We start from the raw sequence: 446824 nt of genomic DNA, 5'->3' as shown, positions 1-446824 counted from the left end.
CAGAGTCACGGGGCGAGTTTACCGGGCGAGTCGCCCGCGGCCGGGCGGCGGGATCAGCGCGAGGACGCGGTCGGGAGCACGAGCGCGGTCGCCGTCGCCGCCACTCCCTCGCCCCGCCCCGTGAAGCCGAGGGCGTCGGAGGTCGTCGCGGCGACGCTCACGGGCGCGCCGAGGATCGCCGACAGCCGCTCCTGCGCCTCGTCGCGGCGCGGCGAGAACTTCGGCCGGTTGCCGATCAGCTGCACCGAGACGTTGCCGATCGTGAAGCCCGCCGACTCGACGAGCTCGCGCGTGGCTCGGAGGAACACCTCGCCGTGCGCGTCGGCGAAGCGCGGGTCCGCGGTGCCGAAGCGCGAGCCGATGTCGCCCAGCCCGGCCGCGGCGAGGAGGGCGTCGCAGATCGCGTGGGCGACGGGATCGCCGTCGCTGTGCCCCGAGAGCCCCCGCTCCCCGGGCCAGTGGAGTCCGGCGAGCCAGAGGGGCGACGCGTCGTCGAAGGCGTGCACATCGGTGCCGATGCCGACCCGCGGAGCGGCGACGGGCACGGGCGGCGCGAGCAGCTGCTCCGCCCGCGACAGATCCCACGGCGTGGTGATCTTGAAGGCGAGGGGGTCGCCGGCGACGACGACGGAGCAGCGGCCGTGCGCCGCGAGGAGCGCCGCGTCGTCGGTGTGCTCGGCGCCCGCGGCGGAGTACGCGGCGTCGAGCAGGGCGCGGGGGAAGCCCTGCGGCGTCTGCACGGCCGCGAGCTGCGCGCGGTCGACCGTCTCGAGGATCGCACCCTCGGATCCGATCCGCTTGATCGTGTCCGTGACCGGCAGGCCCGGCACCACTCCCCCGCCGGTCGACCGGACCGCCGCGATGACGCGCTCGAACTGGTCGACGGGAGTGAGGGCGCGCGCGGCGTCGTGGACGAGCACCGTCTCGACGGAGGGGGCGAGGAGCGCCAGACCGCGGCCGACCGACTCCTGCCGGGTCGCTCCTCCGGCCGTGACCGCCACGTCGTCGGAACCGGAGGCGGCGCGGCAGAGGGAGACCGTCTCGTCGACGAGCGCGGCGGGGGCGACCACGACCACCTGCACGGGCTCGGCGATCGTGAGGATCGTGCGGAGGCTGCGCTCCAGGATCGTCCGGCCGGCGCAGTCCACATAGGCCTTGGGCCTCTCGCGGCCGAGCCGGGTGCCGCTGCCGGCGGCGACGACGACGACGGCGACGGTGGGGGGCTCCGAGGAGAGGGGGGTCATCGGGCACGTCCTTCCACCGGCGGTCGCCGGCGGTCAGAGTACCAAAGGGGTCGGGAGGTGAGGACCCCCTCGGTCTGACCGGCGGCGGGGGGTCGCTACGCTAATCTGGTGTCCGGCTCGTGCACCGTGAAGTCGCCCTGTCCGGGGCGAGCAGGGCCGACGATCTGGAGGAACCTGTGAAGGCGCGTATCGCTGCATCCGTCGTTCTCGCGGTCGGCGTCGCCCTCGCTACCGCCGGCTGCAACCTCGTCGCTCCCCAGGCGACGCGGGCCATCTACGACCCGAGTGACGGAGTCGGTGCGACGGTCGGCGATCTCTCCATCCGCAATGCGTTCATCGTGTCGACCGACGGCGAGGAGGGGACCCTCGTCGTCACCGTGATCAACGACTCGGCCGAGACCGAGACGCTCGAGGTGCAGTACGAGTCGGCCGAGGGCCGCACGGACGGCCAGGTGACGATCGTCCCCGGGTCGAACCGGATCGGCCCGACCGAGGACCAGTCCGTGACGATGCCCGGCATCGACACCGTCCCCGGCAGCCTCTTCCCGGTGTACTTCCAGTACGGCGACGAGGAGGGCAAGGAGCTCCTCGTCCCGGTCCTGACGAACGCCCTCGAGTCCTACTCGACCCTCACCCCGGCCCCGTCGGTCACCCCGACGTCGACCCCCACGCCGGATCCCGCCTTCACGGCGATCCCCACCCCCACCACCGAGCCCGGCAACTCGATCGAGCCCCCCGCCGGCGAGTAGCCCCGCACCCCTCTTCGACGGGCCGTCCACTCCGGTGGGCGGCCCGTCGTCGTTTCGATCCGGCTCCGCCTACCCGCGCCGGCGGATGCGCCTCCCTCGGCGACGTGGGTCTCGATACGCCGCTCCGCGGCTACTCGACCAGCAAGGGGCGCGCCCCCTCCGGAGCAGCTCGTCGCGCAGCGACGGCCCTCACAGCGGCTCGTCGCACAGCGACGGCCCCTCCGAAGCAGCTCGTCGCGCAGCGACGGCCCTGACTCTGGCTCGTCGCACAGCGACGGCCCTACTTCTGGAGTTCACCGCGGGGCCTGGTGGGGTTAGCTGCAAGGCGGAGGAGGGAGCGATACCGGCGGTATCGCGACCGACGACAACGCCGCAGATGGCCCCGCCAGGCCCCGCGTCACGAGTCGAAGCGGTAGCCGAGGCCGCGGACGGTGACGAGCAGCGTCGGCTCCTTCGGCGTCTTCTCGATCTTGGAGCGGATGCGCTTCACGTGGACGTCGAGGGTCTTGGTGTCGCCGAAGTAGTCGCTGCCCCAGACGCGGTCGATGAGCTGGCCGCGGGTGAGGACGCGGCCGGCGTTGCGGAGGAGCATCTCGAGGAGTTCGAACTCCTTGAGGGGCATGGGGGTCTCGACTCCGTCGACTTCGACGGTGTGCCGTTCGATGTCCATGCGGACGGGGCCGGCGGTGACGATGCGCTCCTCTCCCGGGTCCTCGGTGCGGCGGCGGAGGACCGCGCGGATCCGGGCGAGCAGTTCGCGGGTGGAGTAGGGCTTGGTGACGTAGTCGTCGGCGCCGAGTTCGAGTCCGACGACGATGTCGACCTCGGAGTCCTTCGCGGTCACCATGATGATGGGGATCTGCGATCGGGTGCGGATCTCGCGGCAGACCTCGGTCCCGGGCATGCCGGGGAGCATCAGGTCGAGGAGGATCAGGTCGTAGTCGCCCTCGTCGAAGGCGGTGACGGCGCGCAGCCCGTCCTCGGCGACGGTGACGTCGTAGCCCTCGCGTTCGAGCAGGTAGCTGAGGGGTTCGCTGAGGGCGCTCTCGTCCTCGACGAGCAGGATGCTGGTCACGCGGTGTCTCCTATCGGGGCGCTGGACGCGAAGGGCGTCCTCGCCGGGTCTGCTTCGGGGAGTCGGATGGTGAAGGTGGAGCCGCGTCCGGGCTTGGACCAGACGCGGACGTCGCCGCCGTGGTTCTGCACGGCGTGCTTGACGATGCTCAAGCCGAGGCCGGTGCCGCCGGTGTGGCGCGAGCGGGCCTGGTCGACGCGGTAGAAGCGCTCGAAGACCCGGTCGAGGTCCTCTTCCGGGATCCCGATGCCCTGGTCGGTGACGGCGATCTCGACGACGCCGCCGGTGGAGCGCACGCCGATGCCGACGCGCGAGCCGGGCGGGGAGTACTGGATGGCGTTGGCGAGCAGGTTGTGCAGCGCCGAGACGAGCATCTTCTCCTGCCCGGCGACGTAGGCCTTCTTCATGCCGCCCTTCACCAGGGTGACGTCGTGCGACTCGGCCAGCACGTGGGTCGTCTCGAGCGCGGAGGTGACGATGTCGTCGACGCGGACCAGCTCGGCGGAGGCGCCGACGTCGGCGGACTGCAGGCGCGAGAGCTCGATGATCTCGCGGGTGATCTTCGCGAGCCGGTGCGACTCCTGCGTCAGGCGCCGGGCGAAGCGCCGCACCTGCGCCGGGTCGTCGGCGGCGGAGTCGAGCGCCTCCGCGAGCAGGCCCACCGCTCCGATCGGGGTCTTCAGCTCGTGCGAGATGTTGGCGACGAAGTCGCGGCGAACGGCCTCGAGCCGGCGCGCCTCCGTGTGGTCCTCAGCGAGCACGAGCACGTAGCGGGAGCCCAGGCGGGTCGCGTGCACGACGAGGGTGACGGCCTGGTCCGAGAGCGGGCTCGTGGCCAGCTCGAGGTCCTGCTCGATGTCGTCGCCGAAGCGGCGCACCCGGTCGACGATCGCGACCAGATCGGGGTGGAGGAGCGTGTCCTGCGACACGAGACCGAGGGCGATCGCGCGGGTCGACGCCTTGAGGACGTTGTGCGACGGATCCGTCACGAACGCGGGCGCGCCGACGGCGTCGATGATCGCGTCTATCCCCTCCGGGAGGGTGACGGAGACGACCTCGGCCGCGATGCGCCCCTGCCGTGCCGCGAGGGTGAAGACGGTCGTCAGAAGGACGCCGATCGCCACGCCGAGGACGAGCGCCAGAATCACGAACACACCCGAATCCACGGACCCAGGCTAACCATCCACCGGCCGTCTCCCTACCGGATGCCGGACGACGGACAGCAGGTCGAGTACTGTTCAAACCCGCGGCACCGTTCGTTAACCTGCCGTCGTCATCATTGCTGCGCCTGCGCCGTCGAGGAACAGGTGCTGCGTCGCGCGTGGTGCGCGACGCATACCCGGCACCGTTCGCCGTGAGTGCCGCAGAGAGGGTCGATCACAAGATGCGCGAAGTATTCCAGCAGGAGCTGGCCGAGGTCCAGGATCGCCTCGTCGAGATCTCCGGACTCGTCGAGATCGCGATCGAGAAGGCGACTCAGGCGTTCAACCACTCCGATGTCACGCTCGCCGAGGAGGTGATCGCGAGCGATGCCCGCATCGACGAGCTGGCCATCAGCCTCGACGAGCTCGCGATCGACATCCTCGCCCGCCAGAACCCGGTCGCCCGCGACCTGCGGATCGTGGTGTCCGCCCTGCGGATCAGCGCCTCGCTCGAGCGGATGGGCGACATCGCCGAGCACATCGCGCAGCTGTCGCGGTACCGCTTCCCCGACAAGGTCGTGCCCAAGAGCCTGCGCCCGACCTTCGTCGAGATGGGCCGGCTGGACGTCGTCGTCGCCCACAAGCTGACGGAGCTGCTCCGCTCGCAGGACCCCCGCATCGCCGAGGAGATCCGCGACGAGGACGACAAGATCGACGAACTGCACGTCAGCGTCTTCGACAAGGTGCTCAGCGAGGCGTGGAAGGGGCAGGCCGCCGACACCGTCGACGCCACCCTCGCCAGCCGCTACCACGAGCGCTTCGCCGACCACGCGGTCTCGATCGCCAAGAAGGTGCAGTATTTGATCTCAGGCGATTACGCCTGAGTGCTCGGATCGCGCACGGCGCGATCCTCGCCGCGGTCGGCTCTTCGGAATGGTTGCGTTCCGAGGAGCGTCCCGCGTTCGGCTAGGCCGAATCGCTCGCACGCGATTCGGCCGTTCGCCTTTAAGGGGGTCGGCCGGTCTGCACGGTTGAACCAGGGATTCCGTCCGAGCCGATTCGGGGGACGGATACTCGCTCGTCTTCCGCTCAGCGAGTCGCGCGGACTCCCGTCTCCTCTGCTGATCGAGTAGCGCGCGGAGCGCGCGTATCGAGATCCGCGTGATCCGAGCGCGGGCGCTGAGCGCAGGTCCCGGACGAACTCCGGCTCGCGAGAACCGGCTCGGCTCGCGAGACGTCGCCGTTCCTGGGAGCCGAGCGCGATTCAGCGAGCCGGAGGTGCGTCCGGAGACGCGGAAGGCCCGCGCGGATCGGGGATCCGGCGGGCCCTCCGCGGTGGCGGGACCTACTTCTTGGCGCCCTGGGCGGCGACGGCCGCGGCACCGGCGGCGGCGGCCTTTGGGTCGAGGTACTCGGCGGGGCCGATCGGCTCGAAGTTCTCATCGAGCTTGTAGACGAGCGGGATGCCGGTCGGGATGTTGAGCTCCGCGATGTCCGAGTCCGAGATGCCGTCGAGCGTCTTGACGAGGGCGCGGAGCGAGTTGCCGTGCGCGGTGATCATGACGGTCTTGCCCGAGGCGAGATCCGGCTTGATGTCCGACTCCCAGTACGGGAGCATCCGCTCGATCACGAGCTTCAGCGACTCGGTGCGCGGCAGGGCGTCGCCGAGGTCGGCGTAGCGCTCGTCGTGCGCCTGCGAGTACTGGTCGTCGTCGTCGAGCGGGGGCGGCGGCACGTCGAAGGAGCGGCGCCAGGTCTGGAACTGCTCGGGGCCGTACTCGGCGAGGGTCTGCGCCTTGTCCTTGCCCTGCAGTGCCCCGTAGTGGCGCTCGTTCAGGCGCCAGGAGCGCTTGACGTCGATCCAGAGGCGGTCGGCCACCTCGAGCGCGATGTTCGCGGTCTGGATGGCTCGGGTCTGACGCGACGTGTAGACGACGTCGGGGTGCAGCCCCGCCTCGGTCAGGAGCTCGCCGGCGCGGGTCGCCTCCGCGACGCCCTGCTCGGTGAGCCGCACGTCGACCCAGCCGGTGAACAGGTTCTTCTGGTTCCACTCGCTGTTGCCGTGGCGCACGAGGATGAGAGTGTAGGTCTCGGACATGCGTCCAGCTTAGAGGCGGCCCCCTCGCCCGCGGATACGCTGATCCCCATGCCGATCGGAGCCGTCACCCGCGGGACGACGGGCACGAACCGCCTCCGCCGCGTCGACCGGTACCTGTCCGAGCTGCCGGTCCTGCGCTCCTCCGACCGGCCCCTCGTTGTCGACCTCGGGTTCGGAGCGAGCGCGGTCACCACACTCGAGCTGCACCGGCGGCTGGTGCGGACCGTTCCCGACGTCGAGGTCGTCGGATTCGAGATCGAGCCGGCCCGCGTGGCCACGGCGCGGCAGCAGCTCGAGGTGGTCCGGGGAGGCGGGACCGCCTTCCCCGCGGATGCGCGCGTGACGTTCGAGCGCGGCGGCTTCGAGATCCCCCTCCCCCGCGGTCGGCGCGCGAGCGTGATCCGGGCGTTCAACGTGCTGCGCCAGTACGACGAGGACGCGGTCGCCGGAGCCTGGCGCATCATGACCGATCGACTGGAGCCGGACGGGGTCCTCATCGAGGGGACCTGCGACGAGATCGGCAGGATCTGCACCTGGATCGAGATCGGGGCGGACGGGCCGCGCTCGCTGACCCTCTCCCTCCGGCTCGGCGCGATCCCGTCGCCGATGATCGCTGCGGAGCGACTGCCCAAAGCGCTGATCCACCGCAACGTCCCCGGCGAGCGCGTCCACGCGTTCCTGCTCGCACTCGAGCGCGCGTGGACGGTGAACGCGCCGCTGGCCGTCCACGGTCCCGGTCAGCGCTGGATCGCCTCGGTCCGGGCGCTGCAGGAGGACTGGCCGATCCTCGGCGGGCCGCGGCGCTGGCGGCTCGGGGAGGTGACCGTCGCGTGGGAGGCGGTGGCGCCCGCGGACGCGACCCCGTCACTCCGCTGATCGGGAGCGCGGGTCGAGGCGCGCACGGCCCACCCGGGTCCTGTGAGCATTCTCAGATGTGCGGACGGTACCGTTCCTCCTCATGGACGACCCTCCCTCAGACGCGCCCGCTCACGAACCGGTGCGCGCCACCGCCCCCGCCCCTCTGATCGGCGGTGACGCGCGTGCCTGAGTGGCTCGGCATCGTCATCGGCCTCCTCCTGACCGTCGGCACCGGACTCTTCGTCGCCTCGGAGTTCGCGCTGGTCAATCTCGACCGCAACGAGCTCGAGGAGCGCCGCGCCCGCGGCGAGAAGCGCCTCGACCCCACGATCTCCGCCCTGCGGATCACCTCCACCCACCTCTCCGGCGCGCAGCTGGGCATCACGCTCACCACGCTGCTCACCGGCTACACGTTCGAGCCCGCCATCTCGTCGCTGCTCGCCGAGCCGCTGCGCTCGGTCGGCGTCCCCGACGGGATCGTCCCCGGCATCGGCGCTGTCATCGGCGTCCTGCTCGCCACCGTCTTCTCGATGGTGATCGGCGAGCTCGTGCCCAAGAACTTCGCCCTGGCCCTCCCGCTGGCCACCGCGCGCGTGGTCGTGCCGTTCCAGGTGGCGTTCACGACGGTCTTCAAGCCGGTCATCCTCCTCTTCAACAACACGGCGAACGCGCTGATCCGCGCGATGGGGATCGAGCCCAAGGAGGAGCTGTCGGGCGCCCGGAGCGCCGACGAGCTCGGCTCGCTCGTGCGCCGCTCCGCTCTCGAGGGCACCCTCGACCGCGACCACGCCGACCTGCTGCACCGCACCCTGCTCTTCTCGAGCCGGAGCGTCGCCGACGTGATGACCCCGCGCGTGCGGATGGCCTCGGTCACCCTGCAGAGCAGCGCGGAGGACGTCGTGCAGCTGGCCAACCGGACCGGCTTCTCCCGCTTCCCGGTGCTCGGCCGCGACTCCGACGACATCCGCGGAGTGCTGCACGTGAAGCACGCCTTCGCCCTCGAGCCGGAGCGCCGGCGGAGGGTGAGCGCCGAGGAGCTCATGGTCGCGCCGATGCGCGTCCCCGAGACCGCGCGGGCCGACGCACTGCTGGCTCCGCTGCGCGGCAGCGGACTCGCGATCGCGGTGGTCGTCGACGAGTACGGCGGAACCGCCGGCGTCGTGACGCTCGAGGACCTCGTCGAGGAGATCGTCGGCGAGCTGGAGGACGAGCACGACCGCACCCGTGCCGGAGTGATCCGCACCGGCCGCTCCGCCACCTTCGGCGGCGAGCTGCGCCCCGACGAGGTCGCGGCGCGGCTCGGAGTGCTGGTGCCGGAGGGCGAGGACTACGACACCGTCGCCGGCTTCCTCTCGTCGCAGCTGGGCCGCCTGCCCGAGCTGGGCGACGAGGTCGCGCTGGAGTCCGGCGTGCTGCGCGTCGACCGCGTCGCCGCCAACCGGGTGGACCGCGTCCGCTTCACCCCCGAGACCGAGGGCGGCACCGCCACCGGAGTCGCGGCCCTGCGCGCCGAAGGAGCCGTCCATGAGTGAGTACCTGCCCGGGATCGCCTGGCTGGTCGTCCTCCTCGTCGTCAACGCGTTCTTCGTCGGCGCCGAGTTCGCGGTCATCTCGGCCCGCCGCTCGCAGATCGAGCCGAAGGCCGACGCCGGGAGCCGCGCCGCGAAGACGACGCTCTACGCGATGGAGCACGCGACGCTGATGCTGGCGACGAGCCAGCTCGGCATCACCGTCTGCTCCCTCGTGATCCTCAACGTCTCGGAGCCGGCGATCCACCACCTGCTCGAGATCCCGCTCGGGCTGACCTCGCTCTCGGCCGAGGCGATCGGCGTGATCGCGTTCATCGCCGCGCTGCTGCTGGTGACGTTCCTGCACGTGGTGTTCGGCGAGATGGTGCCGAAGAACCTCGCGTTCTCGGTCCCGACGCGCGCGGCGCTGCTGCTGGCACCTCCGCTCGTGCTCGTGTCGCGCCTGGTGAAGCCGGTGATCTGGTCGCTGAACTCGGTCGCCAACGGCATCCTCCGCCTCGTCCGCGTCGAGCCGAAGGACGAGGCGACCAGCGCGTTCACCCTCGACGAGGTCGCCGCGATCGTGCGGCAGTCCACGCGCGAGGGGATGCTGGTCGACGCCTCCGGGACCGTCACGGCCGCGTTCGAGTTCACGACCAAGACGGTGTCGGACGTCGCCGTGCCGCTCGCCGAGATGGTGCTCCTGTCCTGGGAGTCGACGCCCGCGGACGTCCGCCGCGCCGTCGCCGTGCACGGCTACTCCCGCTACCTGCTCGCCGGCGCGGACGGTCTGCCGGCGGGGTACCTCCACCTCAAGGACGTCTCGGACCTCGCCGACCCCGACGTCCCGGTGCCGCCCAAGCGGATCCGCCGTCTCGCGGCGGTCTCGGGCGGGGACGAGCTCGAGGACGCCCTCGCGGCACTGCGGCGCACGGGTGCCCACATCGCCCGCGTGGTCGACCGCGACGGGCGCACCACCGGCGTGCTGTTCCTCGAGGACATCATCGAGGAGCTCGTCGGAGAGGTGCAGGACGCGACCAACGCCTGATCCGGAGCCGCGCTGTCAGACGAGTTCCGGCAGCGCGGCTCTCGCGTCCGCGGCGTCCATCCCGGTCGCCGTCAGCAGGTCGACCGCCAGGGGGCGCAGGATCACGAGCAGCGTCTTCTCGGCGAGCCGCGCCTCCGGGATCATCCGCTGCGGATCGAGGGTCGTCGCCAGCAGGACGAGGTCCTGACGCGCCAGGGCGAGCATCGACGGATCGGCCACCGACCGGCCCAGAAGCGCGATCCCCGGGCCGAAGCCGGCCACCGCGTCGGCGAGGGCCGGACGCGGCACAGCGTCGCCGACCAGGAAGTCGGTGCGCCGGGCGACGATCCGGAGGTTCCGGGTGGCGAGGTCGAGAGCGCCGAGCATCGTGCGCTGGCGGTCCAGCTCCCCTCGATGCCGCCGGAGGAAGGGCGAGATCCGCGCGACGCCGATCGCCGAGTCGAGTGCCGCCGACCAGCCGTCGATGACGGGCTGCGTTCCGCGGATCCGCTCGAGCGCCGCCGCGGAGGCCGTGCCGTCACCCCGGCGGAGCGCGTCCGCCAGCGTCTCGATCGTGCCGGCGAGCGCCTCCACGAGCCGGTGCGCCTCCGCCCGCGCCGCCCGGAGCGGCGTGCGGGGGACGATCGCGGTGCACAGCAGAGCGGCCAGTCCGCCCACGAGCCCGTCGAGGCTGCGGGTGAGCACTCCACCGTCGGGCGCAGGCAGCACCATCACGAGCATCGCCTGGGTGCCCGCCGCGACCGCGAACCCGGGTGACGGCGAGAGCGCGCGACCGACCGTGAAGACGACGGCCAGCACCACCGCGAGCTGCCAGACCCCGGTGCCCCAGAGCATCAGCAGCACCTCGCTCAGGGCGATGCCGAGGATCATCCCGGCCGCGGTCTCGGCGACCTGCTTGGGACGGGTGTCGCGGGCGATGCCGAGGCTCGAGATGGTGACGGTGAGCGAGAGCACCGGCGCCGGGTGCCCGAACGCGAACCGCGACACGGAGTAGGCGAGGATCGCCGCGAGCACGATCTGCAGCACGGCGGGAGCCGACGCCGCCGCGCGCGCCAGTCCCCGGGACGGGCGGAGGCGATCGCCGCGGACGAGACCCCGGATCCGCTCGGCCGCCCGATCCCGACGTGCGGGTCCTGCGGCCACCACGGCGTGGCCTACCTGGTCTTCGCCCCGAGCCGGGGCAGGCGGGGCACTCCCGCCTCCGCACCGGCTCCGGGTGGGACGACGACCTCCTGGGACGCCGCGACGCGGACCTCGCCCGCGAGGACCGTGAGTTCGAGGTCGACCGGGACGGCGCGCTTGATCACGGCCAGGGCGATCGGACCGTCCTCGTAGTGCCAGGCGCTGGAGGTGACGAGACCGACCTCGACGTCCTCGCCGCCCTTGGGAGCAGTGACGACGTCGCCGTGGGACGGGAGCGCGGAGTCGGAGCCGTCGAGCTGCAGAAGAACGAGGCGGCGGGGCGGGTGGCCGAGGTTGTGAACCTTCGCGACCGTCTCCTGCCCGCGGTAGCAGCCCTTGGCGAGGTGCACGGAGGAGCGGAGCAGATCGAGCTCGTGCGGGATCGACCGCTCGTCGACGTCGGTCGCGTGCCGGGGGCGCCAGGCCGCGATGCGGAGCGCCTCGAGCGCATCGGCGCCCGCGAACGAGACTCCGGCCCGGGTGGCCTCCGACGGGAGCACCTCGAGGACGGAGCGGGGCACGAGCGTCTCGCGGGCGTGCCAGTCGGCCGCCGGGTGCTCGGCGAGGGCGTACTGCCAGCCGCCGGGCTGGACGGAGGTCCACGGATCGACCCAGCTGACGGCGTCCTCGCCCGCCAGCTCGAGCGCGAGGACGCCTGCCGGGCCCTCCCCGAGGGTCGCCAGCGTGGCGTACTCGCTCGTGCGGTCGGCGATCTCGACGCGGAGCATGAAGCGCATCCGGTCGAGCCAGGCGGCGAGGCCGGAGGTCTCGTCGCGGTCGAGCAGGAGCCAAGCGGTCTCGCCGTCGTCGACCACGCGGATGACGTGCTCGATGCGGCCGGTCGGGTCCAGGAGGAGCGTCTCGGCCGAGTCGCCGGGCGCGAGGCCCCTGAGCGCCTGGCTGGTCAGCGAGTCGAGCCAGGTGAGGCGGTCGGGTCCGGTGACGGTGACGACGCCACGACCGGAGAGGTCGACGAGCGCGGTGCCCGCGGCGAGCGCCCTCTGCTCCCGGAACGGCTCGCCGTAGTGCGCGGCCACTCCGGGCTCGGCGGTGCTCGCCGTGGCCACCGCACCGGGGAGGTCCAGCAGCGGCGAGACGGGATCAGTCGACACGCGCGAGCCGTCCGGAGGCGTGCGTGCGCAGACCCTGGCCGAGCGCGGCGATGTCCCACGCCCACAGCAGGTGCTCGTCGACGAGGCCGTAGAGGCGCGTCGCGGCGGCGTAGTCCTTCGCGGCGGCGGTGCGCATGACCGCGTCGGTCGCGAGATCGACGCGCGGACCCTTGACCTGGCCGAGGTACAGCTCGCTCACGCCGTCGGGGTGCACGAGCGAGACCTCGATGTCGAAGCCGCCCGCGGCGTTGCGGAGCGTCTCGACCGACTCCGCATCGGGGTACGCGGGGGCGCCGCGCCCGGGGAGCATCGCGGGGCCCGCGTCCGCGTCGGTCAACGGACGGCTGAGCCGCCAGTACCCCATCTCGCTCACCAGCGGGCTGTGCCCGATCTCGCGGTCGTCGTCGACCAGCCAGGTGTAGGAGCTGTAGTTGAGGTAGGGCAGCCCGTCGTAGCTGAAGCTGACGCGGTGGCCGAACTCGGCCTGCACGGAGTCGTCGCCGACGGCGTAGTCGACGACACCGGACCCCTCCCAGACGCCGAGCAGCCAGGAGAGGGGGACGAGCTCGGGCGGCAGGCCCGACGGAAGGGAGATCACTCCGGCTCTGTCGCGGCGGCTAGCGCTGGCCGCGGTAGAGCTTGTAGACGACCACGCCGGAGACCCACGCGATCGCGAGGGAGGCGAGCCCGAGCAGTCCGAGATAGAAGAGTTCGAGGGCGAGAAGCATGGCTCCATCCTACCCGGCGGCACGGCGTCGGAGCGGGTGGGGCGGCACTCGCCGGAGCGGAGGCACTCAGCGGCCGGCGAGGGCCGCGATCGCGCTCGCGACGCCGACGACGACCATCGCTCCGACCACGCTCGTCATGGCCCGCAGCAGGTAGCCGGAGGCGCGCGCCACGGCCAGCTGGACCGCGAAGGTCGCGAGGACGCAGCCGCCGAAGGTGAGGGCGAGCCAGGTCTGCGCCGATCCGGACGGCGCCACGACGAGTGAGAAGACGGAGCCCACGAGAGCGAGCGCCCACACGACGCCGATGCCCACCCGATCCCCGCTCATCCGTCAATCATGCCCGAGGCGGTCGGCCCTTCCGGCCCGCCGCTAGTATTGCCGCAGACCATTTCTGGAGGATCCGTGGCGCAGTTGTTGATACTGACCTCTGCGGGGGGCACCGAGGTGCTGCCCGCTCTGGGGCTCCTCAGCCACAGGACCCGGCAGATCCCGGCCGAACCGGCCCAGCTCGTGAACGCTCCGAGCTGCGATCTGATCTTCGTCGACGCGCGTCAGGACCTGGCCAGCGCCAAGTCCCTCTGCAAGATCCTGACGACGACGGGGATCAACGTCCCGCTCATCCTGATCCTCACCGAGGGCGGGCTCACCGCCGTCTCGGCCGACTGGGGCGTGAACGACGTCATCCTCGACTCGGCCGGGCCTGCCGAGGTCGACGCCCGCATCCGACTCGTCATCGGGCGCCTCGCCCAGGAGCAGTCGGCGTCGCGGATCCAGGCCTCCGGCGTCGTGATCGACGAGGCCAGCTACTCGGCGAAGGTGCACGGCCGCCCGCTCGACCTCACTTTCAAGGAGTTCGAGCTCCTGCGCTTCTTCGCCACGCACCCGTCGCGGGTCTTCACCCGCGAGCAGCTGCTCAGCGAGGTCTGGGGCTACGACTACTTCGGCGGCACCCGCACGGTCGACGTGCACGTGCGGCGCCTTCGCGCCAAGCTCGGCGATCTCGAGTCGCTGATCGGAACCGTCCGCAACGTCGGATACCGCTTCAACGTCTACGAAGAGGACAATGAGCGAGTCGCTCAACCTCTCGGTTGAGGATCTGGCCGACCCCGCGGTGTCGGCCGGCCTCGAGCACCTGATCGGTCGTGCCACCTGGTTCGACCACCAGCCCCCGTTCAGCGACCAGACCCTCGTCGACGCCCGGAACGGCTCGCGGACGCTCCTGATCGGCCTGCGGGCCGACGTGGTCGTGGCCGCAGCCGTCCTGGGGCAGGGCGAGCTCGAGTTCGTCGTCGATCCGGAGTGGCGCGGCGTCGGCTTCGGCCGCGCGACCCTCGAGCAGGTGCTCGCGAGCGGCCGCACCGGTCTCCTCGCCTGGGCGCACGGCGACCACCCGGCCGCCCGCGCCCTCGCCCAGTCGCACGGGTTCGCTCCGGTGCGCACCCTCCTCCACCTCGAGCTCGAGCCGCTCGCCGCTCCCGAGGTGTCGGTCCCCGAGGGCTACCAGCTCTCCGATGCACGCGACCTCGATCCCGCGGAATGGGTCGCGCTGAACGCGCGGGTCTTCGCCGCGCACCCCGAGCAGGGCCGCCTCACGGAGGAGGACCTCGCCGCCCGCCGCGCCGAGCCGTGGTTCGACGAGGGCGACTTCCTCCTGCTGCGCGACTCCTCCGGTGCCCTCGCCGGCTACGACTGGCTGAAGATTGAGCCGGGATCGACGACGGGCGAGATCTACGTCCTCGGCATCGCTCCGGAGCAGGCGGGCCGCGGCCTCGGTCGCGCTCTGCTCGGCGCCGGGCTCGCCCGCATGGCCGATCGAGGCTGCACCGCCGCCGACCTCTACGTGGAGGCCGAGAACCGCTCGGCGGTCGCTCTCTACCGCTCCCTCGGCTTCACCGACGCGTCGGTCGACGTGCAGTACCTGCAGCGGCGTCCGGCCGTCCGCTGACGCGGACGCTCCTCCCCAGGCCGCGTTCACCCGGCATTCACCACCCGCGGCGCGGAGCACGCGGGGGCGGTGCCAGGATGGTCGCATGGACGGCGACAACCTCATTCTCGAAGACGGCCTGAGCGACGACCTCGACGACGACTTCGACGACGAGGAGGAGCTCCCGGACCCGCTCCTCCCGGACAACCGCTACCTCGACCGCGAGCTGAGCTGGCTGGCGTTCAACCAGCGCGTGCTCGAGCTGGCCGAGGATCCGCTGGTGCCGGTGCTCGAGCGGGCGAACTTCCTCGCGATCTTCTCGTCGAACCTCGACGAGTTCTTCATGGTGCGGGTCGCCGGACTCAAGCGCCGGATCCTCACGGGGCTCGCGCTCACGACGAACATAGGCCGCGTGCCGGTCGACGTGCTCACCGACATCTCCGAGAAGGCGCACCAGCTGCAGCAGCGCCACGCCCGCGCGTACCAGGACCTCGTCAAGCCGGCGCTCGGCGCCTCCGGCATCGAGGTCGTGCGCTGGAGCGACCTCAACGACGCCGAGCGCTCGGTGCTCGACGACTACTTCTCGGCGCAGATCTTCCCGGTGCTCATGCCGCTCGCAGTCGACCCGGCGCACCCGTTCCCGTACATCTCCGGGCTCTCGCTCAACCTGTCGGTCCGGGTCCGCAACCCCAAGACGCAGAAGACCGAGTTCGCGCGCCTCAAGGTGCCGCAGATGCTGCCGCGCTTCGTGCGGATCGCCGGCGTCGCCGCTCCGGGCGAGCCGATGCGCTTCATCTCGCTCGAGGACCTCATCGCGAACCAGCTCGACGACCTCTTCCCCGGGATGGAGATCCTCGACCACCACGTCTTCCGCGTGACCCGCAACGAGGACGTCGAGGTCGACGAGGACGAGACCGAGAACCTCATCAAGGCACTCGAGAAGGAACTGCTGCGCCGTCGCTTCGGCCCGCCCATCCGCCTCGAGGTCACCGACGACATGGACGACGAGACGCTCGGGCTGCTCGTGCGCGAGCTCGACATCACCACGCAGGAGGTCTACAAGCTCCCGGCGCCGCTGGATCTCAGCGGGCTCTTCAGCCTGCAGAAGATCGACCGCCCGGACCTGAAGTACCCGAACCACGTGCCGACCACGGCCGCGCAGCTCATGCCCTCCGAGCCGAACCAGCGCCAGGACGTGTTCAAGGCGGTCTCGCGCGGCGACGTGCTGCTGCACCACCCGTACGAGTCCTTCGCGACCAGCGTCCAGTCGTTCCTCGAGCAGGCGGCCGCGGATCCGGACGTGCTCGCGATCAAGCAGACGCTGTACCGCACCTCCGGCGACTCCCCCATCGTCGAGGCGCTCATCGACGCGGCGGAGTCGGGCAAGCAGGTCCTCGCCCTGGTCGAGATCAAGGCGCGCTTCGACGAGCAGGCGAACATCTCGTGGGCGCGCAAGCTCGAGAAGGCGGGCGTGCACGTCGTCTACGGCCTCGTCGGCCTCAAGACCCACTGCAAGCTCGCGCTCGTGATCCGCCAGGAGAAGGGCGGAGTGCTGCGGCACTACTCCCACATCGGCACGGGCAACTACAACCCGAAGACCTCGCGCATCTACGAGGACCTCGGCCTGCTCACCGCCGACGACGAGGTGGGCAAGGACCTCACCCGTCTGTTCAACGAGCTCTCGGGCTACGCGATCGAGAAGAAGTTCAAGCGCCTGCTCGTCGCGCCGCGCCACCTCAGGAAGGGCCTGCTGAAGCGCATCGAGGCCGAGACCGAGAACGCCAGGGCGGGCAAGCCCTCCGGCATCCGGATCAAGATGAACTCGATCGTCGACGAAGCCGTCATCGACGCGCTCTACCGGGCGAGCCAGGCCGGCGTGCCGGTCGACGTGTGGGTGCGCGGCATCTGCGGACTCAAGCCAGGGCAGGAGGGCCTCTCGGAGACGATCCGCGTGCGCTCGATCCTGGGGCGCTACCTCGAGCACTCGCGCATCTTCAGCTTCGTCAACGACGGCGAGCCGATCGTCTACATCGGCAGCGCCGACATGATGCACCGCAACCTCGACCGCCGCGTCGAGGCGCTCGTGCGGATCGTCGAGCCCGCGCACCTGAGCGAGATCGACGACATGTTCGACCGGGCGATGGACGAGAAGACCGCCTCCTGGTGGCTCGGTCCCGACGGGGTCTGGACCCGGCACCACCTCGATGAGGACGGCGCGCCGCTCTCGGACCTGCAGAACCGGCTCATGGCGCACATCACCCACCGCAAGCGCATCGCGTCGCGGTCCGCCTCCCGGGCCTCCGCCCGCTGATGCCGTGACGGGGACCGTCTACGCGGCCGGAGCGGTGTGCTGGCGGATCATCGAGGGCCGCCCGCACATCCTCGTGATCCACCGACCGCACCGGAGGGACGTCAGCCTGCCCAAGGGCAAGGTCGATCCGGGCGAATCGCTGCCCGAGACGGCCGTGCGCGAGATCCGCGAGGAGACGGGGCTCGCGGTCGGACTCGGGGTCCCGCTGGGCTCGACCGAGTACACCCTGCCGAACGGACGATCCAAGGCGGTCCACTACTGGGCGGCGCGGGTCAGCGAGAAGGCCGTGCTGCACTCCGACTTCCTGCCCAACCGCGAGGTCGAGGCCCTGGAGTGGGTCACGCCGAAGCGGGCGCGGGGCTACCTCACCTACCCGCACGACGTCGCGATCGTGGACGAGTTCTCGCGGATCGCGGCCCGCGGCGGGCTCGAGACGTTCGCGCTCGTCGTGCTGCGGCACGCGAAGGCCGTGCCCGCCGACTCCTGGGACGGACGCGACTCCACCCGCCGCCTCAACAAGCGCGGGACCGACGAGGCCGCCGCAGCCGCCCGCGCCGTCGCCGCCTGGCGCCCGCGCCGGCTCGTCTCGAGCACGGCGAAGCGATGCCGCTCGACGATCGCCCCGCTCGCCTCCCTCGTGAAGAAGCCCGTCCGCCTGTCGGAGGACATCAGCCAGGACGCGTTCGAGCACGGCACCACCGACATCCGCGGGCTGGTCGGCAAACGCGTGCGCGCCCGCAGGACCGCGGTGCTCTGCAGCCACCGGCCGGTCATCCCCGAGATCCTGCGCGAGATCGCCCTCGCGACCGCGACTCCGATCGGCGCCTACCTCGACGAGGCCTCGCACCTGCCCACGGGCGGATTCACCGTGGTGCACCTCTCGAGCGAGCACCCCGGGTCGGGGATCGTGGCGATCGAGACGCACGCGCCGCTCGCCTGACACGGCACGGCCGCCCGACCGGAGCGATCCGGATCCTCGGCGCGCCCGGCAAGCCCCGACGGGCCTCGTTCACCGCCCGTTCACCCAGCGGACCGTGGGCGGACACGACCCCCTCGTACATTCGCTCGCGGGCTGCACCAGGCCCTGTTCTGTTTCCATGCTTTCCTACCCGAAAGGGATACTTGTGAGAATCTCGCGTCTCGGCCAGGCGGCCGTCGTCGCCGCCGTCGCAGCGATCACTCTGACCTCGTGCGCAGCCAACGAAGGAACGACGGCCCCGGCCGGCGACTCCTCCTCCGGCGCTGCCAGCAGCCTCGAGGGCACGCTCAACGGCATCGGCGCCTCGTCGCAGGGGTCGGCCCAGGAGGCCTGGGTCGCCGCCTTCCAGACGGAGAACCCCGGCGTCACCATCAACTACTCGCCCGACGGCTCCGGCGCGGGCCGCGAGGCGTTCATCGCCGGCGGCGCCGACTTCGCCGGCTCGGACCGCGCGCTCAAGCTCGAGGAGCTCGACGGCTCCTTCGGCAAGTGCGCCGAGGGCACCTCCGCCATCGACGTCCCCGCCTACATCTCCCCGATCGCCCTGGTCTTCAAGATCGACGGCGTCGACGAGCTCAACCTCGACGCGGCCACCGCCGCGGGCATCTTCAAGGGCACCATCACCAAGTGGAACGCCCCCGAGATCGCCGCGCTCAACCCCGACGCGACGCTCCCCGACGCCAACATCACCGCGGTGCACCGCTCGGACGACTCGGGCACCACCGAGAACTTCGCCGCGTACCTCAACGCGACCGCCCCGGACGTTTGGGACGCGGAGCCGGACGGAGTCTGGCCCTACGAGGGCGGCGAGGCCGCTCAGGGCACCTCGGGCGTCATCGACACCGTGACCAACGGCACCAACACCATCGGCTACGCCGACGCGTCGCGCGCCGGTGAGCTCGGCACCGCGAAGATCAAGGTCGGCGAGGAGTTCGTCGAGTACTCCCCCGAGGCCGCTGCCGCGATCGTCGACGCCTCGCCCGAGGCGACCGACCGTCCCGACAACGACATCGTGTACGAGATCGACTACTCCACCGAGGAGTCGGGCGTGTACCCGGTCGTCCTGGTCAGCTACCTCATCGCCTGCCAGGAGTACCAGGACCCCGCGACGGCCGAGCTCGTCAAGGCGTACCTTGGCTACGTGACCAGCGAGGCCGGTCAGGAGGAGGCAGCGACCTCCGCCGGCGCCGCCCCGCTCTCGTCCGAGCTGTCGGCTCAGGTCGCCACCGCGATCGAGTCCATCAAGTAATCCCCCCTCGCGAGTCGGCCCCGGACCCCCACCGGTCCGGGGCCGTCCCCCACTCCGAACGCAGGGAACCCATCCATGAGCACCGCAGAGCGGCCCGTCGGCGCCATCAAGGCGAAGCAGCGCCCGGCCGACCGGATCTTCGCCGGGACGGCGATGGCCTCCGGCACGCTGATCCTCGTCATCCTCGCCGCCGTCGCCCTCTTCCTGGTCGTGCAGTCGATCCCCGCGCTCACCGCGCCGAGCGACGAGATCTCAGGTGGCGCCGGCTTCTGGGCCTACGTCGGCCCCCTCGTCTTCGGCACCGTGTACGCCGCGGCGCTCGCCCTCGTCATCGCCGTGCCGATCTCGATCGGCATCGCGCTCTTCATCTCGCACTACGCCCCGCGCCGTCTCGCGCAGGGCCTGGGCTACGTGATCGACCTGCTGGCCGCCGTGCCGTCGGTCGTCTTCGGCCTCTGGGGCATCACGGTCCTCGCCCCCTTCGTCCAGCCCTTCTACACGTTCCTCACCGACGCGTTCGGCTGGTTCCCGCTCTTCTCCGGCCCCGTCTCGGGCACCGGACGCACGATCCTCACCGTGGCCCTCGTGCTGGCGGTCATGATCCTGCCCATCGTCACGGCGATCTCCCGCGAGGTCTTCCTCCAGACGCCGACCCTGCACGAGGAGGCGGCGCTCGCCCTCGGCGCGACCCGCTGGGAGATGGTCCGCACGGCGGTCCTGCCCTTCGGCCGCCCCGGCATCATCTCGGCCTCCATGCTCGGCCTCGGCCGCGCACTGGGCGAGACCATGGCCGTCGCGATCGTCCTCTCGCCGTCGTTCGTCGTGAACTTCGCGCTGCTGCAGTCGACGAACTCCAACACGGTCGCCGCCAACATCGCCCTGAGCTTCCCCGAGGCCTACGGCCTCAAGGTCAACGAGCTGATCGCCTCCGGCCTGATGCTCTTCGCCATCACGCTCGTCGTGAACATGCTCGCCCGCTACATCATCAACCGCCGCAAGGCCTTCTCGGGAGCGAACTGATGGTCACCATGACGACTCCTCCTCGCCAGCGCCGCCGCGTCGAGGACGCCGCTCCCGCGGTGACGAACACGCTCACGAGCGGGCAGCTGCCCAAGTGGGCCCCCCTCGCCCTCCTCGGCGGCAGCCTCGCGCTGATGGCCGTCGTCTACGCGCTCCTCGCCGTCAGCGGGGTGACCGCCGGCTTCGACATCGTCGGCACCGTCTTCTTCGGCGCCGTGCTCTACACGGTCTCGGTGTTCGTGCTGGCACGACTGGTCGAGGGCGCCCGACGGGCCACCGACCGGGTCGTGACGACCCTGGTCACCGCGGCGTTCGTCGTCGCGCTGATCCCGCTGATCTCGCTGATGTACACCGCGATCACCGCGGGAGCCGCGCGCTTCGACATCACCTTCTTCACCTCCTCGATGCGCAACGTCGTCGGCGAGGGAGGCGGAGCGCTGCACGCGATCATGGGCACGCTGATCATCACCGCGCTCGCGGCGGTCATCTCGATCCCGATCGGCCTGATGACGGCGATCTACCTCGTCGAGTACGGCCGCGGCCCCCTGGCCCGCGGCATCACGTTCTTCGTGGACGTCATGACCGGCATCCCCTCCATCGTCGCCGGCCTCTTCGCCTACGCCCTCCTCGTCCTGTTCTTCGGACCGGGCGTCCGGATGGGCATCGGCGGCGCGGTCGCGCTCTCGGTGCTGATGATCCCCGTGGTCGTCCGCTCGACGGAGGAGATGCTGCGGCTGGTCCCGAACGAGCTCCGCGAGGCGTCCTTCGCACTCGGCGTGCCCAAGTGGCTGACCGTCGTCAAGATCGTCCTCCCCACCTCGATCGCCGGCATCGTCACGGGCGTCATGCTCTCGATCGCCCGCGTCATCGGCGAGACGGCTCCGCTGCTCATCGTCGCCGGCTTCACGCAGTCGATGAACTACAACCCGTTCGACGACCGGATGATGACCCTCCCGGTCTTCGTCTTCCGCCAGTACGCGGACCAGGGCTCCGACGCCGCCGCGTACATCGACCGGGCCTGGACCGGCGCGCTGGTCCTCATCCTGATCGTCATGCTCCTCAACCTGCTCGCACGCATGGTCGCGCGCATCTTCGCCCCCAAGCTCGGCCGCTAACCCGAAGGATCTCCGTTGTCCAAGCGCATCGAAGTCAACGACCTCAACGTCTACTACAGCAAGTTCCTCGCGGTCGAGGGAGTCGGGCTCACCATCGAGCCCCGCACCGTCACCGCCTTCATCGGCCCGTCCGGCTGCGGCAAGTCGACCTTCCTCCGCACGCTCAACCGCATGCACGAGGTCATCCCCGGCGCCTACGTCGACGGCGAGGTGCTGATCGACGGGAACAACCTCTACGGCCCCGGCGTCGACCCGGTGCTCGTCCGCCGCCAGGTGGGCATGGTCTTCCAGCGTCCGAACCCGTTCCCGACGATGTCGATCCGCGACAACGTGCTGGCCGGCGTGAAGCTCAACAACCGCCGCATCAGCAAGTCCGACGCGGACGACCTGGTCGAGAAGTCGCTCCAGGGCGCGAACCTCTGGAACGAGGTGAAGGACCGCCTCGACAAGCCGGGCTCCGGTCTCTCCGGCGGTCAGCAGCAGCGTCTGTGCATCGCCCGCGCGATCGCGGTCTCTCCCGACGTCCTGCTGATGGACGAGCCCTGCTCGGCGCTCGACCCGATCTCGACGCTCGCGATCGAGGACCTGATCGAGGAGCTCAAGAACGAGTACACGATCGTGATCGTGACCCACAACATGCAGCAGGCATCGCGCGTCTCGGACCGCACCGCGTTCTTCAACATCGCGGGCACCGGCAAGCCGGGCAAGCTCATCGAGTACGACGACACCGCGACGATGTTCTCGCGCCCGTCCGTCCAGGCGACCGAGGACTACGTCTCGGGCCGCTTCGGCTGATCCCGCGCCCTCGAACCAGAAGAGCCGCACTCCCCTCGGGGGTGCGGCTCTTCTCGTTCGCGTGGTCCGTACGGTCAGGCGGTCTCGATGGCGAGGATGGGATCGGTCGTCGGAGTGTCCGACCCGCCCTCGTCCTCGATCGTCACCGCGACGACGGCGCCCTCGGCCATGGTGCCCTCGAGAGGAGCAACGGTGCGCCCGTCGCCTCCCTCGAAGAGGCCTGCGGCCACGGGCCCGGTGGAGTCGATGTACCAGAGCTCGTACGTCTTGCCGTCGGGCAGCGGAGCGAGGTCGTCGACGACGAGCGCCGAGCGGCCGAGCGACCCCGACCAGACCAGCGTCGCGGTCTCGCCCGAGGCGACGGTGGCGACGGCCTCCTGCGCGTCAGGGGCGTTGCGGATCTCCTCCAGCGCCGTGAGCTCCTGGGTCTGACCGGAGCCGGGCGCGAGCACCTGGGGCAGCGTCACTCCGCCGACCACGATCACGGCGGCCGCGGCGGCGGCCGAGAGGTAGACGGCGGGTCGGGTGAACCAGCGGCCGCGAGCCTTCGCCTCGGCGCTGTGCCGCGCGGTGGACGGCGCGACCGTCTCGTCCGCGCCGGGGCGAGCGACGGGAGGCACCTCCGCCTCGACGGCGTGCAGTCGCGGGGTCTCGACCGGCTGGGCCGGCTCGTCCCGCGGCAGTTGCGGCGTCGTCGCGATGAGGGCCATGAGATCGGCCTTCAGGCGCGGGGACGGAGCCACCGGTGCCGCGTCCTCGGCGAGGGCGTCGGCCACTGCGGCGAACCCGTCGGCCTCGGCACGCGCCTCCGGGTGCTCGGCGAGGAACCGCTCGTACCTCGCCTGCTCCTCGGGAGTCAGGATGCCGAGGGCGTGGCCCGCGGCGAGCTCGCGAGGGTCGTCGGGTCGATTCACGTCGGTCACCGGGTCACCCCCATCTCTTCTCGAAGTCTGATCATTCCATCGCGCAGGCGCGTCTTGACGGTACCGACGGGGCACTGCAGGATCCCCGCGATCTCGCTGTGCGAGTACCCGCCGTAGTACGCCAGCTGCAGCGCCTGCCGCTGCAGCTCGGTCAGCCTGCCCATGGCGGCTGCGACCTTCTCGTGCTCAAGAGACACCTCCGCCTGTTCGGCGACCTGGTCGTAGTCACGACCCAGATCCCGGATTCCGATGCGCACGTCCCGGTCGCGGCCCGCTTGAGCCGCGCGTACCCGATCGATGGCCCTGCGGTGTGCCATCGTGAGGATCCAGGTCGTCGCGCTTCCTTTATTCGGAGCGAAGCGTCCAGCGGTTTGCCAGATCTCGAGGAACACCTCCTGGGTCACCTCCTCGGACTGAGCGCGGTCGACCAGCACGCGGGTGACGAGTCCGAGGACGCGGGACGCGGTGAGGTCGTACAGCTCCGAGAACGCCGCCTGATCGGCGGCGGCGATGCGCTCGAGGAGCGAACCGAGGTCGGTCGTGGTGTCGTCGCTCATCGTCGCTGCCCCGTCCGGGCCCGCTTCTGGAAGCCGGCGCTCACCGCGGAGACGACGACGGCGACCGCCGCGACGATCACGACCACCTCGAGGGGGTGGACCACGAAGCGGATGTCGAGTGCGAATCCGCCGATGTCGACGAGCGCCGGATCCTTGAGCCGGGGCGAGAGCCAGAGGGCGATCAGGCCTGCGGCCGCCGCGGTCAGGGCGGGGTAGGTCCGGGGTCGGATGAGGACCCAGAGACCGGCGATCACGTCCAGCACCGCCAGGGAGCGCATCACCACGCCCTGCGACACGGTGACGCCTCCGCCGAGGAGTGCGCCGTCGGCGTCGTCGACCTGCGGAGCGCCGAGGAGGTAGAGGGCTGCGGCGACCAGCAGGCCGATGCCGGCCCACCACCGCGCGCCCCGTCGGAACGCGATGCGGTTCTTCATCGGGGTGGCGCCTGTCTGTCGAGGACTCGGACGTGCGGTGCGGGGCGGCCCGCCTCCGACCACCCGCCACTGGGCCCTCGCTCCCGTGCGGTTCTGCGGGGAAGAAAGGGGCCGGACCGCAGAACGCCTCTCGGCGCGAGGCCGCTCGAAGCGGCTACAAGTGGAGCCCGGGGTTACTGCGATCCGGCCTCGCCCAGTCTAACCACTGCCCCGGGGGTGGTCGCGAGGCGCGTTCGCGGTGGGTGAACGGCCTTGCGCTGCAGCGCCTACTCCAGGGAGTCGCTCCGCCACAGCCGCGCGCAGCCGGCGAGCTCGGAGGCGGTGGTCGAGAGGCGGAGGGCCCGCGTGGTCAGCTCGCTGGCGCGCGGTCCGTCGATCAGCTCGACGTCGTCGGCGACCGAGGCCGCTCCGGAGGCGCTCACGCGGCAGAACGCGGCGGCGCGGTCCAGCGCCACGGCGAAGTCGCCGTCGAAGACGCCGCGCAGGATCCGGTCGGCGAGCTCGGTGATCTCGGCGGGTCCGGTGGGGGTGCTAGCGCCCGCCACCACCGGGTCGATGGTCGAGGAGAGCTCCACGCCGCGCTGATAGAGGAAGCTCGTGCTCTGCGGATCCTGCCGGATGACGAGCCGGAGCAGGTAGATGCGCCAGAGGGCGCCGGGCAGGCTCGAGGCGCTCGAGCGCGCCCACAGCTCGGCGAGCGCGTCGATGCCGTTGTGGTCGGTGTACTCGACCAGGCGGTCGATGATCACCGGATCGGGGTCGTCCCGGACCCGGCTGAGCAGGGCGATCGCCGTCTCGTGCGCCACCCGGGTGATCTGCGCCGGGTCCTCGCCTCCCTGGAACGCCTCGAAGACGTGGGAGGGGAACTTGGTCGGCTTGTGGAAGCCGTCTGTCATGGGGCCGCCTTCCGCGGTCGGGAGAGCGGGCGCAGGCGTCCGCTCGGGAGTGAAGGGGTTCGAGGAGGGTAACGCCTGCGGGCCGCCGGATATGCCCCGGTCCGGGTGCCGTCGGGTCGGTCCGCCGGGCGCGCTACCCTGGATTCGCGGGCCTCTAGCTCAGTTGGCAGAGCAGCGGACTTTTAATCCGCGGGTCGTCGGTTCGAGCCCGACGGGGCCCACTCCCTCTCCCGCCGCACGGCACTACGGCTTCGGCGGCTCCGCCAGCGGGAGCGACTCGGGCTCGCGGGTCACCACGAGGCCGCGGTCGCCGTGGGACGTCGCGAGCATCTCGCGCAGCCAACTGTCGTTGAGCCGGGGCGGACGACCGCCGACGAAGTGGAACTGCAGCGGGATGTGCGGGGAGATCCAGACGGTGACGCGGCCGGATCCGCTCTCGACGGGCTTCACCCAGCTCAGGTAGAAGGTCTCGTGCCGGCGGAGCTTGCGGCCGACGACGACCTGCACGTGGGCCAGGACGCGGTCGTCGAACTCTTAGACGTCGGAGGAACCGTAGATGAGCTGACCCATGGAAAAGATTTTCCCAGGGGCACGGATATTCGCCCTCGGGGTAGACAGACGATGCCCTTTCAGGGAAGCCCCCCGCTCGCGGGGCGCCCTCCGGACCGTTAGCGACGCCGCCCCTCGAACGGAATCCCCCTGTGCGGACTCGGGAGCGCGGTGACGATGGAGAGCATGAAGCGCCTTCATTACGCCGGTGGTTCGCTGCTCGTCGGGGACGCCGTGGCACACGCGATCCTCGGCTACGCCCGCGAGCTGGGACTGCGCGGCATCGCCGACACGATCGTCGTGGCAGGGACGACGCCCGACGGCGAGCGCGAGCAGGCCGAGCTGCTGATCGGGCCCGCGAGCCAGCTCCTCCTCGTCGAGGACGACTCGCCGGAGGATCCCGCAGCGGATGCGGCGACCCTCGAAGAGCTCGACCGTCGCCGCGGCGCGCTGGAACCGCGCGTCGAGCACGTCACGGCCGAGGACCAGCCCGAGCCCGTGGCGGACTACGACGAGTGGTCGATGCTCGCGCGCGACGAGGAGTGACCGGCGCCGAGGAGTGACCGGCGCGCCTACTCGTGGCAGAGCGACCAGATCGAATCCGGGTAGTCGTGCACCTCGTCGCCGTCGAGCAGGCGCCAGACTCCGGCCTGGTGCTCGAGGAGGCGGCCGTGCACGACCTCCGATCTCCATCCGTCGTCGGTGCGGTACCACCGCACGAGTCGGATGCTGACAGAACTGCGGGTTGCGACCCGTTGAGACATCGTCGTCCTCACCGGCGCCCGCTCCGACGTCGCGACGGTGCGACGAGAGGCCGGGACGCCTGAGGCGAGCCTACGCCGCTCCCGGCCCCCCGGGGAGGGGTCGAGGGAGCGCTTCCATCACGATCCGGACGCCCCGTCGAGGCGGACCGGTCGCGGTCAGTAGAGAGCGGATCCCCGGCGCAGCAGCCTCGAGCGTCGACGCAGTACCCTGTCGCTGGGGCCGAACGTCCCCGCCTCCAGCAGCTGACGGAGGGAGTCGGCCACCTGCCGGGCGAGACGGGGATCGATCGCCCCCGGAACGCGGAGCGAGTCGATGAGGTCGAGGGCCGTCCGCGTGGTGCGAGAGATCGCCATGCCACGAACCTAGGGAGCCCGAGCGGCGAGCGGCGCACCCCGCACGGGGGCGCGCGACGGCATCAATGCTCACCGTCGCGCCGCACCCGCGGGGTCGTGCCGGGGTCAGTCGTGCCCGTTGCTCGTCTCGCCGCGACCGGTCGAGGACTGGAGGCGATCGATGTGCTCGGACGCCTGCGCCTTGGTGAGGTCGGCCGGGAGGGTCTCGCCGGCCTCGCGGGCGAGGGTGTCGAGGTAGCTGCGCTGCGGGCCGGTCATCGGCTCGTCGCCGGTGACCCAGTCGGACGGGTCCTTGCTGGCGCTGGTGTCGCTGCCGTCGTCGGCGCGGGCTCCGAGGACGTCGCCCTCGGTCTTGATGTCGGGGCCTGTGGTGTCGTTGTCGCTCATGCTGCGACGGTACGCGCGACCACCGACAGCGGCGAGGGCTTGCGGATCGGCGGCGACGACTCCGCTCGGCCCGGACCGCTTCTCAGGAACCGAGGAGGGCGTGCGCGACCGTGAAGATCACGAGGCCCGCGAGCGCGCCCACCACCGTGCCGTTGATCCGGATGAACTGCAGGTCCTTGCCCACCTGGAGCTCGAGCTTGTCGGAGGTCTCGCGAGGGTCCCAGCGCTGGATGGTGTCGCCGATGATGCTCGCGATGTCGGCGCGGTAGCGGTCGACCAGGTTCGCGGCGACCGTGCCGATCCAGGCGTCCACCGTGCTCGCGAGCCGCTCGTCGGTCGAGAGGCGGCGGCCGAGGTCCACGACGATCGATTCCAGGCTCGCGCGCAGCGGGCTCTCCGGGTCGTCCATCGCGCCGAGGAGGGACGACTTCGTCGACTCCCAGACGTCGCCCGCCAGCTCGCGGACGCGCGGGCTGTCGAACGCCTGGTTCTTGATCTCCTCGACCCGGGCGACGAGATCGGGGTCGGTGCCGAGGTCCTCGGCGAGGGTCGCGAGGTAGCCGTCGATGGCGAGCCGGAGCGGGTGCCCCTGCTCCTCCCTGACCGCGTGCACGAACACGAGCGCCTCGTGGTACAGCCGCTCGTCGATGGCCCGGCTGACCGCCGAGGGCAGCCAGGTGGGCAGCCTGCCGCTGACCATGCGGGTGAAGCTCTGCGGATTCGCGGCGAGCCACGCCTCCGCCTGCTCGACCAGCGTGTCGACGAGCCGGCGGTGGTGCCCGGCCTCGACGATCCCGCCGACGAGCTTCCCCAGCGGAGGCCCCCACTGTGGATCGAGCAGGTGGCGGCGGGCGAGCGCCTCGATCACGCCCTGCACGTGGGAGTCGTCGAGCAGGGCGATCGCCGCGCGGACCGCGGCGGCGCTCTCGTCGCCCACGCGGTGCGCGTTGGCCGGCTCGGCGAGCCACACGCCCGCACGCCGGGCGATGCCGAACGAGTCGAGCTTCTCGCGCACGATCGCACCGCGGAGGAAGTTCTCCTCGACGAACTGCGCGAGGCTCGTGCCGATCTCGTCCTTCTTGGTCGCGATGATCGCCGTGTGCGGGATGGGCAGCCCGAGTGGCCGGCGGAACAGCGCGGTCACCGCGAACCAGTCGGCGAGGGCGCCGACCATGCCGCCCTCGCTCGCCGCCCTGACCCACTGGAGCCACGGGTAGCGGTCCTGCAGCGCGAACGAGACCGCGAAGACGATCGCCATCACGACCAGGAGGCCGGTGGCGATGCGCTTCATCCGGACGAGCGCGGCGCGCTTCGCGGCGTCGTCGCGCCCGGTCGAGGTGGTCACCGTCATGAGGCGGAGGGGAACCCCTCGTGCCGGATGCCCCAGGCCACGGTCCACTCCTCGCCCGGCTCCAGCCAGCGCAGGCCCTGACCCGAGTTGAGCGCCTCGGCGGGAGCGGTCATCGGCTCGACGGCGATCGCGGTCTTGACGTCGTCGCCCTCGGGGAAGATGCGGGTGATGAAGACCTGGATGTAGTTGTGCGAGGCGTCGGCCCAGAGCAGCACGCGGCGCCCGTCGGAGGCGCTCAGGCCGTGGACGCTCTCGCCGTCGACGACGGTGACGTCGGCCCAGGCGTCGTCGAGCTCGAGATCGCCGATCCGGCGGCCCCGGCGCAGGTCCCACTCGGTGCCCTCGACCGGGCTCTGACCGGTGGGGTTCAGCCGCTCGTCGACCTCGATGTGCACGGCCGCGTCGACGGTGATCTCGAGCTCGTCGGTCGGCACGTCGCCGATGGCGAGGAAGGGGTGCGTGCCGATCGCGACCGGCGCCTCCTCGGCTCCGACGTTGACCACGCGGTGCACGACCTTCAGCCCGTCGGCCTGCAGCTCGTACCGCACGGTCGTCTCGAGGTGGAACGGCCAGCCGCGCTGGGGGACGACCGGAGCGGCGAGCTCGACGAACGAGGGCCCCTGGTCGACGAGGCGGTAGGAGGTGCTGGTCAGCAGCCCGTGGAGCGCGTTGTGGTACTTCGGCTCGGTGATGTCGAGCTGGAGGGTGCGCCCCGCGTGGTGCCACTTGCCGTCCCGCACGCGGTTCGGCCAGGGGACCAGCACGATGCCCGACCCGAAGGGCGGCACGGTGGTCTCGGGGTATCCGGCGGTGATCTCGACGCCGTCGACGGAGAGGTGGCGCAGCCCTGCTGCCACCTCCGTCACGACGGCGTGGAGCGTGCGGCCCTCGGCGGTGAGGTCGAGGGCGTACTGGCGCCCGGTCGCGGGGGCGGGAGTGAAGTCGGCCATGCGTGAATCCTACGGACCGATGCCGGTGACGGGTGCCGCCGCGAGATCAGCAGCGCGTGACGGCCAGGCCCGACTCCTCCAGCTCGGCGACGACGACCGCCTCGGCCGCGCCGCCGGTGAGCAGGAGGTCGAACTCGTCGGCGCCGGCCACGCGGCCGAGGTCGACGACCCCGAGCTTGCGGGAGTCGGCGACGACGACGCGACGGGCGGCGGCCTGCAGCATGCGGCGCTTGAGGGTCGCCTCCGGGAGGTTGACGTTGGTCACCCCGGCCCGCGGATGCACGCCCGTGCAGCCCACGAAGACGACGTCGGCGCGGATCCGCTCGAGCATCTCGGAGGCCAGCGGCTCGACGAGCGAGTGCTGGAGCGGGCGCAGCGTGCCTCCGGTGACGACGACGGTGAACCGCGGGATCGCCGGCTCGAGGGCGAGGGCGGTGGAGAGCCCGTTCGTGATGACGGTGATGTCGCGGAGCTCCTCGCGGGCGACGAGGGCGTGCGCGATCGCGAGCGGAGTCGTGCCGACATCGAGGATCACGCTCTCGCCGGAGGAGACGGACGCGGCGGCCTCGCGCCCGATCGCCGCCTTCTCCTCGGCGGCGGCGGCCAGGCCCTCTTCGAGCGAGCGCTCGCCCGGTCTGGCGGCCGACGGGATCGCTCCGCCGCGCACGCGCTGCACCGAGCCCTCCCCCGCCAGCTGATCGAGGTCGGAGCGGACGGTGACCACCGAGACTCCGAGGCGCTCGGCCAGGTCGGCGACCGAGACGAAGCCCGAGCGCTCGGCCAGCAGTCGCATCCGGAGTCGGCGCTCGACAGCGGAGCGCCCGTCGTGCTCGCCGTCTGCTCTCATGCGCCCATGCTGGTCCGGCGGGGGTGGCTTGTCAAAGCGAAACCGCGCTTTCCTTTTCGAAGAGCGGCCCCTAGTCTGAGTCCCGCCATGAACGAAGCGATCCCCCTCTCCGCCGGCGTCGTCAAGCGCCCGCACACCCTCGCCGACGGGCGAGAGCTCCTCTACTTCGACGACGCCGACACGACTCTGCCGCCCGAGCGCAGCGCCGACGCCCGCGACCTCGATCCGCGACCCGCGACGGCGCGCATGCGCCAGGACGTCCTCACCGGGGAGTGGGTGTCGATCGCCGCCTCGCGGCAGAACCGCGTCTTCCTCCCGCCGGCCGAGCTCGACCCGCTCGCACCGGCCTCGCCGACCAACCCGTCGGAGGTACCGAGCCGCTACGACGTCGCGGTGTTCGAGAACCGCTCGCCGTCGTTCGGCCCGCTGCTCGAGGACGAGGACGCGCCCGCGTCCCTCGAGGATCTGCGCACCCTCGGCCTCGGCCGCACGCTGACCAGCGTCGGCCGCTGCGAGGTCGTCTGCTTCAGCCCGGAGCACGAGGGCTCGTTCTCGACGCTCTCGGCGTCGCGCGCCCGCACGGTCGTCGAGGCCTGGGCCGACCGCGTCGCCGCCCTCTCGGGCCTGCCCGGCGTGCAGCAGGTCTTCCCGTTCGAGAACCGCGGCGAGGCGATCGGAGTGACGCTCCACCACCCGCACGGCCAGATCTACTCCTACCCCTACGTCACGCCCCGCACGACCCGCCTCCTCGCGTCGCTCGACTCCTACGGACCGACGCTGTTCGCCGACGTCCTCGCGTTCGAGCAGGCCGGCGACCGCGTGCTGATCCGCGGCGAGCACTTCACCGCCTTCGTGCCGTTCGCCGCGCGCTGGCCCGTCGAGGTGCACCTCCTTCCGCACCGCCACGTCGCCGACATCAGCGAGACGACCCCGGAGGAGCGCGACGAGCTCGCGAAGGTCTACCAGCGCCTGCTCCGCGGCATCGACGCGCTCTACGACACCCCGACGCCGTACATCGCCGCCTGGCACCAGGCGCCCGTGCACGAGCGCCGCGACGAGGTGCGCCTGATGCTGCAGATCACCTCGCCGCGCCGCGCCGAGACGAAGCTGAAGTACCTCGCCGGCAGCGAGGCCGCGATGGGCGCCTGGATCGGCGACATCGCTCCCGAGACCAGCGCCGCCGCCCTGCGCGCCGCGATCGAGCGCGCCGACGCGGCGACGCTCGAGGCCGAGGTCGCGCAGCGCCCCGACGCCTCCCTCCCCGACACCCCCTCCGACACCGAGGAGACCCGATGACCTCCGCCTCCCCCTCGCTCGACGCCGTCGCCGAGCGCGCCGCTCGCGACTTCGAGCGCGAGTACGACCACGCCCCCGCGGGCGTGTGGGCAGGGCCCGGCCGCGTGAACCTGATCGGCGAGCACACCGACTACAACGACGGGTTCGTGTTCCCGTTCGCGATCGACCGCGCGACCGCGATGGCCGTCGCGCCGCGCGAGGACCGCGTCATCCGCATCGCCAGCGCCTTCTCTCCCGAGCACGTCGAGATCTCGCTCGACGATCTCGCTCCCGGCGCGATCGCGGGCTGGTCGGCCTACCCGCTCGGCGTCGTCTGGGCTCTCACCGAGTACGGCGTCGACCTCGGTGCCCGCACCGGGTTCGACGCGTTCGTCGACTCCGACGTCCCGGTCGGTGCGGGGCTGTCGAGCTCCGCCGCGCTGATGTGCGCCATGGCCGTCGCGCTGAACGAGCTCTGGGAGCTCGACCTCGACAAGGCGACGCTCGCGCGGGTCGGACGCCGGGCCGAGAACGTCGCCGTCGGCGCCCCGACCGGGATCATGGACGAGTCCGCCTCCCTCTTCGGGCAGCGCGACGCGGCCGTGTTCCTGGACTGCCGGAGCCTGGACACCGAGGTGATCCCGCTCGGTTTCGAGGAGGCCGGCCTCGTCCTCCTCGTCATCGACACGAAGGTCGAGCACGCGCACGCCACGGGCGGCTACGCCGAGCGGCGCGCCTCCTGCGAGCTGGGCGCCTCGACGCTCGGCGTGGAGTCGCTGCGCGAGCTGTCCGTCGACGATCTCCCGCGCGCCGAGGAGCTCCTCGACGACGTCACCTACCGCCGCGTGAAGCACGTGGTGACCGAGGACGCGCGTGTCCTCGCGACCGTGCGGACCCTTCGCGAGCAGGGTCCCCGCGCCATCGGCGAGCTCCTCGACGCGGGCCACGTCTCCCTCCGCGACGACTTCGAGATCTCGGTTCCCGAACTCGACACGGCCGTCGAGGCCTCGCGGGGTGCGGGAGCCATCGGCGCCCGCATGACGGGGGGCGGCTTCGGCGGCTCCGCGATCGCCCTCACGCCGGTCGAGAAGGAGGAGGAGGTCCGCGCCGCGGTCCTCGCCGCCTTCGCCGCGAAGGGCTTCCGGGCGCCGGAGCTGTTCCTGGTCACCGCCGCCGACGGCGCGGGCCGGGTGCGCTGAGCGCTGCACGACGAGGGAGCCGGCACCGGCCTCCGGACCACTGCGGTGGATCGGACGGCGCGGGTGCCGGCTCCCTCTGCGTCCGGTGGCCCTCAGGCGGGCGGGACGACCGCGCGCAGCACTCCCCCGGTGACCCTCACGAGCTCCGAGGCGCTGGTCGGGTACACCGTGTGCGCGTGTCCCGCCGCCGCCCACACCGTGCCGTACTCCGCGAGCGCCTCGTCGACCACGGTGCGCAGCGCGCGGGGATGACCGACCGGCGCGACGCCTCCGATGGTCTGGCCCGTGGCCGCTTTGACGACCGACGCGCTCGCCCGGCCGATCGTGCCGCCCAGCTCGCCGCCGAGCCACTGCGTGTCGACGCGGTGGCCGCCGCTCGTCAGCACGAGCAGCGGCTCCCCATCGAGGAGGAACACCAGTGAGTTCGCGATCTGCCCCGGCTCGATGCCGAGCGCCGCTACCGCGAGTGCCGCGGTCGACGCGGCCTCGTCGAGCCAGCGCACGGGCGGATGAACGCCGTGCACGGCGAGATCGGCGCAGGACGCGGTCGACCGCGGGGTGACTCCGTTCGCTCATGCCGCGAGGCTAGCGACTACTCCGTCATCGTCGCGATGTCGATGACGAAGCGGTACCGCACGTCGGACGAGAGCACGCGCTCGTAGGCGGCGTTGATCTCGGAGGCCGGGATGACCTCGACCTCGCTCGCGATGCCCTTCTCGGCGCAGAAGTCCAGCATCTCCTGGGTCTCGCGGATGCCTCCGATGCCCGAGCCCGCGAAGGAGCGGCGGGCGCCGAAGAGCGTGAAGACGTGCAGCGGCAGGGCCTCGGCCGGCGCGCCGACGTTCACCATGGTGCCGTTCAGGCGCAGCATGCCGAGGTAGGCGTCGAGGTCGAGCGGGGCGCTGACGGTGTTCAGGATGATGTCGAAGGTGTTCGCGAGGGTGGAGAACGTCTCCTCGTCCTTCGTCGCGTAGTAGTGGTCGGCGCCCAGGCGCAGGCCGTCGTCCTTCTTGCCGAGCGTCTGCGAGAGCACGGTGACCTCGGCGCCCATGGCGTGCGCGAACTGCACGGCCATGTGGCCCAGGCCGCCGAGTCCGACCACGGCGACCTTCTTGCCGGGGCCGGCGTTCCAGTGCGACAGGGGCGAGTAGGTGGTGATGCCGGCGCACAGCAGCGGCGCGGCGGCCTCGTAGGGGATCGACTCCGGCACGCGGAGCACGAAGTCCTCGACGACCACGACGTGGGTGGAATAGCCGCCCTGGGTGATGGTGCCGTCGCGGTCGACGGCGGCGTAGGTGCCGACGTTGCCCTTCAGGCAGTACTGCTCCTCGCCCGCGAGGCAGTTCTCGCACTCGCGGCAGGAGTTGACCATGCAGCCCACGCCGACGCGGTCTCCGACGGAGTGCTTCGAGACTTCGGAGCCGACCTCGGCGACGACGCCGACGATCTCGTGGCCGACGGTCAGCGGGTAGGCGACCGGTCCCCACTCCCCGCGCACGGTGTGGATGTCGGAGTGGCAGATGCCGGAATAGGCGATCTCGATGAGCACGTCGTGCGGGCCGACGTCGCGGCGCTCGACGGTGGTCGGGATCAGCGGCTCGGTGGCGGACGGGGCGGCGTAGGCGGATACGGTGCGCATGGGTTCTCCTCGTGGGGCGGGCGCACTCGAAGACGGGTCCGACGGGGGTGGGGGACGCGAGTGCGCCCGGCAACGCTACCGGCGTCGTCTGGACGGGAACCGTAGGCTCGGGGCATGCGCGCTGCGATCGACCTCAACGCCGACCTCGGCGAGGGCTTCGGCGTGTGGGAGCTCGGAGACGACGACGCGATCCTGCGGGTGGTGTCGAGCGCGAGCATCGCGTGCGGATTCCACGCCGGCGATCCCTCGATCATGCTCGATCGCTGCCGGCTCGCGGCGGAGCGGGGAGTCGCGGTCGGTGCGCACGTCTCGTACCGCGATCTGGCGGGCTTCGGGCGGCGCGACCTGCCCGTCGGCCCGGACGAGCTCCACGCCGACGTCGTCTACCAGATCGGAGCACTGCAGGCCGTCGCGCGGGCGACCAGCACGCACGTCCGCTACGTCAAGCCGCACGGCGCCCTCTACAACCGCATCGTGCACGACGAGGTGCGGGCCGGAGCCGTCGCGGCCGCTGTGCACGACGCGGCACCGGGCCTGCCCGTCCTCGGGCTCGCCTCCTCCGCGATCGAGCGCGCCGCCGGGGACGCGGGCCTGCCCTTCGTCCGCGAGGCGTTCGTCGACCGCGGCTACCGCTCCGACGGCACCCTCGTGCCGCGCGGCGAGGAGGGGGCCGTCCTCATCGACGTGCCGCTCGTCGCCGCTCGTGCGGTGCGGATGGCGACGGAGGGGGCGGTCGTGGACCGCGACGGCGGGATCCTCCGCGTCGACGTCGACTCGCTGTGCGTGCACGGCGACTCCCCCGGCGCCCTCGCGATGGCGGTGGCCGTGCGGGACGCTCTCGCCCGGGCCGGGGTCGCCCTCGCGGCCGCGGTGCCGTGATCCCCGCGCGCCTGCTGCCCTCCGGGGATCGAGCGGTGCTCGTGGAGACGGGCGGTCTCGACGAGGCACTCGCGCTGGCGCTCGCCCTCGAGGCGGAGCGGCCGCAGGGCGTCGTCGATCTCGTTCCCGCGGCCCGGACCGTGCTGGTCGTCGTCGATCCCGGCGTCATCCCGGTGCCTGAGGCGGCCCTGTGGATCCGGGCCGTCTGCGCCTCGGCGGACACGGACGCCGCGGGCACGACGGGACGGCTGATCGTCGTGGACGTCGAGTACGACGGCGCGGACCTCGCAGACACCGCGACCGCACTCGGCTGGACGGTCGGCGAACTGGTGCGCCGCCACACGGCGACAGGGTGGCGGGCCGCCTTCGGCGGATTCGCCCCCGGTTTCGCGTACCTCGTCGCGCGCGGCGACTGGCCGGAGGTGCCGCGCCGGGCGGAGCCGCGGACGCGCGTGCCCGCGGGTTCCGTGGCGCTGGCGGGCCCCTACTCCGGCATCTACCCCCGTTCCTCCCCCGGCGGCTGGCAGCTGATCGGGACGACCGCAGCGGTGCTCTGGGACGTCGAGCGGACGCCGCCGGCGCTCCTCGCGCCGGGCGACGAGGTGCGGTTCCGGGAGGTGCGGTGAGCCTCCGCGTCCTCGACCCCGGCACCCTCGCGCTCGTGCAGGACGCGGGCCGCCCGGGATTCGCCGCGCTCGGCGTGGGCCGCTCGGGCGCGATGGACGCCGGAGCCCTCCGCCTCGGGAACCGGCTGCTGGGCGGGGGCGCCGACGACGCGGGCCTGGAGCTGCTCGGCGCGGGCTTCGCCGTGAGCGCCGACGCGGACGTCTGGATCAGCCTGACCGGAGCCGACGGGGACGCGCGGATCGACGGGCGGAGCGTCGACCGGGTCCTCCCCGTGCTGCTGCCGGCCGGAGCCGTGCTGAGGCTGGGCCCGCTGCGCGCGGGGATCCGCCGCACGCTCGCCGTCCGGGGCGGGATCGACGTGCCGCCCGTGCTCGGGTCGCGCTCCCGCGACACCCTCGCGGCCCTCGGGCCCGAGCCGCTGCAGGCGGGGGACGTGCTGGCGATCGGACGCGCCTCCGGCGGCGTCGCCGCCCTCGACTGGTGGCCCTTCCCGGCGCCGGGCCACGGAGCGACGCTCGCCGTGCACCCGGGACCGCGCCTCGAGCTGCTCCCGCCGGGCACCTGGAGGGCGCTCCTCGACACTCCCTGGCACCTCGGCGACGCCGACCGCGTCGGACTCCGGCTGACCGGAGCACCGCTGCCGACGGGGCGCGGCGGCGAACTGCCGAGCGAGGGGATGCTGCACGGCTCGGTGCAGCTGCCGCCCTCCGGACTGCCCGTCGTCTTCGGACCGGACCACCCGGTGACCGGCGGCTACCCCGTGGTCGCCGTCGTCGACTCCGCGTCGCTCGACGCCCTCGCCCAGCTCGCCCCAGGGGATCCGGTGCGCTTCCGCGCGGTCAGCGGGCGGCGCGCTCCGCAGCCGTGACCACGTTGTGGATGAGCATGGCGCGGGTCATCGGGCCGACGCCGCCGGGAACCGGCGAGAGCCAGCCCGCGACCTCCGCCACTCCGGGAGCGACGTCACCGGTGAGCTTCGCGCGGCCGGTCTCCGGGTTCTCGACGCGGGTGATGCCCACGTCCAGCACGGCGGCGCCGGGCTTCACCCAGTCGGCGGCGATGAGCCCGGGGACGCCGACGGCGGCGACCACGATGTCGGCGCGGCGCACCTCCGCGGCGAGGTCGGTCGTGCGCGAGTGGGTCAGGGTGACGGTTGCGTCGAGGCCCTTGCGCGTCAGGAGCAGCCCGAGCGGCCGACCGACGGTGAGACCGCGCCCGACCACCACGACGTGCTTGCCCGAGAGCGGGATGTCGTGCCGTCGCAGCATCTCGACGACGCCGTTGGGCGTACAGGGCAGCGGGCTGTCGAGCTCGCCCTCGACACCGAGCACCAGGCGGCCGAGATTCGTCGGGTGCAGCCCGTCGGCGTCCTTGTCGGGGTCCATCAGCTCGAGCATCGCGTTCTCGTCGATGCCCTTCGGCAGCGGCAGCTGGATGATGTAGCCGGTCACCGCCGCGGACTCGTTCAGCTGGCGGATCGCGCTGCGGATGTCCTCGGCCGAGGCCGTCGCGGGCAGGTCGACCCGGATCGACTCGATGCCGACCTCGGCGCAGTCGCGGTGCTTGCCGGCGACGTAGGAGCGGGAGGCCGGGTCGTCGCCGACCAGCAGCGTGCCGAGCCCCGGCACGATCCCCTTCTCGCGCAGCGCGGCGACCCGCACCGCGATCTCGGCCTTGACCGCCGTCGCCGTGGCGACTCCGTCGAGTACCTGTGCCGTCATCGGATGACTCCTCGTGTTCGAGCGGCGCGAACCGGGTCGCCGGGGACGTGTCGTCCGGCGACCGCGGCACGCGGAGGGCCAGGGGGCCCGGGTGGGATCCGCGGAGCCGGGCGGCTCCGCGGATCGGGGCTCAGAGCCCGGGGTAGAGCGGGAAGTCGTCCGTGAGGCGACCCACGCGGGCGCGCAGGGCCTGCAGGTCGGCGGACGGCTTGAGCGCCTCGGCGATCACGTCGGCGACCTCGATGAACTCGTTCTCGCCGAAGCCGCGCGTGGCGAGCGCCGGCGTGCCGATGCGGAGCCCCGAGGTGACCATCGGAGGACGCGGGTCGAAGGGCACGGCGTTGCGGTTGACGGTGATGCCGACCTCGTGCAGCCGGTCCTCCGCCTGCTGGCCGTCGAGCGGGGAGTTGCGGAGGTCGGCGAGCACCAGGTGCACGTCGGTGCCTCCGGTGAGCACGTCGATGCCCTCGGCCTTCGCGTCGGGCGCGGTGAGGCGCTCGGCGAGGATCTGCGCGCCGCGGATCGTGCGGGCCTGGCGTTCGGCGAACTCCGCCTCGCCGGCGAGCTTGAAGGCCGTCGCCTTCGCCGCGATGACGTGCATCAGCGGGCCGCCCTGCTGGCCCGGGAACACGGCCGAGTTGAGCTTCTTGGCGTACTCCTGCCTGGCCAGGATGAGGCCGGAGCGGGGGCCCGCCAGCGTCTTGTGCACGGTCGTGGTGACCACATCGGCGTGCGGGACGGGCGAGGGGTGCAGGCCCGCTGCGACGAGGCCGGCGAAGTGCGCCATGTCGACCCAGAGCTTCGCGCCGACCTCGTCGGCGATGGCGCGGAACGCCTCGAAGTCGAGGTGGCGCGGGTAGGCCGACCAGCCGGCGATCAGCACCTGCGGGCGGACCTCGAGGGCCTTCTCGCGCACGACGTCCATGTCGATGCGGAACGACTGCGGGTCGACGCCGTACGCGGTCGCGTTGTAGAGCTTGCCCGAGAAGTTGAGCTTCATGCCGTGCGTCAGATGACCGCCGTGGGCGAGCTCGAGCCCGAGGATCGTGTCGCCGGGCTGGATCAGCGCGGAGAGCGCTGCGGCGTTCGCGGTGGCACCGGAGTGGGGCTGCACGTTCGCGAACTCGGCGCCGAAGAGGGCCTTGGCGCGGTCGATCGCGAGCTGCTCGGCCACGTCGACGAACTCGCAGCCGCCGTAGTAGCGGCGGCCCGGGTAGCCCTCGGCGTACTTGTTGGTCAGGACCGAGCCCTGCGACTCCAGGATCGCGCGCGGCACGAAGTTCTCGCTCGCGATCATCTCGAGGTAGCCGCGCTGGCGGTCGAGCTCCTGCTGCAGGACGGCGGCGATCTCGGGATCGACGACCGAGACGGGCTGGTCGAACGATCCGGACGCACCGGTGGTCGCGGGACTCTGGGCGGTGGAAGAGGACACGGACGCTCCTTGACTGGGAAACGGAGGGTGCCCGCGCCGGTGCATCGAGGCGACTCGGCGCGTACGGGCGACCCGGACTACGGTATCCGTTCCAGCCCAGGCGTGCGGCGGGAAAAGTGTCCGGAGCGCGCCCCGGAGGAGGTGCCGCTCCCTGATGGTCACCCATCCGAACGCCAGTCGCGGCGCGGCCAGCTTAGCAACGCGCAGGCCGCGCTCCACTGCGCGACAGAACCCGACGATCACTCGGCTCGCTGGCAGGATCGTCGGGTCGACGAGCGGAGGAGGGTGCTGTGGCGAACGCGCACAGGGCGACTCCGGGCCCGCGGCTCGGGCGGTCCGACCGCTCCCACGCCGGCTCGGCGGGCGACGCCGAGCTGATCGACCGGGTGCGGGAGGGCGACGCGGCGGCCTCGGCCGAGCTGTGGCGACGGCACGCGCCCGCGGCTCGGTCCGTCGCACGGGCGTGGTCCACCCTCGACGCCGACGACCTCGTGTCGGAGGCGTTCCTCCGCACCCTCGACGCGCTCGCCCGCGGCGGCGGACCCGACGGCGCCTTCCGCCCCTACCTCTTCACCTCCGTCCGCAACGTCGCGTCCAGCTGGGGGCGGCGCGGAGCGCGGGAGCGGCCGCTCGAGGACGACGTGGCGACCCCCGAGGACGGACCGGAGGAGCGCGCCCTCGCAGCGCTGGACCGCGATCTCGGCGTGCGCGCCTTCCGCGCACTACCCGCCCGCTGGCGCGAGGTGCTCTGGTACACGGCGGTCGAGGGGATGAGCCCGGCCGAGGCCGCACCGCTGCTGGGCCTGCGACCGAACGGAGTGGCCGCGCTCGGGCACCGCGCCCGGGAGGGCCTGCGCGGGGCGTGGATCCAGGAGCACGTGGCCGCGAGCGCGGCCGACGGCGAGTGCCGGTGGGTCCTCGAGCGAGCGGGCGCGCACACTCGCGGGCGGCTGCCGATCCGGGACCGGCGGCGGGCGGACGCTCATCTCGCGACGTGCGAGTCCTGCCGCGCGGCCCTCGCCGAGGCGGCGGGAGCGGGCGCACGGCTGGCGATGCTGCTGCTGCCTCTCGCGGCGGGAGTCGGCGGGGCGGCGGCGTACGGCGCGGCGGGCGGTGCTGCAGGGGCGTCGGCGGGTGCGGCGGCCGGGGCGTCCGCGAGCGGAGCGGGTGCGTCCGCGAGCGGAGCGGGTGCGTCGGTGGTCGGAGTGTCGGCCGGCGCGGGAGCGAGCGCGTCTCTCATCGCCGCAGTGGCCGTGACGGGGGTCGTCACCGCGGGTCTCGCTCTCGCCGCGCTCCTGCCGCCGGCGGGACCGCCCGCTGAGCAGCAGGTCGCGGTGGCACCCGTCGCCCCCGTCACCATCGAGGCGTCGGCGCCGACCGACCTCGCGGCGACGCCGGACACCGTCGCCTCGCCGACCCCGACCGCCACGGCCGGCGCGTCGCCGTCCACCGCCGTCGCGCTCGGTCCGCAGCCGGTCGCGGCACCCGCGCCCGCACCCGCCCCACGCCCCGCGCCGGAGCCGAGCGCCGTGGTGCCGGAGCCCGGTCCGACCGCACCCGTGACGGCCGTCCCGTCCCCCGTCCCGACGACGACGGACTCGCCGCGGCCGACACCGACGGCCTCGCTCCCGGCGACCCCCGCACCGACCCCGTCGAGAACGCCGACACCGACCCCGACACCGTCGACGCCGACCCCCGCTCCGACGAGTCCGACGCCGACCGCCGTCCCGACGGCTGCACCTCCGACCCTCGCCCTGACAGCGGACCCCTCCGGGAGGCTCCTCCCCGACGCGCACGGCACGGCCGCTCCGGGCGCGGTGGTGACCGTCGAGGACGCGGCCGGCGGCGCGGTCCGCGCCTCGACCCGCGCCGACGCCGACGGCACCTGGTCGATCGAGCCGCTGCCCCTCCCTCCGGGCGCCACGACGATCGTCGCCGTCTCCGACGGGCGCAGCGCCCCGGTGACCGTCCGGCTGCAGGCTCCGCGACCGCTCGCTCCGGCCACGGCGAGCGCCGGCGACGGGGTCCCGCTCGTCGTGCTGTCGGCGACCGGACAGGTGGACGTGCTCGTCGACGGCGTGCTCCGGCGCAGTGTCTCTGCACGAGCCCCGGGATTCACGGTCTCACTCGACCTCGCCGCCGGCGAGCACCGCGTCGGCGTGAGGTACGCCTCCTCGGACGGCCGCTACGGGGCCGAGGCGACCACGCGGGTGCGGGTCCTCCAGGACGCGGCCGCCAGCAGTGCCACGGCCAGCACGAGTCCCGCCGCGTAGACCACGGCGGTGCTCTCGAGGCCGAACGCCCCGTAGACGACCGAGCCGACCAGCGCTCCCGCTCCGATCCCGGCGTTGAACGACGCCGTGTAGACCGCCGTCGCAATGTCGCGGATCAGCGGATCCGCCACCTGCAGCAGTCGCGTCTGCAGCAGCGAGGGCAGCACCCCGAACGCGACTCCCCATATCGCGAAGGCGGGCAGCGCGAAGAGGGGCTGCGCCGGCGCCAGGTTCAGCACGACGGACGAGACGAGGACGACGCTCAGCGCGAGCAGGAGGGCGGCGACCGGTCGGCGGGTGACCGCACGCGTGCCGGCGATGACGAGTCCGACCGCTCCGGCGGCTCCGTAGACGAAGAGCAGCGGCGACACCGCCCCGGCGGGCGCCTCCATCCGCTCGGTCGCGAAGGGGACGAGGTAGGTGGTGAAGGCGTAGTGGCCGGTCATCGCGACGGCGACCGCGACGCAGAGCACGGCGACCGCGCCGACGCCGCGGCCGGGCCGCAGCGCCTGGATCGAGCCCGTGGTGGTGGTCGGGACGGGGGTCTCGACGCTCGGGAGCACGCGGAGGACCAGCAGGACCCCCACCGCCATCAGCCCGGCCACGATCAGGAACGACACCCGCCAGCCGACGAGCTGCCCGAGCGCCGTGCCCAGCGGCACGCCGAGGACGAAGGCGAGCGTGCCGCCCGCGAAGGTGACCGCCACCGCCCGCCCGAGATCGCGCGGGCGGACGAGGCGGGCGGAGTAGGCGCCGACGACCGCCCAAAAGAGCCCGTGCCCCGCGCCGCCGACGATCCGGGCCGCGATGAGGAGGGGGTAGCTGGGCGCGAGCGCCGTCGCGACCGTGCCCAGCGTGAGCACGACGAGGACCGCGAGCAGGAGGGTGCGCCGGGGCACGCGGCGGGTGAGCAGCGCCAGCGGAGTGCTCGAGAGCACCACGGTGAACGCGAAGACGGTGACGAGCAGACCCGCCTGCGCCGGGGAGACGCCGAACGACGCACCGAGCTCCGGCAGCAGCCCGGTGGGCATCATCTCGGCGGTCACGGACAGGAAGATCACGCTCGAGAGGACGAGGAGCGGCGGCCAGGGGAAGCGGTCGCGGGCGGTCGGCGGCGCGGTGCGGACGGGGAGGACGGGTGAGGACATCGGAGTGCTCCGAGAGGCGAGTCCTGCCGCGGCGGCGGCTCCGCTCGAGGCGGTGGCGGCCCGAGGGCGGAGGATCGGCTGCGCGCCGTCGTGCGCGCCCGGGGCCGCGGGGAGTGCCGACGACCGCTGCCAGCCTACCCGCGGGCGTGGGGAGGGGTCCAGGACGGACGGCTCCCGGCCGTTATCCTGGGCGGATGCAGTCCGACCCCGCAGCGCCCGCCTCCGACCGGCCCGTGCCCACCGGCACCGAGTTCACCGGGGTCGGCGACGGAGGTCCCGGCAACCACTGGACCCTCACGTTCGCGTGCCCGGACCTGCCCGGCATCGTCCACGCCGTCTCGGGCGCGGTCGTGCACGCGCGCGGCAACATCACCGAGAGCCAGCAGTTCTCGAGCGCTGACACCGGCCGCTTCTTCATGCGCCTGCAGGTCGAGTCGCCGGTGACCCGCGAGGAGTTCGAACGGGCGCTCCAGCCCATCACCGAGCACTACGGGATGACCTGGCGGCTGGACGTCGTCGGGCGTCCCCTGCGGACCCTGGTGCTGGCCTCGACCGCGGCGCACTGCGTCAACGACCTGCTGTTCCGCCAGCGCGCCGGTCAGCTGGCCGTGGACGTGCCGCTGATCCTGTCGAACCACGGAGTGCTGCGCGATCTCGCGGAGTTCTACGGAGTGCCGTTCGAGTCGCGCCCGGTCGTGTCGCCGGAGTCGAAGCGGGAGTTCGAGGAGCGGGTCGTCGAGGTCGTCGAGCAGCACGACATCGAGCTCGTCGTGCTCGCGCGCTACATGCAGATCCTCTCCCCCGAGCTCTGCGCGCGCCTGGCCGGCCGCGCCATCAACATCCATCACTCGTTCCTGCCCGGCTTCAAGGGCGCGAACCCCTACAAGCAGGCGCACGCGCGCGGCGTGAAGCTGATCGGCGCGACCGCCCACTTCGTCACGAGCGACCTCGACGAGGGTCCGATCATCGAGCAGAACGTCGTGCGCGTCGACCACTCGCACTCCCCCGCGCAGCTCGTCGCGATCGGTCAGGACGAGGAGAGCCGCACCCTCACCCAGGCGGTCAAGTGGTTCGCGGAGGACCGCGTGCTGCTCGACGGGGCGCGCACGATCATCTTCAAGTAGCGGCGCCCGCGGCCGCTGCCGATACGGCGGGCGCGGCCCGGCGCAGCGGCAGCCTCGCGGCGAGCGCCAGGGGGATCGCGAGGACGGCCAGGACCGCGAGCTCGACGGCACGCTGGTCCGGGGCGACGAAGGACAGCACGAGCTCCGGGGCCACCATCGCGACGATCACGACCGAGTAGCTCGCTGCGGCCCCTGCAAGGACCAGAGCTGCGGCGAGGACGAGGGCCGCGACCGTGTCCCGTGCCACGCCGGCGACGCCGCGGGACGGGAACGCGCCGCACAGTGCGGGCGGAGCGAGGACAGCGAGGACCGGCGCACCGGGTCCCCTCCACCCGTTCGTCGTCGCCGCCGCGACGAGGACCACGAGGCCGACGACGCAGGCGAGTGCCAGGAGGCGAGCCGCTGCCGTCCGCCCCGTCACGGCCAGACCGGCGGCGACCGAGAGACCCGCCGCGACGAGGACCGTCGGATTCGAGAAGGGGCCGAGGAAGCCCCCGGCGACGCGGCCGTCGCTCCACGTGACCGTGACCGCGTAGAGGAGGGCGAGCACCGCCGCAACGACGAGTGCTGCGGCCGTCGTCCTCCGACGGTCGCTCCGACGCCAGGAGTGATGCGCGATGCCGTCGATCACGAGGTGCAGAGCCTCACCGCGAGCGGGGTGCTCGCGGCCGTGGGCCTCCGCGTCGTCGAGGAGCATCCCGAGCACCACATCGCCGTGCTCGCGTCGCCAGTCTTCCGGGTACCAGCGGAGGAGACGGCGGTAGCTCCGCTCGGCGCTCATGCCGTCACTCCCTCGGGCCGCGCGGACAGACCCGCCCGCGCCTGCTCGACCATCGTCTCGAGCCGGCCGAGTTCCGCGGCGAGGGCCGCGGCCCCGGCGCCGGTCAGCCGGAAGAACCGCCGCAGCCGTCCGTCCGACACCTCCTCGCCGTCGACCGCCACGAGGCCGTCTGCCGCGAGGCGCTCGAGGGCGGAGTAGAGCGTCGGCACCTTCAGCACCGCGTCTCCCGACGAGAGCTCGCGGGCCTCAGCCAGGATCGCGTAGCCGTGCCTCCTCCCCCGCGACAGCACGGTGAGGATCCAGAACGCCGTCGGCGGGAGCGGAGGTGTCATGATCACGAGAATACTCTCCGGTCGAGAGTATGGGAAGCCCGGGCGACGGCGGAGGCGTCACTCCCCCAGGGTGATGGCTCGGAGGGCCCGGACGTGCGAGTCGAACGCGGCGGCTCCGGGTCGGGTCAGCGACACCCACGTCACGCGCCGCGAGTCGCTCCGGGCGGAGGACGAACTCTTGAGACTGCTCGTGAAGCCGGCGTCGGCGAGGACCTTCAGATGCTTCGAGAGCGTCGCGTCGCTCACTCCGAGGGTGTCGCGCAGGACGCCGAAGTCGACTCCGTCGCCGGCCCGCAGCAGGCCGCAGATGCGCAGCCGGAGCGGCGCGTGGATGACCTCGTCGAACCGCGCGTCAGCGGACACGGCGCATCCGCTCGCGGGCCGAGGCGGTGAAGGCGGAGGTGGCGCCGACTCCGACCGCGAACGCCACCGCCGTCGGCAGGGCCACCCAGCCGTGCAGATCGAACGAGGCGAACCCGAGGGCGACGCTGTAGAGCGCGAGCACCAGGACGAGTGCCGCGCCGGTGAGCAGCCACGGCATCGCGCCGAGGCGTCCGAGCGCGACGCCGGTCGCGCGACGGTAGGCCCAGAGCAGCACGGCGCCGAGGGCGAGCGCGGGCAGGATCCCGCCGGGCAGGTCCTCGCCGGCGGCGGGGCGCACCACGAAGAGTGCGGCGACCAGGCCGAAGCCGACTGCGAGCCACCAGGGGGTGCGGACGCGGTCGGCCAGACGGGCACGGTCGGCGGACAGCTCGCGGAGGATGTCGTCGTTTTCCATAGTGGAAAGTCTTGCAGAGACTTTCCGAGCGGGCAAGAGACTCTCGGGCTCCGCCGGGGCGGGCCGGTTAGCATGGTCGGCGTGAATCCAGCGAGAGCGACCGCAGCGGACCGCGACCCCCGGATCGGCCCGAACGCCGTCGTGCGCTTCGTGCTCGAGCTGTTCGCGCTGATCACGTTCGGCCTCTGGGGCTTCAGCAGCTTCGACGTGCCACTGAACATCGTCGTCGGCATCGGCGCTCCCGTTCTCGCCGCTCTCGTCTGGGCGCTCTTCCTCTCGCCGCGCGCCGTCCTCGCGATCGACGTCTACGGCCGCTCCCTGATCGAGCTCCTCGTCTTCGGAGCCGCGGCGCTCGCCTGGCTCGATCTCGGGCAGCCGGTCGTCGCGATCGCGTTCGGCGTCGTCGCGATCGTCTCGGGCGTCATCGCCGGGCGCCGCTCGATCTCGTAGCAGCGCCAGCGACGGCGCTCGATCTCCCGGAAGCGCCACCGACGACGGACGGCCGCCCCGCCGCTCCCGGAGGAGCGAGCAGGACGGCCGTCGTGTCGAGCGGGCGACTACTCCGCCGCGGTCTCCTCACGCAGCGCCACGGCGCGGCGTCGGACTCCGGTGATGACCGCTCCGGCGCCGATCAGCGCCAGCGCGGCGGCTCCGAGGAGCCCTCCCTGGAAGCCCGTCGAGGGCAGGTGACCCGGTCCGCCGGTGCCGGGCAGGCCCGGTCCGGAGGTCGGCGACGACGTCGGCGCGGGGCCGGCGGTCGGTCCGGCGGTCGGAGTCGCGGTCGGCTCCGGTGCACCGGTCGGCGCGGGCGTCGCGGTCGGCTCCGCGGTCGGGGTCGCGGTCGGCTCGGCCGTGGGCGTCGCGGTCGGCTGCGGTCCGGGCGAGACGTCCTCGGTCACGTCGACGCTCACGAGCGTCGCGAGTCCCGAGTCCGCGTAGGCGATGCGCCCGAGGTACTGCGCGGGGCCCGCCAGGTCCGACCATGAGACCGAGTACGACGTGGGCTCGCCGAGCACGGCGTCCACGGTCTCGGGCTCGGTCGTGAGCGAGCCGAGGCCGCCCTCCTCGGTGACGACGAAGCTGCGCAGGTCGAAGGCGACGGTGTCGTCGGATCCGACCGCGTAGATGTCGGCGGTCACCCGGTAGGTGCCCGCGTCCGGCGAGTCGAGGTCGACCCGCTCGTCGGCGGAGGCGGTGGCCGAGACGGCCTCGCCTGCGGGCTCACCGTCGGCGTCCAGCAGCTCGACGTACAGGTCCAGGTCGGACGTGTCGTCGATCGCATCGAGGTCGAAGCGCGCGAAGGTCGCACCCTCGGGCACCTCGACGCTCGTCACGAACGTCTCCCCCGCGGGCAGGACGCCCGAGTGGCCGTCCTCGGCCGACTCGTCCTCGGCCAGCACTCCCCGGGCGAGTCCGCTCGGCGAGAGCGGCAGCGCGCCGTCGATGCCGGGCGTGATCGTGGCGGTCGTGGATCCGGTCGAACCGGACCCCGAGACCTCGAACGGCGCGTCGAGCAGCACCGGGCGCACGGCCACGGGGCTGCGCACCTCGTGCTCGGCGCTCGTCCAGGTGAGGTAGCCCGTCGCGAACTCGGCGAGCCCGGCGTCCTCGGTCGTGAAGGTGACCGTGTACTCGGCGCTCTCGCCCGCCGCCCCGAAGGTCAGGGTCTGGGGCGAGACGACGGCATCGATCCCGGGCACGTCGATCGAGGCGGTGTACACGCCGGGACCGGTCGCGGTGACCGTGCGCGTGACCGTCTGCGTGCCCGCGAGCGAGCCGATGGCGATCGAGGGCTGGTTCAGGTCGGACGGGTCGATGGCGTCGACCGCGAAGTCGGGGTCGAACACGTAGCCCGCGCCCTTGAGGAACGCGATCCAGTCGGTCGGGCCGCTCTCGTAGAGCAGTCCCGGGTCCAGGAACGCGGTCGGGTCGACGTGTCCGGCGCCCTGCGCGAAGACGTCGGTGGAGGGGTTCCCCGCCTGGTCGACGCTGTCGTACGCGGTCGTCATCATGGCCGACTTCACGGCCGACGGGGAGGCGGTCGGAGAGACGCCGAGGATCAGCGCCGCGAGGCCCGCCACGTGCGGCGAGGACATCGAGGTCCCCGACTCGAACGCGAAGGCCGGGTCGTCGCCCTCCTCGTTGAAGGAGTCGGCGAGGATCGCGACTCCGGGAGCCGTGAGGTCGGGCTTGAGCACGTCGGTGCCGTCGGCCTCGGCAGGGCCGCGCGACGAGAAGCCGGCGACCTGCGGGACGGGGATCTCGGCGCCCGTGAGGTTGCCCTCGCTGAGCTCGACGGTCGCGCCGTCGGTGGAGGCGTACTCGGTGATCGCCTCGTAGGCCTGGGAGTCGATCTGGATGGACGGGACCGAGTGGTCGTCGACGTGCAGCGCGTTGGGGGTCGGGTTCAGCAGCAGCATGCCGACGCCGCCGGCCCGCTCGACCTCGGCCGACTTGGAGACGCGCGCGGTGGTGCCCGCGGTGCAGGCCACGACGGCGCCCTTCACCTTGTCGGGGTCCAGCGTGCCGGGCGCGCAGATCTCGGGCGTCTCGGTGCCGGAGCGAACGACGTCGGCGCTGTTCACCAGCGGAGCCTCCAGGTCCTCGTGGACCGAGATGGAGCCGCCGACGAACGCCTGACCGTCACCCAGGGTGGCGGTCGCCGTGTACGACGGGATCGAGGACGCGGCGACCGTGGTGTACCACGGCGAGGCGTGGTCGAGGGTCGAGGCGTCGGGGCCCGAGTTGCCCGCGGAGGCCGCCACGAAGACGCCCGCCGCCGCGGCGTTCAGGAACGCCTCGTCGTAGAGGGTGAGCGTGGAGGTCGCGGAGCCGCCGCCGATCGAGAAGTTGATCACGTCGACGCCGTCCGTCACGGCCGCCTCGATCGCGCCGAGGATGCCGGGGCCGGAGCAGAAGTCGTCGTCGTCCGTGCCCTCGACGTCGCCGTTCCAGCAGACCTTGTAGGCCGCGACCTTCGCCGCCGGGGCGACACCCGAGATGGTGCCGTAGTCGTAACCGTCGACGCTCGCCTCGACGTCGACGTTGCCGGCGGCGGTGCTCGCGGTGTGCGAGCCGTGCCCGTCGGCGTCGCGGGGAGACAGGAACTCGGGGTTGTCGTCCGAGCCGACCTTCTCGGAGTCGCCGAGGAACCAGCGCGCGCCGATCAGCTTCTGGCTGCACTCGTCGCCGTCCCACTGCTGGGAGGAGTCGGAGCCGGTCTCGCACGCGCCGACGAACTCGCCGCCGTCGGACTTGCGGTAGGTGATGGTCTCGCCGTCCGTGTACGGCGCGGCTCCCGGCGACGTGGCCAGGGGCGGTCCGTCGAACGAGGCGTTCTCGGGCGCGATGCCGGAGTCGATGACACCGACGACGATGCCCGCTCCCGCGGCGTCGACGCCGCCGACCGCGTTCCAGACGCCGTCCTCGCCCTCGAGGCCGAGGAAGTCGGTCGAGCGCTGCTGCCCGGTGTCGGGCACGGGAGTGCCGGCGCCCGGCTCCGCCGTGACCAGCGGAGCGGTCTGAGCGGCTCCGCGAGCCCGGTCGAGGGTGAGGTCCTCGATCTCGCGCACCTGCGCGACGTCCTTGCGGTTCGCGAGGACGCTCGCCTGCGCGCCGGTGAGGGTGGCCGAGAAGCCGTTGAGGGCCACCGTGTAGTGGTAGCCGATCCGCGCGTCGACCGCGGCGGCGACGGCGTCCTGGCGCTTCTCCAGGTGCTCGGCGTAGTCCTCCACCGGAGCGGAGCGGGCCTGCAGCTGCGCCCCGGCGTCGGGTGCGGTGCGGGCGAAGCGGGCATCGGTGCCCTCGTAGGTCGCGGCGGACGGCTCGACGAGGGTGACGACGTAGTCGCCGTCGTCGAAGTTCTGCAGCGACGAGAGGCCGCCGACGAGGGAGGCGCTCCCGATCACGGGGGCGGCGCTGGCGCCCGTGGCGGCGAAGGCGGCGGAGGCGGCGACGCCGAGGGCGGCCAGACCCGCGAGGATCCGCCTCTCCGCGCGTCGGACTCTCGGTGGGTGGAAGGGCTGGATCGGCAAACGATGTCCTCTACTCGCAGTCGCTGAGAACCGGATCGGTTCCCGCATAGAAACGACCCTACGAACTCGATTGCCGGGCTCTGTTACGAACAGGTAACGAAGTACCTGAAAGGGTGACGCCTCCCGTTGGCACTCTCCGGGGTCGAGTGCTAAATTCGAGGCAGTTGAGTCGAGTCGGCTCAACTCGAGACTCATCCGTTGCCAGACCGAATGGAGTGATTCCCATGGCCGTCACCTACGACCCCGTCCGCGAGCTCGACCGCTTCGCCTCCGCCCTCTTCGGCTCGGGCCAGGGCCCCCGCCGCATGCCGATCGACCTGTACCGCGACGGTGACCACTACGTGCTCACCGCCGACCTGCCGGGCATCGACCCCGGATCCGTCGATGTGGACGTCGACGGGCAGCTGCTCACGATCCGCGCGCAGCGCACCGTCTCGAGCGGGGACGGAGTCACCTGGATCACTCGGGAGCGCCAGTCGGCCACCTTCGTGCGCCAGCTGAGCCTGGGCCAGGGCGTCGACACCGAGCGCATCTCGGCGTCGTACGACAACGGCGTGCTGTCGGTCACGATCCCCGTGTCCGAGAAGGCGCGCTCCCGCAAGATCGAGGTCGTCTCGACCTCGCACCCCGAGCAGGTGCAGCTGAGCGAGGCGCACTCGGAGTAGCTCGGACCCTCCGGCGGGGCGGCGCGCGCGAGCGGCCGCCCCGCCGTCGCGTGCGGCGGCACCGCCGTACGCTGGCACCATGCGCGCCACGACTCCCGACGCCGCCGTCGGACTCCTGCTCCCCCGTGATCTCACCGCCTCGCAGGTCCTCCCCTACGCCCGCCGCGCCGAGGCCGCGGGCTTCGACGAGCTCTGGGTCGTCGAGGACCTCGGCTTCCGCGGCGGCATCGCCCAGGCCGCGGCCGTCCTCGCCGCGACCGAGCGGATCGTCGTGGGCATCGGCATCCTGCCCGCCGCCGCCCGCGCCGCCGCGTTCACCGCCATGGAGCTGGGCACGCTCGCCGAGCTGTTCCCCGGCCGCGTGCACGCCGGCATCGGGCACGGCATGCCGCACTGGATGCGCGGCTTGCGCATCTGGCCGGCCAGCCCCCTCACGCTCCTCGAGGAGCAGTTCGACGCCGTCCGCTCCCTGCTCTCGGGCGAGGAGACGACGCGCGACGGCCGCTACGTCGCGGTCGACTCGCTCCGTCTCGAGACCCCGCCGACGGTGCTCCCGCCGCTGCTCGCCGGCGTCCGCGGACCCCGCTCGCTCGAGCTGGCCGGCCGCATCGCCGACGGCGTCGTGCTCGCCGAGCCGGTCACTCCGGAGTACCTCGCCACCGCCCGCGGGCACCTCGGCACGGGGGGCCGCGTGGTCGCCTACAACGTGGCCGCCGTCGACGACGACGCCTCGGCGGCGCGCGACCGCGTCCGCCCCGGCCTCGAGTGGATCGGCGAGCCGGACTGGGCGCCGCACATCGACCCGCTGCCCTTCGCGGCCGAGTTCCGCGCCCTGCGCGAGCGGAGCGCCGATCGCGCCGCCTTCGTCCGCGACCTGCCCGACGAGTGGGTCGACCAGCTGGCGGTCGTCGGCACCCCCTCGGCTGCCCGCGCGCGGATCGCGCAGCTCCACGACGCCGGCGCCGCGAGCGTCGTGCTCATGCCCTCGGGGCCGGACGCGATGGCGGCTCTGGATCGGCTCGCCCGCGTGCTCTGAGCACCTCCGGACCCCGGGAACGCGGTCGGCCCGCGGGATCCGAGGATCCTGCGGGCCGAAGCGTGCTCTGCGAGCCGGAGGCGGGCTACGCCGACATGCGCGCCTTGAGGTTCTCGTCGAGCGTCGCGAGGAACTCCTCCGTCGTCTGCCAGCCCTGGTCGGGGCCGACGAGCAACGCGAGGTCCTTCGTCATCTTGCCGGACTCGACCGTCTTGATGACGACGTCCTCGAGCGCGAGCGAGAAGTCGATGAGCTCCTGGTTGCCGTCGAGCTTGCCGCGGTGCGCGAGGCCGCGCGTCCAGGCGTAGATCGAGGCGATCGGGTTCGTCGAGGTGGGCTTGCCCGCCTGGTGCTGGCGGTAGTGGCGCGTGACCGTGCCGTGCGCCGCCTCGGCCTCGACGACGGAGCCGTCGGGCGTCGAGAGGACCGAGGTCATGAGGCCCAGCGAGCCGAAGCCCTGCGCCACGGTGTCGGACTGCACATCGCCGTCGTAGTTCTTGCAGGCCCAGACGTAGCCGCCCTCCCACTTCATGGCCGAGGCGACCATGTCGTCGATGAGGCGGTGCTCGTAGGTCAGGCCGGCAGCGTCGAAGCGCTCCTTGAACTCGGTCTGGAAGATCTCCTCGAAGATGTCCTTGAAGCGGCCGTCGTAGGCCTTCAGGATCGTGTTCTTCGTCGAGAGGTAGACCGGGTAGTTGCGGGTCAGCCCGTAGTTCAGCGACGAGCGCGCGAAGTCGCGGATCGACGCGTCCTGGTTGTACTGGACCTGCGCGATGCCGTCGTCGGGCGCCTTGTAGACCTCGAACTTCATCGGCTCGGAGCCGTCCTCGGGGGTGAACTCGACGGTGAGCGTGCCCTTCCCCTTGAAGACGAAGTCCGTGGCGCGGTACTGGTCGCCGAAGGCGTGGCGGCCGATGATGATCGGCTTGTTCCAGCCCGGCACGAGGCGCGGGATGTTCGAGATGATGATCGGCTCGCGGAAGATCACGCCGCCGAGGATGTTGCGGATCGTGCCGTTGGGCGACTTCCACATCTTCTTCAGGCCGAACTCCTCGACCCGCGCCTCGTCGGGCGTGATGGTCGCGCACTTGACGCCCACGCCGTGCTTCTGGATGGCGTGCGCCGCGTCGATCGTGACCTGGTCGTCGGTCGCGTCGCGGTGCTCCATGCCGAGGTCGTAGTACTCGAGATTCACGTCGAGGTACGGGTGGATGAGGGTGTCCTTGATCTTCTGCCAGATGATCCGCGTCATCTCGTCGCCGTCGAGCTCGACGACGGTTCCCTCAACCTTGATCTTGGACATTGCTCTCCCATGGTCTCGTGAAGCGCCCCGCCTCTGCGCGGGACGGGCGGCTCTCGGCCGCGTCACACGGCCTCAACCAGCTTACCCGAGGGGCCAACTGTCTCGACGTCGAGAGAGTTCCGGGGAGCGGCCGGGTCGCCGGGCGATGCGTCGTCCGCCGGGAGGATGCCGCCCGCCGACCGGCCCGCTAGATTGACCGCATGAGTGCACTGCGTCTGGAAGAGCTGTCGGCCTCGAACATCTCCGCCGTCAACGGCCTGAGCCTCAAACCCGGCCAGGAGCAGTTCGTCGCGCCCGTCTCCTACTCCGCCGCCGCGGCCGTGATCGATCCCGGAGCCGCCTGGCAGCGCGCGATCCTCGACGGCGACGAGCTCGTCGGATTCCTCCACGCGCACTTCGACGAGAACGCCGCGGAGGAGTTCCGCAGCTGCATCTGGCGCATCAACATCGACGCGGCGAAGCAGGGCCGCGGAGTCGGCACCTTCGCCGTCCGCGCCGCCGCCGACGAGGCGCGCAGCCGGGGCTTCGACACCCTCACCGTGATCTGGGAGTCCGGCGAGGACGGTCCCGACCAGTTCTTCCGCTGGGTCGGCTTCGAGGTCGTCGGCGAGACCCCGTACGGCGAGAACATCGGGGCTCTGAAGCTCTGACCCCTCGGGACCTCCGGGACGGATCGTCCGACCGGATCGACCCAGGAGCCGGAGGCGCACCCGACTTCGTCACGGCCGTGCTGGCCGTCGTCGAGTCGATCCCTCGCGGGCACGTGATGGCCTACGGAGACGTCGCCGCGGTCCTCGGGACCCGTGCCGCCCGGGCGGTCGGCACCGTGATGGCCCGATACGGCTCCGGCACCGCGTGGTGGCGCGTCGTCCGCTCCGGCGGCGCTCCTCCGATCGGCCACGAGGACCGCGCCCGGGCGGAGTACGAGCGGGAGGGCACCCCGCTGGTCGAGACGCCGAGCGGCTACCGCGTCGACGTGCGGACCGCTCGCTGGAGCGGTCCGTCCGCCGGCGCCTAGACCAGCGAGTCCCGCCAGGCGGCGTGCAGCACGGCGAAGCGGCCCTCCCCGGCGATCAGGTCGGCCGGAGTCCCGTCCTCGACGATGCGCCCGTGCTCCATCACCAGCACCCGGTCGGCGATCGCGACCGTCGACAGCCGGTGCGCGATGATCACCGCGGTCCGATCGGCGAGCAGCGTCTGCAGGCCCTGCTGCACGAGCCGCTCGCTCGGGATGTCGAGCGAGGACGTCGCCTCGTCGAGGATGAGCACCGCCGGGTCCGCGAGGAACGCGCGCGCGAACGAGATCAGCTGGCGCTGCCCGGCCGAGACGCGGCCGCCGCGCTTGTTCACGTCGGTGTCGTAGCCGTCCGGCAGCGACACGATGAACTCGTGCGCCCCGACCGCCTTCGCAGCGCCCACGATCTCGTCGTAGGTGGCCGAGGGCCGGCCGATCGCGATGTTGTCGGCGACGGAGCCCGAGAAGAGGTACGCCTCCTGCGTCACCATCACGATTGCGCGGCGGAGGTCCTTCGGGTGCAGCTGCCGCAGGTCGACGCCGTCGAGGGTCACCACTCCGTCGGTCGGGTCGTAGAAGCGCGAGAGCAGCTTCGCCAGGGTCGACTTGCCCGCACCGGTCGATCCGACGAGGGCGATCGTCTGCCCGGCGGGAATGTCGAGGTCGAAGCGCGGCAGGATCTCCCGATCGGCCGTGTACGCGAAGCGCACGCCCTCGAACCCGATGCGCCCCCGTGCCTCGTAGAGGTCGACCGGTCGCGCGGGATCCGGCACGCTCGGCTCCTCCGCCAGCACGCCCGAGATCTTCTCGAGGGCCGCGGCGGCCGACTGGTAGGAGTTGTAGAACATCGCCATCTCCTCCATCGGGTCGAAGAAGCGGCGCGTGTAGAGCAGGACCGCGAGCAGGGCCCCGATCTCGAGCCCGCCGTCGAGCACGCGGATGCCGCCCAGCAGCAGGACGACCGCGACGGTCACGTTGCCGATCAGCACGAGGCCGGGATCGAAGGTCCCGAAGAGCGCGAACACGCGCTTGTAGGTGACGCGGTAGCGCTCGACGAGCTCGCCGAACACCGACTCGTTGCGCGTCTCGGTGCGGAAGGCCTGCACGGCGCGGATGCCGGTCATCGTCTCGACGAACTGCACGATCAGCCGCGACGACGCGACGCGGGTGCCGCGGAACAGCGCCTGCGACCGCTTCTGGAACCAGCGGGTCAGGATCGCTAGCGGGACGAGTGCGCCGGCGAGCACGAGACCGCTCGGCGGGTCGAGCGAGACGAGCGCGATCGCCACGAAGCCCATGTAGAGCGCGCCCTGGACGAGCTGGTTGATGCCCGAGTCGAGCAGCTCGCGGATCGAGTCGAGGTCGCTCGTCTGCCGCGAGATGATGCGGCCCGAGGTGTAGTTCTCGTGGAACTCGAGGCTGAGCCGCTGCGTGTGCAGGAACACGCGCTTGCGGAGGTCCAGGAGGATCGCCTGGCTCACCCGCGCCGACAGCACCGTGTACCAGGCGACCAGGAGGGCGCCGGTGAGCCCGGTGAGGATGTACGCCCCGACGGCGAGCAGCAGCGGAGTCGCATCGCCGTCGAGCACCGCGGGCAGGCCGTTGTCGATCCCGGCCGCGATGAGCGCAGGTCCGGCGACCTGCGCCGCGGTGGAGACCACGACCACCACCGCGGTCAGGATCAGTCGCACCCGCAGCGGCCGCAGCAGCGACCCGAGGAGTCGCAGCGAGCGGCGGCGCATCGCCGCGGACTCGGCGCGCGTGAGGTCGTCGCGCTCCTCGAGGGAGCCGAGCGTGCTCATGAGGTGCTCTCCTGATCGATCGGGGCGGGCCGGGAGCCGACGCGCTCGGCGCCGGGCGCCCTGGACTGCTCGTCCTCCTCGAGGCTCGAGACGACGAAGCGGTAGTGGGGGCTCGTCGCCAGCAGCTCGCTGTGGGTGCCGACGGCGGTGACGCGCCCCTCCTCGAGGAGCGCGACGCGGTCGGCGAGCGCGACCGTGGACGGACGGTGGGCGACGATCAGGGCGGTCGTGTCGCCGAGGACGCGGCGCAGGCCCGCCTCGACCCGGGCCTCGGTGTCGACGTCGAGCGCCGACAGCGGGTCGTCGAGCACCAGCACCGACGGCCGCGCGGCGATCGCCCGGGCGAGGGCCAGCCTCTGCCGCTGCCCGCCGGAGAGGCTCATCCCCTCCTCGCCGACCGTGGTGTCGAGGCCGTCGGGGAGGGAGTGCACGAAATCGGCCTGGGCGATCTCGAGCGCCTCGAGCAGCTCCTCCTCGCTCGCCTCGGGACGCCCGAGGAGCACGTTCTCGCGGACGGACGTCGAGAAGAGCGTGGCGTCCTCGAAAGCCATGCCCACGTGCGAGCGGAGCTCCTCGCGGCGCAAGCGGCGCACGTCCACTCCGTCGATCTCGATCGAGCCGGCGGTCACGTCGTAGAGGCGCGGAAGGAGCGCGGTCAGCGTCGTCTTGCCCGACCCCGTCACTCCGACCAGGGCCATCGTCTCGCCCGGCTCGACCTCGAGGTCGACGCCGTCGAGCAGGTCGGCGGTGCTGTCGGGTGCGTCCTGGTAGCGGAAGTGGACGTCGCGGAACACGACCCGGCCGCGCGGCCGGGCGATCGTCTGGGGCGCCTCCGGATCGGTGATCGTGTTGCGACTGTCCATCACCTCGAAGTAGCGGTCGACGGCGGTGCGCGTGTCGAAGGTCATCGACAGGAGGAACCCGATCGACTCCACCGGCCAGCGCAGCACCGTGGCTGTGGCGAAGAAGGCGAACAGCTCGCCGACGCTCAGCTGACCGTCGGCGGCGAGGAACACTCCGCCGAGCAGGCACAGCGCGAACGCCACATCGGGCACGAGCAGGAGGATCAGCCAGATCCCCGCGATGGCCTTGGCCTTGGCGATCTCGGTGCCGCGCAGCAGCTCCGCCTGATCGGCGAAGCCCTCGAGGGCGTGCTTGCCGCGGCCGAACGCCTTCAGCACGCGGATGCCGTGCACCGACTGCTCGACAGTGGTCGCGAGATCGCCGGCCTGGTCCTGGCTGCGACGGGCGATGCTCGAGTAGCGCTTCTCGAAGAGGAAGCCGTAGATCCAGACGGGGATCGAGCAGACGATGAAGAGGACGCCGAGGATCGGGTTCCAGTACACCAGCACGCCGAAGCCGACGAGGATCGTCAGGGCGTTCACGACCAGCAGCACGAAGCCGAAGGCGATCCAGCGGCGGATGAGGCTCAGGTCGCTCACGGCGCGGGACAGCAGCTGGCCGCTCTGCCAGCGGTCGTGGAACGAGACGGGCAGGTCCTGCAGGCGCTGGTAGAGCGCGGTGCGCATCCGGGCCTCGACCCGCGTGCTCGGGGTCAGCACCATCCGGCGGCGGAGGGCGATCGCGACCGCTTCGAGCACGCCGAGGCCGAGGACCAGCAGCACGGGTCCGATCAGCGGACCGAGATCACCGGAGCTCGCTCCGTCGGTCAGCGGCCCGTCGACGAGTCGCTGGAGGACGATCGGGATGGCCAGCGAGACGAGGCTCGCCACGAGGGCGACCACGATGCCGAGGCTGAGGCGCGGCAGGGTGTCGCCGACGAACGGCAACAGGCGCAGCAGCACCGTCAGCGTGCTGGGGCGTTGGGCTGTCGGGGACGACGGTGCGGACGGGGAGGAGGGTGCGGACACAGGAGTGCTTTCGCGGCGAGGAGCGGAGGGCGCTGTCGGGCGCCGGAGAGGACGAGTGCCGCGGAGTCCGGCTCCGGGCAGCCTTGCAGGCTATACCCGGTCTCGCGGAGGTGTCCACCCGGGCCGGGGGACGCTGTCGCGGGATGGCGTCCTCGGCAGGTCGGCCCGCTTCCCGCACCGGGCCACCGCTCCCCGCCGTGTCAGCGCACGCGCACCGACAGGCAGGTCACGCAGCCCTCCAGCTTCTCGAACTCCGAGATGTCGACCGCGACGACGGTGTAGCCGAGCCCGCGGAGGAGCTCGGCGCTGCGGGGCGCCGAGGCCGCCATCAGCAGGGTGTCGTCGTCGAGCACGACGACGTGCGCGCCGGGCTCCTCCGGCATCGGCAGGAAGGAGGGGAAGAGCCGCGGCTCGTCGACGACGGGCTCCCAGCCGATGACCGTGCCGTCCGGCAGAGCCGTGACCGCGCTCTTGAGGTGCAGCGCTTTCGTGAGCGGCACCGCGACCACCGTCCATCCCAGCGGGCGGAGGATCGAGCGCAGCGCCGCGACTCCCTCGGCGTTCGTCCGCCCGCCGCGGCCCACGTACACGGTCCGGCCGATCTTCAGCACGTCCCCGCCGTCGAGGGTGGCGGGGGCCTCCAGGCGGTGCACGGTGAGGTCGAGGGCCCGCGCCGCCTCCTCGGCACCGGCGCTCTCGCCCCGGCGCGACTCGGCACCCGAGCGGGCGAGGACGGCGTGCGAGCCGAACACGACCACCGCGTCCTCGACGAAGACGGAGTCGGGGTGCTCCGGCGCGAACGCGGCCTGGACGATCTCCCACCCCGCGTCCTCGAGGGCGTCGACGTACTCTTCGTACTGCGCCTCGGCGGCCACCTGGTCGACCGGCACGCGCTCGAGGTGGGTGAGCTCCCCGTCGCCGAGATTCGGGGTCGGCAGGCGGATGATCGCGATGCGGCGCGCGGGCGCCTCCCGCTCCTCGCGGGCGGGCGCCAGCGACAGGGCGATCCGGCGGCCGAGCGTGGCGGCCGCGACGGTGAACGCCACCAGGAAGAGGAGGTTCAGACCGCCCAGCGTCGCCAGGATCGACATCCAGACGGTCCCGTCGATCGGAGCGCCGCTCGCGGACGCCTGCACGAGCGTGCCGGAGAGCGCGCCGACCACTCCCGCGAGCAGTCCCGCGATCGCCGCGGTCCACCGCCGCGCGAGCAGTCCGGCGACCGCCAGGACCGCCAGCACCACGAAGGCCAGGACGGTCGAGAGCAGGAAGTAGGCGTTCACCTGCGCCAGCGACGAGGGTTGCAGCTGGTTGCCGACGAAGAACGCGAGCAGATTCGCCGTGTGCGCCGCGACCGCCGTCGCCGCCGCCGCGGCGATCGCCGGCAGCACCCTCCGTCCGAGCGTGGGGGCGGTCACGATGTCGGGCGTCGAGTCGGTAGGCACCCGCCGACCCTACGCGCTCTCCTCCGCCCCTCCCCGACCGCCCCCTCGACACCTCTCAGGCGCGCCGCCGCGACTGCCGCACGAAGCACCGTCCTGCCCGTGCCTCACGACTGGGCGCGCGCCGGGCCCCCGCCCCCGCCCGAGCACCGCTTCACGACCAGTCACCCCCGCGTCCGCCTCCGACTGGACGCGAAACGCTCTCCACCCACCGGCCTGCGTCCGGATCGCGACCACTCACTGCTCGACAGCGCCGTCCGCCGCCGCAGCACTCGACACCCTCGAAGCCGGGCGTTGAGGAACCCGGCGCCCTCGGAGCGAGGCACACGTCAGCTCGACGCCCACAGGGCGAGGACACCACAACTCGACGCCCACAGGGCGAGGACACCACAACTCGACGCCCGCAGGGCGAGGACACGAGAACTCGACGCCCACAGGGCGAGGCACACCCCGACTCCCGGCAGGCTCCGAGTCCTGGATAGGTTGATGCCCGAAGGGCGAGCCCGCTCAGCGGGAATCGCGTGCCAAGCGATTCCCGCGGCGGGCGACGCACCCCGCTCTCTGCAACGCACCCCGTCGCGAACCCGACCGCGCCACGCCGCGCGAGGAGCGGCGTGGAAGAACGCACTCACTGAGCGCGAAGCGCTCAGTGAAAGAAGTGCCGCTCCCCCGTCGTGTACATCGTGATCCCCGCGCGCTTCGCCGCGTCGATGACCTCGGCGTCGCGGACGGAGCCGCCGGGCTGGACGACGGCCTTCACGCCGGCGGCGAGGAGGACCTCGAGGCCGTCGGCGAAGGGGAAGAAGGCGTCGGAGGCGGCGACGGAGCCGGGGGCGCGGTCGCCGGCGCGGGTGACGGCGAGGTGGCAGGAGTCGACGCGGTTGACCTGGCCCATGCCGACGCCGACGGAGGCGCCGCCCTTGGCGAGGAGGATCGCGTTGGACTTCACGGCGCGGCAGGCCTTCCAGGCGAACTCGAGGTCGAGGAGCGTGTCGGCGTCGGCGGGCTCGCCGGCGACGAGCTCCCAGCCGGAGCTGACCTCGCCCGGGCCTCCCGTGAAGCGGTCGGGCTCCTGGATGAGGACGCCGCCCGAGATCTGCTTGAACTCGGTCTCGACCGGCGCGTAGAAGGAGGGGAGCTGCAGCAGCCGCAGGTTCTTCTTGGTCTTGAGCACCTCGAGCGCTTCGGGCTCGAAGGCGGGGGCGACCAGCACCTCGGTGAAGATCTCCTTGACCGTCTCGGCCATGGCGAGGGTGACGGGGCGGTTCGCGGCGATGACGCCTCCGAAGGCCGACACCGGGTCGCACTCGTGGGCCCGGCGGTGCGCGGAGGCGATGGGGTCGAGGGCCTTCGTGCTCGCGATCGCGATGCCGCAGGGGTTCGCGTGCTTGATGATCGCGACGGCGGGGAGCACGAAGTCGTAGGCCGCGCGGACGGCCGCGTCGGCGTCGACGAAGTTGTTGTACGACATCTCCTTGCCGTGCAGCTGCTCGGCCTGGGCGATGCCGGTGCCGTCGGGCGACACGTAGAGCGCGGCCTTCTGGTGCGAGTTCTCGCCGTAGCGGAGGACCTGCTTCAGTGTGCCGCGGATCTCGACGGCGCCGCCGAACTCCGATCCGTCGCCCTCCTGCCCGGCGAACCAAGCGGCGACGGCGGAGTCGTACGAGGCGGTGTGCGCGAAGGCGCGGGCCGCGAGGGTGCGGCGGGCGGCGAGGGTGGTGCCGCCGTCGGCCAGGGCGGCGACGACTCCGGAGTAGTCGGCCGGGTCGACGACGATCGCCACGTTCGCGTGGTTCTTCGCCGACGCGCGGACGAGCGCGGGTCCGCCGATGTCGATGTTCTCGACGACGGTCGCGGGGTCCGCTCCGCCGGCGACCGTCTCGCGGAACGGGTACAGGTTGACGACGACGAGCTCGAACGCGGCGATGTCGAGCTGCTCGAGCTGCTCACGGTGCGAGGCGAGGCGGAGGTCGGCGAGGATGCCGGCGTGCACGGCGGGGTGCAGCGTCTTCACGCGGCCGTCGAGCGACTCCGGGAAGCCGGTGACGGAGGAGACGTCGGTCACCTCGTGGCCCGCGTCGCGGATCGTCGCGGCCGTCGATCCGGTCGAGACGAGCTCGACACCGGAGGCGGCGAGCGCCGCCGCGAGCTCGAGGAGCCCGGTCTTGTCGCTGACCGAGATCAGCGCTCGGCGGACGGGGACGACGTCGCGGTCGTCGTAGCTGCTGGGGTCGTGGGCGGTGATGCTCATGCTCGGGCGAGCTCCTCGAGATCGACGGTTCCGTGGGCGATGTCGAGCACCGTCTGCACCAGCAGGCGACGCTCGATGGTCTTGATGCGCTCGTGCAGAGCGTGCTCGCTCTCGCCGGGGAGCACGGCGAGGCTCTCCTGGGCGATCACCGGGCCGGTGTCGACTCCGGTGTCGATCACGTGCACGGTGACGCCGGTCTCGGTCGCGCCGGCCGCGAGCGCGTCGCGCACGGCGTGGGCACCGGGGAACAGCGGGAGCAGGGCGGGGTGGGTGTTGATCATCCGCGGGCTGAGGGCGTCGACGACGACGGGAGGCAGGATCCGCATGAATCCCGCGCAGACCACGAGGTCGGGCTCCCACTCGCGGATGCTCGCGAGCAGCTCCTCGCCCCACGCATCGCGGGAGGCGAAGGCGTGCGGGGTGACGGTGAAGGAGGGGACGTCGAACGCCTCCGCGTGCCGCAGCCCCTCGGCGTCGGTGTCGCTGCCGACGGCGACCACGCGCGCCGGGAAGCGGTCGTCCCGGGTCGCCTCCAGGAGGGCGCGGAGGTTGGAACCGCCGCCGGAGATCAGTACGACGAGCTTCAGCACTGCGCAAGTCTAGGGGGAGGCCTCCGCCCCGGACCACCGCGCTCAGTCGCGCGGGGGCCTGCCCGCGGCGAGACCGAGCCCGGCGGCGAGGGCCAGTTCCAGCGCGGCGATCGCGCCGACGACGAGCGGATCCGGCCCCACGACCGCGAGCCGCCCCGGCCCGGCGGAGCCCGCCGCCGCCCAGGCGAGCAGCCCGAGGACGACGCCCCCGACCACTCCGGTGCCGGCCGCCGCGACCGCGCCCCAGCGCAGGAGCGAGCGGCCGTCGAGCGCCTCGATCAGCGGGCGGCGGACCCGCCAGCCCGCGAGGAACCCGGCGAGGATCGGGACGAGGAGTCCGAGGAACCCGAACGGCAGGTCCCCCTGCGGCAGGGCTCCGAGGAACGGGATCGACGGCACGGGCCCGAGCAGGGTCCCGGCCGGTCCGACCGACGAGCCCGCGCCGAGGGCGAAGCCCGGCCCGATCAGCCAGCTCGCCGCCCAGATCACGAGGTCGGGCACGAAGGCCAGCTGCCCCAGCGTCAGCACGAGCCCGCCGAGCGCCTCCGAGCCCAGACCCTCGTAGAGCGCGACGACCGAGGTGTACCCGACGACGAGGAGCACGGCGACGAGCACCGCGGCAGCGCCGACGACGCCGGCTGCCGCCAGCGCTCCGGCTCGCAGCGACGTGAGCACGAGCGGGAGCGCGGGCTCCGGCAGCCGGGCCGCCGCGTCCGAGACCAGCTCGCCGAGCCGGTCCCTCTCTCCGCTGCGGGCGGAGTGGAGGACCGCCCCGATCGCGACACCGAGACCGAACACGAGCGGCGGCAGGACGGCACCCTGCACGGGGGCGATCGTCGCCGACTCCGTGGCGGACCCGAGCGTCACCAGGAACGCGATGGCGAAGTAGGTGGCGATCGCCGCGGTGAACCCGATGAAGCGGAACGGCGACTCCTGCGCCCGTCGACCGGTGCGGGCGCCGAGGAGGATCGCGAGCAGCGCGAAGGCGAGGGGCGCGATCGTGACGGTGAAGGCGTCCGTGCCGCCGGGCAGCCCCAGAGCGAGCGCCGAGTCGGGGGCGAGGCTCGCCCGCAGGTCGGCACCGTGGCCCATCAGCCAGGCGTCGGCCGCGAGGCGCCAGAACACGGCCCAGTCGACGGCCGTGTCGTACTGCACCGCCCAGAGGACGGTGAGCGGGACGAGCGTGATCGCGATGCCCAGGAGAGCCGAGAGCGCGGCGTCGAAGGCGGCGAGGAGGGCGACGGTGATCCGGTTCATAGGCGCGACGAGCCTACCGGCGGGTCCGCGTCCGGTCGCGGCGCGGCGCGCGGCCTCCCGCCCTCCTGCCGCGCGCGCCGCCACGCCCTACTGTCGACTCGTGACGAGGACACCGGCGGAGCGGACCGAGCGCGGCCTGGACAGGCTCGTGAACTTCAGCGACGCCGTCACGGCGATCGCGATCACGTTCCTGGTGCTGCCGCTCGTCGACGTCGTCGAGGAGGGCGGGTACGGCGACCTCGGCCCGCTGCTCGCGGACCACTCCGGCACGCTGGCGGCGTTCGTCGTGACCTTCGCGGTCATCGGACGCCTGTGGCTGGTGCAGCACGCGGTCTTCGAGGAGGTGCGCGGCTACTCCCCCGCGCTCGTCGCGGTGAACTTCGTCTGGCTCGCGGCGATCGTCCTCCTGCCGTTCGCGGCGAACCTGCTCTCGACCGTGTTCACCGACGATCCGTCCGTCTTCGCCCTCTACATCGGAGTGGTCATCGCGGCGAGCGCCGCCACCCTCGGCATGCGGCTGCTGCTGCGCCGGGACCCCGCGCTCGGCGCCGGAGCCCCGCAGCCGCTGTCCCGCCCGCTGATCGTCCTCGGGCTGCTCGGCGTCGCGCTCGTCCTCGCGGTGGCAGTGCCCGCGGTGAACATGCTCTGGCTGCTGCTGCTCCTGCTCCTGGAGCCGCTGGACCGATGGGCGAGGCGCAGGCGTCCTCGGGCCTCTGCCCGTCCCGTCCGCACCCCTCGGGGACTGGACCGCCTCGTCAACTTCTCGGACGCGACCGTCGCGATCGCCATCACCCTCCTGGTGCTGCCGCTCGTGCAGCTCGCTCCGGAGATCGCCGAGGGCGGAGGAGGCGTGGCGGCGCTCCTCGACGACCACCTCGACCAGGTGCTCGCCTTCGCTCTGTCGTTCGTCCTGATCGCCGTGTTCTGGATCCCCCACCACCGCGTCTTCGAGCGTGCCGACGACTACGACGGCCCGCTGGCCTGGCTCGATCTGCTCTGGCTCGCCGCCGTGGCGTTCTTCCCCTTCGCCACGGGCGTGATCGCGCTGCTCCCCGACTCCCGCGGGACGATCGGCCTCTACGTCGGGACCATGGTCGTGATGAGCGGCGCGCTCGTGCTGATCGAGAGGCACCTGGAGCGACGCCCGGAGCTGCTGCGGGAGGGCGTCGCCGGAGCGCCCCTGCGCCGGGCGCTCGTGCCGTTCGGTCTGCTGGTGCTCGCGTTCGCGCTCGCGATGGCGGCGCCCTCGCTCTGGTGGCTGCTGGTCCTGCTGCTGCAGCGGCCGGTGCAGGTCCTGCTCGAGCGGAGGCGTCCCGCCGGCTAGCGCTCGGGTGCCCAGCCCAGCTCGGGTGCGATCCGCTCGGCCACCGTCCGCAGGATCCGGCGGTGCGACTCCACCCCTCCCACCGCGGGGAGCGTCAGCGTCAGCGAGTCCGCCTCCGCGAGGGCCGGATCGGCGGCGAGCGACGCGACGATCTCCTCCGGCGAGCCGAGGTGCAGCGGGCTGAAGCGCATGGGAGCCGCGATGATCGAGCGGTCGGCCGTGCGCGGTGTGCCGTCGTCGTTCATCCGCGCGAGGTAGCCGTCGATGAAGGCGCGATGGGCCCGCTCGTCGGCGTCGTCCAGGAGCGGCAGCACGATGCGGCCCGCGGTGACGCGCGAGGTCCGCTCGGGATGCGCGGCGCGGAACGCCTCGCGGTAGGCGCGGATCTGCACCGCCTGCTGCTCGGCGAACGGCAGACCGGTCTCCTCCGTGTTGAGGGTGGAGACCTGCAGGTGCATGCCCTGCTCGCCGGCGCGCACCGCGGAGGAGACGGTGCCGGCGCCGTACCAGATCCGGTCCGCGAGTCCCGGGGCGTGCGGATGCTGGATGAGCGGATCGCCGACCGGCACCGACATCAGCGCCGACTCCGCGATCCCGAGCACCTCGCCCGAGAGGGCCTCGCGCAGCCGGCGGATCCGCTCCTGAGCCTCGGCGCGGAACTCGCCCTCGCCCTGCCCGAAGACCCCGTCGAAGACCGACGCGAGGTGCGCGAATCCGCTGCTCACCCCCAGATCGAGGCGGCCGCCCGACAGCAGGTCGACGGTCGCCGCGTCCTCGGCGAGGCGGATCGGCGCCTCGTAGCGCGCGCCGATGACGGCGGTGCCCAGGTGGAGGCGCCGCGTGCGCTGCGAGGCGGCCGCGAAGAAGGTCATCGGCGAGGCCAGGAAGCGCTCGAAGTGGCGCACCCGCACCCAGCCGGTGCCGTAGCCCAGCTCCTCGGCGAGCTCGAAGAGGGCGAGCCCGTCCTCCAGGCTGCGCGCGGCGTCGCCGGGCTGCTCGGGGCCCTCCGGATACGGGACGAAGGTGAGGAAGTCGAGGCCGAGTCTGCGGGTCACACCGCGACGGTACCCCGGAACGCGCGAACGGGCGGGATCGCTGCCGGAGCAGCGGATCCCGCCCGTTCGGATGCGCCAGTGGCTACAGCGACGCGTAGACCTCGCGCAGCAGCGCGGCGGTCTCGGACGGCGTCTTGCCGACCTTCACGCCCGCGGCCTCGAGGGCCTCCTTCTTGGCCTGCGCGGTGCCCGCGGAGCCCGAGACGATGGCGCCGGCGTGGCCCATCGTCTTGCCCTCGGGAGCCGTGAAGCCCGCCACGTAGCCGACGACCGGCTTGGTGACGTTCGCCTTGATGAAGTCGGCCGCGCGCTCCTCGGCGTCGCCGCCGATCTCGCCGATCATGACGATCGCCTTGGTCTCGGGGTCGGCCTCGAACGCGGCGAGCGCATCGATGTGCGTCGTGCCGATGATCGGGTCGCCGCCGATGCCGATGGCGGTCGAGAAGCCGAGGTCGCGCAGCTCGTACATCATCTGGTAGGTCAGGGTGCCCGACTTCGAGACGAGGCCGATGGGGCCCTTGCCCGTGATCGTCGCGGGGGTGATGCCCACGAGCGACTCGCCCGGCGTGATGATGCCGGGGCAGTTCGGGCCGATGATGCGGGTCTTGTTCCCCTTCTCCTGCGCGTACGCCCAGAACTCGGCCGAGTCCTGCACCGGGATGCCCTCGGTGATGACGACGAGGAGGCCGATCTCGGCGTCGATCGCCTCGATGACGGCGTCCTTCGAGAAGGCGGGCGGGACGAACGCGATGGAGACGTCGGCACCGGTGGCCTCGATGGCCTCCTTGACGGTGCCGAAGACGGGCAGCTCGACGTCGCCGTGGGTGACGGTCGTGCCGGCCTTGCGCGCGTTCACGCCGCCGACGATGTTGGTCCCGGCCTTGAGCATCAGCGCGGTGTGCTTGGTGCCCTCGCCGCCGGTGATGCCCTGGACGATGACCTTGGAGTCCTTGGTGAGGAAGATCGACATGCTTGTTCTCTGATTCCTTGAGTCGTCGGGTCCGTTACGCGGCGGCGAGTTCGGCGGCCTTGTCGGCGCCCTCGTCCATGGTCGCGGCGAGCGTGATGAGCGGGTTGGCGGCGGCCTGCAGGATCGCGCGGCCCTCCTCCACCTTGTTGCCGTCCAGGCGGACGACGAGCGGCTTGGTCGCGGTGTCGCCGAGGATCTCGAGCGCCTGCAGGATGCCGTTGGCGACGGCGTCGCACGCGGTGATGCCGCCGAAGACGTTGACGAAGACGCTCTTGACCTGCTCGTCGCCGAGGATCACGTCGAGGCCGTTCGCCATGACCTGGGCGGACGCTCCGCCTCCGATGTCGAGGAAGTTGGCGGGCTTCACGCCGCCGTGGCGCTCGCCCGCGTAGGCGACCACGTCGAGGGTCGACATGACCAGGCCCGCGCCGTTGCCGATGATGCCGACCTCGCCGTCGAGCTTCACGTAGTTGAGGTCGTTCTCCTTGGCCTTCGCCTCGAGCGGGTCGGCGGCGTCCTTGTCCTCGAGCGCAGCGTGCTCGGGGTGGCGGAAGCCGGCGTTCTCGTCGAGCGAGACCTTGCCGTCGAGCGCGACGATGTCGCCCTCCTCGGTGAGGACGAGCGGGTTCACCTCGACGAGGGTCGCGTCCTCGCCGGTGTAGACGTCGTAGAGCTTCACGAGGACCGGGGCGACCTTGCCGATCAGCTCCTCGGGGAACTTCGCCGCGCGGGCGATCTCCTCGGCCTTGGCGAGGTCGATGCCCTGGCCGGCGACGACCTCGACGCGCGCGAGCGCCTCGGGACGCTCGACGGCGAGCTGCTCGATCTCCATGCCGCCCTCGTAGGACGTGAGCGAGAGGTAGGAGCGGTTGGCGCGGTCCAGCAGCACCGAGAAGTAGAACTCCTGGGCGATGCGGGCGCCACCGGCGACCATGACGCGCTTGACGACGTGGCCCTTGATGTCGAGGCCGAGGATCGACTTCGCGGCCTCCTCGGCGTCGTCGGCGGTCTTGGCGACCTTGACTCCGCCGGCCTTGCCGCGTCCGCCGATCTTCACCTGCGCCTTGACGACGGTCACGCCGCCGAGCTTCTCGGCCGCGGCGCGCACCTCCTCGGGCGTATCGGCGACGATGCCGGGGAGCACGGGGACGCCGTACTTCTCGAACAGATCACGGGCCTGGTATTCGAAGAGATCCACGCTGCATTCCCATTCCGCGCCGAGCGCGCTTGCGTTTCGAGTCCGATGCGGCCCGTCTGCGCCGGAGTCTCGGCACAGTCCTGGGCCGCGACAACTCTACTCCGCACGCACTGAGCGCTTCCCGCGCCGCGTAGCGTGGTCGCATGCCCTCGAGAAGCCGCTCCCGCCCGGAGCGCGACGTGTTCCGCGAGGGCGTCTTCCTGATCGCCGGCGCCCGCGCGATCCTGCTGCAGATCGCGCACCCCGCTGTCGGCGCGGGCGTCGCCGAGCACTCCGACTTCGTGCACCGGGCGCTGGGGCGCCTGCACGGCACCCTCTCCTACCTCTACGCGCTGCACTACGGCTCCCCGGACGACGTCCGTGCGGTGCGCCGCCGGGTGAACCGCGCGCACGGCCCGGTCCGCGGCCCCGGGTACAGCGCCTTCGATCCGGAGCTGCAGCGCTGGGTCGCGGCGACCCTCACGCAGTCGATGCTGCAGCTGTACGAGGGCGCGTTCGGGCCGATGACCCGGGAGCAGGCGGACGATCTCGTCGACCGCTCACGCGTGGTCGGCACCTCGCTGCAGATGGCGGACGCGGCGTGGCCGGCCGACCGGGCGGCGTTCGACGCCTACTGGGACGAGCAGGTGACGCGCCTGCGCGTCACGCCCGACGCGCGCCGCGTCGCGCACGACCTCCTCGGTGGAGCGATCGCCGCGTGGTACCTGCGCCCACTCGGCCCGTACCTCCGTCTGATCACCGCGGGGCTCCTCCCGCCGGCGCTGCGGGAGCCGTTCGGCTTCCGCTGGAGCGAGCGGCAGCAGCGGCGCTTCGACCGGGCGCTCGGGGTCACCTTCGCCGTCTACCGTCGGCTCCCGGCGGTCGTGCGGACGTCGCCGAGTCGCTTGTACCTGGCGCAGGTGCGCCGCGAGTCCTCTCTCTAGAACCCTGCCGTGATGCTCCAGCCCGCATAGGCGGCGAGCTCGAGACCCAGTGCCTGCGCGGCGGCCCGCGCCTCCTCGACGCCCCGCTCGTCGCGCACGTCGACGGCGATCGGCACGCTGTCGCCGAAGCCCGCGACCGAGACCCGGGCGCTCGTCGGCCCGCTGTAGAGGGGGACGTGCGCGTCCGCGGTGCGCGCTCCGATCACCCGCGACCCGGTCGCCTCCGCGATGACCGCGAGGGCGAACGGAGCCGTCGCGATCGCATCCGTGTACAGGGTCGCCTCGCCTCGCATGCCACGACCCTACGGCGCCCCTCGGATCCGGCTCCAGCACTCCCGCCGAGGCCTGCGGTGGAGGAGAATGCGGCTCGGAGCAGCACTCGATGAGGAGGCGCAGCATGGACGCGGTCGTGGTCGGAGTCAGCGGATCGGATCGGAGCACGGACGCCCTGCGCTGGGCGCTCGATTACGCGCGGGGCCATCGGCTGCCCGCGGAACTCGTGAGCGTCGTCGAGCCGGCGCGCGGCCGGATCGCCGAGGCGGCCGCCGAGCAGCGCCGCGCGGCGGGCGCGGTGCTCGAGGAGGCGCGGGCCCTCGCCGAGCGGGAGTACGCCGGGGTCCCCGTACGGGTGAGGCTGCTCGACGGCGATCCCGTGCACGTGCTCGCCGATGCCGCGCCCGCCGGCGCCCTGCTGGTGCTGGGCGCGCATCCGCTCTCCCGGCGCGGTCTCTCGGTGGCCGCGCCGGTCGCCGTCCGGGTCGCCGCCGCATCGCGGTCGGCGGTGGCGCTCATCCCCGGGCCCGCCTCGACGGGGCGCAGCGGAGTCGCGGTCGGCGTCGACGGATCCGAGGTCTCGCTCGAGGCGATCAGGCTCGCGGCGAAGGAGGCCGACCGGCTCGGCGAGCCCCTGCTCGCCCTCCACGCCTGGCAGCTGCCCGGAGCGTGGGCCGACTCGGTGCCGGTCGAGCGCCGCGTCATCGACGCGATCGAGGAGGACGAGGACCTCGTGCTCGCGGAGTCCCTCGTCGGCCTCGGCGAGAGCTGCCCCGACCTCGAGATCCGGCACCTGCTCGTGCGCGGCAACCCCGTCGAGAAGCTGAGCGAGGTCGCCGCGGAAGCGCGGCTGCTGGTCGTCGGCAGCCACGGACGCGGCGCGTTCCTGCGGCTGCTGCTCGGCTCCGTCAGCCACAGCCTCGCACTGACCGTGCCGGGTCCCCTCGTGATCCTCCGCCATCGCGCACTGACGCGCTGAGCATCCGATGGGATCCCTTGAACGGGGCACGCGCCGGTCCTACGGTGAACCACCCGGCATCCGCCGCGGCTGTCGACGACGACGGGAGCACCCATGAGCATCGCCGAACCACGACCTGCGGAGGCTCCCGCGGCTCCGCCCGCCCCGACCGGCTTCGGCACCCTCTCGGTCGCCGCGATCCTCGCGGAGGCGGCGCGGAGGACGCCGACCACTATCGCGATCCGGGTGGGTCCGCTCGCCGTCGACTACGCCACGCTCTGGGACCAGACCCGGGCCTACGCCGGAGCCCTGCGCGCCCACGGGATCGGGCCCGGCGATCGCGTCGCGCTGCTCGTGCCCAACGTGCCCGATTTTCCGCGAGGCTACTTCGCCGTCCTCGCGCTCGGGGCGGTGGTCGTGCCGGTGCACGCCCTCCTCAAGCACGACGAGATCGCGTACGTGCTCCGCGACTCCGGCGCCTCGGCGCTGATCTGCGCCGCGCCGCTCCTGCCCGAGGGGGCGGCCGGGGCCGCTCTCGTCGACGTCCCCGTGCTCAGCGTGATGGTGCCCGACGGCACCGGGTCGCCGTTCCCTCGTCTCGAGGACCTCGCAGCCGAGGCCGCTCCGATCGACGGATACGTCCCGCGCGAGCCCTCCGACACCGCGACGATCCTCTACACGAGCGGCACGACGGGCCGTCCGAAGGGAGCGGAGGGGACTCACTTCGCGATCGTGTCGCAGTCGGACGTGCTGCTGATGAACACCTTCGACCTGCACCGCGGGGACGTCGTGCTCGGCGCGCTGCCCCTGTTCCACACCTTCGGGCAGGTCTGCGCGATGAACACGGCCTTCCGCACGGCGGCGACGGTGGTGCTGGTGCCCAAGTTCGACGGCGACGCCGCTCTCGAGGCGATGATCGCGCACGAGTGCACGGTGTTCGAGGGTGTGCCGACCATGTACGTGGCGCTGCTCGACGCCGCGACCAGGCGACCCGACCGTCCGCCGCTGCGCTACGCGGTCTCCGGAGGAGCGTCGCTGCCGCTCGCGGTCATCGAGCGGTTCCGCGAGGTGTTCGGGGTCGAGATCTACGAGGGCTACGGGCTCACCGAGACCTCCCCCGTCGCCACCTTCAACCACGTGGGGGTCCCGCCGCGCGCCGGCACCGTCGGCACTCCGATCTGGGGTGTCGAGGTCGAGGTCGCCCGGCCCGAGGTGACCGATCGGATCGAGCTGCTCCCCCGCGGCGAGCTCGGCGAGATCGTCGTGCGCGGCCACAACCTGATGAAGGGCTACCTCGGCAACGCGGCGGCGAGCGCCGAGGCCGTCGTCGACGGCTGGTTCCGCACCGGCGATCTCGGCACGAAGGACGACGAGGACTACGTGCGGATCCTGGACCGCACGAAGGACATGATCATCCGCAACGGCTACAACGTGTACCCGCGCGAGGTGGAGGAGGTGCTGATCGGCCACCCCTCCGTCGCCAATGCGGCGGTCTTCGGAGTCGCGGACGAGAAGCACGGCCAGGAGATCGTCGCCGCTGTGGTTCTCACCCCGTCGGCCGAGGTCGGCGCCGACGAGCTGATCGCCTTCGCGAACGAGCACCTCGCCGCCTTCAAGTTCCCCCGCCGCATCGAGTTCGTCGACGCCCTGCCGCTGGGCCCGAGCGGGAAGGTGCTCAAGCGCGAACTGGTCGCCCGCTACTCCTGACCGTCGCGCGAGATGCCACTCCGGTACGCCCCTCGCGGCGTGTCGCGCACCGTAGTGGCATCTCGCAGCGGGGGGGGGGGCTGGGCTCAGCCGAGCAGCGACCAGACGACGGAGGCGAGCACCGCGCCGGTCGCCGCGCCCGCCACGACCTGCGCCGGGGTGTGCGCGCCGAGCCGCACGCGCGACCAGCCGGTCCAGAGCAGGACGGGCGCCGACACGAGCAGCGACCACGGTCCGTAGGCGATCAGCACCACGACGGCGCAGGTCGCGACGACCGCGGCGTGGCCGGACAGCTTCCACGCGAGGTTGACCACTCCGACCGCCACGACGACCGCGACGGTGACGAGGCCGAAGGTCGTCACTGCGGCGGGAGCCCCGAGTGCCGCGAGCAGCACGAGGCCGACCACGATCGACACGAGCGCCAGGGCGATCGGCAGAGCGCGCTCGCGTCGCTCCGGGACGTGGTGGTCGCCCGTGATCCGCCCGGCGCGCAGCAGCAGCCGGATCGCGAGGTACGGCAGGACGCCGACGAACAGCGCCGCGAGCGCGCCCCATGCCACTCCCAGGAGGGGCGGATCCGCGACCCGCGCCCCGACCGCGATCGGCACGACGACCGCGAGCACCGCCGGCGAGAACGCCTCGGTCGCGAACCGCGCCGCGGCGTCGCTCCTGGCCCGGCGGCCGACCGGCGGCCTCACGAGTCGGCGCGCCTCACAGCTTCTCGATCGGAGCGACCTTGATCAGCAGCTTCTTCGCGCCGACCTGGTCGAACAGCACGTGCGCGACGCGCTTGGTGCCCTCGCCGGTGACCGCGTTCACGCGGCCCTCGCCGAAATCGGTGTGCCGGATGCGGTCGCCCGCGATCAGCTCGAGGTCGCCGTTGTCGCGGACCATGCCCGTGATGCGGTTGGGGAACTCGGCCTTGGCCTTCGGCGCCGCGGCGAGCGCCTCGCGGAACTCGGAGTTCGAGCGGGAGCGGCCGAAGCCGGGGCGCTGCGCGTTCAGAGCCCGCGGCTGGGTACCTCCGCGCGAGGTCGCCGCGCCGGGCGACTGCCGCCACTCGATCAGCTCCCCGGGGATCTCCTGGAGGAAGCGGCTCGGCATCGCGACCGACGTCTCGCCGTACTGCGCGCGCGTCATCGCCAGCGAGAGGTAGAGCCGCTTGCGCGCGCGGGTGATGCCGACGTAGAACAGCCGCCGCTCCTCGGCCGGACCGCCGGGCTCGTTCGCCGAGATGCGGTGCGGGAGGAGGTCCTCCTCGATCCCGGTGAGGAACACGGCGTCGTACTCGAGGCCCTTCGCGGTGTGCAGCGTCATCAGCGAGACGGTGCCCGAGTCGTCCTCGAGGTCGTCCGCCGCGGCGACGAGCGACACCTCGGTGAGGAAGTCGACCAGGCCGCCGTCGGGGTTGTTGCGCGCGAACTCCTTGGTCACGGCGATGAGCTCGTCGACGTTCTCGGCGCGCGCCTCGTCCTGCGGATCGCGGCTCGCCCGCAGCATGTCGAGGTAGCCGCTGCGCGTCAGGAGCGCCGTGAGCACCTCGTGCACCTTCGCCTCGCCCTCGGGGCGGCCGGGGTCGAGCATCATGGCGCACTCGTCGAGCAGCGTCGCCAGATCGACGATCGCCTTCGTGACCTTCGGACCCATGCCGAGCGACCCGGCGTTGCGCATCGATTCGCGGAGGGTCACTCCGTTGGTGTCGGCGAACGACTGCAGCTGCGCCTCCGTCGCCGGGCCGATGCCGCGCTTGGGGGTGTTCATGATCCGCCGCAGCGCCAGCACGTCGGCGGGGTTGGCGACGGTGATGAGGTAGGCGAGCGCGTCCTTGATCTCGGCGCGCTCGTAGAACTTGGTGCCGCCGAGGATCCGGTAGGGCAGGGCCGAGCGGATGAAGATCTCCTCCAGCGCGCGGGTCTGCGCGTTGGTGCGGTAGAACACGGCGATCTCGTCGTACCCCGTGCCGGCCGCGTGCAGCCGGGCGATCTCGTCGACGACGAACTGCGCCTCGTCGTGCCCGGAGTAGCCCGTGTAGCCGATGATCTTCTCGCCGTCGCCGCTGGAGGACCAGAGGTTCTTCGCGCGGCGGTCGAAGTTGTTCGAGATGACCGCGTTGGCGGCCGAGAGGATGTTCTGGGTCGAGCGGTAGTTCTGCTCGAGCAGGATCACCCGGCAGCCGGGGAAGTCGCGCTCGAACTCGACGATGTTGCGGATGTCGGCGCCGCGGAACGCGTAGATCGACTGGTCGGAGTCGCCGACCACCGTGAGGGAGGCGCCGGGGATCGACCCGTCGGCCGTGACGGGGCCGCGGTACGGACGGTCGAACTGCGCGGCGTCGATCGTCGCCCGCGGCACCGGGCGGGTCAGCTCGTGGATCAGCGAGTACTGCGCGTGGTTGGTGTCCTGGTACTCGTCGACCAGCACGTGGCGGAAGCGCCGCTGGTACTTCGCGGCGACGTGCGGGAACGCGCGGAAGAGGTAGACCGTCTGCGCGATGAGGTCGTCGAAGTCGAACGCGTTCGCGCTCTCGAGCGCCCGCGAGTACGCCCGGAAGACCTGGAGGAACATCTCCTCGTTGGGGTCGCTCATGTTCGCGGTGCGCGCGTAGGAGTCGACGTCGGCGAGCTCGTTCTTGAGCTTCGAGATCTTCGAGGAGGCGCTCGCGACCGTGATGCCGAGCGAGTCGGCCTCGAGGTCCTTCACGATCCGCTTGAGCAGCGCGCGCTGATCGCCCGAGTCGTAGATGGTGAACGACTTCGTCATGCCGAAGTTCTCGGCCTCGCGCCGCAGGATCCGCACGCACGCGGAGTGGAAGGTCGAGATCCACATCCCCTCGGCGCTCTGCCCGACGAGCTTCTCGACGCGCTCGCGCATCTCGGCCGCGGCCTTGTTGGTGAACGTGATCGCGAGGATCTGGCTCGGCCAGGCCTCGCCGTTGCCGAGGAGGCTCGCGATGCGACGGGTCAGCACGCTGGTCTTGCCGGAGCCCGCGCCCGCGACGATCAGCAGCGCGTCGCCGCGGTACTCGACCGCCTCGCGCTGCTGCGGGTTGAGCCCCGCGACGAGCTGCTCGTGCGCCGGATCGCTGAAGGAGGCGCCGTCGCGGCCGGGTGCGGCGAGGACGACCGGGGTGGCTCGGGAATCGCTCGGATCGAAGAGGAAGCTCATGTCCCTCCGAGTGTAGATCGACCCTCCGACACCCGGGGCCGGGTCAGACCGCCCGGGGGCGGGCCGTCGACGCCGTCAGCGAACCGCCCACGTCCAGCCCGCGCCAGGCGAGCGAGAAGCCCACGAGGGCGATCGTCGAGGTCGACACCGCGAGCAGCTGCTGCAGCGCGAACGCGGTGAGGTCCTTCGTGTCGTCGGGGTAGTACTGGATGCCCTGCACCGCGAGTCCGGCGAGGACCACCACCACGACCGCCGAGCAGACGAGCAGCAGCCGGTTCACCCCCCGGCGCGTGCTGCGGCGCGGCGCCCGGCCGAGCTGCGCCCGCGTCGAGAGCCAGGCGCAGGCGACCGAGGCGGAGGCGAGCGCCACGAGGTCGGCGCCCAGCACGTCGCTCGCGCGGTGCCAGGACGCCGCCATGGTGAGGTTGCCGACCAGGATCACGACCGCGCCTCCCAGCAGCAGCACGACCGTGCGCCCGCGCGCCGGCAGCACCATCGCCAACGCGAAGACGACCGAGACCGCGGCGGCCGTGTGCCCGCTCGGGAAGCTCCCGCCGGTGTACCAGGCGTCCGTCTCGACGAGGAGCGGCCGCTCGAGGACGATGTTCTTCAGCAGCTGAGTGAGCCCGGCGGTCAGCACGATCGAGCCGACGGAGGCGATCGCCAGGGCGGGGCGCCGGCGGATCAGCGCGATCGACGCGGCCAGGAGCGCTCCGGCGATCATCGACACCGGAGTGACGTCGGCCAGCGCGCCGGCGGCCGCGCCGGTCGCCCGCCCGAAGACGAGGTCCGCCCCGCGGAGCCCGGAGTTCTCGGCCGCCTGGCCCTGCGGCGTGAGCACGGCGATCCAGTAGACGAGCGCGACCCCGAGGGCGGCGAGCACGGCGGAGGTGAGCCAGCGGCGGGTGATGCGGGCGCGGGTGGACACGGGGCTCCTCCTCTCGACACGGGGCGATCGGCGGGGGTCGACCGCCGGGCTCCGATGATGGCAGTCGACGCTCCCCGTTCCCTCCATCCTCGCCGCGAGGCTCCGGATCAGGCTCCGGCGGCCACGATCTCGAGCGCCAGGTCGGGGTGGTCGGCGAAGACGCCGTCCAGGCCCGTCGCCAGGATCATCCGGAACTCGTCCTGCCACGCGCCGAACGCGGCCGGGTCCTTGCCGCGCCGGTGCGCCTTCTCGAGGAACCGGTTCTCCGGCCGGAGGGTCCAGCAGTAGACCTCGAGGCCGACGGCGTGCGCGTGGGCGACCAGGTCGTTCGGCCCGACCGCGCGCCCGGCCGAGTCGCGCGCGAAGAGCATCCGCTTGTCGACGCTCACCCCGTCGACGGTGCCGGAGAGACCCCGCAGGCCCGCCGGGGTGACGAAGTCGGCGTAGGGGGTCGCGTGCGCACCGTGCGCGGCCACGAGGTCGGGAGCGGTGCCGGCGGCCTCGATCAGGTACACCCGCTTCGCGCCGACGCCCCGGACGGCGAGACGCTCGAGCACCGTCTTCTCGAAGCTCTCGATCGTCAGGCGCGGATCCCGCGGCCCCCAGCCGGCGGCGGCGAGCTCCTGCTCGAGCAGCACGTCCAGCGGCAGGCCGATCGAGTCGAAGTAGTCGGCGTGCTTGATCTCGGCGACGAGGCCGGGAGGCGCGCCGGCCGCGTCCTCGCCCGCCCGGTCGAGCAGCGCGAGCAGGTCCGAGAAGCGCAGGAGCGGGAACTGGCCGTCGAAGGTGGCGCTGGACGGGCGGACGGCGGGCACCCGCTCCCGCGCCCGCAGCTCGGAGAGCTCGGCCCAGGTGAAGTCCTCGGTGAACCAGCCGGTGACGTCCTTCCCCTCGAGGCGCTTCGTGGTGCGCCGGTCGGCGAACTCCGGACGGCGCTCGATGTCGGTGGTGCCCGAGATCTCGTTCTCGTGGCGCAGGACGAGCACTCCGTCCCGGGTGGCGACCAGGTCCGGCTCCACGGCGTCGGCTCCCAGGGCGATGGCGAGGTCGTAGGCGGAGCGGGTGTGCTCGGGGCGGTACCCGCTCGCCCCTCGATGGCCGATGACGAGCGGTCGGAGTCGGTCGGACATGCCGCGATCCTACGGGCGAGGACTCGGTCTCCTCGTGGGGAATAGCCAGACTCTGAGAGCTGTTCTCAGATACTGTGGACCACATCGTCGGAGTCCTCTCGGAGGACCCGGCGGCACCACAGCATCCCGACCACACCGCGACTCAGCTCCGTTGATCCACCGGACACCAGCGCACCTGAGAGAAGAGGAACCATGGCAAGCAGCAATCCGGCCTTCGGGCGTCCGGAGTTCAGCAACCGCGGCTACGCCGGCCGCGTGCAGGACCTCCCCGACGTCTCGTCCGACACGCTCGACCAGATGTACAACCGTCCGGCCGCGAGCTCGCTCGAGACCGACCGGATGACCGTCGAGGACACCCTCGCGAAGACGGCGCTCGCGTTCGTCGTGCTCCTGGCGGGCGCGGCCGTGGGCTGGTTCGTCCCCGGGCTCATGCTCCCGGCCGTCCTCATCGCGCTGGTCCTGGGCATCGTCAACGCCTTCAAGAAGGTGCCGAGCCCCGCTCTGATCCTCGGTTACGCCGCGACCCAGGGCGTCGCAGTCGGCGCCATCTCGGGCATCTTCGAGAACGTCTACGAGGGAGCGGTCGTGCAGGCCCTCCTCGCGACCGTCATCGTGATCGGCGTCACCCTGGCGCTGTTCATGAACGGCAAGATCCGCACCTCGCCGAAGCTGAACAAGATCTTCTTCATCGGCATGATCAGCTACGCGGTCTTCTCGCTCGTGAACCTGGGCCTCGGCCTCTTCGGCGTCGGCGGCGGCTTCGGTCTGCGCACCGGCTTCATCGGCATCGTGATCGGCCTCATCGCCATCGCCCTGGCGACCTACTCGCTCGTGATGGACTTCGAGTTCATCCAGCAGGGCGTGCGCAACCGCGCCCCGCGCATCTACGGCTGGACGGGCGCCTACGGCGTCCTCGTCACCGTCGTCTGGATGTACCTCGAGATCCTGCGACTCGTCGCGATCTTCCGCGAGTAGTCACCGCACCACGTCCGCACGGGCGCTCGACCTCCGGGTCGGGCGCCCGTCGTCGTTCCGGCGCCGTGCCAGGCGCGCCTGGCACCATGGAGTCGTGACCGCCTCCTCCCCCGCCCGGATCGTCGGCCTCGACGTCGCCCGGGGGCTCGCCGTCCTCGGCATGTTCGCGGCGCATCTGGCCCCCACCGGCCGTGAGATGCCGTGGGACGGGCGCAGCTCCGTCCTGTTCGCCGTCCTCGCGGGCGTCTCGATCGGACTCGTGACGGGCGGCGCGGGGAGGTCGACGCGACCCTGGCTCGACACGGCGTCGATCCTGCTGCGCGGTCTCTACCTCCTCGCGATCGGCGTCGCTCTCACCGTCCTCGGGACGCCGATCGCGGTGATCCTGTCGCACTACGGGCTGATGTTCTTCGTCGCCGCGCTGCTGCTGTTCCTCCCGAGAGCAGTCCTGGCCGTGCTCGTCGCGGTCTTCGCGGTCGCCGGGCCGATCGTCGTCGACGAGCTCGTGCTCCGGAGCACACCGTGGCTGGCGCTCCTCCCGCCCGATGAGGCGCTCATCGCGCGGCAGCCCCTCACCTGGCTCACGCAGTACTACCCGGTGCCGTCCTGGCTCGCCTACGTGGTCCTCGGCCTCCTCGTCGCCCGCTGCGACGTCCGCTCGGCGACCACCCAGCGCTGGCTCGTGATCGGCGGTGCCGCCTCGGCCCTGATCGGCTACGGCGGAGGGCTGCTGTTCGGCGGACCCGAGACGGTGGAGGCCCACGCGAGCACCACGGCCGAGCTTCTCGGCGCCGGCGGAGTCGCCGCGATCGCGATCGGCTTCCTGACCGCGCTGGGGCAGCGCTCGGGCGCCTTCCGCCGCCTCGCTGCTCCGCTCGAGGCCGTCGGAGCGATGCCCCTGACGATCTACTCGCTGCAGATCGTCCTCCTCGCCCTCTACCTCATCCCCTTCGAGCCGTTCGACTTCGACGCGTGGCGCGGCTGGGACATCCTGCTGTACTTCGCCCTCGGCTCGATCGCCTTCGCGATGCTCTGGCGCCAGTACATCGGCCAGGGTCCGCTCGAGTGGCTCCTGGCACGGGCCTCGCTGCGCCCGACCAGCCGGTCCCGTGTCCGGACGCTGGGCTAGGGTGGCCCGATGATCACGCGACGCGAGGCCGCTCAGCGCCTCGACATCCCCGTCGAGATGGCGGCCCGCCACGGCCTCGCCGCCCGCCTCTCGGAGGAGGAGTTCGCGGCCCTGGAGCAGGAGCCGCCGCCGTGGCTGGTCCAGTCCCGCGAGAACCGCACCGGCAAGCGCCCGGTCTGGGTGACCCTCGACTGCACCGTCTGCGGCCGCTCGGAGGCCGCGCGCCCCAAGAAGTGGTGGCCCGACTTCACCTTCCTCGTCTGCGAGGACCACTCCCTCGAGGAGTGGCCGCACCACCCCGACGGTCACCGCCGCGACGAGTACGACGGCATCGGCACCCGCTTCGTCGGCGTCGTCGACAGCCCCGCCTGACCCCGTCCGGAAACGCCGAACGGGCCCCCTCGGGAGCCCGTCCATCGCTGTCTCACCGCGGGCCTCCGCGCGGTCAGCTGCAAGGCGGAGGAGGAAGCGGTACCGGCGGTACCGCGCCCGACGACAACGCCGCAGATGGCCGTGCGGAGGCCCGCGGCGTCACTCCCATTCGATGGTGCCCGGCGGCTTCGACGTGACGTCGAGCACGACGCGGTTGACTCCGGCGACCTCGTTGGTGATGCGGTTCGAGATGCGCGCCAGCAGGTCGTACGGCAGGCGCGTCCAGTCGGCGGTCATCGCGTCCTCGGAGGAGACGGGGCGCAGGACGATCGGGTGGCCGTAGGTGCGGCCGTCGCCCTGGACGCCGACCGAGCGGACGTCGGCGAGCAGCACGACCGGGCACTGCCAGATCTCGGAGTCGAGGCCGGCGGCGGTCAGCTCGGCGCGGACGATGGCGTCGGCCTCCTGGAGCAGGTCGAGCCGCTCCTGGGTGACCTCGCCGACGATGCGGATGCCGAGGCCGGGGCCGGGGAACGGCTGACGGCCGACGATGACCTCGGGCAGGCCGAGCTCGCGGCCGATGGCGCGGACCTCGTCCTTGAAGAGGGTGCGCAACGGCTCGACCAGCGTGAACTGGAGGTCCTCCGGCAGTCCGCCGACGTTGTGGTGCGACTTGATGTTCGCGGTGCCCGTGCCGCCGCCGGACTCGACCACGTCGGGGTAGAGGGTCCCCTGCACGAGGAAGTCGATCGACGCACCCTCGCCCTGCGCCTCGAGGACGAGCGCCTCGGCGGCCGCCTCGAAGGTGCGGATGAACTCGCGCCCGATGATCTTGCGCTTCTGCTCCGGGTCGCTGACGCCGGCGAGCGCGTCGAGGAACTGCTCGCGCACGTCGACCGTCACCAGGCGGACACCCGTCGCGGCGACGTAGTCCTCCTCGACCTGGCGGCGCTCGTCCTTGCGGAGGAGTCCGTGGTCGACGAAGACGCAGGTCAGCTGATCGCCCACCGCGCGGTGCACGATCGCCGCGGCGACGGCCGAGTCCACTCCTCCGGAGAGGCCGCAGATGACGCGGCCCGAGCCGACCTGCTCGCGGATGAGGGCGACCTGGTCCTCGATGACGTTCGAGGAGTTCCAGTCGTTCGGGATCCCTGCGGCGCGGTGCAGGAAGTTCTCGATGACGGCCTGGCCGTGGGTCGAGTGCTTCACCTCGGGGTGCCACTGCACGCCGTAGAGGCGGCGCGCGTCGCTCCCGAAGGCGGCGACGGGGGTGGAGGTGGTCGAGGCGAGGACGTCGAAGCCCTCGGGCGCCTTCGCGACCGAATCGCCGTGGCTCATCCAGACCGTCTGGTCGGCCGGCTGCTCGCCGAGGAGCACGCCGCCGTCGGTCGAGATCGCGGCGTCGGTCGCTCCGTACTCGCGGAGGCCGGTGTTCGCGACCTCTCCGCCGAGCGCCTTGGCCATCACCTGGAAGCCGTAGCAGATGCCCAGCACCGGCACTCCGAGATCGAAGATCGCGGGGTCGAGCTGCGGGGCGCCCTCCTCGTACACGCTGGACGGGCCGCCCGAGAGGATGATGCCGACCGGTGACTTCGCGGCGATCTCGGCCGCGGTGACGTTCGACGGCACGATCTCGGAGTAGACGTTCGCCTCGCGGACGCGACGCGCGATCAGCTGCGCGTACTGCGCGCCGAAGTCGACGACGAGCACCGGCTGGGAGGCCAGCTGCGGGGTCGAAGGGGCGCTGGGCTGCTCGCTAATGGGGGGCCTCCACGGAGTCGGTCGGGGCTTTCGGATCGACGCCGGCGGTGCGGCGCGCGAGGTACTGCTCGACCTCGCGCGCGATGCGCCCCTCGACGAAGAAGGAGAGGGTGGGGATCACGCCGCCGAGCGCGATGAGCACGAAGCGGCTGAAGGGCCAGCGCATCAGGCTCCACAGGCGGAAGTCGGCGAAGAGGTAGACGACGTAGAACCAGCCGTGCGCGATCAGGATGCCGGTCGAGAGGTTCGCTCCCGTGCCGCTGGACTCGTACTCACCGCCCGGGACCTCGTACATCGGCGCGAGGTTCAGCACGCCCTGCTGCCCGAAGGCGAAGAGCTCGAGGTGGAACACGTACTTCAGCAGCATCTCGGCGCACAGCAGCAGGAGCATGACGCCCGTGATGATCGAGGTCACCCGGTAGAAGCGCAGAGCGCTCCGGATCGCAGGGAACTGCGCGGGCTTGGGCTCGAGGGGCATGAGGTCCAGTTTACGGTGCGGCGGAGGGGGTGGGGGCGCGGGCCGACTGCTCCGCGTCGAGCGCCTCCTCGACCTCGCGCTCCCACGCGTCGCGGACGAGGCGGTACCAGAGGTAGAGCGCGAAGCCGGCGAAGACGACCCACTCGATCGCGTAGAACACGTTGAGCCAGTTCAGCGAGAGGTCCTGCTGGCGGGCGGGCGAGTCGATGGCCTCGAGGCCCTCGAGCGGCTCGTCCACGACGATGTAGCCCTGGTAGACGTCGGCCGGAGGGTCGGGCCAGCGGTTGATCAGCGCGGGGATCGAGAGCGCGGTGAGGGTCTGCGGATCCACGCCCTCCTCCGGCGCTTCGGCCGCCTCGTTGGCGACCAGCCGGCCCGTGTAGGACGCCGGAGGCACCTCCTCGCCGGAGTTCAGGCGCTCGGCGACGGCGCGCGCCTCGCCCTCGTCGGCCGTCCAGCCGTAGGCGACGACGAGGTCGGCGGTGCTCGTGCGGGTCCGGGCGAAGACCCACCAGCCGGGCTCGCCGGCGTTGAGGCGCCCGCCGATCACCTCGGCGCCGCCGGGGACGAGCGCCGACGCGGCCTCGACCCGCTGGCCGTCGGCCGTCGCCGTGACGGGGGCGGAGGGAGCGGCTGCGGCGTCGAGCGGGACGATCGTCTCCGACGCGCCTCCGTCGGGCTCGGCCGCGTCGATCGCGCGACCGACCTGCCACTGGCCGAGGGCGGCGAAGAGACCGGCGATCACGAGGGCGAGCACCAGCGCACCGATCCAGCGCGGGCGCCGGGCGACCTGCCAGACGGTGCTCTGCGTCATGCGCTCCTCGTTCGTGCGGGGTCCCGGCAGCCCAGCGGGGCCGCCGGTGGACCCGTCGAGCCTAACCGGTGACCGTGGGAGCTCCCCGGGATCAGTAGTCGGGCTCGACGGGCCGGCGCGGGCGCCGGTCCTCCGCGCCGTCCGACTGCTGCATCGCCTGATCGATCAGCGCCTGGCGCATCGGGTCGGGGAACTCGTCGTCGAGCTCGTCGTGCTCGGGCTCCCGCCGGGGCGGGGCGTCGACGGACTCGGGGTCGGTCCGCGCGGGTTCTGTCCGCGTCGGCCCGGTCCGGGTCGCCTCCGGAGTATCGGCCATCGCCGCCTCGACCAGCGCGAACTCCTCCTCCTCGAGCGCACCGCGCTTCGCCGGCGCTCGGGACGGCCGGCGGCGCCGCTCCGACAGGAACTGCCCGATGCTCTCGGACCGCGACGCCAGGATCGGACCGACGATCGCCATGATCAGCACGTACAGACCCGCGAACGGCTGGATCCGGTCGTCGAGCCCGGCCGACAGCGAGAGGGTCGCGAGGATCAGCGCGAACTCGCCGCGGTTGTGCAGGATGAACGCCGCGTTGAGTCCCGCCCGCGGCCCGAGCTTGTTGAGCCAGGCCACGAACTGGCCCGCTCCGAGGTTGAGGACGATGGTCATGACGGCCGCCGCGAGGACGGGGAGGACCACCTCCGGGAACGCGCTCGGATCCAGGCCCAGACCGAAGTTCACGAAGAAGAAGGCCCCGAAGACGTCGCGGAGCGGGATCGCGATGTGCTCGACCCGGGCGCGGTAGCGGGTGGCGCCGATCACGAGGCCGATGAGGAACGCGCCGATCGCGTCCGTCACTCCGAGGACCTCGCCGATGCCGCCGAACAGCAGCGCCAGACCGAAGAACAGGATCGTGAAGAGCTCGTCGTCGCGGGTGCGGAACAGGCGGGACACCACGCGGCCGCCCCAGCGAGCGATCGAGAACATGACGACCAGGAACGCGAACGCGATGAGCAGCTTCAGGATCACGGGCCACGGCTCGGTCTCGCCCGAGAGCACCACCGAGACGATGGCCAGGTAGATCGCGATGAAGATGTCCTCGACCACGGTGACCCCGAGGATCATCGGAGTCTCGGGGTTGGCCAGGCGCTTGAGCTCGATCAGGAGCTTGGTCACGATCGCGCTCGAGCTCGTCGCCGTGATGCCGGCGACGATGAGCGCCTCCTGGCTCCCCCAGCCCAGCAGGAAGCCGAAGCCCAGGCCCACGGCCATGTTCACGCCGATGTAGGTGCCGCCCGACAGGATCAGGCGCCCGGCGTTGCCGAAGAACTCGTCCTGATCGAACTCCAGGCCCAGGTTGAACAGCAGCAGGATCAGGCCGAAGACGGCCGTCAGCTCGATGTAGGTGGACTCGAAATCGAGGGGGAACCAGTGGAAGTTCGGGCTCGCGAGGAGCCCCACGACCATGTAGATGGGGATCGCCGGGAGGCCGATCGTCCGGCCGAGACGGCCGAGCACGTAGGCGACGACGAACAGGATCCCGAGGACGATGAGGTCTTCACCGTGGTGCATCCTCAGGCTCCGGGCGCGTCGGCCGTCTTGTGGAACGCTCCCGTGCGGAAGAAGGCGAACGCCTTGGCGACCTTCTCGGGACTGCCGGCGACCACCAGTGTGTCGCCCGGGAAGACGCGGAAGTCGGGTGCGGGCGCCGGGTTCGCGGCGTCCCCGCGCACGACGGCGACGACCGTCAGTCCGACGATGCCGCGGTCGGCGGGCTTGCCGAGCTGCTGCCCGGCGATGTGGTCGTCGTAGTCGACGGTGAACCAGTCGATCGAGAGGCCGGGGATCTGATCCAGCGCGGTGAGCGACTCGGTGATCTGCGTGCCGCCGAGCAGCTCGGCGAGGGTGTGCGCCTCGTCGTCGCTCAGGCGGAGGGAGACCTTGGCGCCGTCCTGGTCGCCCTCGGCGAACGTGATGAGGTCGCTGTGGCCGGAGCGGTGCGCGATGACGCCGACCTTGCCGCCGTCGGCGGTGAGGAACGTGTGCAGCACTCCGACACCGGGCAGCTTGACCCTGCGGACCTCGACCATGCGTGCTCCATCCGCGCCCTGCGGCGCTCCTGACTCGGGATGCGTCCAGTTTAGGCGCGCCCGCTCCCCTCCCTCCCTCCGTTCGCCCCCGGGGGAACGTCGGACGCCGCCCGGCCGCCGAGGGAACCCCGGACCGTCGAGGGAACCAGCCCTTCCGGGCTCCCTCGACGGTCCGGGGTTCCCTCACTGTCCACAGGGGCCGGCCGGGTCTCCACAGGGAGGTGCAGGAGAGGACCACGGGGCGATGCAGTGAGCCAGGGTGGGCGGATGAGTGCGGTGGAGTTGCTCCGGGACAGGACGTGCGGACGGTCGGACGAGTTCGTCCGGCTGCGCAGGGGCGTGTACGCGCGAGCGGATGTGTGGGCGCAGGCCTCGGTCGACGAGAGGCATCGGGCGCGCATCGACGCGATCGCGGCGACGTGGTCGTCGCCCTTCTTCCTCCGCGAGTCGGCCGCTGCGATCTGGGGGCTCCCCCTGGTCGAGCCGCTCAGCACGACCGTCCACGTCGAGGGAGCCACGGACGTCGGCAGTCGCACGCGCAACGGGGTGGCCGAGCACCGCAGCGCTCGCTTCCCGACGCTCGCAGTGGTCGACGGCCTCGCCGTCTCGGATCTCGCCCAGACGGTGTTCGACCTCACTCGGTTCTCGTCCTTCCGTCGCGCCGTCGTCGCCGCCGGCCACGCCCTGCGTCTGGTCGACGACGACGGCCGTTTCCTTCTCCGGCGCGAGGAGCTGCTCGAGCGGCACGCCGACCTGCCGCCCGGCTCGCGCGGCCGGACCGCGAGCGCCGCCGTCATCGCGTTCGCGGACCCCGCCTCGGAGACACCGCTCGAGTCGATCAGCCGCGTGGCGATGCACGTGGGCGGGCTGCCGGCGCCGGTGCTGCAGCATCCGATCCACGACCTCGGAGGGCGGGCCGGAGTGGTGGACTTCTTCTTCGAGGACGCGGCTGTGGTCGGTGAAGCGGACGGCGATCACAAGTACGCCGACCCGGCGTTCCTCCTCGGCCGCACGCCCGAGGAGGTGCTCCTCGCCGAGAAGCGTCGGGAGGATCGCCTCCGGTCGTGCGTGCGCGGCTTCGCCCGCTGGTCCTGGCGCGACGCCTACGACACCCGGCCCCTGCTCGTCCGCCTGGCCCGTGCCGGTGTCAGGCGTATCGAGGGAACCCCGGACCGTCGAGGGAACCAGCCGGTGCGGGCTCCCTCGACCGTCCGGGGTTCCCTCGCGCGACGGGCCGAGGGTCAGCTGGGCTGGTAGGGGGCGACGACGACCTCGACGCGCTGGAACTCCTTGAGGTCCGAGTAGCCGGTGGTCGCCATGGAGCGGCGGAGCGCGCCGATGAGGTTCGCGGTGCCGTCGGCGCCGGTCGCGGGGCCGTAGAGGACCTGCTCGAGGGTGCCGACCGTGCCGACCTGCACGCGGCGGCCGCGCGGCAGCTGCGGGTGGTGCGCCTCCTGGCCCCAGTGCCAGCCGCCGCCCGGGGCGTCGGTCGCGCGGGCGAGCGCGGAGCCGAGCATGACGGCGTCGGCGCCGACCGCCACGGCCTTCACGATGTCGCCGGAGGTGCCGAGGCCGCCGTCGGCGATCACGTGCACGTAGCGTCCGCCCGATTCGTCGAGGTAGTCGCGGCGAGCGCCGGCGACATCGGCCACGGCGGTCGCCATCGGCGCCTGGATGCCGAGGGTCGCGCGCGTCGTCGACGCCGCTCCCCCGCCGAAGCCGACGAGCACCCCCGCGGCCCCGGTGCGCATGAGGTGCAGCGCCGCGGTGTAGGTGGAGGCGCCTCCCACGATGACGGGGACGTCGAGCTCGTAGATGAACTTCTTGAGGTTCAGCGGCTCGGTGTCACGCGAGACGTGCTCGGCCGAGACGGTGGTGCCGCGGATGACGAACAGGTCGACGCCCGCATCGACGACGGTCTGGTACAGCTCGGCCGTGCGCTGCGGCGAGAGCGCTCCGGCGACGGTGACGCCCGCGGCGCGGATCTCGGCCAGGCGCGCGGTCACCAGCTCGGGCTTGATCGGCTCGGAGTAGATCTCCTGCATGCGCTCGGTCGCCCGCTCGGCGGGCAGCTCGCGGATCTCGGCGAGGAGCGGCTCCGGGTCCTCGTAACGGGTCCACAGACCCTCGAGGTCGAGCACTCCGAGCGCGCCGAGACGTCCGAGCGTGATCGCCGTCGCCGGCGACACCACCGAGTCCATCGGAGCCGCGAGGATCGGCGTCCTGAACCGGTACGCGTCGATCGTCCAGTCGACCGAGACCACCTCGGGATCGCGGGTGCGGCGGCTGGGCACGACCGCGATGTCGTCGAAGGCGTACGCGCGGCGAGCGCGCTTGGCGCGGCCGATCTCGATCTCAGTCACCGTGCCACTTTAGCCGGGCGCCTCGCCCCGCTCATCTCCCGCCCCCGGTCCCCTCACACGAGCGGCCCCTCCCCGGAGCCCCCCCGCAAGCCCCTCCCGGCGCAGCCGCGGCGGCGCCCCGCGCCGCTCGCGCTGCCCCACCCTCCCGGCGCAGCCGCGGCGGCGCCCCGCGCCGCTCGCGCTGCGTCCGGCGTTCCGCCTCACGCAGAACCGCCGCCGACTCCCGGGACGGGGTCGGCGGCGGATCGGGATGGCGGCCCCTCCGGTGTGGTGGGCGTATGGGCCGCAGGCCCATCGGGCAGAGGGGCCGCCATCGCGATCCGACGCCGACCCACGCCACCAGCAGCACTCAGCGCCGGTAGTTCGGCGCCTCCACCACCATCTGAACATCGTGCGGATGCGATTCCTTCAGCCCCGCCGCCGTGATCCGCACGAACTTCCCGCGCTCCTTGAGCTCGGTGATGGTGCGCGCGCCGACGTAGAACATCGACTGCCGGAGTCCGCCGGCGAGTTGGTAGGCCACGTTCGCGAGGGGTCCGCGGTAGGGCACCTGGCCCTCGATGCCCTCGGCGATGAGCTTGTCGTCGGTGGGCACGTCGGACTGGAAGTAGCGGTCCTTCGAGTAGGAGGTGCGCTCCCCGCGGGTCTGCAGCGCTCCGAGCGAGCCCATGCCGCGGTACGTCTTGAACTGCTTGCCGTTCTGGAAGACGAGGTCGCCGGGGCTCTCCTCGCAGCCGGCGAGCAGCGAGCCGAGCATGACGGTGTCGGCGCCGGCGACGAGGGCCTTGGCGATGTCGCCCGAGTACTGCAGGCCGCCGTCGGCGATCACGGGCACGCCGGATTCGCGGGCGGCGAGGGAGGCCTCGTAGACGGCGGTGACCTGGGGCACGCCGACGCCGGCGACGACGCGGGTGGTGCAGATGGAGCCGGGGCCGACTCCGACCTTGATGGCGTCGGCGCCCGCGTCGACGAGCGCCTGGGCGCCGGAGCGGGTGGCGACGTTGCCGCCGATGACGTCGACTCCGGCGAAGGCCGAGTCGGACTTGAGGCGGCGGATGATGTCGAGGACGCCGGCGGAGTCGCCGTTGGCGGTGTCGACGACGATGACGTCGACTCCGGCCTCGAGGAGCGCGGTCGCGCGCTGCCAGGCGTCGCCGAAGAAGCCGATCGCGGCGCCGACGCGCAGGCGCCCCTCGCCGTCCTTGGTGGCGTTGGGGTACTGCTCGGACTTGTCGAAGTCCTTGACGGTGATGAGCCCGGCGAGCTTGCCCTGCTCGTCGACCAGCGGCAGCTTCTCGATCTTGTGCTGGGCGAAGAGCGCGATGACCTCGCTGTCGGGGATGCCGACGCGGCCGGTGATGAGGCCGGAGCTGGTCATGACGTCGCGGACGAGGGTCGAGGCCTTCTCGAACGGCGAGACGAAGCGCATGTCGCGGTTCGTGATGATGCCGACGAGGACCCCGGTGGAGTCGACGACGGGGAGGCCGCTGATCCGGTACTGCCCGCACAGCTCGTCGACCTGCGCGACGGTGGCGTCGGGGGTCGTGGTGACGGGGTTGGAGACCATGCCCGACTCGCTGCGCTTGACGCGGTCGACCTGGTCGGCCTGGTCGGCGATGGAGAGGTTGCGGTGCAGGACGCCCAGGCCGCCCTGGCGGGCCATGGCGATCGCCATCCGCGCCTCGGTCACCGTGTCCATGGCGGCCGAGAGGAGCGGCGTCGCGACGGTGATGCGCTTGGTGAGCCGGGAGGTCGTGTCGGCCTCGCTCGGGATGACGTCGGTGTGCCCCGGCAGGAGCATGACGTCGTCGTAGGTGAGTCCGAGGAATCCGAAGGGATCCGGCTGGTCCATCAATGCCCCTAACAGGTCGACAGCGGGTGCCCGGCGTGAGGTGGGGCATCCGGTCCGGGAGCCCCCGGATACTCGATCTTAAGCGTCGGAGGCGCTCCTCTATTCCTGCCTCTCGGGGCCCTGTCGCCCGTCCGGGAGGCGCCGCCGCCGACTCTGTCACCCGTTCGAGTCCGCTGGAGCGCTCTCCGCCCCGCATAATGTGGTCACGCGGATGTGCCGCCGGTGAAACACCGCCGACACATGCGGAACGTATGGTCAACCAACGTTGTTTGACGACGGCTGTTCGGGCGTGCCCGGAGTCAGTTTCCGTCTGTGCACCCTGACGAGAGGTAAACGTCTTGCTCACAGCTCCCCGGTCGACGCGCCACAAGCGCTCGACGACCCCGCACCCGACGGACAGGGAGGCGCCCCGTGGCGACAGCTAGCCCCTCCCGCGCACGGCCGTCGCGCACAGGCCCCCGGTTCGGCGCACTCCGCCGCCGACTCCTGGCCGTCGGCCTGCTCGCCGCGACCCTGACCGGTCTCGCGGCAGCGGCTCCCGCCGCGACGGCCGCGACGACCGCCGACCAGTCGATCATCGCCTGGGTCCGCGTCCAGGGCACCAACGAGAACCTCGCCGGCGTCTCGATCGCGATCGAGGGCGACTCCTCCGCGACGCTCACCACCGGCGCGGACGGCCGCGCGGTCTTCCCGCTCGACGAGCCCGGCACCTTCACCATCACCGTCGACGAGGCCACCCTCCCCGCCGACAAGGGCTACCCCGCCGCGGGTCAGAACCCGAAGGAGGTGACCATCGTCGGCTCGCAGAACCAGATCGTGAACTTCATCGTCTCGACGGCGAACCCGATCGGCACCGGAGCGACGGCCCCCGTCCCCACGGATTCCGCAGGTCCGACCTCCCCGGCGACCGAGGGCACGACCGGCAACACGGCGACGAACCCCGACGGCACCTCGAGCACGACGACCCCGCCGGTCTCGGCCGACACCTTCTGGATCACCTTCTGGCCCAAGGTCGTCACCGGTCTGATCTTCGGCCTCCTGATCGCCCTGGCGGCGATCGGAGCCTCACTGATCTACGGCGTCACCGGACTGAACAACTTCGCGCACGGCGAGCTCGTCACCTTCGGCGCGCTGATGGCGTACCTCTTCTCCGGAGTCTTCGGCCTCCCGGCGCTGGTGGCGATCCCGATCGCGGTGATCCTGGGCGGGGCGTTCGGCTACGTGCAGGACGGCCTGCTCTGGAAGCCGCTGCGGAAGAAGGGGATCCAGCTCATCCCGCTGATGATCGTCACGATCGGCCTCTCGCTGGCCCTGCGCTACGTCTACGTCTTCTTCTTCGGAGCCGACCGCCTCTCCCTCCCCAACAGCACCGCGCCGTTCTTCACGGTCGAGGCGCTCGGGATCAGCCTGAAGTTCACCGACATCGTCGGCGCCGTCGTCGGCATCATCTGCATCGTCGGAGTCGCCCTCGTGCTGACGAAGACCAAGATCGGCAAGGCGATGCGCGCGGTGTCCGACAACCGGGCCCTCGCCTCCGCCTCCGGCATCAACGTCGAGCGCGTCATCCGCGTGGTCTGGGTGCTCTCGGGCGCGCTGGCCGCTCTCGCCGGCGTCTACATCGGCTACTACCAGTCGCTGCGCTGGGACACCGGAGCGTCGATCCTGCTGCTGATCTTCGCGGCGATCACGCTGGGAGGCCTCGGCTCCGCCTACGGCGCGCTGGTCGGCTCGCTCATCATCGGACTCATGATGAACATCTCGACCGTGTGGATCCCGGAGAACCTCAAGTACGTGGCTCCGCTCATCCTCATGATCATCATCCTCCTGGTCAGGCCGCAGGGAATCCTGGGCCGCAAGGAACGGATCGGCTAGGACACCATGAACCTCAACTTCATCTGGCTGGCGATCGGGCAGATCGTCGATCCCACCGTCGCGGCGTACGCCCTCGCGACGGTCGGCCTGGTCATCCACTTCGGATTCACCGGCCTCCTCAACTTCGGACAGGCCGGCTTCATGGCGGTGGGCGGGTACGCCTTCGCCATCACGTCGGTCAAGTTCGAGTGGCCCGTCTGGGGCTCGTTCCTCGCGACCATCGTCGCGGCGACCGTCTTCGCCCTGATCCTGGGCATCCCGACACTGCGACTGCGCGCCGACTACCTGTCGATCGTGACGATCGCGGCGGCAGAGATCATCCGGCTCTCGGTCAAGACGCCCGAGTTCTCGGCGATCACCGGAGGCTCGGAGGGCATCAACGGCGCCGCCCGCGCCTTCAACGACCTCAACCCGCTCCCGGAGGGGCGCTGGGGCATCGGGATCCTGACCTACAACCAGGACCAGTGGTGGGTGCGCATCGTGGGCTGGGGCCTCGTGGGCCTGGCCTGCCTCCTCGTGTTCCTCCTGATGCGCAGCCCCTGGGGCCGCGTCATCAAGGGCATCCGCGAGGACGAGGACGCCGTGCGCTCGCTCGGCAAGAACGTCTTCTCGTACAAGATCCAGGCGCTGGTCCTCGGCGGCGTGCTGGGCGGCCTGGCCGGAGCGCTGTTCATCCTGCCCCGCTCGCTGCAGCCCGACAACTACGGCACCCAGCTGACGTTCTTCCTCTACACGATCATGCTGCTGGGCGGCGCCGCCACGGTGTTCGGGCCCGTGGCCGGGTCGATCATCTTCTGGGTCGTCCTCGGTCTCACCGACGGACTGCTCACCCTGGGGATCGACACCGGTGTCCTCAGCAACGACATCATCCGCCTCACGACGGTGCAGACCGGACCCATCCGGTTCATCGTGGTGGGGGTCGCGCTCATGCTCCTGGTGATCTTCCGACCACAGGGGATCTTCGGCAAGAAGAAGGATCTGCACTTTGCCTAAAACGCCGGTCTCGGACATCACCGAGGACACCATCGTCCCCGGGGTCAAGAAGAAGGACCCCATCCTGGTCGCCGACAGCGTCAGCCGGCGCTTCGGCGGCCTGACCGCGGTCGACGTCGCGCACGTCGAGATCCCCCGCGGCTCCATCACCGCCCTGATCGGCCCCAACGGAGCCGGCAAGACCACGTTCTTCAACCTGCTGACGGGCTTCGACAAGCCCAACACCGGGCGCTGGAACTTCAAGGGCAAGAACCTCGCGAACGTCCCCGCGTACCGGGTGTCCCGGATGGGCATGGTGCGCACCTTCCAGCTCACCAAGGCCCTCGGCGGCATGACGGTGCTCGAGAACATGCTCCTCGGGGCCAAGGGGCAGAAGGGCGAGAACATCTTCACGTCGCTCATCCGGCCGCTGTGGTCGAAGGAGGAGGACACGATCGAGGCGCGCGCGATCAGCCTGCTCGAGAAGTTCAAGCTGGACACCAAGAAGGACGACTACGCGTCGAGCCTCTCGGGCGGTCAGAAGAAGCTCCTCGAGATGGCGCGGGCGCTCATGTCCGAGCCCGAGCTGGTCATGCTCGACGAGCCGATGGCGGGCGTGAACCCGGCGCTGACCCAGTCGCTCCTGGGGCACATCGTGAACCTGAAGGACGAGGGCATGACCGTCCTCTTCGTCGAGCACGACATGCACATGGTCAACACGATCGCCGACTGGGTGATCGTGATGGCCGAGGGCAAGGTCGTAGCGGAGGGCCCGCCCTCCACCGTGATGAACGATCCGGCCGTCATCGACGCGTACCTCGGCGCCCACCACGACACCGACCTCGGCACCGTCGAGGGCCAGCTCGTGATCGCGGAGGAGATGGAGTCGGACCTCGTCCGCGAGGACGTCGAGAAGCAGGCGGAGGAGGCCGGTCTCGTGCCGCCCACCCCTCCCGCCGCAGCCCCGGCCACCGGCTCCGCCACCATCGCGCACGCCGCGGACGTCGCGGACGTCGCGCACGCCGCGGACGTCGCTCCGACGAGCGTCGCGCCCACCACGGACGCGCCCGCCGTCGACTTCGGAAAGGACGACAAGTGACCGGCAACACCCTCGAGACGCACGACCTCCACGCGGGGTACGTGCCGGGAGTCAACATCCTCAACGGCTCGAACGTCTACGTGAAGAAGGGCGAGCTGGTCGGCATCATCGGCCCGAACGGCGCGGGCAAGTCGACGCTCCTGAAGGCGATGTTCGGGCTGGTGAACATCCGCCAGGGCACGGTGCTGCTCAACGGCGAGGACATCACCGGCATGAAGGCCGACAAGCTGGTCTCGAAGGGCGTCGGCTTCGTGCCGCAGAACAACAACGTCTTCCCGTCGCTCACCATCGAGGAGAACCTCGAGATGGGCATGTACCAGAAGCCGAAGATGTACCGCCAGCGCCTCGAGTTCGTCACGGAGCTGTTCCCGGAGCTGTCCAAGCGTCTCAAGCAGCGCTCGGGATCGCTCTCGGGCGGTGAGCGCCAGATGGTGGCGATGTCGCGGGCCCTGATGATGGACCCGTCGATGCTGCTCCTGGACGAGCCGAGCGCAGGGCTGTCGCCGATGCGCCAGGACGAGACGTTCGTGAACGTCCAGCGGATCAACCGCGCGGGCGTCTCGATCATGATCGTCGAGCAGAACGCGCGCCGGGCGCTGCAGATCTGCGACCGCGGCTACGTGCTCGATCAGGGCCGCGACGCCTACGAGGGCGCGGGACGCGAGCTCATGAACGACCCCAAGGTGATCGAGCTCTACCTGGGCACGCTCGCGACGACCAACGAGGTCACCACGAGCACGCCGACCGTCGGAGGCTGACGCCCTCCGCCCAGCCGAGGGCCCGTCGTCCGCCGCGAGGCGGCGGCGGGCCCTCGTCGTCCCCCTGCGAGGAGGCACCGGATGAGACGCACCGCCGCGGCCGTGACGACCGCGCTGCTCGCGACGCTGCTCACGGGATGCGGGCCCGCTCCCACCCCCGCACTGCCCGACGGCGTCTCGGTGAGCATCCGCCAGAACCGGGACGACTACGGCCCGAGACGGCTCGAGGTGCTCGTGGCCAACGACGGCGACGAGGCACTGGAGGTCTGGGAGGCACGTCTGGACTCCCCCGCCTTCGTCGATCCCGCCTGGACGCCGCGGCCCACCCGCGTGCGGGCGGGCACGACAACGGCTCTGCGCCTCCAACTGCCCGAGCCGGACTGCACCGGCGACGACTCCGAGGGCCGCATCCGCCTCGCCTGGACGACCGCGGACGCCTCGGGGACCGCCGTCGTCGAGCCCGAGGACCCGTTCGGCACCCTCGCCCGGGTGCACGACGAGGACTGCCTCGCCCAGCGGCTCGCCGAGGTGGTGACGATCGAGGCCGCCGACGAGGTGACCGTCTCACAGGAACCCGGCGGACCCGTCGCGCACCTCGCCCTGACGATGACGCCGACCGGCGCTCCGGGGGCGGTGCGGATCCCGGAGGTGCGCGGCACGATCCTGCTCCGTCCCGCTTCCGGTGACGTGTGGCCGGTGGACGCGCGACTCGACGCCGACTCGGACCCGCTCGTGCTGGATCTCGCGATCGTGCCCGTGAACTGCAGCACCCACACCGTCGCCGAGGACAAGCGCGGCACCTTCTTCCCGGTCGTCGTCGCTCTGGAGGGCAGCGCCGAGGGCGTCGTGCCGATCGGCGTGAGCGACGACGTGCGCGGCGAGCTGTACGAGTTCATCGCCTCGGACTTCTGCGACTGGAGCTGATCCTCGCCGCACCGTCGATCCGCGACAGACGAGGATCTCTCCGCCGCGGCACCCCTCATCGGAGGGCCGGATCGGCAGGGCCCGTGCCGTAATTTTGGGGACACGAGACGTCACCCCGGCGGGGTGCACCGAGCACGTTCCTCCTGATGGGAGGCAGCTTCCGGTCGCAGCCCGACGGACGACACCGCCCGGGCGGTGGCCCCCGCCGCTCGACCCCGTTCGAAGGAGCCGCGCATGAAGAGCTACACCCCCGCCCCCGTCGCCCTCGGCGCCGTCTTCGGCACCGGAGCGATCGGCGACTACGAGCGCTGGTCGGTCGTCGGCGTGTACGCCCAGGTCGTCATCGCCGAGACCCGCGGCGGCAAGCGGAGCAGCTACAGCCGCTCGTTCGTGACGTACCGCCTCGCCCAGGAGGCTGAGCTGCTGCGCGCCTCCTAGCGCCTGCCGTACACCCCTCGAGCGCGCGTCCCCGTCAGGCGGACGCGCGCTCGATCAGTTCGGTGGGCAGGATGATCGCGGCGGGCTTCTCCCCCGCGATGCTCTGCAGGAGCAGCCGGACCATCTCGGCGCTGATGCGGCCGAACGGCTGGCGCATCGTGGTCAGCGCGGGCTCGGTCGACACCGCGACGCTCGAGTCGTCGAAGCCGCCCACGGCGACGTCCTCCGGTACCCGCCGTCCGGAGCGCAGCAGCGCGTCGATCGCTCCCGCCGCCATCCGGTCGTTCGCCGCGAAGACGGCGTCGACGTCGGGGCGGTCGCGGAGGAGCTCCGTCATCGCGCGGTCGCCGCTCGCCCGGCTGTAGTCGCCGTAGCGCACGAGGCCCTCGTCGTACTCCTCGCCCAGCTCGCGGCGGTAGCCGGCCAGGCGCACGAGGCCGCCCGGCATGTCGGGCGGGCCGGCGATCGTCGCGACGCGCGAGCGGCCGCGGGAGCGGAGGTACGCGACCATCTCGCGCGCGCCCTCCTCGTCGTCCGCGGCGACGTAGCCCATCCGCTTCTCGTAGCCCAGCGGGATGCCGCACGCGATCGCCGGGACCGCGAGGTCCTGGATCTCGCGCAGCAGCCCCTGGCCGCCGTGCGCCGAGACGAGCAGCACGCCGTCGACGTGCCCCGCGCCGAGGTAGGCGAGAGCCCGCTTCTGCTCGGACACGTTGCCCGCCATGATCAGCACGAGCGAGACGTCGCGGTCGGCGAGCGCCGCGGCGGTGCCGGTCAGCAGCGTCGAGAAGTTCGGGTCCTCGAACAGCAGCTGGTGCTCCTCGGTCAGGAGGAACGCCACCGAGTTCGTGCGGTTCGTCGCGAGGCTGCGGGCGTGGGGGTTCACCCGGTAGCCGGTCTTCTTGATCGCCGTCTCGACGGCGGTCTTCGCATCCGGACTGACCCACTTGCCGCCGTTGAGGACGCGCGAGACGGTGCCGCGGGAGACTCCCGCCTCCAGCGCGACGTGCTCGATCGTCGGTCTCTGGCGGCCGGAGGCGGTGGTCACCCGGCCAGCTTAGGGCTCGGGCCGTCCGCCGCCCGCGGCTCGCCGGAGATCACGCCTTCACCGCGCCGGCGGCGAGATCGACCTTCCAGAACCGCTGCAGGACCAGGAAGATCGCGATCAGCGGGATGACCGAGAGCAGGGCTCCGGTGATCACCAGCGTGTAGAGCGAGGGCGCCGACGCACCCTGGTTCAGCAGGCCGTTCAGACCCACGGTGAGCGGGAACAGCTCGTCGTTGCCGAGCATGATGTACGGCAGCATGAAGTTGTTCCAGATCGCGACGAACTGGAACAGGAAGATCGTCACGAGTCCCGGGAGCAGCATCGGCGTCGCGATGCGGGTGAAGATGTACATCTCCCCCGCGCCCTCGGTCCGGGCCGCCTCGATCACGTCGGTCGGCACGGCCGCCGCGGCGTAGATCCGGGCCAGGTAGATGCCGTAGGGGCTGATGATCTGCGGGAGCAGCACGCCCCAGAAGGTGTTGGTCAGGCCCACGTTGGCGAGCAGGAAGTACTGCGGGATGGCGAGGATCACGCCCGGGACGAGCACGCCCATCAGCAGGACGTTGAAGACGACCTTCTTGCCCGGGAACTCGAACTTCGCGAGCACGTAGCCCGAGAGCGCCGAGATCCAGGTCGAGGCGATCGCGCCGAGCCCCGCGTAGAGCGCGGTGTTCAGCATCCAGCGCCAGAAGAGCCCGTCACGGTACGAGGTCAGCGCGACGATGTTGTCGACGAGGTGCGTGCTGGGGGCGAGGGTGAACGTCGAGAACAGCTCGCCGCCGTCCTTCGTGGACGCCATCAGCACCCAGAAGACGGGGAAGAGGCAGTAGACCGCGCCGACCAGGAGGATCCCGGTCGAGAGGATGCTCGGCCGCTCGCGACGGGCGAGGGGCGAGCGGGACGGGCGCCGCGAGGGAGCGGCGGTGCCGAGGCGGGGGGCGAGAGCGGTCATGGATCAGTCCTCCTGTCCGAAGGCTCGCTTCTGCACGACCCGGAGGAAGAGGAAGGAGACGATGAAGGTGGCCAGGGCGATCACGACGGAGGTCGCCGCGGCGGAGTAGATGTCGTCGCGGGTGAACGCGTCGCGGTAGACGAGCATGAGCGGTGACCAGCTCGTCGAGAGGCTGTTGGTCAGCGGGCGCAGGGTGGTCGGCTCGGCGAACACCTGGAGCGTCGCGACCATCGAGAACAGCGCGGTCATCACCAGGGCCGGCGCGAGGATCGGGATCTTGATGCGCAGGGCGATCTGCACCTCGCTGGCGCCGTCGATCCGGGCCGCCTCGTAGATGTCCGACGGCACCGCCTTGAGGGAGGTGTAGATGACGATCATGTTGAAGCCGACGCCGCCCCAGAGAGCGATGTTCGCGATGCCGAAGAGGACGGCGCCGGAGGAGAGCAGGCTCGGGGCGTCCCAGCCCAGCCGCTCGAACACGTAGTAGAAGGGGCTGACCGCGGGCAGGTAGAGGAAGCCCCAGAGCAGCGAGCTGATCACGGCGGGCACCGCGTAGGGCAGGAAGATCGAGATCCGCGAGAAGCCGACCGCGCGGGTGCGCTGCGAGTCGAGCAGCAGCGCGAACAGCAGCGCGAGGCCGAGCATGCACGGGATGAGGATGAGGCCGTAGAGCAGGACCCGGCCGACGCTCGCCCCGAACTCGGGGTCGGACAGGGCCGACACGTAGTTCTCGACGCCGGCGAAGACCTGCGTCTGGGCTCCGGACCCGAGGCCCAGGCCGGTGACCTGGCGCTTCTGGAAGCTGAGGAAGAGCGTGTAGACGATGGGCGCCGCCATGAACGCGACGAAGAGCACGATGCCGGGGGCGAGCATCGCGTAGGGGATGCCGACCCGCGAGCGCCAGCCGGAGCGGCCGGAGCGGCGGGCGGCGGGGCGGCTCGAGCGGTTCGACGAGACGGAGCCGTCCGGTGCTCGGGTGATCGTGGGAGCGGTCATCGCTGGTCCTCGTCCTGCTTGCTGGGGTGGTCTGCGCGTGCAGGAGGGATGCCGCTGCACGGGAGGGGACGGTGCGGAGGCGGGGCCGGGGGACCCCGCCTCCATCACCGTCAGTTCACGGAGAAGCCGCTGGAGACCAGGTCGTCCGTGGTGATCGACTGCATCTCGGCGACCGCGTCGACGAAGGCCTGGCGGGTCCTCGCGTCGGCGGCCTTGGCGAACTCGTCGTTGTAGGCGCTGAACGCGACGTTCACGTTCGGTCCGTAGGTGAAGCTCGACACGGAGCCCGCCGCCTCCGACGCGATGTCGTAGAAGTCGGCCTGCTGGCTGAAGAACTCGGGAGAGGTCGTCAGCGCGTCGGCGGCGGCCTCGGTCGCGGCCGGGTAGACGCCCGAGATGTCGGCCAGAGCGGCGACGGCCTCGGGGTCGCTGTTCAGCCAGGTGGCGAACTCGACGGCCGCCTCGACGTGGTCGGACTGGGTGGTGACGGCCGTGCTCGAGCCGCCCCAGTTGCCGTTCGAGGGTGCGGAGGCGTCCCACTGCGGGAGCGTCGCCGCGGTCCAGAGACCGGCGGTGTCGGGGGCGTTGCCGCCGAGGACGCCGGGCGCCCAGACCGAGCTGATCCAGCCGACCTGCGAGCCGTCGTTGAGTCCGGCGTTCCACTCGGGCGTGTACATCGGCTTGTTGTCGATGGCACCCTCCTCGACGAGTCCGCCCCAGTACTCGGCGACCTGCTCGGTCGGACCGGCGTCGATGTCGACGCCCCAGCTCTGGTCGTCGATGGACCACCAGGAGGCTCCGGCCTGCTGCGCGAGACCGGTGAACCAGCCCGCGTCGTTGGCCGAGAAGGTGCCGAGGTACTTCGTCGGGTCGGCCGCGTGGACGGCGCGCGCCACCTCGGCGTACTCGTCCCAGGTGGTCGGGACGGCGAGGCCGAGGCTGTCGAGGATGTCGGTGCGGTAGTAGGCCATCATCGGGCCCGAGTCCTGCGGGATCGCGTAGACCGCGTCACCGCCGAGGGTGACCGAGTTCCAGACGCCCTCGGAGTACTCGCCGGCCAGGTCGTCCGAGACGGAGCCGGAGATGTCGGCGAGCGCGTCGGAGGAGACCAGGGTCGGGATCTTCTGGTACTCGGCCTGGATGAGGTCGGGAGCGCCGCTACCGGCCTTGATCGCCGTGAGCAGCTTGGTGATGGCGGGGTCGCCGCCGTCCTGCTTGTTCACGGTGACCTGGATGTCCGGGTTCTGCTCGTTCCAGATGTCGACGACCTGCTCGAGGTTCGGCGCCCAGGCCCAGTAGTTGAGGTTCACGGTGCCGGACTCGCCGGCGTCTCCGGATGCGGTGCAGCCGGTGAGGGTCAGGGCGGCGGCGGCCGCGGTCGCGATGGCGGCCCTGCGGAGTGATGTGCGCATTCGTCCTCCTTGTCGAAGTGCTGTGTGGTGGTGGTGCACGGGCGCTCCGACGAGGGATGGACGACGGTGTACCTGTGAGCGGTTACAGTTACACACACGGGACCGAGGGCTGTCAACTCGACGGAATGCGCGGATCCAGGCGGCTCTCAGGCCGTCACTGCTTCCGGCTGCGCGGATATCCCGTGCTAGAACTGGGAGCGCACACAGTTCGAAGGAGATCTCCGCATGACCACCGACCTCAGCTCCCCCGTCGCCGACGCGGTCGCGGAGACCCCGCGCACCGCCGTCGTCGGCCGCCCCGGCCGGGCGCTGCTCGGCGGCCGCTCCGAGATCCGCTACGGCGGCGACTACAACCCCGAGCAGTGGCCGCGCGAGGTGTGGGACGAGGACATCGCCCTCATGCGCAGCGCCGGGGTGAACCTTGTCAGCATCGGCATCTTCTCGTGGGCGCTGCTCGAGCCGCGCGAGGGCGAGTACGACTTCTCGTTCCTCGACGAGCTGATCGCCCTGCTGCACGGCGCGGGCATCGACGTCGACCTCGCCACTCCGACCGCGGCTCCCCCCGCCTGGTTCTGGAGGAAGTACCCGGATTCGCGCCCCGTCACCCGCGAGGGCGTCACCCTCGGCTGGGGATCGCGCGGCATGGTGAGCCCGAGCTCACCCGAGTACCGCGCCGCCTGCGTCGCCCTGACGGAACGGCTCGCCGAGCGCTACGGCTCCCACCCCGCGGTCGTCCTCTGGCACGTCCACAACGAGTACGGCGCTCCGATCAGCGACGACTACTCCGACCACAGCGTCCGCGCGTTCCGCGCCTGGCTGCAGCGCCGCTACTCTTCCCTCGACGCGCTCAACAGCGCCTGGGGCACGCTCTTCTGGGGCCAGGTCTACGGCGAGTGGGACGAGATCGACGCACCGCGCGTGTCGGCGAGCGTGGTGAACCAGACGCAGCGCCTCGACTTCGCGCGCTTCACCTCGGACGCCCTGCTCGAGTGCTTCCGCGCCGAGCGCGACGCGATCAAGCGCTTCGCCCCCGATACGCCGGTGACCACCAACTTCATGGCGACCAACTGCCCGTCGGTCGACCTGTGGAAGTGGCGGGACGAGGTCGACCTCGTCGCCAACGACCACTACCTCGTGGCCGAGCGCTCCGACAACCACGTCCTCCTCGCCCTCGACGCCGACCTCACCCGATCCCTGGCCGGCGGTGCCCCGTGGATCCTGATGGAGCACTCCACCTCGGCCGTCAACTGGCAGCCGCGCAACATCGCCAAGCGGCCCGGTGAGCTGGCCCGCAACAGCATGAGCCACCTCGCCCGCGGCGCCGACGCGATCCTCTACTTCCAGTTCCGCGCCTCGCGCTACGGAGCCGAGAAGTTCCACTCGGCGATGCTGCCGCACGCCGGCGTCGGCAGCAGGATCTGGAAGGAGGTCGTGGCCCTGGGCGACGAGCTCGCCGGGCTCGCCGAGGTGCTCGGCTCCCGGGTGCACGCCCGCGCCGCGATCCTCTGGGACTGGGAGTCGTTCTGGGCCCAGGACCTCGAGTGGCGCCCGTCCGTCGAGCTCGAGCACCGCGAGCGCGTCATCGCGTACTACACCGAGCTCTGGCGCCGCGGGGTGAGCGTCGACTTCGCGCATCCGCACGCCGACCTCTCCTCCTACGACATCGTGCTCGCCCCCGCGCTCTACCTGGTCGACGCGACGTCGAAGGCGAACGTCGAGGACTACGTGCGACGGGGCGGCACCTTCCTGGCCTCCTACTTCTCGGGCGTGGTCGACGAGAACGACGCGGTGCACGCCGGTGGCGCCCCCGGCGCCTTCCGCGAGGTGCTCGGAGTGGCGGTGCCCGAGTTCCTGCCGCTGCACGCCGACGAGACCGTCGCGCTGAGCACCGGCGCCTCGGCGTCCGGCTGGGCCGAGGAGCTCGTGCTCGAGGGCGCGGACGCGGTGGCGGAGTACGTCGGCGGGCCGGCCGCGGGCGGACCGGCGGTCACACGCCACGGCTACGGAGAGGGCCGCTCCTGGTACGTCTCCACCCGCCTCTCGGGCGACGACCTCGGCTCGGTCGTCGAGGACGCCCTGCGCGATGCAGGCATCGAGGCCGACCTCTCCCCCGAGGGCCTCGAGACGGTGACCCGCGAGGGCGACGAGGCCGACTTCGCGTTCTTCCTGAACCACTCCGCCGACGACGTGCTCGTCGACGCGACGGGTGTGGAGCTGCTGACGGGAGCGGAGACGTCGGGGACCCTGACGGTGCCGGCGGGTGCGGTGCGGGTCGTGCGCCGGCCCCGCTGACGCGCGACGCTCACGGGGGCGCCCCTCGGACCTCGGTCCGGAGGGCGCCCTCGTGTCGTCCGGGGTGCGATCCGCCGTCCCCGGACCGACCCGAGGCGCACGCACCATCCGCAGGCATCCGCACCGTCCGCACCGTCTGCAGGTATCCGCACGATCTGCAGGCATCCGCACCGTCCGCAGGCCTGCAAACCATCTGCAGGCATCCGCACCGTCTGCAGGTATCCGCACCATCTGCAGGCACTGCGGGCCGGAAACTGCTTTCCGCCGCATCGACGAGGCACGCACGACGAGGATCCCCTGCAGATCGCACAAGCATCCCTCCGACCGTCGGATCGGAGGCGGACCCGCCGCCCCTCCCCAGGCACGCAGAAGGGGCCCGGTCCGAAGACCGAGCCCCTTCCGGTGTCACGACCGAGGTCGCGTCACGGTGTGGTCGTTACTCGAGCGAGCCGTCGACGGTCTCCTCGAACGAGGTGACGTTGCCTTCCGAGTACTTGTAGATCGACACGGAGGCCTCGCTCGGGTCGCCGTTCTCGTCGAACGAGATCGGGCCGGAGAGACCGTTGTAGTCGATGTCCTCGTCGTCGGCGAGCAGAGCCGCGCAGTCGGCGAAGGTGGTGCACTCCGTGCCGTCCTTCGAGACGCTCTCGAGGTTGTCGCGGAGGGTCGCGCCGTCCGTCGCTCCACCCTGCAGCGCCGCGAGGGCGAGCAGGACGGTGGCGTCGTAGGACTCGGGAGCGTAGCTGAACACCGTCAGCGGGTCGTTGCCCTGCTCCTCGACGAGGGCCTGGAGGTTCGACTGGAAGTCCTCCGACGCCTGCACGCCCGGGTTGGTGAACTGGGCGCCGGCGATGTCGACGTTGGTGTCGGCCTCGGTGATGACGCCGTAGTTGCCGTCCGTGCCGTAGAGCTTCGAGAAGTCGAAGCCCTTGGCCGCGAGCTGCTCCGCGATCGTCTTGATCTCGTCGAACGAGATCACGACGAGCGCGTCGGGGTTCGGGGCCAGCACCGTGGTCAGCGCCGAGTTGAAGTCCGTCGAGGCGGGCTCGAAGATCTCCTCCGCGGCGACGGTGGCTCCGCCGGCCTCGAGGGTCTCCTTGATGTTCTTCTCGAGACCGGTGCCGTACGCGTCGTTCATGTACAGGATCGAGACGTTGGTCTTGCCGTCGCCCAGGATCTTGTTGCCGAGGATGCGGCCCTGCAGCACGTCCGAGGGAGCGGTGCGCCAGTAGTAGCCGTCGTCCTCGTAGGTGGTGAAGTCGGGCGAGGTGTTGGCCGGCGAGATCTGCACGACGCCCGCCTGGGTCACCTGGTCGATGAAGGTCTTCGAGACACCGGACGACGCGGCGCCGATGATGGCGGACACGCCGTCGGCGATCAGCGCCGTGGCGGACTGCGTCGCGATGTCGGTCGACGTGTCGCCCGAGTCCTTCGGCTCCGCCTCGATCGTGATGCCCGCGGCGGCCTCGTTGATGTCGGCGACCGCGAGGTCGACACCGGCGAACTCGGGCGGGCCGAGGACGGCCAGCGTTCCCGTCTGCGGCAGGATCGCGCCGATCTTGAGGGAGAGGTCACCGGATGCGCCGCTGTCCGTGCCCGCGTCGGTCTCGCCGCCACCGGCGCAGCCGGCGAGGACGAGTGCGCTGGCGCCCAGGATGGCGACACCGCCGAGGGTTGCCCGGAGGGACCGTGCGCGAGCCGAACCGGCCTTCGCGTAAACGCCCATGTTGCTCCTTGAGAGTGATTGTCGTCAGAGCGGTGCCGGAGGCAACCGCTCGGCAAACGTAACCTTCGAGGGGGCCGTGAACAATACGGGGGTGTTACGAACGGATTTCGCGGCGCATCGGTTCGGTAACGCCGCCGTCGTCCGGTCCCCCGTCGTTCTCTGACGCATCGCCCGTCAGGAGCCACTGGACGGGCACCCCGGTCTTCACCGCCCACTCCTTGACCTGCAGCTTCGACGGCTTCGTTCGGTCGGACGTGTAGTTGCCGATGGTGTTCGGGGAGACGTCGAGCGCGGTCGCCATCTGCTCGCGGGTGGTCCCGGCGATGCGCATGGCCTTGGCGAGACGGTCACCGAGGGTGAAGGCAAGACGATCGTTGTGCGTCGAGGTAGCGATGCTCATGGGTTGAGTATGACACAACCTTTTTCATCTTCAAATTCTTTTTGCCCCGCCATTCCGGGCCAGAACACCCCATGTGTGGGACAACACCAACGTTGTGGTGTTGCTAAACGTTGTGACATCACCAATGCTTACCTCCCATGACAGCAAACGCGAAGCTCATCAGCTCCGCAGAAGCCGCCTCTGAACTGAACATCAGCCTCCCGACCCTCTCCCGCTGGGTGAAGGCGGGCAAGGTCCGAGCAGCAGTTGAGGGGAAAGGCATCCGCGGTCCCCGCTGGTTCTACCGATCCGAAATCGCCCGAGTGAAACAGACGCTGGAGCGGCGCTCAGCCGCCTAGCCGTCCGTCTCCACCACTCCCCCGCTGGACCTCGAGCCTGAGCGCTCGAAGCGTCCGCACTCCTCTCCCGTACTCAATGCGCCCTCCGGGGGGCGCTGATCGGCGCGCTCTGAAGCCGCCGGAAGGAACTGATCATGAGCACCACTGACAGCGACCGCAGGGCCGCCTCCGACTCCACGTTCACGCCGATGCCGTGGCAGGAGTGGTACGCCGCCGCCGAGGACACCGCCGGGCATCACCTGGACGGCGACGAGGTCACGGACGGCTACTCCGTCGAGGCGGCGTACGACGCCTGGCTGACCGGCTCGACGCCGACGGGCTACGTCCGCTCGCTCGAGGCGGAGGGTCGCGCTCCGATGAAGAACCGCGGGCCGATCGTCGTGCTCCTCGCGGCGGTGCTGATCCTGATCGTCATCAAGCTCGCCGTGCACACGGCGCTCGCGCTCGCCGGGCTCCCGCAGATCCCGCTCGTCGACGGGACGGTGGCGCTCGTTCTGTTCCTCCTCGCCGGCGCGGTGTTCGCGTGGATCGACGCGACCGCATGAGCGACGTGCAGGAGCGGGTCGTCGTCGAGACGATCGAGCACCTGGACTTCGATCTGCCGTGCTCCGTGGAGGACTGCGACGAGGCCGCCGACTTCTCAGTGCTCTGCCGGTTCTGCGACGACGTGTCGCTCGGCTGCGAAGCGCACGTGCGCCGGCTGATCGAGCTCAACACGATCACGGCCGGTGCGTTCCAGTGCCGCACATGCCTGCACGTCGAGAACGACCTGTGGGCGCTCGCGTGCATCCACCCCCTGAAGCGATGACCGCCCCGCTCGTCATCCGCGTCGACGGGAAGCCGATCCCCCAGGGCTCGAAACGCGTCTACAAGAACCGCGCCGTCGACGACAACGCGAAGACGCTGAAGCCCTGGCGCCGGACCGTGAAAGCCGCCGGCGTCGCGGCCATGGACGGCGCACCTCCCCTCGACGGCCCCCTGCAGGTGTCGATCAAGTTCCGCTTCGAGCGGCCGAAGACGGTCCGCCGAGCACACCCCACCGTCATCCCCGACCTCGACAAGCTCGTCCGCTCCGTCTTCGACGCGCTCACGGACGCCGAGGTCTGGGCCGATGACTCCCGAGTGGTCGACGTCCACGCGACGAAGGCCTACGCCCCTACTCCCGGCGCGCTCATCCGCGTCGGGATCTACGAAGGAGACCCCTCGTGAACAGCGAGAACGTCAGAACCCAGGACGGCGAGTTCGTGCAGCTCGCCGCCGACAAGGCCCGTTCCGTCCGGGCAGAGAACGCGGCCGACACCTACCTCGACCTCCCGCCGAAGTACAACGCGACTTCGGAGGTCACCGAGCGCGACGCGTTCACGACCGGCTGGGACGCAGCCGCGCAGAGCGTCCTCGCGGAAGTCGGCGCGCTGCTCGCCCCCGAGGCGTTCCTCACGTCGGCCGGTGTCTCGTCCGTCGTGCGCCATCAGCTCGAGGGCATCGCCCGCCGCTTCGAGGTCGAGCTGTGACCGGGCGGCTGGTCGAGGACCTCGACGAGCGCGCCTACCACGCGGACCCCGCGCTGTCCTCGACCGGTGCGAAGCAGCTACTGAAGGCCGCGCGCGTCTTCGACTGGGTGCGTGAGCACCCCCGCGCGGATACGAAGGCGTTCGACATCGGCTCCGCGGCTCACGCCCGGATCCTCGGCGCCGGCGCGCACTACGCGGTCATCCCGCCAGAGCTCCTCGGCGCGAACGGGGCGGCGTCCACGAAGGACGCGAAGGAGTGGATGGCGCAGACGCGCGCTGCTGGGCTGACGCCGGTGAAGGCCGCGGAGGCCGCGCAGGTCGAGGCGATGACCGAGGCGGTCCTCGCTCACGATGAGGCGCGCAGCATCCTCGAGTCGCCCGGGAAGTCGGAGCTGTCGGCGTTCGCGGTGGAGCCCGTCACGGGCGTCGATCTGCGTGCCCGGTTCGACCGGCTCCCCGACGACCGGACGGCGATCGTGGATGTGAAGACCACCGACGACGCCTCCCGCGACGGCTTCCAGCGCACGGCCGCGAAGTACGGCTACTTCCTGTCCGAGGCGTTCTACGGCCTCGTGCTCTCCCTCATCGAGGGGAACGCGCCGCGGATGTCCTTCGTCGTCGTCGAGAAGGAGCCGCCGTACCTCGTCGCGGTGCACTCCCTCGCGGACGAGTTCGTGGAGATCGGGGAGGCGTACGTGCGCCGGGCGATCGCACGGTTCGCGGCGTGCACGGAGGCCGGCGAGTGGCCGGGCCTCCCCAAGGCAGATCCGATCATGCCGCCGATGTGGCTGATCAACGAGTACATGGAATCGAGAGTCGCATGAACCGCACACTCCGCCGCCCGACTGGCAAGCCCTCCTGGCCGATCGCGCTGATTGCGGGCCGGGAGAAGTCGGGCAAGTCCTACCAGTCCGCGCTCGCGTCGGCGTCCGACCTGATCAACGACACCTACTGGGTGTCGATCGGAGAGAAGGACCCGGACGAGTACGGCGCGATCCCCGGCGCCCGGTTCGCGATCGCACCGCACGACGGGACCGTGGCCGACATCGAGGCGACGATCCAGTGGCTGCGCACGTCGGCGCCGAAGTCGAAGGACAAGCCGAACCTCCTCGTCATCGACTCCGCGACCCTCCTGTGGGACCAGCTGTCCCGCGAGGCCAGCAACGCGGCCGAGAAGCGCGGATCCCGCGACCGGAACGGCGAGCTCATCGTCGGCACCGACCTGTGGAACAAGGCGAACTTCCAGTGGAAGCGGCTCCTGTCCGAGGTGAAGGCGTGGGACGGCCCGGTCATCATCACGGCCCGTCTCGAGACGACGACGGTCATGTCGGACGCTGGCCGCCCGACGACGGCGAAGACCGAGAAGGTCAAGTCGCAGAAGGCGCTCCCGTACGACGTCGACCTGATCGTGGAGATGCCTGCCCGCGGGCAGGCCGAGCTCGTCGGGGCCCGGTCCGTCATCTACCAGCTGCCCGAGCGCACCGCGCTCCCCGGCGACTGGACCATGGACTGGCTGTGGCGCTCCCTGGGGCTCGCGAAGGTGAAGACCGCCCCAGCGACTCACTCGGAGACTGCGGACGCGGCAGACGAAAGCACACCGGCTCCGGTGGCGTCATGAGTAAGGGCGTCAGTCCGACGGTGCGGGCGAGGGTCCGCAGCCGGGACGCGGACTGCTGCCAGTGGTGCGGCCGTCAGGTCGACGTCGAGTACGAGCACTACTCGCTCCAGCACCGTCGCGCTCGCCAGTCGGGCGGCACGCGCCGGCCGGAGGCGAACGCCGAGGGGAACCTCGTGTTCGTCTGCGGCAGCGCGACCACCGGCTGCCACCAGCACATCGAGTCGCACAGCGAAGAAGCGCAGGCGCGCGGCTTCGACCTGTTCTTCGCCTGCCCGACCCCGTCGGATGTCCCGATCCAGGTCGAGGACCCGACCGTGGGGCGTGTGTGGGTACGGCTGATCGACGGGTCCGAGGGGAAGGCGTTCGTGCCGGAGCGGGAAGCGGTCGCCGTGATGGTGGCCGCCGGATACATCAGAGAGGAGATGGCGTCATGAAGATCTACTACGAAGACGACGCGGTCACGCTCTACCACGGAGACGCGTTCGAGTATCTGGCAGGTCTCGAGCCGCGCTCGTTCGACGCGGTGATCACGGATCCCCCGTTCGACGACCGCACGCACGCGATGGCGCGATCGAACAACTCGAAGGTGCCCGCCGGAGGGCGAGCGCTGTCGGGCTCGAAGGGGGCCTTCGTGTCGTTCACGCACGAGGTCCACGAGCAGCTGTTCGTGGACCTCGGACAGATCACTCGTGGGTGGGTGGTGAGCAGCCTGGCGACGTCGACGGCGTTCCAGTTCGAGCTCGAGCCGCCGCAGGGACTGCGGTGCCTCCGAGTGGGCGTCTGGGTGAAGACGAACCCGATGCCGATCATGTCAGCGGACCGTCCTGCTCTCGGCTGGGAGCCGATCGTCTGCCTGCACCGCGACGACCAGAAGCCCGCCTGGAATGGCGGGGGCAAGACGATCAACTACGTCGGGCCCACGTCTCAGGGCAGTGGCCACCCCACTCAGAAGCCGATCGCCATGATCCGTCAGTGGGTCCGGTCGTTCACCAAGCCTGGCGACGTGATCCTCGACCCGTTCGCAGGGTCAGGCACGACGCTCCGTGCCGCCGCCGACGAGGGAAGACGCGCTGTTGGGGTGGAGTCGGACGAGCGCTACTGCGAGCTCGCCGCACTTCGCCTCGGCCAGCAGGCCTTCGACCTCGGAGGTGATGCCGCGTGAGCGTCAAGGTCAGCAGCTGGGTGTGGCACGACCACGGCGGCGTGCAGCTGAATGCGACCGAGCTGCTCGTGCTCATCGCGCTCGCGGACGTCGCGGACGACAACGGCCGCTGCGTCTACTACTCGTCGGAGGCGGAGAACTCGCAGGCCGCGTGGTCGGAGAAGTGCTGCGTCTCGGTGCGGACGTTCATCCGCACGGTCCGGTCGCTCATCGATTCCGAGCTCGTCAGCGTGACCCGTCAGGAGAGGACGGGGACGAACGACTACCGGGTCCTCGTGCCGTGGGCGGAGGAGACGCGAAGTGCCAATCTGTCACCTCGCGAAGTGACATCCGCGACCGAAAAGACGTCGGATCTGTCACCTCGCTCCTCTCTTACACGTAGAGACGTATCTAAGGCTCCCTCGAAGGGCTCGAGGATGACCTCTGACTGGTCGCCGTCGACTGAGGACCTCGACTTCCTCCTCACCGACGGGCCGTCTTTGGACGTCACTGTCGAGGTCGCGTCCTTCAGGGACTACTGGCTCGCGGTCCCCGGCCAGAAGGGCATCAAGCTCGACTGGTCCGCGACGTGGAGGAACCACGTCCGACGTCAGCACCGGTGGAACGTCGAGCGCGGCTGGCAGCCCGCCACGACCGCGCCCGCGAAGAACTGGGCGCTGCTGTGAGCGCCGCAGAGCGTGAGCTGCTCGGCGCCGTGCTGACCGATTCCCGCCTCTACCCGCTGTCGCGGGACGAGGTCGACGGTGACGATTTCGAGGACCCGCGCCTCGGCCTCATCTGGGATGGCGTCGGCCGGATCCTCGACTCGGGCGGCGAGGTGTCGAAGGTGTCGGTCATCGACCACCTGCGCGAGTGGGAGGTGCGTGGGCTCGGCTTTGAGGACATCTTCGAGCTCCCGTCGGGCACGGTCTTCGCGGGGAACGCCGGCAGGCACGCGCGAGTCGTGAGGACGAACGCGATCCGTCGCCGCTCCATCGACGCCGTCACCCGTGCCCGGGCCGACCTGAACGACCCGGGCGCGGATCCGGAGACGACGATCACGAAGCTTCGCAGCGAGCTCGAGGTGTCCGCGACGACCCGCGACCGGTTCCTTCCGTTGTCGCTGCGGGAGGTCATGGCGACGAAGGTCGAGCACGAGTGGGTCGTGCCGGGGCTGCTCGAGAAGCACGAGCGGCTGATGGTGACGGCCGCGGAGGGCGTCGGGAAGACGACCCTCATGCGGCAGATGCTGATCCTTCCGGCGGCGGGGCTGCACCCGTTCACGCTCGACAAGATCCCGCCGGTGCGGGCGCTGGCGATCGATGCGGAGAACACGCAGACGCAGTGGGCTCGGACGGCGAAGCGGATCGTGCGATTCGCGGCCGAGCAGGGGCAGCGGGATCCGCAGGACGCGCTGACGGTGATCACGCCGGGCCGGTTCGACGTGTCGGAGCCGCGGACGATCGGCGCCATCCACCGGCTGCTCGACCGGCTGAAGCCGGACCTGCTGTTCATCGGCCCGCTCTACCGGATCGCGAAGGGCGTGACGAAGGAGGAGGACGCGGCAGGTGTCCTCGCGGCACTGGACGAGTTCCGCGACCGGGGCGTGGCGATGCTCATCGAAGCTCACGCGGGGCACGGCCTGAACGACGAGAAGCAGCGGGACATGCGGCCTCGCGGGTCGTCGGCGGTCATGGGCTGGCCGGAGTTCGGGCTCGGCGTCATCGCGGACAAGGCCCTGCCGAAGTACTACGTCAAGCCGTGGAGAGGCGGTCGCGAGCGTCGCGACTGGCCGACAGAGATGTGGAGGGGCAACGCCGACAAGGCGGAGTTCCCGTTCGTGGTCAGAGGAGGACCCCAGTGATCGAACGACAGAAGACCGAGACCGTCGCGCAGACGTGGGCGGTCGCCCCGGAGTTGGTGCGGCTCGAGCTGAACGTGCGGGTCGTGGACCTCGCGCCGGCGGAGGCCCGCCAGTTGGCGCAGGAGCTGCTCGACGCGGCCGACCAGTCGGAGGAGCCGCCTCCCGCCGCACCTGTGCAGCTGCACCCGGTCGCGTACGACGACCTCCCCCTGACCGCCATCGCCTACGACGAAGGAGCTTGACCATGACCGGGGGCAACATCACGGACCCGGACGACGAGTTCTGGACGGGTTGCACGGATCAGTGCCCCGACGACTGCTGCGCCGACCACAAGGGCGAGCAGTGATGCCGCCTCGCGCGCCCCGCTTCCTCGACGCGGAGCTCTGCGGCCACTGGACCAACGACATGGCCGAGACCGACATCCCCGGCGAGGACTGGCCGAGAGAGGCCCGCCTGCACCAGGGACAGGCCGAGTACGACGACACCCACCCGTGGGCGGAAGACGGCCTGACCGCCTACTGCCTCGACACACCCACCACCGAAGGAGCCTGACGTGCCCATCACCCCGAGCGAGGCGGAAGCCCTCGAAGTTCTGATCCAGCGCTTCGGCGCCGCCCGAGAGAGCCGAGCCACTTTCCCTTCCGAAGGTGCCAGTCGGGATCAGGCGGAGCGAGGCGTCATCCGGGCGGCCGCCGCAGTCGCCATCTACATCCGTCAGCTCACCGCTGACCCCACCACGAAGGAGGCCTGACCATGGCCGGAGAAACGATTCTGACCGTCATCGGCAACCTGACCTCCGACCCCGAGCTGCGCTACACGCAGAACGGGCTCGCGGTCGCGAACTTCACCATCGCCTCCACTCCGCGCACCTTCGACCGTCAGGCGAACGACGCTCGCGAAGGGCATGCGCGTCATCGCGACGGGCCGCCTGAAGCAGCGCTCGTACGAGACGAAGGAGGGCGAGAAGCGCACGTCCATCGAGCTGGAGATCGACGAGATCGGTCCGTCGCTCCGATACGCCACCGCGCAGGTCACCCGGGCAGCCGGTGATGGAGCGCGTGGCGGCCGTTCGGGTGGTCCTGGCACTCCCGGAGGGGGTGGGCAGTCTCAGGGCTTCTCAGGGGCGCAGAGCGGCGGCAACGTCTGGGCGCGCAACGACGACACCGAGACCCCGTTTTAGCCGATGGGCCAGCATCCCGGCTTCCCCTGCCGCCACTGCGCGGTGGGCGACCACGACAAGTGCCACGGCTTCGTCGGTTCGATGACCGACCACCCCGACTCGTTGCCGCTGTGCATCTGTCGGGACTGCCAGCCCGACCGATACCGACGACTCACCCACCCGGAGGAGACCCGATGACCACCGCCCAGCAGCTCGCCCTCCTCACCCGGGAGGAGCAGGCCGTCCCGTGCATCCGTGGGCACGCCCTTTGGGGCCGCCACCTCGACGACTGCGACTCGACCGTCGCGGACGTGAATCAGCTCGAGGTGTGCACCGGATGCGCCCCCGCGCCCGCCCGTGTCGGTCGTCTCTGCGACCGCTGCTACCACGTCGCCCTCGAAGGTCTCCCCCGCATCGGCGAGCACGTCGCCCACGGATGGACGCTCATCCGCCCGTCGATCACGAGAGCCGCCGGCGAACGGGTCGACGCGTCGCAGGAGTGGCGGCTCCCATGGAACGAGAACGCCCGGGAGACGGTGGACCTCGCGTACGGGCAGCTGTGCGACATGGTCAAGAACCACGCGACCGAACTGGCCGTCACCCCTCCGGGGATCCTCGTCCGGGCGTGGGTGCGGGACCTGGACGTGTACCGGTTCCCGACCGGCACCGGCAGCGTCCGGGAGGTGGAGGCGTACCTCGGGGAGGTCATCGCATGGGAGAAGGGCCACGCCGTCGCGATCGCCGCACTCCCCACCGCGGGCGTGTGGGTTGACGAGCTCGACGACCTCCTCCGCCGCGTCCGCGGACAGTTCCCCATGGACCCGCCCCGCCCCCGCCGCATGCCGGGCCTCGTCTGCCCCACCTGCGGCGCTGCCCGCGTCTACCTGCACGACGCGGGCACCGACCACCCGTACCTGATGTGCGGGGTCCGCTCGTCCACCCACGAGACCGGGTCGGGCTGCAACCAGACCTGGGAGGGCGAGGACATCGTGCACGTCATCACCGAAGGAGCAGCAGCATGACCACCATCACCGACCGCATCGGCGAGATCCACGAGGACCGCGACTCCCGCATGGCCGGACGCCGCATCCGCATCGTCGCCGCGTTCGAGAAGAAGGACCCGTGGGGGCGCTACTACCCCGCGTTCCGTGTCGAGGTCGTCAACCACCCGGCCGTCCCTACGGCGATCGGGAACAAGTCGTCGATCGGTGAGGACCAGCTGGCGAAGCGGTACCGGCAGGTGGCGTCGTGACCGGCTTCCCCCGCCCCGTGAACGGCGACTGCCTCGCCGGGCTGCACCGTCTCTGCTTTGGAGAGGCGTGGAGCTACGAGAACGACCACCTGGCGCCGTGCGAGTGCGACTGCCACACCGAGAGGAACGCGGCATGACCGAGGACGAGCAGGTGACCGATGACGAGCAGAGCGGGTGCGGCTGGGAATGGGACCACGACCCCGAGTGCGTCTTCGAGGACGAGACGACTGTCCAGCACGTGTGCCGCGAGTGCGGCGCCGAATGGTGGGAAGACGCATGAGGCCCGTCCTGCTCGTCCTCGCCGCGGTCCTGACCGCTGGGGCCGCGATCGTCGGCTTCCACATCGCGGCCGGCGACCCCGGCATCACCCACACCACGAAGGAGAACCAGCCGTGACCGACCTGGACCACCTGCGCGCACTGATCGCGCAACTCGAGCAGGACGCGAATCGGTGCACCCAGCCGAGCATCGAAGCGAACATCAGGGAAGCCGCTGCCACCCTCGCCGTGTTCAAGGAGCGGGAGGCTGCCCTGTTCCACGGCCGCCTCCCCGAGCCGCGAGAGGACACCGACCTCGACGCGCTAGCCGAGGCTCTCGCCAACACCGATGACGGCAACGGCGGCGATGGATGCTTCGACCGCATCCGCGAGTGGGAGTCGCAGGAGGAATGGGAGCGTGAAGCCCATCGCGACAACGACCCCGGGAGCGACTACGAGGACCGCGAGTACTGGCGGCGGCTCGCGCGCACCGCTCTCGCGCATCCCCGGCGCACCGTAGAGACGGCGGAGGAGTGGAAAGACCGTGTCTGGACCGCCTGGAAGGCGTACAGAGACAATCACGACGAGATGATGAGCACCCACTTGCAGGCGTTCCGAGCCGGATTTGCAGTGGCATCACCCGAGCCCGTCCCGCCCACCCCCGAGGAGGCCGGACAGTGACAACCCCGGCTGACTTCCTCGTGAAGCGCGACGGCCGGGTCTACTCCCGCTCGACCGGCAAGAGCATCGGGCTCGTCTACCGCATCCGCCAGCTGTGGTCGGGCGAGCCGATGGCGGGCGACGTGCTGCTGCAGGGCCGCACCCGGAGCGACGTCCTCCGGATGCTGGCCGAGCACCTCGCCCCACCGTTCCCACCGATCGGCTCTCGTGTTACCCGCACCACGACCCGCGGCGGGAAGCACACCGTCACCGTCCACTGGGTGGGTCAGGTCACCCACCACCTGAAGACGAAGGTCCGCGTCCGATGGGACACCCAGAACGGGCGCCGGACTGTCGCCGTCCTCGACCACTACCCCCACGAGATCCAGGAGCAGCCATGATCGTCCTCTACCTCTTCGCCGCGCTGCTGTCGCTCTTTCTCGGCATCCTCGGGGCGATCGTCCTCACCCGCGTAGGGTTCACCGTCGCTGACTATCTCCAGAACGTCATCGGATACGCCCTCTACGGGACGCTGTTCGTCGTAGGGGTTGCTGCGCTCGGAGCGGGCGTCATCGGCGCGGTGGTCCTGGTCGCGGTCGGAATCGAAACGATCGCGTGACCGAGGGGGTGTACTCGGTTCGCGGTGCAGCACGACGAGTGCACCGCACCCGACGCGCCATCCAGTACTGGCTCAGAGACGGAATGCCCCACCGACGCCTCGGAACCCACCGCGTCGAGATCGACGAAGACGTGCTCCTCCTCTGGTTCCGAACCAAGCTCCAAGCCAATCCGACACGAATCCGGCCGAAAAGCTTGACGGACCATCGTTTTCGCCATCTACCTTGATGATCGACACGAAACCCACCACCGCACAGCGGCCCGGTGGGTTTCGTCGTTCGAGCGGCGCCCACTCGCGCCACCGTCCCACGCCCCGACGTGGAAGCCCAGGGATGCGACTGGGTCACCAACGCTGCAACGTCCCGGCCCGCTGACCACCGAGCCCACTGTGTCCAGAGCGCAGCCGAGGCCGGGACCACCCACCACCGAGGAGCTGGCTGTGCGCGAGTCCGGGTACTACTGGCGCTGCCCCTGCGGGCGCGAGTGGCACAGCCGAGACCACGCCGCCATCCGATCGGTCGCCGAAGCGCACGCTGCCGAGCATCGCGCTCAGGTCGCCCGCATCGTGACTCCTCGCTGACCCGCACGGCACCCCACCGAACCGGCTGCAACGTCGCGCCGACGGTGGCGGACGTGCGCCCACCCTGAAAGACTCCGGACATGACGAACGCCGCGCCCGGCTGGTACCCGGACCCGACACAGCCCGCCACCCAGCGATACTGGGACGGCACCGCCTGGACCGAGCAACGAGCACCCCTCGCCCCGCCACGGCCCACCAACGGCATGGCGATCGCAGCACTCATCCTCGGATGCATCGGTCTGTTCCTCATCCCGATCCCGTTCTTCATCGGGCTGCTCCTCGGCGGACCCCCAGCAGTCCTCGCGATCATCCTCGGCATCATCAGCCTCAACCGAGCACACGCCGCCGGACGAGGCGCAGCACCAGCGACCATCGGCCTCATCCTCGGCTGCCTCACCGTGCTCCTGATCTTCACCGGCGCCGGCACCATCTGGTAGCCGCACCAGCGCCACCACGGACGCCCTCGACCACACCAGGCCGGGGGCGTTCCGCATGAACGGAGGACCCGATGGACCTCACCCCGATCGGCTACGACGCCATGGGCGCCCCGCTCTACCGACACCAGCTGACCGACGAACCGGCCGACAACGGACACATCGACGGGCGCATGGTTCGAAGCACAGACGGGCGCCTCTGGACACGTCGCGGCGGCTACTGGGCCTCTGGCCGAGAAGTGCTGACCTGGGCGCAGCTCACCGGCGCGCACGGGTCAATTCACGACCCCGAGGAGGACGCCGATGGCCACGATCAAGCCTGACGCCGTCGCCGACCCGAGACCCGGCAGCCGCGGCTACCTGAAGTGGTACTGGACCAAGGGCCCTGGCCTCGCGAAGTGGGCCAGCTCGCCGCACCCGTACACCGCGCTGAAGCGTCACCTGCGGAAGTACATCCCCGCCTCCTACCTCGACAACGTGGTCGCTCAGTGGTTTCACGATGTGACCGGGATCTGGCCGGGCGAGCGCAAGGGCAAGAACCCGCTCGGGCGCGGCTGATGCCGACACCCCAGGACGTCGAGCACATGGTCGGCATCTACGAGCCCTCCCGCGGCTACGGCTTCCAGCTACAGGACCGCGTCGACCCGGCAACCGCGGCAGCACTCCGCACTCTCGCGCGCCAAGTGCTCAACGCCGCCGACTAGAAGCCCGAGGAGGCACAGTGACCTTCCAACGCTTCCGCGTCGCCACCACGGCCACGGCTACCCGTCGGCAGGTCTGGGTGCATGTCTACGAGGACCGCCAGGAGATGGCGCGTGCGCACACCACTGCACGCGACATGCCCTACGACCCCGACAACGACATCCACGGGGGCGTCGTCTGCCAGCAGGGCTTCCACTGGCCTAGCCCGCAGCCCGGGCCCGTCATCGTCATGCGCCTCTGGACGGGCCAGCTCACCACCAGGACGATCGCGCACGAGGCCACACACGCCGCGACCATCCTCTTCTTCATGGACTACATCCGCGGCTGGGACTCGAGGGCCCGCCCGTACCTCATGGGCGACAACGAGCCTCTCGCCTACGCGATCGGCGACATCAGCGCAGACGTCATCGCCCACCTGTACCGCCTAGGCCTCATCACCCGCTGATGCCCACCGGATGGCGCGGCTCCACCCGCAAGCAGACACTCCCACCCGGCTGGCCCACCATCCGCCGCCACGTCCTCGAACGCGACGGCCACCGCTGCCAGCACATCCGCTACGACACCGGCCGCATCTGCGGCGCGCACGCCACCGACTGCGACCACCTCGGCGACCGCAACGACCACCGCCCCGAGAACCTCGCAGCGAAGTGCAGCCACCACCACGACGAGAAGACCAACCGGGAAGCCGGCTACGCCTCCGGCGCTGCACGCCGCGCCAAGCGAGACGCAGCCCAACCTCAACACCCCGGGCTCCTCACCGAGACGGAGCAGCGCTGGCATCGCCCCGCAGGACCCGGGCCGCACCCGTTCTGATCAGCCCACAGCTGATAACGGGCGGATAGAAGCCCTGAGCTTCTACCTCGGCAGCGCATCCCGACAGTCGGACGCGCCTCGAACAACCGGATCGCTCACGGGCTAACCGCCCGTGATGACGAGATCCACACCCACCCGCTACACGAAGGGCACCCGCTCATGTCCCAGCCCGCGAAGTACCGCAAGAAGCCCGTCGTCATCGACGCCATGCAGCACGACGGCACCGAGGAGTCAGCGCGCGCCGTGCTCGCCTGGGCTGACCCGCTCACCCTCGGCTCCACGCTCGCCGCGCGCAAGAAGGGCACCGACGACTGGACCGTAGTCATCGAGACGCTCGAAGGCGCGATGGCGGCGGACTCGGGCGACTGGATCATCCGCGGCGTGCAGGGCGAGTTCTACCCCTGCAAGCCCGACATCTTCGCCGCCACCTACGAGGCGGCCTGACCATGGCGACCACCATCCGCACCGTCACCGGCGCCACCGAGGTCGAGATCAAGGTCGAGTCCGACGACGTCACCACCTGGGCAGGCGACACCATCCCCAACCGCGGCGACCTGCACACCCTCGTCGACGCCACCATGGCCACCACCCGCGCCCTCGGCTACACCACCACCGACCTGCACCAAGCCATCACCAAGCAGATCGCCGTCGACGAAGAACGCCGACTCCACGGCTGACCCACCACCCCCAAAGCACCCCCCGGCCTCCACCCCTCCCCGGGGGGTCAATGGGCGCCCGCTTCGCGTTCTGCTGGACGCGGTGCGCAGGAGTCTGAGGGGTTTTGCGCCCGCGGGTACCTGGGGGCGGTTTGCGCCCGTCAGGACGCCGATCACTGGCTCTCAGAGGGTGCTCTGTGGGGGTGCGCCGTTTGACCGTCTGAGGCGTGCCGTCATGGCTGCGTCTCGCCACCGACATGGAGGCCCTGATGCCCGGACGTGGTCCCGCTCCCGCCGAGTCGCACACTCGCTCGAGGAACGACAAGCAGACGACGCAGCTCGTCTCGGACGGGAAGAAGCGGGGCCCGAACCTGCCGCAGCTGCGGATGAACGGGAAGCTGGTGCCGTGGCATCCGCAGACGCGGAAGTGGTGGGCGTCGTGGAGGACGTCGCCTCAGGCGCTGCGGATGATGACGGCTCCGGACTGGGAGTACCTGCTGGTGACGGCTCGGGTGCATCACGAGTTCTGGACGTCGGGTCGGTGGGAGCTCGCGGCTGAGCTGCGGCTTCGCGAGGCGAAGTTCGGTGCGACGCCGGAGGACCGGTCGCGTCTGCGTGTCGAGATCGGGACGGGCCTTCCTGGCGCGACTCCTGGGTCGACGGTCGCGGCCACGGCGGGGAACGTGACGTCGATCGATGCTGACCGGCGCAAGCGGGTCTCGTCGGCTGCTGGCTGATGCCGCGCCGGCTGATCACGGCCCCGGGGCACAGCCGGGAGCGGTCGCTCGGTCATCTGGGCACGTGGTGGCTCGAGACGTTCACCCTGCACGGGGCGGGCGCGATGACGGGCCAGCGGGTGCAGCTGAACGATGAGCAGTACGGGTTCGTTCTGGACGTGTACGCGCTCGACGGTGACGGGCGGCGGCTGTACGACTCGGCGTTCTTCTCGCGGCCGAAGGGCTGCGACAAGTCCGGGCTCGCGGCGAAGCTGTCGCTGCTCGAGGCGTTCGGTCCGTGCCGCTTCGACGGCTGGGCTGAGGGCGGGGAGACGTACGAGTACCTCGGCCGCGTCTACACCTACTCCCGGGGTGAGCCGATGGGACGAACGATCACGGCGCCGATGGTGCGGATCCTCGCGACCGAGGAGGAGCAGACCGGGAACACCTTCGGGACGATCTACTTCAACCTGACCGACTCGCGCGCGCCACTGTTCGACCTGCTCGCGTGGGGTGTGCAGCCGGGCCTGTCGAAGATCGTGATCCCCGGCGGCGGGCAGATCGTCCGGTCGACGTCGGGCGCCGCGTCGAAGGATGGTGGCCTCGAGACGTTCGTCGTGTTCGACGAGACGCACCTGTACGTGACGCCGCAGCTGCGGGCGATGTACCAGACGGTGACCGACAACCTCGGCAAGCGTGCCGGGGATGCGGAGCCGTGGTACCTCGAGACGACGACGATGTTCGGTCCCGGCGAGGAGTCGGTGGCTGAGGGCACGTACGAGCTCGCGGACGCGATCGCGGAGGGCAAGGCCCGCCGGTCGCGGCTGCTGTTCGATCACCGCTACGGCGAGATCTCGCACGAGGACTGGCGCGACGAGGACAAGCTCGCTGACGCGTTCCGGGAGGCGTACGGGGACTCGCTCGCGTGGAACCCCGTCGAGATGCTTCTGAACCGGGCGTACGACCCGCGCCGGCCGGTCGCTCGCACTCGGCGGATGCGGCTGAACTCCGTGACGGAGGGTGAGAACGCGTGGATCGAGATCGAGGCGTGGAAGTCGCGCGGTCACGGTCGGCTCGCCGTCGATCGGATGCCGCCCGAGCCGCTCAAGCGCGGCGACGTGGTCACGCTCGGGTTCGACGGTTCCGGGACGAATGACGCGACCGCGCTCATCGCGTGTCGCGTGTCCGACCGGTACCTGTTCCCGCTGCTGATCGAGGAGAAGCCGGACATGCCGGGGCACGACGACTGGGAGGTCGACCGGCCGTCGGTCGATGCTGCTGTCGCTCGAGCGTTCGCGAAGTACACGGTGGTCGGGTTCTACGCGGACCCGCCGCTGTGGCAGGACTACGTGGACGCGTGGGCCAAGGAGTACGGCTCCCAGCTGAAGGTGCACGCGTCAGGGAAGCACTCGGTCGGCTGGTGGACGAAGCGCGACGTGCAGATGGCGCTCGCACTCGAGCGTCTGCATACTGCGGTCGCGCTGGGGACGATGGCGCACGAGGACCTGACCGACCTCGGCCGCGCGCTCACCCGGCACGTCCTGAACGCGCGGCGCTGGTCGCGGCGCGGCGGGACGGTCATCGGCAAGGAGAAGAAGAACTCGCCGAAGAAGATCGACGCCGCGGTGGCTGCCGCGCTCGCGTTCGAGGCGGCCGCGGACTACGCGGCGAAGAGCCAACCCGCGAAGCAGGCGTCTGTGCCGTTCGCGATCCGATGATGTGAAAGGACGGTCGCCATGCTCCCCGAGTCGAGCGTCCCCGGTTCTGACGACTGGGTCGTCCAGCGTCTAGCGACGAAGTGGGGCCGTGGCCTCCCCCGCCTGGGGAAGCTCCGGTCCTACCGCGACGGCACCGTGATGGTCCCCGTCTTCGCTTCTGGCCCCGTCCGTGAGGCGTACCTCGCGTTCGTGAACCGGTGCCGCCTCAACCTGGCGGAGCTCATCGCGAGCAGCCGGACGAACCGGCTCCGTCCGCTCGGGTTTCGCACGGCGGTCGCCGGCGACAAGAACGGAGACGCCCTCGCCATGGTGCCGTGGGACCGATCGAACATGACGGTCGGGTTCCGCGATCTGGCGTCGGCAGTCGCCGACTACGGCGAGGCGTTCGTCACCGTCGCCGGCCCCGACGTCCCCACCGTCGACGGCGAGGTGTTCTTCCTCGGCTCCGATGGCTGGTCGACCGTCACCGAGCAGTACCGCGCCCGACCGTGGATCACCGAGTCGGCCGCAACCTTCGGGCACGATCCGGTGATGGGTGTCGACATCATCACCCTGTACCGCCGGGGCTACATGCGGCTCCTCACCCGGCGCGCGAAGGTGTCGTCGTTCCCGACAGACGGCACCCCGTGGTCGCCCGGGAGTGGCTGGTCCTGGGCTGGAGATCCGATCCCCCTCGCCTACACGCAGGACACGCCCATCGTGCGGGTCGCCGCGCGGGACGGAAAGGGCGCCTTCGAGCCGCACCTCGACACGCTCGACCGCATCAACGGCACAATCCTCGACCGCACCACGATCATCGCGATGCAGGCCTTCCGGCAGCGTGCTATCGAGGGCGACCTCCCTGAGTTCTACCCGGACGACTATGAGGACGAGGCGCTTCGCGGGACGCGCATCGACTACAACAGCATCTTCAAGGCCGGGCCGGCTGCGCTCTGGCGAATCCCCGCAGGCGCGAAGGTGTGGGAGTCCGCGACGACCGACATCACTCCGGTGCTGACCGCTGAGGATCGAGACATTCGGCACCTCGCTGCAGTCTCTGCGACTCCGCTTTACGTCCTCGCGCCAGACGCGTCTGCGGGTAGCGCGGAGGGCGCCTCACTCGCGCGGGAGACGAACATCTTCGCCGTCGAGGAACTCGCAGACCGGTTCGCGGGAGCATTCGCGCTCGTCCATGCGCTCGCGTTCCGCGCGATCGGCGACGACGTTCGAAGCGACGCCGCGCGCATCAAGACCATCTGGGCCGGATTCGAGCGGGCGTCCTGGACCGAGCGCTCCTCTGCAGCTTCGCAGGCGAAGGACACAATGCCGAAGCGGATGATCCGGGAGAAGATCTACCAGCTGACCCCGGACGAGATCGAGCAGGCGCAGCAGGACGACTCGGATGAGGCCTTCCTCGAGCCGGCAGTGGCGTAGGTCGTGGCCGACGCGAAGCTCGCCCGCCTGACGGAGCAGCACGCGGCGAAGCGGCAGTCGCTGATCGTCGAGCTCCTGAAGCTCCTCCTCGGCGCGTGGGGGCCGTTCGACCAGTGGCGGAGCGAGCCGCTCCTCAACGGGCAGGCGGCACTCACCGCGACTCGGATGATGTCCGCGCTCACCCGCACCAGGCGGCTCGAGCGGTCGTACCTGCAGTCGGCGCTCCGCGAGGTCGACGCTCTGCCCGAGGCGCTCCCGCCGCTGCTCGACTTCTACCCTCGGTCGGGAGTGTCGCCTCTCGAGGTGTACCGCCGGCCGGTCGAGCAGTACGGGTACGCGCTCTCGCAGGGCGCGACGGTCGAGGAAGCCCAGCAGGTCGCTGAGCAGCGCCTCGCGGATCTGGTCGAGACCGATGTGCGCCTCGCGGAACGCGACGAGGCGATGCGCGTGTACGAGGCGGCCGCGCGGGTCTCCGCGTACCGACGGGTGATCCACCCGGAACTGTCGCGGTCGGGCACGTGCGGCCTGTGCGTGGTCGCCGCGGCGAACCTCTACTCGACGGACGAGTTGCTGCCACTCCACCAGGGCTGCAACTGCGACACGCTCCCCGTGACGGCCTCGGACGACCCCGGGTTCCGGCTCAACGCGGAGGACCTCAAGACGGTCTACGCGGCGGCTGGCGGCAACTCCGCCGGGGAACTGCTGAACACGCGCGCCACCGTCACGGAGCACGGCGAACTCGGGCCCGTTCTCGTGAAGCAGGGCGACAAGTTCCGAGACCCGAGCGACGTCGGTAGGAAGCCGTACAAGGCCCCGACCGAGGACGCACTCGCAGACGAACGGCGACGCGCTCGAGAGGTCGCGAGCGACGCTCTCACCGGCGCTGAGGCGGCTCTGGTCGCCTACGACGCAGACAACCCCGACGCATCCGCGACCGGAACCCCGGAACGGACCCGACTCTTCGTAGCCACCAAGCGGCTGCGCGACTACCTCGCGGCTCTCGATCGTCAGATCGCGTCCGCGTGACCCTGCCAGCCGCTGCCACGGCGGCCGGCGCACCCATCCGACACGGAGGATCACCCGCTCATGTTCGTACTCGATGCCTTCGGGCGCCGCATCTACCGCAACCCCGGACTCCGGTTCATCGACCCGCCTGAGGGCGGCAACGAGGACCAGGGCCCGGACCTCGGCTTCCCGAAGGACACCGCGCTCGAACAGATGACTGTCGAGCAGCGGGAGGCGTACTGGAGGCACTACGCCCGCCGGCACGAGGCCACGGTCAAGTCCCGCGGCGACTACGACCAGCTGAAGGCCGACTCCGAGGAGCTCGCACGCATCCGCGCCGAGGGCCAGACGGACCAGGAGAAGGCGCTCGAGGAAGCTCGCCGCGACGGCGAGAACCTCGGCGCCCAGCGCTACCTCCGCGACGCGGTGATCGCCCGATTCATTGGCCTCACCGGGAAGACCGACGAGGAGGCCGCCACGGCCTTCGCGCACGTCGACGTCGCGACCTTCACGGGCCAGGACGGCTCGATCAACACGGACGCCCTCGCGGCGTTCGCGGGCACCTTCGGCACGAAGCAGACCACCCCCATCCCCCCGAGCAACCCCGTCATGGAAGCGCTCGAACGGCAGCGTCAGCAGCAGGCCGGTGGCGGCAGCGGATCCATCAGGGAGATGCAGCGTCAGCGGCGCGAAGCGCTCACCGCGAAGAAGTAACCACCTACACATCGAGAGAAGGAATCCCTCATGGATCTCAGCATCACCTCGACGTCGACGGGCGGCTCGGACAAGACCTGGCTCGCGTCCGACCACGGGCTCAGCAACGCTCTGCCCCGCACCCTCGACGTCACCAAGTTCGTCTCCGGAGTCCACTACGACGCCGCCACCAAGGTGCTCAAGTCGGGCATCGCGATCGCGAAGATCACCGCCGGCGGGCTGTACGGCCCGTACGACACGACCGCGACCGACGGACGGCAGACCGCCTACGACAGCTTCACCGCCGTCGAGGTGCCGCTGCTGCTCGCCAACGGTGCGACGTCCGCGAAGGTCGCCGTCGCCGTGGTCCGCCACGCCATCATCAACACCCCCGCGCTCCCCGTCGCCGCGCAGCGCGCCGGCGGAGCGTCCGACGTGACGACGGGCGCCACCTCCGGCGACTTCGTCTTCGAGAGCTAGGAGCACCGATGCCTTACAACTCCACCTTCCGCACCGCCGCTCAGCTCACCGCTGAGGCGCGTGCGGCCGCTGAGATCCTCCTCGGCGGCTTCCAGCTCGCGGCGTGGCTGCCGTCGCGCGAGAACTACGGTCTCTCGTTCGACTTCGACGTGAACGCGCTGAGCCTGACCGACGCGGCCACCTACCGCGCGTTCGACACCGAGGCGCCCTTCGGGTCGGTCCCCGGGACGCAGTCGAAGAGCGGCAAGCTCCCCCCGATCAGCCGCAAGCTGCGGGTCACCGAGTTCGACACGCTCAGCCTCATGGGACAGAGCGACGCGATCGGCAACATGTTCGACACCTACGCCCGTCGCCTCGGCGGACAGATCGCGGCTCGCGTCGCGCTCGCGCAGGGCCAGGGCGCCGAGACCGGCACGATCACGATCGTCGAGAACAAGCTCAACTTCACGATCGACTTCGGCCGCGCCGGCGGGCACAGCATCACCGTGTCGACCCCGCACTCGACGATCACCGCCGACGCGCTCGCGGACCTGAACACCGCGCGAGCCGTGTTCGTCGCGACGAACGGCTACCCGCCCGCGGTCGCCATGCTGTCGACGGCGATCCTGTCGGCGTACCAGAAGAACACGTCGATCATCAAGGCGGCCCTCGGGCGCGGCAGCGACCTGCCGTCGATCATCTCGATCGACGCAGTGCGCAGCGTCTTCGACACCTACGGCTTCGGCCGGATCGTCATCAACGACGACCAGGTGCGCGTGGGCGGCGCCGCGACCCGCGTCGTGTCCGCCGACAAGCTTCTCTTCCTCCCGGAGCCGAACAGCACCGCCGCCGACCTCGACGGCCAGGGCTCGCTCGGAACCACCGAGTGGGGCATCCCCGCCGAGGCAATCAACCAGAAGTACGGGATCGCCGACTCCGAGCGCCCCGGCATCTTCGCGGCCGACATCGACTCCGACGACCCCGAGGGCCACAACGTCCTCGTGTCCGCGATCGTCCTCCCGACGTTCACGAACGCGAACGCCACGCTCGCGGTGGACGTGCTCTGATGGCCGGCCGGATCCTGGCCACCGACGTTCACGTTCCGGGCGTCATCGGCGCAACTCTGTACCCGGCCGGCACGGTCGAGACGGAGGAGCTCACCGAGCTCATCCCGAACCCGAAGGCGTGGGTCACGCTGCCGGGCACTGTGGAGCCGATCCCCGCCGCCGAGGCGTCGCCCTCGGTCGGCGGGGAGTACGTCCCCCTCGTCGCGCCGTACACCGGCAAGGTCGATGACCTGAAGGCCGAGCTCGTGCACCGCGGGCTCGACATCGAGGGCAAGAAGGACGACCTGATCGCCCGTCTCGAGGCCGACGACCGCGACAAGGCGGCCGGCGGCTCCGACAACACCAAGGAGTAGTCGCATGGCGTCCGTGACTGTGTCGTACGACGACGTCGAGACCCGGGCCCTCGGGTTCGACCTCGGCTCCCGATTCACCAAGGCGCAGGTGGAGACGCAGATCACGGACGCCGTCGACGACGCCGACGGGCTGTGGGGCTCGAAGATCGAGGAGCGCCTCACGTCGGGTCGCCTCACCGCGAACCGGTACAAGCGCGTGATCGCCGACGCCGTGCTCCGCGTCCTCCGGAACCCTGAGGGGTACACGTCGGAGAACGACGGGTCGTACGGCTACGGGAAGCGCGCCGATGTCGCGTCCGGGTCGCTGTTCTTCACGGACAGCGACCGGGAGCGGCTCACCGGGTCCGCGTCGGGCATGATCCCCGGCACGGTCCGCATGTCGCTAGACCAGAGGATCCACTGATGGGGCTACTCGACACTCCACGTCATGCGGTGACTGTGCAGCTGCAGAAGCGGGTCAAGAAGTCCGCCGGCTACGAGTACGAGCCCGACGGAGATCCGGTCATCGTGCGGGGCAACCTGCACCCGATGTCTGCTGACGGGTCGCGCGCGTACGGCTTGCAGGAGGTCGTCTCGCAGCAGCTCAACACGAAGGAGCTGTGGCCGGGCGACGCCCACTCGATCGTCACCACGAGTGACGGCCGCCGGTGGGACTTCGTCGGAGTCCAGGAGTTCGACATGTCTCCTGGCACCGCGCACCGCGAGGTCGTCCTGAAGCTGCGGGTCGGCTGATGGCGCAGGTGTACAAGAGCGCCGGCATCACGGTCGCGCGCATGGCTGGACGGGCTCCCGCAATGGACTTCGCCGCGGCGGTACTAGCAGGCAAGGCCAAAATGAACGCCGCCCGCGCTCGGGACACTGGCGCGACTCTCGCTGGCATCCAGGTCGAGGACGCGAGGGGGCGCAACGGCGTCACCGACCGCCTCGTCGTCATGGAAGGCGAGGGCGCTCTGTCGATCGAGTTCGGGCATTCCATCCTCAAGATCAGTCGGTCTAGGGGTGGGCGCCGCGCGTCGGCGAGCGTGACCCACGTTCCCGGGAAGCACATCATGCGCAACGCCCTGAGGGACATGCCGGAGGTGACCGAGTGATTGACGTCGACGCGCTCATGTTCCAGTTGCTCGACGGGGCAATCGAGGGCCTCACGATCCTCGACGAGGTCGACGCGGCATCGGCAGATCCGTTTGCGCTGCCGTACGGCGTCTACTCGGTGGACGGCGACGGGCAGCAGTCGAACGGGCCGGCGTACTCACTGGTCCTCGACGTGCAGATCTTCGCCTCGACGAAAACCGAGGCGCGCGGGTTCGCCCACCGCCTCTACGACCACGTGCACACGTGGGAGATCCCCGGGCTTGGAGTGATCGAGGACCTCGCCGCCGGCGTGGACATCGTCACAGACATCCGCCTCCCATCGCGGGTCGCGGCGCCGCTGATCCCGGACAACGACCTCGCGCAGTACAGCAGCTCGTTCGGGCTGCTCGTCAGCTCTCTGTAGCTGCCCCCGCTTCGCCGCCCGGGACCCGGTGCCGGCTCACTTCACCATGCCTGAGGAGGCACACCATGGTCGACCGCAAGAAGCTGGTCATCCCCGGCTACGGCACGATGTTCACCGCTGACCGATCCGCCACGTTCCCCACCAACCCGCTCTCCGCGTTCGGCCTGTCCGGCACCATCCCGGTCGGGTGGGAGCGCCTCGGCCACACGTCGAAGGCGAACACCGCCGCGTTCACCCGCGAGGGCGGTGAGGCCGAGTCCCTCGGCACCTGGCTCGAGGACAACGTCGACACGATCTACTCGTCGGTCGCGTGGGCGCTCGGCATCAACGCGCTGCAGATTGACAAGCCGACCCTGGACCTGTCCTTCGGCGGGTTCCTCGACGCCGACGGCGGCTACGTCATCCCGAGCATGAACAACGGCCTCGAGAAGCAGTTCTTCCTGCTGATGCAGGACAACACGGGGAAGCTCGGCTTCTGGTCGGAGAACGCGTCGATCACGGGCGGTGACGCGCCCTCGATCGACACCGCGAACTTCTTCGAGATGCCGCTGACCGCGTCGATCCGGTCCGCGGACTCCGCGAAGATCCCGGCGACCGACGACGGCCGCGCCGGCATCATGAAGCTCTACAAGACCGGCCTCGGTCTGCCGCTCATCACCGCCCCGACTCCGGCCAGCGCGGCCGCCGCCGCCACGGTGCAGATCACCGGCCGGAACTTCACGTTCGCGACCGAGGTGAAGTTCGGCAACGACGTCGCCGACCACGTCGTGAAGTCGGACACCCGCATCGACGCCGTCGTGCCCGCCGGCGCATCGGGCACGGCGAACATCCGGATCACCAACGACTCGGGCCAGAGCGACGCATTCACCTTCGCGCGCTCGTAACCCCTCGACGTCCTGCCTGGCTGCCGAGCGGGTCGGCCAGGCAGGACCCCACCCGCTCCACCCGCCACAGGAAGGCAAGATCATGGCTCAGACGCGAGTTCCCGACGACCACAAGTCCAAGGCCCCCACGGCCGCCGAGCGGCGCGAGAGCGACGCTGAGCAGGACGAGCTCCTCGCCGACATGCCGGCGCTCCGTCCGCCGCACCAGCTGCGCCTCCGACACCGCAACGCGATCCTTCGCATCGCGGTTTCGCTGCAGCCCTTCGTGGGTGACGGCGGCAAGGGCCTCGACCTCAAGCCGGACGACCCCCGCGTCGGTGTGCTCCTCGATGTCCTGGCAGACGTCGACGACTTCGCCGAGTCCATCGCGCTCGACAAGGAGGCCTACATCGCCTGGGCAGTCGACGCGCAGAACGACCACTTCATGGCGATCCTCAACCGCTACGCGAGCGCAGTGGGGGAATAGACGAGCTGCTCGATCTCCTCGGGAAGTACGAGGTCGAGCTGACCGCGGACCTCCGCGAGCTGTACTCCTGCAGCGTCGACGACGTGTGGACGGGCATCGTCCCGGCGAGGACTGTTCTCCTGTACGTGCAGGGGCTGCTGCAGCACCCGTGGTCGCGGTTCCGCGCCGCGGTGCTGAAGGACCCCTCGGAGTACGGGCGGACACCCACGCGAGTCGCGCTTGAGCTGCTCTTCGACCGCCTGACGGCACTCAAGGTGCCCGAGTGGGACCCGGACTACGCGTTCCCCCGCTCTCGAGTCGCGGAAGAGGAACCGATCGTCCCCTCGATTGGCGACTTCGACGTCGACGGATTCATGCGCCTGCTCGCGGGCTAACCCTGAGGAGACGCCATGGCCGGACCTGCAGGACGCGGAGGGAAGTCCGTCGGACGAGTCACCATCCGCGTGGTCCCCGACGCAACCCGGTTCCGCGAGGACCTGAAGAAGACACTCGAACGCATCGAGAAGAACAACATCCTGAAGATCGACGTCGACGCGAACATGCGGCCGGCGGAGCGCACGATCAAGCGGTTCATCGATCGTTGGTCCGGTGAGGAGATCCACCTCAGCGTCGACGTCAACGGCGCCTCGCTCAGCAACGCCAGGATCGCGCAAGCCGCCCGTCCTCGCGTCGTCCCGCTGAACCTCGAGGTCACGAAGGCGTCAATCGCGAAAGTGGGAGCGGCGATCGCGGCCCTGTCCGGTGGACGGATGTTCACCGACTTGGGGAAGCGTCTCGGCGAGGGGATCCTGAACCTCGACCGCAGCCTCCCCCGCATGGCCGCCATGGTCAGCGGCATCGCGTCGCTCGCGGCCGCGGCGATCGCTGCAGCTGGTGGCCTCGCCACCCTCGCCGCATCGCTGTCGTCCATTCTCGCGATCTCCGCGCTCGCTCCCGCTCTCATCGCTGGCGCTGGCGTCTCCATCGCCGTACTCATGGTCGCGCTGTCGCAGGTCGGCGATCGGCTCGACGACCTGATTCCGCTCTGGGACCGGCTGAAGACCCGCATCGGCGACAACTTCTGGGGCGAGGCTGAGGCGCCCATCAGGCGGCTCGTCAAGGACCTCTTCCCGTCCATGCTCGAGGGCCTGGGTCGCACGTCGACCGCTCTCGGGCAGTGGACCGCTTCACTGGCTGACGGGTTCCGCACCGCCCTGACGGGCGAGCGAGTCGGCCGCATGTTCGACCGGCTCGTCGAGTCCATCGACATCGCGGCAGGTGGCACCGACTCCTTCGCGTCCGCGCTCGTCAACCTCGGCCTCGTCGGCTCCGACTACCTCCCCCGCCTCGCACAGTGGATCGCAAACCTCACCGAGCGCTTCGACAACTTCGTCGGCGCGGCCGCCGCAGACGGACGCCTCAAGGGCTGGATCGACGCCGGGATCGAGTCGGCGAAGCTCCTCGGGTCCGTGCTCGCGGACACGGTGCGCATCATCGCCGCCATCTCCCGAGCGGCGACCGCCGCCGGCGGGGACGGCCTCGCCACGATGGCGAGCGGCCTGTCCCGCGCGGCAGACGCTCTCTCGGCGCCCGCCTTCCAGACGGGCCTCACCGGCCTGTTCCGGGGAGCGAACGCCGCCCTCGACGGAGTCAACGGCGGCCTCGCCCGCTTCGGGCAGATGCTCGCCGACCGCTCCGCCGACCTCTCGACGTTCCTCGCGGTCGGCGGCCAAGCCTTCGGCGAGCTCCTCGGCGGAGTGTCCGACCTCCTCAACCAGCCCGCCGTCGGCCAGGGCCTCCTGCTGTTCATCGCGGGCCTCCGTGACGGCATCATTTCGCTGTTCGAGAACCTCGACCCCGCCGCCTTCGGTGAGTTCGTGCGCAGCCTCGGCGCTCTCGCAGGCACTCTCGCCGTCGAGCTCGGTGAAACGCTCGGCAAGGGACTCACCGAGCTCCTGCCGCTCATCACGCAGCTGCTCGACGACATCTCCGCGCGACTGCCCGATCTCGCGGCCGCGCTGCAGGAGATCCTCGAGAAGCTGCCCGCCGCGCTCGACTCGCTCATCGAGAAGGGCCCTGCGGCGCTCGACCTCATCGTGGGACTCGTCGACGCGGTCGCGCTGCTGTCGTCCCTGATCGGGCCGCTCGCGGACTTCCTCGCACCGGTGGTGCAGAAGTTCGGGGAGGCCGGGGCTGCGGCGTCCGCCCTGACCGACTTCTTCAACGGGAATTCGGCCAGCGTCGAGCAGCTCGGCGGCAAGATGACCGGCTTCAACGGCACGATGATCACCCTGATCAGCACCATCGCCACGGTCGCCGCTCCTGCCTTGCGGGTACTCGCGAACCTGGTGGACATCGCCCGCGACGCGTTCACAAGCGCAGCGACAGCGATCGCGGCCTTTGCGCGGGACGGCATCGCTGCGATCGCTCGCTTCGTCGCGCAGGTCGGCGCCGCATGGACGGCGTTCTGGTCGACCTTCTCGCAGAAGCCCGTAGCTGCTGGGGCTCGTCTCGTCGGTGACCTCATCGGCGCGATGGGCAATCTCAGCGGGGCACTGGTCGGCGTCGGTGCTGCTCTGATCGGCGGGCTCATCGCCGGCATTCAGTCTGCGGCGGGCCGGGCCGTGGCGGCAGCGGTCGCTGTCGTCCGGAACGCGCTGGCTGCTGCGCAGTCCGTCGTAGGCGGCGGCGGGGGTCCCGCGAAGGGCGTCGGCTCTCCGCCCGACATGGCGACGGGCGGCACGATCCTCCCGACACCGGGCGGAACCATCGTGCGCGTCGCGGAGGCGGGCAAGCCGGAGTCGATCGTCGACACCGGCGCCGTCAACCGCATGATCACCGAGACGAACTCGCGGCTGTCGCAGCAGAGCGCGGGCCCGATGACCGTCCTCGTACAGAGCCCCTGGGGCGACGGGGAGTACTTCGAGGCGAGGGTCGAGAGCATCTCTCGCTCAACGACTGCGCAGTCCACCCGCCGGGCGAAGGCCCTGGTCACGTCGAGGAGGGGGTGACGGCATGCACCTGAAGCTCATCGGCGCAGATGGCGTGATCCGTGACCTCCTCACCGGGGACGTGCGGGTCGCACCCGAGGGGGTGCAGGGGCTCTTCGGGGCTCCTGCGCCCGTGGTCCGTGCACGGCAGGGCGTGACGCGCGCTGGCCAGCAGCGCACCTCGACAGTCCTGCGGAAGCGCCCGGGCTCGATCACGGTGTACGTCAACATCGCCGGGAAGCAGAGCGAGCTCATCTCCGTCGAGCGAGGCTGGGCGTCGGCGTGGTCCTACGACCAGCCGGCGACGCTCGAGGTCACGACGAAGGGCGAGCAGCCCCGCTACCTCGACCTATTCTTCGACGGCGGCGACCTCGACTTCGTCCAGAACCCGGACCGCCGACACGTCTACGAAGCGACCGTCGACGTCATCGCCGACGACCCGCTCTGGCGGGGGCCGCTTCAGACATACGACTTCGCGTCGAACGAGCCCGACGCGGACTTCTTCGGCCGCGACGAGGTTCACGGCCAGGAGGGTGCGCCCGACTGGTGGCTGTCGCCGGCGTATCTGCCGATCGTGAAGCTGCTGCGGAACCCGGGGAACGTGCCGGCTCCGGTGCGGTGGATCCTGACGGGCCCGATCAACGGGTTCGACACGATCATCGACGGCCGGTCCGTGGGCGGGAAGTTCATCATCCCGGAGGGGCAGACGCTCCGCATCGACTCCGACTCGAACACGGCACTGCTGGACACCGGCGCGGAGGTGATCGACATGTGGCGTGAGCTGACCTCCTGGGGCTTCGCCCGTCTCGCTCCGGGCCGCACTTCGACCGTGTCGATCGAGCGTGAGGGCACCGGGTCGGCGCGTCTCGAATGGACGCCGCAGTACCGGCAGGCCCGCGGGTGATCGTCGACGCGGCCGACTACGGCCTCGACATCACCGTCTGGGACCGGAACCGCCGCCGGGTTGCACCGGTCCCCCACTTCCAGGCCCTGGACGGCACGGTTCGTCATCTGGCGGCCGGAACGCTCGAGCTGGTCCTGGACGACGACGCGCCCGCTTCGGGCCTCCTGCAGGCGCCTGGCGCTCGGGTGGTGTGCCGCCTCGATGGGAAGCACTTCCACTCCGGGCCCGTGACCTCGGTCGGTGGGCAGCTGCTCGCCGGCGGAGCTGTCCGCTACACGGTCGGCGACGACTGGGCGATGCTGAGCAACGCGCTCGCGTGGATCGTCCCGGACGGGCCGCTCGTCCCGACGTCCCTCGACGATCCCGCGCAGTCCGTCGTGACCGGCGCGCTACGCCGCGGCACGGTCGAGGGGCAGTCGGGCGTGATGGTGTGGCCGGCGTCTCAGATGCCTGTCGAGTCCGCCGTGAAGTGGCTGCTCGGCGCAAACCTGGTGCAGCGCCTCGGCCTGCCGGTCGCGATCCGCGAGGACCTCGGCCGCGGTGGCACCATCGCCCTCCCCGCCGTCGGCCGGTTCGCGACGCTCGAGGAGACGGTCGTCCCGATCCTCGACGCGGCAGGCCTCGGCCTGTCCATCTGGCTCGAGCCCGGCAGCCCCCTCATCAACATCGACGTCTACGAGTGCGGCGAGTACGCACCCGTCATCGACGCGCAGTCCGGGATCCTCGTCTCCGGCAGCTGGACCCGCGACGCCCCCACCGCGACACGCGTGATCGTCGGCGGGCCCGGAGAGGACGCCGCGCGCGTCTTCGCCGAGTACCGCGACGAGACCGGCCTCGAGCGCGACTGGGGATTCATCGGCGAGACGTTCACGTCTGCGACCGGTTCGACTCCGGAGTGGCCGAAGGATCTCGACGAGTCGGAGAAGGTCGCGAAGTACGCGCCCCTCCGCGCCGATGTCACCGCGGAGTCGAACGCCGAGCTCTCCACGTCTCTCGGGACCGCCGGACAGAAGAAGCTCGCCGAGGGCCGCCCGACCGCGGGTGTGTCCGCGGAGCTCGCGGAGGCGGGCAGCTTCTACTACGGCTACCGCGACGGCGTCCGCGGGTTCCTCCGCGGAGAGCGCATAGCGATCGTCGCCGGCGCGGGCGAGCCAATCCGTGACCACATCACCGAGGTGCGCCTTGAGATCACCGAACGCGACGGGCGCGTGATCACCCCGACCGTCGGCGGCTACGTCGACGACCCCGCACGCGAGACGAGCGACGCGATCGACGCCCTCGCGGCAGCGAACGCGCGCAGAGAGAAGAGCAGGTAGATGGTCACCTACACCGGATTCACGCAGGGCGACAGGGTCACCCGGATCAACGAGCGCGAGATGGCGCGCATGTTCTTCGCCGCCGGCGACACGGGTCATGTCCTCACCCGGCAGTCGTTCGTCCTCACAGCGCTCGGCGGCAACCGTCGCCTGCAGCTCTCCGCGGGCGGGCTGTCCGCGTGCGGCGTCATCGTGCAGCGCGAGGGAGTGGCCGACTCCGTGACGATCGACGTCCCCACCCCTGCATCGGGGAGGGGGCAGTGGTTCCTCGGTGTCGCGCGGTTCAACTGGAGCGCGCGCACCGTCACGTACCCGCTGATCGCGAGCGAGACGACCGGGCAGTTCACGGCCGACAAGATGCCCGAGCGGCCGCCGCTGCGGTTCCCGACCCTGAACCGGGAAGCGGGCCTGCTGTTCGATGTGCCGCTCGGGTGGGTGTGGGCCTCGTACGCGTTCACGGCGATGCGGACGATCTCGCTGACGGTCATGGCTGACGGCTTCCCCACCGACCTGTTCGCGTGGGACGGCAACCTCGACGCGACGCGCACGAACCCCGACAACGTGGCCCCCGGCGGGACGGGCGAGTACGTCGGCTTCAAGCGCGACTTCCAGGCACGCGGGCTGTACGCGATCAGCGCGAACGGCGTCGCGGGGACCGCGGAGGTGAACACCGCGTCCACAGGCGAGACAGTACTCGTCGTCAACGGCACGGACGTCGAGAAGGTGCGCTCGGACCACATCTACTCCGCACGCCCCACCCACCTGACCGCGTACGTCGACCACCCCGGCGGCGTACTCAGCGTCTCGCTGCAGTTCCGCGGCGGGTCCGGGACCGTCAGCCTCCTCGCGTCGTCGCAGGTTAGGGCGCGCTGGATCCGCGGGGTCTCGGCGCCGGGCGCGCTCGCCTGACCTCCCATTTCTTCCCACGACCACCGAGGAGTCGCGCATGCGCATCATCAAGGCGGCTCGAGGCCGCATGACCAGCCCGTTCGGAGCGAAGAACGTCCCGGGCGCGAACGTGAAGTCGCACGGCGGCGTCGACTGGGGGCACGGCAACGCGACGGAGGACGACCTGCGGATCGTCGCACCCGCCGCCGGGAAGGTTACCGTCGCCGGCTGGTACGGGACCTACGGGAACCGAATCGTCATCGACCACGGCCGCGACGAGAACGGCGACCACTGGGAGACCCTCATCGCTCACCTCTCCGAGTACATCGCGGAGTACGGCGATCAGGTCGAGCAGGCCGAAGAGATCGGCGTCATGGGCAACACCGGCACCAAGTACGTGCACTGCCACCAGGAGCTGCGGAAGAACGGCCGCCAGGTCGACCCCGCTCTCTACCTCACCGCCACCTCGGGCGGAGGAGCGAACAGCACCCCCGCCACCAACAACGAAAGCGAGATCCCCGTGCAGATCCCCTGGAACGGCGGCTCCCAGCCCGCCGAGACCGTCCTCGCCAACACGCTCCGTGGCGTGCAGGAGACCCTCGACATCGTCCGCGACTTCGACGGCGCGCCCGTGACGCTCGAGGACGGCGGCGAGGTCACCCTCGCAACGGTCCTCGTCGCCGCGCTGCGGTCCTCGCAGATGGCGCTGAACAACACGCGCGTGCTCGCGAAGCAGCTCGGCGTCACCGACGGTATCGAGTAGCCCCTCCTCACCTCTGAGAGGAGGACCCATGACGGAGACCCCCGTCCAGCCCCGTGAACCACTCCGCTGGGACCTCGTCGTCGTCGACTTCGCGTTCATGCTCGTCGGCATCGGCGGCGCCATCGGGTCAGTCCCCGCGCTCGAAGAGATCCTCCCTCCGTGGATGGTCGACCTGCTCTGCTACGCGCTCATCACGCTCGGCGCGGTCGCCCTCGTCGGCGTCGTAATCCCGAAGCTGTGGCCGCTCGAGATGATCGCGAAGCTGTTCATCGGCGGTGGCCTCATCGCCTACGAGCTCACGCTCCTGATCCTCGTCTTCGCCGAATTCGGTGACGACGTCGGCGGCGGCCGGCTCTACGTCGTCGGCGGGGTCATCATCCCGATCGCCGTCGTCATCAAGCGGTTCCCCGACCTCATCAACAAGTGGGCGAAAGAGACCGCGCTCAAGAAGCAGAAGCGCCAGGCAGCGCGCGACGCTGCGGCGATGGTGAGCGACCGGTGACCCTCGACGAAATCCTCCGCGTGGCGGGCACCGCGGTCTCCGCGATCGGCGCCCTCGTCACCGTGTCCGGCGGCATCGTCGTCTGGCGCACCTGGAAGCGGAAAGTGAAGCTCGAGGACGCCGCGCTCGTCCGAGCCGCCGAGGAAGAGCGCGCCGCGGCCGCTCGCAAGATCGACGAGATGGGCCTCTCCCGCGAGGAGATTGTCGAGCGCATCGGCAACCAGCTCCTCGTCGATCTCCGTGAGGAGCTCCGCCGGTCGAACGACATCCGTGACCGTCAGGAGAAGCAACTCCGCGATCAGGCCGAGCGCATGGACTACCTCGGCGACGTCATCGACGAGCAGAACCGCCACATCCAGCTGCTCGAGCCGCTGATCCCCAACCCACCCGGACCGCCTGAGCGCCCTCACTGGCGCGTTCGCCCACCCACTCGGCTCTCCACCACCTCGGAAGGAACTACCTCGTGATCACGTTCGACCCCACCTGGCCGCAGCTGCTCAGCCTCCTCGTGTCCATCGTCCTGCCGCTGCTCGTCGGCCTCGTCACGACCCGCGCCACCTCGGCGTCGGCGAAGGCGCTCCTCCTCGCGGTCCTCGCGTTCGCTTCCGGCCTCGGCACCGAGCTCCTCGCGGCGCTGAACGCGGGTGTCAGCTACGACCTCGCCGCCGGTGTGTTCTCGGGCGTCGCGACGTTCCTCGTCGCTGTGGGCCTCCACTACGGGCTCTGGAAGCCGACCGGCACGTCGTCCGCGCTGCAGTCCATCGGCCGCCACCGCGCCGAGTAGCGCACCCCTCCACTACCCCTCCGGCCCCCGCCCAAACAGGCGGGGGCTTTTGCGTACCCGCTTCTCCGAAGGAGCCCTCATGGCCGTCAGCACCACCACACTCGCGGACCTCAAGGGTCCCTCCGCCTACGACATCGCCGTCCGCCTCGGGCTCTTCACGGGCACGGAAGCCGAGTTCATCGCCTCGCTCAAGGGCGAGGACGGCGAATCCGGCGACGACGGGGCCACCCCCACCATCCAGATCGGCACGGTCGCCACCCTCGCTGCCGGCACCCAGGCCACTGCCTCCGCGACGAGCGTCGACAACGTCTACACGATCAGCTTCGGCATCCCGAAGGGGGCCGACGGCACGGGCGGCACCGGCACCGGGCTGACCGACGGGTCCGTGCAGACCAGCCACCTGCAGGCGAAGGCAGTGACTGGGGCGAAGATCGCCGACAACACGATCACCAGCGCGCAGATCTCCGAGGTCGACTCGTCCAAGGTCACCGGTCTCGCTGCCCTCGCCGGCGGCAAGGCAGACAAGGTGAACGGCCTCGTGCCGCCGAGTCAGCTTGGCACCGGCGCCACCGCCGGCAGCACGACGAAGGTTCTCTTCGAGGACGGCGTCTGGCGCAACGTCGGCGGCGCGACCGGAAACGTCCCCTCCGGCGGCACGAGCAAGCAGTTCCTCATGAAGGGGTCGGCCGCGACCGCCGACTACGACTGGGCGGGCCTCGCTTCTGCGTACGGCTTCGTCACGCCGCAGCAGTTCGGCGCCACCGGTTCGCTCGCGGACCTCAGCAAGGATGCGTCCGCCGCCATCCAGGCCGCGCAGGACTACGCGTCCGAGCGCGGACTGCCCGTCGTGCTGAACGGGCACTTCAACTGCGCGTCCGGCGTCTCCGCTCGGGGGCAGGACATCCGCTGGTACGGCAACGCGACGCTCTACGACTCGGTCGGTGCGACCCCGGTGCTCTCCGCCGTCGAGCTCCCCGACCGGTACGCGCTGTCCTCGGTGACGTCCGCGTTCGTGCAGGGTCTCGAGCGCAACCCTTCCGGGAAGCAGCTGCTCACCGTCCTCGTTCCCACCGCGCAGACGACGCTCGCGAAGATCAAGGTCGGCGCCTACGGCCGCGTCTACTCCTCATCGCAGCGGTACACGTGGAAGACCGTGTCCTCCGACTCTCAGGGCCCCCTGAAGGGCTCGGGCACGCAGTTCCTCGGCGTCTACTACCCGGTCACGAAGGGCGGGAACGGGCCGCGCGAGGGCGACATGATCTACGGCGTCACCTCCGGCGCCATCGGCCACGTCGCCGCGTACGCGCCCGACACGCTCACCGCCGGGAAGATGGTCCTGAAGAGCCTCACGGGCGCTTTCACGAAGGGCGAGGAGATCCGCGTCGGGTCGAAGTCCTCGACCGCCCCGACGGCCGGCACGATCGCGGACTCGGGCGCGATCCTCCTGAAGGACCTGTTCGAGGACACGTTCACCACGGCGAACCTGTTCCTCGACATCTACAAGGAGCGCGTCACCGAGATCGAGGGCATCACCCTCGACACCCTTCCTGCGTCGACCAACCCCGACGCGATGATCGATCAGGCGCAGCGCCGACCGTCGATCATCCTCGGAGGCCGACCGAACGCTCGCCTGCGGTACACCGTCCGCGGCTCCTACCAGGCGGGCGTCATCGGTGTCGCGATGGCGAACGCGGATGTCGAGTCGAACACGATCCTGCAGCCGAACGACGCCACTCAGGGCGACAACGGCTACGACCAGCAGGGCGCGTACGGCTACAACTACGAGTACGGCGCCGGCTCCTACAAGGGGAAGTTCCGCATCGGCGGGACGAACGCCCGACACCTGTTCACCACCAACTCGTACATCTACGGGTCGATGGGGAACTACGCGGTCGCGGACGCCTACTCGTACCTCGCCTCGGCGGGCAAGGGCCGCTTCCCGAAGATCCACGGCGACGCCTCCGGAACGTGGGCTCACCCCTACGACACGCACCCCGGCGTGCACGGCGCCCACTTCTCCGACATCACCGTCGACTTCTCCGGCGCGGCCGGCCGGAAGGACTCGCCGTCGAAGGGCATCTCGTCCCGCGGGACCAGCACGATCATCGAGCGCTTCACGATCATCGGTGCCGCGGTGGGGGTGCAGATCTCCGAGAAGGGCTACACCTACGACGGACTGCACTCTCGGTCGATCGTGCGTCAGGGCACGATGATCGGGATCCAGAAGGTGGGTGTCGACCTCGGCGAGACCTACCCGTCGGACTCGACCCGGTTCTCGTCCGTCGTCGAGGACCTCCGCATCGAGTTCGCCACGCTCGAGCAGAACACCATCGACGAGGCGGCCGAGACGTTCCGACCGAACGGATTCGACCAAGTCGGCGTGAGCACGGCCGGGCACAACGCGGACCTCCGACGCCTCACCCTGAAGGGCATGAACTTCGCGGCGATCGGAATCAACTCGCTGCCGCGCGGGTCCGGCTCGTCGGCCGAGTACCTGATCGACGACGTCGTGTTCGACTACCGCGGATCCGGCGCGCCCTCGTCGGGCCTGCTCGCTCGCGGCATCTGGGTGCAGGGCGCATCCTCCGGCACGAACGCCTCGTTCGGGCAGAACTACTTGCACATCGGGAAGGTGACCGTCTACGAGCAGGACAACTCGCCCGCCGGACTGATCCACCTCAAGTCGGGTTCCCCGTCGATCCGACGCGGACCGAAGCCGATCGTGCACGGGTCCACCGCCGAGCTTCCCTACCACGGCAACGGCGGAACGCTCACCATGCTGCGCCTCATCGGCTCGCCCCCGTGGCACTCCGTCGGCTCCACCGAGCCGAAGCCGCCGCTGACCGGCGACCGCTGGGACGACACCAGCAACGGCTTCTCGTCCAAGAAGTACAACGGCTCCTCGTGGGTCGCCGCCTAGTGAGGAGCTGACCGTGACCGACATCCCCGTCGTCGTCGCCGACACCGTCGACGAGATACCCGCCACCCTGGCGCCCGGAGACCTCGTCCTGACGATGTCGACGGGGGCGTTCGGTCACATCTCCGGAGGCGAGCCTCCCCTGCGGAAGCTCGCCTCCGTGGACGCCATCCCCGAAGACGCCGCAGTCGGAGACCTGTTCCTCGTCGGGACGCAGGTCTACGAAGTCTCGGGCACCCCGCCCGTCACCGTGACGCCTCCGAACATGGCAGCGCCGACCGTCACCTACACGACGATCACGTTCTCCTGGTTCGGTGCGACCGGCAGCATCGACGGCTACCTCCTGGTCATCGACAACCAGCCGGCGATCGAGGTGGACGGCAGCTCGTACGAGCTCGCGACCGCGCCGGGCAGCACGCACACCGGCTACGTCATCGCGAAGGGCAGTGACGGGACCTTCTCGCAGCCGTCCGCGCCCGTCACCGCATCGACTCTCCGCGATGGCGCTGCGCCGACCATCGTCCCCGGAACGCCTCAGGCGGGCGAGCTGGTCGGGCCGATGGTCGCGTTCCGGTTCGACGTGTCCGACTCCGAGTCCGGAGTCGCGGCCGCATCGATCTACTGGGGCGAGACCCCCATCGAGGCGGCCAGCCCCCTCGGCGGTGACCTGTGGGGCGTCGACATCGACCTCGAGCGGCTCCGCGCGATCGGGCTGCTGTCGTACCGGATCCGCGCCGTCGACTGGACCGGCAACGTGTCCTGGTCGGAACCCATCGAGGTGTCGATCGCGCCCGTCGTCGGCGATGACATCACGCCGCCCGTGGTCGTCATCGTGGAGCCGAACGAGGGCACGGTGGTGCCGGATTTCCTCCGAGTCACTGCCAGCGCCTACGACGCCTCCTCGCCCGTCTCCTCGGTCGAGGTTCGGGACGCTGACAGCAAGCGCCTCATCGTCGCGATGGAGCCGCTCAACCCGGGCGGCGGCTGGTTCGTCGACATCCCGCGCGACACGCTCCTCGCGGCGATCACCGGCGACGACTACACCCTGCAGTTCGTCGTTCGCGCGACCGACTCTCGCGGCAACTGGGCGGACTCGGCGCCGCGCGCGATCTTCATCACCGCGCCGGCAGAGACGTACACGGGCACCATCACGTTGCTCCTGCCGCCGGGTGGGTACGTGGACGCGACGAAGCAGAAGGTCAGCAACGGCCGCTACTCGATCTCCCAGCGCGTCACCTTCCCGAACCAGGACCGCATCGTCACCCGAGCGCCAACCGTGCTGCGGATCGAACGCGGAAGGTGGCTGCTCGGGAACGAAGAGGTCAGCGAAGTGACCCTCGAGATCCCGCCAGGATCCGCAGGGTTCCACACCGAGCTCGACATCCCCGGGGCAACGTCGGAGGAGGGGCTGTACCGGCTGCCGCCCGTCATCCCCGACGACCGGCGAGTCGCGGTCACTGACCTGGTCCGGTCCGGCGAGGTCGGCGCGAAGGACCTCACGTTCCTCCCGTCCGCGCAGGACGCGATCGACGCGCGGGATGCCGCTCGCGCCTACCGCGATCAGGCACGGGATGCGGCCGAGCAGGCGGCGTCCGGCGGGTTCACCGTGAGGCGAGACCTCGACGGCTTCCTCACCATCACGATCGGAGCGACGTCATGACCGAGACCTTCCGAGCGATCCCGCCCGACATGATCGGCGAGCCCAACGGTGTCGCCGGTCTCGACGCCGACGCGCGCATTCCGGCTGCCCAGCTGCCCGCGCCTGCGAGCTCGCCGCTCAGCATGAGCATGCTCGGCCTGGCGGCCGTCCTGCCGAAGAAGTGGAGCGCACTGTGAGCATCTACCGCATCGACCCACTCGCCGGTTCGGACACGAACGTCGGAACGTCGATCTACTTCCCGTTCAAGACCGTCGCACCGGTGAACGCGCTGATCGCCGCAGGGAAGATCGGCCGCGGCGACCTGGTGGTCGCAGCCGGCCGCGGCGACGTCCACATCCCGGGAGGGATCAAGGCTGCGACGCCGGTGGCCCTGCGCGGCACGACCCGGCTGGTCTTCGACCAGTGGGGCGACAGCATGCCTGTCTTCGACCTCTACAAGATCGCGAACGACCCCGCCTCGTGGACACCGCATGCCGCCGGAGTGTGGAAGGCGAACATCACCGCAGGCGCGCCCGGCATCACCGGCAACTCCTCCGAGCCCTCGACCAACGTCGCACACCTCTACGTCGACGGACAGCTCAAGGGCCACCGCAGCGTGTACACGATCGGCGAGCTCGGCAACCAGCGCCTCTGGTCGTACGCCTGCGACGCCACGTACGCCTACGTGCGCGCGGACGGGAACCCGGCCAGCATCACCGACGACCTGCGCATCTCCGTCAACTGCAACGGCATCGAACCCGGCGTGAACACCACCTTCACCAACCTCGAGATCGTCGGCGCCGGCGGCATGGGCGTCTCCGCCATCGAACGCAACGACTGGTCGACCGTCGGGCTCGTCCTCCGACGCATCGGCGGCGCCGAGCACGGACCAGGCACCCGCGCCGGCAACGCGTGGCAGGCCTACATCTCCGGATCGCGCATCGCCGTGCTCAACAACTACGCCGAAGACGTGTTCGACGTCGGCTGGACCGCTCAGGGCAAGTCGTACCCCGGCGGATCGAACGGCTGGCAGGACGTCGAGGTCGCCGGAAACACGATCGTCCGCGCGGCCCAGGGGTTCGAGCACTGGTTCAACACCGAGCAGGGCGGCACCCTCGTCGGCTACCAGCGGGTCAACATCCACGACAACACGGTCTACTTCGCCGGCTACTCGTGGGGCGCCGACTACAAGTCCGCGGACATCCTGTCCTACGACTTCGACCCGGTCCCCGGCGGGCACGACCTCAACATCTTCGACAACACCTTCGTCGGAGCTACCCGCCACGTCTTCGCCCGACGGTTCGGGAACACGAACTACTCGGTGCCCGAGGGCCTCAACCTGTACCGCAACGTGATCGCTCTCGCACCCGGCGGGGAGATCGCCTACGAGCAGCCGCAGAAGCTCGAGCAGGCGGCCGAGTGGGTGCAGGCGCAGGGTGCGGAGGACAGCAGCGTCTGGCTGCCGCTCGCCGCGGACGTGCTCGCCGTTCCGCAGAAGGATCGGCTGGCCGCGATGCAGGCGTTCGTCGCAGCCCGGACCGCGACGGTCGACTCACGGCTGTCGGCGCTCGAGCGGCAGCACGGCTCTACGGCGGGCAAGGTGGCGTCGGTCACGGGTCAAATCGAATCTCTGCGCGCGGACGGGAACCAGTCGGGAAGTCTGCTGGCCGGCCGGCTCTACATGCCGGGCGCGTCGACCCGCACCACGCTGGTGGCAGCGTCCGCTGTGGATCGGTTCCGTGGCCTCGAATGGGTCGCACCTGCGTCCGGGCTCATCGACCAGGTCTCGATCTCGGTGACGACGGCGGGCTCCTCGTCGGCCACGTTCTACGTCATGGTGCTGCGGTACGAGGGCGACAAGCTCGTCCCGCACTTCGCGTCGGCGGCAGTCGACTGCTCGACCACGGGCACGAAGAGCCTAGCGGCGAACTTCCGCGTCCGTGAGGGGCAGCGCTTCTACGTCGGCGGCGTCGTCCCGTCCGGCCCGGCCACGCTGCCGGTCATTCGAGCCGGGACGGCGCTGGGGAGAACGCCGTTCCTCGGCTTCCGCTCCACGGACATCGACACGATGCTCTCCTCGGCGACGTACACGACCGGGATCGAGGTGAACGGCTTCACGCTGCCGTTCAACTCGACCTTCGCGCCCGGCGGCCTCACGGACGTCGCTCCGCTGGTCGTCATGCGAGCTGCCTGACAACACGGCAAAGCCCCCACCCTCCGCTTCGGCGGCCGGGTGGGGGCTTTTCGTCGTTGGTGGCGGGGGACGTACCCGACAGCTATCGTTCAGCACTATGAGCGGGAACCAGACAGCAAGCAAGCGGATCCCGTGGATCGACGCAGCCCGCGGCGGATGCGTCCTCGCCGTCGTCATGTTCCACTTCATCATCGTGATCTTCGAACCGGCCGCCCCTGCCGGACCGGTCACGACCGGGTGGTCTCTCTTCGGCGCGGCACTCGCGGCATTCCGCATGCCGCTCCTCTTCGCCGTGTCGGGCTTCGTCGTCGCCCGCCGGGTCCGAGCGGGGCGGGGCGACCGATCGAATGCCGCACGCGTCGCGAGCTCCTACTACCTCTACGTGGTCTGGCTGGTCGCCTACGGCCTCATCTCGCTCATCCCGCTCGCCGTCAACACCGACAGGATCACGAGCCCGGGTGACTTCCTCGGTCAGCTCCTCATCCCCGATACGCCGCTCTGGTTCATCCTCGCGCTGGCCGTCTACACCGCCGTCCTTTGCTCACTCCCCCGCGCTCGGCCCGCCTACGTTCTCGCCATGCTGGCTGTCCTCTCGATTACCGCGCAGGCAGTCCTCGGCTTCGAGCTGTGGGCCCGCGTGCCCTACTACTTCCTCTTCTTCGCGGCCGGCGTCTACCTCCGGCCACTGATCGAGCAGCAAGCGGGCCGAGCGACGCCGCTCCGGACAGTCGTGTCGGGCGGGGTCTTCACGGTCTTCTTCGTGCTCGAGCAGGTAGTCGAGGTTCCGCTCGCGAACGCCGTGCTCTTCGTCGCGCGGGACGCCGCCGCCCTGAGCGCTGGGCTCTTGGCTGTCGTGCTCCTCTGCCGTGTGGCGCCGGTCCGACGGGTGCTCTCTCGGGTGGGCCGGAGCACGCTGCCGATCTACGTCCTCCACTTCCCGCTCGTGATGGTCGCCGCGTCGTTCATCGACTGGACGACTGTGCTCGAGTCTCCCGCAACCGCGGCGGCCGCGCCGATCGTCGGCCCCGCCGTGATCGCCGTCCTGTGCCTCGTGATCTACCGCCTCGCCCTCCGCACCCCGTTGCGTTTCGCGTTCCGGATGCCGGGCCGGTGGCAGCGCGCCATCTCTCCTACGCCCGCGAAGGCCTGAGCTGGTGTCGGTGGGGCCGTCTAGCCTCACCGACATGTCGCACCACTGGACCCCGATGAGCATGGTCTCCCGCTCAGTCACGCCTCGTGAGTGGCGGATGGCCGACAAGCACGAGCACCTCGGATGGATCCGCCTCGTCCGGGTCGATGGCGTCGACACCTACGTCTCCGTCACCCGCGACGAGTGGGTCATCGGTGGCGGCGACACCCTCCCGGACGCCGCCCGCGTCCTCTTCGACTACTGCGCACAGAAACGCCCCCGGCCCTCCCTCGTGGAGTAGGCCGGGGGCGTTTCGTGGTTCCCTACGCCGCCGAGGGCAGTGCGGTCGGTCCGCCGAGCGCAGCGGCCGTCGACGCGCGCCGCATGTCCTCCGACTCGATATGCACGTAGATGGCCGTCGTGTTCGGATTCGCGTGGCCGAGGAACTCCTGCGTCACCCGCAGGTCTCCCGTGTTCCGGTAGACGGTCGTCCCCGCGCGGTGGCGCATCGCGTGCGGGTTCACGTCCAGCAGCCGCTTCGTGATCAGCCAGACGGTCGACGGGTGCATGTGCCCGCCGACACGACCCGGGAAGTAGTAGCCCCCGTCCTCGGGCGTGATCGCGTCGAGCGCCGAGAGGATCGACGGCGTCGCGTGCATGCGCCGGGTGCGGCCGCCCTTCCCGGTGATGTACAGCCACTCGCCGTCTCGAGCTCGCGTGTGCAGCGAGACGATCTCCGAGCGACGCAGGCCGGCCTCCATGCCGAGGAGGATGATCGCCCGCTCCTCCGGCGAGGCGTGCACTATCGCCATCTCCGCGTCGACGTCGAGCGCGATCGGCCGGCGTGCACGGTCGACGTGCAGCGTCTGCAGGAACACCGTGGGGTTGTCGGTGATGTGTCCGCTGACGTGCGCCCAGCCGTAGTAGCTGCGGAGGCTGACGACGGCGACGTTGTACGTCGACGGCTTCCAGTGCGGGTGGGCGGCGAGGAACCGCTGCAGGTCCTGAGGGGTGCAGGACAGAGGGTTCGGGAAGTGCCGGTGGAGCTCGCGGGCGTACGTCATCCGGACGCGGATGGTGCCTTCGCTGCGCCGGGTCTGGATGAGGTGATTGCGGTACGGGTTGAGCATTTCGGGTCTCCTGTGCAGTTCGTCAGGGGCTGGGGCTTGCCGTTGGGAGAACCGAAGCTACCCCCGCACAGGGGGCAACGACTCACCCCCAGCTCTGGGCATTACGGCGACATGTGTTGAATAGACAGAAAGCCCGGCTCTGCCTACCTCGCAGACGTCTCCACGCCGCACGCGTCGAGCGCCGGCCAGATGTCCGCCTCGCCGATCCGCTCATCCTCGAAGGCGTCCCACCCGTACTCGTCCGCGAGGCGCTGGACCGCCGCCGTCAGCGGGCTGTGGACGTAGAAGCCGCAGTAATCGAGCACACCGGCGACGTAGGCCTCGGCCGCACGCAGACGCTCGGTCTCGAGGCGCGCGATCGTCGCGGTGAGCGATTGAGTCGCGTTCACGCTGCGACCGCCTGACGCTCGGCACCGAACTCGACCCGCGTCAACACGCCGCTATCGCGCAATGAACGGATTTCGCGACCGGATCGTTACTTCCGGCAGCAGCAACCGCTCTCAGCGACGCGATCCGCACTTCACGCCAGGATACGGCGCCTTCTGCGCTCGGCCGCGACGAGGTCGACTGAGAAGATCACCAGCGCGGTCCACACCAGCGCGAAGCCGAGCCAGCGCTCGGGCGGCATCGCCTCGTGGAGCACGAACGCGCCCACCAGGAACTGCAGGAACGGCGTCAGGTACTGGATGAAGCCGACGATCGAGAGCGGCAGCCGACGGGCGGCTCCCGCGAACAGCAGCAGCGGGACGGCGGTGACGATACCGGCCGACGCCAGGATCAGGGCGTGCCCCGTGCCCTCCGTCCCGAAGGTCAGACCGACCAGCGAGCCCACCACGGCGAGCTGCACGATCGCGAGCGGAGTGAGCCAGAGCGTCTCCAGCGTCAGTCCCGACACCGCGTCGATCCGGCCGCCCACCCGGCTCTTCACGAGTCCGTAGAACCCGAAGGAGAAGGCCAGCGCGAGCGAGACCCACGGGAACGAGCCGTAGCCGACGGCGATGACGAGCACTGCGACCGCGCTGATCGCCATCGCGATCCACTGGGCCGGTCGGAGCCGCTCCCGCAGCACGAGCACGCCCAGCAGCACCGTGACGAGCGGGTTCATGAAGTAGCCCAGCGCAGCCTCGATGACGTGCCCGGTGGTCGTCGCGATGACGTAGACCTGCCAGTTCACGTAGATCAGGGCGCCGGCGAGAGCCATCGCCCCCAGCAGCCGCGGCTCGCGGAAGAGGCCGAGGAAGCCCGCCCAGCTGCGCGTCACGGTGAGCAGGATCAGGCAGAAGACGAGCGAGAACATCACCCGGAACGCGACGATCTCGAACGGCGAGGCCGGTGCCATCGCGATGAAGTAGAGCGGCATCGCGCCCCACAGGAGGTAGGCGCCGAAGCCGAACCACAATCCGGTCGAGGACATCGCACCGCCGCGCGCCCGCGACTCGGCGAGGGCCTCGACGCCCTCGCCCTCGGCGGCCGCGGTACCGGTCAGGTCGGGCTCGGAAGGGGTGCGGGAGGCGGACACCCGTCCGATGCTACGCACGCGGGCACCCGCTGATCGGCTCGGAACGGTCATCGGAGGGCCGGATCAGGCCACCCGTCGCCAGGAGGACCGGCCCGGGACGACGAAGGGCCCGGCGACCTGGGTCGCCGGGCCCTTCTCGGGACGCGTCCTAGCGGACGACGACCGCGAGGACGTCGCGAGCGGAGAGGACCAGCAGGTCCTCGCCCGAGAACTTGACCTCGGTTCCGCCGTACTTGGAGTAGATGACCTTGTCACCCACGGCCACGTCGAGGGGGACGCGGTTGCCGTTGTCGTCGATGCGGCCGGGGCCCACGGCGACGACTTCACCCTCCTGCGGCTTCTCCTTGGCGGTGTCGGGGATGACGAGACCGGAAGCGGTCACCTGCTCCGCCTCGACCTGCTTGATGACGATGCGATCTTCGAGCGGCTTGATGGACACCGACACGGTTGACCTCTTTCTTGACGACGATGTGGCGGAGCGCGGTTCTGGCACACACGCTCCGAGAGTGCTAGATCCACTGTAGAGGCTGTGCTGGCACTCGTGCAATCAGAGTGCCAAGCGGAGCGTCGCGGAACGACGTCGGAGCGGCGCGGACGCCGTGGCCTACCATGGCCGGATGCATCGCGACGAGCTGGTCGAGCTCCTCTCCCCGGAGGGGCTCCGGCTCCTCGACTCCCTCGACGGATACCGCTCGGACGACCTCGTGCGGGCCGTCGCCCGGCTCCGGTCCGCAGGTCACTCCCCCGCGCTGGTCGCCGCCGTGCTCACCCAGTCGCGACTGCGCGAGAAGGCGCAGGGCAAGTTCGGCGAGTTCGCCCGCTCGATGCTCTTCACCGACGCCGGCCTCGAGCAGGCCACGCGGCTCCGTGTCGCCGCACTGCACGCGGGCCGCTTCGCGGCAGCGGGCACCAGGAGGGTCGCGGACCTGGGCAGCGGGATCGGCGGCGACGCACTCGCTCTCGCCGCGATCGACCTCGAGGTGACCGCCGTCGACGCCGACGAGATCACCGCGACGCTCGCGAGCTTCAACCTCGCCCCGTTCCCCTCCGCTCGCGCCGTGCACGGCGATGCGGAGTCGTTCGACCTCGACGGCTACGACGCCGTCTACCTGGATCCGGCTCGGCGCACCGCCGGTCACCGCGAGACGCGGCGCCTGGACGATCCCGACGACTACTCCCCGTCGCTCGACTTCGCCTTCGGCCTGGCCGCGCGCCTGCCCGTGGGCGTCAAGGTCGGGCCGGGCTTCGACCGCGAGCGGATCCCGGCCGACGCCGAGGCGCAGTGGGTGTCCGTCGAGGGCGACCTGGTCGAGACCGGACTCTGGTTCGGGTCGCTCGCCCGGCCCGGTGTCCGCCGCTCCGCTCTGCTGCTCGGTGCGCACGGCGCCGCCGAGCTGACCGCCGACTCGGACGCCGACGACGAGGAGGTCGGCGAGCTCGGCGCCTACGTGCACGAGCCGGACGGGTCCGCCATCCGGGCGCGATTGCTCGGCGAGCTGGCGCGCTCGAGCGGTTCGCGGATGCTCTCGCCCGGCATCGCCTACCTCACGGGAGACGAGCCGTCCGCCTCGCCGTTCCTGCGCAGCTTCCGCGTCCTCGCCGAACTCCCCCTCGACGAGCGGACGCTCGCGAAGGAGCTGCGCGGACGCGGCATCGGCGTGCTCGAGATCAAGAAGCGCGGGGTAGACGTCGACCCCGCGCGGTTCCGCAAGAAGCTGGGACTGTCCGGCCGGGGCAGCGCCGTGCTGATCCTGACGCGGGTGCAGGGGCGCCACCGCGCCCTGCTGGCCGAGCGGGTGGCGCAGGCGGGCGTTTAGTAGTTGGCCGACTGGATCGCCACCACGAAGATGACAACGGTGATCGCCAGGTAGATCAGCGAGATCACGATCCCCGCGAAGCCCGTGATGATCGCGGTCAGGGCGAACCCGCGCGCTCCGGGCTCGCGACGACGCCCGAGGAACCCGAGGACGACGGCCGGAGCGGACAGCAGGAATCCGAAGCCCCACGCGAAGATCGTGATCACGAGGCCGGCGATGCCGAGGATCATGCCCGTCAGGCTGAGGGTCCTGGGCGGGGCCGGGGCCGGCGGTGCGGAGGCGTACGCCGGCGCGGTGCCCGGAGGCGTCGGCGTCCCGTAGGACGGGGCGTCCGTGCGCGGAGCCCCGTATCCGGGCGCGGGCGCCGAGGCCGGAGCTTGGTACCCGGACGCGGGCGTCGCGGGCGGAGCAGGCGGAGCCGGCGGCACGGGCGGAGCCGGAGGCGCGGGCGGGACGGGGGCGGGACCCGGACGCTCCTCGGAGCCGGGCGCGGTGCTGTCGCTCATGCGGCAGAGTCTAGCCAGCGGCCGGTCTCAGCTCGGGAGGTACCCGTCGGTCCGCAGGTCCCCCACGAAGGCGGTGTACGCCAGGAAGCCCAGGACCGCCAGGACGACGACGAGGTAGCCGAGCACGAAGCCGGCGATCGCGAAGCCTCCGCCGCGGCGGCCGGACCGGCGGGCCCGGAACAGCCCCACGTGACCGAGGACGATCGCGGCCGGCGCGAGCCCGAGGATCCCGCAGAGGAGGGCGGCGACCGCGAGACCCTCGAGAGGCGGGCGGAGCGCCGGAGCGTTGGGCGAGTACTCGTCCGGGTGCGCGGGACCCGTCGGCGGCGGGTAGGCCGCCGACGGGTCGACCGCGTCGGGAGCGGGAGGCGGGGGCACCGGCGTCCCGGCGGACCGATCGATCGCCGATTCGTCGTTCACGCGCTCTCCCCTCGCACAGCTGGCTCCAGCCTACGGTCCCCGGCGGGACCGGTCGGCTCAGTACCCCGTGGAGGGGACGGTGGCCAGGGCGGCGAAGAACAGGACGCCGACGATCGTGTAGACGATGATCGCGACGAACCCGATGACGATCGCGGCGATCGCGAGGCCGCGGCCCTTCTCCCCCGTACGCTTGATCTGCGACAGGGCGATGAAGCCCAGCACGATGCCCACGACGGAGACGAAGAACGAGGCGATGAAGCCGATGATCGCCAGGATGTTGTAGCGGTCGGTGGTGGGCGTGTACGGAGTCGTCATGGGATCCCCCTTGATCGGAACAGGAGACGCCAGCGTGGCAGTCGGCGCTGCACACTGTCAAAAGGCTGAGCGACGCTTGTGTCGCCCCGAGACGTCGGCTAGCGGACCTGGATCTCGGTCACCGGGAGCGTGGAGTCCGCGCTGAAGTCGAGGCTCGACGGCGGGTGCCCCGCCTCGATGAGCTGAGCGGCGAGCGCCGCGATCATCGCGCCGTTGTCGGTGCAGAGCGAGAGCGCCGGGATCCGCAGCGCGATCCCCGCGGCCGCGCACCGCTCCTCCGCGAGCGCCCGCACCCGTGCATTGGCGACCACTCCGCCGCCCAGCAGCAGTCTCGGCACCCCGCGGTCGCGGCACGCCGCCACCGCCTTCGTGAGCAGCACGTCGGCCACGGCCTCGCGGAAGCTCGCGGCCACGTCCGCGACCGGTACCTCCTCGCCGGCGTCCTGGCGCTTCTCCACCCACCGCGCCACGGCGGTCTTCAGCCCCGAGAACGAGAAGTCGTAGCGGTGACGCTCGAGGTCCTTCGGCAGGCTCAATCCGCGCGGGAACCGGATCGCGCGGGGATCGCCGTCGGCCGCCACCCTGTCGATCTGCGGACCGCCGGGATAGGGCAGCCCGAGGACGCGCGCGACCTTGTCGAAGGCCTCCCCGGCCGCGTCGTCGATGGTCTCGCCGAGCAGCTCGACGTCCGAGACCAGGTCGCGCACGTGCAGGAGCGACGTGTGCCCGCCCGAGACGAGCAGCGCGATCGTGGGCACCTCGACCGGGCTCCCCTCGCTCCCGTCGGCCCGGAGCACGTCGGCGCCGACGTGGCCGACGAGGTGGTTCACCGCGTAGAGGGGCTTCCCGAGCGAGACGGCGAGGGCCTTGGCCGCGCCGACGCCGACCATCAGGGCGCCCGAGAGGCCGGGACCGCTCGTGACGGCGATCGCGTCGAGCTCCTCGAGCGCGACTCCGGCGTCGGCGAGCGCTGCGCGCAGCGCCGGCTCGAGCGCCTCGAGGTGCGCGCGGGCCGCGACCTCCGGCACCACGCCTCCGTAGCGCGCGTGCTCGTCCATCGACGAGGCGATGGTGTTGGCGAGGAGCGTCGTGCCGCGGACGACGCCGATGCCGGTCTCGTCGCAGCTGGTCTCGATCCCGAGGACGAGCGGTCCGTCGCTCATGCGGTCTCCTCCGACGCCTGCGGAAGTGGCGCGCGCATGACGATCGCGTCCACCCCGTCGGGCTGGTAGTAGGCGGGACGGACTCCGATCTCCTCGAAGCCCTCCGAACGGTAGAGGGTCTGCGCGCCGGGGTTGTCGGCGCGCACTTCGAGGAACACCTCGCGGGCCCCGCGCCGGGCGGCCTCCTCGAGCAGTTCCCGCAGGAGGCGCCGGCCGGTGCCGCGACGGCGCGCGGAGGCGAGCACGGCGATCGTCTGCACGTCGGCCTCGTGCGCGCCGCGAGGGCAGAGCAGCCCCGCGTAGCCGAGCACGACGCCGTCCTCCTCCGCCACGAGGTAGCGGGTGTGCACGCTCCGGATCTCCTCCGCCATCATCCGGCTCGACCAGGCGTCGCTCGTGAACTCCGACTCCTCGATCGCCATGATCGCGTCGAGATCGGCGGGGGTCGCCTCTCGGAGGACGCTCACGCGGTCACCCGCTTGGGGCCGGCCGAGAGCGTCACGTCGGGCGAACGGAGGTAGAGCGGCTCGTCGGCGGGCAGGGAGCGGCCGGCGGCGCGGGCGAGTGCGGCGACGACTCCCAGCGCTGCTGCCGAGACGGTGGACGCCTCCAGCCGCGGAAGCTCGGGGAAAGGCAGGGCGTCGGGCTTGTCGAGGCCGGGGCCGCTCCGACGGACGGGCAGACCCTGTCCGTCGAGACCGTCGTAGGCGCTCCAGTAGAGCTCGCGACGACGCGCGTCGGTGACCACCAGGAACCCGGCGTCGCGGCCGTCGAGCAGCGCGGCCAGTGCGACGGCGTCGTGGGACACGACGGGGAGCGTCGGGATCCCGCGGCCGAAGGCGAAGGCGCGGGCCGCGGCGATGCCGACGCGGAGCCCGGTGAAGGGCCCCGGACCCATCCCCACGGCGACGGCGTCGATCCCGGCGGGAGCGACCCCCGCCTCCTCCAGCGCTTCGGCGATCAGGCGGCCGACGACCTCGGCGTGCCGCATGGTGTCGGTCTCGACGCGGTCCGAGCGGACTCCGCCCGCGTCGTCGACGACGGCGACGGAGGTTCCGGAGGAGGTGTCGATCGCGAGCAGCACCCTGACAGGCTACCCGCGCGCGGCGGGCCGGCTCAGGCCCAACGGGTGCCGCGGAAGCGGACCGTCCGCGGCTCGATCGGCTCCTCGCCCTCCGCCGCGTCGGATCCGGCGGTCGGCCGCTCGATCACGATGTCGAGCCAGGAGTCGGCGACTCCGTCCAGGAGCCCCGCGCCCCACTCCACCACCACGACCGAGTGCTCGAGGTCGAGATCGAGGTCGTCCAGCTCGACCGCCGAGCCGACCCGGTAGGCGTCGACGTGCACGAGCGGGGGGCCGTCGTGCAGCGGAGGATGGGTGCGCGCGATCACGAAGGTCGGGCTGGTCACGGGGCCGCGCACGTCGAGCCCCTCTCCCAGCCCCCGGGTGAACGTCGTCTTGCCCGCTCCGAGAGGGCCGGTGAGGACGAGCAGGTCCCCGGCCCGCAGAGTGCGGCCGAGCTCGCGACCGAGCTCCTCCATCGCCTCGGTGTCCGGGACCTCCACCGTCAGATCGGCGAAGCGGGCGCGCTCAGCCACGATCGCCGCCCAACACCCGGCGCTGCACTCGCGGTCCGATCCGCGTCACGAGCTCGTAGTTGATCGTGCCGCACCAGCGCGCCCACTCGTCGACCGAGGGGACGCCCGTCGTCGGGTCGCCCCAGAGGGTCACGGCGTCGCCGACCTCGATCGGGGCGTCGCCCACCTCGACGACGAACTGGTCCATCGCGACCCGGCCCGCAATGCGATGCCGCCTCCCCCGGATCGTCACCTCGGCGACTCCGGAGGCGCTGCGCGGGATGCCATCGGCGTAGCCGAACGGGACGAGCGCGAGGCCGGTCTCCCCCTCGGCCCGGTAGGTGTAGTCGTAGCTGACACCCGTGCCCCGATCGACGCGGCGCACCCCCGCGACGCGTCCGTGCAGCGTCATCGCGGGGACGAGGCCGAGCTCGAGCGACGTCTCGTCGTCGAACGGCGAGAGTCCGTAGACGCCGATGCCGGCGCGCACCATGTCGCGGCGCGCCTCCGGGATCCTCAGCGCACCGGCGGTGGCCGCCAGATGCACGATCGGGGCGGGGACGCCGCTCGCCCGCAGGAGCTCCTCCCCCCGGGACAGGAGCGCGACCTGCGCGAGGTCCTCGGTGCGCGAGGTGTTCGAGAGGTGCGAGAGCACGCCCGTCAGGTGCACGGTGCCGCGCTCCACGTGGCGCACGAGCGCCTCGACGAGCAGCGGCCACTCCTGCTCGGGAGCGCCGTTGCGGCTGAGCCCCGTGTCGAGCTTGAGCTGCACGGCCGCCCGGCCGCCGCGGTCCTCGGCGGCCTGGGCCACGGCCTCCAGCTGGGTGAGCGACGAGACCGCCACGTCGATCCCATGCTCGATGGCCGCGTCGAAGTCCTCGCCGGGGTCGTGCAGCCAGCAGAGCAGCGGAGCGAGGACGCCGGCCTCGCGCAGCGCCACGGCCTCCTGGAGGTCGGCGGTGCCGAGAGCGTCGGCTCCGCCCGCGAGCGCGGCCTGGGCCGCTGTCACGGCGCCGTGGCCGTAGCCGTTCGCCTTGACGACGGCCATGAGGCGCCGGGCGCCGGTCAGCTCGCGGAGCCGGGAGACGTTCCTCCGGATCGCGTCGGCATCGATCAGCGCTTCGCGGAAGAACAGCGGAGCGGTCACGACTCGGCCACCACGAACGCCGTCGCGATGCCCGCGTCGTGGCTCATCGACAGGTGCACCCGCGTGATGCCGCGGGCATCGGCGGCGGTCCGGGCCGCTCCGTGCAGGGCGAAGGAGGGGTTCCCGTGCTCGTCGCGCTCCACGACCATGTCGTGCCAGCGCGCACCCGCCGAGTCGCCGAGGGCCTTGATGAACGCCTCCTTCGCCGCGAACCGCCCGGCGAGGGAGGCGATCGGCAGGTCGCGTTCGCTGGGGGCGAACAGACGGTCGCGCAACCGCGGGGTGCGGTCGATCGCCCGGCCGAACCGGGCGAGGTCCACGACGTCCACGCCGATCCCCACGATCACGGCAGGGTCACTCGACCGTGACCGACTTGGCGAGATTGCGCGGCTGGTCGACGTCCAGGCCCTTCGCGGTCGCGAGCTCCATCGCGAACATCTGCAGCGGAGTGACGGCGAGCAGCGGCTCGAACAGCGGGTCGGCGAGCGGGATCGGCACTACCTCGTCGGCGATCTGGATCGCCGCGGTGTCGCCCTGCTCGGCGATCGCGATGACGCGGGCGCCGCGCGCCTTGATCTCCTGGATGTTCGAGATCACCTTGCGCTGCAGCTCGTACGACTCGCTCGGGCTCGGCACGATCACGAAGACGACTTGGCCCGGCTCGATGAGCGCGATCGGCCCGTGCTTGAGCTCCCCGGCCGCGAAGCCCTCGGCGTGGATGTAGGCCAGCTCCTTGAGCTTGAGCGCACCCTCGAGCGCGACCGGGTAGCCGACGTGGCGGCCCAGGAACAGCACCGCGCGGGTGTCGGCCATCCAGCCGGCGAGCTGGACGATGGCGTCCGAGGCGTCGAGCACCTTCGAGAGCTTCTCGGGGATCGCCGCCAGCTCGGCGGCCTGCGACGCGACGACCTCGGCGGAGGAGGCTCCGCGCAGCGTCGCGAGGTGCAGACCGAAGAGGTAGAGGGCCGCGATCTGCGCGACGAAGGCCTTGGTCGACGCGACCGCCACCTCCGGGCCGGCGTGCGTGTAGAGGACCGCGTCGGACTCGCGTGGGATCGTCGCGCCCTGGGTGTTGCAGACCGAGAGCGTCTTCGCGCCCTTCTCGCGCGCGTACTTGACCGCCATGAGCGTGTCCATGGTCTCGCCCGACTGGCTGATCGAGACGACGAGCGTGCGGGGCGTGAGCACCGGGTCGCGGTAGCGGAACTCGTGGCTGAGCTCGACCTCGACGGGGACGCGGGCCCACTTCTCGATCGCGTACTTGGCGACCATGCCGGAGTAGGCGGCGGTGCCGCAGCCGATGATCGTGATCCGGTCGATCTCCGTCAGGACGGGGTCCAGGCCCTCGAGCTCGGGGAGGGTGATCGTGCCGTCGGCGATCCGGCCGCGCAGGGTGTTCGCGACGGCCTCGGGACCCTCGGTGATCTCCTTCGCCATGAAGCTCGACCAGCCGCCCTTCTCGGAGGCGGAGGCGTCCCAGGCGATCTCGAACGGCTCGGTCTCGACCGGCTGCCCGAAGAAGTCGGTGACCGTGACGAGGTCCGGGGTGATCGTGACGATCTGGTCCTGCCCGATCGCGACGGCGCGGCGGGTGAACTCGACGAACGCCGCGACGTCGGAGCCGAGGAAGTTCTCGCCGTCGCCCAGGCCGATCACCAGCGGGGAGTTGCGCCGCGCGCCGACGACGACGCCCGGCTGGTCCTGGTGCAGGGCGAGCAGCGTGAAGGCGCCCTCGAGCCGCGCGACGATCGCCTGGAACGCGAGCACGAGGTCCCCGGTCCGGCGGTACTCGCGGGCGATGAGGTGAGCGGCGACCTCGGTGTCGGTCTCGCTCTCGAAGACGACGCCCTCGGCGGCGAGCTCCTCCTTCAGCGGCTGGAAGTTCTCGATGATGCCGTTGTGGATGACGGCCAGCTTGCCGTCGTCGGCGAGGTGCGGGTGGGCGTTGCGGTCGGTCGGCCCACCGTGGGTCGCCCACCGGGTGTGACCGATGCCGGTCGTGCCCTGCGCCAGCGGGTGCGCTTCGAGGTCGTCGACCAGGACGCTGAGCTTGCCCGAGCGCTTGCGGCTGTCGATCACGCCATCGGCGTCGATCACGGCCACGCCCGCGGAGTCGTACCCGCGGTACTCCAGTCGCTTCAGGCCCCCGAGCAGCACGGCCAGGCTGTCACGCGCGCCGACGTATCCCACGATTCCACACATGCGCTCGATCCTAACGGCGCAGGAGGGGCGGATCGCGGCGGCCGGGCCGCAGGGTCGCCGGCCGCTAGGATCGGTGATTGTGCCGTCGTCAGCTCGCGAACCCGGGCGAGAGGCGCAGCCCTCCCCGTTCGTCGAGATCGTCCGCTCCGACTGGGCCGAGCTCGCCCGGTCGACGGAGCTCCCGCTGACCGAGACCGAGGTCGTGCAGCTGCGCGGACTCGGCGACCGGCTGAGCCTCACCGAGGTCGCCGAGGTGTACCTCCCCCTCTCGCGGCTCCTCGCCCTCTACGCGGCCGGTGCCCGCCACCTGCACCGGGCGACCAGCACCTTCCTCGGCGAGCGCGCCCAGCCCACGCCCTTCGTCATCGGAGTCGCCGGCTCCGTCGCCGTCGGCAAGTCCACGATCGCGAGACTGCTGCGCGAGCTCCTCGCCCGCTGGGAGGACACTCCCCGGGTCGAGCTGGTGACCACCGACGGGTTCCTCCTGCCCAACAGCGAGCTCGAGCGGCGCGGGCTGATGAGCCGCAAGGGGTTCCCGGAGTCGTACGACCGCCGCGCGCTGCTCCGCTTCGTCTCGGAGGTGAAGGGCGGGGCGGCAGAGGTGCGCGCGCCCTTCTACTCGCACCTCTCGTACGACATCGTCCCCGACGCCGAGATCGTGGTGCGCCGACCCGACGTGCTGATCGTCGAGGGCCTGAACGTGCTGCAGCCTCCGGTCCCGGGCCACGGCCTCGCGGTCAGCGACCTGTTCGACTTCACCGTCTACGTCGACGCGCGCACCGGCGACATCGCCCGCTGGTACGAGGAGCGCTTCCTCGCTCTGCAGCAGGGCGCGTTCGCGAACCCGAACTCGTACTTCCACCGCTACGCGTCGCTCACGCCCGACGAGGCCCGCGAGCGGGCACGGAGCATCTGGACCGCGATCAACGAGCCGAACCTCGTGCAGAACGTGCGTCCGACCCGCAGCCGCGCGAGCCTGGTGCTGCGCAAGCAGTCCGACCACGCCGTGTCGTCGGTGCTGCTCCGCAAGATCTGACGCAGGGTGGACACGGTCTTCCTGGAGTCCGTAGGTCTCGATACACCCCTCCGGGGCTACTCGACCAGCAGACGATGGCGGATCTCCTCCGAGGAGGTCTTCCGCTGCTTGCTGATCGAGTAGCACGCGCAGCGGGCGTCTCGAGATCCACCAGCGCCGGAGCGCCGACCGCTACGTGCGCAGCTGCTCCAGCACGACGTCGGCCAGGGACTGCGCGAGACGATCCGCCGTCTCCTGCGTCTTCGCCTCGACCATCACGCGCACCATCGGCTCGGTGCCCGAGGGGCGGAGCAGGACGCGGCCGTCGGTGCCGAGCTCGGCCGACGCGTCGGCGACGGCCGCCGCGATGACCTCGTCGGCGTGCACGCCCTCGCGGTCGACACCGCGGACGTTGACGAGGGTCTGCGGGAACACGCTCATGACCGCGGCCAGATCGGCGATGCTCCTGCCGGTCCGGGCCATCTCGGCGGCGAGCTGGAGCGCGGTGAGCACGCCGTCGCCGGTGGTGGCGAAGCGGCTCATGATGACGTGGCCGGACTGCTCGCCGCCGAGCGAGTAGCCGCCGTCGTTCATCGCCTCGAGGACGTAGCGGTCGCCGACGGCGGTCTCGATGACGCGGATGCCCGCGTCGGCCATCGCGAGCTTCAGACCGAGGTTGCTCATCACGGTCGCGACGAGCACGTTGTCGCGCAGCACGCCGCGGCGGGCCATCGATGTAGCGAGGATCGCCATGATCTGATCGCCGTCGATCGTCCGGCCGGTGGCGTCCACCGCGAGGCAGCGGTCCGCGTCGCCGTCGTGGGCGATGCCGAGATCCGCTCCGGCCGCGACGACCGCCTCGGCGACGTGCTCGAGGTGGGTCGAGCCGACGCCGTCGTTGATGTTGAGGCCGTCGGGGTCGTTGCCGATGACGGTGACCGTGGCGCCCGCGTCCGTGAAGACCTCGGGCGAGATGCCGGCGGCCGCGCCGTGGGCGCAGTCGATGACCACGTGGAGCCCGTCGAGGCGGGTGCTGCCGAGCGAGCCGAGGAGGTGGACCACGTAGCGGTCCTCCGCGTCGGAGAAGCGGCGGATGCGGCCGACGTCGGCACCGGTCGGGGTCAGCGGGGGAACGCCGAGAGCCGCCTCGATGCGGTTCTCGAGCTCGTCGGGGAGCTTGCGCCCGCCCGCGGCGAAGAACTTGATGCCGTTGTCGGCGGCGGGGTTGTGCGAGGCCGAGATCATCACGCCGAAGTCCGCCTGCTCGTCCGCGATCAGGTACGCGGTGGCAGGGGTCGGGATGACGCCGGCGTCGAGGACGTCGACTCCCGCACTGGCGAGTCCGGCGGCGACAGCGGCGCCGATGAACTGACCGGAGATTCTGGGGTCGCGGGCGAGTACCGCGAGGGGGCGTCGACCCTCCGCACGGGCGGCCGCACCGAGTACACGGGCGGCCGCCTGGGCGAGGCCGAGAGCCAGGTCGGCCGTGACCTCGCGATTAGCGAGGCCACGGACGCCGTCGGTTCCGAACAGGCGCGTCATAGTGCGCAGTCCACTTCTCGAGCTACTGATCGAGCGGCCCGTCGGGCCGCACCGACTAGCGCTTCGAGAACTGCGACGCCTTGCGGGCCTTCTTGAGACCGGCCTTCTTGCGCTCGATGACGCGAGCGTCGCGGGTCAGGAAGCCCGCCTTCTTGAGGATCGCGCGGTTGTTCTCGCGGTCGATCTCGTTGAGCGCACGCGCGATGGCGAGGCGCAGCGCGCCGGCCTGGCCGGAGGGGCCGCCGCCGGTGATCTTCGCGACCACGTCGTACGAGCCGACGAGGTCGAGCACCTTGAAGGGGTCGGTGATCAGCTGCTGGTGCAGCTTGTTGGGGAAGTACTCCGCGAACTCGCGGGCGTTCACGGTCAGGCTGCCGGAGCCCGGGACCAGGCGCACGCGGGCGATGGCCTGCTTGCGTCGGCCCACGGCTGCGCCGGAGACGTTGAGGACGGCGCGGGGCGTCGAGGACGCCTCGGTGGCCGCGCTTTCGGTGGAGTAGCTCTCGGGAGCCACGTCGATCTGGTCTGCGATCTTCGCCACGGTGTAGGTGATCCTTTGTCTTCGAAGTCTGAGGTGTCGGGGAGGGCCGGAGCCTACTGGGCGACCTGGGTGAAGGCGTACGCCTTGGGCTGCTGCGCCGCGTGGGGGTGCTCGGTGCCCGTGTAGACCTTCAGCTTGCGCAGCTGCGCACGACCGAGGGAGTTCTTGGGGAGCATTCCGCGGATGGCCTTCTCGACGGCGCGGATCGGGTTCTTCTCGAGGAGCTCGGCGTACGTGGTGGCCGAGAGGCCGCCCGGGTAGCCGGAGTGGCGGTACGCCTTCTTCTGGAGGAGCTTCTGACCGGTGAGGGCGACCTTCTCGGCGTTGACGATGATGACGAAGTCGCCCATGTCCATGTGCGGCGCGAAGGTGGCCTTGTGCTTGCCGCGCAGGAGCGCCGCGGCGTGGGTGGCGAGACGGCCGAGCACGACGTCGGACGCGTCGATGACGATCCAGTCGTGCTGGACGTCAGCCGGCTTCGGAGAAAAAGTGCGAGTCACGTGAGTGCTGCTTTCTGGTCGGAGTGAGGTGTTCGTGAATCCCGCTCCGTGGCCGTTCGCCCCGCGAGGGGGCGAACCGATCCGGTGGAGGGCTCAACTTCGGGCGCTCGGCACACGGCCGAAAACACCAAGGGTCGACATTACAGCAAGGACGCCGTCAGCGGTAGCGCGGAGGTCGCAGCCACTCATCGCAGCCACGCGTCGGAGTCACTCCTCGGCGTCGAGCGCCGCGATCACGTCCTCCGCCAGTGACTCGAGCGCCGCCTGATCCCCCACCGAGGATCGGAGCGACAGCAGCCGGTCCCCGGACAGCACCGTGAGCGTCGACGCCGGATCGAGCGCGGCGTCCGCCGGCCGGAAGAACGCGGCCTCTCCGAGATCGCTGGCGAGCGCACCGGGCGTCGCGGCCTGCCGCGTCGACACCTCGGCGAGCGTCGCCCCCGTCGCGGTCTGCAGCAGCAGGGCCGAGGGGTTCCCCGCCATGGTCCAGGCGCAGCCGACGGGCTGCTCTCCGGGTGTCGCGAATCCGCTCGGCAGCTCGAGCACGGACTCGATCGTCTCGACGGGCAGGACCGCCTCGCAGTCGAGGGTCTCGATCGTCGGGGACGGCACGACGGGTTCGTCGGTCTGCTGCGGCGCGACGGGCGCGACGGAGGCGCCAGGCTCCTGCGTCGCGATCGTCGGCTGCGACGACTCCGGGATGTCGACCGCACCTCCGGAGCAGCCCGCGAGAGCGAGCACCAGTGCGGCAGCGGGCAGCGCGAGACGCGGGGAGCGGATCATGACGGGTCCTCCGGCACGGGCTCGACGACCGGCAGGGTCCGGCGCATGCGCGTCAGGACGGCGCGCTCGGCGAGCGAGGAGTCCTCAGGATAGTCGACCTCGCGCAGGACGAGCCCCCGCGCCGGCATCACGGCGAAGGCGTTCGTGCGGGCGACGGCGTCGCGCAGCGGCTCGACGTCGCGCTCGGCGAGGCGTCCGTTCCCCACCGCGACGCACGCGCCCACGAGCGCGCGCACCATGCTGTGGCAGAACGCGTCGGCCCTCAGGTGCGCGTGCAGCACCCCGTCGCGATCGCGCTCCCAGTCGAAGTCGAGCAGCGTGCGGATCGTCGTGGCGCCGACCCGCGCTCGGCAGAACGACGCGTAGTCGTGCAGCCCCAGGAGGGACTGCGCCGCACGGTTCATCGCGGCCTCGTCCACCGACTCCGTGATCCAGGTCGTGTACGCGCGCTCGAGCGGGTGGCGGAGGGAGGAGGCGTCGGCCAGGCGGTACTCGTAGCGCCGCCAGCGCGCCGAGAAGCGCGCGTCGAAGCCGTCGGGCGCTCGCGAGACGCGGTGCACGCTGAGGTCGGAGTACTGACCCAGGATCCCCCGGAGCCGCCGTTCCAGCACCGCCTCCTGCGGCAGGACGCCCTCCCCCGCGCGCCGCCCGCCGCTCAAGCGGGTCCACTGCTCCTCGGTGAGGTCCGCGTGCGCGACCTGGGCGCTCGCGTGCACCCCGACGTCCGTCCGACCCGCGACGGTGACGGTGGTGCGCTCGGGAGTCCGGAGCACCTTCGACAGCGCGTCCTCGAGCACCCCCTGCACCGTGCGGAGTCCGGGCTGGAGGGCCCAGCCCGAGAAGTGGGAGCCGTCGTAGGCCAGGTCGAGGCGGACGCGGTGAAGCACCCGACGAGTCTAGGTGCCGTGCCCCGATGGGGTCGGACGACCCTCAGACCACCAGGCGGACGTCCACCGAGGCGAACACGGTCTGGGCCCACTGCACCGAGACGGCGGAGTCGCCGACGTAGGAGACGATGCGCAGCTCGTACCCGCCGGCGAGGACAGCGAGCTCGGACGGCTCGGTCCCGCCCTCCGGCGCAGTGCGTTGGTACGCCGCCTCCCCCAGAGGTACGGACACGGCTCCGACCGCCTCCCCCGCTCCGCGGAACGTCTCGAGGAGCCGGGCCGGCGTGAGCGTGACGACGACCGCCTCGGGGTTGCCCGCGATGGCGTAGGAGCAGCTCGAGCCGTCGTCCGCGAGGGCCGCTGCGCCGCTCGGCAGGCCGAGGTCCTGCTCGATCCTCGACCCGGGCAGCACGACCGCGCAGTCCAGAGCAGGGCCGGCGGACGACGGCGTCGAGTCCCGGGTGGCGATCGGAGTCGGAGTGAGCGTCGCTCCCGCTCCCGCCGTCGCGGGGACGTCGACGACCGGCTGCGAGGAGCATCCGGCGAGTCCGAGGACGCAGGCCAGGGCGACCGGTGGCCAGAGGCGCGAGCGCACGGATCTCCTTCCGGACCTCCACCGGAGCGGCGGCGGCCGCGCCCTGTGGCGCGGTAGCGCCGAACCGGCGCGATCACGCCATCGTATGCGACGTTCCGCGCCACCAGCGGAGACGACGAGAGCCCCCCGTCCCGGAGGACGGAGGGCTCTCGCGGATCGCGCGGGACTACTTGGTCTCGCTGGTCTCCTCGACCGGGGCGTCCTCGACGGGAGCGTCCTGGGCGGGCGCGGCCTCCTCGGCCGGAGCGTCCTGGACGTCGGTCTCCTCGACGGGCGCGTCCTCGACGGGAGCCGCCACGGGCGCCGTCGCGGTGCGGGACTTCTTCGCCTTCGGGGTCACGGGCTCGAGGACGAGCTCGATGACCGCCATGGGGGCGTTGTCGCCCTTGCGCGGGCCGATCTTCGTGATGCGGGTGTAGCCGCCCTCGCGCTCGGCGACGAGCGGAGCGATCTCGGTGAAGAGCTCGTGGACGACGGACTTGTCGCCGATCGTCGCGAGGACGCGACGACGGGCGTGCAGGTCGCCGCGCTTGGCGAACGTCACGAGACGCTCGGCGAGCGGACGCAGGCGCTTGGCCTTGGTCTCCGTCGTCTTGATGCTCTTGTGCGTGAACAGGGCCGCGGCCAGGTTCGCGAGGAGCAGACGCTCGTGTGCGGGACCGCCTCCGAGGCGGGGGCCCTTGGTGGGCTTGGGCATGGGTTTACTCCAGTACTAAAGGGGTGTCAGCAGGTCGGTCGCGAAGAGCCGCAGGCTCCGGAAGCGGAGACCTAGATGCTCTCGTCGTCGTAGCTGTAGAAGTGGGCGCCGTCGAACCCGGGGACCGAGTCCTTGAGCGACAGGCCGAGCTCCGTCAGCTTCTCCTTGACCTCATCCACCGACTTCTGACCGAAGTTGCGGATGTTCATGAGCTGCGTCTCCGAGAGGGCGACGAGCTCATTGACGTTGTTGATGCCCTCGCGCTTCAGGCAGTTGTAGCTGCGCACCGAGAGGTCGAGGTCCTCGATGGGCATCGACAGCTCGGTCGAGAGGACGGCGTCGACCGGCGCGGGGCCGATCTCGATGCCCTCGGCCGCGTTGTTCAGCTCGCGGGCGAGTCCGAACAGCTCGGTAAGCGTGCGACCGGCGGAGGCGATCGCGTCGCGCGGCGTGATGGCCGGCTTGCTCTCGACGTCCACGACCAGGCGGTCGAAGTCGGTGCGCTCGCCGGCACGGGTGGCCTCGACGCGGTAGGTGACCTTGAGCACGGGCGAGTAGATCGAGTCGACCGGGATCTGGCCGGCCTCGGAGAACTCGCTGCGGTTCTGGGTCGCCGAGACGTAGCCGCGGCCGCGCTCGATCGTGAGCTCCAGCTCGAACTTCGCCTTGTCGTTCAGTGTGGCGATGACGAGCTCCGGGTTGTGGATCTCGACACCGGCCGGAGCCGAGATGTCGGCGGCGGTGACCTGGCCGGCGCCCTGCTTGCGCAGGTAGGCGGTGATCGGCTCGTCGTGCTCCGAGGAGACGACCAGGCCCTTGATGTTCAGGATGATCTCGGTGACGTCCTCGCGGACGCCCGGGACCGTCGTGAACTCGTGCAGGACTCCGTCGATCCGGATGCTGGTGACAGCGGCGCCCGGGATGGAGGACAGCAGGGTGCGACGCAGCGAGTTGCCGAGCGTGTAGCCGAAGCCGGGCTCGAGGGGCTCGATGACGAAGCGGGAACGGAACTCCGAGATGTTCTCCTCGGTGAGCGTCGGACGCTGTGCGATAAGCACTGTTGATTCCTTTCGATCACGTGTCCGCTATATGACACGTGCGTTTGCGAGGTATGAAGTTGTGAAAGAAATGCGCGATCCGCCGGTCGACCGGCCCCCGCCGCGGAGGACGGGGCCGGCCGACCGGCGGCTGCGAGTGCTGGTGCTAGACGCGACGGCGCTTGGGCGGGCGGCACCCGTTGTGCGCCTGGGGCGTGACGTCGTTGATCGAGCCGACCTCGAGGCCTGCGGCCTGGAGGGAGCGGATCGCCGTCTCGCGACCCGAGCCCGGGCCCTTCACGAAGACGTCGACCTTCTTCATGCCGTGCTCCTGAGCCTGGCGCGCGGCCGACTCGGCGGCGAGCTGAGCGGCGAACGGCGTCGACTTGCGCGAGCCCTTGAAGCCGACTCCACCGGACGAGGCCCAGCTGATGACGGCCCCGGAGGGGTCGGTGATCGAGACGATCGTGTTGTTGAACGTCGACTTGATGTGGGCCTGGCCCACGGCGATGTTCTTCTTCTCCTTGCGGCGCGGCTTACGAGCGGCCGACTTGGGGGTAGCCAATGTGTATCTCCTCTAGGTCCGTGTCGCCCGCGTTACTTGCGGCCGGCCTTCTTCTTGCCGGCGACGGTGCGCTTCGGGCCCTTACGGGTGCGCGCGTTCGTCTTGGTGCGCTGTCCACGGACCGGGAGGCCGCGACGGTGGCGGAGGCCCTCGTACGAGCCGATCTCGACCTTGCGGCGGATGTCGGCGGCGACCTCGCGGCGGAGGTCTCCCTCCACCTTGTAGTTGCCCTCGATGTGGTCGCGGAGGGCGACGAGCTGGTCGTCGCTGAGGTCCTTGACGCGGATGTTGCCGTCGATCCCGGTGTCGCTGAGGGTCGCGAGCGCCCGAGTGCGGCCGACACCGTAGATGTAGGTCAGTGCGACCTCCACGCGCTTCTCGCGCGGGATGTCTACTCCTGCCAGACGTGCCATTGTGGCTTCTCCTGTTGAGTGAGTGGAGGTGTGATGCAACGTCGGTGCCCCGGCCTCCACCGGGGGTGTCCTCGCCGTTCATCCGCCGCCGGAGCGGGGATGCAGCGCGATTGGTGACGTTGCGGTTCTGTGGTTCTGTCGTGGGGCGGCGGACCGCCCCGGCGCTCCCTGCGGGGAGCAGCGGTCGGGACTAGCCCTGGCGCTGCTTGTGGCGGGGGTTGCTGCTGCAGATGACCATCACGTTGCCGTGGCGGCGGATGATCTTGCAGTGGTCGCAGATGCGCTTGACGCTGGGGTTGACCTTCATGGTTCTGTTCCTTGATTTCGCTGGCGTCGTGCTCCCGGCGGATGCCGGGGCCGTTCCTTACAGGACACGCACGTCGCGAACGGAGCGGGGCGAACGCCTACTTGTAGCGGTAGACGATCCGGCCGCGGGTCAGGTCGTAAGGGCTCAGCTCCACGATCACGCGGTCCTCGGGGAGGATCCGGATGTAGTGCTGACGCATCTTGCCCGAGATGTGGGCGAGAACTTTGTGTCCGTTGGTCAGCTCCACGCGGAACATCGCGTTGGGGAGCGCCTCGACAACCGCACCTTCGATTTCGATGACACCGTCTTTTTTGGCCATAGCCTCACTGTCGTTCGGAAGTAGTGTGTGTACTGGTCGTGCGAATGTTTCCGCGACGAACCTCCCCCGGGCGAGTGCCCGGGATGCGGTGTGCGGGCGTGCCGGAGCACGCGCAAAACACCAAGGGTCGATGCTACGCGATTCCGGCCTCCTCCGCCACCTCGGGCGTGTCGCGGCCTCCCTCCTCCGGACGCCCACCGGTACGCGCCTCAGCCGGACTCCGCCGGCCCGCCGCCTAGGCTGACTGCAGTCGAGCGGAGGGAGCGCGGATGGCGCGCAATCGGGAGTCGTCGGAGCACGAGCGGCGACGCTGGTACTCGCATCCCCTGGTGACGGTGCTGGGCGCGATCGTCGTCATCGCGCTGGTCCAGACCTTCTTCGTGAAGGTGTACACCGTGCCGACCGGCTCGATGGAGCGCACCCTGCAGGGCGGGGGCTTCTGGGGCGACCGGATCCTGGTGGACCGTACGGCGGCGCTGCAGGGCGATCCGACGACCGGCCGCATCGTCGTCTTCTCGCGCGACGAGGAGTGGGGTGCCACCGACACCGTCGGGAGCCCGCTCCCCGAGGCGGTGAAGTACTTCGGCGACGTGACCAGCATCGGCCCGTCGCACGAGGAGTTCCTCGTGAAGCGCGTGATCGCCACCGGTGGGCAGACCGTGTCCTGCTGCGACGCCGAGGGGCGCGTGCTGGTCGACGGGGAGCCGCTCGACGAGGACTACGTGTTCGAGGACTTCCCGTTCGGGGACGGCGCGACCTGCACGACCGAGGTCCGGTCGACGCGGTGCTTCGACGAGTACACGGTGCCCGAGGGGACGCTCTTCGTCCTGGGCGACCACCGGTCGAACTCGAACGACTCCCTAGGGCTGTGCCGCGGCGCACTCGGGCCGATCGACTCGTGCGTGAAGACGGTGCCCGTCGAGCGGGTCGTCGGGCGCGTGTTCGCGGTCGCGTGGCCGCTCACCCGCTGGCGCCTCTTCTGACCCTCGGGCCCGAACGGACGAGATCCCCCGCCGTGGCAGGGGATCTCGTCGCGGGTGCGGGACTCGCGGAGTCCCGGCGGAAGCACGCTAGGCGCGCACGACCTCGACCAGCTGCGGGAACAGCGGGTGCTCGGGAGCGAGCCCGGTCACGTCGGCGACGAACTCCTCCGGCGACAGTGACGCGAGCTTCTCGCGCAGCTCGACGCTCTGCGGATCCTCCGGCACGTCGAAGCGCAGTGCGGCTCCGACGGCGGTGAGCAGTCCCGACGGGACGAGCCCGCGCTCGGCGAGCTCGGCGGCCGGGCCGATGAAGCGCTCGTGCCTCGAGAGCTTGCGCAGCGGCTGGCGGCCGACCCGGTCGACGGTGTCGGTCAGGTACGGGTTGCCGAAGCGCTTGAGCGTCTTCTCGAGGTAGGCCTGCTGCTCCTCGTCGCTGAAGCCGTGCTTCGCGACGATGAGCGCCTTCGTGTCCTCCAGCGCCGCCTTCACCGCGTCGTGCACCGCCGGGATCGCGAGAGCGTCCGAGAGCTTGTGCGCTCCGGCGGCGAAGCCGACGTAGGCCGCCGTCGCGTGCCCGGTGTTGACCGTGAAGAGCTTGCGCTCGATGAAGGGCTCGAGGTCGTCGACGTAGGTCGCTCCCGGGAGCTCCGGCTCGCCGCCCTCGAAGGGCGTGCGGTCGATGACCCACTCGAAGAAGCTCTCGACCGTGACGTCCAGGCCCTGCCCCGGCTCCTGGTTCGGCACGATGCGGTCGACGGCCGTGTCGGCGAAGACCGCGCGGGACCGCAGCGTCTCCCACTCGTCCGCGCCGAGGTTCGCGGCGACCTCGGTCTGCAGCAGGCGGGTCGCGTTGATCGCGTTCTCGCAGGCCATCACGCTCAGCCGCGGCGCCGACTCCGCTCGGGCGGCCAGGCCCTTGGCGATCACCGGAGCGACGAAGCGCAGGATGTTCGGGCCGACCGCCGTGGTGACGACATCGGCCGTCGCGATCTCGCGCACGAGCGCCTCCTCGTCGGAGGCCGAGTTGATCGCGCGGAAGCGGTCGACCACGTGCGTGACCGACTCCTCCCCCACCTCGTGCACCTCGTAGCTGTCGGCGGCGGCGAGCTGGTCGATCAGGGCGGCGTTGACGTCGGCGAAGACGATCTCGTAGCCGGCCCCGTGCAGGATCAGCCCGACGAAGCCGCGGCCGATGTTGCCGGCGCCGAAGTGGACGGCCTTGGGCATCAGGAGTTGACCTCCCCGAGGAGCCCGTAGAGCGCCTGCGCGTCGGGGGCGTCGAGGAGCTTCTGCACCTCGTCCTCCTCCGAGAAGATGATGGCGATCTTGGAGAGGATCTCGAGGTGCTCGTTGTTCACGCCGGCGATGCCGACGACGAAGCGGACCTCGTTGCCGTCCCAGTCGATCGGCTGTCCGTAGCGGACGAACGACAGCGCGGAGGAGCGGATCTCGTCCTTCGCATCGTTGGTGCCGTGCGGGATCGCGAGCAGGTTGCCCATGTAGGTGGAGACGGTCGCCTCGCGGGCGAGCATGGCCTCGTGGTAGGCGGGCGTCACCGCGCCGACTCCCACGAGCATGTCGGCGGCCTCCTTGATGGCGGCCTCCTTCGTGGTGGCGGTGCCGGAGGCGTTGATCTGTCCGATGGTGAGCACTTCGCTCATGGCTTCAGTCCTTCCGATGGTGGGAACAGGCGAGGGAGCCCGCGGGGGCGAGCGGAGCGTGTCCGCCTCGTCGCACCCTACGGGCTCCCTCGTCGTGCTTACTGGATGGCCGCTCGGGCTACTGGCCGTGCTGCTCGCGGACCAGGGAAACGACCTCGTCGTACTTCGGGCTGTTCATGAAGTTGTCGACGGAGACGTGGATCGCGCCGGGCGTGCGCTGGCGGGCGCGCTCGGTCAGCTCGGCCTGGGTGATGACCAGGTCGACGTCGTCCTCGAGGGCCGCGATCGCCTTGTTGGTGACCGTGACGTCCTCGAAGCCCGCCTTCTTCATCTTGTTGCGCAGGACGGAGGCGCCCATGGCGGACGATCCCATCCCGGCATCGCAGGCGAACACGATGTTGCGGACCTGGGTGGCGGTGGCCGTGGCTCCCGCGACCGAGGCACCGCTGGAGTCCTGCGGGGTGTTGGCTCCGCCGGCGTTGATGAGCGAGCCGACGGCGCTGTCCTTGCCCTTGTTGGCCTGGTTCGCGGCGACGGCGGCGGCGAGCTTGTCGTCGCCCTCCTGCGCTGCGGCGAGGTCGCTCTTGCGGCCGGCCCGGATGATCACCGAGGCGACGGCGAACGAGACGGCGGCCGCGAGGATGACCGACAGGATCACGCCGATGAAGCTGTCGTTCGCGGTCTGCAGGAGCACCGCGATGATCGAGCCGGGCGACGCCGGGGCGCGAAGGCCCGAGTTGAAGGCGACGTTCGTGGCGACACCGGTCGCGCCGCCGAGGATGACGGCGGCGAGGAGGGCCGGCTTCATCAGCACGTACGGGAAGTAGATCTCGTGGATGCCGCCGATGAAGTGGATGACCGCGGCGCCGGGAGCGGAGGCGCGGGCGGCGCCGACTCCGAAGATCGCGAAGGCGAGGAGCACGCCCAGGCCGGGGCCGGGGTTCGCCTCGAGGAGGAAGAGGAAGGACTTGCCGGTCTCCTCCGCCTGCTGCACGCCGAGCGGGGTGAGCACGCCGTGGTTGATCGCGTTGTTGAGGAACAGGATCTTGGCGGGCTCGATGAAGAGGCTCGTCAGCGGGAGCAGGCCCGCGCCGACCAGCCACTCGACTCCGGCGCCGAGAATCGCCGAGAGGCCCTCGACGAGCGGAGCGACACCGGCGAACGCGACGAGCGCCAGCAGGAGGCCGAGGATCCCGGCCGAGAAGTTGTTGACGAGCATCTCGAAGCCGGGCTTGATCTTGCCGTCCCAGATCGCGTCGACCTTCTTCATGAGCCAGGCCGAGAGCGGGCCCATGATCATGGCGCCGATGAACATCGGGATGCCGGCGCCGACGATGACGCCCATGGTCGCGATGGTGCCGACGACTCCGCCTCGGGCGCCGTAGACCATGCGGCCACCGGTGTTCGCGATGAGCAGCGGGAGGAGGTACGTGATCATCGGGCCGACGAGGCCGGTGTTCACGACGTCGGGGTCGCTGCTCCAGCCGCCGAACTGCTGGACCCAGGTGGCGTCGACACCGAGCAGCGGGAGCCATCCGGTCTCGATGAAGAGGGCCGTGATGAAGCCCCAGGCGATGAAGGCCGCGATGTTCGGCATGACCATCCCCGAGAGGAAGGTGCCGAAACGCTGGACGTGGACGCGCGCTCCACCGCGCGTCGACGTCGCTGACGTCGTTGTCATGTGGTGTTCTCCGATTCTTGGTGCGGGGTCCCGGTCGTTCCTGAGGCGGCCGGGTCCCTGCGGGCGGGTCGTGATGAGGGGGTGGTGAGAGGGGGAGGTGGTGCGTGGCGGGCGGCCCGGAGGCCGGGGATCAGGAGGCGGCGATCGCCTCGGTGACGGCGGACCGCGCCGCGGCGGCGCTGTCCGTCGCGAGGGCGAGTTCGGCGAACCGCTTCGCGTCCTCGAGGGTGTGCTCGGCCAGCTCGGCCCGCACGTCGGCGAGGGCCGACGGCGACATCGAGAGGGTCGTCGCGCCGAGGCCCACGAGGACCACGGCGAGCAGGGGGTCGGCGGCGGCCTCGCCGCAGATGCCGACGGGCTTGCCCAGTGCGGCTCCCGCGCGCCCGACCTCGCCGACGAGGCGGAGGACGGCCGGGTGCCACGGATCCTGGTAGGCCGAGACGGTGCCCAGCATCCGGTCGGCGGCCAGCGTGTACTGGGTGAGGTCGTTCGTCCCGATGGAGGCGAAGTCCGCGACTCCGAGGATCCGATCGGCGAGCAGGGCGGAGGAGGGGACCTCCACCATCACGCCCGCGGTGCGGATGCCGAGCTCCCGCGCCATCGAGGTGAAATAGCGCGTCTCGTCGACGGTCGCGACCATCGGCGCCATGACCCAGAGGTCGGCGTCCGTCGCGGCGTCGGCCTGCGCGAGGGCGGTGAGCTGGTCGCGGAGGATCTGCTCGCTGGCACGGAGCGCGCGCAGTCCGCGGAGTCCCAGGGCGGGGTTCTCCTCGTGGTCGTCGTTGAGGAAGCTCAGCGGCTTGTCGGCACCGGCGTCCAGCGCGCGGACGACGACCTTCTTGCCGGGGAACGCGGCGAGCAGACGGGTGTACTGCTCGGCCTGGTCGGCGACGGTCGGCGCCTCCTTCGCATCGAGGAAGAGGAACTCGGTGCGGAACAGGCCCACGCCCTCCGCGCCGAGCTCGACGGCTCCCTGCGCGCCGTCGGCCGAGCCGAGGTTGGCGAGCAGCGGCACGGCGTGGCCGTCGGCCAGCGCGCCGGGGACGACGGGAGCGGCGAGACGCTCGGCGCGCTCCGTGATCGCGCCCTTCGCCTCGGTGATCTCGGCGTCCGAGGGGTTCACCGTGACGACGCCGGTCGTCGCGTCGAGGATCACGAGCTGTCCGTCGCGGAGATCGAGTGCGCCGGTGGTGCCCACGATGGCGGTGATCGACTTCTCGCGGGCGAGGATCGCGGTGTGCGACGTGGGGCCTCCGTCGCTCGTGACGAGTCCGAGGACCTTGTCGAGATCCAGCAGAGCGGTGTCGGCCGGCGCGAGGTCGCGAGCGACGAGCACGAAGGGCTCGTCCGACTCGGGCACGCCGGGGGCGGCCACTCCGCGCAGGTGCGCCACGACGCGCTGCGAGACGTCGTCGAGGTCGGTCGCGCGCTCGGCCATGTAGCCGCCCATCGCGACGAGCAGATCACGGAAGCCCGCGAACGCCTCGTGCACTGCGCGCTCCGCGGTCTTGCCGTTCCCGATGCGCGCCTTCACGTCGTCGGCGAGCGACGGGTCCTCCGCCATCAGCGCCTGCGCGTCCAGCACGTCCTTGGCCGACCCGCCGGCGCGCTCACCGCGGTGGCGGATGGTCGCAGCGGTCGCGGACAGCGACGACACGGCGCGCTCCTCCTCCTGGACCGGCGTGCGAGTGCTCGCGACGTCCTCCGGCTCGGGCAGCGGCTCGGGCATGCGCAGGACCGGCCCGAGGGCGAGTCCGCGGCCGACTCCGGTGCCCTGGAGCTTCGCGGAGGCGTAGGCGGTGTGGGGAGTGGACAGCGTCATGAGTGCTCGGTTCCTGTCGTGCTCTCGTCGGTGAGAGAGCGGGGGTGATCGAGTGGGGGGTGCGGGTGGGGCCTAGGCGTCGTGGTCCGTCGTCAAGAACGTCGCCAGCTCGTCGAGGACGGCCTGCTCGTTGTCGCCCTCGACCGTGAGGGTCAGGTCGTCGCCGTGCTCGATGCCGAGGGAGATGATCCCGAGGATCGACGCGGCGTTGACCGCGGTCGCGTCGCCCTTCTTGACGAGGACCTTCTGCCCCGACTTCGCCGCGGCCTGGCTGAAGAGCGAGGCGGGGCGGGCGTGGAGGCCCTTCGACGATGCGACCTGAACAGTGCGCTCGACCATGAACGTTTCTCCTTGGGATCTGCAGCGGTGGCTGCGTCAGTGGTGGCCGGCGTCGGGCTCGGTGCCCGGTGCCGGTCGGACGGAGGGATCCCCGTCCGCCCCCGCCCCGACCGCGCGAGCGGCGAAGAGGATCGGGAGGGTGTCGAGCACGGTGGCGGCACCGTGCACTCCGAAGACGTCGTGCGGGAGGAGGGCGGCCGCGGCTCCGACTCGCTCCGCACGCAGGCGGAGTCGGTCGAACTGCGACTCGAGGTGCGGACCCACCAGGAGGACGTCGGCCTCCGGGAGGGAGTCCGCGAGACCGGTGAGGGTCTCCGACCGGAACGAGGCGTCCATGCCGCGCTCCTTCGCGCCCGCTCGCAAGCGGTGCGCCAGGAACGTGCTCGACGCTCCCGCACCGCAGACGATCAGGATCTTCCGCACGTGATCCGCCTCCTCGCGCCCGTGTCGTACTTCAGTGAATCATCCCCGTCCGGGGGCGGAGGGCTCCAGCAGAGAATCTTCCGCGGGGCCGGAAGAGCGCTTCCACGGCGTCGGCGCGGGGATTTCCCGGGCCGCCCCGCAGATGGTTGACTGCGAGGACCGACGACTCGCCGACCTCGCGACGAGCGGGCCCGCGGCGGGGCGGAAGCGCTCTCCGAGATCCCCCTTCGCGCCTGGAGCCCCCTGGATGCCTGACAACCGCGAACGCCTGCTGGAGTACCTCTCCCGCGCGGACGGCTGGGTGACGGCGCACGAGCTCGCCGACCGGCTGGGAGTGACGACCCGCAGCGTCCGCAGCTACGTCACCGCCGTCAAGACGCAGGCCGCGCCGCTCGAGCCGGTCGAGTCCTCCGCGAACGGCTACCGCCTCGCCCGCGACGTCTACGCCGCGTTCCTGGAGGCGCAGCGCAGCCGCGACACCGAGCCCGACACCCCCCGCGATCGGCTCTACGCCGTGGTCCGGCGGCTCGTCGACTCCGACGACGGGCTCGACCTGTTCGCCCTCGCCGACGACCTCTCGGTCAGCGAGTCGACGGTCGAGGCGGACCTCCGCCGGGTGAAGACGCTGGCCGACGAGGCCGGGCTCGCCCTCGCCCGCAGCGGTTCCTCCGTCCGACTGGAGGGCAGCGAGGAGGCCCGGCGCCGCCTCATCTCGCGGATGTTCCGCGACGAGAGCGCCCAGGGCGTCTTCACCCTCGACGACGTCCAGCGCGAGTTCGCCTCCCCCGGCCTCGGCGCGTTCAAGACCGAGCTGCTCGCGGCGCTCGAGGAGCGCGGCTACTACATCAACGACTACGGCGTGAACAGCGTGCTGCTGCACATCGCGATCGCGGTCGACCGGGTCTCCCGCGGCATCGGGGACGCCTCCGGTTCCCGCCCCTCCCCCGGTCGGCACGGAGAGCTGGCGGCACTCCTCGCCGACCTCGTCGAGCGCCACTTCGCCACGCGGCTGACCGACGCGGAGCTCGCGCAGCTCGCGATCCTGATGACCACCCGCGTGGCGACCCCCGGCCAGAACGAGCCGGTGGCCGCCGTCGTCGAGAACTACGTCGACCCCGAGGACCTCGCGGTCGTCCGCGCGCTCGTCGCCGACGTCAACCGCGAGTACCTCGTCGACCTCGACGACGAGGGCTTCATCGTGCGCCTGGCCCTGCACGTGCGGAACCTGATCGCCCGCGCGTCCGAGGGCGGCTACTCCCGCAACCCGCTGACCCGCTCGATCAAGACCAGCTTCCCGATGACGTACGAGATCGCCGTCTTCCTCGCCTCGGGGCTGCAGCGCCGCCGCGGGATCCTCGTGAACGAGGACGAGATCGCCTACATCGCTCTGCACGTCGGCTCGTTCCTCGAGCGGGTGTCTCGGCGCGAGGAACGGCTGTCGTGCGTCATCGTCTGCCCCAACTACTACGACCTCGCGCACATGCTGCGGCTCCGGGTCGAGCGCTCCCTCGGCACCGAGGTGGAGGTGCGATCCCTGATCACCCGGAGCGACGTCGACTGGGACCGACTGACCGCCGATCTCGTCATCACCACGATCGACGAGCGCCCCTACGCCGACGACGTCGTCGTGGTGCAGCCGTTCCTCACCGATCACGACGTGGAGGCGGTGCGCCGCGCGATCGCGGGCGTCCGGCGTCATCGCCGTCGGGCGCAGATCAAGGACGAGCTGCTGCAGTTCTTCGACGAGTCGCTCTTCTTCCGCAATCTCCACGCGCGCGACGAGTCGGCGATGATCCGCCTCCTCGGCGAGCGGATGACCGAGCAGGGCATCATCGACGACGCCTACGTCGAGGGCGCGATCGAGCGCGAGCGGATGAGCTCCACGGCTTTCACCGACAACCTCGCCGTGCCGCACGCCATGGCGATGAGCGCGCGGCGCACCTCGATCGCGATCGTCGTCAACGACGTGCCCATGCAGTGGGGCGAGCAGCGGGTGAACGTCATCGCCATGATCGCGTTCGCGTCGGCCGGCCGCAGCACCTTCCAGTCGGTCTTCGACCAGTTCGTCGAGGTCTTCTCGGAGCGGGCGGAGGTGCAGCGGCTCATCCGCCGCTCCACCGACTTCGGCGCGTTCATCGAGGAACTCGTCCGCGTCTTCGACAGCTGACCCCCCTCCGCTGGCCTTCCGGAGGGGATCGGGAGGGTGCCGTCGTCCCCTCCAGAAGAAGGATCCCCTCCTGAACTCGAGGAGCGGGTGGGGTGCCTCGTCACGGCTCCTGGCTCGGGTCTGGCGGGAGCGCCGCAGGCGCTCGGGAGGGAGCCGTGACGAGGCACCCCACCCGATCCGGTCACCGCTCAGCGCCGCCGCCACGCGGACCGTCAGCGGGTCGGACGCTCTGCGGCGGCGCTCTCGACCTGGAAACTCAGGCGATCGGCGTGGGCACGATCCCGTACGGAGCGAGCCCGGCGGCTCCCCCGTCGGCGAGCGTCGTCACCCAGATCCCGTCGCGGTGCACCGCCACCGAGTGCTCCCAGTGCGCCGCCATGCTGCCGTCGACGGTCGCCACGGTCCACTCGTCCTCGAGGACCGAGGTCTCGGCGCTGCCCGCCGTGACCATCGGCTCGATCGCGACGACGAGTCCGGGCTTCACCTCGGGCCCGCGCTGGCGCACCCGGTAGTTGAAGACGGGCGGAGCCTCGTGCATCGTGCGGCCGATCCCGTGGCCGATGTAGTCGGTGAGGATCCCGTAGACGCGTCCCGACTTCTCGGCCTCGTCCTCGATGTACTCCTCGATCGCTGCACCGACCTCGTTCAGGTGCCGTGCGGAGGAGAGGGCCGCGATGCCCCGCCAGAGGGAACCCTCGGTGACCCGGGAGAGCTCCTCCCGCGCCGCGACCTCATCGGGACGCGACGCGTCGGGCAGTACCAGCGTCATCGCCGAGTCGCCGTTCCAGCCGTCGATCTCGGCGCCGCTGTCGATCGACACGATGTCGCCCGGAGCCAGCACGCGGCCGCCGGGGATGCCGTGCACGACCTCCTCGTTCACCGAGGCGCAGACCGTGTGCCGGTAGCCCGGCACGAGCTTGAAGTTCGAGTGCCCGCCGAGCGCGACGATCGCCGCCTCGGCGACGGCGTCGAGCTCGAGAGTCGTGATCCCGGGACGGATCGCGGCCCGCACGGCGTCGAGGGAGGCGGCGGTCGCGAGCCCGGGAGCGATCATCGATCGCAGCTGGGCGGGCGTCTTGTACAGGGAGGAGCGGAATCCCACGGCGTCAGGCGGCCGACGGGTCGTCGACCAGACGACCCACGCGGTGGCCTTCGAGCGCGACGACGATGCGGTCGGTGACCTCTTCGACCGGCCCGAGGCCGTCGACGATCACGACGAGTCCGCGGCCGGCGTAGACATCGATCAGCGGCGCCGTCTGCTCCTCGTAGAGCGCGAGACGGCGACGGATGACGTCCTCGGTGTCGTCGCTGCGCCCCTGCTCGTGCGAGCGCTTGAGGAGACGCGAGACGACCTCGTCGGGGTCTGCCGTGAGCTGCACGACGGCGTCGAGGCTGTTGCCGTCGGCGGCGAGGATGCGGTCGAGCTCGTCGACCTGCTCCGTGGTGCGCGGGTAGCCGTCGAGCAGGAAACCCGTTGAGACGTCGGCCTCCTGGAGGCGGTCGTGGACGATCGCGTTCGTCAGCTCATCGGGGACGTAGCGCCCCGCGTCGAGGAACGCCTTCGCCTGGAGGCCCAGCTCGGTCTCGTTCGCCACGTTCATCCGGAAGATGTCGCCGGTCGAGATGGCCGGCACGCTCAGGATCTCGGAGAGCCGCGAGGCCTGGGTCCCCTTGCCGGCGCCGGGAGGGCCGATCAGCAGGAGACGGAAGCCCACCACCGGGGTCGAGGTCATCGGAGGAGCCCTTCGTAGTGGCGCTGCTGCAGCTGCGAGTCGATCTGCTTCACGGTCTCCAGCCCGACTCCGACGATGATCAGGATCGACGTGCCGCCGAACGGGAAGTTCTGGTTCGCGCCGACGAGCGCCAGGGCGACGAGCGGCACGAGCGCGATCAGACCGAGGTAGATCGAGCCGGGCAGCGTCACGCGGGTGAGCACGTAGTTCAGGTACTCGGCCGTGGGTCGTCCGGCACGGATGCCGGGGATGAACCCGCCGTAGCGCTTCATGTTGTCGGCGACCTCGTCCGGGTTGAACGTGATGGCGACGTAGAAGTAGGTGAAGCCGACGATCAGGAGGAAGTAGAGCGCCATGTAGAGGGGGTGGTCGCCCTGCGTGAGGTAGTTGGTGATCCAGGTCACCCACGCGGGTGCCTCCTGGCCCGCTGCGGGCTGGTTGAACTGAGCGATCAGCGCGGGCAGGTACAGCAGCGACGACGCGAAGATGACGGGCACGACGCCGGCCATGTTCACCTTGATCGGGATGTAGGTGTTGTTGCCGCCGTAGGTGCGACGACCGACCATCCGCTTGGCGTACTGCACCGGGACGCGACGCTGCGACTGCTCGACGAAGACGACGGCGACGACGAGGAGCAGGCCGACGCCGAGGACGAGGAGGAAGGTCTCGAAGCCGCGCGACTGCGCGATGGACCAGAGCGAGGTCGGGAACTGGGCGGCGATCGACGTGAAGATCAGCAGCGACATGCCGTTGCCGATGCCGCGCTCGGTGATGAGCTCGCCCATCCACATGATGATGCCGGTGCCGGCGGTCATGGTGATGACCATGAGCAGGATCGAGTACCAGGCGTCGGTCGTGATCAGCTGCGAGCACTCGGGGACGCCGGAGGATCCGAACAGCGCGCCGGAGCGGGCGACGGTGATCAGCGTGGTCGACTGCAGAACACCGAGCGCGATCGTCAGGTAGCGCGTGTACTGCGTCAGCCGGCCCTGGCCGGACTGGCCCTCCTTGTAGAGGGTCTCGAAGTGAGGGATGACCACGCGCAGCAGCTGCACGATGATCGACGCCGTGATGTACGGCATGATGCCGAGCGCGAAGATCGACAGCTGGAGCAGGGCTCCACCGCTGAAGAGGTTCACGAGCTCGTAGAGACCGGAGGTCCCCTGGTTGCCGGCGAGACAGGCCTGAACGGCGCTGAAGCTGACGAACGGAGCAGGGATGAAGGATCCCAGCCGGAAGATCGCCACGATCGCGAGAGTGAAGCCGATCTTGCGGCGGAGGTCGGGGGTGCGGAAGATCCGCGCGATTGCGCCAAACACTACCTAAGGTCTCCTGCTCAGTTCTTGGTGCGGGATACAGGTCGAGCTTGCCACGCGCTCCCCGGAGGGAGTCGGCGTGACAAGCTCGACCGACAAGCTGCTGGTGCTACTTGATGGATCCGCCCGCAGCGACGATCTTCTGCTCAGCGGAGCTGGAGACCTTGTCGACCGCGACGTTCAGCTTAACCGCAATGTCCCCGTCGCCGAGAACCTTGACCTTCTCGTTCTTGCGAACGGCACCCTTCGCGACGAGGTCGCTGATGGTGACGTCACCGCCCTGAGGGTAGAGGTCGGCGAGAGCCGACAGGTTCACGACCTGGTACTCGACGCGGAACGGGTTCTTGAACCCGCGCAGCTTCGGGGTGCGCATGTGCAGCGGCATCTGCCCACCCTCGAAGCCGATGCGCACCGTGTAGCGGGCCTTGGTGCCCTTGGTGCCGCGACCGGCGGTCTTGCCCTTCGAGCCCTCACCGCGACCGACGCGGGTCTTGGCCTTCTTGGCTCCCGTGGCGGGACGCAGGTGGTGGACCTTGAGCACGTGCTCCTTGGTCGCCGGAGCGTCGGCCGCGGCCGCGCCCTTCGTGGAGGTCTTCGCGGGAGTCGTGGACTCCGTCGCGACGGCCTGGTTCTTGTCAGCCATTAGTCAATCTCCTCGACCTTCACCAGGTGGGCGACGGTCTTCACGTATCCGCGGTTCTGAGAGTTGTCCTCGCGGACGACGCTCTGACCGATCTTCCTGAGACCGAGCGAGCGCAGCGTGTCGCGCTGGTACTGCTTCTCGCTGATCTTCGACTTGATCTGGGTCACCTTGAGCTGGGCCATCACTTGCCTGCCTTCGCGCTGGACGCGGCGGCGAGGGCATCGGCCTCGGCACGGACGAGACGGGCCGGAGCGACCTGGTCGAAGTCGAGACCACGACGGGCGGCAACGGCGCGCGGCTCCTCGAGCTGCTGAAGAGCCTCGACGGTCGCGTGGACGATGTTGATGGTGTTCGACGAGCCGAGCGACTTGCTCAGGACGTCGTGGATGCCGGCGCACTCGAGCACGGCGCGGACGGGACCACCGGCGATGACACCGGTACCGGCGGCGGCGGGGCGCAGGAGCACCACACCTGCCGCGGCCTCACCCTGGACGGGGTGGGGGATGGTCGAGCCGACGCGCGGGACGCGGAAGAAGTTCTTCTTCGCCTCCTCGACGCCCTTGGAGATGGCGGTCGGGACCTCGCGGGCCTTGCCGTAGCCGACGCCCACCAGTCCGTTGCCGTCGCCGACGACGACGAGAGCGGTGAAGCTGAAGCGACGACCGCCCTTGACGACCTTCGACACGCGGTTGATGGTCACGACGCGCTCGAGGAACTGGCTCTTCTCGGCGTCACGGCCACCGCGGTCGCGGCCACCCTGGTTGCGGTCACGGCCGCCGCGGCGGGGCTCGCGAGCCTCCTGCTGCGGCTGCGTGGACGCAGCGGTCTCGACGGGGGCCTCCGACACGGCGGCGACCTCGGGTTCCTTGTTCTCTGCGGCGCTCACAGGTTGAGCCCTGCCTCTCGTGCTCCATCGGCGATCGCGGCGACGCGACCGGCGTACTTGTTGCCTCCGCGGTCGAAGACGACCGCCTCGACACCGGCGTTCTTGGCGCGCTCGGCGACGAGCTCGCCGACCTTGCGGGCCTTGGCGGTCTTGTCACCGTCGAACACGCGCAGGTCGGCCTCGAGCGTGGACGCCGACGCGAGGGTACGACCCTGCGCGTCGTCGACGATCTGCACGAAGACGTGGCGGGCCGAGCGGTTGACGACGAGGCGGGGGCGCTCGGCGGATCCGACGACCTTCTTGCGCAGGCGGTCGTGACGACGACCGCGAGCGGCGGACTTGCTCTTTCCTCTGGTTCCGAGACCCATGATTACTTACCGCTCTTTCCGGCCTTGCGGCGAACGACCTCGCCGGCGTAGCGCACGCCCTTGCCCTTGTAGGGCTCGGGCTTGCGGATCTTACGAATGTTGGCGGCCACCTCACCGACGGCCTGCTTCGAGATGCCGTGCACGGTGAGCTTGTTGTTGCCCTCGACCGTGAACGAGATCCCCGCAGGCGGGGTGACGACGACCGGGTGCGAGAAGCCGAGCGCGAACTCGATGTCCGAGCCCTTGGCGACGACGCGGTAACCGGTTCCGACGACCTCGAGGCCCTTGGAGTAGCCCTGCGTGACACCGATGATGTCGTTCGCGATGAGCGTCCGGGTGAGGCCGTGGAGCGAGCGCGACTCGCGCTCGTCATCGGGACGCGAGACCAGCACCTGGCTGTTCTCGACGGAGACCTGGATGGGGCTGGCGACCGGGACGGTCAGCTCGCCCTTGGGGCCCTTGACGGTCACGACGGACCCGGCGACGGAGACGTCGACGCCCGCCGGGATCTCGATGGGGAGTCTTCCAATACGCGACATGAGGGGTTACCACACGTAGGCGAGGACTTCCCCACCCACGCCCTTCTTCTCGGCCTGGCGGTCGGTCAGCAGACCGCTCGAGGTGGACAGGATGGCGACGCCGAGGCCGCCGAGGACGGTCGGGATCTCGGTGGACTTCGCGTAGACGCGCAGTCCCGGCTTCGAGACGCGCTTGATGCCGGCGATCGAGCGCTCGCGGTTCGGGCCGTACTTGAGGGAGATGGAGAGCGTCGTGCCGACGCGCGCCTCCTCGACCTTCCAGTCGGCGATGTAGCCCTCGAGCTTGAGGATCTCGGCGATGTGCGCCTTGAGCTTCGAGCCCGGGAGGGTGATGGAGTCGTGGTGCGCGGAGTTCGCGTTACGGATTCTGGTCAGCAGATCTGCGACCGGATCAGTCATGGTCATGGCTGATGGTGCCTTTCTCGCCTGGTTTCGGCACCCTTTACAAGAGTGACGACCTGTGGTGTGGGACGGCGCCGACGACGTCGACGCCCATGCGGCCGCGCGAACGCAGGCCAACGAGCCATGCTACATGGCGCGGGGCCGGCGGTCGAGGGCCGATTCTCGCCGCGTCCCCCTGCGGAGAGCGGCGCCTCGCTGCACGCGGACGTGCAACGAGGTCGGAGGGCGGTTCTCACCACCCTCCGACCTCGGAGGTTCTGACTACGCGTTGTCCGCCGACTTGAACGGGAACCCGAGCTGCTTGAGCAGCGCGCGACCCTCGTCGTCGGTCTTCGCGGTGGTCACGACGGTCACGTCGAAGCCGCGGACGCGGTCGATGCGGTCCTGGTCGATCTCGTGGAAGATCGACTGCTCCGTGATGCCGAAGGTGTAGTTGCCGTTGCCGTCGAACTGGCGGTCCGACAGACCGCGGAAGTCGCGGATGCGCGGCAGCGCCACCGTGACCAGGCGGTCCAGGAACTCCCAGGCGCGGTCGCCGCGGAGCGTGACGTGAGCACCGATGGCCTGGCCCTCGCGCAGCTTGAACTGGGCGATGGACTTGCGGGCCTTCGTGACCTGGGGCTTCTGGCCGGTGATGGCCGTGAGGTCCTTGATCGCGCCGTCGATGATCTTGCCGTCGCGGGCGGCCTCGCCGACACCGGTGTTCACGACGACCTTGACCAGGCCGGGGACCTGGTGGATGTTGCCGAAGCCGAACTGCTCCTTGAGCGCCGGGACGATGTCGGCCTGGTACTTGGCCTTGAGCCGCGGCTGAACCTTCGCAGCCGCTGCGGTGGTGTCAGTCATCAGAGTTCCTCACCCGACGCCTTCGCGTAGCGAACGCGAACGGTCTTGGTCACGCCGTCCTTGGTGACGGACACGTTGCGGTGCCCGACCCGGGTCGGCTTCTTGGTCTTCGGGTCGACGAGCGCGATGTTCGAGATGTGGATCGAGGCCTCGACGGTCTCGATGCCACCCTCCTTGGAGCCGCGCTGCGTCTGGCCGACGCGGACGTGCTTCTTGACGAAGTTCACGCCCTCGACGACGACACGGTTCTTCTCGACCAGGACCTCGAGAACCTTGCCCTGCTTGCCGCGGTCTCCGCCGCGGGCCTGGGTAGCGCCCGAGATGACCTGGACGAGGTCACCCTTCTTGATCTTGGCCATGACTAGATAACCTCCGGTGCCAGCGAGACGATCTTCATGAACTTCTTGTCGCGGAGCTCGCGACCGACCGGTCCGAAGATGCGGGTGCCGCGGGGGTCCCCGTCGTTCTTGAGGATGACGGCGGCGTTCTCGTCGAACTTGATGTACGAACCGTCGGGACGACGGGTCTGCTTGACGGTGCGGACGATGACCGCCTTGACGACGTCGCCCTTCTTGACGTTGCCACCGGGGATCGCGTCCTTGACGGTGGCGACGATGATGTCACCGAGACCGGCGTAGCGGCGGCCGGAGCCACCGAGGACGCGGATCGTGAGGAGTTCCTTGGCGCCGGTGTTGTCGGCGACCTTCACTCGGGATTCTTGCTGAAGCATGTCTCTCTCCTGCTAACTCAAGTAGGCCGCGGCCTACTTGGCCTTCTCGAGGATCTCGACCAGGCGCCAGCGCTTCGTGGCGCTGAGGGGACGGGTCTCGCTGATGACGACGAGGTCGCCGATGCCCGCGGAGTTGAGCTCGTCGTGAGCCTTCACCTTGGACGTGCGGCGGATGACCTTGCCGTAGAGCGGGTGCTTCACGCGGTCCTCGACCTCGACGACGACGGTCTTGTCCATCTTGTCGCTGGTGACGTATCCGCGGCGGGTCTTGCGGTATCCGCGAGTGCCCGCCTCCTTGACGTCGTGGGCGGCCGACTCGTGGCCGGCGGTCTCGTTGGCCGTTGCCATTACTTGGCCTCCTCATTCGACTCGGTCGCCGCGACCTCGGCCTTGGCGGCCTTCTTGGTGGTCTTCGGCTTCTTCTCCGCCTTGGCCGGGGCCTCGACGGGTGCGGGGGTGGCGCGGATGCCCAGCTCGCGCTCACGGATGACCGTGTAGATGCGGGCGATGTCGCGCTTGACGGCACGCAGGCGGCCGTTGGTGTCGAGCTGTCCGGTGGCCGACTGGAAGCGGAGGTTGAACAGCTCCTCCTTGGCCTTCTTCAGCTCGGTGACGAGACGCTCGTCCTCGAAGGTGTCGAGCTCGGCGGGGGCGAGCTCCTTGGATCCGATCGCCATTACGCGTCTCCCTCCTCGCGCTTGATGATGCGTGCCTTCAGGGGCAGCTTGTGGATGGCACGAGTCATAGCTTCGCGAGCGAGCTTCTCCTCGACGCCGGCGACCTCGAAGAGGACCCGACCCGGCTTGACGTTGGCGACCCACCACTCGGGCGAGCCCTTACCGGAACCCATGCGGGTCTCGGCGGGCTTCTTGGTCAGCGGGCGGTCGGGGTAGATGTTGATCCACACCTTTCCACCGCGCTTGATGTGACGCGTCATGGCGATACGAGCGGACTCGATCTGACGGTTGGTCACGTAGGCCGGGGTGAGCGCCTGGATACCGAAGTCACCGAACGACACCTTGGTGCCACCGGTGGCCTGGCCCGAGCGGCCGGGGTGGTGCTGCTTGCGGTGCTTGACTCGACGGGGAATCAACATGGTTATGCCTCAACTCCTGCTGCGACGGGCGCCTCGCCCTGCTGGCGGGGGGCGCGACGCGGTCGGTCGCTGCGCTCGGGGCGCGACGACTTGCTGTTCGCCTGCTCCCGCGCGAGCTCCTTGTTCGTGATGTCGCCCTTGTAGATCCAGACCTTCACGCCGATGCGGCCGAAGGTGGTCTTGGCCTCGTAGAAGCCGTAGTCGATGTTCGCGCGGAGGGTGTGCAGGGGCACACGGCCTTCGCGGTAGAACTCCGAACGGCTCATCTCGGCGCCGCCGAGGCGGCCGGAGACCTGGATGCGGACGCCCTTGGCGCCGGCGCGCTGCGCGCCCTGCAGACCCTTGCGCATCGCGCGGCGGAAGGCCACGCGGGCGGAGAGCTGCTCGGCGATGCCCTGCGCGACGAGCTGGGCCTCGGCCTCGGGGTTCTTGACCTCGAGGATGTTGAGCTGGATCTGCTTGCCGGTGAGCTTCTCGAGGTCGGCGCGGATGCGCTCGGCTTCGGCGCCGCGACGACCGATCACGATGCCCGGACGGGCGGTGTGGATGTCGACGCGGACGCGGTCACGGGTGCGCTCGATCTCGATGCGGGCGACGCCCGCACGGTCGAGCTGCGTGGCGAGCAGGCGGCGGATCTTGACGTCCTCGGCGAGGTAGTCGCTGTACCGCTGGCCCTTCTTGGTGCTGTCGGAGAACCAGCGCGACACGTGGTCGGTGGTGATTCCCAGACGGAAACCGTAGGGGTTTACTTTCTGACCCATTACTTGGTCCCCTCCTCAGGAGTGGCCAGCACGACGGTGATGTGGCTGGTGCGCTTGTTGATGCGGAAGGCACGACCCTGAGCACGGGGCTGGAATCGCTTGAGGGTGGTTCCCTCATCGACGAAGGCGCGGGACACGAACAGGTCCTGGTCGTCGAGGTACTCGTTCGAGGCATCGGCCTTGACGCGAGCGTTGGCCATCGCCGAGGCGACGAGCTTGTAGACGGGCTCGGACGCGCCCTGCGGCGCGAACTTCAGGATGGCCAGTGCCTCCTGAGCCTGCTTGCCGCGGATCAGGTTCACGACACGGCGAGCCTTCTGGGGGGTGACGCGGATGTGTCGCACGCGTGCGATCGACTCCACCATTTCTCTCCTCCTTCTCGTCGCCGCTTAGCGGCGACGGCCCTTCTTGTCGTCCTTCTCGTGACCGCGGAAGGTCCGAGTGGGGGCGAACTCGCCGAGCTTGTGGCCGACCATGGTCTCGGTCACGAACACGGGGATGTGCTTGCGACCGTCGTGGACCGCGATGGTGTGACCCAGCATCGCCGGGATGATCATCGAACGGCGCGACCAGGTCTTGATGACGTTCTTGTTGCCGGCTTCGTTGGCCGTGAACACCTTGCGGAGCAGGTGGTCGTCAACGAAGGGGCCCTTCTTGAGACTGCGAGGCATCTTCTACAACTCCTACTTGCGCTTCTTACCGGCGGTGCGGCGGCGGACGATGAGCTTGTCGCTCTCCTTGTTGGGGCGACGGGTGCGTCCCTCGGACTGTCCCCAGGGGCTGACCGGGTGGCGTCCACCGGAGGTCTTGCCCTCTCCACCACCGTGCGGGTGGTCGACCGGGTTCATCGCGACACCGCGGACGGTCGGGCGGACGCCCTTCCAGCGCATGCGGCCGGCCTTGCCCCAGTTGATGTTCGACTGCTCGGCGTTGCCGACCTCGCCGATCGTGGCGCGGCAGCGCGCGTCGACGTTGCGGATCTCGCCCGACGGCAGACGGAGCTGCGCGTAGGGGCCGTCCTTGGCGACGAGGCGGACCGAGGTGCCGGCCGAGCGGGCGAGCTTCGCTCCCCCACCGGGCTTGATCTCGATGGCGTGGATGACCGTACCGGTCGGGATGTTGCGCAGCGGCAGGTTGTTGCCGGGCTTGATGTCGGCGCCGGCGCCCGACTCCACGATGTCGCCCTGCGAGAGCTTGTTCGGAGCCAGGATGTAGCGCTTGGTGCCGTCCACGAAGTGGAGCAGCGCGATGCGCGCGGTGCGGTTGGGGTCGTACTCGATGTGAGCGACCTTGGCGTTGACGCCGTCCTTGTCGTTGCGACGGAAGTCGATCAGACGGTACTGGCGCTTGTGGCCACCACCGATGTGACGCGTCGTGATGCGGCCGGAGTTGTTGCGGCCACCGGTCTTGGACAGCGGGCGAAGGAGCGACTTCTCGGGCGTCGAGCGGGTGATCTCGGCGAAGTCGGCAACGCTGGAGCCGCGGCGACCAGGGGTCGTGGGCTTGTACTTACGAATAGCCATTGTCTGTTTCCTCTACGCTTCTTCGGCTCAGCCGACGTTCGTGAAGATGTCGATGGAGCCGGACTTCAGCGTCACGATCGCGCGCTTGGTGTCCTTGCGCTTGCCGGTGCCGAACTTGGTCCGACGGGTCTTGCCCTGGCGGTTCAGCGTGTTGATCGACGCGACCTCGACTCCGAAGATCTTCTCGATGGCGAGCTTGATCTCGGTCTTGTTCGAGCGGGGGTCCACCACGAAGGTGTACTTGCCCTGGTCGATCAGGCCGTAGGACTTCTCGGAGACCACCGGGGAGATGATCACGTCGCGGGGGTCCTTGTTGAACGCGGCGGACTGGCTCATGCGTTCACCTCTTCCTTCTTGGACTCGGCGCCGGTCTTGAGGGCGACGAAGCCCTCGAGAGCAGCCTGCGAGAAGACGATGTCGTCCGAGACGAGCACGTCGTACGCGTTGAGCTGGTCGAACGGCAGGATGTGCACGAACGGCACGTTGCGGAGGGACAGCTCGGCGATGAAGTCGTCGCGCTCGAGGACCACGAGGACGTTGCGCGACACCGAGAGGGCGTCGAGCAGGACGAGGACGTCCTTGGTCTTCGGGGTCTCGCCGAGGGCGAGGGACTCGACCGCGTGGATGCGGCCGCCGCGGGCGCGGTCGGAGAGAGCACCGAGCAGGGCTGCGGCGATCATCTTCTTGGGGGTGCGCTGCGCGTAGCTGCGGGGGGTCGGTCCGTGGACGACGCCACCACCGGTCATGTGCGGGGCGCGGATCGAGCCCTGACGAGCGCGACCGGTTCCCTTCTGCTTGAACGGCTTGCGACCGGCTCCGGAGACCTCGCCACGGTTCTTCGTCTTGTGGGTACCCTGGCGCGCCGCGGCGAGCTGGGCCACGACGACCTGGTGGATGAGGGGGATGTTGGTCTGCACGTCGAAGAGCTCGGCGGGGAGCTCGAACGAGCTCGCCTTCTGGCCCTTGACGTCGAGGATGTCGATAGAGGTAGCCATGGAACTACGCTCCCTTCACGGCGTTGCGAACGAACACGAGGCGACCGCGCGCACCGGGGACGGCGCCCTTGACGAGCAGCAGGCCCTTCTCGGCGTCGACGGAGTGCACCTTGAGGTTGAGCACGGTGACGCGCTCGCCACCCATGCGACCGGCCATGCGCATGCCCTTGAAGACACGGCTGGGGGTCGAGGAGGCTCCGATGGAGCCGGGCTTGCGGTGGTTGCGGTGCGAACCGTGCGAAGCCGAGACGCCCTTGAAGTTGTGACGCTTCATGACACCGGCAAAGCCCTTGCCCTTGCTGGTGCCGACGACGTCGACCTTGGTGCCGGCTTCGAAGACGGCGTCGACGGTCAGCTCCTGGCCGGCCGAGTACTCGGCGGCGTCGGCGGTGCGGACCTCGGTGAGGTGGCGGCGGGGGGTGACTCCCGCGGCGTCGAAGTGACCGGCGGCGGGCTTGTTCACCTTGCGCGGGTCGATCGCTCCGGCGGCGATCTGGACGGCCGAGTAGCCGTCCTTCGCCTCGGTGCGGATCTGGGTCACGACGTTCGGGCTGATCTCGATGACGGTGACCGGGACGAGCTTGTTCTCGGCGTCCCAGACCTGGGTCATGCCGAGCTTGGTGCCGAGGAGGCCCTTGGAGGTCTTGGTGGCGACAGACATGTGTTACCCCTCCCCTTAGAGCTTGATCTCGATGTTGACGTCGGCCGGGAGGTCGAGGCGCATCAGCGAGTCGACGGCCTTGGGCGTCGGGTCGATGATGTCGATGAGGCGCTTGTGGGTGCGCATCTCGAAGTGCTCGCGGCTGTCCTTGTACTTGTGGGGAGAACGGATCACGCAGACCACGTTCTTCTCGGTCGGAAGCGGCACGGGGCCGACGACCGTTGCTCCGGCACGGGTGACCGTGTCGACGATCTTGCGCGCCGACGTGTCGATGACCTCGTGGTCGTACGACTTCAGTCGGATGCGGATCTTCTGTCCCGCCATGTGTGATCTCTCACTCTCTTGTTATTGCGTCGTACGCTGCGGACCCGTGGGCCCGCGTCGCATTGGACGCGCTCGCGAAGGAACTCCGGGGAACCGGGGAGTGCACCAGTGTTCTTCTGTCAAAAGCACCGCGCTCGGGGCGCTCCAGCGACGTGCAGAACGCACGACGCACGGAGAGCCCGTTGAGTTGTCGGTTGTTTCGTTCTGCTACCCGCCGCCTCGACGTCGCACCGGCTGGGCCGCCCTCTCGGGTCGAGCCTCAGCGGTGCCGTCTCGGCACTGCCTGGCAGTGTTCCACCGGTCGCAGCACGCTGCTTCGGCAGAAATTTTGAACTAGAAGAGTCTCCCACAGAACGGGCACCCGTGCAACCCGGGCGTGTCGCGGATCGGGGACCCCTCCTCGCCCGGGATTCCGGGGCGGCGCCTCATTCGTAGAGGAGGGCGCGGAGGGTCGTCTCGGCGGAGTTCGGACGGGCAGGGTCGATCGTCTCACCCGCGCGGTAGTGGTCGAGGACCCGCGGGTCCACGTAGCTGGCGCGCGCCACCGTCGGGGTGTTGCCGAGCACCTCGGAGGCGTCGCGCATGGCCTGCGCGATGGCGGAGTTCCGGGCCCGCTGCGTCGGCTTCGGTCCCGTGCGCGCAAGGCTGAGCGCGGCGGCGACGGTGCCGTGGAGAGTGCGGAAGTCCTTCGCGGTGAAGTCGTCGCCCGCCTTCTCCCGGACGTAGTCGTTGATCTCGGGAGCGGACAGCGGCCGCCACTCCCGCCCGTCCTTCCACGCGAGCAGGCGGGCGTTCGGGCCGCGGCGCTTCAGCGAGCGCACGACGCTCGCCAGGTCGTGGTCGAGGATCTCGCTCGTCCAGGCCTGATGGCTCTTGCCCGGGAAGGCGAGGGCGACGCGATCGCCGTGGGTCGTCGCGTGCGAGCACAGCAGCGTCGACAGGCCGATGCTGCCGTGCTCCTTGGCGTAGCGCTCGCTCCCCACGCGGAGGGAGCCCGTGTCGAGCATCCGGAACGCGGTTGCGAGAGCACGCTCGCGGCCGTAGCCGTCGCGACGGAGGTCCATCGTCACCGCGCGGCGCGCGCTCGGCAGCGACTCGGCCAGACGGAGTGCGCGGTCGAACTTGATCCGGTCCTTCTGCTCGCGCCAGGTCGGATGGTAGATGTACTGCCGACGGCCGGCCGCATCGACGCCCATCGCCTGGATGTGACCGTTGGGGTACGGCGCGATCCAGACGTCCTTCCACGCCGGGGGGATGCCCAGCGCATCGAAGCGGGCCCGGAGCTCGGGGTCGGTGACCGTCACGCCCTTCGGGTCGCGGTAGCTGAATCCGGAGCCGGCGCGGACGCGGGTGTACCCGCGACTGCTCGAATCGGTCCTGCGGAGTCTCTGCGCACGCGTCTCAGCCATCGGCCCGACCCTAGGCCGGGCTCCGTCCGCTCTGCACCCGCTTGACGGGAGGGTGCAGAACGAGCCAGGAGGGGCCGCTACTCGTTGCCGAGGCGCTTGTCGGCCTGGCGCTTGAGGTCCTCGATGCGCTCGTCGTACTTGCCCTTGGTGAGCCTGCTGGCGATGTCGCCCGTCTTCTCGAGCACCTGGTCGGAGACGCGCTCCGCCTTCTCGCTGCGCAGCGCCTCCTGCGCCTTCTGGCTCTTCAGCAGCTCCGCTGCCTGACGTCCGAGCTTCCCGAGATCCACCATGACTGCTCCTTGTTCGAGGGCGCGGCGATCCGCGCCGAGCCAGTGTGGCGGGCGGGGCTGGACGAACGGTGGGGCGCTAGAGGGCGAGGACCCGGGCCGCAGCCTCGGCGAGGGCGCGACCGTAGGAGGGTCCGTGGCCGGCGGCGTGCACCGCGAGCGGGTGCAGCTGGTGCAGCGGGACGCGCTCCTGCCAGCCGTCGGCGAGAGCGTGCGCCTCGTCGTAACCCCGGAGGATCTCGTCGAGGTGAGGCGCACCGAAGAGCGCCAGCATGGCGAGGTCGGTCTCGCGGTGGCCGCCGTGCGCGGCAGGATCGATCAGCACGGCGCCGGAGCCGGACCAGAGCACGTTCCCCGTCCAGAGGTCTCCGTGCAGGCGGGAGGGCCGCTCCTCGCCGTCGAACTCCCCCGCCGCGACACGATCGAGCGCCTGCTCGACGGTCCCGGCATCGGATCGCGACAGGTTCCCCTCCCGGACCGCGACGGGGAGGAACGGACGGACACGCTGCTCGGCGTAGAAGACGCCCCACGACTCCTCGGGGCTGCAGGGCATCCGCCGGCGGCCGATGTACGCGGGGCCGTCCCAGCCGTCCGGGGCTGCACCGAACGCCGCGGCTCCCGCGTCGTGCGTCCGGGCCAGGGCTCGGCCGAAGGCCCGCGCAGCGCCCGGATCGGGACGGATGGACTCGAGCTCCTCCAGCTCGATGCGGCCCGAGCCGACGGAGAGGACCTCGACGCACGACGCGCCGCCGGACGCCTCCGCCTCCCGCAGCCACTCCAGGCCCGCCGCCTCCCACTCGAAGAACCGCGGGGCCGCGGACGGATCGCTCTTGACGAAGGACATGGAGATCACGGTAGCCCGCGCTCCGTGACCCCGCCCGGACACACGGAAGGGGCCGCCCGCACGAAGCGGACGACCCCTCTCGAGAGATCGAGCAGGCGGACCTACTTGACGATCTTGGTGACCGTTCCGGCACCCACGGTGCGTCCACCCTCACGGATGGCGAAGCCGAGGCCCTCCTCCATGGCGATCGGCTGGATCAGCGCGACCGTCATGTCGGTGGTGTCGCCGGGCATGACCATCTCGGTACCCTCGGGCAGCGTGATGACGCCGGTGACGTCGGTGGTGCGGAAGTAGAACTGCGGGCGGTAGTTCGCGTAGAACGGGTTGTGACGCCCACCCTCATCCTTGGACAGGATGTACGCGGTGCCCTCGAAGTCGGTGTGCGGCGTGACCGAACCCGGCTTGACGACGACCTGGCCGCGCTCGACGTCCTCGCGCTTGGTGCCGCGGAGGAGCAGACCGCAGTTCTCGCCGGCCCAGGCCTCGTCGAGCTGCTTGTGGAACATCTCGATACCGGTGACCGTGGTCTTCTGCGTCGGGCGGATGCCGACGATCTCGACCTCGGAGTTCAGAGCGAGGGTTCCACGCTCCGCACGGCCGGTGACGACGGTTCCACGACCGGTGATCGTGAAGACGTCCTCGATCGGCATGAGGAACGGCTTGTCCTTGTCGCGGATCGGGTCCGGGATGGACTCGTCGACGGCGTCCATCAGGTCGATGATCGACTGGGTCCAGGCCTCGTCGCCCTCGAGGGCCTTGAGACCGGAGACGCGCACGACGGGCGCGTCGTCGCCGGGGAAGCCCTGCGACGAGAGCAGCTCGCGGACCTCGAGCTCGACGAGCTCCAGGATCTCCTCGTCGTCCACCATGTCGGCCTTGTTCAGGGCGACGAGGAGGTAGGGGACGCCGACCTGCTTGGCGAGGAGGACGTGCTCACGGGTCTGAGCCATGGGGCCGTCGGTGGCGGCGACCACGAGGATCGCGCCGTCCATCTGCGCCGCGCCGGTGATCATGTTCTTGATGTAGTCGGCGTGACCCGGGGCGTCGACGTGCGCGTAGTGGCGCTTCGGCGTCTCGTACTCGACGTGCGAGATGTTGATCGTGATGCCGCGCTGGCGCTCCTCGGGAGCGGAGTCGATCGACGCGAAGTCGCGCTGAACGTTGGTCGCGGACGGGAACTTGTCAGCGAGAACCTTGGAGATCGCCGCGGTCAGCGTGGTCTTTCCGTGGTCGACGTGACCGATGGTTCCGATGTTGACGTGCGGCTTGGTCCGCTCGAACTTGGCCTTAGCCACTGTGGGTCCTCCTCAGGACTTAGGTGCAAGCATCCGCATCCGACGCCGCACGGGGCGGCACGAGGACATGAGGGCTTGCGGGGGTTTTGTGTACTTATGTTACCGGCAGAGGTCGTGCGGGTTTCCACGCGCGTAAGCGGCAGCAAACCCGCACGACACTACCAGTCCCCCGCCGTCCGGTCGAACGGCGGGGGGAGGGGGCGGAGTTACTCGCCCTTGTTCTTCTGGACGATCTCCTCGGCGACGGCCTTGGGGACCTCGCTGTAGGTCTCGAACGTCATCGAGTAGACGGCGCGGCCCGAGGTCTTCGAGCGCAGGTCGCCGATGTAGCCGAACATCTCGGACAGCGGCACGTTGGCGCGGATGACCTTGATGCCGGTGGCGTCCTCCATCGACTGGATCATCCCGCGACGCGAGTTGAGGTCGCCGATGACGTCGCCCATGTACTCCTCGGGAGTGCGGACCTCGACGGCCATGAGCGGCTCGAGGAGGACGGGCTGCGCCTTGCGCGAGGCCTCCTTGAACGCGATCGAGCCGGCGATCTTGAACGCCATCTCGGAGGAGTCGACGTCGTGCGCGGCACCGTCGACCAGGGTCGCCTTGACGCCCACCATCGGGTAGCCGGCGAGCACGCCGACCTGCATGGCGTCGCGGATGCCCGCGTCGACCGACGGGATGTACTCGCGGGGGACGCGTCCGCCCGAGACGCCGTTGACGAACTCGTAGGTCTTGTCGGCCTCGACCTCCATCGGCTCGATGGTGATCTGGACCTTCGCGAACTGACCCGATCCACCCGTCTGCTTCTTGTGGGTGTAGTCGTACTTCTCGACGGTGCGGCGGATCGTCTCGCGGTAGGCCACCTGCGGCTTGCCGACGTTGGCCTCGACGTTGAACTCGCGCTTCATGCGGTCCACCAGGATGTCGAGGTGCAGCTCGCCCATTCCCTTGATGACCGTCTGACCGGTCTCCTGGTTCTGCTCGGTGCGGAAGGTGGGGTCCTCCTCCGCGAGCTTCTGGATCGCGGTGCCGAGCTTCTCCTGGTCGGCCTTCGTCTTGGGCTCGATGGCGACCTCGATGACGGGCTCCGGGAAAGTCATCGACTCGAGGACGACCTGCGCCTGCGGGTCGCTGAGGGTGTCACCGGTGGTGGTGTCCTTCAGGCCGATGACCGCGTAGATGTGGCCGGCGGTGACCGAGTCGACCGGGTTCTCCTTGTTGGAGTGCATCTGGAAGATCTTGCCGATGCGCTCCTTCTTGCCCTTGGTCGAGTTGATGACCTGGGCGCCGGAGTCGAGCTTGCCCGAGTAGACGCGGACGTAGGTCAGGCGACCGAAGAACGGGTGCACGGCGACCTTGAACGCGAGCGCCGAGAAGGGCTCGGTCGAGTCGGCGTGGCGCATGATGACCTTCTCCTCATCGCGGACGTCGTGCGCCTCGATGGCGGGGACGTCGAGCGGGGAGGGGAGGTAGTCGACGACCGCGTCGAGCATGGGCTGGACGCCGCGGTTCTTGAACGCGGAGCCGCAGAGCACGGGGTAGATCTCGGAGTTGACGGTCAGCTTGCGGATCGCGGCCTTGACCTCGGCCACGGTCAGCTCCTCGCCGCCGAAGTACTTCTCGAGCAGCTCGTCCGAGGTCTCGGCGACGGTCTCGAGCAGCTTCTGGCGGTACTCGGCGGCCTTGTCGGCGAGGTCGGCCGGGATCTCCTCGATCTCGTACTTCGCACCGAGCTGGACGTCTCCCTTGGAGTCGCCGCGCCACGTGAGCGCGCGCATCTCGACCAGGTCGATGACGCCCTCGAAGGACGACTCGGCGCCGATCGGGAGCTGGATGACCAGCGGCTTCGCGCCGAGGCGGTTCACGATGGTGTCGACCGTGTAGTAGAAGTCGGCGCCGAGCTTGTCCATCTTGTTGACGAAGCAGATGCGCGGGACGTCGTACTTGTCGGCCTGGCGCCAGACGGTCTCCGACTGGGGCTCGACGCCCTCCTTGCCGTCGAAGACGGCGACGGCGCCGTCGAGGACGCGGAGCGAGCGCTCCACCTCGACGGTGAAGTCGACGTGACCCGGGGTGTCGATGATGTTGATCTGGTTCTTGTTCCAGAAGCAGGTCGTCGCGGCGGACGTGATCGTGATGCCGCGCTCCTGCTCCTGCGCCATCCAGTCCATCGTGGCGGCGCCGTCGTGGACCTCACCGATCTTGTGCGTGATACCCGTGTAGAACAGGATGCGCTCGGTGGTGGTGGTCTTGCCGGCATCGATGTGGGCCATGATGCCGATGTTGCGGACCTTGTTCAGGTCGGTGAGCACATCTTGTGCCACGGAGTTCCTCCGATGAGTGATGGAGCCAGCGCAACGGGCTCATGGCCGATCGGCTGGGGTTCAGGTGGGACGATCGCCCGACCGCGGGGATCGGGCGATCAGCCGCCGGGCCGGGTCCGCAGCGCGGACGCTGCGGAGCGGCCGCGGGACGCGCTACCAGCGGTAGTGCGCGAAGGCCTTGTTCGACTCGGCCATCTTGTGGGTGTCCTCGCGACGCTTCACAGCGGCGCCGAGACCGTTCGACGCGTCGAGGATCTCGTTCATGAGACGCTCGGTCATCGTCTTCTCGCGACGGGCCTTCGCGTAGCTGGTGAGCCAGCGGAGCGCGAGGGTGTTGGCGCGGTGGGGCTTGACCTCGACCGGGACCTGGTAGGTCGAGCCGCCGACGCGGCGGCTGCGGACCTCGAGGGTCGGACGGACGTTGTCGAGCGCCTTCTTGAGCGTGACGACGGCGTCCTGGCCGTTCTTGGCGGAGACTCCCTCGAGGGCACCGTAGACGATGCGCTCGGCGAGTCCCTTCTTGCCGTCCAGGAGGATCTTGTTCACGAGCTGGCTGACGACCGGTGCGCCGTAGACGGGGTCTGCGACGACGGGGCGCTTGGGAGCGGGGCCCTTACGAGGCATTACTTCTTCTCCATCTTCGCGCCGTACCGGCTGCGAGCCTGCTTGCGGTTCTTGACGGCCTGGGTGTCCAGGGCGCCGCGAACGATCTTGTAGCGGACACCGGGGAGGTCCTTCACACGACCGCCGCGCACGAGCACCATCGAGTGCTCCTGCAGGTTGTGGCCCTCGCCGGGGATGTAGGCGGTGACCTCGGTGCCGTTGGAGAGCTTCACGCGGGCCACCTTGCGGAGGGCCGAGTTCGGCTTCTTGGGCGTGGTCGTGTAGACGCGCGTGCAGACGCCGCGCTGCTGGGGGTTGGCCTTCAGGGCGGGCGCCTTGGTCTTGGTGACCTTGGGCGAGCGTCCCTTTCGGACCAACTGCTGAATCGTTGGCACTGATTTGCTCCTTGAATGCTGCACGGTGACAGCGGATCGATGGTCGACATTCGGCCTGTCCGTCGCCGGACGCGGCCGAGTTCATCTGGACCCGACGCACCCGCCTGCACCGGCGAGCGGCGTAGAGGGGAGGAGGACGGGTATGCCGTGGGGGCCGTCCGATCGGACGAACCCGCGGACCCTTGCGGACCCGGTGGAGCGAAGCGCGGCACCCGATCGACCCGGAGGCACGACACGAGCGCACGGCAAAGCGCACACCCAAAGAATATTACGGGGAGTGACGGGGCCGGTCAACCGGACGGCGTCCGCCGTCAGCGAGCAGGGCGGCGGGCGGGCTACTCCCGCTCGTCCCCCTCCCAGCCCCAGTGGGGCGTGCCTCCGCCGGCGTCCCGACGTGCCAGGAGCAGCAGGAAGACGAGGTGGACGGCCGCCGCCAGCACCCCGGTCGCGATCGCGAAGGCCGTGCCGGCGTGGTCGAGCGCGTAGCCCAGGATCTCGGCCGGCTGCTGGAGTCCGAGACCGTAGATCGCGCCGCCGACGAGCAGGAAGAGGAGGTAGACGACGACTCCGGCGAGCAGCGACGGCCCGAGCACGCGGGTGACCGACGGGCGCGCGGCGAGGGTGATCATCGAGAGCAGGACCGCCACGACGCACGCGCCGACCGCCACCGGGCCCAGGAGCGGGCCGGCGTCGCGCTCGGGCACGACGTCCTGGTCGAGCAGGAGGCTCAGCACCCCGAACGCGCAGACGACCAGGGCGAGGTAGAGGAACGCGGCGAACGCGGCCAGGGCGATGCCGTAGCCCAGTCCCGCTCCCCTGCCCTGCTCCCCCGGCGAGGTCACGACTGCGAGGCGGCTTCCCGCTGGGCGTTGCGGCGCTTCACGCCGCGAGCGCGGGCGGCGATGAGGGCGCCGCCCCAGACGCTCACCTCGCGGCCGAGCACCGCAGCCGCGGCGCCTTGGAGGAGGACGGCCGGGTCGCTCAGGAACTCCACGAGCTCGGTGCGGTCGGCGGGCGGAACGGCTCCCCCGATGTCGTACCAGGCGCCGGCGAGCGCCGCCGCTCCGGCGAGCAAGGCGATGAAGAAGCCGCCGAGGACGTACGCCCACCATCCGGCGCGGTTCACGGCGAGGACGAGGAGGGCGAGACCGATCAGGAACGCGGCGACGGGCGCCAGGAACGCGGCGGTGGGACCCTGCGCGAGGGCGACGGAGAGCGGGTCCCCCTGCGCGGCGTCCACGACGAGGCGGATCGCCGTGAGGCACGCCAGCAGCAGGGCCGCGAAGACGGCGGTGGCCAGCAGGGCGACGGCGAGGCCGGCGATCCGGTTCCCCTTCCGGCGCGGCGGCGCGGGCTCGGGCTCCACCGGCCCCAGCGGCGAGCGCTCGGCGGGCCCGGCGGCCGCGGGCGCCGTGGCGGGCGCCCCGCCGGTCAGCGGCTCGGGCCACACGTACTCGCGGGTCTTCTGCGGCCCGGTCGCAGTGCCGGACCCCTCGGGCGCGGACGGCATGCGCTCGGTCTCGGCGTCGCTTCTCCAGGTCACCCGGTCAGGATAGGCACACGCCCGCGCGGGAGCGGTCAGGCGCGCGGCCACCCGCAGAAGGGTGGCACGACAGCCTCACTCCAGCGGGTTCAGCAGGCGGTGGAGGAACTGCCGGGTCCGCGGCTCCCGCGGCTCGCGGAGGATCCCGGCGGGCGCGCCCCGCTCGACGACCACTCCGTCGGCCATGAAGACCACCTCGGAGGCGACCCTCCGCGCGAACTCCAGCTCGTGCGTGACGACGAGCATGGTCCAGCCCTCGGCCGCGAGCTCGCGCATCAGCGACAGCACGTCGCCGACCAGCTCGGGATCGAGCGCCGAGGTCGGCTCGTCGAAGAGCAGGAGCTCCGGACGCAGCGCGAGCGCGCGCACGATCCCGACGCGCTGCTGCTGCCCGCCCGAGAGCTCGAAGGGGTAGGCGCCGCCGCGGCCGCCCAGGCCCACCCGCTCGAGCAGCGCCTCGGCCTCGGGGACCACCTCGGACGCCGGGCGGCGCTGCACCCGCAGCGGTCCCTCCGTCACGTTCTCGAGCACGCTGAGGTGCGGGAACAGGTTGAAGTGCTGGAAGACCATGGCCGAGCGGTCGCGGAGCGCCGTGAGCGGGCGTCGGCCGACGCCCGCGGCGAAGTCGAGCGAGGTGCCGTCCGAGAGCACGACCACACCCGCGTCGGGCACCTCGAGGCTGTTGAGCGAGCGCAGCACGGTGGTCTTGCCCGAGCCGGACGGGCCGATCAGGGCGATGACCTCGCCGCGGCGGATGTCGAGGTCGATGCCGCGGAGGACCTCGACGGAGCCGAACGACTTGCGCAGGCCCCGGACGGAGAGCACGGGGCGCGCGTCCTGCGGGGCGTCAACGGGCGACATAGCGGTCCAATCGCTTCTCGAGGATGCTCTGCCCGCTCGAGAGCACGAGGCAGATGAGCCAGTAGATCAGGGCCGCCTCGAGGTAGAGAAGCATGAACTCGCTCGACGCCGTGGCGATCTTCTGCGCCTGGCGGAAGAGCTCGGTCACTAGGATCAGCGAGGCGAGCGAGGTGTCCTTCACCAGCGAGATGAACGTGTTCGAGAGCGGCGGCACAGACACGCGAGCGGCCTGCGGGAGGATGATCCGCCGCAGGGCCAGTCCCCGGCCCATGCCGATCGTGTGCGCCGCCTCCCACTGCCCCTTGGGCACGCTGAGGATCGCGGCCCGGATGACCTCGGCCGCGTAGCCGCCGACGTTCAGGGCGAACGCGATGATGGCGCTGGGCCACGGGTCGATCCGCACGCCCAGGCTGGGCAGGCCGTAGAAGATGACGAAGAGCTGCACCAGGAGCGGGGTGCCGCGGATCACGGAGATGTAGACGCGGGCGATCCACGCGAGGATCCGGACCTTCGAGAGCCTCATCAGCGCGACGGCCAGAGCGAGGACCAGTCCGAGCACGAAGCTGGCGAGAGCGAGCGGGATCGTGCCCACGAGGCCGCCGGACAGGATCGGCCAGAACGACCGCAGGACGAGGTCGAGGTCCATGTGGTCTCCTCTCGCCGGGGCGATGGGCGGTGCGGGCGGTCGGACGGTGCGCGTCGCTCCCCTGGGATGCTGTCACGCATCCGGGACGGACGCGGGAGGTTGCCACGGAGCCGACCCGCGTGGGAGGCGCCGTGGACGACGGGAGGGAGCCGGCGCGAGCGGCCGACCCCCTCCTGTGCGGTCCTACTCGGAGACGTCGGCTCCGAAGTAGCGCTCGGAGATCTCGGTCAGCGTGCCGTCGGCGCGGAGCTCGTCGAGCGCGTCGTCGACCGCGGCGACGAGGTCGTCCGAGCCCTTCGGGAAGGTGAAGGCGCTCTCGGAGCTGTCGTCGGTGGTCACCGCGACCTTGAGGCCCGCGGCCTGGTCCGGGAAGTTCGTCGACCAGTCGAGCCAGGTGAGGCGGTCGTTGATGGTCGCGTCGACGCGACCCTGCTCGACGAGGGCGACTGCCTGCGCCCAGCCCTCGACGCCCTCGACCTGCGCGCCGGCGTCCTGCGCCAGCTCGTACCAGTTGCTCGAGAGGGACTGCGCGGTCGTCTTGCCCGCGAGCGAGTCGAGCGAGGTGATCTCGGTGTCGGCGGTCGGGACGACCACCACTCCGGGGCTCACGGCGTAGGGCTCGGAGAAGTCGTAGCGGGCGCTGCGCTCGTCGTTGATCGAGACCTGGTTCGCGATGACGTCGAAGCGGCCCCCGTCCAGGCCCGCGAACATCGCGTCCCACTGCGTCTCCTCGAACTCGGGCTCGACGCCCAGCTTCTCGGCCACGGCCGTGATGATCTCGACGTCGTAGCCCGTGAGCTCGCCCGTGCCGCCGTCGGCGTGGAACGAGAACGGCTGGTAGGTGCCCTCGGTGCCGATGGTCAGCACGCCCGCGTCCTGCACCTCGGCGAGGGTGAGGCCCGAGTTCGCCGCGGTGGTCCCCTCGTCGGTGGAGCCGGAGACGGCGTCCTCGGTGGAGGCCGGCGCGCAGCCGGCGAGGACGAGGGCGGTGGCGGCTGCGGCGGTGCCGAGCAGGACGCGCAGAGGGGTGCGGGCGGGGAGGTGCGTCACGGTGGGTGTCCTTCGGTGCTTCACGATGTGGTCGCGCCGGTGGTCGGCGCGGGTTCCCGAGCGGGGGCTCCGGGAGCGGGACGGCGCGGACCGGATCCGCGGCCGCCCGGAGTGACCATAACCACCGGGAGGGGGCGGCCTATTCCCCGATGTCCCCGGATGACGGCGCGAGCGCGGCGAGGAACTCCTCCGCTCCCGACATACCGTCGGCGGTGAGGCCCTCGGCCGACTCCGGACGGACGAGGTGGAGCGGGGTGTCCTGCTCGCGCGCCCAGGCATAGGCGTCCTCGCGGAGGTTGTCGTCGATCCAGACCACGGCGTCGAACGGCCCGGTGGCACGCGCCCGCTCGAGCCACAGCGCGACGGGCTGCAGCTTGCCCGTGCCGCCCGGGAAGCGCGCGTCGCGCGGAAGGCCCCCGCGGAACACGATCGCCTCCGTCCCCTCGGGCAGGCCCAGATCGCGGGCGAGTACCGAGGTGAGCTCGGGCGGCCAGGTGGTCGCCCAGACGATCGTGCCGACGGCGGCGAGGCGGGCGACCAGCGCGGCGCGGTCGGCGTCGAGCACCAGCCGGTGGCCGCCCGCAGCCCGATCGCTCACGACGGACGGATTCAGGACGCCGTCGACGTCGAGGAGGATGAGCGCGGCCATGCCTGCCACCGTAGCCGCGGCACCCGGGTGCCGCGAGAGGCCGTAGCGTGGCGGGATGCCTCCCTCCGTTCGACTGCCCGGCGGTCGCACGGTCGCGCTCGAGCCGGACGCGGTCAGGACGGGCTCGCTCGTGCTGACGATCGACGGCGTCGAGCAGTCGCTGATCGACCCGTCCGACCCGGGTGCCCTCGACCTCGAGTACACCGCTCGGCTCGGAGCGGTCGTGGACGCCCTCGCACCGCCCCGTCGGGCCGTGCGCGTGCTGCACCTGGGCGCGGGCGCCCTCTCGCTCGCGCGCTACACGCAGTGGACGCGGCCGGGATCCGACCAGACCGTCGTCGACGTCGAGGAGGGACTGGTCGACTTCGTCGTCGAGCACGCTCCGCTCCCGCCGGGCACCCGCCTGCGCGTCGTCACGGCCGACGCCTCAGCCTCCCTCCCCCGCGGCACCGTCGACCTGGTCGTCCTGGACGCCTATGACGGCGACGAGATCCCGGAGGCGTTCTTCGGCGCGGTGGCGCTGGCCCGGATCGCCGACCGCGTCGGCGAGGGCCTGCTGGCCGTGAACGTCGCCGACGACGCCGACCATCGCCGCCTCGACCGGATCCGCGCGGCGGTGGAGCCGCTGCTGCCGGTCACCGAGGCGATCGGAGCGGAGTCGTTCGCCCGCGGGCGATCGTCCGGCAATGCGATCCTGCTCGCCTCACGCGGCGCCGTCGCCGCTGAGGTCGCCGTCCAGCTGCTGGCCGCGGGTCCTCATCCGGTCGCCGCCGCTGCGCAGCGCCACGTCGTGCCCGTCGAGGTTGCGGTAGAAGTCGACCCGTGACTCGAGCGCGATGCCCGCGTCGAGGTACTTCACCCTGATCCGCTTGATGTAGGTGCGGACGGTGTGCTCGGCGATCCGCATCTCCACCGCGACCGTCTTGACCGCGGTGCCGGCCCCGTAGGAGCGCATGACGCGGCTCTCCTGCGGGCTGAGGACCGGGCGGCGGTCCTCCTCGGTCATCAGGAAGCGGCCGCGGGCCGCCTCGGAGATCCAGGTGCGGCCGGATGAGACCGACACCACGGCCGCGGCGAGGTCACCGGGGTCGTCGCCCTTCCAGACGAACGCCGAGCGCTCGAAGCGGAGCACGGCGCGCACGGTCTCGAGCCCGAGCATCGTCGAGAGGGCCACGACTCCGCGGTACCGGCCGACGAGACCCTGCAGGGTGCGGACGAGGTCGCCGGTGGCGACGCCGTCGAGGTCGACCACGGCGACGGTGCCGGTGTCGGCACGGCTCGACGCGTCCTGCACGTCGAACTGCGGAAGGGCCGCACCCAGGAGGGCGAGCAGGGCGGCGCGGTCGATCGCGAGACCGTCGACGACGGTCAGGGCGAGAGGCTCGGTCTCGGGCACAGGGACTCCTCGTGGGCGCGGTCGGGAGCCGCCCCGGGGGCACCGTAGCGCCCTCGGAGCCCGTGGACCAGATCTTGGGACACACTGTCTCCACCGGGACCGGCTCCCGGGCTTCCCGCGACCTCGGCGCCTCTCGGGGTGTCCCCAGTGCGCGGGACGCCCTGCGCGGGCTAGTGTCTGCCGGATGGACCGCCTCGACACCTCGACCCCCCGCGCCAAGAGGCTCCCGGCCGAGGAGGTGCGGGAGCGGATGCTGCACGCCGCCCGCGGGGTGATCGCGGAGAACGGCCTGACGGTCGGCTTCGCGCACCTCCCGATGGAGGAGTACATCCGGCTCGCGGAGGTCCCGCGCAGCTCCGTCTACCGCATCTGGAGCACCCGCGAGGAGTTCGTCGCCGATCTGATCGGCGAGGTCTTCGTGCGCGACCGCTACGCCGGGGGCACCGACCCCGAGGCGCAGGAGCTCATGCGTGAGGTCTACGAACGGCACGGCGACCGCCTGTCCACGTCCCGCGGCCGCCGGGCGGTCGCGTGGGAGATGATCCGGATCGGGGCGAACGCCAACATGGCGAACCTGCGCCGCTCCGTCGACTGGTCCTCCTACAACGCCCTGCTCGCCTGCACGTTCTCGATGGAGGAGGGACCGGCCCGCGAGGCGGTCCGCGCCACCGCGAAGCGCATCGAGACGATGCTCACGCACCGGATGCAGACCTTCTACCAGGAGATGCTCGACGTGTTCCACGGGAGCATGCGCCCCGGATTCACGACGCTGCAGCTCGCCCACCTCACCGCGATCGTGATCGACGGGCTGGCGCACCGCAGCCGGCTGATCGACGAGGAGCTCGACGCGACGATCACCGCTCCGGGCCTGGACGGCGAGCCGGTGGAGTGGAATCTGGCCGCCTGGACCATCCGCTCGATCGTCGAGGGCATGCTCGAGCCCCCCACCGAGGACTAGCCCTCCGGGATCGGCTCGCAGAACCCGTCGATCAGCATCATCACTCCGGCGACGACGAGGCTCGGCGACTCGGGCCGCTCGGGGACGAGCGGTCCGGTGACCAGCTCCGGCGCCGCGATCCTCGCGACGCAGAGTCCTTCGATGTACGCCGAGATCGCGGACGCGAGCGACGTGTACTCGTCGCCGAAGCCCGGGCGCAGCCGCAGCCCCGCCTCGGTCAGGGTGTAGCGGTAGTACTTGGCCATGTTCTCGATGAAGTGCTGCTGGCGCTTGCGGAGGGCGTCGTGGACCACTCCCCGGACGGGCTCGTCGTGCGACTCGACGGTGCCGGCCAGCGAGACGAAGTTGCGCCAGTGCTGCGACGCGAAGGTGTTCTCGTAGTTGGCCTCGATGGCGACGGCCACGGAGGCGACGAGGGTCGCGCGCCGCTCGTCGGCCGGGGCCTCGGCGTCCGTGTTCCGCTGCAGATAGGTCGCGCCCACCTGCAGCGCCGGCTCGTCGAGGCGGGTCGAGAGGAGCCGGTCGGGGATCCTGGCGAGCAGTTCGTCGAAGAAGTCCTGGCGGCTCGGCCAGATCCGGTAGACCGTGCTCCGCGGGACCCCGGCCGTGCGGATGAGGTCCTCCAGCGGGAGGTGGGAGACGCCCACCCTCAGGCCGTCGCTGCGCACGACGTCGAGTCCGGCGTCCACGAGGCGGGAGCGCACCTGCTCACGCGTCAGTCGGGGTGCGCGCGCGGGTGTCGCGGGCGGGACGGGGGTCTGGCTCATGCGGCCTCCGGCGGGAAGGCGGAGGCGCCGTCGTCGGCCCCCGGTGCTGGGAGCGTAGCGCGTGTCCCACCGTCGTCGGGACGGGCGCGGCCCGCTGCCGGCCCGTGAGCCGAGCGGGCCGCGCTGCCTGTCCCCCTGGTGGCCGCCCCATCGGCCTCGCCCACGGTAAGCGCAGTCCGGACGCGGAGTCAAAACATCGGGACATCATGTCGCGTCGCACCGGGGGGCGGGTCTGAGGACGTCGTCAGCGGACCGGACGGCGACGCGGGTCCTCCGACGGCGGGAGATCGGACACGGCCGGGGGCGTCGGCGCCTCGCCGCGGGAGTGCGCGAGGGAGGCGGTCACTGCGTCGGCCGCCTCCGCTCCGGCCCGCTCGGCCAGCGCCGCGTTGCGCATCAGCCACGCGTGGTGGCAGGGGCTCGCGGCGATCCTCGTCACGACGGAGGCGAGGCGCATCGCGTCCCCCACTCGCGCGAGCGGGTTGAGCTCCGCGAGGACGGACGGGACGTCCGGCAGCGACATCAGCGTGTAGCGGCACGTCGAGACCGCGTACTCGTCCACGCCCGCCTCGGCCGATCGCGCGCCGACGATGACGTCGCCCAGATCGAGGTCGCGAGTGCGCGCCCCGAGGACGGACACCAGCGTCACGCGGATGTCCCCCGCGAGAGCCACGACGTGCACTCCGGCCGGCCAGGGCGGGAGCCGGCTCAGCTCCGACGAGCCCGTGCGCATCGCGATGCCGGCCTGGGAGGAGAGGGCGTCGATCATCGGCATCCCCGTGCACTCCCCCGCCCGCGCCGCGTCCTCGGACGCCGCCTCGCCGCAGGACGCGAGGAGGGCCGAGACCCCGAGCCGGGACTGCGGCTCGAGCCCGGCGACGACCGCGGGGCTGACAGAGCCGGTCGACTCGATCATCTCGCCCAGGCGGGCCGCGAGGTCCGAGCCCGTGTTCGGCGTGCCGAAGGTGATGACGTCCGAGACCATCGACTCGACGCTCACCCCGTCGACCTCCTGGCTGAGCGCCTGGCGAGCGGCGAGGCCGCCCATCGAGTGCGCCACCACGATCGCCCTGTTGCCGGTCGCCGAGACCAGGCAGGCGAGGGAGGAGGCGAGTGCGTCGCTGATGCCCGGATCCGTCACCCAGCGCGCCGAGAGGTCGCGGTAGTCGAACGTGTAGACGAGGGAGCCCTCGATGTCCTGCAGCGTGCCGATGACGGAGCGCTCGGCGACGACTCCCGGCTGATCCGCGTCGGCGCCCGGCTGATCCGCCTCGGCGCCCGGGGGGTCCGTGTCGGCGCCGGCGACCAGGTCGACGAGGTGCGAGAAGGCGCCGGTGCGGGCCTCGTCGTGCGTCGAGGTGCCGAGCCAGCCGTGCACGACGACGATCGGCACGTTCTCGGCGGAGGGAGTCGCGTCGACCTCGTCGTCCTGCAGCACGGGAGCGAGCTGCGCGACTCCGCACGCGGCGGGGACGGACGGCGCTGCGACGGCGGGCGCTGCGGGCAGCACGACGGCACCGACCGCCACGAGAAGGGCGGCCAGCGCGACGACCACGACTCTCATCCGCGCGTATCCTCACCGCTGCGACCCCGACCGGACGGGCGCGGGGCGGTACCCCGTCGAACGTCCCTCGAGTCAATCACCGACGCAGGGGCCGTGCGCTTCCCGGGCGACCCCCACTCACCCCCCTTGCGGTGGGCAACCGGCGTGGCGGGACGCTCCGGGAACGACGAAGGCCCCGCCGGGAACCCGGCGGGGCCTTCGATCACTCGGTCGGAGCTCAGCTGTAGTTGCCGGGCTCGTATCCGTCACTCGAGAACGAGTCGAAGTCGACGAACGACAGGTCGGCGTCGCTGAACGCGGCGTCGTCGGCGAAGATGCGGTTGGGGTACCGCTCGGCCTTCGCCTCCTCGGTCGCCTCGACGGACACGTTGCGGTACTTCGGGAGTCCGGTACCGGCCGGGATCAGCTTTCCGATGATCACGTTCTCCTTCAGGCCCAGCAGCGGGTCGCGCTTGCCCTCCATGGCCGCCTGCGTCAGGACGCGGGTGGTCTCCTGGAAGGACGCGGCCGACAGCCACGACTCGGTCGCGAGCGAGGCCTTGGTGATTCCCATGACCTCCTGGCGCGCGGACGCGGTCCGCTTGCCCTCGGTCAGAGCCGCACGGTTGACCTCGCTGTAGCGCGACCGGTCGACGAGCTCGCCCGGCAGCAGATCCGTGTCGCCGTGGTCGACCACGGTGACCTTGCGGAGCATCTGACGGACGATGACCTCGATGTGCTTGTCGTGGATCGGCACACCCTGCGAGCGGTAGACGCCCTGGACGCCGCCGACCAGGTGCTTCTGGACCTCGCGGACGCCCAGCACGCGCAGGACCTCCTTGGGGTCGACCGTTCCCACGTGCAGCTGCTGACCGAGCACGACCGACTGGCCGTCCTCGACGAGGAGCTGCGAGCGCTTGAGCACCGGGTAGATGACCGCCTCGTCGCCGTTGTCCGGCTGGAGGATGAGTCGTCGGGCCCGGTCGGTGTCCTCGATCGTGATGCGACCGGCGGCCTCCGCGATCGGCGACGCACCCTTGGGGGTGCGGGCCTCGAAGAGCTCCTGCACGCGGGGCAGACCCTGCGTGATGTCGTCGGCCGAGGCCGATCCACCGGTGTGGAAGGTGCGCATCGTGAGCTGCGTGCCGGGCTCGCCGATCGACTGGGCCGCGATGATGCCGACGGCCTCTCCGATGTCGACGAGCTTGCCGGTGGCGAGCGAACGGCCGTAGCAGGCCGCGCAGACGCCGACGGCGGACTCGCAGGTCAGGACCGAGCGCACCTTGATGTGGCGCACCTCGGCTCCGACCAGCTTCTCGATGAGGACGTCTCCGACGTCCTCTCCGGCCTCCGCGATGACCTCGCCGGCCTCGTTCGTCGCCGGGGTGGCGAGCGAGCGGGCGTAGACGGAGTTCTCGACGTTGGAGTCCTGCGACCAGGCGCCGGTGGCGTCCTGGAGCATGATCGGCAGCTCGAGGCCCTTGGTGGTGCCGCAGTCGTCCTCGCGGATGATGACGTCCTGCGAGACGTCGACGAGTCGACGCGTCAGGTAGCCCGAGTCCGCGGTGCGGAGCGCGGTGTCGGCCAGACCCTTGCGGGCACCGTGCGTGGCGATGAAGTACTCGGCGACCGACAGTCCCTCGCGGTACGAGGAGATGATCGGTCGGGCGATGATCTCGCCCTTCGGGTTGTTCACCAGGCCTCGCATGCCCGCGATGTTGCGGACCTGCAGCCAGTTGCCACGGGCGCCGGACGTGACCATCCGGTTGATGGTGTTGTCGGTCGGGAAGTTCGCGCGCATGGCCTTCGCGACCTCGTCGGTCGCCTCGGTCCAGATCTTCACGAGCTCCTGGCGACGCTCCGCCTGGGTGGTCAGACCCTTGTCGTACTCGGTCTCGACCTTCGCGGCCTTCTTCTCGTAGCCCGCGATGATCTCGGGCTTCGAGGGGGGCGTGAGGATGTCCGACAGGGCGACCGTCACACCGGACCGGGTGGCCCAGTAGAAGCCGGCGTCCTTGATGCGGTCGAGCGAGGCGGCGACCTCCACCTTCGGGTAGCGCTCCGCGAGATCGTTGACGATCCCGGAGATGGTCGTCTTGTCGGCGACCTGCTCGAAGTAGGGGTAGTCGACCGGCAGCGCCTCGTTGAAGAGCGCGCGGCCGAGCGTCGTGTCGAGCAGGATCGGCGCGGTGACCTTGCCGCTCTCGTCGAGCTCGACGCCCTCGGGTGCCGTGCCCTGCGCGAAGAAGACGTCCGACATGCGGATCTTCACCTTCGAGTTCAGGTGCAGCGAGCCCTGGTCCTTCGCGAGGATCGCCTCGGAGACCGAGGAGAACGCGCGTCCCTCACCGGCGGCACCCTCGCGGATGGTCGTCAGGTGGTGGAGGCCGATGATCATGTCCTGCGTGGGCAGGGTGACCGGACGGCCGTCGGAGGGCTTGAGGATGTTGTTCGACGCGAGCATCAGGATGCGCGCCTCGGCCTGGGCCTCGACGGACAGCGGCAGGTGGACGGCCATCTGGTCGCCGTCGAAGTCCGCGTTGAACGCGGCGCAGACGAGCGGGTGCAGCTGGATCGCCTTGCCCTCGACCAGCTGGGGCTCGAAGGCCTGGATGCCGAGTCGGTGCAGCGTGGGCGCGCGGTTGAGCAGGACGGGGCGCTCGCGGATGATCTCCTCGAGCACGTCCCACACCTGGGGGCGCGAACGCTCCACCATGCGCTTGGCGGCCTTGATGTTCTGCGCGTGCGACAGGTCGATCAGGCGCTTGATGACGAACGGCTTGAACAGCTCCAGCGCCATCTGCTTGGGCAGACCGCACTGGTGCAGCTTGAGCTGCGGTCCGACGATGATCACCGAGCGGCCCGAGTAGTCGACGCGCTTGCCCAGCAGGTTCTGGCGGAAGCGGCCCTGCTTCCCCTTGAGCATGTCGCTCAGGGACTTCAGGGCGCGGTTGCCGGTTCCGGTGACGGGGCGACCGCGGCGGCCGTTGTCGAACAGGGCGTCGACGGCCTCCTGCAGCATGCGCTTCTCGTTGTTCACGATGATCTCGGGGGCACCGAGGTCGAGCAGGCGGCGGAGTCGGTTGTTGCGGTTGATCACGCGGCGGTAGAGGTCGTTCAGGTCGCTCGTCGCGAACCGGCCTCCGTCGAGCTGCACCATCGGGCGCAGCTCCGGCGGGATCACCGGGACGACGTCGAGCACCATCGCGGCCGGCGAGTTGCCGGTGGCGAGGAACGAGTTGACGACGCGCAGTCGCTTGATGGCGCGGATCTTCTTCTGACCCTTGCCCTCGGCGATCTGCAGGTGCAGCGTCTCGGCCTCGGCCTGGAGGTCGAACTGCTCGAGGCGCTTCTTGATCGCCTCGGCGCCCATGTAGGCCTCGAAGTAGACGCCGTAGCGGTCGACGAGCTCGTTGAAGACCGCGTCCTCGGGCTTGAGGTCGCCGACCTTGAGGGTGCGGAACTGCTCCCACACGCTCTCGAGACGCGCGATGTCCTCGTCGAAGGACTTGCGGATCTGCGACATCTCCTTCTCGGCGCCGTCCTTGGTGCGGCGCTTCTGGTCGCTCTTGGCGCCCTCCGCCTCCAGGGCGGCGAGGTCGGTCTCGAGACGGGCCAGGCGGTCCGCGATGCGGGAGTCGCGCTGGTCGGAGAGGGTCTTGATCTCGAGCCGGAGCTCGTTCTCGAGGCCGGGCATGTCGGCGTGACGGCCGTCGTCGTCCACGTCGATGATCATGTACGCCGCGAAGTAGATGACCTTCTCGAGGTCCTTCGGCGCCATGTCCAGCAGGTATCCGAGGCGCGAGGGGACGCCCTTGAAGTACCAGATGTGGGTGACGGGGGCGGCGAGCTCGATGTGGCCCATCCGCTCGCGGCGGACCGAGGACTTGGTGACCTCGACGCCGCAGCGCTCGCAGACGATGCCCTTGAAGCGGACTCGCTTGTACTTGCCGCAGGAGCACTCCCAGTCGCGGGACGGTCCGAAGATCTGCTCTCCGAACAGGCCGTCCTTCTCGGGCTTGAGGGTGCGGTAGTTGATGGTCTCGGGCTTCTTCACTTCACCGTGCGACCAGCGACGGATGTCATCGGCCGTCGCGAGGCCGATGCGCAGCTCGTCAAAAGTTGTTACGTCGAGCAATGTTTTCTCCTTGTCGGAAAACAGGTGTCTCGTCAGAGACGGGAGGTCGTCAGATGCTGGCGCGGGATCAGATGTCGTCGACGGAGGACGACTCGAACCGGGAGGAGATGTTGATGCCGAGCTCTTCCGCGGCGCGGTAGACCTCGTCATCGGTGTCGCGCAGGCTGACCGCGGTGCCGTCGGCCGAGAGGACCTCGACGTTCAGGCACAGCGACTGCATCTCCTTGATGAGGACCTTGAAGGACTCGGGGATGCCCGGCTCCTGGATGTTCTCACCCTTGACGATGGCCTCGTACACCTTCACGCGGCCGAGGATGTCGTCCGACTTGATGGTGAGGAGCTCCTGCAGCGCGTAGGCGGCACCGTAGGCCTCGAGGGCCCACACCTCCATCTCGCCGAAGCGCTGTCCACCGAACTGCGCCTTACCACCGAGCGGCTGCTGGGTGATCATCGAGTACGGGCCCGTCGAGCGCGCGTGGATCTTGTCGTCGACGAGGTGGTGCAGCTTCAGGATGTACATGTAGCCGACCGAGACCGGGTCCGGGAAGGGCTCCCCGGAGCGTCCGTCGAACAGCTGCGTCTTGCCGGACGAGCCGATCAGGCGCTCACCGTCGCGCGTCGGGGTGGTGGAGTCGAGGAGCCCTGCGAGCTCCTCCTCCGCCGCGCCGTCGAACACGGGGGTCGCGACCTTGGTGCCGGGCGCCGCCTCGCGGGCGTGCTCGGGCAGGCGCGCGGCCCACTCGGGCTCGCCGTCGACCTTCCAGCCCTGCTTCGCGATCCACCCGAGGTGGATCTCGAGGACCTGGCCGAAGTTCATGCGGCCGGGGACGCCGAGCGGGTTGAGGACGATGTCGACCGGGGTGCCGTCGGCGAGGAACGGCATGTCCTCGACCGGCAGGATCTTCGAGATGACGCCCTTGTTGCCGTGGCGGCCGGCGAGCTTGTCGCCCTCGGTGATCTTGCGCTTCTGGGCGATGTAGACGACCACGCGCTGGTTGACGCCCGAGCCGAGCTCGTCGTCTCCGTCCTGCGCGTCGAACACCTTGACGCCGATGATCGTGCCCTGCTCGCCGTGGGGCACCTTCAGCGACGTGTCGCGGACCTCGCGGCTCTTCTCGTTGAAGATCGCGCGGAGCAGGCGCTCCTCGGCCGAGAGCTCGGTCTCGCCCTTGGGCGTGACCTTGCCGACGAGGATGTCGCCGGGGCGGACCTCGGCGCCGATGCGGATGATGCCGCGCTCGTCCAGGTCGGCCAGGAGCTCCGGGCTGACGTTGGGGAGGTCGCGGGTGATCTCCTCCTTGCCGAGCTTGGTGTCGCGGGCGTCGACCTCGTACTCCTCGATGTGGATCGAGGAGAGGACGTCGTCCTTCACCAGGTTCTGGCTGAGGATGATCGCGTCCTCGAAGTTGTGACCCTCCCACGGCATGAACGCGACGAGCAGGTTCTTGCCCAGCGCGAGCTCGCCGTTCTCGGTGGCGGGGCCGTCGGCGACGATCTCGCCGACCTCGATGCGCTCGCCGGCCGAGACGACCACGCGGTTGTTGTACGAGGTGCCCTGGTTGGAGCGGTCGAACTTGCGCAGGAAGTAGGTCTGCGTTCCGCCCTCGTCCAGCTGGACGGTGACGGAGTCGGCGGAGACCTCCTGGACCACGCCCGCCTTGTCGGCGGTGATCACGTCGCCGGCGTCGATGGCCGCGAAGCCCTCCATGCCGGTTCCGACCACGGGCGACTCGCTGCGCAGCAGCGGGACGGCCTGGCGCTGCATGTTCGCGCCCATGAGCGCGCGGTTCGCGTCGTCGTGCTCGAGGAACGGGATCAGCGAGGTCGCGACCGACACCATCTGACGCGGGGAGACGTCCATGTAGTCGACGCGGTCGGCGTCGACGAGCTCGACCTCTCCGCCCTTGGGGCGGACCAGGACCTTGCCCTCGGCGAAGTGGAAGTCCTTGGTGAGGGGGGCGTTCGCCTGGGCGACCAGGTACTCGTCCTCCTCGGACGCGGTGAGGTAGTCGATCTGCTCGGTGACGCGACCCGCGACGACCTTGCGGTACGGGGTCTCGATGAAGCCGAACGAGTTGATGCGCGCGAAGGACGCGAGCGAGCCGATCAGGCCGATGTTCGGGCCTTCCGGGGTCTCGATCGGGCACATGCGGCCGTAGTGCGACGGGTGGACGTCGCGGACCTCGACGCCGGCGCGCTCACGGGAGAGGCCGCCGGGGCCCAGCGCCGACAGGCGGCGCTTGTGGGTCAGACCCGCGAGCGGGTTGTTCTGGTCCATGAACTGCGACAGCTGCGACGTTCCGAAGAACTCCTTGATCGCGGCCACGACGGGGCGGACGTTGATCAGGGTCTGCGGCGTGATCGCCTCGATGTCCTGCGTGGTCATGCGCTCGCGGACGACGCGCTCCATGCGGGACAGGCCGGTGCGGACCTGGTTCTGGATCAGCTCGCCGACCGCGCGGATGCGGCGGTTGCCGAAGTGGTCGATGTCGTCGACGTCCAGGCGCAGGTCGACAGGAGCGCCCTCGCGGACACCCGGCAGCGTGGTGCGGCCGTCGTGCAGCGCGACCAGGTACTTGATGGTCGCGATGATGTCCTCGACCGTCAGGACCGAGTCGGACAGCGCCTTGTCGATGCCGAGCTTGCGGTTGATCTTGTAGCGGCCGACCTTCGCGAGGTCGTAGCGCTTGGAGTTGAAGTAGAAGTTGTCCAGCAGCGCGCGGGCGGCCTCGGCGGCGACCTGCTCGCCCGGACGGAGCTTGCGGTAGATGTCGCGGAGAGCGTCCTCCTTGGTGAGGATGTTGTCCTTCTCGAGCGTCAGCTCGATCGACTCGTAGCCGGCGAACTGCTCGAGGATCTCCTCGCTGGTGAGGCCGAGGGCCTTCAGGAAGACGGTGACCGACTGCTTGCGCTTGCGGTCGATGCGCACGCCGACCTGGTCGCGCTTGTCGATCTCGAACTCGAGCCACGCACCGCGGCTCGGGATGACGCGGGCGGAGTAGATGTCCTTGTCGGACGTCTTCTCCTGCTGGCGCTCGAAGTACACGCCCGGCGAGCGGACGAGCTGGGACACGACGACACGCTCGGTGCCGTTGATGATGAACGTGCCCTTCTCGGTCATGAGCGGGAAGTCGCCCATGAAGACCGTCTGGGTCTTGATCTCACCCGTGAGGTGGTTCATGAACTCGGCCTCGACGTACAGAGGAGCGGCGTAGGTCTTGCCGCGCTCCTTGCACTCCTCGATCGTGTACTTCTCGGGCTCGAGGTACGGGTTCGTGAAGCTCAGCTGCATCGTCTCGCTGAGGTCCTCGATCGGGGAGATCTCCTCGAAGATCTCGTCCAGACCGGAGTTGGCGGGGAGGTCCTCCCGGCCGGCGGCCTTCGCCTCGGCGACGCGGGTCTTCCACGCCTCCGAGCCGACGAGCCAGTCGAAGCTCTCGGTCTGCAGTGCGAGCAGATCCGGAACCGTCAGGGTGTCGCTGATCTTGGCGAACGAGAGACGCGATGCGGCGCGTCCGTTCTTGGGTGAGGTGGTGGTTGCGTTGGGCGCAGCAGCCAAGGAAGGAACCTCCGTAGACCCTCGCGGGTCTCAATCTGTGGGATGTGTGGAGTGGGCTCCCGCCGGGCGGGCCGACACCCGCCCTCCACACGCCGCAGGGACCGTTTCGACACGGTCTTCGGGGTGGGGGCTAGAGTGTGGCATCGGCATCCACCATCTGATGCCGGGTTCCGGTGACCTGCCGACCGCAATATGAGGGCGTGGGTACTCGGGAGCGCAAAGTACAAATATAGATGCATCGCGCCACGCCGCGCAAGTGCAGATCCTTGCGTCGTGTCGCGGGGTCCGGTATACGCCCCGGGCAGGCCGCCGTCGGGGTGCCGCGTCCCTCAGACTGAGGGGATGCAGGAACGAACCGGACGCCGACGCGGCGACGACGCCGAGCACCCCCGCGCGGTGCTCTCCAGCGGCTACCTCGCGCAGATCGAGCCCGACCGGCACTCCCCCGACGCCGCGACACTCGTGGTCGACGGGACGCCGCAGTCGCACGTCGACCTGGCCGATCCGACGCACCTGTCCTTCGAGTACGTGCGCCGCATCGGTCACGCCATCGATCTGCTCGCCCCCGAGGGCGAGGCCGTCACCGCGCTGCACCTGGGCGCCGGGGCACTCACCCTCCCCCGCTACGTCGCCGCGACCCGACCGGGCTCGCGCCAGCAGGTCGTCGAGATCGAGGGCGCGCTGGTCGAGCTGGTGCGGGAGGCGCTGCCGCTGCCCCGGGGAGCCCAGATCCGCATCCGCCAGGGCGACGCCCGCGAGGTGCTCGGCAAGCTCCCGCCCGGACTCCTCGGCAGCATCGACGTCGTCGTCGTCGACGTCTTCTCGGGGGCCAGGACGCCGGCGCACGTGACGAGCACGCAGTTCTACTCCGCGATCGCCCCGCTGCTCGCGCCCGGGGGCGTCGTCGCCGTCAACGTGGCCGACGGAGGGGCGCTCGCGTTCGCCCGCGCGCAGGCGGCGACCCTCTCCTCCGTCTTCGCGCACACCGCGATCATGACCGACACGCAGATGCTCAAGGCGAAGCGGTTCGGGAACGTGGTGATGCTCGCCTCCGCCGCGCCGCTGCCGGTCGACGCACTGCCGCGGCGCCTGGCCTCCGACCCCGCGCCCGCGAAGCTCGTGCAGGGCCGCGAGCTCGACAACTTCGTCGCGGGCGCCTCCGCCGTCACGGACGACACGGCCACGCCCTCGCCGCTGCCGGCCCGCAGCATCTTCCAGGTGCGGCGCGGCTGACCCTCGTCGGATGGGCGCGTCCGGAGGAGAGCCGTGCGCTCCGCCCCGTAAACTGGGCCGGCCCGAGCGGCCGCCCGCTCGTCGCACACGACCCGCGACGCACCGGATCCGCACCCCACGAGGAAGCACTGCTCTGAGCATCATCATCCGCCACGATCCCGCGACGCTCCGCGAGGAGATCGACGTCGACGCCGCCCAGGAGCGCCTCGAGGAGATCGGCGCGCTCCGCTCCCTCGCCGCTCTCACCGAGAAGGCCGAGCTGCTGCGCCTGCTCGGCCGGCTCGACGAGGCCTGGGACCTGGCCAACGAGGCCGTCCGCCGCACCCGCTTCTCGGGCGACCGCGCCGAGCTGCTGACCGCGCGCGTCCGCCGGGCCCGGCTCATGCAGCTGCGCGGGCGCCCCGACGAGGCGCTCTCGGAGCTCGCGCTGTGCGTCGAGGAGGCGCGCACCCACGAGTGGCACCTCGAGCACTCCTTCGCGCTCAAGCACCGGGGCCTCGCGTCCTTCGAGCTCGGCGAGTACGGCCGCGCCGCGCGCGACTTCGACGCCGCGACCGTGCTCGGCGAGCGCGTGGGCGTCCCGGAGGAGGAGCTCGAGATCGCACGGGTGGGCTTCGCCGCCGCGACCGAGTTCCAGGGCGGCTCGACGCGCGAGCGGACCGAGGGCACCGTCCGCGGGCGCCGCCGGGCCGACGGCGCCAAGGACGCCGCGGCGACCGACGACTCCGACGGCGCCGAGAGCGCCGACCAGGCCTGACGGCTCCCCCGACGGGACGGCGGACGCGTGGCCGAGCTGGAGCAGGTCCGGGCGTGGGCCGAGGAGCTCCTCGTCGAGCACCTCGACGACTCCTGGAGCTTCGGCTTCGATCACGCGCGCACGCGGGGCGGCGCCTGCCACTGGAGTGACCGGCGGATCACCCTCTCGCGTCACCTCGCCGCCCGCTGGAGCGACGAGGAGGTGCGGCAGACCCTCCTGCACGAGGTCGCGCACGCGCTCGCCGGCCCGACCGCCGGGCACGGAGCCGCGTGGCGCGGCATCGCCGCTCGCCTGGGGTACACCGGCTCGCGCACGCACAGCAACCCGACCGCCGACGAGCTGGCGCCGTGGGTGGGCACCTGCCCGAGCGGACACCTCTTCTACCGGCACCGCCGGCCGTCCCGCCCCCTGGCGTGCGGACGCTGCGCCCGGCGCTTCGAGGCGGCGAACGCGATCCAGTGGCGCCGGCGCCCGGTCCCGGCGGCGTGAGCGCGACCGGCGAGCCGCGCGCGATCCGCGGTCGCGCGCCCAGCACGGGGCAGTGGCTCGAGGAGGCCGACGGCCGGCGCTGGTGGTTCGACTCCGGCAGCCTCGCGCTCGACTTCGCGTTCACCGGCGCGATGCGCGGCGCCCCCGGTGAGCGGCTGCCCTCGGGCGAGGCCCTGGGGGCTTGGCTCGCCGAGCGGTTCGACGCGCTGGACGAGGGCGGACGCGAGGCCGACCTGGCCGACGCTCTGATGCTGCGGGACGCGATCGCGCGGCTGGCGGAGGCCGCCGAGCAGGGCGGCTCCGGGGAGCCGGGGGACGTCGACGTGCTCAACCTCTTCGCGGCGATGCCGGACATCCCGCCGATGCTGTCGGGCGGATCGCGGCGGGCCGGCCGGGCGACCGCCGCGGCCCGCCAGGCGCTCTCGACGATCGCGCGGGAGGGGGTCGAGCTGCTGGGCGGCTCGGGCGCGGGGCGACTCCGCCGCTGCGACGCCGAGGACTGCCGGATGCTCTACCTGGACACGTCGCGGGCGGGCACGCGCCGCTGGTGCTCGATGCAGCGCTGCGGCAACCGGGCGAAGGTCCGCGCGCACCGCAGTCGGAGCGCGGCGCGCGCGGCCGGCCGCTAGTCGATGACCCGGACTTCCTTCCAGAACGCGACGTAGCCCGAGAAGTCCTTGCCGACGCGGTCGAACGCGGTGGGGTACGGAGTCGGGTAGGACCAGGCGCGGTCCTTCAGCAGACCGTCGTCGGACTTCACCGAGAAGTACTGGCACTCGCCCTTCCACGGGCAGGTGTAGGGGGTGTCGCTCGGCTCGAGCAGGTCGGTCGCGACGCTCGAGGGCGGGAAGTACCAGTTGCCCTCGATCGAGATGAGGTCGGAGTCGGGGGCGTCGGCGAGGACGACGTCGTGGAGGACGGCTTTCATGCGGGCCAGCTTTCGGGTTCGGTCGCGGGGGCGGTGCGAGCGGGAGCGCTCCGTGCGAACGCTACGCCGCTCCGGGGCCGGCGGTCGAGGGGGCCCTCAGCGCAGGACGGTGACGTCGGCGACCGAGTCGAGACGGGCCGCGGCGGCGACCTCGTCGGCCCGTCCCGACTCCTTCAGCGCACGACCCGACGGCGACGCCGACAGCAGGTGGGAGCAGGCGCGGCGGAGCCCGGCGAACGAGGCGGACGCGACCGCCGCGTCGGGCGAGGTGTGGTCGATCCCGAGCGTGATGAGGGCGTCGATGAGCGCGCCCGCGGCGAGCTGGTCCTCGAGAGTGAAGCGCGCGGCCCCGTCCTCGTCGACGTCGCCCGCGGCGACCACGTTGACGCTGGTGCGGCCGCCGTTCTCGTGCTGGCGCTCGAGGATCCACCGGGCGACGGCGGTGCGGTCGGCGAGTCCGGCCCGCACGACGCGGCCCTCGACGCCGTCGAGGGGCAGCTCCCGGCCGCCGGGCAGCGCGTCGACGACGACGGTGATGTGCGCGGGGGCGAGGACGCGCAGCGCCCGCGGACCCCAGTCGAAGCGGATCTGGTAGGTCGACTGGTCGTGGGCGGAGGACGCGGCGTTCACCCTGACACGGTACCGGGCGCATACACGGCCGAGCGCTCCCGCGCACCCGGTGACGGCACAGGGCCCTGCGGAGGAGGATGGGCGTCGTGAAGGTGATGCTGAAGCACGTGCTCGACACCGACGTGGACTCCGCCTGGCGCGCTCTGCAGAGCCCGGCCGTGTTCCGCGAGGTGATGTCCCCCCTCCTGACCGCCGCGTCGCTGGACGAGGGCGGCTTCCGGCCGACGTGGGGGCTGGGCCCGCACGACGTCGCGATGGACGCGCTCGGGATCGTGCCGATGGGCGCGCAGGAGATCGACCTCTCGTACCGGCGCGTGCCGTCGATGCCGGACGTGCGGATCCTGCGCGACAGCGGCGCTCCGCTCTCGGGCGCTCTGCGGCTGATCACCGCCTGGGACCACCGGATGGCGGTCGCTCCGCTCCCGGACGGGCGCACGCTATTCCGCGACAAGCTCGAGTTCAGCGCCGGGCTCGCCTCACCCGCGCTGTGGCCGTCGATGTGGGCGTTCTGGCAGTGGCGCGGCATCCGCATCCGCTCGCTGGCACCGACCTGGCGTCACGACGTGGGCGCGGATGCGCGCCCCCGCGGGGAGGCGGCGGAGTGAGCCCCGACGGCACCGCGGAGGAGGAGGTCGAGCTCTCCCGCGCCGAGCTGATCCGCTTCCAGTGGCCCTCGGCGGAGGACGAGTCGGACGAGTCGGACGAGGTCTCGCCCCGCCGCAGACTCGTGTCGGCGATCGAGGTCGCCGACTGGCGACGCCACGTGCACGCCCTCTACGCCGAGGTCCGCCGCCTCTCCAACGTGGACCTGCTCTCGGCGCACGCCTCGTGGATCCGCGGGCGCAACGCGCTCTTCGCGCGCCACCCCTCCACTCCGCTCCTGCCGGCGGACCGCGCTCACTTCCGCTCCCTCGCCATCGCTCCCTACGACGCCTCGTGGCGGTTCGAGCTCGAGGTCGCCCCGGCCGAGGAGCCGCGGAGGATGGACGTGGAGACCGGGACGGACGGGACCGTGCCGTTCGAGCTGATCGGCACCGTCGAGATCCCCCGCGCCGGGATGCTCGACGTCTGGCGGCTCGGCTCCTACGGCGGCGGGCTCTTCCTGCCGGTCAAGGACGCGCTGGCCGGGACCCCCGGCGGCACGTACGGCGGCGGACGCTACCTGCTCGACACCGTGAAGGGCGCCGACCTCGGCCCCGGGAGCGCCCCGTCGACCCTGGTGCTCGACTTCAACTTCGCCTACAACCCCTCCTGCGCGTACGACCCGGCATGGGCGTGCCCGCTCGCGCAGGCCGGCAACACGCTCGCCGTCGAGGTGCCGGTGGGCGAGCGCTACAAGGGCTGAGACGCGCCCGGAAGGCGGGCTCCGATGCGGCGAGCGACCGGAGTCCGCTAGGCTTGTGGGGTGCGAGCGCGAAGTCTGCGCTCCCCCGCGTCGTAGAACGCCCCTTGTCCCCTGAGGACTCTGACCGTCGAGGACCTCGTCCCGACCATCTGGCGCACCGTGCATGAGGCCTCCGGCCGCGCGCACAGCTTCGTACGGCGAACGGATGTGACCACCGTCACCTTCGCCCGAAAGCCGATCACCCGCGCCCGGCCGTACGCCTGCGCTGTCGGATCGGCATGATGCCCCGAAAGGCACCATCCATGTCGTCCATCCCCACCTTCGCCGCTCTCGGCGTCCCCGCTCCCCTCGTCTCGGCCCTGACCGCGAACGGCATCACCGAGCCGTTCCCGATCCAGGTCGACACGCTGCCCGATACCCTCAACGGCCGCGACGTCCTCGGACGCGGCAAGACCGGCTCGGGCAAGACCCTCGCCTTCTCGATCCCGATGATCGCCCGCCTCGGCGGATCGCTCGCCGGCGGCCGCCGCCGCCCGGGCCGCCCGCTCGGACTCGTCCTCGCGCCGACCCGCGAGCTCGCCACCCAGATCACCGCGGCCATGCAGCCCCTCGCCGACGCCTACGGCATCGTCACCACGACGATCTTCGGCGGCGTCTCGCAGCAGCGCCAGGTCGCGGCCCTCAAGCAGGGCGTCGACATCGTCGTGGCCTGCCCCGGCCGCCTCGAGGACCTGATGAAGCAGGGCTTCGTCAACCTCGACGCCGTCGAGATCACCGTGCTCGACGAGGCCGACCACATGGCCGACCTGGGCTTCCTTCCCGTGGTCACGCGCATCCTCGACAAGACGCCGCGCGGCGGTCAGCGCCTGCTGTTCTCGGCCACGCTCGACAACGGCGTGGACAAGCTCGTCAAGAAGTACCTGCAGAACGAGGTGCTCCACTCGGTCGACGAGGCCAACTCGCCCGTCGCGCTGATGACCCACCACGTGTTCGAGGTCGACGGCCTCGACTCCAAGAACGCCCTCGTGAAGACCCTCGCGTCCGGCACCGGCCGCCGCATCCTCTTCATGCGCACCAAGCACCACGCGAAGAAGCTCGCCAAGCAGCTCACCGGCCAGGGCATCCCCGCCGTCGACCTGCACGGCAACCTCTCCCAGGTCGCCCGCGACCGCAACCTCGCGGCGTTCGGCGCCGGCGACGTGAAGGTGCTCGTCGCGACCGACGTCGCCGCCCGCGGCGTCCACGTCGACGACGTCGAGCTCGTCATCCACGTCGACCCGCCCATGGAGCACAAGGCGTACCTGCACCGCTCGGGCCGCACCGCCCGCGCCGGCTCGGAGGGCGACGTCGTCACCGTCGTGCTGCCCACGCAGCGCGGCGACGTGAAGACGCTCCTGCGCAAGGCCGCCATCCAGGTCCAGCCCCAGCAGGTCACGGCCGACTCGGCCGCCGTCGCGAAGCTCGTCGGGGACGTCGCGGCGTACGTGACCCCCTCGGCCGTCGTCGAGCCCGCCCGCGGGCAGTCGCAGGGCGGACGCTCGCAGGGCGCGAACGCGCAGCGCAAGCGCGCGGCCCGCACCGACGGCACCGGCTCCGCCCCCCGCGGCGGACGCGGAGAGCGCTCGGCGGCCCCCGCCGGCGGCTCCGACCGTCCCCGTCGCGACCGCACCGCCGGCTCCGACGGAGCCGCTCGCGGCGGCGCCCGCGGCGGACGCACCCGCTCCGCGGCCCCCGCGTCGACCTCGGGCGGCTCGCGCTCGTTCTACAGCACCGCGACCGGCGGCGCCTCCTCGGCCGCACCCGCCCGCGAGGGCTCCGGCGGCGGCGCCCGCCGCGGCGGACGACGCGCGCAGGGCTGAGCTTCTTGGTGCGCCGCGGGGCGGCGCACCGCGGTCGGCTCTCTGAGGTGGTCGCGATTCGCAGAGCGTGTCGCGAACGGCTACGCCGATCCGCTCGCACGCGGATCGACGGTTCGCCTCGTGGGTGCTGCTTCGGCGGCATGTGCGGGTGAAGTGGGCGCGCTGAACCTACAGAAGGCCGGGAGTTCCTCCTGCGGAGTCATCCGTGGGAGGGGGTCCCGGCCTTCGTCGTTGCTGGGGGGGGCGTGCGTGGGTACGGTCCGACTGAAAAGTGGGTCCCGGTGACGGGGTGCCTCGAGTCGTCGACAGCGTGTAGTGCCCGGAACGGTGTTCGCCGCGGTCGATGTTCGCAACCGAGCTCCGGGCCCGATACTGCCGGCCCAGCGGTCCTCGTTCTCGAAGACGAACGGACCCGGTCAGCAGGAGCGAGCCGAACGGAGTGCGCTTCCGACGCGGACCGCCGTTCCGCACGCCGAAGGACGAGCAGAACGTCGGCCAGGACGTCAGCTCAGCCACCATCGCCGCTGACGGGTGCTCTCAGCTGAGGTTCTGCTTCCACAGTGGTTGCGACAGCTCCTCTCCCCCCAGCGAAGCAACACGCCACGCCACGCAGCGGGACGCCCGGTCCGCGGGCCAGGCGATCCCCTCAGGCGGGATGCACCACGCCCCGCGGCACGCGCCCCCGTCGGGCGGAAGTCGCGGCAGCGCTTCCTCTCCGGAGGGAGGCGCCGAAGCGCGCGGCGGAGCCGAACGCGCGATCCGCGTGCCAGCGGATCGCGCTAGGCGGAACGCAGGACGCTCCACGGAACGCGACCACTCCTGGAAGCCGACCGCGGTGCGCCGCCACGCGGCGCACAAGACGAACACCGCGGAGCCGAACGCGCGATCCGCGTGCGAGCGGATCGCGCTAGGCGGAACGCAGGACGCTCCATGGAACGCGACCACTCCTGGAAGCCGACCGCGGTGCGCCGCCCCGCGGCGCGCAAGACGAACACCGCGGAGCCGAACGCGCGATCCGCGTGCCAGCGGATCGCGCTAGGCGGAACGCACCACGCTCCGNTGCGCCGCCCCGCGGCGCGCAAGACGAACACCGCGGAGCCGAACGCGCGATCCGCGTGCCAGCGGATCGCGCTAGGCGGAACGCACCACGCTCCGTGGAACGCGACCACCCCGGAAAGCCGACCGCGGTGCGCCGCCCCGCGGCGCGCAAGACGAACACCGCGGAGCCGAACGCGCGATCCGCGTGCCAGCGGATCGCGCTAGGCGGAACGCACCACTCTCCACGGAACGCGGCCGCCTCCGACGGAAGTCGCAGCAGCGCTTCCCCTCCGAAGTGAGGCGCCGAAGCGCACGGCGAAGCCGAACGCGCGATCCGCGTGTCAGCGGATCGCGCTAGGCGGAACGCACGACGCTCCACGGAACGCGACCACCCCTGGAAGCCCACTGCGGTGCGCCGCCACGCGGCGCACAGTTCAACTCAGCCTTCCGACCGATGCCAGGGCCGCGCGGACCAGGGCGCCGCGTCCGCCCTCCATCTCGGCGGAGACGGCGTCGGAGCAGGCCTCGTCGGGGGTCATCCAGGTGAGCTCGAGGGCGTCCTGGCGAGGGTCGCAGGTGCCGGTCACGGGGACGACGTAGGCGAGGGACACTGCGTGCTGGCGCTCGTCCGTGAAGGGGCCCATGCCGGGCATGGGGAAGTACTCGGCGACGTGGAAGGGCAGCGGGCTCGCCGGCAGCAGCGGGAACGCCATGGGGCCGAGGTCCTTCTCGAGGTGCCGGAAGAGGGCGTCGCGCAGCGTCTCTCCGTACATCACCCGACCCGACACGATCGTGCGCGTGATCTGGCCCGACGCCGTCGCGCGCAGCAGCACGCCCACCTCCGTGACCTGGCCGAGCCCGTCGACGCGCACGGGCACCGCCTCGACGTACAGCAGCGGGAGCCGACGGCGGATCTCGGCGAGTTCGTCGTCGGACAGCCACCCGGAGTTGGGGTCAGGGGTACGCACGCTCATGGAGCCATTCTTACCCGACGTTCATGTCGGTCCGGTTTCGCAGCGGGCGCGGCGGGGCCGGCGGCGATGATGGAGTCATGGGAATCGATCCGAACGCCGTGCTGTGGTCCTCCTCCGAGAAGGACCGGGTGGGACGCCCGCTGCTGGTGCTCCTGCACGGCTACGGCTCGCACGAGGGCGACCTCTTCTCGCTCGGCGCGTACCTGCCGCTGGAGCCGGTGCTCGCGTCGCTGCGCGCCCCGCTCGCCCTGGACGGGCGGGCGAACGCGTGGTGGCCGCTGCGGCTGCCCATGGATCCGGAGGAGTCGCGTACCGATCCGGCCGAGGTCGAGCAGCCGACTCAGGACGTCCTCGACTGGCTGGAAGCGCTCGACCACCCGGGCCCGATCGGACTCCTGGGCTTCTCCCAGGGGGCGGCGCTGGCGGTGCAGCTGCTCCGGCGCGCCCCGGGCCGCTTCGCGTTCGCGGTCGCCCTCTCGGGGTTCGTCGTGCCGCTGCCCGAGGGCGATGACGCGGATGAGCGCCTCGCGCGGGAGCGCCCCCTCGTGTTCCGCGGTCGCGGGACGCTGGACACGGTCATCCCGGAGAGGGCGGTGACGGAGGGCGACGCGTGGTTCCCGGCGCACACCGAGCTCGACTCGCGCGTCTACGAGGGCGTGGCGCACGGAGTGAGCCAGGCCGAGATCGCCGACGTGAGCGCCTTCATCCGCCGCGCGTTCGGCTGAGCCGCCGACGGCGGGCGCCGCGTCAAGGGTTTGCCCGTGGCGGACGCCGCGGCCAGTGTCGGTGGTGGCAGGGAGGATGGAATCATGCCCACCGATCTCGGCGGCAGCGCTCTCGAGCGCTTCTCCCCCGCCACCCGCGCCTGGTTCCAGGGCGCCTTCCCAGCGCCCACCGCGGCGCAGGAGGGGGCCTGGTCGGCGATCTCGTCGGGCTCGCACGCGCTCGTGGTCGCTCCGACCGGTTCGGGCAAGACGCTGTCGGCGTTCCTCTGGGCGATCGACCGCCTCGTGCAGGGCCCCCCGCCGGAGGATCCGCAGCACCGCACCCGCGTCCTCTACGTCTCGCCGCTGAAGGCGCTCGGCGTCGACGTCGAGCGCAACCTCCGCTCCCCGCTCGTCGGGGTCACGCAGACGGCGCTGCGCCTGAACGCCGAGGGCATCGGAGTCGCTCCGTCGACCGTCACGGTCGGCGTCCGCTCCGGGGACACCCCCGCCGCCGAGCGGCGCGTGCTGCAGAAGACGCCGCCCGACATCCTCATCACCACGCCCGAGTCGCTCTACCTGATGCTCACCTCCGCCGCGCGCGAGTCGCTGCGCGGCGTCGAGACCGTGATCGTCGACGAGGTGCACGCCGTCGCCTCGACCAAGCGCGGGGCGCACCTCGCGGTCTCGCTCGAGCGCCTCGACGCCCTGCTGCCGAAGCCGGTCCAGCGCATCGGCCTCTCGGCGACGGTGCGCCCGCGCGAGGAGGTCGCCCGGTTCCTGGCGGGCCGCTCGCCGGTGTCGATCGTGGCGCCGGTGTCCGAGAAGCAGTGGGACCTGACGGTCGTCGTGCCGGTCGAGGACATGTCCGAGCTCGGGGCGGCCGCTCCGCAGGAGGGCTCGACCATGGGGGCGACCGGCCCGCAGAGCGGATCGATCTGGCCGCACGTCGAGGAGTCGATCGTCGACCGCGTGCTCGCGCACACCTCCTCCATCGTCTTCGCCAACTCGCGTCGGCTCGCCGAGCGGCTCACCGCCCGGCTGAACGAGATCTACGCGGACCGCCGCGAGGCCGACCTCGAGCGGGCCCGCGCGACGGCCGAGCCCGTCGCCGTCGGGGCCCTCGTCGACGAGGCGATCGGGTCGATGGCCACGGGGGCGTCCCGCCGGGCCCCGGCCGAGCTCATGGGCGCGGCCGGCGGCACGAGCGGCTCCGGGCAGTCCGCCCCCGACGACGAGCCGCTGCTCGCCCGCGCGCACCACGGCTCCGTCAGCAAGGAGCAGCGGGCGATCATCGAGGACGACCTGAAGTCCGGCCGCCTCCGCTGCGTCGTCGCCACGTCGAGCCTCGAGCTCGGGATCGACATGGGCGCGGTCGACCTCGTCGTGCAGGTCGAGACGCCGCCGTCGGTCGCGAGTGCCCTCCAGCGCGTCGGACGCGCCGGCCACCAGGTCGGCGAGGTGTCGCGCGGCGCCTTCTACCCCAAGCACCGGGCCGACCTGCTGCACTCCGCGGTCACCACCGAGCGGATGCGCTCCGGGCTGATCGAGGCGATCCAGGTCCCCGCGAACCCGCTCGACATCCTCGCGCAGCAGACCGTCGCCGCCACGGCGCTCGAGGCGCTCGACGTCGACGACTGGTTCGACACCGTCCGCCGCAGCGCGCCGTTCGTGTCGCTGCCCCGCTCCGCCTACGAGGCGACGCTCGATCTGCTGTCCGGCCGGTATCCCTCCGACCAGTTCGCGGAGCTGCGGCCCCGGCTCGTCTGGGACCGGGACGCCAACACGCTGACCGGACGGCCCGGTGCGCAGCGCCTGGCCGTCACGAGCGGCGGCACGATCCCCGACCGCGGGCTCTTCGGCGTCTTCATGGTCGGCGAGCCCGGCTCCACCGGCAACCGCGTCGGCGAGCTCGACGAGGAGATGGTCTACGAGTCGCGCGTCGGCGACGTCTTCGCACTCGGAGCGACGAGCTGGCGGATCCAGGAGATCACCTACGACCGCGTGATCGTGACGCCCGCGTTCGGCGAGCCGGGCCGCCTCCCGTTCTGGAAGGGCGACTCCCAGGGCCGGCCCGCCGAGCTCGGCGAGGCGATCGGCGCGTTCACCCGCGAGCTGGGCGGGTCGGCCGCCGATCCGGCGCGGGCGCGCTGCGCGGAGGCGGGCCTGGACGAGTACGCCACGAACAACCTGCTGTCGTTCCTCGACGAGCAGCGGATCGCCACCGGGCAGATCCCGGACGACCGCACGCTGGTGCTCGAGCGCTTCCGCGACGAACTGGGCGACTGGCGGCTCGTGCTCCACTCGCCGTACGGCATGCAGGTGCACTCCCCGTGGGCCCTCGCCGTCGGCGCGCGCGTGCGCGAGCGGCACGGGGTCGACGGAGCGGCGATGGCCGGCGACGACGGCATCGTCGTCCGCATCCCCGACACCGAGTCGGAACCCCCCGGCGCCGAGCTTTTCCTGTTCGAGCGCGACGAGCTCGAGTCGCTCGTGACGAGCGAGGTCGGCGGGTCGGCCCTCTTCGCCGCCCGCTTCCGCGAGTGCGCGGCGCGGGCGCTGCTCCTGCCCCGCTACAACCCCGGCAAGCGCTCACCGCTCTGGCAGCAGCGTCAGCGCGCCGCGCAGCTCCTCGACGTCGCGCGCACCTACCCGACCTTCCCGATCATCCTCGAGACCGTGCGCGAGTGCCTCCAGGACGTCTACGACCTGCCCGCGCTGCTGCGCCTGGCCGCGCGGCTCGACGGGCGCGAGCTGCGGATCCTCGAGGTCGAGACGCCGACCGCGAGCCCGTTCGCCCGGTCGATGCTCTTCGGCTACGTCGCGGCGTTCATGTACGAGGGCGACAGTCCGCTCGCCGAGCGCCGGGCCGCCGCGCTGTCGGTCGATGCGGCGCTCCTGGGCGAGCTGCTCGGCCGCGCCGAGCTGCGCGAGCTGCTCGACCCGGTCGTCCTCGCGCAGATCGAGCGCGAGCTGCAGCGCGTCGAACCGGAGCGGCGTCTGCGCGGGCTCGAGGGCGCGGCCGACCTGCTCCGCCTGCTCGGTCCTCTGACGATGGACGAGCTGGGCGAGCGCCTCGTCGAGGAGTCCGTCGCATCGGCGGACGTCGCGGCCGCTCCTCCGATCGGGCGCGAGACGCTCGAGGCGGTCGTCGCCCAACTCGTGAAGGCGAAGCGCGTCCTGCCCGTCGGCCTCGGCGGCGAGCAGCGCTACGCGGCGATGGAGGATGCGGCGAGGCTCCGCGACGCCCTCGGCGTACCCCTGCCGATCGGCGTGCCGGTCGCGTTCATCGACCCGGTGCGCGATCCGCTCGGCGACCTCGTCGCCCGCTACGCGCGCACCCACGGCCCCTTCATCGCCGCCGCCGTCGCGACGAGGCTCGGCCTCGGCGTCGCGGTCGTCACCGACACGCTCCGCCGCCTCTCGGGCGAGCGGCGGGTCACCGAGGGCGAGTTCCGGCCGAACGGCACGGGCAGCGAGTGGTGCGACGCCGAGGTGCTCCGCCGGCTCCGGAGCCGTTCGCTCGCGGCGCTCCGCAAGGAGGTCGAGCCGGTCGACGGCGCGACCTACGGGCGGTTCCTGCCGGCCTGGCAGCACGTCGGCGGGTCGCTCCGCGGCATCGACGGCGTCGCCTCCGTCATCGACCAGCTCGCCGGAGCGCCGATCCCCGCGTCGGCCTGGGAGACGCTGATCCTGCCCTCCCGCGTCCGCGACTACTCCCCCGCCCTGCTCGACGAGCTCACCGCCACCGGCGAGGTGCTCTGGGCCGGCGCCGGCACACTGCCCGGCAACGACGGCTGGGTGAGCCTGCACCTCGCCGAGACGGCCGGGCTCACCCTGCCCGTGCCCGGAGAGACGCTGCCGCTCGGGGAGCTGCAGCAGGAGATCGTCGGGGTCCTCGGCTCCGGCGGCGGCTACTTCTTCCGTCAGCTGTCCGATGCGGTCGGCTCGACCGACGACTCCGCCCTGGTCGACGCGCTCTGGGAGCTCGTCTGGGCGGGGCTGCTCACCAACGACACGCTGGCTCCGCTGCGCACCCTCGTCGGCACCAGCGGAGGAGCGCACCGCCAGCCGCGCGCACCGGCCCGGGCCCGCGCGCCCCGCGGCCGCATGATGACCCGGCCGACGATGCAGACCCGGGTCGGCCCGCCGACCGCGGGCGGGCGCTGGTCGATCGTGCCGCTCGCCGAGTCCGATCCCACCATCCGCGGTCACGCGCTCGGCGAGGTGCTGCTCGAGCGGTACGGCATCGTCACTCGCGGCTCCGTGCAGGCGGAGGGCGTGCTCGGCGGCTTCGCGCTCGCCTACAAGGTGCTCAGCGGCTTCGAGCAGCAGGGCCGCGCCCGCCGGGGCTACTTCATCGAGAAGCTCGGAGCCGCCCAGTTCGGCACCGCGGGCAGCGTCGACCGGCTGCGCACCTTCGTGCCGCAGGACGACGCGCGCGACCGGCCCCGGCCGGTGCTGGCCCTCGCGGCGACCGACCCCGCGAACCCGTTCGGCGCGGCCCTGCCGTGGCCGCAGGGCGAGGGGCACCGGCCCGGACGCAAGGCCGGCGCGCTCGTCGCGATCGTCGACGGCGAGCTCGCCGTCTACCTCGAGCGCGGCGGCAAGACGGCGCTCACCTTCACGAGCGACGAGACCGCGCTCGCCGACGCGGCCGGCGCGTTCGCGCAGCTCGTGCGCTCCCGCGGAGTCGAGAAGCTCACCGTCGAGAAGGTGGACGGCGAGTTCTCCCTCGGCACCGCATTGGGCGACGCCCTCGTCGCGGCCGGCTTCGTGGCGAACCCGCGCGGACTCAGGATGCGCGCGTGAGCGCCGGGAGGAGCACCCGTGCCCGAGGGTGACACCGTCTACCGATCGGCGCACAACCTGGCCGAGGCGCTCGACGGCCAGGTTCTGACGACCTGCGACGTCCGCGTGCCGAAGTACGCGACCGTCGACCTCTCCGGCGAGACGATCGACTCGGTCGTCCCGCGCGGCAAGCACCTGCTGATGCGCGTGGGCGAGGCGCTGATCCACTCGCACCTCAAGATGGAGGGCAGCTGGCACCTCTACCCGCTCGGCGGCCCGCGGCCGAAGTGGCACCGCCCCGCGTTCCAGGCGCGGATCGTGCTCGAGACCGCGCAGTGGCAGGCCGTCGGCTTCGAGCTGGGGCTCCTCGAGATCGTCCCCCTGTCGGCCGAGGAGGACGTCGTGGGCTACCTCGGTCCCGACCTGCTCGGGCCGGACTGGGATCCGGACGAGGCGCTGCGCCGCCTCTCGGCCGACCCCGATCGGCCGATCGGGCTGGCGCTGCTCGACCAGCGGATCATGGCCGGCCTCGGCAACGTCTACCGCGCCGAGCTCTGCTTCCTCCGCGGTGTGCTGCCGACCCGCCCGGTCGGCGAGTCCGGCGACCTCGTGCGGATGATCGCCCTGGCGAAGAAGCTGATCACGGTCAACCGCGAGCGCATCGAGCGCACCACGACCGGCAACCTCCGCCCGGGTCAGCAGCTCTGGGTGTACGGGCGCGACCGCAGGCCCTGTCGGCGCTGCGGCACGCCGATCAGGCAGGGCGAGCTCGGCGACAGCGAGCTGCAGCTGCGGGTCACCTACTGGTGAAGTTAATTCCGTCGCCGAGAGGCTCTGAGATGCTCTCCTGAATCTCCGCCGCTCCTGAACGGGCATCGATTCCCAAGTCGGCGTCGAAGAATCGGCGTAGGCCGAGGACGAGATCAGGGTCGAAGCTACTCCGATAGATGACGGCGAGGTGCGCTGCCCCATCCACCCACGCAGCAAGAATTTCGGGGGTTCGGTCATCAGGCCCGATGTCCCGCGCCACGAAGTCGAAGAACAACGTCAAAATCCTCTGAGCCAAGTCTGTTTCGTGCAACATACCTCCTGGCAATGAGCTTTGCTCAATACTAGCATGAGGAGCACAATGAAACAGACGATCTCACGGGGCATCGGCGTCGTACTCACCAACCTCGGCCTGCTCGTCGGTGCAGCAGCACCGGCAGAAGCAGCCCCGCCCCCGAAGGGATACCAGACCGACCAAGTGATGGCGACAGTTGAAAATCCTCGGTTGGGCAAGATTCTCCTGCGTCGCGGCTTCGGGGACGCGGACATTCAGCGAGGATTCGGGATGGATAAGGCGTGGCACAAGCACGCATTGACCTCCCGTGCAGCCCAGAAGGTGCTCCTCGGCTCCACGAATAACAAAAAACAATCGGATGGCAACTTCGATCTTCGGACGTACGTCGGCAAATACGATTGCAAGGACCAGTGGAACTGCACCCTGAGAGAACAGATGCTCGTTCACGCGATTTTCGATCCGACGACCTATACCAGCTATCATGGCTGGCCGGTCAATGGCAAATTGGGCATGGTGACCGCCTATTGTGACAACAATGGCATCGAGAAGTGTCCGCGATGGGTGACCTACGCACTCACCAATCCCGGTAAAACGAATCCCTATCGTCTCAGCGGCGAGAGCACCGAGAAGTCCGGGCCGACTCCCCTGCCGGCGCCGGCGGAATCGACCCAACGATCGCAAGCCGACTCGCCCGTCCTCAAGTGGAGCTACAGCGAGCTGGCGCGGACGGTCACCAGGCCGTAGCGGCTCCATCACTCGTCACTGAGGACAGCGGACCTGGACTTCCGTTCACCGATCCTCACAGGTCTCGAGTTCGCTGTCGACGAGCACCCGCCCTGCCGAACCCGAGGGTGAGACTCTGCCTTCGCGGTCGGCAGGGACGGGCGAGAGACAGGGGAACGGTCGGGATTTCACCTCGAGGCCGCACCGAACGTGCTGCGGGCCAGCACGCCCGCAGCACCTGGCGAAGAGGCTGATCACGGTCAACCGCGAGCGCATCGAGCGCACCACGACCGGCAACCTCCGCCCGGGTCAGCAGCTCCGGGGTTACGGGCGCGACCGCAGGCCCTGTCGGCGCTGCGGCACGCCGATCAGGCAGGGCGAGCTCGGCGACAGCGAGCTGCAGCTGCGGGTCACCTACTGGTGCCCGCACTGCCAGAACTGACCGACCCCGACAGAACCGACAGAGAAGCAGGTGCTTGTCGCGCTTTTTTCACTGCCGAGAAGGAGCATGGGGNTACGGGCGCGACCGCAGGCCCTGTCGGCGCTGCGGCACGCCGATCAGGCAGGGCGAGCTCGGCGACAGCGAGCTGCAGCTGCGGGTCACCTACTGGTGCCCGCACTGCCAGAGCTGAGGGTCCGCGCCGCCCCGGGGCGGGCGTCTCCGGCCGATCCCGGTGCGGATCGCGCCTCAGGGGACGGAGCTCCCCTCACTCGGGCATCCTGATACCTGAGCATCACTCATCTCCCTCGCAGATCATCTCGATCCGGGGTCCTTCGTCGATGCATCGCGCCAGCTCTCCGGCTCGGTCACGCCAGTGTCCTCGCCCGACGAGGCGAGTCGCTCCCGGGAACCCATTCTTGTGTGGCCCTACCCGAGAGCACGAGAGCGAGACCACCATGACCCGACCCCCCTCACACGCCACTCCCGCCACGATCCACCGCCGGACGGTCCTCGTCGGAGCGACCTGGACCGTCCCCACGATCGCGGTCGCGATCGCCGCACCTCTGGCCGCCGCATCCGGCGGCACTCCGTCCGTCTCGCCCGCGAACGGCACCGTGATCACCACCTGGAAGGGCGATCACCACTACGGCAGCGGCAACTCGAACTCCAAGCGGCGCTCCTACGATCTGCCCGTAGCCGTCACCGACGCGTCCGGCGCCGCCGTCGCGAACGCGACCGTCACCGTCGTCGCGACCGGACGCAACCGCGACGGCGACCTCCTCGGCGTCTACGCCTCTCCGGCACCGTCGAACGGCGGACCCGAGAGCAGTCCGCACCCGTCCGCGACGATCACGACCGGCGCGACCGGCGTCGCCCTGTTCGCCGTCAACACGCAGAACCTGTCGTCGAGCGAGCGGCCCGCCGAGGCCGTCCTCACCATCACGGTGACCACGCCCGGCGGATCCGCGACCTCGGTCGTGACGGTGCGCCTCACCGAGACCGACTGACCGGCACCCCCGATCGACCGCGCACTCGCCGGTCGTCCCGTGCGGTCGGGGCCGCTCTCCCCCTCCCACGGGCACGCCGCAGGGTGCTACTCCGCCTTCGCCGCGCGCGGGGACGGCACGTGCGCGCTGTGGACGGACAGCTGGAGCCGCTCGACCGACTCGACGCGCGGCGCGACCACTCCGCTGTTCGCGACGATCCAGCTGCCGACCAGCAGCAGCTCGTCCTGCCCGGCCGTCAGCGGCCCGCTGACGGTGAAGGTGCCGAGCGTCGGAGTCGAGAACGTCACGCGCACGGGATCGCCGTGCTGCAGCCCGTCGACCGACCGCTCCCCCGCCGGCGTTTCGGGCGCCGCCGCCAGCGCCAGGCTCTGCACCTCGGTGCCGGTGCCGAGGAACACGTCGGCGACGACGAGCTCGCCGCCCACCGCGCGGCCGACGACGCCCTCGATGCCGTAGAGGCCGTAGCGGGGCGAGCGGATGAGCATCCGCACGTCGTCGCCGACGCCGATCTCGGCGAGCGCTCCCCGGATCGACTGCACGTCGCGGCGGGCGGGAGCGGAGGCGAGGGCGTCGAGGATCTGCATCCGATCAGGGTAGCCCGCCGACCGGCGCCGCCTCGGGGAGGGTGCCCCGGAACGACGAAAGCCCCGCCGGAGCAGGGCTTTCGAGAGGTGCGGAGTCGGTGGGATTTGAACCCACGGAACCCAATAAAGGGTTCTCCACCTTAGCAGGGTGGTGCACTCGACCGGACTATGCGACGACTCCCGAGCGCCCGCTGGGCGAACGCACGACGACCATCATAACCGTACGCGGCGCACCGGGACGACACCGCGGGCGCGGGCTACTGCTCGTCGAGGGTGCGGCCGACGGTGCACGTCTCCTGCTGCGCGGTCTGGCCGGTGACGTCGCTCGGCAGCGCGACGGCGCTCCCTTCCGGCGCCGGGGTGTCGGAGGCGACCCCGGTCGGCTCCTCCGCCACGGGGGCCTCGGACGCCGGGTCGGACGGGGCTGGCGTGGACCCGCCGGCCGCCTCCGAGCCGCCGCCGGTCGTGCCGGTCAGCGCGATCGGCCGATCGGCCTGCAGCGCCGCGGTCAGCGTCGCCGCCGCCTCCTCGCTCGGGTAGACGCCGTTGCCCTCGATGAAGGTGGGGTACTGCACGAAGACCACATCGGCGAGGTCGACGTCCTTCACGGCGAGGCCGATCGAGACCATCGTGTTGACGTTCTCGAGCGACGTGGACAGCTGCATGTTCGAGACGGCGGCCTTCGCGAGGCCGTAGAGGGCGACCGGGTTCGAGAGCGTCGACGCGCTCTTCACCTTGCGCACGAGCGACGAGAGGTACACCTGCTGGCTCGAGATGCGGGTGAGGTCGCTGCCGTCGCCCACGCCGTGGCGGGTCCGGAGGAACGCCAGGGCCTCGGCCCCGACGAGCGTGTGCGTGCCGGCCGCGAGCGTCAGCCCGGTGTACTCGTCCTCGAGCGGGGTGGCGACGCAGACGTCGACTCCGCCCACCGCGTTCGACATCTCGATGACGCCGTCGAACTGAATCAGGGCCGCGTACGGGATCTCGAGACCGGTCAGCTGCTCGACCGTCTGCACGGTGCAGGCGAGCCCGCCGGACTCCAGCGACTGGTTGATCTTCTCGGAGCTCACCGCCTCGGTCACCGCGCCCGTCTCGGGGTCGGTGCACGACGGGATGGGCACGTACAGGTCGCGCGGGAAGCTGACCACCTCGACCGAGGAGTGGTCCTCGGAGATGTGCAGCAGCATCGTCACGTCGTTGAGGTTCTCGGTGCGGTCGCCGAACGCGCCCGCCTCGGACCCCTCGGCGCTGTCGCTGCCGGCCAGGAGGATGTTGACGCCGCCCTCGATCGCGCCGATCTCGGGGACCGGACTGCCGGCCTCCAGGTCGACGGAAGGACGGGCGCTGGCGACGATCATCGACGCGGCGATCGCGATGATGCAGACCGTGCTGAGCACGCCGACGCCGACGCAGGCGGCGAGGATCCGGCCGAGCCGGCGCAGACCGCTCTGCGGGCGCAGCCGACCGTGGCGGGCGGCGGTCCTGCGCGACGGGGCTTCGCTCATCGGATGGGTCTTCCTCTCGGTGTCGCCGCGGGAGTCGCTCCGTGCTCCTCCCCGGCGGTCGGGCGCTCGAGGAGGGGCGTCTCCCGGAGACCGGGCCCGCCTCGGCTCAGCCGAAGAATCCGACCGAGCAGGTCTGCTGGTCGGCGCTCTGGCCGGTCACCGAGTCTGGCAGCGCAACCTTGGATTCGCCCGCGGGAGCCGGCACCGGGGTCCCCGGGGTCGCCTCCGCCGTCGCGAGCGGCTCGGCCGTCGCGGGACCCGCCGGGATCTCGGACTGCGCGGGCGCCGGAGCGGCGGGCGCTCCCTCGACGACGGCGCCGCCGCCGGTGCCCCCGGTGATCGCGATCGGCTGGTCGGTCTGCAGCGCGGTGGCGAGCACGTCGCCCGCGGTGCGCTCGGGAACGACTCCGCCGTAGGTCTCGGCCGTCGGGTACTGCGCGAACACCACGTCGGCGAGGTCCACGTCGCTGAGGGCGAGGCCCATCTGCACCATCGTGTTGACGTTGTTGAACTCGGTCGAGAGCGTCATGTTGCCCAGCGCCGCCTTCGCGAGCCCGTAGAGGGCGACGGGGTTCAGGAGGGTGTCGGCGCTCTTGATCTCGCGCACCAGCGAGGACAGGAAGACCTGCTGGTTGCTGATGCGGGTCAGGTCGCTGCCGTCGCCGATGCCGTGGCGGCTGCGGAGGAACTGCAGCGCGGCCATGCCCTCCAGCGAGTGGGTGCCGGGCGTGAGGTAGGTGTTGGTGTACGGATCGGCGATCTCGGTGGCGACGCAGACCTCGACTCCGCCGACCGCGTTCGACATCTCGATGACGCCGTTGAACTGCACGACCGCTCCGTAGTCGACGCGGACGCCCATGAGGTCCTCGACCACTCCGGCGACGCAGCCCAGGCTGACGTCCTTGCCCATCGCCTCGTTGATCTTGGTGTCGAACCGCTCGGGGATCGTCTCTCCGGTCGCCGCGTTCACGCAGGAGGGGATGTCGACGTACATGTCGCGGGGGAACGAGACGACCGTGGCGTTGGTGTGGTCGGCGGAGACGTGCAGGAGCATGTTCACGTCGTTCAGGACGCTCGTCTCCTGGTCGGGGTCGCCGTAGGCGTCGCCCTGCCCCTGCCGGGAGTCGCTGCCGACGACGAGGACGTTGAAGCCACCCTCGAGGGCTCCGATCTCGGGTGCCGCTCCGGCGGCCCCGACGCTCGACCCGGCGGCGACGGGGTGCAGGTCGACGGAGGGCTGCGCCGACTGCACGAGGAGGGTCGCGGCGATCGCGACGACGGAGATCGAGGCGGCGATGCCCACTCCGGAGACCGCGGCGGCGGCCTTCACGAGGGTGCGGGGGACGCTGTGCCGCTTCTGCCGACCGTGCCGCACGTACGGACGCGGGGACCGCGCCGACTCGTCCGCGGCGGATCGATCCGTCGAAGGGCGCGTCCTGAGCATCCGTCTCCCGTTCGCGTGCTGGGTGCTGCCTGATTCCTGCGCGCCGCAGCCGGGCGGGGTGCCACCGGCGTGTGCGCATCGGGACATAGTAACCGGCGGGCCCCGGAACGGTCGGGGAGGCGGGATCCTGCGACCCGACGGGCGACAGCGGACCGCGACACGCCGCTAGCGTGGAACCGATCCCGGCGAACGGACATACCTGGACATGACCACCTCCTCACCGCCGCGGGACACCGCCGGGTCCAGCTGGGCCTCCGTGCTCGCGGGCGACCCGGACGGCTTCGGCCGGCTCTACGACACCTTCCGGCACCGCGTCTTCTGGCACGCGCTGCGGCACACCGGCGCCCTGCACGACGCCGAGGACATCGCCGCTCTCGTCTTCCTGGAGGCCTGGCGCAAGCGCGCAGGCATCCGTCTGGTCGACGGGTCGCCGCTGCCATGGCTGCTCGCCACGACGAACAACGTCGCCCGCAACGTGGACCGCTCTCGTCGCCGGCACCGGATCGCGCTGAGCCGGCTCCCCCTGCACGAGGAGTACGGCGAATTCACCGACGACTCGGACCGGCGGATGGACGACGCGCCGCTCCGCGAGGCGATCCGCCACGCCTTCGCCGGGCTCTCCCGGCGAGATCAGGACGTGCTCTCGCTCTGCGTCGTCGCTGAGATGCCCGTCGCCGAGGCCGCCGCGGTGCTCGGCGTCCCCGTCGGGACTGTGAAATCCCGCCTCTCCCGCTCCAAGGCGAAGCTCGCCGCCCTGATCGCCGACCTCACCGCCGACGCCGCCACCGATGGAGGTGCCCGATGAACGATAAGCCCGTCATCGATCCCGCTCGCGATCGCGCCTTCCGCGCGATGATCGTCGAGAACGCCCGCGCCGGGAGCGCCCGGCCGTCGCTGCGCGGCCGCGCGTCGCTGCTCATCGGCCTCGTCGTCGCCGCACTGCTCGTCTCGGGCGGCGGAGTCGCACTCGCGTTGACCGGCGTCCTCCCCGGCCCGGTCTCCGCACCCGCTCCGGTCGAGACTTCCACTCCCGCGCCGACGCCCACCACGACCGCCACCGCTCCGCCGGTCGCACCGCCGGAGCCCGAGCCGACTCCGACTCCGACTCCGACTCCGACTCCGACTCCGACCACCGTGGACGTCGGCACCTGGATCATCGGCTTCGACGGGATCGGCCCGATCGCGTTCGGCGGCACGATGGACGCGGCCGCCGCAGCCCTCGACACGACCGACCTGATCCCGTTCGACTGGAACGTCGAAGACTGCCGGTCGGATCTTCGGAGAGTCCCGGGCAACGCCGACGCGTCGATCTCGGTCGACGTCGACGGGAACGGCGTCGGGTCGGGGCTCCTGGCCGTCTCCAACTACGTGCGGGACGGCGTGCAGGAACCCGCGGTCCTCCCCCGCACGGCCGCGGGCATCACTGCCGGCTCGACCGGCGCCGAGCTCCTGGCCGCGTACCCGACGATCAACGAGGCGGACCCGATCTCGTCCTACCGCGTGTACGTGCTCGCGGGGGATTCCGGGCGCAACCTGTTCTTCCTCGTCGACGCCGCCTCCGACCTCGTCGACTCCATCTCGCTGTCCGACTCCGACACCTTCCAGCTGGGAGGCTGCGGGGCCTGAGGGGCACGGTTCGGACGGCGGAGGGAGGACGTCGACGCACTCGTCCGGCCGGTGGCGGAGGGCGTGGGATTCGAACCCACGAGACATCTCTGCCCACCAGTTTTCAAGACTGGCTCCATCGGCCGCTCGGACAGCCCTCCCGGCCGCGCTCCCGAGGGGCGCGACAGTCGATGGTAACCGACGGGCGTCCCGCGGGCGGGGACCGCGTTCGGAACCGAGGACGGGAGCGTCGCGGCGACGCTGAGGGCCGCTGGCGGGCGCTCCCGACCTCGGTTCGGGACGGCGCGGGTCAGCGTAGGGCCGAGAGGGCGGCGGCCACGCCGTCCTCCTCGACGGGGGGCACGACGGCCGAAGCGACCGCGCGGACCTCGTCGGGCGCCTGACCCATGGCCAGGCCGGCTCCGTGCTCGGCGGCCCAGGTGAGCATCTCGATGTCGTTGCGGCCGTCGCCCAGGGCGACGACATCGGAGCGGTCGATGCCGAGCTCCTCGCGGACGACCTCGAGGGCGGTCGACTTGTTCACTCCGTGAGGAGCGATGTCGAGCCACGCCGTCCAGCCGATCGCGTAGCTGACCTGGTGCAGGCCCATCTTCTCGACGAGGCCGGAGAACTCGTCGATGCCGGTCTCGGGCGAGATGACGACGACGCGGGTGCAGAGGCGGCCCAGGAGCTCCTCGAACGGGACGTGGGTGGTCTCGACGCCCATCACCGCGCCTCCGGGGAACGCCTCGGTGTAGAAGAAGGCGCCGTGCTCGTCCTCGACGGCGTAGTGCGCCTCGGGGAGGAAGCGGAAGATGTTCTGCAGCACCTCGGTGGGGTCGAAGGTCTTGACGATCTCGGGGCGGTAGCCGCCCTCGACGCCCTCGTCGCGGCGCAGGGTGACGGCTCCGTTGCAGCAGATCACGTACTCCGGAGCGATGCCCAGGCGCGCCACGACGGGTAGCGTCGACGCGGGCGAGCGGCCCGTGGCGAGCATGACCTCGTCGCCCTGGCGCTGGACGCGCAGGATCTCGTCGATCACGGCGTCGGTGATGGTGCCGTCCTCGTGCATGACGGTGCCGTCGATGTCGAGCGCGACGAGGCGACGACCGGAGGCGGCGCTCATGCCGTGGCGACCGGCTCGAGGACCTCGAGGCCCCCGAGGTGCGGGCGGAGCGCCTCCGGGACCACGACCGAGCCGTCGGCGCGCTGGTGCGTCTCGAGCAGGGCGACGATCCAGCGGGTGGTCGCGAGAGTGCCGTTCAGGGTGGCGACGGGAGCGGTCTTGCCGGACTCGGTGCGGTAGCGGGTGTCGAGGCGGCGGGCCTGGAACGTGGTGCAGTTCGAGGTCGACGTGAGCTCGCGGTAGGCGTCCTGAGTGGGCACCCACGCTTCGACGTCGAACTTGCGCGCGGCGCTCTGGCCGAGGTCGCCGGCGGCGGTGTCGATCACGCGGTAGTGCAGGCCGAGGCTCTGCAGCATGCCCTCCTGGTAGGAGAGGAGGCGCTCGTGCTCGGCCTCCGCGTCCTCGGGGAGCGTGTAGACGAACATCTCGAGCTTGTTGAACTGGTGCACGCGGATGATGCCGCGGGTGTCGCGACCGCCCGAGCCGGCCTCGCGGCGGTAGCAGGTGCTCCAGCCGGCGTAGCGCTTGGCTCCGCCGGCGAGGTCGAGGATCTCGTCGCTGTGGTAGCCGGCGAGCGCGACCTCGCTGGTGCCGGTGAGGTAGAGGTCGTCGTCGCGGAGTCGGTAGACCTCGTCGTCGTGCTCGCCGAGGAACCCGGTGCCGTCCATGATCTCGGGGCGCACGAGCGTGGGGGTGATCAGCGGGATGAACCCGGCCTCGAGCGCGCGCTCCAGGCCCAGGTTCATCAGGGCGATCTCGAGGCGGGCGACGAGGCCCTTGAGGAAGTAGAAGCGCGCGCCGCTGACCTTCGCACCGCGCTGCATGTCGATGCCGTCGAGGAGCTCGCCGATCTCGAGGTGGTCGCGCGGCTCGAAGTCGAAGACGGGGCGCTCGCCGACCGTCTTGACGAGCTCGAACGCCTCCTCGCCGCCGGCGGGCACGCCCTCGATGATCGGGTTGGCGATGCGCTTCACGAGCGAGGTGAAGCGCTCATCCGCCTCGGCCGCCTCCTGCTGAGCCTGCTTGGCGCCGGCGGCGAGGCGCTGCGCCTCCTGCACGAGGGCGGCCTTCTCGTCCTTCGGGGCCTTCGCGACGGTCTTGCCGAAGGCGTTCTGCTCGGCGCGCAGCCGCTCGGCCTCGGTGATCGCCGCGCGCCGCACGCGGTCGGCCTCGAGGGCCTCGTCGACGAGCTCGACGGAGTCGCCGCGCGCCTCCTGCGAGCGCTTGAGGACGTCCGGGTTCTCGCGGAGAAGTACGGGATCAATCACCCCGGCAGTTTAGCCGGGGCGCGCATCGTGCCCTCCCCACCTGGGGATCGCCCGAGCAGTGGCATCCGATCGGGGGCAGTGCTGCGAATCTTGTGAGTCCCCTCCCCCGCCCCGCCCCCGAACGGAACCGCCGCATGACCGACCCGACCGCTCCCGTCCTCGTCGCCCGCGACGGCCCGATCGCCCGCGTCGTGCTGAACCGCCCCGGCGCCCTCAACTCGATCGACCTCGGCTTCGCCTCGCTGCTGCTCGAGACGGTCCTCGAGCTCGACGCCGATCCCGACTGCACGGTGATCGTGATCGAGGCTGCCGGTCGCGCGTTCTGCACCGGCGGCGACGTCTCGGCGATCATGGGGGCCGCCGAGCCCGAGCTCTACCTCCGCGAGCTGGCCACGGTGTCGGCCGAGGTCTTCCGCGTGCTGGAGCAGACGGACGCCGTGGTGGTCTGCGCCGTCGACGGGATGACGGCCGGCGCCGGCATCGCGTTCGCCCTCGCGGCCGACATCGTCGTCGCGACTCCGGGCGCGGTGTTCCTCAGCGCCTACGGCGACGTGGGGCTCGTCCCCGACTGCGGAGTGACGGTCTCGCTCCCCCGCACGATCGGCCGCCGCCGCGCGCTCGACTTCACCCTCTCCGGGCGTCCGGTCCGCGCGATCGAGGCGCTGGAGTGGCAGCTCGTCACCGAGATCGTGCCGCGCGCCGATCTCGCGGGTCGGATCGACGAGCGCGTCAGCGCCCTGGCCGCGCGTCCCGCCCACGTGGCCGCCGCGACGAAGCGGCTGCTGCGCACCGATCCGCTCGTGCACGCCGAACGCCTCGAGGAGGAGGTCGACGTGCTGATCGAGCTCCTCGGGACGCCGCAGACGCGAGCGCTGCTCGGCGCCGAGCACGACCGCCAGCGCGCCCGTCGCGCCCGCACCACCGCCGGGGTGTAGCCCTCCCAGCCGGAGCGACGCCGCCGCCCGCTACCGTTCCTCCATGACGGAGACCGGATCCAGGCGCGCGGCGGTCGTCGTGAACCCCTCGAAGGGCGACCAGGCGCGGCTGCGGCACCTCGTGGCGACGGCCGAGCAGGAGCACGGCTGGGCGCCCACCGTCTGGTTCGAGACGACCCCGTCGGAGCCCGGAGCGACGCAGGCCCGCGCGGCGACCGCCTCCGGGGTCGACGTCGTGCTCGCCGCGGGAGGCGACGGCACGGTGCGCTCGGTCGCGGAGGGGCTGCGCGGCTCCGGCACCGCCCTCGCCGTGCTGCCGTTCGGCACGGGCAACCTGCTCGTGCGGAACCTCGGCCTGCCCCTGGGCTTCGAGGAGGCGGTGCGGGTCGCGTTCGGCGGCGGCGAGCGCCGGATCGACACCGGCGTCGTCGAGCTCGAGCGGCCTGACGGCGAGCGGATCGAGAACGTGTTCCTGGTGATGGCGGGCCTCGGCATCGACGCGAAGATGATCGCGAAGACCAACACGGCGCTGAAGAAGGCGGTGGGCTGGCTCGCGTACGTCGACGGCGGCGTCCGCGCGCTGGCCGAGCTCCAGCCGGTGAAGCTGCGCTACTCGATCGACGGCGCGGCGTCGCGCACGGTCTCGGTGCACTCGGTCATGGTCGGGAACTGCGGGGTGCTGCCCGGCGGGATCCTGCTGATCCCGGACGCGGAGCCGGACGACGGGGTGCTCGACATCGTGGCGCTGCGGCCGCGCGGCCCGCTGGGCTGGCTCAAGGTGTGGAACACGATCACGTGGGAGAACGGCGTGCTGCGCCGCTCCGCCGCGGGCCGCAAGCTCATCGACCTGCGCGAGGACGCCCGCGACGTGATCTACCTCAAGGGCGAGGACGTGCGCATCCGGGTCGAAGAGCCGCAGGAGATCCAGCTGGACGGCGACGGCTTCGGGCTGGCCTCGGCCGTGCGGATCCGGGTGGATCCGGGCTCGCTGCTCGTGCGGGTCCCCGAGCGCTGAACCGCGGTCAGCGCCGCCACTCGAGCGGCGGCACGGCGAGTCCGCCGAGGTCCCTGATCGACGCGGCGCCCGACTGCCGCAGCATCGTGCGGAACTCGGCGTCGAGGACCGCGAGGTAGCGGACGACCTCGTCCGCCCCTCCCGCGGCGAGCGCCCACATCACCGGGCGGCCGACGAACACCGCGCGGGCGCCGAGCGCGAGTGCCGCGAGCACGTGCCTCCCCGAACGGACGCCGCTGTCCGCGAAGACCTCGACGTCTCGGCCGACCGCCTCGACCACCTCGGCGAGAGCGGCGACGGCGGTGATCGAGCCGTCCATCCGCCGGCCCCCGTGCGTCGAGACGACGACCCCGGAGGCGCCCGCGTCGACCGCGCGGCGGGCGTCGTCGCCGCGCAGCACGCCCTTCACGACGACGGGGAGTCCGGAGACCTCGGCGAGCCACGCGATGTCGGCGAGCCCCGGATGCGGGACCGGGCGGTGCAGCACCCGCTCGCGCTCGGCGGCGGTCAGGTTGCCCAGGCGCGCGCGGCCGGGCACGTCGGGCCAGCTGAGCGGCTCGGTCCCCGGTCGCTCCTCCCGGAGCACCGGCGTCTCGACGGTGAGCATCAGCGCGCGGGCGCCCGCGGCGGCGGCCCGCTCGACGAGGGCGCGGGTCACGTCGCGGTCGGCGAGGAGGTAGACCTGGAACCACCAGGGCGCGCCCTCGGCGGTGACGCGCTCGAAGGGCACGGCCGTGTTGGTCGAGACGCCCAGCAGCGTGCCGGCGCGGGCCGCCGCCGCCGCCGTCGCGACCTCGCCGCGCGGGTCGGCGGCCACCTGCTGCGCCATCGGCGCGATCATCACCGGGCCGGCGATCGGGGTGCCGAGGACGGTCGTGGCGATCGAGGCGTCGGGCTCTCCGTGCAGGGCGGCGGGGCGGAAGCGCACCGCGTCCCAGGCCGCGAGGTCGGCATCGCGCTCGAGCGCCCCTCCGGCGACCGCCCCGTAGTACTCGGCGACGAACCAGGGCAGCAGCTCGCGGGCGCGCTCCTCGAGCTCGGCGGCGAGACGCACCGCGGTGTCAGCAGCCATCGAGGGCCTCCACCTCGAGCACGAGGGCGGAGGACGGCGCGAGCAGCGGTGTCCGCAGGCCCACCTCGGCGAGCAGCGAGCCCGGCAGCACGACCTCGCCGCGGCGCGTCCACTCGGGCGGCACTGCGTCGAGGAAGCGCTCGGGAGCGAGCTCGTCGACCACCCGCACCCGGTAGCGCAACGACGGGTCGAGCCCGACGAGCCGGGTGGCCGGAGGCACCGCGTCCTCTCCGGTGCTCGAGCGCGCCAGTCGGTAGACGGCGTGCCGGCGGTCGGGCGAGACGGCTCCGGTGAGCTCGGAGCCGTCGTCGGCCGTGTCGCCGTGCACGAGCTCGGCCGTCGCGAGGAGCGGCCGGATGCACTTGTAGAAGCGGATCCACGCGGCGAGCGCCGTCCGCTCCTGGGCACTGCAGCCGGTGATGTCGGTCTCGATGCCGGGCGAGGAGAACAGCGTGGTCGCCATGCGGAACGCGAGCTCGGCCGTCCGCCCGGTGGTGTGCGCCCGCTCGGGGCCGACGTGGCTGCCGATCAGCTCGGGCGGCAGCAGCAGCTCGGTCCAGCGCTGGATCCGCAGTCGCTCGAGCGGATCGTTGGTGTCGGACGCCCACACCCGGTCGGTGCGCGCGAGGATCCCGAGGTCGACGCGGGCGCCTCCGGAGGCGCAGGACTCGATCTCGAGACCGGGGTGCCGCTCCCGCAGCGCGTCGAGCAGGGCGTAGACCGCGCGGGTCTGCGCATCCGCCCCCGCTCGCCCGGCGTGGACCGCCTCGAGCAGATCGCGGTTGTGGTCCCACTTGAGGTAGTCGATCGCGTACTCCTCGACCAGGGCCGAGAGCCGCTCGAGCAGCAGCGCCGACACCTCCGGGCGCGCGACGTCGAGCACGTGCTGGTTGCGCCAGCTCCGCGCTCGGCGCGGCGACTCGAGCAGCCAGTCGGGGTGCTCGCGGGCGAGCCTCGAGCCGGGGCTGATCATCTCGGGCTCCACCCACAGTCCGAACTGCATCCCGGCGCCGCGCACGTGCTCGACGAGCGGGTGCAGACCCTCGGGCCACACCTCCGCGTCGACCGTCCAGTCGCCCAGGCCCGCGGAGTCGTCGCGCCGCCCGTCGAACCAGCCGTCGTCGAGGACGAAGCGCTCGACCCCGATCTCGGCGGCCGCATCGGCCAGGCGGATCAGGGTGGGCAGGTCGTGCCGGAAGTAGACGGCCTCCCAGGTGTTGAGGTGCACGGGCCGCGGAGTGCGGGGGTGCGAGGGGCGGGCGCGGAGGGAGGCGTGCAGCCGCCGCGAGAGGCCGTCGAGCCCGGCGTCGCTCCAGACGAAGTGCGCGGCCGGGGCCTCGAAGCGCTCGCCGGGGCCGAGGGCGATCTCGCCGGCCCGCAGCAGCTCGCCGGCGCCGAGCGCGCCGCGCCCCTCCGGCAGCCGGTCGACTCGGTGCACGGAGTCGCTGCTCCACGCCAGGTGCACGCCCCACACCTCGCCGCTGCGGTCGCCGAAGCCGGCGGTGCCCGCGATCGCGAGCGTCGGGGCGTCGTGCCCGGTGCGGCCGCGCCGCGACTCCCGCACGATGCTGCCGTGCGACACGGGGCGCCGCTGCGGCGAGCGCTCGCGGGTCCAGCGGCCCGAGAGGTCGAGGAACTCGACGGCCCGCGCGTCCAGCGGCAGGGTCGCCTCGAGGATCGACGGCTCGAGCACACGCTCCCCGCGGTTCGCGAGGGCGTGCGCGACGACGAGCACCCCGGCGTCGTCGAAGTGGAAGGAGGACGAGAGCGCGAGCTCGTCGGCGACGGCCTCGAGCACGAGGCAGCGCTCGTCGCTCTCGAGCGACACGACCCGCCAGGAGGGCAGCAGCGGCTCGCCGGCGATGTGCCCGGCGAGACCCGGCCGGCCCTGCCAGCCGTCCTGCTCCCCCGGCAGGATCGTCTGCGGCCACGGGGCGTCCAGGGCGCTGGAGGGGACCTGCCGGACGGACGCGGCGTCGAGCGCGGCGAGCGCGTCGGGGTCGACCGGCCCGGGGTCGCGGCCCCAGTGCATGATCTCGGGCAGCCCCTCGTCGCGGAGGGCGACGATCAGCGCCGTCCCGGCCGAGCGGAGCATCCGGACGCTCATGCGAGACCCCCGTCGCGCAGGGCGAGGACGCGCACGCCGCCGGCCGGGATCCCGACGGAGCCGTCGGCTTCGTCGCCCGAGACGAGGTCGCGTCCGCTCGCCTCCACGGTCACCGCCTCGTCGGTGTGGTTGAGGAGGAACAGGAAGCGGCCGGCGGGCCCCTCCCGCCGCACCGCCTCCACGCCCCGCGGCGCGTCGAGCACCGGGGCGGTCAGGGCGGGATCGAGCAGGTCGAGCAGACTGCCGATCCCGTCGTCGTCGAGCAGCGCCGACACGTACCAGGCCTCGCCCGCGCCGACCCGTCGGCGGGTCACGGCGGGGAGCGAGTCGAGGACACCGCCGCGGTAGCGGGCCACGACCTCCGCGTCGACGGCGTGGACGCGCTCGGTCCACTCCGCTCCGCGCCAGCCGGTGTCGAGCTCGAAGGACTCGCCCTCCTGCAGCGGGCCGAACTCCTCGGAGCCGGCGCCGAGCAGCGCCGAGAAGGCGCCGGGAGCGAGCCCGGTGCGCACGCGGTTCGCGGGGTCGACGATGCCCGAGAGCGGAGTGACGATCACCGTGCCGCCCGCCTCGGCGAACGCCGTCAGCGCCGCGACCGTTTCGTCCGAGACGAGGAACAGCGCCGGCACCACCACGAGGGAGTAGGCCGAGAGGTCGCGCCACGGCGGGACGATGTCGACCAGCACGGTGCGGTCGAAGAGCACGCGGTGCCAGGCCCTGGCCTGCTCGGCCCAGCGGAGCCGGTTGTGCGGCTTCAGCCCGGACGAGAACGCCCAGCCCGCCTCGTCGTCGTGCAGCAGCGCCACGTGGGCGGGCTCCACGCGCGTGCCGAGGACCGGCTCCAAGCGCTGCAGCAGGGCGCCGAGCTCGACGACCTCCCGCCAGATCTTCGTGCCGGTGCCGGCGTGCGGCAGCATCGCGGAGTGGAACTGCTCGGCGCCCGCCGTCGACGCGCGCCACTGGAAGAACATCGCGCCGTCGGAGCCGCGCGCGATGTGCGCGAGGCTGTTGCGGAGGATCTCGCCCGGGTCCTTCGCACGGTTGCGCGGCTGCCAGCTCGCCGCTCCGGTCGAGTGCTCGAGCAGGAGCCAGGGCGCGCGGTCCTCGGTCAACCCGCGCATCCGATCCGCCGAGAAGGCGAGGTCCTGCTCGCGGCGGGGATCGGCTCCGGTCGTGTAGTGGTCGTTCACGACGAAGTCGCAGTGAGGCGCCCACCGCGCGTAGTCGACGACGTCGGGGCCCTGGCCGACCATGAAGTTCGTGGTGATCGGAGTCTCGACGCCGGCGGCGCGCAGGGTGTCCTTCTCGGCGAGGTAGTGCGCCAGCAGCTCGTCCGAGGAGAAGCGGTCGAAATCGAGCTGCAGGCCCGGGTTGTGCATCGCCCGCGACCCCCGCGGCGGGAGGATCTGCTCGAAGTCGGAGTAGCGGTGACCCCAGAACGCGGTGCCCCAGCTCGCGTTCAGGGCGTCGAGGGTGCCGTAGCGGTCGCGGAGCCAGCGGCGGAAGGCCGCGGCGGACTCGTCGCACCAGCAGTGCCGGTTGCCTCCGCCGAGCTCGTTCGAGACGTGCCAGAGGGCGACCGCGGGGTGCCGGCCGTAGCGCTCGGCCAGCGCGCCGGCGATGCGGAGGGCGTGGGAGCGGAAGACGGCCGAGCTCGGGCACCAGCCCAGGCGGCCGCCGGGGTGGATCGGCACCAGGTCGGCGTCGACCGGCAGGATCTCGGGGTGCGCGGCGAGCAGCCAGCTCGGCGGCGCCGCGGTCGGGGTCGCGAGGTCGATCGCGATGCCGCCCTCGTGCAGCAGCCCCACGATCTCGTCGAGCCACTCCCAGTCGAAGACGCCCTCGGCGGTCTCGACGAGACCCCAGGAGAAGACGCCGAGAGTCACCATCGAGACGCCCGCCTCCTGCATCAGCCGGACGTCCTCGCGCCACACCTCCCGGGGCCACTGCTCGGGGTTGTAGTCGCCGCCGAAGGCGAACCGGGGCAGGACGGGGGCGCGGTGGGTCCGCTGATCGACGCTGGTCACCCTGCGAGCATTCCTGTCGCCGGCGGGCTTTGTCAAGCGGTGCAACAAAGGGCGGGGTGCGGGCGGGGGGAGGTCTCGATCCTCGTGATCCGCGGCAGGGCGGCCGCGCGTCAGGCGAGCAGGCTGCGGACCGCCAGGGCGGCGCCCGCGCGGGCCCACTCCGAGAAGTCCCAGGTGCGCACGTCGAGCTCGACCGGCACGGCCTCGCGCTCGAGGCGCTCCGCGATCCCGGCGCGGATCGACGCCTCCGCGAAGGCGACGACGGCGATGCCGTCGCCGCTGACGACCACCTTCTCGGGGTCGACGAGGTTCGCGACCTCCGCGATGATCACGCCGAGCGCCCGGCCCGCGCGCTCGAACGCGCGCAGCGCCTCCGGATCGCCGTCGCGGGCGGCACCGACCACGTCCTCGTAGGTCGCGTCGGGCCGGCCGGAGGCGGCGACCACCGCCTCGTTCACGAGCATCGTCGACGCGCAGCCGCGGTGCCCGTGCGCGCAGAGCTCCCCCTCCGGATCGACGATCGTGTGGCTGACCTGCCCCGGACGGCTGTGCCCGCCCTCGACCAGGCGGCCGTTCACGACGAGCCCGCAGCCGATGCCGGTGCCCACCGTCACCAGCGCCATCGACTCGAGGCCGGCACCGGCGCCGAACCAGTGCTCGGCCGCCGTCAGCGCCTGCACGTCGTTCTCGACCGAGCACGCGAGCCCGGTGGCCTCGCGCACCAGCCGGGCCAGCTCGACGTGGTGCCAGTCGAGGAACGCCGAGTGCTCGACGACGGCGCCGCCCGGGTTCTGCCGCACGCGGCCCGCGATCGCGATGCCGATCGAGGTGAGCGGAGCGCCGTCCCCTGCGAGCTCGTGCGCCGCCTCCGCGATCTGCCGCACGACCTCGGCCACGTCGCTGCTCCGCAGGGCGTGCTCGGTCGACGCCGTCACCTCGGCGCCGAGGTCGGTGACCACCGCGTAGAGGGTGTCGCCGGTGAGCTTGACGCCGAGGAAGCGGCGGGCGGAGCTGCGCACCCGCAGCATCTCGGAGGGGCGCCCGGTCGCCGCGCGCAGCCGGGTCTCGCCCTCGGCGAGCAGCCCCGCCTCGACGAGCGTGCGCGCGATGCGGGTGAGGCTGGCCCGCGAGAGCCCGAGCCGGCGCGCCAGCTCCGCCCGCGGCAGCGATCCGTGGATCAGCACCTCGAGGAGCGTGGCGCGCGTGGCCGCGGGCATGTCCTCGATCCGCAGGGCCGCCGCGGGGACGACCGGCACGGGCGCGGTCAGCGGCGAAGTCGTCATCTCGCCGAATGTAGTCCGTCGGAGGTGCTCACGGCGCTCCCACGGCCGCCGCGCGATCGCCGGCCCGCTCCCACTCGCCGGTGAAGTGGTTGAAGCAGACCGAGTTGTCGATCCGCGACCGGTCCGGCGCCTCCTCCGAGCCGACCACCTTGCCGACCCGCTCGGGGTCGGGGGCGGCGAGCGCGAGCAGCCGCGTGTAGTCGTGCTGCGGGTTCAGGATCACGTCGTCCGCCGGCCCGCGCTCGACGATGCGGCCGCGGTAGAGCACGAGGATCTCGTCCGAGAAGTGCCGCGCGGTCGCCAGGTCGTGGGTGATGTAGAGGACCGCCAGCCGGTCCTCCCGCTGCAGCCGGCCGAGCAGGTTGAGCACGCCGAGGCGGATCGACACGTCGAGCATCGAGACCGGCTCGTCGGCGATGACGACCTGCGCCCCCGGGGCGAGCGCCCGGGCGATGGCGACGCGCTGCCGCTGCCCGCCCGAGAGCTCGTGCGGGCGCCGCGGGGCGAACTCCTCCGCCGGCTCGAGGTTCACCCGCCGGAGCATCTCGAGCACCCGCTCGTGGGTCTCAGCCGCCGTGCGGGTGCGGTGGTGGATCCGCAGCGGCCGCGCGATGTGGTGCTCGAGCGAGTGGAACGGGTTGAGCGAGGCGAAGGGGTCCTGGAACACCATCTGCACGTGCCGCCGGTAGACCGAGCCCTGCACGGGCGTGCGGTCGTCGAGGGTCACGTCGACGGAGCCGGACGTGGGCTTCTCGAGCCGCGCGAGGATCCGCGCGATGGTCGACTTCCCCGATCCGGACTCGCCGACCAGGGCGACGGTGCGCCCCGGGACGAGGTCGAACGAGACGTGGTCGACCGCCCGGAACGCCTCGCGGCGCAGCCCCTTGCGGATGCTGAAGTCCTTCACCAGATCGGTGACGCTGACGCTGGTCATGCGATGTCCTCCTCGAGAACGGCGTCGGGGTGCTCCCCCGAGCGGATGAAGGCCCCGCGCGAGCCGGACAGGCTCGGGAACGAGCCGAGCAGCTTGCGGGTGTAGGGGTGCTCGGGGGCGCGGTAGATCTGCTCCGCCGTCGCGAGCTCGACGATCTCGCCGCGCAGCATCACGGCGATGCGGTCGCTGATCTCGAGCAGCAGCGGCAGGTCGTGCGTGATGAAGATCACGGCGAAGCCCAGCTCGTCGCGCAGCCGGACGATCTCGCGGAGGATGTCGCGCTGCACCACGACGTCGAGCGCGGTGGTCGGCTCGTCCATGATCATCACCTGCGGCTCGAGGATCATCGCCATCGCGATCATCACCCGCTGCCGCATGCCGCCCGAGAGCTCGTGCGGGTACGAGGTGAGCCGCACCGGATCCACGCCCACGCGGCGCAGGACGTCGGCCGCGCGCTCCTTCCGTTCCTTCCGGGAGAGGCCCGGCCGGTGCGCGACCAGGACGTCGTCGAGCTGCGCCCGCACCGAGGTGACCGGGTTGAGCGCGTTCATCGCCCCCTGGAACACCATCGAGAGCTTCGACCAGCGGAAGGCCCGCATCCCGTCGTCGCCCAGCTCGAGCAGATCGGTGGAGGTGCCGTCGCGGTCGTGGAACACCACCCGGCCCGAGGCGATGCGCGCCGGCGGCTTGTGCAGCCGGTTGACCGCGTAGGCGAGGGTCGTCTTGCCGCAGCCCGATTCTCCGGCGAGCCCCAGGATCTCGCCCTCGCCCAGGCGGAAGGTGGCGCCGCGGACCGCCGTGACGGGCGACTCCACCTCGTAGACGACGCCGAGGTCCTCGACCTCGAGCACGGTGCGGGTCATGCGGCGCTCCTTCGCGCGGTGCGGGCTCCCGAGCGCTCGGCCTTCGCCGCCGCGCGGGCGCGACGGGCGTGCAGGCGGACGTTCTTCAGCCGCGGGTTGATGATCTCGTCGATCGAGAAGTTGACCAGCGAGAGGCCCATGCCGAACAGCGCGATGATCAGGCCGGGAGGGCCGAACCACCACCAGGCGCCGAGCGGCAGGGCGAAGCCGTTCTGCGCGTAGAAGAGCATCGTGCCCAGCGTCGACGAGTTGGACGCGCCGAGGCCGAGGAAGGACAGGCCAGCCTCGCCGAGGATCGCCGCGATCACCGCGAAGACGAACTGCGAGGCGAGCACCGGCAGCAGGTTCGGCAGGATCTCGACCGCGATCACGCGCCAGGCCCGCTCCCCCGCGACCTTCGACGCCGAGACGTAGTCGCGGCTCCGGATCGACAGGGTCTGCGCGCGCAGGACCCGCGCGGATCCGGCCCAGCTCGTGATGGCCAGCACGACGCCGATGGTCCAGAGACCGCGCTGCTCCTGGGGCACGAAGCCCGAGATGACGATCACCAGCGGCAGGCCGGGGATCACCAGGAACACGTTCGAGAAGAGCGAGAACGCCTCGTCGACGATGCCGCCGAGGTACGCGCCGAGGATCCCGAAGAAGGCCGAGAGGGCCGTCGCGAGGATCCCCACGATCAGGCCGATCTCGAGCGAGCCGCGGGTGGCGAACGCGAGCTGGGCGAGCACGTCCTGGCCGGTCTGCGTCGTGCCGAGCCAGTGCTCGGCCGACGGCCCGGTCAGGCCGATGTCGCGGATGGTCGTCGGGTCGCTCACGAGGAGCGGTCCGACGAGGCCGAACAGGGCCACGCCGAGCACGAGGGCGAGCCCGATGATCAGCCACGGGGTGGGCGTCGGCAGCATCATGCGCCAGGCCGGCCGCGGGGGCCGACCCTTGGAGGCCTCGACGGTCGCGAGCTGCTCGGTCGCGTCGACGACGACGGTGTCGGAGGAGGGGGCGAGGTTCGTCATCGGCGTCAGCTCCGCGCTCGGGTCCGGGGATCGATGATCCCGTAGAAGAGGTCGACGACGAGGTTCGCGCCGAGCACGGCCAGCGTGATGAAGAGGAAGATCCCCTGCATCAGCGCGTAGTCGTTGTTGGTGACCGCCGAGAGCAGCTTCGATCCGATGCCCGGGTACGAGAACACCTGCTCGGTGACGATCGAGCCCGAGACCACGAAGCCCAGCGAGATCGCGAAGCCGGCCACCGAGGGCAGCACCGCGTTGCGGGCCGCGTAGGAGCGGAGGATCTTCCCCTGCGAGAGGCCCTTCGCCTGCGCGGTGAGGATGTAGTCCTCGGACAGCGTCGACACCATCATGTTGCGCATCCCGAGCAGCCAGCCGCCGAGGGACGCGATCACGATCGTCGCGGCGGGCAGCAGTCCGTACTGGATCGCCGAGAGCAGGAACTCCCCGTTCCAGCCCGGGTTCAGCACCACGTCGTAGCCGCCCTGCGAGGGGAACATCCGGAGCGTGGTCGCGAACACGTAGACGAGGATCAGCGCGAGCCAGAAGTACGGCACGGCGGCGAGCAGCGTCGTGGCCGGCACGAGCGAGTCGAGCCAGGTCCCGGGCTTCCAGCCGACGATCGCGCCGAGGGCGACTCCGATCACCGTCGCGATGACCGTCGCCACCCCCACCAGCACGATCGTCCAGGGCAGCGAGGTCCCGATGACCTCGCTGACCGGAGCGGGGAAGTACGAGACCGAGACGCCCAGGTCGCCGCGGAACACGTTGACCAGGTAGCTCCAGTACTGCGAGATCAGCGGCTCGGAGGTGTTCCCTCCGAGCAGCAGCTCGTAGGCCTGGCGGGTCTCGGCGCTGACGATGCCGCCGCGCTGCTGCAGCTTGGCGAGCAGGATGTCGACCGGGTTCCCGGGCAGCAGGCGAGGGATGACGAAGTTGATCGTCAGCGCCGCCCACAGCGCGATCAGGTAGAACCCGAGTTTGCGCAGGTAGTAGTTCACGCGCGGCTCACTCGCCGGTGGGGGTCAGGTTCTTGAAGATCTGCGCGTTGTCCGGCGACGCCCAGATCGCCGGGAAGGCGTACAGGTCGTCCTCGGTGGGCCAGCCGTCGAACTTGGCGGCGTTGTACTCCGAGGTGGTGCCTCCGGTCATGACCGGGATGTACGGCATGTCCGCGACGATCTTCGCCTGGATGATGTCGAACTGCGCCTGGCGGGCGGCGGTGTCGTCCGGGCTGGTGGCGGTCAGGGCCTCGACGGCCGCGTCGACCTCGGGGTCGCTGAAGCGGGCCACGTTGATCGGAGCCGCCTCGCCGACGGGAGCGGTGTTCGCCGTGGTGAAGAAGTTGTTGTAGAGGTAGTACGGGTCGGAGGCGGGGCCCTGGCCGAGCGAGTCGATCGCGAGCTGGTAGTTGCCCTTGCTCTTCTTGTCCGTCCACTCGTTCCACGAGGACTGCGACGCGGTGACCGCGATGCCGGCGTCGCCGAGCTGCTGGGCCATCGTGTCGATCGCGGTGATGTAGTCGGTCCAGCCGGTGACGACCTCGATGGTCAGCTTCAGCGGCACGCCGTCCTTGGCGTAGATCCCGTCGCCGCCCTTCGCGTAGCCGGCCTCCTCGAGGAGCGCCGTCGCGCGGTCGAGGTCCGGCGAGCTGGGCGCGACCGGCTCGGTGACCGCGGTCGAGATCGACTCGGCCTGCGACTCCGTCAGCACGAAGGTCGGCGAGACCTCGCTGGCGGTGTTCTGGAAGGCGAGGGAGTTGATCTGGTCGCGGTTGAGCGCGTAGTAGATCGCCTGGCGGACGGCCGGGTCGGTTTGCGGGCCGACGCAGCCGAGGTCGACGTTCGCGCAGCTGAGCAGGGCGACCTGGTTCTGCGGGACCGTGATGGCCTCGTAGCCGGGGTAGTTCTTCGCGACGTTCTCGATGTCCGGCACGGGCCCCGTCTGCCAGTCGATGGTGCCGGCGGCGAGGGCGTCGACTCCGGCGGTGTTGCCTGAGAGCGAGAGGAAGCGGATCGCCTTCACGGCGGGGGCGCCGTCCCAGTAGTCCTCGTTGACGCCGAGGGTGAAGGCCTGCGCCTTGAAGTCGGCGAGGAGGTAGGGTCCGGTGCCGACCGGCTCCGCGACGACGTCGGTCACCGGGTCGACGTCGGCCCAGAGGTGCTCGGGGACGATCGGCGTGCGGCCGAGGACCGTGGGGCCGGTGACGAAGGCCGGGTGGTCCCAGGTGATGCTCACGTGGGTGTCGTCGGTGGCCGTGACGACGCCGTCGAAGCCGCCGGTGTTCAGCGACGGGTTCTCGACCAGCATCTCGAAGGTGAAGACGACGTCCTCGGCGGTGAACGCCTCTCCGTCGCTCCAGGTCACGTCGTCGCGCAGCGTCACGTCGAGCTGCGTGCCCTCCGCGTTCCAGGTGTACTCGGTGCCCAGCAGCGGCACGTAGGGGTCGGAGTTGATGTTCGTGACGAAGAACAGCGACTCGTAGATGGTGCCGAGCCCGCCGATCTTGGAGGGCGAGTACGGGTTGAAGTTGATCTGGTAGTCGCCGGCCTGACCGGTGTAGGCGACGAGGGTGTCGGCCGACGAGGTGCCGGAGGAGCTCGCTCCCCCGGTGCAGCCGGAGAGCAGGAGGGCAGACGCCGCGGTGGCGGCGGCAGCGGCGAGGACGCGCAGGCGTCGGCCTTCTCGAACGCGAAGGAACATCGTTGATCCTTTCCTGGCGTCGGCAACGCAGGGCTGTCGACGGTGACGGAGCTGTGTGCGGCGAGCGCCGCCCGAGCATTGTTACATGACTGAACTAAGTGGTCAACAGATTCGGGAGCAACTCGTGAGAGCGCTCTTCCCCGCACACGACGACCGCCGCGGGACGACGGGGATCAGCCCCGGCGGGGGGCGGTGGTGCCGCGGAGCACGAGTCGCGGGCGCTCCGGCGAGCGCTCGGGCGGCAGAGCCCCGTCGATCACGGCGAGCAGCGCCTCGGCCGTGAGCACGCCCAGGCCGTGCACGTCGCGGCTCATCACCGAGAGCGGAGGGTCGGCCAGGCGGCACAGCTCGGAGTCGTCCCAGGCGAGCAGCGAGAGCTCGCGTGGCACCGCGACTCCGAGGGCCCGTGCGGCGGCCAGCCCGCCCAGAGCCGCCAGGTCGTTGTCGAACACGATCGCGGTCGGGCGCTCGTCGTCCGCGAGGAGCACTCGGGTCGCCGCCTCCCCCGAGCGGGCGGAGTAGTCGCTCTCGACCGAGCGGCCCGACAGCCCGGCCACCCGCAGCCCCCGCTCGAACGCCTCGCCGCGCTCCCGGGTGTGGCCGAGCCGGAGCGGACCCGACACCCGCCCGATCCGCCGGTGCCCGAGCGCGACGAGCGCCGCCATCGCCTCGAGCATCGGCGTCGCGTTGTCGACGGGGATCGACGGGACCGTGCCGCCTCCCGCCCGCCCGCCGAGCACGACGACGGGCAGCCCGAGCTCCCGCGCCCGCTCCGGCCGCGGATCGTCCTCGACGGGGTCGCCGAGCACCGCTCCGGCGACGCGCGGATGCGCGGCCCAGCGCGCGAGGACCGCGATTTCCGCGGCCTGGTCGTGCGCGACCTGCAGCAGCACGCCCCCGCCGCCCGGCACCAGGACGTCCTCCATCCCGGCGATCAGCTCGGCGAAGAACGGGTCGCCGCCGTGCTCGCGCGGAGGGCGGCGCACGACGATCCCGACGATCGGGAGGCGCGCCGCCCCGTCGGCGCTCAGGCCGGCACCGCCGCGTGCAGCCCGCCGGCGTGGCGCACGACCAGCGGATCGAGGAACGCGTCCGGATCCGCGTCGGCCGCGGCACCCGAGATCGTGAAGCGCGCGGACTCCCCCGCCAGCAGGGTGACCAGGCCCTCGTCCACCCGGGCACCGGCGTCGACGCGGTCGACGAGCAGCGTGACGTCCCGCGCCAGCGAGCGGGCCGTGACCGTGACGACGACGTCCGCGCCGGACCGCTCGGCCGAGGCCTCGAGCGGCGACGGGTCGAGAGCCTGGTCGACGACCTCGGCCGGGTGCAGCAGCGCGCGCGTCCACCCCTCCGGCTGCACGCTGACGATCTCGCCGGCCACGTCGCCGAACGCCGTGATCGCGGCGGGCAGCGGAGTCGTCGCCTCGCCGCGCGCCGGCACCGCCGCGTCCCAGCGCTCCTCGGCCAGCACCGTGCCGTCCAGCTGCAGGCGCCGGGCGACGACGGAGCCGCTCCACGCCTCGTCCGTGTCGTTCAGCAGCACCGCGGCCGGCCCTCCGTCGCGCGGCTGGATGGTCGCGAGCCGGGGCGCGTACGCCGCCCGCAGCGCGAACCAGAGGGGCTTCCGGTGCTCGTGGAAGTCGACGGCCGCCCACGAGACGACCGGCCAGTCGTCGTTCAGCTGCCACACCACGACTCCGGTGTTCAGCGGCGACAGCGAGCGGAAGTGCTCGATGCCGAAGCGCAGCGCGGCCGCCTGGTTCAGCTGGGTCGCCCAGTGCCAGTCCTCGATCGAGACCGGCGTGGGCAGGTGCCCGGCGAGTCCGCGCTCGAGCTTGAGATTGCCCTCGTGCGCCTTCTGGTGCACGAGCATCTGCTCGCCGTAGGGCTCGAGCGGCTCGTCGTGCACGACGCTCGTGAGCGTCGACCAGGCGGGCGGGCCCTGGAAGCCGAACTCCGAGACGAACCGCGGGCGCCAGTCGGCGTAGCCGGTGTAGTCGCGCGTGTTCCAGACGTCCCAGATGTGCACGGTGCCGTTGGCCGGATCGTTGGGGTGCAGGTAGTCGTCGAACGAGTACGGGCTGCCCGGCGAGTAGAACCGCGTCGGGTCGAGCTCGGCGAGGATCCCCGGGAGCAGGCGCCGGTAGTAGGCGTTGCCCCAGGTCGCGCCCGCGAGCCGGGTGCGCCAGCCCCAGTCGGTGTAGCCGACGATGTTCTCGTTGTTGCCGTTCCAGATGATCAGCGACGGGTGCGCGCTGAGCCGGGTGACCGCCTCGCGCGCCTCCGGCTCGACCTCGACGGCGAGCCACTCCTCCTCGGCGTAGGCCGCGCAGGCGAAGAGGAAGTCCTGCCAGACCAGCACACCCTGCTCGTCGCAGAGGTCGTAGAAGTCGTGCGACTCGTAGATCCCGCCGCCCCAGACCCGCAGCAGGTTCATGTTCGCCTCGGTCGCGTCGGCGATCCGCCGCGCGTACCTTTCGCGGTCGACCTCGGTGACGAACGCGTGGTCCGGGATCCAGTTGGCCCCGCGGATCTGCACCGTCCGGCCGTTCACCTCGACGCGGTTGGGCGAGCCGTCCTCGTCCGGAGTGGTGTCGACCCGCACGGTGCGGAAGCCCACCCGTCCCGTCCAGACCGACTCGTCGCCCGCGGCGACGGCCACGTCGTAGAGGGGCTGCTCGCCGTAGCCGCGCGGCCACCAGACGTCGACGTCCGGCACCCGCAGCGCGAGCACCGCCTCGGCCGTGCCCGCGTCCACGGCGGCCGCCGTCTCCGCTCCGCCCGCCGCGACCGACACCTCGGCCGAGGAGGCGCCGGCCCACTCGAGGTCGACGTGCGCGCTCAGCACGCCGTCGGTCCCGTCGACGTCGACGAGCGGACGCACGGCGGCGATCCGCACGCCCGACCAGCTCTCGAGGCCGATCGGCCGCCAGATGCCACTGGTGGCGACGTCGATGCCCCAGTCCCAGCCGAAGTTGCTCGCGGTCTTGCGCAGCGCGTTGTAGGGGTGGTGGTTCACGTGCGGGCGCGGGCCGTGCTCGATCGAGCGGCGCTCGGCCTCGTCGACCGGGGCCGCGAACTCGATCGAGAGCAGGTTCTCCCCCTCGACCAGGGCCTCCCGCACGTCGAAGCGGTACGACCGGTGCTGGTTCTCCGTGCGCCCGATCTCGTCGCCGTTCAGGCGCAGGGTCGCCACCGTGTCCAGCCCCTCGGCGACGAGGTCGTGCCGCTCGGAGCCGTCGTCGGACCAGGCGAAGCGGGTCTCGTAGACCCAGGCCGTCCGCCCGATCCAGGACAGCCGCGACTCGTTGCCGCCGTCGAAGGGATCGGGGATCAGCCCCGCGGCGAGGAGGTCGGTGTGCACGCAGCCGGGCACGGTCGCCGCCACCTCCCCCGTCGGCCGCTCGGGCGCCTCCGGGCCCTCCAGGGCTCGCAGTGTCCAGTTCTCGTGCAGGGGGATGACGGTCATGGCTTCCTCGCCTCGGGTGTCGTATCCGGTGTCGGATACTTTCTTAGACGACTTAACGAAGTACCGTCAAGGGACGCACGAGCAGAACGGAGGCGCCGATGGCGACCACGCGAGCGCCCCGCTCCCCCGCGACGAGCCGCGGGGTCCTGCTGGATCTCGTGCGCGCCCGCGGTCCGATCAGCCGGGTCGAGCTCGCCCAGGTCACCGGGCTGACGCAGGCCACCGTGTCGATCCTGGTCCGGCAGCTGCTCGCCGACGGGCTCGTCGCGGACGCGGGCCGCTCGGAGTCGACGGGCGGCAAGCCGCGAGAGCTCCTCGCCCTCGTGCCGTCCGCGCGCGTCGCCCTCGGCCTGCAGCTCGAGGCCGACTCGACCACCGCGATCGTGGCGGATCTCGCCGGATCCGTCGTCGGGAGGCTCCGCACCCGCGGCGTCCTGGACGAGGGCCCGGAGTCGTTCGTGCGCGGCTTCGCCGAGCGGATCGACCTCCTGATCGAGGCGCTCGGCGTCGAGCGCGAGCGGGTCGTCGGCGTCGGCGTCGTCACTCCGGGCGGCGTCGACCGCTCGGGCGAGCGCGTCGTCGGCCTGCCCGGCCCGCAGGGCGCGGAGTGGGCGGCCGCCGGGCTGCGCTCGCTGCTCGAGGAGGCCTGCGCGCTGCCCGTGCTGCTCGACGACGACGCCTCGGCCGCCGCCGTCGGCGAGTTCTGGGCCGGGACGTTCCCCGCGGCGGGCGCGCACTGCACGCTGTACCTCGCCGGCGGGATCCGCGCCGGCCTCGTCCTCGACGGCGCCCTGCACCGCGGCTCCGGAGCGGGAGCGGGCCGGCTCGACCGCTTCGGACCCCGCGGCTCCGCCCCCCTCGCCGAGCGCGTCGGACTGCCCGGCATCGCCGCGGGAGCGCGCGCGGCGAGACTCCCCGGCCTCTCGGGCGACGCGTTCGCCGACGCCGCCGTGATCGCGACCGCCGCCGTCCGCGGGGACCCCGCGTCCGCCGCCGTGGTCGACACCGCCGCCCACGAGCTCGCCGACGTCGCCGTGGCACTCGCGGATCTGCTCGACCTCGACTCCGTCGTGCTCGCCGGACCCGCCTTCGCGGTGGCCGGCTCCCGGCACCTGGCCGTCCTGCGCGCCCGCTTCGCCGACGAGCATCCGGGGTCGCGCGTACTGCTGTCGGCCCACGTCGCCGACGCGGCCGCGGTCGGCGCCGCCGCCCTGGTGCTGCAGCGCGCCCTCTCGCCGCGCGGTCCCACACGACGCCCTCTCGAGCGATCCGGCCCGATCGGCGCCGATCTCGGCTACGGTGGTCCACGCGAAGGGGAGTAGTTCCCACCGCCTGCTCGGCAGGCGACGAGGCGCGTCGACATGCTGGTCCGGAACGATCCGGACCCGGCGCTCCACCCGGATCCGCACGGACCCGGGCGAACGAGACCTTCGGTCAGTCGACGCACGTCCTGACCGGTCCCTCTCGCGCGGGTCGGCGGGCCCGAACCCAGGAGATCCCATGGTGGACACCGTCCAGGACCCCGCTCCCCCCAGCGCCGCGCAGATCCGCCGCTGGCGCCGCTACCTCGCCGACGAGCTCGCCGAGGCCGCCACCTACCGCGACCTCGCCGGCCGCCGCTCCGGCGAGGAGCGCGAGATCCTGCTCGCCCTCGCCGCCGCGGAGGGCCGGCACGAGGAGCACTGGCGCGGCCTGCTCGGCTCCGCCGCGGAGCCGTCGCCGCGACCGGATCTGCGCACGCGCGTGCTGGGCTTCCTCACCCGCCGCTTCGGCTCGGTCTTCGTGCTCGCGCTCGTCCAGCGCGCCGAGGCCCGCTCCCCCTACGCCGACGACGACGACGCGACCGAGGCCATGGCGGCCGACGAGCGGATCCACGGCGAGGTCGTGCGGGGACTCGCCGAGCGCGGCCGCACCCGCCTCTCCGGGACCTTCCGCGCCGCGGTCTTCGGCGCCAACGACGGCCTCGTCTCGAACCTCGCCCTCGTGCTGGGCGTCGGGGCGAGCGGAGTGGCCACCAGCGTCGTGCTGTTCACCGGCCTCGCGGGGCTGCTCGCCGGCGCGCTCTCGATGGGCGCGGGCGAGTTCGTCTCGGTGCGCTCGCAGCGCGAGCTGCTGAGCGCCTCCTCCCCCGACCTCGACACCAACCGCCTCGTCCCCGACCTCGACGTCGACGCGAACGAGCTGGCCCTCGTCTACCGCGCGCGCGGTATGACCGAGGCCGAGGCGAACGCCCGCGCCGAGCACGTCTTCACGGGGCTGCGCGGCGGAGTCGCGGCCACGTCGCCGATCACCATCGGCGGCCCGAAGGCCGATCCGTCGATCGACGAGCACGAGTCCATCGGCACGGGCATGGGCGCCGCGCTCTCGAGCTTCTGCTTCTTCGCGTCGGGCGCGATCATCCCCGTGCTGCCCTACCTCCTGGGCCTGTCCGGGATCGCCGCCGTGATCCTCGCCGCGGTCCTCGTCGGCCTCGCCCTGCTGGCGACCGGCGCGATCGTGGGGCTGCTGTCGGGCGCGCCCCCGCTCGCCCGGGCGCTGCGCCAGCTCGGCATCGGCTACGGAGCGGCGCTCGTCACCTACCTGCTCGGGCTGCTGTTCGGAGCCTCGGGGGTCTGAGCGCCGTCAGTCCTCCGCCTGCTCCTCCTCGCGCGGGGCCGGACGCCCGCGCCAGCGCAGCGCCGCGACCCCGATCGCGATCAGCAGCGAGAACGGCAGCGACCCCAGCAGCGGGATCGACGCGTAGTAGAGGATCTGCCGCTGGATCCACTCCGGCGACGGGGTGTCGGAGTCGCCGTAGTAGGGAGCGGGCGGCGAGGAGTAGCCGATCGAGAGGATCGCGAACCCCAGCGCGGTCCCGGCGAGGCCCGCGAGCAGCAGCACCAGGAGCCAGGGGTTCCGCAGCAGCGGGGCGTCGGGCTCGGACGCGATCACCGGGGCGGACGGAGCCTCCGGCTCGACGTCCTGCGCGGGCGGCCGGGCTTCGGAGGGCAGGCGCACCGCCTCCTCGGGCCGCGCGGACCCGGCGGCCTCCCGGCGCGCGCGCCGACTGTCGGCGACCTCGGCGATGCGCGGCAGCGGCGCCGAGCGCGCACCGGTCGGACGCGGCCCGGCCCCCGGTCGGGCGAACGCGCGGTCGTCGCCGCGCACCCGGTCCACTCCCCCGGCGAAGCCCCGCTGGAACGCGGGGTCGTAGCGCGGGTCCATGCGCTCGCGCCCGCCGCGCTCGCGCACCCGCCCGCCCGTCGTGCTCGTGTCCGGGTCCTGCCCGTCCCTGTCAGTCATCGTCGACCTCCGGCTCCGCGGTGAGGAGTCCGCGCAGCCAGTCCCGCGCCTCGATGAACACCTCGTCGTCGTAGCGTCGCACGTACGAGACCGGACGGCGATCCGCCCGGGGGTAGGAACCCAGGAAGATCACCCCCGGGCTGAACCGCCGGAGCCCGAGCAGGGCGTCCGCGACGCGCTCGTCGGCCACGTGCCCGTCGAGATCCAGCACGAAGCGGTAGCGGCCGAGGGCGTCGCCGATCGGCCGCGACTGGATCATGCTCAGGTTCACTCCGCGGGTCGCGAACTGCTCGAGCATCTCGAGCAGCGCGCCCGGCTCGTCCGCCGGCAGCTCCGCGATGATGCTCGTCTTGTCCGCGCCCGTCGGCTCGGGCAGGAGCGTCGTGCGCGAGACGTGCACGAACCGCGTGACGGCGTTCGGGTTGTCGCCGATCCGCTCGGCCAGCACGTCGACCGCGTGGTGCGCGACGATCCCCGGAGGAGCGATGGCGGCGTCCGCGGGGGACCCGGCCAGCAGGTCCACCGTCGCCTGCACGTTGCTGGACGCGGGCAGGTACTCGTGGCTGGGCAGCTCGGCGTCGAGCCACTGCCGGCACTGGCCGTAGGCGACCGGATGCGCGGCCACGGTCCGCACGTCGCCCAGCCGCGTCCCCGGCCGCGCCACCAGGATGAACGACACCGGCACCAGGTACTCGCCCACGATGCGCAGCCCCGGGATCCGCGCCAGCGCGTCCTGCGTGGCCGTCACTCCGCCCTCGACCGAGTTCTCGATCGCGATGACCGCGCCGTGACTCCGGCCCGAGACCAGATCGCCCAGCGCCTCGCCCACGTTCGCGACGCTGCGCCAGTGCTGGCCGCGCGCCTCCGGGACCTGCGCGAGCGCCGCCTCGGTGAACGTGCCGGAGGGCCCGAGATAGCTGTAGACACGGGACTCGGAGGCGCTGTCGGGCATGGCGGACAGCCTAGCCACCGGCTGTCCAGGCGGTATCGCGGGCCCGGGCGGGCTGCCACTATGGACCCCATGACCGATCGCGCAGGGAAGCCGGCACAGGCCTCCGATCTCATCGACGTCGAAGCCCTCGTAAGGGCCTACTACGACAACAAGCCGGACGTGTCCGACCCGCTCCAGAAGGTGGTCTTCGGCACCTCGGGGCACCGCGGATCCTCGTTCGACACCGCCTTCAACGAGGACCACATCGCCGCGGTGACGCAGGCGATCGTCGAGTACCGGACCCAGCAGGGCATCACCGGTCCGCTCTTCATCGGCGCCGACACCCACGGCCTCTCGCGCCCCGCGCTGACGACCGCGCTCGAGGTGCTCGTCGCGAACCAGGTGCGCGTGCTGGTCGACGAGTTCGACGACTTCGTGCCCACCCCGGCGCTCAGCCACGCGATCCTCCGCTGGAACAACGACCCGGCGCACACCGACGAGGCCGACGGCATCGTCGTCACCCCGTCGCACAACCCGCCCCGCGACGGCGGCTTCAAGTACAACCCGCCCCACGGCGGACCGGCCGACTCCGACGCCACCACCTGGATCGCGGACCGCGCCAACGAGCTCATCGCCGACGGCAACCGCGGCGTGAAGTCGGCCGAGCCCTCGGCCGTCGAGACCTACGACTTCCGCACCCACTACGTGGCGGACCTGAAGAACATCATCGACATCGACGCGATCAAGAAGGCGGGAGTGCGCATCGGCGCCGATCCGCTGGGCGGCGCCTCCGTGCACTACTGGCAGCTGATCGCCGAGATGTACGAGCTCGACCTGACCGTCGTCAACGGCGAGGTCGACCCGGCCTGGGGCTTCATGACCCTCGACTGGGACGGCAAGATCCGGATGGACCCGTCCTCCCCGAGCGCGATGGCCTCCGTCGTCGCCCGCTCCGGCGACTACGACGTGCTCACCGGCAACGACGCCGACGCCGACCGCCACGGCATCGTCACCCCCGACGGCGGGCTGATGAACCCCAACCACTACCTGGCCGTCGCCATCCAGTACCTGTACACGCACCGCTCCGGCTGGCGCGAGGACGCGGCGATCGGCAAGACGCTCGTCTCCTCCTCGATCATCGACCGCGTCGCCGAGTCGCTCGGCCGCCGCCTCTGGGAGGTGCCGGTCGGCTTCAAGTGGTTCGTCCCGGGCCTCGTCGACGGCTCGGTCGGCTTCGGCGGCGAGGAGTCGGCGGGCGCGTCGTTCCTCCGCTTCGACGGCACCGTGTGGACCACCGACAAGGACGGCATCCTGCTCGCGCTGCTCGCCTCCGAGATCATCGCCGTGACGGGCAAGAGCCCGTCGGCGCTCTACCGCGAGCTGACCGAGCGCTTCGGCGACCCGGTCTACGAGCGCGTCGACGCCGTCGCCACCAAGGCGCAGAAGGCGGCGCTCGGCAAGCTCGACGGAGACGCCATCTCGGCCACCATGCTGGCCGGCGAGGAGATCGTCGCGAAGCTCTCGAAGGCCCCGGGCAACGGCGCGGGCGTCGGAGGCGTGAAGGTCGTCACCGAGAACGCGTGGTTCGCCGCGCGCCCCTCCGGCACCGAGGACGTCTACAAGATCTACGCCGAGTCCTTCCGCGGCCTCGACCACCTCCACGAGGTGCAGGCCGAGGCCCGCACCATCGTCGACGCCGCCCTCGACTCCTAGCCGTCGGCGTTCCCGAATTGCCCGGAAGGGCTCGTTCTCCGTTGCGAGAACGAGCCCTTCCGGGCAGTTCAGCGTCGAATCGCGGCGTGGACCTGCGCGACGACGGAGGGGAGGTCCGCGAGGTCGTCGCCGGTGAGCTCGATGACGAGATAGCCGGCGGCACGGAGGCGGCCGATCCGTGCGCGATCCCGGCGCCAGCGGTCGCGTTCGACCCGGTGGTAGTCGCCGTGGTACTCGACGATCACCCGCACGGAGGGGATGCAGAGATCCACTCGGCCCAGGAACGCACCGGCGTGGAAGATCTCCACGTTGGCCTCGATCCCCGAGACGCCCGCGAGGACGAGTGCGACACGCACGAGCGACTCCGGTCGGGACTCGGCCCTCGCATCGAGCAGACCGAGCGCCTGCCGCAGTCTGCGGAGGCCTCTCCTGGACCGGTACCTCGAGACCGCTTCCTCGAGCGAGCCGTGAGTGCACAGCCCCCGACGCAGGAAGAAGTCGCCGACAGCGACGAGGTCCCCGAGCTCGAGGACGGCACCGAGATCGCACCAGGTGCGGGCCGCCGTCGTCAGCCGGCCCAGCGGGTACGTCAGCACCTCCACGGAGGTGTCGATCGCGAGGGACCGCCCGGAGATGCCGTCTGCATGGGGCGCGCGCCGAGGTGCCGCGACGGCGATGTCGAGTTCCGTCCGGCGTTCCCAGGGAAGATCCAGCGGCGCGCCCCAGAGAAGGGCAGCCGTCGGCCCGCACGCGAACGCCTCCCTCCCGAGCCGGTACAGGAGGGCTGAGCAGCGCTCGCCGAGCGTCGTCGCCGGTCGCACCGATCGGACGCCGCGCACCGGCGCCGCGATCCCGCGCATCCCCGCTCGCGTCGCCCCCGCCTCGTATCCCTCCGACACCCGGAACACACCCTCGGGAAGATCTCCATGCACGCGCCCATGCTGACGACTTCCGTGCCGCCGCGTGCACAACTCTCCACAGCCCCAACTGAGTTGCCCGGAAGGGCTCGTTCTCGCGCTGGAGAACGAGCCCTTCCGGGCGAGTCAGGGCCGAGCGGCTACCAGCGGAGGTGGACGGCGGGGCGGAAGTGGGTGTCGTAGAGGGCGTTCACGGCCTCCATGAACGCGGGGCCGAGCGGAGCCGCGTCGGCGGCGGTCGCGTTCGCGCGGGCCTGCTCGGGCGAGCGGGCGCCGGGGATCACGGAGGTGACGCCGTCCTGCTGGATGATCCAGGCGAGCGCGGCGGCCGCGGGGGCGAGGCCGTGGTCGGCGGCGAGGCGCGAGAACTCCTGCGCGGCCTCGACTCCGGTCGCGAAGTCGACGCCCGAGAACGTCTCGCCGACGTCGAACGCGGAGCCGTCGCGGTTGTAGTTGCGGTGGTCGTCGGCCGCGAACGTCGTCTCGGTCGTGTACCGGCCGCTCAGCAGTCCCGAGGCGAGCGGCACCCGGGCGAGGATCCCCACTCCGGCTTCGCGGGCGGCGGGCAGCACCGCGTCGAGCGGCTTCAGGCGGAACGCGTTCAGGATGATCTGCACGCTCGCGACGTTCGGCCGCGCGATCGCGGTGAGCGCCTCCTCCGTGCGCTCGACCGAGACGCCGTAGTTCGCGATCGCGCCCTCGGAGACGAGGGTGTCGAGCGCGTCGAAGACGGCGTCGTCGGAGTAGACGGAGGTGGGCGGGCAGTGCAGCTGCACGAGGTCGAGGGTGTCGACGCCGAGGTTCTTGCGCGAGCGGTCGGTCCAGGCGCGGAAGTTGTCGAGCACGTAGTTCTCGGGCACCTGATCGACGCGGCGGCCCATCTTGGTCGCGACGAACACCCCGGAGTCGGGGTGCGCGGCGAGGTAGGAGCCGATCGTGCGCTCGCTGCGGCCGTCGCCGTACACGTCGGCGGTGTCGAAGAGGGTGACCCCCGACTCCACGGCGGCGTCGAGGATCGCGAGGGCGTCGTTCTCGGCGACGTCACCCCAGTCGGCACCGAGCTGCCAGGTTCCGAGGCCGACGACGGAGACGGGCGCACCTGTGCGTCCGAGAGTTCGAGTGTCCATGCGTCCACCGTAGGCGCGGGCCGCGTCGCGCGGAGCCCCTTGCGCGTGCCCTAACGTCGAGGGCATGCCCCTCGTCGTCCTCGGAAGCGCCAACCTCGACCACGTCCACCGCGTCGCCCGCATCCCGGCTCCCGGTGAGACGGTGCTGGCCTCCGACTACCGCACGTTCCCGGGCGGCAAGGGCCTGAACCAGGCGGTGGCCGCGGCCCGGACCGCCGCGGGGACCGCGTTCGTCACGAGCCTCGGGCGCGATGCGGCCGGCGACGAGCTCGCCGAGGTGCTCGCCCGCGAGCCGCTCGAGTTGCACGCCCGCCGCGTCGAGCAGCGCACGGGCACGGCGCAGATCACGGTCGACGACGCGGGCGAGAACGCGATCGTCGTCGACTCCGGAGCGAACGCCGCGTTCACGGGGCTGACCGGCGCGGAGGAGGAGGTCGTCGCGGGCGCCTCTGCTCTGCTCCTCCAGCTCGAGGTGCCGCAGGAGACGGTGCTCGCCGCCGCCCGCGCGGCGCGCGCCGCCGGGGTCGTCACGATCCTGAACGCCGCGCCGATCGGGCCGCTGCCGGACGGGCTGCTCGCGGCGCTCGACGTGCTGATCGTCAACGAGCACGAGGCGCGGGAGCTCGGGAGCGCGCGCGGCCTCGAGGCGGCGGACGACACCGCGCTGGCCGCGGCGCTGACGGCGCTCGTGCCGCTCGTCCTCGTCACGCTCGGCTCCGACGGAATGGTCGTCGCCGTGCGCGGTCGCGAACCGCTGCACGCCCCCGCTTTCCGCGTCCGCGCCGTCGACACGACGGGAGCCGGCGACACCTTCTGCGGCGCCTTCTCGGCCCGGTTGGCGGCGAGCGCCGTCGACCTCGCCGATCCGGAGGCGCTGCTGCCCCTGGTCCGCTGGGCCGGCGCGGCGGCCGCCGTCTCGGTGACGCGCGCGGGCGCGGCCGTGTCGGCCCCGACCGCCGCCGAGACGGAGTCGTTCCTCGCCGATCAGGGCTGAGCGCGCCGATCAGCGCTGAGCGCCCGCCGACCCGAGCCGACGACGGCGATCCCCGGGGTCTAGTCGACCGCCGCGATCCGCACCGCGATCCGCGCGCGGCGCTCCGGGTGCTCCTGCTCGCACCACTCCCGCGCCACGGCGCCCACGGCCCGGGCCACGCTCGGTGCGGACGCGTCGGCGGCCACTCCGATGTCGATCGAGACGACGATCCCGTCGGGCGCGATCCGCACCAGCACCGGCTCCGCGAGTGTGCCGCCCGAGGCGGTGCCCAGGGAGCCGGGTAGCAGCGGGATCGGCGAGGGAGCGAGCGCCGTCGCCGCGTGGGCGAGCACGTCGCGCGCCTCGGCCCGCGCCGGCACGACCATCGCCACTCCGGGAACGGCGCGCACGAGCGCGGTGAGCACGGACGAGGGGCTCTCCGACTGCGGGGCGACCACGCCGCCCGCCGTGCTCACGACCCCTCCGTTCCGGGGATGTAGACGTCCTCGACGCGGACGTCGATCGTCGAGATGCTCAGCTCGGTCTGGGTGAGCAGTCGCGAGTGGATCCGCTCGCGCACCTGCTGGGCCGCGTCGGCGATCGGCACGCCCCAGAACACCGAGATCGTGACCTCGATCGCGATCTCGGCCTCGGGGTCGCCGACGTCGCCGACCAGCCGGCAGCGGCCGACCAGCACGCCGGGGACGCTGTCGCCCGCCTCCCGGACGAGGCCGCGCACCGCGCCCTCGGTGATCGTCAGCTCGACGTCCGGTTCGGGGCTCGCCAGCGGGATGTCGCGACCGGCGCGCGCCTCCCGCCGCACCTGGGTGAGGATCGAGCCGAACCAGCTCTCCTCCGGCGCGGGCAGGCGCTCGGCGTCGTCGTCGATCAACGCGCCCGACAGAGCGCGCACCCGCTCGAGCGCCTGGAGCGTCCTGCGGTGCTCGGGCGACTCCTCGATCGCGGGGTCGTAGGGGAGGCGTCCACGGTCGAGGTAGTCGCTGAGGTCGTCGATCGTGCGCTCCTCGGCTGCGCCGTCGAGCGGCACCGCCTCGACGGGCACGACCTCGAGCGCGTCGCTGCGCTCGGGTCCGGCCGGCCGGTCCCCCGGCACCTCCGGCCTGTCGTCGGCGTTCATGGGGCCTGCTCCTTCATCGGGGACGTCCTTCATCGCCAGTCCTCCATCGCCACGACGAGCGACTCGCGGGCTCGCGCGAGCTTGCCGCGCACGGCGGTCGGAGTGAGTCCGAGGTGCTCGGCGATCTCACCGTAGGACTCGCCGCCCACCTCGCGGAGCAGCCAGCACTGGCGCTGGGACTCCGGCAGTTCGGCCAGTGCTGCGGCGAGCGCCTTCATCGCGTCGGAGCGCTCGGCGGCCTCGAAGGGCCCCGGCTCCTTCGCGGCGGGGTGCTCGACGGCGTCGACGTCGTCGGCGGGGCGGCGCTGACGCATCAGGTCGACGCTGGATCGGCTGACGATCCGCATCATCCAGCTGCGCACGCTCGCCGGCTCCTTCAGCTGGGGCAGCTGAGCCCACACGGTGATGAGCGCGTTCTGCACGGCGTCGGAGGCATCGGCCTGCGAGCCCGTCAGCCGCCACGCGTACGCGCGGAGGATCGACTGGTGCCGCTTGACCAGGACCTCGAAGGCCCGGACGTCGCCCTCGGCCGAGCGCTCGGCGAGGAGCGCATCGCTCGCCGACTCCAGACCCGGCATGGCGCCCTCTCTCCTCCGGCCGTCGGCACCGTGCCGGACGACTATCAGGCAACGGTCAGGAAATTTCCCGATCCGGACCGTGACGATCGCCCTCCGGGCTCCGTCTGACTCATGTAAGCACAGCCCGGACGAGCAAGACTGCGAAGTCGATCCGACCGGGCCCCCCGATCCCCGACCGCGCTCCCGCGGCCGACGACACGTACAGGAGACATCATGAGCGACAGCACTCGCACCCCCTCCACCCCCCGCGTCGACACGTCCGTCGACACCGTGACGAGCCTCGGAGGCGCCGTGTCCGGCACCGCCCAGGGCCGCACGGTCATCGACGACGCCGTGATCGCCAAGGTCGCCGGCATCGCGGCCCGCGAGGTCCCCGGCGTCTTCGCCCTGGGCAACAACGCGGCCCGCGCGTTCGGAGCGATCCGCTCCGCCGTCGGCGCCAACGACCACGGCCAGGGCGTGCGCGTCGAGGTCGGCGAGACCCAGGTCGCGGTCGACGTGACCCTCGTCGTCGCCTACCCGGTGCCGATGCAGACCGTCGCCGACCGCGTGCGCGACGCCGTCGCCGAGGCCATCACCGAGCTCGTGGGCATGGCGGTCGCCGAGATCAACGTCGCGATCGTCGACGTGCACATCCCCGGGGACGACGACTCCGCCGAGACCGAGAGCCGCGTCCGATGAGCGTCCCCACTCCCCCCGCCGCCTCGAACCGCAGCACCGTCCTCGGCGTGGTCGTCGGCGCGATCCTCGCGTTCGCCGCCCTGCTCTTCGGCTTCTGGGGCTTCGTCCTCACCGCCGTCTTCATGGCGCTGGGCGTCCTGATCGCGCGGATGCTCGACGGATCGCTCGACGTGCGCAGCCTCGTGGACGTGTTCCGCGGCCGCACGACCTCCCGCTAGGAGCACCGCATGACCACCGACCTGCAGTCGCGGCCCGCCACCGGTGCGCCGGTGGCGGGGACCGTCACCGTCAGCGTCCGCTCGATCGAGCGCACCGCGCTCGCCGTCGTGCACGAGGAGCTCGGCGTGGAGGTCTCGGCGATCCGCGTCCGCCTGTCGGACGACCGCGGCGGCCTCGCGCTCGCCGTCACCGCTCCGGTCGTCGTCGATCCCGATCCCGTCTCGGCTCCCGGAGCCGACGGCGGGAACCTGCTCGACCGCCTCCACCGCGACCGAGCCCGCATCGCCGCCCGGATGCAGGCCCTCACCGGCCGCACCGTCACCCGCGTCGACGTGCGCGTCACCGGCACCCGGACCCGCAGCACGAGGAGAGTCGCATGAGCCCCGCATCGTCCCCCCGCGACGCCGCCCCCGACGCCCGGTACGGCCGCTTCCTGCGGCGCGAGACCCACCGGTCGCGCTCGGCCGCCGAGATCGTGGTCCTCACCGTGATCGCGCTGATCGCGGCGTACGTCGGCACCGAGGCGGTGCTCGCCGTCCTCGGCGCGACTCCGCTGCTGATCACGCCGTCCGATCTGCTCGCCGCGCTCGTCGGAGTCGGGGAGCTCGCCACCGGCGCGCTCATCGGCATCGCCATCGGCACGGGTCTGCTCGCGCTGATCCTGCTCGTCCTGGCCCTCGCCCCCGGTGCTCGCGCCCGGCACACGATCGCCGACGACCGCCTCGCGGTCGTGGTCGACGACGGAGTGATCGCCTCGGCGCTCGCCCGCTCGGCCCGGACGATCGCGCGGTCGCGCCGCGAGGACACCAGCGCCTCGATCGGCCGCCGCACCGCGGTCGTCTCGATCACGCCCGCCTCCGGCATCGGCGTCGATCGCGACGCGGTGCAGAAGGCCCTCGACGAGGAGCTGGAGCGCATCGCTCCGCAGCCCGCCACCCGCGCCTCCGTCCGCATCGCCGACTCCGGGAGGATCTGATGACCACGAGCAACCGCTTCCTCAACCGCCTCGTCCTGCTCGTAATGGGCCTCGTGCTCGCGGCCGTCACCGCAGGGCTCGTCCTGGTCGCCGTGGCGCAGCCCGTGCGCGACGCCGTCTCGGCGTTCGGATCCGACCAGGGGGCGTCGCTCGTCTCGCGGATCTCGCCCGAGGACGGCACCGCCTGGAGCGATGCCGCCGTCCTCTGGCCGCTCTACGCGATCGTCGGCGTGTGCCTGGTGGGCGTCGTGCTCGCCCTGGTGCTCGCCCTCGCCCACGGCCGCGGCCGCACCGGCACGGTCCTGCGCGACGAGTCGTCGGCCGACGGCGGCCCCGCCGGTGCCGTGGAGTTCGGCACGGGCTTCGCCGAGGACGTCCTCGAGAACGCGCTCGCCGGCCGCGGTGACCTGCTGGACGTGACGGTGTCGGCGTACGAGCACGGCTCGACGACCGCGCTGAAGGTGCGCGTCCTCCCCCGGTCGGGCGTCTCGCCCCGCACCGTGGTCGACGCGGTCCACGAGGAGGTCGAGAGCCTCGACCGGCTCCTCGGCGCCCGCCTGCCGGTCGTGCTCGAGGTCGCCTCGAGCGCCCGCGCCGGCTTCTCGAAAGAGGACCGCGTCTCCTGACCCGCGCAGCGCCTCCGGCGCTCGCTGCACCACCCCTCCAGCGGCCTTCGCCGGAGGATCCGAGAACAGAACGAAGGGAGCCCCTGATGGGTGCCGACGACAAGATCCGCAACGCCGCTGAGAACCTGGTCGGAAAGGCGAAGGAGGCGGTCGGCAAGCTGACCGACAACGAGCGCCTCGAGGCCGAGGGCCAGGCCGATCAGACGAAGGCCCACACCAAGAAGGTCGGCGAGGACGTCAAGGACGTCTTCAAGAACTGACTCTCTCGACCCCCGGAGGGCCGTCACCGCTCAGGCGGTGGCGGCCCTCCGTCGTTCAGATGCTCCAGAACATGATCCGACCGGCCGAGGCCGAGTCGATGTCCTGGTCGAAGTTGTCCACGGTGTGCGAGGCGTAGAGGACCGTGTCGCCGTCCACGCTCGTGACGATGCCGGTGTGGTCCCAGTCGCCCGACCCGTCCCAGTCGAACTGGACGACGTCGCCGACCTCGACCTGGTCGCGCTGGTCGTTCGCGAGGGGCGTCGCGCGCTCGGGGTGCGCGGCGAGGTAGGAGTTGAACGCCGTCGAGGACGCCCAGGCCGAGCTGTACCCGCCGCCGGCCGAGAAGCTCCACTCGGAGTCCATGCTCCAGCCACGGGCGATGAGGGACTGCGAGGCGAAGTTGACGCAGTCGTTGCCGCCGATGACTCCGTACTGCGCCGAGTTGTACTCGTTCCAGTAGGTCTCGACGTAGTCGAGCTGCGAGGCCAGACGACTGGCGTCGAGCGCTGCGGCGGCCTTCGCGGCCTCGATCGCGGGGTCCGGTGTGTAGGCGAAGGTGATGGCCGACGCGACGACCTTGGTCGTCGCGAGCACACCGGTCGCTGTCGCGGTGGCGGTCGGCTCGGGCGTCGGTGCTCCGAGGTCCGCGGCCGGGTCGGCGAGGAGCGGCTCGGGCGCCGTCGTCGCGATCGCCGGCTGCACGACGGGCGTGCCGTCGGTCGTGACCGCCGCGGCGGCGTCGGTCACGGCGTCGAAGGTGATCGGCGCGCCGCTCGCGTCGAAGAACGCGACCGGCACGACGCCCTCGACCTCACCGGAGGCGGGCGGGGCGATGACCGTGATCCGATCGGGGTTCTCGACGGCGACGCTGCCCTCGGCCTCGCCGAAGCGCACCGAGGCGACCGAGTCGAGGTTCGAGCCCTGCAGCGTGACGGCGGTCCCTCCGGCGACGGTGCCGGTGGTGGTCGACACGCCGCTCAGCACGACGCGGGCGGAGGCGGTCGTGGCCGGGAGCACGGCGACGGTGGTGGGGACGGCGGTCGGAGCCGCGGTCCCCGAGGCGCTGGCCGCGGCGGACTCGGACGACCCCGATCCGCCGATGGTCAGGCTCGCCCCCGCGGCGACGGCGACGACGACGAGGCCGCCGGACATCGCGAGCACGAGGTGACGGCGCGTGGGCCGGAGGAACGCGGAGCCGCGACGGGCGGGCTCGACGCGCGGTCGGTGCTGGCGGTGGCCCTCGGAGGCGCGACGGTCGCGACGCGAGACGAAGACGGTCTCGGCGACGGGGTGCGGCGGCACGGCGGCGGACGGGCGGACCGAGCGCTGGTCCTGCACGGGGGTCGCCTGGCCGGCGGGGCGGATGCGGCCCTCCCGCTCCCTGGCCTCGCGGCGGGTCAGGGGTGCGACGGTCGCGGCGGGAGCGACGACCTCGGGGGTGGCGGGGGACGGAGTCGGGGTGGAGCGGGTGGAGCTGGGGGGCACAGAGGTATCTCACGGTTCGGGATGCGACGGCACGGTGACGCACTGATCTACAGGGGGGGTGGCCCTGTCAAGGGGCTGTCGCGCTCGGACGAGGGGGTCGTCCGGAAACGCTCCGGGTAACAGTACGGTAACGAGCAGCGCGTGTCACGTCGCCGGACGCCCGGATGTGATCGCTAGAGCGCCTAGGAAACCGAACCGGGCGCGTAATCGGGCGCATCCGGAAGTCCGAACAGGCGTTCCAGCGTCTCGACTCCCGTGTCGCGCAGGTGCTGCGCGAGCTCCGTCCCGACGTACCGCAGGTGGTACGGCTCGGACTCGTACCCGGTGATCGGAGTGTTCTGCGGCTTGTACCGGACGAGGAACCCGAAGCGGTGCGCGTTCTCCCCCACCCAGACGCCCTCCGGGGTGTCCCCCCAGCAGATCTCCAGCGCGCAGGTCCCGGACGCGCCGACCACGTCGACGGCCCAGCCCGTCTGGTGCTCGCTGTGCCCGGGCCGCGCGCTCGTCGCATCGGCTCCGGCCTGACCGCGGGTCGACACCCAGCCCGCGTAGACGCTGACCTGGGTCTCGTAGGAGCGGTACGCGCTCTGCACGGCGAGCGCGAGTCCCGCCTCCGTCGACGCGGCCGCGACCATCGCGACGAGCGCGTCGGCCGTCGCCTGCCGCATCGGCTGGCGGTTCACGTAGCGGACGTCCGGGTAGACGAGATCGGCGGGGACGTAGTCGACCGGGTTCAGCGTCCGCAGCTTGTTGACGACCACCCACGGGCTCGCCGCGTCGTCGACGGAGTTCGCCGACAGGTCGATGCCGGGCGTCGGGGTGGGCGTGGGCTCCTCCGTGGCGATCGGGACCGGCTCCGGGGTCGCCGTGGCCGAGGGAGGAGGAGTCGGACTGGGCGTCGGGGTCGTGGGAGTGGTCGCCCCCGCCGTCGGTGCCGACGCTCCTCGACCGGCTCCGATCGCCGCGCCGACGCCGAACGCGGTCGCCCCCGCGGCCACCGCGACTCCTCCGATGACCAGTACGCGCCGGCGCACCGGACGTCCGCCGGGGGTCTCGTTCTCGCTCGACGTCATCCTCCGAGCCTAGACGCGGGTCCGTCGAGGTCTCCCGACGGCCGCCCGGCGACCGGATCTTCGGGCCCGCCTCGAATATCCTTCAAGGATTCACCTGCTCGACTCCCCTAGCGTGGGTGACAGCACCGGCGATCGCGCGAGTCCGCCCCCTCGGCTCCGCACCGACGATCCCGGCGACGAAAGGACCCCATGCTCCGACCCCGCCTCGCCCCCGCGGTCCCTCTCGCGGCCCTCGCGCGCACTCTCGAGATCCCGGCCGACGATCCGGCCGACGCCGAGGTCACCGGAGTCGTGCTGACCGCGTCCGACGTCGAGCCCGGCGACCTCTTCGTCGCGCTCGCCGGAGTGAACCGGCACGGCGCCGAGTTCGTCGGCGAGGCCCGCGAGCGCGGCGCTTCCGCGGTGATGACCGATGAGGCCGGGGCGGAGCTCGCCCGCGCCACGGGCCTGCCGGTGCTGGTCGTCGACGACCCGCGCTCGCGCCTGGGCGCCGTCGCCGCCGCCGTGTACGGCACGGCCGAGCGCGCGCCGGTGCTCTTCGGCGTCACCGGCACCAACGGCAAGACCTCGACCGTGCACATGATCGAGGGGATCCTCCGCCAGCTCGGCGTCGTCCCGGGCCTCAGCTCGACCGCGGAGCGCCACATCGGCGACACCTCGATCACGAGCGGCCTCACCACCCCCGAGGCGACCGAGCTGCACGCGCTGCTCGCCCGCATGCACGAGGACGGCGTGGGAGCCGCGGCGATCGAGGTCAGCGCTCAGGCGCTCACCCGCCACCGCGTCGACGGGGTCGTCTTCGACGTCGCGGGATTCACGAACCTCAGCCACGACCACCTCGACGACTACGGCGACATGGAGACGTACTTCTCCCAGAAGGCGCAGCTCTTCCAGCCGGACCGGGCCCGACGCGCCGTCGTCTCGCTCGACTCCCCCGCCGGCGCCCGCATCCGCGACACGGCCGGCATTCCCGTGACGACCATCACCTCGCTCCCGGACGTCGACGCCGACTGGACGGTGACGATCCTCGAGCAGGAGTTCGGCCGCACCGGCTTCCGCATCCAGAACCGCGAGTCGCGGGCGATCACCACCTCGGTGCCGATCATCGGCGCCCACATGGCGGCCAATGCGGCCCTCGCCATCGTCATGCTGGTCGAGTCGGGCCGGCCGCTCGGCGAGATCCGCGCCGCTCTGCACCGCGACGGCGGAGTCGACGTCTCGCTCCCCGGTCGCACCGAGCGCGTCTCGGGCGAGCGCGGCCCGACCGTCTACGTCGACTTCGGACACAGCGCCGACGCCTTCCAGCACACGCTCGAGGCGGTCCGCGGAGTGACCCGCGGCCGCGTGATCATGGTGTTCGGCGCCGACGGCGACCGCGACACGCTGAAGCGGCCGGCGATGGCCGAGGCCGCCGTCTCCGGCAGCGACGTGCTCGTCGTCACCGATCACCACCCGCGCTTCGAGGACCCGGCCTCCATCCGCCGCACTCTCGTCGAGGCCGCCCGCGCCGCGCGTCCCAACGGGGAGATCCACGAGGTCGACGACCCCAAGCGCGCGATCCGCGTCGCCGTCTCGCTCGCCGAGGAGGGCGACTCGATCCTCTGGGCGGGCCCGGGGCACCAGAACTACCGCGACATCCAGGGCGTCCGCACGCCCTACTCCGCCCGAGCCGAAGCCCGAGCCGCGCTCCGCGAGGCGGGCTGGACCGAGGAGCCCGCCGCCGCATCGGAGTGACGCCCGCGCGCGCCTCCTGAGATCCCGTTCAGGCTCGCCGCGGGCTCTGGAGGCGCGTCGGCTCCCGGTGTAACTTTGCGCAGCACGCAACGTTCGCGGCGGTCCGCCGTGCCCTGAAGGCGCCCGCCTGACGAGGGGACACCCATGGCCGACTCCGCTTCCCGACCGACCGCACCGACGCCCTCCGGCGCGGTCATGTCGCACCGCCAGATCCTCTTCGTGATCTTCGGACTGATGGCGGGGATGTTCCTCTCCTCGCTCGACCAGACGATCGTGGGCACCTCGATGCGCACGATCGCCGACGACCTCGACGGACTGTCGCAGCAGGCCTGGGTCACCACCGCTTACCTGATCGTCTCGACCATCGCGACCCCGATCTACGGCAAGCTCTCCGACATCTTCGGCCGGCGCCCGCTCTACCTGATCGCGATCGTCCTGTTCCTGATCGGCTCCCTCCTGGCCGGGTTCGCGACCTCGATGCTCGGCCTCGCCGGCTTCCGCGCGGTGCAGGGACTGGGCGCCGGCGGCCTCATGTCGCTCGCCCTGACCGTCATGGGCGACATCCTCCCGCCGCGCGAGCGCGCCAAGTACCAGGGCTACTTCCTCGCCGTCTTCGGCGTCTCGAGCGTCGTCGGCCCGCTGATCGGCGGCCTGCTCGCCGGCACACCCGAGATCCTGTTCATCACCGGCTGGCGCTGGGTGTTCCTGATCAACCTGCCGATCGGCGCCGTGGCGCTCGTCGTCGTGCTCCGCTTCCTGCACCTGCCCAAGCCCGCGGGCACCCGCTCGATCCGCATCGACTGGTGGGGCGCGGCCCTCGTCATCGTCGCGGCCGGCCCCCTCCTGCTGATCGCGGAGCAGGGACGCGAGTGGGGCTGGAGCTCCCCGATCGCGTGGGTCTGCTACATCGTCGGCGTCCTGGGGATCGTCGGCTTCATCGCGGCCGAGCGGATGATGGGCGACGACGCGCTGATCCCGCTGAAGCTCTTCCGCTCGCCGACCTTCTCGATGGCCACCGTGCTGGGCGTCCTCGTCGGCTTCGGCATGTTCGGCGGCATGATGACGATCCCGCTCTACCTGCAGCTGGTGAACGGAGCGACTCCCACGGAGTCGGGCTTCCTGATGCTCCCGATGATCCTCGGCCTCATGATCGCCTCGATCGTGTCGGGCCAGATCATCTCGCGCACCGGGCGCTACCGGGCGTTCCCCATCGTCGGCACTTTCCTGATGTCGGCCGCGTTCTTCTATTTCACCTTCGTCTCGATCGACAAGCCGGTCCTGTTCATGATGGGCGGCATGCTGCTGCTGGGACTCGGACTCGGCCAGATGATGCAGACGCTCACCCTCGCCTCGCAGAACTCGGTCGACGTGGCGAACATGGGAGTCGCGACGAGCGCCTCGACGTTCTTCCGGCAGATCGGCGGCACCCTGGGCACCGCGGTGATCTTCTCGGTGCTGTTCACCCGCATCCCCGACACGATCGCGGGCGCCTTCCAGAAGCCGGCGATCGCCTCCGATCTGCAGGCCGCTCTCGCCGACCCGGCGGTCCTGGCCGATCCCGCGAACGAGAAGATCCTCGGCCTCCTGCAGTCGCAGGACACTTCGGCGATCGGCTCGGCTCTCGACGGCGACACCTCGTTCCTGAACACCGCCGACCGCGCGCTGTCGGCGCCGTTCCTGACCGGCTTCAACGACGCCACCGTGACCGTCTTCTCGGTCGCCCTCGGAGTGGTCCTGCTCGCCTTCGTGCTGTCGTGGTTCCTCAGGACGCCGCCGCTGCGCGCGAAGTCGGCGATGCAGGAGGCGCACGACCTCGCCGCCGACGAGGAGCGCGCCGAGGAGCTCCGCCGGACCGACCCGCAGCTCGCCGCCCGGGCGGGCGCGGATCTCGCCGCCGGCAGCATCGAGCCCGACGTGCGGACCGACTCCGTCCGCACGACTCCGACCGCGCCCGACGACCGGCGGAGCTGAACCGCTCCGGCGCCGCCCCGAGATCTCGGCGCGGCGCCGGTACGGCGGCGAGAGAGCGCTCCATCGAAGGTCTTAGGATGGCCGTACCAGCCGAAGGAGTCGCCCATGAGCGTTGCCCGCACCCCCGCCACCGAGACGCCGAGCCTCGCTGAGCAGACCCTCCGGGCCGAGCGCCTCGCCGTGCGCGACTGGCCGGTCGGATTCCTGTGGGGCTCCGCGACGGCCGCCGCCCAGATCGAGGGCGCCGGCCACGAGGGCGGCAAGGAGGACAGCATCTGGGATGCGTTCTCGCGCGTCCCCGGCGCCGTCGCGAAGGGCGACACCCCCGAGGTCGCCGTCGACCACTACCACCGCATGCCCGCCGACGTGCAACTGATGAAGGAGCTGGGCCTGGGCTCGTACCGCTTCTCGGTCAGCTGGTCGCGGGTGAAGCCGGGCGACCGCTCCGTCAACGCCGAGGGACTCGGCTTCTACTCGCGCCTGGTCGACGAGCTGCTGGGCGCCGGGATCCTGCCCTGGCTGACGCTGTACCACTGGGACCTCCCGCAGGCCGTGGAGGAGACCGGCGGCTGGACGAACCGCGACACCGCCGAGCGCTTCCGCGACTACGCCGAGGCCGTCTACGAGAGCCTCGGGGACCGCGTCCAGCACTGGACGACGTTCAACGAGCCGTTCTGCTCGACGCTGCTCTCCTACGGTGCGGGCGTGCACGCCCCCGGAGTGATCTCGCAGCAGGCCGCGCTCGCGGCGGTCCACCACACCCACCTCGCGCACGGCCTCGCCGTCTCGACGCTGCGTCAGCTCGGCGCGCAGAACCTCGGCATCACGCTCAACCTCTCCAACGCCGTCCCCGACGACCCCGAGGACGAGGTCGACCTCGACGCCGCCCGCCGCTTCGACGCGCTGCAGAACCGCATCTTCCTCGACCCGCTGCTGCGCGGCGAGTACCCCGAGGACCTGCTCGAGGACGTCGCCGGACTCGGACTCGACGAGCTGATCGTCGACGGCGACCTCGACCTCATCTCGCTGCCGCTCGACTTCCTCGGCGTGAACCACTACCACGACGACAACGTCTCGGGTCACCCGCTCCCCGTCGGCACTGAGGACTTCGCCGTCGCGACCGACCGCGAGACGGCCTCCCCGTTCGTGGGGTCGGAGTTCATCACCTTCCCCAGCCGCGGTCTGCCGCGCACGGCGATGGACTGGGAGGTGCACCCCGACGGACTGCGCTACCTGCTCACCCGCCTGGGCCTGGAGTACGAGAACCTCCCTCCGCTCTACGTCACCGAGAACGGAGCCGCGTACGACGACGTCGTCGAGGACGGCCGCGTGCACGACGTCGACCGCACCCAGTACGTCCTCGACCACGTCGAGAAGGTCGCCGACGCGATCGACCAGGGCGCCGACGTCCGCGGCTACTTCGTCTGGTCGCTGCTCGACAACTACGAGTGGGCGTGGGGCTACGAGAAGCGCTTCGGCATCGTCCGCGTCGACTACGAGTCCCAGGAGCGCACGATCAAGGACTCCGGCCTCGTCTACTCGCGCCTGCTCGGCGGCTCCGCCGCGTCGCTCCTGGACTGACCGGTGGCCGACGGATCGATCGGCCGCGAGGCGGGGCGCTCCCCCACCCTCGAGATGGTCGCGGCGCGTGCCGGAGTGTCGCGCGCGACCGTCTCGCGGGTCGTCAACGGCGCCCCGCAGGTGGCCGCCGACATCGTCGCCGCGGTCGAGAAGGCGATCGGCGAGCTCGACTACGTGCCCAACCGCGCCGCCCGGATGCTGGCGTCGCGGCGCACGCAGTCGATCGCGCTGATCGTCCCGGAGTCGACGGCGCGCGTCTTCGCCGATCCGTTCTTCGCCTCGATCGTGCAGGGCGCGGCGATGCGCCTGGCCGACACCGACTACACCCTCTCGATGCTGATCGCGTCCGAGACCAACGGCGAGAAGACCCGCCGCTACCTCCTGGGCGGCAACGTCGACGGCGCACTCGTCGTCTCGCACCACTCGGGCGACCACTCCTATGCGGCTCTCGCCAACTCGCTCCCGATCGTCTTCGGTGGCCGCCCGCTGTCGCCGGAGGAGCGCGGCTCGTACTTCGTCGACGTCGACAACGCCGAGGGGGCGGCCGCCGCGACCGCGCACCTCGTCGAGCGCGGACGCCGCCGCCTCGCCACCATCGCCGGCCCCGCCGACATGCCCCCGGGCGTCGACCGGCTCGTCGGCTGGCGCCGCACCCTCGCCGACGCGGGTCTGGACGACTCGCTCGTCGAGTGGGGCGACTTCTCGCCCGACAGCGGCCGCGAGGCGATGCGCCGACTGCTCGAGCGCGACCCCTCGATCGACGGCCTCTTCGCCGCCAACGACCAGATGGCCGTCGGCGCGTACGAGGCGCTGCGAGCGGCCGGCCGGCGCGTCCCCGACGACGTCGCCGTCGTCGGCTTCGACGACGACATGTTCGCCCGCACCGCCGCGCCCGCCCTGAGCACCGTCCGCCAGATGCCAGTCGAGCTGGGCGCCCGCATGGCCGAGCTGCTGGTCGCCCGCATCGAGGGCCTCCCGGTGGAGCACCGCACCCTGATGCCCACCGAGCTGGTCGTCCGCGCCAGCTCCTGACGCCGGCCGCCGCCGGCCCCCCACCCTCCCGCCCCCGCCCCTCGTCGAGTCCGCAGGATTCGTCGTACTCGGCCTCGAGTACGACGACTTCTGAGGACTCGCCCCCGACCGGATCCCGGACTCCCCGAGAGTCGTCGTACTCGAGTGACCGGTACGACGACTTCTGAGGACTCGAGCCGCTCGCCGCCTGTGCGCCGGCACGCCGATCAACCCTGCCAGCCGTGTGCGCGCAGGGCCGCCTTCAGCTCGGCGATGGTGCGCGCGCGCCCGCGACCCAGGCCCTCGGCGCGCACCACCACCTGGATCCACCCCGCGAGCTGCAGGTCGAGGCTCCGCTCCCGGTCTCGGGCGTACTGCACGTCATCGCTCTGGTGGTGGCTGCCGTCGTAGTCGGCCAGCACCTTGTACCGCTCGAAGCACAGGTCGCCGATCGCGATGAGCCTGCCCTCGTGGAGGATCTCGACGTTCGCCTCGGCCGGAGGCAGTCCGGCCTCGACGGCCAGCGACCTCAGCCAGGTCTCGCGCCGCGACGCCGACGCGGCCGACGCGAGCCGGAGCGTCCGGCGGAGGAGCGCCTTGCCGCGTCCCGAGTACTCCTCGAGACGCTGCTCCACCTCCGCGATCGTCGCGTACGGGCGCGGGTCGCTCCTCGATGCGAAGCGGGGCGTGAACAGCAGATGGTCGGCGGCGGCGAGCAGGTCGCGGGGCGGCAGCACCCCTGCCAGCAGGATCCACGTCGTCGCCGGATCGGTCACGGGAAGGCCTCGGCGCACCAGCACCCGGGTCCAGTCGGGACGCAGGACGTGTCCGACGACTCCCCGAGTGCGCGGAGGTCGGTGCGGCGCGGGGACCGAGACGTGCAGCGGGTCGTCGAGGACGGACCGGGACGGGAGCGGGACTCCCCAGATGCCGGCCGCCGTGAGATGCGAGAAGTACTGCCCACGTCGAAGACGCGGGAGGTAGGCGCGAGCGCGCTCCTCGTGGGTCACGGGCGCGACCCGCGTGCGGACTCCGTGGAAGGGGTGGGCCAGGAGCGGCGACCGCAGCTGTGCGTCGGACATCCCCTCCGCGAGAGCGGTACGGCGGCTGAACGCTCCGAGGTCGGTGGGTCTCATGCACCGACGATGGCTCGAGCGGGCGTCGCCTCACCGTCGTCGCCACCCGATCTGTGGACGTGCGAGGAACCGCGGGTCTGGGGAGAGCCGACTCCCGCGTCCAGTCCTCCAGAGTCGTCGTACTCGAGCTCGAGTACGACAACTTTCGCGGAGTCGAGCGCTGCGGGCCGGCGGCGCGCCTCAGAGGAAGAGCGGAGCCGGATCCAGCGACGCGAAGCGCCGGCGCATCACGGCCACCGCGTCGGCGTGCGAGTCGATGAGCACGAAGCGGCGCCCGAGCGCGTGCGCCACCGCGCCCGTCGTCCCGGAGCCCGCGAAGAAGTCGAGCACCGCGTCGCCCTCGCGGCTCGACGCCTGCACGATGCGCCGCAGCACCCCCTCCGGCTTCTGCGTCGGGTACCCCGTCTTCTCGCGCCCCGTCGGCGACACGATCGTGTGCCACCACACGTCGGTCGGCCGCTTGCCGCGCTCGGCCTTCTCGGGCGTCACGAGGCCGGGCGCCATGTACGGCTCGCGGTCCACGGCGACGGAGTCGAAGTGGTAGCCGCGCGGATCCTTCACGTACACGAGGATCGTGTCGTGCTTCGTCGGCCAGCGGCGGGTGGCCTTCGCCCCGTAGTCGTAGGCCCAGATGATCTCGTTCAGGAAGCACTCGCGGCCGAAGAGCGCGTCGAGCAGCACCTTCGCGTAGTGCGCCTCTCGGTAGTCGAGGTGGAGGTAGAGGGTGCCGTCGTCGGCCAGGAGTCGCCAGGCCTCGGCCAGTCGCGGCTCCAGGAACGACCAGTAGTCGTCGAACCGGTCGTCGTACTGCAGCAGGTCGCCGCGGATCCGCTCGTAGCTGCGGCCCTTGAACCCGGCGATCGTGCCGGTCGCCGAGCGCACCGACGTGGTCGAGGTGCGCACCTGCGCGCGCCCCGTGTTGAACGGCGGATCGAGGTAGACGACCGTGAACGACCCGTCGGCCAGCTGCGGCAGGACGTCGAGGTTGTCGGCGTGGATCACCGCGCTCCGCAGCTCGGGGACGCCGTCCGCGATCGGGAGGGGCATCCTGTGATTCTGCCAGTGCGGGGCGCCTCCGCCGACACGCCCAGGGCTCCGATCCGGGGCTGACGGGCTCCCGACGGCCTCCGGCGTAGAGTGACGCGATGATCTCAGAAGTGCGTCACGACGCGACCGAGTCCCGGTACACGCTGTGGGTCGACGGCGAGAACGTCGGGCTCGCCGACTACGCGCTGCGCGGGTCCGACGTGGTGTTCCTCCACACCGAGATCGCCCCCGAGCACCGGCACGAGGGGCTCGGCGACCGCCTGGTCGAGGCGGCCCTGGACGACGCGCACGAGCGCTTCGGCTCGCGCATCGTGCCGGCCTGCCCGTTCGTCGCGGAGTTCATCGCCGAGCACCCCGACTACCAGGAGCTGCTCGCGAGCTGAGCGCGCCGCGCACCGTCCCGGCGACCTCGGCGCCCCGGCGGGCTCACGGCACCCGGCGCAGCCACTCCTGCGTCGAGTACTTCGTCCGCACCAGCTCCTCGGCCTCCGCGTACTCCGCATCGGTGAGGTCGCCCGGCGTCCCGCCGTGCAGGCGCACGAAGGTGTCCTTCATCCGCTCGATGATCTCGGCGCGGCTGAGCCCGGTCTGGCTGCGCAGCGGGTCGACGCGCTTCACGGCGGAGGCGATTCCCTTGTCGGACAGCTTCTCGCGGCCGATCCGCAGCACCTGCACCATCTTCTCGGCGTCGATGTCGTAGCTCATGGTCACGTGGTGCAGCACTGCTCCGGAGCCCAGCCGCTTCTGCGCGGCTCCGCCGATCTTGCCCGAGGGCGAGGTGATGTCGTTGAGCGGCTGGTAGACCGCGTCGATGCCGAGCGACTGCAGCGCGCTGATCGTCCACTCGTCCAGGAACGCGTAGGAGTCGGCGAAGGTCAGCCCCTGCACCAGGTCGCCCGGCACGTAGATCGAGTAGGTGACGACGCTGCCCGCCTCCATGAACATCGCGCCGCCGCCCGAGATGCGCCGGACCACCTCGACGCCGTACTTCTCGGCGTTCTCGAGGTCGACCTCGTTGCGCAGCGACTGGAAGCTGCCGATGACGACGGCGGGCTGGTCCCACTCCCAGATCCGCAGCGTCGGTTCGCGCCGGCCCTCGCCGACGGCGGCCGTCAGGACCTCGTCGAGCGCGAGGTGCATCGCCGGCGAGACGGCCTTCGCGTGCACGATCCGCCAGTCGTAGTCGCGCCAGCTCGTCGCCTTCTGCAGCGAGCGGCGGATCGCGACCGCGACCGCCTCGGGCGTGAAGCCCAGCAGCACGGCATCGCTCGGCAGCGCCGCTCGGATCGCCGCGGCGATCGTCTTGGCGTCGCTCTCCTCCGGCAGCCCCACGACCGCGCGGTCGATGTCGTCGAGCGCCGTGTCGGGCTCGAGGAAGAAGTCGCCCGCGAGGCGGAAGTCCGCGAACCTGCCGTCGACCACCTCCAGGTCGACGACCACGAGTTTTCCGCCGGGGACCTTGTACTCGCCATGCATGGAGCCAGCCTAGGCCGGTGCGGGCCGCGCGGGCCGGGAGTCGAATCTCTCGTCCAGCCACGCGACCAGATCGGCCGTGACCTCGACGCGGTTCAGCTCCTGGAACAGCTCGTGCCGCGCCTCCGGGTACACCCGCACCGAGACGTCGGTGAAGCCCGACCGGCGCCGGTAGGCCCGGGCCAGCGCCCGCACCGACCGCTCGCCGCCGAGCGTGTCCTCGGCGCCGACGACGATGAGCAACGGCAGCGGAGGAGCGATGCGGCGCGCGGGGCGGCCGACCAGTCGCAGGGTCTCCACGATCCCGATCCGCTTCGCGAGCGGATCCGTGAAGGTCAGCTGGTCGTCGTGGAAGAGCTGCCAGACGGCCGGATCGCGCGACAGCCACTCGAGCCCCAGCCCCCCGGGCTGCCGGTGGCGCTTCGTGAGGTCACCGCCGTTCATGAAGAACGGCAGCCGGTAGGCGGTGCCGCTGAGCACCACGGCGGCGTAGTCGGAGGAGTGGTGGTCGACGATGCGCTGCGCCATCAGCGAGCCCCAGGAGTGGCCCAGCAGGACGATCGGGAGGCCCGCGTTCTCGGCGGCGAGCTCGCGCGTGAGCCGGTTCACCGCCTCCTCCGTCGCGCGGAGCCCGCCGGGGCCGAGTCGGCCGAGCTGCGACGCGTCACCGCCGTGCTGCTGGAGGCCGGTGCGCCCGTGCCCGCGGTGGTCGTCGGCCGCCACCGCGTAGCCCGCGGCGACGAGCGCCTCGGCGAGCTCGACGTAGCGGCCCGAGTGCTCGCCCACGCCGTGCGCGATCTGCACCAGGGCGCGCGGGGCGGGGTGCGACCACCAGCGGTAGTGGATGGTCACCCCGTAGGCGTCGTCGAAGGTCCTGTCGACCGCGGTGTCCGGCATGGCACCAGTGTGGCCCACCGGCCGCCGGACGCGACGGCGGGCCCGGGAACTGAGAGGATGCTCATGATCGGGTCGCACCAGCCGGCCCGGCGTCGACGGATCGCTAGCGTTCTCACCTGCCCGACCCCGTCGCCGGCGTTCGGACCCCCCGACGACCGTCCCCCACCCCTTCACGAGCGAGGCCTCCCCCACTGATGACCGTATCGCCCCTGATTTGGACCCTGACGATCGTCTTCATCGTCCTGCTCCTGCTCTTCGACTTCTTCTTCCACGTCCGCAAGGCGCACGAGCCCACGCTGAAGGAGTCGGCGGTGTGGTCGGCCCTGTACGTCGGCATCGCGGTGCTCTTCGGCCTCGGCGTGCTCGTCTTCGGCGGGCCGACACCCGGATCCGAGTACTTCGCGGGCTACATCACCGAGAAGGCGCTCTCGGTCGACAACCTGTTCGTCTTCCTGATCATCATGGCGAGCTTCAAGGTGCCCCGGGCCGACCAGCAGAAGGTGCTGCTCTTCGGCATCGTCTTCGCCCTGATCGCCCGCACCGGCTTCATCTTCCTCGGCGCCGCGCTGATCAACTCGTTCGCGTGGGTCTTCTACGCGTTCGGCCTCATCCTGCTGCTCACCGCGTTCAACCTGGTGAAGCCGGGCGACGAGCACTCGGGCGACAACATCATGGTCCGCCTCGCCAAGCGCGTCTTCAAGACGAGCGACACCTACGACGGCGACAAGTTCTACACGACCGTCGACGGCAAGCGCGTCCTCACGCCGATGCTCCTGGTCATGGCCGCGATCGGCGGCACGGACATCCTGTTCGCCCTCGACAGCGTCCCCGCCATCTTCGGCCTGACCAACGACGTCTTCCTGGTCTTCACGGCGACGGCGTTCTCGCTGCTGGGTCTGCGCCAGCTGTACTTCCTGATCGACGGCCTGCTCGACCGCCTGGTCTACCTCAGCTACGGCCTCGCCGCGATCCTCGCCTTCATCGGCGTGAAGCTGATCCTGCACGCGCTCCACGAGAACACGCTGCCGTTCATCAACAACGGCGAGCACGTGGAGGTCTTCGAGATCGGCACCGGCCTCTCGCTGAGCGTGATCATCGGAGTGCTGACCGTCACGGTCATCGCGTCGCTGGTGAGCCCGAAGGGCCGCCGCATGGCCAAGGAGGCGGCCGAGCGCCGCCGCGTCGAGGCTGAGGCGAACGCCGGGCACTGATCGACCTGCACGAATAAGGCTGGGACGCCGTTCCGAGACGATGTCGCTCCGGAGCCGCGTCCCAGCCTTATCTCTGCACTCACTTCGCGCGGTACCGGTGCTCCGGTCGGCCCGTCGAGCCGTAGCTCAGGGTCATCTCGACCAGCCCGCGGCCGGCCAGCCCCGAGAGGTAGCGCTGGGCCGTCGCCCGCGAGATGCCCGCGCGCTCGGCGACCTCCAGCGCCGAGAGCTCGGAGGCCGACTCCGTGAGCCGAGCGAGCACGAGCTGCTCGGTCGCCGAGCGCGAGGGCCCGGCCGCCGCCGCATCGCCCGAGTGCAGGATCCGCAGCGCCCGCTCCACCGCCTCCTGGTCGGCCGCGCGGTCCTCGCGCAGCACGTTGCGGAACCGCACGTACGCGTCGAGCCGCTCGCCCAGCAGCCGCGCGTCGAACGGCTTGATCAGGTAGCCGAGCGCGCCGGCGTGCAGCGCCCGTCGCACGGTCGCCCCGTCCGAGGCGGCGCTCACGACGAACGCGTCCGTGTCGAGCTCGCGCAGGAGCGCGATGCCGCTCTGGTCCGGCAGGTGCACGTCGAGCAGCAGCAGATCCGGAGCGGAGTCGAGCACCGCCGCCCGTGCCGCCCGCGCGGTGTGCACCGGCGGAAGGGCCCGCAGCCCCTGGCGTCCGTCGACCAGGTCGGCGTGCAGCTGCGCCACGCGGAAGTCGTCGTCCACGACGAGCACCGTGCGCTCCTGCGGGTCGGTCATCGCTCCTCCTGGGTCTCGGGCGGACGGACCGCGCCCGGCAGCCGCGCGCAGAGCACCGCTCCCGCCGAGCCGCCGCCCGCGTCGGCCAGCCACACCGCTCCTCCGCGCCGCGCCGCCACCTCGCGGCAGAGCGGCAGCCCGAAGCCGCGGCCGTGCACGCGGTCGTCGTCCCCGTCCTCCTCCGCGGGGCCGCGCTCGAACAGGGTGTCCGGATCCGCGACCCCGTCGCCGGAGTCGGCGACCGTCACGAACAGCGTGTCCCCGTCGTCCAGCAGCTCGACCTCGACGAAGCGCACGTCGCGGGCGCCGAGTGCGGCCGCCCGCACCGCGTTGTCGACCAGGTTGCCGACCACTGTCGCGACGTCCTCCGGCTCCACGACGACGCCGCGCACGAGCGTCTCCTCGCCCAGCGTCAGCAGCACCCCGCGCTCGGCCGCCTCGATCCCCTTCGCGCCGACGAGCGCCTGGAGGTACGGCTCCTGCAGCCGGTCGGCGTGCTGGACGGGGTACTTCAGCGGCCCGCGGGTCAGCACCTCGTCGAGGTAGTCGCGCGCCGACTCCGTCCGACCGGCGTCGAGCAGGCCCGCCACGACGTGCAGGCGGTTGGCGAACTCGTGCCGCTGCACGCGCAGCGCGTTCGTCATCGAGCCGACCGCGTCCAGGCGGCGGCTGAGCGCCGCGACGTCGGTCCGGTCGCGCAGCACGACGACGACGCCGAGGTCGCGGTCGCCGCGGGTCACCCGGCGGATGTCGACGTAGACGATGCGCGAGTGCACGACGAACCCCTCCGCTCCCGCCGACCGGGCCCGCTCGGGCGAGCGCAGCGCGGCGGCGATCGCGTCGGCCAGCGGAGTCGGGAGGTCGAGGCCGTCGAGGGTCCGGCCCTGCAGGGCGCGGCCGGAGGGGTCGTCCGATCCGAGGATCGCGGCGGCGCGCGCGTTGCAGACGCCGACCCGTCCGTCGCGGTCGAAGGCGAGGACGCCCTCGTCGACCCCGTCGAGCACGGCCGCCTGGTCCTGCACGAGCGCGGTCAGCTCCTCCGGGGCCAGGCCCAGCGTCAGCCGCAGCAGCCGGCGCCGGATGAACACGGAGGCGACCGCGGCGAGCACCAGCGCCGCGACCGCCGCGGCGAGGACGCCCAGCAGAGCGGTCGGCAGGTCGTCGAAGACGCTCGAGCGCGCGAAGCCGATGCTCACCTCGCCGACGACCCCGCCGCCGCCGGGAGCGAAGACGGGCACCTTCGCCCGCGCCGACTCCCCTAGCGTGCCGGTGCCCCACGAGACGCTCTCGCGTCCGGCGAGCGCCTCGGTCGCGCTGGTCGAGACGACCTCGCCGAGCCGGTCGGGATCGGGGTGGGCGAGCCGGATGCCCTGGTCGTCGGTGATCACGACGAAGAGCGCGCCGGTGCGCTCCTCCACTCCGGCGGCGAGGTCCTCGAGCGGTCCCGTCCGCAGGCCGACCGCGTCGGGCGTGCCGGGGTCGGCGGAGTAGTCGCCGACGGCCGCGCGCACGTCCGGATCCTCGGCGACGGTGCGGGCGATGGCGAGCGCGGTCTCCTCCGCCTCGCCGCGCAGCTGCTGCACGCTGAGCGCGGTGACGAGGCCGGCGCAGACGAGGACGGCGGCCGAGACGGTCGCGAGCTGCAGCACGAGCACGTGAGTCGCGAAGCGCATGCGGCCTCCTCCCTGCGCAGAATGCGCAGAACCCACACTATGCGCAGATCGCGCGCTTATGAGCGATACCCGGGCGGCGGGGCCGGGCCTCCCTAGGGTTCTCAGGACCCGGACAGCGCCGCTCGCGACGGGCAGCAGGACGCACGACGACGAAGGAGTCAGCAGTGTTGGTAGTACTCGGATTCACGATGATCCTGGCCTTCATGGCCCTGATCATGACCAAGAAGCTCACGCCCATGGTCGCGCTGATCGTCGTCCCCACGATCTTCGGCCTCTTCGCCGGCGCGGGTCTGGGCATCGGCGACATGGTCATCGAGGCCATCGGCAGCCTCGCCCCCACGGCCGCCCTGCTGATGTTCGCGATCATGTACTTCGGCATCTTGATCGATGTCGGGCTCTTCGACCCGCTGATCCGCTTCATCGTCCGCGCGCTGGGCGACGACCCGGCGAAGGTCGTCCTCGGCACGGCGCTGCTGGCCGGAGCCGTCTCGCTCGACGGCGACGGATCGACCACCTTCATCGTGACCACCGCGGCGATGCTGCCGATCTACCTCCGCCTGGGGATGAACCCGGTCGTGCTGACCTGCGTCGCCGGCCTCGCGAACGGCACGCTCAACATCGTGCCGTGGGGCGGTCCGACCGTCCGCGCCGCCGCAGCCCTGCAGGTCTCGCCGAGCGAGATCTTCGTGCCGATGCTCCCCTCCCTCGCGGTGGGCCTCGCCGTCACGCTCGTCTTCGCCTGGTTCCTCGGACTCGGCGAGCGCCGCCGCCTCGGCTCGCTGGCCCTCGCCGAGCCGATGGTGGAGCGCGAGCTCGTCGGCGCCGGCCGCGCCCCGCGCACCGGCGGCCTCGCCGCGCTGACCGGAGGCATCCGCACCGTCGCCCGCGAGAAGTTCTCGTTCCTCCGCGGCCCGGAGTCGCTGCGCGGCGCCCAGGTCGCCGTCGCCGCCCGCGTCCAGGCCGACGACGCCGACACCGCGATGGCCGACACCATGCTCGACCCCGAGCGCGAGACCCTGCGTCCGAAGCTCATCTGGGTGAACCTCGCGCTCACCCTGGTCGTCATGACGCTGCTGGTCGCCGACATCCTGCCGCTGCCCTACGTCTTCATGGTCGGCTCCGCGGTCGCGCTGCTGATCAACTTCCCGAAGATGAAGGACCAGGCGTCCGAGATCGTGAAGCACGCGCCGAGCATCGTCGGCGTCGTCTCGATGGTCCTCGCCGCGGGCGTGCTCATCGGAGTCCTGAACGGCACCGGCATGGTCGACGCGATGGCCGAGTGGGTCGTCGATGTGATCCCGCCGGCGCTGGGCCCGTTCCTCGCCGTCATCACCGGTGTGCTGAGCATCCCGATGACCTTCTTCATGTCGAACGACGCGTTCTACTACGGCATCCTCCCGGTGCTCGCCGAGAGCGCCGCGAACTACGGCATCGACCCGGTCGAGATGGCCCGCGCCTCCATCACCGGCCAGCCGGTCCACCTGCAGAGCCCGCTGGTCCCCGCGATCCTGCTGCTCGTCTCGCTCGCCGCGGTCAACCTCGGCGACCACCACCGCAAGGTGCTGTGGCGCGCGGTGATCGTCTCGCTGGTGATGCTGGCGGTCGGCGTCCTGGTCGGAGCGATCCCCTTCGGCTGATCCGCCGCAGCCCTTCCGCAGAACCTCAGCCGGAACGACTCGTCGCGCACCATCGCGGCTGACGAGCCCTCCCGGCTGAGGTTCTGCCGCCTCAACCGGGCACCGGTCCTCGCCGGGGTCCCGGATCCTGAGGCGTGCCGCTCAGCCCAGCAGCGGCGCCAGGTTCTCGGTCCACACGTCGAACCCGAGCTTCAGGATGAGCGCGCCGACCACCGCGAGAAACGCGATCCGGATGAAGCGGCTCCCCTTGGCCACCGCCATCCGCGAGCCCAGGTAGGCACCCGCCACGTTCGCGAGGCCCATGAACAGGCCCAGCACCCAGACGACGTGCCCGCCCGGGATGAAGTAGAGCAGCGCCCCGAGGTTCGTCGCCACGTTCACGATCTTCGCCTTCGCGCTCGCGAGCAGGAAGTCGTAGCCGAGCGCCGTGATCAGGGCGATGATCAGGAACGTGCCGGTGCCGGGGCCGATCAGGCCGTCGTAGAAGCCGATCACGAGGCCGAGCACCGCCGCGGTCACGAGGTGCCGCCTCCCCGCGTGCTTGAGCGCGGTGACGCTGCCCATCGTCGGGCGCGCGATCGTGACGACGGCGACCACGATCAGCGCGACGACGATGATCGGCTTGAAGACGGAGGAGGGCAGCAGCCCCGCGAGCGTCGCGCCTCCGTAGCTGCCCGCGAGGGCGACGGCCGCCATCGGCAGTGCGGTGCGCAGGTCGGGCCTCGCCCGCCGGAAGAACGTGATCGCGCTGGTCGTGGTGCCGAAGATCGACGCGAGCTTGTTGGTCGCCAGCGCCTGCACGGGCGAGATGCCGGGCACCAGCAGCAGCGCGGGCAGCTGGAGCAGTCCGCCGCCGCCCACCACCGCGTCGATCCAACCTGCGGCGAAGGCGGCGAGCACCATGAGCAGGATGATCGGGAGGCCCAGGTCGAGGGTGTCGGTCAGCATCGCTGGGAAGCGTACTGGAGCCCCCGCACCCCCTCGACCTCTCGCCCGGGCCGGTCTAGCGTCGGCGGCATGCGATTCGGACTCTTCATCCCCCAGGGCTGGCGCCACGACCTCGTCGGCATCGACCCCGCCGACCAGTGGCGCACCATGAACGACCTCGCCCGGCACGCCGACTCCGGCGCCTGGGAGTCGATCTGGGTGTACGACCACTTCCACACCGTCCCGGTGCCGACCGAAGAGGCGACCCACGAGGCGTGGACGCTCATGGCGGCCTTCGCGGCGACGACCTCCCGCGTGCGCCTCGGCCAGATGTGCACCTGCATGTCGTACCGGAACCCGATGCACCTAGCCAAGATCGCGACGACCGTCGACGTGGTCTCGGGGGGCCGGGTCGAGATGGGCATCGGCGGCGGCTGGTACGAGCACGAGTGGCGCGCGTACGGCTACGGGTTCCCGCGCATCGCCGAGCGGCTCGGCCGCCTCGACGAGGGCGTGCAGATCATGCGCCAGGCCTGGACCACCGGCTCCGCGACGCTCGACGGGCGGTACTACACGGTCGACGGCGCGATCAACCGCCCGCTGCCGCTGCAGGAGGGCGGGATCCCGCTCTGGGTCGCCGGCGGTGGCGAGAAGGTCACGCTGCGGATCGCGGCCCAGTACGCGCAGTACACGAACTTCGCGGGCGCCGCCGAGGCGTTCGACCACAAGAGCGCGGTGCTCCGCACGCACTGCGAGCGGCTCGGCACCGACTTCTCGGCGATCACCCGCAGCGCCAACTACAACGTGATGATCGGCGAGACCGAGGCCGACGTCGAGAAGGGCCTGCAGCGGCTGGAGGAGCGCGTGACCCCGTTCCTCGGTGCCGAGGGCGCCGCGTCCTTCGTGGCGGAGTACCGCTCCCCCGACGCGCTCGCCGTCGGCACCCCCGCGCAGATCGTCGACCGCCTGGCCGACATGGCCGCGCGCGGCATGGACTACGGCATCTTCTACTTCCCGGACGCGGCCCACGACCGCTCGGGGATCGAGCTGTTCGAGCGCGAGGTCCTGCCCGCCCTGGCATGAGCGGTGCGGATCGGAGGCGGCGCCTACGCCTCCGATCCGCGCTCCGCAAGTCCCTGCGTCGCCCCCGCACCCCCGCCTACGGTCGGAGCATGGACGCACAGGACATCCGCTGGAACGACGAAGCCCGCAGCAAGATCCTCGAGGACTCGGACCGTGTCCTCCGCGAGGCGGTGCTCGACCTCGCCCAGAGCAAGAAGGGCGAGCCCTGGGAGGACGTCTTCGCCGAGCTCAACGCCCGGCTGAAGGACCGCTTCATCGACTTCGAGCCCGGGCCGGACCTCCGCAAGTACGCCGAGGCCGTCTCGGCCGGAGAGATCGAGTCGGGCTCGTGAGCGGCTCCCCGGACGACGCCTCGCTGTCCGACGACATCGAGTCGATCCGCGCGCTCGGCGAGGGCCGGATCGGCGAGACCGCCGGCCCCGAGGACGTGGAGCAGGAGCTCTCCCCCGAGGAGGACGCAGCGATCGAGGACGAGCTCAAGCACCGGGGCTGATCCCGGACACGACGAAGGCCCGCCCCCTGCACGGGGAGCGGGCCTTCGTCGTCGGTACGACTACGCCGAGAGACGCTCGTAGTCGGTGTAGCCCTCGGCGCCGCTCGCGTAGACGGTGGCCTGGTCGAGCTCGTTCTCGGGGTGTCCGCCCTGCCAGCGCTCGACGAGGTCGGGGTTGGCCATCACCGGACGGCCCACCGCGACGGCGTCGGCGTGGCCGTCGGCGATCAGCGAGCGGACCTCGTCGCGCGTGGTCGGCGATCCGAAGCCGCTGTTCGCGATCAGGACGCCGCCGAAGCGCGAGCGGAGGTCCTGCACCAGCTCGCCCGCGGGCTCGGCGTGCAGCACGCTGAGGTAGGAGAGCCCGAGCGGCGCGAGTCCGTCGACGAGGGCCTCGTAGGTGGCGCGCACGTCGTCGGCGTCCGTCTCGAGGACGTCCTGGATGTTGTGGCTCGGCGAGATGCGGATGCCGACGCGGCCGGCGCCGATCTCGTCGGCGATCGCGCGGGTGACCTCGATCGGGAACGCGGCGCGCGCGGCGGGGCTCCCGCCGTAGGCGTCGGTGCGCACGTTCGAGACCGGCGAGAGGAACTCGTGCAGCAGGTAGCCGTTGGCCGAGTGGACCTCGACGCCGTCGAAGCCGGCGTCGACCGCGCGGCGGGCGGCGGCGACGAACTCGTCGCGCACGACGGCGAGCTCCTCGGTCGTGAGCGCGTGCGGCACGGGGAAGCGGGCCTTGTCGTCGCCGGGGACGCGGACCTCTCCGTCGATCGCGATGGCGCTGGGAGCGACGATGCGGTCGGTGCCGGTGATCGCGGTGTGCGAGACGCGGCCCGCGTTCATGATCTGCATGACGATGCGGCCATCGGCGGCGTGCACGGCGTCGGCGACGACGCGCCAGCCCTCGGCCTGCTCGGCGGTCTCGATGCCCGGCTGCCCGGCGTAGCCCTTGGACTCGGCGCTGGGGAACACTCCCTCGCTGATGATCAGGCCCAGGCTCGCGCGCTGGGCGTAGTGCTCGGCGATGAGGGCGCCGGGGACGCCCTTCTCGTCGGCGCGCAGGCGCGTCATCGGCGCCATGACGACGCGGTTGGGGAGTTCGAGGTCACCGGCGGTGAGGGGGGAGAAGGGATCCACGGAGGGCCTTTCGTCAGGGGTCGGGCGGGCGCGACCAGCAGTCGCACCGCGGAGGGGAACCGCGGCGGTGACGAGCGCATTCCGTCTCCCGGCGTTCTCCCATCCGCTGAGAGCAGCGGGCGCGCTTCGAGGCCGTCCCGTCCGACGCCGCGCGCGAGCCCACCTGCAGCGACCTCTCGGCGCGTGCGGCAAGGCCTCGTCGACGGCGACCGTCGTGCCGCGCCGAACGGGTGGGCGGGCGCCACGATGATTAGCGTCTTCATCACCATGACTGATTCTCAGAAGGCCTCTGCGACAGGATCGCAAGCCGTCACGGAGCTGACCATCGGCTGCCTGGCCGACGACGAGGTCGCCGACGCCCTGCGCCGCGCCGTCCTCGTCCTGCTCGAGGGCGAAGAGTTCACCGACGTCCCGTGGACCCTCACCGTGTCGCGAGCGCCCGAGCTGCGGGACGCGTACACGCACCTCTACGACCAGGCTGCGGTCGAAGCGCCGATCGACACCGCGCGCTGACTCGGTCGGCCCTGCGCACATCGCCCGTCTCCGTCGCCTGTCTACACTCGGGAGGCGAACGACGAAGGAGTGTGCGCGATGACCGCGACAGCGAACCACCGGTCCGACGTCCGTGAGCGTTCCGCCGTCGGGCGTCCGCTCCTCCGCACGGTCGTGGCTCTGCTCGTGGCCGCCGCCGCCGTGCTCGCCGGGGCCCCCGCCGCGGTCGCCGAGGACCCGGCGACCCTCGGCTCCTCCCCCGTCCTCGACTCCGTCGGGGCCCTCGCACCGGGTGAGGCCGCGGAGATCGAGCAGGCCGCGTCGCGCCTGTACGAGCAGCACCGCGTCCAGCTGTTCGTCGCGTACGTCGACAGCTTCACCGGAGTCTCGGGCGACCAGCGCTGGGCCGACGCCACCGCCGAGCTGAACGGGCTCGGCGACGACGACGTCCTCCTCGCGGTCGCGGTCGGCGCCCGCCAGTACCAGGTCTCGGTCGCCGACGGCTTCGCGCTCGACGACGCGCAGCTGTCGTCGCTCGAGAGCGACGAGATCGAACCGCAGCTCGTCGAGGGCGACTGGGCAGGAGCGGCGGTGGCCGCGGCGGACGGCATCGGCGAGCGCCTCGAGGCGCCGACCGCCGGCGAGTCCCTCGGTCGCGGAGCGACGATCGTCCTCGCGGTCCTCGCCGTCCTCGTGGTCCTGGGCATCGTGGTCCTCCTCCTCGTCCGCCGCTCGCGCCGCCGGAAGGCCGCGGAGGCCGTCGAGGCCTCGATCGACGAGCTCGCCACCCGCGCCGGATCCGCTCTTGTGCACGCCGACGACGCCGTGCGCACCAGCGAGCAGGAGGTCGGCTTCGCGGAGGCGCAGTTCGGCTCGGACGCGACCGGGCCCTTCCGCGAGGCGCTCGTGACCGCCAAGCGGCTCCTCGGCGAGGCCTTCGGGCTGCAGCAGCGCCTCGACGACGCCGAGCCCGAGACCGACCAGGAGCGCCGCGACGGCTACTCCCGGATCCTGCAGCTCTGCGCCGACGCCGAGCAGGCGCTGGACGAGAAGGCCGAGGCGTTCGAGGAGCTGCGCGACCTCGAGAAGAACGCTCCGGAGGTGGCGGCGCAGCTCGCCGCGCGCATCGAGGCGGTCGCGGTCCGCATCGCGCCGACGCGCGCGATCCTCGGCGAGCTCGCCGTCTCCTACTCCCCCTCCGCGATCGACGACGTCGAGGACGACGCCGACCAGGCCGAGGACCGACTCCGCTTCGCACGTGACGGCGTCGACGGCGCTCGCGAGGCCCTCACCGCCGGTGACACCGGGCGCGCGGCCGTTCTGCTGCGCTCGGGGCAGCAGGCGGCGGAGCAGGCGTCCGGCCTGCTCGACGCGGTCGCGACCCGCGCCGCCGACCTGCGCGAGGCCGAGGCGACCCTCGCCGCGCGCCTCGCCGAGATCCGCGCCGACGTCGCCCAGGGCCGCACGCTCGCCGCCTCGGCCGACGCCTCGGATCCCGCCACCGCTCCCCTCGCGCAGAACATGGGCATCGCGATCGCGCAGACGGAGGCGTCCCTCGACCAGGTCGAGCGTGCCGCGTCCGTGCGCCCGAACGATCCGCTGGGACTGCTCGCCACCCTGGCGGCGGCCGACAGCACGATCGACGCGGCCGTCGGCGGCTACCGCGACGCCCAGGCCCAGCGGGAGCGCGAGCGCGCCGCCCTCGCGGCCGAGCTCACGACCGCGCGGAGCCGCGTCTCGGCCGCCGAGGACTTCATCGCCGCCCGGCGCGGGGCCGTGGGCTCGCTCGCGCGCACCCGGCTGACGGAGGCGGTCCGCGCCTCCGAGTACGCGGCGCAGATCGCGCCGACCGACCCGCGCGAGGCGCTGGCCTCGGCGCAGCGCGCCTCCGCCCTGGCCCAGGACGCCCTGCAGCAGGCCCGCTCGGACACGAGCCGGTACGCGTCGCCGACCGCCGTGGGCAGCCCTTACGGCGGGAACACCACCGGCGCGTTCCTCGGCGGGATCCTCGTCGAGTCGCTGCTGGGCGGCGGGCGCCGCTCCGGCTACCGCTCCGGCGGGTTCGGCGGCGGTTTCGGCGGCTCGTCGGGCGGCGGCTTCGGCGGCTCCTCCCGCCGCTCGAGCGGCGGCGGCTTCGGCGGCGGCTCCCGTGGCGGCGGTGGACGCCGCGGCGGCGGCGGCCGCTTCTGAGAGTTCTCACACCTCTGATCGACACGACATCCCACGACGCAAGGAGAGACAGCATGGCCCAGAGACAGTCCATCTTCGGACGCATCGCGCAGCTCGCGAAGGCGAACATCAACGCGCTCCTCGACCAGGCCGAGGACCCGCAGAAGATGCTGGACCAGATGGTGCGCGACTACACCGAGAGCATCCGCGACGCCGAGGCCGCCATCGCGCAGACCATCGGCAACCTGCGCCTGCTCGAGGACGACTACCGCGAGGACGTCGACAACGCGCAGGAGTGGGGCGCCAAGGCGCTCGCAGCGAGCCGCAAGGCCGACGACCTGCGCGCCTCCGGCAGCACAGGCGACGCCGACAAGTTCGACGCCCTGGCCAAGGTCGCGCTGCAGCGCCAGATCCAGTCCGAGAAGGAGGCGAAGGACGCCGAGCCGACGATCGCCTCGCAGACCGAGGTCGTCGACAAGCTCAAGTCGGGCCTCAACCAGATGCGCGAGAAGCTCAACCAGCTCTCGTCCAAGCGCGACGAGCTGATCGCGCGCTCGAAGACCGTCGAGGCGCAGAGCCAGGTCCAGGACGCCATCAAGAGCATCGACATCATGGACCCGACCAGCGAGGTGAGCCGCTTCGAGCAGAAGATCCGCCGCGAGGAGGCCCGCGTGCGCGGTGCGGAGGAGCTGGCCTCCTCGAGCCTGGACGCCCAGTTCGAGTCGCTCGAGGACCTCGGCGAGATGACCGAGGTCGAGGCGCGCCTCGCGGCGCTCAAGTCCGGACGCCCGCAGGACTCGATCGGTTCCTGAGCGCCGGAATCGGCGCGGCGGTCGCGATCGCGGCCGCCGCGCCGTCGTACCGTTCGCGAAGGCTGGCAATCCTCATGGTGCGGTGGGCACCCCCTGCCCGTAGTCTTCGAAGAGGTAGCCCAAGAAACCGGTCGCCGCACGCCACGACCGGCCCCTACCGGCGTGGTGAACCAGGAGCGGACCGGGCCGTGCCTCACGAGGCCGAGTCGGGGGTCGCTCTCCACGAGGCCGTCGACGCCGATGGCCGCCCCGAAAGAACGAGGCACCCCGTGAGCGTTCCCACCACCCTGTCCGACGGCGGCTCGACCGCCCAGAGCGGCAGCGAGGCGAAGCCCGTCTCTCGCGTCGTCCGGACGCGTCCGCGCGCCGACGGCCGCATCAACCCCACCACCGAGTACTCCGGCCTGCTCAGCACCGTCCGCGACGCGGGCCTGCTCCGTCGCCGCACCGGCTTCTACTACACGATGTTCGCCGTGCTGGTGCTCGCCCTCGGCGGCATCGTGACCGGCTTCGTCCTGCTGGGCGATTCGTGGTTCCAGCTCCTGCTGGCCGCCGCCCTCGGCATCGTCCTCACCCAGTTCGCGTTCCTCGCGCACGAGGCCTCGCACCGTCAGGTGTTCGAGTCGGGCAAGGCCAACGACGTCGCGGGGCGCACCCTCGCGAACCTCTTCGTCGGCATCAGCTACTCGTGGTGGATGCACAAGCACAGCCGACACCACGCGAACCCGAACGTGCTCGGCAAGGACCCCGACATCGAGCGCGACGTGATCTCGTTCACCAGCGAGGACGCGGCCCGCTCGCGCGGCCTGTACGCCTGGCTGACCCGCCGCCAGGGCTACGCCTTCTTCCCCCTCCTCCTGCTCGAGGGCCTCAACCTGCACATCCACGGCTTCCGCACCGTCTTCGGCCGCGGCAAGGTCGACAAGCGCTGGGTCGAGATCTCGATGCTCGTCGCCCGCGTCGGCCTCTACCTCGCCGTCATCTTCTGGGCGCTGCCGCTGGGCATGGCGTTCGCCTTCCTCGGCGTGCAGATGGGCGTCTTCGGCCTCTACATGGGCGCCTCGTTCGCTCCGAACCACAAGGGCATGCCGCTGCTGCCGAAGGAGGCGCGCGTCGACTTCCTGCGCCGTCAGGTCCTCACCTCGCGCAGCATCAAGAGCACCTGGCTCACCGACCTCTACATGGGCGGCCTGAACTACCAGGTCGAGCACCACCTCTTCCCGAACATGCCCCGCCCGGCCCTGCGCCGTGCCCAGGTCATCGCGAAGGAGTACTGCGCCACCCACCAGATCCCCTACACCGAGACCTCGCTGCTCGAGTCGTACGGCATCGTCGTCCGCTACCTCAACCGCGTGGGCCTCTCGGCCGGCGGCGACCCGTTCGACTGCCCGGCCGCCTCGGCCTACGGCCGCTGAGCCGCACCGCCCGAACGACGAAGGCCCCTGCTCCGATCGGAGCGGGGGCCTTCGTCGTCTCGCTCCCACAAGCGCACGGATGCGTTCCCTCCGAGCGGGCGACCTCGATCACGGTGCACGGGCCTGGCTCCACGCGCGGTCATCTGCGAAATCAAGGGGGTGCGCCACGTCCGGACGGCGGCTTAGCGTAACGCTATGAGCAGCTCCGACAACGACATTGAACCGCCCCTCGTCGACCCCGAGCAGACCCCCTCGCCGACCGAGCCGGAGACCGGGCACGGCACCACCGCGGGTCTCGACGAGGTCGGCCGCCCGTCCCCCGACGGACTCACCCAGGACGGCGACGCGGAGAACCCGCCGCTGCCCGACTGGGGCCCCACCGACGGCGTCCACGGCACCGACGCCGACCCCGACGGGACCGCCGGCGCCACCCGCTGACCACTCCCCGCGAGGGACCTCGCCGGGCTCCTGCCGCCGTCGCGATCAGGACCCGACGAGGTCCCTCCGTGTTCGCCCGGACGTCGCCGCGACGCCCGACGAGCCGCCCTACACTGGCGGAATGCAGCCGAAAGAACGCGCCCTCCGGGTGATCTCCTACAACCTCCGGGAGCACCGAGCGCACGTCGAGATCGCTCCGCTCGCCGCCCGCCACGACGTCGACGTCCTGTGCCTGCAGGAGTGCGACACCACGAAGCTCCCGCAGGAGCTGGGCGACCTGCGCCTCGCGACCGTCACCGCCCGCAACCGTCTCGGCCTCGCGATCTACTACTCGCACGCCCGCTTCGAGCTGGCCGGCAGTGCCGCCTTCGAGCTCAGCAAGTCGATGCACGACCGCGTCATGTCCCCCGCTCACGAGCGCCTGCTCGCCGTCCGGCTGACCGATGAGCAGGGCGGATCGATCGCCGTCTCGTCGTTCCACGCGGCCCCCCTCTCGGCCGGCAACGCGCTGCGCCGGAAGCAGATCGACGAGGCACTGAACCGGCTGCGCGAGTACGCGCCGGACACCCCTTCGCTCATGGTCGGCGACTACAACTACCCCTGGTTCTTCCGCGGACTCGACCGCAAGATGACGCGGAACGGCTACCTGGTGTCGCGGAGCGACTCCCCGACCTACGCCCGCTACCGGTACTTCAGCGGGCACTTCGACTTCGCGATCAGCGACTCCATCCGCATCGAGCGGGTGTCGACCCTGCCGCAGGGGCTCTCGGACCACCTCCCCGTCCTGGTCGACGCGCACTACTCCGCGGCCGACGCCTGAAGCCCCGCGAGCAGGATCCTGCGCGTCCCGCCCGCACCCACCTCCCGCTCGGGTGACGCTCGGTAGGCTCAGGGGGTGACGACCCTGATCCTCGCCCGGCACGGAGAGACCGTCTGGCACTCCGAGAACCGCTTCGCGGGCTCCTCCGACATCGCCCTCACTCCTCGCGGACAGGACCAGGCGGCGACGCTCGCCTCCTGGGCCGTCGACGCCGACCTCGAGGCGGTGTACTCGTCCACGCTCGTGCGAGCGGTCCGCACGGCGGTCCCGGCCGCCCGCGCGGCGCACCTCGAGGTTCATCCGGACCCCGCTCTCGTCGAGGTCGACTTCGGCCAGGGCGAGGGCCTGACGACGGCCGAGATGGAGAAGCGCTTCCCCGACGCCTACCGCGCGTGGGTCGCCGCTCCGGCGATCCAGCCGATGCCCGGCGGGGAGTCGGGGCTCGACGCGGTCGCCCGCGCCAACGCCTCGCTCGCCCGGATCCACCGCGACCACCCCGAGGGCCGCGTGCTCGTCGTCGCGCACGGCACGCTCATCCGCCTGCTCCTGTGCGCCTACCTCGGCATCAACCCCGAGACGTACCGCCACACGTTCCCCGTCGTCGACAACGTGTCGCTGACGACGCTGCGCTGGGACGCGACGGGCATCGGCCTGCTCGGCTACAACGTCCCTCCCGTGCAGAAGCAGCGGCGCTCGAGCTGAACGACGTGCGCGAGGCGCCGCGCCGCTCCGGTGGCGCCGGCTCGATCGGCCTCGTGCTGGGCGCGGTGGCGAGCGTGCAGCTCGGCGCGTCCTTCGCCGTCCTGCTCTTCCCGGCCGCGGGCCCGATCGGCACGGTCACCCTCCGCCTCGTCTTCTCGGCGCTCGTGCTGCTCGTCGTCTGCCGCCCGAGGCTGCGCGGCTACACGCGGGCCGACTGGGGCACCGTCCTGGTCTACGGGCTCGCCCTCGGCGGGATGAACGCCTGCTACTACGAGGCCATCGCCCGCATCCCGCAGGGCGCCGCCGTCACCCTCGAGGTCCTCGGCCCGCTGACCCTCTCGGTGATCGCCGGCCGGAGCCTGCTCAGCCTGCTCTGGGCTGGCCTCGCCCTGGCCGGGGTCGTCACGCTCTCGCAGGGCGGGTTCGGCTCGCTCGACCCGGTCGGCGTCGCGTTCGCCCTCGGCGCCGCGGCGCTCTGGGCGACCTACATCGTCTTCGCCGAGCGGACGGGCGGGCGCTTCCCCCACCTCGACGGGCTGGCGCTGGCCCTGGCCGCCGGAGCGGTCGTCTCGCTGCCGTTCGGCATCGCGACGGCGGGGCCCGCGCTGATCCTGCCGCCCGTGCTGCTGCTGGGCTTCGCGGTCGCGGTGCTCTCCTCCGCGGTGCCGTACGCGCTGGAGCTGCTCGCGCTGCGGCGCCTGCGCTCGTCGACCTTCTCGATCCTGATGTCGCTCGCTCCGGGTGCGGCCGCCCTGTCGGGCTTCCTCGTGCTCGGCCAGCGGCTCACGGTGGTCGAGGCGATCGGCATCGGCCTGGTCGTCGCCGCGAGCGTCGGCGCCGTCCGCTCCGCCTCCCGCTGACGGGCGGATCGGAGCGACCCCCTCCGTTCGCGGTGATGTTTCGTTAGGCTAACTATGTGCCTTACGATCCCACCACCACCGCCCTCGCCGGGGAGCTCCGCATCGCGGTCGCGCGCCTGGGCCGCCGACTCCGCCAGGAGAAGGGGCGGCACGAGCTCAGCGACGCGCAGCTGAGCGTGCTCGCCCTGCTCGAGCGCGAGGGCCCGCGCACCCTCGGCGAGCTGGCCGAGGTGGAGCGCGTGCGCCCGCCCTCGATGTCGCGCACGGTCGCCTGCCTCGTGGACGACGGGCTCGCCGAGCGCCTGGGCGACCCGGCCGACGGGCGCATCGTCCGACTCCGCCCCACCGAGGCGGGATCCGCGCTCGTGCACGAGGTGCGCCGCAGCCGCGACGCGTGGCTCGTGGCCGGGCTCCGCGAGCTCTCCCCTGCTCAGCAGTCCCTGCTGCGCGATGCCGCCGCCCTCCTCCGCGAGGTGGCGGAGCGATGAGTGCGATGTTCCGCTCGATGGCGGTGCCGAACTACCGCATCTGGTTCGCCGGGGCGACGGTCTCGAACATCGGCACCTGGATGCAGCGCACCGCCCAGGACTGGATCGTCATCAACGACCTGACCGACCACGACGCGACCGCGCTGGGCGTCACCATGGCGCTGCAGTTCGGACCGCAGCTGCTGATGGTCCCCTTCTCGGGTTTCATCGCCGACCGCTTCGACCGGCGGCGGCTGCTCATGGCGACCCAGGGCGCGATGGGGGTGCTCGGGCTCGGCCTGGGCCTGCTCGTCGTCACCGGGGTCGTCCAGCTCTGGATGGTCTACGTCTTCGCGCTGCTGCTCGGCTTCGCCGCGGCGATCGACGCACCCGTGCGGCAGACCTTCGTCTCGGCGCTCGTCGAGGAGAAGGACCTCTCGAACGCGGTCTCCCTCAACTCCGCCTCGTTCAACTCCGCCCGGATGATCGGGCCGGCCCTCGCGGGCGTCCTCATCTCTGCGGTCGGGTCGGGCTGGGTGTTCCTGCTCAACGCCGCGAGCTTCCTCGCCGTGCTGCTCTCGCTGCGCTTCCTGCACCGAGACCAGCTCCGCTCCGCTCCTCGCGCCACCCGGGGCCCGGGCGCGCTGCTGGAGGGGTTCCGCTACGTGTCGCGGCGGCCGGACATCATCGTGGTGCTGATCATCGTGTTCCTGATCGGCACCTTCGGCCTGAACTTCCCGATCTTCGCCTCGACGATGGCGACCGTGGAGTTCGACATGGGTGCGAGCGAGTTCGGCCTGCTGTCCTCGGCGATCGCGGTCGGCTCGGTGATCGGCGCCCTGCTCTCGGCCCGCCGCGACCGGCCCCGGCTGCGGCTGATCGTCGGAGCCGCCTTCGCGTTCGGCGTCGCCCTCGCGCTCTCGGGTCTCATGCCGACCGCGTGGTCCTTCGCGATCGTCCTGCCGCTGGTCGGCGTCGCCGCGCAGACGCTGATGACCTCGGCCAACGGCTTCGTGCAGCTCTCGACCGCCCCCGAGATGCGCGGCCGCGTGATGGCGCTCTACATGGCGATCTTCGTCGGAGGCACGCCGATCGGCGCTCCGCTCATCGGAGCCGTGGCGAACGGCCTCGGCCCGCGCTGGGCGATCGCGGTGGGCGCCGCCTCCGGGCTCGCCGCGGCGGCCGTCGGGCTCGGCTTCCACCTGCGGATGCGCCGCAGCGCAGTACCTCCGGCTCGCGAGAACACCTCCGGCTCGCAGGAACCGGACGATCCTGCGAGCCGAACGGGATCCGACGAGCCCGAGGTCGGCTCCGCCCTCAGGCCTCGCGCGTGATCTCGACCCGCACGAACAGCTTCGACGAGTGCGGGCCCGCGTACACGCCCCGCAGCGGGGCGATGTCGTTGTAGTCGCGACCGCGGCCGACGATGACGTGCCGGTCTCCGATGTCGATCAGGTTCGTCGGGTCGTAGCCGCGCCACGCTCCTCCGCAGAACCACTCGACCCAGGCGTGCGACTCCCCCGTCACCGTCTCGCCGATCTCGGCGTTCGGCTTGGGGTGGAGGTAGCCCGAGACGTAGCGGGCGGGGATGCCGACCGCGCGCAGCGCCCCGAGGACGATGTGCGTGATGTCCTGGCAGACGCCCTTGCGCGCCGTCCACGACTCCGTCGCCGTCGAGTGCACGCCGGTCACGCCCTGCTTGTAGGTCATCTCGCGGCCGATGCGCTCGGCGATCGCGAGCGCCGCCTCGCACGGACCCGCCGACTCGTCCGCGAGCGAGCGTGCGAGCTCGACGAGATCCTCCGGAGGCGCGGTGCGGACGGTCTGCTTCGACTGCTCCACGTACTCGGTGAGCGTCTCGACCTGCTCGGCGAGCTGCTCCCAGCCGTACGGGTGCTCGGGATGCGCCTTCGGGCGCACCTCGACCAGCGACGTCGCCGTGAGCGAGAGCTCCTGGTGTGCGTCGAGCACGTCGAACGAGGACACCCGGGTGCCCCAGTAGTCGGTGTACGTGTGCGCCGAGGTGACCGGCCGGATGTCGAGGTTCGAGAACAGCACGAGCTGCCCGTCCGAGGACGCCGGCAGCATCCTCGCCTCGTTGTAGGACGCCACGACGTCTCCCCGGTAGGTGAAGCCCGTGGTGTGCTTGATGCGCAGCCTGCTCACAGCGCCTCCCCGATCCAGCTCGGCATGACGTTGGTGGGGAAGTAGCGCTGCCGGATCGCCTCGGACGCGGCCGAGGTCGCCTCCTGCACCCCGTCCATGTGCCGCGGGAGATCCTCGAGGATCTCGGCGATCGGCCGGTACTCCAGCTCGCTCCGGATCTGACCCAGTACGCGCTGGGCGTCGCCGGTGTGCCCGACGCGGCCGGTGCGCGGCTCGATGTCGCGCATGCACATCTCGGCGCGCGAGATCGAGAAGAGGATCGACCGCGGGAAGAGCCGGTCGAGCAGGAGGAACTCCGCCGCGTTGCGCGCGCTCGGCACGCCGCGGTAGGTGCGGAGGTAGGCCTCGTACGCCCCGCAGGAACGGAGGATCGTGGTCCACGACGGGCCGCTCGCCTCGGTCAGCGACCGGGTCGCGAGCAGTCGCGCCGTCATGTCGGCCCGCTCGATCGAGCGGCCCAGCGTGAAGAACTGCCAGGCCTCGTCGCGCGAGGTCGCCGACTCGATGATGCCGACGGCCAGCGCCGAGCGCTCGCGCACCCAGCTGAAGAACTCCGACACCCGCTCGCCCGACACGCGGCGCGGCATCCGGGTGCGGGTCGTGTTCAGGCACTCCCACAGCTCCGTCGACACGATCTCGCGGGCGCGGCGGGCGTTCTCGCGGGCGGCGCCGAGCGAGTAGGCGATGGAGGCGGGGTTGGTGCGGTCGATCGCGAGGATCGTCAGCACGTCCGCCCGCGTGATCTCGCGCATGTCGTCGGGCGGGGTCGACCCCATCACCGACAGCAGCGAGCGGCACGCGGTGTCCTCGTCGATCCACGGATCCTCCAGCAGGAGCTGGAGGTGGACGTCGAGGATGCGCGCGGTGCCGTCCGACCGCTCGATGTAGCGGCCGATCCAGAAGAGGGACTCGGCGATCCGGGAGAGCATCAGTCCTCCTCCCCCGCGTCGCGACCCTGCTGCTGCTGCTGCTCCTGGTCGGAGTTCGGGGCGTCGTGCGGCGAGTGGTCGGGGGTGTGGTTGAGCGGGTAGACGATCGGGATCGAGCTGGTGACCGCGGCCTGCTCGGCGACGAGGCCCTGGATGTCGTGCGCGTCGGGCTCGCGGTCGCGCTGCGACTCCAGGCCCACCACCCAGGTGTCCTTCGAGCCGCCGCCCTGCGACGAGTTCACGACGAGCTGGCCCTCGGGCAGCGCCACGCGGGTGAGGCCTCCGGGCAGCACCCAGACGTCGGTGCCGTCGTTGACCGCGAAGGGGCGGAGGTCGGCGTGACGCGGGCGCATCCCGTCGTCGACGAGGGTCGGGATGGTCGACAGCTGCACGACCGGCTGCGCGATCCAGCCGCGAGGGTCGGCCTGCAGCCGTGAGCGCAGCTCGGCCAGCTCCTTGGCGGAGGCGTCGGGGCCGACGACCAGGCCCTTGCCGCCGGAGCCGTCGACCGGCTTCACGACGAGCTCGTCGAGGCGGTCGAGGACCTCCTCGAGCGCGCCCGGATCCTCCAGGCGCCAGGTGTCGACGTTCTTGATCACCGCGTCCTCGCCGAGGTAGTAGCGGATGAGGTCGGGCATGTAGGTGTAGACGAGCTTGTCGTCCGCGACTCCGTTGCCCACCGCGTTGGCGATGGTGACGGTGCCCAGGCGGGCGGCGAGCATGAGCCCGGGCGAGCCGAGCATCGAGTCGGCGCGGAACTGCAGCGGGTCGAGGAACTCGTCGTCGACGCGGCGGTAGATCACGTCGACGCGGGTCGGGCCCGAGGTGGTGCGCATGAACACCTTGCCGCCGGTGCAGAACAGGTCGCGGCCCTCGACGAGCTCGACGCCCATCAGCCGCGCGAGCAGCGTGTGCTCGAAGTAGGCGGAGTTGTAGACACCGGGGGTCAGGACGACCACGGTCGGGTCGTCGACGCCCTCGGGCGCCGACGCGCGCAGCGCCTGCAGCAGCTTGTTGGGGTAGTCGCCGACGGGGCGGACGCGCATCGAGACGAACAGCTCGGGCAGGGTCTGCGCCATCACGCGCCGGTTCGAGATGACGTACGAGACGCCGGAGGGGACGCGGACGTTGTCCTCGAGGACCCGCCAGCCGCCGACCTCGTCGCGGATGAGGTCGATGCCCGAGACCTGGATGCGCACGCCGTTGGCCGACACGATGCCGGCCGCCTGGCGGTGGAAGTGGCTGGAGCTCGAGATGAGCCCGGCCGGGATCACCCCGTCCTTGACCGCGTTCTGCGGACCGTAGACATCGGCGAGGAACGCCTCGAGTGCACGGACGCGCTGCTTGATGCCGCTCTGGACCTCGTTCCACTCGGCGCGCTCGATCACGCGCGGCACCGCGTCGAGCGGGAACGGCCGCTCCTCGCCGGCGAAGTCGAACGTGACGCCCTGCGCGAGGTAGGAGGAGGCGAGCGCGTCGGTGCGACCGCGCAGCTCCTCCTGCGTCATCCGCGCGAGCGAGGAGTAGATGTCGCGGTACGCCGAGCGGACCCCGTCGGGGCCCTTCGTCGCGGCGACATCAGCGAACATCTCGTCCCAGGGCGGGGCGCCGGCACGGCGGCGCTCGACCTTCTGGGACCCGTAGCCGTCGAAGAGGTCACCCATGGCACGACTCTAGTCCGGGGCGTATTGCGGGGATGTTTCGCGGGGTTCCGCGCAGAGGTGGGCGGCTCGTCGCCCGGTGGCGCCGGCAGAACCTCAGCTGAGCGAGGGAAGCGTCGATCGACCGTCGATGTACCCCCTCCGCAGCTGACGGTGCGCTGCGGTGCTCTAGTCCAGGCCGCGTCGGCGCCGCTGCGGGACGGTCCAGAGGTGCTCACGCCTCCGGATCAGAGTCAGGAGTGCATCCTCGGTCCGCGGCCAGTCGTCCAGGATCTGGTGGTTGTCGAGCCGGATGCAGAGGTACTCCTGGCGAGCGAGCTCGAGGTCGCGGCGGCGGTCCTCGCTACACTGCTCGCGGGTGCCGTGGTAGCGGAAGCCGTCGCTCTCGAGGACGAGCCGATCGCCGATGACCTCGTCGACGCGACCCACACGAGGGATCGGCACCTGGGTGCGCACCCGCACGTTCCGCCTGCGCAGACTCAACCGGGTCTTCGTCTCGAGTCCCGACTGACTCCCTCCGTTGACCCGATCGAAGAGCACCCGCTTCCCGGGAGGTGCGAGGGGCGGGAGTGCGGCGAGCTCCTCCATCGTCAGCAGCCCGCTGTTCAGCGCGGAGTCGATCGTCTCGATCGCGTCGTCCTCGCGCACGCAGGTCACCAGATGCAGGATCGCCGCGCCGATGCCGTCCTGCGACGCCGAACGCCGCCCCTGGCCGGGCCACTGCCGCCACTGGCCCAGGTCGCCTCGTCGGAGCTCGTGCACGGACGAGGTCCCGAGAGCGACGTGCAGCGCGGGCCGCTCGACGCTCCAGAGGCCCAGGTGCTGCAGAAGCGACACGCAGGTCAGGACTCCGCCCGCCCGCACCGCGGCCAGCTCGATCGGCGGCACGGTCGGGCGGGCGTACCAGCCGCGCCGGACGCGGACGAGCACGCCCGCGTCGAGAGCACGCTGGACCGCGAGGCGGGGGATCCTCTCGGAGGAGAGCGTGCGAGCGCTGCAGAAGCCGCTGCCGGCGCGAAGGAGGGACACCAGTTCCTGCATTCCACGACCGTGGCACGGCCGCTCACCCGCCGGAGTGCTCGGACGCCTCCCCGTGGAGAGAGCGCGGCCGCGGCAGCCTGGGGAGGACGCGTCACCGGCTCGCGCGCAGCGCCTCGTTCATCGCGCGGACCGTGCGGAAGCCCGAGCGCCGGGCGATCTCGAGCCGGTCCGGTCCGTCGCGGCGCGGTCCGTGCAGCTCGCGCTGCTGGCGGGCGAGACGCGCCCGCGCGGCGCGGATCTCGGCCGACGGAGTTTCCCCGTGACCTGCGAAGGCCCGGTGCAGATGGCGCTCCGACACGAGGAGGCGGGCTGCGAGCGCGGCGACGGTGAGGTCCGGATCCGCCGCCTCCTTCGCGATCAGCTCCAGCGCCTCGCTCCGCAGCGCATCCTCGGGGGACAGCACGGCGTCCCCGCGTCGCAGGGACGGGAGGCCCGACAGGAGGTTCTCGACCGCCAACCGGAACGACGCGAAGCCGGCGTCCTCGGGGCTCAGAGTCGAGGACAGCGCGCTGATCGCTGTCGCGACCAGGACCTCCCTGAACGCGGACCCCTCCGTCGCGACCGACTCGACCCGGTGCCGTGCGATGTCGGGCGGCCAGAGCCCGTGCCGCGAGCGGATCTCGATGCGGGCGCTCGCCACGGCCGCGTCGAGCGTCCACGATCCGCTCGAGGGGAGAAGAGCGACTCCGCCCGGCTCGAGGACCACGGTCTCGTTCCCGGCCGACAGCGAGACCACCCCGTCGACCTGGATGACCGTCTCGCTGCGGGCCGCAGCACGAGGGCCGACCGCGCGCCCGACCCGCGCCGGGGTGTGCCAGACGCGCAGCAGCTCGAACGGCCCGTCGATCAGCCGGTCGGCGAAGAGGTGGAAGGCGCCGCGGGGCTCGCACCAGAGGCCGCGACCCCGCAGCCAGGCGACGGCGTCCTCGTCGCGGAGGGCGACCGCGCGCTCGGCGAGCGCGTCCGGGCGCCCTCGGGGACCGCTCCGCTGCTCTGGCACGGGCTCCATGAGAGCGCACCCCGGACGTTTCCGCATGCGCCTGCGCGAATCGGACCGCGTTCTCGACGCGTTCCTGACGCAACCTCACGTCGAGCGCAGGATCACGACCCCCTCCACCGACGATCGATCCGCAGCACCTCTCCGGTGCCCACCTCGATCTCGAAGGACTCCCATGACCGAGAACACCCCCGGCCGCATCCACCGCCGCACCGTCGTCGCCGGCGCAGCCTGGACCATCCCCGTCGTCGCGACCGCGATCGGCGCACCGCTCGCCGCGGCATCCGGAGGCGAACCGACCCTCGCCTTCACCAACGGCCCGTACGCGGTCGCCGCCTGCGGCACCCTCACGGACGTCGTCATCAGGGCGACGGCCGATGGCACGAAGCCCGTCACCTCGGGCACTCCCATCACCGTGACCCTCCTCAGCGGCCTGAAGTGGTCCGACGGCAGCACCGGCACGAAGACCCTCTTCACCGACGGCAACGGCCAGGTCGTGCTCAGCGGAGTGAAGGCGAGCGGCACGAACGGCACGCGCACGATCACCGCCTCCGCGAACGGCCTGCAGACCTCCGCACCTGTGACTGCGAGCGGGGCGACCAGCCTGATCACGGTGTCCAACGGCAGCAACTACAACGTCTCGCTCCCGCCCCTGCCCGCCGGCGTCACCGCGCAGGACCTCCAGTACACGCTCAACAACGGCGGCAAGCGCACCCTGTGGGTCCTCGGAAGCGACGGAAAGGCGTACATCAACGTCGACGGAGCAGCGACCTGGCAGACCAACACCGCCGGCACCGCCACCCTCATCGCCACCGCGAACGACGGCACCGGAACCGCCGCCGTTCTCGAGAGCAGCGGCCTCATCACCGTGACCAACGGCAGCAACTACAACGTGGCACTGCCGCCCCTCCCCGCCGGGGTCACCGCGCAGGATCTCCAGTACACGCTCAACAACGGAGGCAAGCGCACCCTCTGGGTCCTCGGTAGCGACGGCAAGGCGTACATCAACGTCGACGGCGAGCCGACCTGGCAGACCAACACCGCGGGCACTGCCACCACCATCGCCGTGGCCAACGGAGGCACCGGGACCGCGGCGGTCCTCGAGAGCAGCGGCCTCATCACCGTGACCAACGGCAGCAACTACAACGTCTCGCTCCCGCCCCTGCCCGCCGGCGTCACGGCGGAGGACCTCCAGTACACCGTCAACAACGCCAACAAGCGCACCCTCTGGGTCCTCGGCAGCGACGGCAAGGCGTACATCAACGTCGACGGCGAGCCCACCTGGCAGACCAACACCGCCGGCACCGCCACCCTCGTCGCGCTCGCCGAGCAGGGCACCGGGACCGCGGCGGTCCTCGAGAGCAGCGGCCTCATCACCGTGACCAACGGCAGCAACTACAACGTCTCGCTCCCGCCCCTCCCTGCAGGCGTCACCGCGCAGGACCTCCAGTACACGATCAACAATGCCAACAAGCGCACCCTCTGGGTCCTCGGAAGCGACGGGAAGGCGTACATCAACGTCGACGGCGAGCCCACCTGGCAGACCAACACCGCCGGCACCGCCACCACCATCGCCACCGCGAACGACGGCACCGGAACCGCGGCGATCGCGGAGCAGCAGGCCTGCTGACGCGACATCCGTCGCTCCCCCGCGGCAGGGCGGCGTCCGGACTCAATCCCGCCTGACGCACCCGCTGAGCACGGCTCCGGTGCACCTCGCGTCGGGCCGTGCTCAGCGGGTCCACCCCGCGACGAGGAGCGTCTCCTCCAGACGTCCTCCCCCACGGAGCCACTGCCGTCGACGTGCAGACCACCGACCAGCCCGACGGATCGATGGTCGTCACCGTCCTGGGCAGCGACGGACGGGTCCACCAGAGGAACAGCGCCGCCGACGGCACCACCTTCCCCGCCACCTGGAACAGCTACGCCACGCCAGGCGTCACCGACATCGCAATTTCCCCGGTCAGCGCCGACACCCGCATCGGCGAACCAGTGCCGACGACTCCGCACCAGCCGCGATAGGCGACGGCCGGGAACTGGCGACCGCCTGAGCGCGATCACCCGCGCGAGGCCCGGGTCACGAGCGATCGCAGCCCGGGCCTCTCCTCGTCAATTCGTCCGGCGGAGTGCCCGGCGCATCGCCGTCGCGTTCGCGAAGCCCGCCAGACGCGCCCGCTCCTCGGCTGTCAGCCCACGCCCCACGGCGCCCTCGGAGTAGCTGCGCGCCACGGCTGCACGCGCCGCGCGGATCTCGAGCGCGGGGCTCGACCCGGCGGCCGAGAAAACGCGGTGCACGTACCGCTCCGAGATGCGCAGCTCCTGCGCCAGCCGCTCGATCGTGAACTCCGGGTCACGGGCGCGCTCCGCGATCACCTCCATCGCGCGGCGCTGCAGCGCCAGCTCCCGAAGCGAGAACCGCTCACGCCCCGCCCCCTCGAGCCCCGCCGAGACGATCGCGACGGCGAGGTGCGAGAAGGCCAGCCGCAACGCCGGCAGACCCTGCGACCGCAGGTCCACGTCCGTGTTCAGGACGGCGTTCGCCGCCGAGACCAGCGCCGCGCGGAATGACACCGGCACGTCCGCGAGGACCACGTGCGCGCCGATGAGCTCCCGAAGCGGACCCGGGATCATCCCGGACTCCAGCGCGATCTCGAACCGCGCGATCGACGGATCGGGCGTGGTGACCTCCACCGCCCCTTCCCCGAGGACGAGCACGGCACCGGGTGCGAGTTCCGAGCGCGCTCGTCCTCCCTCCGCGACGACGAACGTCCGTCCTTCGACGGGCACGACCACGCGCGTCGACCCCACCGCGCCCGTCATCTCGACCACGGCCGCCGTGTGCCAGAGCCGTGCCAGCCGGAACCCGTCGCCCGTGAGCTCGTCGGTCACCAGACTCACGTCGGCACGATCGGTCACCGATGACCCGCGCGCCTCGAGCCACCCGATCGCTGCCGCACCGCGGAGCGACACCCCGCGCCGGAGCGCCGGCTCTCGCGACGGGTCGACGGTCATGCAGGTCTCCTCGCTCCGCGCTCCGGATCGGCGACGGCGGCCGGATCGCCGCCCTTCGCCACCACCCAACTCGATCGCACCGTCGCCAGGCGGCGGAGCGACACATCCCGCACAGATCACGGACATCGCGCGCACGACTCCCCGCTCACGGCCGTCGCAGCTCCACCCCTCGGACAGCATCGGACCCGCCGTCGACCCCGGCGCACCTCCCGGCCGATCTGCTCGGCCCCGACGAGAAGAGCACCCATGAACGACACCTCCTCGACCGAACGCTCCCCCGGCGTCGAGCGACGCACGCTGGTCGCCGGCGCCGCCTGGACCATCCCCGTCGTCGCAACCGCGATCGGCGCACCGCTCGCCGCGGCATCCGGAGGCGAACCGACCCTCGCCTTCACCAACGGCCCGTACGCGGTCCCCGCCTGCGGCACCCTCACGGACGTCGTCATCACGGCGACGACCGACGGCACGAAGCCCGTCCCCTCGAACACTCCCGTCGCCGTGAACCTCCCCAGCGGCCTGAAGTGGTCCGACGGCAGCACCGGCTCGAAGACCCTCTTCACCGACGGCAACGGCCAGGTCGTGCTGTCCGGCGTCCGCTCGACCATCGGCAACCGCACCGTTCAGATCACCGCGACGTCCGGCACGACGAGCGCCACGGCCCCGGTCTCGGTCGCCGCAGGTGCGGGCGACGGCATCGTCTACTACAACTACAGGACCAAGGTCAACACCGCTGTCGCCGACTCGGCCGACGCGGTGAAGATCGTCGCCGACACGTCGACGGGGTTCCTCGTTTGGCAGGACGCCGACGGCGACATCCACAACGGGCTCGGCGACGTGATCGTCACCGGCGCGGACACGGGCACCGGGCTGCTCGCCATGAACAGCGGTGGTCCGAACGGCGACCAGCCGCTCATCTGGTACAAGAAGGCCGACGGCGTCCACTACTACAACTACCGGACCAAGGTCGACACGCTCCGGCCGAACTCGACGAACGCGGCGACGATCGTCGCGAACACCGCGAACGGCTACCTCATCTGGCAGGACGCCAACGGCGACATCCGCAACGGCAACGGTGACCTGCTCATCCCGGGCGCACAGGCGGACCCCGACCTGCTCGCGCTCAACGACTTCCAGGACCAGCCGCTGATCTGGTACAAGAAGGCCGACGGCGTCCACCAGTACAACTACCGGACCAAGGTCGACACGCTCCGACCGAACTCGACGAGCGCGATCAAGATCCTCGCCGACACGGCCTCCCAGTTCCTCGTCTGGCAGGACGCGAACGGCGACATCCGCAACGGCAACGGCGACCTGATCATCACCGGCGCGGAGACGGGCAGCGGACTGCTCGCGATGAACCGCGGCGGCGCGACCGGCGAGGACCCGCTCATCTGGTACAAGAAGGCCGATGGAATCCACTACTACAACTACCGGACCAAGGTCGACACGCTCCGACCGAACTCGACGAACGCCGCCACGATCATCGCCGACACCGCCACCGGATTCCTCGTCTGGCAGGACACGAACGGCGACATCCGCAACGGCAATGGAGACCTCATCCTCACGGGGACCAACACCGGCGCCGAACTGGTCGCGATGAACAGCGGCGGTCCGAACGGCGACCAGCCGCTCATCTGGTACAAGAAGGCCCAGCCCTGCGCCTGATCCGGTGAGTGCCGCCTGATCGGGCGGTGCTGCGCGGCGATCGGCCGGCGAGGAAGCCCATCTCCGGGCCCCTCGCCGGCCGATCATCGCCAGGGCGCGACGGGAAGGATCGGAAGCGGGTTCCCGCCCGCCCTCCGGTTCACCCTCCGATCACGCCTCTCGCAGTGCCCGCCGCAGCGCGTCCTCCGATCCGAACCCCGAGACGCGCGCGACGTCGCGCAGGAGCGGACGCCGCCCCTCGGCTCCCCGCAGGTGATCCCGCGCCCGGGCGACCCGGGCCCGTCGGATCTCCTGCAGCGGTGTCCGGCGACCCTCCCGCGCGAACACGACAGCGAGATGCTGCCTCGTGATCCCCACGCGGTCCGCCAGCCGCGCCACCGAGAACGCCGGATCCGACGCCTCCCGATCGATGACGTCCATCGCCCGCTCCCCGAGGGACCTCTCCCCGATCGCATCCGGGAACGCGCTCTGCACGAGCGCCGTGCAGCAGCTCTCGACGGCGACGCCGAAGAGGTCGAGATCGGGAGAGTCCGACGACAGTCCCGCGTTGAGGGCCGCGTTCGCCAGCGAGACCGCCGCGGCCCCCGCCCATCCGTCCGGAGGCGTCTCCCCCGTGTGCAGCACCGCGGGGGACGTGGTGAGGCCCCGGACGCGCGTCTCGAACTCGATCCGCGCGGTCGCCTCCGCCGCGACGATCGACGCCTCGGCATGGGCGGTCACGAGCAGGAGCTCGCCCGGGCGCAACTCGCCACTCCTCTGGGACCTGCCCTCGTCGGCCGAGAAGGCGAGCGCCCCGTCGAGCTGGACGATCAGCAGCGCCCGCCCCCGGCGGGATCGGAGCGCCCCGGCGGCGGCCGTGTGCCACACGCGGGCGACGCGCAGTCGCGTCGACTCGACCTCGTCGACGGAGGCGTGCGCCGGCCCCCGCGCGACAAGACGGCGAGCCGTGAGAAGCTCCTCCGCTTCTCCCCCACGAACGATCACAGAGAGTCCCCCCGAGACAGGGACGCGCTCGAGCACGCGGGATCCGGTCGACGTCACCGAGCAGTAGCCCCAGTAAAGCCGACCCGCGCACGCTCCTCGTGTCGGCCCTGCAGTTCGGAAGACGCCCCCGGCGCTCGGGAAGATCGGGCCCTTCCGAGCGCCTCGGGGCGAGGAAAGCTCGAAGAATCGGCTCCGTCATCCACCCCTCTCGAAGGAGCCCTTCATGTCCGACCACCCCACCGACGCGACTCCCGGCGGCGTCCAGCGCCGCACGATCGTCGCCGGCGCCTCCTGGACCATCCCCGTCGTCGCGACCGCGATCGGCGCACCGCTCGCCGCGGCATCCGAGACCACCACCGAGAACGTCCTGACGTTCACCGAGAACCTGTACGTCCCCGGAGCCGACTGCCGGATCTCGGGAGTGACGACGACGCTCACCTCCCCGTCCGGCGCCCCGGTAGCGGGCGAACTCGTGACGGTGGCCCCGCCCACCGGCTACGCGTTCGCCGACGGAACGACGACGAAGACCCTCCCCACGGACGGATCAGGCTCGATCACCTGGCCCGACATCGTCGCGAAGCCCGGAGCCGGCACCTTCACGCTCGGAGCGACCACCCCCACCGCCCCCGCGACGTCCGCGGACATCGTCATCGTCGCCGAACCGACCGTCTTCGAGTACAACGCGACGACCCGCCGCTCCTACCCTCTTCGAGCAGTGCCTGTCGGCTCGAGGGCCCTGGGCGGCGGGTACTTCCAGGCTCCGAACGGCGACATCTACGACTGGAAGCGGTCGACACCTCTGGTGACCGGAGCCGGCGTCGCGTTGGGATACCCCGGCGACGGGACCTACTACCTCGACTTCGTCAAGAACGGAGTCGCCACCACGTGGAGCAGCTCGGGAAACGGGTCGAGAACTTATCCGCACATCCCCGCCGACGCCGTCCCCGTCGGCTCGTCCTGGTTCCTCAGCCCGGATGGCCGGCTCTGGCAGTGGAACCGGACGAGCGGTCCGATCGCCACCGGAGTCACGTCCGCCACCGGCTACGTCGCCCAGGACGGCAGCTTCACGGTCCAGTTCGTCAACGCGACCGGCGCACACCAGGCGACTGGTTACAGCACGGCGATCACCGACTTCCCGCAGGTCGGCGCAGGAGCCACCGCGGTCGGCGGCGGTTACTTCCTCCGCAACGGCACCCTCCGGTACGGCAACAAGATCGTCGCGACGAACGTGAAGTCAGCGGTCGGCTACCCGTCCCCCCTGAACAACGTCAGGACCGACTACGCCGACTACCTCCTCGAGAACGGAGAGGTCTGGGAGACGGCTAACGACAGCGGTACCGGCAACACCACCAACAAGAGACTCACCGCCGTGCCCGCGAACGCGGAGCCGATCGGAGGAGGGTTCTTCCTGTCGGGCACGAGCCTCTGGTCCTGGTACGCCCGGGTCCCTGGCGGATCCGACGTCTCCAGCGCCGTCGGCTACGTGACCGCGAGCGACACACAGGGCTACTGGACCGACTTCGTGGTCACCCCGTCGGGCTGCATCGCCTGATGCGCACCTCGGGCCGCCCCGGGGGGGGGCACCAAGTCCCACCCTCCGGGGCGGCCCCTCTCCTCGGGTGCGAATCCACGCAACACGGCACAGACTCGTCTGCACCGCCTCCGTCGTTCCCACTGCTGCGCCCGCGGAACAGCCTCAGTCCACTCCGAGCTCCTGGCGGACGCTCCGGGTGAGCGTCGCGAGCGTCGGCAGCACGGTCGCCAGGAGGATCAGGCCGGCACCGGCCGCCGCGGGGGCCGCCACCCACCCGAGTGGCACGACCACGGCGACCGGTACGCCTTGGAGCGCGAAGGACGCCGCCGTCGCGACCGCGACGGTCGAGGTGATCGCGGTGCCGAGCAGAGCCGCGGTCACCACATGGATGATCGCCTCCCACACGGAGGCCGTCACGATCTGCCTGCCCGTCGCTCCGGCGGCCACGAGCGCGGCAGTGCCTCGAGCACGATTCGGACCCGCGACGAAGGCTGTGACGGCGGTCCCCGTGAGAGCGAGGACGAGGGGGCCGCCGATGATGAGCGTGGCCATCGACAGCAGGAGCAGGGGACGGTCGAGCCCGTAGTAGCCCACCGAGTCGTCCTGCGTCAGGGCGACGGACGCGGTCGCCTCGGTCAGCACAGCGGCGAACGACGACAGCACCGCGATCGCGATCATGAGCGGGCTGATCACCGCGGCCGAGTGCCCGATCCGGTAGCGGGCGCTGTGACGTGCGAGGTACCACGACACCGAGAGCGACGCGGGGACGACCGCGGTCCACGCCAGCACGACGCGGGGGTAGATCTGCGGGCCGACGAGCGCGATCGCGACGGCCAGGACGAGGGGGAGGAGCATCCCGAGCCCGACGATGGTGGCGCGCTCCCCCGACAGCATCCCGGACAGGACGCCGCCCGCTCCGAGGAGCAAGGCGGCGAGGACGATCCAGCGGATCGGAGTCATGCGCGTCGGTGTGGTGACCGGCTCGCGGAGGACGGCCAGCGGGGGCGTCCGACCCGCATCCCGAGCAGCCGGGACCGCTGCGGTGACCGCGATGAGCGTCGTGGCGCCGATGACGCCGAGAAGTGCAGCAGGTCCGAACACGAGGTGCAGATCGGTGTCGGACGCCATCTGGAAGGCCAGCATCCATTCGAGGAACCGCGGCACGACGCCGGATCCGATCACGGCCCCGACGGAGGACCCGACGACTCCGACCACGACGAACTGCCACGACACGATCGACGCGACGGCGCGCGGAGGGAAGCCGGCGAGCATCCACAGCGCGTAGGTGCGTCTCTGGAGCGAGATCGCCAGCCGCGCCGTCCCCGGGATGACGAGCAGGGCTGCGGCGGTCGCGCCGGCGGCGAGGAAGCTCCCCGTGGTGACGAGCGTCTGCGCCGCGAGCGGCCCCTCTCGCGCGCCCGTCTCGAAGAACGCCGCTCCTCCCGTCAGGAGGAATGCGGTCACCGCGATGACGATCGCCGGGCCGAGCCACGACCAGAGGTGGGCCACGAGGTCGCCGAAGAGGAGACGGATCATGCGGCGGGCCTCCCCTCGTCGCTCGTCCTCATGGCCACCAGGAGTTCGCTCGCCGTCGGCCTCTCGAACTCGTGCACGAGCGCGCCGTCACAGAGCACGAGCACTCGATCGGCCCGAGCGGCAGCGTCGAGATCGTGCGTCACCATGACCACCGCGGTGCCTTCGTGCGCCGCGGTGCGCAGAAGATCCAGGACCCGCCCGCCGCTCTCCGTGTCGAGCGCACCGGTCGGCTCGTCCGCGAAGACGATCTCGGGCTCGTTCGCGAGGACCCTCGCGAGGGCGACCCGCTGCTGCTGGCCGCCAGAGAGCTCGGCCGGTCGCTGGCGAGCGACCTTCTCAAGGCCCACCTGAGCGAGGGCGCGCTCGACTCGAGACGCGACGTCCGACCGCTTCGCCAGACGGGCCGGCAGAGCGACGTTCTCCCAGGCCGTCAAGGAGGGGATGAGGTTAAACTGCTGGAACACGAATCCGATGCGGTCCCGGCGCAGTCGGGCCAGATCGTGTCGCGACAGCCCGCCGATCGGGACTCCCGCGATCGAGACGTGGCCCGAGGTCGCCTCCTCGAGGGAGGACAGGCAGTACAGCAGGGTCGACTTGCCGGAGCCGCTCGGCCCGACGACGGCGAGCATCTCACCGGCGCGGACGTCCACGTCGATCCCTCGGAGGACGTGCGCAGGCGGGCTCCGCCTCCCTGACCGATAGGACTTGCTCACGTCGACGGCCTCGAGAGCGAGGGGCCGGGCGGTGCTGGAAGAGGTCGGTGTCGTCATGCGTTCCACGGTAGACGAGGATCGGTCATGTTCTGGACACGTCCGCCGGCGCTCGGGAATACTCCGGGTCTCCTGGCGTTGTAGCATATACATGCAAACGCATGGACCGGGCGCCGCGAGGCGCAGGCATCACGAAGGGGCGCACCTCATGCAGTTCGGAATCTTCTCGGTCAGCGACATCACGACCGATCCCACCACCGGAGCGACCCCGACCGAGTCCGAGAAGATCACGGCCGCGGTCACGATCGCCAAGAAGGCGGAGGAGATCGGCCTCGACGTCTACGCGCTCGGCGAGCACCACAACCCGCCGTTCTGGTCCTCCTCCCCCACCACGACGCTCGCCTACATCGCCGCGCAGACCGAGCACCTGCTCCTCTCGACCGCGACCACGCTGATCACCACGAACGACCCGGTGAAGATCGCCGAGGACTTCGCGATGCTGCAGCACCTCTCGGGCGGCCGCGTCGACCTCATGCTCGGCCGCGGCAACACCGGGCCGGTGTACCCCTGGTTCGGCAAGGACATCCGCCAGGGCATCGAGCTGACGATCGAGAACTACGACCTGCTGCACCGCCTCTGGCGCGAGGACTTCGTCGACTGGCAGGGGCAGTTCCGCACGCCGCTCCAGGGCTTCCAGTCGACCCCGCGCCCGCTGGACGGAGTCGCTCCGTTCGTCTGGCACGGCTCCATCCGCTCGCCGCAGATCGCCGAGCAGGCCGCCTACTACGGCGACGGCTTCTTCTCGAACCACATCTTCTGGCCCGCCTCGCACACGCAGAAGATGGTGCAGCTGTACCGCCAGCGCTTCGAGCACTACGGCCACGGCTCCGCCGACCAGGCGATCGTGGGCCTCGGCGGGCAGATCTTCATGGCCCGCAACTCCCAGGACGCGGTGACGCAGTTCCGCCCCTACTTCGACAACGCGCCGGTCTACGGCCACGGACCCTCGCTCGAGGACTTCACCGAGCAGACCCCGCTCACCGTCGGCTCACCGCAGGAGGTCATCGACCGCACGCTCGGCTTCCGCGACTACGTGGGTGACTACCAGCGCCAGCTCTTCCTGATGGACCACGCGGGCCTGCCGCTCGCCACCGTCCTCGAGCAGCTCGACCTGCTCGGCGAGATCCTGCCCGTGCTGCGTCACGAGTTCGACTCCCGCCGCCCCGCCCACGTCCCCGAGGCGCCCACCCACGCCTCGCTCGTCGCCGCCCGCGACGCGCAGCCCGTCGCCGTCGGCGCCTGAACGCCGGAACAGGAGAACCACCATGGATACCCGCAGGATCACCGTCCTCTCGGCCGGCCTGAGCACGCCGTCCTCCACCCGGCTGCTCGCCGACCGCCTCGCCGACGCGACCGAGCACGAACTGGCGGAGCAGGGCTTCGCGACCGAGCGGAGCGTCGTCGAGCTGCGCGATCTCGCGCACGACGTGACGAACATGCTGCTGACCGGATTCCCGAGCCCCGCGCTGCAGACCGCGCTCGACGCCGTCTCGGGCGCCGACGGCCTGATCGCCGTCACTCCGATCTTCACCACGAGCTACAGCGGGCTCTTCAAGTCGTTCGTCGACGTGCTCGACACGGAGGCGCTGCGCGGCCTGCCCGTGCTGCTCGCCGCGACCGGAGGGTCGCCCCGCCACTCCCTCGCGGTCGACTACGCGATGCGCCCGCTCTTCAGCTACCTGCACGCGGCTCCACTGTCGACGACCGTCTTCGCGGCGACCGCCGACTGGGGCGGAGAGGGTGAGGACGCTCGCGCCCTGCCCGGCCGGATCGAGCGCGCCGGCCGCGAGCTGGCGACGGAGGCGGCCCGGGCGTCGCGGTCCGTGCGCGATCCGTGGGCGCTCGACGGCTCGTTCGAGGGGATGCTCGGCCGCCGCGGCTGACCCGGGGCGGCACCCGCTCAGCGGCGACGCGCTGTCAATCCCCGATCCGGGCCTCCCCCCGGGAAGGGTGACCGCGATACCTTTTCCCCAGGCGCCGTTCCGGAGCGCTCCGAACGTGCCGTTCCCTCGGAAGGCGGGCTCCTCATGAGCACCATCGCCGCCAATGCCGCCCAGCAGCGGGTGGCAGGGCGCTACTACCTGATCGAGCGCATCGGCTCGGGTGGGATGGGATCCGTGTACCGCGCGCGCGACGAGACCGTGCAGCGCGACGTCGCCGTGAAGGTGTTCCGCGCCGAGGCGTCGAACCCGGAGGACGTCGCCCGCCAGGAGCGCGAGGTGCGGATGCTGAGCTCGTTCGCCCACCCCGGCATCGTCAACCTCTTCGACGCGGGGCTGCACAACTTCGGCGGCGAGGTGCGCCGCTACGTCGTCATGGAGCTCGTCGCGGATCCGACGATGGAGGTCCGGCTCCAGGCGGGTCCGATGCCCGTCGACGAGGTGTCCGCGATCGGCACCCAGCTCGCCGAGGCGCTCTCCTACCTGCACGAGCGCGGAGTCGTCCACCGAGACGTGAAGCCCGCCAACATCCTCGTCAGCGACGTCGGCTCGAGCGGCTACGAGCACACCGCCAAGCTCACCGACTTCGGCGTCGCCCACTTCATGGACGGCTCGCGCCTCACCAGCGACGGCATCGTCATCGGCACGGCCAGCTTCGTCAGCCCCGAGCAGGTCGCGGGCGAGCCGATCAGCGGAGCGAGCGACGTCTTCTCGCTCGGCCTGGTCCTCCTCGAGGCGCTCACCGGCCACCGGGAGTACTCGGGCACGGTGCTCGAGGCCGCCATCGCGCGCCTGCACCGCAGCCCCACGATCCCCCCGACCCTGCCGGCGGAGTGGCGCACGCTGCTCGCCGAGATGACGCAGCGCGACCCCTCCCTCCGGCCGACCGCCGACGAGGTGGCGCACCGGCTGCGCGGCGGCCTCGCTCCCGGATCCGGGTCGGTCGCGACGGTCGACGGGAGCCGCACCGCGCGGATCCGCCGCGGCGTGATCATCGGCTCGAGCGTCGTCGGCGTCGGCGCGGTCGCCGCGCTGTCCTGGATGCTCGGGCTGCTCGCCGGCCGCTGAGCCCGCTGCTCGTCGAGTAGCCGCGGATCGGGACCCCGCGGTCACCCGGCGCAGGCGCGATCAGGCCTCGCCCGGCAGGGCCTTCCGGAGGACGATGCGGGTCCAGGCGCCGACGTAGAGGCGGTCGCCCTCCTCGATCTCGCGGCGCTGGCCGGGAGCGATCGGCGTCTGCGGCAGCGCGGCTCCCGCGGGCGCGAGGTAGGTGCCGTTGGCCGACTGCAGGTCCTCGACCCACCAGCGGTAGCCGTCGGTGCTCAGCTGGCAGTGCCGGCGCGAGACTCCGGAGTCGGTGCCGCAGTCGATCTGCGGGGAGATGCCGCGCGAGACGGAGGGGCGGCCGACGAGCAGCGAGCGCTCGCGCAGCACGACGACGTCCGGCGGTCCCGCGGAGGGCATCGGGTCGTCGGCGCGCTGCTCCGCGTACCACTCGGGGTCGATCCAGAGCTCGGCGATCCACGGCTCGTCCTCCGACTCGACCGACGCGGGGGCCGGCTCGGGCTCGGGGATCACCTCCGTCGGCGGCGCCGTCGCGACCGGGACGTCGAACCCGGCCTCCTGCTCCGGCACGAACGCGGTCGGCGCCTCGGGATCGGCGGCCGGCGCCGGCGCCTCGCCCGGGTGCGCTCCGGGGTCCCCCGCCGGCGTCGCGGATCCGCCGACCTCGCCGGGCGCGCGCACGGCGCCGGACTCGGTGAACGGATCGGCCTCGGGCAGCGAGCCCGTGGTGAAGTCGTAGCCGCAGTTCTCGCAGAACAGCGCGCCCGCCTCATTGGTGTACGAGCAGTTCGGGCAGACGGCCGGCCCGGTCGGGATCGCCGTGGTCGGCGCGGCGGCGCTGGGCGCAGGAGCGGGCGAGGGAGCGGCCTGGATCGGCGCGCCGCAGACGTCGCAGTAGTCGCCGGACGCGGAGGTGTGCCCCTCCGGGCACCGGTAGCTCACTTGCGCACCCGCGTGGTCTTGGTCGACGCCGTGTCGAGCGCCATCTCGTCCAGGCGGGTGACTCCGCGCTTCAGCCGCACCGTGCCCTCGTTCGGGTTGTCGATCTCGACCACCTTGCGCAGCTTCGCCGTCGCCTCGTCGTTGCCGGTGACGGCGGCGAGCTGCACGGCGCGGCCGAGCTTGACGGTGGCCGTCGCATCGTCGCCGGCGGCCTTCGCCGCGAGGCCGTCCTGGATCGCCGAGGCCAGCTCGGTCTGCCCCGTGTAGTGCGCGACCGCGGGGTCGATGCGGGCGGTGAGGGCGGAGTCGTCGGTCCAGCGGGCCTTCACCAGCGCCGAGGCGACCACCTCGTCGCGCACGCTCAGCTGCACGCGAGCGGCGAGCTGCTCCGCTCCGACCGGCTTCGAGGCGACGCGGACCGCCACGTGGTACTCCCGCGACTCGTCGCCCCAGGCGCCCGTGGGGTAGGAGCCGGTCAGCGGGTTCACCGGCGTGCGGCGCGAGCTGAGGTCCTCGAGGTTCGGCGCGACCTGACGGACGAAGAGCAGCTGCGCGCCCTGCGGGGTCCACACGCGCAGCTCGCCGTTCGCGACTCCGCGCCCCATCGACGCCTGCATGAGCTGCTCGAAGTCGGCCGCCATGTCGGACGGGTTCGCGATGAGGCCGACGGTGCCGAGCAGTGCGCTCGCGATCGTGCGCGCCTCCTCGACCACCCAGCGGGTGCCGACTCCGCGCACGTCGCACTGGAACGCCCCCTGGGCGGCGCGGATCGCGGCGTCGAGCTGCATCCGCGACTCGTGCTCGTTCTTGCCGTCGGTGAGGAGGATCGCGTGGCGCTGCGTCGCCTCCGGGACCGTCGCGAAGAGCTGGCGGGCGAGGGTCAGCCAGCTGCCCATCGCGGTGCCGCCGTCGGCCTGGAGGTAGCCGATGGCCTCGCGGGCCGCGGCGCGGGCGCCCGGCTCCATCCGCACCATCGAGACGGAGGCGTTGGGGTACGGGAACGCGCGGTCGGCGCGCTCGGAGCCCGCCACGACCGCGAAGAACGTGCCGTCGAGGATCTGGTCGACCGCGACCTGGGCCGCGCGCTTGGCGGCGGCCATGTTCTCGCCGGTCATCGATCCGGAGCAGTCGACGATGATGATCTCGGCGGCCGCTCCGTCGCTGCCGGCCGAGCCGGTGCCGGAGGCGGTGACCGTCACGATCGCGTGCACATCCGTGGCGCCGTCCGAGAGGTACTCGTTCTGGAAAACACTCGCGCTGAACTCCGCCATTCCCGCAGTCTATTTCGCGTTCCGCGCCGCGCGGGGACACGGTGTCCGCGCTCACAGGCGGCTCCCGCTCCGGAACGTCGCCGGGAGCCCGAACGACCCGGCGCTCACCCCCGGGCGAACACCGGCACTGCCGACTCCGGCCGCGCCGACTCCCACCACTGCGCGTGGCGCAGCACCTCGAGGTCCGCGAAGCGCCGGCCCGAGATCTGCAGCCCGATCGCGCGGCCGTCGGAGGTCGTCCCCGCGTTGATGCTCGCCGCGGGCTGACCCGACATGTTGTAGGGCACGGTGAAGGCGATGTGCGCCATGCCGCGGTCCTCGTGGCCCCACGGCATCGGCCACTCCGCGGGGAACGCCGCGACCGGGGCCACCGGCGACAGGACGGCGTCGAACGGCAGCGTGGCCTCGACGGTCCGGCGGCGCAGCTCGCTGATCGCCTCGGTCGCCTCGAGCACTCGACGTCCGGACACGTCCGCGCCTCCGTGCACCCAGGTGGTGATGAAGGGCAGGGCGCGCGCCTTCGCCTCGGTGGGCAGGTCGTAGTAGGTGCGCCAGAAGCGCACGCGCCAGAAGAGGTCGATCTGCTCGAGGACCCCGTCGTCGAGGAAGGCGGGCAGTTCGACGACCTCGGCCCCCGCGTCGGAGTAGGCGTCCGCGGCCGCGAGGACCGCCGCCCGGATCTCGGGGTCGACCGCCATGCCCGCGCCCGGATCCGTGTGCACGGCCACGCGGGCACCGCGGACGTCGAGCGCCCGGTCGTCCCAGTCGATCGACTCGGGCGGCAGCGAGGTGTAGTCGCGGGCGTCGGGTCGCGAGAGCACCGACATCCCGAGCGCGACGTCCGCCACGGACTGGGCCAGCGGACCCGCCGCCCGCCCCTGGTAGGGGTTGTCGAGCGGGATGCGGCCGTCGCTCGGCTTGAGCGTCGCGAGCCCGAGCCAGGCGGCGGGCAGTCGCACGGAGCCGCCGATGTCGGTGCCGACGTGGAAGGTTCCGAAGCCCGCAGCCGCCGCGGCTCCCGCGCCCGAGGACGACCCGCCGACGGTGAGCGCGGGATCCAGGGGGCTGCGGGTCACTCCGTGGGCGCTCGAGACTCCGGAGGAGAGCATGCCCCAGTCGGGCATCGTGGTCGAGCCGACGATCACGGCGCCCGCCTCGAGCAGGCGCGCGACGGCGGGCGAGTCCTGCCGCGGGACCGTCGCAGCGGCGGCCGCGGTCCCCGCGCGGGCCGGCAGTCCGACGCGGTACAGGTTCTCCTTGACCGTGACGGGCACTCCGTCGAGCCGGCTGAGGGGTGCGCCTGCGCGCCGGCGCTCCTCGCTCGCGCGGGCCGCCGCGAGGACGCCCTCGGGGTCGAGGTCGCTGAAGGCGTTGATCGCGGGGTTCCGCTGCTCGATGTCGGCGAGGAGCTCCTCCGCCACGTCGACCGGCGAGAGCTCGCCCGAGGAGTAGGCGGCCGCGAGGCGTGCCCCGTCGTAGCGGAAGGAGGTGTCGGTCGAGGGGGTCATCGGATCTCCTGGCGGTGGCGGATCGAGGGCGTGGCGGCGATGAGCGCCCGGGTGTAGTCGTCGACGGGGTTCTCGTAGAGCGCGCGGGTCGGCCCCTGCTCCACGATGCGGCCGCTGCGCATCACCGCGACGCGGTCGCAGAGGTAGCGCACGACGCCGAGGTCGTGCGACACGAAGATCAGGGTGAGGCGGTACTCCTCGACCAGGTCGGCGAGCAGGTTCAGCACCTGCGCCCGGACCGAGACGTCGAGGGCGCTCACGGGCTCGTCGGCGACGAGGATCCGCGGGCGGCAGACCAGCGCCCGAGCGATCGAGATGCGCTGACGCTGTCCGCCCGAGAACTGGTGCGGGTAGCGGGCGACGGAGTCGGCGGGCAGGCCGACCGAGCGGATCACCTCGGCGACGCGGTCGGCGCGCTCGGACGCCGACACCGCGGCTCCGGTGTTCGCCGCGTTCAGCAGGGGCTCGGCGACGATGTCGCCCACCTTCATCCGCGGATCCAGCGACGCCATCGGGTCCTGGAACACGATCTGCAGGCTGCTGCGCAGCTCCGCGAGGTCGGCGCGGCGGTGCGTCGTCAGATCCCGCCCGACCACCTCGAGCGCTCCGGAGGTCGGGGTGTCGAGCCCCGAGAGGATGCGGAGCAGGGTCGACTTGCCCGACCCCGACTCCCCCACGATGCCGAACCGGTCGCCCGCCCGGATCTCGAAGTCGAGCCCGCGCAGGGCCTCGACCTTCTGCGGCGGCGAGAAGAGGGAGGTGCGGCCGCGCGTGTAGGTCTTCGTGAGGCCGGAGGCGCGCACCACCGTCGGCGCCTCGGGGGCCGCAGCGCGCTCCTCGCGTCCCGCGTCCATCCGGTCGACCGAGCGGCCGGGGGTGTAGCCCTCGGAGGTCGCGACGGTGAAGAGCCGGCCGGCGGAGTCGGTGGCGTCGAGGTCGGAGGCGGCGAGCAGTCCGCGCGTGTACGGGTGCTCGGGCTTCGTGAATACCCGGTCGATCGGCCCCTCCTCGACGATGACCCCGGCGTTCATGACCAGCACCCGGTCGCAGGTCTCGCCGACCACGGCGAGGTCGTGGGTGATGAAGAGGAGACCGGTGCCCCGCTCCGTCACGCTGCGCAGGACCAGGTCGAGGACCTGGCGCTGGACCGTGACGTCGAGCGCGGTGGTGGGCTCGTCGGCGACGAGGAGGGCGGGGTCGTTGGCCAGAGCGATGGCGAGGACGACCCGCTGACGCTGACCGCCGGACAGCTGGTGCGGGTAGGCGCGCGCCGCCTCCTCGGGCGACGGCAGGCCGACATCGGCGAGCAGCTCGACCGCGCGGCGGGCGGCGGACCGGCGGTCCGGCTGGGTGCGGTGGATCCGCATCGCCTCGGCGATCTGCGTGCCGACCCGCATGAGCGGGTTGAGCGCGGTCATCGGCTCCTGGAACACCATCGCCATCGTCGAGCCGCGCAGCCGCGCCGCGGCGCGCTCCCCCAGGCCCACGACCTCGCCGGCGTCCTCGCCCACGCGCACGCTCCCCGTCGCGGTCACGGTGTCGGGCAGGAGCCCCATCACGGCGAGGGAGGTCAGCGACTTGCCCGACCCGGACTCGCCGATGAGGCCCACCCGCTCGCCGGCGCCGATGCGGAAGGTGAGGTCGTCGACGAGGAGGCGGTCCCCGGCTCGGACGGACAGGTGGGAGACGTCGAGGGCGGCGGGGCGGAGCTCGGTCATCAGCGGTTCCTCATCTTCGGGTCGAATCGGTCGCGGAGTCCGTCGCCGAGCAGGTTGAATCCGAGCACGGCGAGGGCGATGGCCAGTCCCGGCACGATCGCGAGGTAGTCGTAGGCGCCGAGGAACTGCTGCGAGTCCTGCAGCATCCGGCCCCAGGAGGGCGTGGGCGGCTTGGTGCCGAGCCCGAGGAACGAGAGCCCGGCCTCGGCGAGCACGGCCACGCCGAAGTTGACCGAGCACTGCACGACGAGGATCCCGGCGATGTTCGGCAGCACGTGGCGCAGCGCGATCGAGAATCCGGAGCGGTTGGCCGCGCGGGCCGCGAAGACGTAATCGGTCGCCATCACCTGCAGCGTCCCGGCGCGGGCGACGCGGGCGAAGGCCGGTGCCGCTCCGATGCCGAGGGCGACCATCGCGGTCGTGGTGTCGGCGCCGAACACGGCTCCGAAGACGATGGCCAGCAGGAGGCCGGGGAACGCCATGACGACGTCGCTGCCGCCCATCACCAGGACGCCGATCCGCTTCGGGCGCATCCCGGCGAGGATCCCGAGCGGGACGCCGATCACGGCGGCGATCGCGACGGCGACCGTGCCGACCAGCAGGGTGATCTGCGCGCCGACCATGATGCCCGAGAGCACGTCCCGCCCGTAGCGGTCGGTGCCGAAGGGGTGCGCCGCGCTCGGGAACAGCAGGCGGTCGCCTGCGACCGAGCGGGTCGGGTCGTACGGCGTCCAGACGAGCGACACCAGGGCGGTGACCAGCACGAGCAGGATCAGCGCGCCGCCGATCCAGAGCTGCGCGTCGGCGCCGAGCCGGAGCCGCTGCAGGCGGCCGGGCGGCCGGGTGATCAGGGCGGTGCGCGGAGGAGTGGACCGACCGGACTGCGGCTCGGTGCCGGGAGGGAGCACAGCGGTCATGAGGCCCTCCTGAGGCGCGGGTCGAGGAGCGTGAAGGCGAGGTCGACCAGGAAGTTGATCGCGACGATCGCCACGACGAGGACGACGACCACCGCCTGCACCGCGAGCAGATCGCGGTTGCCGACGGAGTCGACGAGGTAGCTGCCGAGACCGGGGATGCTGAACACCCGCTCGATCACGACCGCTCCGATGAACAGGCCCGCGAGCTGGACGCCCACGATGGTCAGCACGGGGATGCCCGCGTTGCGCAGCCCGTGCCGCACCAGCGCCGCCCCCGAGGTCAGCCCCTTCGAACGGGCGGTCCGGAGGAAGTCCTCGCGCATGATCTCGAGCACCGCCGACCGGACGTAGCGGGTCAGGATCGACGCCTGCACCGAGCCCAGCGCGATCGCGGGAAGCGCGATGTGCGAGAGGAACGCGGGATCCGACGGCGGCACCCAGCCTCCGGAGGGGAACCAGCCCAGGCCGATGGCGAAGAACGCCACGAGCAGCACGCCGACGAGGAAGTTCGGCACGGCGACGCCGATCTGCGAGACGCCCGAGATGACGACTCCGGACGGGTGCCGCTGCCGCATCGCGGCGAACGTGCCGAGCGGGATCGCCACGACGAGGGCGATCAGCATGGCGACGACCACCAGGATCAGCGTCACCTGGAAGCGGTCGGACACGATCGGGGAGATGTCCTGCCCGCTGACGTAGGAGGTGCCGAAGTCACCGCGCAGGAGCCCGGCGAGCCAGTCGAGGTACTGCACGACGAGCGGGGCGTCGATGCCGTTCTCGGCCCGCCACGCGGCGAGCTGCTCGGGAGTCGCCTCGATGCCGAGCGCGACCGTGGCGGGGTCGCCGGGCATCACCCGGAGCAGCAGGAACACGACGATGGTCGAGATGAGCACGGTGGCGAGGAAGTTGCCGACGAGTGCGAGCATCCGCAGGGCCATGATCGCCCCTTTCACGGGGATGGAGGGGTGGGCGGACGGGAGCGGGGCGGCGGCGCTCGCGGAGAGCGCCGCCGCGGGGACCGCTAGGACCAGGCCAGGCCGGTGAGGTCGAGCGACTCCGTGACGGAGTTGCCCGCGATGCCGGTGAGCTCGGAGTCTGCGATCACGATGTTCGGGAAGAGGAACAGCGGCACCGCGGGGACCTCGGCCGCGACGTCGGCGACGATCTCCTCCATGCCTGCGGCCCACTCCTCGGCCGATGCGGCGTCGGCCTCGGCGGCGCGGGTCGCGACGGTGGGGTCGTCGTAGCCGAGGTAATACCCGGGGTCGCCGAAGTTGGCGAGGAAGTCGCGCGGCTCGACGGCGAGGATGACGGACATCTCGTAGTCGTGGCGGGTGAACACCTTGTCGAGCCAGACCGCGGGGAACTCGTCCGACGCGATCGTCGCGTCGATCCCGACCTCGGCGAGCTGCGAGACGACGACCTCGGACACGGCCGTCGCGTAGGGGCGGGTCGGGACGTCGAAGGTGATCGACAGGTCCTCGGTGCCGGCCTCGGCCAGCAGATCGCGCGCCTTGTCGGGGTCGTAGGGGTACAGGTCGGTGAGGTCCTCGTAGTAGGGGTCCGTCGGCGGGACCATCGCGCCGATGAGCTCGCCGTAGCCGGCCCAGGCGGTTTCGATGATCGCCTGGCGGTCGAGGGCGTGGGCGATCGCCTGGCGCACCCGCAGGTCGTCGAACGGCGCCTCGGCGTTGTTCATCGACAGCAGGATCTCGCCGTTCGAGGTTCCCTGGATCACCTGGAAGTCGTCGTTCGTCTCGAACTGCGCGACCAGGTCGGGGGCCTGCATGTTGTAGAGCATGTCGACGTCGCCGGCGCGGAGCGCGTTCGTGGAGGCGACCGCGTCGGCGAAGTAGCGCAGGGTCACGTCGGTGACGGCGGGCGCCTCGCCCCAGTAGTCGTCGCGGGCGGCGAGCGAGATGTGGTCGCCGGTGACGCGTTCGGTGACCGTGTACGGGCCCGTGCCGACCGGGGTGTTCGCGAGGTCCGCGACTCCGCTCTCGTCGAGCATCAGGCCGACGCTGCCGCCCATGTCGAACAGCCAGGAGTTGCTGGGCCGGCTGAGCACGACCCTCGCCTCGGTCGGCGAGACGACCTCGACGCGGTCCAGGACCGCCATCTTCGCCTGGTTGATCTTCCAGTCGGACTTCACGCGCTCGAGCGAGAACTTCACGTCGTCGGCGGTGAACTCGGCGCCGTTCGAGAACGTCACGCCCTCCTTCAGGACGAAGTCGTAGACGGTGCCGTCCTCGCTGACCGTCCAGGACTCGGCCAGCAGCGGCTGCAGGGCGCCGTCCTGGTCGATCGCGACGAGTCCCTCGTACACGTTGTTCATCAGGGCCTGCGGGATCGCGGCACCCGCGGTCGTCGTGAAGTCGAAGTTCGCGGGCTCGCCGGTCAGGCCGACGATCGCCGTGGGGGCGTGCTCGCCGCCGGACGAGGAGGACGACGAGGCGCCCGCGCCGGCGCTGCAGGCCGAGAGCGCGAGGGCGGAGAGGAGGGCGGCCGCGGCGAGGGCGGGACGTCGGGATCTGTGGGTCACGGGTGCGGCTCCGAGGGTCGGGCGGTGCATGGTCGGGAGGGGGTGAGGTGCGAGGATCCGAGCCGGGAACGGCTACTGGTCTGACCAGTAGAAGGAACGCTAGGATGGCGCCGAGACGCGGGTCAAGCGAGGAAACAAAGATGTAACACCCGTCGCGACCCGACGCGGAGAGGAGCCCCGTGGCGTTCAGCCCCGTGCAGAAGGTCAGCGCGTACGAGTCGATCGTCGAGCAGATCGAGCGCGCCGTGGAGATCGGCGACCTCAAGCCCGGCGACCGCCTGCCGGGCGAGCGCCAGCTGATGGCCGACTTCTCGGTCAGCCGCGCCACGATCCGCGAGGCGCTGCGCGTGCTGCAGGCGACGGGCCTCCTCGAGTCCCGCCCCGGCGATCCGCGGGGCCCGATGATCACCGCGTACTCGCCGCGGATCCTCGAGAAGTCCATGGCGCGCCTCGCCCATCTCGAGAGCATCAGCCGCGTCGAGCTGCTGCAGTTCCGCCTCCTGCTCGAGGGCCAGTCGTGCCTGCTCGCCGCCGAGAACCGCACCGCGGAGGATCTGGCCGGCATCGAGGAGCACCTCGCCGCCCTGCACGAGGTCGCCCGGGGCGAGGCCGACGGGTTCGGCGAGCGCGTGAACCGCTTCCACGCCGCTATCCGCCGCGCCTCCGGCAACCAGCTGATCGAGGTCTGCGGCAACGTCGTGGGCGGAGTGATGGCGCACCTGACCGAGGGCCGGCTGCGCTCCGAGACCGACCGTCTCGCCCGGATGCGCCGCAGCGCGGCCGACGCCGAGACCCTCGTCGACGCCCTGCGCCGCCGCTCCCCGCGCGAGGCGGCCGACGTGTCCCGGCGCAACATCTACCGCTACTACGCCGACGACCTCACGCCCGAGGAGGCTGCGGCGCTGGCCAGCTCGCTGCCGTCCCCGGTCGACGCGCCGGTCTGATCCGCGAGCGCGACCGGTAGCATCGACCGCTCCGACAGGGAGCGGGACGCATGAGCGAGCCGAGACGGGCCTTCACACCGATCGAGCAGCGGATCGACGACGCCGCGCACCGGCTGCTCGCGCGGGGGCCGTCGACCGGTCCGCGCGCGGCGCTGATCGAGTTCCTCGTCTTCGGGGCGAAGCAGGCGTGGGCGTGCGTGTTCGGCGCCACGCTGCTCGCGCTCCTGCTCGCGGCCCGCCTCTGGTACCCGGACGACGCGGTGCTGGCGCGCAACGACCTGCTGACGATCGCGGCGGTCGTTCTGCAGATCGTGCTGGTCGCCACGCGCCTCGAGACGGGGCGCGAGCTGTGGGTGATCGTGCTGTTCCACCTGGTCGGCACCGGCATGGAGCTCTTCAAGACCGACGTGGGCTCGTGGAGCTACGAGGCCGACGGGGTGCTGCGGATCGGCGCGGTGCCGCTGTTCAGCGGCTTCCTCTACGCCTCCGTCGGCTCGTACATGGTGCGGATCCACCGCCTCTTCGATCTGCGCTTCGTCCGCTGGCCGCGCCGCTGGGTGACGGGCGTCGTCGCGCTGCTGATCTACGTGAACTTCTTCAGCCACCACTACCTGCCCGACGCGCGCTGGCTGCTGCTCGCGGCCGTGGCCGTGCTGTGGGCGCGCAGCACGATGGTCTACCGCGTGCACCGCGGCGCGCACCGGATGCCGGTGCTGCTCGCCTTCGCTCTCGTCGCCCTCTTCATCTGGTTCGCCGAGAACATCGCCACCTACTCCGGCGCGTGGCTCTACCCCGACCAGGTCGCCGGCTGGCAGATGGTCTCCGTGTCGAAGCTCGTGTCGTGGTTCCTCCTGATGATCGTGTCGGTGGTCCTGGTGACCTGGGTGCATCCGCCGCGCGGACCCGACGCCGCCGTCAACCCCGGGAAGGGAGGCGCGGCCGTCTGAGACGCTGAGCCGTGCCCAGTTGGTCCCTCGCCCTCCTCAGCGGCGCGATCGGAGGAGCGACGCTCCTGATCGGCGCCGCTCTCGCCTGGTTCGTCCGCGTCCCGCCGAAGCTGACGGCCGCCGTGTCGGCCTTCGGCGCCGGCGTCCTCATCTCGGCCCTCGCCTACGAGCTCGTCGCCGAGGCGGCCGACGACGGCGGCCTCCTGCCGACCGTGCTCGGCACTCTCGCCGGAGCCGTCGTCTTCGTCGGAGCGGACGCGCTGCTCTCGCGCGCGGGCGCCGGGAACCGCAAGTCCTCCTCCGGATCGGGCGGCGGAGGAGGAGCGGCCATCGCCGCCGGCGCGCTGATCGACGGAGTGCCGGAGTCGATCGTGCTCGGGCTGTCGGTGGCGCAGGGCGGCTCGGGAGCGGCGATCAGTGTGCCGATCGTCGCCGCGGTGGCGATCTCGAACCTGCCCGAGGGGCTCTCGTCGACGGCCGGGATGAAGGCCGACGGCCGCTCCGCCCGCTACGTCTTCACGGTGTGGGGCGGGATCGCGGCGGCCTCGGCGGCGGCGGCGCTCGTCGGCTTCCTGGTGTTCGCGAGCGCGCCGGGAGCCGTCGTCGCGTTCGTCACGACGGTCGCCGCGGGCGCCATCCTCGCGATGATCTCGAACACGATGATCCCGGAGGCGTTCGACCGGGACAATGTGCTGACGGGGCTGTATGCCGTGCTCGGCTTCGTCACCGCATTCACCTTGCACTCCATCGGATAGCGCGCCGCGGAGCGGCGTGGCGCAGTCGGCCATCGCAGAGGGGCGCGTTCCGCAGAGCGTCCTGCGATCGGCGACGGGAATCCGCTGGGACGCGGATTCCCGGATACGCCTCGTGGGGTGCCGCTGGTCCGGCTTCCTCGTCGTCGGGGGGAAGCCGGGGCGCGGATCGAACGGCTGATCGTTTCGCGGTTCGGGATGGAGGAACGGCTCGTCCGGTCGCCAGCGCGAAGGGGCGGCAGCGATGGCACGCGTGCGGAACCTCGGCCAGGAGTGCCCGTCGGCCACGATGGTGGCTGAGGGGCACTTCTGGCTGTCGTTGTGCGCGGCACAGTCCCGACCTGCCACTCCGGCGACGCAGGACGACGCCGCGCGGGCCTCAGAAGTAAGGCTCCCCGACGCGATTCCGCGATCCTCGCCCGGATCAGCAGGTTCAGCCTTCGTTCAGCAGGCCGAGCGGTCTGCAACCGAGGTCGGGAGCCGACCGGGCGGCTCGATCGGACTCCGTCAGCCCTCCCGACCTCGATTCCCGACAGGACGACGGCCCGGGCTCGAGGAGGCGGCCGCCCGCGTCAGCCGCTGAAGGCGGTCAGGGCGTCGTCGAGGATCGACAGGCCGCGGGCGACCTGCTCGGGGGTGACGACGGCCGGCGGGACGACGTGGATGCGGTTGTCGGCGGTGAACGGCAGGAGCCCCCGCGACAGCAGGTCCGACTTCAGCCGCGCGACCGAGGCGGCCGGCACGGGCGCCCGCGTGCCGCGGTCCTCGACGAGCTCCAGCGCCCAGAAGACGCCCGAGCCGCGGACCTCGCCGATGACGTCGTGCTTCGCCTGCAGCGCGGCGAGCCCGGGCGCGAGGTGCTCGGAGCCGATCGTCTTCGCGTTCTCGACGATCCCCTCCTCCGCCATCGCGGTCAGCGTCGCGACGACGCTCGCCGCCGCGAGCGGGTGACCGGAGTAGGTGAGCCCGCCCGGGAACACGCGCTCGTCGAAGTGGTGCGCGATCTCCTCCGAGATGACGACTCCTCCGATGGGCACGTAGCCCGAGTTGACGCCCTTCGCGAAGGTGATCAGGTCGGGGCGCACGTCGAACGCGTCGAAGGCGAACCACTCGCCGGTGCGGCCGAACCCGGCCATCACCTCGTCGAGGATCAGCTGGATGCCGTAGCGGTCGGCGATCGCCCGCACGCCGGCGAGGTAGCCGGGCGGCGGAGTGAGGACGCCGGCCGTGCCCGGGATGGTCTCGAGCAGGAACGCCGCGATCGACTCCGGGCCCTCGGCCTGGACGACGCGCTCGAGGTGGTGCAGCGCGCGCTCGCACTCCTGCTCGAGCGTCTCGGCCCAGAACTCGCTGCGGTAGAGGTAGGGGCCGAAGGCGTGCACGTGTCCGCGCGCGTACTCGTTGGGGATGCGGCGCCAGTCGCCGGTCGACACGATCGCCGCTCCGGTGTTGCCGTGGTACGAGCGGTACAGCGAGACGACCTTGTCGCGGCCGGTGAACAGGCGCGCCATGCGGATCGCGTTCTCGTTCGCGTCGGCTCCGCCGTTGGTGAAGAACACCTTCTCGAAGCCCTCGGGAGCGAGGTCGGTGATCAGGCGCGCGGCCTCGGCGCGGGTCTCGTTGGCGAAGGCGGGGCCGACGGTGGTCAGCACCGCCGCCTGCTCCTGGATCGCCGCGACGACCTTGGGGTGCTGGTAGCCGATCGTGACGTTCACGAGCTGGCTCGAGAAGTCGAGGTAGCGGGTGCCGTCGACGTCCCAGACCTCGGCCCCCAGGCCGCCGGCGATCGGCAGCGGGTTCAGCGCTCCCTGCGCCGACCACGAGTGGAAGACGCGCGAGCGGTCGGCCTCGGTGACCGAGGCGTTGCTGCGGCCGGGGGCGGTGACGGGCGGAACGGTCTCGGTGCTCATGGTGTCCTTCCGGAGGCGGTGCGTCCCATCCTGCCGCGGAAGCGGAGTGGCTGCGCGAGCGGATCCGTCCAGTCCCGGCGCCTACGATGGACGGATCGTCGATCCCGTCCCCAGGAGGCCACCGTGCCCGCGACCGTCCGAGACCTGCTCGCCGAACCGGCGTTCGCCCTCCACGTCCTCGCGGGCGTGCACGACGAGGCGGCACTCGACGCCCCGCTGGTCTGGGCGCACTCCTCCGACCTCGTCGATCCGACGCCCTGGCTCGAATCGGGGCAGCTGCTGCTCACCGACGGCGTGCACTTCGCCGGCGAGCACGCGGCCGACTTCTCGGAGGAGTACGTCGCGCGCCTGCGCGGCCGCGGCATCCGCGCGCTCGGCTTCGCGATCGGCATCGTGCACGACGAGGTTCCGGAGGCTCTGATCGCCGCCTGCGAACGGCAGGGCCTGCCGCTGCTCGAGGTCGCCGACCTGACCCCGTTCATGGGCATCATCCGGTTCGTCGCCGACGTCATCTCGCGCGAGCAGCGCGAACGGCTGGAGTGGTCGCTCGAGGCGCAGCGGCGGGTCGCCCGCGCGGCGCTGCGGCCCGACGGCCTCGCCGCGATCCTCTCGGAGCTGGAGCGGCAGCTCGGCTGCTGGGTCGCCCTCTACGACGCGGTCGGCCAGCGGGTGCAGGTGCCCACGCGGCTCGACGTGCCCCCGGAGGCGGAGCGCTCGGTCGCCGAGGCCGTGCGGCACACGCTCTCCCGCGGCAGTCGGGCGGGGCTGCGCCTCGACGACGGAGGCGGAGTCACGCTGCAGACGCTCGGGCGCCGCGACCACCTGCGCGGCGTGCTCGCGGTCGGCACCGGGACTCCCCTGGATCCGGCGGGCAACGATCTCGTCGCCAGCGTCATCGCCCTCGCGAGCATCGCGCTCGAGCAGCGACGCGCGCTCGACACGTCTCGGCGCCAGCTGCGCTCGGGGCTGCTCGAGCTGCTCGTGGCGGGGGCGTTCGACGTCGCGGCCCGCACGGCGCGTCAGGTCTGGGGCGCGCTGCCGGCGGCGCCGCTCCGGGTGAGCGTGCTGGCGGAGCCGGTGCGCGGCGATTCGCTGCTCGACGAGCTCGAGGTGGTCGCGGAGGAGAACGGCGCGCGCGTCTTCTTCGCCGAGCGCGAGGGGGCGCTCGTGCTGATCACCGGGGCGGAGGATCTCGAGGTGATCGCCGCGGTCCTGGGGCGGCACGGGGTGTCAGCCGGCGCCTCCGCTCCGACCGACTGGGCGTCGCTCGAGGCGGCCCTGCAGGAGGCGCAGCGCGCGGCCGAGCGCAGCTCCGCCGAACGGCCGCTCCTGCGCTTCGAGGACCTCGCCGCTCAGGGCATGCTCGGACTCCTGACCGCCTCGGGCGCGGAGCCGCTCGCGCGCCGCCGGCTCGCTCCCCTGCTGAACGCCGAGGGCGCCGTGCTGCTCGAGACCGCACGCGTCTGGCTCGGCCGCAACGGCGCGTGGGAGCCGGCCGCCCGCGAGCTCGGCGTCCACCGGCACACCCTCCGCAACCGCATCACCGCGATCGAGCGCCTGCTCGGCGTCGACCTCGACGACGTGTCGGCCCGCACCGAGCTCTGGCTGGCCCTGGCGTTCGTGCGCTGAGGGAGGCCACTGCTGGAAGCGGGGGTCTCGATACGCCGCCTGCGGCGGCTACTCGACCAGCGGGGCGAGCCGGAGGCCGCCTCCGCGGAGATCACGACCGCCCCAGGGCATTCAGGTCAGTCCATCCCGAACTGGTCGCGCACGACTTCGATCGTCGCCGCGTCGACCCCGACGGCGAGGTGAAGCGGCGGTCGCATCAGAACCGTGGCGAAGGCGCTCCGAACCCGCGTCACCTCGGTTCGTGTGACGCCCGCGCCGACATGGTCGCTCCTCGTGACGAGGGACGCCAGGACGGCGAGATCGTTGAGGTGACGGTCGCCTTTCGCCCCTTCGCTGAGGAGCATGGCTGACGATTTCGCGATGATCGCACCCTGCAGCGTGGGGCGGATGACCGAGCCCGTGACGCCGGCGATGGTGACCTCGATCACCTCGGAGCGATCGAGGGCACCCTGGCCACCGGGAGTCGCAATGGTGCGGCCGCCCGTGACGCCGGTCCGGTTGTCGGCTCGCTCCCCCAGGAACCGTGGGATGAGGACGTCGATCTGCGCGTCGCCCTTGGACCATCGGTGCTGCACACCCTCGGATCCTTCGAGGATGGACGGCGACTCCCCCGCCGATGCGTAGCCGAGGTCGGAGAGCGTTCTGGTGAAGTCGTAGAGCATCGTCGGCTGCGCTCGGATGTCGAGCACGGCATCAGCGTCCTGAGTCGGTCGCGGCGGGTTCGCCCCTCGCTCCCAGCACAGCGAGTGGACCATCTGGCCGCCGACGAGAGCCCAGCCTTCCGGATGCGCCTCGTAGACCCGGAAGAGCGAATGCCAGGCTTCCGCTTGGGCGGGAGTCGCAGCAGGGGCGACGACGGTCAAGCGGGAGCCTTCCGGAGCAGTTCGGCGACGCGGGAGCGCTCGCGCACACCCTCGTGTCGGGCGAGGTCGACGAGAAGTAGACCGAGGGGCAACGGAGACGGCGGCTTCTCGTCGGTGATGTGAAGGAGGACATTGGGACGATCGGAGGGGCGCAGCAAGTACTCCCGACGCAGCGCATCGACGTCGGCCTCGGCGACTCGAGCTTCGAGCTGACCCGCAGCTGCGATCTCGGCACGCGGATCGCTGAAACCGGTCTTGACGAGGCGCTGATCTTTCGACAGGTCGGCGAGATCGCTCGGGGCGACCTGGAGCTTGAGGGCCGATCTCTCATGCACCCATGCCCCGAGAATGCGGTCCGGCTCCGGGCTGTGGAGAAGAGCATTGCGATAGCCGCGGAGGCGAGCGTTCTCAGAGGCGGACAGCACTCCAGGCTGCTCGCCGGAGAGGACGGCGAGAAGGCCGGCCCGCATGCGCGCGCTCAAGGGCCGGCTCGGCGCCGGGCGATGCGCGGATGCCTGGTCGATGAGCCACTGCCCCCCCACTTGTCGGGCAGGGAGTCGGCCTCGTTCGATGAGCGCGCGGACTCGGCGTGGAGACACCTTCTCGCGTTCGGCGAACTCAGAAACACTTTCCTCAGCCATATACAGAAGTGTACCGACATCGGAATAGATGTGTCGAGGTGGGCTGAGATTCAGGACGCCGCAGACCTTCCGTGATGCCTTCTGAGCGGAGGGCCTCTCGATCGCGTGGCCGAAGTCGCCCGTCGACGGCGAAGAGGCGAGCCTCGACAGCTCAGTTCTGCGGGAAGCCCAGGTTGATGCCGCCGTGCGACGGGTCGAGCCAGCGCGAGGTGATCGCCTTCTGCTGCGTGAAGAAGCGCACGCCCTCCGCGCCGTGGGCCTTCGTGTCGCCGAACAGCGACGACTTCCAGCCGCCGAACGAGAACGTCGCCACCGGAACCGGGATCGGCACGTTGATGCCGATCATCCCCACCTCGACCTCGTTCTGGAAGCGGCGGGCCGCCCCTCCGTCGTTCGTGAAGATCGCCGTGCCGTTGCCGAACGCGCCCGCGTTGATCAGCGCCACGCCCTCCTCGTACGACTGCACACGCACGATCGACAGCACCGGCCCGAAGATCTCCTCCGTGTACGCCCGCGACGTCGTCGGCACCTTGTCCAGCAGCGTCGGGCCCAGCCAGAACCCGTTGGCGTCGCCATCGACGTCGATGCCACGACCGTCCACGACCACCTCGGCCCCGTCCTCCTCCGCGATCGCGATGTACGACGCGACCTTGTCGCGGTGCACCTCGGTGACCAGCGGACCCATGTCGCAGCCGCGACGCCCGTCGCCGATGCGCAGCTGCGACGCCCGGTCCTGGATCTTCGAGATCAGCTCGTCGGCCACGGGCTCGACGGCGACCACGACCGAGATCGCCATGCACCGCTCGCCCGCGGAGCCGAAGCCGGCGTTGATGGCGGAGTCGGCCACGAGATCGAGATCCGCGTCCGGCAGCACCAGCATGTGGTTCTTCGCACCACCCAGCGCCTGCACCCGCTTGCCGTGCTTGGTGCCGGTCTCGTAAACGTACTGCGCGATCGGAGTGGATCCCACGAACGAGATCGAGCGCACATCGGGGTGCTCCAGCAGCCCGTCCACCGCGACCTTGTCGCCGTTCAGCACGGTGTACACGCCGTCGGGCAGGCCGGCCTCCTTCCAGAGCGCTCCGAGCCAGATCGCCGCCGACGGGTCCTTCTCGGACGGCTTCACGACGACCGTGTTGCCCGCCGCGATCGCGATGGGGAAGAACCACATCGGCACCATGGCCGGGAAGTTGAACGGCGAGATGATCCCGACGACGCCCAGCGGCTGCTTCGTCGAGTACACGTCGACGCCCGTCGACACCTGCTCCGAGTACTCGCCCTTCAGATGGTGCGCCAGGGTCGTGGCGAACTCGACGACCTCCTGACCGCGCGTGATCTCGCCCATCGCGTCCGAGACGACCTTGCCGTGCTCCGACGTGATGATCTCGGCCAGCTCGCCCTTCTTCGACTCCAGCAGCTCGCGGAACCGGAACAGGATCTGCTGCCGCTTCGCCAGCGACGTGTCGCGCCAGGCGGGGAAGGCCGCCTTGGCGGAGGCGACGGCCGCGTCGATCTCGGCGGCGTCGGCGAGCGCCACCTCGCGGCTCACGACTCCCAGCGCCGGGTCGTAGACGGGCGCGGTCCGGCCGGACGAGGAGGCGGAGGGCGCCCCGTCGATCCAGTGGCCGACGATGGACAGCTCGGTGCGGGACTCGGCGAGGCTCATGGGGTCGAGCGTAGGGACCGCGCCCCTCGACGGAGTGACGGATTCGTCCAGACGACCCCCGGCCGACTGGACGGACCCGCTACTCCGCAGTCACCTCGAAGCGCGCCAGAGCCGCCGTGATGTTGTCGTGCCCGCCCTGCGCGTTGGCCCACGCGACGAGCGCCTCGGCGAGCGTCACCGGATCGCTCCCGACGCGCTGCTCGGCGTCGTGCAGCACCCCGGCGAGGTCCTCGGCGGGCGAGGCGTAGTTCCACAGTCCGTCCGAGCACGCGAGCACCCAGCCGGGCTCGTCGAGCACCGTGGTCGACAGCCGCGGCTCCTCGTCGTGCGCGTCGGCACCGAGCCAGCGCGTGATCGCGTGGGCGTCCGGCGAGGTCTCGGCCTCGGCGCGGCTCATCCCGGACGCGATCTGCTCCTGGGCCCACGAGTCGTCGACGGTGAGCTGCCGCGGGGCTCCCGCGTCGGGGAGCCAGTAGCAGCGGCTGTCGCCGACGTTCCCGGTGACCAGCAGCGACCCCTCGAGGGTCGCAGCCGTGAACGTGCACGACGGCGGGTTGTCGCGCTTCTCCGGCACGGCCGCGTCGATCGCTCCGGAGGCGCGCGCCGTCGCCATCTGCAGCAGCGCCCCCCAGCGCTCGGCACCGCGGGCCCCGCCGCCGACCTCGGCCTGCAGCGCGCTCAGGGCGGCACGGGCCGCGGCGAGGGACGCGGTGTCGGAGTCGGGGGTCGACGAGACGCCGTCGCAGACGACGAGGAGCGCCGTGCGCAGGGCGCCGTCCTCGGCCGCCACCGCGCCGATCGCCATCGCGTCCTCGTTGGCCGCGTGCCGGATCCCGCGGTCGCAGACGCCTCCGACGAGCGGATGCGGCGCCTCGGCCCAGTGCTCGCGCTCGGTCGGCGCCCGCTGGCCGCACTGCTCGCAGTAGCCGTCGTCGGCGACCGCTCCTCCGCAGAAGACGCAGGCGGCGCGGGTGCCCTCGACGGCGGCGGGCGGCGCGGGCGCGGCGGCCGCGACGATCAGCGTCGCTCCGCACGCCTCGCAGAAGGCGTCGCCGGCCGTGACCGGCTCGCCGCAGACGGGGCACGGAGTGGACAGCTCTCCCGCGCTCACGTCATCGTCCAGCGGCGCACCGCGTTCGCCTTGTCGACCAGCTCGAGCCGCTGCTCGCGCTCCCGGGTGGACGCGGCGAGCGCCCGGTAGGACGCCTCGAGTCCGTCGCGGATCGCCGGCTCGGTCGCCTCCACCGTGCCGAGCATCGCCCCCTCGGCGGGTCCGTCGCGCCGCACCAGCTCCAGCGCCGACTCCAGCACCCCGGTGGTCAGCTCGAGGCGGGTGCGCGGGTCGATCGCGAGCGAGTCGACGCTCGACAGCGCCGCCGAGAGCGAGGGCAGTCCGCGGCCCGACTCGGCGAGCAGCTCGGCCCGGCGCCGGCGGGCGTCGAGGAACGAGGAGCGGGTCGGGGTGACGATGTCGAGCGCGTCGAGTGCTCCGTCGAGGTCGCCGCGCTCCTGCCGCACCCGGGCGAGCCCGAAGGCGGCGGGGGCCGTGTAGTTCGCGTCCGAGCGTGCGCAGATCACGTAGAGCGACTCCGCCACCTCGGGCTCGCCGCTCGACTCGCACGCCGCCGCGAGCGCCAGCTTCGGCGCCAGCTCGCCGGGCACCTGCCCGTACACGGTGTTGAAGGAGGCGCGGGCGCCGAGGTGGTCGCCGTGCGCGAGCTGCGCGAGACCGCTCATCCACACGGCCCGCCACTCCCACGGGTCCTCCGCCAGGATCTCGCCCGTCGCGCGCGACACCTCGTCCCACCGCTCGGCCTCGATCGCGGCACGGGCACGGGCGAGCCGCACCTCGACGGTCACGGTCGGAGCGAGTGCGAGCGCGCGCAGGCGCACGATCGGGTCGGCGACGTTCACCCCCGCGAGCCACGCCTTCGCAGCGTCGGACTCGTCGATCTTCAGCAGCGGCAGCGCGTCCCAGGGCAGCGGGCGGTCGACCACGTCGGCGACCGGTGCCTCGAAGAGCGCCGACTCGGTCGAGTGCAGCGACGGGTGCCCGGGTCCGCGGTCGGTCGCGACCACCTCGCGGAGGACCCCCAGCAGCTGCCCGCGCATCTCGTCGACCGTCGCGAACCGGTCCTGCGGATCCGGCGCGCACGCCTTCGCGACGAGCCGGTAGAAGGAGTCGTATCGCTGGAACAGCGGCGTCTCGGACACCGGCGGGAGGGACGCGACGTAGGTCGTCTGGTTCCCGCGGAAGTCCAGCACCAGCGAGGCGAGCGTGCGTCCGATCGTGTACACGTCGGACGCGATCGACGGGCCGACCTCGGGCACCTCCGGCGCCTGGTAGCCGACGGTGCCGTAGATCGCGGAGGCGTCGTCGTCGGCGCGGCGCACCCCGCCGAGGTCGATCAGCTTCACCTGGTCGCCGACCTGGATCATGTTGTCGGGCTTGAAGTCGCAGTAGAGCAGTCCGTGGTCGTGCAGGTACGCGAAGGCGGGCATCACCTCGAGCACGAACGCGAGCGCCTGGTCGACGGGCAGCGGATCGGCGCTGCCGCCGTTCGCCTCCAGCCGCTCCTTGAGGATCTGCTTGAGGCTCGGGCCGCCGACGTACTCCATCACGATGTAGCCGGCGCCCTCGTGCAGCACGAAGTTGTAGATCTCGACGATCAGCGGATGCTCGACCTCGGCGAGGAACTGCCGCTCCGTGACGGCCGCGGCGTACGCGTCCGGGTCGCCCGAGTTGAGCAGGCCCTTCAGCACCACCCAGCGCCCCGAGACGTTGCGGTCGCGCGCGAGGTAGATCCAGCCGAGTCCGCCGTAGGCGAGGCAGCCGACGACCTCGTACTGCCCGCCGACCACGTCGCCCTTCTGCAGCTGCGGGGTGAACGAGAACGGGGTGCGGCAGTTGGGGCAGAAGCCCTCGGTGCGGCCCGGCTTGCCGTCGCGGCCGCGGCCCACGGCTGTGCCGCAGTTCGAGCAGAAGCGCTTGCGCTCGGGGAGCACCGCCTCCGTCATCAGCGCGGCCATCGGATCGGCTGCGGGACGCGAGGGCACGGTGGTCAAGCCGGCGCCCAGCCGCGGTCCGCGCAGGCGGGTGGAGGTGGTGCCGACACGGCGGGTCACCTTGGAGCCGGTCTGCGCGGTGCGGGCGGAGCCGAGCGCGGCGGTCGCGAGGCGGGCGGAGGAGGTGCGTCCGCTGCGCGCGGTCGCCGCCTCCTCGATGCTCGATCCGACGGGGGCGGAGGCGTTCGGGGAGCCCTCGACGAACCCGGTGCCGAAGGCGGCGGACGCGGTGGCGGGAGCCGCAGTCGGCGCCGCGCGTCGTGCGGTCGGCGCCGATGCGGCCGGACCCGCGCCGCCTTCCGCGGGCGGGGATCCGCAGACGTTGCAGTAGCCGTCCTCGATCGTCCCGGTGCAGCCCGGAGTCGCGGTGCAGGGTTCGCCGTTCATGGGGTGGCCTTCCGGTGGTGCGGCAGATCTCGGGTGACGACGTCGTACTGCTCGACGAAGTGCCGGGCGAGCGGGACGGAGCAGGGCACCGCCTCCAGCGCGGCGCGCACCTCCTCCTCGGCGGCGCGGCCCACGGCGGTGGCGGCGCGGCCGTTCGCGGCGGCGCGCTCGCGGAGCGCCCGCAGCCGGAAGCTGAGCGCGGCCCGCTCGCGCAGCGGAGACGTGTAGGCCGCCTCGACGGCGTCGAACGCCCGCCCGACCGCGGTGAGGCGGCCGAGGTACTCGTCCAGCCCGTCGCGGTCCGCGGGCGCTTCGCCGAGGCGCGAGACGTCGGGCACGGCGAGTCGGGGCGGATCCGCGATCTCGCGCCGGCAGCGCGCGACCAGTTCCCGGAGCGGCGTCTCGCGGCGCTCGGCGGCCTCGGCCAGCTCGCGGGCGCGCTGCCGGTCGCGCTCGAGCCCGCGGCGCTGCGACGCGGCGATGATCAGGTCGCGCTCGAGGCGGGCGGAGTCGCTCTCGAGCTGTCCGAGCGGACCGGACACGTCCGCGCCCCTGCCCGCCTTCTCGACCAGCGCGTCCAGGCGCGAGCGCAGCACGGCGACGCGCTGCGCGGCGGGACGGTCGACCACTCCGCGCGCGTCCTGCGTGAGGTCGCGGCAGCGCTCGATCTCGGCGCGGACGCCCACGATGCGTCCCGCGGTGTCGGTGCCGCTCGGGTCGAGCTCGAGTCGCGACTTCAGCTGCCCCACGACCGCGTCGCAGAGGCGCACGGCCTCGACGAGCGAGACCGCCGCACTCCCGCCGCGCCCGCTCGCCGCGTCGAGGCGTCCCCAGATGAGCTGCGACATCCGCTCCCGGGCGACGGAGTCGACCCGTCCCGAGTCCCAGACGGTCTCGAGCTCGGCGAGCCGCCGGGTGACCGATTCGCGCAGCGACTGGGCGAGCACGATGTCGGAGGTGTAGCTGTCGGCCTGCGGGGACGCGAGCGCCGCCGCATCCAACCGGGTCAGCTCACGGCCCGTGCGGTCCAGCCAGCGGGTCAGCTGCGCCAGGTACTCGAAGAGCTCGCGCTGCGGGATCGCCTCGCCCAGGCGGCCCGGCGCGACCGGGGTGCCCTCCGCGACTGGGGCGCCCGTCGTCATCGCCCGTAGACCGGCTCGGGCGGCGCGGCCTCGCCGAGCTCGCCCAGCCAGCGGTCGTAGATGCTCTGCCAGCGGCCGTCCGAGCGGAGGGAGTCGAGCGCGCCGTTCACGAAGCGCACGAAGTCGACGTCGTCGGCCGCCATGCCCAGGCCGTACGGCTCGGAGCTCAGCGGCTCGCCGATGACCTTCGCGTAGGGGTCCTGCGCGACGAAGCCCGCGAGGATCGTGTCGTCGCCCGCGATCGCGTCGACGGATCCCTCCTGGAACAGCGCGAGGCACTGCGTGTGCGTGTCGGCGGCCACCGCCTCCACTCCCGGGTACTCGTTCTCGAGCCGGCTGAGCGTCGTGGTCGCGCGCGGGGCGCAGACCTGCTGCGTCTCGTCGGCCGCCTCGAGCTCCTGGATGCTCGTCGCGTCGCTGCTCGCCGAGACCAGCAGCTTCAGTCCCGCGCCGTAGTACTCGGAGGAGAACGCGATCGTGCTCCAGCGGTCGCAGGTCATGGTCAGCGTGCGGGCCACCAGGTCGACCTGGGGCGCGCCCTCACCGCCCGTGAGCGCGGGGAGGCGCTGCGCCGAGGTGATCACGACGTACGTGATCGCGTCGGGGCGGCCGAGGATCGCGCGGGCGATCTCGCGGGCGATGTCGATGTCGAAGCCCTCGATCGTGCCGGTGAGCGGGTTGCGCGCGCTCATCAGGAGGGTGTCGGCCGAGACGCCGACCCGGAGCGACCCGCGGTCGCGGATCTCGGTCAGGGTCGCGCTGTCGGTGACGCCCGTGGGGGCGTAGGAGGTGGTGGCCGACGGCGTGCAGTCCGTGGTCGGCGGCGAGGCGGTCGTGGTCGGCGCGGGAGTGGCGGTCTCGGCCGGCGCCGACACGAGCGTGCCGAGGTCGTCGGCTCCCGTGGTGCAGCCCGAGACGGCGAGGACCGCCGCCGTGACGAGGGCGAGGGCCGCGGTGCGGATCCGGTTCATCGGTACTCCTCCAGTCGCTGCGAGACGCCCCGCCAGGCGAGGACGGCCCCCACGAGCCCCGCGGCCAGAAGGACCCACGAGGTGAGCGAGGAGATCGAGCTCCACTCCCCCAGCGTCGAGGACGCGGTGGCGGCATCGGTGCGGACGGTCTCGCGGGCGTCGGCCTGGAACGCGGTGAACGCGGCGTTGGCCGAGCCGTCCCCGGTGGCGACGGCGAGGGCGACGGCGTCGTCCCACCGCCCCTCGTCGTCGGCCTGGCGGATGCCCTCGTGCAGGGTCAGCCAGGACTGCAGCTCGCCGAGCAGCGACCCGTCGACGATCCCGCTCCCGATGCCCCGCTGGAGCTGGCGCTCGGCCTCGGTCGCCGCCTCCTGGAAGTCGGCCTCGAGGGCCGCTCCCGAGCCGCGCTTGATCAGGGTGAAGCTCTCGAGCGACTTCGCGTCGGTCGCGGCGGTGAGCGCCTGCGAGACGGCGAGGGTCGCGCGGTAGCTCTCGGAGCGCACCGTCGCGGCGTTCGAGGCCGCGACTCCGTAGACTCCGGTGCCGGCGATGCCGAGCAGCAGGAGCAGCCCCGTCGCGGTCGCGAGCGGCCGGTTGAGGTAGCGGTGCGTGCGCCGCGCGAGCGCGATCTGCGCGGCGATCAGCACCAGCAGCATCACGAGGGAGCCGATCATCAGCAGGACGCTGAAGCGGACCGTGTCGTAGGCGCTCGCGACCCGGTCGGCGCCCTGCGCGACGAGCGACTCGAGATCCTCCAGGATCCCGTCGTCGGCGTCGGTCAGCTGCGCCGACGCCTGATCGAGGTAGGCCGAGCCCACCGGGAAGCCCTGGCGGTTGTTGGCCCGGGCCTGCTCGACGAGGCCGCTGTAGACGGCGACCTTCGTGGCGACGGTCGCGAGCAGCGGCGCGTCGGCCGGCTCGGCCGCGGCGAGGTCGGTCAGCTGCGACGAGGCCGCGGCGAGGCTGTCGGAGTAGCGCTGCCGCTGCTCCGCCGGCTCCAGACCGCCCACCAGGAACGTGTTGGCGGCGACGGCGTTGGCGTCGACCAGGAGGTTCCGGACCTCCTGGACGCCGACGAGCTGCGCCGACTGCGCCCGGGCCTCGGCGGCCGCGCGGGCCTGCAGCGCCCCGGTCTGCTGGGCGAAGAGCCCGAACAGCACGGCGGCGAGCGCGGTGAGGACCAGGAGCGTGCGGAACAGGCGCGGAGTGGTGGAGGTGGCGCGGACGAGGAGCGACGGCTTCTTCGTGGCGGGGTGGTTCGCGATCTGCACGAGCGGCGGCGCCGGAGCCTGCTGCGGGGGCGCGGCGGCGGGGCGGGCGGCGGGCGCGGTGCTCATGCGGTCTCCTCCGTCGGCGGGGCGTCGAGTGCGGGAGTCTCCTCCGCGGCCTCCGCGCTCTCGGTGATGTCCTCGGGCTGCAGGATCCGCAGGTCGTCGAGCGTCGGCTCCTCCACGTCGCGCAGGCGCCAGGCGTGGCGCGCGATGGCGGCGTCGAGCACGTTGCGCACCCAGCGGCCGTTGCCGAACGCCTCGGTGCGCTGCTGCGCGGAGGCGAGCTCGGCGAAGGCGGCGACCGCCTCCTCCGTCGGCTCGAAATCGGCCGAGGCTGCCAGGCGCGCGAAGATCGCCGACAGCTCGTCGTCGGTGTAGTCGGCGAAGTCGATCGTGGTCGAGAAGCGGCTCGCGAGGCCGGGGTTGGTGTCGAGGAAGCCCTGCATGGGCCCGGAGTAGCCCGCCACGATGACGACGAGGTCGCCGCGGTGGTCCTCCATGTCCTTCACCAGGGTCGTGACCGCCTCGGCGCCGTACTGGTCGAGCGCGAGCGCGTAGGCCTCGTCGATGAAGAGCACGCCGCCGCGGGCCGACGCGATGACCTCGGCGGTCTTGGTGGCCGTCTGCCCCAGGTAGCCGGCGACCAGCTCCGAGCGGTCGACCTCGATGAGCACGCCCTTCGAGAGGATGCCGAGCGAGCGGTAGATGCGCGAGACGAGGCGGGCGACGGTGGTCTTGCCCGTGCCGGGGTTGCCGGTGAAGACGAGGTGGCGCGTGAGGGTCGGAGTGGACAGCCCGGCCGCCTGCCGCAGCGTGTCGATCCGGAGCAGCTGCGTCTGCCGCTTGATCTCGCTCTTCACCCGGTCGAGGCCGATCAGGGCGTCGAGCTCGGCCATGAGGTCGTCGATCGACTCGGGCGGAGGGAGCTCCTCGGGCTCCTCCTGGGCGGCGGGGGACGCGGAGGGGGCGGCCGCGGTCGGTCCGCCCGGCTCGTCCTGCGGCCCGTCGTGCTCGGTCCGGCGCAGGCGCGCGAGGATCTCGTCGACTCCGGGGACGCCCTGCGGGAGCAGGTCGGGGGCGGGGAAGAGGGAGTCGGCCGGTGCGGCGGGTGCGGCCGGTGCGCGGGGAGCGCGGGGAGCCTCCCGCTGCGGGATCGCCCCGAGCTGGGCCGCGGCGGTCGCGGACGCCGAGGCGATGCCTCCGATGCCGGGGTCGCCGAGCGCGCTGGCGGCCGAGACGACCTCGGTGAGCGCCCGCGCATAGGCGGGTGCGTGGTCGGATCCGGCGCGCACGAGGGCGGCGAGGTGGTCGGTGGGGCCGCTGCGCCAGCGGCGGGCGCTCGAGGCGGCGGTGAAGAAGGACTCGAGCCCGCCGGACGTGCCGGTCGCCTCGAGCCAGTCGGGGCCGGCTCCGGTGATCGACTCGGCGACGGCGGCCGCGAGGCGGGCGCCCTCGTCCCGCACGGCGGCGTCGTCGAGTCCGGCCGCGGAGCCGGCGAGCACGAGGGCGTCGAGCGCCGGGGCGAGCGCGGTCACGAGGCGCTCGGCGGGGTCAGCGGGCCGTTCTGCTGCGGACCGGCCGGCGCGCTCGAGCTGCCGCCCACCGGACCGCCCTCGAGCGAGTTGCCGCCGAGCGACGACTCCGCGAACTTGTCGGCCAGGAACTGCCCGTGCGCGATGAGCGCCGACGCGTCCTGACGCGAGACGGCGTCCGAGATGCGGTCGAGCGTCCCTCCCAGGATGTCGAGCTGGTCGGTCAGGATCATCAGCGAGGTCTTCCCCTTGTGGACGGCGCGACGGTCGGCGAAGTCGCGGGGCAGGCGGAGGTAGCCCTCCACCGCCTCCGGCAGGTAGCTGGTGGCGGTCGCGACGACGGTGTGGCCCTGCTGGCTCATGCCGCCGAGGCGGTCGAGCCGGGGCACCATCTCGCGCACGGTCTCGTCGATCCGGCGGATGCGCGCCGCGACGAAGGGAGCGACGCGCCCCTCCGTCTCGGCCTTCACCCGGTCGAGCGCGGCGAGGATGTCGTCGCTCGTCGGCGCGGCCGGGAGCGCCGGGGCCGTCTCCGCGGGCGCCGGATCGGAGCCGCCGAACAGGCGCGACAGCCAGCCCATCCCGTCCCCTAGCGGCCGAGATCGAGCGAGGACGTCGCGTCGATGTCGGCGTTGCTGCGGCGGGCCCGCTCCACGTACTCGCCGGCCTTCGCGGTCTCGGTCTGCAGCACGCCCACCGTCTGGGCCATGCTGTCCAGCGCCTTGATCTTGAAGTCCGAGATCGAGTCCATCGTCTGGTAGATGTTCGCGAACGCGGCCTGCAGCTGCGGCAGGCCGACGGTCGCCGACGCCGCCTGCGACTGGATGTTCGCGGACTGCTCGGCGAGCATCCGCGACGTCGCCTCGATCATGTTCGAGGTGGTCGTGTTCAGCGCCGTGATCTGGTCGAGCACGAGCCGCTGGTTGGCGAGGGCCTGCGCCACGATGACCGCGGTGCGCAGCGCCGACACGGTGGTCGTGGTCGCGCGGTCGACGCCCTTGATCAGCTCGACGTTGTTCTTGATCACGACGTCGATCGCGAGGTAGCCCTGGATCGACACGGCCAACTGGGTCAGCAGGTCCTGGTGCTTCTGGCGCGCGTAGAAGAGGACGTCCTCGCGCAGCGCACGGGCGCGGTCGGGGTCGGTCGCGTCGAGCTCGGCGATCTTGGCCGACAGCTTCACGTCGAGGCGCTCGGCGACGTAGATGTACTCGTTGAGACGCGTCATCGTCTCCCAGAGGTGCTGCTTCTCGAGGTTGAGCGCGGCGTTGTCCTTGCGGAGCTCGTCCTGCCCGTCGTAGAGCGCCTGGATGATGGCGTTCAGGTGGGTCTGCGCGCTCTCGTAGCGGCGGAAGTAGTCGGTGATCTTGTTGCCGAACGGGATGAAGCCGAGGATCTTCTTCTGCACGTTGTCCTCGGACGGATCGAGGTCCTCGACGGTGCGGCGCAGCTCCAGCAGCGTCTTGCCGATGGTGGAGCCCTCGCTGAGGCCGCCCTCCTGCAGGGCGCGCACCGGCGCCTTGAGCAGGCGGTTCGACGAGTCGGCGGCCGAGCGGATGTCGGCGTCGCCCATCGTGCGGATGTCGTTCGCCTTCGCCGCGAACTCGGGGCTGCGCGCCTCCGACTGCAGGAGCGACGCGAGGTAGCCGTCGACCTTCGCCTCGAGGCCGGGCAGCGCCTGCTCCGGCACCTTCGGCGCGATGGAGGGCGCCGAGGTCGTGGGCACCGCGGCGACGGGCTCAGGCGGAGTGAGCGACAGAGCGTTCTGGACGGGCGGCTGCAGGGCCTCGGTCATCGGGGGATCCTCACCGTTCCTGGCGCGCGGCGCCGACTCTGGTTGAACGTCCGGTCAGCATATCCGAGGGCACCGGGCGGGAGCCTGTGCGCCGGCTGTCGCGGTGCGGGTGGTTCGCAGCACGGAGGTCCACCATGGGCGGGTGCCTGCCCTCGAACCCCTGACCCGCTCCGCTCCCCCGCTCGGCGGGCCGCGGATCCTCCGCCAGCGCTGGACCGAGGCGGCTTTCCTGCACTGGCGGGTCGACGCGTCGCTCGTGGCGCCGCACCTGCCCCGCGGCACCCGACCGGACGAGCACGACGGCTCCTCCTGGGTCGGCCTCATCCCCTTCCGCCTCTCGCGCACGGCGTTCCTCGGCGGGCCGAGGGTGCCCTGGCTCGGCACGTTCCCCGAGGTGAACGTGCGCCTCTACTCCGTCGACGAGCAGGGCCGCCGCGGAGTCGTCTTCGTCTCGCTCGACGCCTCCCACCTGCTCCCGGTGCTCACCGCGCAGGCCGTGTTCGGGCTGCCCTACCGGTGGGCCCGGATGAGCATCGAGCACCGCCACGGCGCGGTGGTTTACGAGACGTCGCGGATCGGGCGGCCGGAGGCGCGGTCGCGGATCGTCGTGCGGCCCACGCCGGGGTCGTCGGCGGCGGAGGATCCGCTCGCGTCGTTCCTGACCTCGCGCTGGGCGTACCACGAGACGCACCTGGGCTCGACCTGGTACGGACGGAACCTGCACCGGCCGTGGCCGCTGCAGCGGGCCGAGCTGCTGGCGCTGGACGACGGGCTGCTCGAGCAGGCGGGATTCCCGGGGCTCGCGGGGCGGGCTCCGGACTCGGTGCTGTACTCGCCGGGCGTCGAGACGGTGTTCACGGTGCCGCGGCGGGTGCGGTAGAGCGACGGGCCGTACCGCTCCGGTCGGTGCGGAGACGGCCGTCCCTCCCCCGCTGATCAACCCGCCCGCGCTCCTCTGAGGGATCGAGTAGCCCGTGCCCCTCTTGCCGATCGAGCAGCCCGCTCCTTCCTGCTGATAGACAGCCCGCGCTCCTTCTTGCTGATCGAGTAGCCCGCGCAGCGGGCGTATCGAGATCCACGTCCACCAGCAGCCCCACCTCCGACCCTTCCCTGGCGCGTTCCGCCGCCTCGTGGCGCAATTGTGGCTGTGGTGTCGGTGGTCGCTGGTGTCATCCTCGTATGGTTCTTCTGGATGTCGAAGCAAGGCCGGCGGGCGGTGGTCCGAGCGTGCGCGAGTGCTTCGACGACGCCCTCGTCGCCGCCGTCGGAGCCGCCTGCGCGGTCGACGCGTTCCGCGCCCGCGCCGAAGCGCAACGGGCCGAGCTGATCGAACTCGCGCGCCACACCGCGGTGACCCTCCCGAACGCCCTCGTCGATCCCCGCGTGCAGGCGCACGTCGAACGCGAAGAGGCCGCGATGCGCGCCCTCGTCGCCGAGATCGCAACCGGGATGCGGATCTCCGAATCCCTCGCCGGCATCCTCGTCGAGGAGAGCCGGATGCTCGTCAACGAGCTGCCCGAGACGCTCACCGCCCTCCGCGAGGCCGCGATCGCACCCGAGCACGCCCGCGCGATCATCCGAGCCGCGCTCGATCTCCCAGTCGACGTGCGCGGCCGCTTCGACGACGCCGCCGCAGCCCTCGCCCGCGACTGCACGCCTCCCCAACTCCGCCGCCGTCTGCGCTCCCTGCGCGAACGCCTGCACCCGGAGTCCCTCACCGACCGGCACACGCGGTGCGCCGCCCGCCGCGGCGTCTGGCTCGACGGCGACCTCGACGGCATGGCCACCCTCCGCCTCCACCTCCCCGCCCCGGAAGCGCACGGAGCCTTCGACCGCATCGACCGAACCGTCCGCAGCCTGCACGAGAACCCCGACGAGGAACGGACCCTCGGGCAGTTGCGCGCCGACGTCGCCGCCGCACTACTGCTCGACGGCGAGACCGTGCCGAGCTCCGACGCTTCGCAGCCGATGACGGCGATCCTGCGGGGAATCCGCCCGCAGGTCTCCGTCACCGTTCCCGTCCTGACCCTCCTCGGACGCTCCGACGAACCCGGCATCCTCGACGGCTACGGCCCCATCGACCCCGCCACCGCCCGGCGCCTGGCCGCCGACGCGCCGTCCTTCACCCGCATCCTCACCCATCCCGAGACCGGGGCGGTCCTCTCCGTCGGGCGCACCACCTACCGCGTCCCCGCCGACCTGCGCCGGGCCCTCGCACACCGCGACGTCACATGCCGGTTCCCCGGCTGCACCCGGTCCGCCCGCGACAGCGACGTCGACCACACGGTCGAATGGCAGCACGACGGACCCACCGACGCCGACAACCTCGCCCACCTCTGCCGCCACCACCACCGACTCCGCCACACCACCACCTGGCAGGTCCGACACAGACCAGGCGGCGTCCTCGAGTGGACCAGCCCCACCGGACGACACCACACCACCGCACCNCACCGACTCCGCCACACCACCACCTGGCAGGTCCGACACAGACCAGGCGGCGTCCTCGAGTGGACCAGCCCCACCGGACGACACCACACCACCGCACCCGAACCACCGGAGCCGCCGGAACGGCTCTTCGGAGGTGCGTCGGAGTGGCGGCGCGACAGCGATCCCCCTCCGTTCTGAGTTGCAGGGGATGCACGGCGGGATGTCGCCGACGGAGGAGGCGCATCGGTGACGATGGTCTGAGGGGACGGCGCGGGGACGCCGGTGGGACGACAGCTGGATGACGACGGGGGAACGATGATCAGCGAGCACACCGTCCACGAGCGCGACGGGGCCGACGCCGAACCGGCGAGGAACGGAACGGCGACCGACGAGGCAGCGAGGAACGGAGCGCCGACGAACGAGGCAGCGAGGAACGGAACGGCGACGAACGAGGCAGCGAGGAACGGAGCGGCGACGGACGAGGCCGCGACGGGCGGAGCGGCGGCGGACGAAGCCGCGAACGACGACCTCGTCGACGTCGAGCTGGAGGGGTGGGCGATGACCTGCTGCGGGGAGCCGTTCGCGGTCGGCGACAGGGTGACCTGGACGCTGATCGCGCTCGAGCCTCGGAGCCCGGGGGTCCGCCCGAGGTTCCTGGAGGAGCACCACGGGCCGACGAGGCCCGCTCGACCGGTGGCGGGCGTGGTCCGCGGGCTGGTCGGACGCACGGTCCTCGGCGCACGGCTCGCGATCGGCGAGGGAGTCCTCGTTCCGGACCGGAGTCGGCGGCGCGTGCAGCGGCTCGACGGCTGGGACGGCACTCGCGGCGGGATCGACCTGACGGCGGTCCTCGAGATCGACGACCGCACGGACCTCCCCGAGTACGAGGCGCTGCGGGAGGCCGTGCGCGAATCGCCTCCTCCGCCGCCGGCCGAGGTGATCGCTGCGCTCCACGAGCGGCTGGCGCGGCTGCACCACGACCACGGGGCGCGACTGCGCATCCGCTCTCTTCACGGGGGACGGAAGGCGAGCCTGCTGCCCGAGGCGGAGGGCGCCCGTCCGGCGCACTGGAGTGTCGGTCCGACGTCGGTGTCCGTGAACCTCGGCGACCGGCGCTTCCTGCTGCCGGCCGACGCCGACGGCGTCGCCGAGGTGGACCGGATCCTCGACGCGATCGTGCGGGGCGACGTCGCGCAAGGGGGTCTCACCCCGCCTCTCGCCCGGAGTAACGTGCCGTCCTCCCCCTGGTGACGGCGCCGGGCCGACGACGACAGCGCGAGCACGACGACAGCGCGAACGACCCCACAGCGGAGGACGACACGAGCATGACGGCAGACAGCACGAGCGACACCATCACCACGACGCACCGCACCCGCACCACCGCGGTGCTCTTCGACATCGACGGCACGCTCGTCGACTCGAACTTCCTGCACATCGAGGCGTGGGCGCGCGCGTTCTGGCAGTGCGACCTCGAGGTGCCGGCCTGGCGCATCCAGCGCGCGATCGGCGCCGACTCGTCCGAGCTGATCGGCTCGCTGACCGACGACGACGTCGACGAGCAGACCCGCACGCAGCTGAAGACGCTGCACGCGAAGAACTACGCCGAGCTCGGACCCCGACTCGTGCTGCTCCCCGGGGCGCGCGAGCTGGTGCGGGCGATCGCCGAGCGGAGCGCGCGCGTGGTCCTCGCGACGTCGGCACCGCAGGAGGAGCTGGACCTCCTCCTGCGCGTGCTCGATCTGGGCGACGCAGTGCACGCGGTCACCAGCGGGGAGGACGTGGACACGGCGAAGCCCGACCCCGGAATCATCGCGATCGCGCTCGAGCGCGCGGAGGTCGGGCCCGATGACGCGATCATGATCGGCGACGCCTCGTGGGACGTGCTCGCGGCCGAGAAGGCCGGACTCGCGACGGTCGCCGTCCTCTCGGGCGGCACCGGCGAGCACGAGCTGCGCGACGCGGGCGCTGTCGCGGTGTACGACGACGCCGCCGCGATCCTGTCGGACCTCGACGGCGGGCCGGTGGCGAGCCTGCTGCGCTGACGCCGGAACGCGCGCAGCAGGCCGCAGCTACTCCCGAGGACGTCGGCGCAGCACCAGCATCGTGACTCCGACGGCGAGGGCGACCGCAGCGAGCGCCCCGCCGATCCACAGCACGTCGCCGATCGGCACGGCGTCGGCTCCCGAGGGGGCGGCGTCACCGGAACCGTCGGCCGAGCCGGACTCGGCCGACGCGGACTCCCCCGAGACGTCGACGGTGCCGTTGCAGTCCGGCACCGACTCCGAGCCCTCCGCGAGGGCGACGCCCGCGGCGGGCTGCCAGTCGAACGAGTACTGGCCCGATACCGGGTGTCCGTCGGTCGAGACGACCTGCCAGGTCACCTCGTACGCGCCGGCCGCACCGAGCTCGAGCGGCATCGACGCCTCGGGGCCGAGGACGGTGACGCAGCCGTCTCCGTAGTACAGGCCGTCGGGTCCGGTGACGCGCAGGCCGGCGGCACGACCGTCGTCGCCCAGCACGAGCAGGTCGTCGTTGGTCGTGACGGCCAGGGTGCCGGGCTGCTCGGTGAGCGTCGCGTCCGCCGCGGGAGTGCTCGAGACGAGGTAGTTGTGAGCGCTGGCGGGCGCCGCCACGACGACCGAGCCGGCGAGGCCGAGCAGGATCGCCGCGGCGGCGACGCCGGAGCTGCGATGCAGGGTCACGCGGAGGCCTTCGGTCCGCGACGGCGCGAGGCGAGCGCGACCGCGACTCCGACGGCGCCGACGACGAGGCCGCCGACGCCGAGGACGCGGGCGACGACGTCGGCGCCACCGGCGGAGCTCGTCGAGGAGGCGGTGGTCGCGGCGGCGGTCTCCTCCTCCTCATGAGAAGCGGAGCCGGCGCCGTGGTGGCCCTCGCCCTCCTCCGCGGCGGTCACGGTCACGACAGGCGCGGGCAGCTCCGGCTCGTCCTCGCCCTCGACGGTCCGCTGGTCCCAGGCGGTCGAGCCGGTCTCGCAGGTCTGCAGCACCGGGAACGCGAGGCTCTCGCCCTCCGCATCCTCGGGGAGCTGGAGCTGCAGCGAGACGGTGTCGCGGTAGCCGTCGGCGAGCGGGGTCTTCGCGGTGTAGACGACATCGGCGACGCGCTCGGTGACCGAGGCGCCGTGCGAGTCCGTGATCGGCTCGGCGAGGGCGACCTCGTTCTTCACGACCTCCCAGTTGGGGTTCACGGTCGGGCTGACCGAGTTGATCCCGTCCGGGATGGTGATGGTGAGGCCGGTGGTCGGCGAGCCCTCGCAGCCGTGGGCGAGCGAGAACGTGACGACCGTGTAGGCGCCGGCCGCCGTGGTGCTGGCGGTGGCGCTCACGTGCGCGCTCGCCGCGGTGGGTGCGGCGAGCGCGAGGGCGACGGAGCCGGCGGCGACGAGGGCGCCGCTGCCGACGAGGCGGAGGCGCTGCGAAGGGCGGCCGGAAGAGGAACGGGCAGCGGAGGAACGGGCAGCGGAGGAACGGGTGGTCGAGGTCATGGTGACGAGTCCTTGAAGGGGGCCGGCGGTCGCCGGGCATCCGGAAGCGCAGCGCGGTCGTGCGGTGCGCGCGTGGACGCCGACCGGCACGCGTTCCGGAGCGGAGCGGTGTCAGGCGGCGTGCAGGACGCGCAGCGGCGGTCCGCGGTGCCGCAGGTGCGTGAGCGCGGCGTCGAGCGGGTGCGGCGAGCGCGGCTCCGGAGCGCCGTGCACGGCGACGGAGGGACCGACCGGCCCGAGCAGGAGCGCCCCCGCACGGACGACGAACCGCACGACGACGCGGGCGAGCTGCTCGCCGAGCGTCCAGAAGAGCGTCTCGCCGCGGCGCAGCGCGGCGATCGTGAGCACGCCGGCCACGAGGTGCGCCAGCGTCATGAGAGGAGAGTGCGCCGCATGCCCGCCGCCCGCGGCGACCAGCTCGACGGTGCCTCCGTCGTGGAAGTGCGCGCCGGTGGCGGTCGTCCCGACGACGCTGACGTCGCCCCCGCCGCTCGCGAGGAAGAGGACGTGGAACGCGAGCTGGCTGAGCAGCACCGAGAGCGAGAGGCGCAGCAGCGAGAGCCGGCGGCCGGCGAGGAAGACGCACACGACGGCGGCGAAGGCGCCCGCGAGGGCGAGGACGGCGGGAGTCGGAGCCGTCGCCCCGGCGAGGGTGTGCGACGCCGCGGCGACGGCGGTCGCGGCGACGGCGGCGGTGACGCCCCGTGCGACTCGCGCCCACCTGGTCTGCACGTCGGATCCCGTTCGTCGAGGCGGACCCGGAGGATCGCGCAGCTGCTCCCGGCGGATCGCACGGATCGCGCGCCGGCGCCCGCGAGCGCGGACCGACTCCAGGGTAATCGACGCGGCAGAGCACCGGCGGTTCGAGGAGGACCTGCACGGCGGCCGGTCGGCCCCGTTACGAAGCCGTTACCGAACTTCTCCGATCCGATCCAAACCCCCTCAGCCAGGGCTCCGAAGACATGTCAACGGCCGCGAAACGGTCCACACAGCACGAACCCCCTCTGCACGACCAGGACAACGGAGCCCCTCACCGGGACCGTCTCACGAAGGAGAAACACCATGCGAACCACCAAGCGCACCACTTTCGCCGCATTCGCCCTCATCAGCGTCGCGACGCTCGGCCTCACCGCCTGCTCCAGCGGCAGCGGCTCGACCACCGAGTCGACCGAGGACTCGATGTCGTCCTCCGCTCCCATGGAGACCACCACCCCCATGGAGACCGAGACCCCCATGGCGACCATGGACCCGGCCGCGAACCTCGTCGGACCCGGCTGCGCCGCCTACGCCGAGCAGGTCCCGGACGGCGCCGGCTCCGTCGCCGGCATGTCGCTCGACCCGGTCGCCACGGCCGCCTCGAACAACCCGCTCCTCAAGACCCTCACCGCTGCGGTCTCCGGTCAGCTCAACCCCGACGTCAACCTCGTCGACACGCTGAACGGCAGCGAGTTCACCGTCTTCGCCCCCGTCGATGACGCGTTCGCCAAGCTCGACGCCGCGACGCTCGCCACGCTGGCCACCCCCGAGGGCGCCGCGACGCTGTCGTCGGTCCTGACCTACCACGTCGTCCCCGGCCAGATCGCTCCCGCCGACATCGACGGCACGCAGACCACCGTCCAGGGCACCGACCTCACCGTCACCGGCTCCGGCGACGACATCAAGGTGAACGACGCGTCGGTCATCTGCGGTGGCGTCCAGACCGCCAACGCGACCGTGTACCTCATCGACACCGTCCTCATGCCGGCTGCGTAAGCAGTCGACCCGCGGTCACCGACCGCAGCAACGCCGAAGGGCGGGCACCGTGAGGTGTCCGCCCTTCGGCGTTGCCGCGTCCGCCTACTCGGCGGGAGCGCTGATCTCGGCGAGCACGCGGTCGCCCGGGAACGCCTGGACCATGTCGGCCTCGATCTCGGCGCGCTCGAGCAGCTCCTCCATGCGGTGGCGGCGGTTGCGCGTGATGAGCGTCACGACCGTGCCCTTCTTGCCCGCGCGGCCGGTGCGGCCCGAGCGGTGCAGGTACGTCTTGTACTCGTCGGGGGCGTCGGCCTGGATGACCAGGTCGATGTCGTCCACGTGGATGCCGCGCGCGGCGACGTCGGTCGCGACGAGCACGTCGACGCGGCCGCTGGTGAGCAGCGCGAGGTTGCGCGTGCGGCGCGACTGGTTGAGGTCGCCGTGCAGGCTGGTCGCCGGGATGTCCGCGTGCTCGAGCTGCTCGGCGAGCTGCTCGGCGAAGGCGCGGGTGCGGGCGAAGATCAGCGTCTTGCCCTCGCGCGCGGCGAGCTGCTCGATGATCTCGGCCTTGTCGCGGTGCTCGATGACCAGGACGCGGTGGTCGATCGTCGAGGACGCCTGGTCCTCGCCGGCGACCTCGTGCACGCTCGGCTCGACCAGGAACTCGTCGACGAGCGTCGCGACGCCCTTGTCGAGCGTGGCCGAGAAGAGCAGTCGCTGTCCGCCGGTCGCGGTGCGGCGGAGGATCCGCTGCACCGGCTCGAGGAAGCCGAGGTCGCACATGTGGTCGGCCTCGTCGAGGACCGTGATGGTCACCTTCGAGAGGTCGAGGCGGCCCTGCTCGACGAGGTCCTCGAGACGGCCCGGCGTCGCGATGACGATGTCGACTCCGCGCTGGAGGGCGCCGACCTGCTTGTACTGGGGGACGCCGCCGAAGATCGTCGTGGTGAAGAGGCCGACGGAGCGCGCGATGGGCTGCACGGTGCGGTCGATCTGCATCGCGAGCTCGCGGGTCGGGGCGAGGATGAGCGCGCGGGGGGCGCGGCCCTGCTTGCGGTCCTTGCCTCCGTTGTTCTCCATCAGACGCTCGACGACGGGAGCGCCGAAGGCGATGGTCTTGCCGGAGCCGGTCTTGCCGCGGCCGAGGACGTCCTTGCCGCGGAGCACCTCGGGGATCGTGGCGGCCTGGATCGGGAACGGCGCCGCCGCTCCCATCGAGGTCAGCTGGCGGACGATGTTGGCGCCCAGGCCGAGGTCGCCGAAGGACACGCCCTCGACATCGACCGCGAGGGTCGCGGTCGCTTCGAGGCGCTCGAGGACGACGTCGTCGACCTGGTGCGAGCCGCGGGTGTCGCGCGAGGGGTAGAAGTCGGAGGAGTCGCGGCGGGGGCCGCGGGCGCCGCCGGCGGAGCGGTCGGTGCGGTCGTACGAGGTGCGCGCCGGGCGGTCGGTGCGCTCGAAGGCGCGGGCGGCCGGACGGTCGCCGCGGTCGAACGAGCGGGCGGGGCGGTCGCTGCGCTCGGAGGAGCGGGCGGGGCGCTCGTCGCGGTCGTAGGAGCGGGCCGGGCGGTCGGTCCGATCGAACGAGCGGGCCGGACGGTCCGAGCGGTCGAAGGAGCGGGCGGGACGATCGCTGCGGTCGGCCGAGCGAGCCGGGCGGTCGTCGCGGTCGTAGGAACGGGTCGGGCGGTCGGTCCGGTCGAAGGAACGCGCCGGACGGTCGTTGCGGTCGAAGGAACGAGCGGGGCGGTCGCCGCGGTCGGCCGAGCGAGCCGGGCGGTCATCGCGGTCGTACGAGCGGGCCGGGCGGTCGGTCCGGTCGAAGGAGCGCGCGGGGCGATCATCGCGGTCGAACGAGCGGGCCGGGCGGTCGCTGCGCTTGGAGGAGCGCGCAGGGCGCTCGTCGCGGTCGTACGACCGGGCGGGGCGGTCGCTGCGCTCGAACGAGCGCGCCGGACGGTCGTTGCGGTCGAACGACCGCGCGGGGCGGTCGCTCCGGTCGAACGAGCGCACGGGGCGGTCGCCGCGGTCGGCCGAGCGCGCGGGGCGCTCGTCGCGGTCGTACGAGCGGGCGGGGCGCTCGCTGCTGCGCTCGTCGGCGCGGGCGGCGCGCTCGTCGGCGTTCCATCGCGCCTTCTTGGGCGCGTTCTCGTCGACGGGGCGGTAGCCGCGGTGGCCCTCGCTGCGCGCGCCGGGCTTGGTCGCGGGGAAGCGCGAACGGCCTCCGAGCTGCGACTTGCCGCTGGACGCGCCGAAGCGGTTGGGCTCGAAGTTCTTGGCGGGGCGTCCGCCGGCGGGCTTCTTGTTCTTGGGCATGGCTGTGTCTTCCTGGGTTCGGTTCTGCGTGGGCTCGGTGAGGAGCGGGCAGACGCACGCCGGAGGGCGCCCTCGTGGGGCGCGTCCGAACGCAGCCTGCTGGAACCCGGGCGAGTCTTTGACCGGGGCCGATTCACACACATGTGATGTCTCTCACGACGACTGTCGGAGATCCGGCCCGCTTGACTAACAAACCCATCCGCGCGCAGAGCGCACGGTGTCAAGAGCCGACCGCAGGAGTCTACACGCGCCCTCGCGGCCTGGCTAGGGCGGGGGCGACTCCCCCGCTAGGATGCCGCGCCCTTTCCCCTACTCCCGCGTCACGCCTCCGCCGTCGCGCGCCGCGCCCGGTACGCCGCCACGTTCGCCCGGTTGCCGCAGTTCCCCGTGTCGCAGTACCGCTTGGAGCGGTTGCGCGAGAAGTCGACGAGCACCGCCTCGCAGTCCTCCGCCGCGCAGATCCGGATGCGGTCGCGCTCGTCCCCGCGCACCACGTCGACGAAGGCCATCGCCGCCTCCACGACGATGCGGGTGGCGAGCGGGCTCTCGTCCCGCGTCGCGTGCAGGTGCCAGCCCCAGAGTCCGTGCCGCACGAGCTGCGGCAGCGCCCGGCCCTGCTCGAGCATCCCGTTGACCAGGGCCACGAGGTCCTCCTCGGCGCTCGTCAGCCAGAGCGAGCGGAGGGAGGAGCGGACGGAGCGGACGGCGTCGAGCTCCGCCGTCGAGTGCTCGCGGCTGCCCGTGTAGCGGTTGATGCGGAGGAAGTCGTCGAGCTGCTCGAGGGTCCCGAGCTCGTCCTCGCCCGTGTGCGAGAGCTCGGGCAGCGTGTTGACGAGGAAGGCCGTCGAGGTGAGGGAGGCCTCGACGTCATGAGCGAAAACCATGTTGACTCCTGACAGGGCGAGCCGGTACCGTCTGGACCACCGGATGCTGTCACGAGCATAACGAGTTTGACTCCTGAACCGGTCGGCCGAGACGAGGGACGCGCAGATGACCACCACGGCACCCCCGCGCCGGCTCGGCTCCGGCCTCGTGCTGGCCCTCGCCGCGGCCGCCGCCTTCGGACTGGGCGGCCCGTTCGTGAAGCCGCTCCTCGAAGCGGGCTGGACCCCCTCGGCCGCCGTGCTCTGGCGCGCGGGAGGCGCGGCGCTCGTCCTCGCGGTCCCCGCGGCGCTCTCCCTCCGCGGCAAGGCGCACGTGCTGCGCCGCAACCTCGGCACGATCGGGCTCTACGGAGTCTTCGCCGTCGTGGCCGCGCAGCTCTGCTTCTACAGCGCCATCGAGCACATGTCGGTCGGCATCGCCCTGCTGATCGAGTACCTGGCGCCCGTGTTCCTCGTCCTCTTCGCCTGGGCCCGCACCCGGAGGCACCCCGGCCGCTTCACGCTCGCCGGCTCGGCGCTCGCACTGGCCGGCCTGGTGCTGGTGCTCGATCTGTCGGGTGAGTCCACCCCCGAGCTGATCGGCATCGCGTGGGCGCTCACCGCGTCCCTCGGGCTCTGCGTCTACTACGTGATCGCCGGCCGCGTCGATCCGGAGCTGCCGCCGATCGCCCTGACCGCGGGGGCGATGACCGTCGGCGCCGCGATCCTGCTCCTGCTCGGGGTGACCGGCGTCACTCCGCTGCGCGCGACCTTCGGCGACGTGGTGTTCCTCGGGAACGAGGTCTCCTGGGCGGTGCCGGCCGCGGTGATCCTGGGCATGTCGACCGTGCTGGCGTACCTCCTCGGTATCCAGGGCGGCTCCCGACTCGGCACCCGGATCGCCTCGTTCGTCGGGCTGACCGAGGTCCTCTTCTCGATCGTCGCTGCGTGGGCGCTCCTGGGCGAGCTGCCCGCGCCGATCCAGTTCGCGGGCGGCGCGCTGATCCTCACCGGTGTCGTGCTCGTGCGGCTGCAGGCGGAGGAGCCGGCGCCGGTCGAGCCCGCGGCGCAGGAGCCGCCGGTCCCGGTCGCAAGCAGCTGACGCGGCCCGGCCGGTGCCGGCTTGGAGCAGCTGACGCGGCCGGGCACCCCCTGATCGCGGGGGTCCTGTAGGCGGAGCGTCGTCGACCCCTTACGCTCGTCTCACCCATGCGCGAGACCTCCCGAACCCCGCGATCCTTCGCCCTGTCCGCAGCGACCCTCGCGCTCACCGCCGCCGCCCTCGCGGGCTGCGCGAGCGCGGCTCCGGTCTCCGAGCCGATCGCCCAGGCGGCGGGCGCCGTACCCTCGACGCAGTACTCCGACATCCCCGTCACCGCCGATCTCGTCTACGACGAGTCGACCGGCCAGGCCGTCGACGTCTGCTCGCCCGTCGACGCCGTCGACTCCGCTCCGCTGCCCGCGGTGCTGGTCGTGCACGGCGGCAGCTGGGCCCGCGGCGACAAGGCCGACGCGAACTGGCGGCCGCTGTGCCAGTGGCTCGCCTCCGAGGGCTTCGTCGCCGTCTCGGTGAACTACCGGCTCGCTCCGGCCGCGGTCTTCCCCGCGCAGATCGACGACGTCTCGGCCGCGCTCGACTGGCTCCTCGCCCCCGAGCAGACCGAGCGGCTGGGCATCGATCCGGAGCGGGTCGCCGCGTTCGGCGGATCGGCCGGCGGCAACCTCGCCTCGCTGCTGGGCACGGACGACGACACCTCCTCGGAGCTCGCCGCGGTCGTCGACCTGAGCGGCCCCTCCGACCTGACCGCCGCGGGCCTCGCCGACGACGACCCGGTCGTGGGCGTCGCCGCCGCCGTCCGCACCTACCTCGACTGCCCCGACCTCGCCGCGTGCCCCGCGGCCGAGGAGGCGTCGCCGATCTCGCACGTCGACGGCAGCGAGCCCCCGTTCCTGATCGCCCACTCGGCCGACGAGCGGGTGTCGCTCTCGCAGTCCTCATCTTTCGCCGCCGCCCTGAAGGAGGCCGGCGCCCCGGTCGAGCTCCTCGTCGTCCCGGGCGCGCTGCACTCCATCGCCCTGCTCGACGACGGACTGCGCTCGACGATCGTCGACTTCCTGCACGCGCACCTCGACGCTCCGGCCGTGCAGACCCTCTCCCTCGAGCCGGCGGGAGCAGCGGAGCCGACCTCGTGAGCGCCGCGGAGGCCGTGAGCGTGCGACTCGAGCGCACCGGCTCCCCCGAGGTCGACGCGCTGCTGGACCTCGCAGGAGCGCCCTCCGCACTCGACCGCGAGCACGCGCGTCTGTTCGTCGCGCGGGGCGGAGCGGACGGCGCCGCCCTCGGGCTCGTCGCGCTGGCCCCCGGCCCCGACGACTTCGCCGAGCTCGTGCGCCTGGTCGTCCTGCCCGCGGCGCGGCGGCAGGGGGTGGCCCGCCGCCTGGTCCTCGCGGCCGAGTCGTGGGCGCGGGTCCAGCGGATCCGGACGCTGCGGTTCCGCTCCGACGCGGCGGATCCGGCGACCGCCGCCGGAGCCCGGGCGCTCGGCTTCACGGAGGTCGACGGCTTCGGCGCGCACGTCGGGGACGACTCCGCGCTGTGCTTCGCGAAGTCGGTCTGAGCGGGTCACACCCCCAGAGCCCGGAGCCCCGCCGCCGTTCCCGCCGCCACGACGACCACGACCACCAGCGGCGCCTTCAGGAGTGCCGCCCCGGCGCCCGCCGCGACTCCCGCGGCCCGCGACACGGGAGCCGGCTCCGCCCCCTCCGTCAGCGCCGACACCAGGGCGACCGCGATCAGCAGGACGACGGTGCCCCGCTCGACGAGTCGCTCCGCCTCGTCGCCGAGCGGCATCCGGTCGCGCAGCAGCACCCCGCCCGCCCGCAGCGCGAAGCTGCCGACCGCGAGCACGACGATGCCGAGGGTCACGGCGGCGGTGCTCACGAGCGTTCCCGCCCTGCCATGGCCGCGACGCCCGCGAGGGCGAGCACCGGAGCGAGCCCGAGCGGCACGACCGGCACTGACGCGAGCGCGACCGCTCCGCCGAGCAGCGTCGCGGCGAGCGTCCCGGCGCCTCGGAGGCCCGGGAGCGCGAGCGCGAGCAGCACGGCGGGGAACACGGCGTCCAGGCCCAGCACCGACGGGTCGGCGATCACCGCGCCGAGGAGCGCCCCGGCGAGAGCGCCCAGGGGCCAGGCGGTCAGCACGACCGCGCCCGCCGCCCAGAACAGCGCTCGGCGGCGCTCCGGGGTCCGGCCCGAGAGCGCGAAGGCGACGGTCTCGTCGTTCGCGAGATGCGCGGCCAGGAGCCGGCGTCGCCCGGAGCGCACGACGCCGCCCGCGGCCATGCCGTAGGGCAGCGCCCGCGCGTTGACGAGCAGCGCTGCGAGCGCGGCGGCCAGCGGGGCGCCTCCGGCCGCGACGACACCCACGAAGAGGATCTCGGCCGAGGCCCCGAAGACCGAGACGGCGAGCAGCAGGATCTGCCAGAGCGGGAATCCGGCGCCTGTCGCCCCGAGCCCGTACGAGACTCCGATCACCGCGACCGACGCCCCGATCAGCCCGAGGGAGCGCCCGTCGGCGGCACCGACCGTTCGGAGGATCGAACGAAGGGACGTCATAATGGTCACGCGGGATAGTGTGCAGGCCCGCGACGCGTTCGTCAAGCCGAACGCTCGACCGTTAGGACAAACATGGCCGACGCGCCCACCCCTCGCGACCTCGTCGCCTCCTCGCTCCGACGCGAGCGCGCCCGACTCGGGCTCAGCATCTCCGAGATCGCGCGCCGCGCGGGCATCGCCAAGTCGACGCTCTCGCAGCTCGAGGCGGGCGAGGGCAACCCCAACCTCGAGACCCTCTGGGCCCTCGGCGGAGCGCTCGGAGTGCCGTTCTCGCACCTCGTCGAGCCGCCGCGCCGCACGGTGCAGCTGATCCGCGCGGGCGAGGGGCCGCGGGTGGCGTCGGCGACCGCCGACTACGCCGCGACCCTCCTCAGCGCCTGCCCGCCCGGTGCGCGCCGCGACCTCTACGTGCTCGCCGCCGAGCCCGGCACGCCCCGCGACTCCGCCCCGCACGCCCGCGGCACGGTCGAGCACCTCGTGCTCACGGCCGGCCGCGCACTCGCCGGACCGGCCGATGCCCCTGTCGAGCTCTCCGTCGGCGACTACCTGTCGTACCCGGGCGACGAGCCGCACGTGTTCGACGCGCTCGAGGCGGGGACGACCGCGGTGCTCGTCAGCGAGCACGTCTGAGCCGAGCACGTCTGAGCCCAGCACGTCCGAGCCCAGGAGTGCCGGCTCGGCGGGCGGCGCCGCGTCAGTCGAACGAGCAGGCCGGATCCTCCGACAGCGCCCGCTCGATGCGCGCGCGGTGCTCCTCGGACATCGGGGGCAGAGCGTCGAGCGCGAACCAGGCGACCTCGGTCGACTCCTCGTCGGCCACGTGCGCCTCCCCCGAGACGTAGCGGGCGCGGACGACGTGGTCGAGGTACTGCGCGCGGTCCCCGTTCGGGTAGGTCATCGGCGGCAGGGTGTGCACCCACACGAGCCGCTCGACCTCGATCTCGACCCCCGTCTCCTCCCGCGCCTCGCGCCGTGCGGTGCCGGCGACCGTCTCGCCCGGATCGATGACCCCCGTCACCGCGGTCCACGCGCCGGTGTCGGAGCGGCGCACGAGCAGCACCCGGCGCTCCGGCTCGAGCACGTCGAGACCGCCCCGCAGGATCACCGCGGTCACACCGGTCAGCCAGAGCAGCTCCGTGCCGACCCGCTCGCGCAGGCTCAGGATGAAGTCCGGGGTCGCCATCAGCCCGCGAGAGCCCCGGCGTCGAAAGGCTCGGGTCGGAAGTCGAACGCCACGACCCCGGCGGTGTCCAGCACCGGGCCGACGAAACCCTTGAACGCGTCGTGCGCCGGATCGAAGAGACCCGGTCCGTCGACGGCGGGCCGGCCGAGGTAGTAGTTGAGGTCGCCCTCGGAGGAGAAGGTCAGCAGGAACGCGCGGTCGAAGCCCTCGCCCGCGCCCTCGGTGCTGAGCTGCGGCCCGGTCTCGATCGAGACGATGTACGGCTCCCCGTCGCGCACGCACTCGTCGGCGAGCGCCAGGAAGCGCGCGGTCACCGCGTCGACCTCGGCGACCAGCGCGGTCGGGCGGAAGCGGAAGAGCACGATGTGGCGGAGGACCCCGGGGCGGTAGCCGCGCGAGACGAAGGTCTCGGGGCTCACCTCGGCGAGCGCCGCAGCGGCCCGCTCGGGGCCGCTGCGCCACCGCGAGCCGATGGTCTGCGCCTCGTCCGGAGGAGTGGAGCTCTGATCGACCGTCATGCCGACGCCTTCCCGGCGCGGGCGGCACGCCGCCGCTCACGATACCCCTCGACCAGGTTGTAGATGACCGGCAGCACGACCAGCGTCAGCACGGTCGAGGACACCAGTCCGCCGATCACGACGATGGCCAGCGGCTGCGAGATGAACCCGCCGTGGCCGGTGATCCCGAGCGCCATCGGCAGCAGCGCGAAGATCGTCGCGAGGGCCGTCATCAGGATCGGGCGCAGCCGCCGCTCCGTGCCGTGCAGCAGCGCCTCGCGCACCGGCATGCCGCGCTCGCGGTACTGGTTCACGAGGTCGACGAGAACGATCGCGTTCGTCACCACGATGCCGATCAGCATCAGCACGCCGATGAGGGAGGGGACGCCCAGCGGGACGCCCGTGACCACCTGGAGCAGGATCGCTCCGGTCGCCGCGAACGGCACCGAGACGAGCAGCAGGAGGGGCTGCAGCAGGGAGCGGAACGTCGCGACCATCACCACGTAGACGATGAGGATCGCCACGAGCAGCGCGATGCCCAGCTGCGAGAACGCGTCGGTCTGGTCGGCCGTCACTCCGCCGAGCTCGGCCGAGACGCCCGCGGGGAGGTCGGTGCCGTCGATCGCGCTCTGCACGGCGACGTTCGCCGAGGCGAGGTCGTCGCCCTCCGGCGTGACGGTGATCGTGGCCGTGCGCTGACCGCGCTCGGTGGTGATGCTCGCCGGACCGTTCGTCTGCTCGACCGCGGCGAGGGTCGACAGGGCGACCGGGCCGGTGAGCGTCGGGATCTCGAGCGCCGAGAGCTCGTCGATGGTCGCCGGCGGCTGCGCGTCGGCGAGGTAGATCGAGAGCGTGCGGTCCTCGATCACGACGGTGCCCGCCTGCGAGGGCTGCAGCGCCTGGCTGACGATCGTGCCGACCGCCACCTCGCTGAGACCCGCCTGCGCCGCGGCAGCCCGGTCGACCCGGACGGCGATGTAGGGCAGGGAGGAGGAGAGGTTCGACTCGGCCTGGCTGATCCCGTCGGTGCCGCGCAGCGCCTCGAGCAGCGCGTCGTTCGCGCTCTGCAGGTCGGACTGCGAGGCCGTGGTCAGGTCGACCTCGATGTCCGAGGACGCGCCGAAGCCGGACGCGGCCGAGACGCTGATGTCGTCGGGGTCGGCGACCTCGCCCAGCGCGTCGCGGACCTCGGACTGCACGACCTCCTGGTCGGCCGACTCGTCGGTGGTGACGGAGTAGCTGATGCTGCTCCCGCCTCCGCCGCCGAACGCGCTCTGCAGCCCGCCGCCCGAGGACCCGATCGAGAGCTGCACGGTCTCGACACCGTCGACGTCGAGGATCGCGGTGCTGGACGCCTGCGCGGTGACGTCCTGCGCGTCCAGGCTCTGCCCGACCGGAACGGTCTGCGTGACCGTGAAGGTGTTCTGCCCGCTGGCCCCCAGGAAGTTGGTCTTCATCAGCGGGTAGAGCGCGCCGGTGCCGACCAGGACCAGCAGCGAGAGCAGCACCGTGACGACGGAGTGCTTGAGCGTCCACGCGATGATCGGACCGTAGGCGCGCTGGAGCGCGGAGGCCGGGCGCGGGGCGGCGTGAGCGGAGCGGTGGCCGTGCGGGGGCGACTCCGGCAGCGGTTCCCGCGCAGGCGCAGGTGCGACGGGGATCTCCCCCGCCGCCGTGCGCTCCTCGTCGAGCGCCGCGCGCGCGGCCTCGCGGATGCCCGGGCGCTTCGAGGGGCGCAGGAACCAGTAGGCGAGCACCGGGACGATCGTGAGCGCCACCACCAGCGAGGCGAGCAGCGCGATGGTCACGGTCAGCGCGAACGGACGGAAGAGCTCGCCGGTCGTGCCGCCGACGAACGAGATCGGCAGGAACACCGCGACGGTCGTGATGGTCGAGGCGGTGATCGCTCCGGCGACCTCGCGGACGGCGCGCGCGATGGTGCCCGCGCGCTCCTCCCCCGCGTCGAGATGCCGCTTGATGTTCTCGATCACGACGATGGAGTCGTCGACGACGCGGCCGATCGCGATGGTCAGTGCGCCGAGGGTGAGGATGTTGAGCGTGTACCCGGCGGTCTGCAGGCCGATGAAGGTGATCAGCACCGACGTCGGGATCGAGATGGCCGTCACCAGCGTCGAGCGCACCGAGAGCAGGAACACCAGGATCACGAGCACCGCGAAGACGAGGCCCAGCGCCCCCTCCTGCGCGAGCGCCGCGATCGACTCCTGGATGTAGGGGGCCTGGTCGAAGACCGAGGTGAAGGTCGCACCGTCGCCGAGCGAGGCCTCGAGGTCGGGCAGCAGCGCGGTGACGCCGGTCGAGACGTCGACCGTGTTGGCGGCCGGCAGCTTCGTGATCGAGAGGGTCAGCGCGGGCTGGCCGTTGACGCGCGAGATCGAGGTGACGGGCGCCTCCGTCACGGCGACGGCGGCCACGGAGCCGATGGTCGGCAGCGCTGCGGTCGGAGCGGCGGGGAACGCGCCCGCGGACGCGCCGACGGAGGACGGCAGCAGCGGCAGCGCCGCGATGTCGTCGGTCGAGCCGAGCTTCTGACCGGACTGCACCGAGAAGGTCGAACCGTCCTGGGTGACCTCGCCGCCGGCGACGAGCACGCCGTTCTGCTGCAGCGCGGTGCGGATGTCGTTCGCCGTGACTCCGGCAGCGGCGAGCTGCGCGTCGTCGGGAGTGATCGTCACGCGCTGCGCGGTCTCGCCGACGAGGGCGACCTCGCGGACGCCGTCGACCTCCTCGAGGTCCGGGATCACGCTCTCGCGCAGGTCGCTCGCGAGCGCCTCGGCGTCGCCGTCGCTCGAGACGGCGAGCTGGAGGACCGGCAGATCGTCGAAGGATCCGGTGACGACCTGCGGATCGACGCCCTCGGGCAGCGTGCTGCGGATGCGGTTGACCGCCTGCAGGATCTTCTGCTCGGCGGTGGCGAGATCGGTGCCGTAGGTGAAGGACGCCGAGATCAGGGACGAGTTCGTCGAGGACGTCGCGCTGGTCGTCTCGAGCCCCGGCACACCCTGGATCGCGGTCTCGATCGGGGTCGACACGTCGTCGTTGACCACCTCGGGCGCCGCGCCCGGGTAGCTGGACACGACCGCGAGTTGCGGGAACGAGATCGACGGCGCCAGCTCCTGCTTCAGACCGGTGAGCGCGACACCTCCGAACACGGCGACGACGACGGTGACGAGGGCGATGAGCGCCCGGTTCTTCATGCTGAGGACCGCGAGGAGATGCACCTCACGAGTCTTTCATCAGCCGACTGAGTACTCGTCGATCCTCAGGATGATGCGGGTGTGCTCTCAGCGTCGGGAGGTCAGACGACGTCCGCGAGGTACCCCGTCTCGGCCACCGGGTGCCGGGCCACCTGCGCCCACGCCGCGGCGAGCGCCTCGACCGCGCGGTCCGTCGTCTCGGGCGAGTAGCCGATCGGGATGCGGAGGAAGCGCTCGAACGCGCCGTCGATCCCGAAGCGGGGGCCGGCGGTGATCAGCAGGCCGAAGGTGCGGGCGGCGAGCGCCAGCTGCGAGCTCGCCGGACGGCCCAGGCCCACCCAGGTCGACAGGCCGCCCGAGACGCGCGGGACGCTCCACTCCGGGATCGCGCGGGCGAGCGCCGCCTCGAGGTGGTCGCGACCGGCGCGCAGCTGCTCGCGGCGCAGCTCGAACACCCCCTCCATCCGCCCGAGCATGTCGGTGACGAGCAGCTGCTCGAGGATCGGGCTGCCGAGATCACCGGCCGAGCGGGCCGCGACGAGCTTGCGGATCGTGCCGCGATCGGCGCGAATCCAGCCGATGCGGATCCCGCCCCACAGCGTCTTGCCGACGGACCCGATCGAGATGACCGTGCCCTCCGGGCCGTACGCGGCGAACGGGAGCGGCGACATCCGCCGGTCGATGTCGAGCTCGGCGGTGGTCTCGTCGGCGATGATCACCGTGCCCTGGCGCGCGGCCGCGGCGATGGCGCGCTCGCGCAGCTCCGGAGCCATCGAGCGGCCGGTCGGGTTGTGGAAGTCGGGCATCAGGTAGGCCAGCGTCGGGCTGGTGCCGCGGAGCGCGGCGATCAGGCCCTCGTCGTCCCAGCCGTCGGCTCCGTCGACGTTGACCGGCACGAGCCGGGCGCCGGCGAGCCGGAGCGCCTCGTAGGCGTGCGGGTACGTCGGCGCCTCGATCAGGGCGCGGTCGCCGCGCGAGAGGAGGGTGCGCGCGACGAGGGCGATCGCGTGCTGGGCGCCGATGGTCACCATGATCTGACCGGGCTCGGTGCGCAGGCCGCGCTTCGTGTATCGCTCGGCGATCGCGCGGCGCAGCATCGGCAGGCCGACGGTGTCGTAGGAGCCGTCGTCGAAGTGCTCGGGCACTCTCTGCGCCGCCCGCGCGTAGGCCTCCCCCAGCTCGGGCACGGCGGGCAGCGCCGCCTTGGTGAAGTCGAGGAAGTCGGGCGCCAGGGTCGGCACGGCGTGCACCGCGGCACCCGGGAGGCGCGTCACGCTGCCGGAGCCGCGGACGCTCACGAGGTAGCCGCTCTCGCGCAGCTCGCGGTAGGCGGCCGCGACGGTGGTGCGGCTGACGCCCAGCCGGGCCGAGAGCTCGCGCTCGGCGGGCAGACGGCTGTCGGCCGGGATGCGGCCGTCGATGACGAGCAGGCGGACGCGGTCGGCGAGCGCCAGGTACGCGGGGCGGGTGCCGCGCTGCTCGCGCCAGTCGCCGAGGAGGGTCTGCAGGGCGCGCACGCCGAAGTGGACATCAGCCATGCGTCCAAGGTAGTGGGATTGGACCGCGCGCGGAAGGCCAATCCTGCGCTGTGATGTCCCCTGTGACCGCTTCGCCCGCCTCCCGCCCCCTCACCGCCCCGGCGCCCCTCGACGCTCCCGTTCCGCTCGGACAGTGGCGGATCCGAGCCGTTCCCCGGCTGATGGTCGGGCTCGTCCTCTACGGCGTCGCCGACGCGATGATGATCCGGGCGGCGCTCGGAGTGGATCCGTGGACCGTCTTCGCGCAGGGCCTCTCGCTCCGCACCGGACTGGGAATCGGACTGCTCACGAACATCATCGGCCTGCTCGTGCTGCTGCTGTGGATCCCCCTCCGGCAGCGGCCGGGACTGGGCACCGTGCTGAACGTGCTGACCGTGGGGCCCGCGATCGAGCTCGGGATGTGGCTGATCCCGACGCCCTCGACGCTCTGGGGGCAGATCCTGCTCTTCTCCGCGGGTCTCGTGCTGCTCGCGGTCGCGAGCGGCGTCTACATCGGGGCGCACCTCGGGCCCGGCCCGCGCGACGGACTGATGACGGGGCTGCACCGCCGCACCGGCCTGCCCATCTGGGTCGGCCGCTCGGGCGTCGAGGCCACCGTGCTGCTGATCGGCTGGGCGCTGGGCGGGAACGTCGGCGTCGGCACCCTCGCGTTCGCGGTGCTCATCGGCCCGCTGTGCACGGTGACGCTGCCGCTGCTGGGCGTGGGGCGGCGGCGATGAGAGCACCGTGCTGACGCAGAACCGCCCCGCTCGAGGAACCCAGGGGGGTCGGTTCCTCGAACGGGGCGGTCGTCGTGGGGGCGGGAGCGGCGCCTAGCGCTTGCCGGCGAGTTCCGCGCGGTCGGCGGCGCTGATCGACGCGATGCCCTCGGTGATCGAGGTGCCCGACGCGGCCGGGGCGTCGTGGTCGTCGGCGCCGAGCGAGGCCTCGTCGAACGGGGCGCGGCCGGCGAGGACCTCGCGGACCTGCGTTGTGTCGACCTGCTTGGTCCAGGTGCCGACGAGGAGGGTGGCGACCGCGTTGCCGGTGAAGTTGGTGACCGCGCGGGCCTCCGACATGAACCGGTCGATGCCGACGATGACGCCGACGCCGTCGACCAGGTCGGGGCGGAAGGACTGCAGGCCGCCGGCGAGGGTGGCGAGTCCGGCGCCGGTGACGCCCGCCGCTCCCTTCGAGGCGATCATCATGAAGAGGAGGAGCCCGATCTGCTCCGAGATCGACATCGGCGAGCCGGTGGCCGAGGCGATGAAGAGCGACGCCATGGTCAGGTAGATCGCGGTGCCGTCGAGGTTGAAGGAGTAGCCGGTCGGGACGGTGATGCCGACGACGGGCTTGGAGACGCCCAGGTGCTCCATCTTGGCGATCAGGCGGGGCAGAGCGGCCTCGGAGGAGGAGGTGCCGACGATCAGGAGGTACTCGCGGCCGAGGTACTTCATCAGCGAGAAGATGTTGACGCCGGTGACGATGCGCAGCAGGAGCCCGAGGATGACGACCACGAAGATGGCGCAGGTGATGTAGAAGCCGATCATCAGGGTGGCGAGGGCGACGACCGCGCCCCAGCCGGTCTTGCCGACGACCGCGGCGATCGCGCCGAAGGCGCCGATGGGGGCGACCCAGAGGACCATCGAGAGGATGCGGAAGACGAGCACCTGGAGCTGCTTGATCGCTCCGAGGATCGGCTGGCCCTTGGCGCCCATCTTCTGCAGCGCGAAGCCGACGAGGAGGGCGACGAAGAGGGTCTGCAGGATGCTGCCGTCGACCAGCGACGAGAACAGCGACACGGGGATGATGCCGAGGACGAACTCCGCGGTGGTCTCGGCCTTCAGGTCGGTCGTGTCGTACGTGGCGCCCGAGATGTCGAGCCCCTCGCCCGGGTGCAGGATGTTGCCGACGACCAGGCCGATGGCCAGCGCGAACGTCGACATGACGATGAAGTAGCCCAGGGCCAGTCCGCCGACCTTGCCGACCGTGGCGGCCTTGGCGATCGAGCCGATGCCGATCACGATCGTGCAGAAGATGATCGGCGCGATCATCATCTTGATGAGGCCCACGAAGGCCTTGCCGACGGGCTCGAGGGTCGCGGCGAACGCGGGGGCCACGAGGCCGACGATCACGCCGGCGACGACCGCGATGATGACCGCGATGTACAGCCAGTGGTTGCGGTCGATCCGCTTGCGGGTCTTCGCGGGGGTGACCGAGGGGCTGAGCCTGTCGGTGCCGTTCCGGTCGGAGGGGCGTCCGGGCGTCTTCGCCATGAGCGTGTCCTGTCTCTTCGTCGAGGGAGGGTGTTCGCGGGGTGCTGGTGCGACTGGTCGTCGTGCCGGTGAGGTGCGGGGCCGGAGCGGTGAGCGCTCCGGAACGTTCCGATGGTGGCCCCGCCGACGTCCGGGGGCGCGGTTGCGTTCATACTGTTCACGCGGAACGGCCGGAGCCCGGTCCGCCCACCGCGAGAGGTGACGAGGAGGTCGCGATGCCCCGAGTGCGCGCCCCGCGTGCGCGACGCGACCGCGGCCCGCGCGGCAGCATCGCCGCGCGGCTCTTCGCGGTGCAGCTGCTCTGCATCCTCCTCATCGCCGCCGCCGCGGTCGCCGTGCTCGCCGTCGACGCCCGCGGGCGCGCCGGTGACGACGCCGCCGCGCGCAGCCTCGTCGTCGCCCGCACCGTCGCCGACAACCCGTTCGTCGTCGAGTCGACGCAGGAGGCGGATCCGTCGCGCCCGCTGCAGCCGTACGCCGAGGCGATCATGGCCGACACGGGCGTCGACTTCCTCACGATCATGAATCCGGACCGCACCCGGTACACCCACCGCGACCGCGAGCGGATCGGCGAGGCCTTCATCGGGACCATCGCCCCGGCGCTCGAGGGCCGCACGTTCACCGAGACCTACACGGGCACGCTCGGGCCGTCGGTGCGCGCGGTCGCGCCCATCCTCGACGGGAGCGGCGAGATCGTCGCGCTGGTCTCGGCCGGAGTGACGCTGCAGGCGGTCGACGCGTCCTTCGGCGCCCGGGTGCAGGTCGTCGCGTGGGGCGCGCTCGGCGCGGTCCTGCTCGGTGGGCTCGGCTCCTGGCTCCTCGCCCGCTATCTGCGGCGGGTGACCGGCGGGCGCGGTCCGGAGCAGATGAGCCAGGTGTTCGCCTACTACGAGTCGGTGCTCCACTCGGTGCGCGAGGGGCTGCTGCTGGTGGACGACCGAGGGCGCCTCGTGCTCGCGAACGACCACGCGCTCGAGCTCCTGGGCCTCGAGGGCGTCCGCACCCCGGTGCCGATCGCCGACCTCGACATCCCCGAGGCGCTGCGCGAGCTGCTCCGCTCGGACGAGCCGGTCACCGACCGCCTCGTCGTCGCCCGCGAGCGGATCCTCGTGGTCACGGAGCAGCCGGCCGCCTCGCCGGGAGCGCGTCCGCTGGGCACGGTCACCACGCTGCGCGACCGCACCGAGCTGCAGCGGATGACGGGCGAGCTGGAGTCGATGCGCACCCTCTCGGACGCCCTGCGCTCGCAGACCCACGAGTTCTCGAACCGCCTGCACACCATCGCCTCGTTGATCGAGCTGGGTCGGCCCGAGCAGGCGCTGTCGTTCGCGGCCGGCGAGCTGACGCTCAGCCAGCGGCTCGCCGACCGGCTGATCACCTCGGTGCAGGAGCCGGTGATCGCCGCCCTGCTGCTGGGCAAGACGGCGCAGGCGCGCGAGCGCGGCGTCGAGCTGCACCTCGAGACGCACCTGGAGCCGGGCACGCAGGGCTTCGAGCCCGGCGACCTGGTGACGCTGCTGGGCAACCTGATCGACAACGCGCTCGACGCGGCCGCGGCTCCCGACGGCGCCGACGAACCGTGGGTCGAGGTCTACCTCGGCCACGCGGAGGGCGCGGGCGGCGAGCAGGAGCTGGTGATCCAGGTGTCCGACAGCGGCCCCGGAGTGGAGGAGACGGCGGACGTGTTCGCGCGCGGCTACTCGACGAAGGAGCAGGACGCGTTCGGCCGCGGCATCGGACTCGCGCTGGTGCAGCAGGTGGTGCAGCGCCTCGGCGGCACGATCGAGGTGTCGCGGCACGTCGGCGCGGTGTTCACCGTCCAGCTGCCACTGCCGGCGCGCGCCGGTCTGCCCGCGGAGGCGACGCGATGACCCCGATCCGCGTGCTCGTCGTCGAGGACGAGCCGCTCACCGCGAGCGCCCACGCCGACTACGTCCGCCGCGTCGACGGGTTCGAGGTGGCGGCGGTCGCCGGCACCGGAGCCGAGGCGATCCGCGCGCTGCGGGCCGACTCCGGCATCGCGCTGATCCTGCTCGACATGAACCTGCCGGACATGGGCGGGCTCGATCTCTGCCGGGCCGTCCGCGCGGCCGGGCTCGACGTCGACGTGATCGCGATCACGGCGGTGCGCGACGCGGCCGTGGTGCGCGCCTCCGTCGCCGCGGGCATCGTGCAGTACCTGATCAAGCCGTTCGTCTTCAGCACGTTCGCCGCGAAGCTCGCCAGCTACCGCTCCTACCGCGGGCGACTGCACGGCTCGGCCGTCGCGAGCCAGCACGAGGTCGACGGCGCGTTCGCGGCGCTGCGGACCTCGAACGCACCGGGTCTGGCGAAGGGCCTGTCGGCTCAGACGCTCGAGTCCGTCACCGCGCTGCTCGGCGAGGTCGGGCTGTCGGCCGCCGAGCTCGCGACCCGCCTCGACGTCTCGCGGGTCACGGCTCGGCGCTACCTCGAGCACCTGGCCGACACCGGAGTCGCGGAGCGCGCTCCCCGCTACGGCTCGCCCGGGCGGCCGGAGCTGGAGTACCGGCGGCGCTGAGGCCAGGTGAACTAGGCGGCGTGCTCGCGCAGCGACGCGGCGATCTCCTCCTCGATCAGGTCGTAGTTGATCGCGGCGCCCACCCGCAGACCGTCGGCGGCCGCCGCCATCACCTGCGACATCGGCTCCACCAGCGAGCCGGCGGCGAAGACGCGGGAGACTCCGGTGCGCCCCATCGGGTCGGCCGAGAGGTGGCGCGCGACGCCGGAGGGGTGGTCGACGAGCTCGAGACCGAGTCCGGCGGGCAGGCGCGCCGAGACGTCGGGGGCGACGACGAGCGCGTCGAGCGGGAGGAGCGTCCCGTCGATCACGACGCCGACCAGGCGGTCGTCCTCCACGCGGACCTCCTCGACCGCGCCCCCGACGAGCGCGATGCCGCGGGCGGCGAGTCCGCGCGCCTCCTCCCCCGTCGGCGCCTCGACGCCGTTCAGCAGGATCGAGACGTGCGGGCTCAGCTGGCGGAACATCTGCGCCTGGTGCGGCGCGAATCCACTGCCGAGCACGGCGATCCTCCGCCCGCGCACCTCGAAGCCGTGGCAGTACGGGCAGTGCAGCACGTCGCGGCCCCAGCGCGGCGCGAGGCCGGGGATCGCGGGGAGCCGGTCGGCGACTCCGGTCGCGAGCAGCAGCCGCCGGGCGTGCAGCACGGTGCCGTCGGCGAGGGTCGCCGAGACGGCCTCGCCGGTGCTGGATGCGCTGACGACCCGCCCGGTGACGACCCGGGCGCCGTAGCCCTCGGCCTCGAGGCGGGCCAGGCGGACGAGCTCGGTCGGCGCGGTGCCGTCGCGGGTGAGGACGTTGTGCGCGCCGGGCGCCGGGGCGTTGCGCGGAGGGCCGCCGTCGACGACGAGGACGTCGCGGAGGCTGCGGCCGAGGGCGGTGGCGGCGGCGAGGCCGGCGAAGGAGGCGCCGAGGATCAGGACGTCGGCGGGGGCGGGGGTGCGTGTCATGGATCGAGAGTGCGCCGCCCGGGAGCCGGTGTCGCGAATCCGTGCTGTTCCGGCACGACGGCGCGGTTCTTCTGCCAGTCTCGGAGCATGCCCGACGACTCCCGACCCTCCGACGACGAGGTGCTGGCCGCCGTCGGACCGCGACTGCGCCGACTCCGCCTGCGCCGCGACCGGACCCTCGCCTCGCTCTCGGCCGAGACCGGGATCTCGGCGAGCACCCTCTCGCGGCTCGAGAGCGGGGGCCGGCGTGCGACGCTCGAGCTGCTGCTGCCGATCGCCCGCGCACTCGGCGCTCCGCTGGACGAGCTGGTCGGCGCGGCGCCCGAGGACCCGCGCGTGCACGGGCGCCCGATGCGGCGGAACGGGATGCTCATCCAGCCGCTCACCCGCGACTCCGGCGGACTGCAGGCGTTCAAGCACACGATCCCGGGCGGGCCCCTGGCACCGCCCGTCGACGATCTCGAGCAGCGCACCCACGAGGGCTTCGAGTGGCTCTACGTGCTCAGCGGACGGCTGCGGCTGCGACTCGGCGAGCACGACCTGGTGCTGCCCGCCGGCGAGGCGGCCGAGTTCGACACCCGGGTGCCGCACTGGTTCGGCCGGGCCGACGAGAAGCCGGTCGAGTTCCTGTCGCTGTTCGGGCGCCAGGGCGAGCGGATGCACGTGCGCGCCTCCACTCGGCGCTGAGCGCCGCTCACTGCGTCGCGAGCACCTCGCGGACGAAGCCGGCGGACTTCGCGCGCAGCGTCTCGACCCGCTCGGCCTTCGCCTGCTCGACGTCGAAGCCGACGTAGGCGATCGGGGGCCGCGCCCGCACGTTCGCCGAGCACTGGAAATCGGCGCAGACGAGCGTGCCGAGCGAGTCGCCCGAGCGCCCGGCCGCGCCGGCCTTGCGCGCACCGAAGAAGACGACGTCGTTGGGGAGGCGCGTGTCGCGGCACCACGAGCACTGCGCCCGCGAGCGGGGCAGCGCGTCGGCCTGCCGCAGCAGGACCCCGACGGCCCGGCCGTCGATCGGCACCACCACGTAGGCGCGGCGCCCGATCTTCTTGTCGCGCCAGCCGAGGAGGTCGATCGAGTCCCAGTCGAGGGAGTCGAAGCCGACCGGCAGCGAGACGTCGGCGACCTCCTTGCGGGAGGCGTTCACGAAGGAGGCGCGCACCGCGTCCTCGGTCAGAGGGAGCATCCCAGCACCCTAACCCGAGGGCCGGCCGGAGTGGGGGGCATGACCGTGGTGCGCGACGGCCTCCGCCGCCTACTCCGCGGTCGTGAGCCGCTCGAGGTAGCCGGCGAACGCGAGCAGGTCCTCCTCGGGCCAGGTGCGCAGGGCCCGGTGCATCCGCTGGCGCTGCTCGCCGCCGAGGTGCGCCATGCGCTCGCGGCCCAGGGCCGTCAGCGCGAGGAAGCGGGCGCGCCCGTCGTCGGGGTCCACGGTCATCTCGACCATGTCCAGCTCGGCGAGCTGGCGCACCTGTCGGCTGATGGCGCTCCGGTCGACGCCCAGCCGCTCGGCGGCGACGCTCGCGTGGACCGGGCCGCAGCGCTCCAGCATCCGCAGCAGCCGCAGGCCGAACGGAGGGAGCGACGGGTCGATCGCGGCGGCGGCGTCGCGCACGGCGCTGCGCACCTGCACGGCGAGCGCCGTGATCTGCTCCTCGACCTCGGCGAGCGCGCGCGGGGACGCCGCGCCGGGAACGGATCCCGGCGCGGCGTCGAGGACTCCCGAGGGAGTCATCAGCGGCGCTCGACCACGTCGATCGAGCCGGTCGGCCTCGCCTGGCCCACGGGACGCAGGCCCGCCTGGCCGTCGGCCGTCGCGATGAGCGCGTCCTCCGCGTCCTCGACCACGCGGGTCGAGCCGGCGGCGGGGGCACCGGGCTCCGACTTCAGCTGGATCGCGTTCTTGGTGCCGAGATCGACGTTCGGGAGCAGGATCACGGCGATCAGGGTGATGATCGCGAGCGGGATGCTGAAGAGGAACACGTCGCCGACGCCGATGCCGTAGGCGCTCTCGACGACGATGCGGAGCGGCTCGGGCAGGGTGGCGACCTGCGGGATCGTGCCGCTGCCCAGCGTCTGGGCGGCGAGCGCCTGATCGGCGGGCTCGAGGCCGGCCACGCCGCTGCCGATGCGGTCGGCGATCACGGTGCCGAGGATCGAGCCGAGGACCGAGACGCCGATCGTGCCGCCGAGGCTGCGGAAGAACGTGACCGCGCTGGTGGCGACTCCGAGGTTCTTCACCTCGATCGAGTTCTGCACGACGAGGACGAGGTTCTGCATGAGCATGCCCAGGCCGGCGCCGAGGACGGCCATGTAGATCCCGACGAGCACCAGGTTCGTGTCGTAGCGCAGCGTGCTCAGGAGGTAGGTGCCGACGACCGCGAGGACGCCGCCCGAGACCATGATCGCCTTCCACTTGCCGGTGCGCGAGATGATGCCGCCGAAGATCGTCGAGGCGATCAGCAGGCCCGCCATCATCGGGATGGTGAGCAGACCCGACTGCGTCGGCGTCGCTCCGCGCGAGAGCTGCATGTACTGCGCGAGGAACACCGCGGTGCCGAACATCGAGACGCCGACCGAGACGCTCGCGACGACCGCGAGGCTGAAGGTGCGGTTCCTGAACATCCCCATCGGGATGATCGGCTCGTCGACCGTGAGCTCGACGATCACCGCGGCCACCAGCAGCACCACGGCGCCGCCGACCATGAGCGCGGTCTCCCACGAGGCCCACTCGAAGTTCTTGCCGGCGAGCGAGACCCAGATCAGGAGGAGGGACACGCCCGCGGCGATCAGGACCGCGCCGAAGTAGTCGATCTTCACCGTGCGCTTGGGGTGCGCGGGGAGGCGGAGGGTCACCTGGAGCAGCACGATCGCGACGATGGCGACGGGCAGCGCGATGAAGAAGTTCCAGCGCCAGCCGAACGCGTCGGTGACGACGCCGCCCAGGAGGGGGCCGCCGACGGTGCCGACGGCCATCACTCCGCCGAAGAGGCCGGCGTACTTGCCGCGCTCCCGGGGGCTGATGATGTCGGCCATGATGATCTGGCTCAGCGCCGCGAGACCGCCGGCGCCGAGGCCCTGGAAGACGCGGAACACGATCAGCATGTTCGTGTCCTGCGAGAAGCCCGCGGCCGCGGATCCGAGGACGAAGACCGCGAGGGCGAGCTGGATCAGCAGCTTGCGGTTGAAGAGGTCGGCGAACTTGCCCCAGAGCGGGGTCGAGACGGTGGTCGCCAGGAGGGTCGCGGTGACGACCCAGGTGTAGGCGTTCTGGTCGCCCTTCAGGTCCGAGATGATCAGCGGCAGCGAGGTCGAGACGACCGTGCCGGCGAGGATCGAGACGAACATGCCCAGCAGCAGGCCGCTGAGCGACTCCAGCACCTGACGGTGCGACATGGCCCCGTCGGGGCCTGCGGGGGTGTGGTGGTCCGGGGCGGAGGCCTCCGGAACGGTGCGCTGTGCGCGGGACATACGGCTCCTCGAGTGTGATCTGTGGTTCTAGTTGACCGGGGTCAACTATTGACCAAGAGCAACTATATAGCCGGGCGTGGGTTTTCGCCAGAGGGGCCGACGAACCGGTCGGAGGGGTCGCGAACGGAGGCGGGCGCGCCCCCGACCGCGACGGCAGCCGCTCAGCGCGACGAGCGGACGGAGCCCCGCCGGCGCAGGAGCACCACGCTCACGACCACCGCCGCGACGAGCACCGCGAGCACGGCCATCCCCGCGGGAGACCCGGCCGCCGCGCCGATCACGGCCCAGAGCACGGCGAAGCCGACCGTGGCGTAGATCAGCGCCCAGGCGGCGCAGCCCGGGATCATCGCGAGGAGGTAGACGAGCCAGCGCATCCGCGCCGCACCCGCCGCGGCGTTGACCACCGTCTGGAATCCGACCGTCAGGAAGCTCACCGTGACGGCGGGCGCTCCGTACCGGGCGAGCACCGCGGAGGCGCGCCGCATCGCCGGGGACTCCAGCCACCGGCCCCACCGGCGGGAGGCGACTCCCGCCGCGATCGCGCGCGCCAGCCAGTAGGTGGCCTGCGCACGGAGGAAGACGATGGCGAAGAGGGCCGCCAGCAGCTCCACGAACCCCAGCTCGTCGAGGAGAGCGGGCACGGGGTCCTCCTTCTGCTCGAGCGGGGGTGCGAAGGCAAGGCTACCCTTCCCCGGAGCGCCCGCTCCGTCCTCCCGCCCTAGGCTCGACGCATGGACAACATCGACCGGAAGATCCTCGATCTGCTGCGCCAGAACGCCCGGGCGGGGTACGGCGACATCGGAGGGGTGGTCGGGCTGTCCGCCTCCGCCGTGAAGCGCCGCGTCGACCGCCTCGTGGCCGACGGCGTGATCCGCGGCTTCACCATCAAGGTCGATCCCGCGGTCGACGGCATGGCGACGGAGGCGTACGTCGAGCTGTTCTGCCGCGGCACCGTCGCCCCCGACGAGCTGCGCCGGATCCTCTCGGCGGTGCCCGAGGTCGTCGACGCCGGCACCGTCACCGGCTCCGCGGACGCCATCGTGCACATCCGCTCGCGCGACATCCCGAGCCTCGAGCTCGCCCTCGAGAAGGTGCGGATCGCGCCGAACGTCGACCACACGCGCTCGGCGATCGTGCTGTCGCGGCTGATCCAGCGCGGCGAGGCGTAGCGGCGGCCGCGGCTCAGTGCGAGCGTCCGGCGACCACGTCGGCCAGGCTCGCCAGCGGCGAGGTGGTCGCCCTCCCCCGGGCCTCGGCGCCGTCGGCCAGGCCGTACGCCGTGTAGAGCGTCGTCACCGCGAGCCAGCGCAGCGGCTCCGGCTCCCAGCGCCGCACGCGGTGGTCGACCCACGGCAGCTCCGTGAGCGGGGTGCGCTCGCCGAGCACCAGGTCGCGGAGGGTCCTCCCGGCCAGGTTGGTCGCCGTCACCCCCGTGCCGACGAAGCCGCCCGCCCTGCCGAGCCCCGTGGCGCGGTCGAGACCGACGGTCGCGTGCCAGTCGCGCGGCACTCCGAGAACGCCCGACCACACGTGGTCGATCCCCATTCCCTCCAGCACCGGGAAGAAGCGCTCGAGGATCCCGCGCAGCATCCGGAGCGTGCGCGGGTCGGTCACCCCGTCGACGTCGATCCGGGAGCCGTAGCGGTACGGCACTCCCCTGCCGCCGATCGCGATGCGGTCGTCGGCCGTGCGCTGCGCGTACATGTAGGCGTGCGCGAAGTCGCCGAGCGTCTCGCGTCCCGCCCAGCCGAGCTCGTCCCACACCGCGGGCGGCAACGGCTCGGTCGCGACGAGCGAGGAGTTCATCGGCAGCCACTCCCGGCGGTGACCGGCGAGCTCGGCGGTGAAGCCCTCGGTGGCGCGCAGCACGATGTCGGCGCGGACGGTTCCGCGCGCCGTGACGGCGGCTCCGGGGCGGATCTCGTCGACCCGGGTGTCCTCGTGGATCACGACTCCGAGCGCCTCGACGGTGCACGCGAGTCCCGCCGCGAGCTTCGCGGGATGGATCCTGGCGCAGTGCGGGTGCCACATGCCGGCCGAGGTGCCGCTCACGGCGATCCGCGCCGACGCCTCCGCCGCGTCGAGCAGCTCGACGTCGGTGTGGGCGCGGGCCCGGGCGGCGGCGACCGTCGCCTCGAGGCGCCGCTTCTGCGCCGGACCGCGGGCCACCTGGTACTCGCCGCCCTTGACGATGTCGGCGTCGATGCCCTCGGCGGCCGCGACCCGGATCACCTCGTCGACCGTCTCGTTGACCGCGAGCTGGAACCGGTCGACCGCCTCCCGGCCGTGGCTGCGGGCGTAGGAGGAGACGCCTCCGGTGATCTCGTTCGTCAGCCAGCCGCCGTTGCGGCCCGACGCCCCGAAACCGGCGAAGCGCTGCTCGAGCACCGCGATCCGCAGATCCGGAGCGGCCTTCTTCAGGTAGTAGGCCGTCCAGAGGCCCGTGTAGCCGGCGCCCACGATGCAGACGTCGACGTCCAGCGGCCCCGGGAGCGCGGGCCGCGGCTCCGGTCGCCCCAGAGAGGACCACCAGAACGACACGTCGCCGTTGACCGGCTCCCGGGACGGCATCGGGTCAGTAGGCCATGCCGGGGAAGGCCGTCATCATCTCCGAGAAGAGCGCGCCGGTCCAGATGATCACGATGAGGAACGTCACCGCGACGACGCCGAGGAAGATCCAGAGCGGCAGGAGGCCGCCGCCGGTGACGCGCTTGACGACGACGCTGCGGCCGATGACGTACACGTACGGAGCGGCCAGGAACGCCCACGCCCAGTGGAACGGGCGCTGGATCCCGGCGCGCTTCAGCTGCCGCCAGTCGAGGAACGCGAAGACGACCTCGGCCGCGTAGATCAGGAACCCGATGACCTGCACCGCGCCGAGGCCGAGGAGGTAGGCGGTCGAGACACCCATCGACGACGTCGTGCCGTAGGCCGAGCTCATCGCCGACTCGACGACGAGGCTCGGCGGGAGCAGCAGCACCGACAGGGCCGAGAGCAGCGGCAGCAGGACGACGACCCAGATCCAGGGCGTGGCGCTGACGATGCTCGTGTCGCGAGGCTGCTGCGCGGGGCGCGAGGGCGCGGAGGCATAGGGCTGAGCGGGGGTCTGCGCGGCGTAGGGGTTCTGCTGGGCGTAGGGGTTCTGCGGCGCGTACGGGTTCTGCTGCGCGGGCTGCTGCGCCGACGGCTCCTGCGGCACGGGAGCCTGCTGACCGTACCGGGGCTGCTCCCCCGGCGCCTGCTGGCCGTACCGCGGCTGCTCCCCCGGCGCCTGCTGGCCGTAGCCACCGGTGGGGGCGACCGGTCCCGGAGCCGCCGGCCCCGTGGCCGACTGCCCCGAGGCCGACTGCCCGTACGTCGTCGACTGCCCGCTCGACGTCTGCCCGTAGAGCGGCGCGGGCGGAGTCACGGGCGCGGCGGGCGGTGCGGGAGGCGTCGCCGCCGGGGCGTCGCGGAGCGAGTCCGTCCAGCCGGTCCCGTCCCACCAGCGCTGCCGCGGCGATCCGGCGGGGTCGGGGTACCAGCCGGCCCGCGGTCCGGACGAGGCCTGCGCCTCGCCGCCGCCCGCGGTCGACCCGGCCGCCGTGTTCTCGTTCTCGTCGGTCATGGCGTTCTCCGCATCCCCGTCGGGCTCCCTGCCCGCAGTCCTCCTGAAGGCTAGCGTCGCGGAGCCCGCGGCGAACTGAGCGTGCCCGGCGAGCATCCGATGAGAGGGCGATGAGGGCGGGCCTCATCAGGAGGGAGGAGATCGGGCCCCGGGCAGGGCGCGACGCGGCGGTGCTCGCCTACGGTGAGGCCATGTCCACGCCGCGCCGCTCCCGTCCGCTCCTCGTCGCGCTCGCCCCGCTGCTGGCCGCGCTGTTCGCCGCGTTCTGGATCACCGCCGAGATCGGCCGGCTCGCCGCTCCGGGCGCCGCTCTCGCGTTCGCGGTGCTCCTGGGACCCGTCGCGCTCGCGATCGGCCTCAGCACCATCCGCCCGTCCGTCGCCCTCGCCCTCGTCCTGGCCGTCCCGCTCCTGCAGCTCGTCCGCCTGCCCGGCGCCGACTCCACCACCTGGCCGATCCTCGAGGGCTCCCTGATCGTGGCGTTCGCGGTCGCCCGACGGGCCGGCACGCGCCTGCGCTGGGGCGCCCTGCTCGTCGGCGTCGCGTGGTCGACGGCCGTGGGCTTCTCGCTCGTCTTCTCGGCGGGCTGGCTCAGCTGGATCGGCATCGGCGAGACCTTCGAGCACCCGCAGCTGGCGCTCGGCTGGGCGCTCAGCCTCACCGCCGTGCACGCGCTGCTCTGGGCGGTCTGCTGGACGGCCGGCACCGCCCTCCAGTTCGCCGCGCGCACCGAGGCCGCGAGCGAGCGGATCGAGAGCACCGAGCGCGAGCTGCTCATCGCGGGCTACGAGCTGCGGGCGCTGAAGGAGCGCAGCGAGATCGCGCAGGAGGTGCACGACGTGCTGGCGCATTCCCTCGCCGTGGTGATCGCGCTGGCCGACGGGTCGCGGTTCCTCCGGCGTTCGGAGGCGGAGGCGGGAAGCGGATCGACCGAGACCTCTCTCCTGCGCATCGCCGAGACGTCCCGGTCGGCACTCGTCGACCTCCGGGGCCTGATCGAAGGGCTCACCGAGGAGACCGACCGACCCCAGCCCGGGCTCGCCGATCTGCCGGAACTCGTCCGGCGCTTCGAGGGCACCGGAGTGCAGGTCGAGCTGCGCGAGCTCGGCGACCCCGCCGACCTGGCGCCCGCACAGCAGCTCGCCGTCTACCGCATCGTGCAGGAGAGCCTGACCAACGTGCTCAAGCACGGCGGCACCGGGCCGCACGCCTCCGTCTCGCTCACCTGGGACGGACCGGGCCTCCTCCTCGCCGTCGCGAGCCGCCCGGGCGGCGCGGCCCCCGCCGCGCTCCCGGCCCGTCGGGGCTTCGGCCTCGCCGGGATGGAGCACCGCGCCCGGCTGGCGGGCGGCTGGCTCACGTCCGGCCCCGACCCGGACGGGTCCTTCCTCGTCACCGCGTTCCTGCCGACCACCACCGCGGCCCTGCAGCGCCGCGAGGCCCACGCGTGAGCGCGACGATCCGCGTCGCCGTCGTCGACGACCAGGAGCTGTTCGTGCACGGCCTCCGCATGCTGCTCGAGTCGCAGCCCGACCTCGTCGTCGCGGGCACCGCGCACGACGGCGAGGCGGCGCTCGCGCTCGTGGACCGGGAGCCGCTCGACGTCGTGCTGATGGACATCCGCATGCCGCTTCTCGACGGGCTGGAGGCGACCCGGCGGATCACCGGGGGCGAGGGCGCCGAGCGCACGAGCGGTCCGCAGGTGATCGTGCTGACGACGTTCCGGCAGGAGGAGGCGGTGTTCCGCTCGCTGCGCGCCGGCGCGAGCGCGTTCCTCACGAAGGACGCGACGCCGGAGCAGCTGCTCGCGACGGTCCGCGCCGTGGCCGCGGGCGACGCTCCGCCCGTCGCCGCCGACGCCCTGGTCCGCCGGTTCGCGCACGTCCACGGCGAGCGCCGACCGGAGGAGGTCCTCGCGGCCCTCTCGCCGCGGGAGCGCGAGATCTACGCCCTCGTCGCCAAGGGCCTGACCAACGCCGCCGTCGCCGGAGCGTCGTTCATCAGCGAGGCCACGGTCAAGACGCACGTGCGCAGCATCCTGGTGAAGCTGGGGCTCCGCAGCCGTGTCCAGATCGTCGTGCACGCGTACGAGAACCGGCTGGTCTGAGCCGCGCGCGCCTCCTCCGCCAGGATGGAGGCATGCCGCACCTGATCCGCGCCCGCGCCGCCCTCTTCGACATGGACGGGACGCTGGTCGACTCGACCGCGGTCGTCGAGACCATCTGGCGCTCCTTCGCCGACCGCTTCGGCCTCGACCGCGCGATGATCCTCGCCTCCGTGCACGGGGTGCGCGCCGAGGACAGCGTGCGCCGCTTCGCCCCGCCCGGCAGCGACGTCGCCGGCATCGTGGCCGAGCTGAACGAGTACGAGCTCGAGCACACGGAGGGGACGGTCGAGATCCCGGGCGCCGTCGCGTTCCTCGCGGCCCTGCCCCGCACGCGCGTCGCCCTCGTCACTTCGGCGAGCCCCGCCCTCGCCGCCGGCCGGCTCGCGGCCGCCGGCGTCCCCTCCCCCGACGTCGTCGTCACCGCCGACGACGTCCTGCACGGCAAGCCCGCCCCCGACGGCTACCTCGCCGCCGCCGAGCGCCTGGGCGTCCTCGCCACCGACGCGGTCGTCTTCGAGGACGCCGAGGCGGGCGTCCGCGCGGGCCTCGCCGCCGGCATGCGCGTCGTCGTGGTCGGCGGGCACGAGAGCCCGAGCACCGAGGGCCTGCCCCGCATCGCCCACTACTCCGATGCGCGTGTCCACATCGACGGGGACGACCTGCTGATCGACCTCGGCTGACGGCAGCGGGCCCCCGCGATCCGAGGATCGCGAAGGCCCGCTGCACAGGAGGCGAGGATCAGAAGTCGAACTCGCCGATGTTCTCCGAGTCGAAGACGAACGGGTCGCCGAGGAGCACGGTCGCGTCCTCGCCCACCTCGAACGTGCCCAGGTCGCCCGCCTCGAACGAGTCGCCGGTCTCGCCGGTGATGTCGCCGTCGATCAGGGCCTTCGCCGCGTAGGCCGCGAGGTAGCCGAGGTCTCCCGGGTTCCACAGGGCGAACGCGGTGACGGTGCCGTCCTCGACGTATTCGCGCATCTGGTTCGGCGTGCCGAGACCGGTCAGCGCGACCTTCCCCTTGTAGTCCGAGGTCGAGAGGTAGCGCGCGGCCGCCGCGATGCCGACCGTGGTGGGCGAGACGATGCCCTTGAGGTCGGGGTGCGACTGCAGCAGCGCCGCCGTCTTGTCGAAGGAGGTCTGGTCGTCGTCGTCGCCGTAGACGGTGTCGACGAGCGTGACGTCGGGGTGATTGGCCTCGAGCTCCTCCTGCATCAGCTCGATCCAGGTGTTCTGGTTCGTCGCGTTGGCCGACGCCGAGAGGATCGCGATCTCGCCCGAGTCGCCGATCTGCTCGGTGATCAGGTCGACCTGCGCCTTGGCGATGCCCTCGGCCGTGGCCTGGTTGATGTAGAGGTCGCGGCAGTCGGCGTTCGTGTCGGAGTCGAAGGTGACCACCTTCACGTCGTTGTCGCGGGCCTCGTTCAGCGCGTCGCAGATCGCCTTCGGGTCGTTCGCCGAGATGACGATCGCTCCGGCGCCCTGCTGCGTGAGCGTGTTGATGTAGGAGACCTGGGCGTCGGGGGTGGCCTCCGACGGCCCGACCTCGGCGTAGCTGCCGCCGAACTCCTCGATCGCCTTCTCGCCTCCGGCGTCGGAGGTGTCGAAGTAGGCGTTGCCGAGGTTCTTGGGGAGGAAGGTGATCGCGTAGTTCGCGTCCCCTCCGCCCTCGGAGCCGGAGCCCGCGTCGGAGTCGCCGCCGGCGGAGCATCCGGTCGCGACGAGCGCGAACGCGACCGCCGCTGCGGTCACGGAGCCCAGACGCCGGAGCGTGCGGCCCTTCGTGGGAAACGTCATCGTTTCGTCCTTTCGATGTGAGGTGCGGGGGCGGCGCTCGCCGTCCCCGTGCGGGAGGTGCTGTCGGTGCGGACCGGTCACGGGCGGGTGCCCGCGGCCGATCGGGGTGTCCCGGAGCGGGTGCGCTTCTTCTGCACCCACGCCAGGAGGCTGGTGGTCACCACGGAGAGCACGAGGAGCACTCCGGTGATGATGTTGATGACGTCGGAGGTGACGTTGGCCAGGCGGAGCGCGCTGGCGAGGATCCCGATCAGGACGACGCCGGCGAGCACGCCGTGCAGGGCGCCGCGGCCGCCGAAGATCGAGACGCCGCCGAGCAGCACCGCCGCGATCACCTGGAGCTCGAGGCCCGTGGCGTTGTCGCCGCGGGCGGATCCGTAGCGGAGGGTGAAGTAGACGCCGGCGAAGGCCGACACCACTCCCGAGAGCAGGAACAGGACGAACTTCGTCCGGTTCACGTTCACGCCCGAGAAGGTGGACGCCTCGTCGTTCAGTCCGATCGCGTAGATCCCGCGGCCGAAGGAGGTGAAGTGCAGGAGCACCGCGAACACGATCGCGAGGATCACGATCGGCACGACGATCGTCGGGACGGGCGAGTCGCCGATCTTCGAGGTCGCGAGGTCCGTCCAGAACTCCGGGAAGTCGGTGACGGCGGTGGTGCCGAGCAGGCCCACGGCCAGACCGCGGTAGAGCGCGAGCGTGCCGATCGTGACGGCGAGCGAGGGCAGGCCGACCACCGTGATCAGGAACCCGTTCAGCGCTCCTCCCACCGCTCCCGCCAGCAGGGCCACGAGCGCGGCGACCGCGAACGGGGCGCCGGCCTGGGTGAGGATCCCGGTCAGCACGCTCGCCAGGCCCACCGTCGAGGCGACGGAGAGGTCGATCTCGCCCGTGACGATGATCAGCGTCATCGGCAGGGCGATCAGCAGCACCGGGGCGATGTCCAGGAGGAGGTAGGTCACGGTGATCGGGCGGTCGAAGTTGCGCACCGTGGCCGACGCGACGAGCACGACGAGCACGAGCAGCACGATGATCGCGGTCTCTCGGGTGAGCAGCAGGCGCCGGAGGCGTCCGTGACCGTAGTCGCGGTACGTCCGCGCCGTCCGCACGGCGGTCGTCTCGGTCGAGAGAGAGCTCATCGCGCGTCGTCCCTTTCTGCCAGGAGCCGGCGGGACTGCCGGATCGAGAGGACGCGGTCGAGCACGATCGCGCCGATGATGAGGACGCCGACCACGGCGCGCTGCCAGAAGTCCTGCACGCCGAGGATCGGGAGCGCCCGGTTGATGGTCAGGAGCAGGACCGCGCCGAGCGCGGCGCCCCAGACCGTGCCGGAGCCGCCGAAGATCGCGACGCCTCCGATGACCGCCGCTCCCACCGCGTCGAGCTCCCAGCCGGAGCCCGCCTGCGAGTTGACCGTGCCGTAGCGGGCCGCGTAGAGCACACCGGCGAGCCCGGTCAGCGCCCCGCTCAGGACGAAGGCGGTGAGGATCCGGCGCGTGACGGGCAGGCCGTACAGGCGCGCCGCGTCGGGCTCGGAGCCGATGGCGTAGAACTCGCGCCCGGCCCGGAGGTTGCGCATGCAGTAGCCGGCGACGACCAGCACCACGAGGGCGATGATCGTGAGGATCGGGATGGTCAGGATCTGACCGGTCCCCAGCGCCAGGAAGTCCTTCGGCATGTCCGAGGCGTTGACCCGGTCGCTGCCGGCCCAGGCCACGTTGATGCCGCGATAGGCGTAGAGCGTGCCCAGCGTGATCACCAGGGCGGGCACCTTGGCGAACGCGACGAGGGCGCCGTTGATCAGTCCGAGCAGACCGCCGAAGAGGATCCCGGCCACGAAGACCACGATGATCGGCAGGCCCGGCACGTCCAGGAACAACCGTCCCGTGAGGTAGGCCGAGAGCCCGAGGATCGAGCCGACCGAGAGGTCCACGCTCCGGGTGATCACGACGATCGCCTGGCCGACCGCGACGAGCACGAGGATCGACGGCGTCAGCAGCAGGTCCCGCCAGCCGTCGGGGGAGAAGAGGAAGGACGGGTTCTTGACGGTCGTCACCGCGACGAGCAGCACGATCGCGAGCAGGATGCTCGTCTCGCGCGCCGTCGCGAAGCCGCGGAGTCCGCGGGAGAGGCCGCCGGAGGAGGGCGTCGGCCGTCCCGTCGAGGGCGCGGTGGTCGTCGCGGCGCTCATGCGGCGCTCCCTTCGGTGCGGTGCGGGGCGGTGGGATCGGCGGTGACGGCGCCCGTGCCGCCGGTGGCGGCGAGCATCACGGCCTCGCTGGTCGCGTCCTGGCGGGCGAGCTCGCCGGTCAGCCGGCCCTCGCGCATCACCAGGACGCGGTCGGCCATGCCGAGCACCTCGGGCAGCTCGGAGGAGATCATGAGGATCGCCATGCCCTCGCCGGCCAGCTGCGAGAGCAGCCGGTGCACCTCGGACTTGGTGCCGACGTCGATGCCGCGGGTGGGCTCGTCGATGATCAGCACCTTCGGGTTCGTGGCGAGCCACTTGCCCAGGACGACCTTCTGCTGGTTGCCGCCCGACAGGGTGCCGGCGACCGTGTCGAGCGCGTTGGTCTTCACCTCGAGGCGCCCGGCCCAGATCCGCGCCGCCGAGTTCTCGGCTCCGCGGGTGAGCAGACCGCCCTTCGTCAGGCCGCGGCGGATGGCCGTCGTGATGTTGTTCGAGACGGAGGCGTCGAGCACCAGGCCCTGCTTCCGGCGGTCCTCGGGCACGAGGGCGACTCCGGCGCGCATCGCACCGGCCGGGTCGCGCCGGGGCAGCGGGGTCCCGTTCAGCGTCACGGTGCCGCTCTGGTACGGATCCACTCCGAAGACCGCGCGGGCGACCTCGCTGCGCCCGGCGCCCACGAGTCCGGCGAGACCGACGATCTCGCCGGCGCGCACGGTGAACGAGATGTCGTGGAACACGCCCGGCTGGGTGAGCGAGTCGACCGCGAGGACCACCTCGCCGATCTCGGCCGGCTGCTTCGGGAACAGCTCCGTCACGTCGCGGCCGACCATCTGGCGCACGATGCCGTCGATCGTGGCCTCGCTCGTCGGCGTTGTCGCGATGTAGGAGCCGTCGCGCATCACGGTGATCGTGTCGCAGAGGGCGAAGACCTCGTCGAAGCGGTGCGAGATGAACACGAGCGCCCGGCCCTCGTCGCGCAGGCTCCGCGCCACCGCGAACAGGCGCTCGACCTCGACGCCCGACAGGGCGGCGGTCGGCTCGTCCATCACCAGGACGGAGGCGTCGAGCGAGATGGCCTTCGCGATCTCGATGATCTGCTGGTCGGCGATCGAGAGGCCCTCGGCGGGCCGCTCCGGATCGATCGACACTCCCAGGCGGCGCATCAGCTGCTCGACCTCGGCGCGCATCGCTCTGCGGTCGATCCGCCCGAAGCGGTCGGTGGGCTGGCGGCCCATGAAGATGTTCTCGGTGACCGAGAGGTCCGGGAACAGCGTCGGCTCCTGGTAGATGACGGCGACGCCGGCCGCCTTCGACTGGGCCGTGGAGGTGAAGTCGACGTCGCGTCCGTGCAGGCGGAACTCCCCCGCGTCGCGGCGGTGGACGCCGGCGATGATCTTCACGAGGGTCGACTTGCCGGCTCCGTTCTCCCCGATCAGCGCGTGGATGGAGCCCGAGTGCAGCGAGAGGGTGCCCGAGCGCAGCGCGATGACGGCGCCGAAGGACTTCACCACCCGGGCGAGCTCGAGCGCCGGGGCGGGCGCGGTGTCTGTCACGGAGGTGCCTCCTCGTCGAGGGCGTCGGGTTCGGCGGCTCAGGAATTCTGAATCGATTCAACCTGTGTTCAGGCATACTCTAGGGACGGCGACCGGGTCGGTCAAGACGAGCAGTGCCGCTCGGTGCACGGTCGTGACGGAGGGGAACAGTGGCAGCGAGCATCCGCGACGTGGCCCAGCACGCGGGCGTGTCCGTGGGCACCGTGTCGAACGTGCTCAACCGCCCCGACGAGGTCTCGGCCGAGAACCTGACGCGGGTGAACCTCGCCATCGAGGAGCTCGGCTACGTCCGCAACGACGCCGCGCGCAAGCTCCGCAACGGCGTCAGCTCGACCGTCGGCTTCGTCGTGCTCGACGGGCGCAACCCGTTCTTCGGCGACGTGGTGCACGGAGCGGTCGACGAGGCCTCCCGCCACGGCATCGCGGTGCTCCACGGCAACACCGACGAGGACGTCGCCCGCGAGCGGCACTACCTCGACCTCTTCGAGGAGCAGCAGGTGCGGGGAGTCCTGATCTCGCCGCACGGGGACATCACCCGCCGGCTCGAGCGGCTGCGCGAGCGCGGGATCCCGGCCGTGCTCGTCGACCGCTTCAGCGGCGACGGGCGCTTCAGCTCGGTCTCGGTCGACAACGTCGCGGGCGGTCGGATGGCCGTCGACCACCTGATCGCCACGGGTCGGCGGCGCCTGGCGTTCGTCGGCGGCCCCTTCGAGATCCGCCAGGTCGTGGACCGGCTGGCGGGAGCGCGGGTCGCGGCCGAGGACAGCGCCGCCCCGGTCGACATCGAGGTGGTCGCCACCTCGGCCCTCACGGTGGCCGAGGGCGTCTCGGCCGGCGAGCGCCTCGTCGCCCGCCCCCGCCGCGAGCGGCCCGACGCGGTCTTCGCCGCGAACGACCTGCTGGCGCTGGGCCTCCTCCAGTCTCTGGCGACCGGCGGGCGGATGCTCGTCCCCGACGAGATCGCGCTCATCGGCTTCGACGACATCGCGTTCGCCGCCGCCGCCGCGGTGCCGCTCTCGTCGATGCGCCAGCCGAGCACCACGATCGGCCGGACGGCCCTCCGGGTGCTGCTCGAGGAGGCCGCCGACCCCGAGCTGATCCCCCGCCAGACCGTCTTCCAACCCGAGCTCGTCGTGCGCCGCTCGACGGCGCCCTAGCGGGATCGGCTCCGGCAGGGGGGCTCAGTACCGGATCGCTCAGTACCGGATCGCTCAGTACCGGATCGCGTCGATGACCTTGACCCGGACGGCCACGATCGCAGGCACGAGACCGGCCAGCGCGCCGACGAGGGTCGCCGCACCGAGACCGAGCAGCGCCGCCTCCGCCGGGAACGGCGGGATGTCCTCGATGCCGTTCTGCTGGACCCAGTCGACGGTGATCGGGTTGGTGACCAGGATCACGGCGATCGCGACTCCGACGACGCCGGCGACGACCGTCGCGACCACGCTCTCCATCATGATCGAGAAGAAGATGCGGCCCGAGGAGGCGCCGAAGCTGCGCCGGATGCCGATCTCGCGGATGCGCTGCCGCACGGTCACGAGGGCGATGTTGAGCAGCCCCAGCGCACCGAGCGCCAGGACGAGTCCGGCGACGCCTCCGATCACCCAGGTGAGCACGGCGAACGGATCGCTGTCGAACGCGAGGTAGTCCTGGCGGCTCACATCGGCGTCGACGCCGGGGCCGAGCGCCGCGGCGATGTCGCGCTGCACCGCCTGGGCGAGATCGTCCGCGATGTCGAGCGGCACCCACATCTCGTAGCTGGGCGTCGCTCCCCCGCCGAACTGGTCGTCGGCCGGCGTCTGCTCGGCGATCCCCGCGTACGCGTCGACGAGCATCATCATCGTGGGCTCGGTGTCCCACTGGCTCACCGGAGTGACGCCCACCACGACCGCCGTGGTGTCGCCCTCGGAGCCCAGCAGGGCGACCGTCGGGTGCGTCGCGAGATCCGGTCGACCGAGCCTGTCCCACATGATCTCGCTCACGACCACGGCGGGCGCGAACCGGCGCTCGTCGCGCTCGGTGAACCACGCGCCCTCCTCCATCTCGAGGCGGTGCATCTCGGCGTAGGGCTGGTCGACCGCGGTCACCGAGACGTCGACGGCGCCGTCGGAGAACTGCACGCGCGTGGAGCCGAAGGTGGTGCGGCTCGCGTAGGTGATGCCGTAGCGCTCGAGCACCTTCTCCCACGCCGTGTCCAGGACCTCCGCGTCGACGACGCCCTCCGGCCCCGTGGCGTAGGCGCTCACGTACAGGCTGGCCGGGCGGCCGCTCGAGCGCTCCATCTGCTCGACGTTCGCCTGCCGGGCGATACCGCCCGCCGCGACGACTCCGGTGAGCGCGGCCACCGCCACCGCCACTCCGATCAGCGAGAGCAGGACCCGGCCGCGGTGGATCCGCAGCTCGGTCCAGGCCTCGACGATCGCGCCCGCGACGCCGATCAGGCCGCGCATCAGAGCACGCCCTCGGAGTCGGCCGCGGGATCGACTGCGGGACCGACGACAGTCGGAGCGGCGGCCGCCGCGTGCGCGGGCACGCGCTCGTGCAGAGTGCCGGCCGAGGACGCCGTGCCGAGACGACCGTGATCGAGCCGGTAGTGCCGCTCCGCCCGGGCGGCGATCGCCGGGTCGTGCGTGATGGTCACCAGTGCGGAGCCGGACTCGCGGGCGATCTCGTCGAGCAGGCTCATCACGGTCTCCCCCGTGTCGGTGTCGAGTGCGCCGGTCGGCTCGTCGGCGAGGATCAGCCGGGGTCGGCGCACGAGGGCGCGGGCGATGGCGATGCGCTGCTGCTCGCCGCCCGACATGCGGCCGGGCATCGAGTCGACCCGGTGGCCGAGACCGACGCGCTCGAGCATCTCGGCGGCGAGGTCGCGGCGGCGCCAGAACTCGCGCCCGGTCGCGTACAGCAGCGGCGTCATCACGTTCTCACGGGCCGTGCGGCCGTCGAGCAGGTTGAACTGCTGGAAGATGAAGCCGATGCTGCCGCCGCGGATCCGGGCGCGCGCTCGGGCCGACAGGGTCTCGGTCGGCACTCCCTCGAGGAGCATCTGCCCGTCGGTCGGCTCGTCGATGAGTCCGAGGATGTTCAGGAGCGTCGACTTGCCGGATCCGCTCCGGCCGACGACCGAGACGTGATCGCCCTCGCCGACCTCGAGGTCCACCCCGTCGAGGATCGTGAGCGGCTCCGCGTCGGGCAGGGGCACGACCTTCCGGATCCCCTCGAGCCGGAGGATCGTCACGGGCAGAACACCGAGCCGTCGGGGTTGGCGACGCACTCGCCCGACTCGAGGCCGGGGTCGACGGCGGCGGCGCCGGGCACGAACTGCAGCAGCTCCACGCCCTCGTCCACGCCGCCGGTGATCTCGACGTTGACGCCGTCGGTGAGGCCGAGGGTCACGGGGATCTCCTCGGTCGAGCCGTCCTCGGCCAGGCGGAAGACGACTCCGGACTCGGCGGCGCCCTCGACCGCCGTGGTCGGCACGACCAGCACGTTCTCGGCGAGCCCTCCGGCGAGGGTGACCGAGGCGGCGAGGCCCGGGAACACGGTGATTTCGGCGGGCACCTGGCAGCGGAAGCTCGTCCCGGAGCCCGTGGCTCCGGCCTCGCCGGTTGCCGTGCCCTCGGTGCCCTCGCCCGCCAGCGGAGTGGTGATCGTGAGACCCGTGCAGGCGAACGCGGCGGGACCGCCGGTGATCGCGACCTGCGCCTCCGTCGGCCGGTCCTGGATCCGGTAGAGCTGCTGGGCGTCGATGGTGCCGGTGACGGAGTAGCTGGGCGGCGCGACCTGGCCGGTCACCTCGCCGACCGTCACGGCCTGGTCGTGGATGACGCCGAGCGCGCTGAGCACGCCCGCCGCCTCGGCGTAGACCCGCTCGAAGCGGACCGCCGGCGGGGGCTGCGAGACGCTGACGGTGCCGTCGGCGGCCGTGGTCTCGACCGGCTCGCGCACGGTCTCGACGCGGATGTCGTAGACGAGGTCGCCCTTCGCGACGGTCGCCCCCTGCTGGATGTACACGTCGTCGACGGTGCCGACGGCGGTCGCCTTGAGCGGCACGGCCGGGTCGGCGGCGACGGTGCCCTGGAGCTCCAGGTCGTTGGTGATCGTGCCGCGCGCGACCGCCACGACGGGCTCCGTCAGCTCGCCGGTCGGGACCGTCGGATCGGCCTCGGCCGAGGTGTCCGGGAAGAAGGCGATCTTCACGAGCGCGACGCTCGCCGCTCCGATGATCACCATCCACACGATCGGGAACACCCAACGTCGAACCGCACTCATCTCGTCCCCCGGCTCCGCGCGACAGCGCACTCGGCGCTCCCCCCGTGGGGCACCGAGGTGAACCTTACCCAGGGCGCGGGACGCCGGTGCCGTGACGCGACATCCGGCGGTGCGGAGTCATCCCTGAGGAGGAGGGAGGGGGACTCCGAGCTTCTCGAGGACGCCCGCGAGGCGCCGGGCGCGGGTCGCCTCGGCCTTCGCACCCTCGACCGCGACGACGTGCGCCTTGCGGGCGCTGGGGGACAGCGCTGCGAAGCGCTCGGTCAGCCCGGCGGCCTCCAGCGCTCGCGCGAGGTCCTCGGGCACCACCACCTCGCGCGGAGCGGTGTCGAGCTCGATCTCGACCTCGAGCGCGTCGCCGCCCGCGATCCCCGTGGCGGCACGCTTGTCGGCCGAGAAGGGCACGAGCGCCCTGCCGCCCATCACTCCCACCGTGCTGCGGTACTCGAACCCGTTCACGACGACGCGGACCGCCGGCCGTCCGCCTCCGCCCAGGGCCGCGACGACCTCGGGCGGGACCTCGATGCCGGTGTTGCGGCCGACCTGGTGCATCGTCGTCGAGAAGCGCATGGCCCGAGGATGGCAGAGCCCTCAACGACGGGCCGGAGGTGCGTCGGGGCTCAGTCCTGCGCCCGGTCCGCCTGCTCCCGGTCGAGGGCCGGGCCGAGTGCGGTCCGGACCGCGTCGACGGTCATCCGCCCGTCGGGATCGAGCCGGGTGAGCATGCGCGCCATGATGTCGGCGAGCTGCGGGATCTGCTCGGGGTCGAGCGGGTCGATGACATCGGCGAGCACCGTCGCCACGTGTCCGGGCGCGGTCTCGACCAGCTTCGCCAGACCCTGCTCGGTGAGCACGGCGTTCGTCGCCCGGCCGTCGGTCGGGCAGGGGCGCCGCTCGAGGTAGCCCCGGGAGACGAGCCGCGTGACGACGTGCGAGAGACGCGGCAGCGTGGCGTTGGTGCGGGTCGCGAGGGTCGTCATGCGCAGAGTCCGGTCGGGGGCGTCCGACAGCATCGCGAGGGTCATGTACTCGAAGTGGGTCAGGCCCGCCTCGCGCTGGAGCTGCTGGTCGAGCGCACCCGGGAGCAGCTCGACGACGGCGATGAAGCGGATCCACGCGCCCAGCTGCTCGGAGGTGAGCCAGCGGGGCTCGGGCGGGGTCGAGGACATGACATCCACTCTACACGATTCGTTGAAGCGACAACCTTTTGCCTCGTCGGTGTCAGATGACGTCGTCGGACAGTGCGATCGGATTCCCGAAACGGTGGTTCGTGATCGAGATCGACTGCTCGCGGAGGAACGGCAGCAGCTCCACCCGGCCCGAGGGGGTGACGGGGTTCGCGAAGATCGCGACGTCCGGAGCGCCGCCGAGGGCCTCGGCGAGCGCCGAGGCGAGCGGGATCCTCGACCCGTCGGCCCGCTGCAGCGGGATCGGCTTGCCGGTGCTGCCGCGCGTCATGCCCGTGACCACGTCGGTGAAGGAGCGGGTGGCGTTGCGCGCGTCGACGGTCGCCGCCGTGTCCGGCCCGAGCGAGGGCCCGGTCCGGCCCTGGGGACCGGCGAAGGCGTCGACCCGGTCCGACACGATGTCGCCGACGATGCGGATGCGCGACGCCGTGATGCGCCCGGCCGCCGCGCGCGCCAGCCACTGCGCGTCGGACTCGACGACCACCTTCGGCACCAGTCCGGCCATCTCGGCCAGCTCGTCGCCACCGAGCATCTCGAGCACGCGCGGCGGCAGCGGGATCGACGTCGAGATGTCCATCCGCGACCGCGTCAGCAGGCCCGCGGCCACCACCCGGAGCAGCTCCCCCAGGTCGCCGCCGTCGGCCAGGCGCAGCGCGATCGGCACCCGCAGGTAGCGGAACAGGTTCCGCTCCACCCCGATCTTCGAGACGTCCGTCACCACTCCGAACTCCGTCGACCAGGCCAGCTGGTCCGAGAGCGCGGAGCGGCGCAGCAGGTCGAACTGCTCGTACTGCAGCGACGACTGCGCGGCCTCGATGAACTGGCGGGCCCGGTCGTCCAGTCCGCGCAGGTGCAGCGTCGAGGACGGGCGGGCGGGCGAGGGCTTCCACGACCCGAGGCCGATCAGGTGGTTCGGGCCGCCCGCCTTCGAGCCGCCGCCGACCGACGAGCGCTTCCAGCCGCCGAAGGGCTGTCTGCGCACGATCGCGCCGGTGATCCCGCGGTTGACGTACAGGTTGCCCGCCTCGACCGAGTCGAGCCAGAGGGCGAGCTCGTCGGAGTGCAGGGAGTGCAGCCCGGCGGTCAGCCCGTAGTCGGTCGCGTTCTGCATCCGGATCGCGTCCTCGAGCGTCATCGCGTGCATGATCCCGAGCACCGGTCCGAAGAACTCGGTCAGGTGGAAGTAGCTGTTCTCGCCCACTCCCTCGCGCACGCCCGGCGACCAGAGCCGGCCCGTGCCGTCCAGGCGCCTCGGCTCGACGAGCCAGGACTCCCCGCCGCCGAGGGTGGTGAGCGCGTGGGCGAGCTTCCCGGTCGGCGCCTCGATCAGCGGGCCCATGGCCGCCGCGGGGTCGTCGGGGTACCCGACGCGGAGCGACGTGACCGCGTCGACGAGCTGCGCGCGGAACCGCTTCGAGCGGGCGACCGAGCCGACGAGGATCACCAGCGACGCGGCTGAGCACTTCTGGCCCGCGTGCCCGAAGGCGCTCCTCACGATGTCGGCGACCGCGAGGTCGTAGTCGGCGTGCGGAGTGACGATGATCGCGTTCTTCCCGCTCGTCTCGGCGACCAGCGGCAGATCCGGCCGCCAGGAGCGGAAGAGCTTCGCGGTGTCGTACGAGCCGGTGAGGATCACGCGGTCGACCAGCGGATCGGTGATCAACGCGCGCCCGAGCGATTCCTCGTCGAGGTCGACGAGGGCGAGCAGATCCTGCGGGACGCCCGCGTCCCACAACGCCTCGACCAGGACGGCGGCCGAGCGGCGGGCCTGCGGGGCGGGCTTCAGCACGACTCCGGACCCCGCGGCGAGCGCCGCGAGCACCGAGCCGGCCGGGATCGCCACCGGGAAGTTCCACGGCGGGGCGACGACGGTGACCCGGGCGGGAACGAAGGTCGCGCCGGTGATCGCGTCGAGCTCGCGCGCCCGGGTCGCGTAGTAGTGCGCGAAGTCGATCGCCTCCGAGACCTCGGGATCGCCCTCGGCGAGGGTCTTGCCCGTCTCGGAGGCCATGACCTCGAGCAGGCGGTCGCGGTTGGCGGCGATCGCGAGCCCCGCGCGGTCCAGGATCGCGGCGCGGTCGTAGCCCAGGCGCTCGCCCCAGCGCTCGGCGCGGCGGCCGACCGCGCGCAGGAGCTCCTGCAGCGCCTCGGGCGAGGTGATCCGCGCGGCATCGGCGGTCGCGGTGCCGATGGTCGAGGCGGCGATCCGGTCGGTGATCAGGCGGGCCCAGCGGCGGTTGCCGGGCAGGGACGGATCCGTGTCCGGTTCGTTGCGGAAGCCGGCGGTCGCCGCGCTCGCGCCGGATCCCCGGCTGAGCCCGAGCACGGCCTGCGTCAGCCCGGCGGCCGCCGGGTCGAGCGCGTGCTCGCCCGCGCCCGCGTGCTCCTGCACGAGGCGCAGGCCCGAACCGGAGGACCACTCCCGCAGCCGGTCCTGCGTGCGGTTCGGACGCGGCACGCGGTCGTCGAGCGCCTCGAGCGAGACGCGGAAGCGCTCGAGCTCGCGCTGGAACACGGTCTCGTCCTCGAGCTCGAACACCGCCGAGAGGAAGTTGTCGGGGCTCGAGTTCTCCTCCAGGCGCCGGATGAGGTACGAGATCGCGACGTCGAACTCGCCCGGGTGGACGACGGGCGTGTAGAGCAGCAGGCGCCCGACGTCCTCGCGGATCGCCCGCGCCTGGCCCGTCGCCATGCCCAGCAGCATCTCGATGTCGACCGCGTCGACCACTCCGCGGTCGTTCGCGAGGAGCCAAGCGAACGCGACGTCGAAGAGGTTGTGCCCCGCCACTCCGATCCGCACCGCGTCGGTGCGCTCGGGGTCGAGCGCCCAGTCGAGCACGCGCTTGTAGTTCGTGTCGGCCTCGGCCTTGCTGCCGACCGTGGCGAGCGGCCAGTCGTGGATCGCCGCGTCGACCCGCTCCATCGGCAGGTTGGCGCCCTTCACGATGCGCACCTTGATCGGCGCTCCGCCCCGGGCCCGCCGGGCGGCGGCCCAGGAGGTGAGCCGCTGCAGCACGCCGAGGGCGTCGGGGAGGTAGGCCTGGAGCACGATGCCGGCCTCGAGCTCGAGGAGGTTCGGGTGGTCGAGCAGGCGCTGGAAGACGGCGACCGTCAGGTCGAGGTCGCGGTACTCCTCCATGTCGAGGTTGATGAAGGTGGGGGTCGGGCTCATCGCCGCGGCCTCGTACAGCGGGGTGAGCCGCTCGACGACCCGCTCGACGGCGTCCTCGAACGCCCACATCGACAGCTGGCTCGCGATGCTCGAGACCTTGATGCTGACGTAGTCGACGTCGTCGCGCTCGAGGAGCCTGCGGGTGCCCTCGAGCCTCCGCAGCGCCTCGCGCTCACCGAGCACCGCCTCGCCGAGCAGGTTCAGGTTCAGCCGGTCGCCGCCCTCGCGCAGCTTCGCGATCGACGCGCCGAGCCGGGCGTCGGAGGCGTCGACGACCAGGTGCGCGACGAGCTGCCGCAGCACGCGCCGCGCCGCCGGTACGACGACCCACGGGAGCACCGGTCCGACCGCTCCTCCGGTGGCGACGGCCGCGCGCAGCCAGGAGGGGAGGAACGCGGGGGTCCTGGAGGTGAGCGCCGACAGGTTCTCCGCGGCGACCGAGACGTCCTCCGGTCGTGCGACGCCGTCGACGAAGCCGACGGTGAAGTCGAGGCCGTCGGGGTCCTGCAGCACCCCGGCGAGCCGCTGCGCGGCCGGGTCGGGCTCGAAGGCGCGGCTGCGCTCGAGCCAGCGCCGCGCCAGCGTCTCGACGCGCGCGATCATCGGCTCGGGGTCGTTCCCGGGTACGGCTGGGGACTCCGACTGCTCCATGCCACGAGGCTATGCCCGAGTCGGCATGCAGGCGGTGCGTGTCGTCGCGCCTCTGGGAAGACTCCCGAACCCGGGCCCGTCCGGTGGACGCCGGAGCGGGCGCGCGGGACGATGGGCGCACCCGACCGCTCCCGCTCCTGATCGGAGATCCGATGGATCCGCTGCCCGTCCCGCAGGGCGCGATGATCGCCGCCCAGGCCCTCATCGACAGCACCGCCGCGTTCGACGGGGAGGCGACCGGGCCGATGAACCGCGCCGTGCTCGAGCGCGCCCTCAGCCCCATCGAGGAGGGCGTGGTCGACCTCGACGGCGTGGTCGTGCCGACGGCGTCCGACGTCGCCGGCGCCTCGGTCATCTGCCTGACCTGGCTGACCGGCCGGCTCGCGGAGTCGAGCGGCCGCTCCACGGAGGAGATCCTGTTCTCCCTCCGCGAGTTCGTCGCCCAGGCGCTGCGCACCGACGACGCCTGAGCCGTTCCGGACTCGCGCCCCGCCGCCCGGCCGACCACACTGGCCTGCATGGCGCGAAGCACAGCCCGACGCGATCGGCACCGTCCCCGCGATGCTCAGGACCGCGAGCGCAGCGGCACCGCGCCGGGTCCCCGCGCACCGCGCACCCCGTCCGACGCCGCGGTCGACGTGGTCGTCGTCGGCGCGGGGCACAACGGGCTCGTCGCCGCGGCCTACCTCGCGCAGGCGGGGCTCGACGTCCTCGTCCTCGAGCGGAGCGAGCACACGGGCGGCGCCGCCGTGTCCGAGTCCCCGTTCCGCGGCGTGGAGGCGCGGCTCAGCCGCTACTCGTACCTGGTGAGCCTCCTGCCGCGCGCGATCCTCGACGACCTGCGGATCGACGTGCCGCTCGTGCGCCGCCGCTACTCCTCCTACACGCCCGATCCCGTCGATCCGAGTCGCGGCCTGCTGGTCGACACGCAGGACCGGGAGGCGACGGCCGCGTCCTTCGCCCGGCTCGGCTCGCCGGAGGACGCCGAACCGTTCGCCGAGTTCTCACGCCGCACCGGCCGGATGGCCGCGGCGCTCTGGCCGACCCTCACCCAGCCCCTCCTGCGCCGGAGTGAGGCGCGGCGGCTGGTCGGCGACGACTCCGTCTGGCACGCGATGATCGAGCGGCCGATCGGCGAGGTCATCGAGAAGAGCATCGCGAACGACCTCGCGCGCGGGGTCCTGCTGACCGACGCGCTCATCGGCACCTTCGCGGGCGCCGCGGACGCGGGACTCGCACAGAACCGCTGCCTGCTCTACCACGTGATCGGCCAGGGCACCGGCGACTGGGACGTCCCGGTCGGCGGGATGGGCTCCGTCTCGGGCGCCCTGGACCGGGCCGCGCGGGACGCCGGAGCGAGGATCCTGACCGGCGCCGAGGTGACCGCGATCGGGGCGGACGGCGAGGTCGTCTACCGCCGCGGTCCGCGCAGCCGCCGCGTCCGCGCCCGGCACGTGCTCTCGAACGTCGCGCCGTTCGTGCTCGACGCCCTGATGGGCGGCACGTCCGGCGTCGGAGCGGAGCGCCCCGAGGGATCGCAGGTGAAGGTCAACCTGGTGCTGCGGCGCCTCCCGCGGCTGCGCGACGAGAGCGTCGCGCCCGAGGCGGCCTTCGGCGGCACCTTCCACGTGAACGAGGGCTGGGACGCGCTCGAGACCGCTCACCGGGCCGCGGCGACGGGGCGCACCCCCGAACCGATCCCGTGCGAGATCTACTGCCACTCCCTCACCGACCCCACGATCCTCTCGCCCGAGCTCGCCGCCTCGGGCGCGCACACGCTCACCGTCTTCGCCCTGCACACCCCCGACCGCTGGCTGACCGCCGAGAACAACGCAGCGACCCGCGAGCGCCTGCAGGAGGAGATCCTCGACTCCATCGACTCGGTGCTCGCCGAGCCGATCCGCGACCTGCTGCTGCGGGACGTCGACGGCGAGCCCTGCATCGAGACGCGCACCACGCACGACCTCGAGCAGAGCCTCGGCCTGCCCGGCGGCAGCATCTTCCACGGACCGCTGTCGTGGCCCTTCGCCGAGGACGACGACCCGCTCGACACCCCCGCCCAGCGCTGGGGCGTCGCGACGGCGCATCCCCGCATCCTCGTCTGCGGAGCAGGAGCGCGCCGCGGCGGAGGAGTCTCGGGGCTCGGCGGGCACAACGCGGCGATGGCGGTGCTGGAGGAGCGCGGCGCCTAGGCGTCCCGGCCCGGTCAGTGGCCGCGGTGGTCCTGGATCGTCATCCGCGGGCCGTGGCGGGGCTTCCTCGCACCGCTGCAGCCGATCAGCCGGATGATGCGCTGGCGGTGCCCGCGCCACGGCTCGAGCAGCTCCAGCATCCCGTCGTCGTCGACGCCCAGCCGCCCCGTCAGGGCGAAGCCCACGGCGGCGGCGAGGTGGTAGTCGCCGACGCTGACGGCGTCGGGATCGCCGTGCGCCCGCATCATGACCTCGGCCGCCGTCCAGGCGCCGATGCCGGGGACCGAGCGCAGACGCGACTCGACCTCCGCTCCCCCGCGGCCGAGCGAGAGGGTGCGCTCGAGGCCCGGAGCGACGAGCGCGGCGGTCAGCAGCGTGCGCGAGCGCCGCGGGTCGACGCCGGCCCGGTGCCACTCCCACGACGGGATGCGGCGCCACTGCTCGGCCGTGGGCGCCGCGTGCAGGGCGACGGGGCCCGGAGCGACCTCGCCGTAGCGGCGCACGAGCGTGCGGTAGGCGCGCCACGCCTCCGTGCTGGTGACCTTCTGCTCGAGGATCGAGGGCGCCAGCATCTCGAACACCAGCCCGGCGCGGGCGAGCCGCAGGCCCTCGACGCGGCGCAGCACCTCGGCGAGCGGGGGGTGGGAGGAGAGGTCGAGCCCGCTCCAGTCGTCGCCGTGCCCGAGCAGCTCCGGCACCTGGTCGATCAGCCACTCGGCGCCCTCGCCCCAGGCGCGCGCGTGCACCGCGCCGTCGGCCGCCTGCACGAGGTGCAGCGTGCCTGCGCCCCGCGGCGTGCGGAACGCCTTCCAGAACCCCGAGGCGTCGACCAGCATCGTCGGATCGCCGGTGCCGCGCAGCAGCGTCCGCACGGTGAGCGCGAGGCTCACCGGCACGGCCGGCGCGTAGACCGTGGCCCGGGCGGGCACGGGAGCGGGAGGGGCGGAGGTCACGCAGCGATGGTAATCGCGCCCTCCGACAGCGCCTCCGGGAGAGCCTCCGGCCACCCCGCCCGGCGTTCCTCCGGTGACAGGTCTTCGGAGCCGCGGCCCCGCCGGATTGGACCAGGACCGATGACCACATGCGCAATCTTTTCTCGCCGATTCCGCTGGTCAGCGCCGCATTCGCGGGCGTAGCTTCACGCTGTCGCGACGGCGCGTTGAGTCGTCCGGCATCCCGCCTATCACTGGAGATGCGCACATGTTCGACACTTCCTTCATCCGCAACGCGATCGTCAAGAGCTCCGAGACCGCTCTCGACCGTCGCCGCTTCTTCGAGGCCACCGGCATCGCCGGCCTGGGCATCGGAGCGGCCGCCCTCGCCGCCCCCGCGGCCTCCGCCGAGGAGGTCGCTGCCAGCGGCCCCAGCGACGCCTCGATCCTCAACTTCGCCCTCAACCTCGAGTACCTGGAGGCCGAGTTCTACCTCCGCGCCGTCTACGGCACCGGCCTCGGCGGCTCGGACGTGACCGGCAAGGGCACCCCCGGCGGCGTCATCGGCGGCCGTCCCGTGCAGTTCAAGACCCCGTGGCTCAAGAGCTTCGCCACCGAGGTCGCGAACGACGAGAAGGCGCACGTCAAGTTCCTCCGCGCCGCGCTGGGCACGGCCGCGGTGGCCCGCCCGGCGATCGACCTCAAGGCCAGCTTCAACGCCGCCGCAGCCGCGGCGGGCGTCATCCCGGCCGGCGGGACGTTCGACCCGTTCGCGAGCGAGGCGAACTTCCTGCTCGGCGCCTTCGTCTTCGAGGACGTCGGAGTGACGGCGTACAAGGGTGCCGCGCCGCTCATCCAGTCGAAGACGTACCTGGACGCCGCCGCGGGCATCCTCGCGGTGGAGGCGTACCACGCGGGCGCGATCCGCTCGGCCATCTACGCGGCGGACCTGTCCGACCCGGCGAACAAGCTCTCGAACGCGCGCGACAGCCTCGACGGGAAGAGCGACCTCGACCAGGGAGTGAAGGTCGACGGACAGACGAACATCGTCCCCACCGACAAGAACTCGATCGCCTTCAGCCGCACCCCCGGCGAGGTCCTGAACATCGTGTACCTCACCCCCAAGGCCTCGCGCGTCGGCGGATTCTTCCCCCGCGGCGTTAACGGCACCCTGAACACCAGCAAGGCCAACTAGTTCCCCACGCGACGGGCCCTTCCTCGAGGCGGCGAGGAGGGGCCCGTCGTCGCGTCCGGGACCCGGACCGGCGAGCGGGGTGCGCCGGTCGCTCCGTCGTCCTCTACTCTGAGCGGGTGAAGATCGGGATCCTGACCTCCGGGGGCGACTGCCCCGGCCTCAACGCCGTCATCCGCGGTGCCGTGTACAAGGGCATCAAGGTGTACGACCAGGAGTTCGTGGGCTTCCGCGGCGGCTGGCGAGGAGTGGTCGACGGCGACCTGATGCCGCTCGAGCGCTCCGACATCCAGGGCATCGCGAAGCAGGGCGGCACGATCCTCGGCACGAGCCGGACGAACCCGTTCGAGGGCCCCAACGGCGGCCCCGAGAAGATCGCCGCGATGATGGAGAGCAACGGCATCGACTCGATCATCGCGATCGGCGGAGAGGGCACCCTCGCCGCGGCGAAGCGGCTGACCGACGCGGGCCTCAAGATCGTCGGCGTCCCCAAGACGATCGACAACGACCTCGGCGCCACCGACTACACCTTCGGCTTCGACACCGCCGTCGGCATCGCGACCGACGCGATGGACCGCCTCCGCACCACCGGCGACTCGCACGGACGCTGCATGGTGGCCGAGGTCATGGGCCGCCACGTCGGCTGGATCGCGCTGCACTCCGGCATGGCCGCGGGCGCGCACGTCATCCTCATCCCCGAGAAGCGCACCTCGATCGACCAGATCGTCGAGTGGGTCCAGAGCGCGCAGGACCGAGGGCGCGCCCCGCTCGTCGTCGTCGCCGAGGGCTTCTCGCTCGACACCATGGACGACGCCCACTCCGAGCGCGGACTCGACGCTTTCGGCCGCCCGCGCCTGGGCGGCATCGGCGAGATGCTCGCTCCGATGATCGAGGAGCGCACGGGCATCGAGACGCGCGCGACCACGCTCGGCCACATCCAGCGCGGAGGGACGCCCACGGCGTTCGACCGGGTCCTCGCGACCCGCCTGGGCATGGCCGCGATCGACTCCGTCGTCGCCGAGCACTGGGGCCGGATGGTGGCCCTGCGCGGCACGGACATCTACCACGTCGGCTTCGCCGAGGCCCTCGGCACCCTCAAGACCGTGCCGGACTCCCGGTACGAGGAGGCGCGCACGCTCTTCGGCTGAGCGGCGCGCCCCTCGGGCGGCTCAGCCCTTCGCGCCGTCCGGCGTCGCCGTGGCGACGATCTGCGCGCGGCCCAGCGTGTGGAAGTGCACGTTGAAGCCCAGGATCGCGGGCGTCGACTCCGGATCGAGGTCGAGCCGCTCGACGTCGAGGGCGTGCACGACGAAGAAGTAGCGGTGCTCGCGGTCCGGCGGTGCCGCTCCGATGAACTGCCGCAGCCGCATCTCGTTGGGCAGCGTCTGCGCCCCGGGCGGCAGGAGCTCGAAGCCGGCGGCGCCGGCGCCGGTCGGCAGCTCGGCCGTGTCGGCGGGCAGGTTGTAGAGCGCCCAGTGCCAGAAGCCGGAGCCGGTCGGCGCATCGGGATCGAAGACCGTCACGGCGAAGCTCTTCGTCCCCTCGGGCGCTCCCGACCAGGCCAGGTGCGGCGAGACGTCCTCGCCGCCCGAACCCTCGCCGTAGTGGCGGGCGTCCAGCGGGGCGCCGTCGGCGATGTCGTCGCTGGTCAGCGCGAAAGAGGGCACCTCCCCGAGGCGGGCGTAGGGGTCGTAGTTCCAGTCGGACATCCGGTTCTCCGTTCGGACGGGGCGACCCGCGGTCGCGGGCCCTCTCCAGCGTACGAACGCCCGCGACGAGGGCCAGGGCTTGCGGAGCGGGTGCTCAGGAACCGAGGTAGCGGCCGGGCCGGTGGTTGAAGGCGAGCACGAGGTTGAGCACCACGACGCCCGCGGCCGAGATCAGCACGTTCACCGGCGGCACGACGAGCAGCGCGGCGACCACCACGCACGCGTCCAGCGCCATCATCACGTAGCCGGCCCGCCAGCCGAGCCGCTCCTGCGCGATCAGCGCGACGATGCTGAAGCCGCCCAGGCTCGAGCCGTGCCGGAAGAGGATCAGCAGCCCGATGCCCGCGAGCACGTCGCCGGTGATCACTCCGTAGACCGGCTCGATGCTGAGCGCGCCGAAGGCGAGCGGATGCAGCCCCGCCAGCACCGAGACGAGCACGATCGAGAACATGGTGCGCAGGGTGAAGCGCCAGCCCTTCTTCCACAGCGACAACGCGAGGAACGGGATGTTGACGACCACCAGGATCACGCCGAACGGGATCGACAGCGGATAGCCCAGCAGCAGCGCGAGCCCCGCCGTGCCGCCCGTGACCGCCTCGCTCGCGCGCAGGAGGAACAGGCCCAGCGAGACGACGAACGCCCCGGTCACGAGTCCGAAGACGTCCTCGACCCGGGAGTGCGGCACGGTGGCGGAGGCGTCGGTCACCCGCCGATGCTGCCACAGCCGTGTTGCGGTGCCGTTTCGCGCGGTGGCGGCGCCTCGTAGGATGTGCCGGTGCTGCCGAAGATCCTCCTGTTCTACCGCTTCGTGCCGCTCGCCGACCCCGAGGCGATCCGCCTGTGGCAGCGCGAGCTGTGCGAGTCGCTCGGGCTGCGCGGGCGGCTGATCGTCTCGAAGGACGGCCTGAACGGCACGCTCGGCGGCGAGATGGGCGCGCTGAAGAAGTACGCGCGCCGGACGAAGGAGCATCCCGCGTTCCGCGGCATGGACGTGAAGTGGAGCGCCGGCACCGGGCTCGACGAGGACGGCGCCAGCCTCGACTTCCCCGGTCTCTCGGTGAAGGTGCGCGACGAGATCGTCTCGTTCGGCGCACCCGACGAGCTGCGGGTCGACGCGGACGGCGTGGTCGGCACCGGGACGAGACTGCAGCCCGACGAGCTCGACGCGCTGGTCGCCGAGCGCGACGACGTCGTCTTCTTCGACGGCAGGAACTCCTTCGAGGCCGAGATCGGCCGCTTCGACGGCGCGGTCGTCCCGGGTGTCGCGAGCACGCGCGACTTCGTCGAGCAGCTCGACTCCGGGGTCTACGACCACCTCAAGGGGCGGCCGATCGTGACGTACTGCACCGGAGGCATCCGCTGCGAGGTGCTCTCGAGCCTGATGACCGCGCGGGGATTCGGCGAGGTGTACCAGCTCGACGGCGGGATCGTCCGCTACGGCGAGGCGCGACGCGACTCCGGACTCTGGCGCGGAGCGCTCTACGTCTTCGACGGCCGCGGCTCGCTGACCTTCTCGCCCGACGCCGAGGTGCTGGGCCGCTGCGCGGGCTGCACCGCGCCGACCAGCCGGATGCGCAACTGCCTCGACCCCTCCTGCCGGACGCAGCTGGTGGTGTGCGGGGAGTGCGACGAGCTCTTCTGCGCGGCGCACGGAGGCACCCCTAGTCTCGGGGCATGAGCATCGAAGCGCGCGGACGCACCCTCGTCGACCTCCACACCGACCCCGATCTGCTGAGCGTGGTGAACGTCTGGGACGCGGTCTCGGCGACCACGATCGCCGCGCTGCCCGCGACCCGGGCGCTCGCCACCGCGAGCCACTCGATCGCCGCGTCGTTCGGCTACGAGGACGGCGAGCGGATCCCGCTGGACCTGCACCTGGGCATGATCGCGCGCATCGTCGCCGCGGTCGAGGTCCCCGTCTCGGCCGACCTCGAGGCGGGCTACGGCGACGCCGGCGAGACCGTGCGCCGGGCGATCGAGGTGGGCGTCGTCGGCGCGAACCTCGAGGATCAGGCGAAGCCGCTCCCGGAGGCTCTGCGCGCCGTCGAGAAGGCGGTCGCGGCGGCCGAGGCCGAGGCGGTGCCCTTCGCGCTGAACGCCCGGACCGACGTGTTCCTCCGCGCGGGCGAGCGGGACCGCTCCGAGGTGCTCGCGGACGCCGTCGAGCGCGGCCGCGCCTACCTCGACGCCGGGGCCACCTGCTTCTTCGTGCCGGGTCTCCTCCAGGACGCCGAGATCGAGGCGCTCGTCGCCGCGCTCGGTCGACAGCGGATCAGCGTGATCGGCATCCCCGGGTCGCAGTCCCCCGCCCGCTTCGAGGAGCTGGGCATCGCCCGGATCTCGTACGGGCCGTGGACGCAGCGCGTGGCGCTGACCGCCCTGCAGGACGCGGCGAGTGCGCTCTACGAGGGCGGCTCCCTGCCCGAGGGGACGCGCGCGCTGAACTGAGCGATCGGGCGGACTGAGTGATCGGGCGGGACGGCGACCGCGTCCCGGGCGTAGCGTGGGCCCATGTACCGAGCCATCGTCGTCGAGCAGCATGACGCCTCCGACACCGACACCCCGAACCGCGCCGCGCTGATCGAGCGCGACGAACCCGATCGGTCGCACGGCGACGTGGTGATCGCGGTGGAGTACTCGAGCGTCAACTACAAGGACGCCCTCGCGCTCGCCGGGCGGCCCGGAGTCGTCCGGCGACCGCCGCTGGTGGCCGGGATCGACCTCGTCGGCACCGTCGAGTACGCGGACGGCGCGGCGGCCGAGCGCTTCGACTCCGGCGACCGGGTCGTGCTCACCGGCGCCGGCCTCGGCGAGCGCGTGGACGGCGGGCTCGCCGAGCGCGCCCGGGTCGACTCCGCCTCACTGCTGCGTCTGCCGGGGGCGATCTCGTCTGCCCGGGCCGGCGCGATCGGCACGGCCGGGTTCACCGCGATGCTGGCGGTGCTCTCGCTCGAGAAGCACGGCGTCCGCCCGGGTTCGGGTCCCGTCCTGGTGACGGGCGCGGCCGGAGGGGTCGGCTCCCTCGCCGTCGCCCTACTCGCGCGCCTCGGACACGAGGTCGTGGCGTCGTCGGGTCGAGCGGTCGAGGAGGGCGACTTCCTGCGCCGCCTCGGGGCCGCCGAGGTGATCGACCGCGCGGAGCTGCAGGAGGCGGGGAAGCCGCTGCAGTCCGAGCGCTGGGCCGGGGCGGTCGACTCCGTCGGCTCGCACACGCTCGCGAACGTGCTCGCGCAGACCCGCCGGGGCGGCGCGGTCGCCGCGTGCGGACTCGCGCAGGGGGCCGACCTGCCGACGACGGTGATGCCGTTCATCCTGCGCGGAGTGACGCTCGCGGGGGTCGACTCGGTCGAGGCGCCGCGGAAGCTCCGCGAGGAGGCCTGGCGCAGGCTGGCGCACGACCTCGACCTCGAACTGCTGGACGGGCTCACCTCGACGGTGTCGCTGAGCGGCGCGCTCGACATCGCCGGGGACGTGCTCGCCGGGAAGGTGCGCGGGCGCACGCTCGTCGACGTGCGGGCCTGATCCGCCGGCTCCCGATCGCACCGCGGCCGGTAACCGCGTCGAAACAGCGCCTGCGTAGGGTCGGCCCATGACTGCAGTCGACAAGAGCGCCGCCGGACTCGGCGAGCGCCAGTACCACATCGGGATCGCACCGGGAGAGGTCTCGACCGTCGCCCTCCTCCCGGGCGACCCGTTCCGCGTCCCGATGATCGCCGAGTTCCTCGCGGACGTGCGCGAGATCGCGCACAACCGCGAGCACCTCACGATGACGGGGACCTACAAGGGCCATCCGATCACCGCGACGAGCACCGGGATGGGCTGCCCCTCGACCGCGATCGCGGTGGAAGAGCTCGCGCGGGTCGGAGTGACCTCGTTCATCCGCGTCGGGAGCTCGGCGGCGACGCAGCGCGGCATCGAGCCGGGCGCGCTGCTGGTGAGCGAGGGGACGCTGCGCAACGACGGCACGAGCGCGGCGTACGCGCATCCGGGCTTCCCCGCGGTGCCCGATCTGGCGCTCACCTCGGCGCTGCTGGAGGCCACGCGCGAGATCGCCGACCGGGAGGGAGTGCCGGTGCACTCCGGCATCAACGCGAGCGACGACGCGTTCTACGCCGAGACTCCGGAGTGGATCGTGACGCTCGAGCGGCACGGGGTCCTGAACGTCGAGATGGAGTCGAGCGCGCTGTACGTCGTCGCGCGGCTGCGCGGGCTCCGGGCGGGCATGGTCTGCGCGTGCTCCAGCAACCTGGTCGACGGAGCGAGCCTCTACTCGGGCACGAAGGACCGGCTGGCGCAGGGCTGGCGGCTGAGCATCGAGGCGGCACTCGAGACGGCGGTGCGGCTGAAGCTCTGACGGCCGCTCGCGAGGCCGGAGGCGCTACTCGGCGGCCTCGGTGGCTCCGCTGGGCTCGGCCGAGGCGTGGCCGACGGAGGAATCGGGGCGCGGGGTGCGGGCGCGGGGCTTCACGGCGGTCGCCTCGGGTGCCTCCGGGGCGGGGGTCTCCGCGGACGCCTTCGCCGCCGGCTTCTTCACAGCCGGCTTCCTCTTCGCGGCGGGCTTCTTCGCGGGCGCCGGCTCCTCCCCGATCGCCTCGGCCACGGCGGACGTCTCGGCCACCGCCTGCTCCGTGTCGAGCGACGCGTCCTCGGCGGGTGAGGCGGGCGGCACGGCGGGACGGTCCGCGTCGGCCGCGCCGACGGCCTCGGTCTCGCGGGCCGTGGCGGCGGCGTCGGTCGCGGCGAGCCGGGCCGCGGCCTGCTCCGCCACCTCGGGCACCACGACCAGGTCTTCCGTCTCGATGATCGGGATCGCCGCCGTCGTCGGCCCGAGCTGCAGGGCCGCGATGAGCTCAGGGGCGTGCTTCGTGCTGATGATCAGGCGCGACCAGTCCTCGTCGACGAGGTCGAGCACGACGGCCGACGCGGTGCGCTTGATGAGCAGGAAGTCCTTGCCGCCGTGGAACTTCCACGTGCCGGCGGCGATGGTCAGCGGCACGGCGGTGCCCGGGGCGCGGATGCCGCGGACCCAGATCCAGGGATCCTCGGTGACGGTCGCGGAGCGGATGCTCGATCGGTCGATCACGACGTCGCCGCGGTGGAAGGCGAGCAGCCGCTCGGCCCTCGTCAGGCGCAGTTCGAGGCGGTCGGGGAGCACGGTCACGACGGGCATGCCTCTAGTCTGCCCCGAGTCGCGGTGCCGTCGGGGGAACGGATCGTGCGGCCGGTGCGACCATGGTGGGATGCCGATGGACCAGGAGGAGCTGCGCCGGCTCGACGCGCTGCTCGCCGAGCGCCAGGCCGAGGCCCGCAGCGAGGCCGTCCGGCTCGACGAGGCGCTGGCCGAGCTGCTGCTCGCGCGCGGCGACGGCACGGCCGACGACGAGCACGATCCCGAGGGCACACCGCTCTCGGCGGAGTGGTCGCGGATGGCCGGAGTGCGCGACGCTCTGACGCGGTCCGAGCGCGAGCTGGCCGACGCCCGCCGCCGGGTCGGGCAGGGGGCCTACGGCGACTGCCTCCGGTGCGGGCGCCCGATCGGCGCGGAGCGACTCGCTGCGCGCCCGACCGCCGAGCTCTGCATCGACTGCGCCCGCCTCGCCGAACGCGCCCGCTGACCCTCGAGCGCGGGCCACGGATCTGAGGGCGTGCACAGCCGGCGGCTCGGGGAAGCGCGGCTGCGTCTGCGAGAGTTCGCAGGTTGTGCCGCCGTGCCTCGCGGCCCGTCGCTCCCCTCTGCGCTCCCCCTCTGCTCGAAAGGCCCCTCCCATGACCGAGACGTCGACCGACCGCGGCGCGACCGGCGCCCCTCCCGCCCCCGACCGGCGCGCGTGGCGCTCGCTCGTCGTCCTGCTGGCGGGCATGTTCATCGCGCTGCTCGACACCACGATCGTCAACGTCGCGCTGCCGACCATCCGCACCACCCTCGACGCCTCCGAGTCGACGCTGTCGTGGATCATCTCGGGCTACGCGCTCGCGTTCGGGCTCGCCCTCATCCCCTCCGGGCGCCTCGGCGACCGCTTCGGCCACAAGTGGGTCTTCGTCAGCGGAGTCGCGCTGTTCACGGTCGCGAGCTTCGCCTGCGGACTCGCCGCCGACGACCTGCAGCTCGTCGTCGCGCGCGTCGTGCAGGGCCTCGCCGGCGGCATGTTCGTGCCGGCGGTCAACGCGTACATCCAGCTGCTCTTCCGCGGACCCGCGCGCGGCAAGGCCTTCGCGATCATGGGCGCCGTCCTCGGCGTCTCGTCGGCGCTCGGGCCGATCATCGGCGGACTGATCATCCAGGCGTTCGGCGACGAGAACGGCTGGCGCCTGGTCTTCTGGGTCAACCTGCCGATCGGCGTCGTGACGCTGATCGCCGCGGCCCGCCTGCTCCCCGCCCGCCGCGAGCTCGAAGCGGGCGATCGCGCACCGAGCGGCGGTGTCGACTGGCTCGGCCTCGTGCTCGTGTCGGGTGGTCTGGTCGCCCTGCTGGTGCCGCTCATCCAGGGCGAGGACGAGGGCTGGCCGCTCTGGACGATCCTCTCGATCGTCGGCGGAGTCGTCCTGCTCGCGGCGTTCGGCGCCTGGGAGGTCCTCTACGTCCGCCGCGGCCGCACTCCCCTCGTGCCCCCGTCGCTGTTCCGCCACCCCGCCTTCACCGGCGGCGTGATCCTGGCGCTGGTCTACTTCGCGGCCTTCACGAGCATCTTCTTCACCATCTCGCTGCTCTGGCAGTCGGGACTCGGGCACTCCGCGCTCGAGTCGGGGCTCGTCTCGATCCCCTTCGCGATCGGCAGCATCATCAGCTCGTCGCAGAGCAACCGGATGACCGCGCGGCTCGGCCGCAACGTCCTGGTCATGGGCAGCGGGCTCCTCGCCATCGGCCTCGCCTGGGTGTGGCTCGTCCTCCTCACGGCGACTCCCGACTCGATCACCAACTGGCAGCTGCTCGCTCCGCTGCTGATCGCCGGGCTCGGCAACGGCTTCTTCATCGCCCCGAACGTCCAGTTCATCGTCGCGACCGTCGATCCGCAGGACGCCGGAGCGGCCAGCGGAGTGATCTCGGCCATCCAGCGCATCGGCTCGGCCGTCGGCATCGCCGTGATCGGCAGCGTGTTGTTCGGCGGGCTCGTCATCACCGGGCCGGACACCGTGGCGTCCGGTTTCCTCGACGCCGCGGCGCCCGCGATGCTGCTCAGCACGCTGATGGCGGTCGCGGCCTTCGCCCTGGTGTTCGTGCTGCCGAAGTCGGTCTCGCGCCGCTGAGACCGGAGGGGGCGGCTCGCGCCGTCCCCTCTACGCGCGTGATGCCGCCGCCGCCGCCTTCGCCGCAGCCGGAAGCGCTCGGACGATGCGGTCGACCGCCGCGTCGTCGTGCGCGGCCGAGACGAACCACGCCTCGAACACCGACGGCGGGAGCGAGACTCCGGAGTCGAGCATCGAGTGGAAGAACGCGGGATACCGGAACGCCTCCTGCGCCTGCACCTCGGCGTAGTCGCGGACGGGCCGGCCGAGGTCGGTGAAGACGAAGCTGAACAGGTTGCCCGCCGTCTGCACCGTGTGCGCCACGCCCTCGGCCGACAGCGCCGCCGACACCTCGCGCTGGAGCGTCGCCGCGGTCGCGTCGAGAGCGGCGTAGACCGCGTCGTCGGCGAGCTGCAGGGTGCGGATGCCCGCCGCGACGGCGACCGGGTTCCCCGACAGGGTCCCCGCCTGGTACACCGGGCCCAGCGGAGCGAGATGGTCCATCACGTCCGCGCGCCCGCCGAGCGCGGCGACCGGCATGCCGCCTCCGATGACCTTGCCGAACGTGTAGAGATCGGCGCGGTACGGCGTCTCGGACGCCCGGTTCTCGAGTCCCCACCAGCCGCCGGCGCTCACTCGGAAGCCGGTGAGCACCTCGTCCATGATGAGCAGCGAGCCGTTCGCGTGCACCAGCCCGGCGAGGGCCGCGTTGAAGCCCGCCTCGGGAGCGACGACGCCCATGTTGGCGGCCGCGGCCTCGGTGATCACCGCGGCGATCTCGGAGCCGCGCTCGGCGAGGACGGCGCGCACGGCGTCGAGGTCGTTGTAGGGCAGGACGATGGTCTGCGCGGCCGTCGCGGCCGTCACTCCGGCCGAAGCGGGCAGCGACAGGGTCGCGAGACCCGAGCCGGCGTCGGCCAGGAGGCCGTCGGAGTGGCCGTGGTAGTGGCCCGAGAACTTGATCAGCAGGTCGCGGCCGGTGACGCCCCGAGCGAGGCGGATCGCGGTCATCGTGGCCTCGGTGCCCGTCGAGACGAGCCGCAGCTTCTCGATCGGCGACACTCCGCCGGCCGTGATCCGCGCCTCGACGAGCTCGGCGAGCTCGGTCTCGGCGGGCGTCGACGCGCCGAACGAGAGGCCGCGTGCGGCCGCCTCCTGCACCGCCGCGACGACCTCGGGGTGCGCGTGGCCGAGCACGGCCGGCCCCCAGGAGCAGACGAGGTCGACGTACTCGCGACCGTCGGCGTCGGTGATGTGCGGGCCTGACGCCGAGACCATGAAGCGCGGCGTGCCGCCGACCGAGCGGAAGGCTCGGACGGGCGAGTTCACGCCGCCGGGGATCGCGTGGCGGGCACGCTCGTACAGGGTGTCGTTCGCCGAGGTGGTCACGGATCCAGGGTACGCGGGCGGCCAGGGGCGCTCGGGTCGAACGCTCCCGTTCGGACGAGATGCCGAGCTTCGGCGGGCGGATCGCCGAGCGATCAGTTCCTCAGCAGATCGCGAGCGATCTCGACCGCCCAGTACGTCAGCACGGCGTCGGCCCCCGCGCGGAGGATCCCCGTCACCGACTCCAGGATCGCCGGCTCGCGCGAGATCCAGCCGTTCGCGGCGGCGGCCTCGATCATCGCGTACTCCCCCGACACCTGGTACGCCCAGACGGGCACGTCCGAGACGGCGGCGACATCGGCCAGCACGTCGAGGTAGCTCATCGCGGGCTTCACCATCACGACGTCCGCACCCTCGGCGAGGTCGAGCGTCGCCTCACGGAGTCCCTCGCGGCGGTTGGCCGGATCCTGCTGATACGTGCGGCGATCGCCCTCGAGGGTCGACTGCACCGCCTCGCGGAAGGGCCCGTAGAAGCTCGACGCGTACTTCGCCGAGTAGGCGAGGATCGCCGTGTCGAGATGGCCCGACTCGTCGAGCGCCCCGCGGATCGCGCCGACCTGGCCGTCCATCATCCCCGAGAGGCCGAGCAGGTGGGAGCCCGCCTCGGCCTGGGCGAGCGCCATCTCCTCGTAGCGGAGGAGGGTCGCGTCGTTGTCGACCCGCCCGTGCTCGTCGAGCACCCCGCAGTGACCGTGGTCGGTGAACTCGTCCAGGCACAGGTCGGTCTGAACGACCAGCGCGTCGCCGACCTCCTCGACGACCGCGCGGGTGGCGGCGTTGAGGATCCCGTCGGGGTCGGTCGCACCGGAGCCGACCGCGTCGCGCGTGGTGGGCACGCCGAAGAGCATGACGCCGCCGAGACCGGCCTCGGCCGCCTCCGTCACCGCGCCGCGGACGCTGTCCAGCGAGTGGTGCATCACCCCGGGCATCGACCCGATCGGTCGAGCCTCGGTGATGCCCTCCGCGACGAAGAGGGGGAGGACGAGCTGGGCCGGGTGGATACGGGTCTCCTGCACGAGCCGGCGCATCGCCGGGGTGGTGCGGAGTCGCCGCGGACGGATAGCGGTCATGCCTCCAGCCTAATCCGGCGTGGAGCGGCGGCCGCTGGAGCAGGACATCGGCCGGAAGAGGTCTCAGCCGTCATCGTGGCCGTCGAGGTGGTCCAGGTCCTGTGCCGCTCCTTCCCAGCGTCGAGGGCACCCGGATCCTCCCCTGACGACGTCCTAGCCGACTTCTGCAGCACACCGGATCGGCAAGGTACCCGCATGCACGAGCTCATACTCCTTCTCCGCTCCGGCGACGGGTTCGCCGCCGCATCCGCCATCGTCTCCGCCGGGATCCCGCGATCAGTCGTCCAGCGCGCTCTCGACGATCGCGCGGTACTCCGCGTCCGGCGCGGCTGGTACGCACTGGCCGATGTGCACCCACTAGAGCTCGCGGCCGTACGAGCTGGAGGGGTGCTCACGTGCGTCGCCCTCCTCCGGCACCTCGGCCTCTGGACGACGGAGCGGCCCCGCCTGCACGTGGCCCTCGGGAGTTCGTCGGTGCACGACCTCCGCCCCGGCGAAGTCGGCCACTGGAGGACCTGGCCCGGACAAGGCCGCCGATCCGCCTCGCAGGACGGGATCGGAGCTGCGATCCTGCACGTCATGACCTGCGCGAGAGAGGACGACGCGATCGCGACCATCGACTCCGCTCTGAACAGCGGCCTGCTGCCTGCGGAGGAGCTCCCTTCGCTCCGGGCGATCGCGCCGATCGGCAAGCAGCTGCTCCTCGACCGGGTCGACGGACGCAGCCAGTCAGGGCTCGAGACGAAGACCCGCGTGAGCACTCGCCGGCTCCGGGTCCAGGTCCGCTCGCAGGTCGCGATCCCTCGGGTCGGCCGCGTCGACACCGTCGTCGGTGAACACCTCGTCCTCGAGAGCGACGGCCACCGCTACCACTCCTCGCTCGAGCAGTTCCACGAGGACCGCCGACGCGATCTCGAGCTCGCCGCCCAGGGCTACCTGTGCCTTCGGCTCGACAACCACCAGATCATGCACGACTGGCCAGGAACCGAAGCGGTGATCGTCTCGCTCATCCGGCGACGAGAGCACTTGTGGACCCCGGCACAGAGGCGGCGGCACGACCTCAGCTGAGATCACTCCTCAGCCACCATCATCGCTGAGCACCGCTTCTGGCTGAGGTTCTGCAGCGGTGCCCTCGAAACGGACCACTCGGCGCCCCAGCAGGAGCCCCGGGCTCAGCGGCTCGCGCGCTCCGTGGCGACGCGGGCGACCGCCTCGATCAGGGAGGACGCCGAGCGCTCGTCGGCGACGACATCGACGCGCAGGCCCGAGGCGCGGGCGTCCTTCGCGGTCTGCGGGCCGATCGCGGCGACGAGGGTCGACTCCGGGACGGGGCCGAGCTGCTGCTGGACCTGCTCGGCGACGCTGCCCGAGGTGACGAGGATCGCGTGGACCGCTCCGCTCGCCACGTCGTTCACGACCCGGTCCTCGACCGGCACTCCCACCGTGCGGTAGGCCACCACCGAGCGGACGTCGTGGCCGATGCGCTTGAGGCCCTCGGTGAGCAGGGGCTTGGCGATCTCGGAGCGCAGCGTGAGGACGCGGAGCGGGTGCTTCCCTCCGGTCGCCTCCTCCCACTCGGCCAGGAGACCGCGGGCGGAGTTGTCCTCGGACGGCACGAGGTCGACGGCGTAGCCGGCGGCGACGAGGGCGGCGGCGGTGGTCTCGCCGACCGCCGCGATGCGGGTCGTCGGCGGCACCGTGGTGCGCAGGAGGGACAGGACGTCGACGGTCGTCGCACTGGTGACGGTCATCCAGTCGAAGGCGCCGCCCTCGAGATCGGCGAGCGCCCGCTCGAGCGCGGGGAAGTCGTCGGTCGGCGCGAAGTTGATCATGGGAGCGACGACGGGCGAGGCTCCCTTGGCGCGGAGAGCTGCGGCGACGCCGTCCCCCCACGGGCCTCCGCGGGGGACGAGGACGCGCCAGCCCTGCAACGGCTTCTCCCACTGGGAGTAGGCGGCGGGCACGATCACGAAGGGGCTCCCAGGGGTGCGAGTTGGGCGGCACCCGCACCGAGAAGCGCGTCAGCGAGCAGAGAGCCGCAACGGAACGCGGCTTCGACGACGGGCAGTTCGCGACCACCATACTGCGAATCCGCCACATGTCGACCTCCGCCGGAGGAACCGTTACCGACCCGCTCCCTCACCTCGCGGGCGAGGGACGCCGATCCGTCCGTCGCGAAGACGACGCCGCTCAGCACGACCTCGTCCCCCTCGACCGCGGCGGTGGCCCCGATCGGAGCGGCGCAGCCGGCCTCCAGCGCGGCCAGGAGGCTGCGCTCGGCGGTGATCGCGGCTCGCGTGGGAGTGTGCTCGACGGCCGCGAGGGCCGCGCGCAGCTCGTCCGACGGCTCCTCGTCGCGCACCTCGATCGCGAGCGCACCCTGACCGGGCGCGTGCGGCGAGACGCCGAAGTCGAGCAGCTCGGTGATCGCCTCCGTGCGGCCCAGGCGGCGGAGCCCCGAGTAGGCGAGGACGATCGCGTCCAGTGCGGAGTCGCCGTCCTCGGTCACCCGGCGCAGGCGCGTGTCGATGTTGCCGCGGATGTCCACGATCTCGAGGTCGGGGCGGGCGGCGAGCAGCGCGGCGCGGCGGCGCGGCGATCCCGTGCCCACGCGTGCGCCCGGAGGAAGCGTCGCGAGGGTGCGCCCGTCGCGCGCGCACAGGGCGTCGCGCGGGTCCTCGCGTTCCGGGACGGCCCCCAGGAGAAGGCCGTCGACCGGCGCGGTCGGCAGGTCCTTGAGCGAGTGCACGATCGCGTCGCAGCGCCCCGCGAGCAGGGCGTCGCGCAACGCGCTCACGAAGACCCCGGTGCCGCCGAGGGACGCCAGGGGGCCCTTCATGCGGTCGCCGTCCGACTCGATCCGCACCAGCTCGACGGGCACGCCCGCCGCAGCCGACATGAGGTCGGCCGTCATGCTCGTCTGCGCGACCGCGAGAGCGCTCGCGCGCGTGCCGATCCGGATGCTCATCGAGGGCCTCCCGTCACGGGGCGACTCCCGCGAGCGCGGGCTTGAAGCCGGCGCGGACGTTCTCGCAGCAGCCGGGACGGCAGACGTCGTACCAGGGGCCGAGCGCCGTCATCGACGGCCGCTCCTCGGTCGGCGTGCCGTTGACGCGCTCGAGCACGAGGTCGACGAGCCCGGCGACGTAGACCGGGTCGGTGCCGGGGGTCGCCACGCGGATCGCGACGAGCCCGTTCTCCTCGGACGTCTCGAGCGCTTCGTTGTCGAGGTCCCACATGACCTCCATGTGGTCCGACACGAAGCCCAGCGGCACGATGAGGACGGCCTTGCGGCCCCGGGCGGGCAGCTCGGCGATCGCGTCGTTGATGTCGGGCTCGAGCCAGGGCTGCGTGGGCGGGCCGGAGCGCGACTGGTAGACGAGCTGCCACGGCACGTCCTCGGTGGTGGCGGCCGCCATGACGACCTCCGCCACGGCGAGGTGCTGCGCCTCGTAGGCGCCGCCCGCGCCGAAGCCGTGCACGTCGACGACGGTGCCGTCGTCGTGGCGCTCGTGCGGTCCGCTGCGCTCGGCGTCGGCCATCGGGATCGAGTGCGTCGAGAACAGCACCTCCACCTCGGTGGTGAGGTCGATGCCCGGCAGGCGCCCCTGCAGCTCCTCGAGACCGTCGTGCACGGCCTTGACGAACGGCATGACGAAGCCCGGATGGTCGAAGAACTGGCGCACCTTGTCGATCCGCAGCTCGCCCTCGAGGCCGGTGGCGTCGAGCGCCGCGGCGTAGTCCTCGCGGTACTGACGGCAGGACGAGAAGGAGGAGTAGGCGCTGGTCGCGATGGCGATCAGGTTCGAGAAGCCGCGCTCCTTCGCCTCCGCCACCGCCTCGCTCATGTAGGGCGCCCAGTTGCGGTTGCCCCAGATCACGGGGAGGTCGATGCCGCGCTTCTCGAGCTCGGCCTCGAGGGCCGCCTTCAGCGCGCGGTTCTGCGCGTTGATGGGGCTGACACCGCCGAAGTGCCGGTAGTGGTGGGCGACCTCCTCGAGGCGCTCCTCCGGGATCCCGCGGCCGCGGGTGACGTTGCGCAGGAACGGGATGACGTCGTCCTGCCCCTCCGGTCCACCGAAGCCGGCGAGCAGGATCGCGTCGTACGCGACGGGCACCTCGACGTGCTCCGGTCCGGATGCGGCGGCCGGGGTGGCCCCGCGGACCAGGACGCCGGAGTCGCTCATCGGGGAGTCGGGAGTCGTGTCGCTCATCGGAGCACCTCTGCGATCTGGTCGGCCTCGATGCGCCGACCGGTGAAGAACGGGACCTCTTCGCGCACGTGACGACGCGCCTCCGTGGCGCGCAGGTCGCGCATCAGGTCGACCAGGTTGACGAGCTCCTCGTCCTCGAGCGCGAGGATCCACTCGTAGTCGCCGAGCGAGAAGGACGCCACCGTGTTCGTGAGGACGGAGCGGAAGCGCGAGCCCTGACGGCCGTGCTGGGCGAGCATCGAGCGGCGCTCCTCCTCGGGGAGGATGTACCACTCGTAGGAGCGGACGAACGGGTAGACCGTGAGCCAGCGCGCCGGCTCCTTGCCGCGCATGTAGGCGGGCAGGTGGTTCGAGCTGAACTCGGCGTCGCGGTGCACGCCCATCGCGTTCCAGGTGGGCAGGAGGACCGACAGGAGGTCGGTGCGACGCAGCACGCGGTAGCCGCGCTGCAGCTCCTCGGGCTCGGAGCCGACGAGCCAGAGCATGATGTCGGCGTCGGCGCGGAGGGCCGAGACGTCGTAGGTGCCGCGGACGGTGACGCCCTCGCTCGCGAGCTGCGCGACGACGCGCTCGTACTGCTCGGCGGCCGGGGCGGCGGAGTCCTCGGAGAGGGTGAGCGGACGTGCGGGATCCCTGCGGAGGACCGCCCAGAGCGTGTATCCCAGAGGCTGATCGGCGGGAGCCTGATCGGCGGGGGGCTGCGGCGAGGAAGCGGCAGCGGTCTCTTCGCGGGCGGACTGAACGGGACCCGCCGTTCCGGCGGTCTGATCGGTCATTGATCCATCATCCCTCCGCTCGTGCGGATGCACAAAAGCGGTGACGGCTCTGGCGCCGGGGGCTCCGGCGCGCTAGCGGACGACGAACGGCCGCCCCCGTGGGGACGGCCGTTCGGAGAGGGGGTTCAGTCCTCGGTGATCTGCTTGACGACGCCCCAGGCGATCAGCCCGACGGCCGCGGCGACTCCCGCGGCACCGGCGATCAGCGCCGACGGGTTCTGCCGGCCGACGACCCGGAACTTCCGCTGCAGGGTGCGCTGCGCGTTCTTCACCTTGCGCGGCACGTTGATCTTGAACTCGATGGCGTCGAGCGTCGCGGCCAGCTCCTGGCGGGCGCGCTCGATGTCGGCCTTCAGCTGGTCGGGCTTCAGCTGGGCCGGGTCGACGAAGCGGGGGGTGGTGGTGCTCACGTCAGTGGTCATAAGTGCCGACTCCCTTGAACGCCTGGACGTCCTTCTTGATGCTCTCGATCGAGTCCTGCGGAACGGGCGGGACGGCCTTCTTGATCGACTTGACGCCGACCAGCGCGAGCACGACGGCCACGACGAGGAAGAACACGGTGACGATCAGCGCCGACAGCCACGCGGGCAGCCACGACGAGATGCCGATGATCGCGAACGTCACCAGGGTGGCCCAGGCGGTCAGGAGGAGGAAGGCCGCGACGGCGAACAGGGCGACCGCGAGGCCCGCGCTCTTCGCCTTGCCGGACAGCTCGTTCTTCAGGGAGGCGAGCTCGGCCTTCACGAGCTCGATGACGAGCCCCGGGAGGTCGCCGACGAGCTCGCCCAGTGATCGGGCGTTCTTCGGATTGCGTTCGTTCACCACGGGGGCTCCTCGAGGTCGGGACGTGCCGGCCCGGCACCGGTCGATGGGGCCGAGCGGATGAGAACTACGCCTTGCTCGTGGAGGTCGACGACGCCGATCCTCCCGAGCCGGCCGAGGCCGCGGCCTCGTCGACCTTGGCGGCCGCGCGGCGGGCCGCGGCGGTGGCCTCGGCGTCGCTCGCGCCCTGCGACTTCTTCCCGCCCGCGACGGCCTTCGAGACGACCGTGCGCACGATCTCGTACGCCTTGTCGGAGACGGTGCCGAGCTGCTGCTTCGCCGCTCCGCCGACCGCTCCCGCGACGTCCTGCACCGGCTGGGTCTGCCAGAACCGGTTCGCCGCCGCGGCGATCTGCTCGTACCGCTTGCGGCCCGCGCGTGCTCCCAGCACGTATCCGGCTGCGGCTCCTGCCACGAAGATGATCTTGCCCTTCACGCCTACTCCTCGTCCTGGGCCGCTCTCGCGGCTCGTTCACGCGGTCGATGACCACTCGTGTCGGGGCGCACCGCACTCACGCGGGCGCCTGCGACCCAGAGTAGCCGTCGCCGTCGTGTTCTTCGCGCGGGAGCCCGACGCCTTGACGCACCAGGCGGCGGCGGACTAGGGCGGCGGTCTCTGCCGCGTGGGGCAGCACCGAGGCGAGCCCGGTTCCGGCGATCCAGGTGCCCGTGACGGCGAGGCCGGGCACCGGTGCGAGGGCCTCGCGGAACGCCTCGAGGCGGTCGCGCCGGCCGAGGGCGGCGGCGGGGCGGACGTTCGCCCAGCGCACCCTCGCGGAGGCGACGAGCGCGGCGGGATCGAGCTCGACTCCCAGCAGGATCGACGCGTCGCGGAGCGCGGTGGCGGCGGCGCGTGCGTCGTCGGCTCCCGCGAGCGGTGGCGCCTCGCCGGGACGGCCGTAGGAGAGGCGGAGCACGTGGCGGCCGCGCGGCAGCGTGTCGGCCAGCCAGGACCACTTCGCCGTCGCGTGGGTGAGCGCCTTCGCCACGACGTCGTCGGCGGTCGGGGCGACCAGCACTCCGGAGCCGCGCGGCGCCGCGTCGAGGCGGGCGTCGTCGACGACGAGGGTGACGAGCTCGACCGTGTCCTCGCCCGGCTCGTCCGCGTCGCGGGCCGCCGGCACCAGGTCGGCGAGCAGCGCGCGCGCATCGTGCTCCGGAGTCGCGACGATCACGGCGTGCGCCGTGAGGACGGAGCCGTCGGCGAGACGGAGGGAGAAGGGAGCGTCCTCTGCGGAGCGCTCGAGGCTCGCGACACCGGTGCCGGTGTGGATCTCACCCGAGAGGTAGTCGATCCGCTCGACGAGCGCGGCGACCAGGCGGTGCATGCCGCCGTCGATCCCCCGCACGGCGACGCCCGCCGGGACGTTGGCGCGCAGAGCCGCCACCGCGCCCGCGAGCGAGCCCCGCCGGGTGATCGCGCCGTTCAGGCCGGGAGCCGCGAGGTCGACGTCGATGTCCTCGGGGCGGGAGGAGTAGACGCCCGAGACGACCGGGGCGACGAGGTCCTGGAGCACCCGCTCGCCCATCCGGGTGCGGACGAGCTCGGCGAGCGAGTGCGCCCGGCCGATGCGCAGCACCGGCATGAGGGTGTCGAGCCAGGCCCTCGTCGCGGCCCGCCGGCCGATGGCGCGGACGACGTCCGGAGCGAGGGGCGTGCTCGGGATCCCGAGGATCCCGGCTCGCGGAGACGGGACGGAGCGGCCGCCGGAGAGGTGCAGCCACGATCCGCCGGTGCTCGGCTCGACGACCGACTCGGCGAGCGGATGCCCGCCGAGGGTGAGCCCGGCGAGCACCTTCCCGACGTGGCCGCCGCGGGTCGCGAAGCTCTCGGCTCCCGCGTCGAGCACGGTGCCGGCGAGGTGAAGCGGGGCGACCGAGCCGCCCACCCGCTCCCCCGCCTCGAGCACGACGACGCGCAGGCCGATCCGGAGGCACTCCGCGGCGGCGGCGAGCCCCGCGACTCCCCCGCCGATCACCGCGACGTCGTGGTCGACGGGACGCTCGGGACTCACGGCCGCCAGTCGTGCGCGAAGGCGACGAGTCGCGTCAGCACGTCCGGGTCGGTCTCGGGCGGCACGCCGTGGCCGAGATTGAGCACGTGCGCGGGCGCGCTGAGACCGCGGCGGAGGACGTCGTCGACGTGCGCGGCCAGCACCTCCCAGGGCGCCGAGAGCAGAGCGGGGTCGACGTTGCCCTGCACAGGCACGAAGCCGCCGAGGCGGTGGTTCGCCTCGTCCAGCGGGATCCGGTAGTCGACTCCGACCACGTCGGCCCCGATCGCGTGCATGGCGCCGAGCAGCTCGCCGGTGCCGACGCCGAAGTGCACGATCGGCACGTTCCGGCGGACGCCGCCGCTCTCGAAGGCCAGGTCGCGCACGTGGGTGAGCGCGCGGGTCGAGGCGGGAGCCACGTGCGCCGTGTAGTCGGCGAGGGAGAGCGCCCCCGCCCACGAGTCGAACAGCTGGGCGGCGCTCGCTCCGGCCGTCACCTGCGCCCGGAGGAAGCGACCGGTGACCTCGGCGGTCCACTCCATCAGCCGGGCCCAGGCCTCGGGGTCGGCGTGCATCAGCGTGCGGGCGCGGATGTGGTCCTTCGACGGACCGCCCTCGACGAGGTACGCGGCGAGGGTGAACGGAGCTCCCGCGAAGCCGATCAGCGGAGTGTCGCCGAGGCCCGCGACCGTGCGGCGCACACCCTCGCGGATCGGCTCGAGGGTCTCGTCGAGCACCGAGGGGTCGATCGCCGTCAGCTCGTCGACATCGGCGGAGGTGCGCACCGGCTTCTCGAGCACGGGGCCGCGACCCGGCACGATGTCGACCGCGACGCCCGCGAGCCGCAGCGGGATCACGATGTCGCTGAAGAAGATGCCCGCGTCGGTGCCGTGGCGCCGCACCGGCTGCAGGGTGATCTCGCTCGCGAGCGCCGGATCGAGGCAGGCGTCGAGCATCTTCGTGTCGGTGCGCAGCGCCCGGTACTCGGGCAGGCTGCGGCCCGCCTGCCGCATGAACCAGACCGGCGTGCGCTCCGGCCGCTCGGAGCGGTACGCGCGCACGAGCGCCGAGTCGGCGGTGCGCCCGGCCGAGAGGGGGTGCAGCGGATCGAGCAGGCCGTCGAGTGGGGAGGTCACCGCGGCATTATTCCAGGCTTCCCCGAGCGTTCCTCCCGGATCCCGGGCCCGCTCCCCCGGGACGGCGCGTAGACTGCTGAGGTGCTTCTGTGTCTGACGGCGTCGCACAAGAACGCCAGCTTCGATCTCCTCGAGAAGCTCTCCGTCGACTCCTCCGCCGTCGCCTCGGCGCTCGCGGACAGCATCGACTTCGTCTCGGGGGCCGTCGTCGTGGCCACCTGCAACCGCTTCGAGGCCTACCTCGACATCGACGAGCCGCTCACCGCCGCCCGCGCGGTCGCCGTCGAGGCCGCCACGGCCGCCGTCAGCGCCGCGACCGGAGTCGAGCAGGAGCAGCTCCGCGGCAGCGTCGACGTCGTCTCGGGCGACCGCGTGGCCGAGCACCTCTTCGCCGTGTCCAGCGGGCTCGAGTCGGTCGTCGTCGGCGAGGGCGAGATCGCCGGCCAGGTGCGCCGCTCCCTCGAGGAGGCCCGCCGCCTGGGCACCACCTCGTCCGAGCTCGAGCGCCTCTTCCAGCGCGCCTCGCAGACCTCGCGCGGCATCAAGAACCGCACCGGCCTCGGCAGCGCCGGCCGCTCGATCGTCCGGCTCGCGCTCGACCTCGCCTCCAGCCGCATCACCGACTGGCGCGCGGCCCGCGTGCTCCTGATCGGCACCGGCAGCTACGCCCGCGCCACCGTCGCGGCCCTGCGCGACCGCGGCGTCGTCGACATCGCGGTGCACTCCCCCTCCGGCCGCGCCGAGGGCTTCGCCGCGCGGCGTGCCCTGCGCCCCATCGAGGGGGCCGACCTCGCGGCCGAGGCGGTCGGCGCCGACGTCGTCATCACCTGCACCACCACCGAGGCGCCCGTGCTCGACGCGGCCCTGCTGATCGACGGACGGCTCCACTCCGCCGCCCGCGAGCGCCAGCTCGTCATCGATCTGGGTCTGCCCCGCAACGTCGCCGCCGATGTGACGAGCGTCACCGGGGTGGAGCTGCTGGACCTCGAGACGATCAGCCTGCACGCTCCCCTCGAGGTGCTCGACGCCTCCGAGAAGGCGCGGGCCCTGGTCGACAAGGCGGCCCGCAAGTTCTCGGACGTGGCCGACGAGAAGAGCCTCACCCCGGCGGTCGTCGCCCTCCGCGCCCACGTGTTCGACGCGCTCGACGCCGAGATCGAGCGGGCCCGCTCCCGGGGCGACGACGACGGGCGGACGGAGCAGGCGCTGCGCCACCTCGCCGGCGTGCTGCTGCACACCCCGAGCATCCGTGCGCGCGACTACGCCCGCGCCGGGGCCCAGGAGGCGTACCTCACCGGTCTCGAGGCTCTCTTCGGCATCGAGGTGCCCGCCGAGCCCGCCGTGGCGCGCCCGCGGAGCGACGACTCCGCCGCCACCGCCTGACCTGTGTCACTGCGGCTCCCCTTCGACGCCGAGCCGATCCTGACCGACCGGCTCCTGCTGCGGCCGCTGCGGGTGGAGGACGCCGCCGATCACGCGCGCTACCAGGGGCACTCCGACGCGGTGCGCTACCTCCGCTGGCCGGTGCGCACTCCGGAGGAGTCGCACGCGCACCTGCTCACCCGGCTGCCGTCCGCGCGGCTCGCCGCCGACGGCGACGTGGTGGTGCTGGCGATGGTGCCGCGCGAGGGGCCGCTCTCGGGGCACGTGGTCGGCGATCTCACACTCATCGCCGTCTCGGTCGAGCAGGGGGCGGTCGAGATCGGCTGGGTGCTGCATCCGGACGCGCAGGGTGAGGGTCTCGCGACGGAGGGGGCCCTCGCACTGCTCGACCTGGCGTTCGACCGGCTCGGCGCCCACCGTGCGATCGCCCAGCTCGACGACCGCAACACCGCCTCCGCCCGCCTCTGCGAGCGCCTCGGGATGCGGCGCGAGGCGCACCACGTCGAGGACGAGTACTGCAAGGGCGAGTGGACATCGACCCTCGTCTACGCACTGCTGGCGCGGGAGCACCGCGCCTCTGTGCGCCCCTCGCTGATCGAGTAGCCCGCGCAGCGGGCGTATCGGGATCCACCAGCGCCGGAGGCCGGGGTCTCGCTACGCCCCTGCGGGGCTGCTCGACCAGCGGGAGAGGGCGGGCTACGCTCCGCGCAGGCCCGAGAAGAGGTGCGCCTCGAGCTGGTCGAGCGGGACGCGCTCCTGCTTCATCGTGTCGCGGTCGCGCACCGTCACGGCGTCGTCCTCGAGGGAGTCGAAGTCGACCGTCACGCAGAACGGGGTGCCGATCTCGTCCTGGCGGCGGTAGCGGCGGCCGATCGCGCCGGAGTCGTCGAAGTCGACGTTCCAGAGCTGGCGGAGGCGGTCGGCGACCTGACGGGCGAGCGGCGAGAGCGCCTCGTTGCGCGAGAGCGGCAGCACCGCCACCTTGACCGGCGCCAGGCGCGGGTCGAGATGCAGCACCGTGCGGGTCTCGACCTTGCCCTTGGCGTTCGGGGGCAGCTCCTGCTCCTCGTACGCGTCGACGAGGAACGCCATCAGCGCGCGGGTGAGCCCGAACGACGGCTCGATCACGAACGGCACGAAGCGCTCGTTGCGCGTCTGGTCGAAGAACGAGAGGTCCTTGCCCGAGTGCTCCATGTGGGTCTTGAGGTCGAAGTCGGTGCGGTTCGCGACTCCCATCAGCTCGCCCCACTCGCCCGATGCGAAGCTGAAGCGGTACTCGATGTCGACCGTGCGCTTGGAGTAGTGGGAGAGCTTGTCCTTCGGGTGCTCGTACTGCCGGATGTTCTCGGGATCGATGCCGAGGTCGACGAACCAGTCCCAGGCGAGCTGCATCCAGGTCTCCTGCCACTCCTCGTCCGTGCCGGGCTCGACGAAGAACTCGAGCTCCATCTGCTCGAACTCCCGGGTGCGGAAGATGAAGTTGCCGGGGGTGATCTCGTTGCGGAACGCCTTGCCGATCTGGCCGATGCCGAACGGCGGCTTCTTGCGCGCGCTCTGGAGCACGTTGGCGAAGTTGGTGAAGATGCCCTGCGCGGTCTCGGGGCGGAGGTAGTGCAGTCCGGACTCGTCGTCGACGACGCCGAGGTAGGTCTTCATCAGCCCCGAGAACTGCTTGATCTCGGTCCACTGGCCGACCTTGTCGGGGTGCTCCGGGTCCGGGATGTCGGCGAGGCCGTTCACGGGCGGGTGCCCGTTGACCTCCTCGTACTTCTCGAAGAGGTGGTCGGCGCGGTAGCGCTTGTGGGTGATGAGCGACTCGGTGAGCGGGTCGGAGAAGACGCCGACGTGACCGGAGGCGTTCCAGATCGCGGTGGGCAGGATGACGGCGGAGTCGAGTCCGACGACGTCGCCGCGGCCCTGCACGAAGGCCTTCCACCACTGGCGCTTGATGTTCTCCTTCAGCTCCACACCGAGCGGCCCGTAGTCCCACGCCGAGCGCGTGCCTCCGTAGATCTCTCCCGAGGGGAAGACGAACCCCCGGTGCTGCGCGAGGGTGACGACTGTGTCGAGGGTGGTGGGTTCTGCCACGGGTTGCTCCTCAGCTGTTCGGGCGCACGGGGCCCCGACGCGCGCCGGCTGCGCGCGTCCTGTGATGTGTGCACCCATGGTAGCCGCGGGGCGCCCGGGCGCCGGGTGCAGGCGGGAGGCGGGAGGATGGCCGCATGAGCAGCCTCCCGCCGATCGTCGTGTCCGCCGTCGCCGTCCTCCGCGAGCGCCGCGTGCTGATGGTGACGGCCCGAGGGCGCGACGTGGTCTACCTCCCCGGCGGCAAGGTCGACGCGGGCGAGACCGGCGAGCAGGCGGCCGCGCGCGAGGCGCAGGAGGAGCTCGGCACAGCGACCACCCGGCTCGAGGAGCTGTTCGTCGTCCGCACCCAGGCCCACGGCGAGCCGGAGGGCCGCGAGGTGCACATGCGGGTGTACCTCGCGGAGCTGGCGGGCGAGCCCTCGCCGAGCGCCGAGATCGACTCGCTGCACTGGATCGGGACGGCCGACGCGCACCGGTGCCCGCCTGCGGGCGTGGCGACGCTCGAGCGCCTCCGGCTGCTGGATCTCGTCGACTGAGACGGCGACGCGCCCGGCCCGCCGAGCCCGCCGCGCTCGGGGACTGCCGCCGCCGCCGTCGCTCCGCGCCGACGGCTACCCTCGTGCCGTGGAGACGAGACGACGCGCACGGGAAGAGTCGACGCCGGGCGGGGCCTCGCGGCTCGAAGCGGTGCGGATGGAGGCGGCGGTCCCTATCCTGCGCATCTTCTCGGTCGCGAAGGCGGGCGAGTTCTACGTCGACTACCTCGGCTTCACCGTCGACTGGGAGCACCGCGCGGGCCGCGACGCTCCCCTCTACCTCCAGGTGTCGCGCTCGGGCCTGCGCCTGCACCTCAGCGAGCACCATCGCGACGGCAGCCCCGGAGCGGCCCTGCACGTGTCGCTGCGCGGGGTGCGCGAGCTGCACGCCGAGCTCGACGCCAAGGCCTACCCGTACCTGAACCCGCGCATCACCCGGACGCCCTTCGGCTTCTCCCTCGAGGTGATCGACCCGTTCGGGAACCAGCTCCGCTTCGCCGAAGCCGTGCCGGAGCCGACTAGCGCCTGAGAACGGCGGAGGTCAACCGTTCACGCCACGTCCATCCGTTTCGAAGAGCGGTCGCCTAGCGTGGCTGCGATGGCTGCACAGGTGACGACCGGACGACCAGGCGCGGTCGAGGCGTCGGAGCGGACCTCCCGCGTCCCGCTCCGGGCCCGCCGACTCGCGCAGCACGCGTCGCGCGTCGCCCCGCTGGCGATGGGCACGGTCGCCTCCAGCGCGATCCTGGTCGGCTCGCTCGGCGTCGGGTACCTGCCCGGCGACTCGCCGATCCGGCAGTGGCCCCTCATCGCGACCCTGCGCTCGACCGCCTCGCTCACAGAGATCTGCGCCATCGCCGTGCTCGGCGGCGGACTGCTCCTGCTGCTCGCGTGGCTGCGGCTCCGCTCGACGGCGCGGAGCGGGGACCCGCGCGCGCTGCGCACGATCCTCGTCGCGGCGCTCTCGTGGTGCGCGCCCCTGCTGATCGCCGTCCCTCTGTTCAGCCGCGACATGTTCTCCTACGTGGCGCAGGGGCGGCTGATGGTCCAGGGGATCGATCCCTACTCGAACGGCGTCGCGACACTGCCCGGCTGGTTCATCCTCGGCGTCGATCCCGTCTGGGCCGATTCGCCGACCCCTTACGGCCCCCTGTACCTCCTGACCGAGAGGACCGTGGTCCAGCTGGCCGGCTGGTCCTCCCCCGAGCTCTCGGTCGCCATGCTGCGGGCCGTGTCGGTGGCCGGAGTCGTCGTCATGGCCGTCTACGCGCTGCGGCTGGCCCGGTTGCGCGGCCTCTCCGTCCCGCTGACCGCGTGGACCGTCGTCGCGAATCCGCTCACGCTCGTCCTCTTCGTCGTCGCCGGGCACAACGACTCGGTGATGCTGGCGCTGATCCTCGCGTCGCTGTTCTATGCGAGCACCGACCGGAGAGTGCTCGCCGTCGTGCTGATGGGGGCCGCGATCGCGGTCAAGCCGGTCGCCGTGATCGCCCTGCCGGTGGTCGCGCTGCTCTGGCTGCGGCGCGACGCGAGCCTGCGGGAGCGGGTGCGCGCTTGGCTCTGGACGGGTCTCGGCGCCCTCGGGCTCGTCGTGGCGGCGGGCTTCGCCGTCGGAGTCGGAGTGGGCTGGGTCGCGGCGATGATCGTTCCCGGCACGATCATGCACTGGTACGCGCCGATGTCGCTCGTCTCGATCCTCGTCTCGACCTCCGTCGAGCTGACGGGGCACGATCCCGCCGCGGCCGTCACCCTCGTGAAGCTGCTGGTGCTCACGCTCGCCGGAGTCGTCGCGGGGTGGATGATGCTGACGCACCGCTCGATCGATCCGGTGGCGCGGCTCGCGACCGCGCTGCTGGCGTTCGTGACCGCGTCCTCGGCGATCCACCCGTGGTACGCCCTCTGGATCCTGCCCGTCGCCGCGCTCGCGCGCCCGTGGAGGACGGTCCACGTGCACCTCGCGGTGTACGCGACGATCTTCCTGATGTGCGTGACCCTCGCCGAGCCCGTCGAGGGCAACGGTGGGATCCTCGACCAGCTGCCCGGCCGGGTGGCCACGATCGCGGCCATGGCCGTCGTGGGCCTCTACGTGCTGCTCGGCTACACCGACGCCGAGCGCGTCGAGGTGCGCGGGCTCGTGCGCGGTCTGCCGCTGGGCGGCGAGATGCTCGCGCGCGGCTCCGATCTGCTGCAACGGGCGACGGGGGGCCGCGTCGGCTCGCGGCTCGACCGGCGGTACGTGAGCGCTCGCGCGCGCGACTGAGGCCCTCGCGCGACCGGCGCTAGGCGCCCGACTCGTCGCTCCTGCGCCGGCGGCGCTCGATCGCCGCCTGCGCCGCGACGGCGGCGGCCTCGGGATCGCCGGAGCCGAGCACGCTCGAGAGCGAGGACAGCCAGCGGGCGTCGTCCCGGCTGCCCTGCAGCGCGTTCGAGAAGAGCGGCAGCTCGGTGCGGGTGGCGTGGATCGCGTAGGACTCGCGGCTGTAGCCGTTGTCCGGGACCACGGGGGCTCGCCGATCGGCGGCGCGCGCGTCGTCCTGGGGGTCGGCCTCGCGCCCGGACCGCCTCTCGACGGCGTCGTCTCGCTGGTTGTCCTCGACCACGGGTCCTCCTCGTCTCACCGCGACCGCGGCGAGCGGGCGGGCGACCCGGCGACGGTGCCGGGCGCGACGGTCAGAGTACCCCGATCACAGGCCGTCCGGCTCGTCGTCGTCCGGTGCCGCCTCGTCGCGCGGGCGAGGAACCGGGCGCCACACGACGACCTCGGTGCGACGCTGCGCGCGCGTGCCGTGACGCAGGGTCACCACGTCGCCCTCGAGTCCCGCCGCGAAGACGCGGCGCCCCGGCCGGTTGAGGAGCTCGTCGGCCAGGGCCGACTCGAGTTCGCGCACCCGCTGGGACAGCGACTGCACCTGGTTCTCGAGCTGGAGGATCCTCGCGATGCCCTCGAGGGAGACCCCCTCGGAGGACAGCCGTGCGACCTCGCGCAGCTGGACGACGTCGCGCATGGAGTAGCGGCGCGACTTGCCCGCGGTGCGGGTCGGCCGGACGAGTCCGAGCCGGTCGTACTGCCGGAGGGTCTGCGGGTGCATGCCGGCGAGGTCGGCGGCGACCGCGATCGCGAACACGGGGGTGTTCTCGTCCACCACCGCCTCCTCTCCGGCCTCTCGGCCCGTCGCACTCGTGCGCTCTAGTAGCGGGCCTTCTCCAGGAGGTCCTCGCGGGGGTTCTCGGCGGGCTCGGCGGCCGCGTAGGCCTCGAGCGCGGCCTTGGCCGCGGCCGACAGGTGATCGGGGACCGCGACCTGGACGATGGCCAGCAGATCGCCGGTGCCCTTGCCCGTCTCGACGCCGCGCCCCTTGACGCGCAGCACGCGTCCGCTGGGCGTTCCGGGAGCGACCCGCAGCTTGACGGGCTCTCCCCCGAGGGTCGGCACCTCGATCGTCGCGCCGAACACGGCCTCGACGAAGGTGACCGGGACGTTCACGCGGAGGTTCAGTCCGTCGCGCTCGAAGACGGGGTGCTTGCGGACGGCGACGGTGAGCACCAGATCGCCGGGCTCGCCGCCGTCGGGGCTCGGCCGCCCCTTGCCGCGGACGCGGATCTTCTGCTGGTCGGCCACTCCGGCCGGGATGCGGACCGAGAGCGGTCGACCCTCGCCGGTCTGCAGCTGCACGGTGTCGCCGCGGGTCGCGGTGAGGAAGTCGATGGTGGTGCTGGCCGTGAGGTCGGCGCCCTTCTGCGGGCCGCCGAAGCCGCGGTACCCGCCACTGGGCTGGCCGAAGCGGCCGCCGGCGCCGCCGAACATCCCGCCGAGGAGGTCCTCGAAACCGGGAGGCGGGCCCTGCTGTGCGCTGTATCCGGAGCGCCCGCCCTGGCCGAAGACGTTGCCGAACACGTCGTCGAAGCCGCCGGGCTGTCCGCCCGCGGTGAAGCGCGCTCCGCCGCCCATCGCGCGGATCTGGTCGTACTCCTTGCGCTGATCCGCGTCCGAGAGGACGGTGTACGCCTCGCTGATCTCCTTGAAGCGCGCCTCCGCGCGGGCGTCGCCCGGGTTCGAGTCCGGGTGGAACTGCCGCGCGAGCTTGCGGTAGGTCTTCTTCAGATCCGCCGCGGAGACGTCCTTGGACACGCCGAGGACCTTGTAGAAGTCCTTGTCGAACCAATCCTGGCTGGCCATGTGCCTCTTCCTGTGTCGGGTGCGGCGAGGGACCCCGCTCACGGGCCCGCCGGGAGCGGCGGGAGGAGCGGGGTCCCTCGCGGTGGTGCGGAGGGTGTCAGTCGGCGGGGACCGCGACGACCACCTTGGCGGCGCGCAGGAGCGTGCCTCCGAGGTAGTAGCCCGCCTCGACGACGTCCGCGACCGTGGAGGTCTCGGCGCCCGGAGTGGGCTGCTGGAAGATCGCCTCGTGGATGTTCGGGTCGAACAGGTCCCCGACGGCGCCGGTCTTCACCAGGCCGAGCTTCTCGGTCCCGCCGCGCAGCTTCTGCGCGATGGCGGTGAACGGGCCGCCCTCGGGCAGGTCGCCGTGCTTCTCGGCGCGGTCGAGGTCGTCGAGCACGGGGAGGATGACCTTCACCGCGTCGCCGATGGCCCGCTCCTTCTCGGCCTGCCGGTTCGACTCCGTGCGCTTGCGGTAGTTCGCGTACTCCGCGGTGACCCGCTGGAGGTCGGCGAGGTGCTCCGCTGCGAGCGTCTCGGCGTCGGACTGGCCCGAGAGGAAGGAGAGGTCCGCGTCCGAGAGCGTCGTCTCGACGTCCGGGCCCTCGGCCTCGATCAGACCCTCGGTGTCCTGAGCGGCCTGCGCCGCCTCGGCTCCGGTGGTCGGCTCCTGCTCGGGAGCGCCCTCGGTCGGCTCCTGGTCCTGCTCGCCGGCCGTCACTTGGCGTCCTTCGGCTCGTCGTCGTCGATGACCTCGGCGTCGACGATGTCCTCGTCGTCCTTCTTGTCACCGTCGGTGGGAGCGTCCTGCGGGGCGCTCTGCGCGGCCTGGTCCTGCGAGTAGATCGCCTGGCCGAGCTTGGTCTGCGAGGCGTTGAGGGCGTCGAACGCGGTCTTCACCGCGGCGTCGTCGTCTCCGGCGAGCGCGGTCTTCAGCGCATCGACGTCGCCCTGGACCTCGGACTTGACGTCCTCGGGCAGCTTCTCCTCGTTCTCCTTGATCAGCTTGTCGATCGAGTAGGCGAGGGTCTCGGCGTTGTTGCGGATCTCGGCGGCCTCGCGGCGGGCCTTGTCCTCGGCGGCGTGCTCCTCGGCCTCGCGGACCATGCGCTCGATGTCGTCCTTCGGCAGCGACGAGCCGCCGGTGATCGTCATCGACTGCTCCTTGCCGGTGCCCTTGTCCTTCGCGGACACGTGCACGATGCCGTTGGCGTCGATGTCGAAGGTGACCTCGACCTGCGGGATGCCGCGGGGCGCCGGCGCGATGCCGGTGAGCTCGAAGGTGCCCAGGTTCTTGTTGTCGCGGGTGAACTCGCGCTCGCCCTGGAAGACCTGGATCGCGACGGACGGCTGGTTGTCGTCGGCCGTGGTGAAGGTCTCGCTCCGCTTGGTCGGGATCGCGGTGTTGCGCTCGATGAGCTTGGTCATGATCCCTCCCTTGGTCTCGATGCCCAGCGACAGCGGGGTGACGTCGATGAGGAGGACGTCCTTGCGCTCGCCCTTGAGGACGCCGGCCTGCAGGGCGGCGCCGACGGCGACGACCTCGTCCGGGTTGACGCCCTTGTTGGGCTCCTTGCCGCCCGTGAGCTTCTTGACGAGCTCGGCGACGGCCGGCATGCGGGTCGATCCGCCGACGAGGACGACGTGCGCGATGTCCTCGACCTTGACGCCCGCCTCGGCGATGACGTCGGTGAACGGCTTGCGGGTGCGCTCGATGAGGTCGCTGGTGAGCTCCTCGAACTTGGCGCGGGTCAGCGTCTCGTCGAGGTTCGCCGGACCGTTCTCGGTGAGCGAGAGGTAGGGCAGCTGGATGCTGGTCGAGGTGCTCGAGGAGAGCTCCTTCTTCGCCTGCTCCGCAGCCTCCTTGAGGCGCTGACGGGCGATCTTGTCCTTCGACACGTCGACGCCGGTGGAGTCCTTGAAGCGCTTGACGAGGTGGTCGACGACGCGCTGGTCCCAGTCGTCGCCGCCGAGGCGGTTGTCGCCGGAGGTCGAGCGCACCTGGATGGTCGAGAAGTCGTCGTCCTTGCCCACCTCGAGGAGGGAGACGTCGAACGTTCCGCCGCCGAGGTCGAAGACCAGGATGAGCTCGTCCTCCTTGCCCTTGTCGAGGCCGTAGGCGAGGGCGGCCGCGGTGGGCTCGTTGATGATGCGGAGGACGTTCAGTCCGGCGATCTCGCCGGCGTCCTTCGTGGCCTGGCGCTCGGCGTCGTTGAAGTAGGCGGGGACCGTGATGACCGCGTCGGTCACCTTGTCGCCCAGGTACTGCTCGGCGTCGCGCTTGAGCTTGCCCAGGATGCGGGCCGAGATCTCCTGCGGCGTGTACTTCTTCTCCTCGACCCCGAAGGTCCAGTCGGTGCCCATATGGCGCTTGACCGACGCGATGGTGCGGTCGACGTTGGTGACGGCCTGGCGCTTCGCGGTCTCGCCGACGAGCACCTCGCCGTCCTTGGTGAACGCGACGACGGACGGGGTGGTGCGGAAGCCCTCGGCGTTCGCGATGACGGTGGGCTCGCCACCCTCGAGGACGGCCACGACCGAGTTGGTGGTTCCCAGATCGATGCCTACGGCACGGGACATAGCGTGTTTCTCCTTCGCGACCGGCCGGCCGTGAAGGCGGTCGATCAGTTGTCGTGAGTGGTGCTGACGTGAGTGGTGCAAACCTCTGCGGGAGTTGAGTCCCGCAGGCTCAAGTTTACGCGGACCGTTCCTGGAGTCAAGCCGGGAACGGAGAAGTTGAGTCCAGCGGGCTCAACTCTCAGTGGCAGCTTCCCGCCGTTCACCTCCACGCCCTACGGTGAGCGCATGACCGAACGCGCCGGCCGTCGACCCGTCCTCGCCTGGGGCCTCTGGGACTGGGGCGGATCCGCCTTCAACGCCGTCGTCACCACCTTCGTCTTCACGGTCTACCTCACGACCGACGGCCTCTTCGGCACCCCCAGCGGAGTCTCGGCCGCGCTCGGCTGGTCGCTCGCGGGGGCGGGGCTGGTCGTCGCCCTGATCGCTCCGATCACCGGCCGCCGGGCCGACCTCGGCGGACGCCGCCGGCTGTGGCTCGGGATCCACTCCGCCGTCGTCGTGGCGTGCATCCTGCTGATGTTCCTCGTCCGCCCCGATCCCGGATACCTCTGGCTGGGCCTCGGGCTGCTCGCCGTCGGCACGGTCTTCTTCGAGTTCGCGAGCGTCAACTACAACGCGATGCTCACCCAGGTCTCGACGCGCGCCACGATCGGCCGGGTCTCGGGCTTCGGCTGGGGCATGGGCTACGTCGGCGGCATCGTGCTCCTGCTGATCGTCTACTTCGGCTTCATCTCGCCCGAGGTCGGACTCTTCGGCGTGACCGGGGAGGACGGACTCGACGTCCGCGTCTCGATCCTGCTCGCGGGCGTCTGGTTCGCCGTCTTCGCGATCCCCGTGCTCGTCGCGGTGCCCGAGCTGCCGGCGCGGGCGGGCTCGCGCGAGCGCGTCGGCGTGATCGCCTCCTACCGCGCCCTGTTCCGCCAGATCGCCGCACTGTGGCGCGAGAGCCGCACCACCGTGCTGTTCCTGATCGCGAGCGCCGTGTTCCGCGACGGGCTCACCGGCGTCTTCACCTTCGGCGGGGTCCTCGCGCAGGGCACGTTCGGCTTCACCGCCGGCGAGGTGATCCTCTTCGCCATCGCGGCCAACGTGGTCGCCGGAGTCGCCACCATCTCGGTCGGCGCCCTCGACGACCGCCTCGGCCCCAAGACCGTGATCGTCGCCTCGCTGGTCGGGCTGCTCGTCTGCGGCACCGCGGTCTTCGTGCTGCACGACGGCGGCGCCACCGTCTTCTGGATCTTCGGCCTGCTGCTGTGCCTCTTCGTCGGCCCCGCTCAGTCGGCGAGCCGCAGCTACCTCGCGCGGCTGATCCCGGAGGGACGCGAGGGCGAGATCTTCGGGCTCTACGCCACGACCGGCCGCGCCGCGTCCTTCCTCGCCCCGGCCGCCTTCGCGGCCTTCGTCTCGATCGCCGCAGCGACCTCGGGCGGCGACGAGGCGAACGTGCAGTACTGGGGCATCCTCGGCCTCGTGCTCGTGCTCGGCGTCGGGCTCCTCCTGCTCCTCCCCGTGCGCCGCCCGCCCGCCGCGGCGCCGGTCGCGCCGACCGAGCCGCGAGGAGCGGCACTGCCCTAGAGTGTCGGAGCCGTCGCCCCGACGGCCCCCCGCCCGCAGAACGACGGCGGGCGACCCGGAGGAGCGGCATGGCACGGCGGACGACGAACGAGGATCCTGCGCGACGCGGACCCGAGCGGCACACCAGGAGTGCCGAGCAGGCCGTCGACGCTCCGCGCACGAGTCCCGCCGACGGCTGGCCCACCGCTCCGGCCCAGGCCGCCCCCGCTCCGTCGGCCGACCGCCCGGCGTCGATCCGCGTCAAGAAGAAGCGCCGCGTCCCTCGTCGCACCCGGATCGCGAAGACCGCGAAGCGGATCGGCTACGGCCTGCTCGTCGCGGCGCTCCTCGTCGGCCTCGCGGTCGTCGTCGTGCTGATCGTCGCTCCGCACCAGCTCTTCTGAGCGGAGGGGCTCGCCCTCAGGTGGCGAGCCAGAAGACGATCAGCAGCAGCGTGACCAGGAACCCGGTCAGGAAGTTGAGCGCGAGGAACCGCTTCCAACCCGCGTTCGCCCGCTCCGCCTCCGCGTCGCTCAGCGAGCGGTACGGCCAGATGCTGAGCGCGTACGGCACGGCCAGGATCACGGCGAGCGTCCCCGGCCACGGCAGCAGCAGGAGCAGCAGGCCGCTCGCGACGTAGGCGGCGATCGCGAAGCGCGTGGTCGCCTTCGCCCCGATGACCGTGGCGATCGATCCGATGCCCGCGGCACGGTCGGCGAGGATGTCCTGCACCGCTCCGAAGGCGTGGCTCGCGATTCCCCAGAGGAAGAACGCGACGAGCAGGGCCACCAGAGGCCCGGTCACCGTGGTGCCGGCCAGCGCGATGCCGTAGACGGCCGGACTCACGAAGTGGGTCGCCGAGGTCAGCGAGTCGATGAACGGCCGCTCCTTGAAGCGCAGTCCCGGCGCGCTGTACGCGATCACGGCGAAGACGCTGATCGCCAGCACGAGCCACGAGATCGGCGAGCCGAGGATCACGAGCGCGACGAGGAACGGCACGTTGGTCGCGACGGCCGCGATCAGGGTCGCGCGGTGCTCGCTCCGATCGAGGACGGCGCCCTCGACGCCGCCCTTGCGCGGGTTCCGCAGATCCGACTCGTAGTCGAAGACGTCGTTGATCCCGTACATCGCGAGGTTGTAGGGGATGAGGAAGTAGAGAGTGCCGAGCACGAAGGCGAGATCGATCTCGCGGGTGGTCAGCAGGTAGGCGGCCGCGAAGGGGTACGCCGTGTTGACCCAGCTGAGGGGCCTGCTCGAGACGAAGAGGGCGCGGAGTCGGTTCACGAGGTGCTCCCGGTGGTGCGTCGGCGGGCCGGCAGGATCGACCAGAGCGCCGGGAGGGCGACGGCCGCCGCGATCGCGTAGGCGAAGTCCTCGATCGGCGCGACGCCGATCCTGATGCCCGAGATGAGCGAGTCGTCGTAGGCCACCAGGAGTCCGACTCCGATCATCACGTTGTCGAAGACGGCCGTCATCACGAGCAGGACGACGAGCGTGCCGGCGAGGGGGCCGAGGCGGAGCCGACCGCGGCGCAGGGCGATCACGAGGACCACCAGCACCACGGCCAGGAAGACCGTGTTCAGGAGGAGGTAGGTCACGCGCGCGCCTCCGCCCGCTTCTCGAGCGCCCCGTGGACGTCCATCGACAGGTAGCAGAGCAGGGTGAGGAAGAGAACCTCCTCGACCGGGAGCTCGGGGGCGAGCTGCAGTCCGGTCATGTACGGGGTCTCGCCGCGGAAGAAGACGCCGAGCCCGATCCCGAACAGGTCCCAAATCAGGAAGAAGACGACTCCCGCGGGCAGCACGATCGCGGCCCGCCGGGCGTCGTTCCAGAAGAACAGCCCGAACCGCCTGTCGAGCACGACCATGCCGAAGATCGAGACCGCGAGCGCGAGCAGGTAGACGACGCCCACCGGCTACTCCGCCGGGCCGGCGAGCACGGCGTCGCGCACCTCGGCTCCGACGGTCGGAGCCACCGGGGCGTCGGGCGCGCCGCGCACCGGGATCGGCTCGGTCGAGACGTCGCCGCGGACGCGCTTGAGCATGACCTCGGCGCTGATGACGCACATCGGCAGGCCGATGCCGGGGATCGTGGAGCTGCCGGCGAAGAGGAGCCCGTCGACGTGTGCACTCGCGTTGCCGGCGCGGAAGAACGCGCTCTGCTTGAGCACGTGCGCGGGGCCCAGCATCGAGCCGCGCCAGGCGCCGAGGTCGGTCTCGAAGTCGGCCGGGCCGATCGTGCGCCGCACGACGATCCGGTCCGCGAGGTCCGCCGCTCCGGTCCAGGTCGCGATCTGCCGGATGGCCGCGTCCGCGATCGCCTCGACCCGTGCGTCGCCCTCGCCGTCGACTCCGCCGTGGCCGATCGAGGTGTCGGCCGGGATCGGCACGAGCACGAAGAGGTTCTCGTGCCCGTCCGGAGCCACGCCCGGGTCGGTCGCGCTGGGACGGCAGACGTAGAGGGAGGCGGGATCCGGCACCGAGGGGTTCTCGCCGAAGATACGGCCGAAGTTGTCGCGCCAGTCCTTCGTGAAGAGCAGGGTGTGGTGCTCGAGCTGCGGCAGCTCGCCGCGCACGCCGAGGAGGATCAGCACGGCGCTCGGACCGGGATTGCGGTCCTCCCAGTACTGCGGCGGGAAGGTGCGCTGCTCGTCGGGCAGGAGGGACTGCTCCGTGGTGAAGAGGTCGGAGGCGTTGACGACGAGCTCGGCGGGCAGGCGCTCGACTCCGTCCGGGCCCTCGAACTCCACTCCGACGACCTCGGCACCGCGACGGCTGCCGCGGGGGGCGCGGGCGGTGAGGATGCGCGTGGCGGGCGACGAGGTGCGGATCGTGACGCCCGCCTCCTCGCCGACCTCGGCGACGGCCTCGATCAGCCGCGTGAATCCGCCCATCGGGTAGAGCACGCCGTCGGCGAGGTCGAGGTGGCTCATCAGGTGGTACATGCTCGGCGCGTCGTACGGCGAGGAGCCGAGGAAGACGGCCGGATAGCCGAGGATCTGCCGCAGGCGGGTGTCGGTCACCGCGGTGCCCGCCAGGGAGTCGAGCGAGGTGAGCAGCAGCTTCCCGAGGGTCGCCGTGCGCGAGAGGACGTCCTTGCGCAGCAGCGGGAGGAAGGACGCGAAGCTGGTGTAGAGGAAGCGGCGCTTGGCCATCTCGTACGTGTCGCGCGCCGATTCGAGGTAGGCGCGCATCCGCTCGCCCGAGCCCGGCTCGACGCTCTCGAACAGGGCGATGTTCGACTCGAGGTCGGCGAGCACGTCGAGCGGCTCCTCGACTCCCTCGCTGTAGACGCGGTAGCCCGGATCCAGCTTCACCAGGTCGAGGCGCTCGTCGGCGCTCGTGCCCATCAGCCGGAAGAAGTGGTCGAAGACCTCGGGCATGAGGTACCAGGACGGACCGGTGTCGAAGCGGAACCCGTCGCGCTCCCACGAGCCGGCGCGGCCGCCGACGACCTCGCGCTTCTCGAGCACGGTCACGTCCCAGCCGTCGCGGGCGAGGAGCGCGGCGGAGGCGAGTCCGCCGATGCCGCCGCCGATCACGACCGCGCGGTGCGGTCCGGAGGCCGAACGGCTCGCGCGGGCGGGGCCGCGACCGAGTCGCGGAGCGAGAGTGGACGCGGCGGCGCGGGCGGCCAGCGCCGTCTTCGTGGCCGTCGGCACGCTGACGCGGGCCCGGAGCAGCTCCTCGGCCGGCGTCTCGCGGATGCGGTCGGCCAGCGCCTGGAAGAGCGAGTGCGCGAGCACGACGGCCCGGCGGCTCGACCGGGGCAGCTCCGGGATGATCGCGGCGGCCTCGGCGAGGTCGTCGTCGAGGTCGGCGAGCAGCACCGCCTTGTCCGTCTCGGAGAACGCGCGCGGGTCGACACCCGGGAAGTAGCTGCGTCCGAGTCCGTCGACGTCGGCCGCCAGGTCGCGGAGGAAGTTGACCTTCTGGAACGCGGAGCCCAGGCGCCGGGCACCGGCGACCAGGCGCTCACGGGCCGCGGGCGCGACGTGGCCCGCATCCGGGGCGGCGAGGAACACGTGCAGGCACATCAGCCCCACGACCTCGGCGGAGCCGTAGACGTAGCGCTCGAACGACTCGGGCGTGTGCACGGTCTCGCGGAGGTCCGCCCGCATCGAGGCGAAGAAGGGGCGGGTCAGCTCGGTGCCGAACCCGGTCGCCCTGGCGGTCCTGGCGAAGGCGTGCACCACGAGGTTCGAGCTGTAGCCGGAGTCGAGGGCGCGGTCGGTCTCGGCCTCGAACGCGTCGAGGGCCTCCTCGACGGCCGCGCGGTCGAGCTCGGCCGCCTCGGCGACGCCGTCGACGATCTCGTCGGCGACGCGCACCAGGGCGTAGACGTCCTCGACGCGCTCGCGGACGCCGCGCCCCAGCAGCCGCGTGGCGAGTCCGAACGACGTGGAGTAGCTGCGGATCACCTGCGCGGACGCCTCGTGCGCGACTCGGTCGTACAGTTCGCTCTGCCGGGTCATCGTGCCACCGTACGGGTCGTGGATGTGCGGGGGGTCATCGGTGCGGAGGGCCGCGCGTGGCGGCCGAGCACGACGAGGGTCATCGGGTGCGTCCGACCACGCTCGCGACGAGCGGGCGGACTTCGACGCGGAACGCCTCCGAGACCGCGGGAGTGTTCAGCGCCTCCCAGGCGCGGTTCGCGAAGTCGCCGGCGAGGGACTCGGCGAACCCGCGGGCACCGCACTCCTCGAGGATCCGGCGGACGCGCTCGGCGGTCTCGCCGCTGAGGTGCTCGTCGCCGATCAGACCCTCGATCTCGGGCCAGCAGTCGGTGCCAGCCGCGTGCGCGATCAGCACCGTGCGCTTGCCCTCGCGCAGGTCGCCCAGCGTGGTCTTGCCGGTCTGCCCCTCCGAGCCGAAGACGCCCAGCAGGTCGTCGACGATCTGGTAGGCGATGCCGATGCAGCGGCCGAACTCGCCGAGCGCTTCGACGGCCTCGTCGGAGGCCCCCGCCAGGATCGCGCCCGCCTGCAGCGGCGCCTCGAACGAGTAGACGGCGGTCTTCAGGCGCTCCATCTCGAGCACCTCCTCGACCGAGGGCATGCCGGGCATGAGCGAGAAGTCGACATCGGCGAGCTCCCCCGCTGCCGAGGCGAAGACGGCCTCGTCGAGCAGCGTGAGCAGGCGCGCGCGGACGGCGTCGTCCGCTCCGACGCCCTCGATGAGGCGGTGGGCGCCGGTCAGCGCGAGGTCGCCGGCGATGACGGCGACGGAGGTGCCGCGGTGCTCGGCGATGGGGATGGAGAGACCGGCGGTGGTCGCCTCGTCGCGGTAGCTGCCGGAGACGTTGGGTCCGCCGCGTCGGACGAAGTCACGGTCGATCACGTCGTCGTGCACGATCAGCGCGGTGTGGAGGAGCTCGAACGCGGCTCCGAGATGCGCGGCGGCCTCCGGGTCGCGCCCGCCGAGGGCCTCGTACGCCGAGATCACCATGAGGGGGCGGAAGCGCTTGCCCCCGCGGGTGTTGGCCTCGAGCGTCTGCCACAGGGTCGTGTACCGCGTCCCCAGCCGCTCCGCCCGGGCGCGCGCCAGGGAGAAGAACCGGTCGAGCACGGCATCGACGTGTTCCTGCCGCTTCCGGGAGAGAACCACGGGGTCGCGTGTATCCACGAGGGAGAGGCTAACAAGTTCGGTCTTCTAGCACTAAGCCGGCTGAGTTCCCTCCTCGTGCTTGACTTACAGCCATGACTTCGGGAGGAATCGCCGTGCGCGAGGACGAGATCGAGCAGGTCGTCCTGCTGGACGAGACGGGCGGCGCCATCGGCGTCGCCGACAAGGCGACGGTGCACGACACCGAGACGGCCCTGCACCTGGCGTTCTCCTGCCACGTGTTCGCACCGGACGGCGCCCTGCTCGTGACGCGCCGCGCGCTCGGCAAGCGCACGTGGCCCGGCGTCTGGACCAATTCGTTCTGCGGTCACCCCGCCCCCGGCGAGCGGATCGAGGACGCCGTCGTCCGCCGCGCCGAGCGCGAGCTCGGTGCCCGACTCGAGACGCTGGAGGTGGCGCTGCCGGACTTCCGCTACCGCGCGGTGGACGCCTCCGGGATCGTCGAGAACGAGATCTGCCCGGTGTACACCGCGACCCTGTCGAGCCGCGAGGCGCTCTCGCCGCGGGCCGACGAGGTCATGGACTACGAATGGGTCGATCCGGAGGCCACGCTTGCCTCCGTGCGCGCGGCGCCGTGGGCGTTCTCGCCCTGGCTCGTGCTGCAGCTCCCCCGCCTCCTGGGCTGAGAGACGCCCCGCTCCCTCAGTCGCCGTAGACGTCCGTGCGGTGGAAGTTGAGGGAGGAGCGGGACGCGGTCGGGCCGCGCTGCCCCTGGTAGCGCGAGAAGTACTCCGCGGATCCGTAGGGCTTCTCGGCCGGCGAGCTGAGGCGGAAGAAGCACATCTGGCCGATCTTCATCCCCGGCCAGAGGGTGATCGGCAGCGTCGCGACGTTGCTCAGCTCGAGCGTGACGTGGCCGGTGAAGCCCGGATCGATGAACCCGGCGGTCGAGTGCGTCAGCAGCCCCAGCCGCCCGAGCGAGCTCTTGCCCTCGAGCCGCGTCGCGATGTCGTCGGGCAGCGTGACCGCCTCGTACGTCGATCCGAGCACGAACTCGCCCGGGTGCAGGATGAACGGCTCGCCCTGCGGGGTCTCGACCAGCCGCGTGAGGTCCGGCTGGTCCTCGGCCGGATCGATGTAGGGGTACCGGTGGTTGTCGAACAGCCGGAAGAAGCGGTCGAGGCGCACGTCGACGGACGAGGGCTGGATCATCGCCGGATCGTGCGGATCGAGACCGACGCGGCCGGAGGACAGTTCGGTCTGGATGTCGCGATCGGAGAGCAGCACGAGGCGATCCTAGGGCGTGGGGCGGAGCCGGCGACGTGGGGCGCGTGCGGGCCTTGCTACGATGATCGAGTGCGCCTCCGAGGCGCCGCGCGAGTGTAGTTCAATGGTAGAACTTCTGCTTCCCAAGCAGATGGCGCGGGTTCGATTCCCGTCACTCGCTCCGCAGGTCTCCTCCCCCTCCGTCCTCCTCAGGCGCCCTCGTCGGGCGACACGCCGAGGCGATCGCCGCGAACGCGCGGAATGCCGGACGTCGCGGTGCAGGGTGGAGGAGTGACAGAGCTCGTCCAGATCCCGTCGCCGGGCGTCGCCCTCGAGTACGGGCGCCCCGGCCGCCCGATCGTCGTCGTGCTCCACGACGTGTACGGCCGGCTCCCGTGGATGGAGCCCTTCGCCGAGGCCGTCTCGAAGCACGGATACCACGTGCTCGTCCCCGATCTCTACGACGGCTGGGCGACGCTCGCCCCGGAGGACGCCCGCGACCTCGCCGCGATGACCGCGCAGGACCGCGCGATGGCCGCGATCGCCGACGCGGTCAGCTCCGGAGCGGCCGAGGGCGCGCAGCGCAGCGCGATCATCGGATTCGGCTTCGGCGGACGGCTCGGCCTGCTCGCCGCCGCCACCGGGATGGTCGACGCGGTCGTCGCGTACTACGCGACCCTCGGGCAGGAGGAGCACGCGCTCGTGCCGTGCCCGACGCTGCTCCACTACGCGCAGAGCGACGAGTGGGCCGAGGGCGACGACCCCGAGGCTTTCGTCGGCCGGCTGAAGGAGGCGGGGACGCCCGTCACGGCGCACACCTACCCGGGCACCGTGCGGCACTTCGCGAACGGGACCCTGCGCGAGGCCGTCGAGCCCTCCTCCGCAGCGCTCGCCTACGCGCGGACGGTGTCGTTCCTCAATCCGCAGCTCATCGACTACTGAGCGGGCTGCGCGCTCAGCCGCGGACGTCGTGCAGGTGGTGCTGGACGTCGTGCAGGTAGTAGCGCGCCATCGTCTCGACGGTGAAGACGGCTCCGTCGCTGCGGCGACCGGGGTACTGCCACTGGGCGCCCGTGACGCCGTCGAAGGCGTCGGCGATCAGGCCCGCCTCCTCGACGAGCTCGCGGCCGACGACGGCCGGATCCTGCTCGGAGTAGCGGTCCTCGACGGCGGTGACGTCCTGGTCCCAGTTGGGGAACAGCGGATCGTCGCCGGCGAGCATCAGGCCCAGGCGCGTGCGGTAGATGCGGTGCACGTCGCGCACGTGCGCCGCGTACTCCAGGGGCGACCACGTCTCGTCGTCGGGCCGGCCCGCGGCGTCGTCGCGCTCGAGGACGTACGGCCAGGCGGCGGCGTTCTCGCGGATGAGGTGGGAGACGTCGGACGCGTCGACGAGCGAGGCGTCGAAGCCGCACTCGAGGCAGGGGCGCTCGGCGGCCCAGGTCCAGTCCTTGGTGTCGGGGGTGATCGGCATGACCCCACAGTAGGACCCCGGCTCCGGCCCCACGGCGCGTTGGACGGTCAGGGATCGGCGATCCCCCGCCACCCGCTTCAGCAGCGCTGGTGCACGGTGAGCGCGGCGACGCGCTCGCCCTCGGCCGTCCACGGCAGGACGGGCAGGTCCGCCGCTCCCGACGCGGCGCCCTGCTCGACGGCGACGGCCGCCATCGCCCGCGCGACGTTCCCGGCGAAGTCGGCCCCCGCGGTGGAGCTGTTGAACGACACGGCGACCGTCAGTCCCGACACCGGGTCGGAGTAGGCGGCGGTCACGAATCCGGGCGCCACGCCGGAGAAGCCCCGGAGCGGGCCTGCCTCATGCCCGCCCAGGCCGGCGAGGAGCCACTCGGCGCGGCCCTGACCCTGCGGGACCGGGTCGGACCACACGGCGTCGCCGGAGGGCGAGGCGGCGAGGCCGGTCGCGAGCCGGCGGAGGTCCTCGAGGTCGGTCACGACTCCGCCCGCGGCCCCCAGCGCCGACGGCGACGCCGAGCCGACGTCGCGGCGCACCTCGCACTGCACGGCTCCGGTGCGGAGGTCGAGGCCGGCCGCGTACCCGCGCGGCGCCGGAGTGGGCAGATCGAGCGTCCGCGCCGAGGGCAGCGCGGTGCTGCGCAGGCCGTACCGCGGCACGACGTACTCGCGGTAGAGGTCGGCGACGCTGCGGCCGGTCGCCTCCGAGGCCGCGAGTCCCGCCAGCAACGGCCCGGTGGCGGAGTCGGACCAGGCGGCTCCCGGAGGTGCCACGGGCGCGCGCACCTGGGCGGCCGAGATCAGCTCCATCGTCGGCCACTCCCTGACCGGGTTCTGCAGGACCGTCGGCCAGAGCGCCGCCCGGAAGTCGGCGAGTCCGGAGGTGTGCGCGCAGAGCTGGCGGAGGGTCGTGCCCTCGATGCCGGGCAGGGAGCTGAGCGACTCGGAGATGTCGGCGTCGAGGTCCAGGCGGCCCTCCTCGGCGAGCGCGACGACCACGTCGCAGGTCATCGCCTCCGTCCCTCCCGTGCCCAGGCGCACGTGCGCGTCGGTGGTCAGCGGAGTGGGGTCGGCGTCGCCGACGACGCCGAGCGCCGTCTCCCAGCCACCCGCCCAGGGCGACCAGACCCCGGCGACGGCCCCCGTCGCTCCGGCCGCGCCGCGCGCCTCGTCGACGAGGCCGGAGAGCGCGATCGCGAGGTCGTCGGACACGGGACCGGGCGGCGCATCGGGGACGACCGAGGCGGCCCCCTGCGTGCAGCCGACGAGGGCCAGGACCAGTGCGGGAACGGCGAGAGCCGCGACCCGTCTCCGCTTGCGACGCACGACCATGACCTTCGGCTCCCCCCGGAACATCCTCTGGAACGGACCCCACTGTACGGGCGCGCCCCGACTCGAGGACCGCCCGGGCCGGTGTCCCGCCGGTTCGTATCCGGACCGTGACCCGAGACGTCCACCCCGTTTCCAAACCGACTCGGCGCGGGTTACGAAGAAGGGGTGTCGGCACAGGGCCGTCGCGTGAAGGAGGTCCAGTCACATGCGCAGATCACCCAACCGCCTGCTCGCCACCGCTTTCGGAGCGGTCTACCTCGTCGTGGGGCTGCTCGGCTTCGTCGTGACGGGCGGCGTGCAGTTCCTCGCCACCGACGGAGGGCTGCTCCTCGGGATCTTCGAGGTGAACCCGATGCACAACATCGCCCACCTCCTGATCGGCGGAGCGCTGCTGATCGCCGGGCTCTCGACAGTCGCCGCCGCGAAGACCGTGAACACGGTCGTCGGAGCCGCGTACCTGCTCCTGGGCATCGTCGGCTTCTTCGTGGTGAACACGTCGCTGAACGTGCTCGCCCTCAACACGGCCGACCACTTCCTGCACCTCGGCAGCGCGATCGTGCTGCTGGGCGTGGGGCTGGGAACCGAGAAGTCGACACGGTCGCGAGCGGCCACCGCCTGAATCCGGGCGGCGACAGCCGCCCCCTCCCACTCCGTCCGCCGCGGGCCCGCCGTTTTCCGCGGCGGACGGACTCCACGGCCCCGGACGACACGATGCGGTGTGTCGATCCGGGGCCTTCCTCTTCTCCGGAGGCGCGCGTGAATCCTCTCGTCCGCGGCTGGGCCGCCTCGGCCGCCCTCGGCGCCGGTCTGGTCCACTTCTGCCTGGCCTCCGTGCGGGACGACGCGTGGCTCGCCGCGCTCGTGCTCCTCGGCGCCGGCGAGCTCGCCTGGGCCGTCGCCGTGCTGGCCCGTGGCCGGATCCTCCTGCCGCGGGTGGTGCTCGCGGTCGCCGTCGCCACCGCGGCCGGCTCCGTCCTCGCCCTCACCGCGGGGATCCTGCGCGATCCGCTGCCCTCGCTCGCGGGCGGGGTGCTGCAGCTCGCCGCGGCGGGCCTCGTGGCGGCGTCCCTCCGACACGCCCCCTCCCCCGATCGTGCGGTGCCGGCCGGCCGGACGGTGCTGGGTCTGCTGGCCGGGGCCCTCGTCGTCTCGGCGCTCGCGACTCCGGCGATGGCCGCGACCTCGGCCGGGCCGGGCGGTACCGGAGGGACGCACGGCGTCGTCCAGGACGGGCACGAGCACTGAGCGGTCTCCGACGGCCTCTGGCCTCCCTCCGCGCGGTCGGCTAAGGTAAGGCCAACCTAAGAAGCCGATCGGAGGCCCTCGTGTCGAACGTGATCCCGTTCTCGCAGGCTCTCCGCGAGCGCGTCGGCCAGACCGACGCGGCGGACGACGAGGGCGCCGCCTTCATGACCGCCCTGATGACCGGCGCCGGCAGCCGCGACGACTACATCGCGCTCGTCTCGCAGCACTACTTCGTCTACGAGGCGCTCGAGGCGGTGGCCGATTGCATGGGCGACGATCCGGTCGCGGCCCCCTTCATCTCGGCCAAGCTCACCCGACTGCCCGCGATCGCCGAGGACCTGCGGTTCCTGATCGGCGAGGACTGGCGCGAGCGCATCCGCCCGCTGCCCTCGACGGCGGCGTACGTCGAGCGCATCACGACCGTGGCCAGCGGATGGAGCGGCGGATTCGTCGCCCACCACTACACGCGCTACCTCGGCGATCTGTCGGGCTGCAGCATCGTGCGCACCCTGCTCCAGCGCCGCTTCGGCTTCGAGACCAACGGCGTCGGCTTCTACCTGTACGGCGAGATCGCCACGCCGTCGGCGTTCCGCGCCGTGTACCGCGAGCAGCTCGACGCGGTCGACTGGGACGACGCCGAGCGCGACCGGGTCATCGCCGAGGTGGCCGAGGCCTACCGGCTGACAACCGAGCTGTTCCGCGACCTCGCCCGCTCCCGCGTCGCCGCCTGATCGCGCCCCGCGACGTCAGGCCGACGCCGCGCCGCCCTCGGCGGTCGCGACCGCGGCGGGCTCGGCCCGGCGCTCGGACATGAACCGCAGCACGTCCTTGTCGACGATGATGTCGCTCGGCCGCAGCGGCCTGGTGAGGTACAGGCCCTCGAGGCTCGTGATGCGGCTGAGCGCGACGTAGGTCTGCCCCGGGGCGAACGCGCGCTGGCCGAGGTCGACCACGGCCGAGTCGTAGGTCTTGCCCTGCGACTTGTGGATGGTGACCGCCCAGGCGAGCCGGAGCGGGAACTGGGCGAACTCCGCCACGATCTCGCGGGTGAGCTTCTTGGTCGCCGCCGAGTAGGAGTAGCGGTAGCGCTCCCAGGTGGCCGGCTCGACCTCGTGCACCTCGCCGTCGACCTCGACCCAGACGGTGCCGGCGACCTTCTTCACGATCCCGATCGTGCCGTTGACCCAGCGCTGCTCCGCATCGTTGCGGAGGAACATCACGTGAGCGCCGATCTTGAGCTCGAGGTTCTGATCGGCCGGGTAGGTGCGGCCGCCGAAGTCGCCGCTGATCTCGGCGGTCGCCGTCTTGAGCGGTCCCTTGAGACGGGCCAGCGCCGTCTGGTTGATCCGGTTGACCGTGTCGTTGCGGGTCGCGAGGGTGATCGCCCCGTCGGTCGGCGGGGTGCGGGCGCCGGCCTCGTTGAGGACGTCGGCGATCTCCTTCGTGACCATGCCGAAGCGGACGGCGTTGAGCATCCACTTGAAGCGCTCGTCGCTCTGACGGTGGATCCGGCCGAGCTCCACGATGCGCAGCGGAGCCTCCTGCCAGACCAGCGCGTCGAAGAACCACAGCGAGCGGTAGCGGTCGGCGAAGTACGCGCGCTCCTCGGGGTCGCCGGGGACGGGGGCGAGCTGGAACGGATCGCCGAAGAGGACGACCTGCACGCCTCCGAACGGCTCGGCCCGCCGCTGGCGCGCCTGGCGGAGGCTGCGGTCGATGCCGTCGAGCAGATCGGCGTTGACCATCGAGATCTCGTCGATCACGAGGGTGTCGATGGTGTTCAGGAGCTTGCGCAGCTCGGGCGGCTGGTCGAGATCGGAGTCGGCGATCACGCCGATCGGCAGGCGGAAGAGCGAGTGGATCGTCTGGCCGCCCACGTTCAGCGCCGCGACTCCGGTGGGGGCGCAGATGACGATCTGCTTGTCGGTGTTCCAGCTCAGGTGGTTCAGCAGGGTCGACTTGCCGGTGCCGGCCCGACCGGTGACGAACAGGTGCTCGCGCGTGTTCTCGATGAGGTCGAACACCCGCTGCTGCTCGTCGGAGAGGGTCGGCTGGGTCACCGGTCCACTGTACCCGCGGCCGTGCGGCGTCGATCCGGAACGGGCAGGACGGGGGCGGACGGCCGCCTGGGGAGGAGGGTCAGCGGCGCTTGCCGAGGGCGGCCAGGCGCTCGTTGTACTCGTGGAGCTCCGCCTCGCCCGTGCGGTCGGCCTGCCGATCGCGCCGCTTCGTCTCGCGGGCGTCGGACCTGCTCCACATCATCGCGACGACGATCGCGAGGGCGAGGGTCGGGATCTCGCCGATGCTCCAGGCGATGCCTCCGGCCGCGCGCTGATCGGCGAGCGCATCGCTGCCCCAGCCCATCGCTCCGTACCAGTCGGCGAGCAGGAGGCCCTCCCCTGTCATCAGCGCGAGGCCGAAGAAGGCGTGGAAGGCCATGGTGCCCAGCAGCAGCAGCAGACGCATCGGGTACGGCACCTGGTGCGAGCTGGGATCGACTCCGATCAGCACGCTCACGAAGAGGTAGCCGGTGATCAGGAAGTGCACGATCATCCACTCGTGGCCGATGTGGTCGGTCGTGGCCCAGCGGAACAGGGGCGAGTAGTAGAACGCCCAGAGCGAGCCGACGAAGAGCACGGCCGCGACGATCGGATGCGACACGATCGTGCCGAAGCGCGAGTGCACGGCCAGCAGCACCCATTCGCGCGGCCCGCGGGATCCGTCGGTGCGTCGGACGACCGCCCGCGCGATCAGCGTGACCGGGGCGGCGGGCACGAGCAGCAGCGGCACCGCCATCGTCAGCACCATGTGCGAGAGCATGTGCGCGCTGAACAGGTACTTCTCGTAGACGTTCACGCCGCCGTTGGTGATGTAGGCCAGCAGGAGCATGCCCGCGATCCAGAGCACCGTGCGGTGCAAGGGCCAGGAGTCGCCCCGACGGCGCAGGCGCAGCACGCCCGCCACGTAGAACGCGATGCCGAAGCCGGTGACGAGCAGCCAGATCAGGTCGACGTTCCAGAGGGTCACGAAGTTCACGGCGCTCGCCACGGGCGGCAGGGGCTCGCTGGTGAGGAGCTGGGCGGGCGTCGGGTCGGTCAGCTGGCTCGCGGCGACCTGGTCGACCGGGGTCGCGGTGCGCGCGAGTGCGGCGGCGACTCCGGAGGCGATGCCCATGAAGGCGACCTCGGCACCGACCAGCCACCAGAAGCTGCGGCCGCCCGCACCGCCGGCGGAGCGCATCCGCTCGATCAGGAACCGGCGCTGCACCAGGCCGAAGAGGCCGAGGGCGATCAGCGCCGCGACCTTCACGATCACGAGGATCCCGTAGCCGGTGAGGAGGTTGCCGAAGCTGGCCAGACGCAGCTCGGCGCTGAGGTAGCCGGACGCCGCGACGACCACGAAGCTGACGAGGGCGAGGCTGGAGTAGCGCTGGATCACGGGCAGCAGGCGCGGACCGTCGAGGAGCGGTCGGAGCACGACGACCGTGACGAGGCCGCCGAGCCAGATCGCGGCGAAGACGAGGTGCAGGCCCAGCGCGGTGACCGCGGCGTCGTGCCCGGCGGAGCCGGCGGCGTGGCCCTGCTGCGCCATCGGGAGGAGGGTGAGCAGCGCGATCGCGGTGACGAAGACGAGCGCGGTCTGGTTGCGCACGGCGAAGCAGAGCACGGTGACGACGGCGGCTAGCAGGGTGGTGGTCAGCCAGGCCTGGCCGACCGGGATGCTGCCGATGAAGTAGCTGAGCTTCGTGCCGAAGTCGCGATCGAGGCTCAGCGGAGTCTGGGTGACGTTGAGGAAGGTGAAGAAGCCC

At 71.7% G+C, this 446824-nt stretch carries 457 protein-coding genes, 4 tRNA genes, 2 pseudogenes and 1 riboswitch (2 of these 464 only partly in view); of the genes and pseudogenes, 205 read left to right on the top strand and 258 right to left on the bottom strand.

Translation table 11 applies throughout. From position 1 onward, the window contains the following. Positions 1-9 carry the start of a cysteine--tRNA ligase gene (gene cysS, locus ASF48_RS05615; RefSeq protein ID WP_055787693.1) on the bottom strand. The gene continues 1440 nt to the left of window position 1, outside the view, so only the first 9 of its 1449 coding nucleotides appear in the window; the start codon lies at positions 7-9; its stop codon lies off the left edge, out of view. Between the two features lie 44 nt (positions 10-53). Beyond that, positions 54-1244, bottom strand: coding sequence for a 2-C-methyl-D-erythritol 4-phosphate cytidylyltransferase (ispD, locus tag ASF48_RS05610; protein ID WP_055787690.1), 1191 nt, complete (start codon positions 1242-1244; stop codon positions 54-56). A 176-nt stretch (positions 1245-1420) separates the two neighbouring features. Here ispD and ASF48_RS05605 point away from each other — a divergent pair, with 176 nt between their 5' ends. Next, positions 1421-1993 (top strand): hypothetical protein, encoded by a 573-nt coding sequence (locus tag ASF48_RS05605; RefSeq protein ID WP_055787687.1) that lies wholly within the window; start codon positions 1421-1423, stop codon positions 1991-1993. Between the two features lie 397 nt (positions 1994-2390). On the opposite strand, the gene ASF48_RS05600 is transcribed toward ASF48_RS05605, so the two are convergent. Continuing rightward, positions 2391-3068, bottom strand: coding sequence for a response regulator transcription factor (locus ASF48_RS05600; RefSeq protein WP_055787684.1), 678 nt, complete (start codon positions 3066-3068; stop codon positions 2391-2393). Next, complete coding sequence (locus ASF48_RS05595; protein ID WP_327205436.1) at positions 3065-4222, bottom strand: sensor histidine kinase; 1158 nt, start codon at positions 4220-4222, stop codon at positions 3065-3067. The genes ASF48_RS05600 and ASF48_RS05595 overlap by 4 nt, the downstream gene beginning before the upstream one ends. A gap of 230 nt (positions 4223-4452) precedes the next feature. On the opposite strand from ASF48_RS05595, the gene phoU reads away from it, so the two are divergent. Continuing rightward, positions 4453-5094 carry a phosphate signaling complex protein PhoU gene (gene phoU / locus ASF48_RS05590; protein WP_055787678.1) on the top strand — a complete coding sequence of 214 codons (642 nt, stop codon included), beginning with the start codon at positions 4453-4455 and terminating at the stop codon, positions 5092-5094. A gap of 461 nt (positions 5095-5555) precedes the next feature. Here the strand turns inward: phoU and ASF48_RS05585 are convergent, their stop codons facing one another. After that, positions 5556-6308 carry a phosphoglyceromutase gene (locus ASF48_RS05585; RefSeq protein WP_055787673.1) on the bottom strand — a complete coding sequence of 251 codons (753 nt, stop codon included), beginning with the start codon at positions 6306-6308 and terminating at the stop codon, positions 5556-5558. Between the two features lie 48 nt (positions 6309-6356). Here ASF48_RS05585 and ASF48_RS05580 point away from each other — a divergent pair, with 48 nt between their 5' ends. The 3 genes from ASF48_RS05580 (at position 6357) to ASF48_RS05570 (ending at position 9722) form a co-directional block, all read left to right on the top strand. Continuing rightward, positions 6357-7184: a class I SAM-dependent methyltransferase gene (locus tag ASF48_RS05580; protein WP_055787670.1), complete on the top strand. Its 828-nt coding sequence runs from the start codon at positions 6357-6359 to the stop codon at positions 7182-7184. Positions 7185-7348: 164 nt separating this feature from the next. Next, entirely contained in the window at positions 7349-8698 is a 1350-nt protein-coding gene (locus ASF48_RS05575) for a hemolysin family protein (protein ID WP_082481101.1), read from the top strand. After that, positions 8691-9722, top strand: a complete 1032-nt coding sequence (locus ASF48_RS05570) for a hemolysin family protein (protein WP_055787664.1) — start codon at positions 8691-8693, stop codon at positions 9720-9722. The genes ASF48_RS05575 and ASF48_RS05570 overlap by 8 nt, the downstream gene beginning before the upstream one ends. Before the next feature lie 15 nt (positions 9723-9737). On the opposite strand, the gene ASF48_RS05565 is transcribed toward ASF48_RS05570, so the two are convergent. The 4 genes from ASF48_RS05565 to ASF48_RS05550 form a co-directional block, all read right to left on the bottom strand. Next, complete coding sequence (locus ASF48_RS05565) at positions 9738-10748, bottom strand: FUSC family protein (RefSeq protein ID WP_157603064.1); 1011 nt, start codon at positions 10746-10748, stop codon at positions 9738-9740. Positions 10749-10876: 128 nt separating this feature from the next. Next, positions 10877-12016, bottom strand: a complete 1140-nt coding sequence (ygfZ, locus tag ASF48_RS05560; RefSeq protein WP_055787652.1) for a CAF17-like 4Fe-4S cluster assembly/insertion protein YgfZ — start codon at positions 12014-12016, stop codon at positions 10877-10879. Beyond that, positions 12006-12614: an FABP family protein gene (locus ASF48_RS05555; protein ID WP_055787649.1), complete on the bottom strand. Its 609-nt coding sequence runs from the start codon at positions 12612-12614 to the stop codon at positions 12006-12008. Before ASF48_RS05555 ends, ygfZ begins: the two co-directional genes overlap by 11 nt. Positions 12615-12810: 196 nt before the next feature. Further along, positions 12811-13071: a hypothetical protein gene (locus ASF48_RS05550; protein WP_157603063.1), complete on the bottom strand. Its 261-nt coding sequence runs from the start codon at positions 13069-13071 to the stop codon at positions 12811-12813. 75 nt (positions 13072-13146) lie between these two features. Here ASF48_RS05550 and ASF48_RS05545 point away from each other — a divergent pair, with 75 nt between their 5' ends. The 8 genes from ASF48_RS05545 (at position 13147) to pstB (ending at position 22137) form a co-directional block, all read left to right on the top strand. Further along, complete coding sequence (locus ASF48_RS05545) at positions 13147-13836, top strand: winged helix-turn-helix domain-containing protein (protein WP_055787643.1); 690 nt, start codon at positions 13147-13149, stop codon at positions 13834-13836. Then, positions 13808-14689: a mycothiol synthase gene (gene mshD, locus ASF48_RS05540; protein ID WP_055787640.1), complete on the top strand. Its 882-nt coding sequence runs from the start codon at positions 13808-13810 to the stop codon at positions 14687-14689. The genes ASF48_RS05545 and mshD overlap by 29 nt, the downstream gene beginning before the upstream one ends. 85 nt (positions 14690-14774) lie before the next feature. Then, positions 14775-16979 carry an RNA degradosome polyphosphate kinase gene (locus ASF48_RS05535; protein ID WP_055787636.1) on the top strand — a complete coding sequence of 735 codons (2205 nt, stop codon included), beginning with the start codon at positions 14775-14777 and terminating at the stop codon, positions 16977-16979. Positions 16980-16983: 4 nt separating this feature from the next. Beyond that, positions 16984-17919 (top strand): NUDIX hydrolase, encoded by a 936-nt coding sequence (locus tag ASF48_RS05530; protein ID WP_055787633.1) that lies wholly within the window; start codon positions 16984-16986, stop codon positions 17917-17919. Positions 17920-18103: 184 nt separating this feature from the next. Next, positions 18104-19207, top strand: coding sequence for a phosphate ABC transporter substrate-binding protein PstS (locus ASF48_RS05525; RefSeq protein ID WP_055787629.1), 1104 nt, complete (start codon positions 18104-18106; stop codon positions 19205-19207). A 75-nt stretch (positions 19208-19282) separates the two neighbouring features. Continuing rightward, complete coding sequence (gene pstC, locus ASF48_RS05520) at positions 19283-20227, top strand: phosphate ABC transporter permease subunit PstC (RefSeq protein ID WP_055787626.1); 945 nt, start codon at positions 19283-19285, stop codon at positions 20225-20227. A gap of 8 nt (positions 20228-20235) precedes the next feature. Beyond that, positions 20236-21342 (top strand): phosphate ABC transporter permease PstA, encoded by a 1107-nt coding sequence (gene pstA / locus ASF48_RS05515; protein WP_055788985.1) that lies wholly within the window; start codon positions 20236-20238, stop codon positions 21340-21342. A gap of 15 nt (positions 21343-21357) precedes the next feature. Further along, positions 21358-22137: a phosphate ABC transporter ATP-binding protein PstB gene (gene pstB / locus ASF48_RS05510; protein ID WP_055787623.1), complete on the top strand. Its 780-nt coding sequence runs from the start codon at positions 21358-21360 to the stop codon at positions 22135-22137. 74 nt (positions 22138-22211) lie between these two features. Here pstB and ASF48_RS05505 read toward each other — a convergent pair whose 3' ends face one another. From ASF48_RS05505 to ASF48_RS05490, 4 genes are all read right to left on the bottom strand, one after another. Next, a complete protein-coding gene (locus ASF48_RS05505; RefSeq protein WP_055787620.1) occupies positions 22212-23060 on the bottom strand; it encodes an anti-sigma factor in 849 nt (282 codons plus the stop codon). Continuing rightward, positions 23057-23617, bottom strand: coding sequence for an ECF RNA polymerase sigma factor SigK (sigK, locus tag ASF48_RS05500; RefSeq protein WP_055787617.1), 561 nt, complete (start codon positions 23615-23617; stop codon positions 23057-23059). The genes ASF48_RS05505 and sigK overlap by 4 nt, the downstream gene beginning before the upstream one ends. Next, positions 23614-24051: a hypothetical protein gene (locus ASF48_RS05495; RefSeq protein ID WP_055787614.1), complete on the bottom strand. Its 438-nt coding sequence runs from the start codon at positions 24049-24051 to the stop codon at positions 23614-23616. The genes sigK and ASF48_RS05495 overlap by 4 nt, the downstream gene beginning before the upstream one ends. Before the next feature lie 266 nt (positions 24052-24317). Next, positions 24318-24947 (bottom strand): hypothetical protein, encoded by a 630-nt coding sequence (locus ASF48_RS05490; protein WP_055787611.1) that lies wholly within the window; start codon positions 24945-24947, stop codon positions 24318-24320. A 148-nt stretch (positions 24948-25095) separates the two neighbouring features. Between ASF48_RS05490 and ASF48_RS05485 the strand changes: the two genes are divergently transcribed. Next, positions 25096-25168, top strand: a tRNA-Lys gene (locus tag ASF48_RS05485). Between the two features lie 22 nt (positions 25169-25190). Here the strand turns inward: ASF48_RS05485 and ASF48_RS05480 are convergent. Next, positions 25191-25454 carry a DUF7882 family protein gene (locus ASF48_RS05480; RefSeq protein WP_230671789.1) on the bottom strand — a complete coding sequence of 88 codons (264 nt, stop codon included), beginning with the start codon at positions 25452-25454 and terminating at the stop codon, positions 25191-25193. A 228-nt stretch (positions 25455-25682) separates the two neighbouring features. On the opposite strand from ASF48_RS05480, the gene ASF48_RS05475 reads away from it, so the two are divergent. Further along, positions 25683-26042, top strand: a complete 360-nt coding sequence (locus ASF48_RS05475) for a hypothetical protein (RefSeq protein WP_055787608.1) — start codon at positions 25683-25685, stop codon at positions 26040-26042. A gap of 26 nt (positions 26043-26068) precedes the next feature. Here ASF48_RS05475 and ASF48_RS19320 read toward each other — a convergent pair whose 3' ends face one another. The 6 genes from ASF48_RS19320 to ASF48_RS05450 form a co-directional block, all read right to left on the bottom strand. Further along, positions 26069-26215 (bottom strand): hypothetical protein, encoded by a 147-nt coding sequence (locus tag ASF48_RS19320; RefSeq protein WP_157602202.1) that lies wholly within the window; start codon positions 26213-26215, stop codon positions 26069-26071. Between the two features lie 201 nt (positions 26216-26416). Further along, a complete protein-coding gene (locus ASF48_RS05470) occupies positions 26417-26614 on the bottom strand; it encodes a hypothetical protein (protein WP_055787606.1) in 198 nt (65 codons plus the stop codon). 105 nt (positions 26615-26719) lie between these two features. Further along, on the bottom strand, positions 26720-27001 hold the full coding sequence (locus tag ASF48_RS05465) for a DUF3072 domain-containing protein (RefSeq protein WP_055787602.1): 282 nt from the start codon (positions 26999-27001) through the stop codon (positions 26720-26722). 82 nt (positions 27002-27083) lie between these two features. Beyond that, positions 27084-28352: a DUF445 domain-containing protein gene (locus ASF48_RS05460; RefSeq protein ID WP_055787599.1), complete on the bottom strand. Its 1269-nt coding sequence runs from the start codon at positions 28350-28352 to the stop codon at positions 27084-27086. After that, the gene (locus ASF48_RS05455; protein ID WP_055787595.1) at positions 28349-29302 is read right to left on the bottom strand and encodes an aldose 1-epimerase family protein; all 954 of its coding nucleotides are present in this window, start codon (positions 29300-29302) and stop codon (positions 28349-28351) included. Before ASF48_RS05455 ends, ASF48_RS05460 begins: the two co-directional genes overlap by 4 nt. Before the next feature lie 46 nt (positions 29303-29348). Then, on the bottom strand, positions 29349-30149 hold the full coding sequence (locus ASF48_RS05450; protein WP_055787591.1) for a DeoR/GlpR family DNA-binding transcription regulator: 801 nt from the start codon (positions 30147-30149) through the stop codon (positions 29349-29351). A gap of 87 nt (positions 30150-30236) precedes the next feature. Here ASF48_RS05450 and galT point away from each other — a divergent pair, with 87 nt between their 5' ends. Together galT and galK are read left to right on the top strand one after the other, a co-directional pair. Next, positions 30237-31445 (top strand): galactose-1-phosphate uridylyltransferase, encoded by a 1209-nt coding sequence (gene galT, locus ASF48_RS05445; protein ID WP_082481000.1) that lies wholly within the window; start codon positions 30237-30239, stop codon positions 31443-31445. Further along, positions 31442-32623, top strand: coding sequence for a galactokinase (gene galK, locus ASF48_RS05440; RefSeq protein ID WP_055787587.1), 1182 nt, complete (start codon positions 31442-31444; stop codon positions 32621-32623). The genes galT and galK overlap by 4 nt, the downstream gene beginning before the upstream one ends. A 92-nt stretch (positions 32624-32715) precedes the next feature. On the opposite strand, the gene ASF48_RS05435 is transcribed toward galK, so the two are convergent. Both ASF48_RS05435 and ASF48_RS05430 read right to left on the bottom strand, forming a co-directional pair. Continuing rightward, positions 32716-33126 carry a YbaK/EbsC family protein gene (locus ASF48_RS05435; RefSeq protein ID WP_327205435.1) on the bottom strand — a complete coding sequence of 137 codons (411 nt, stop codon included), beginning with the start codon at positions 33124-33126 and terminating at the stop codon, positions 32716-32718. A gap of 89 nt (positions 33127-33215) precedes the next feature. Beyond that, on the bottom strand, positions 33216-34262 hold the full coding sequence (locus tag ASF48_RS05430) for an NAD(P)-dependent alcohol dehydrogenase (protein WP_055787582.1): 1047 nt from the start codon (positions 34260-34262) through the stop codon (positions 33216-33218). 114 nt (positions 34263-34376) lie between these two features. Here ASF48_RS05430 and ASF48_RS05425 point away from each other — a divergent pair, with 114 nt between their 5' ends. From ASF48_RS05425 to ASF48_RS19865, 3 genes are read left to right on the top strand one after another with little or no spacing between them, the layout of a single operon-like run. Next, positions 34377-35141 carry a LamB/YcsF family protein gene (locus ASF48_RS05425; RefSeq protein WP_055787579.1) on the top strand — a complete coding sequence of 255 codons (765 nt, stop codon included), beginning with the start codon at positions 34377-34379 and terminating at the stop codon, positions 35139-35141. Positions 35142-35176: 35 nt separating this feature from the next. Beyond that, positions 35177-35767, top strand: coding sequence for a 5-oxoprolinase subunit B family protein (locus tag ASF48_RS19870; protein ID WP_235577184.1), 591 nt, complete (start codon positions 35177-35179; stop codon positions 35765-35767). Then, the gene (locus tag ASF48_RS19865) at positions 35764-36636 is read left to right on the top strand and encodes a biotin-dependent carboxyltransferase family protein (protein ID WP_055787576.1); all 873 of its coding nucleotides are present in this window, start codon (positions 35764-35766) and stop codon (positions 36634-36636) included. The genes ASF48_RS19870 and ASF48_RS19865 overlap by 4 nt, the downstream gene beginning before the upstream one ends. Here the strand turns inward: ASF48_RS19865 and ASF48_RS05410 are convergent. Beyond that, on the bottom strand, positions 36608-37489 hold the full coding sequence (locus ASF48_RS05410; RefSeq protein ID WP_055787573.1) for a bifunctional methylenetetrahydrofolate dehydrogenase/methenyltetrahydrofolate cyclohydrolase: 882 nt from the start codon (positions 37487-37489) through the stop codon (positions 36608-36610). The genes ASF48_RS19865 and ASF48_RS05410 overlap by 29 nt on opposite strands. A gap of 130 nt (positions 37490-37619) precedes the next feature. Further along, the gene (gene glyA / locus ASF48_RS05405) at positions 37620-38921 is read right to left on the bottom strand and encodes a serine hydroxymethyltransferase (RefSeq protein ID WP_055787570.1); all 1302 of its coding nucleotides are present in this window, start codon (positions 38919-38921) and stop codon (positions 37620-37622) included. Positions 38922-39008: 87 nt separating this feature from the next. After that, positions 39009-39112, bottom strand: a riboswitch (ZMP/ZTP riboswitch). A gap of 99 nt (positions 39113-39211) precedes the next feature. On the opposite strand from glyA, the gene ASF48_RS05400 reads away from it, so the two are divergent. Then, positions 39212-41194, top strand: a complete 1983-nt coding sequence (locus tag ASF48_RS05400) for a sigma-70 family RNA polymerase sigma factor (RefSeq protein ID WP_055787567.1) — start codon at positions 39212-39214, stop codon at positions 41192-41194. On the opposite strand, the gene ASF48_RS05395 is transcribed toward ASF48_RS05400, so the two are convergent. Further along, positions 41107-42342, bottom strand: coding sequence for an MFS transporter (locus tag ASF48_RS05395; RefSeq protein WP_055787564.1), 1236 nt, complete (start codon positions 42340-42342; stop codon positions 41107-41109). The two genes, ASF48_RS05400 and ASF48_RS05395, sit on opposite strands and share 88 nt — an antisense overlap. A 194-nt stretch (positions 42343-42536) precedes the next feature. Here ASF48_RS05395 and purU point away from each other — a divergent pair, with 194 nt between their 5' ends. Further along, entirely contained in the window at positions 42537-43466 is a 930-nt protein-coding gene (gene purU / locus ASF48_RS05390; RefSeq protein WP_082480998.1) for a formyltetrahydrofolate deformylase, read from the top strand. On the opposite strand, the gene ASF48_RS05385 is transcribed toward purU, so the two are convergent. From ASF48_RS05385 to ASF48_RS19855, 4 genes are read right to left on the bottom strand one after another with little or no spacing between them, the layout of a single operon-like run. Further along, positions 43459-44247 carry a hypothetical protein gene (locus ASF48_RS05385; RefSeq protein WP_055787563.1) on the bottom strand — a complete coding sequence of 263 codons (789 nt, stop codon included), beginning with the start codon at positions 44245-44247 and terminating at the stop codon, positions 43459-43461. The genes purU and ASF48_RS05385 overlap by 8 nt on opposite strands. Next, a complete protein-coding gene (locus ASF48_RS05380) occupies positions 44244-44579 on the bottom strand; it encodes a PadR family transcriptional regulator (RefSeq protein WP_055788976.1) in 336 nt (111 codons plus the stop codon). Before ASF48_RS05380 ends, ASF48_RS05385 begins: the two co-directional genes overlap by 4 nt. A gap of 57 nt (positions 44580-44636) precedes the next feature. Further along, a complete protein-coding gene (locus ASF48_RS19860; protein ID WP_055787560.1) occupies positions 44637-44942 on the bottom strand; it encodes a transcriptional regulator in 306 nt (101 codons plus the stop codon). Next, positions 44932-45357, bottom strand: a complete 426-nt coding sequence (locus ASF48_RS19855; protein WP_055787558.1) for a hypothetical protein — start codon at positions 45355-45357, stop codon at positions 44932-44934. Before ASF48_RS19855 ends, ASF48_RS19860 begins: the two co-directional genes overlap by 11 nt. Positions 45358-45438: 81 nt before the next feature. Between ASF48_RS19855 and ASF48_RS05365 the strand changes: the two genes are divergently transcribed. Continuing rightward, a complete protein-coding gene (locus ASF48_RS05365) occupies positions 45439-45807 on the top strand; it encodes a YrdB family protein (protein ID WP_235577183.1) in 369 nt (122 codons plus the stop codon). 107 nt (positions 45808-45914) lie between these two features. On the opposite strand, the gene ASF48_RS05360 is transcribed toward ASF48_RS05365, so the two are convergent. Next, a complete protein-coding gene (locus ASF48_RS05360; protein ID WP_055787552.1) occupies positions 45915-49391 on the bottom strand; it encodes a S8 family serine peptidase in 3477 nt (1158 codons plus the stop codon). Between the two features lie 224 nt (positions 49392-49615). Here ASF48_RS05360 and ASF48_RS05355 point away from each other — a divergent pair, with 224 nt between their 5' ends. Further along, positions 49616-50056 (top strand): Hsp20/alpha crystallin family protein, encoded by a 441-nt coding sequence (locus tag ASF48_RS05355; RefSeq protein ID WP_055787542.1) that lies wholly within the window; start codon positions 49616-49618, stop codon positions 50054-50056. A 79-nt stretch (positions 50057-50135) separates the two neighbouring features. Continuing rightward, complete coding sequence (locus ASF48_RS05350) at positions 50136-51092, top strand: LLM class flavin-dependent oxidoreductase (RefSeq protein ID WP_055787539.1); 957 nt, start codon at positions 50136-50138, stop codon at positions 51090-51092. A gap of 85 nt (positions 51093-51177) precedes the next feature. On the opposite strand, the gene ASF48_RS05345 is transcribed toward ASF48_RS05350, so the two are convergent. Beyond that, positions 51178-52395 carry an NADP-dependent isocitrate dehydrogenase gene (locus tag ASF48_RS05345; protein WP_055787536.1) on the bottom strand — a complete coding sequence of 406 codons (1218 nt, stop codon included), beginning with the start codon at positions 52393-52395 and terminating at the stop codon, positions 51178-51180. Positions 52396-52595: 200 nt separating this feature from the next. Between ASF48_RS05345 and ASF48_RS05340 the strand changes: the two genes are divergently transcribed. Both ASF48_RS05340 and ASF48_RS05335 read left to right on the top strand, forming a co-directional pair. Next, positions 52596-53045: a GNAT family N-acetyltransferase gene (locus ASF48_RS05340; protein ID WP_055787533.1), complete on the top strand. Its 450-nt coding sequence runs from the start codon at positions 52596-52598 to the stop codon at positions 53043-53045. 77 nt (positions 53046-53122) lie between these two features. Continuing rightward, entirely contained in the window at positions 53123-53413 is a 291-nt protein-coding gene (locus ASF48_RS05335; RefSeq protein ID WP_268788498.1) for an MGMT family protein, read from the top strand. On the opposite strand, the gene ASF48_RS05330 is transcribed toward ASF48_RS05335, so the two are convergent. From ASF48_RS05330 to ASF48_RS05305, 6 genes are all read right to left on the bottom strand, one after another. After that, positions 53410-55212, bottom strand: a complete 1803-nt coding sequence (locus ASF48_RS05330) for an ABC transporter ATP-binding protein (RefSeq protein ID WP_055787528.1) — start codon at positions 55210-55212, stop codon at positions 53410-53412. The genes ASF48_RS05335 and ASF48_RS05330 overlap by 4 nt on opposite strands. After that, positions 55209-57017, bottom strand: coding sequence for an ABC transporter ATP-binding protein (locus ASF48_RS05325; protein WP_055787525.1), 1809 nt, complete (start codon positions 57015-57017; stop codon positions 55209-55211). Before ASF48_RS05325 ends, ASF48_RS05330 begins: the two co-directional genes overlap by 4 nt. A gap of 266 nt (positions 57018-57283) precedes the next feature. Then, complete coding sequence (gene ddaH / locus ASF48_RS20050; RefSeq protein WP_327205434.1) at positions 57284-58525, bottom strand: dimethylargininase; 1242 nt, start codon at positions 58523-58525, stop codon at positions 57284-57286. Positions 58526-59168: 643 nt separating this feature from the next. Beyond that, positions 59169-60773, bottom strand: coding sequence for a bifunctional phosphoribosylaminoimidazolecarboxamide formyltransferase/IMP cyclohydrolase (gene purH / locus ASF48_RS05315; protein ID WP_055787521.1), 1605 nt, complete (start codon positions 60771-60773; stop codon positions 59169-59171). Next, positions 60770-61363, bottom strand: a complete 594-nt coding sequence (gene purN / locus ASF48_RS05310) for a phosphoribosylglycinamide formyltransferase (RefSeq protein ID WP_055787518.1) — start codon at positions 61361-61363, stop codon at positions 60770-60772. Before purN ends, purH begins: the two co-directional genes overlap by 4 nt. 42 nt (positions 61364-61405) lie before the next feature. Next, positions 61406-62620 carry a cell division protein PerM gene (locus tag ASF48_RS05305; protein WP_055787515.1) on the bottom strand — a complete coding sequence of 405 codons (1215 nt, stop codon included), beginning with the start codon at positions 62618-62620 and terminating at the stop codon, positions 61406-61408. A gap of 100 nt (positions 62621-62720) precedes the next feature. Between ASF48_RS05305 and ASF48_RS05300 the strand changes: the two genes are divergently transcribed. Continuing rightward, positions 62721-63944: a TMEM175 family protein gene (locus tag ASF48_RS05300; RefSeq protein ID WP_082480995.1), complete on the top strand. Its 1224-nt coding sequence runs from the start codon at positions 62721-62723 to the stop codon at positions 63942-63944. On the opposite strand, the gene ASF48_RS05295 is transcribed toward ASF48_RS05300, so the two are convergent. The 3 genes from ASF48_RS05295 to sucC form a co-directional block, all read right to left on the bottom strand. Beyond that, on the bottom strand, positions 63941-64999 hold the full coding sequence (locus ASF48_RS05295) for an LLM class flavin-dependent oxidoreductase (RefSeq protein WP_162238023.1): 1059 nt from the start codon (positions 64997-64999) through the stop codon (positions 63941-63943). The genes ASF48_RS05300 and ASF48_RS05295 overlap by 4 nt on opposite strands. An 82-nt stretch (positions 65000-65081) precedes the next feature. Further along, the gene (gene sucD / locus ASF48_RS05290) at positions 65082-65969 is read right to left on the bottom strand and encodes a succinate--CoA ligase subunit alpha (protein ID WP_055787509.1); all 888 of its coding nucleotides are present in this window, start codon (positions 65967-65969) and stop codon (positions 65082-65084) included. 34 nt (positions 65970-66003) lie between these two features. Beyond that, entirely contained in the window at positions 66004-67167 is a 1164-nt protein-coding gene (gene sucC, locus ASF48_RS05285) for an ADP-forming succinate--CoA ligase subunit beta (RefSeq protein WP_055787504.1), read from the bottom strand. Between the two features lie 143 nt (positions 67168-67310). On the opposite strand from sucC, the gene ASF48_RS05280 reads away from it, so the two are divergent. Further along, positions 67311-68090 carry an oxygenase MpaB family protein gene (locus ASF48_RS05280; protein ID WP_055787502.1) on the top strand — a complete coding sequence of 260 codons (780 nt, stop codon included), beginning with the start codon at positions 67311-67313 and terminating at the stop codon, positions 68088-68090. Here ASF48_RS05280 and ASF48_RS05275 read toward each other — a convergent pair. Continuing rightward, positions 68087-68383, bottom strand: a complete 297-nt coding sequence (locus tag ASF48_RS05275; RefSeq protein WP_055787498.1) for a hypothetical protein — start codon at positions 68381-68383, stop codon at positions 68087-68089. The genes ASF48_RS05280 and ASF48_RS05275 overlap by 4 nt on opposite strands. A 104-nt stretch (positions 68384-68487) precedes the next feature. Here ASF48_RS05275 and ASF48_RS05270 point away from each other — a divergent pair, with 104 nt between their 5' ends. Together ASF48_RS05270 and ASF48_RS05265 are read left to right on the top strand one after the other, a co-directional pair. Then, positions 68488-69342 carry a universal stress protein gene (locus ASF48_RS05270; protein WP_055787496.1) on the top strand — a complete coding sequence of 285 codons (855 nt, stop codon included), beginning with the start codon at positions 68488-68490 and terminating at the stop codon, positions 69340-69342. Positions 69343-69435: 93 nt separating this feature from the next. Then, positions 69436-71028 carry a long-chain-fatty-acid--CoA ligase gene (locus ASF48_RS05265; RefSeq protein WP_055787493.1) on the top strand — a complete coding sequence of 531 codons (1593 nt, stop codon included), beginning with the start codon at positions 69436-69438 and terminating at the stop codon, positions 71026-71028. An 86-nt stretch (positions 71029-71114) separates the two neighbouring features. On the opposite strand, the gene ASF48_RS05260 is transcribed toward ASF48_RS05265, so the two are convergent. The 4 genes from ASF48_RS05260 to ASF48_RS05245 form a co-directional block, all read right to left on the bottom strand. Then, entirely contained in the window at positions 71115-71726 is a 612-nt protein-coding gene (locus ASF48_RS05260; protein WP_055787490.1) for a phosphatase PAP2 family protein, read from the bottom strand. Between the two features lie 13 nt (positions 71727-71739). Continuing rightward, a complete protein-coding gene (locus tag ASF48_RS05255) occupies positions 71740-74193 on the bottom strand; it encodes an ATP-dependent helicase (RefSeq protein WP_055787487.1) in 2454 nt (817 codons plus the stop codon). Positions 74194-74236: 43 nt separating this feature from the next. Next, complete coding sequence (locus tag ASF48_RS05250; protein ID WP_055787484.1) at positions 74237-75121, bottom strand: phosphatase PAP2 family protein; 885 nt, start codon at positions 75119-75121, stop codon at positions 74237-74239. A gap of 107 nt (positions 75122-75228) precedes the next feature. Next, the gene (locus ASF48_RS05245) at positions 75229-76251 is read right to left on the bottom strand and encodes a glycerophosphodiester phosphodiesterase family protein (RefSeq protein WP_055787481.1); all 1023 of its coding nucleotides are present in this window, start codon (positions 76249-76251) and stop codon (positions 75229-75231) included. A 192-nt stretch (positions 76252-76443) separates the two neighbouring features. On the opposite strand from ASF48_RS05245, the gene ASF48_RS05240 reads away from it, so the two are divergent. From ASF48_RS05240 to ASF48_RS05230, 3 genes are all read left to right on the top strand, one after another. Continuing rightward, a complete protein-coding gene (locus tag ASF48_RS05240; RefSeq protein ID WP_055787478.1) occupies positions 76444-77226 on the top strand; it encodes a Bax inhibitor-1/YccA family protein in 783 nt (260 codons plus the stop codon). A gap of 94 nt (positions 77227-77320) precedes the next feature. Beyond that, positions 77321-78355, top strand: coding sequence for a DUF418 domain-containing protein (locus ASF48_RS05235; protein ID WP_055787474.1), 1035 nt, complete (start codon positions 77321-77323; stop codon positions 78353-78355). A 9-nt stretch (positions 78356-78364) separates the two neighbouring features. Then, a complete protein-coding gene (locus ASF48_RS05230; protein ID WP_055787471.1) occupies positions 78365-78727 on the top strand; it encodes a hypothetical protein in 363 nt (120 codons plus the stop codon). A 159-nt stretch (positions 78728-78886) separates the two neighbouring features. On the opposite strand, the gene guaA is transcribed toward ASF48_RS05230, so the two are convergent. The 5 genes from guaA to ASF48_RS05205 all read right to left on the bottom strand — a co-directional run bounded on the left by guaA (position 78887) and on the right by ASF48_RS05205 (position 83850). Next, positions 78887-80488, bottom strand: coding sequence for a glutamine-hydrolyzing GMP synthase (gene guaA / locus ASF48_RS05225; protein ID WP_055787468.1), 1602 nt, complete (start codon positions 80486-80488; stop codon positions 78887-78889). After that, positions 80484-80966: a DUF3817 domain-containing protein gene (locus ASF48_RS05220; RefSeq protein WP_055787462.1), complete on the bottom strand. Its 483-nt coding sequence runs from the start codon at positions 80964-80966 to the stop codon at positions 80484-80486. Before ASF48_RS05220 ends, guaA begins: the two co-directional genes overlap by 5 nt. A 10-nt stretch (positions 80967-80976) precedes the next feature. After that, positions 80977-81780 carry an SURF1 family cytochrome oxidase biogenesis protein gene (locus tag ASF48_RS05215; protein WP_055787459.1) on the bottom strand — a complete coding sequence of 268 codons (804 nt, stop codon included), beginning with the start codon at positions 81778-81780 and terminating at the stop codon, positions 80977-80979. A 91-nt stretch (positions 81781-81871) separates the two neighbouring features. Then, the gene (locus ASF48_RS05210; RefSeq protein ID WP_055787455.1) at positions 81872-83332 is read right to left on the bottom strand and encodes a cation:proton antiporter; all 1461 of its coding nucleotides are present in this window, start codon (positions 83330-83332) and stop codon (positions 81872-81874) included. A 2-nt stretch (positions 83333-83334) separates the two neighbouring features. After that, positions 83335-83850, bottom strand: coding sequence for a cation:proton antiporter regulatory subunit (locus ASF48_RS05205; RefSeq protein WP_055787452.1), 516 nt, complete (start codon positions 83848-83850; stop codon positions 83335-83337). A gap of 339 nt (positions 83851-84189) precedes the next feature. On the opposite strand from ASF48_RS05205, the gene ASF48_RS05200 reads away from it, so the two are divergent. Then, a complete protein-coding gene (locus ASF48_RS05200) occupies positions 84190-85107 on the top strand; it encodes a hypothetical protein (protein WP_157603059.1) in 918 nt (305 codons plus the stop codon). Here the strand turns inward: ASF48_RS05200 and ASF48_RS05195 are convergent. Together ASF48_RS05195 and guaB are read right to left on the bottom strand one after the other, a co-directional pair. After that, a complete protein-coding gene (locus tag ASF48_RS05195) occupies positions 85092-86213 on the bottom strand; it encodes a GuaB3 family IMP dehydrogenase-related protein (protein WP_055787447.1) in 1122 nt (373 codons plus the stop codon). The two genes, ASF48_RS05200 and ASF48_RS05195, sit on opposite strands and share 16 nt — an antisense overlap. A 349-nt stretch (positions 86214-86562) precedes the next feature. Next, positions 86563-88065 (bottom strand): IMP dehydrogenase, encoded by a 1503-nt coding sequence (gene guaB / locus ASF48_RS05190; protein ID WP_055787445.1) that lies wholly within the window; start codon positions 88063-88065, stop codon positions 86563-86565. A 411-nt stretch (positions 88066-88476) separates the two neighbouring features. On the opposite strand from guaB, the gene ASF48_RS05185 reads away from it, so the two are divergent. The 6 genes from ASF48_RS05185 (at position 88477) to ASF48_RS05160 (ending at position 94128) form a co-directional block, all read left to right on the top strand. Then, on the top strand, positions 88477-89937 hold the full coding sequence (locus tag ASF48_RS05185; protein WP_055787442.1) for an ABC transporter permease subunit: 1461 nt from the start codon (positions 88477-88479) through the stop codon (positions 89935-89937). A gap of 6 nt (positions 89938-89943) precedes the next feature. Next, positions 89944-90930 carry a branched-chain amino acid ABC transporter permease gene (locus tag ASF48_RS05180; protein ID WP_055787440.1) on the top strand — a complete coding sequence of 329 codons (987 nt, stop codon included), beginning with the start codon at positions 89944-89946 and terminating at the stop codon, positions 90928-90930. After that, the gene (locus ASF48_RS05175; protein WP_442965560.1) at positions 90914-92008 is read left to right on the top strand and encodes an ABC transporter ATP-binding protein; all 1095 of its coding nucleotides are present in this window, start codon (positions 90914-90916) and stop codon (positions 92006-92008) included. Before ASF48_RS05180 ends, ASF48_RS05175 begins: the two co-directional genes overlap by 17 nt. Beyond that, positions 92005-92766, top strand: coding sequence for an ABC transporter ATP-binding protein (locus tag ASF48_RS05170; protein ID WP_055787436.1), 762 nt, complete (start codon positions 92005-92007; stop codon positions 92764-92766). Before ASF48_RS05175 ends, ASF48_RS05170 begins: the two co-directional genes overlap by 4 nt. Positions 92767-92847: 81 nt before the next feature. Further along, the gene (locus tag ASF48_RS05165) at positions 92848-93690 is read left to right on the top strand and encodes a hypothetical protein (protein WP_055787433.1); all 843 of its coding nucleotides are present in this window, start codon (positions 92848-92850) and stop codon (positions 93688-93690) included. A gap of 234 nt (positions 93691-93924) precedes the next feature. Then, a complete protein-coding gene (locus tag ASF48_RS05160; protein WP_055787429.1) occupies positions 93925-94128 on the top strand; it encodes a hypothetical protein in 204 nt (67 codons plus the stop codon). 34 nt (positions 94129-94162) lie between these two features. Here the strand turns inward: ASF48_RS05160 and ASF48_RS05155 are convergent, their stop codons facing one another. From ASF48_RS05155 to ASF48_RS05140, 4 genes are all read right to left on the bottom strand, one after another. Then, positions 94163-95176: a LacI family DNA-binding transcriptional regulator gene (locus tag ASF48_RS05155; RefSeq protein WP_055787426.1), complete on the bottom strand. Its 1014-nt coding sequence runs from the start codon at positions 95174-95176 to the stop codon at positions 94163-94165. Positions 95177-95225: 49 nt separating this feature from the next. Continuing rightward, the gene (locus ASF48_RS05150; protein WP_055787423.1) at positions 95226-96128 is read right to left on the bottom strand and encodes a carbohydrate ABC transporter permease; all 903 of its coding nucleotides are present in this window, start codon (positions 96126-96128) and stop codon (positions 95226-95228) included. 3 nt (positions 96129-96131) lie between these two features. Beyond that, positions 96132-97124 (bottom strand): carbohydrate ABC transporter permease, encoded by a 993-nt coding sequence (locus ASF48_RS05145; RefSeq protein ID WP_055787420.1) that lies wholly within the window; start codon positions 97122-97124, stop codon positions 96132-96134. Positions 97125-97234: 110 nt separating this feature from the next. Beyond that, positions 97235-98536, bottom strand: a complete 1302-nt coding sequence (locus tag ASF48_RS05140; RefSeq protein ID WP_055787417.1) for an ABC transporter substrate-binding protein — start codon at positions 98534-98536, stop codon at positions 97235-97237. 225 nt (positions 98537-98761) lie between these two features. Between ASF48_RS05140 and ASF48_RS05135 the strand changes: the two genes are divergently transcribed. Next, positions 98762-100828, top strand: coding sequence for a beta-galactosidase (locus ASF48_RS05135; RefSeq protein WP_082480990.1), 2067 nt, complete (start codon positions 98762-98764; stop codon positions 100826-100828). A 436-nt stretch (positions 100829-101264) separates the two neighbouring features. Here the strand turns inward: ASF48_RS05135 and ASF48_RS05130 are convergent, their stop codons facing one another. Further along, positions 101265-102554, bottom strand: coding sequence for an ABC transporter substrate-binding protein (locus ASF48_RS05130; protein WP_055787414.1), 1290 nt, complete (start codon positions 102552-102554; stop codon positions 101265-101267). A gap of 94 nt (positions 102555-102648) precedes the next feature. Next, positions 102649-102954 carry a helix-turn-helix domain-containing protein gene (locus tag ASF48_RS05125; protein ID WP_055787411.1) on the bottom strand — a complete coding sequence of 102 codons (306 nt, stop codon included), beginning with the start codon at positions 102952-102954 and terminating at the stop codon, positions 102649-102651. Between the two features lie 137 nt (positions 102955-103091). Between ASF48_RS05125 and ASF48_RS20090 the strand changes: the two genes are divergently transcribed. The 59 genes and pseudogenes from ASF48_RS20090 to ASF48_RS04850 all read left to right on the top strand — a co-directional run bounded on the left by ASF48_RS20090 (position 103092) and on the right by ASF48_RS04850 (position 143132). Beyond that, positions 103092-103292 (top strand): helix-turn-helix domain-containing protein, encoded by a 201-nt coding sequence (locus tag ASF48_RS20090; protein WP_157603058.1) that lies wholly within the window; start codon positions 103092-103094, stop codon positions 103290-103292. A 134-nt stretch (positions 103293-103426) separates the two neighbouring features. Continuing rightward, positions 103427-103837 carry a hypothetical protein gene (locus tag ASF48_RS05120; RefSeq protein WP_055787408.1) on the top strand — a complete coding sequence of 137 codons (411 nt, stop codon included), beginning with the start codon at positions 103427-103429 and terminating at the stop codon, positions 103835-103837. Beyond that, positions 103834-104100, top strand: a complete 267-nt coding sequence (locus tag ASF48_RS05115) for a hypothetical protein (protein WP_055787405.1) — start codon at positions 103834-103836, stop codon at positions 104098-104100. The genes ASF48_RS05120 and ASF48_RS05115 overlap by 4 nt, the downstream gene beginning before the upstream one ends. After that, complete coding sequence (locus ASF48_RS05110; protein ID WP_055787402.1) at positions 104097-104501, top strand: RusA family crossover junction endodeoxyribonuclease; 405 nt, start codon at positions 104097-104099, stop codon at positions 104499-104501. Before ASF48_RS05115 ends, ASF48_RS05110 begins: the two co-directional genes overlap by 4 nt. Continuing rightward, the gene (locus tag ASF48_RS19625; RefSeq protein ID WP_055787400.1) at positions 104498-104803 is read left to right on the top strand and encodes a hypothetical protein; all 306 of its coding nucleotides are present in this window, start codon (positions 104498-104500) and stop codon (positions 104801-104803) included. Before ASF48_RS05110 ends, ASF48_RS19625 begins: the two co-directional genes overlap by 4 nt. Beyond that, complete coding sequence (locus tag ASF48_RS05100) at positions 104800-105627, top strand: PD-(D/E)XK nuclease-like domain-containing protein (protein ID WP_055787397.1); 828 nt, start codon at positions 104800-104802, stop codon at positions 105625-105627. Before ASF48_RS19625 ends, ASF48_RS05100 begins: the two co-directional genes overlap by 4 nt. Further along, positions 105624-106421 carry an AAA family ATPase gene (locus ASF48_RS05095; protein ID WP_055787393.1) on the top strand — a complete coding sequence of 266 codons (798 nt, stop codon included), beginning with the start codon at positions 105624-105626 and terminating at the stop codon, positions 106419-106421. The genes ASF48_RS05100 and ASF48_RS05095 overlap by 4 nt, the downstream gene beginning before the upstream one ends. Continuing rightward, on the top strand, positions 106418-106855 hold the full coding sequence (locus ASF48_RS05090; RefSeq protein WP_055787390.1) for an HNH endonuclease: 438 nt from the start codon (positions 106418-106420) through the stop codon (positions 106853-106855). The genes ASF48_RS05095 and ASF48_RS05090 overlap by 4 nt, the downstream gene beginning before the upstream one ends. Continuing rightward, positions 106852-107583, top strand: coding sequence for a DNA-methyltransferase (locus tag ASF48_RS05085; RefSeq protein WP_055787387.1), 732 nt, complete (start codon positions 106852-106854; stop codon positions 107581-107583). Before ASF48_RS05090 ends, ASF48_RS05085 begins: the two co-directional genes overlap by 4 nt. Continuing rightward, entirely contained in the window at positions 107580-108248 is a 669-nt protein-coding gene (locus ASF48_RS05080) for a helix-turn-helix domain-containing protein (RefSeq protein ID WP_055787385.1), read from the top strand. The genes ASF48_RS05085 and ASF48_RS05080 overlap by 4 nt, the downstream gene beginning before the upstream one ends. Beyond that, on the top strand, positions 108245-109426 hold the full coding sequence (locus tag ASF48_RS05075; RefSeq protein ID WP_055787383.1) for an AAA family ATPase: 1182 nt from the start codon (positions 108245-108247) through the stop codon (positions 109424-109426). The genes ASF48_RS05080 and ASF48_RS05075 overlap by 4 nt, the downstream gene beginning before the upstream one ends. Beyond that, positions 109423-109668 (top strand): hypothetical protein, encoded by a 246-nt coding sequence (locus tag ASF48_RS05070; protein WP_055787379.1) that lies wholly within the window; start codon positions 109423-109425, stop codon positions 109666-109668. Before ASF48_RS05075 ends, ASF48_RS05070 begins: the two co-directional genes overlap by 4 nt. Before the next feature lie 103 nt (positions 109669-109771). Continuing rightward, on the top strand, positions 109772-109978 hold the full coding sequence (locus tag ASF48_RS05065) for a hypothetical protein (RefSeq protein ID WP_055787376.1): 207 nt from the start codon (positions 109772-109774) through the stop codon (positions 109976-109978). Between the two features lies 1 nt (position 109979). Further along, entirely contained in the window at positions 109980-110177 is a 198-nt protein-coding gene (locus ASF48_RS05060) for a hypothetical protein (protein WP_055787373.1), read from the top strand. A gap of 2 nt (positions 110178-110179) precedes the next feature. Beyond that, positions 110180-110606, top strand: a pseudogene (locus tag ASF48_RS05055) (single-stranded DNA-binding protein). Positions 110607-110779: 173 nt separating this feature from the next. Then, entirely contained in the window at positions 110780-111607 is an 828-nt protein-coding gene (locus tag ASF48_RS05050; protein WP_055787370.1) for a hypothetical protein, read from the top strand. Continuing rightward, positions 111604-111837, top strand: a complete 234-nt coding sequence (locus ASF48_RS05045; RefSeq protein ID WP_055787367.1) for a hypothetical protein — start codon at positions 111604-111606, stop codon at positions 111835-111837. Before ASF48_RS05050 ends, ASF48_RS05045 begins: the two co-directional genes overlap by 4 nt. After that, entirely contained in the window at positions 111834-111974 is a 141-nt protein-coding gene (locus ASF48_RS19300) for a hypothetical protein (protein WP_157603057.1), read from the top strand. The genes ASF48_RS05045 and ASF48_RS19300 overlap by 4 nt, the downstream gene beginning before the upstream one ends. Further along, on the top strand, positions 111971-112117 hold the full coding sequence (locus ASF48_RS19295) for a hypothetical protein (RefSeq protein ID WP_157603056.1): 147 nt from the start codon (positions 111971-111973) through the stop codon (positions 112115-112117). Before ASF48_RS19300 ends, ASF48_RS19295 begins: the two co-directional genes overlap by 4 nt. A gap of 112 nt (positions 112118-112229) precedes the next feature. Then, on the top strand, positions 112230-112775 hold the full coding sequence (locus tag ASF48_RS05040; protein WP_055787364.1) for a hypothetical protein: 546 nt from the start codon (positions 112230-112232) through the stop codon (positions 112773-112775). Then, positions 112772-113155, top strand: coding sequence for a hypothetical protein (locus ASF48_RS05035; RefSeq protein WP_055787361.1), 384 nt, complete (start codon positions 112772-112774; stop codon positions 113153-113155). The genes ASF48_RS05040 and ASF48_RS05035 overlap by 4 nt, the downstream gene beginning before the upstream one ends. Beyond that, positions 113152-113373 carry a hypothetical protein gene (locus ASF48_RS05030; RefSeq protein ID WP_055787357.1) on the top strand — a complete coding sequence of 74 codons (222 nt, stop codon included), beginning with the start codon at positions 113152-113154 and terminating at the stop codon, positions 113371-113373. Before ASF48_RS05035 ends, ASF48_RS05030 begins: the two co-directional genes overlap by 4 nt. 659 nt (positions 113374-114032) lie before the next feature. Further along, positions 114033-114389, top strand: coding sequence for a DUF2510 domain-containing protein (locus tag ASF48_RS05025; RefSeq protein ID WP_082480986.1), 357 nt, complete (start codon positions 114033-114035; stop codon positions 114387-114389). Positions 114390-114460: 71 nt separating this feature from the next. Continuing rightward, a complete protein-coding gene (locus ASF48_RS05020) occupies positions 114461-114709 on the top strand; it encodes a hypothetical protein (protein ID WP_055787352.1) in 249 nt (82 codons plus the stop codon). After that, positions 114690-114944, top strand: coding sequence for a hypothetical protein (locus ASF48_RS05015; protein ID WP_055787349.1), 255 nt, complete (start codon positions 114690-114692; stop codon positions 114942-114944). The genes ASF48_RS05020 and ASF48_RS05015 overlap by 20 nt, the downstream gene beginning before the upstream one ends. Next, positions 114944-115090, top strand: coding sequence for a hypothetical protein (locus ASF48_RS19290; RefSeq protein WP_157603055.1), 147 nt, complete (start codon positions 114944-114946; stop codon positions 115088-115090). Before ASF48_RS05015 ends, ASF48_RS19290 begins: the two co-directional genes overlap by 1 nt. Positions 115091-115107: 17 nt before the next feature. Further along, complete coding sequence (locus ASF48_RS05010) at positions 115108-115533, top strand: hypothetical protein (RefSeq protein WP_055787346.1); 426 nt, start codon at positions 115108-115110, stop codon at positions 115531-115533. Then, entirely contained in the window at positions 115533-115901 is a 369-nt protein-coding gene (locus tag ASF48_RS05005; protein WP_055787343.1) for an HNH endonuclease, read from the top strand. Before ASF48_RS05010 ends, ASF48_RS05005 begins: the two co-directional genes overlap by 1 nt. Before the next feature lie 159 nt (positions 115902-116060). Next, on the top strand, positions 116061-116345 hold the full coding sequence (locus tag ASF48_RS05000; protein ID WP_055787340.1) for a hypothetical protein: 285 nt from the start codon (positions 116061-116063) through the stop codon (positions 116343-116345). Between the two features lie 2 nt (positions 116346-116347). Then, on the top strand, positions 116348-116578 hold the full coding sequence (locus ASF48_RS04995; RefSeq protein WP_055787337.1) for a hypothetical protein: 231 nt from the start codon (positions 116348-116350) through the stop codon (positions 116576-116578). A 206-nt stretch (positions 116579-116784) separates the two neighbouring features. Then, positions 116785-117294 carry a phage terminase small subunit gene (locus tag ASF48_RS04990; RefSeq protein ID WP_200930967.1) on the top strand — a complete coding sequence of 170 codons (510 nt, stop codon included), beginning with the start codon at positions 116785-116787 and terminating at the stop codon, positions 117292-117294. Next, on the top strand, positions 117294-118991 hold the full coding sequence (locus ASF48_RS04985) for a hypothetical protein (protein ID WP_055787332.1): 1698 nt from the start codon (positions 117294-117296) through the stop codon (positions 118989-118991). Before ASF48_RS04990 ends, ASF48_RS04985 begins: the two co-directional genes overlap by 1 nt. Positions 118992-119009: 18 nt before the next feature. Continuing rightward, positions 119010-120404 (top strand): hypothetical protein, encoded by a 1395-nt coding sequence (locus tag ASF48_RS04980; RefSeq protein ID WP_055787329.1) that lies wholly within the window; start codon positions 119010-119012, stop codon positions 120402-120404. 3 nt (positions 120405-120407) lie between these two features. Beyond that, positions 120408-121430: a hypothetical protein gene (locus ASF48_RS04975; RefSeq protein ID WP_055787326.1), complete on the top strand. Its 1023-nt coding sequence runs from the start codon at positions 120408-120410 to the stop codon at positions 121428-121430. A 60-nt stretch (positions 121431-121490) separates the two neighbouring features. Then, complete coding sequence (locus ASF48_RS04970) at positions 121491-122123, top strand: hypothetical protein (protein WP_055787323.1); 633 nt, start codon at positions 121491-121493, stop codon at positions 122121-122123. 30 nt (positions 122124-122153) lie between these two features. After that, on the top strand, positions 122154-122582 hold the full coding sequence (locus ASF48_RS04965) for a head decoration protein (RefSeq protein WP_055787320.1): 429 nt from the start codon (positions 122154-122156) through the stop codon (positions 122580-122582). Positions 122583-122590: 8 nt separating this feature from the next. Beyond that, a complete protein-coding gene (locus ASF48_RS04960; RefSeq protein ID WP_055787317.1) occupies positions 122591-123628 on the top strand; it encodes a major capsid protein in 1038 nt (345 codons plus the stop codon). Further along, on the top strand, positions 123628-123981 hold the full coding sequence (locus ASF48_RS04955; RefSeq protein WP_055787313.1) for an SAP domain-containing protein: 354 nt from the start codon (positions 123628-123630) through the stop codon (positions 123979-123981). Before ASF48_RS04960 ends, ASF48_RS04955 begins: the two co-directional genes overlap by 1 nt. A gap of 4 nt (positions 123982-123985) precedes the next feature. Further along, a complete protein-coding gene (locus ASF48_RS04950; RefSeq protein ID WP_055787311.1) occupies positions 123986-124384 on the top strand; it encodes a Gp19/Gp15/Gp42 family protein in 399 nt (132 codons plus the stop codon). Beyond that, positions 124384-124713: a hypothetical protein gene (locus ASF48_RS04945; RefSeq protein WP_157603054.1), complete on the top strand. Its 330-nt coding sequence runs from the start codon at positions 124384-124386 to the stop codon at positions 124711-124713. The genes ASF48_RS04950 and ASF48_RS04945 overlap by 1 nt, the downstream gene beginning before the upstream one ends. Then, a complete protein-coding gene (locus ASF48_RS04940; protein WP_055787305.1) occupies positions 124713-125072 on the top strand; it encodes a DUF5403 family protein in 360 nt (119 codons plus the stop codon). The genes ASF48_RS04945 and ASF48_RS04940 overlap by 1 nt, the downstream gene beginning before the upstream one ends. After that, a complete protein-coding gene (locus ASF48_RS04935) occupies positions 125069-125476 on the top strand; it encodes a hypothetical protein (RefSeq protein ID WP_055787302.1) in 408 nt (135 codons plus the stop codon). Before ASF48_RS04940 ends, ASF48_RS04935 begins: the two co-directional genes overlap by 4 nt. Positions 125477-125541: 65 nt before the next feature. Beyond that, positions 125542-126360: an IPT/TIG domain-containing protein gene (locus tag ASF48_RS04930; RefSeq protein WP_055787299.1), complete on the top strand. Its 819-nt coding sequence runs from the start codon at positions 125542-125544 to the stop codon at positions 126358-126360. A gap of 82 nt (positions 126361-126442) precedes the next feature. Then, the gene (locus tag ASF48_RS04925; RefSeq protein WP_055787296.1) at positions 126443-126826 is read left to right on the top strand and encodes a hypothetical protein; all 384 of its coding nucleotides are present in this window, start codon (positions 126443-126445) and stop codon (positions 126824-126826) included. A gap of 83 nt (positions 126827-126909) precedes the next feature. Continuing rightward, positions 126910-127200: a hypothetical protein gene (locus tag ASF48_RS04920; protein WP_055787291.1), complete on the top strand. Its 291-nt coding sequence runs from the start codon at positions 126910-126912 to the stop codon at positions 127198-127200. Positions 127201-127215: 15 nt separating this feature from the next. Then, entirely contained in the window at positions 127216-129816 is a 2601-nt protein-coding gene (locus tag ASF48_RS04915; protein ID WP_055787285.1) for a hypothetical protein, read from the top strand. Positions 129817-129820: 4 nt separating this feature from the next. Further along, complete coding sequence (locus ASF48_RS04910; RefSeq protein WP_055787282.1) at positions 129821-130699, top strand: hypothetical protein; 879 nt, start codon at positions 129821-129823, stop codon at positions 130697-130699. After that, complete coding sequence (locus tag ASF48_RS04905; RefSeq protein WP_082480985.1) at positions 130666-132015, top strand: Gp37-like protein; 1350 nt, start codon at positions 130666-130668, stop codon at positions 132013-132015. The genes ASF48_RS04910 and ASF48_RS04905 overlap by 34 nt, the downstream gene beginning before the upstream one ends. Then, on the top strand, positions 132016-132924 hold the full coding sequence (locus ASF48_RS04900; RefSeq protein WP_055787275.1) for a hypothetical protein: 909 nt from the start codon (positions 132016-132018) through the stop codon (positions 132922-132924). Positions 132925-132961: 37 nt separating this feature from the next. Beyond that, positions 132962-133666, top strand: a complete 705-nt coding sequence (locus ASF48_RS04895; RefSeq protein WP_055787271.1) for a M23 family metallopeptidase — start codon at positions 132962-132964, stop codon at positions 133664-133666. Between the two features lie 28 nt (positions 133667-133694). Next, positions 133695-134168 carry a hypothetical protein gene (locus ASF48_RS04890; RefSeq protein ID WP_055787268.1) on the top strand — a complete coding sequence of 158 codons (474 nt, stop codon included), beginning with the start codon at positions 133695-133697 and terminating at the stop codon, positions 134166-134168. Continuing rightward, a complete protein-coding gene (locus ASF48_RS04885) occupies positions 134165-134635 on the top strand; it encodes a hypothetical protein (protein WP_157603053.1) in 471 nt (156 codons plus the stop codon). The genes ASF48_RS04890 and ASF48_RS04885 overlap by 4 nt, the downstream gene beginning before the upstream one ends. Beyond that, positions 134632-134952, top strand: coding sequence for a hypothetical protein (locus tag ASF48_RS04880; RefSeq protein WP_055787263.1), 321 nt, complete (start codon positions 134632-134634; stop codon positions 134950-134952). The genes ASF48_RS04885 and ASF48_RS04880 overlap by 4 nt, the downstream gene beginning before the upstream one ends. A 79-nt stretch (positions 134953-135031) precedes the next feature. Beyond that, complete coding sequence (locus tag ASF48_RS19745) at positions 135032-137872, top strand: hypothetical protein (protein ID WP_055787259.1); 2841 nt, start codon at positions 135032-135034, stop codon at positions 137870-137872. A 13-nt stretch (positions 137873-137885) separates the two neighbouring features. Beyond that, positions 137886-139529 (top strand): hypothetical protein, encoded by a 1644-nt coding sequence (locus ASF48_RS04870; protein WP_055787257.1) that lies wholly within the window; start codon positions 137886-137888, stop codon positions 139527-139529. Continuing rightward, complete coding sequence (locus tag ASF48_RS04865; RefSeq protein ID WP_055787254.1) at positions 139526-139705, top strand: hypothetical protein; 180 nt, start codon at positions 139526-139528, stop codon at positions 139703-139705. The genes ASF48_RS04870 and ASF48_RS04865 overlap by 4 nt, the downstream gene beginning before the upstream one ends. Further along, positions 139702-141702 carry a hypothetical protein gene (locus ASF48_RS04860; RefSeq protein ID WP_055787252.1) on the top strand — a complete coding sequence of 667 codons (2001 nt, stop codon included), beginning with the start codon at positions 139702-139704 and terminating at the stop codon, positions 141700-141702. The genes ASF48_RS04865 and ASF48_RS04860 overlap by 4 nt, the downstream gene beginning before the upstream one ends. Before the next feature lie 97 nt (positions 141703-141799). Continuing rightward, positions 141800-142852 (top strand): acyltransferase family protein, encoded by a 1053-nt coding sequence (locus ASF48_RS04855; protein WP_055787247.1) that lies wholly within the window; start codon positions 141800-141802, stop codon positions 142850-142852. Positions 142853-142886: 34 nt separating this feature from the next. After that, positions 142887-143132, top strand: a complete 246-nt coding sequence (locus ASF48_RS04850; RefSeq protein WP_157603052.1) for a hypothetical protein — start codon at positions 142887-142889, stop codon at positions 143130-143132. Positions 143133-143154: 22 nt separating this feature from the next. Here the strand turns inward: ASF48_RS04850 and ASF48_RS04845 are convergent, their stop codons facing one another. The 4 genes from ASF48_RS04845 to groES all read right to left on the bottom strand — a co-directional run bounded on the left by ASF48_RS04845 (position 143155) and on the right by groES (position 145925). Then, a complete protein-coding gene (locus tag ASF48_RS04845; protein WP_055787242.1) occupies positions 143155-143961 on the bottom strand; it encodes a tyrosine-type recombinase/integrase in 807 nt (268 codons plus the stop codon). Positions 143962-144104: 143 nt separating this feature from the next. Next, entirely contained in the window at positions 144105-144350 is a 246-nt protein-coding gene (locus ASF48_RS04840; protein ID WP_055787239.1) for a hypothetical protein, read from the bottom strand. 131 nt (positions 144351-144481) lie between these two features. Further along, positions 144482-145375 carry an EamA family transporter RarD gene (gene rarD / locus ASF48_RS04835; protein WP_055788964.1) on the bottom strand — a complete coding sequence of 298 codons (894 nt, stop codon included), beginning with the start codon at positions 145373-145375 and terminating at the stop codon, positions 144482-144484. A 253-nt stretch (positions 145376-145628) separates the two neighbouring features. Then, entirely contained in the window at positions 145629-145925 is a 297-nt protein-coding gene (gene groES / locus ASF48_RS04830) for a co-chaperone GroES (RefSeq protein WP_055787236.1), read from the bottom strand. A 172-nt stretch (positions 145926-146097) separates the two neighbouring features. Between groES and ASF48_RS04825 the strand changes: the two genes are divergently transcribed. Next, complete coding sequence (locus ASF48_RS04825; RefSeq protein ID WP_055787233.1) at positions 146098-147297, top strand: class I SAM-dependent methyltransferase; 1200 nt, start codon at positions 146098-146100, stop codon at positions 147295-147297. Here ASF48_RS04825 and ASF48_RS19280 read toward each other — a convergent pair. From ASF48_RS19280 to glmS, 10 genes are all read right to left on the bottom strand, one after another. Continuing rightward, on the bottom strand, positions 147294-147803 hold the full coding sequence (locus tag ASF48_RS19280; protein ID WP_157603051.1) for a DUF4190 domain-containing protein: 510 nt from the start codon (positions 147801-147803) through the stop codon (positions 147294-147296). The two genes, ASF48_RS04825 and ASF48_RS19280, sit on opposite strands and share 4 nt — an antisense overlap. A 27-nt stretch (positions 147804-147830) precedes the next feature. After that, entirely contained in the window at positions 147831-148223 is a 393-nt protein-coding gene (locus ASF48_RS04815) for a DUF4190 domain-containing protein (protein WP_055787227.1), read from the bottom strand. A 57-nt stretch (positions 148224-148280) separates the two neighbouring features. Continuing rightward, a complete protein-coding gene (locus ASF48_RS04810; protein ID WP_055787225.1) occupies positions 148281-148538 on the bottom strand; it encodes a DUF4190 domain-containing protein in 258 nt (85 codons plus the stop codon). A gap of 98 nt (positions 148539-148636) precedes the next feature. After that, complete coding sequence (tsaD, locus tag ASF48_RS04805; protein WP_055787224.1) at positions 148637-149701, bottom strand: tRNA (adenosine(37)-N6)-threonylcarbamoyltransferase complex transferase subunit TsaD; 1065 nt, start codon at positions 149699-149701, stop codon at positions 148637-148639. After that, positions 149698-150168: a ribosomal protein S18-alanine N-acetyltransferase gene (rimI, locus tag ASF48_RS04800; RefSeq protein ID WP_235577182.1), complete on the bottom strand. Its 471-nt coding sequence runs from the start codon at positions 150166-150168 to the stop codon at positions 149698-149700. The genes tsaD and rimI overlap by 4 nt, the downstream gene beginning before the upstream one ends. Beyond that, complete coding sequence (gene tsaB / locus ASF48_RS04795; RefSeq protein WP_055787221.1) at positions 150165-150785, bottom strand: tRNA (adenosine(37)-N6)-threonylcarbamoyltransferase complex dimerization subunit type 1 TsaB; 621 nt, start codon at positions 150783-150785, stop codon at positions 150165-150167. Before tsaB ends, rimI begins: the two co-directional genes overlap by 4 nt. Positions 150786-150817: 32 nt before the next feature. After that, positions 150818-151243, bottom strand: coding sequence for a tRNA (adenosine(37)-N6)-threonylcarbamoyltransferase complex ATPase subunit type 1 TsaE (gene tsaE, locus ASF48_RS04790; protein ID WP_055788956.1), 426 nt, complete (start codon positions 151241-151243; stop codon positions 150818-150820). 49 nt (positions 151244-151292) lie between these two features. Next, positions 151293-152426, bottom strand: coding sequence for an alanine racemase (alr, locus tag ASF48_RS04785; RefSeq protein WP_055787216.1), 1134 nt, complete (start codon positions 152424-152426; stop codon positions 151293-151295). Beyond that, complete coding sequence (locus tag ASF48_RS04780; RefSeq protein ID WP_055787206.1) at positions 152423-152773, bottom strand: holo-ACP synthase; 351 nt, start codon at positions 152771-152773, stop codon at positions 152423-152425. The genes alr and ASF48_RS04780 overlap by 4 nt, the downstream gene beginning before the upstream one ends. Before the next feature lie 7 nt (positions 152774-152780). Continuing rightward, the gene (gene glmS / locus ASF48_RS04775; protein WP_055787202.1) at positions 152781-154628 is read right to left on the bottom strand and encodes a glutamine--fructose-6-phosphate transaminase (isomerizing); all 1848 of its coding nucleotides are present in this window, start codon (positions 154626-154628) and stop codon (positions 152781-152783) included. Positions 154629-154707: 79 nt separating this feature from the next. Between glmS and coaA the strand changes: the two genes are divergently transcribed. Then, positions 154708-155664, top strand: a complete 957-nt coding sequence (coaA, locus tag ASF48_RS04770) for a type I pantothenate kinase (RefSeq protein ID WP_055787198.1) — start codon at positions 154708-154710, stop codon at positions 155662-155664. Positions 155665-155835: 171 nt separating this feature from the next. On the opposite strand, the gene glmM is transcribed toward coaA, so the two are convergent. From glmM to infA, 12 genes are all read right to left on the bottom strand, one after another. After that, positions 155836-157185, bottom strand: a complete 1350-nt coding sequence (gene glmM, locus ASF48_RS04765) for a phosphoglucosamine mutase (protein WP_055787195.1) — start codon at positions 157183-157185, stop codon at positions 155836-155838. Positions 157186-157240: 55 nt separating this feature from the next. Then, a complete protein-coding gene (rpsI, locus tag ASF48_RS04760) occupies positions 157241-157726 on the bottom strand; it encodes a 30S ribosomal protein S9 (RefSeq protein ID WP_055787192.1) in 486 nt (161 codons plus the stop codon). 53 nt (positions 157727-157779) lie between these two features. Next, the gene (gene rplM / locus ASF48_RS04755; RefSeq protein ID WP_055787189.1) at positions 157780-158226 is read right to left on the bottom strand and encodes a 50S ribosomal protein L13; all 447 of its coding nucleotides are present in this window, start codon (positions 158224-158226) and stop codon (positions 157780-157782) included. Between the two features lie 207 nt (positions 158227-158433). Continuing rightward, positions 158434-159009 carry a hypothetical protein gene (locus tag ASF48_RS04750; protein ID WP_055787186.1) on the bottom strand — a complete coding sequence of 192 codons (576 nt, stop codon included), beginning with the start codon at positions 159007-159009 and terminating at the stop codon, positions 158434-158436. Next, entirely contained in the window at positions 159006-159896 is an 891-nt protein-coding gene (locus tag ASF48_RS04745; protein WP_055787183.1) for a tRNA pseudouridine synthase A, read from the bottom strand. The genes ASF48_RS04750 and ASF48_RS04745 overlap by 4 nt, the downstream gene beginning before the upstream one ends. A 43-nt stretch (positions 159897-159939) precedes the next feature. Further along, complete coding sequence (locus ASF48_RS04740; protein WP_055787180.1) at positions 159940-160491, bottom strand: hypothetical protein; 552 nt, start codon at positions 160489-160491, stop codon at positions 159940-159942. Between the two features lie 166 nt (positions 160492-160657). After that, complete coding sequence (rplQ, locus tag ASF48_RS04735) at positions 160658-161188, bottom strand: 50S ribosomal protein L17 (RefSeq protein ID WP_055787176.1); 531 nt, start codon at positions 161186-161188, stop codon at positions 160658-160660. Between the two features lie 71 nt (positions 161189-161259). Further along, positions 161260-162246, bottom strand: a complete 987-nt coding sequence (locus tag ASF48_RS04730; protein ID WP_055787173.1) for a DNA-directed RNA polymerase subunit alpha — start codon at positions 162244-162246, stop codon at positions 161260-161262. A 145-nt stretch (positions 162247-162391) separates the two neighbouring features. Then, a complete protein-coding gene (gene rpsK, locus ASF48_RS04725) occupies positions 162392-162790 on the bottom strand; it encodes a 30S ribosomal protein S11 (RefSeq protein WP_055787170.1) in 399 nt (132 codons plus the stop codon). Positions 162791-162822: 32 nt separating this feature from the next. Further along, complete coding sequence (gene rpsM, locus ASF48_RS04720) at positions 162823-163203, bottom strand: 30S ribosomal protein S13 (protein WP_055787167.1); 381 nt, start codon at positions 163201-163203, stop codon at positions 162823-162825. A gap of 190 nt (positions 163204-163393) precedes the next feature. Next, the gene (gene rpmJ, locus ASF48_RS04715) at positions 163394-163510 is read right to left on the bottom strand and encodes a 50S ribosomal protein L36 (RefSeq protein WP_055787164.1); all 117 of its coding nucleotides are present in this window, start codon (positions 163508-163510) and stop codon (positions 163394-163396) included. A gap of 97 nt (positions 163511-163607) precedes the next feature. Continuing rightward, positions 163608-163829, bottom strand: coding sequence for a translation initiation factor IF-1 (infA, locus tag ASF48_RS04710; protein WP_022883252.1), 222 nt, complete (start codon positions 163827-163829; stop codon positions 163608-163610). Between the two features lie 269 nt (positions 163830-164098). Here infA and lepB point away from each other — a divergent pair, with 269 nt between their 5' ends. Then, on the top strand, positions 164099-164812 hold the full coding sequence (gene lepB / locus ASF48_RS04705; RefSeq protein ID WP_055787155.1) for a signal peptidase I: 714 nt from the start codon (positions 164099-164101) through the stop codon (positions 164810-164812). A gap of 87 nt (positions 164813-164899) precedes the next feature. On the opposite strand, the gene ASF48_RS04700 is transcribed toward lepB, so the two are convergent. The 6 genes from ASF48_RS04700 to ASF48_RS04675 form a co-directional block, all read right to left on the bottom strand. Further along, positions 164900-166039 carry a mannitol-1-phosphate 5-dehydrogenase gene (locus tag ASF48_RS04700; protein WP_055787151.1) on the bottom strand — a complete coding sequence of 380 codons (1140 nt, stop codon included), beginning with the start codon at positions 166037-166039 and terminating at the stop codon, positions 164900-164902. Next, positions 166039-166473, bottom strand: a complete 435-nt coding sequence (locus tag ASF48_RS04695) for a PTS sugar transporter subunit IIA (protein WP_055787145.1) — start codon at positions 166471-166473, stop codon at positions 166039-166041. Before ASF48_RS04695 ends, ASF48_RS04700 begins: the two co-directional genes overlap by 1 nt. Positions 166474-166591: 118 nt before the next feature. Then, the gene (locus tag ASF48_RS04690) at positions 166592-168154 is read right to left on the bottom strand and encodes a PTS mannitol transporter subunit IICB (protein ID WP_055787142.1); all 1563 of its coding nucleotides are present in this window, start codon (positions 168152-168154) and stop codon (positions 166592-166594) included. Positions 168155-168284: 130 nt separating this feature from the next. Continuing rightward, entirely contained in the window at positions 168285-169976 is a 1692-nt protein-coding gene (gene ptsP, locus ASF48_RS04685; protein ID WP_082480982.1) for a phosphoenolpyruvate--protein phosphotransferase, read from the bottom strand. Between the two features lie 72 nt (positions 169977-170048). Further along, positions 170049-170315, bottom strand: a complete 267-nt coding sequence (locus tag ASF48_RS04680; RefSeq protein ID WP_055787137.1) for an HPr family phosphocarrier protein — start codon at positions 170313-170315, stop codon at positions 170049-170051. Between the two features lie 36 nt (positions 170316-170351). Then, a complete protein-coding gene (locus ASF48_RS04675; RefSeq protein ID WP_055787134.1) occupies positions 170352-170738 on the bottom strand; it encodes a PTS sugar transporter subunit IIB in 387 nt (128 codons plus the stop codon). A 247-nt stretch (positions 170739-170985) separates the two neighbouring features. Between ASF48_RS04675 and ASF48_RS04670 the strand changes: the two genes are divergently transcribed. Then, positions 170986-172905, top strand: a complete 1920-nt coding sequence (locus tag ASF48_RS04670) for a BglG family transcription antiterminator (protein ID WP_055787131.1) — start codon at positions 170986-170988, stop codon at positions 172903-172905. Positions 172906-173161: 256 nt separating this feature from the next. Here the strand turns inward: ASF48_RS04670 and map are convergent, their stop codons facing one another. From map to ASF48_RS18890, 37 genes are all read right to left on the bottom strand, one after another. After that, positions 173162-174007, bottom strand: a complete 846-nt coding sequence (map, locus tag ASF48_RS04665) for a type I methionyl aminopeptidase (protein WP_082480981.1) — start codon at positions 174005-174007, stop codon at positions 173162-173164. Positions 174008-174011: 4 nt separating this feature from the next. Next, positions 174012-174638, bottom strand: a complete 627-nt coding sequence (locus ASF48_RS04660; protein ID WP_055787128.1) for an adenylate kinase — start codon at positions 174636-174638, stop codon at positions 174012-174014. Further along, positions 174635-175957, bottom strand: a complete 1323-nt coding sequence (gene secY, locus ASF48_RS04655) for a preprotein translocase subunit SecY (RefSeq protein ID WP_055787123.1) — start codon at positions 175955-175957, stop codon at positions 174635-174637. The genes ASF48_RS04660 and secY overlap by 4 nt, the downstream gene beginning before the upstream one ends. Positions 175958-176063: 106 nt before the next feature. Then, positions 176064-176597, bottom strand: a complete 534-nt coding sequence (gene rplO, locus ASF48_RS04650) for a 50S ribosomal protein L15 (RefSeq protein WP_082480980.1) — start codon at positions 176595-176597, stop codon at positions 176064-176066. Then, positions 176597-176779 carry a 50S ribosomal protein L30 gene (rpmD, locus tag ASF48_RS04645; protein WP_077221985.1) on the bottom strand — a complete coding sequence of 61 codons (183 nt, stop codon included), beginning with the start codon at positions 176777-176779 and terminating at the stop codon, positions 176597-176599. The genes rplO and rpmD overlap by 1 nt, the downstream gene beginning before the upstream one ends. Further along, positions 176779-177483, bottom strand: a complete 705-nt coding sequence (gene rpsE, locus ASF48_RS04640; RefSeq protein ID WP_055787117.1) for a 30S ribosomal protein S5 — start codon at positions 177481-177483, stop codon at positions 176779-176781. The genes rpmD and rpsE overlap by 1 nt, the downstream gene beginning before the upstream one ends. Next, entirely contained in the window at positions 177480-177851 is a 372-nt protein-coding gene (gene rplR, locus ASF48_RS04635; protein WP_055787114.1) for a 50S ribosomal protein L18, read from the bottom strand. Before rplR ends, rpsE begins: the two co-directional genes overlap by 4 nt. A gap of 2 nt (positions 177852-177853) precedes the next feature. Further along, positions 177854-178390 (bottom strand): 50S ribosomal protein L6, encoded by a 537-nt coding sequence (gene rplF / locus ASF48_RS04630; RefSeq protein ID WP_055787111.1) that lies wholly within the window; start codon positions 178388-178390, stop codon positions 177854-177856. Positions 178391-178396: 6 nt separating this feature from the next. After that, positions 178397-178795, bottom strand: a complete 399-nt coding sequence (gene rpsH, locus ASF48_RS04625; protein WP_055787108.1) for a 30S ribosomal protein S8 — start codon at positions 178793-178795, stop codon at positions 178397-178399. Positions 178796-179053: 258 nt separating this feature from the next. After that, the gene (gene rplE, locus ASF48_RS04620) at positions 179054-179638 is read right to left on the bottom strand and encodes a 50S ribosomal protein L5 (protein WP_055787105.1); all 585 of its coding nucleotides are present in this window, start codon (positions 179636-179638) and stop codon (positions 179054-179056) included. Continuing rightward, on the bottom strand, positions 179638-179997 hold the full coding sequence (rplX, locus tag ASF48_RS04615; protein ID WP_055787101.1) for a 50S ribosomal protein L24: 360 nt from the start codon (positions 179995-179997) through the stop codon (positions 179638-179640). The genes rplE and rplX overlap by 1 nt, the downstream gene beginning before the upstream one ends. 2 nt (positions 179998-179999) lie before the next feature. After that, the gene (rplN, locus tag ASF48_RS04610; protein ID WP_055787095.1) at positions 180000-180368 is read right to left on the bottom strand and encodes a 50S ribosomal protein L14; all 369 of its coding nucleotides are present in this window, start codon (positions 180366-180368) and stop codon (positions 180000-180002) included. A 33-nt stretch (positions 180369-180401) separates the two neighbouring features. Then, the gene (gene rpsQ, locus ASF48_RS04605; RefSeq protein WP_055787092.1) at positions 180402-180716 is read right to left on the bottom strand and encodes a 30S ribosomal protein S17; all 315 of its coding nucleotides are present in this window, start codon (positions 180714-180716) and stop codon (positions 180402-180404) included. Then, complete coding sequence (gene rpmC, locus ASF48_RS04600) at positions 180716-181045, bottom strand: 50S ribosomal protein L29 (RefSeq protein ID WP_055787089.1); 330 nt, start codon at positions 181043-181045, stop codon at positions 180716-180718. Before rpmC ends, rpsQ begins: the two co-directional genes overlap by 1 nt. Beyond that, positions 181045-181464 carry a 50S ribosomal protein L16 gene (gene rplP / locus ASF48_RS04595; RefSeq protein ID WP_055787085.1) on the bottom strand — a complete coding sequence of 140 codons (420 nt, stop codon included), beginning with the start codon at positions 181462-181464 and terminating at the stop codon, positions 181045-181047. The genes rpmC and rplP overlap by 1 nt, the downstream gene beginning before the upstream one ends. 2 nt (positions 181465-181466) lie before the next feature. Then, positions 181467-182225, bottom strand: a complete 759-nt coding sequence (gene rpsC, locus ASF48_RS04590) for a 30S ribosomal protein S3 (protein WP_055787081.1) — start codon at positions 182223-182225, stop codon at positions 181467-181469. Continuing rightward, positions 182225-182590, bottom strand: coding sequence for a 50S ribosomal protein L22 (rplV, locus tag ASF48_RS04585; protein WP_082480979.1), 366 nt, complete (start codon positions 182588-182590; stop codon positions 182225-182227). Before rplV ends, rpsC begins: the two co-directional genes overlap by 1 nt. Positions 182591-182614: 24 nt before the next feature. After that, positions 182615-182896, bottom strand: a complete 282-nt coding sequence (rpsS, locus tag ASF48_RS04580) for a 30S ribosomal protein S19 (protein WP_055787078.1) — start codon at positions 182894-182896, stop codon at positions 182615-182617. A gap of 12 nt (positions 182897-182908) precedes the next feature. Further along, entirely contained in the window at positions 182909-183748 is an 840-nt protein-coding gene (rplB, locus tag ASF48_RS04575) for a 50S ribosomal protein L2 (protein ID WP_055787074.1), read from the bottom strand. Between the two features lie 27 nt (positions 183749-183775). Further along, positions 183776-184084 (bottom strand): 50S ribosomal protein L23, encoded by a 309-nt coding sequence (gene rplW / locus ASF48_RS04570; protein ID WP_055787071.1) that lies wholly within the window; start codon positions 184082-184084, stop codon positions 183776-183778. Then, positions 184081-184743 carry a 50S ribosomal protein L4 gene (rplD, locus tag ASF48_RS04565; protein WP_055787067.1) on the bottom strand — a complete coding sequence of 221 codons (663 nt, stop codon included), beginning with the start codon at positions 184741-184743 and terminating at the stop codon, positions 184081-184083. Before rplD ends, rplW begins: the two co-directional genes overlap by 4 nt. Positions 184744-184747: 4 nt before the next feature. After that, positions 184748-185404 carry a 50S ribosomal protein L3 gene (rplC, locus tag ASF48_RS04560; protein ID WP_055787062.1) on the bottom strand — a complete coding sequence of 219 codons (657 nt, stop codon included), beginning with the start codon at positions 185402-185404 and terminating at the stop codon, positions 184748-184750. A gap of 15 nt (positions 185405-185419) precedes the next feature. Then, positions 185420-185728 (bottom strand): 30S ribosomal protein S10, encoded by a 309-nt coding sequence (rpsJ, locus tag ASF48_RS04555; protein WP_005050520.1) that lies wholly within the window; start codon positions 185726-185728, stop codon positions 185420-185422. A gap of 425 nt (positions 185729-186153) precedes the next feature. Then, positions 186154-187137: a DNA topoisomerase IB gene (locus tag ASF48_RS04550; protein WP_055787058.1), complete on the bottom strand. Its 984-nt coding sequence runs from the start codon at positions 187135-187137 to the stop codon at positions 186154-186156. A 77-nt stretch (positions 187138-187214) separates the two neighbouring features. Then, positions 187215-187427: an Rv0909 family putative TA system antitoxin gene (locus ASF48_RS04545; RefSeq protein WP_055787055.1), complete on the bottom strand. Its 213-nt coding sequence runs from the start codon at positions 187425-187427 to the stop codon at positions 187215-187217. Positions 187428-187503: 76 nt separating this feature from the next. Further along, entirely contained in the window at positions 187504-188268 is a 765-nt protein-coding gene (locus ASF48_RS04540) for a fructosamine kinase family protein (RefSeq protein WP_055788942.1), read from the bottom strand. A 101-nt stretch (positions 188269-188369) separates the two neighbouring features. Continuing rightward, positions 188370-189563, bottom strand: a complete 1194-nt coding sequence (gene tuf, locus ASF48_RS04535; RefSeq protein ID WP_055787051.1) for an elongation factor Tu — start codon at positions 189561-189563, stop codon at positions 188370-188372. 206 nt (positions 189564-189769) lie between these two features. Then, positions 189770-191884: an elongation factor G gene (gene fusA, locus ASF48_RS04530; RefSeq protein ID WP_055787046.1), complete on the bottom strand. Its 2115-nt coding sequence runs from the start codon at positions 191882-191884 to the stop codon at positions 189770-189772. A 153-nt stretch (positions 191885-192037) separates the two neighbouring features. After that, positions 192038-192508, bottom strand: a complete 471-nt coding sequence (rpsG, locus tag ASF48_RS04525) for a 30S ribosomal protein S7 (RefSeq protein ID WP_055787043.1) — start codon at positions 192506-192508, stop codon at positions 192038-192040. Continuing rightward, the gene (rpsL, locus tag ASF48_RS04520) at positions 192508-192882 is read right to left on the bottom strand and encodes a 30S ribosomal protein S12 (protein ID WP_055787040.1); all 375 of its coding nucleotides are present in this window, start codon (positions 192880-192882) and stop codon (positions 192508-192510) included. The genes rpsG and rpsL overlap by 1 nt, the downstream gene beginning before the upstream one ends. A gap of 335 nt (positions 192883-193217) precedes the next feature. Continuing rightward, a complete protein-coding gene (locus tag ASF48_RS04515) occupies positions 193218-193724 on the bottom strand; it encodes a DUF6121 family protein (protein WP_055787034.1) in 507 nt (168 codons plus the stop codon). Then, positions 193721-194425 carry a hypothetical protein gene (locus tag ASF48_RS04510; RefSeq protein WP_157603050.1) on the bottom strand — a complete coding sequence of 235 codons (705 nt, stop codon included), beginning with the start codon at positions 194423-194425 and terminating at the stop codon, positions 193721-193723. Before ASF48_RS04510 ends, ASF48_RS04515 begins: the two co-directional genes overlap by 4 nt. A 75-nt stretch (positions 194426-194500) precedes the next feature. After that, positions 194501-195286: an amino acid ABC transporter ATP-binding protein gene (locus tag ASF48_RS04505; protein ID WP_055787027.1), complete on the bottom strand. Its 786-nt coding sequence runs from the start codon at positions 195284-195286 to the stop codon at positions 194501-194503. Next, entirely contained in the window at positions 195273-195932 is a 660-nt protein-coding gene (locus ASF48_RS04500; RefSeq protein WP_055787023.1) for an amino acid ABC transporter permease, read from the bottom strand. Before ASF48_RS04500 ends, ASF48_RS04505 begins: the two co-directional genes overlap by 14 nt. A gap of 183 nt (positions 195933-196115) precedes the next feature. Beyond that, the gene (locus ASF48_RS04495) at positions 196116-196982 is read right to left on the bottom strand and encodes an amino acid ABC transporter substrate-binding protein (RefSeq protein WP_230671880.1); all 867 of its coding nucleotides are present in this window, start codon (positions 196980-196982) and stop codon (positions 196116-196118) included. A 139-nt stretch (positions 196983-197121) separates the two neighbouring features. Then, positions 197122-197631 carry an HAD domain-containing protein gene (locus ASF48_RS19850; RefSeq protein ID WP_055787016.1) on the bottom strand — a complete coding sequence of 170 codons (510 nt, stop codon included), beginning with the start codon at positions 197629-197631 and terminating at the stop codon, positions 197122-197124. Between the two features lie 703 nt (positions 197632-198334). Continuing rightward, complete coding sequence (locus ASF48_RS18890; protein WP_082480977.1) at positions 198335-199027, bottom strand: helix-turn-helix transcriptional regulator; 693 nt, start codon at positions 199025-199027, stop codon at positions 198335-198337. Between the two features lie 184 nt (positions 199028-199211). Here ASF48_RS18890 and ASF48_RS04480 point away from each other — a divergent pair, with 184 nt between their 5' ends. Further along, entirely contained in the window at positions 199212-199985 is a 774-nt protein-coding gene (locus tag ASF48_RS04480) for a hypothetical protein (protein WP_055787010.1), read from the top strand. On the opposite strand, the gene ASF48_RS04475 is transcribed toward ASF48_RS04480, so the two are convergent. From ASF48_RS04475 to rpoB, 4 genes are all read right to left on the bottom strand, one after another. Then, positions 199982-200752 carry a TetR/AcrR family transcriptional regulator gene (locus ASF48_RS04475; RefSeq protein ID WP_055787006.1) on the bottom strand — a complete coding sequence of 257 codons (771 nt, stop codon included), beginning with the start codon at positions 200750-200752 and terminating at the stop codon, positions 199982-199984. The genes ASF48_RS04480 and ASF48_RS04475 overlap by 4 nt on opposite strands. Before the next feature lie 244 nt (positions 200753-200996). Next, the gene (locus ASF48_RS04470; RefSeq protein ID WP_055787003.1) at positions 200997-202316 is read right to left on the bottom strand and encodes an esterase/lipase family protein; all 1320 of its coding nucleotides are present in this window, start codon (positions 202314-202316) and stop codon (positions 200997-200999) included. 217 nt (positions 202317-202533) lie between these two features. Further along, complete coding sequence (locus ASF48_RS04465) at positions 202534-206433, bottom strand: DNA-directed RNA polymerase subunit beta' (protein ID WP_055787000.1); 3900 nt, start codon at positions 206431-206433, stop codon at positions 202534-202536. A 67-nt stretch (positions 206434-206500) separates the two neighbouring features. After that, positions 206501-209992 (bottom strand): DNA-directed RNA polymerase subunit beta, encoded by a 3492-nt coding sequence (rpoB, locus tag ASF48_RS04460; RefSeq protein ID WP_055786995.1) that lies wholly within the window; start codon positions 209990-209992, stop codon positions 206501-206503. Positions 209993-210334: 342 nt separating this feature from the next. On the opposite strand from rpoB, the gene ASF48_RS04455 reads away from it, so the two are divergent. The 4 genes from ASF48_RS04455 to ASF48_RS04440 are packed head-to-tail and all read left to right on the top strand — an operon-like array spanning position 210335 to position 213100. Beyond that, on the top strand, positions 210335-211225 hold the full coding sequence (locus ASF48_RS04455) for a spermidine synthase (protein WP_055786992.1): 891 nt from the start codon (positions 210335-210337) through the stop codon (positions 211223-211225). Positions 211226-211235: 10 nt separating this feature from the next. After that, positions 211236-211982, top strand: a complete 747-nt coding sequence (locus ASF48_RS19740; protein ID WP_200930966.1) for a tetratricopeptide repeat protein — start codon at positions 211236-211238, stop codon at positions 211980-211982. Between the two features lie 27 nt (positions 211983-212009). Continuing rightward, positions 212010-212471: a SprT-like domain-containing protein gene (locus ASF48_RS04445; RefSeq protein WP_055786988.1), complete on the top strand. Its 462-nt coding sequence runs from the start codon at positions 212010-212012 to the stop codon at positions 212469-212471. Then, positions 212468-213100, top strand: coding sequence for a CGNR zinc finger domain-containing protein (locus ASF48_RS04440; protein ID WP_082481095.1), 633 nt, complete (start codon positions 212468-212470; stop codon positions 213098-213100). The genes ASF48_RS04445 and ASF48_RS04440 overlap by 4 nt, the downstream gene beginning before the upstream one ends. Here ASF48_RS04440 and ASF48_RS04435 read toward each other — a convergent pair. Next, positions 213097-213399: a DUF427 domain-containing protein gene (locus ASF48_RS04435; RefSeq protein ID WP_055786984.1), complete on the bottom strand. Its 303-nt coding sequence runs from the start codon at positions 213397-213399 to the stop codon at positions 213097-213099. The two genes, ASF48_RS04440 and ASF48_RS04435, sit on opposite strands and share 4 nt — an antisense overlap. A gap of 96 nt (positions 213400-213495) precedes the next feature. Next, positions 213496-214029 carry a 2-phosphosulfolactate phosphatase gene (locus ASF48_RS04430; protein WP_055786980.1) on the bottom strand — a complete coding sequence of 178 codons (534 nt, stop codon included), beginning with the start codon at positions 214027-214029 and terminating at the stop codon, positions 213496-213498. 77 nt (positions 214030-214106) lie between these two features. Here ASF48_RS04430 and ASF48_RS04425 point away from each other — a divergent pair, with 77 nt between their 5' ends. The 3 genes from ASF48_RS04425 (at position 214107) to ASF48_RS04415 (ending at position 217233) form a co-directional block, all read left to right on the top strand. Beyond that, positions 214107-214634, top strand: coding sequence for a hypothetical protein (locus ASF48_RS04425; RefSeq protein ID WP_055786976.1), 528 nt, complete (start codon positions 214107-214109; stop codon positions 214632-214634). A gap of 122 nt (positions 214635-214756) precedes the next feature. Next, positions 214757-215374, top strand: a complete 618-nt coding sequence (locus ASF48_RS04420) for a DUF1684 domain-containing protein (protein ID WP_055788932.1) — start codon at positions 214757-214759, stop codon at positions 215372-215374. A 302-nt stretch (positions 215375-215676) separates the two neighbouring features. Further along, positions 215677-217233, top strand: coding sequence for a DEAD/DEAH box helicase (locus ASF48_RS04415; protein WP_082480976.1), 1557 nt, complete (start codon positions 215677-215679; stop codon positions 217231-217233). Positions 217234-218705: 1472 nt separating this feature from the next. On the opposite strand, the gene ASF48_RS04410 is transcribed toward ASF48_RS04415, so the two are convergent. Next, complete coding sequence (locus tag ASF48_RS04410; protein ID WP_055786971.1) at positions 218706-219245, bottom strand: NUDIX hydrolase family protein; 540 nt, start codon at positions 219243-219245, stop codon at positions 218706-218708. A 77-nt stretch (positions 219246-219322) separates the two neighbouring features. Between ASF48_RS04410 and ASF48_RS04405 the strand changes: the two genes are divergently transcribed. The 3 genes from ASF48_RS04405 (at position 219323) to ASF48_RS04395 (ending at position 225550) form a co-directional block, all read left to right on the top strand. Then, positions 219323-219970, top strand: coding sequence for an alpha/beta hydrolase (locus tag ASF48_RS04405; RefSeq protein WP_055786968.1), 648 nt, complete (start codon positions 219323-219325; stop codon positions 219968-219970). Positions 219971-220054: 84 nt separating this feature from the next. Continuing rightward, on the top strand, positions 220055-224761 hold the full coding sequence (locus tag ASF48_RS04400) for an ATP-dependent helicase (RefSeq protein ID WP_055786965.1): 4707 nt from the start codon (positions 220055-220057) through the stop codon (positions 224759-224761). A gap of 18 nt (positions 224762-224779) precedes the next feature. Beyond that, positions 224780-225550, top strand: coding sequence for a DNA-formamidopyrimidine glycosylase family protein (locus tag ASF48_RS04395; RefSeq protein WP_055786962.1), 771 nt, complete (start codon positions 224780-224782; stop codon positions 225548-225550). Here ASF48_RS04395 and ASF48_RS04390 read toward each other — a convergent pair. Continuing rightward, on the bottom strand, positions 225537-225785 hold the full coding sequence (locus tag ASF48_RS04390; protein ID WP_157603049.1) for a hypothetical protein: 249 nt from the start codon (positions 225783-225785) through the stop codon (positions 225537-225539). The genes ASF48_RS04395 and ASF48_RS04390 overlap by 14 nt on opposite strands. A gap of 84 nt (positions 225786-225869) precedes the next feature. Between ASF48_RS04390 and ASF48_RS19275 the strand changes: the two genes are divergently transcribed. Further along, positions 225870-226547: a hypothetical protein gene (locus tag ASF48_RS19275; RefSeq protein WP_157603048.1), complete on the top strand. Its 678-nt coding sequence runs from the start codon at positions 225870-225872 to the stop codon at positions 226545-226547. A gap of 876 nt (positions 226548-227423) precedes the next feature. Next, positions 227424-227975: a hypothetical protein gene (locus ASF48_RS04385; protein WP_055786956.1), complete on the top strand. Its 552-nt coding sequence runs from the start codon at positions 227424-227426 to the stop codon at positions 227973-227975. A gap of 86 nt (positions 227976-228061) precedes the next feature. On the opposite strand, the gene ASF48_RS04380 is transcribed toward ASF48_RS04385, so the two are convergent. The 4 genes from ASF48_RS04380 to ASF48_RS04365 all read right to left on the bottom strand — a co-directional run bounded on the left by ASF48_RS04380 (position 228062) and on the right by ASF48_RS04365 (position 231439). Then, complete coding sequence (locus ASF48_RS04380; protein WP_235577181.1) at positions 228062-228559, bottom strand: hypothetical protein; 498 nt, start codon at positions 228557-228559, stop codon at positions 228062-228064. A gap of 90 nt (positions 228560-228649) precedes the next feature. Further along, positions 228650-228740, bottom strand: a tRNA-Ser gene (locus ASF48_RS04375). 76 nt (positions 228741-228816) lie between these two features. Further along, complete coding sequence (locus ASF48_RS04370) at positions 228817-230064, bottom strand: LCP family protein (RefSeq protein ID WP_055786952.1); 1248 nt, start codon at positions 230062-230064, stop codon at positions 228817-228819. Positions 230065-230170: 106 nt separating this feature from the next. Further along, positions 230171-231439, bottom strand: a complete 1269-nt coding sequence (locus tag ASF48_RS04365) for an LCP family protein (RefSeq protein WP_235577180.1) — start codon at positions 231437-231439, stop codon at positions 230171-230173. Between the two features lie 274 nt (positions 231440-231713). Between ASF48_RS04365 and ASF48_RS04360 the strand changes: the two genes are divergently transcribed. Together ASF48_RS04360 and ASF48_RS04355 are read left to right on the top strand one after the other, a co-directional pair. Continuing rightward, positions 231714-232313, top strand: coding sequence for an RNA polymerase sigma factor (locus tag ASF48_RS04360; RefSeq protein ID WP_055786946.1), 600 nt, complete (start codon positions 231714-231716; stop codon positions 232311-232313). Beyond that, complete coding sequence (locus tag ASF48_RS04355) at positions 232310-233134, top strand: hypothetical protein (protein WP_055786943.1); 825 nt, start codon at positions 232310-232312, stop codon at positions 233132-233134. Before ASF48_RS04360 ends, ASF48_RS04355 begins: the two co-directional genes overlap by 4 nt. A 52-nt stretch (positions 233135-233186) precedes the next feature. Here the strand turns inward: ASF48_RS04355 and ASF48_RS04350 are convergent. From ASF48_RS04350 to serS, 3 genes are all read right to left on the bottom strand, one after another. Continuing rightward, a tRNA-Ser gene (locus tag ASF48_RS04350) sits at positions 233187-233274 on the bottom strand. A gap of 149 nt (positions 233275-233423) precedes the next feature. Next, positions 233424-234239, bottom strand: coding sequence for an HAD family hydrolase (locus tag ASF48_RS04345; RefSeq protein WP_055786940.1), 816 nt, complete (start codon positions 234237-234239; stop codon positions 233424-233426). Beyond that, positions 234236-235507 (bottom strand): serine--tRNA ligase, encoded by a 1272-nt coding sequence (gene serS / locus ASF48_RS04340; protein ID WP_055786937.1) that lies wholly within the window; start codon positions 235505-235507, stop codon positions 234236-234238. Before serS ends, ASF48_RS04345 begins: the two co-directional genes overlap by 4 nt. A gap of 134 nt (positions 235508-235641) precedes the next feature. On the opposite strand from serS, the gene ASF48_RS04335 reads away from it, so the two are divergent. Next, entirely contained in the window at positions 235642-236442 is an 801-nt protein-coding gene (locus ASF48_RS04335; RefSeq protein WP_055786934.1) for an enoyl-CoA hydratase/isomerase family protein, read from the top strand. Between the two features lie 43 nt (positions 236443-236485). Then, positions 236486-237457: a diacylglycerol/lipid kinase family protein gene (locus ASF48_RS04330; RefSeq protein ID WP_157603047.1), complete on the top strand. Its 972-nt coding sequence runs from the start codon at positions 236486-236488 to the stop codon at positions 237455-237457. Positions 237458-237464: 7 nt separating this feature from the next. On the opposite strand, the gene ASF48_RS04325 is transcribed toward ASF48_RS04330, so the two are convergent. The 11 genes from ASF48_RS04325 to ASF48_RS04275 form a co-directional block, all read right to left on the bottom strand. Further along, on the bottom strand, positions 237465-238529 hold the full coding sequence (locus ASF48_RS04325) for an alpha-hydroxy acid oxidase (protein WP_055786930.1): 1065 nt from the start codon (positions 238527-238529) through the stop codon (positions 237465-237467). Continuing rightward, positions 238519-240636 carry an alpha-galactosidase gene (locus ASF48_RS04320; protein ID WP_055786927.1) on the bottom strand — a complete coding sequence of 706 codons (2118 nt, stop codon included), beginning with the start codon at positions 240634-240636 and terminating at the stop codon, positions 238519-238521. Before ASF48_RS04320 ends, ASF48_RS04325 begins: the two co-directional genes overlap by 11 nt. Beyond that, positions 240633-242663: a beta-galactosidase gene (locus ASF48_RS04315; RefSeq protein ID WP_235577179.1), complete on the bottom strand. Its 2031-nt coding sequence runs from the start codon at positions 242661-242663 to the stop codon at positions 240633-240635. Before ASF48_RS04315 ends, ASF48_RS04320 begins: the two co-directional genes overlap by 4 nt. Before the next feature lie 110 nt (positions 242664-242773). Then, positions 242774-243946: an ROK family transcriptional regulator gene (locus ASF48_RS04310; RefSeq protein ID WP_235576843.1), complete on the bottom strand. Its 1173-nt coding sequence runs from the start codon at positions 243944-243946 to the stop codon at positions 242774-242776. 28 nt (positions 243947-243974) lie between these two features. Beyond that, positions 243975-244880, bottom strand: a complete 906-nt coding sequence (locus tag ASF48_RS04305) for an ABC transporter ATP-binding protein (protein WP_055786924.1) — start codon at positions 244878-244880, stop codon at positions 243975-243977. Beyond that, positions 244877-245743, bottom strand: coding sequence for an ABC transporter ATP-binding protein (locus tag ASF48_RS04300; protein ID WP_055786921.1), 867 nt, complete (start codon positions 245741-245743; stop codon positions 244877-244879). The genes ASF48_RS04305 and ASF48_RS04300 overlap by 4 nt, the downstream gene beginning before the upstream one ends. Beyond that, the gene (locus ASF48_RS04295; protein WP_055786918.1) at positions 245740-246753 is read right to left on the bottom strand and encodes an ABC transporter permease; all 1014 of its coding nucleotides are present in this window, start codon (positions 246751-246753) and stop codon (positions 245740-245742) included. The genes ASF48_RS04300 and ASF48_RS04295 overlap by 4 nt, the downstream gene beginning before the upstream one ends. A 5-nt stretch (positions 246754-246758) precedes the next feature. Beyond that, positions 246759-247748, bottom strand: coding sequence for an ABC transporter permease (locus ASF48_RS04290; protein ID WP_055786914.1), 990 nt, complete (start codon positions 247746-247748; stop codon positions 246759-246761). A 7-nt stretch (positions 247749-247755) separates the two neighbouring features. Then, entirely contained in the window at positions 247756-249450 is a 1695-nt protein-coding gene (locus tag ASF48_RS04285) for an ABC transporter substrate-binding protein (protein ID WP_055786911.1), read from the bottom strand. A gap of 173 nt (positions 249451-249623) precedes the next feature. Beyond that, the gene (locus ASF48_RS04280; protein ID WP_162238022.1) at positions 249624-250436 is read right to left on the bottom strand and encodes a LacI family DNA-binding transcriptional regulator; all 813 of its coding nucleotides are present in this window, start codon (positions 250434-250436) and stop codon (positions 249624-249626) included. A 41-nt stretch (positions 250437-250477) separates the two neighbouring features. Continuing rightward, positions 250478-252919: a glycoside hydrolase family 2 protein gene (locus tag ASF48_RS04275; protein ID WP_055786903.1), complete on the bottom strand. Its 2442-nt coding sequence runs from the start codon at positions 252917-252919 to the stop codon at positions 250478-250480. A gap of 98 nt (positions 252920-253017) precedes the next feature. Between ASF48_RS04275 and ASF48_RS04270 the strand changes: the two genes are divergently transcribed. Both ASF48_RS04270 and ASF48_RS04265 read left to right on the top strand, forming a co-directional pair. Beyond that, positions 253018-254241: an ROK family transcriptional regulator gene (locus ASF48_RS04270; RefSeq protein WP_055786900.1), complete on the top strand. Its 1224-nt coding sequence runs from the start codon at positions 253018-253020 to the stop codon at positions 254239-254241. A gap of 178 nt (positions 254242-254419) precedes the next feature. Further along, the gene (locus ASF48_RS04265; RefSeq protein WP_055786897.1) at positions 254420-255535 is read left to right on the top strand and encodes a VIT1/CCC1 transporter family protein; all 1116 of its coding nucleotides are present in this window, start codon (positions 254420-254422) and stop codon (positions 255533-255535) included. A gap of 6 nt (positions 255536-255541) precedes the next feature. Here ASF48_RS04265 and ASF48_RS04260 read toward each other — a convergent pair whose 3' ends face one another. Together ASF48_RS04260 and pheA are read right to left on the bottom strand one after the other, a co-directional pair. Further along, positions 255542-256201 (bottom strand): hypothetical protein, encoded by a 660-nt coding sequence (locus ASF48_RS04260; RefSeq protein ID WP_157603046.1) that lies wholly within the window; start codon positions 256199-256201, stop codon positions 255542-255544. Continuing rightward, the gene (pheA, locus tag ASF48_RS04255; protein WP_107574577.1) at positions 256194-257153 is read right to left on the bottom strand and encodes a prephenate dehydratase; all 960 of its coding nucleotides are present in this window, start codon (positions 257151-257153) and stop codon (positions 256194-256196) included. The genes ASF48_RS04260 and pheA overlap by 8 nt, the downstream gene beginning before the upstream one ends. A gap of 69 nt (positions 257154-257222) precedes the next feature. Here pheA and pgm point away from each other — a divergent pair, with 69 nt between their 5' ends. After that, positions 257223-258845: a phosphoglucomutase (alpha-D-glucose-1,6-bisphosphate-dependent) gene (gene pgm / locus ASF48_RS04250; protein WP_055786891.1), complete on the top strand. Its 1623-nt coding sequence runs from the start codon at positions 257223-257225 to the stop codon at positions 258843-258845. Between the two features lie 68 nt (positions 258846-258913). On the opposite strand, the gene ASF48_RS19270 is transcribed toward pgm, so the two are convergent. Together ASF48_RS19270 and ASF48_RS04240 are read right to left on the bottom strand one after the other, a co-directional pair. Next, positions 258914-259447: a DUF559 domain-containing protein gene (locus ASF48_RS19270; RefSeq protein WP_157603045.1), complete on the bottom strand. Its 534-nt coding sequence runs from the start codon at positions 259445-259447 to the stop codon at positions 258914-258916. A gap of 455 nt (positions 259448-259902) precedes the next feature. Then, complete coding sequence (locus ASF48_RS04240; protein WP_055786886.1) at positions 259903-260889, bottom strand: aldo/keto reductase; 987 nt, start codon at positions 260887-260889, stop codon at positions 259903-259905. A gap of 64 nt (positions 260890-260953) precedes the next feature. Here ASF48_RS04240 and ASF48_RS04235 point away from each other — a divergent pair, with 64 nt between their 5' ends. Further along, the gene (locus tag ASF48_RS04235; RefSeq protein WP_055786883.1) at positions 260954-261883 is read left to right on the top strand and encodes a ribokinase; all 930 of its coding nucleotides are present in this window, start codon (positions 260954-260956) and stop codon (positions 261881-261883) included. A 59-nt stretch (positions 261884-261942) separates the two neighbouring features. Here the strand turns inward: ASF48_RS04235 and ASF48_RS04230 are convergent, their stop codons facing one another. From ASF48_RS04230 to ASF48_RS04220, 3 genes are read right to left on the bottom strand one after another with little or no spacing between them, the layout of a single operon-like run. After that, positions 261943-262338 carry a hypothetical protein gene (locus ASF48_RS04230; protein ID WP_055786880.1) on the bottom strand — a complete coding sequence of 132 codons (396 nt, stop codon included), beginning with the start codon at positions 262336-262338 and terminating at the stop codon, positions 261943-261945. Beyond that, entirely contained in the window at positions 262335-263000 is a 666-nt protein-coding gene (locus tag ASF48_RS04225) for an Asp23/Gls24 family envelope stress response protein (protein ID WP_055786877.1), read from the bottom strand. The genes ASF48_RS04230 and ASF48_RS04225 overlap by 4 nt, the downstream gene beginning before the upstream one ends. Positions 263001-263029: 29 nt before the next feature. Continuing rightward, positions 263030-263578: an RNA polymerase sigma factor gene (locus ASF48_RS04220; protein ID WP_055786875.1), complete on the bottom strand. Its 549-nt coding sequence runs from the start codon at positions 263576-263578 to the stop codon at positions 263030-263032. Positions 263579-263791: 213 nt separating this feature from the next. On the opposite strand from ASF48_RS04220, the gene ASF48_RS04215 reads away from it, so the two are divergent. The 6 genes from ASF48_RS04215 (at position 263792) to ASF48_RS18885 (ending at position 266340) form a co-directional block, all read left to right on the top strand. Beyond that, entirely contained in the window at positions 263792-264259 is a 468-nt protein-coding gene (locus tag ASF48_RS04215; protein WP_055786873.1) for an Asp23/Gls24 family envelope stress response protein, read from the top strand. After that, entirely contained in the window at positions 264256-264477 is a 222-nt protein-coding gene (locus ASF48_RS04210; protein ID WP_055786870.1) for a DUF2273 domain-containing protein, read from the top strand. Before ASF48_RS04215 ends, ASF48_RS04210 begins: the two co-directional genes overlap by 4 nt. A 9-nt stretch (positions 264478-264486) precedes the next feature. Further along, positions 264487-264858, top strand: coding sequence for a hypothetical protein (locus tag ASF48_RS04205; protein ID WP_055786866.1), 372 nt, complete (start codon positions 264487-264489; stop codon positions 264856-264858). Beyond that, complete coding sequence (locus ASF48_RS04200; RefSeq protein WP_055786863.1) at positions 264855-265454, top strand: DUF6286 domain-containing protein; 600 nt, start codon at positions 264855-264857, stop codon at positions 265452-265454. Before ASF48_RS04205 ends, ASF48_RS04200 begins: the two co-directional genes overlap by 4 nt. Beyond that, positions 265454-266080: a hypothetical protein gene (locus ASF48_RS04195; RefSeq protein ID WP_055786860.1), complete on the top strand. Its 627-nt coding sequence runs from the start codon at positions 265454-265456 to the stop codon at positions 266078-266080. Before ASF48_RS04200 ends, ASF48_RS04195 begins: the two co-directional genes overlap by 1 nt. An 86-nt stretch (positions 266081-266166) precedes the next feature. Next, positions 266167-266340, top strand: coding sequence for a CsbD family protein (locus ASF48_RS18885; protein WP_082480972.1), 174 nt, complete (start codon positions 266167-266169; stop codon positions 266338-266340). Between the two features lie 55 nt (positions 266341-266395). Here the strand turns inward: ASF48_RS18885 and ASF48_RS04190 are convergent, their stop codons facing one another. Together ASF48_RS04190 and ASF48_RS04185 are read right to left on the bottom strand one after the other, a co-directional pair. Continuing rightward, positions 266396-267826: an amidase domain-containing protein gene (locus ASF48_RS04190; RefSeq protein WP_055786857.1), complete on the bottom strand. Its 1431-nt coding sequence runs from the start codon at positions 267824-267826 to the stop codon at positions 266396-266398. A 182-nt stretch (positions 267827-268008) separates the two neighbouring features. Beyond that, on the bottom strand, positions 268009-268899 hold the full coding sequence (locus ASF48_RS04185) for a M15 family metallopeptidase (protein ID WP_055786854.1): 891 nt from the start codon (positions 268897-268899) through the stop codon (positions 268009-268011). Between the two features lie 189 nt (positions 268900-269088). On the opposite strand from ASF48_RS04185, the gene ASF48_RS04180 reads away from it, so the two are divergent. From ASF48_RS04180 to ASF48_RS04165, 4 genes are all read left to right on the top strand, one after another. After that, the gene (locus ASF48_RS04180) at positions 269089-270633 is read left to right on the top strand and encodes a Mur ligase family protein (protein WP_055786851.1); all 1545 of its coding nucleotides are present in this window, start codon (positions 269089-269091) and stop codon (positions 270631-270633) included. A 144-nt stretch (positions 270634-270777) separates the two neighbouring features. Further along, on the top strand, positions 270778-272604 hold the full coding sequence (locus tag ASF48_RS04175) for an MDR family MFS transporter (protein WP_235577178.1): 1827 nt from the start codon (positions 270778-270780) through the stop codon (positions 272602-272604). A gap of 105 nt (positions 272605-272709) precedes the next feature. Continuing rightward, positions 272710-274185 carry a GH1 family beta-glucosidase gene (locus ASF48_RS04170; protein ID WP_082480971.1) on the top strand — a complete coding sequence of 492 codons (1476 nt, stop codon included), beginning with the start codon at positions 272710-272712 and terminating at the stop codon, positions 274183-274185. A 54-nt stretch (positions 274186-274239) separates the two neighbouring features. Beyond that, on the top strand, positions 274240-275217 hold the full coding sequence (locus tag ASF48_RS04165) for a LacI family DNA-binding transcriptional regulator (RefSeq protein WP_055788903.1): 978 nt from the start codon (positions 274240-274242) through the stop codon (positions 275215-275217). Between the two features lie 206 nt (positions 275218-275423). Here ASF48_RS04165 and ASF48_RS04160 read toward each other — a convergent pair whose 3' ends face one another. After that, a complete protein-coding gene (locus tag ASF48_RS04160; RefSeq protein WP_157603044.1) occupies positions 275424-276332 on the bottom strand; it encodes a hypothetical protein in 909 nt (302 codons plus the stop codon). A gap of 180 nt (positions 276333-276512) precedes the next feature. Continuing rightward, positions 276513-277379 (bottom strand): DNA-methyltransferase, encoded by an 867-nt coding sequence (locus ASF48_RS04155; protein WP_055786845.1) that lies wholly within the window; start codon positions 277377-277379, stop codon positions 276513-276515. A gap of 98 nt (positions 277380-277477) precedes the next feature. On the opposite strand from ASF48_RS04155, the gene ASF48_RS04150 reads away from it, so the two are divergent. After that, the gene (locus tag ASF48_RS04150) at positions 277478-277762 is read left to right on the top strand and encodes a GNAT family N-acetyltransferase (protein ID WP_055786843.1); all 285 of its coding nucleotides are present in this window, start codon (positions 277478-277480) and stop codon (positions 277760-277762) included. Positions 277763-277805: 43 nt separating this feature from the next. Here ASF48_RS04150 and ASF48_RS04145 read toward each other — a convergent pair whose 3' ends face one another. Together ASF48_RS04145 and ASF48_RS04140 are read right to left on the bottom strand one after the other, a co-directional pair. After that, on the bottom strand, positions 277806-278855 hold the full coding sequence (locus ASF48_RS04145) for a lipoate--protein ligase family protein (protein WP_055786840.1): 1050 nt from the start codon (positions 278853-278855) through the stop codon (positions 277806-277808). A gap of 9 nt (positions 278856-278864) precedes the next feature. Then, positions 278865-279749: an alpha/beta fold hydrolase gene (locus ASF48_RS04140; RefSeq protein ID WP_055786837.1), complete on the bottom strand. Its 885-nt coding sequence runs from the start codon at positions 279747-279749 to the stop codon at positions 278865-278867. 194 nt (positions 279750-279943) lie between these two features. On the opposite strand from ASF48_RS04140, the gene ASF48_RS04135 reads away from it, so the two are divergent. After that, positions 279944-280960, top strand: coding sequence for a TerC family protein (locus tag ASF48_RS04135; protein WP_082480970.1), 1017 nt, complete (start codon positions 279944-279946; stop codon positions 280958-280960). A 79-nt stretch (positions 280961-281039) separates the two neighbouring features. Here ASF48_RS04135 and ASF48_RS04130 read toward each other — a convergent pair whose 3' ends face one another. Together ASF48_RS04130 and ASF48_RS04125 are read right to left on the bottom strand one after the other, a co-directional pair. Beyond that, complete coding sequence (locus ASF48_RS04130) at positions 281040-281705, bottom strand: response regulator (RefSeq protein WP_055786834.1); 666 nt, start codon at positions 281703-281705, stop codon at positions 281040-281042. Then, positions 281702-283378, bottom strand: coding sequence for a sensor histidine kinase (locus ASF48_RS04125; RefSeq protein WP_200930965.1), 1677 nt, complete (start codon positions 283376-283378; stop codon positions 281702-281704). The genes ASF48_RS04130 and ASF48_RS04125 overlap by 4 nt, the downstream gene beginning before the upstream one ends. Before the next feature lie 188 nt (positions 283379-283566). Between ASF48_RS04125 and ASF48_RS04120 the strand changes: the two genes are divergently transcribed. Next, on the top strand, positions 283567-285015 hold the full coding sequence (locus ASF48_RS04120) for a CitMHS family transporter (protein ID WP_082480969.1): 1449 nt from the start codon (positions 283567-283569) through the stop codon (positions 285013-285015). A gap of 141 nt (positions 285016-285156) precedes the next feature. On the opposite strand, the gene ASF48_RS04115 is transcribed toward ASF48_RS04120, so the two are convergent. After that, positions 285157-285963, bottom strand: a complete 807-nt coding sequence (locus ASF48_RS04115; protein WP_055786827.1) for a sulfite exporter TauE/SafE family protein — start codon at positions 285961-285963, stop codon at positions 285157-285159. 69 nt (positions 285964-286032) lie between these two features. Here ASF48_RS04115 and ASF48_RS04110 point away from each other — a divergent pair, with 69 nt between their 5' ends. From ASF48_RS04110 to ASF48_RS19265, 3 genes are all read left to right on the top strand, one after another. Continuing rightward, positions 286033-287025, top strand: a complete 993-nt coding sequence (locus ASF48_RS04110) for an LLM class F420-dependent oxidoreductase (RefSeq protein WP_055786824.1) — start codon at positions 286033-286035, stop codon at positions 287023-287025. Between the two features lie 89 nt (positions 287026-287114). Further along, positions 287115-287357 carry a hypothetical protein gene (locus tag ASF48_RS04105; RefSeq protein WP_055786822.1) on the top strand — a complete coding sequence of 81 codons (243 nt, stop codon included), beginning with the start codon at positions 287115-287117 and terminating at the stop codon, positions 287355-287357. After that, positions 287354-287518: a hypothetical protein gene (locus tag ASF48_RS19265; RefSeq protein ID WP_157603043.1), complete on the top strand. Its 165-nt coding sequence runs from the start codon at positions 287354-287356 to the stop codon at positions 287516-287518. The genes ASF48_RS04105 and ASF48_RS19265 overlap by 4 nt, the downstream gene beginning before the upstream one ends. Before the next feature lie 60 nt (positions 287519-287578). Here ASF48_RS19265 and ASF48_RS04100 read toward each other — a convergent pair whose 3' ends face one another. Then, complete coding sequence (locus ASF48_RS04100) at positions 287579-288655, bottom strand: alkene reductase (RefSeq protein WP_055786820.1); 1077 nt, start codon at positions 288653-288655, stop codon at positions 287579-287581. Between the two features lie 267 nt (positions 288656-288922). On the opposite strand from ASF48_RS04100, the gene ASF48_RS04095 reads away from it, so the two are divergent. From ASF48_RS04095 to ASF48_RS04050, 10 genes are all read left to right on the top strand, one after another. After that, on the top strand, positions 288923-289168 hold the full coding sequence (locus ASF48_RS04095; protein WP_055786817.1) for a hypothetical protein: 246 nt from the start codon (positions 288923-288925) through the stop codon (positions 289166-289168). Between the two features lie 78 nt (positions 289169-289246). Beyond that, positions 289247-291337, top strand: coding sequence for a TPM domain-containing protein (locus ASF48_RS04090; protein ID WP_055786814.1), 2091 nt, complete (start codon positions 289247-289249; stop codon positions 291335-291337). A 53-nt stretch (positions 291338-291390) separates the two neighbouring features. Continuing rightward, positions 291391-292128 (top strand): PspA/IM30 family protein, encoded by a 738-nt coding sequence (locus tag ASF48_RS04085; RefSeq protein WP_055786811.1) that lies wholly within the window; start codon positions 291391-291393, stop codon positions 292126-292128. 377 nt (positions 292129-292505) lie between these two features. Further along, positions 292506-293543 carry a fatty acid desaturase family protein gene (locus ASF48_RS04080; RefSeq protein ID WP_055788897.1) on the top strand — a complete coding sequence of 346 codons (1038 nt, stop codon included), beginning with the start codon at positions 292506-292508 and terminating at the stop codon, positions 293541-293543. A 195-nt stretch (positions 293544-293738) separates the two neighbouring features. Next, positions 293739-293981, top strand: coding sequence for a hypothetical protein (locus tag ASF48_RS04075; protein ID WP_055786806.1), 243 nt, complete (start codon positions 293739-293741; stop codon positions 293979-293981). A gap of 121 nt (positions 293982-294102) precedes the next feature. Beyond that, positions 294103-294801, top strand: coding sequence for an endonuclease/exonuclease/phosphatase family protein (locus ASF48_RS04070; RefSeq protein ID WP_055786805.1), 699 nt, complete (start codon positions 294103-294105; stop codon positions 294799-294801). 75 nt (positions 294802-294876) lie between these two features. Further along, entirely contained in the window at positions 294877-295503 is a 627-nt protein-coding gene (locus ASF48_RS04065; RefSeq protein WP_055786801.1) for a histidine phosphatase family protein, read from the top strand. A gap of 5 nt (positions 295504-295508) precedes the next feature. Next, positions 295509-296363, top strand: a complete 855-nt coding sequence (locus tag ASF48_RS04060; protein ID WP_200930964.1) for an EamA family transporter — start codon at positions 295509-295511, stop codon at positions 296361-296363. Between the two features lie 56 nt (positions 296364-296419). Beyond that, on the top strand, positions 296420-296851 hold the full coding sequence (locus ASF48_RS04055) for a MarR family winged helix-turn-helix transcriptional regulator (protein WP_055786797.1): 432 nt from the start codon (positions 296420-296422) through the stop codon (positions 296849-296851). Then, positions 296848-298164 (top strand): MFS transporter, encoded by a 1317-nt coding sequence (locus tag ASF48_RS04050; protein ID WP_082480968.1) that lies wholly within the window; start codon positions 296848-296850, stop codon positions 298162-298164. The genes ASF48_RS04055 and ASF48_RS04050 overlap by 4 nt, the downstream gene beginning before the upstream one ends. Here the strand turns inward: ASF48_RS04050 and ASF48_RS04045 are convergent. From ASF48_RS04045 to ASF48_RS04025, 5 genes are all read right to left on the bottom strand, one after another. Next, positions 298148-298996, bottom strand: a complete 849-nt coding sequence (locus tag ASF48_RS04045) for a transglutaminase family protein (RefSeq protein ID WP_055786795.1) — start codon at positions 298994-298996, stop codon at positions 298148-298150. The genes ASF48_RS04050 and ASF48_RS04045 overlap by 17 nt on opposite strands. After that, complete coding sequence (locus ASF48_RS04040) at positions 298993-299925, bottom strand: alpha-E domain-containing protein (RefSeq protein ID WP_055786784.1); 933 nt, start codon at positions 299923-299925, stop codon at positions 298993-298995. Before ASF48_RS04040 ends, ASF48_RS04045 begins: the two co-directional genes overlap by 4 nt. Next, complete coding sequence (locus tag ASF48_RS04035) at positions 299925-301589, bottom strand: circularly permuted type 2 ATP-grasp protein (RefSeq protein WP_055786782.1); 1665 nt, start codon at positions 301587-301589, stop codon at positions 299925-299927. Before ASF48_RS04035 ends, ASF48_RS04040 begins: the two co-directional genes overlap by 1 nt. Positions 301590-301754: 165 nt before the next feature. Next, complete coding sequence (locus tag ASF48_RS04030) at positions 301755-302615, bottom strand: DUF559 domain-containing protein (protein ID WP_055786779.1); 861 nt, start codon at positions 302613-302615, stop codon at positions 301755-301757. A 103-nt stretch (positions 302616-302718) separates the two neighbouring features. Beyond that, positions 302719-303627, bottom strand: coding sequence for a hypothetical protein (locus ASF48_RS04025; protein ID WP_157603041.1), 909 nt, complete (start codon positions 303625-303627; stop codon positions 302719-302721). A 172-nt stretch (positions 303628-303799) separates the two neighbouring features. Between ASF48_RS04025 and ASF48_RS04020 the strand changes: the two genes are divergently transcribed. Together ASF48_RS04020 and ASF48_RS04015 are read left to right on the top strand one after the other, a co-directional pair. Beyond that, the gene (locus ASF48_RS04020; protein WP_055786773.1) at positions 303800-305254 is read left to right on the top strand and encodes a hypothetical protein; all 1455 of its coding nucleotides are present in this window, start codon (positions 303800-303802) and stop codon (positions 305252-305254) included. A gap of 173 nt (positions 305255-305427) precedes the next feature. Next, positions 305428-305646 (top strand): hypothetical protein, encoded by a 219-nt coding sequence (locus ASF48_RS04015; RefSeq protein WP_055786770.1) that lies wholly within the window; start codon positions 305428-305430, stop codon positions 305644-305646. 87 nt (positions 305647-305733) lie between these two features. On the opposite strand, the gene ASF48_RS04010 is transcribed toward ASF48_RS04015, so the two are convergent. Further along, the gene (locus tag ASF48_RS04010) at positions 305734-306522 is read right to left on the bottom strand and encodes a hypothetical protein (protein WP_157603040.1); all 789 of its coding nucleotides are present in this window, start codon (positions 306520-306522) and stop codon (positions 305734-305736) included. A 360-nt stretch (positions 306523-306882) separates the two neighbouring features. On the opposite strand from ASF48_RS04010, the gene ASF48_RS04005 reads away from it, so the two are divergent. Next, on the top strand, positions 306883-308301 hold the full coding sequence (locus ASF48_RS04005; RefSeq protein ID WP_055786765.1) for a hypothetical protein: 1419 nt from the start codon (positions 306883-306885) through the stop codon (positions 308299-308301). Between the two features lie 150 nt (positions 308302-308451). On the opposite strand, the gene ASF48_RS04000 is transcribed toward ASF48_RS04005, so the two are convergent. Beyond that, positions 308452-309285, bottom strand: coding sequence for a hypothetical protein (locus tag ASF48_RS04000; RefSeq protein WP_157603039.1), 834 nt, complete (start codon positions 309283-309285; stop codon positions 308452-308454). Positions 309286-309508: 223 nt separating this feature from the next. Between ASF48_RS04000 and ASF48_RS03995 the strand changes: the two genes are divergently transcribed. Beyond that, a complete protein-coding gene (locus ASF48_RS03995; RefSeq protein ID WP_055786759.1) occupies positions 309509-310837 on the top strand; it encodes a hypothetical protein in 1329 nt (442 codons plus the stop codon). Between the two features lie 144 nt (positions 310838-310981). Here the strand turns inward: ASF48_RS03995 and ASF48_RS03990 are convergent, their stop codons facing one another. Both ASF48_RS03990 and ASF48_RS03985 read right to left on the bottom strand, forming a co-directional pair. Beyond that, positions 310982-312355, bottom strand: coding sequence for an FtsX-like permease family protein (locus tag ASF48_RS03990; RefSeq protein WP_055786756.1), 1374 nt, complete (start codon positions 312353-312355; stop codon positions 310982-310984). Next, positions 312352-313125: an ABC transporter ATP-binding protein gene (locus ASF48_RS03985; protein WP_055786754.1), complete on the bottom strand. Its 774-nt coding sequence runs from the start codon at positions 313123-313125 to the stop codon at positions 312352-312354. Before ASF48_RS03985 ends, ASF48_RS03990 begins: the two co-directional genes overlap by 4 nt. A 148-nt stretch (positions 313126-313273) precedes the next feature. Here ASF48_RS03985 and ASF48_RS03980 point away from each other — a divergent pair, with 148 nt between their 5' ends. The 3 genes from ASF48_RS03980 (at position 313274) to ASF48_RS03970 (ending at position 316133) form a co-directional block, all read left to right on the top strand. After that, on the top strand, positions 313274-314368 hold the full coding sequence (locus tag ASF48_RS03980; RefSeq protein WP_055786751.1) for an LLM class flavin-dependent oxidoreductase: 1095 nt from the start codon (positions 313274-313276) through the stop codon (positions 314366-314368). Between the two features lie 22 nt (positions 314369-314390). Beyond that, positions 314391-315008 (top strand): FMN reductase, encoded by a 618-nt coding sequence (locus ASF48_RS03975; RefSeq protein ID WP_055786747.1) that lies wholly within the window; start codon positions 314391-314393, stop codon positions 315006-315008. Between the two features lie 144 nt (positions 315009-315152). Next, on the top strand, positions 315153-316133 hold the full coding sequence (locus ASF48_RS03970) for a serine/threonine-protein kinase (protein WP_055786744.1): 981 nt from the start codon (positions 315153-315155) through the stop codon (positions 316131-316133). A 60-nt stretch (positions 316134-316193) separates the two neighbouring features. On the opposite strand, the gene ASF48_RS03965 is transcribed toward ASF48_RS03970, so the two are convergent. From ASF48_RS03965 to ASF48_RS03935, 7 genes are all read right to left on the bottom strand, one after another. Then, a complete protein-coding gene (locus ASF48_RS03965) occupies positions 316194-317072 on the bottom strand; it encodes an FHA domain-containing protein (RefSeq protein WP_055786741.1) in 879 nt (292 codons plus the stop codon). Beyond that, the gene (locus ASF48_RS03960; protein ID WP_055786738.1) at positions 317069-318343 is read right to left on the bottom strand and encodes a VWA domain-containing protein; all 1275 of its coding nucleotides are present in this window, start codon (positions 318341-318343) and stop codon (positions 317069-317071) included. Before ASF48_RS03960 ends, ASF48_RS03965 begins: the two co-directional genes overlap by 4 nt. 104 nt (positions 318344-318447) lie before the next feature. Next, a complete protein-coding gene (locus ASF48_RS03955; RefSeq protein WP_055786735.1) occupies positions 318448-319851 on the bottom strand; it encodes an amidase in 1404 nt (467 codons plus the stop codon). Continuing rightward, complete coding sequence (locus ASF48_RS03950) at positions 319848-321569, bottom strand: dipeptide ABC transporter ATP-binding protein (RefSeq protein WP_055786732.1); 1722 nt, start codon at positions 321567-321569, stop codon at positions 319848-319850. The genes ASF48_RS03955 and ASF48_RS03950 overlap by 4 nt, the downstream gene beginning before the upstream one ends. Next, the gene (locus ASF48_RS03945) at positions 321569-322486 is read right to left on the bottom strand and encodes an ABC transporter permease (RefSeq protein ID WP_082480967.1); all 918 of its coding nucleotides are present in this window, start codon (positions 322484-322486) and stop codon (positions 321569-321571) included. The genes ASF48_RS03950 and ASF48_RS03945 overlap by 1 nt, the downstream gene beginning before the upstream one ends. Further along, the gene (locus ASF48_RS03940; protein WP_055786729.1) at positions 322483-323424 is read right to left on the bottom strand and encodes an ABC transporter permease; all 942 of its coding nucleotides are present in this window, start codon (positions 323422-323424) and stop codon (positions 322483-322485) included. The genes ASF48_RS03945 and ASF48_RS03940 overlap by 4 nt, the downstream gene beginning before the upstream one ends. A gap of 83 nt (positions 323425-323507) precedes the next feature. Then, on the bottom strand, positions 323508-325028 hold the full coding sequence (locus tag ASF48_RS03935; RefSeq protein WP_230671999.1) for an ABC transporter substrate-binding protein: 1521 nt from the start codon (positions 325026-325028) through the stop codon (positions 323508-323510). Positions 325029-325207: 179 nt separating this feature from the next. Between ASF48_RS03935 and ASF48_RS03930 the strand changes: the two genes are divergently transcribed. From ASF48_RS03930 to ASF48_RS03920, 3 genes are read left to right on the top strand one after another with little or no spacing between them, the layout of a single operon-like run. Further along, on the top strand, positions 325208-325972 hold the full coding sequence (locus ASF48_RS03930) for a FadR/GntR family transcriptional regulator (RefSeq protein ID WP_055786724.1): 765 nt from the start codon (positions 325208-325210) through the stop codon (positions 325970-325972). Positions 325973-326022: 50 nt separating this feature from the next. Continuing rightward, positions 326023-326919, top strand: a complete 897-nt coding sequence (locus tag ASF48_RS03925) for a DUF817 domain-containing protein (protein WP_055786721.1) — start codon at positions 326023-326025, stop codon at positions 326917-326919. 11 nt (positions 326920-326930) lie between these two features. After that, a complete protein-coding gene (locus ASF48_RS03920) occupies positions 326931-327674 on the top strand; it encodes a ZIP family metal transporter (RefSeq protein WP_055786719.1) in 744 nt (247 codons plus the stop codon). A 569-nt stretch (positions 327675-328243) separates the two neighbouring features. Here ASF48_RS03920 and ASF48_RS03915 read toward each other — a convergent pair. Then, positions 328244-329581 (bottom strand): aspartate aminotransferase family protein, encoded by a 1338-nt coding sequence (locus ASF48_RS03915; RefSeq protein WP_055786714.1) that lies wholly within the window; start codon positions 329579-329581, stop codon positions 328244-328246. Between the two features lie 123 nt (positions 329582-329704). Between ASF48_RS03915 and ASF48_RS03910 the strand changes: the two genes are divergently transcribed. Then, positions 329705-331210 carry a PucR family transcriptional regulator gene (locus ASF48_RS03910; protein WP_055786711.1) on the top strand — a complete coding sequence of 502 codons (1506 nt, stop codon included), beginning with the start codon at positions 329705-329707 and terminating at the stop codon, positions 331208-331210. Positions 331211-331326: 116 nt separating this feature from the next. On the opposite strand, the gene ASF48_RS03905 is transcribed toward ASF48_RS03910, so the two are convergent. The 11 genes from ASF48_RS03905 to ASF48_RS03855 form a co-directional block, all read right to left on the bottom strand. After that, entirely contained in the window at positions 331327-331899 is a 573-nt protein-coding gene (locus ASF48_RS03905; RefSeq protein ID WP_235577177.1) for a hypothetical protein, read from the bottom strand. Between the two features lie 170 nt (positions 331900-332069). After that, the gene (locus ASF48_RS19260; protein WP_157603037.1) at positions 332070-332714 is read right to left on the bottom strand and encodes a helix-turn-helix domain-containing protein; all 645 of its coding nucleotides are present in this window, start codon (positions 332712-332714) and stop codon (positions 332070-332072) included. Between the two features lie 151 nt (positions 332715-332865). After that, positions 332866-334380, bottom strand: a complete 1515-nt coding sequence (locus tag ASF48_RS03895) for a CoA-acylating methylmalonate-semialdehyde dehydrogenase (protein WP_055786703.1) — start codon at positions 334378-334380, stop codon at positions 332866-332868. Positions 334381-334459: 79 nt separating this feature from the next. Further along, the gene (locus tag ASF48_RS03890) at positions 334460-335491 is read right to left on the bottom strand and encodes a protein phosphatase 2C domain-containing protein (RefSeq protein WP_055786699.1); all 1032 of its coding nucleotides are present in this window, start codon (positions 335489-335491) and stop codon (positions 334460-334462) included. Further along, positions 335488-337833, bottom strand: coding sequence for a serine/threonine-protein kinase (locus ASF48_RS03885; RefSeq protein WP_055786695.1), 2346 nt, complete (start codon positions 337831-337833; stop codon positions 335488-335490). Before ASF48_RS03885 ends, ASF48_RS03890 begins: the two co-directional genes overlap by 4 nt. Then, the gene (locus ASF48_RS03880; RefSeq protein ID WP_055786692.1) at positions 337830-338975 is read right to left on the bottom strand and encodes a hypothetical protein; all 1146 of its coding nucleotides are present in this window, start codon (positions 338973-338975) and stop codon (positions 337830-337832) included. The genes ASF48_RS03885 and ASF48_RS03880 overlap by 4 nt, the downstream gene beginning before the upstream one ends. Next, positions 338972-339946, bottom strand: a complete 975-nt coding sequence (locus ASF48_RS03875; protein WP_055786688.1) for a glutamate ABC transporter substrate-binding protein — start codon at positions 339944-339946, stop codon at positions 338972-338974. Before ASF48_RS03875 ends, ASF48_RS03880 begins: the two co-directional genes overlap by 4 nt. Continuing rightward, positions 339943-341283, bottom strand: a complete 1341-nt coding sequence (locus ASF48_RS03870) for a hypothetical protein (protein ID WP_055786685.1) — start codon at positions 341281-341283, stop codon at positions 339943-339945. The genes ASF48_RS03875 and ASF48_RS03870 overlap by 4 nt, the downstream gene beginning before the upstream one ends. Further along, positions 341280-342752: an AAA family ATPase gene (locus ASF48_RS03865; RefSeq protein WP_055786682.1), complete on the bottom strand. Its 1473-nt coding sequence runs from the start codon at positions 342750-342752 to the stop codon at positions 341280-341282. The genes ASF48_RS03870 and ASF48_RS03865 overlap by 4 nt, the downstream gene beginning before the upstream one ends. Further along, positions 342749-343330 carry a hypothetical protein gene (locus ASF48_RS03860; protein ID WP_055786679.1) on the bottom strand — a complete coding sequence of 194 codons (582 nt, stop codon included), beginning with the start codon at positions 343328-343330 and terminating at the stop codon, positions 342749-342751. Before ASF48_RS03860 ends, ASF48_RS03865 begins: the two co-directional genes overlap by 4 nt. 8 nt (positions 343331-343338) lie before the next feature. Then, the gene (locus tag ASF48_RS03855) at positions 343339-344544 is read right to left on the bottom strand and encodes a toxic anion resistance protein (RefSeq protein WP_055786676.1); all 1206 of its coding nucleotides are present in this window, start codon (positions 344542-344544) and stop codon (positions 343339-343341) included. Positions 344545-344686: 142 nt separating this feature from the next. Here ASF48_RS03855 and ASF48_RS03850 point away from each other — a divergent pair, with 142 nt between their 5' ends. From ASF48_RS03850 to ASF48_RS03835, 4 genes and pseudogenes are all read left to right on the top strand, one after another. Continuing rightward, positions 344687-345424, top strand: coding sequence for a YqjF family protein (locus tag ASF48_RS03850; protein ID WP_055786673.1), 738 nt, complete (start codon positions 344687-344689; stop codon positions 345422-345424). 299 nt (positions 345425-345723) lie between these two features. Beyond that, positions 345724-346991, top strand: a pseudogene (locus ASF48_RS20085) (DUF222 domain-containing protein); the annotation flags it as partial. Positions 346992-347286: 295 nt separating this feature from the next. Further along, positions 347287-348222: a DUF6578 domain-containing protein gene (locus tag ASF48_RS03840; RefSeq protein ID WP_055786666.1), complete on the top strand. Its 936-nt coding sequence runs from the start codon at positions 347287-347289 to the stop codon at positions 348220-348222. 74 nt (positions 348223-348296) lie between these two features. Next, positions 348297-349013 carry an HAD family hydrolase gene (locus ASF48_RS03835; protein ID WP_055786664.1) on the top strand — a complete coding sequence of 239 codons (717 nt, stop codon included), beginning with the start codon at positions 348297-348299 and terminating at the stop codon, positions 349011-349013. A 27-nt stretch (positions 349014-349040) separates the two neighbouring features. Here ASF48_RS03835 and ASF48_RS03830 read toward each other — a convergent pair whose 3' ends face one another. The 3 genes from ASF48_RS03830 to ASF48_RS03820 all read right to left on the bottom strand — a co-directional run bounded on the left by ASF48_RS03830 (position 349041) and on the right by ASF48_RS03820 (position 351211). Continuing rightward, positions 349041-349673 (bottom strand): copper resistance CopC family protein, encoded by a 633-nt coding sequence (locus tag ASF48_RS03830; protein ID WP_055786661.1) that lies wholly within the window; start codon positions 349671-349673, stop codon positions 349041-349043. Next, a complete protein-coding gene (locus ASF48_RS03825) occupies positions 349670-350479 on the bottom strand; it encodes a YcnI family copper-binding membrane protein (protein ID WP_082480965.1) in 810 nt (269 codons plus the stop codon). Before ASF48_RS03825 ends, ASF48_RS03830 begins: the two co-directional genes overlap by 4 nt. A 111-nt stretch (positions 350480-350590) precedes the next feature. Further along, positions 350591-351211 (bottom strand): hypothetical protein, encoded by a 621-nt coding sequence (locus tag ASF48_RS03820; RefSeq protein WP_055786657.1) that lies wholly within the window; start codon positions 351209-351211, stop codon positions 350591-350593. Between the two features lie 330 nt (positions 351212-351541). On the opposite strand from ASF48_RS03820, the gene ASF48_RS03815 reads away from it, so the two are divergent. Beyond that, positions 351542-352231, top strand: a complete 690-nt coding sequence (locus tag ASF48_RS03815; RefSeq protein WP_055786654.1) for a fasciclin domain-containing protein — start codon at positions 351542-351544, stop codon at positions 352229-352231. Between the two features lie 84 nt (positions 352232-352315). On the opposite strand, the gene ASF48_RS03810 is transcribed toward ASF48_RS03815, so the two are convergent. After that, positions 352316-354529, bottom strand: a complete 2214-nt coding sequence (locus ASF48_RS03810; RefSeq protein ID WP_055786651.1) for a DEAD/DEAH box helicase — start codon at positions 354527-354529, stop codon at positions 352316-352318. Between the two features lie 320 nt (positions 354530-354849). Then, positions 354850-355413: a CGNR zinc finger domain-containing protein gene (locus ASF48_RS03805; RefSeq protein WP_055786648.1), complete on the bottom strand. Its 564-nt coding sequence runs from the start codon at positions 355411-355413 to the stop codon at positions 354850-354852. A 106-nt stretch (positions 355414-355519) separates the two neighbouring features. Here ASF48_RS03805 and ASF48_RS03800 point away from each other — a divergent pair, with 106 nt between their 5' ends. The 3 genes from ASF48_RS03800 to ASF48_RS19255 all read left to right on the top strand — a co-directional run bounded on the left by ASF48_RS03800 (position 355520) and on the right by ASF48_RS19255 (position 358010). Then, the gene (locus tag ASF48_RS03800) at positions 355520-356494 is read left to right on the top strand and encodes an EamA family transporter (protein ID WP_055786645.1); all 975 of its coding nucleotides are present in this window, start codon (positions 355520-355522) and stop codon (positions 356492-356494) included. 107 nt (positions 356495-356601) lie between these two features. Continuing rightward, complete coding sequence (locus ASF48_RS03795; RefSeq protein WP_055786641.1) at positions 356602-357585, top strand: alpha/beta hydrolase; 984 nt, start codon at positions 356602-356604, stop codon at positions 357583-357585. Beyond that, positions 357582-358010, top strand: coding sequence for a GNAT family N-acetyltransferase (locus tag ASF48_RS19255; RefSeq protein ID WP_055786637.1), 429 nt, complete (start codon positions 357582-357584; stop codon positions 358008-358010). Before ASF48_RS03795 ends, ASF48_RS19255 begins: the two co-directional genes overlap by 4 nt. A 5-nt stretch (positions 358011-358015) precedes the next feature. Here the strand turns inward: ASF48_RS19255 and ASF48_RS03785 are convergent, their stop codons facing one another. Both ASF48_RS03785 and ASF48_RS03780 read right to left on the bottom strand, forming a co-directional pair. Next, positions 358016-358333, bottom strand: a complete 318-nt coding sequence (locus ASF48_RS03785) for an AzlD domain-containing protein (protein ID WP_055786633.1) — start codon at positions 358331-358333, stop codon at positions 358016-358018. Further along, positions 358330-359010 (bottom strand): AzlC family ABC transporter permease, encoded by a 681-nt coding sequence (locus ASF48_RS03780; protein ID WP_055786630.1) that lies wholly within the window; start codon positions 359008-359010, stop codon positions 358330-358332. Before ASF48_RS03780 ends, ASF48_RS03785 begins: the two co-directional genes overlap by 4 nt. Before the next feature lie 72 nt (positions 359011-359082). Between ASF48_RS03780 and ASF48_RS03775 the strand changes: the two genes are divergently transcribed. Beyond that, the gene (locus ASF48_RS03775) at positions 359083-359640 is read left to right on the top strand and encodes a helix-turn-helix domain-containing protein (protein ID WP_055786627.1); all 558 of its coding nucleotides are present in this window, start codon (positions 359083-359085) and stop codon (positions 359638-359640) included. A 64-nt stretch (positions 359641-359704) separates the two neighbouring features. Here the strand turns inward: ASF48_RS03775 and ASF48_RS03770 are convergent, their stop codons facing one another. From ASF48_RS03770 to yczR, 4 genes are all read right to left on the bottom strand, one after another. Then, positions 359705-360193 (bottom strand): NUDIX hydrolase, encoded by a 489-nt coding sequence (locus ASF48_RS03770; RefSeq protein ID WP_055786624.1) that lies wholly within the window; start codon positions 360191-360193, stop codon positions 359705-359707. Next, a complete protein-coding gene (locus ASF48_RS03765; RefSeq protein WP_055786620.1) occupies positions 360193-360711 on the bottom strand; it encodes a Dabb family protein in 519 nt (172 codons plus the stop codon). Before ASF48_RS03765 ends, ASF48_RS03770 begins: the two co-directional genes overlap by 1 nt. Continuing rightward, positions 360708-363929 carry an efflux RND transporter permease subunit gene (locus ASF48_RS03760; protein WP_055786617.1) on the bottom strand — a complete coding sequence of 1074 codons (3222 nt, stop codon included), beginning with the start codon at positions 363927-363929 and terminating at the stop codon, positions 360708-360710. Before ASF48_RS03760 ends, ASF48_RS03765 begins: the two co-directional genes overlap by 4 nt. Before the next feature lie 77 nt (positions 363930-364006). After that, positions 364007-365443 carry a MocR-like transcription factor YczR gene (gene yczR / locus ASF48_RS03755; RefSeq protein ID WP_055786612.1) on the bottom strand — a complete coding sequence of 479 codons (1437 nt, stop codon included), beginning with the start codon at positions 365441-365443 and terminating at the stop codon, positions 364007-364009. A gap of 53 nt (positions 365444-365496) precedes the next feature. On the opposite strand from yczR, the gene yczE reads away from it, so the two are divergent. Further along, positions 365497-366162, top strand: a complete 666-nt coding sequence (gene yczE / locus ASF48_RS03750) for a membrane protein YczE (RefSeq protein ID WP_442965558.1) — start codon at positions 365497-365499, stop codon at positions 366160-366162. Positions 366163-366255: 93 nt separating this feature from the next. On the opposite strand, the gene ASF48_RS03745 is transcribed toward yczE, so the two are convergent. After that, a complete protein-coding gene (locus ASF48_RS03745) occupies positions 366256-367698 on the bottom strand; it encodes a cation:dicarboxylate symporter family transporter (protein ID WP_055786604.1) in 1443 nt (480 codons plus the stop codon). Positions 367699-367913: 215 nt separating this feature from the next. Here ASF48_RS03745 and ASF48_RS03740 point away from each other — a divergent pair, with 215 nt between their 5' ends. Together ASF48_RS03740 and ASF48_RS03735 are read left to right on the top strand one after the other, a co-directional pair. Further along, complete coding sequence (locus ASF48_RS03740; protein WP_055786599.1) at positions 367914-369569, top strand: sensor histidine kinase; 1656 nt, start codon at positions 367914-367916, stop codon at positions 369567-369569. Further along, a complete protein-coding gene (locus ASF48_RS03735; protein ID WP_055786596.1) occupies positions 369566-370237 on the top strand; it encodes a response regulator in 672 nt (223 codons plus the stop codon). Before ASF48_RS03740 ends, ASF48_RS03735 begins: the two co-directional genes overlap by 4 nt. Before the next feature lie 11 nt (positions 370238-370248). Here ASF48_RS03735 and ASF48_RS03730 read toward each other — a convergent pair whose 3' ends face one another. Next, positions 370249-371187 carry an NAD(P)/FAD-dependent oxidoreductase gene (locus ASF48_RS03730; protein WP_055786590.1) on the bottom strand — a complete coding sequence of 313 codons (939 nt, stop codon included), beginning with the start codon at positions 371185-371187 and terminating at the stop codon, positions 370249-370251. Positions 371188-371274: 87 nt separating this feature from the next. Between ASF48_RS03730 and ASF48_RS03725 the strand changes: the two genes are divergently transcribed. Continuing rightward, positions 371275-371874, top strand: coding sequence for a helix-turn-helix domain-containing protein (locus ASF48_RS03725; protein WP_055786587.1), 600 nt, complete (start codon positions 371275-371277; stop codon positions 371872-371874). A gap of 7 nt (positions 371875-371881) precedes the next feature. Here ASF48_RS03725 and ASF48_RS03720 read toward each other — a convergent pair whose 3' ends face one another. The 4 genes from ASF48_RS03720 to ASF48_RS03705 all read right to left on the bottom strand — a co-directional run bounded on the left by ASF48_RS03720 (position 371882) and on the right by ASF48_RS03705 (position 375299). Beyond that, positions 371882-372373 (bottom strand): FBP domain-containing protein, encoded by a 492-nt coding sequence (locus ASF48_RS03720; RefSeq protein WP_055786584.1) that lies wholly within the window; start codon positions 372371-372373, stop codon positions 371882-371884. A gap of 69 nt (positions 372374-372442) precedes the next feature. Beyond that, on the bottom strand, positions 372443-372922 hold the full coding sequence (locus ASF48_RS03715; RefSeq protein WP_055786580.1) for a MarR family winged helix-turn-helix transcriptional regulator: 480 nt from the start codon (positions 372920-372922) through the stop codon (positions 372443-372445). Then, positions 372922-374583: an MDR family MFS transporter gene (locus tag ASF48_RS03710; RefSeq protein WP_055786576.1), complete on the bottom strand. Its 1662-nt coding sequence runs from the start codon at positions 374581-374583 to the stop codon at positions 372922-372924. The genes ASF48_RS03715 and ASF48_RS03710 overlap by 1 nt, the downstream gene beginning before the upstream one ends. A gap of 236 nt (positions 374584-374819) precedes the next feature. Beyond that, a complete protein-coding gene (locus ASF48_RS03705; protein ID WP_055786573.1) occupies positions 374820-375299 on the bottom strand; it encodes a DedA family protein in 480 nt (159 codons plus the stop codon). 90 nt (positions 375300-375389) lie between these two features. Between ASF48_RS03705 and ASF48_RS03700 the strand changes: the two genes are divergently transcribed. Beyond that, complete coding sequence (locus ASF48_RS03700) at positions 375390-375827, top strand: Lrp/AsnC family transcriptional regulator (protein WP_055786568.1); 438 nt, start codon at positions 375390-375392, stop codon at positions 375825-375827. Between the two features lie 13 nt (positions 375828-375840). Here ASF48_RS03700 and ASF48_RS03695 read toward each other — a convergent pair whose 3' ends face one another. Together ASF48_RS03695 and ASF48_RS03690 are read right to left on the bottom strand one after the other, a co-directional pair. Then, the gene (locus ASF48_RS03695) at positions 375841-377229 is read right to left on the bottom strand and encodes an NAD(P)/FAD-dependent oxidoreductase (protein WP_055786566.1); all 1389 of its coding nucleotides are present in this window, start codon (positions 377227-377229) and stop codon (positions 375841-375843) included. 4 nt (positions 377230-377233) lie between these two features. Then, positions 377234-378265, bottom strand: a complete 1032-nt coding sequence (locus ASF48_RS03690) for a DUF2510 domain-containing protein (RefSeq protein ID WP_055786563.1) — start codon at positions 378263-378265, stop codon at positions 377234-377236. Between the two features lie 191 nt (positions 378266-378456). Between ASF48_RS03690 and ASF48_RS03685 the strand changes: the two genes are divergently transcribed. From ASF48_RS03685 to ASF48_RS03675, 3 genes are read left to right on the top strand one after another with little or no spacing between them, the layout of a single operon-like run. Further along, positions 378457-379716, top strand: coding sequence for a sensor histidine kinase (locus ASF48_RS03685; protein ID WP_162238021.1), 1260 nt, complete (start codon positions 378457-378459; stop codon positions 379714-379716). Next, positions 379713-380372, top strand: coding sequence for a response regulator (locus tag ASF48_RS03680; protein WP_157603036.1), 660 nt, complete (start codon positions 379713-379715; stop codon positions 380370-380372). The genes ASF48_RS03685 and ASF48_RS03680 overlap by 4 nt, the downstream gene beginning before the upstream one ends. Positions 380373-380404: 32 nt before the next feature. Then, positions 380405-381052 carry an HAD-IA family hydrolase gene (locus ASF48_RS03675; RefSeq protein ID WP_055786556.1) on the top strand — a complete coding sequence of 216 codons (648 nt, stop codon included), beginning with the start codon at positions 380405-380407 and terminating at the stop codon, positions 381050-381052. Between the two features lie 58 nt (positions 381053-381110). Here ASF48_RS03675 and rhaS read toward each other — a convergent pair whose 3' ends face one another. The 4 genes from rhaS to ASF48_RS03655 all read right to left on the bottom strand — a co-directional run bounded on the left by rhaS (position 381111) and on the right by ASF48_RS03655 (position 385910). Further along, entirely contained in the window at positions 381111-382166 is a 1056-nt protein-coding gene (gene rhaS, locus ASF48_RS03670) for a rhamnose ABC transporter substrate-binding protein (protein WP_055786551.1), read from the bottom strand. Between the two features lie 77 nt (positions 382167-382243). After that, on the bottom strand, positions 382244-383305 hold the full coding sequence (locus ASF48_RS03665; RefSeq protein WP_055786547.1) for an ABC transporter permease: 1062 nt from the start codon (positions 383303-383305) through the stop codon (positions 382244-382246). Beyond that, the gene (locus ASF48_RS03660) at positions 383302-384357 is read right to left on the bottom strand and encodes an ABC transporter permease (protein ID WP_055786545.1); all 1056 of its coding nucleotides are present in this window, start codon (positions 384355-384357) and stop codon (positions 383302-383304) included. The genes ASF48_RS03665 and ASF48_RS03660 overlap by 4 nt, the downstream gene beginning before the upstream one ends. Further along, positions 384354-385910 carry a sugar ABC transporter ATP-binding protein gene (locus ASF48_RS03655; RefSeq protein WP_082480962.1) on the bottom strand — a complete coding sequence of 519 codons (1557 nt, stop codon included), beginning with the start codon at positions 385908-385910 and terminating at the stop codon, positions 384354-384356. Before ASF48_RS03655 ends, ASF48_RS03660 begins: the two co-directional genes overlap by 4 nt. A 149-nt stretch (positions 385911-386059) precedes the next feature. On the opposite strand from ASF48_RS03655, the gene ASF48_RS03650 reads away from it, so the two are divergent. After that, complete coding sequence (locus ASF48_RS03650) at positions 386060-387067, top strand: LacI family DNA-binding transcriptional regulator (RefSeq protein ID WP_055786541.1); 1008 nt, start codon at positions 386060-386062, stop codon at positions 387065-387067. 54 nt (positions 387068-387121) lie between these two features. On the opposite strand, the gene ASF48_RS03645 is transcribed toward ASF48_RS03650, so the two are convergent. The 6 genes from ASF48_RS03645 to ASF48_RS03620 all read right to left on the bottom strand — a co-directional run bounded on the left by ASF48_RS03645 (position 387122) and on the right by ASF48_RS03620 (position 395192). Continuing rightward, positions 387122-388360 (bottom strand): ABC transporter permease, encoded by a 1239-nt coding sequence (locus ASF48_RS03645; protein WP_055786536.1) that lies wholly within the window; start codon positions 388358-388360, stop codon positions 387122-387124. Then, a complete protein-coding gene (locus tag ASF48_RS03640; RefSeq protein WP_055786532.1) occupies positions 388360-389148 on the bottom strand; it encodes an ABC transporter ATP-binding protein in 789 nt (262 codons plus the stop codon). The genes ASF48_RS03645 and ASF48_RS03640 overlap by 1 nt, the downstream gene beginning before the upstream one ends. Continuing rightward, positions 389145-390143, bottom strand: coding sequence for a hypothetical protein (locus ASF48_RS03635; RefSeq protein ID WP_157603035.1), 999 nt, complete (start codon positions 390141-390143; stop codon positions 389145-389147). Before ASF48_RS03635 ends, ASF48_RS03640 begins: the two co-directional genes overlap by 4 nt. 156 nt (positions 390144-390299) lie before the next feature. Further along, positions 390300-390752, bottom strand: coding sequence for a YdeI/OmpD-associated family protein (locus tag ASF48_RS03630; RefSeq protein WP_055786525.1), 453 nt, complete (start codon positions 390750-390752; stop codon positions 390300-390302). 50 nt (positions 390753-390802) lie between these two features. Next, positions 390803-391351: a MarR family winged helix-turn-helix transcriptional regulator gene (locus tag ASF48_RS03625; protein WP_055786522.1), complete on the bottom strand. Its 549-nt coding sequence runs from the start codon at positions 391349-391351 to the stop codon at positions 390803-390805. 52 nt (positions 391352-391403) lie between these two features. Then, complete coding sequence (locus tag ASF48_RS03620; protein ID WP_055786518.1) at positions 391404-395192, bottom strand: bifunctional proline dehydrogenase/L-glutamate gamma-semialdehyde dehydrogenase; 3789 nt, start codon at positions 395190-395192, stop codon at positions 391404-391406. A gap of 152 nt (positions 395193-395344) precedes the next feature. Between ASF48_RS03620 and ASF48_RS03615 the strand changes: the two genes are divergently transcribed. Together ASF48_RS03615 and ASF48_RS03610 are read left to right on the top strand one after the other, a co-directional pair. After that, positions 395345-395662 carry a hypothetical protein gene (locus ASF48_RS03615; protein WP_146168411.1) on the top strand — a complete coding sequence of 106 codons (318 nt, stop codon included), beginning with the start codon at positions 395345-395347 and terminating at the stop codon, positions 395660-395662. A 48-nt stretch (positions 395663-395710) separates the two neighbouring features. Next, entirely contained in the window at positions 395711-397384 is a 1674-nt protein-coding gene (locus ASF48_RS03610; RefSeq protein WP_082480961.1) for a phytoene desaturase family protein, read from the top strand. Between the two features lie 14 nt (positions 397385-397398). On the opposite strand, the gene ASF48_RS03605 is transcribed toward ASF48_RS03610, so the two are convergent. Then, positions 397399-398337: a DNA-3-methyladenine glycosylase family protein gene (locus ASF48_RS03605; protein WP_055786511.1), complete on the bottom strand. Its 939-nt coding sequence runs from the start codon at positions 398335-398337 to the stop codon at positions 397399-397401. A gap of 247 nt (positions 398338-398584) precedes the next feature. Here ASF48_RS03605 and ASF48_RS03600 point away from each other — a divergent pair, with 247 nt between their 5' ends. Further along, positions 398585-399511: a ferritin-like domain-containing protein gene (locus ASF48_RS03600; protein ID WP_055786508.1), complete on the top strand. Its 927-nt coding sequence runs from the start codon at positions 398585-398587 to the stop codon at positions 399509-399511. A gap of 116 nt (positions 399512-399627) precedes the next feature. Continuing rightward, the gene (locus tag ASF48_RS03595; RefSeq protein ID WP_055786505.1) at positions 399628-400656 is read left to right on the top strand and encodes a 6-phosphofructokinase; all 1029 of its coding nucleotides are present in this window, start codon (positions 399628-399630) and stop codon (positions 400654-400656) included. A gap of 21 nt (positions 400657-400677) precedes the next feature. On the opposite strand, the gene ASF48_RS03590 is transcribed toward ASF48_RS03595, so the two are convergent. After that, positions 400678-401217 carry a YbhB/YbcL family Raf kinase inhibitor-like protein gene (locus ASF48_RS03590; RefSeq protein ID WP_055786501.1) on the bottom strand — a complete coding sequence of 180 codons (540 nt, stop codon included), beginning with the start codon at positions 401215-401217 and terminating at the stop codon, positions 400678-400680. Positions 401218-401311: 94 nt separating this feature from the next. Beyond that, the gene (locus ASF48_RS03585) at positions 401312-401923 is read right to left on the bottom strand and encodes a YitT family protein (protein WP_055786498.1); all 612 of its coding nucleotides are present in this window, start codon (positions 401921-401923) and stop codon (positions 401312-401314) included. A gap of 72 nt (positions 401924-401995) precedes the next feature. On the opposite strand from ASF48_RS03585, the gene trhO reads away from it, so the two are divergent. The 4 genes from trhO to ASF48_RS03565 all read left to right on the top strand — a co-directional run bounded on the left by trhO (position 401996) and on the right by ASF48_RS03565 (position 405571). Further along, a complete protein-coding gene (gene trhO, locus ASF48_RS03580) occupies positions 401996-402895 on the top strand; it encodes an oxygen-dependent tRNA uridine(34) hydroxylase TrhO (protein ID WP_200930984.1) in 900 nt (299 codons plus the stop codon). Continuing rightward, positions 402892-403665, top strand: coding sequence for an isocitrate lyase/PEP mutase family protein (locus tag ASF48_RS03575; RefSeq protein ID WP_055786490.1), 774 nt, complete (start codon positions 402892-402894; stop codon positions 403663-403665). The genes trhO and ASF48_RS03575 overlap by 4 nt, the downstream gene beginning before the upstream one ends. A 63-nt stretch (positions 403666-403728) precedes the next feature. Continuing rightward, a complete protein-coding gene (locus ASF48_RS03570) occupies positions 403729-404739 on the top strand; it encodes an MDR family oxidoreductase (RefSeq protein ID WP_055786486.1) in 1011 nt (336 codons plus the stop codon). Between the two features lie 67 nt (positions 404740-404806). Beyond that, on the top strand, positions 404807-405571 hold the full coding sequence (locus ASF48_RS03565; protein ID WP_055786467.1) for a nucleoside phosphorylase: 765 nt from the start codon (positions 404807-404809) through the stop codon (positions 405569-405571). A 24-nt stretch (positions 405572-405595) separates the two neighbouring features. Here ASF48_RS03565 and ASF48_RS19735 read toward each other — a convergent pair whose 3' ends face one another. Next, positions 405596-406387, bottom strand: a complete 792-nt coding sequence (locus tag ASF48_RS19735) for a hypothetical protein (protein WP_200930962.1) — start codon at positions 406385-406387, stop codon at positions 405596-405598. A gap of 70 nt (positions 406388-406457) precedes the next feature. Between ASF48_RS19735 and ASF48_RS03555 the strand changes: the two genes are divergently transcribed. Together ASF48_RS03555 and ASF48_RS03550 are read left to right on the top strand one after the other, a co-directional pair. Further along, positions 406458-406832 carry a TraR/DksA family transcriptional regulator gene (locus tag ASF48_RS03555; protein ID WP_055786464.1) on the top strand — a complete coding sequence of 125 codons (375 nt, stop codon included), beginning with the start codon at positions 406458-406460 and terminating at the stop codon, positions 406830-406832. Positions 406833-406983: 151 nt separating this feature from the next. Further along, the gene (locus ASF48_RS03550) at positions 406984-408462 is read left to right on the top strand and encodes an MFS transporter (RefSeq protein WP_055786461.1); all 1479 of its coding nucleotides are present in this window, start codon (positions 406984-406986) and stop codon (positions 408460-408462) included. 30 nt (positions 408463-408492) lie between these two features. Here ASF48_RS03550 and hemL read toward each other — a convergent pair whose 3' ends face one another. Both hemL and hemB read right to left on the bottom strand, forming a co-directional pair. Further along, the gene (hemL, locus tag ASF48_RS03545) at positions 408493-409830 is read right to left on the bottom strand and encodes a glutamate-1-semialdehyde 2,1-aminomutase (protein WP_055786458.1); all 1338 of its coding nucleotides are present in this window, start codon (positions 409828-409830) and stop codon (positions 408493-408495) included. Positions 409831-409922: 92 nt separating this feature from the next. Next, complete coding sequence (gene hemB / locus ASF48_RS03540; protein WP_055786455.1) at positions 409923-410897, bottom strand: porphobilinogen synthase; 975 nt, start codon at positions 410895-410897, stop codon at positions 409923-409925. A 579-nt stretch (positions 410898-411476) separates the two neighbouring features. Here hemB and ASF48_RS19615 point away from each other — a divergent pair. After that, the gene (locus tag ASF48_RS19615) at positions 411477-411965 is read left to right on the top strand and encodes an endonuclease domain-containing protein (RefSeq protein WP_162238020.1); all 489 of its coding nucleotides are present in this window, start codon (positions 411477-411479) and stop codon (positions 411963-411965) included. 104 nt (positions 411966-412069) lie between these two features. Here ASF48_RS19615 and ASF48_RS03530 read toward each other — a convergent pair whose 3' ends face one another. The 9 genes from ASF48_RS03530 to hemE form a co-directional block, all read right to left on the bottom strand. Beyond that, on the bottom strand, positions 412070-412864 hold the full coding sequence (locus tag ASF48_RS03530) for a uroporphyrinogen-III synthase (protein ID WP_055788884.1): 795 nt from the start codon (positions 412862-412864) through the stop codon (positions 412070-412072). Continuing rightward, entirely contained in the window at positions 412864-413865 is a 1002-nt protein-coding gene (hemC, locus tag ASF48_RS03525; RefSeq protein WP_055786449.1) for a hydroxymethylbilane synthase, read from the bottom strand. The genes ASF48_RS03530 and hemC overlap by 1 nt, the downstream gene beginning before the upstream one ends. 13 nt (positions 413866-413878) lie before the next feature. Continuing rightward, on the bottom strand, positions 413879-415111 hold the full coding sequence (locus ASF48_RS03520; RefSeq protein WP_235577176.1) for a ferrochelatase: 1233 nt from the start codon (positions 415109-415111) through the stop codon (positions 413879-413881). Beyond that, the gene (gene hemQ / locus ASF48_RS03515) at positions 415108-415887 is read right to left on the bottom strand and encodes a hydrogen peroxide-dependent heme synthase (RefSeq protein WP_082480958.1); all 780 of its coding nucleotides are present in this window, start codon (positions 415885-415887) and stop codon (positions 415108-415110) included. The genes ASF48_RS03520 and hemQ overlap by 4 nt, the downstream gene beginning before the upstream one ends. Before the next feature lie 125 nt (positions 415888-416012). Then, positions 416013-416297, bottom strand: coding sequence for a DUF3618 domain-containing protein (locus ASF48_RS03510; RefSeq protein ID WP_230672090.1), 285 nt, complete (start codon positions 416295-416297; stop codon positions 416013-416015). A 1-nt stretch (position 416298) separates the two neighbouring features. After that, positions 416299-416712: a phage holin family protein gene (locus ASF48_RS03505; RefSeq protein ID WP_055786441.1), complete on the bottom strand. Its 414-nt coding sequence runs from the start codon at positions 416710-416712 to the stop codon at positions 416299-416301. A 64-nt stretch (positions 416713-416776) separates the two neighbouring features. After that, positions 416777-417145, bottom strand: a complete 369-nt coding sequence (locus ASF48_RS19730; RefSeq protein WP_055786438.1) for a hypothetical protein — start codon at positions 417143-417145, stop codon at positions 416777-416779. A gap of 76 nt (positions 417146-417221) precedes the next feature. Further along, positions 417222-418724 (bottom strand): protoporphyrinogen oxidase, encoded by a 1503-nt coding sequence (hemG, locus tag ASF48_RS03495; RefSeq protein WP_235577175.1) that lies wholly within the window; start codon positions 418722-418724, stop codon positions 417222-417224. Then, the gene (gene hemE, locus ASF48_RS03490; RefSeq protein WP_055786434.1) at positions 418721-419839 is read right to left on the bottom strand and encodes a uroporphyrinogen decarboxylase; all 1119 of its coding nucleotides are present in this window, start codon (positions 419837-419839) and stop codon (positions 418721-418723) included. The genes hemG and hemE overlap by 4 nt, the downstream gene beginning before the upstream one ends. An 81-nt stretch (positions 419840-419920) precedes the next feature. Here hemE and ASF48_RS03485 point away from each other — a divergent pair, with 81 nt between their 5' ends. Both ASF48_RS03485 and ASF48_RS03480 read left to right on the top strand, forming a co-directional pair. Then, positions 419921-421222: a glutamyl-tRNA reductase gene (locus ASF48_RS03485; RefSeq protein WP_055786430.1), complete on the top strand. Its 1302-nt coding sequence runs from the start codon at positions 419921-419923 to the stop codon at positions 421220-421222. 3 nt (positions 421223-421225) lie between these two features. Then, on the top strand, positions 421226-421825 hold the full coding sequence (locus ASF48_RS03480) for a GNAT family N-acetyltransferase (protein ID WP_055786426.1): 600 nt from the start codon (positions 421226-421228) through the stop codon (positions 421823-421825). A gap of 93 nt (positions 421826-421918) precedes the next feature. Here the strand turns inward: ASF48_RS03480 and ASF48_RS03475 are convergent, their stop codons facing one another. Further along, entirely contained in the window at positions 421919-423310 is a 1392-nt protein-coding gene (locus ASF48_RS03475; RefSeq protein WP_055786423.1) for a glycine--tRNA ligase, read from the bottom strand. 134 nt (positions 423311-423444) lie between these two features. On the opposite strand from ASF48_RS03475, the gene ASF48_RS03470 reads away from it, so the two are divergent. The 3 genes from ASF48_RS03470 to mptB all read left to right on the top strand — a co-directional run bounded on the left by ASF48_RS03470 (position 423445) and on the right by mptB (position 426106). Further along, a complete protein-coding gene (locus ASF48_RS03470; protein ID WP_055786420.1) occupies positions 423445-423846 on the top strand; it encodes an NUDIX hydrolase in 402 nt (133 codons plus the stop codon). Between the two features lie 88 nt (positions 423847-423934). Then, positions 423935-424375, top strand: a complete 441-nt coding sequence (locus ASF48_RS03465; RefSeq protein ID WP_200930960.1) for a glyoxalase superfamily protein — start codon at positions 423935-423937, stop codon at positions 424373-424375. Between the two features lie 69 nt (positions 424376-424444). Continuing rightward, a complete protein-coding gene (mptB, locus tag ASF48_RS03460; RefSeq protein WP_055786413.1) occupies positions 424445-426106 on the top strand; it encodes a polyprenol phosphomannose-dependent alpha 1,6 mannosyltransferase MptB in 1662 nt (553 codons plus the stop codon). Between the two features lie 19 nt (positions 426107-426125). Here the strand turns inward: mptB and ASF48_RS03455 are convergent, their stop codons facing one another. The 5 genes from ASF48_RS03455 to dnaK form a co-directional block, all read right to left on the bottom strand. Next, entirely contained in the window at positions 426126-426446 is a 321-nt protein-coding gene (locus ASF48_RS03455) for a hypothetical protein (protein ID WP_055786412.1), read from the bottom strand. An 84-nt stretch (positions 426447-426530) separates the two neighbouring features. Further along, positions 426531-426989, bottom strand: a complete 459-nt coding sequence (locus ASF48_RS03450) for a heat shock protein transcriptional repressor HspR (protein WP_055786402.1) — start codon at positions 426987-426989, stop codon at positions 426531-426533. 44 nt (positions 426990-427033) lie between these two features. Further along, positions 427034-428023: a DnaJ C-terminal domain-containing protein gene (locus tag ASF48_RS03445; protein ID WP_055786395.1), complete on the bottom strand. Its 990-nt coding sequence runs from the start codon at positions 428021-428023 to the stop codon at positions 427034-427036. Between the two features lie 97 nt (positions 428024-428120). Next, positions 428121-428726: a nucleotide exchange factor GrpE gene (locus ASF48_RS03440; RefSeq protein ID WP_055786392.1), complete on the bottom strand. Its 606-nt coding sequence runs from the start codon at positions 428724-428726 to the stop codon at positions 428121-428123. After that, a complete protein-coding gene (gene dnaK / locus ASF48_RS03435; RefSeq protein WP_055786389.1) occupies positions 428723-430585 on the bottom strand; it encodes a molecular chaperone DnaK in 1863 nt (620 codons plus the stop codon). The genes ASF48_RS03440 and dnaK overlap by 4 nt, the downstream gene beginning before the upstream one ends. 225 nt (positions 430586-430810) lie before the next feature. Here dnaK and ASF48_RS03430 point away from each other — a divergent pair, with 225 nt between their 5' ends. Together ASF48_RS03430 and ASF48_RS03425 are read left to right on the top strand one after the other, a co-directional pair. After that, complete coding sequence (locus tag ASF48_RS03430; protein WP_055786388.1) at positions 430811-432160, top strand: MFS transporter; 1350 nt, start codon at positions 430811-430813, stop codon at positions 432158-432160. Positions 432161-432228: 68 nt separating this feature from the next. Then, positions 432229-432543 (top strand): hypothetical protein, encoded by a 315-nt coding sequence (locus ASF48_RS03425; RefSeq protein ID WP_055786385.1) that lies wholly within the window; start codon positions 432229-432231, stop codon positions 432541-432543. A 16-nt stretch (positions 432544-432559) separates the two neighbouring features. Here the strand turns inward: ASF48_RS03425 and ASF48_RS03420 are convergent, their stop codons facing one another. The 5 genes from ASF48_RS03420 to ASF48_RS03400 all read right to left on the bottom strand — a co-directional run bounded on the left by ASF48_RS03420 (position 432560) and on the right by ASF48_RS03400 (position 437745). Then, positions 432560-433423: a prenyltransferase gene (locus ASF48_RS03420; protein ID WP_055786384.1), complete on the bottom strand. Its 864-nt coding sequence runs from the start codon at positions 433421-433423 to the stop codon at positions 432560-432562. Then, a complete protein-coding gene (locus ASF48_RS03415) occupies positions 433420-433737 on the bottom strand; it encodes a lycopene cyclase domain-containing protein (RefSeq protein WP_055786381.1) in 318 nt (105 codons plus the stop codon). Before ASF48_RS03415 ends, ASF48_RS03420 begins: the two co-directional genes overlap by 4 nt. Continuing rightward, a complete protein-coding gene (locus tag ASF48_RS03410) occupies positions 433734-434051 on the bottom strand; it encodes a lycopene cyclase domain-containing protein (protein ID WP_082480957.1) in 318 nt (105 codons plus the stop codon). The genes ASF48_RS03415 and ASF48_RS03410 overlap by 4 nt, the downstream gene beginning before the upstream one ends. 3 nt (positions 434052-434054) lie before the next feature. Further along, positions 434055-436613, bottom strand: coding sequence for a phytoene desaturase family protein (crtI, locus tag ASF48_RS20045; RefSeq protein ID WP_055786378.1), 2559 nt, complete (start codon positions 436611-436613; stop codon positions 434055-434057). 79 nt (positions 436614-436692) lie between these two features. After that, positions 436693-437745: a polyprenyl synthetase family protein gene (locus ASF48_RS03400; protein WP_055786375.1), complete on the bottom strand. Its 1053-nt coding sequence runs from the start codon at positions 437743-437745 to the stop codon at positions 436693-436695. A gap of 92 nt (positions 437746-437837) precedes the next feature. Between ASF48_RS03400 and idi the strand changes: the two genes are divergently transcribed. Next, positions 437838-438389: an isopentenyl-diphosphate Delta-isomerase gene (idi, locus tag ASF48_RS03395; protein ID WP_055786372.1), complete on the top strand. Its 552-nt coding sequence runs from the start codon at positions 437838-437840 to the stop codon at positions 438387-438389. A gap of 16 nt (positions 438390-438405) precedes the next feature. Here the strand turns inward: idi and dcd are convergent, their stop codons facing one another. Continuing rightward, entirely contained in the window at positions 438406-438990 is a 585-nt protein-coding gene (gene dcd / locus ASF48_RS03390; protein ID WP_055786368.1) for a dCTP deaminase, read from the bottom strand. A gap of 89 nt (positions 438991-439079) precedes the next feature. Between dcd and ASF48_RS03385 the strand changes: the two genes are divergently transcribed. Both ASF48_RS03385 and ASF48_RS03380 read left to right on the top strand, forming a co-directional pair. Continuing rightward, positions 439080-439150, top strand: a tRNA-Gly gene (locus ASF48_RS03385). 110 nt (positions 439151-439260) lie between these two features. Then, a complete protein-coding gene (locus ASF48_RS03380; protein ID WP_055788873.1) occupies positions 439261-439911 on the top strand; it encodes a dienelactone hydrolase family protein in 651 nt (216 codons plus the stop codon). 13 nt (positions 439912-439924) lie between these two features. On the opposite strand, the gene ASF48_RS03375 is transcribed toward ASF48_RS03380, so the two are convergent. Next, a complete protein-coding gene (locus ASF48_RS03375) occupies positions 439925-440443 on the bottom strand; it encodes a DinB family protein (RefSeq protein WP_055786365.1) in 519 nt (172 codons plus the stop codon). Between the two features lie 77 nt (positions 440444-440520). After that, positions 440521-441771 (bottom strand): serine hydrolase domain-containing protein, encoded by a 1251-nt coding sequence (locus ASF48_RS03370; protein ID WP_055786361.1) that lies wholly within the window; start codon positions 441769-441771, stop codon positions 440521-440523. A 205-nt stretch (positions 441772-441976) separates the two neighbouring features. On the opposite strand from ASF48_RS03370, the gene ASF48_RS03365 reads away from it, so the two are divergent. From ASF48_RS03365 to ASF48_RS03355, 3 genes are all read left to right on the top strand, one after another. After that, the gene (locus ASF48_RS03365) at positions 441977-442390 is read left to right on the top strand and encodes a DUF4383 domain-containing protein (protein ID WP_055786358.1); all 414 of its coding nucleotides are present in this window, start codon (positions 441977-441979) and stop codon (positions 442388-442390) included. Between the two features lie 137 nt (positions 442391-442527). Next, positions 442528-443016, top strand: a complete 489-nt coding sequence (locus ASF48_RS03360) for a hypothetical protein (protein WP_055786355.1) — start codon at positions 442528-442530, stop codon at positions 443014-443016. Positions 443017-443096: 80 nt separating this feature from the next. Then, on the top strand, positions 443097-443747 hold the full coding sequence (locus ASF48_RS03355; protein WP_055786352.1) for a biliverdin-producing heme oxygenase: 651 nt from the start codon (positions 443097-443099) through the stop codon (positions 443745-443747). 15 nt (positions 443748-443762) lie between these two features. On the opposite strand, the gene ASF48_RS03350 is transcribed toward ASF48_RS03355, so the two are convergent. Further along, complete coding sequence (locus ASF48_RS03350) at positions 443763-445076, bottom strand: ATP-dependent DNA helicase (RefSeq protein ID WP_055786350.1); 1314 nt, start codon at positions 445074-445076, stop codon at positions 443763-443765. Positions 445077-445155: 79 nt separating this feature from the next. After that, positions 445156-446824: the 3' portion of a cytochrome c oxidase assembly protein gene (locus tag ASF48_RS03345; protein ID WP_200930959.1), read on the bottom strand. The gene runs 377 nt beyond the window's last position; the window shows 1669 of its 2046 coding nt (coding positions 378-2046); the start codon falls outside the window, past its right edge; it ends in the stop codon at positions 445156-445158.

The sequence above is a fragment of the Rathayibacter sp. Leaf299 genome, from assembly GCF_001423055.1.
Taxonomy (GTDB): Bacteria; Actinomycetota; Actinomycetes; order Actinomycetales; family Microbacteriaceae; genus Rathayibacter; species Rathayibacter caricis.
This window is presented reverse-complemented; position numbering and strand designations above follow the sequence as displayed.

Excerpts from the sequence above, each read along its gene's own strand:
- ASF48_RS05180 (WP_055787440.1), top strand. The coding sequence starts at position 89,944 with ATGAACCTCAACTTCATCTGGCTGGCGATCGGGCAGATCGTCGATCCC.
- ASF48_RS03950 (WP_055786732.1), bottom strand. The coding sequence starts at position 321,569 with ATGACCGAGCTCCGCCCCGCCGCCCTCGACGTCTCCCACCTGTCCGTC.
- ASF48_RS03725 (WP_055786587.1), top strand. The coding sequence starts at position 371,275 with ATGCCCGACGACTCCCGACCCTCCGACGACGAGGTGCTGGCCGCCGTC.
- ASF48_RS04370 (WP_055786952.1), bottom strand. The coding sequence starts at position 230,064 with ATGAGCGAAGCCCCGTCGCGCAGGACCGCCGCCCGCCACGGTCGGCTG.
- ASF48_RS05065 (WP_055787376.1), top strand. The coding sequence starts at position 109,772 with ATGCCGCCTCGCGCGCCCCGCTTCCTCGACGCGGAGCTCTGCGGCCAC.
- purU (WP_082480998.1), top strand. The coding sequence starts at position 42,537 with ATGCAGTCCGACCCCGCAGCGCCCGCCTCCGACCGGCCCGTGCCCACC.
- ASF48_RS04810 (WP_055787225.1), bottom strand. The coding sequence starts at position 148,538 with ATGACGACTCCGTACACGCCCACCACCGACCGCTACAACATCCTGGCG.
- ASF48_RS04905 (WP_082480985.1), top strand. The coding sequence starts at position 130,666 with ATGGACGCCGCAGTACCGGCAGGCCCGCGGGTGATCGTCGACGCGGCC.
- ASF48_RS04695 (WP_055787145.1), bottom strand. The coding sequence starts at position 166,473 with ATGAGCGAAGTGCTCACCATCGGACAGATCAACGCCTCCGGCACCGCC.
- ASF48_RS05220 (WP_055787462.1), bottom strand. The coding sequence starts at position 80,966 with ATGCCCCTCGAGCCCAAGCCCGCGCAGTTCCCTGCGATCCGGAGCGCT.
- ASF48_RS05475 (WP_055787608.1), top strand. The coding sequence starts at position 25,683 with ATGAAGCGCCTTCATTACGCCGGTGGTTCGCTGCTCGTCGGGGACGCC.
- ASF48_RS05205 (WP_055787452.1), bottom strand. The coding sequence starts at position 83,850 with ATGGTCGAGGTCCGCAGGGTCAAGCTGCCCGGTGTCGGAGTGCTGCAC.
- rpsC (WP_055787081.1), bottom strand. The coding sequence starts at position 182,225 with ATGGGTCAGAAAGTAAACCCCTACGGTTTCCGTCTGGGAATCACCACC.
- ASF48_RS05355 (WP_055787542.1), top strand. The coding sequence starts at position 49,616 with ATGGCCGTCACCTACGACCCCGTCCGCGAGCTCGACCGCTTCGCCTCC.
- ASF48_RS19735 (WP_200930962.1), bottom strand. The coding sequence starts at position 406,387 with ATGCCCGTCGTGACCGTGCTCCCCGACCGCCTCGAACTGCGCCTGACG.
- hemQ (WP_082480958.1), bottom strand. The coding sequence starts at position 415,887 with ATGACCGATCAGACCGCCGGAACGGCGGGTCCCGTTCAGTCCGCCCGC.
- ASF48_RS05585 (WP_055787673.1), bottom strand. The coding sequence starts at position 6,308 with ATGTCCGAGACCTACACTCTCATCCTCGTGCGCCACGGCAACAGCGAG.
- ASF48_RS19615 (WP_162238020.1), top strand. The coding sequence starts at position 411,477 with ATGACCTGCGCGAGAGAGGACGACGCGATCGCGACCATCGACTCCGCT.
- ASF48_RS04185 (WP_055786854.1), bottom strand. The coding sequence starts at position 268,899 with ATGACGTCGAGCGAGAACGAGACCCCCGGCGGACGTCCGGTGCGCCGG.
- purH (WP_055787521.1), bottom strand. The coding sequence starts at position 60,773 with ATGAGCATCACCGCCCACGACCCCAGCAGCTACGACGACCGCGACGTC.
- rplV (WP_082480979.1), bottom strand. The coding sequence starts at position 182,590 with ATGGTGGAGTCGATCGCACGCGTGCGACACATCCGCGTCACCCCCCAG.
- ASF48_RS04965 (WP_055787320.1), top strand. The coding sequence starts at position 122,154 with ATGGATCTCAGCATCACCTCGACGTCGACGGGCGGCTCGGACAAGACC.
- ASF48_RS05150 (WP_055787423.1), bottom strand. The coding sequence starts at position 96,128 with ATGACCGCTCTCGCCCCCCGCCTCGGCACCGCCGCTCCCTCGCGGCGC.
- ASF48_RS03555 (WP_055786464.1), top strand. The coding sequence starts at position 406,458 with ATGCCGATGGACCAGGAGGAGCTGCGCCGGCTCGACGCGCTGCTCGCC.
- ASF48_RS04660 (WP_055787128.1), bottom strand. The coding sequence starts at position 174,638 with ATGACCTCGACCCCGGTGGTGGGCTTCCGTCTCCTGCTGATCGGCCCT.
- ASF48_RS04040 (WP_055786784.1), bottom strand. The coding sequence starts at position 299,925 with ATGCTCTCCCGGATCGCCGAGTCCCTCTTCTGGATCGGCCGCTACATC.
- ASF48_RS05245 (WP_055787481.1), bottom strand. The coding sequence starts at position 76,251 with ATGTCCGACCGACTCCGACCGCTCGTCATCGGCCATCGAGGGGCGAGC.
- ASF48_RS03990 (WP_055786756.1), bottom strand. The coding sequence starts at position 312,355 with ATGATCCGTCTCCTCTTCGGCGACCTCGTGGCCCACCTCTGGTCGTGG.
- ASF48_RS03610 (WP_082480961.1), top strand. The coding sequence starts at position 395,711 with ATGGCGCGAAGCACAGCCCGACGCGATCGGCACCGTCCCCGCGATGCT.
- ASF48_RS03520 (WP_235577176.1), bottom strand. The coding sequence starts at position 415,111 with ATGAGCGACACGACTCCCGACTCCCCGATGAGCGACTCCGGCGTCCTG.
- ASF48_RS03895 (WP_055786703.1), bottom strand. The coding sequence starts at position 334,380 with ATGAGCCTCGCCGAGTCCCGCACCGAGCTGTCCATCGTCGGCCACTGG.
- ASF48_RS03735 (WP_055786596.1), top strand. The coding sequence starts at position 369,566 with ATGACCCCGATCCGCGTGCTCGTCGTCGAGGACGAGCCGCTCACCGCG.
- ASF48_RS04400 (WP_055786965.1), top strand. The coding sequence starts at position 220,055 with ATGCCCACCGATCTCGGCGGCAGCGCTCTCGAGCGCTTCTCCCCCGCC.
- ASF48_RS05460 (WP_055787599.1), bottom strand. The coding sequence starts at position 28,352 with ATGACGGTGACCACCTCGACCGGGCGCGACGACGCCGCGAAGCGCGCC.
- ASF48_RS19275 (WP_157603048.1), top strand. The coding sequence starts at position 225,870 with ATGAAACAGACGATCTCACGGGGCATCGGCGTCGTACTCACCAACCTC.
- ASF48_RS03570 (WP_055786486.1), top strand. The coding sequence starts at position 403,729 with ATGTACCGAGCCATCGTCGTCGAGCAGCATGACGCCTCCGACACCGAC.
- ASF48_RS04115 (WP_055786827.1), bottom strand. The coding sequence starts at position 285,963 with ATGCTGACCGACACCCTCGACCTGGGCCTCCCGATCATCCTGCTCATG.
- ASF48_RS03765 (WP_055786620.1), bottom strand. The coding sequence starts at position 360,711 with ATGACGGTCGATCAGAGCTCCACTCCTCCGGACGAGGCGCAGACCATC.
- rpsQ (WP_055787092.1), bottom strand. The coding sequence starts at position 180,716 with ATGGCAACGGCCAACGAGACCGCCGGCCACGAGTCGGCCGCCCACGAC.
- ASF48_RS04140 (WP_055786837.1), bottom strand. The coding sequence starts at position 279,749 with ATGCCGGACACCGCGGTCGACAGGACCTTCGACGACGCCTACGGGGTG.
- ASF48_RS04310 (WP_235576843.1), bottom strand. The coding sequence starts at position 243,946 with ATGACGACTTCGCCGCTGACCGCGCCCGTGCCGGTCGTCCCCGCGGCG.
- ASF48_RS03985 (WP_055786754.1), bottom strand. The coding sequence starts at position 313,125 with ATGACGACACCGACCTCTTCCAGCACCGCCCGGCCCCTCGCTCTCGAG.
- ASF48_RS05215 (WP_055787459.1), bottom strand. The coding sequence starts at position 81,780 with ATGACGCAGAGCACCGTCTGGCAGGTCGCCCGGCGCCCGCGCTGGATC.
- ASF48_RS03740 (WP_055786599.1), top strand. The coding sequence starts at position 367,914 with ATGCCCCGAGTGCGCGCCCCGCGTGCGCGACGCGACCGCGGCCCGCGC.
- ASF48_RS04410 (WP_055786971.1), bottom strand. The coding sequence starts at position 219,245 with ATGAGCGTGCGTACCCCTGACCCCAACTCCGGGTGGCTGTCCGACGAC.
- ASF48_RS03885 (WP_055786695.1), bottom strand. The coding sequence starts at position 337,833 with ATGAACGGCGAACCCTGCACCGCGACTCCGGGCTGCACCGGGACGATC.
- ASF48_RS03995 (WP_055786759.1), top strand. The coding sequence starts at position 309,509 with ATGTCCGACCACCCCACCGACGCGACTCCCGGCGGCGTCCAGCGCCGC.
- ASF48_RS05115 (WP_055787405.1), top strand. The coding sequence starts at position 103,834 with ATGAGCGACGTGCAGGAGCGGGTCGTCGTCGAGACGATCGAGCACCTG.
- ASF48_RS05125 (WP_055787411.1), bottom strand. The coding sequence starts at position 102,954 with ATGAGCATCGCTACCTCGACGCACAACGATCGTCTTGCCTTCACCCTC.
- ASF48_RS05550 (WP_157603063.1), bottom strand. The coding sequence starts at position 13,071 with ATGAGCGGGGATCGGGTGGGCATCGGCGTCGTGTGGGCGCTCGCTCTC.
- ASF48_RS03940 (WP_055786729.1), bottom strand. The coding sequence starts at position 323,424 with ATGGCCCTGCGGATGCTCGCACTCGTCGGCAACTTCCTCGCCACCGTG.
- rhaS (WP_055786551.1), bottom strand. The coding sequence starts at position 382,166 with ATGACGTTTCCCACGAAGGGCCGCACGCTCCGGCGTCTGGGCTCCGTG.
- ASF48_RS05465 (WP_055787602.1), bottom strand. The coding sequence starts at position 27,001 with ATGAGCGACAACGACACCACAGGCCCCGACATCAAGACCGAGGGCGAC.
- ASF48_RS04890 (WP_055787268.1), top strand. The coding sequence starts at position 133,695 with ATGACGGAGACCCCCGTCCAGCCCCGTGAACCACTCCGCTGGGACCTC.
- ASF48_RS03620 (WP_055786518.1), bottom strand. The coding sequence starts at position 395,192 with ATGGAGCAGTCGGAGTCCCCAGCCGTACCCGGGAACGACCCCGAGCCG.
- ASF48_RS05110 (WP_055787402.1), top strand. The coding sequence starts at position 104,097 with ATGACCGCCCCGCTCGTCATCCGCGTCGACGGGAAGCCGATCCCCCAG.
- ASF48_RS05345 (WP_055787536.1), bottom strand. The coding sequence starts at position 52,395 with ATGTCCAAGATCAAGGTTGAGGGAACCGTCGTCGAGCTCGACGGCGAC.
- ASF48_RS04680 (WP_055787137.1), bottom strand. The coding sequence starts at position 170,315 with ATGGTCGAGCGCACTGTTCAGGTCGCATCGTCGAAGGGCCTCCACGCC.
- ASF48_RS04305 (WP_055786924.1), bottom strand. The coding sequence starts at position 244,880 with ATGACCAGCGTCAGCGTCACCGATCTGGTGAAGGACTTCAGCATCCGC.
- ASF48_RS03375 (WP_055786365.1), bottom strand. The coding sequence starts at position 440,443 with ATGCCGATCACCCCCGACACCAAGGACTGGACCTGGGCCGCCGAGCGC.
- ASF48_RS03710 (WP_055786576.1), bottom strand. The coding sequence starts at position 374,583 with ATGTCGCACCGTCAGGTGCTGGAGTCGCTCAGCGGCCTGCTGCTGGGC.
- ASF48_RS04215 (WP_055786873.1), top strand. The coding sequence starts at position 263,792 with ATGAGCGACAGCACTCGCACCCCCTCCACCCCCCGCGTCGACACGTCC.
- ASF48_RS04150 (WP_055786843.1), top strand. The coding sequence starts at position 277,478 with ATGATCTCAGAAGTGCGTCACGACGCGACCGAGTCCCGGTACACGCTG.
- ASF48_RS03775 (WP_055786627.1), top strand. The coding sequence starts at position 359,083 with ATGGCCGACGCGCCCACCCCTCGCGACCTCGTCGCCTCCTCGCTCCGA.
- ASF48_RS04135 (WP_082480970.1), top strand. The coding sequence starts at position 279,944 with ATGACCGTATCGCCCCTGATTTGGACCCTGACGATCGTCTTCATCGTC.
- ASF48_RS04120 (WP_082480969.1), top strand. The coding sequence starts at position 283,567 with ATGATCCTGGCCTTCATGGCCCTGATCATGACCAAGAAGCTCACGCCC.
- ASF48_RS04865 (WP_055787254.1), top strand. The coding sequence starts at position 139,526 with ATGACCGAGACCTTCCGAGCGATCCCGCCCGACATGATCGGCGAGCCC.
- ASF48_RS04320 (WP_055786927.1), bottom strand. The coding sequence starts at position 240,636 with ATGAGCGTCCGGATGCTCCGCTCGGCCGGGACGGCGCTGATCGTCGCC.
- yczR (WP_055786612.1), bottom strand. The coding sequence starts at position 365,443 with ATGGCTGATGTCCACTTCGGCGTGCGCGCCCTGCAGACCCTCCTCGGC.
- ASF48_RS05340 (WP_055787533.1), top strand. The coding sequence starts at position 52,596 with ATGAGTGCACTGCGTCTGGAAGAGCTGTCGGCCTCGAACATCTCCGCC.
- ASF48_RS04945 (WP_157603054.1), top strand. The coding sequence starts at position 124,384 with ATGGGGCTACTCGACACTCCACGTCATGCGGTGACTGTGCAGCTGCAG.
- ASF48_RS04330 (WP_157603047.1), top strand. The coding sequence starts at position 236,486 with ATGACGGAGACCGGATCCAGGCGCGCGGCGGTCGTCGTGAACCCCTCG.
- ASF48_RS05120 (WP_055787408.1), top strand. The coding sequence starts at position 103,427 with ATGAGCACCACTGACAGCGACCGCAGGGCCGCCTCCGACTCCACGTTC.
- hemB (WP_055786455.1), bottom strand. The coding sequence starts at position 410,897 with ATGACCGCTATCCGTCCGCGGCGACTCCGCACCACCCCGGCGATGCGC.
- ASF48_RS04145 (WP_055786840.1), bottom strand. The coding sequence starts at position 278,855 with ATGCATGGCGAGTACAAGGTCCCCGGCGGAAAACTCGTGGTCGTCGAC.
- ASF48_RS05535 (WP_055787636.1), top strand. The coding sequence starts at position 14,775 with ATGGACGGCGACAACCTCATTCTCGAAGACGGCCTGAGCGACGACCTC.
- crtI (WP_055786378.1), bottom strand. The coding sequence starts at position 436,613 with ATGACCCGGCAGAGCGAACTGTACGACCGAGTCGCGCACGAGGCGTCC.
- pstC (WP_055787626.1), top strand. The coding sequence starts at position 19,283 with ATGAGCACCGCAGAGCGGCCCGTCGGCGCCATCAAGGCGAAGCAGCGC.
- ASF48_RS05410 (WP_055787573.1), bottom strand. The coding sequence starts at position 37,489 with ATGACGGCACAGGTACTCGACGGAGTCGCCACGGCGACGGCGGTCAAG.
- ASF48_RS05430 (WP_055787582.1), bottom strand. The coding sequence starts at position 34,262 with ATGCGCACCGTATCCGCCTACGCCGCCCCGTCCGCCACCGAGCCGCTG.
- ASF48_RS04540 (WP_055788942.1), bottom strand. The coding sequence starts at position 188,268 with ATGTCCTTCGTCAAGAGCGATCCGTCCGCGGCCCCGCGGTTCTTCGAG.
- ASF48_RS04980 (WP_055787329.1), top strand. The coding sequence starts at position 119,010 with ATGCTCCCCGAGTCGAGCGTCCCCGGTTCTGACGACTGGGTCGTCCAG.
- ASF48_RS19855 (WP_055787558.1), bottom strand. The coding sequence starts at position 45,357 with ATGGAAAACGACGACATCCTCCGCGAGCTGTCCGCCGACCGTGCCCGT.
- rpsS (WP_055787078.1), bottom strand. The coding sequence starts at position 182,896 with ATGCCTCGCAGTCTCAAGAAGGGCCCCTTCGTTGACGACCACCTGCTC.
- ASF48_RS04170 (WP_082480971.1), top strand. The coding sequence starts at position 272,710 with ATGAGCGTTGCCCGCACCCCCGCCACCGAGACGCCGAGCCTCGCTGAG.
- ASF48_RS19260 (WP_157603037.1), bottom strand. The coding sequence starts at position 332,714 with ATGGCTGAGGAAAGTGTTTCTGAGTTCGCCGAACGCGAGAAGGTGTCT.
- ASF48_RS05030 (WP_055787357.1), top strand. The coding sequence starts at position 113,152 with ATGATCGTCCTCTACCTCTTCGCCGCGCTGCTGTCGCTCTTTCTCGGC.
- ASF48_RS04915 (WP_055787285.1), top strand. The coding sequence starts at position 127,216 with ATGGCCGGACCTGCAGGACGCGGAGGGAAGTCCGTCGGACGAGTCACC.
- ASF48_RS04225 (WP_055786877.1), bottom strand. The coding sequence starts at position 263,000 with ATGAACGCCGACGACAGGCCGGAGGTGCCGGGGGACCGGCCGGCCGGA.
- pheA (WP_107574577.1), bottom strand. The coding sequence starts at position 257,153 with ATGCCCGACAGCGCCTCCGAGTCCCGTGTCTACAGCTATCTCGGGCCC.
- tsaD (WP_055787224.1), bottom strand. The coding sequence starts at position 149,701 with ATGAGCGACGGACCGCTCGTCCTCGGGATCGAGACCAGCTGCGACGAG.
- galT (WP_082481000.1), top strand. The coding sequence starts at position 30,237 with ATGAACGAAGCGATCCCCCTCTCCGCCGGCGTCGTCAAGCGCCCGCAC.
- ASF48_RS03925 (WP_055786721.1), top strand. The coding sequence starts at position 326,023 with ATGAGCGAGCCGAGACGGGCCTTCACACCGATCGAGCAGCGGATCGAC.
- ASF48_RS05275 (WP_055787498.1), bottom strand. The coding sequence starts at position 68,383 with ATGCGAGGCGAGGCGACCCTGTACACGGATGCGATCGCGACGGCTCCG.
- ASF48_RS19290 (WP_157603055.1), top strand. The coding sequence starts at position 114,944 with ATGCCGACACCCCAGGACGTCGAGCACATGGTCGGCATCTACGAGCCC.
- ASF48_RS04955 (WP_055787313.1), top strand. The coding sequence starts at position 123,628 with ATGGCCGGCCGGATCCTGGCCACCGACGTTCACGTTCCGGGCGTCATC.
- ASF48_RS03770 (WP_055786624.1), bottom strand. The coding sequence starts at position 360,193 with ATGGCGACCCCGGACTTCATCCTGAGCCTGCGCGAGCGGGTCGGCACG.
- ASF48_RS03430 (WP_055786388.1), top strand. The coding sequence starts at position 430,811 with ATGACCGAACGCGCCGGCCGTCGACCCGTCCTCGCCTGGGGCCTCTGG.
- ASF48_RS04960 (WP_055787317.1), top strand. The coding sequence starts at position 122,591 with ATGCCTTACAACTCCACCTTCCGCACCGCCGCTCAGCTCACCGCTGAG.
- ASF48_RS04545 (WP_055787055.1), bottom strand. The coding sequence starts at position 187,427 with ATGGTGGATCTCGGGAAGCTCGGACGTCAGGCAGCGGAGCTGCTGAAG.
- ASF48_RS05425 (WP_055787579.1), top strand. The coding sequence starts at position 34,377 with ATGCGCGCTGCGATCGACCTCAACGCCGACCTCGGCGAGGGCTTCGGC.
- ASF48_RS05570 (WP_055787664.1), top strand. The coding sequence starts at position 8,691 with ATGAGTGAGTACCTGCCCGGGATCGCCTGGCTGGTCGTCCTCCTCGTC.
- ASF48_RS04950 (WP_055787311.1), top strand. The coding sequence starts at position 123,986 with ATGGCGTCCGTGACTGTGTCGTACGACGACGTCGAGACCCGGGCCCTC.
- ASF48_RS03550 (WP_055786461.1), top strand. The coding sequence starts at position 406,984 with ATGACCGAGACGTCGACCGACCGCGGCGCGACCGGCGCCCCTCCCGCC.
- idi (WP_055786372.1), top strand. The coding sequence starts at position 437,838 with ATGACTTCGGGAGGAATCGCCGTGCGCGAGGACGAGATCGAGCAGGTC.
- mshD (WP_055787640.1), top strand. The coding sequence starts at position 13,808 with ATGAGCGAGTCGCTCAACCTCTCGGTTGAGGATCTGGCCGACCCCGCG.
- ASF48_RS05385 (WP_055787563.1), bottom strand. The coding sequence starts at position 44,247 with ATGAGCGCCGAGCGGAGCTACCGCCGTCTCCTCCGCTGGTACCCGGAA.
- ASF48_RS19850 (WP_055787016.1), bottom strand. The coding sequence starts at position 197,631 with ATGGCCGCGCTCATCCTCCTCGACGTCGACGGCGTCCTGAATCCGTCC.
- ASF48_RS04105 (WP_055786822.1), top strand. The coding sequence starts at position 287,115 with ATGGACGCACAGGACATCCGCTGGAACGACGAAGCCCGCAGCAAGATC.
- rplB (WP_055787074.1), bottom strand. The coding sequence starts at position 183,748 with ATGGCTATTCGTAAGTACAAGCCCACGACCCCTGGTCGCCGCGGCTCC.
- ASF48_RS04385 (WP_055786956.1), top strand. The coding sequence starts at position 227,424 with ATGACCCGACCCCCCTCACACGCCACTCCCGCCACGATCCACCGCCGG.
- ASF48_RS03470 (WP_055786420.1), top strand. The coding sequence starts at position 423,445 with ATGAGCAGCCTCCCGCCGATCGTCGTGTCCGCCGTCGCCGTCCTCCGC.
- ASF48_RS03730 (WP_055786590.1), bottom strand. The coding sequence starts at position 371,187 with ATGACACGCACCCCCGCCCCCGCCGACGTCCTGATCCTCGGCGCCTCC.
- ASF48_RS05270 (WP_055787496.1), top strand. The coding sequence starts at position 68,488 with ATGGACGCGGTCGTGGTCGGAGTCAGCGGATCGGATCGGAGCACGGAC.
- ASF48_RS04355 (WP_055786943.1), top strand. The coding sequence starts at position 232,310 with ATGAACGATAAGCCCGTCATCGATCCCGCTCGCGATCGCGCCTTCCGC.
- ASF48_RS04345 (WP_055786940.1), bottom strand. The coding sequence starts at position 234,239 with ATGAGCGCCGCCTCCGGTCGTCGCCTCGTCGCGCTCGACATCGACGGC.
- ASF48_RS19295 (WP_157603056.1), top strand. The coding sequence starts at position 111,971 with ATGACCGAGGACGAGCAGGTGACCGATGACGAGCAGAGCGGGTGCGGC.
- ASF48_RS04130 (WP_055786834.1), bottom strand. The coding sequence starts at position 281,705 with ATGACCGACCCGCAGGAGCGCACGGTGCTCGTCGTGGACGACGACTTC.
- rplF (WP_055787111.1), bottom strand. The coding sequence starts at position 178,390 with ATGTCGCGTATTGGAAGACTCCCCATCGAGATCCCGGCGGGCGTCGAC.
- ASF48_RS04550 (WP_055787058.1), bottom strand. The coding sequence starts at position 187,137 with ATGGCTGAGACGCGTGCGCAGAGACTCCGCAGGACCGATTCGAGCAGT.
- ASF48_RS03975 (WP_055786747.1), top strand. The coding sequence starts at position 314,391 with ATGGATACCCGCAGGATCACCGTCCTCTCGGCCGGCCTGAGCACGCCG.
- ASF48_RS03675 (WP_055786556.1), top strand. The coding sequence starts at position 380,405 with ATGCCGCACCTGATCCGCGCCCGCGCCGCCCTCTTCGACATGGACGGG.
- ASF48_RS04240 (WP_055786886.1), bottom strand. The coding sequence starts at position 260,889 with ATGGACACTCGAACTCTCGGACGCACAGGTGCGCCCGTCTCCGTCGTC.
- ASF48_RS03575 (WP_055786490.1), top strand. The coding sequence starts at position 402,892 with ATGAGCATCGAAGCGCGCGGACGCACCCTCGTCGACCTCCACACCGAC.
- ASF48_RS04125 (WP_200930965.1), bottom strand. The coding sequence starts at position 283,378 with ATGCGCTTCGCGACTCACGTGCTCGTGCTGCAGCTCGCGACCGTCTCG.
- ASF48_RS04085 (WP_055786811.1), top strand. The coding sequence starts at position 291,391 with ATGGCCCAGAGACAGTCCATCTTCGGACGCATCGCGCAGCTCGCGAAG.
- ASF48_RS03980 (WP_055786751.1), top strand. The coding sequence starts at position 313,274 with ATGCAGTTCGGAATCTTCTCGGTCAGCGACATCACGACCGATCCCACC.
- ASF48_RS03810 (WP_055786651.1), bottom strand. The coding sequence starts at position 354,529 with ATGCCCAAGAACAAGAAGCCCGCCGGCGGACGCCCCGCCAAGAACTTC.
- ASF48_RS04910 (WP_055787282.1), top strand. The coding sequence starts at position 129,821 with ATGCACCTGAAGCTCATCGGCGCAGATGGCGTGATCCGTGACCTCCTC.
- ASF48_RS03835 (WP_055786664.1), top strand. The coding sequence starts at position 348,297 with ATGACGGCAGACAGCACGAGCGACACCATCACCACGACGCACCGCACC.
- ASF48_RS05025 (WP_082480986.1), top strand. The coding sequence starts at position 114,033 with ATGACGAACGCCGCGCCCGGCTGGTACCCGGACCCGACACAGCCCGCC.
- ASF48_RS03875 (WP_055786688.1), bottom strand. The coding sequence starts at position 339,946 with ATGAACCGGATCCGCACCGCGGCCCTCGCCCTCGTCACGGCGGCGGTC.
- ASF48_RS05280 (WP_055787502.1), top strand. The coding sequence starts at position 67,311 with ATGCCCTCGAGAAGCCGCTCCCGCCCGGAGCGCGACGTGTTCCGCGAG.
- ASF48_RS05350 (WP_055787539.1), top strand. The coding sequence starts at position 50,136 with ATGCGCGCCACGACTCCCGACGCCGCCGTCGGACTCCTGCTCCCCCGT.
- ASF48_RS03630 (WP_055786525.1), bottom strand. The coding sequence starts at position 390,752 with ATGCGCTTCTCGACGACGATGCACCAGGTCGGCCGCAACACCGGCATC.
- glmM (WP_055787195.1), bottom strand. The coding sequence starts at position 157,185 with ATGACGCGCCTGTTCGGAACCGACGGCGTCCGTGGCCTCGCTAATCGC.
- ASF48_RS04850 (WP_157603052.1), top strand. The coding sequence starts at position 142,887 with ATGTCGCACCACTGGACCCCGATGAGCATGGTCTCCCGCTCAGTCACG.
- ASF48_RS05265 (WP_055787493.1), top strand. The coding sequence starts at position 69,436 with ATGAGCATCGCCGAACCACGACCTGCGGAGGCTCCCGCGGCTCCGCCC.
- ASF48_RS03700 (WP_055786568.1), top strand. The coding sequence starts at position 375,390 with ATGGACAACATCGACCGGAAGATCCTCGATCTGCTGCGCCAGAACGCC.
- lepB (WP_055787155.1), top strand. The coding sequence starts at position 164,099 with ATGGCGCGCAATCGGGAGTCGTCGGAGCACGAGCGGCGACGCTGGTAC.
- ASF48_RS03615 (WP_146168411.1), top strand. The coding sequence starts at position 395,345 with ATGGATCCGCTGCCCGTCCCGCAGGGCGCGATGATCGCCGCCCAGGCC.
- ASF48_RS04900 (WP_055787275.1), top strand. The coding sequence starts at position 132,016 with ATGGTCACCTACACCGGATTCACGCAGGGCGACAGGGTCACCCGGATC.
- rplW (WP_055787071.1), bottom strand. The coding sequence starts at position 184,084 with ATGAGCCAGTCCGCCGCGTTCAACAAGGACCCCCGCGACGTGATCATC.
- guaB (WP_055787445.1), bottom strand. The coding sequence starts at position 88,065 with ATGGACCAGCCGGATCCCTTCGGATTCCTCGGACTCACCTACGACGAC.
- phoU (WP_055787678.1), top strand. The coding sequence starts at position 4,453 with ATGCGCGAAGTATTCCAGCAGGAGCTGGCCGAGGTCCAGGATCGCCTC.
- ASF48_RS05395 (WP_055787564.1), bottom strand. The coding sequence starts at position 42,342 with ATGTCCTCACCCGTCCTCCCCGTCCGCACCGCGCCGCCGACCGCCCGC.
- pgm (WP_055786891.1), top strand. The coding sequence starts at position 257,223 with ATGACCGATCGCGCAGGGAAGCCGGCACAGGCCTCCGATCTCATCGAC.
- ispD (WP_055787690.1), bottom strand. The coding sequence starts at position 1,244 with ATGACCCCCCTCTCCTCGGAGCCCCCCACCGTCGCCGTCGTCGTCGTC.
- ASF48_RS04175 (WP_235577178.1), top strand. The coding sequence starts at position 270,778 with ATGGCCGACTCCGCTTCCCGACCGACCGCACCGACGCCCTCCGGCGCG.
- ASF48_RS05330 (WP_055787528.1), bottom strand. The coding sequence starts at position 55,212 with ATGAGCACGCTCGGCTCCCTCGAGGAGCGCGACGACCTCACGCGCGCC.
- ASF48_RS04425 (WP_055786976.1), top strand. The coding sequence starts at position 214,107 with ATGGGCGTCGTGAAGGTGATGCTGAAGCACGTGCTCGACACCGACGTG.
- ASF48_RS05160 (WP_055787429.1), top strand. The coding sequence starts at position 93,925 with ATGAAGAGCTACACCCCCGCCCCCGTCGCCCTCGGCGCCGTCTTCGGC.
- ASF48_RS19280 (WP_157603051.1), bottom strand. The coding sequence starts at position 147,803 with ATGAGCGACAGCACCGCGCCCGGCTCCGAGGAGCGTCCGGGTCCCGCC.
- ASF48_RS03445 (WP_055786395.1), bottom strand. The coding sequence starts at position 428,023 with ATGGCCAGCCAGGATTGGTTCGACAAGGACTTCTACAAGGTCCTCGGC.
- ASF48_RS05255 (WP_055787487.1), bottom strand. The coding sequence starts at position 74,193 with ATGAGCTTCCTCTTCGATCCGAGCGATTCCCGAGCCACCCCGGTCGTC.
- ASF48_RS03690 (WP_055786563.1), bottom strand. The coding sequence starts at position 378,265 with ATGACCGACGAGAACGAGAACACGGCGGCCGGGTCGACCGCGGGCGGC.
- sucD (WP_055787509.1), bottom strand. The coding sequence starts at position 65,969 with ATGTCGATCTTCCTCACCAAGGACTCCAAGGTCATCGTCCAGGGCATC.
- ASF48_RS04180 (WP_055786851.1), top strand. The coding sequence starts at position 269,089 with ATGCTCCGACCCCGCCTCGCCCCCGCGGTCCCTCTCGCGGCCCTCGCG.
- pstA (WP_055788985.1), top strand. The coding sequence starts at position 20,236 with ATGACGACTCCTCCTCGCCAGCGCCGCCGCGTCGAGGACGCCGCTCCC.
- ASF48_RS04270 (WP_055786900.1), top strand. The coding sequence starts at position 253,018 with ATGGCGACCACGCGAGCGCCCCGCTCCCCCGCGACGAGCCGCGGGGTC.
- ASF48_RS05490 (WP_055787611.1), bottom strand. The coding sequence starts at position 24,947 with ATGACAGACGGCTTCCACAAGCCGACCAAGTTCCCCTCCCACGTCTTC.
- ASF48_RS04940 (WP_055787305.1), top strand. The coding sequence starts at position 124,713 with ATGGCGCAGGTGTACAAGAGCGCCGGCATCACGGTCGCGCGCATGGCT.
- rpmJ (WP_055787164.1), bottom strand. The coding sequence starts at position 163,510 with ATGAAGGTCAACCCCAGCGTCAAGCGCATCTGCGACCACTGCAAGATC.
- ASF48_RS03660 (WP_055786545.1), bottom strand. The coding sequence starts at position 384,357 with ATGAGCGCCGCGACGACCACCGCGCCCTCGACGGGACGGCCGACGCCC.
- dnaK (WP_055786389.1), bottom strand. The coding sequence starts at position 430,585 with ATGTCCCGTGCCGTAGGCATCGATCTGGGAACCACCAACTCGGTCGTG.
- ASF48_RS05140 (WP_055787417.1), bottom strand. The coding sequence starts at position 98,536 with ATGCGCACATCACTCCGCAGGGCCGCCATCGCGACCGCGGCCGCCGCC.
- ASF48_RS04925 (WP_055787296.1), top strand. The coding sequence starts at position 126,443 with ATGGCTCAGACGCGAGTTCCCGACGACCACAAGTCCAAGGCCCCCACG.
- ASF48_RS05090 (WP_055787390.1), top strand. The coding sequence starts at position 106,418 with ATGAGTAAGGGCGTCAGTCCGACGGTGCGGGCGAGGGTCCGCAGCCGG.
- ASF48_RS04005 (WP_055786765.1), top strand. The coding sequence starts at position 306,883 with ATGAACGACACCTCCTCGACCGAACGCTCCCCCGGCGTCGAGCGACGC.
- ASF48_RS04405 (WP_055786968.1), top strand. The coding sequence starts at position 219,323 with ATGGGAATCGATCCGAACGCCGTGCTGTGGTCCTCCTCCGAGAAGGAC.
- ASF48_RS04275 (WP_055786903.1), bottom strand. The coding sequence starts at position 252,919 with ATGACCGTCATCCCCCTGCACGAGAACTGGACACTGCGAGCCCTGGAG.
- ASF48_RS04690 (WP_055787142.1), bottom strand. The coding sequence starts at position 168,154 with ATGACAACGACGTCAGCGACGTCGACGCGCGGTGGAGCGCGCGTCCAC.
- ASF48_RS04415 (WP_082480976.1), top strand. The coding sequence starts at position 215,677 with ATGTCGTCCATCCCCACCTTCGCCGCTCTCGGCGTCCCCGCTCCCCTC.
- ASF48_RS19745 (WP_055787259.1), top strand. The coding sequence starts at position 135,032 with ATGGCCGTCAGCACCACCACACTCGCGGACCTCAAGGGTCCCTCCGCC.
- ASF48_RS04195 (WP_055786860.1), top strand. The coding sequence starts at position 265,454 with ATGACCACGAGCAACCGCTTCCTCAACCGCCTCGTCCTGCTCGTAATG.
- ASF48_RS04845 (WP_055787242.1), bottom strand. The coding sequence starts at position 143,961 with ATGCTCAACCCGTACCGCAATCACCTCATCCAGACCCGGCGCAGCGAA.
- ASF48_RS04235 (WP_055786883.1), top strand. The coding sequence starts at position 260,954 with ATGCCCCTCGTCGTCCTCGGAAGCGCCAACCTCGACCACGTCCACCGC.
- ASF48_RS05085 (WP_055787387.1), top strand. The coding sequence starts at position 106,852 with ATGAAGATCTACTACGAAGACGACGCGGTCACGCTCTACCACGGAGAC.
- ASF48_RS03370 (WP_055786361.1), bottom strand. The coding sequence starts at position 441,771 with ATGGTCGTGCGTCGCAAGCGGAGACGGGTCGCGGCTCTCGCCGTTCCC.
- rpsJ (WP_005050520.1), bottom strand. The coding sequence starts at position 185,728 with ATGGCGGGACAGAAGATCCGCATCCGACTGAAGTCGTACGACCACGAG.
- ASF48_RS04435 (WP_055786984.1), bottom strand. The coding sequence starts at position 213,399 with ATGAAAGCCGTCCTCCACGACGTCGTCCTCGCCGACGCCCCCGACTCC.
- ASF48_RS03805 (WP_055786648.1), bottom strand. The coding sequence starts at position 355,413 with ATGGTTTTCGCTCATGACGTCGAGGCCTCCCTCACCTCGACGGCCTTC.
- ASF48_RS03590 (WP_055786501.1), bottom strand. The coding sequence starts at position 401,217 with ATGTCCGACTGGAACTACGACCCCTACGCCCGCCTCGGGGAGGTGCCC.
- ASF48_RS05450 (WP_055787591.1), bottom strand. The coding sequence starts at position 30,149 with ATGAGAGCAGACGGCGAGCACGACGGGCGCTCCGCTGTCGAGCGCCGA.
- ASF48_RS03815 (WP_055786654.1), top strand. The coding sequence starts at position 351,542 with ATGCGAACCACCAAGCGCACCACTTTCGCCGCATTCGCCCTCATCAGC.
- ASF48_RS04970 (WP_055787323.1), top strand. The coding sequence starts at position 121,491 with ATGTTCGTACTCGATGCCTTCGGGCGCCGCATCTACCGCAACCCCGGA.
- rpsH (WP_055787108.1), bottom strand. The coding sequence starts at position 178,795 with ATGACCATGACTGATCCGGTCGCAGATCTGCTGACCAGAATCCGTAAC.
- rplP (WP_055787085.1), bottom strand. The coding sequence starts at position 181,464 with ATGTTGATTCCCCGTCGAGTCAAGCACCGCAAGCAGCACCACCCCGGC.
- ASF48_RS05045 (WP_055787367.1), top strand. The coding sequence starts at position 111,604 with ATGACCACCATCACCGACCGCATCGGCGAGATCCACGAGGACCGCGAC.
- rpsM (WP_055787167.1), bottom strand. The coding sequence starts at position 163,203 with ATGGCACGTCTGGCAGGAGTAGACATCCCGCGCGAGAAGCGCGTGGAG.
- hemC (WP_055786449.1), bottom strand. The coding sequence starts at position 413,865 with ATGAGCATCCGGATCGGCACGCGCGCGAGCGCTCTCGCGGTCGCGCAG.
- ASF48_RS04070 (WP_055786805.1), top strand. The coding sequence starts at position 294,103 with ATGCAGCCGAAAGAACGCGCCCTCCGGGTGATCTCCTACAACCTCCGG.
- ASF48_RS04500 (WP_055787023.1), bottom strand. The coding sequence starts at position 195,932 with ATGGACCTCGACCTCGTCCTGCGGTCGTTCTGGCCGATCCTGTCCGGC.
- ASF48_RS03625 (WP_055786522.1), bottom strand. The coding sequence starts at position 391,351 with ATGTCCTCGACCCCGCCCGAGCCCCGCTGGCTCACCTCCGAGCAGCTG.
- ASF48_RS03840 (WP_055786666.1), top strand. The coding sequence starts at position 347,287 with ATGATCAGCGAGCACACCGTCCACGAGCGCGACGGGGCCGACGCCGAA.
- ASF48_RS05145 (WP_055787420.1), bottom strand. The coding sequence starts at position 97,124 with ATGACCGCTCCCACGATCACCCGAGCACCGGACGGCTCCGTCTCGTCG.
- ASF48_RS03825 (WP_082480965.1), bottom strand. The coding sequence starts at position 350,479 with ATGACCTCGACCACCCGTTCCTCCGCTGCCCGTTCCTCCGCTGCCCGT.
- rplQ (WP_055787176.1), bottom strand. The coding sequence starts at position 161,188 with ATGCCCAAGCCCACCAAGGGCCCCCGCCTCGGAGGCGGTCCCGCACAC.
- ASF48_RS03685 (WP_162238021.1), top strand. The coding sequence starts at position 378,457 with ATGTCCACGCCGCGCCGCTCCCGTCCGCTCCTCGTCGCGCTCGCCCCG.
- ASF48_RS05495 (WP_055787614.1), bottom strand. The coding sequence starts at position 24,051 with ATGAAGAACCGCATCGCGTTCCGACGGGGCGCGCGGTGGTGGGCCGGC.
- ASF48_RS18885 (WP_082480972.1), top strand. The coding sequence starts at position 266,167 with ATGGGTGCCGACGACAAGATCCGCAACGCCGCTGAGAACCTGGTCGGA.
- sigK (WP_055787617.1), bottom strand. The coding sequence starts at position 23,617 with ATGAGCGACGACACCACGACCGACCTCGGTTCGCTCCTCGAGCGCATC.
- ASF48_RS04750 (WP_055787186.1), bottom strand. The coding sequence starts at position 159,009 with ATGATCCGCTCCCCGCGTCTCGCGCTGCCCGCTGCCGCACTGGTGCTC.
- ASF48_RS05000 (WP_055787340.1), top strand. The coding sequence starts at position 116,061 with ATGTCCCAGCCCGCGAAGTACCGCAAGAAGCCCGTCGTCATCGACGCC.
- rplN (WP_055787095.1), bottom strand. The coding sequence starts at position 180,368 with ATGCTTCAGCAAGAATCCCGAGTGAAGGTCGCCGACAACACCGGCGCC.
- ASF48_RS04095 (WP_055786817.1), top strand. The coding sequence starts at position 288,923 with ATGACTGATTCTCAGAAGGCCTCTGCGACAGGATCGCAAGCCGTCACG.
- ASF48_RS05020 (WP_055787352.1), top strand. The coding sequence starts at position 114,461 with ATGGACCTCACCCCGATCGGCTACGACGCCATGGGCGCCCCGCTCTAC.
- ASF48_RS04670 (WP_055787131.1), top strand. The coding sequence starts at position 170,986 with ATGCCTGACAACCGCGAACGCCTGCTGGAGTACCTCTCCCGCGCGGAC.
- ASF48_RS04895 (WP_055787271.1), top strand. The coding sequence starts at position 132,962 with ATGCGCATCATCAAGGCGGCTCGAGGCCGCATGACCAGCCCGTTCGGA.
- ASF48_RS04825 (WP_055787233.1), top strand. The coding sequence starts at position 146,098 with ATGCATCGCGACGAGCTGGTCGAGCTCCTCTCCCCGGAGGGGCTCCGG.
- rpmC (WP_055787089.1), bottom strand. The coding sequence starts at position 181,045 with ATGGCGATCGGATCCAAGGAGCTCGCCCCCGCCGAGCTCGACACCTTC.
- ASF48_RS04325 (WP_055786930.1), bottom strand. The coding sequence starts at position 238,529 with ATGGCTGCTGACACCGCGGTGCGTCTCGCCGCCGAGCTCGAGGAGCGC.
- ASF48_RS03860 (WP_055786679.1), bottom strand. The coding sequence starts at position 343,330 with ATGGGCTGGCTGTCGCGCCTGTTCGGCGGCTCCGATCCGGCGCCCGCG.
- rplO (WP_082480980.1), bottom strand. The coding sequence starts at position 176,597 with ATGGCTGACAAGAACCAGGCCGTCGCGACGGAGTCCACGACTCCCGCG.
- rplE (WP_055787105.1), bottom strand. The coding sequence starts at position 179,638 with ATGACTGACACCACCGCAGCGGCTGCGAAGGTTCAGCCGCGGCTCAAG.
- ASF48_RS03715 (WP_055786580.1), bottom strand. The coding sequence starts at position 372,922 with ATGACTCCCTCGGGAGTCCTCGACGCCGCGCCGGGATCCGTTCCCGGC.
- ASF48_RS04260 (WP_157603046.1), bottom strand. The coding sequence starts at position 256,201 with ATGACTGACAGGGACGGGCAGGACCCGGACACGAGCACGACGGGCGGG.
- glmS (WP_055787202.1), bottom strand. The coding sequence starts at position 154,628 with ATGTGTGGAATCGTGGGATACGTCGGCGCGCGTGACAGCCTGGCCGTG.
- ASF48_RS04050 (WP_082480968.1), top strand. The coding sequence starts at position 296,848 with ATGAGTGCGATGTTCCGCTCGATGGCGGTGCCGAACTACCGCATCTGG.
- ASF48_RS04295 (WP_055786918.1), bottom strand. The coding sequence starts at position 246,753 with ATGACGAACCTCGCCCCCTCCTCCGACACCGTCGTCGTCGACGCGACC.
- ASF48_RS04455 (WP_055786992.1), top strand. The coding sequence starts at position 210,335 with ATGCAGGAACGAACCGGACGCCGACGCGGCGACGACGCCGAGCACCCC.
- infA (WP_022883252.1), bottom strand. The coding sequence starts at position 163,829 with ATGGCCAAAAAAGACGGTGTCATCGAAATCGAAGGTGCGGTTGTCGAG.
- ASF48_RS05210 (WP_055787455.1), bottom strand. The coding sequence starts at position 83,332 with ATGCACCACGGTGAAGACCTCATCGTCCTCGGGATCCTGTTCGTCGTC.
- ASF48_RS03365 (WP_055786358.1), top strand. The coding sequence starts at position 441,977 with ATGCGCAGATCACCCAACCGCCTGCTCGCCACCGCTTTCGGAGCGGTC.
- ASF48_RS03600 (WP_055786508.1), top strand. The coding sequence starts at position 398,585 with ATGTTCGACACTTCCTTCATCCGCAACGCGATCGTCAAGAGCTCCGAG.
- ASF48_RS05305 (WP_055787515.1), bottom strand. The coding sequence starts at position 62,620 with ATGAACCGGATCACCGTCGCCCTCCTCGCCGCCTTCGACGCCGCGCTC.
- yczE (WP_442965558.1), top strand. The coding sequence starts at position 365,497 with ATGTCCCCTGTGACCGCTTCGCCCGCCTCCCGCCCCCTCACCGCCCCG.
- ASF48_RS04995 (WP_055787337.1), top strand. The coding sequence starts at position 116,348 with ATGGCGACCACCATCCGCACCGTCACCGGCGCCACCGAGGTCGAGATC.
- ptsP (WP_082480982.1), bottom strand. The coding sequence starts at position 169,976 with ATGACGCTGTCCACTCCCCACACCGCCTACGCCTCCGCGAAGCTCCAG.
- ASF48_RS05230 (WP_055787471.1), top strand. The coding sequence starts at position 78,365 with ATGATCACGCGACGCGAGGCCGCTCAGCGCCTCGACATCCCCGTCGAG.
- ASF48_RS03800 (WP_055786645.1), top strand. The coding sequence starts at position 355,520 with ATGACCACCACGGCACCCCCGCGCCGGCTCGGCTCCGGCCTCGTGCTG.
- ASF48_RS04985 (WP_055787332.1), top strand. The coding sequence starts at position 117,294 with ATGCCGCGCCGGCTGATCACGGCCCCGGGGCACAGCCGGGAGCGGTCG.
- ASF48_RS03870 (WP_055786685.1), bottom strand. The coding sequence starts at position 341,283 with ATGAGCACCGCGCCCGCCGCCCGCCCCGCCGCCGCGCCCCCGCAGCAG.
- ASF48_RS04475 (WP_055787006.1), bottom strand. The coding sequence starts at position 200,752 with ATGAGCCAGACCCCCGTCCCGCCCGCGACACCCGCGCGCGCACCCCGA.
- rpsG (WP_055787043.1), bottom strand. The coding sequence starts at position 192,508 with ATGCCTCGTAAGGGCCCCGCTCCCAAGCGCCCCGTCGTCGCAGACCCC.
- ASF48_RS05580 (WP_055787670.1), top strand. The coding sequence starts at position 6,357 with ATGCCGATCGGAGCCGTCACCCGCGGGACGACGGGCACGAACCGCCTC.
- ASF48_RS03960 (WP_055786738.1), bottom strand. The coding sequence starts at position 318,343 with ATGGCGGAGTTCAGCGCGAGTGTTTTCCAGAACGAGTACCTCTCGGAC.
- rplR (WP_055787114.1), bottom strand. The coding sequence starts at position 177,851 with ATGGGTCTCGGAACCAGAGGAAAGAGCAAGTCCGCCGCTCGCGGTCGT.
- ASF48_RS03955 (WP_055786735.1), bottom strand. The coding sequence starts at position 319,851 with ATGACCCCCTCGACCGACACCTCCTTCCGCTACGACGGGGCACGCCTC.
- ASF48_RS04020 (WP_055786773.1), top strand. The coding sequence starts at position 303,800 with ATGACCGAGAACACCCCCGGCCGCATCCACCGCCGCACCGTCGTCGCC.
- ASF48_RS04210 (WP_055786870.1), top strand. The coding sequence starts at position 264,256 with ATGAGCGTCCCCACTCCCCCCGCCGCCTCGAACCGCAGCACCGTCCTC.
- ASF48_RS03795 (WP_055786641.1), top strand. The coding sequence starts at position 356,602 with ATGCGCGAGACCTCCCGAACCCCGCGATCCTTCGCCCTGTCCGCAGCG.
- mptB (WP_055786413.1), top strand. The coding sequence starts at position 424,445 with ATGGCTGCACAGGTGACGACCGGACGACCAGGCGCGGTCGAGGCGTCG.
- ASF48_RS04700 (WP_055787151.1), bottom strand. The coding sequence starts at position 166,039 with ATGCCCAAGGCCGTCCACTTCGGCGCCGGCAACATCGGCCGCGGCTTC.
- ASF48_RS03695 (WP_055786566.1), bottom strand. The coding sequence starts at position 377,229 with ATGCCGTCCCGGGAGCCGGTCAACGGCGACGTGTCGTTCTGGTGGTCC.
- ASF48_RS04335 (WP_055786934.1), top strand. The coding sequence starts at position 235,642 with ATGACCGACCCGACCGCTCCCGTCCTCGTCGCCCGCGACGGCCCGATC.
- ASF48_RS04265 (WP_055786897.1), top strand. The coding sequence starts at position 254,420 with ATGGTGGACACCGTCCAGGACCCCGCTCCCCCCAGCGCCGCGCAGATC.
- ASF48_RS05005 (WP_055787343.1), top strand. The coding sequence starts at position 115,533 with ATGCCCACCGGATGGCGCGGCTCCACCCGCAAGCAGACACTCCCACCC.
- ASF48_RS04075 (WP_055786806.1), top strand. The coding sequence starts at position 293,739 with ATGAGCAGCTCCGACAACGACATTGAACCGCCCCTCGTCGACCCCGAG.
- ASF48_RS04855 (WP_055787247.1), top strand. The coding sequence starts at position 141,800 with ATGAGCGGGAACCAGACAGCAAGCAAGCGGATCCCGTGGATCGACGCA.
- ASF48_RS03635 (WP_157603035.1), bottom strand. The coding sequence starts at position 390,143 with ATGGTGATCATCGGAGCGGCGAGCGTCGCGCTCGTGAAGATCGCCTTC.
- ASF48_RS05240 (WP_055787478.1), top strand. The coding sequence starts at position 76,444 with ATGGCAAGCAGCAATCCGGCCTTCGGGCGTCCGGAGTTCAGCAACCGC.
- ASF48_RS04220 (WP_055786875.1), bottom strand. The coding sequence starts at position 263,578 with ATGCCGGGTCTGGAGTCGGCGAGCGATGCGCTCCTCGCCGAGCGCTCG.
- galK (WP_055787587.1), top strand. The coding sequence starts at position 31,442 with ATGACCTCCGCCTCCCCCTCGCTCGACGCCGTCGCCGAGCGCGCCGCT.
- ASF48_RS05135 (WP_082480990.1), top strand. The coding sequence starts at position 98,762 with ATGACCACCGACCTCAGCTCCCCCGTCGCCGACGCGGTCGCGGAGACC.
- ASF48_RS03665 (WP_055786547.1), bottom strand. The coding sequence starts at position 383,305 with ATGAGCTCTCTCTCGACCGAGACGACCGCCGTGCGGACGGCGCGGACG.
- tsaE (WP_055788956.1), bottom strand. The coding sequence starts at position 151,243 with ATGGAGGAGCTCGGTCGCGAGCTCGGCCGCACTCTGCGGGCCGGGGAC.
- ASF48_RS03880 (WP_055786692.1), bottom strand. The coding sequence starts at position 338,975 with ATGACGACGGGCGCCCCAGTCGCGGAGGGCACCCCGGTCGCGCCGGGC.
- ASF48_RS05165 (WP_055787433.1), top strand. The coding sequence starts at position 92,848 with ATGAGACGCACCGCCGCGGCCGTGACGACCGCGCTGCTCGCGACGCTG.
- ASF48_RS04360 (WP_055786946.1), top strand. The coding sequence starts at position 231,714 with ATGACCACCTCCTCACCGCCGCGGGACACCGCCGGGTCCAGCTGGGCC.
- ASF48_RS04480 (WP_055787010.1), top strand. The coding sequence starts at position 199,212 with ATGGACCGCCTCGACACCTCGACCCCCCGCGCCAAGAGGCTCCCGGCC.
- ASF48_RS05095 (WP_055787393.1), top strand. The coding sequence starts at position 105,624 with ATGAACCGCACACTCCGCCGCCCGACTGGCAAGCCCTCCTGGCCGATC.
- ASF48_RS04505 (WP_055787027.1), bottom strand. The coding sequence starts at position 195,286 with ATGTCGCCCGTTGACGCCCCGCAGGACGCGCGCCCCGTGCTCTCCGTC.
- ASF48_RS05050 (WP_055787370.1), top strand. The coding sequence starts at position 110,780 with ATGACCACCGCCCAGCAGCTCGCCCTCCTCACCCGGGAGGAGCAGGCC.
- ASF48_RS05455 (WP_055787595.1), bottom strand. The coding sequence starts at position 29,302 with ATGGCCGACTTCACTCCCGCCCCCGCGACCGGGCGCCAGTACGCCCTC.
- rplX (WP_055787101.1), bottom strand. The coding sequence starts at position 179,997 with ATGGCCAAGATCAAGAAGGGTGACCTCGTCCAGGTCATCTCGGGCGCT.
- ASF48_RS05015 (WP_055787349.1), top strand. The coding sequence starts at position 114,690 with ATGGCCACGATCAAGCCTGACGCCGTCGCCGACCCGAGACCCGGCAGC.
- rplD (WP_055787067.1), bottom strand. The coding sequence starts at position 184,743 with ATGGCTACCTCTATCGACATCCTCGACGTCAAGGGCCAGAAGGCGAGC.
- ASF48_RS04165 (WP_055788903.1), top strand. The coding sequence starts at position 274,240 with ATGGTCGCGGCGCGTGCCGGAGTGTCGCGCGCGACCGTCTCGCGGGTC.
- ASF48_RS19740 (WP_200930966.1), top strand. The coding sequence starts at position 211,236 with ATGGGCGCGTCCGGAGGAGAGCCGTGCGCTCCGCCCCGTAAACTGGGC.
- rplC (WP_055787062.1), bottom strand. The coding sequence starts at position 185,404 with ATGTCTGTCGCCACCAAGACCTCCAAGGGCCTCCTCGGCACCAAGCTC.
- ASF48_RS03855 (WP_055786676.1), bottom strand. The coding sequence starts at position 344,544 with ATGACCGAGGCCCTGCAGCCGCCCGTCCAGAACGCTCTGTCGCTCACT.
- ASF48_RS04205 (WP_055786866.1), top strand. The coding sequence starts at position 264,487 with ATGACCACCGACCTGCAGTCGCGGCCCGCCACCGGTGCGCCGGTGGCG.
- ASF48_RS03645 (WP_055786536.1), bottom strand. The coding sequence starts at position 388,360 with ATGCGCGGCCTGATCGGCGTCGCGGGCGCGATCGTCGAGGCCTGGACC.
- ASF48_RS03915 (WP_055786714.1), bottom strand. The coding sequence starts at position 329,581 with ATGAGCACCGAGACCGTTCCGCCCGTCACCGCCCCCGGCCGCAGCAAC.
- ASF48_RS03720 (WP_055786584.1), bottom strand. The coding sequence starts at position 372,373 with ATGCTCCCTCTGACCGAGGACGCGGTGCGCGCCTCCTTCGTGAACGCC.
- rarD (WP_055788964.1), bottom strand. The coding sequence starts at position 145,375 with ATGTCCTCGACCGGATTGTGGTTCGGCTTCGGCGCCTACCTCCTGTGG.
- ASF48_RS05130 (WP_055787414.1), bottom strand. The coding sequence starts at position 102,554 with ATGGGCGTTTACGCGAAGGCCGGTTCGGCTCGCGCACGGTCCCTCCGG.
- ASF48_RS03425 (WP_055786385.1), top strand. The coding sequence starts at position 432,229 with ATGGCACGGCGGACGACGAACGAGGATCCTGCGCGACGCGGACCCGAG.
- ASF48_RS20090 (WP_157603058.1), top strand. The coding sequence starts at position 103,092 with ATGACAGCAAACGCGAAGCTCATCAGCTCCGCAGAAGCCGCCTCTGAA.
- ASF48_RS04470 (WP_055787003.1), bottom strand. The coding sequence starts at position 202,316 with ATGAGAGTCGTGGTCGTCGCGCTGGCCGCCCTTCTCGTGGCGGTCGGT.
- ASF48_RS03945 (WP_082480967.1), bottom strand. The coding sequence starts at position 322,486 with ATGACCGCTGTGCTCCCTCCCGGCACCGAGCCGCAGTCCGGTCGGTCC.
- ASF48_RS05380 (WP_055788976.1), bottom strand. The coding sequence starts at position 44,579 with ATGACACCTCCGCTCCCGCCGACGGCGTTCTGGATCCTCACCGTGCTG.
- ASF48_RS04035 (WP_055786782.1), bottom strand. The coding sequence starts at position 301,589 with ATGGGTGACCTCTTCGACGGCTACGGGTCCCAGAAGGTCGAGCGCCGC.
- ASF48_RS04110 (WP_055786824.1), top strand. The coding sequence starts at position 286,033 with ATGCGATTCGGACTCTTCATCCCCCAGGGCTGGCGCCACGACCTCGTC.
- ASF48_RS04285 (WP_055786911.1), bottom strand. The coding sequence starts at position 249,450 with ATGTTCCTTCGCGTTCGAGAAGGCCGACGCCTGCGCGTCCTCGCCGCT.
- ASF48_RS04090 (WP_055786814.1), top strand. The coding sequence starts at position 289,247 with ATGACCGCGACAGCGAACCACCGGTCCGACGTCCGTGAGCGTTCCGCC.
- ASF48_RS03745 (WP_055786604.1), bottom strand. The coding sequence starts at position 367,698 with ATGGCGAAGACGCCCGGACGCCCCTCCGACCGGAACGGCACCGACAGG.
- ASF48_RS04380 (WP_235577181.1), bottom strand. The coding sequence starts at position 228,559 with ATGCAGATCCTCGACGCCCTCGCCTCCGCTCCCGCCCGCCGCGACGTG.
- ASF48_RS04155 (WP_055786845.1), bottom strand. The coding sequence starts at position 277,379 with ATGCCCCTCCCGATCGCGGACGGCGTCCCCGAGCTGCGGAGCGCGGTG.
- ASF48_RS04200 (WP_055786863.1), top strand. The coding sequence starts at position 264,855 with ATGAGCCCCGCATCGTCCCCCCGCGACGCCGCCCCCGACGCCCGGTAC.
- ASF48_RS03780 (WP_055786630.1), bottom strand. The coding sequence starts at position 359,010 with ATGACGTCCCTTCGTTCGATCCTCCGAACGGTCGGTGCCGCCGACGGG.
- ASF48_RS04160 (WP_157603044.1), bottom strand. The coding sequence starts at position 276,332 with ATGAGACCCACCGACCTCGGAGCGTTCAGCCGCCGTACCGCTCTCGCG.
- ASF48_RS03565 (WP_055786467.1), top strand. The coding sequence starts at position 404,807 with ATGACTGCAGTCGACAAGAGCGCCGCCGGACTCGGCGAGCGCCAGTAC.
- ASF48_RS04930 (WP_055787299.1), top strand. The coding sequence starts at position 125,542 with ATGGTCGACCGCAAGAAGCTGGTCATCCCCGGCTACGGCACGATGTTC.
- rpmD (WP_077221985.1), bottom strand. The coding sequence starts at position 176,779 with ATGGCCCAGCTCAAGGTGACCCAGATCAAGTCGAAGATCAGCGAGAAG.
- ASF48_RS04300 (WP_055786921.1), bottom strand. The coding sequence starts at position 245,743 with ATGACCCGCACCGTGCTCGAGGTCGAGGACCTCGGCGTCGTCTACGAG.
- ASF48_RS05470 (WP_055787606.1), bottom strand. The coding sequence starts at position 26,614 with ATGGCGATCTCTCGCACCACGCGGACGGCCCTCGACCTCATCGACTCG.
- ASF48_RS03970 (WP_055786744.1), top strand. The coding sequence starts at position 315,153 with ATGAGCACCATCGCCGCCAATGCCGCCCAGCAGCGGGTGGCAGGGCGC.